Origin of the sequence: Sphingomonas sp. NPDC079357 (genome assembly GCF_044901155.1) — a bacterium.
Taxonomy (GTDB): domain Bacteria; phylum Pseudomonadota; class Alphaproteobacteria; order Sphingomonadales; family Sphingomonadaceae; genus Sphingomonas.
Genome location: NZ_JBJDOM010000001.1, coordinates 508567 through 960823, shown reverse-complemented (window position 1 = coordinate 960823; position 452257 = coordinate 508567). Strand labels below are relative to the sequence as shown.

At 66.4% G+C, this 452257-nt stretch carries 430 protein-coding genes, 10 tRNA genes, 5 pseudogenes and 2 riboswitches (2 of these 447 running past the window's edge); of the genes and pseudogenes, 212 read left to right on the top strand and 233 right to left on the bottom strand.

Features of this window, described 5'->3' with window-relative positions; genetic code table 11:
- From ACI2JO_RS04490 to kduD, 5 genes are all read left to right on the top strand, one after another.
- Positions 1-2622 carry the 3' portion of a TonB-dependent receptor gene (locus ACI2JO_RS04490; protein WP_404719524.1) on the top strand. The gene continues 321 nt to the left of window position 1, outside the view, so 2622 of the gene's 2943 nt are visible here — the last part of the coding sequence; the start codon falls outside the window, past its left edge; its stop codon occupies positions 2620-2622.
- Between the two features lie 62 nt (positions 2623-2684).
- Positions 2685-3971, top strand: a complete 1287-nt coding sequence (locus ACI2JO_RS04485; RefSeq protein ID WP_404719523.1) for an MFS transporter — start codon at positions 2685-2687, stop codon at positions 3969-3971.
- A complete protein-coding gene (locus tag ACI2JO_RS04480) occupies positions 3968-5080 on the top strand; it encodes a glycoside hydrolase family 105 protein (protein WP_404719522.1) in 1113 nt (370 codons plus the stop codon). Before ACI2JO_RS04485 ends, ACI2JO_RS04480 begins: the two co-directional genes overlap by 4 nt.
- 14 nt (positions 5081-5094) lie before the next feature.
- Positions 5095-5931: a 5-dehydro-4-deoxy-D-glucuronate isomerase gene (gene kduI / locus ACI2JO_RS04475; RefSeq protein ID WP_404719521.1), complete on the top strand. Its 837-nt coding sequence runs from the start codon at positions 5095-5097 to the stop codon at positions 5929-5931.
- Positions 5928-6683 (top strand): 2-dehydro-3-deoxy-D-gluconate 5-dehydrogenase KduD, encoded by a 756-nt coding sequence (gene kduD, locus ACI2JO_RS04470; protein WP_404719520.1) that lies wholly within the window; start codon positions 5928-5930, stop codon positions 6681-6683. The genes kduI and kduD overlap by 4 nt, the downstream gene beginning before the upstream one ends.
- A gap of 140 nt (positions 6684-6823) precedes the next feature.
- Here kduD and ACI2JO_RS04465 read toward each other — a convergent pair whose 3' ends face one another.
- Positions 6824-7567 carry a dienelactone hydrolase family protein gene (locus tag ACI2JO_RS04465; protein WP_404719519.1) on the bottom strand — a complete coding sequence of 248 codons (744 nt, stop codon included), beginning with the start codon at positions 7565-7567 and terminating at the stop codon, positions 6824-6826.
- A gap of 141 nt (positions 7568-7708) precedes the next feature.
- Positions 7709-7791 (bottom strand) — tRNA-Lys (locus ACI2JO_RS04460).
- A 119-nt stretch (positions 7792-7910) separates the two neighbouring features.
- Between ACI2JO_RS04460 and ACI2JO_RS04455 the strand changes: the two genes are divergently transcribed.
- The 5 genes from ACI2JO_RS04455 to ACI2JO_RS04435 all read left to right on the top strand — a co-directional run bounded on the left by ACI2JO_RS04455 (position 7911) and on the right by ACI2JO_RS04435 (position 16060).
- Positions 7911-9188 (top strand): tyrosine-type recombinase/integrase, encoded by a 1278-nt coding sequence (locus ACI2JO_RS04455; RefSeq protein ID WP_404719518.1) that lies wholly within the window; start codon positions 7911-7913, stop codon positions 9186-9188.
- Positions 9189-9596: 408 nt separating this feature from the next.
- The gene (locus ACI2JO_RS04450; protein ID WP_404719517.1) at positions 9597-13373 is read left to right on the top strand and encodes a hypothetical protein; all 3777 of its coding nucleotides are present in this window, start codon (positions 9597-9599) and stop codon (positions 13371-13373) included.
- A gap of 201 nt (positions 13374-13574) precedes the next feature.
- Positions 13575-14186, top strand: coding sequence for a hypothetical protein (locus ACI2JO_RS04445; protein ID WP_404719516.1), 612 nt, complete (start codon positions 13575-13577; stop codon positions 14184-14186).
- Complete coding sequence (locus tag ACI2JO_RS04440) at positions 14179-15096, top strand: Kiwa anti-phage protein KwaB-like domain-containing protein (RefSeq protein ID WP_404719515.1); 918 nt, start codon at positions 14179-14181, stop codon at positions 15094-15096. Before ACI2JO_RS04445 ends, ACI2JO_RS04440 begins: the two co-directional genes overlap by 8 nt.
- A 208-nt stretch (positions 15097-15304) precedes the next feature.
- Complete coding sequence (locus ACI2JO_RS04435) at positions 15305-16060, top strand: hypothetical protein (RefSeq protein ID WP_404719514.1); 756 nt, start codon at positions 15305-15307, stop codon at positions 16058-16060.
- Between the two features lie 650 nt (positions 16061-16710).
- Here ACI2JO_RS04435 and ACI2JO_RS04430 read toward each other — a convergent pair.
- Together ACI2JO_RS04430 and ACI2JO_RS04425 are read right to left on the bottom strand one after the other, a co-directional pair.
- On the bottom strand, positions 16711-16923 hold the full coding sequence (locus tag ACI2JO_RS04430; RefSeq protein WP_145147017.1) for an AlpA family transcriptional regulator: 213 nt from the start codon (positions 16921-16923) through the stop codon (positions 16711-16713).
- Between the two features lie 58 nt (positions 16924-16981).
- Positions 16982-17458 (bottom strand): helix-turn-helix domain-containing protein, encoded by a 477-nt coding sequence (locus ACI2JO_RS04425; RefSeq protein WP_404719513.1) that lies wholly within the window; start codon positions 17456-17458, stop codon positions 16982-16984.
- Positions 17459-17856: 398 nt separating this feature from the next.
- Between ACI2JO_RS04425 and ACI2JO_RS04420 the strand changes: the two genes are divergently transcribed.
- From ACI2JO_RS04420 to ACI2JO_RS04335, 18 genes are all read left to right on the top strand, one after another.
- Complete coding sequence (locus tag ACI2JO_RS04420) at positions 17857-18180, top strand: TrbC/VirB2 family protein (protein WP_145147013.1); 324 nt, start codon at positions 17857-17859, stop codon at positions 18178-18180.
- Between the two features lie 29 nt (positions 18181-18209).
- Entirely contained in the window at positions 18210-18497 is a 288-nt protein-coding gene (traL, locus tag ACI2JO_RS04415) for a type IV conjugative transfer system protein TraL (protein ID WP_404719512.1), read from the top strand.
- A 10-nt stretch (positions 18498-18507) separates the two neighbouring features.
- On the top strand, positions 18508-19074 hold the full coding sequence (locus ACI2JO_RS04410; RefSeq protein WP_404719511.1) for a type IV conjugative transfer system protein TraE: 567 nt from the start codon (positions 18508-18510) through the stop codon (positions 19072-19074).
- Entirely contained in the window at positions 19071-19886 is an 816-nt protein-coding gene (locus ACI2JO_RS04405) for a type-F conjugative transfer system secretin TraK (protein ID WP_404719510.1), read from the top strand. Before ACI2JO_RS04410 ends, ACI2JO_RS04405 begins: the two co-directional genes overlap by 4 nt.
- Positions 19880-21244, top strand: coding sequence for a TrbI/VirB10 family protein (locus ACI2JO_RS04400; RefSeq protein ID WP_404719509.1), 1365 nt, complete (start codon positions 19880-19882; stop codon positions 21242-21244). Before ACI2JO_RS04405 ends, ACI2JO_RS04400 begins: the two co-directional genes overlap by 7 nt.
- Positions 21245-21315: 71 nt before the next feature.
- A complete protein-coding gene (locus ACI2JO_RS04395) occupies positions 21316-22137 on the top strand; it encodes a DsbC family protein (RefSeq protein ID WP_404720323.1) in 822 nt (273 codons plus the stop codon).
- Positions 22134-23051 (top strand): hypothetical protein, encoded by a 918-nt coding sequence (locus tag ACI2JO_RS04390; protein WP_404719508.1) that lies wholly within the window; start codon positions 22134-22136, stop codon positions 23049-23051. The genes ACI2JO_RS04395 and ACI2JO_RS04390 overlap by 4 nt, the downstream gene beginning before the upstream one ends.
- Positions 23048-25633, top strand: coding sequence for a type IV secretion system protein TraC (gene traC / locus ACI2JO_RS04385; RefSeq protein ID WP_404719507.1), 2586 nt, complete (start codon positions 23048-23050; stop codon positions 25631-25633). Before ACI2JO_RS04390 ends, traC begins: the two co-directional genes overlap by 4 nt.
- On the top strand, positions 25620-25979 hold the full coding sequence (locus ACI2JO_RS04380) for a hypothetical protein (protein WP_404719506.1): 360 nt from the start codon (positions 25620-25622) through the stop codon (positions 25977-25979). The genes traC and ACI2JO_RS04380 overlap by 14 nt, the downstream gene beginning before the upstream one ends.
- Positions 25976-26380 carry a TrbI F-type domain-containing protein gene (locus ACI2JO_RS04375; RefSeq protein ID WP_404719505.1) on the top strand — a complete coding sequence of 135 codons (405 nt, stop codon included), beginning with the start codon at positions 25976-25978 and terminating at the stop codon, positions 26378-26380. Before ACI2JO_RS04380 ends, ACI2JO_RS04375 begins: the two co-directional genes overlap by 4 nt.
- Positions 26367-26906 (top strand): S26 family signal peptidase, encoded by a 540-nt coding sequence (locus ACI2JO_RS04370; protein ID WP_404719504.1) that lies wholly within the window; start codon positions 26367-26369, stop codon positions 26904-26906. Before ACI2JO_RS04375 ends, ACI2JO_RS04370 begins: the two co-directional genes overlap by 14 nt.
- Positions 26903-27547: a type-F conjugative transfer system protein TraW gene (gene traW / locus ACI2JO_RS04365; RefSeq protein ID WP_404719503.1), complete on the top strand. Its 645-nt coding sequence runs from the start codon at positions 26903-26905 to the stop codon at positions 27545-27547. Before ACI2JO_RS04370 ends, traW begins: the two co-directional genes overlap by 4 nt.
- Positions 27548-27633: 86 nt before the next feature.
- Positions 27634-28638: a conjugal transfer pilus assembly protein TraU gene (gene traU, locus ACI2JO_RS04360; RefSeq protein ID WP_404720322.1), complete on the top strand. Its 1005-nt coding sequence runs from the start codon at positions 27634-27636 to the stop codon at positions 28636-28638.
- A gap of 32 nt (positions 28639-28670) precedes the next feature.
- Positions 28671-29396: a type-F conjugative transfer system pilin assembly protein TrbC gene (gene trbC, locus ACI2JO_RS04355; RefSeq protein ID WP_404719502.1), complete on the top strand. Its 726-nt coding sequence runs from the start codon at positions 28671-28673 to the stop codon at positions 29394-29396.
- Complete coding sequence (locus ACI2JO_RS04350) at positions 29393-31153, top strand: conjugal transfer protein TraN (RefSeq protein ID WP_404719501.1); 1761 nt, start codon at positions 29393-29395, stop codon at positions 31151-31153. The genes trbC and ACI2JO_RS04350 overlap by 4 nt, the downstream gene beginning before the upstream one ends.
- Positions 31153-31980 (top strand): conjugal transfer protein TraF, encoded by an 828-nt coding sequence (locus tag ACI2JO_RS04345; RefSeq protein ID WP_404719500.1) that lies wholly within the window; start codon positions 31153-31155, stop codon positions 31978-31980. The genes ACI2JO_RS04350 and ACI2JO_RS04345 overlap by 1 nt, the downstream gene beginning before the upstream one ends.
- Before the next feature lie 133 nt (positions 31981-32113).
- Positions 32114-33508, top strand: coding sequence for a conjugal transfer protein TraH (locus ACI2JO_RS04340; protein WP_404720321.1), 1395 nt, complete (start codon positions 32114-32116; stop codon positions 33506-33508).
- A gap of 64 nt (positions 33509-33572) precedes the next feature.
- Positions 33573-36368 (top strand): conjugal transfer protein TraG N-terminal domain-containing protein, encoded by a 2796-nt coding sequence (locus ACI2JO_RS04335; RefSeq protein ID WP_404719499.1) that lies wholly within the window; start codon positions 33573-33575, stop codon positions 36366-36368.
- A gap of 677 nt (positions 36369-37045) precedes the next feature.
- On the opposite strand, the gene ACI2JO_RS04330 is transcribed toward ACI2JO_RS04335, so the two are convergent.
- The 4 genes and pseudogenes from ACI2JO_RS04330 to ACI2JO_RS04315 form a co-directional block, all read right to left on the bottom strand.
- Complete coding sequence (locus tag ACI2JO_RS04330; RefSeq protein WP_404719498.1) at positions 37046-39586, bottom strand: S8 family peptidase; 2541 nt, start codon at positions 39584-39586, stop codon at positions 37046-37048.
- Positions 39579-40784, bottom strand: a complete 1206-nt coding sequence (locus tag ACI2JO_RS04325; protein WP_404719497.1) for an AAA family ATPase — start codon at positions 40782-40784, stop codon at positions 39579-39581. The genes ACI2JO_RS04330 and ACI2JO_RS04325 overlap by 8 nt, the downstream gene beginning before the upstream one ends.
- 333 nt (positions 40785-41117) lie before the next feature.
- Positions 41118-41399: pseudogene (locus ACI2JO_RS04320) on the bottom strand (acyl-CoA dehydrogenase family protein); the annotation flags it as partial.
- Positions 41400-41538: 139 nt separating this feature from the next.
- Positions 41539-43194 carry a DUF4062 domain-containing protein gene (locus ACI2JO_RS04315; RefSeq protein ID WP_404719496.1) on the bottom strand — a complete coding sequence of 552 codons (1656 nt, stop codon included), beginning with the start codon at positions 43192-43194 and terminating at the stop codon, positions 41539-41541.
- A gap of 117 nt (positions 43195-43311) precedes the next feature.
- Here ACI2JO_RS04315 and yhhA point away from each other — a divergent pair, with 117 nt between their 5' ends.
- The 7 genes from yhhA (at position 43312) to ACI2JO_RS04280 (ending at position 50018) form a co-directional block, all read left to right on the top strand.
- A complete protein-coding gene (yhhA, locus tag ACI2JO_RS04310; protein ID WP_404719495.1) occupies positions 43312-43482 on the top strand; it encodes a YhhA family cyclophane-containing RiPP in 171 nt (56 codons plus the stop codon).
- A gap of 10 nt (positions 43483-43492) precedes the next feature.
- On the top strand, positions 43493-45595 hold the full coding sequence (gene yhhB, locus ACI2JO_RS04305; protein ID WP_404719494.1) for a cyclophane-forming radical SAM/SPASM peptide maturase YhhB: 2103 nt from the start codon (positions 43493-43495) through the stop codon (positions 45593-45595).
- Positions 45592-46590, top strand: coding sequence for a hypothetical protein (locus ACI2JO_RS04300; RefSeq protein ID WP_404719493.1), 999 nt, complete (start codon positions 45592-45594; stop codon positions 46588-46590). The genes yhhB and ACI2JO_RS04300 overlap by 4 nt, the downstream gene beginning before the upstream one ends.
- Complete coding sequence (locus ACI2JO_RS04295; protein ID WP_404719492.1) at positions 46583-47056, top strand: hypothetical protein; 474 nt, start codon at positions 46583-46585, stop codon at positions 47054-47056. Before ACI2JO_RS04300 ends, ACI2JO_RS04295 begins: the two co-directional genes overlap by 8 nt.
- Positions 47053-47532: a hypothetical protein gene (locus ACI2JO_RS04290; RefSeq protein WP_404719491.1), complete on the top strand. Its 480-nt coding sequence runs from the start codon at positions 47053-47055 to the stop codon at positions 47530-47532. Before ACI2JO_RS04295 ends, ACI2JO_RS04290 begins: the two co-directional genes overlap by 4 nt.
- Positions 47526-48596 carry a glycosyltransferase family 2 protein gene (locus tag ACI2JO_RS04285; protein ID WP_404719490.1) on the top strand — a complete coding sequence of 357 codons (1071 nt, stop codon included), beginning with the start codon at positions 47526-47528 and terminating at the stop codon, positions 48594-48596. Before ACI2JO_RS04290 ends, ACI2JO_RS04285 begins: the two co-directional genes overlap by 7 nt.
- A 756-nt stretch (positions 48597-49352) precedes the next feature.
- On the top strand, positions 49353-50018 hold the full coding sequence (locus ACI2JO_RS04280; protein ID WP_404719489.1) for an NAD(P)H-dependent oxidoreductase: 666 nt from the start codon (positions 49353-49355) through the stop codon (positions 50016-50018).
- A 92-nt stretch (positions 50019-50110) separates the two neighbouring features.
- On the opposite strand, the gene ACI2JO_RS04275 is transcribed toward ACI2JO_RS04280, so the two are convergent.
- Entirely contained in the window at positions 50111-50572 is a 462-nt protein-coding gene (locus tag ACI2JO_RS04275; protein ID WP_404719488.1) for an Rrf2 family transcriptional regulator, read from the bottom strand.
- 78 nt (positions 50573-50650) lie between these two features.
- Here ACI2JO_RS04275 and ACI2JO_RS04270 point away from each other — a divergent pair, with 78 nt between their 5' ends.
- The 5 genes from ACI2JO_RS04270 to ACI2JO_RS04250 are packed head-to-tail and all read left to right on the top strand — an operon-like array spanning position 50651 to position 53344.
- Positions 50651-51082, top strand: coding sequence for a group III truncated hemoglobin (locus ACI2JO_RS04270; RefSeq protein ID WP_404719487.1), 432 nt, complete (start codon positions 50651-50653; stop codon positions 51080-51082).
- A 1-nt stretch (position 51083) separates the two neighbouring features.
- Positions 51084-51356 (top strand): DUF1971 domain-containing protein, encoded by a 273-nt coding sequence (locus ACI2JO_RS04265; protein WP_404719486.1) that lies wholly within the window; start codon positions 51084-51086, stop codon positions 51354-51356.
- A gap of 44 nt (positions 51357-51400) precedes the next feature.
- A complete protein-coding gene (gene hmpA / locus ACI2JO_RS04260) occupies positions 51401-52612 on the top strand; it encodes an NO-inducible flavohemoprotein (protein WP_404719485.1) in 1212 nt (403 codons plus the stop codon).
- Positions 52613-52640: 28 nt separating this feature from the next.
- Positions 52641-53105: a hypothetical protein gene (locus tag ACI2JO_RS04255; RefSeq protein WP_404719484.1), complete on the top strand. Its 465-nt coding sequence runs from the start codon at positions 52641-52643 to the stop codon at positions 53103-53105.
- A gap of 17 nt (positions 53106-53122) precedes the next feature.
- On the top strand, positions 53123-53344 hold the full coding sequence (locus ACI2JO_RS04250) for a hypothetical protein (RefSeq protein WP_404719483.1): 222 nt from the start codon (positions 53123-53125) through the stop codon (positions 53342-53344).
- Between the two features lie 217 nt (positions 53345-53561).
- Here the strand turns inward: ACI2JO_RS04250 and ACI2JO_RS04245 are convergent, their stop codons facing one another.
- Complete coding sequence (locus ACI2JO_RS04245; RefSeq protein WP_404719482.1) at positions 53562-54893, bottom strand: MFS transporter; 1332 nt, start codon at positions 54891-54893, stop codon at positions 53562-53564.
- Positions 54894-55241: 348 nt separating this feature from the next.
- Here ACI2JO_RS04245 and ACI2JO_RS04240 point away from each other — a divergent pair, with 348 nt between their 5' ends.
- Genes ACI2JO_RS04240 through cyoD form a run of 4 tightly spaced genes read left to right on the top strand, consistent with a single transcriptional unit; the run spans position 55242 to position 59366 of the window.
- The gene (locus tag ACI2JO_RS04240) at positions 55242-56315 is read left to right on the top strand and encodes a COX aromatic rich motif-containing protein (protein WP_404719481.1); all 1074 of its coding nucleotides are present in this window, start codon (positions 55242-55244) and stop codon (positions 56313-56315) included.
- A gap of 13 nt (positions 56316-56328) precedes the next feature.
- Complete coding sequence (gene cyoB / locus ACI2JO_RS04235) at positions 56329-58332, top strand: cytochrome o ubiquinol oxidase subunit I (protein ID WP_404719480.1); 2004 nt, start codon at positions 56329-56331, stop codon at positions 58330-58332.
- Between the two features lie 3 nt (positions 58333-58335).
- Entirely contained in the window at positions 58336-58983 is a 648-nt protein-coding gene (gene cyoC / locus ACI2JO_RS04230; RefSeq protein WP_404719479.1) for a cytochrome o ubiquinol oxidase subunit III, read from the top strand.
- Complete coding sequence (cyoD, locus tag ACI2JO_RS04225; RefSeq protein WP_404719478.1) at positions 58983-59366, top strand: cytochrome o ubiquinol oxidase subunit IV; 384 nt, start codon at positions 58983-58985, stop codon at positions 59364-59366. The genes cyoC and cyoD overlap by 1 nt, the downstream gene beginning before the upstream one ends.
- Before the next feature lie 14 nt (positions 59367-59380).
- On the opposite strand, the gene ACI2JO_RS04220 is transcribed toward cyoD, so the two are convergent.
- Positions 59381-59521 carry a hypothetical protein gene (locus tag ACI2JO_RS04220; RefSeq protein WP_404720366.1) on the bottom strand — a complete coding sequence of 47 codons (141 nt, stop codon included), beginning with the start codon at positions 59519-59521 and terminating at the stop codon, positions 59381-59383.
- Between ACI2JO_RS04220 and ACI2JO_RS04215 the strand changes: the two genes are divergently transcribed.
- Positions 59456-60070: an SURF1 family protein gene (locus ACI2JO_RS04215; RefSeq protein WP_404720320.1), complete on the top strand. Its 615-nt coding sequence runs from the start codon at positions 59456-59458 to the stop codon at positions 60068-60070. The two genes, ACI2JO_RS04220 and ACI2JO_RS04215, sit on opposite strands and share 66 nt — an antisense overlap.
- Here ACI2JO_RS04215 and ACI2JO_RS04210 read toward each other — a convergent pair.
- Positions 60056-60373, bottom strand: a complete 318-nt coding sequence (locus ACI2JO_RS04210) for a helix-turn-helix domain-containing protein (RefSeq protein WP_404720319.1) — start codon at positions 60371-60373, stop codon at positions 60056-60058. The two genes, ACI2JO_RS04215 and ACI2JO_RS04210, sit on opposite strands and share 15 nt — an antisense overlap.
- Before the next feature lie 479 nt (positions 60374-60852).
- A complete protein-coding gene (locus ACI2JO_RS04205) occupies positions 60853-61737 on the bottom strand; it encodes a LysR family transcriptional regulator (protein WP_404719477.1) in 885 nt (294 codons plus the stop codon).
- 95 nt (positions 61738-61832) lie between these two features.
- Here ACI2JO_RS04205 and ACI2JO_RS04200 point away from each other — a divergent pair, with 95 nt between their 5' ends.
- Together ACI2JO_RS04200 and ACI2JO_RS04195 are read left to right on the top strand one after the other, a co-directional pair.
- Positions 61833-62927: an aldo/keto reductase gene (locus ACI2JO_RS04200; RefSeq protein ID WP_404719476.1), complete on the top strand. Its 1095-nt coding sequence runs from the start codon at positions 61833-61835 to the stop codon at positions 62925-62927.
- A gap of 65 nt (positions 62928-62992) precedes the next feature.
- A complete protein-coding gene (locus ACI2JO_RS04195; RefSeq protein ID WP_404719475.1) occupies positions 62993-63394 on the top strand; it encodes a VOC family protein in 402 nt (133 codons plus the stop codon).
- A 98-nt stretch (positions 63395-63492) separates the two neighbouring features.
- Here ACI2JO_RS04195 and ACI2JO_RS04190 read toward each other — a convergent pair whose 3' ends face one another.
- From ACI2JO_RS04190 to ACI2JO_RS04140, 11 genes are all read right to left on the bottom strand, one after another.
- Positions 63493-64266, bottom strand: a complete 774-nt coding sequence (locus ACI2JO_RS04190) for an alpha/beta fold hydrolase (protein WP_404719474.1) — start codon at positions 64264-64266, stop codon at positions 63493-63495.
- A 149-nt stretch (positions 64267-64415) separates the two neighbouring features.
- Positions 64416-65591, bottom strand: a complete 1176-nt coding sequence (locus ACI2JO_RS04185) for a zinc-dependent alcohol dehydrogenase (RefSeq protein ID WP_404719473.1) — start codon at positions 65589-65591, stop codon at positions 64416-64418.
- Between the two features lie 162 nt (positions 65592-65753).
- Entirely contained in the window at positions 65754-66386 is a 633-nt protein-coding gene (locus tag ACI2JO_RS04180) for a tyrosine-type recombinase/integrase (protein ID WP_404719472.1), read from the bottom strand.
- A 188-nt stretch (positions 66387-66574) separates the two neighbouring features.
- The gene (locus ACI2JO_RS04175; protein WP_404719471.1) at positions 66575-67234 is read right to left on the bottom strand and encodes a hypothetical protein; all 660 of its coding nucleotides are present in this window, start codon (positions 67232-67234) and stop codon (positions 66575-66577) included.
- Complete coding sequence (locus ACI2JO_RS04170; protein WP_404719470.1) at positions 67231-68085, bottom strand: HAD-IA family hydrolase; 855 nt, start codon at positions 68083-68085, stop codon at positions 67231-67233. Before ACI2JO_RS04170 ends, ACI2JO_RS04175 begins: the two co-directional genes overlap by 4 nt.
- 178 nt (positions 68086-68263) lie before the next feature.
- On the bottom strand, positions 68264-69238 hold the full coding sequence (locus ACI2JO_RS04165) for a hypothetical protein (RefSeq protein WP_404719469.1): 975 nt from the start codon (positions 69236-69238) through the stop codon (positions 68264-68266).
- Positions 69231-70700 (bottom strand): N-6 DNA methylase, encoded by a 1470-nt coding sequence (locus ACI2JO_RS04160; protein ID WP_404719468.1) that lies wholly within the window; start codon positions 70698-70700, stop codon positions 69231-69233. The genes ACI2JO_RS04165 and ACI2JO_RS04160 overlap by 8 nt, the downstream gene beginning before the upstream one ends.
- 352 nt (positions 70701-71052) lie before the next feature.
- Positions 71053-73995 carry a MobF family relaxase gene (gene mobF / locus ACI2JO_RS04155; protein WP_404719467.1) on the bottom strand — a complete coding sequence of 981 codons (2943 nt, stop codon included), beginning with the start codon at positions 73993-73995 and terminating at the stop codon, positions 71053-71055.
- A 10-nt stretch (positions 73996-74005) separates the two neighbouring features.
- Positions 74006-76333: a type IV secretion system DNA-binding domain-containing protein gene (locus tag ACI2JO_RS04150; RefSeq protein WP_404719466.1), complete on the bottom strand. Its 2328-nt coding sequence runs from the start codon at positions 76331-76333 to the stop codon at positions 74006-74008.
- Positions 76323-76739, bottom strand: coding sequence for a hypothetical protein (locus ACI2JO_RS04145; protein ID WP_404719465.1), 417 nt, complete (start codon positions 76737-76739; stop codon positions 76323-76325). Before ACI2JO_RS04145 ends, ACI2JO_RS04150 begins: the two co-directional genes overlap by 11 nt.
- A 354-nt stretch (positions 76740-77093) precedes the next feature.
- Positions 77094-77336 (bottom strand): hypothetical protein, encoded by a 243-nt coding sequence (locus tag ACI2JO_RS04140; protein ID WP_404719464.1) that lies wholly within the window; start codon positions 77334-77336, stop codon positions 77094-77096.
- Between the two features lie 410 nt (positions 77337-77746).
- Here ACI2JO_RS04140 and ACI2JO_RS04135 point away from each other — a divergent pair, with 410 nt between their 5' ends.
- On the top strand, positions 77747-78034 hold the full coding sequence (locus ACI2JO_RS04135; RefSeq protein ID WP_404719463.1) for a DUF6437 family protein: 288 nt from the start codon (positions 77747-77749) through the stop codon (positions 78032-78034).
- Positions 78027-78242, top strand: a complete 216-nt coding sequence (locus ACI2JO_RS04130) for a hypothetical protein (RefSeq protein ID WP_404719462.1) — start codon at positions 78027-78029, stop codon at positions 78240-78242. Before ACI2JO_RS04135 ends, ACI2JO_RS04130 begins: the two co-directional genes overlap by 8 nt.
- Positions 78243-78291: 49 nt before the next feature.
- On the opposite strand, the gene ACI2JO_RS04125 is transcribed toward ACI2JO_RS04130, so the two are convergent.
- Both ACI2JO_RS04125 and ACI2JO_RS04120 read right to left on the bottom strand, forming a co-directional pair.
- A complete protein-coding gene (locus tag ACI2JO_RS04125; RefSeq protein WP_093330712.1) occupies positions 78292-78699 on the bottom strand; it encodes a single-stranded DNA-binding protein in 408 nt (135 codons plus the stop codon).
- A 261-nt stretch (positions 78700-78960) separates the two neighbouring features.
- The gene (locus tag ACI2JO_RS04120) at positions 78961-79416 is read right to left on the bottom strand and encodes a thermonuclease family protein (RefSeq protein WP_404719461.1); all 456 of its coding nucleotides are present in this window, start codon (positions 79414-79416) and stop codon (positions 78961-78963) included.
- A gap of 102 nt (positions 79417-79518) precedes the next feature.
- Here ACI2JO_RS04120 and ACI2JO_RS04115 point away from each other — a divergent pair, with 102 nt between their 5' ends.
- Complete coding sequence (locus tag ACI2JO_RS04115) at positions 79519-80220, top strand: DUF2161 domain-containing phosphodiesterase (RefSeq protein ID WP_404719460.1); 702 nt, start codon at positions 79519-79521, stop codon at positions 80218-80220.
- A gap of 95 nt (positions 80221-80315) precedes the next feature.
- Here the strand turns inward: ACI2JO_RS04115 and ACI2JO_RS04110 are convergent, their stop codons facing one another.
- From ACI2JO_RS04110 to ACI2JO_RS04070, 9 genes are all read right to left on the bottom strand, one after another.
- Entirely contained in the window at positions 80316-81287 is a 972-nt protein-coding gene (locus ACI2JO_RS04110; RefSeq protein ID WP_404719459.1) for a DUF2493 domain-containing protein, read from the bottom strand.
- Positions 81288-81518: 231 nt separating this feature from the next.
- The gene (locus tag ACI2JO_RS04105; RefSeq protein WP_404719458.1) at positions 81519-82163 is read right to left on the bottom strand and encodes a hypothetical protein; all 645 of its coding nucleotides are present in this window, start codon (positions 82161-82163) and stop codon (positions 81519-81521) included.
- A gap of 64 nt (positions 82164-82227) precedes the next feature.
- The gene (locus ACI2JO_RS04100) at positions 82228-83145 is read right to left on the bottom strand and encodes an ArdC family protein (RefSeq protein ID WP_404719457.1); all 918 of its coding nucleotides are present in this window, start codon (positions 83143-83145) and stop codon (positions 82228-82230) included.
- A 123-nt stretch (positions 83146-83268) separates the two neighbouring features.
- Positions 83269-84330, bottom strand: coding sequence for a hypothetical protein (locus tag ACI2JO_RS04095; RefSeq protein WP_404719456.1), 1062 nt, complete (start codon positions 84328-84330; stop codon positions 83269-83271).
- Between the two features lie 39 nt (positions 84331-84369).
- Entirely contained in the window at positions 84370-85278 is a 909-nt protein-coding gene (locus ACI2JO_RS04090; RefSeq protein ID WP_404719455.1) for a ParB/RepB/Spo0J family partition protein, read from the bottom strand.
- A 103-nt stretch (positions 85279-85381) separates the two neighbouring features.
- Positions 85382-85840, bottom strand: coding sequence for a PIN domain-containing protein (locus ACI2JO_RS04085; RefSeq protein ID WP_404719454.1), 459 nt, complete (start codon positions 85838-85840; stop codon positions 85382-85384).
- Positions 85837-86070 (bottom strand): type II toxin-antitoxin system Phd/YefM family antitoxin, encoded by a 234-nt coding sequence (locus ACI2JO_RS04080; protein ID WP_404719453.1) that lies wholly within the window; start codon positions 86068-86070, stop codon positions 85837-85839. The genes ACI2JO_RS04085 and ACI2JO_RS04080 overlap by 4 nt, the downstream gene beginning before the upstream one ends.
- A 74-nt stretch (positions 86071-86144) precedes the next feature.
- Complete coding sequence (locus ACI2JO_RS04075) at positions 86145-90356, bottom strand: strawberry notch-like NTP hydrolase domain-containing protein (RefSeq protein WP_404719452.1); 4212 nt, start codon at positions 90354-90356, stop codon at positions 86145-86147.
- Positions 90357-90431: 75 nt separating this feature from the next.
- Positions 90432-91292, bottom strand: a complete 861-nt coding sequence (locus tag ACI2JO_RS04070) for a toprim domain-containing protein (RefSeq protein ID WP_404719451.1) — start codon at positions 91290-91292, stop codon at positions 90432-90434.
- A 133-nt stretch (positions 91293-91425) separates the two neighbouring features.
- On the opposite strand from ACI2JO_RS04070, the gene ACI2JO_RS04065 reads away from it, so the two are divergent.
- Complete coding sequence (locus tag ACI2JO_RS04065; RefSeq protein WP_404719450.1) at positions 91426-92064, top strand: lytic transglycosylase domain-containing protein; 639 nt, start codon at positions 91426-91428, stop codon at positions 92062-92064.
- Between the two features lie 20 nt (positions 92065-92084).
- On the opposite strand, the gene ACI2JO_RS04060 is transcribed toward ACI2JO_RS04065, so the two are convergent.
- Complete coding sequence (locus ACI2JO_RS04060; RefSeq protein WP_262826845.1) at positions 92085-92267, bottom strand: hypothetical protein; 183 nt, start codon at positions 92265-92267, stop codon at positions 92085-92087.
- Between the two features lie 86 nt (positions 92268-92353).
- Here ACI2JO_RS04060 and ACI2JO_RS04055 point away from each other — a divergent pair, with 86 nt between their 5' ends.
- Both ACI2JO_RS04055 and ACI2JO_RS04050 read left to right on the top strand, forming a co-directional pair.
- Positions 92354-92992, top strand: coding sequence for a helix-turn-helix transcriptional regulator (locus ACI2JO_RS04055; protein WP_404720318.1), 639 nt, complete (start codon positions 92354-92356; stop codon positions 92990-92992).
- 23 nt (positions 92993-93015) lie between these two features.
- On the top strand, positions 93016-93414 hold the full coding sequence (locus ACI2JO_RS04050) for an HIRAN domain-containing protein (protein WP_404719449.1): 399 nt from the start codon (positions 93016-93018) through the stop codon (positions 93412-93414).
- Between the two features lie 787 nt (positions 93415-94201).
- Here ACI2JO_RS04050 and ACI2JO_RS04045 read toward each other — a convergent pair.
- Entirely contained in the window at positions 94202-94822 is a 621-nt protein-coding gene (locus ACI2JO_RS04045; protein ID WP_404719448.1) for a methyltransferase domain-containing protein, read from the bottom strand.
- Positions 94823-94878: 56 nt separating this feature from the next.
- Here ACI2JO_RS04045 and ACI2JO_RS04040 point away from each other — a divergent pair, with 56 nt between their 5' ends.
- Complete coding sequence (locus tag ACI2JO_RS04040; protein ID WP_404719447.1) at positions 94879-95067, top strand: hypothetical protein; 189 nt, start codon at positions 94879-94881, stop codon at positions 95065-95067.
- 83 nt (positions 95068-95150) lie between these two features.
- Here ACI2JO_RS04040 and ACI2JO_RS04035 read toward each other — a convergent pair whose 3' ends face one another.
- Both ACI2JO_RS04035 and ACI2JO_RS04030 read right to left on the bottom strand, forming a co-directional pair.
- On the bottom strand, positions 95151-95708 hold the full coding sequence (locus ACI2JO_RS04035; RefSeq protein WP_404719446.1) for a metallophosphoesterase: 558 nt from the start codon (positions 95706-95708) through the stop codon (positions 95151-95153).
- A gap of 10 nt (positions 95709-95718) precedes the next feature.
- The gene (locus ACI2JO_RS04030) at positions 95719-96549 is read right to left on the bottom strand and encodes an aldo/keto reductase (RefSeq protein ID WP_404719445.1); all 831 of its coding nucleotides are present in this window, start codon (positions 96547-96549) and stop codon (positions 95719-95721) included.
- A gap of 326 nt (positions 96550-96875) precedes the next feature.
- Between ACI2JO_RS04030 and ACI2JO_RS04025 the strand changes: the two genes are divergently transcribed.
- Together ACI2JO_RS04025 and ACI2JO_RS04020 are read left to right on the top strand one after the other, a co-directional pair.
- Positions 96876-99476, top strand: coding sequence for a cation-translocating P-type ATPase (locus ACI2JO_RS04025; RefSeq protein ID WP_404719444.1), 2601 nt, complete (start codon positions 96876-96878; stop codon positions 99474-99476).
- A gap of 28 nt (positions 99477-99504) precedes the next feature.
- Positions 99505-99981 (top strand): hypothetical protein, encoded by a 477-nt coding sequence (locus ACI2JO_RS04020; RefSeq protein WP_404719443.1) that lies wholly within the window; start codon positions 99505-99507, stop codon positions 99979-99981.
- Here ACI2JO_RS04020 and ACI2JO_RS04015 read toward each other — a convergent pair.
- From ACI2JO_RS04015 to ACI2JO_RS03970, 10 genes are all read right to left on the bottom strand, one after another.
- Positions 99975-100385 carry a low affinity iron permease family protein gene (locus tag ACI2JO_RS04015; RefSeq protein ID WP_404719442.1) on the bottom strand — a complete coding sequence of 137 codons (411 nt, stop codon included), beginning with the start codon at positions 100383-100385 and terminating at the stop codon, positions 99975-99977. The genes ACI2JO_RS04020 and ACI2JO_RS04015 overlap by 7 nt on opposite strands.
- Positions 100385-100891 carry a potassium channel family protein gene (locus ACI2JO_RS04010; RefSeq protein ID WP_404719441.1) on the bottom strand — a complete coding sequence of 169 codons (507 nt, stop codon included), beginning with the start codon at positions 100889-100891 and terminating at the stop codon, positions 100385-100387. Before ACI2JO_RS04010 ends, ACI2JO_RS04015 begins: the two co-directional genes overlap by 1 nt.
- The gene (locus tag ACI2JO_RS04005; protein WP_404719440.1) at positions 100891-101595 is read right to left on the bottom strand and encodes an NAD(P)H-dependent oxidoreductase; all 705 of its coding nucleotides are present in this window, start codon (positions 101593-101595) and stop codon (positions 100891-100893) included. Before ACI2JO_RS04005 ends, ACI2JO_RS04010 begins: the two co-directional genes overlap by 1 nt.
- An 11-nt stretch (positions 101596-101606) precedes the next feature.
- A complete protein-coding gene (locus tag ACI2JO_RS04000) occupies positions 101607-102431 on the bottom strand; it encodes a universal stress protein (protein ID WP_404719439.1) in 825 nt (274 codons plus the stop codon).
- Positions 102432-102523: 92 nt separating this feature from the next.
- Positions 102524-103150 (bottom strand): response regulator transcription factor, encoded by a 627-nt coding sequence (locus tag ACI2JO_RS03995; RefSeq protein ID WP_404719438.1) that lies wholly within the window; start codon positions 103148-103150, stop codon positions 102524-102526.
- On the bottom strand, positions 103150-104706 hold the full coding sequence (locus tag ACI2JO_RS03990) for a PAS domain S-box protein (RefSeq protein WP_404719437.1): 1557 nt from the start codon (positions 104704-104706) through the stop codon (positions 103150-103152). The genes ACI2JO_RS03995 and ACI2JO_RS03990 overlap by 1 nt, the downstream gene beginning before the upstream one ends.
- Positions 104707-104746: 40 nt before the next feature.
- Positions 104747-105550, bottom strand: a complete 804-nt coding sequence (locus ACI2JO_RS03985) for a universal stress protein (RefSeq protein WP_404719436.1) — start codon at positions 105548-105550, stop codon at positions 104747-104749.
- 79 nt (positions 105551-105629) lie between these two features.
- Positions 105630-106904, bottom strand: a complete 1275-nt coding sequence (locus ACI2JO_RS03980; protein WP_404719435.1) for an MgtC/SapB family protein — start codon at positions 106902-106904, stop codon at positions 105630-105632.
- An 8-nt stretch (positions 106905-106912) separates the two neighbouring features.
- The gene (locus ACI2JO_RS03975; RefSeq protein WP_404719434.1) at positions 106913-107935 is read right to left on the bottom strand and encodes a zinc-dependent alcohol dehydrogenase; all 1023 of its coding nucleotides are present in this window, start codon (positions 107933-107935) and stop codon (positions 106913-106915) included.
- Positions 107936-107985: 50 nt separating this feature from the next.
- Positions 107986-108786 carry a hypothetical protein gene (locus ACI2JO_RS03970; RefSeq protein WP_404719433.1) on the bottom strand — a complete coding sequence of 267 codons (801 nt, stop codon included), beginning with the start codon at positions 108784-108786 and terminating at the stop codon, positions 107986-107988.
- A 171-nt stretch (positions 108787-108957) separates the two neighbouring features.
- Between ACI2JO_RS03970 and ACI2JO_RS03965 the strand changes: the two genes are divergently transcribed.
- Positions 108958-109587: an NAD(P)H-dependent oxidoreductase gene (locus ACI2JO_RS03965; protein ID WP_404719432.1), complete on the top strand. Its 630-nt coding sequence runs from the start codon at positions 108958-108960 to the stop codon at positions 109585-109587.
- A gap of 46 nt (positions 109588-109633) precedes the next feature.
- On the opposite strand, the gene ACI2JO_RS03960 is transcribed toward ACI2JO_RS03965, so the two are convergent.
- The 3 genes from ACI2JO_RS03960 to ACI2JO_RS03950 all read right to left on the bottom strand — a co-directional run bounded on the left by ACI2JO_RS03960 (position 109634) and on the right by ACI2JO_RS03950 (position 114617).
- Positions 109634-110806: a glycoside hydrolase family 130 protein gene (locus ACI2JO_RS03960; protein ID WP_404719431.1), complete on the bottom strand. Its 1173-nt coding sequence runs from the start codon at positions 110804-110806 to the stop codon at positions 109634-109636.
- A 129-nt stretch (positions 110807-110935) separates the two neighbouring features.
- Positions 110936-112147: an acetate/propionate family kinase gene (locus tag ACI2JO_RS03955; protein ID WP_404719430.1), complete on the bottom strand. Its 1212-nt coding sequence runs from the start codon at positions 112145-112147 to the stop codon at positions 110936-110938.
- A gap of 1 nt (position 112148) precedes the next feature.
- Positions 112149-114617, bottom strand: coding sequence for a phosphoketolase (locus tag ACI2JO_RS03950; RefSeq protein ID WP_404719429.1), 2469 nt, complete (start codon positions 114615-114617; stop codon positions 112149-112151).
- A gap of 168 nt (positions 114618-114785) precedes the next feature.
- Here ACI2JO_RS03950 and ACI2JO_RS03945 point away from each other — a divergent pair, with 168 nt between their 5' ends.
- From ACI2JO_RS03945 to ACI2JO_RS03935, 3 genes are all read left to right on the top strand, one after another.
- Entirely contained in the window at positions 114786-115139 is a 354-nt protein-coding gene (locus tag ACI2JO_RS03945; RefSeq protein WP_404719428.1) for a hypothetical protein, read from the top strand.
- Positions 115136-115786: a BON domain-containing protein gene (locus tag ACI2JO_RS03940; RefSeq protein WP_404719427.1), complete on the top strand. Its 651-nt coding sequence runs from the start codon at positions 115136-115138 to the stop codon at positions 115784-115786. The genes ACI2JO_RS03945 and ACI2JO_RS03940 overlap by 4 nt, the downstream gene beginning before the upstream one ends.
- A gap of 289 nt (positions 115787-116075) precedes the next feature.
- Positions 116076-116741: a VIT family protein gene (locus ACI2JO_RS03935; protein ID WP_404719426.1), complete on the top strand. Its 666-nt coding sequence runs from the start codon at positions 116076-116078 to the stop codon at positions 116739-116741.
- A 41-nt stretch (positions 116742-116782) separates the two neighbouring features.
- Here ACI2JO_RS03935 and ACI2JO_RS03930 read toward each other — a convergent pair whose 3' ends face one another.
- Positions 116783-117736, bottom strand: coding sequence for a L,D-transpeptidase family protein (locus ACI2JO_RS03930; RefSeq protein ID WP_404720317.1), 954 nt, complete (start codon positions 117734-117736; stop codon positions 116783-116785).
- Positions 117737-118089: 353 nt separating this feature from the next.
- Here ACI2JO_RS03930 and ACI2JO_RS03925 point away from each other — a divergent pair, with 353 nt between their 5' ends.
- The 3 genes from ACI2JO_RS03925 (at position 118090) to ACI2JO_RS03915 (ending at position 120821) form a co-directional block, all read left to right on the top strand.
- Positions 118090-118872, top strand: a complete 783-nt coding sequence (locus ACI2JO_RS03925) for a universal stress protein (RefSeq protein WP_404719425.1) — start codon at positions 118090-118092, stop codon at positions 118870-118872.
- A gap of 2 nt (positions 118873-118874) precedes the next feature.
- Entirely contained in the window at positions 118875-120524 is a 1650-nt protein-coding gene (locus ACI2JO_RS03920) for an MBL fold metallo-hydrolase (protein WP_404719424.1), read from the top strand.
- Positions 120525-120632: 108 nt separating this feature from the next.
- A complete protein-coding gene (locus tag ACI2JO_RS03915) occupies positions 120633-120821 on the top strand; it encodes a hypothetical protein (RefSeq protein WP_404719423.1) in 189 nt (62 codons plus the stop codon).
- A 64-nt stretch (positions 120822-120885) separates the two neighbouring features.
- Here ACI2JO_RS03915 and ACI2JO_RS03910 read toward each other — a convergent pair.
- The 6 genes from ACI2JO_RS03910 to ACI2JO_RS03885 all read right to left on the bottom strand — a co-directional run bounded on the left by ACI2JO_RS03910 (position 120886) and on the right by ACI2JO_RS03885 (position 126899).
- Positions 120886-120961, bottom strand: a tRNA-Lys gene (locus ACI2JO_RS03910).
- A 100-nt stretch (positions 120962-121061) separates the two neighbouring features.
- On the bottom strand, positions 121062-122174 hold the full coding sequence (gene rodA / locus ACI2JO_RS03905; RefSeq protein ID WP_404719422.1) for a rod shape-determining protein RodA: 1113 nt from the start codon (positions 122172-122174) through the stop codon (positions 121062-121064).
- Complete coding sequence (gene mrdA, locus ACI2JO_RS03900) at positions 122171-124300, bottom strand: penicillin-binding protein 2 (RefSeq protein ID WP_404719421.1); 2130 nt, start codon at positions 124298-124300, stop codon at positions 122171-122173. The genes rodA and mrdA overlap by 4 nt, the downstream gene beginning before the upstream one ends.
- Entirely contained in the window at positions 124297-124806 is a 510-nt protein-coding gene (locus ACI2JO_RS03895) for a rod shape-determining protein MreD (protein WP_404719420.1), read from the bottom strand. The genes mrdA and ACI2JO_RS03895 overlap by 4 nt, the downstream gene beginning before the upstream one ends.
- Complete coding sequence (gene mreC, locus ACI2JO_RS03890; RefSeq protein WP_404719419.1) at positions 124803-125705, bottom strand: rod shape-determining protein MreC; 903 nt, start codon at positions 125703-125705, stop codon at positions 124803-124805. Before mreC ends, ACI2JO_RS03895 begins: the two co-directional genes overlap by 4 nt.
- Before the next feature lie 153 nt (positions 125706-125858).
- Positions 125859-126899: a rod shape-determining protein gene (locus tag ACI2JO_RS03885; protein ID WP_404719418.1), complete on the bottom strand. Its 1041-nt coding sequence runs from the start codon at positions 126897-126899 to the stop codon at positions 125859-125861.
- A gap of 140 nt (positions 126900-127039) precedes the next feature.
- Here ACI2JO_RS03885 and mutL point away from each other — a divergent pair, with 140 nt between their 5' ends.
- The gene (mutL, locus tag ACI2JO_RS03880) at positions 127040-128917 is read left to right on the top strand and encodes a DNA mismatch repair endonuclease MutL (RefSeq protein ID WP_404719417.1); all 1878 of its coding nucleotides are present in this window, start codon (positions 127040-127042) and stop codon (positions 128915-128917) included.
- A 67-nt stretch (positions 128918-128984) separates the two neighbouring features.
- On the opposite strand, the gene ACI2JO_RS03875 is transcribed toward mutL, so the two are convergent.
- Positions 128985-130376 (bottom strand): methyl-accepting chemotaxis protein, encoded by a 1392-nt coding sequence (locus tag ACI2JO_RS03875; RefSeq protein ID WP_404719416.1) that lies wholly within the window; start codon positions 130374-130376, stop codon positions 128985-128987.
- A gap of 311 nt (positions 130377-130687) precedes the next feature.
- On the opposite strand from ACI2JO_RS03875, the gene ACI2JO_RS03870 reads away from it, so the two are divergent.
- The 6 genes from ACI2JO_RS03870 to ACI2JO_RS03845 all read left to right on the top strand — a co-directional run bounded on the left by ACI2JO_RS03870 (position 130688) and on the right by ACI2JO_RS03845 (position 133835).
- Positions 130688-130957, top strand: a complete 270-nt coding sequence (locus tag ACI2JO_RS03870) for a hypothetical protein (protein WP_404719415.1) — start codon at positions 130688-130690, stop codon at positions 130955-130957.
- Positions 130958-131131: 174 nt separating this feature from the next.
- Positions 131132-131278 carry a lmo0937 family membrane protein gene (locus ACI2JO_RS03865; RefSeq protein WP_404719414.1) on the top strand — a complete coding sequence of 49 codons (147 nt, stop codon included), beginning with the start codon at positions 131132-131134 and terminating at the stop codon, positions 131276-131278.
- Between the two features lie 294 nt (positions 131279-131572).
- Positions 131573-131701, top strand: coding sequence for a hypothetical protein (locus ACI2JO_RS03860; protein ID WP_404719413.1), 129 nt, complete (start codon positions 131573-131575; stop codon positions 131699-131701).
- 96 nt (positions 131702-131797) lie between these two features.
- Entirely contained in the window at positions 131798-132052 is a 255-nt protein-coding gene (locus ACI2JO_RS03855) for a hypothetical protein (RefSeq protein ID WP_404719412.1), read from the top strand.
- Positions 132053-132420: 368 nt separating this feature from the next.
- Entirely contained in the window at positions 132421-133608 is a 1188-nt protein-coding gene (locus ACI2JO_RS03850; RefSeq protein ID WP_404719411.1) for a DUF2252 family protein, read from the top strand.
- 20 nt (positions 133609-133628) lie between these two features.
- Entirely contained in the window at positions 133629-133835 is a 207-nt protein-coding gene (locus ACI2JO_RS03845; protein ID WP_404719410.1) for a helix-hairpin-helix domain-containing protein, read from the top strand.
- A 106-nt stretch (positions 133836-133941) separates the two neighbouring features.
- On the opposite strand, the gene ACI2JO_RS03840 is transcribed toward ACI2JO_RS03845, so the two are convergent.
- The 8 genes from ACI2JO_RS03840 to ACI2JO_RS03805 form a co-directional block, all read right to left on the bottom strand.
- Positions 133942-134430 (bottom strand): integrase core domain-containing protein, encoded by a 489-nt coding sequence (locus ACI2JO_RS03840; protein ID WP_404719409.1) that lies wholly within the window; start codon positions 134428-134430, stop codon positions 133942-133944.
- A 63-nt stretch (positions 134431-134493) separates the two neighbouring features.
- Positions 134494-134570 (bottom strand) — tRNA-Arg (locus tag ACI2JO_RS03835).
- 61 nt (positions 134571-134631) lie between these two features.
- On the bottom strand, positions 134632-135000 hold the full coding sequence (locus ACI2JO_RS03830; protein ID WP_404719408.1) for a hypothetical protein: 369 nt from the start codon (positions 134998-135000) through the stop codon (positions 134632-134634).
- A gap of 2 nt (positions 135001-135002) precedes the next feature.
- Positions 135003-135659, bottom strand: a complete 657-nt coding sequence (gene nth / locus ACI2JO_RS03825; RefSeq protein ID WP_404719407.1) for an endonuclease III — start codon at positions 135657-135659, stop codon at positions 135003-135005.
- On the bottom strand, positions 135656-136384 hold the full coding sequence (dapB, locus tag ACI2JO_RS03820) for a 4-hydroxy-tetrahydrodipicolinate reductase (protein ID WP_404719406.1): 729 nt from the start codon (positions 136382-136384) through the stop codon (positions 135656-135658). Before dapB ends, nth begins: the two co-directional genes overlap by 4 nt.
- A gap of 113 nt (positions 136385-136497) precedes the next feature.
- Positions 136498-138171, bottom strand: a complete 1674-nt coding sequence (mqo, locus tag ACI2JO_RS03815; protein ID WP_404719405.1) for a malate dehydrogenase (quinone) — start codon at positions 138169-138171, stop codon at positions 136498-136500.
- Positions 138172-138516: 345 nt separating this feature from the next.
- Positions 138517-141096, bottom strand: coding sequence for an ATP-dependent chaperone ClpB (clpB, locus tag ACI2JO_RS03810; protein ID WP_404719404.1), 2580 nt, complete (start codon positions 141094-141096; stop codon positions 138517-138519).
- Positions 141097-141121: 25 nt separating this feature from the next.
- Entirely contained in the window at positions 141122-142240 is a 1119-nt protein-coding gene (locus ACI2JO_RS03805; RefSeq protein ID WP_404719403.1) for a glycosyltransferase, read from the bottom strand.
- 31 nt (positions 142241-142271) lie between these two features.
- On the opposite strand from ACI2JO_RS03805, the gene ACI2JO_RS03800 reads away from it, so the two are divergent.
- Together ACI2JO_RS03800 and ACI2JO_RS03795 are read left to right on the top strand one after the other, a co-directional pair.
- Positions 142272-143381: a glycosyltransferase gene (locus ACI2JO_RS03800; RefSeq protein ID WP_404719402.1), complete on the top strand. Its 1110-nt coding sequence runs from the start codon at positions 142272-142274 to the stop codon at positions 143379-143381.
- 35 nt (positions 143382-143416) lie between these two features.
- Positions 143417-144403: a hypothetical protein gene (locus tag ACI2JO_RS03795; RefSeq protein ID WP_404719401.1), complete on the top strand. Its 987-nt coding sequence runs from the start codon at positions 143417-143419 to the stop codon at positions 144401-144403.
- Here ACI2JO_RS03795 and ACI2JO_RS03790 read toward each other — a convergent pair.
- The 6 genes from ACI2JO_RS03790 to dnaK form a co-directional block, all read right to left on the bottom strand.
- Complete coding sequence (locus tag ACI2JO_RS03790; protein ID WP_404719400.1) at positions 144349-145740, bottom strand: efflux transporter outer membrane subunit; 1392 nt, start codon at positions 145738-145740, stop codon at positions 144349-144351. The genes ACI2JO_RS03795 and ACI2JO_RS03790 overlap by 55 nt on opposite strands.
- Positions 145737-146894 (bottom strand): HlyD family secretion protein, encoded by a 1158-nt coding sequence (locus ACI2JO_RS03785; protein ID WP_404719399.1) that lies wholly within the window; start codon positions 146892-146894, stop codon positions 145737-145739. Before ACI2JO_RS03785 ends, ACI2JO_RS03790 begins: the two co-directional genes overlap by 4 nt.
- Positions 146891-148543 (bottom strand): MFS transporter, encoded by a 1653-nt coding sequence (locus tag ACI2JO_RS03780; RefSeq protein WP_404719398.1) that lies wholly within the window; start codon positions 148541-148543, stop codon positions 146891-146893. Before ACI2JO_RS03780 ends, ACI2JO_RS03785 begins: the two co-directional genes overlap by 4 nt.
- A gap of 216 nt (positions 148544-148759) precedes the next feature.
- Positions 148760-149752: a GTPase Era gene (gene era, locus ACI2JO_RS03775; RefSeq protein ID WP_404719397.1), complete on the bottom strand. Its 993-nt coding sequence runs from the start codon at positions 149750-149752 to the stop codon at positions 148760-148762.
- Positions 149749-150873: a molecular chaperone DnaJ gene (dnaJ, locus tag ACI2JO_RS03770; RefSeq protein WP_404719396.1), complete on the bottom strand. Its 1125-nt coding sequence runs from the start codon at positions 150871-150873 to the stop codon at positions 149749-149751. Before dnaJ ends, era begins: the two co-directional genes overlap by 4 nt.
- Before the next feature lie 142 nt (positions 150874-151015).
- Positions 151016-152920, bottom strand: coding sequence for a molecular chaperone DnaK (dnaK, locus tag ACI2JO_RS03765; protein ID WP_404719395.1), 1905 nt, complete (start codon positions 152918-152920; stop codon positions 151016-151018).
- 178 nt (positions 152921-153098) lie between these two features.
- On the opposite strand from dnaK, the gene ACI2JO_RS03760 reads away from it, so the two are divergent.
- Positions 153099-153380 carry an ETC complex I subunit gene (locus ACI2JO_RS03760; RefSeq protein ID WP_159755789.1) on the top strand — a complete coding sequence of 94 codons (282 nt, stop codon included), beginning with the start codon at positions 153099-153101 and terminating at the stop codon, positions 153378-153380.
- Positions 153381-153584: 204 nt separating this feature from the next.
- Here the strand turns inward: ACI2JO_RS03760 and ACI2JO_RS03755 are convergent, their stop codons facing one another.
- Positions 153585-154124 (bottom strand): NUDIX domain-containing protein, encoded by a 540-nt coding sequence (locus ACI2JO_RS03755; RefSeq protein ID WP_404719394.1) that lies wholly within the window; start codon positions 154122-154124, stop codon positions 153585-153587.
- A 91-nt stretch (positions 154125-154215) separates the two neighbouring features.
- Here ACI2JO_RS03755 and mscL point away from each other — a divergent pair, with 91 nt between their 5' ends.
- Complete coding sequence (gene mscL / locus ACI2JO_RS03750) at positions 154216-154671, top strand: large conductance mechanosensitive channel protein MscL (protein WP_404719393.1); 456 nt, start codon at positions 154216-154218, stop codon at positions 154669-154671.
- Between the two features lie 91 nt (positions 154672-154762).
- On the opposite strand, the gene ACI2JO_RS03745 is transcribed toward mscL, so the two are convergent.
- The 7 genes from ACI2JO_RS03745 to msrA form a co-directional block, all read right to left on the bottom strand.
- Positions 154763-156298, bottom strand: coding sequence for an amino acid permease (locus ACI2JO_RS03745; RefSeq protein WP_404719392.1), 1536 nt, complete (start codon positions 156296-156298; stop codon positions 154763-154765).
- A gap of 87 nt (positions 156299-156385) precedes the next feature.
- Positions 156386-156778 (bottom strand): HIT domain-containing protein, encoded by a 393-nt coding sequence (locus ACI2JO_RS03740; protein ID WP_404719391.1) that lies wholly within the window; start codon positions 156776-156778, stop codon positions 156386-156388.
- Between the two features lie 10 nt (positions 156779-156788).
- A complete protein-coding gene (locus ACI2JO_RS03735) occupies positions 156789-157136 on the bottom strand; it encodes a phosphoribosyl-ATP diphosphatase (protein ID WP_404719390.1) in 348 nt (115 codons plus the stop codon).
- Positions 157137-157202: 66 nt separating this feature from the next.
- Positions 157203-157436, bottom strand: coding sequence for a hypothetical protein (locus tag ACI2JO_RS03730; RefSeq protein WP_404719389.1), 234 nt, complete (start codon positions 157434-157436; stop codon positions 157203-157205).
- On the bottom strand, positions 157433-157645 hold the full coding sequence (locus ACI2JO_RS03725; RefSeq protein WP_184035263.1) for a hypothetical protein: 213 nt from the start codon (positions 157643-157645) through the stop codon (positions 157433-157435). Before ACI2JO_RS03725 ends, ACI2JO_RS03730 begins: the two co-directional genes overlap by 4 nt.
- Before the next feature lie 175 nt (positions 157646-157820).
- Positions 157821-159218: a class II fumarate hydratase gene (gene fumC, locus ACI2JO_RS03720; protein ID WP_404719388.1), complete on the bottom strand. Its 1398-nt coding sequence runs from the start codon at positions 159216-159218 to the stop codon at positions 157821-157823.
- Positions 159219-159619: 401 nt separating this feature from the next.
- Positions 159620-160159, bottom strand: coding sequence for a peptide-methionine (S)-S-oxide reductase MsrA (gene msrA / locus ACI2JO_RS03715; RefSeq protein ID WP_404719387.1), 540 nt, complete (start codon positions 160157-160159; stop codon positions 159620-159622).
- A gap of 66 nt (positions 160160-160225) precedes the next feature.
- Between msrA and galE the strand changes: the two genes are divergently transcribed.
- Positions 160226-161227 (top strand): UDP-glucose 4-epimerase GalE, encoded by a 1002-nt coding sequence (gene galE / locus ACI2JO_RS03710; protein ID WP_404719386.1) that lies wholly within the window; start codon positions 160226-160228, stop codon positions 161225-161227.
- A 140-nt stretch (positions 161228-161367) separates the two neighbouring features.
- Here the strand turns inward: galE and ACI2JO_RS03705 are convergent, their stop codons facing one another.
- Together ACI2JO_RS03705 and ACI2JO_RS03700 are read right to left on the bottom strand one after the other, a co-directional pair.
- The gene (locus ACI2JO_RS03705) at positions 161368-161970 is read right to left on the bottom strand and encodes a phosphatase PAP2 family protein (protein WP_404719385.1); all 603 of its coding nucleotides are present in this window, start codon (positions 161968-161970) and stop codon (positions 161368-161370) included.
- 110 nt (positions 161971-162080) lie between these two features.
- Positions 162081-162932, bottom strand: a complete 852-nt coding sequence (locus ACI2JO_RS03700; RefSeq protein ID WP_404719384.1) for an ABC transporter permease — start codon at positions 162930-162932, stop codon at positions 162081-162083.
- 63 nt (positions 162933-162995) lie between these two features.
- Between ACI2JO_RS03700 and ACI2JO_RS03695 the strand changes: the two genes are divergently transcribed.
- Entirely contained in the window at positions 162996-163748 is a 753-nt protein-coding gene (locus ACI2JO_RS03695; protein ID WP_404719383.1) for a GcrA family cell cycle regulator, read from the top strand.
- 356 nt (positions 163749-164104) lie between these two features.
- On the opposite strand, the gene ACI2JO_RS03690 is transcribed toward ACI2JO_RS03695, so the two are convergent.
- Positions 164105-164965: an outer membrane protein gene (locus ACI2JO_RS03690; RefSeq protein WP_404719382.1), complete on the bottom strand. Its 861-nt coding sequence runs from the start codon at positions 164963-164965 to the stop codon at positions 164105-164107.
- 120 nt (positions 164966-165085) lie between these two features.
- Here ACI2JO_RS03690 and parE point away from each other — a divergent pair, with 120 nt between their 5' ends.
- From parE to ACI2JO_RS03650, 8 genes are all read left to right on the top strand, one after another.
- Complete coding sequence (gene parE, locus ACI2JO_RS03685) at positions 165086-167062, top strand: DNA topoisomerase IV subunit B (RefSeq protein WP_404719381.1); 1977 nt, start codon at positions 165086-165088, stop codon at positions 167060-167062.
- A 233-nt stretch (positions 167063-167295) separates the two neighbouring features.
- The gene (locus ACI2JO_RS03680; protein WP_404719380.1) at positions 167296-167937 is read left to right on the top strand and encodes a YoaK family protein; all 642 of its coding nucleotides are present in this window, start codon (positions 167296-167298) and stop codon (positions 167935-167937) included.
- A gap of 91 nt (positions 167938-168028) precedes the next feature.
- The gene (locus ACI2JO_RS03675) at positions 168029-169231 is read left to right on the top strand and encodes an aspartate aminotransferase family protein (RefSeq protein WP_404719379.1); all 1203 of its coding nucleotides are present in this window, start codon (positions 168029-168031) and stop codon (positions 169229-169231) included.
- Positions 169232-169281: 50 nt separating this feature from the next.
- Positions 169282-170199: an ornithine carbamoyltransferase gene (argF, locus tag ACI2JO_RS03670; protein WP_404719378.1), complete on the top strand. Its 918-nt coding sequence runs from the start codon at positions 169282-169284 to the stop codon at positions 170197-170199.
- Between the two features lie 147 nt (positions 170200-170346).
- Positions 170347-171261, top strand: coding sequence for an Hsp33 family molecular chaperone HslO (locus ACI2JO_RS03665; RefSeq protein WP_404719377.1), 915 nt, complete (start codon positions 170347-170349; stop codon positions 171259-171261).
- Positions 171262-171563: 302 nt separating this feature from the next.
- On the top strand, positions 171564-172262 hold the full coding sequence (gene queC / locus ACI2JO_RS03660; protein ID WP_404719376.1) for a 7-cyano-7-deazaguanine synthase QueC: 699 nt from the start codon (positions 171564-171566) through the stop codon (positions 172260-172262).
- A 10-nt stretch (positions 172263-172272) separates the two neighbouring features.
- Positions 172273-172905: a 7-carboxy-7-deazaguanine synthase gene (gene queE, locus ACI2JO_RS03655; RefSeq protein WP_404719375.1), complete on the top strand. Its 633-nt coding sequence runs from the start codon at positions 172273-172275 to the stop codon at positions 172903-172905.
- A 137-nt stretch (positions 172906-173042) separates the two neighbouring features.
- Entirely contained in the window at positions 173043-174626 is a 1584-nt protein-coding gene (locus tag ACI2JO_RS03650; protein WP_404719374.1) for a PQQ-binding-like beta-propeller repeat protein, read from the top strand.
- 64 nt (positions 174627-174690) lie between these two features.
- Here the strand turns inward: ACI2JO_RS03650 and ACI2JO_RS03645 are convergent, their stop codons facing one another.
- The 3 genes from ACI2JO_RS03645 to lipB form a co-directional block, all read right to left on the bottom strand.
- A complete protein-coding gene (locus tag ACI2JO_RS03645; protein ID WP_404719373.1) occupies positions 174691-175380 on the bottom strand; it encodes a hypothetical protein in 690 nt (229 codons plus the stop codon).
- Positions 175381-175599: 219 nt separating this feature from the next.
- The gene (locus tag ACI2JO_RS03640; RefSeq protein WP_404719372.1) at positions 175600-175860 is read right to left on the bottom strand and encodes a hypothetical protein; all 261 of its coding nucleotides are present in this window, start codon (positions 175858-175860) and stop codon (positions 175600-175602) included.
- A 92-nt stretch (positions 175861-175952) separates the two neighbouring features.
- Positions 175953-176630, bottom strand: coding sequence for a lipoyl(octanoyl) transferase LipB (gene lipB / locus ACI2JO_RS03635; protein WP_404719371.1), 678 nt, complete (start codon positions 176628-176630; stop codon positions 175953-175955).
- Positions 176631-176752: 122 nt separating this feature from the next.
- Here lipB and ACI2JO_RS03630 point away from each other — a divergent pair, with 122 nt between their 5' ends.
- A complete protein-coding gene (locus ACI2JO_RS03630) occupies positions 176753-177574 on the top strand; it encodes a hypothetical protein (protein ID WP_404719370.1) in 822 nt (273 codons plus the stop codon).
- Positions 177571-178314 (top strand): hypothetical protein, encoded by a 744-nt coding sequence (locus ACI2JO_RS03625; protein WP_404719369.1) that lies wholly within the window; start codon positions 177571-177573, stop codon positions 178312-178314. The genes ACI2JO_RS03630 and ACI2JO_RS03625 overlap by 4 nt, the downstream gene beginning before the upstream one ends.
- Here ACI2JO_RS03625 and ACI2JO_RS03620 read toward each other — a convergent pair.
- Both ACI2JO_RS03620 and hemF read right to left on the bottom strand, forming a co-directional pair.
- Positions 178284-178886: a GNAT family N-acetyltransferase gene (locus ACI2JO_RS03620; RefSeq protein ID WP_404719368.1), complete on the bottom strand. Its 603-nt coding sequence runs from the start codon at positions 178884-178886 to the stop codon at positions 178284-178286. The genes ACI2JO_RS03625 and ACI2JO_RS03620 overlap by 31 nt on opposite strands.
- On the bottom strand, positions 178883-179725 hold the full coding sequence (hemF, locus tag ACI2JO_RS03615; RefSeq protein WP_404719367.1) for an oxygen-dependent coproporphyrinogen oxidase: 843 nt from the start codon (positions 179723-179725) through the stop codon (positions 178883-178885). Before hemF ends, ACI2JO_RS03620 begins: the two co-directional genes overlap by 4 nt.
- A 65-nt stretch (positions 179726-179790) precedes the next feature.
- Between hemF and ACI2JO_RS03610 the strand changes: the two genes are divergently transcribed.
- The gene (locus tag ACI2JO_RS03610; protein ID WP_404719366.1) at positions 179791-180567 is read left to right on the top strand and encodes an AcvB/VirJ family lysyl-phosphatidylglycerol hydrolase; all 777 of its coding nucleotides are present in this window, start codon (positions 179791-179793) and stop codon (positions 180565-180567) included.
- Here the strand turns inward: ACI2JO_RS03610 and ACI2JO_RS03605 are convergent.
- Positions 180494-180946, bottom strand: a complete 453-nt coding sequence (locus tag ACI2JO_RS03605; RefSeq protein WP_404719365.1) for a tRNA (cytidine(34)-2'-O)-methyltransferase — start codon at positions 180944-180946, stop codon at positions 180494-180496. The genes ACI2JO_RS03610 and ACI2JO_RS03605 overlap by 74 nt on opposite strands.
- A gap of 174 nt (positions 180947-181120) precedes the next feature.
- Between ACI2JO_RS03605 and petA the strand changes: the two genes are divergently transcribed.
- The 10 genes from petA to tatC all read left to right on the top strand — a co-directional run bounded on the left by petA (position 181121) and on the right by tatC (position 188072).
- Positions 181121-181699 (top strand): ubiquinol-cytochrome c reductase iron-sulfur subunit, encoded by a 579-nt coding sequence (gene petA, locus ACI2JO_RS03600; RefSeq protein WP_376699661.1) that lies wholly within the window; start codon positions 181121-181123, stop codon positions 181697-181699.
- Positions 181700-181713: 14 nt separating this feature from the next.
- The gene (locus tag ACI2JO_RS03595) at positions 181714-183000 is read left to right on the top strand and encodes a cytochrome bc complex cytochrome b subunit (protein WP_404719364.1); all 1287 of its coding nucleotides are present in this window, start codon (positions 181714-181716) and stop codon (positions 182998-183000) included.
- A gap of 30 nt (positions 183001-183030) precedes the next feature.
- On the top strand, positions 183031-183873 hold the full coding sequence (locus ACI2JO_RS03590; RefSeq protein WP_404719363.1) for a cytochrome c1: 843 nt from the start codon (positions 183031-183033) through the stop codon (positions 183871-183873).
- A gap of 114 nt (positions 183874-183987) precedes the next feature.
- Positions 183988-184518: an adenine phosphoribosyltransferase gene (locus tag ACI2JO_RS03585; RefSeq protein WP_404719362.1), complete on the top strand. Its 531-nt coding sequence runs from the start codon at positions 183988-183990 to the stop codon at positions 184516-184518.
- A gap of 89 nt (positions 184519-184607) precedes the next feature.
- Complete coding sequence (locus ACI2JO_RS03580; protein ID WP_404719361.1) at positions 184608-185156, top strand: peptidase; 549 nt, start codon at positions 184608-184610, stop codon at positions 185154-185156.
- Between the two features lie 71 nt (positions 185157-185227).
- Complete coding sequence (locus tag ACI2JO_RS03575; RefSeq protein ID WP_404719360.1) at positions 185228-185962, top strand: segregation and condensation protein A; 735 nt, start codon at positions 185228-185230, stop codon at positions 185960-185962.
- On the top strand, positions 185959-186528 hold the full coding sequence (gene scpB / locus ACI2JO_RS03570; protein WP_404719359.1) for an SMC-Scp complex subunit ScpB: 570 nt from the start codon (positions 185959-185961) through the stop codon (positions 186526-186528). Before ACI2JO_RS03575 ends, scpB begins: the two co-directional genes overlap by 4 nt.
- Positions 186529-186556: 28 nt before the next feature.
- Positions 186557-186796 (top strand): twin-arginine translocase TatA/TatE family subunit, encoded by a 240-nt coding sequence (locus ACI2JO_RS03565; RefSeq protein WP_404719358.1) that lies wholly within the window; start codon positions 186557-186559, stop codon positions 186794-186796.
- A 29-nt stretch (positions 186797-186825) separates the two neighbouring features.
- Positions 186826-187296 (top strand): Sec-independent protein translocase protein TatB, encoded by a 471-nt coding sequence (tatB, locus tag ACI2JO_RS03560; RefSeq protein ID WP_404719357.1) that lies wholly within the window; start codon positions 186826-186828, stop codon positions 187294-187296.
- Positions 187293-188072 (top strand): twin-arginine translocase subunit TatC, encoded by a 780-nt coding sequence (gene tatC, locus ACI2JO_RS03555; RefSeq protein WP_404719356.1) that lies wholly within the window; start codon positions 187293-187295, stop codon positions 188070-188072. The genes tatB and tatC overlap by 4 nt, the downstream gene beginning before the upstream one ends.
- 92 nt (positions 188073-188164) lie before the next feature.
- Here the strand turns inward: tatC and ACI2JO_RS03550 are convergent, their stop codons facing one another.
- From ACI2JO_RS03550 to ACI2JO_RS03540, 3 genes are all read right to left on the bottom strand, one after another.
- On the bottom strand, positions 188165-188299 hold the full coding sequence (locus ACI2JO_RS03550; RefSeq protein WP_404719355.1) for an entericidin A/B family lipoprotein: 135 nt from the start codon (positions 188297-188299) through the stop codon (positions 188165-188167).
- Positions 188300-188550: 251 nt separating this feature from the next.
- The gene (locus tag ACI2JO_RS03545; protein ID WP_404720316.1) at positions 188551-190089 is read right to left on the bottom strand and encodes a sensor histidine kinase; all 1539 of its coding nucleotides are present in this window, start codon (positions 190087-190089) and stop codon (positions 188551-188553) included.
- Positions 190090-190149: 60 nt separating this feature from the next.
- The gene (locus ACI2JO_RS03540) at positions 190150-190308 is read right to left on the bottom strand and encodes a NepR family anti-sigma factor (protein ID WP_246346420.1); all 159 of its coding nucleotides are present in this window, start codon (positions 190306-190308) and stop codon (positions 190150-190152) included.
- A 266-nt stretch (positions 190309-190574) separates the two neighbouring features.
- Between ACI2JO_RS03540 and ACI2JO_RS03535 the strand changes: the two genes are divergently transcribed.
- The 10 genes from ACI2JO_RS03535 (at position 190575) to ACI2JO_RS03490 (ending at position 199617) form a co-directional block, all read left to right on the top strand.
- Positions 190575-191369, top strand: coding sequence for a response regulator (locus ACI2JO_RS03535; RefSeq protein ID WP_184033287.1), 795 nt, complete (start codon positions 190575-190577; stop codon positions 191367-191369).
- 86 nt (positions 191370-191455) lie between these two features.
- Positions 191456-191593, top strand: a complete 138-nt coding sequence (locus tag ACI2JO_RS03530; RefSeq protein ID WP_404719354.1) for a hypothetical protein — start codon at positions 191456-191458, stop codon at positions 191591-191593.
- A gap of 103 nt (positions 191594-191696) precedes the next feature.
- Positions 191697-192344: a sigma-70 family RNA polymerase sigma factor gene (locus ACI2JO_RS03525; RefSeq protein WP_404719353.1), complete on the top strand. Its 648-nt coding sequence runs from the start codon at positions 191697-191699 to the stop codon at positions 192342-192344.
- A gap of 336 nt (positions 192345-192680) precedes the next feature.
- Positions 192681-195326, top strand: a complete 2646-nt coding sequence (locus ACI2JO_RS03520; protein ID WP_404719352.1) for a bifunctional [glutamine synthetase] adenylyltransferase/[glutamine synthetase]-adenylyl-L-tyrosine phosphorylase — start codon at positions 192681-192683, stop codon at positions 195324-195326.
- Entirely contained in the window at positions 195305-195751 is a 447-nt protein-coding gene (locus tag ACI2JO_RS03515; protein ID WP_404719351.1) for a peroxiredoxin, read from the top strand. Before ACI2JO_RS03520 ends, ACI2JO_RS03515 begins: the two co-directional genes overlap by 22 nt.
- Positions 195752-195954: 203 nt before the next feature.
- Positions 195955-197091 (top strand): M23 family metallopeptidase, encoded by a 1137-nt coding sequence (locus tag ACI2JO_RS03510; protein WP_404719350.1) that lies wholly within the window; start codon positions 195955-195957, stop codon positions 197089-197091.
- A gap of 178 nt (positions 197092-197269) precedes the next feature.
- Positions 197270-197608 carry an iron-sulfur cluster insertion protein ErpA gene (gene erpA, locus ACI2JO_RS03505; RefSeq protein ID WP_341207459.1) on the top strand — a complete coding sequence of 113 codons (339 nt, stop codon included), beginning with the start codon at positions 197270-197272 and terminating at the stop codon, positions 197606-197608.
- A 37-nt stretch (positions 197609-197645) separates the two neighbouring features.
- On the top strand, positions 197646-198416 hold the full coding sequence (gene xth / locus ACI2JO_RS03500) for an exodeoxyribonuclease III (protein WP_404719349.1): 771 nt from the start codon (positions 197646-197648) through the stop codon (positions 198414-198416).
- Positions 198398-199216 (top strand): transporter, encoded by an 819-nt coding sequence (locus ACI2JO_RS03495; RefSeq protein ID WP_404719348.1) that lies wholly within the window; start codon positions 198398-198400, stop codon positions 199214-199216. The genes xth and ACI2JO_RS03495 overlap by 19 nt, the downstream gene beginning before the upstream one ends.
- 155 nt (positions 199217-199371) lie before the next feature.
- Positions 199372-199617: a hypothetical protein gene (locus tag ACI2JO_RS03490; protein WP_404719347.1), complete on the top strand. Its 246-nt coding sequence runs from the start codon at positions 199372-199374 to the stop codon at positions 199615-199617.
- Between the two features lie 51 nt (positions 199618-199668).
- On the opposite strand, the gene ACI2JO_RS03485 is transcribed toward ACI2JO_RS03490, so the two are convergent.
- Positions 199669-200820, bottom strand: a complete 1152-nt coding sequence (locus ACI2JO_RS03485; protein ID WP_404719346.1) for an N-acetyltransferase — start codon at positions 200818-200820, stop codon at positions 199669-199671.
- A 120-nt stretch (positions 200821-200940) separates the two neighbouring features.
- On the opposite strand from ACI2JO_RS03485, the gene ACI2JO_RS03480 reads away from it, so the two are divergent.
- The gene (locus ACI2JO_RS03480) at positions 200941-202020 is read left to right on the top strand and encodes a fatty acid desaturase family protein (protein ID WP_404719345.1); all 1080 of its coding nucleotides are present in this window, start codon (positions 200941-200943) and stop codon (positions 202018-202020) included.
- A 105-nt stretch (positions 202021-202125) separates the two neighbouring features.
- On the opposite strand, the gene lptG is transcribed toward ACI2JO_RS03480, so the two are convergent.
- The 7 genes from lptG to proB all read right to left on the bottom strand — a co-directional run bounded on the left by lptG (position 202126) and on the right by proB (position 210065).
- Positions 202126-203220, bottom strand: coding sequence for an LPS export ABC transporter permease LptG (gene lptG, locus ACI2JO_RS03475; protein ID WP_404719344.1), 1095 nt, complete (start codon positions 203218-203220; stop codon positions 202126-202128).
- The gene (gene lptF, locus ACI2JO_RS03470) at positions 203217-204416 is read right to left on the bottom strand and encodes an LPS export ABC transporter permease LptF (protein ID WP_404719343.1); all 1200 of its coding nucleotides are present in this window, start codon (positions 204414-204416) and stop codon (positions 203217-203219) included. Before lptF ends, lptG begins: the two co-directional genes overlap by 4 nt.
- Positions 204417-204500: 84 nt before the next feature.
- Complete coding sequence (locus tag ACI2JO_RS03465; protein ID WP_404719342.1) at positions 204501-206459, bottom strand: ATP-binding protein; 1959 nt, start codon at positions 206457-206459, stop codon at positions 204501-204503.
- 47 nt (positions 206460-206506) lie between these two features.
- On the bottom strand, positions 206507-207775 hold the full coding sequence (gene spt, locus ACI2JO_RS03460; protein WP_404719341.1) for a serine palmitoyltransferase: 1269 nt from the start codon (positions 207773-207775) through the stop codon (positions 206507-206509).
- A 5-nt stretch (positions 207776-207780) separates the two neighbouring features.
- Positions 207781-208023, bottom strand: a complete 243-nt coding sequence (locus tag ACI2JO_RS03455) for an acyl carrier protein (protein ID WP_333914478.1) — start codon at positions 208021-208023, stop codon at positions 207781-207783.
- 42 nt (positions 208024-208065) lie between these two features.
- Positions 208066-208965 (bottom strand): NAD-dependent epimerase/dehydratase family protein, encoded by a 900-nt coding sequence (locus ACI2JO_RS03450; RefSeq protein WP_404719340.1) that lies wholly within the window; start codon positions 208963-208965, stop codon positions 208066-208068.
- Positions 208962-210065, bottom strand: coding sequence for a glutamate 5-kinase (proB, locus tag ACI2JO_RS03445; RefSeq protein WP_404719339.1), 1104 nt, complete (start codon positions 210063-210065; stop codon positions 208962-208964). Before proB ends, ACI2JO_RS03450 begins: the two co-directional genes overlap by 4 nt.
- On the opposite strand from proB, the gene ACI2JO_RS03440 reads away from it, so the two are divergent.
- Positions 210022-211305, top strand: a complete 1284-nt coding sequence (locus tag ACI2JO_RS03440; protein WP_404719338.1) for a hypothetical protein — start codon at positions 210022-210024, stop codon at positions 211303-211305. The genes proB and ACI2JO_RS03440 overlap by 44 nt on opposite strands.
- 7 nt (positions 211306-211312) lie before the next feature.
- Here ACI2JO_RS03440 and obgE read toward each other — a convergent pair whose 3' ends face one another.
- A complete protein-coding gene (obgE, locus tag ACI2JO_RS03435; protein WP_404719337.1) occupies positions 211313-212359 on the bottom strand; it encodes a GTPase ObgE in 1047 nt (348 codons plus the stop codon).
- Between the two features lie 123 nt (positions 212360-212482).
- Positions 212483-213082, bottom strand: a complete 600-nt coding sequence (locus ACI2JO_RS03430; RefSeq protein ID WP_404719336.1) for a TetR/AcrR family transcriptional regulator — start codon at positions 213080-213082, stop codon at positions 212483-212485.
- 55 nt (positions 213083-213137) lie between these two features.
- Here ACI2JO_RS03430 and ACI2JO_RS03425 point away from each other — a divergent pair, with 55 nt between their 5' ends.
- On the top strand, positions 213138-213992 hold the full coding sequence (locus tag ACI2JO_RS03425) for a metal-dependent hydrolase (protein WP_404719335.1): 855 nt from the start codon (positions 213138-213140) through the stop codon (positions 213990-213992).
- A 432-nt stretch (positions 213993-214424) separates the two neighbouring features.
- On the opposite strand, the gene ACI2JO_RS03420 is transcribed toward ACI2JO_RS03425, so the two are convergent.
- The 5 genes from ACI2JO_RS03420 to hspQ form a co-directional block, all read right to left on the bottom strand.
- A complete protein-coding gene (locus ACI2JO_RS03420; protein WP_404720315.1) occupies positions 214425-214748 on the bottom strand; it encodes an OsmC family protein in 324 nt (107 codons plus the stop codon).
- 137 nt (positions 214749-214885) lie between these two features.
- Positions 214886-215437 (bottom strand): GNAT family N-acetyltransferase, encoded by a 552-nt coding sequence (locus ACI2JO_RS03415; RefSeq protein WP_404719334.1) that lies wholly within the window; start codon positions 215435-215437, stop codon positions 214886-214888.
- A 183-nt stretch (positions 215438-215620) separates the two neighbouring features.
- Positions 215621-215890: a 50S ribosomal protein L27 gene (rpmA, locus tag ACI2JO_RS03410; RefSeq protein ID WP_022687450.1), complete on the bottom strand. Its 270-nt coding sequence runs from the start codon at positions 215888-215890 to the stop codon at positions 215621-215623.
- A 28-nt stretch (positions 215891-215918) separates the two neighbouring features.
- Positions 215919-216215, bottom strand: coding sequence for a 50S ribosomal protein L21 (rplU, locus tag ACI2JO_RS03405; RefSeq protein ID WP_022687449.1), 297 nt, complete (start codon positions 216213-216215; stop codon positions 215919-215921).
- A gap of 135 nt (positions 216216-216350) precedes the next feature.
- Complete coding sequence (gene hspQ / locus ACI2JO_RS03400; protein WP_404719333.1) at positions 216351-216731, bottom strand: heat shock protein HspQ; 381 nt, start codon at positions 216729-216731, stop codon at positions 216351-216353.
- Between the two features lie 128 nt (positions 216732-216859).
- Here hspQ and ACI2JO_RS03395 point away from each other — a divergent pair.
- The 3 genes and pseudogenes from ACI2JO_RS03395 to ACI2JO_RS03385 all read left to right on the top strand — a co-directional run bounded on the left by ACI2JO_RS03395 (position 216860) and on the right by ACI2JO_RS03385 (position 220237).
- A tRNA-Ser gene (locus ACI2JO_RS03395) sits at positions 216860-216949 on the top strand.
- Positions 216905-217674: pseudogene (locus ACI2JO_RS03390) on the top strand (tyrosine-type recombinase/integrase); the annotation flags it as partial. The gene ACI2JO_RS03395 and the pseudogene ACI2JO_RS03390, both read left to right, overlap by 45 nt.
- A 148-nt stretch (positions 217675-217822) precedes the next feature.
- Positions 217823-220237, top strand: coding sequence for an EAL domain-containing protein (locus ACI2JO_RS03385; protein ID WP_404719332.1), 2415 nt, complete (start codon positions 217823-217825; stop codon positions 220235-220237).
- A 255-nt stretch (positions 220238-220492) separates the two neighbouring features.
- Here the strand turns inward: ACI2JO_RS03385 and ACI2JO_RS03380 are convergent, their stop codons facing one another.
- Both ACI2JO_RS03380 and ACI2JO_RS03375 read right to left on the bottom strand, forming a co-directional pair.
- Positions 220493-220972: a hypothetical protein gene (locus ACI2JO_RS03380; RefSeq protein WP_404719331.1), complete on the bottom strand. Its 480-nt coding sequence runs from the start codon at positions 220970-220972 to the stop codon at positions 220493-220495.
- 67 nt (positions 220973-221039) lie between these two features.
- Entirely contained in the window at positions 221040-222869 is a 1830-nt protein-coding gene (locus ACI2JO_RS03375) for a diguanylate cyclase (RefSeq protein WP_404719330.1), read from the bottom strand.
- Between the two features lie 209 nt (positions 222870-223078).
- Here ACI2JO_RS03375 and ACI2JO_RS03370 point away from each other — a divergent pair, with 209 nt between their 5' ends.
- From ACI2JO_RS03370 to ACI2JO_RS03350, 5 genes are all read left to right on the top strand, one after another.
- On the top strand, positions 223079-223246 hold the full coding sequence (locus tag ACI2JO_RS03370) for a hypothetical protein (RefSeq protein WP_404719329.1): 168 nt from the start codon (positions 223079-223081) through the stop codon (positions 223244-223246).
- Complete coding sequence (locus ACI2JO_RS03365; protein WP_404719328.1) at positions 223246-223524, top strand: hypothetical protein; 279 nt, start codon at positions 223246-223248, stop codon at positions 223522-223524. Before ACI2JO_RS03370 ends, ACI2JO_RS03365 begins: the two co-directional genes overlap by 1 nt.
- A gap of 21 nt (positions 223525-223545) precedes the next feature.
- Positions 223546-223707, top strand: coding sequence for a helix-turn-helix transcriptional regulator (locus tag ACI2JO_RS03360; protein ID WP_404719327.1), 162 nt, complete (start codon positions 223546-223548; stop codon positions 223705-223707).
- A 355-nt stretch (positions 223708-224062) separates the two neighbouring features.
- Positions 224063-226906 (top strand): glycoside hydrolase family 127 protein, encoded by a 2844-nt coding sequence (locus ACI2JO_RS03355; protein ID WP_404719326.1) that lies wholly within the window; start codon positions 224063-224065, stop codon positions 226904-226906.
- A gap of 10 nt (positions 226907-226916) precedes the next feature.
- On the top strand, positions 226917-227828 hold the full coding sequence (locus tag ACI2JO_RS03350) for a glycoside hydrolase (RefSeq protein WP_404719325.1): 912 nt from the start codon (positions 226917-226919) through the stop codon (positions 227826-227828).
- A 161-nt stretch (positions 227829-227989) separates the two neighbouring features.
- Here the strand turns inward: ACI2JO_RS03350 and ACI2JO_RS03345 are convergent, their stop codons facing one another.
- Complete coding sequence (locus ACI2JO_RS03345; RefSeq protein ID WP_404719324.1) at positions 227990-229552, bottom strand: family 43 glycosylhydrolase; 1563 nt, start codon at positions 229550-229552, stop codon at positions 227990-227992.
- Positions 229549-231924 (bottom strand): beta-L-arabinofuranosidase domain-containing protein, encoded by a 2376-nt coding sequence (locus tag ACI2JO_RS03340; protein WP_404719323.1) that lies wholly within the window; start codon positions 231922-231924, stop codon positions 229549-229551. Before ACI2JO_RS03340 ends, ACI2JO_RS03345 begins: the two co-directional genes overlap by 4 nt.
- Positions 231925-232065: 141 nt before the next feature.
- On the opposite strand from ACI2JO_RS03340, the gene ACI2JO_RS03335 reads away from it, so the two are divergent.
- On the top strand, positions 232066-233637 hold the full coding sequence (locus tag ACI2JO_RS03335; RefSeq protein WP_404719322.1) for a glycoside hydrolase family 27 protein: 1572 nt from the start codon (positions 232066-232068) through the stop codon (positions 233635-233637).
- 105 nt (positions 233638-233742) lie between these two features.
- Here ACI2JO_RS03335 and ACI2JO_RS03330 read toward each other — a convergent pair.
- A pseudogene (locus tag ACI2JO_RS03330) lies at positions 233743-234048 on the bottom strand (aldehyde dehydrogenase family protein); the annotation flags it as partial.
- 271 nt (positions 234049-234319) lie between these two features.
- Here ACI2JO_RS03330 and ACI2JO_RS03325 point away from each other — a divergent pair.
- The 11 genes from ACI2JO_RS03325 (at position 234320) to ACI2JO_RS03275 (ending at position 252127) form a co-directional block, all read left to right on the top strand.
- A complete protein-coding gene (locus tag ACI2JO_RS03325) occupies positions 234320-237385 on the top strand; it encodes a TonB-dependent receptor (RefSeq protein WP_404719321.1) in 3066 nt (1021 codons plus the stop codon).
- A 151-nt stretch (positions 237386-237536) separates the two neighbouring features.
- Positions 237537-239042 carry a tryptophan halogenase family protein gene (locus tag ACI2JO_RS03320; RefSeq protein WP_404719320.1) on the top strand — a complete coding sequence of 502 codons (1506 nt, stop codon included), beginning with the start codon at positions 237537-237539 and terminating at the stop codon, positions 239040-239042.
- Positions 239039-240253: an ROK family protein gene (locus ACI2JO_RS03315; protein WP_404719319.1), complete on the top strand. Its 1215-nt coding sequence runs from the start codon at positions 239039-239041 to the stop codon at positions 240251-240253. Before ACI2JO_RS03320 ends, ACI2JO_RS03315 begins: the two co-directional genes overlap by 4 nt.
- A 1-nt stretch (position 240254) precedes the next feature.
- Positions 240255-243665, top strand: a complete 3411-nt coding sequence (locus ACI2JO_RS03310) for a glycosyl hydrolase 2 galactose-binding domain-containing protein (protein ID WP_404719318.1) — start codon at positions 240255-240257, stop codon at positions 243663-243665.
- A gap of 35 nt (positions 243666-243700) precedes the next feature.
- Positions 243701-244798 (top strand): lactonase family protein, encoded by a 1098-nt coding sequence (locus ACI2JO_RS03305; RefSeq protein ID WP_404719317.1) that lies wholly within the window; start codon positions 243701-243703, stop codon positions 244796-244798.
- Positions 244799-244876: 78 nt separating this feature from the next.
- Positions 244877-245368 (top strand): 2Fe-2S iron-sulfur cluster-binding protein, encoded by a 492-nt coding sequence (locus tag ACI2JO_RS03300; RefSeq protein WP_404719316.1) that lies wholly within the window; start codon positions 244877-244879, stop codon positions 245366-245368.
- Positions 245365-246354 carry an FAD binding domain-containing protein gene (locus tag ACI2JO_RS03295; RefSeq protein ID WP_404719315.1) on the top strand — a complete coding sequence of 330 codons (990 nt, stop codon included), beginning with the start codon at positions 245365-245367 and terminating at the stop codon, positions 246352-246354. Before ACI2JO_RS03300 ends, ACI2JO_RS03295 begins: the two co-directional genes overlap by 4 nt.
- Positions 246351-248693, top strand: a complete 2343-nt coding sequence (locus ACI2JO_RS03290; protein ID WP_404719314.1) for a xanthine dehydrogenase family protein molybdopterin-binding subunit — start codon at positions 246351-246353, stop codon at positions 248691-248693. Before ACI2JO_RS03295 ends, ACI2JO_RS03290 begins: the two co-directional genes overlap by 4 nt.
- Before the next feature lie 79 nt (positions 248694-248772).
- Positions 248773-249264 (top strand): nucleoside deaminase, encoded by a 492-nt coding sequence (locus ACI2JO_RS03285; RefSeq protein ID WP_404719313.1) that lies wholly within the window; start codon positions 248773-248775, stop codon positions 249262-249264.
- A gap of 276 nt (positions 249265-249540) precedes the next feature.
- Positions 249541-250806, top strand: a complete 1266-nt coding sequence (locus ACI2JO_RS03280; RefSeq protein ID WP_404719312.1) for an MFS transporter — start codon at positions 249541-249543, stop codon at positions 250804-250806.
- A gap of 70 nt (positions 250807-250876) precedes the next feature.
- Positions 250877-252127, top strand: coding sequence for an arsenic transporter (locus ACI2JO_RS03275; RefSeq protein WP_404719311.1), 1251 nt, complete (start codon positions 250877-250879; stop codon positions 252125-252127).
- A 45-nt stretch (positions 252128-252172) separates the two neighbouring features.
- On the opposite strand, the gene ACI2JO_RS03270 is transcribed toward ACI2JO_RS03275, so the two are convergent.
- Positions 252173-252580, bottom strand: a complete 408-nt coding sequence (locus ACI2JO_RS03270) for a hypothetical protein (RefSeq protein ID WP_404719310.1) — start codon at positions 252578-252580, stop codon at positions 252173-252175.
- Between the two features lie 264 nt (positions 252581-252844).
- Positions 252845-253468, bottom strand: coding sequence for a TetR/AcrR family transcriptional regulator (locus ACI2JO_RS03265; RefSeq protein ID WP_404719309.1), 624 nt, complete (start codon positions 253466-253468; stop codon positions 252845-252847).
- A 77-nt stretch (positions 253469-253545) separates the two neighbouring features.
- Positions 253546-253633, top strand: a riboswitch (glycine riboswitch).
- A gap of 128 nt (positions 253634-253761) precedes the next feature.
- On the opposite strand from ACI2JO_RS03265, the gene ACI2JO_RS03260 reads away from it, so the two are divergent.
- The 4 genes from ACI2JO_RS03260 (at position 253762) to ACI2JO_RS03245 (ending at position 259693) form a co-directional block, all read left to right on the top strand.
- On the top strand, positions 253762-255162 hold the full coding sequence (locus ACI2JO_RS03260; protein ID WP_404720314.1) for an L-serine ammonia-lyase: 1401 nt from the start codon (positions 253762-253764) through the stop codon (positions 255160-255162).
- A gap of 152 nt (positions 255163-255314) precedes the next feature.
- Positions 255315-255872 (top strand): PAS domain-containing protein, encoded by a 558-nt coding sequence (locus ACI2JO_RS03255; protein WP_404719308.1) that lies wholly within the window; start codon positions 255315-255317, stop codon positions 255870-255872.
- The gene (locus ACI2JO_RS03250) at positions 255865-259317 is read left to right on the top strand and encodes a CheR family methyltransferase (RefSeq protein ID WP_404719307.1); all 3453 of its coding nucleotides are present in this window, start codon (positions 255865-255867) and stop codon (positions 259315-259317) included. The genes ACI2JO_RS03255 and ACI2JO_RS03250 overlap by 8 nt, the downstream gene beginning before the upstream one ends.
- A complete protein-coding gene (locus ACI2JO_RS03245) occupies positions 259310-259693 on the top strand; it encodes a response regulator (RefSeq protein ID WP_404719306.1) in 384 nt (127 codons plus the stop codon). Before ACI2JO_RS03250 ends, ACI2JO_RS03245 begins: the two co-directional genes overlap by 8 nt.
- 47 nt (positions 259694-259740) lie before the next feature.
- On the opposite strand, the gene ACI2JO_RS03240 is transcribed toward ACI2JO_RS03245, so the two are convergent.
- From ACI2JO_RS03240 to ACI2JO_RS03200, 9 genes are read right to left on the bottom strand one after another with little or no spacing between them, the layout of a single operon-like run.
- Entirely contained in the window at positions 259741-260082 is a 342-nt protein-coding gene (locus ACI2JO_RS03240; protein WP_404719305.1) for a hypothetical protein, read from the bottom strand.
- Positions 260079-261083 carry a chemotaxis protein CheB gene (locus tag ACI2JO_RS03235; protein WP_404719304.1) on the bottom strand — a complete coding sequence of 335 codons (1005 nt, stop codon included), beginning with the start codon at positions 261081-261083 and terminating at the stop codon, positions 260079-260081. The genes ACI2JO_RS03240 and ACI2JO_RS03235 overlap by 4 nt, the downstream gene beginning before the upstream one ends.
- 37 nt (positions 261084-261120) lie before the next feature.
- Positions 261121-261561: a chemotaxis protein CheW gene (locus ACI2JO_RS03230; RefSeq protein ID WP_028965251.1), complete on the bottom strand. Its 441-nt coding sequence runs from the start codon at positions 261559-261561 to the stop codon at positions 261121-261123.
- A 20-nt stretch (positions 261562-261581) separates the two neighbouring features.
- Positions 261582-261956 carry a response regulator gene (locus tag ACI2JO_RS03225; protein ID WP_404719303.1) on the bottom strand — a complete coding sequence of 125 codons (375 nt, stop codon included), beginning with the start codon at positions 261954-261956 and terminating at the stop codon, positions 261582-261584.
- Between the two features lie 34 nt (positions 261957-261990).
- Positions 261991-262557, bottom strand: a complete 567-nt coding sequence (locus ACI2JO_RS03220) for a chemotaxis protein CheD (protein WP_404719302.1) — start codon at positions 262555-262557, stop codon at positions 261991-261993.
- Positions 262554-263579, bottom strand: a complete 1026-nt coding sequence (locus tag ACI2JO_RS03215) for a chemotaxis response regulator protein-glutamate methylesterase (RefSeq protein WP_404719301.1) — start codon at positions 263577-263579, stop codon at positions 262554-262556. Before ACI2JO_RS03215 ends, ACI2JO_RS03220 begins: the two co-directional genes overlap by 4 nt.
- On the bottom strand, positions 263576-264427 hold the full coding sequence (locus ACI2JO_RS03210) for a CheR family methyltransferase (protein ID WP_404719300.1): 852 nt from the start codon (positions 264425-264427) through the stop codon (positions 263576-263578). The genes ACI2JO_RS03215 and ACI2JO_RS03210 overlap by 4 nt, the downstream gene beginning before the upstream one ends.
- Positions 264424-266607: a chemotaxis protein CheA gene (locus ACI2JO_RS03205; protein ID WP_404719299.1), complete on the bottom strand. Its 2184-nt coding sequence runs from the start codon at positions 266605-266607 to the stop codon at positions 264424-264426. The genes ACI2JO_RS03210 and ACI2JO_RS03205 overlap by 4 nt, the downstream gene beginning before the upstream one ends.
- A 32-nt stretch (positions 266608-266639) precedes the next feature.
- On the bottom strand, positions 266640-266903 hold the full coding sequence (locus ACI2JO_RS03200; protein ID WP_404719298.1) for an STAS domain-containing protein: 264 nt from the start codon (positions 266901-266903) through the stop codon (positions 266640-266642).
- Between the two features lie 235 nt (positions 266904-267138).
- On the opposite strand from ACI2JO_RS03200, the gene ACI2JO_RS03195 reads away from it, so the two are divergent.
- On the top strand, positions 267139-268230 hold the full coding sequence (locus ACI2JO_RS03195) for a DUF2332 domain-containing protein (RefSeq protein WP_404719297.1): 1092 nt from the start codon (positions 267139-267141) through the stop codon (positions 268228-268230).
- Between the two features lie 82 nt (positions 268231-268312).
- On the top strand, positions 268313-270151 hold the full coding sequence (locus ACI2JO_RS03190) for a methyl-accepting chemotaxis protein (RefSeq protein ID WP_404719296.1): 1839 nt from the start codon (positions 268313-268315) through the stop codon (positions 270149-270151).
- A 137-nt stretch (positions 270152-270288) separates the two neighbouring features.
- On the opposite strand, the gene ACI2JO_RS03185 is transcribed toward ACI2JO_RS03190, so the two are convergent.
- The 6 genes from ACI2JO_RS03185 to ACI2JO_RS03160 all read right to left on the bottom strand — a co-directional run bounded on the left by ACI2JO_RS03185 (position 270289) and on the right by ACI2JO_RS03160 (position 284404).
- A complete protein-coding gene (locus tag ACI2JO_RS03185; RefSeq protein WP_404719295.1) occupies positions 270289-272190 on the bottom strand; it encodes an alpha-L-fucosidase in 1902 nt (633 codons plus the stop codon).
- A gap of 151 nt (positions 272191-272341) precedes the next feature.
- Positions 272342-274651 (bottom strand): GH92 family glycosyl hydrolase, encoded by a 2310-nt coding sequence (locus tag ACI2JO_RS03180; protein WP_404719294.1) that lies wholly within the window; start codon positions 274649-274651, stop codon positions 272342-272344.
- Positions 274652-276076, bottom strand: a complete 1425-nt coding sequence (locus ACI2JO_RS03175) for a glycoside hydrolase family 125 protein (RefSeq protein ID WP_404719293.1) — start codon at positions 276074-276076, stop codon at positions 274652-274654.
- 181 nt (positions 276077-276257) lie between these two features.
- On the bottom strand, positions 276258-278780 hold the full coding sequence (locus tag ACI2JO_RS03170; protein WP_404719292.1) for a glycoside hydrolase family 3 C-terminal domain-containing protein: 2523 nt from the start codon (positions 278778-278780) through the stop codon (positions 276258-276260).
- The gene (locus tag ACI2JO_RS03165; protein WP_404720313.1) at positions 278777-281398 is read right to left on the bottom strand and encodes a glycosyl hydrolase 2 galactose-binding domain-containing protein; all 2622 of its coding nucleotides are present in this window, start codon (positions 281396-281398) and stop codon (positions 278777-278779) included. The genes ACI2JO_RS03170 and ACI2JO_RS03165 overlap by 4 nt, the downstream gene beginning before the upstream one ends.
- A gap of 174 nt (positions 281399-281572) precedes the next feature.
- On the bottom strand, positions 281573-284404 hold the full coding sequence (locus ACI2JO_RS03160; protein WP_404719291.1) for a TonB-dependent receptor: 2832 nt from the start codon (positions 284402-284404) through the stop codon (positions 281573-281575).
- Between the two features lie 334 nt (positions 284405-284738).
- Between ACI2JO_RS03160 and ACI2JO_RS03155 the strand changes: the two genes are divergently transcribed.
- The gene (locus ACI2JO_RS03155) at positions 284739-285476 is read left to right on the top strand and encodes a GntR family transcriptional regulator (protein WP_404719290.1); all 738 of its coding nucleotides are present in this window, start codon (positions 284739-284741) and stop codon (positions 285474-285476) included.
- 97 nt (positions 285477-285573) lie between these two features.
- Here the strand turns inward: ACI2JO_RS03155 and nagE are convergent, their stop codons facing one another.
- From nagE to ACI2JO_RS03120, 7 genes are all read right to left on the bottom strand, one after another.
- Positions 285574-287274, bottom strand: a complete 1701-nt coding sequence (gene nagE, locus ACI2JO_RS03150) for an N-acetylglucosamine-specific PTS transporter subunit IIBC (RefSeq protein ID WP_404719289.1) — start codon at positions 287272-287274, stop codon at positions 285574-285576.
- The gene (gene ptsP, locus ACI2JO_RS03145; protein WP_404719288.1) at positions 287271-289748 is read right to left on the bottom strand and encodes a phosphoenolpyruvate--protein phosphotransferase; all 2478 of its coding nucleotides are present in this window, start codon (positions 289746-289748) and stop codon (positions 287271-287273) included. The genes nagE and ptsP overlap by 4 nt, the downstream gene beginning before the upstream one ends.
- Positions 289749-289772: 24 nt before the next feature.
- Entirely contained in the window at positions 289773-290915 is a 1143-nt protein-coding gene (gene nagA / locus ACI2JO_RS03140) for an N-acetylglucosamine-6-phosphate deacetylase (RefSeq protein WP_404719287.1), read from the bottom strand.
- On the bottom strand, positions 290912-291946 hold the full coding sequence (locus ACI2JO_RS03135) for an SIS domain-containing protein (RefSeq protein WP_404719286.1): 1035 nt from the start codon (positions 291944-291946) through the stop codon (positions 290912-290914). Before ACI2JO_RS03135 ends, nagA begins: the two co-directional genes overlap by 4 nt.
- 84 nt (positions 291947-292030) lie before the next feature.
- Positions 292031-292783, bottom strand: a complete 753-nt coding sequence (locus ACI2JO_RS03130) for a copper homeostasis protein CutC (RefSeq protein ID WP_404719285.1) — start codon at positions 292781-292783, stop codon at positions 292031-292033.
- Positions 292780-293784, bottom strand: a complete 1005-nt coding sequence (locus ACI2JO_RS03125) for a N(4)-(beta-N-acetylglucosaminyl)-L-asparaginase (protein WP_404719284.1) — start codon at positions 293782-293784, stop codon at positions 292780-292782. The genes ACI2JO_RS03130 and ACI2JO_RS03125 overlap by 4 nt, the downstream gene beginning before the upstream one ends.
- Positions 293785-294220: 436 nt before the next feature.
- Positions 294221-294493, bottom strand: a complete 273-nt coding sequence (locus tag ACI2JO_RS03120) for a hypothetical protein (RefSeq protein WP_404719283.1) — start codon at positions 294491-294493, stop codon at positions 294221-294223.
- Between the two features lie 211 nt (positions 294494-294704).
- Here ACI2JO_RS03120 and ACI2JO_RS03115 point away from each other — a divergent pair, with 211 nt between their 5' ends.
- Complete coding sequence (locus ACI2JO_RS03115) at positions 294705-294956, top strand: hypothetical protein (protein WP_335310815.1); 252 nt, start codon at positions 294705-294707, stop codon at positions 294954-294956.
- A 77-nt stretch (positions 294957-295033) separates the two neighbouring features.
- On the top strand, positions 295034-296377 hold the full coding sequence (locus ACI2JO_RS03110) for a L,D-transpeptidase family protein (RefSeq protein ID WP_404719282.1): 1344 nt from the start codon (positions 295034-295036) through the stop codon (positions 296375-296377).
- Positions 296378-296422: 45 nt separating this feature from the next.
- Here ACI2JO_RS03110 and ACI2JO_RS03105 read toward each other — a convergent pair whose 3' ends face one another.
- Positions 296423-296959, bottom strand: a complete 537-nt coding sequence (locus ACI2JO_RS03105) for a (2Fe-2S)-binding protein (RefSeq protein ID WP_404719281.1) — start codon at positions 296957-296959, stop codon at positions 296423-296425.
- Between the two features lie 46 nt (positions 296960-297005).
- Positions 297006-297362, bottom strand: coding sequence for a PilZ domain-containing protein (locus ACI2JO_RS03100; protein ID WP_404719280.1), 357 nt, complete (start codon positions 297360-297362; stop codon positions 297006-297008).
- Between the two features lie 139 nt (positions 297363-297501).
- On the opposite strand from ACI2JO_RS03100, the gene ACI2JO_RS03095 reads away from it, so the two are divergent.
- Complete coding sequence (locus ACI2JO_RS03095) at positions 297502-299634, top strand: histidine kinase dimerization/phosphoacceptor domain -containing protein (protein ID WP_404719279.1); 2133 nt, start codon at positions 297502-297504, stop codon at positions 299632-299634.
- Positions 299635-299719: 85 nt separating this feature from the next.
- Here ACI2JO_RS03095 and ACI2JO_RS03090 read toward each other — a convergent pair whose 3' ends face one another.
- Genes ACI2JO_RS03090 through ACI2JO_RS03075 form a run of 4 tightly spaced genes read right to left on the bottom strand, consistent with a single transcriptional unit; the run spans position 299720 to position 302648 of the window.
- Positions 299720-300229 (bottom strand): biliverdin-producing heme oxygenase, encoded by a 510-nt coding sequence (locus ACI2JO_RS03090; protein WP_404719278.1) that lies wholly within the window; start codon positions 300227-300229, stop codon positions 299720-299722.
- Between the two features lie 13 nt (positions 300230-300242).
- Entirely contained in the window at positions 300243-301475 is a 1233-nt protein-coding gene (locus ACI2JO_RS03085) for a M20 family metallopeptidase (protein WP_404719277.1), read from the bottom strand.
- Between the two features lie 52 nt (positions 301476-301527).
- Positions 301528-302130: a peptidylprolyl isomerase gene (locus ACI2JO_RS03080; protein ID WP_404719276.1), complete on the bottom strand. Its 603-nt coding sequence runs from the start codon at positions 302128-302130 to the stop codon at positions 301528-301530.
- Positions 302127-302648 (bottom strand): hypothetical protein, encoded by a 522-nt coding sequence (locus tag ACI2JO_RS03075; RefSeq protein WP_404719275.1) that lies wholly within the window; start codon positions 302646-302648, stop codon positions 302127-302129. Before ACI2JO_RS03075 ends, ACI2JO_RS03080 begins: the two co-directional genes overlap by 4 nt.
- 145 nt (positions 302649-302793) lie before the next feature.
- Here ACI2JO_RS03075 and ACI2JO_RS03070 point away from each other — a divergent pair, with 145 nt between their 5' ends.
- Entirely contained in the window at positions 302794-303132 is a 339-nt protein-coding gene (locus ACI2JO_RS03070; RefSeq protein WP_404719274.1) for a phasin family protein, read from the top strand.
- Positions 303133-303259: 127 nt separating this feature from the next.
- On the opposite strand, the gene ACI2JO_RS03065 is transcribed toward ACI2JO_RS03070, so the two are convergent.
- The 5 genes from ACI2JO_RS03065 to ACI2JO_RS03045 form a co-directional block, all read right to left on the bottom strand.
- Positions 303260-304801: an efflux transporter outer membrane subunit gene (locus ACI2JO_RS03065; RefSeq protein WP_404720312.1), complete on the bottom strand. Its 1542-nt coding sequence runs from the start codon at positions 304799-304801 to the stop codon at positions 303260-303262.
- Positions 304801-308094, bottom strand: a complete 3294-nt coding sequence (locus ACI2JO_RS03060) for an efflux RND transporter permease subunit (protein ID WP_404719273.1) — start codon at positions 308092-308094, stop codon at positions 304801-304803. The genes ACI2JO_RS03065 and ACI2JO_RS03060 overlap by 1 nt, the downstream gene beginning before the upstream one ends.
- Positions 308095-308100: 6 nt before the next feature.
- Positions 308101-309315 (bottom strand): efflux RND transporter periplasmic adaptor subunit, encoded by a 1215-nt coding sequence (locus ACI2JO_RS03055; RefSeq protein WP_404719272.1) that lies wholly within the window; start codon positions 309313-309315, stop codon positions 308101-308103.
- 108 nt (positions 309316-309423) lie between these two features.
- Complete coding sequence (locus tag ACI2JO_RS03050; RefSeq protein WP_404719271.1) at positions 309424-310191, bottom strand: enoyl-CoA hydratase/isomerase family protein; 768 nt, start codon at positions 310189-310191, stop codon at positions 309424-309426.
- Complete coding sequence (locus ACI2JO_RS03045) at positions 310188-311354, bottom strand: acyl-CoA dehydrogenase family protein (protein ID WP_404719270.1); 1167 nt, start codon at positions 311352-311354, stop codon at positions 310188-310190. Before ACI2JO_RS03045 ends, ACI2JO_RS03050 begins: the two co-directional genes overlap by 4 nt.
- Before the next feature lie 241 nt (positions 311355-311595).
- Between ACI2JO_RS03045 and ACI2JO_RS03040 the strand changes: the two genes are divergently transcribed.
- The 5 genes from ACI2JO_RS03040 (at position 311596) to ACI2JO_RS03020 (ending at position 322628) form a co-directional block, all read left to right on the top strand.
- The gene (locus ACI2JO_RS03040) at positions 311596-313800 is read left to right on the top strand and encodes an autotransporter assembly complex family protein (protein WP_404719269.1); all 2205 of its coding nucleotides are present in this window, start codon (positions 311596-311598) and stop codon (positions 313798-313800) included.
- Positions 313800-318029 (top strand): translocation/assembly module TamB domain-containing protein, encoded by a 4230-nt coding sequence (locus tag ACI2JO_RS03035; protein ID WP_404719268.1) that lies wholly within the window; start codon positions 313800-313802, stop codon positions 318027-318029. Before ACI2JO_RS03040 ends, ACI2JO_RS03035 begins: the two co-directional genes overlap by 1 nt.
- 620 nt (positions 318030-318649) lie before the next feature.
- The gene (locus ACI2JO_RS03030; RefSeq protein WP_404719267.1) at positions 318650-319801 is read left to right on the top strand and encodes an EAL domain-containing protein; all 1152 of its coding nucleotides are present in this window, start codon (positions 318650-318652) and stop codon (positions 319799-319801) included.
- Complete coding sequence (locus tag ACI2JO_RS03025) at positions 319798-322173, top strand: ATP-binding protein (RefSeq protein ID WP_404719266.1); 2376 nt, start codon at positions 319798-319800, stop codon at positions 322171-322173. The genes ACI2JO_RS03030 and ACI2JO_RS03025 overlap by 4 nt, the downstream gene beginning before the upstream one ends.
- Positions 322174-322241: 68 nt before the next feature.
- Positions 322242-322628, top strand: coding sequence for a response regulator (locus tag ACI2JO_RS03020; protein WP_404720311.1), 387 nt, complete (start codon positions 322242-322244; stop codon positions 322626-322628).
- 46 nt (positions 322629-322674) lie between these two features.
- Here ACI2JO_RS03020 and ACI2JO_RS03015 read toward each other — a convergent pair whose 3' ends face one another.
- Entirely contained in the window at positions 322675-323514 is an 840-nt protein-coding gene (locus ACI2JO_RS03015) for a class I SAM-dependent methyltransferase (RefSeq protein ID WP_404719265.1), read from the bottom strand.
- 12 nt (positions 323515-323526) lie between these two features.
- On the opposite strand from ACI2JO_RS03015, the gene ACI2JO_RS03010 reads away from it, so the two are divergent.
- The 3 genes from ACI2JO_RS03010 to ACI2JO_RS03000 are packed head-to-tail and all read left to right on the top strand — an operon-like array spanning position 323527 to position 324998.
- Positions 323527-324276 carry a ComF family protein gene (locus tag ACI2JO_RS03010; protein WP_404719264.1) on the top strand — a complete coding sequence of 250 codons (750 nt, stop codon included), beginning with the start codon at positions 323527-323529 and terminating at the stop codon, positions 324274-324276.
- Between the two features lie 31 nt (positions 324277-324307).
- Positions 324308-324565, top strand: a complete 258-nt coding sequence (grxC, locus tag ACI2JO_RS03005) for a glutaredoxin 3 (protein ID WP_404719263.1) — start codon at positions 324308-324310, stop codon at positions 324563-324565.
- A gap of 7 nt (positions 324566-324572) precedes the next feature.
- Positions 324573-324998 (top strand): DUF1178 family protein, encoded by a 426-nt coding sequence (locus ACI2JO_RS03000; protein WP_404719262.1) that lies wholly within the window; start codon positions 324573-324575, stop codon positions 324996-324998.
- An 87-nt stretch (positions 324999-325085) separates the two neighbouring features.
- Here the strand turns inward: ACI2JO_RS03000 and ACI2JO_RS02995 are convergent, their stop codons facing one another.
- Together ACI2JO_RS02995 and leuA are read right to left on the bottom strand one after the other, a co-directional pair.
- Entirely contained in the window at positions 325086-325748 is a 663-nt protein-coding gene (locus tag ACI2JO_RS02995; RefSeq protein ID WP_404719261.1) for an HAD-IA family hydrolase, read from the bottom strand.
- Positions 325745-327403, bottom strand: coding sequence for a 2-isopropylmalate synthase (leuA, locus tag ACI2JO_RS02990; protein ID WP_404719260.1), 1659 nt, complete (start codon positions 327401-327403; stop codon positions 325745-325747). Before leuA ends, ACI2JO_RS02995 begins: the two co-directional genes overlap by 4 nt.
- Positions 327404-327645: 242 nt before the next feature.
- Here leuA and ACI2JO_RS02985 point away from each other — a divergent pair, with 242 nt between their 5' ends.
- Complete coding sequence (locus ACI2JO_RS02985) at positions 327646-328035, top strand: BLUF domain-containing protein (RefSeq protein ID WP_404719259.1); 390 nt, start codon at positions 327646-327648, stop codon at positions 328033-328035.
- A 68-nt stretch (positions 328036-328103) separates the two neighbouring features.
- Positions 328104-328469 (top strand): hypothetical protein, encoded by a 366-nt coding sequence (locus ACI2JO_RS02980; protein ID WP_404719258.1) that lies wholly within the window; start codon positions 328104-328106, stop codon positions 328467-328469.
- A gap of 36 nt (positions 328470-328505) precedes the next feature.
- Here ACI2JO_RS02980 and ACI2JO_RS02975 read toward each other — a convergent pair whose 3' ends face one another.
- The 6 genes from ACI2JO_RS02975 to miaA form a co-directional block, all read right to left on the bottom strand.
- Positions 328506-329123, bottom strand: coding sequence for a YceI family protein (locus ACI2JO_RS02975; RefSeq protein ID WP_404719257.1), 618 nt, complete (start codon positions 329121-329123; stop codon positions 328506-328508).
- 95 nt (positions 329124-329218) lie between these two features.
- Entirely contained in the window at positions 329219-330007 is a 789-nt protein-coding gene (locus tag ACI2JO_RS02970; protein ID WP_404719256.1) for a hypothetical protein, read from the bottom strand.
- Positions 330008-330234: 227 nt separating this feature from the next.
- Positions 330235-331254, bottom strand: coding sequence for a ketol-acid reductoisomerase (ilvC, locus tag ACI2JO_RS02965; protein WP_404719255.1), 1020 nt, complete (start codon positions 331252-331254; stop codon positions 330235-330237).
- A 126-nt stretch (positions 331255-331380) separates the two neighbouring features.
- The gene (ilvN, locus tag ACI2JO_RS02960) at positions 331381-331896 is read right to left on the bottom strand and encodes an acetolactate synthase small subunit (protein ID WP_404719254.1); all 516 of its coding nucleotides are present in this window, start codon (positions 331894-331896) and stop codon (positions 331381-331383) included.
- Between the two features lie 184 nt (positions 331897-332080).
- Positions 332081-333856, bottom strand: a complete 1776-nt coding sequence (locus ACI2JO_RS02955) for an acetolactate synthase 3 large subunit (RefSeq protein ID WP_404719253.1) — start codon at positions 333854-333856, stop codon at positions 332081-332083.
- Positions 333857-333920: 64 nt separating this feature from the next.
- On the bottom strand, positions 333921-334835 hold the full coding sequence (gene miaA, locus ACI2JO_RS02950; protein ID WP_404719252.1) for a tRNA (adenosine(37)-N6)-dimethylallyltransferase MiaA: 915 nt from the start codon (positions 334833-334835) through the stop codon (positions 333921-333923).
- On the opposite strand from miaA, the gene serB reads away from it, so the two are divergent.
- From serB to ACI2JO_RS02935, 3 genes are all read left to right on the top strand, one after another.
- Entirely contained in the window at positions 334834-335715 is an 882-nt protein-coding gene (serB, locus tag ACI2JO_RS02945) for a phosphoserine phosphatase SerB (protein WP_404719251.1), read from the top strand. The genes miaA and serB overlap by 2 nt on opposite strands.
- 77 nt (positions 335716-335792) lie before the next feature.
- Positions 335793-336509 (top strand): AAA family ATPase, encoded by a 717-nt coding sequence (locus ACI2JO_RS02940; RefSeq protein ID WP_404719250.1) that lies wholly within the window; start codon positions 335793-335795, stop codon positions 336507-336509.
- Positions 336509-337273, top strand: coding sequence for a hypothetical protein (locus tag ACI2JO_RS02935; RefSeq protein WP_404719249.1), 765 nt, complete (start codon positions 336509-336511; stop codon positions 337271-337273). The genes ACI2JO_RS02940 and ACI2JO_RS02935 overlap by 1 nt, the downstream gene beginning before the upstream one ends.
- Here ACI2JO_RS02935 and ACI2JO_RS02930 read toward each other — a convergent pair.
- The 5 genes from ACI2JO_RS02930 to ACI2JO_RS02910 are packed head-to-tail and all read right to left on the bottom strand — an operon-like array spanning position 337270 to position 341406.
- On the bottom strand, positions 337270-338490 hold the full coding sequence (locus ACI2JO_RS02930; protein WP_404719248.1) for a dihydroorotase family protein: 1221 nt from the start codon (positions 338488-338490) through the stop codon (positions 337270-337272). The genes ACI2JO_RS02935 and ACI2JO_RS02930 overlap by 4 nt on opposite strands.
- Positions 338487-339476 (bottom strand): aspartate carbamoyltransferase catalytic subunit, encoded by a 990-nt coding sequence (locus ACI2JO_RS02925; protein WP_404719247.1) that lies wholly within the window; start codon positions 339474-339476, stop codon positions 338487-338489. The genes ACI2JO_RS02930 and ACI2JO_RS02925 overlap by 4 nt, the downstream gene beginning before the upstream one ends.
- A 44-nt stretch (positions 339477-339520) precedes the next feature.
- Positions 339521-339802 carry a DUF1294 domain-containing protein gene (locus tag ACI2JO_RS02920; protein ID WP_404719246.1) on the bottom strand — a complete coding sequence of 94 codons (282 nt, stop codon included), beginning with the start codon at positions 339800-339802 and terminating at the stop codon, positions 339521-339523.
- Between the two features lie 39 nt (positions 339803-339841).
- Positions 339842-340306, bottom strand: coding sequence for a Holliday junction resolvase RuvX (gene ruvX / locus ACI2JO_RS02915; protein WP_404719245.1), 465 nt, complete (start codon positions 340304-340306; stop codon positions 339842-339844).
- Positions 340303-341406 carry a DUF3089 domain-containing protein gene (locus ACI2JO_RS02910; protein ID WP_404719244.1) on the bottom strand — a complete coding sequence of 368 codons (1104 nt, stop codon included), beginning with the start codon at positions 341404-341406 and terminating at the stop codon, positions 340303-340305. Before ACI2JO_RS02910 ends, ruvX begins: the two co-directional genes overlap by 4 nt.
- A 134-nt stretch (positions 341407-341540) precedes the next feature.
- On the opposite strand from ACI2JO_RS02910, the gene gatC reads away from it, so the two are divergent.
- The 4 genes from gatC to ACI2JO_RS02890 all read left to right on the top strand — a co-directional run bounded on the left by gatC (position 341541) and on the right by ACI2JO_RS02890 (position 345753).
- The gene (gatC, locus tag ACI2JO_RS02905) at positions 341541-341828 is read left to right on the top strand and encodes an Asp-tRNA(Asn)/Glu-tRNA(Gln) amidotransferase subunit GatC (protein WP_404719243.1); all 288 of its coding nucleotides are present in this window, start codon (positions 341541-341543) and stop codon (positions 341826-341828) included.
- A complete protein-coding gene (gatA, locus tag ACI2JO_RS02900) occupies positions 341828-343312 on the top strand; it encodes an Asp-tRNA(Asn)/Glu-tRNA(Gln) amidotransferase subunit GatA (protein WP_404719242.1) in 1485 nt (494 codons plus the stop codon). Before gatC ends, gatA begins: the two co-directional genes overlap by 1 nt.
- 12 nt (positions 343313-343324) lie before the next feature.
- Positions 343325-344788 (top strand): Asp-tRNA(Asn)/Glu-tRNA(Gln) amidotransferase subunit GatB, encoded by a 1464-nt coding sequence (gene gatB / locus ACI2JO_RS02895; protein ID WP_404719241.1) that lies wholly within the window; start codon positions 343325-343327, stop codon positions 344786-344788.
- 92 nt (positions 344789-344880) lie between these two features.
- On the top strand, positions 344881-345753 hold the full coding sequence (locus ACI2JO_RS02890; protein WP_404719240.1) for a hypothetical protein: 873 nt from the start codon (positions 344881-344883) through the stop codon (positions 345751-345753).
- Between the two features lie 47 nt (positions 345754-345800).
- Here ACI2JO_RS02890 and ACI2JO_RS02885 read toward each other — a convergent pair whose 3' ends face one another.
- Positions 345801-346001: a hypothetical protein gene (locus ACI2JO_RS02885; protein WP_404719239.1), complete on the bottom strand. Its 201-nt coding sequence runs from the start codon at positions 345999-346001 to the stop codon at positions 345801-345803.
- 13 nt (positions 346002-346014) lie between these two features.
- Entirely contained in the window at positions 346015-346167 is a 153-nt protein-coding gene (locus tag ACI2JO_RS02880) for a hypothetical protein (protein ID WP_404719238.1), read from the bottom strand.
- Positions 346168-346273: 106 nt separating this feature from the next.
- Between ACI2JO_RS02880 and ACI2JO_RS02875 the strand changes: the two genes are divergently transcribed.
- The 7 genes from ACI2JO_RS02875 (at position 346274) to ACI2JO_RS02845 (ending at position 354358) form a co-directional block, all read left to right on the top strand.
- Positions 346274-346358, top strand: a tRNA-Leu gene (locus ACI2JO_RS02875).
- 57 nt (positions 346359-346415) lie between these two features.
- Positions 346416-348107 (top strand): trigger factor, encoded by a 1692-nt coding sequence (tig, locus tag ACI2JO_RS02870; protein ID WP_404719237.1) that lies wholly within the window; start codon positions 346416-346418, stop codon positions 348105-348107.
- A gap of 150 nt (positions 348108-348257) precedes the next feature.
- Positions 348258-349838, top strand: coding sequence for a hypothetical protein (locus ACI2JO_RS02865; RefSeq protein WP_404719236.1), 1581 nt, complete (start codon positions 348258-348260; stop codon positions 349836-349838).
- Entirely contained in the window at positions 349838-350779 is a 942-nt protein-coding gene (locus ACI2JO_RS02860) for a glycosyltransferase family 2 protein (protein WP_404719235.1), read from the top strand. Before ACI2JO_RS02865 ends, ACI2JO_RS02860 begins: the two co-directional genes overlap by 1 nt.
- 56 nt (positions 350780-350835) lie before the next feature.
- Complete coding sequence (locus ACI2JO_RS02855) at positions 350836-351522, top strand: ATP-dependent Clp protease proteolytic subunit (protein WP_404719234.1); 687 nt, start codon at positions 350836-350838, stop codon at positions 351520-351522.
- 267 nt (positions 351523-351789) lie between these two features.
- Positions 351790-353058: an ATP-dependent Clp protease ATP-binding subunit ClpX gene (gene clpX, locus ACI2JO_RS02850; RefSeq protein WP_404719233.1), complete on the top strand. Its 1269-nt coding sequence runs from the start codon at positions 351790-351792 to the stop codon at positions 353056-353058.
- Positions 353059-353233: 175 nt separating this feature from the next.
- Complete coding sequence (locus tag ACI2JO_RS02845) at positions 353234-354358, top strand: calcium:proton antiporter (RefSeq protein ID WP_404719232.1); 1125 nt, start codon at positions 353234-353236, stop codon at positions 354356-354358.
- A 44-nt stretch (positions 354359-354402) separates the two neighbouring features.
- Here ACI2JO_RS02845 and ACI2JO_RS02840 read toward each other — a convergent pair whose 3' ends face one another.
- Both ACI2JO_RS02840 and ACI2JO_RS02835 read right to left on the bottom strand, forming a co-directional pair.
- The gene (locus ACI2JO_RS02840) at positions 354403-354648 is read right to left on the bottom strand and encodes a hypothetical protein (RefSeq protein WP_404719231.1); all 246 of its coding nucleotides are present in this window, start codon (positions 354646-354648) and stop codon (positions 354403-354405) included.
- Positions 354618-356378 (bottom strand): M1 family metallopeptidase, encoded by a 1761-nt coding sequence (locus ACI2JO_RS02835; RefSeq protein WP_404719230.1) that lies wholly within the window; start codon positions 356376-356378, stop codon positions 354618-354620. Before ACI2JO_RS02835 ends, ACI2JO_RS02840 begins: the two co-directional genes overlap by 31 nt.
- Between ACI2JO_RS02835 and lon the strand changes: the two genes are divergently transcribed.
- The 5 genes from lon (at position 356377) to ACI2JO_RS02810 (ending at position 364298) form a co-directional block, all read left to right on the top strand.
- The gene (lon, locus tag ACI2JO_RS02830) at positions 356377-358773 is read left to right on the top strand and encodes an endopeptidase La (RefSeq protein ID WP_404719229.1); all 2397 of its coding nucleotides are present in this window, start codon (positions 356377-356379) and stop codon (positions 358771-358773) included. The two genes, ACI2JO_RS02835 and lon, sit on opposite strands and share 2 nt — an antisense overlap.
- A 162-nt stretch (positions 358774-358935) precedes the next feature.
- On the top strand, positions 358936-359208 hold the full coding sequence (locus ACI2JO_RS02825) for an HU family DNA-binding protein (protein ID WP_028965329.1): 273 nt from the start codon (positions 358936-358938) through the stop codon (positions 359206-359208).
- A gap of 61 nt (positions 359209-359269) precedes the next feature.
- A tRNA-Val gene (locus tag ACI2JO_RS02820) sits at positions 359270-359344 on the top strand.
- A gap of 368 nt (positions 359345-359712) precedes the next feature.
- The gene (locus ACI2JO_RS02815) at positions 359713-361380 is read left to right on the top strand and encodes a hypothetical protein (RefSeq protein WP_404719228.1); all 1668 of its coding nucleotides are present in this window, start codon (positions 359713-359715) and stop codon (positions 361378-361380) included.
- A 95-nt stretch (positions 361381-361475) separates the two neighbouring features.
- Positions 361476-364298 carry a TonB-dependent receptor domain-containing protein gene (locus ACI2JO_RS02810; protein ID WP_404719227.1) on the top strand — a complete coding sequence of 941 codons (2823 nt, stop codon included), beginning with the start codon at positions 361476-361478 and terminating at the stop codon, positions 364296-364298.
- A 37-nt stretch (positions 364299-364335) separates the two neighbouring features.
- On the opposite strand, the gene ACI2JO_RS02805 is transcribed toward ACI2JO_RS02810, so the two are convergent.
- A complete protein-coding gene (locus ACI2JO_RS02805; protein WP_404719226.1) occupies positions 364336-364965 on the bottom strand; it encodes a prolyl hydroxylase family protein in 630 nt (209 codons plus the stop codon).
- A 117-nt stretch (positions 364966-365082) separates the two neighbouring features.
- Here ACI2JO_RS02805 and ACI2JO_RS02800 point away from each other — a divergent pair, with 117 nt between their 5' ends.
- The 18 genes from ACI2JO_RS02800 (at position 365083) to ACI2JO_RS02715 (ending at position 379702) form a co-directional block, all read left to right on the top strand.
- Complete coding sequence (locus ACI2JO_RS02800; RefSeq protein ID WP_404719225.1) at positions 365083-365976, top strand: type II secretion system protein N; 894 nt, start codon at positions 365083-365085, stop codon at positions 365974-365976.
- A complete protein-coding gene (gene gspD / locus ACI2JO_RS02795) occupies positions 365973-368189 on the top strand; it encodes a type II secretion system secretin GspD (protein WP_404719224.1) in 2217 nt (738 codons plus the stop codon). Before ACI2JO_RS02800 ends, gspD begins: the two co-directional genes overlap by 4 nt.
- 80 nt (positions 368190-368269) lie before the next feature.
- Positions 368270-369766 (top strand): GspE/PulE family protein, encoded by a 1497-nt coding sequence (locus ACI2JO_RS02790; RefSeq protein ID WP_404720310.1) that lies wholly within the window; start codon positions 368270-368272, stop codon positions 369764-369766.
- A gap of 137 nt (positions 369767-369903) precedes the next feature.
- Positions 369904-371127: a type II secretion system inner membrane protein GspF gene (gene gspF, locus ACI2JO_RS02785; RefSeq protein ID WP_404719223.1), complete on the top strand. Its 1224-nt coding sequence runs from the start codon at positions 369904-369906 to the stop codon at positions 371125-371127.
- A gap of 8 nt (positions 371128-371135) precedes the next feature.
- Positions 371136-371576, top strand: a complete 441-nt coding sequence (gspG, locus tag ACI2JO_RS02780) for a type II secretion system major pseudopilin GspG (RefSeq protein ID WP_404719222.1) — start codon at positions 371136-371138, stop codon at positions 371574-371576.
- Positions 371551-372027: a GspH/FimT family pseudopilin gene (locus tag ACI2JO_RS02775; protein ID WP_404719221.1), complete on the top strand. Its 477-nt coding sequence runs from the start codon at positions 371551-371553 to the stop codon at positions 372025-372027. Before gspG ends, ACI2JO_RS02775 begins: the two co-directional genes overlap by 26 nt.
- A complete protein-coding gene (gspI, locus tag ACI2JO_RS02770; protein WP_404719220.1) occupies positions 372014-372415 on the top strand; it encodes a type II secretion system minor pseudopilin GspI in 402 nt (133 codons plus the stop codon). The genes ACI2JO_RS02775 and gspI overlap by 14 nt, the downstream gene beginning before the upstream one ends.
- On the top strand, positions 372412-373101 hold the full coding sequence (gene gspJ / locus ACI2JO_RS02765) for a type II secretion system minor pseudopilin GspJ (RefSeq protein ID WP_404719219.1): 690 nt from the start codon (positions 372412-372414) through the stop codon (positions 373099-373101). Before gspI ends, gspJ begins: the two co-directional genes overlap by 4 nt.
- Positions 373088-374056 carry a type II secretion system minor pseudopilin GspK gene (gspK, locus tag ACI2JO_RS02760; RefSeq protein WP_404719218.1) on the top strand — a complete coding sequence of 323 codons (969 nt, stop codon included), beginning with the start codon at positions 373088-373090 and terminating at the stop codon, positions 374054-374056. The genes gspJ and gspK overlap by 14 nt, the downstream gene beginning before the upstream one ends.
- The gene (gene gspL, locus ACI2JO_RS02755; RefSeq protein WP_404719217.1) at positions 374053-375141 is read left to right on the top strand and encodes a type II secretion system protein GspL; all 1089 of its coding nucleotides are present in this window, start codon (positions 374053-374055) and stop codon (positions 375139-375141) included. The genes gspK and gspL overlap by 4 nt, the downstream gene beginning before the upstream one ends.
- Positions 375138-375611 (top strand): type II secretion system protein GspM, encoded by a 474-nt coding sequence (gspM, locus tag ACI2JO_RS02750; protein ID WP_404719216.1) that lies wholly within the window; start codon positions 375138-375140, stop codon positions 375609-375611. Before gspL ends, gspM begins: the two co-directional genes overlap by 4 nt.
- Positions 375611-376330, top strand: a complete 720-nt coding sequence (gene gspN, locus ACI2JO_RS02745) for a type II secretion system protein N (RefSeq protein WP_404719215.1) — start codon at positions 375611-375613, stop codon at positions 376328-376330. The genes gspM and gspN overlap by 1 nt, the downstream gene beginning before the upstream one ends.
- Positions 376331-376378: 48 nt before the next feature.
- Positions 376379-376455 (top strand) — tRNA-His (locus ACI2JO_RS02740).
- A gap of 90 nt (positions 376456-376545) precedes the next feature.
- The gene (locus tag ACI2JO_RS02735) at positions 376546-377601 is read left to right on the top strand and encodes a Glu/Leu/Phe/Val dehydrogenase (RefSeq protein WP_404719214.1); all 1056 of its coding nucleotides are present in this window, start codon (positions 376546-376548) and stop codon (positions 377599-377601) included.
- A gap of 205 nt (positions 377602-377806) precedes the next feature.
- Positions 377807-378532 carry a heme ABC transporter permease CcmC gene (gene ccmC, locus ACI2JO_RS02730; protein WP_404719213.1) on the top strand — a complete coding sequence of 242 codons (726 nt, stop codon included), beginning with the start codon at positions 377807-377809 and terminating at the stop codon, positions 378530-378532.
- Complete coding sequence (gene ccmD, locus ACI2JO_RS02725; RefSeq protein ID WP_404719212.1) at positions 378529-378633, top strand: heme exporter protein CcmD; 105 nt, start codon at positions 378529-378531, stop codon at positions 378631-378633. The genes ccmC and ccmD overlap by 4 nt, the downstream gene beginning before the upstream one ends.
- A complete protein-coding gene (gene ccmE / locus ACI2JO_RS02720; RefSeq protein ID WP_404719211.1) occupies positions 378630-379070 on the top strand; it encodes a cytochrome c maturation protein CcmE in 441 nt (146 codons plus the stop codon). The genes ccmD and ccmE overlap by 4 nt, the downstream gene beginning before the upstream one ends.
- Entirely contained in the window at positions 379070-379702 is a 633-nt protein-coding gene (locus ACI2JO_RS02715; protein WP_404719210.1) for a tetratricopeptide repeat protein, read from the top strand. Before ccmE ends, ACI2JO_RS02715 begins: the two co-directional genes overlap by 1 nt.
- Before the next feature lie 10 nt (positions 379703-379712).
- On the opposite strand, the gene ACI2JO_RS02710 is transcribed toward ACI2JO_RS02715, so the two are convergent.
- Positions 379713-379931: a DUF3072 domain-containing protein gene (locus tag ACI2JO_RS02710; RefSeq protein ID WP_404719209.1), complete on the bottom strand. Its 219-nt coding sequence runs from the start codon at positions 379929-379931 to the stop codon at positions 379713-379715.
- Positions 379932-380067: 136 nt separating this feature from the next.
- Here ACI2JO_RS02710 and ACI2JO_RS02705 point away from each other — a divergent pair, with 136 nt between their 5' ends.
- The 3 genes from ACI2JO_RS02705 to ACI2JO_RS02695 all read left to right on the top strand — a co-directional run bounded on the left by ACI2JO_RS02705 (position 380068) and on the right by ACI2JO_RS02695 (position 382642).
- Positions 380068-381987, top strand: a complete 1920-nt coding sequence (locus ACI2JO_RS02705; protein ID WP_404719208.1) for a potassium transporter Kup — start codon at positions 380068-380070, stop codon at positions 381985-381987.
- Positions 381984-382505, top strand: a complete 522-nt coding sequence (locus tag ACI2JO_RS02700) for a 2'-5' RNA ligase family protein (RefSeq protein ID WP_404719207.1) — start codon at positions 381984-381986, stop codon at positions 382503-382505. Before ACI2JO_RS02705 ends, ACI2JO_RS02700 begins: the two co-directional genes overlap by 4 nt.
- A gap of 60 nt (positions 382506-382565) precedes the next feature.
- A tRNA-Met gene (locus ACI2JO_RS02695) sits at positions 382566-382642 on the top strand.
- A gap of 106 nt (positions 382643-382748) precedes the next feature.
- Here ACI2JO_RS02695 and ACI2JO_RS02690 read toward each other — a convergent pair.
- The 7 genes from ACI2JO_RS02690 to ACI2JO_RS02660 all read right to left on the bottom strand — a co-directional run bounded on the left by ACI2JO_RS02690 (position 382749) and on the right by ACI2JO_RS02660 (position 386142).
- Positions 382749-383813 (bottom strand): tyrosine-type recombinase/integrase, encoded by a 1065-nt coding sequence (locus tag ACI2JO_RS02690; protein ID WP_404719206.1) that lies wholly within the window; start codon positions 383811-383813, stop codon positions 382749-382751.
- A complete protein-coding gene (locus ACI2JO_RS02685) occupies positions 383803-383994 on the bottom strand; it encodes a hypothetical protein (RefSeq protein WP_404719205.1) in 192 nt (63 codons plus the stop codon). Before ACI2JO_RS02685 ends, ACI2JO_RS02690 begins: the two co-directional genes overlap by 11 nt.
- 360 nt (positions 383995-384354) lie before the next feature.
- Entirely contained in the window at positions 384355-384507 is a 153-nt protein-coding gene (locus ACI2JO_RS02680; protein ID WP_404719204.1) for a hypothetical protein, read from the bottom strand.
- The gene (locus ACI2JO_RS02675; RefSeq protein WP_404719203.1) at positions 384504-384956 is read right to left on the bottom strand and encodes a hypothetical protein; all 453 of its coding nucleotides are present in this window, start codon (positions 384954-384956) and stop codon (positions 384504-384506) included. The genes ACI2JO_RS02680 and ACI2JO_RS02675 overlap by 4 nt, the downstream gene beginning before the upstream one ends.
- A 93-nt stretch (positions 384957-385049) precedes the next feature.
- The gene (locus tag ACI2JO_RS02670) at positions 385050-385358 is read right to left on the bottom strand and encodes an ogr/Delta-like zinc finger family protein (protein ID WP_404719202.1); all 309 of its coding nucleotides are present in this window, start codon (positions 385356-385358) and stop codon (positions 385050-385052) included.
- Entirely contained in the window at positions 385355-385849 is a 495-nt protein-coding gene (locus ACI2JO_RS02665) for a hypothetical protein (protein ID WP_404719201.1), read from the bottom strand. The genes ACI2JO_RS02670 and ACI2JO_RS02665 overlap by 4 nt, the downstream gene beginning before the upstream one ends.
- Positions 385846-386142, bottom strand: a complete 297-nt coding sequence (locus ACI2JO_RS02660) for a hypothetical protein (protein ID WP_404719200.1) — start codon at positions 386140-386142, stop codon at positions 385846-385848. Before ACI2JO_RS02660 ends, ACI2JO_RS02665 begins: the two co-directional genes overlap by 4 nt.
- Before the next feature lie 38 nt (positions 386143-386180).
- On the opposite strand from ACI2JO_RS02660, the gene ACI2JO_RS02655 reads away from it, so the two are divergent.
- The 3 genes from ACI2JO_RS02655 (at position 386181) to ACI2JO_RS02645 (ending at position 389561) form a co-directional block, all read left to right on the top strand.
- On the top strand, positions 386181-386783 hold the full coding sequence (locus ACI2JO_RS02655) for a helix-turn-helix domain-containing protein (protein WP_404719199.1): 603 nt from the start codon (positions 386181-386183) through the stop codon (positions 386781-386783).
- Positions 386784-386967: 184 nt separating this feature from the next.
- Positions 386968-387534, top strand: a complete 567-nt coding sequence (locus ACI2JO_RS02650; RefSeq protein WP_404719198.1) for a hypothetical protein — start codon at positions 386968-386970, stop codon at positions 387532-387534.
- A gap of 725 nt (positions 387535-388259) precedes the next feature.
- A complete protein-coding gene (locus ACI2JO_RS02645) occupies positions 388260-389561 on the top strand; it encodes a hypothetical protein (RefSeq protein WP_404719197.1) in 1302 nt (433 codons plus the stop codon).
- Here ACI2JO_RS02645 and ACI2JO_RS02640 read toward each other — a convergent pair.
- From ACI2JO_RS02640 to ACI2JO_RS02585, 12 genes are all read right to left on the bottom strand, one after another.
- Positions 389474-390817: an O-antigen ligase family protein gene (locus ACI2JO_RS02640; RefSeq protein WP_404719196.1), complete on the bottom strand. Its 1344-nt coding sequence runs from the start codon at positions 390815-390817 to the stop codon at positions 389474-389476. The genes ACI2JO_RS02645 and ACI2JO_RS02640 overlap by 88 nt on opposite strands.
- Positions 390818-391193: 376 nt before the next feature.
- Positions 391194-392228, bottom strand: coding sequence for a contractile injection system protein, VgrG/Pvc8 family (locus ACI2JO_RS02635; protein ID WP_404719195.1), 1035 nt, complete (start codon positions 392226-392228; stop codon positions 391194-391196).
- Positions 392225-392617: a phage tail protein gene (locus ACI2JO_RS02630; protein WP_404720309.1), complete on the bottom strand. Its 393-nt coding sequence runs from the start codon at positions 392615-392617 to the stop codon at positions 392225-392227. Before ACI2JO_RS02630 ends, ACI2JO_RS02635 begins: the two co-directional genes overlap by 4 nt.
- A 5-nt stretch (positions 392618-392622) precedes the next feature.
- Positions 392623-395112, bottom strand: a complete 2490-nt coding sequence (locus ACI2JO_RS02625) for a phage tail tape measure protein (protein WP_404719194.1) — start codon at positions 395110-395112, stop codon at positions 392623-392625.
- Between the two features lie 4 nt (positions 395113-395116).
- Positions 395117-395251: a GpE family phage tail protein gene (locus ACI2JO_RS02620; protein ID WP_404719193.1), complete on the bottom strand. Its 135-nt coding sequence runs from the start codon at positions 395249-395251 to the stop codon at positions 395117-395119.
- An 8-nt stretch (positions 395252-395259) separates the two neighbouring features.
- Positions 395260-395583, bottom strand: coding sequence for a phage tail assembly protein (locus ACI2JO_RS02615; protein ID WP_404719192.1), 324 nt, complete (start codon positions 395581-395583; stop codon positions 395260-395262).
- 86 nt (positions 395584-395669) lie between these two features.
- Positions 395670-396176 carry a phage major tail tube protein gene (locus ACI2JO_RS02610; protein ID WP_404719191.1) on the bottom strand — a complete coding sequence of 169 codons (507 nt, stop codon included), beginning with the start codon at positions 396174-396176 and terminating at the stop codon, positions 395670-395672.
- Positions 396177-396217: 41 nt separating this feature from the next.
- Positions 396218-397402 carry a phage tail sheath subtilisin-like domain-containing protein gene (locus ACI2JO_RS02605; RefSeq protein ID WP_404719190.1) on the bottom strand — a complete coding sequence of 395 codons (1185 nt, stop codon included), beginning with the start codon at positions 397400-397402 and terminating at the stop codon, positions 396218-396220.
- A gap of 11 nt (positions 397403-397413) precedes the next feature.
- Positions 397414-397767: a GPW/gp25 family protein gene (locus ACI2JO_RS02600; RefSeq protein WP_404719189.1), complete on the bottom strand. Its 354-nt coding sequence runs from the start codon at positions 397765-397767 to the stop codon at positions 397414-397416.
- Complete coding sequence (locus tag ACI2JO_RS02595) at positions 397764-398363, bottom strand: phage baseplate assembly protein V (protein WP_404719188.1); 600 nt, start codon at positions 398361-398363, stop codon at positions 397764-397766. The genes ACI2JO_RS02600 and ACI2JO_RS02595 overlap by 4 nt, the downstream gene beginning before the upstream one ends.
- A 49-nt stretch (positions 398364-398412) precedes the next feature.
- Entirely contained in the window at positions 398413-398952 is a 540-nt protein-coding gene (locus tag ACI2JO_RS02590) for a hypothetical protein (RefSeq protein WP_404719187.1), read from the bottom strand.
- A gap of 9 nt (positions 398953-398961) precedes the next feature.
- A complete protein-coding gene (locus ACI2JO_RS02585) occupies positions 398962-399165 on the bottom strand; it encodes a hypothetical protein (RefSeq protein ID WP_404719186.1) in 204 nt (67 codons plus the stop codon).
- 116 nt (positions 399166-399281) lie between these two features.
- Here ACI2JO_RS02585 and ACI2JO_RS02580 point away from each other — a divergent pair, with 116 nt between their 5' ends.
- Complete coding sequence (locus ACI2JO_RS02580; RefSeq protein WP_404719185.1) at positions 399282-399674, top strand: thermonuclease family protein; 393 nt, start codon at positions 399282-399284, stop codon at positions 399672-399674.
- Between the two features lie 108 nt (positions 399675-399782).
- On the opposite strand, the gene ACI2JO_RS02575 is transcribed toward ACI2JO_RS02580, so the two are convergent.
- From ACI2JO_RS02575 to ACI2JO_RS02560, 4 genes are all read right to left on the bottom strand, one after another.
- On the bottom strand, positions 399783-400103 hold the full coding sequence (locus ACI2JO_RS02575) for a ribonuclease E inhibitor RraB (protein WP_404719184.1): 321 nt from the start codon (positions 400101-400103) through the stop codon (positions 399783-399785).
- Between the two features lie 260 nt (positions 400104-400363).
- A complete protein-coding gene (locus tag ACI2JO_RS02570; protein WP_404719183.1) occupies positions 400364-401320 on the bottom strand; it encodes an alpha/beta hydrolase in 957 nt (318 codons plus the stop codon).
- Between the two features lie 417 nt (positions 401321-401737).
- Positions 401738-402316 (bottom strand): manganese efflux pump MntP family protein, encoded by a 579-nt coding sequence (locus tag ACI2JO_RS02565; RefSeq protein ID WP_404719182.1) that lies wholly within the window; start codon positions 402314-402316, stop codon positions 401738-401740.
- 11 nt (positions 402317-402327) lie between these two features.
- A riboswitch (yybP-ykoY riboswitch) is annotated at positions 402328-402494 on the bottom strand.
- Between the two features lie 373 nt (positions 402495-402867).
- Entirely contained in the window at positions 402868-403476 is a 609-nt protein-coding gene (locus ACI2JO_RS02560; protein WP_404719181.1) for a hypothetical protein, read from the bottom strand.
- A 134-nt stretch (positions 403477-403610) separates the two neighbouring features.
- Between ACI2JO_RS02560 and ACI2JO_RS02555 the strand changes: the two genes are divergently transcribed.
- Entirely contained in the window at positions 403611-403766 is a 156-nt protein-coding gene (locus ACI2JO_RS02555; RefSeq protein WP_404719180.1) for a hypothetical protein, read from the top strand.
- A 31-nt stretch (positions 403767-403797) separates the two neighbouring features.
- Here the strand turns inward: ACI2JO_RS02555 and ACI2JO_RS02550 are convergent, their stop codons facing one another.
- Complete coding sequence (locus ACI2JO_RS02550; protein ID WP_404719179.1) at positions 403798-404181, bottom strand: hypothetical protein; 384 nt, start codon at positions 404179-404181, stop codon at positions 403798-403800.
- A gap of 81 nt (positions 404182-404262) precedes the next feature.
- Positions 404263-404628 carry a S1/P1 nuclease gene (locus tag ACI2JO_RS02545; protein ID WP_404719178.1) on the bottom strand — a complete coding sequence of 122 codons (366 nt, stop codon included), beginning with the start codon at positions 404626-404628 and terminating at the stop codon, positions 404263-404265.
- A gap of 83 nt (positions 404629-404711) precedes the next feature.
- Here ACI2JO_RS02545 and ACI2JO_RS02540 point away from each other — a divergent pair, with 83 nt between their 5' ends.
- Positions 404712-405413: a bacteriorhodopsin gene (locus ACI2JO_RS02540; protein WP_404719177.1), complete on the top strand. Its 702-nt coding sequence runs from the start codon at positions 404712-404714 to the stop codon at positions 405411-405413.
- Positions 405410-406261 carry a Brp/Blh family beta-carotene 15,15'-dioxygenase gene (locus ACI2JO_RS02535; protein ID WP_404719176.1) on the top strand — a complete coding sequence of 284 codons (852 nt, stop codon included), beginning with the start codon at positions 405410-405412 and terminating at the stop codon, positions 406259-406261. Before ACI2JO_RS02540 ends, ACI2JO_RS02535 begins: the two co-directional genes overlap by 4 nt.
- A 16-nt stretch (positions 406262-406277) precedes the next feature.
- Here the strand turns inward: ACI2JO_RS02535 and ACI2JO_RS02530 are convergent, their stop codons facing one another.
- The 20 genes from ACI2JO_RS02530 to ACI2JO_RS02435 all read right to left on the bottom strand — a co-directional run bounded on the left by ACI2JO_RS02530 (position 406278) and on the right by ACI2JO_RS02435 (position 421390).
- Positions 406278-407060, bottom strand: coding sequence for a S1/P1 nuclease (locus ACI2JO_RS02530; RefSeq protein WP_404719175.1), 783 nt, complete (start codon positions 407058-407060; stop codon positions 406278-406280).
- A gap of 36 nt (positions 407061-407096) precedes the next feature.
- Positions 407097-407342 carry a hypothetical protein gene (locus tag ACI2JO_RS02525; protein WP_404719174.1) on the bottom strand — a complete coding sequence of 82 codons (246 nt, stop codon included), beginning with the start codon at positions 407340-407342 and terminating at the stop codon, positions 407097-407099.
- On the bottom strand, positions 407339-407809 hold the full coding sequence (locus ACI2JO_RS02520) for a hypothetical protein (RefSeq protein ID WP_404719173.1): 471 nt from the start codon (positions 407807-407809) through the stop codon (positions 407339-407341). Before ACI2JO_RS02520 ends, ACI2JO_RS02525 begins: the two co-directional genes overlap by 4 nt.
- A gap of 11 nt (positions 407810-407820) precedes the next feature.
- Complete coding sequence (locus ACI2JO_RS02515) at positions 407821-409665, bottom strand: gp53-like domain-containing protein (protein WP_404719172.1); 1845 nt, start codon at positions 409663-409665, stop codon at positions 407821-407823.
- A gap of 9 nt (positions 409666-409674) precedes the next feature.
- Positions 409675-410211, bottom strand: coding sequence for a phage tail protein I (locus tag ACI2JO_RS02510; protein WP_404719171.1), 537 nt, complete (start codon positions 410209-410211; stop codon positions 409675-409677).
- The gene (locus ACI2JO_RS02505) at positions 410208-411107 is read right to left on the bottom strand and encodes a baseplate J/gp47 family protein (RefSeq protein WP_404719170.1); all 900 of its coding nucleotides are present in this window, start codon (positions 411105-411107) and stop codon (positions 410208-410210) included. Before ACI2JO_RS02505 ends, ACI2JO_RS02510 begins: the two co-directional genes overlap by 4 nt.
- Positions 411108-411285: 178 nt before the next feature.
- The gene (locus ACI2JO_RS02500) at positions 411286-412422 is read right to left on the bottom strand and encodes an MAP7 domain-containing protein (RefSeq protein WP_404719169.1); all 1137 of its coding nucleotides are present in this window, start codon (positions 412420-412422) and stop codon (positions 411286-411288) included.
- 435 nt (positions 412423-412857) lie between these two features.
- Positions 412858-413574 (bottom strand): hypothetical protein, encoded by a 717-nt coding sequence (locus tag ACI2JO_RS02495; protein WP_404719168.1) that lies wholly within the window; start codon positions 413572-413574, stop codon positions 412858-412860.
- 222 nt (positions 413575-413796) lie between these two features.
- A complete protein-coding gene (locus ACI2JO_RS02490; RefSeq protein ID WP_404719167.1) occupies positions 413797-414471 on the bottom strand; it encodes a phage virion morphogenesis protein in 675 nt (224 codons plus the stop codon).
- Entirely contained in the window at positions 414468-414962 is a 495-nt protein-coding gene (locus ACI2JO_RS02485) for a phage tail protein (protein ID WP_404719166.1), read from the bottom strand. The genes ACI2JO_RS02490 and ACI2JO_RS02485 overlap by 4 nt, the downstream gene beginning before the upstream one ends.
- 4 nt (positions 414963-414966) lie before the next feature.
- A complete protein-coding gene (locus ACI2JO_RS02480; RefSeq protein ID WP_404719165.1) occupies positions 414967-416136 on the bottom strand; it encodes an SGNH/GDSL hydrolase family protein in 1170 nt (389 codons plus the stop codon).
- Positions 416133-416366: a hypothetical protein gene (locus tag ACI2JO_RS02475; RefSeq protein WP_404719164.1), complete on the bottom strand. Its 234-nt coding sequence runs from the start codon at positions 416364-416366 to the stop codon at positions 416133-416135. The genes ACI2JO_RS02480 and ACI2JO_RS02475 overlap by 4 nt, the downstream gene beginning before the upstream one ends.
- Positions 416367-416382: 16 nt before the next feature.
- On the bottom strand, positions 416383-416844 hold the full coding sequence (locus tag ACI2JO_RS02470) for a hypothetical protein (protein WP_404719163.1): 462 nt from the start codon (positions 416842-416844) through the stop codon (positions 416383-416385).
- The gene (locus tag ACI2JO_RS02465) at positions 416841-417344 is read right to left on the bottom strand and encodes a lysozyme (protein ID WP_404719162.1); all 504 of its coding nucleotides are present in this window, start codon (positions 417342-417344) and stop codon (positions 416841-416843) included. The genes ACI2JO_RS02470 and ACI2JO_RS02465 overlap by 4 nt, the downstream gene beginning before the upstream one ends.
- Positions 417344-417688 (bottom strand): hypothetical protein, encoded by a 345-nt coding sequence (locus ACI2JO_RS02460; RefSeq protein ID WP_404719161.1) that lies wholly within the window; start codon positions 417686-417688, stop codon positions 417344-417346. The genes ACI2JO_RS02465 and ACI2JO_RS02460 overlap by 1 nt, the downstream gene beginning before the upstream one ends.
- Positions 417689-417690: 2 nt before the next feature.
- Positions 417691-417909, bottom strand: a complete 219-nt coding sequence (locus ACI2JO_RS02455) for a tail protein X (protein ID WP_404719160.1) — start codon at positions 417907-417909, stop codon at positions 417691-417693.
- On the bottom strand, positions 417909-418412 hold the full coding sequence (locus ACI2JO_RS02450) for a head completion/stabilization protein (RefSeq protein ID WP_404719159.1): 504 nt from the start codon (positions 418410-418412) through the stop codon (positions 417909-417911). The genes ACI2JO_RS02455 and ACI2JO_RS02450 overlap by 1 nt, the downstream gene beginning before the upstream one ends.
- Before the next feature lie 129 nt (positions 418413-418541).
- On the bottom strand, positions 418542-419357 hold the full coding sequence (gpM, locus tag ACI2JO_RS02445) for a phage terminase small subunit (protein ID WP_404719158.1): 816 nt from the start codon (positions 419355-419357) through the stop codon (positions 418542-418544).
- Between the two features lie 58 nt (positions 419358-419415).
- Positions 419416-420516 (bottom strand): phage major capsid protein, P2 family, encoded by a 1101-nt coding sequence (locus tag ACI2JO_RS02440; RefSeq protein WP_404719157.1) that lies wholly within the window; start codon positions 420514-420516, stop codon positions 419416-419418.
- A gap of 55 nt (positions 420517-420571) precedes the next feature.
- Positions 420572-421390: a GPO family capsid scaffolding protein gene (locus ACI2JO_RS02435; protein WP_404719156.1), complete on the bottom strand. Its 819-nt coding sequence runs from the start codon at positions 421388-421390 to the stop codon at positions 420572-420574.
- A 201-nt stretch (positions 421391-421591) separates the two neighbouring features.
- On the opposite strand from ACI2JO_RS02435, the pseudogene ACI2JO_RS02430 reads away from it, so the two are divergent.
- Together ACI2JO_RS02430 and ACI2JO_RS02425 are read left to right on the top strand one after the other, a co-directional pair.
- Positions 421592-423346, top strand: a pseudogene (locus ACI2JO_RS02430) (terminase large subunit domain-containing protein); the annotation flags it as partial.
- A 232-nt stretch (positions 423347-423578) separates the two neighbouring features.
- On the top strand, positions 423579-424436 hold the full coding sequence (locus ACI2JO_RS02425) for a phage portal protein (protein ID WP_404719155.1): 858 nt from the start codon (positions 423579-423581) through the stop codon (positions 424434-424436).
- A 93-nt stretch (positions 424437-424529) separates the two neighbouring features.
- On the opposite strand, the gene ACI2JO_RS02420 is transcribed toward ACI2JO_RS02425, so the two are convergent.
- The 3 genes from ACI2JO_RS02420 to ACI2JO_RS02410 form a co-directional block, all read right to left on the bottom strand.
- Positions 424530-425171: a hypothetical protein gene (locus tag ACI2JO_RS02420; RefSeq protein ID WP_404719154.1), complete on the bottom strand. Its 642-nt coding sequence runs from the start codon at positions 425169-425171 to the stop codon at positions 424530-424532.
- A gap of 312 nt (positions 425172-425483) precedes the next feature.
- Complete coding sequence (locus ACI2JO_RS02415) at positions 425484-426107, bottom strand: SOS response-associated peptidase (protein ID WP_404719153.1); 624 nt, start codon at positions 426105-426107, stop codon at positions 425484-425486.
- Positions 426108-426558: 451 nt separating this feature from the next.
- On the bottom strand, positions 426559-427290 hold the full coding sequence (locus ACI2JO_RS02410; RefSeq protein WP_404719152.1) for a helix-turn-helix domain-containing protein: 732 nt from the start codon (positions 427288-427290) through the stop codon (positions 426559-426561).
- 368 nt (positions 427291-427658) lie between these two features.
- Here ACI2JO_RS02410 and ACI2JO_RS02405 point away from each other — a divergent pair, with 368 nt between their 5' ends.
- Positions 427659-428165 (top strand): hypothetical protein, encoded by a 507-nt coding sequence (locus tag ACI2JO_RS02405; RefSeq protein WP_404719151.1) that lies wholly within the window; start codon positions 427659-427661, stop codon positions 428163-428165.
- A gap of 835 nt (positions 428166-429000) precedes the next feature.
- On the opposite strand, the pseudogene ACI2JO_RS02400 reads toward ACI2JO_RS02405, so the two are convergent.
- Both ACI2JO_RS02400 and rimO read right to left on the bottom strand, forming a co-directional pair.
- A pseudogene (locus tag ACI2JO_RS02400) lies at positions 429001-429130 on the bottom strand (methyl-accepting chemotaxis protein); the annotation flags it as partial.
- A gap of 158 nt (positions 429131-429288) precedes the next feature.
- Positions 429289-430629, bottom strand: coding sequence for a 30S ribosomal protein S12 methylthiotransferase RimO (rimO, locus tag ACI2JO_RS02395; RefSeq protein ID WP_404719150.1), 1341 nt, complete (start codon positions 430627-430629; stop codon positions 429289-429291).
- A 95-nt stretch (positions 430630-430724) separates the two neighbouring features.
- On the opposite strand from rimO, the gene ACI2JO_RS02390 reads away from it, so the two are divergent.
- Complete coding sequence (locus ACI2JO_RS02390) at positions 430725-431819, top strand: anhydro-N-acetylmuramic acid kinase (RefSeq protein WP_404719149.1); 1095 nt, start codon at positions 430725-430727, stop codon at positions 431817-431819.
- 11 nt (positions 431820-431830) lie between these two features.
- On the opposite strand, the gene ACI2JO_RS02385 is transcribed toward ACI2JO_RS02390, so the two are convergent.
- The 5 genes from ACI2JO_RS02385 to rpsA all read right to left on the bottom strand — a co-directional run bounded on the left by ACI2JO_RS02385 (position 431831) and on the right by rpsA (position 436026).
- On the bottom strand, positions 431831-432253 hold the full coding sequence (locus ACI2JO_RS02385; protein ID WP_404719148.1) for a DUF4112 domain-containing protein: 423 nt from the start codon (positions 432251-432253) through the stop codon (positions 431831-431833).
- Between the two features lie 5 nt (positions 432254-432258).
- Positions 432259-433632 (bottom strand): ABC transporter substrate-binding protein, encoded by a 1374-nt coding sequence (locus ACI2JO_RS02380; protein WP_404719147.1) that lies wholly within the window; start codon positions 433630-433632, stop codon positions 432259-432261.
- Positions 433633-433715: 83 nt separating this feature from the next.
- A tRNA-Leu gene (locus ACI2JO_RS02375) sits at positions 433716-433799 on the bottom strand.
- 59 nt (positions 433800-433858) lie between these two features.
- On the bottom strand, positions 433859-434140 hold the full coding sequence (locus ACI2JO_RS02370; RefSeq protein ID WP_404719146.1) for an integration host factor subunit beta: 282 nt from the start codon (positions 434138-434140) through the stop codon (positions 433859-433861).
- A 179-nt stretch (positions 434141-434319) separates the two neighbouring features.
- Entirely contained in the window at positions 434320-436026 is a 1707-nt protein-coding gene (rpsA, locus tag ACI2JO_RS02365; protein WP_028965398.1) for a 30S ribosomal protein S1, read from the bottom strand.
- Between the two features lie 83 nt (positions 436027-436109).
- Between rpsA and ACI2JO_RS02360 the strand changes: the two genes are divergently transcribed.
- Positions 436110-436547 (top strand): type II toxin-antitoxin system ParD family antitoxin, encoded by a 438-nt coding sequence (locus ACI2JO_RS02360; RefSeq protein WP_404719145.1) that lies wholly within the window; start codon positions 436110-436112, stop codon positions 436545-436547.
- A 25-nt stretch (positions 436548-436572) separates the two neighbouring features.
- Positions 436573-436824: a type II toxin-antitoxin system RelE/ParE family toxin gene (locus tag ACI2JO_RS02355; protein WP_404719144.1), complete on the top strand. Its 252-nt coding sequence runs from the start codon at positions 436573-436575 to the stop codon at positions 436822-436824.
- On the opposite strand, the gene cmk is transcribed toward ACI2JO_RS02355, so the two are convergent.
- Both cmk and aroA read right to left on the bottom strand, forming a co-directional pair.
- Positions 436821-437444 carry a (d)CMP kinase gene (gene cmk, locus ACI2JO_RS02350; protein ID WP_404719143.1) on the bottom strand — a complete coding sequence of 208 codons (624 nt, stop codon included), beginning with the start codon at positions 437442-437444 and terminating at the stop codon, positions 436821-436823. The two genes, ACI2JO_RS02355 and cmk, sit on opposite strands and share 4 nt — an antisense overlap.
- Complete coding sequence (gene aroA, locus ACI2JO_RS02345; RefSeq protein ID WP_404719142.1) at positions 437441-438778, bottom strand: 3-phosphoshikimate 1-carboxyvinyltransferase; 1338 nt, start codon at positions 438776-438778, stop codon at positions 437441-437443. Before aroA ends, cmk begins: the two co-directional genes overlap by 4 nt.
- A gap of 99 nt (positions 438779-438877) precedes the next feature.
- Here aroA and ACI2JO_RS02340 point away from each other — a divergent pair, with 99 nt between their 5' ends.
- From ACI2JO_RS02340 to ACI2JO_RS02330, 3 genes are all read left to right on the top strand, one after another.
- Positions 438878-439198, top strand: a complete 321-nt coding sequence (locus ACI2JO_RS02340; protein ID WP_028965402.1) for an FYDLN acid domain-containing protein — start codon at positions 438878-438880, stop codon at positions 439196-439198.
- A gap of 84 nt (positions 439199-439282) precedes the next feature.
- Positions 439283-439358, top strand: a tRNA-Ala gene (locus ACI2JO_RS02335).
- A gap of 90 nt (positions 439359-439448) precedes the next feature.
- On the top strand, positions 439449-440993 hold the full coding sequence (locus ACI2JO_RS02330; RefSeq protein ID WP_404719141.1) for a DUF6538 domain-containing protein: 1545 nt from the start codon (positions 439449-439451) through the stop codon (positions 440991-440993).
- Positions 440994-441597: 604 nt separating this feature from the next.
- Here the strand turns inward: ACI2JO_RS02330 and ACI2JO_RS02325 are convergent.
- The 6 genes from ACI2JO_RS02325 to ACI2JO_RS02300 form a co-directional block, all read right to left on the bottom strand.
- Positions 441598-442431, bottom strand: coding sequence for a hypothetical protein (locus ACI2JO_RS02325; protein WP_404719140.1), 834 nt, complete (start codon positions 442429-442431; stop codon positions 441598-441600).
- Positions 442428-442817 (bottom strand): hypothetical protein, encoded by a 390-nt coding sequence (locus ACI2JO_RS02320; protein ID WP_404719139.1) that lies wholly within the window; start codon positions 442815-442817, stop codon positions 442428-442430. Before ACI2JO_RS02320 ends, ACI2JO_RS02325 begins: the two co-directional genes overlap by 4 nt.
- A 185-nt stretch (positions 442818-443002) precedes the next feature.
- On the bottom strand, positions 443003-443203 hold the full coding sequence (locus tag ACI2JO_RS02315; RefSeq protein ID WP_404719138.1) for a hypothetical protein: 201 nt from the start codon (positions 443201-443203) through the stop codon (positions 443003-443005).
- Positions 443204-443214: 11 nt separating this feature from the next.
- Positions 443215-443739 (bottom strand): hypothetical protein, encoded by a 525-nt coding sequence (locus ACI2JO_RS02310; RefSeq protein ID WP_404719137.1) that lies wholly within the window; start codon positions 443737-443739, stop codon positions 443215-443217.
- A gap of 27 nt (positions 443740-443766) precedes the next feature.
- The gene (locus ACI2JO_RS02305; RefSeq protein WP_404719136.1) at positions 443767-444036 is read right to left on the bottom strand and encodes a hypothetical protein; all 270 of its coding nucleotides are present in this window, start codon (positions 444034-444036) and stop codon (positions 443767-443769) included.
- A 952-nt stretch (positions 444037-444988) separates the two neighbouring features.
- Positions 444989-445564 (bottom strand): recombinase family protein, encoded by a 576-nt coding sequence (locus ACI2JO_RS02300; RefSeq protein ID WP_404719135.1) that lies wholly within the window; start codon positions 445562-445564, stop codon positions 444989-444991.
- Positions 445565-445935: 371 nt separating this feature from the next.
- Here ACI2JO_RS02300 and ACI2JO_RS02295 point away from each other — a divergent pair, with 371 nt between their 5' ends.
- Entirely contained in the window at positions 445936-446937 is a 1002-nt protein-coding gene (locus ACI2JO_RS02295) for a hypothetical protein (RefSeq protein WP_404719134.1), read from the top strand.
- A 271-nt stretch (positions 446938-447208) separates the two neighbouring features.
- On the opposite strand, the gene ACI2JO_RS02290 is transcribed toward ACI2JO_RS02295, so the two are convergent.
- Positions 447209-447790, bottom strand: coding sequence for a histidine phosphatase family protein (locus tag ACI2JO_RS02290; protein WP_404719133.1), 582 nt, complete (start codon positions 447788-447790; stop codon positions 447209-447211).
- 165 nt (positions 447791-447955) lie between these two features.
- Here ACI2JO_RS02290 and ACI2JO_RS02285 point away from each other — a divergent pair, with 165 nt between their 5' ends.
- The 4 genes in view from ACI2JO_RS02285 to ACI2JO_RS02270 are tightly spaced (at most 14 nt apart) and all read left to right on the top strand, a layout consistent with a single transcriptional unit that may run on beyond the window.
- On the top strand, positions 447956-449068 hold the full coding sequence (locus tag ACI2JO_RS02285; protein WP_404719132.1) for an NAD-dependent epimerase/dehydratase family protein: 1113 nt from the start codon (positions 447956-447958) through the stop codon (positions 449066-449068).
- Complete coding sequence (locus ACI2JO_RS02280; protein ID WP_404719131.1) at positions 449065-450132, top strand: SDR family NAD(P)-dependent oxidoreductase; 1068 nt, start codon at positions 449065-449067, stop codon at positions 450130-450132. The genes ACI2JO_RS02285 and ACI2JO_RS02280 overlap by 4 nt, the downstream gene beginning before the upstream one ends.
- 14 nt (positions 450133-450146) lie before the next feature.
- On the top strand, positions 450147-451214 hold the full coding sequence (locus ACI2JO_RS02275; protein WP_404719130.1) for a glycosyltransferase family 4 protein: 1068 nt from the start codon (positions 450147-450149) through the stop codon (positions 451212-451214).
- Positions 451211-452257, top strand: the 5' portion of a protein-coding gene (locus tag ACI2JO_RS02270) for a glycosyltransferase (RefSeq protein WP_404719129.1). It continues 66 nt past the right edge of the window; the window shows 1047 of its 1113 coding nt (coding positions 1-1047); it begins with the start codon at positions 451211-451213; its stop codon lies off the right edge, out of view. Before ACI2JO_RS02275 ends, ACI2JO_RS02270 begins: the two co-directional genes overlap by 4 nt.

Here is a 452257-nt window from a genome sequence, read left to right as displayed (position 1 = left end):
GGCGCCGGGACCAACGAAGGGCAGCGGGTGGCCATTCGCGGCCTCAGTTCCGACTTTGTGGTGACGACGCTGAACGGCGCGCCGGTGCGCACCACTTCGGCCGGGAGCGTCGGCAGTTCGAGCCGCGCGTTCAACTATGACGTCTTCCCGTCCGAACTGTTCGGGCGCGTCGACGTCTACAAGTCTCCGCTCGCCAATCTCGAAGAGGGCGGAATCGGTGGCAACGTCGACCTGCAGACGCCGCGCCCCTTCGACAGCAAGGACCGCGTGTTCCGCTATACGGCGCAGTACAGCTACAACGACCAGTCGGAGAAGTGGCGGCCGCGCGGGTCGTTGATCGTCAGCGATCACTGGGGCAATTTCGGCGTCCTGTTCGGTGCCGCCTATGCCAAGACCGTCAACGAACGCTCGGGCTTCCAGTCGACCGGCGGCTACAATTCATCGACGCTCGGCCGGCGTCCCTATTACGGCTCGGTGCCGTCGAACACGAGCGGTCCGTTCCAGTTCGAGCTGAACCTCGACAGCCCGCTCGCCAATCTCGGCAATCTGACGCGCGACCAAGTCGCCAATGCGCTGCTGCCGCGCTTCTACCGTGTCTATACCTCGAATACCGAGCGCGAGCGAATGGGCTTCGTCGGCTCGGTGCAATATAAAAGCGACCGGTTCGAAGCGAGCATCGATGGCATCTATTCCAAGCTGACCGATCAGATGGACGAGTTCACGTTCGGCGTGCCGGTACGCAATTCACGTACCGCGCCCAACACGACGTCGATCCCGGGAACCGGAACCAATTCCGGCATCATCCCGCTCGACGTCAAGATCGACCAGTACAACAACCTCTATGGCACGTTCGGTAATACGAGCATCATCGGCGAAAGCTTCTTCCGCGATTTCGAGACGAAGTTCTCCTATGGCGTGGCGCGGGCCAAATACGACTTCAGCGACCGGGTGACGTTGCAGGCGCAGGGCAGCATCTCAAAGAGCCGCGCCTGGCAATCGGGGAACCGGATCGTCTCGAACATCTACGGTATCACGACGACGTACGACCCGACCGTCAACGTCTCCTATCCGACGATCACGTCGCCGACCTCGTTCACCGATCCCGCCAATTTCCTTGATCCGACGCTCGGCTTCTCGATCCAGCGCGAGGACGATACGGTCAAGAGCCTGCGTTCGGTGCTCGACTGGACGGTGGTCGATACCGGCGACAGCAGCATGGCGTTCAAGGTGGGCGGCAGCTACGTGTCCAGCCTGAAGAGCCGGACCGCGCAGGACGGTTCGTCGATCGCGCGTGCTGCGACGCTGCCGAACGGTGGCACCTTCGCCTCCAGCGGCAATGGCGTATTCCAGTACATGGATCCGTTCCTGCAGTACGGCACGCTGAACAACGGCGGTAATTCTGGCTACCCGTCGAACTTCGCGACCTTCTCGCGCGACTTCGTGATGGGCACGCTAGGGGCGAACGAGGCCAACCGTCAGGCAGCGCGCCAGCTCAACGCTACCTATGAGGCCGAGGAGCGCGTCAAGTCGGCGTTTCTGGAGACGTCGTTCAAGCTGACGATCGGCGGGCACGAGCTTCGCGGCGACGCCGGTATCCGTTATTCGGATACCGAGACGATCATCAACAATTACACCAATCTGGGCGGCGTGTTCGCGCCCAACCGGCGCAACGGCGGCTACCAGAACTGGCTGCCGTCGGCGAGCCTTGCCTTCGACATTACGCCAAAGCTGCTGCTGCGCGGATCGATCGGCAATACGGTGACGCGCGGCGCGCTCAACGACATCGCCGGCAGCATCGTCGTGCCGAACGTGTTCAACAATGCGGTGACGGTCGGCAATCCGGACCTGCGCCCGCAGGTCGCGACCACCTACGACGCGGTGCTCGAATGGTATTTCGCGCCCGCCGCTCTGGTGAGCATCGGGCTGTTCGAAAAGGACATCACCGACCAGCCGGTCGCGGTGACCGAGGACGTTCCGTTTGCCGCAGCCGGGCTCGACCCAAGCTATTTCAGCTGCGCGGCGTTCGGCGGGCCGACCGGCACCTGCACGCTGGCGCAGGTCAACGCGCTGACCAACAACAACCCGCGCATCCTGCGCACGATCGTCCAGAATGCCGGACAGTTGAAGCTGCGCGGTTTGGAAGCGGCGTATCAGCAGAACTTCACGTTCCTGCCCAAGCCGTTCGACGGCCTGGGCCTGACCAGCAGCTTCACGCTGATCGATCAGCAGCAGAAGGGTATCGACTATAATTTCGTGCTGACCAACGGCAACGTCGTCGCGCTACAGAGCGTGCCGAAGTACACGTACAGCATCACCGGCTTCTATGAAAAGGGGCCGTTCTCGCTGCGCGGATCGTACAACTACCGTTCGAAGACCGGCGGTGCACAGCGCAATACCGCAAACGACGAAATCTCGTATTTTGCGGCGCAGGGCTACCTCGACGCAACCGTCGCGTTCAAGATGAACGATTATATCGAGCTGCGTGTCGACGCGCTGAACATCACCAACGAAAATACCTATACGTTCTACCAGAATCCGTCGAAGTCCGTCGGAGAGACGCACCGCGACAATTCCTACTTCAACGGGCGGACCTTCTCGTTCGGCGTCCGCGGCAAGTTCTAAACCGTTCCCCACCTGGGCGCGCGGCGGTGTCGCGCGCTCTTTCTTCCCGGAGCGCCACCGCCATGCCGGACATCGCCGCCGCGCCGCCGACCGGGCGCTACCGCTGGACGATCTGCGCGTTGCTGTTTGCGGCGACCGCGATCAATTACATCGACCGGCAGATGATCGGCGTGCTCAAGCCGGTGCTCCAGCAGGATCTGGGGTGGAACGAGGCGCAATATGCCGACATCGTCTTCTGGTTTCAGGCCGCCTATGCCGCCGGGTTCCTGATGATGGGGCGGTTGATCGATCGGTTTGGCGCGCGGCTCGGCTATGCGCTGGCCTTCTCGTTCTGGACGCTGGCGCATGTCGCGCACGGGCTGGTGAGCAGCGTGACGCAATTCGCCGCCGCGCGCTTCGCGCTCGGGCTGGGGGAGGCGGGGAACTTCCCTTCCGGTCTGAAGGCGGTTGCGGAGTGGTTTCCGCAGCGCGAGCGCGCGTTCGCGGTCGGGCTGTTCAACGCCGGGGCGAATGTCGGCGCAATCGCGACGCCGCTGCTCGTGCCGGCGATCACGCTCGCCTATGGCTGGCGGATGGCGTTCATCGCGACCGGCGCGTTCAGCGTGCTGTGGCTGATCGCGTGGATCGCGATCTATCGCCGGCCCGAGGAGCACCGCCGTGTCACGCCCGGCGAGCTGGCGCTGATCCGCAGCGATCCCGCGCCGGCGGTGCAGCGCGTGCCGTGGTTGCGGCTGTTCGCCTATCGCGAGACCTGGGCCTATGCGGTGCCGAAGTTCCTGACCGATCCGATCTGGTGGATGTTCCTGTTCTGGCTGCCCGATTTCCTCGGCAAGCGCTATGGGCTGGACCTCAAGTCGTTCGGGCCGCCGCTGGTGGTGATCTACCTGCTGTCGGATGCGGGGAGCGTGCTGGGTGGCTGGACCTCGTCCCGGCTGCTGCGGCGCGGCTGGTCGGCCAACGCCGCGCGCAAGGTGACGATGTTGGGGTGCGCGGTCGCGGTGCTGCCGATCGTCACCGTGCAGTATGTCGACCATTTGTGGATCGCGGTCGCGCTGATCGGCGTGGCGACCGCGGCGCATCAGGCGTTTTCGGCCAATCTGCTGACGCTGCCGTCCGACCTGTTCCCGCGCGCGGCGGTCGGATCGGTGGTGGGGATCGGCGGCACGGCGGGGGCGATCGGCGGGATGCTGATCGCCAAGTTCGTCGGTCACGTCCTTGGCATATCGGGCAGCTACGCGCCGATCTTCGCGGTGGCGGGGGGTGCCTATCTGCTGGCATTGCTGTCGCTGCACGTCATCAGCCCCCGGCTGGCCCCGGCCCGTTTCGCGTCCATGGAGAGCGCCGCATGATCCTTCGACACCTTGCCCTCGCCACCAGTCTCGTGGCGGTCGCTGCGCCCGCCGCGGCGCAGCAACAGGGGCCGATCGCGCAGGCGGTGAAGCTGGCGGACTGGCAGCTGTCGCACATGGACGTGAACCCGCGCAGCGGCGACATGCGCGCATGGGAGCCGGCGGTGTTCTGGGTCGGGATGACCGCGCTTGCCGATGCGGGCGCGCCGCCGCGCATCAAGGACGCGATCATGCGGATGGGGCGCGCGAACGGCTGGCGGCCGGGCGAGAAGCCCTATTTCGCGGACGATCATACGATCGTGCAGAGCTATTTGTGGGCGGCCGCGCATGGCGGGCCGCCGCAGGCGCTCGCCAGCGCGAAGGCGACGTTCGACCGGGTGGTCGACAAGCCGGCGGTGACGACGCTCGCCTTCGTGGTGCCGCCCGAGGGCTATGGCGCGACCGAGTGCCTGACGCGCTGGTGCTGGTGCGATGCGCTGTTCATGGCGCCGCCCGCGTTGGTCGAACTCAGCCGCCAGACCGGCAACCCGAAGTATCGTAACTTCGCGCTGCGGGAGTTCTGGGCGACGACCGACTTCCTGCTCGATCCGGTCGAACAGCTCTACTATCGCGACAGCCGTTTCTTCGAGCGCCGTGATGCGCAGCGCCGCAAGCAATTCTGGGCGCGTGGCAATGGCTGGGTGTTCGCCGGCATGGCGCGGATCATTCCGCTGCTGCCGAAGAACAGCCCCGATCGCGTGCGGATGGAGGGGCTGTTCCACAAGATGGCGGCGAAGCTGAAGACCTTGCAGAAGCCGGACGGCTATTGGGCGCCGTCGCTGCTCGCCCCCGAGGGGTCGCCGCCGGAATCGAGCGGCACCGCATTCTTCACCTATGGCATGGCGTGGGGCGTCAACGCCGGGGTGCTGCCGCGCGCCGACTATGCGCCGGTCGCGAAACGCGGCTGGGCGGCGCTGGAGCGCGCGGTTCAGCCCGACGGACGGCTCGGCTGGGTGCAGCAGGTCAGCGACCGGCCCGACAAGGTCGCCGCGCAAGAGACGCAATATTACGGCGTGGGCGCGTTCCTGCTGGCGGCGACGCAGATCGCGCAGCTCGACCGCGCCCGTTGAACAGGAGCAAGACCGTGTACGCCAAGACCTATTACGCCACCCACCCCGACATGATGGAGGGTGCCTCCAACCAGGCGCTGCGCGACCGCTATCTGGTCGGTGGGCTGTTCCGCGATGGCGAGGTCGTGCTGACCTATTCGCATGGCGAGCGCTTCATTATCGGCGGCGCGGTGCCCGGCGCGACGCCGCTCGCGCTGCCGACGCACAGCGAGCCCGAAAGCGCGGCGGGGCATCCGTTGCTCGAACGCCGCGAATTGGGGGTGGTGAATATCGGGCGCGGTAGCGGGAGCGTGACCGTCGACGGGCAGGTGTTCGAGCTGGCGCGCTACGAGGCGCTCTATGTGCCGATGGGGTCGTCGGACGTGACGTTCGCGGGCGAGGGGGCGCGTTTCTATCTGCTCAGCGTGCCGGCCCATGCGCCGTTCCCGCTGCGCAAGGTGACGCTCGCCGACGCCAATCCGATGCAGCGCGGCAGTCTGGAGACGTCGAACGACCGTACCATCTACCAATTGGTGCTGCCGCATCTGTGCGCCAGCGCGTCCTTGTGCCTCGGGCTGACGCAGTTGAAGCCCGGATCGGTGTGGAACACGATGCCGCCGCACGTTCATGAGCGGCGCAGCGAAATCTATCTCTATTTCGATCTGGAGGACGACAATCGCGTCTTCCACTACATGGGGCGGCCCGATGACCTGCGGCATATCGTCGTCGACAATGAAGAGGTGGTGATCAGTCCGCCGTGGTCGGTGCACATGGGCGCCGGGACCAGCAACTATACCTTCATCTGGGCGATGGCCGGCGAGAACCAGGATTATAACGACATGGACGTGTGCGACATATGTCAGCTGCGGTGAGCCATCCGTTCGACCTGACCGGGCGCGTCGCGATCGTCACCGGCGCGAACACCGGGATCGGGCAGGCGATCGCGGTCGCGCTGGCGCAGGCGGGGGCGGATATCGCCTGTGTCGGGCGCACCGCGGCGGAGGAAACGGCAGCACAGATTCGGGCGCTTGGGCGGCGTGCGGCGGTGATCCATGCCGATCTCGCCACGATCGAGCCGGTCGGGCGCGTGGTCGCGGAGACGCTGGAGGCGCTGGGGCGGCTCGACATCCTCGTCAACAATGCCGGGATCATCCGGCGCGCCGACGCGGTCGACTTCACCGAGGAAGACTGGGATGCGGTGATCGACACCAATCTGAAGTCGGTGTTCTTCCTTTCGCAGGCGGCCGGGCGGCGCATGATCGCGGCCGGGGGTGGGCGGATCATCAACATCGCGTCGATGCTGACCTTTCAGGGCGGGATCCGCGTGCCGAGCTATACCGCCGCCAAGAGCGGGGTCGGGGGGCTGACCAAGCTGCTCGCCAACGAATGGGCCAAGCACGGCGTGACGGTGAATGCGATCGCGCCGGGTTATATCGCGACCAGCAACACCGCGGCGTTACAAGCCGACCCGGAACGCAACCGCGCGATCATGGAGCGGATTCCGGCGGGGCGCTGGGGCGCGCCGGCCGATCTGGGCGGGGCGGCGGTTTTCCTCGCGTCCGACGCTGCGGCCTATGTGCAGGGGCATGTGCTGGCGGTCGATGGTGGGTGGCTGGCGCGATAGCGGGAAGGCCCGGACCAGGCGTACGCCGGGCTGGCGTTCATCGTCATTGCGAGCGTAGCGAAGCAATCCGGGGTGTCTTGATCCGGCTCTGGATTGCTTCGCGACGCTCGCAATGACGGGAGGGAGGGCCGCGGCGCCCCTTACCCGATCGTGCGGCGGAAGAATGCGAGCGTCTGCATCATCGCCTGAAGGAACAGCGCGGGATCGTAGCGCGGGCCCTCGTCGCGGAGAAACGCATGTTGAGCGTTCCATTCGTGCCATTCGTATGACGCGCCGACCGCGTCCAGCCGCGCGCGGATCGCGACCCGGCCGTCGGGCGGGACATGCGGATCCTGCCGTCCCCAGACGAGCATCAGTTCGGCCTGCAACTCTGCGAGACGTGCCAGCGTGTCGTCGCTGCGTCCCTCGCCCAGCGTGCCGGAGTGGATGTCGGTGGGATAGAAGCACGCCGCCGCCGCGACGCGCGGGTCCAGCGCGGCGCGGCAGGCGAGATGCCCCCCGAGGCACACGCCGAACGTCGCCAGCTTGCCGGTGCAGGCCGGATGTGCCGCCAGCGCACCGATCACGGCGGTGGCGTCGGCATCGAAGGCGGCGACCGGCTTGGTGAACTTCAGCGCATTGCCGCGCTCGGTGCCGGCCGTATCATAGGCGAGCACAGTGCCGGCGGGCTCATATTCGTGGTACACCTCGGGCACCGCGACGACATAGCCGTTTCCCGCCAGCATCGCCGCCAGGCGCCGGATCGGCGCGGTAACCTGATAGATTTCGGAATAGAGCAACACGCCGGGAAAGCGCCCCTCGGCTACCGGGCGGAACAGGTGCACGCGCATCGCGCCGCTGCCCGGCACCGCGACGTCGAGGATTTCATCACTGCGCAGGATCATCGGCGGCCTTTCCTGTCCCTCCGCGCTTCGTCAGTAGGCGCATCAACGACGCGGCTCCTGCCAGAATTTACGAGGATCGTCTTCGCCCATTCGACCAATGAACAACGGCCCCGCGATCACTCGCGAGGCCGTTGATGAATCTGGTGGACGCACTTGGGCTCGAACCAAGGACCCGCTGATTAAGAGTCATTTTTTGGGGTGTCCCGCAAGGCCCCAGAACGTCCAAAAACCGCAGAAATCCGCCATTGCATTATCCCAAGGTTTCCCGCAGTTTACCGGGGTATCTGACCCCAACTGATACCTAAGGTAACACATCAGCGGGTCCGGAATCGAGGCGGGACAGATGGAGAACATAGGTAACATCCTAGGTAACAAGACGGTTCTCACCGACGCGAAGCTGAAGGGTTTGAAGGCACCGGAGCGGGGCCAGATTGAGGTCAGCGATCCCGCGGTTCCAGGGCTTCGAGTCCGGATCGGTGCCACCGGCTTAAAGACGTTCATCGTCCGCAAGCGGGTAGGGGGCAGGATCAAGAACATGACGATCGGCCAGTACGGTGCTCGTTTCGGTCTTGCCGACGCCCGGAAGAAGGCCCGCTCGATCATCAGCGACATCGAGACTGGCGGGGACCCTAGTTCGAAACTGAGGACACCTAGCAAGCGAACCAGCACGCTCACGATCCGCAGCATGGTCCCAGATTATCTGGCGGCGAAGGCGGATCGCCGATCCGTCGGGGAGATGAAGCGGGTTCTCGAAAACTACGTGATCCCGGTGCTGGGTGACCGAATGGCGGACGCGGTGACCCGAGGGGACATCACGGCGCTGGTCGACAGCGTCGCCGCTACAGCGCCTGTGATGGCGCGCAACGTCCATGCGCAATTGTCCGCATTCTACTCGTGGGCACTACCCAGGCTAGATCGACTTCCCACAAACCCGTGCCGAGACGCCGGCCGTCCGAAGGCGCCGAAGGCTCGCGACCGCGTGCTCGACGACCGGGAGCTTGCGACCCTGTGGAAGCTGCTAGAGGCCGAACCGCTTCCTTGGGGGCCTGCATTGAAATTGTTGATCCTGACCGGGCAGCGGCGCGATGAGGTTTTCAGCGCAGACCGTAGCGAGTTCGACCTCAAGCGTGGTGAGTGGTGGATACCCGCTGAGCGGGCGAAGAATGGTGAGCGCCACTTCGTTCCGCTTTCCCGGGAGGCACTGGCCGTTCTCAAGAAGATCGACGAGGTGCCGGACAGCCCCAAGTTGTTTCCGGCTAAAGGTCAGCCGCAGAATGGACCGAGCGGCTTCAGCAAGGCTCAGGCGCGGCTACGGGCTGCAATGCTTGAGAAACTCGGTGTGGTACGCGACTGGACGCTCCACGACATTCGACGGACGGTGGCAACGGGGCTCCAGCGACTCAGCGTTCGACTGGAAGTCACCGAGGCGGTTTTGAACCATGTCTCGGGAACTCGAAGCGGTATCGTCGGAGTGTACCAGCGCTATGGCTTCGCAGCCGAGAAAAGGGCAGCTCTCGAAGTCTGGGGCGCTGAAGTTACAAAGCTCGTGACGGAACAGCCTACGAAGGGGGCAGCCCGAGACTCCCGTCGGAAGAAGAATGCAGGCGCTGATGCCGAGTAGATCGGCTTTATGTATGGCGCACAAACGCGGGGCAAGCCTAGCGCTCTTGCCGAGGTTGGTCGTGCCTGCCGCTGAGCTGCCGGGCGGCTTCCGACCAGCGCCGGTCGTTCCCTTGATCACTGGGGAACGTCCGATCCTGACGGAAGCCGCCGATCGGGCTTGTCAAAGTGGACGATCAACATCGCGTCCCGATGATGGTCGTTGCGATCAGCCGGCCCGCGCTGAGATGGAAGAGAAAGGCCACAGAGCTTATCCACAATCATGCTCTTATCTCGGCCGGCCAGTCCGACGAAGCCAGTGGCTGACAGGCGGTACGGTTTTGAATAGGTTGCTAGGATGCGGGCACTACCAGGCATCGGACCAGGAGAATTAGGACAGCTTTCGTCGGCCGATCACGCCACGGAGGCTATGCGGATATCCAATCTTGAGAGAAAGCTCGCCCGGCTGTGCGGCAGGTTGGAGCGGTTCGATTGGGTGGCAACGGTAACGTTGGCGGGCGGACTCCTAACCCGGTTGGGCCTGCATCCCAACAACGTCCAGATTGAAGTGCTCACGCACCTGGCGGCTCTGCACTGCAACGGTGAGCGTTCTCCCACGGCGGCGAACGTCAGGGAGTGGTTGGCCATGATCCGTTCGCACGTCGGGCATCTGGAAGATCCTATCGAAGACGTCTTCGTCGAGAACGTCGTCGGCTGGATGGGGAATGCGCGCGTCTTCCGGGGCCTTTCAGAGAGCGAGGGGCAGCATCTGCAGACGGCGCTCGCCGCGACGGATGGCCTGCAGGCGGCTGGCCACGACTGGGCTGGCCACCTGCGGCGGCAGTTCAGCGCCTTGCTTAACATGAGCGAGGCCGTTGCCGCGCGGGCGGACGTGCCGCGCAACACTCTCAGCGAGGGCACTCATCGAACCTCCATAGCCGTGACGGCGCGGTCACTTGATGAGGCTGGATCGGTCGTCCGGTTCGACCGCGACGAGCTCGCGGATCTCGGTATCCACTCCTTCGATCTCCGCCCGTTTGAGTTCAAGGCAGGCGACGCGTCGGGCCTTGCGGGAGAGACGGTCGGCCGCAGTGGTCTCGACCGTCGCCCTGTCCACCTGGACACGGATGGCGGCGCGGTGCTGATCTACCCTACTGCGGTCTCGTTTGCGGTCCGCTGGCGGCTCCTTGACACCGCGGTGGTGAACGGGGCGGTGGCTGATCTCGCGGAGTTGGTGGAAGGCTATCAGGTCGCCGCCGTTTGGAAGGCGGCGCTCGCTTGGTGGCGCATCGTGCCGGACGACGTCGGATTGACCGCCGATCCGGCGGGCGTGACAACGTTCAGCGGCTCGATCGACGTCGGGACGCCGGTCGACGTCGTGATCATCCATGACGATCTTACCGAAGCGCATTCGAAGGGCCTCTTCGACATGCGGCGCGTGCCCCGCACGATCGCGGCGCTGGCGGCGCGTCGGGCGAATGAACTCGCGACGGCTTCCGATTACGCTTCCGGCTTAACGATCATGGTCCACGGTGGGTTGGGGCGCGGCTTCGTCGTCGAGATTGGCGAAGTTCCGGACGGCTGGCAGGTCATCGGAATGGGCATCGATGACTTCACGCTGCTCAGCCGTGACCCTGGCTTCAGCTGCATGCGCGTGAAGCGCATGCTGGACAACCAGTCTGCGCTGGCCGCCGGCGGTGTCGAGTTCCTGAACTTCAACGGCTTCGCCAATATCTATGCATGGATACGGTCGCTCGGCTTCTCGCCCCTCCCGGACGAGGCGGACCCGACAAGCGCGGTAGTCTACATGGGAACGGACAATGCTGCCCTGATGAGGGCATCGCTCCGACAGGTGATTGACAGGCACGTCGTTCGCGCGCCTGAGGCGGGACGCTGGATAGAGGTGGAGCGGCGGTCCGCTGACGCTTACTTTCCAGAGACTCTGTTGACGCCGGAATATACCGCGACGGACTTCGAGTTCTCCCTTGAGCCGAGCGGCTGCGTCGAAGTCGGCGACCGTGTCTGGTGGATGACGGGAAAGCGTCGCTCGCCCGGCGACCGCACATCCCTCTCGTACCGGGTCTGGGACATGGCGCGGAGCTGGATGTTGCCGGTCGCTACCCGACTTGATCCGATGCTCCGCGACCTCCCCGAGACGCTAGTCTTCGCACTAGACGTGCAGACCGACGACGTGCCGATCAACAGTCCGAAGCCGTCGCTCGATGCCGCGGGAAGGCCGGTCGTCAGGCTACGCAATGGCGCGGTCGAGCTCGGCTGCGCGCTCGACTATCTCCAGTCGTTCCGCCTAGCCGACAACGTCGGCGACCGACGTATGGTGGAGGCCCTTGTCAAGGGTGCCTTCCTTCTGGCGGGACGTCCCTTCGCCGCTGGCGAGATCGAGCGCATCGCCAACGACATTGTCGGCGGTGATGTGGCTCGGTTCCTTCACATAACGGCCCCCCAGTATGCAGCGCAGGCTCTACTGCTTGGCGCCCCGATCGATCCACCGCGCTTCGTCGCGGCAGACGTGTACGCACCTATGCAGATCGGTCTTGCAGGACTTTCGGGGCGGCCGCTGCCTAAGAAGCTGCCGGAGCGGCTGCGCGGCAAGGACGCTACCAACCTCATCGAGGATGTCGTCGACGCGCTTTGGGCAAGGATCAAGGACCGCCTGCTAGGGCTCGACCGCGAAGCCTTCATCGTTCGCTGCCTCGAGAACCATGACGCGCTTCAGCGTGACCGATACCAGTCGCGCCTAACTGCCGCCGCTGTCCTCGCGCTTCACACGCGACGCGACGACGTCGTTGAGGCGTCGGTCCGGCGGGAAGGGGAACGGGCGCTGGCGAGCCTCGCGTCCCGGGTGCTTGTGGAGATGGCGGTTTGCACGAGTCCGGTGACGGGCGGGTCGGCGTGCTCGGACGCCGTCTTTGACGAGCTTGTGGCCCAGGCATCCACCTTGGTTGAGATCGCGGGCCGGAGCGACGAGATCCACTACGGCTTTTCCGATGAAGGCCTGTTGATCCATCCCAACGGTTCCATCGAACTCCCGAGCCGCTTCCGCGAGCAGGTGCAGACCCCGTTCCTCGCCGCGCATGGCTCGGCGCAGTTCGAGCTGGCGGCGACCTCCTACTCCACGCTTGTACAGCCCCTTGGAGACGATGAAGCAGAGGATCTCAACGTTACTGGCGACGCTGTGGTGGACGCGCCTGAGCCGCTAGGAGAGTTCGAGACCGCATTCGTCGTCGAGTTCGGAATGACGCCGCTAACCTACGTGCAGCTGACCGAGGCACTGGCGGGCTTCGCGTTACCCGGGTCAACCGTCGCCAGGGTGAAGCGTGCGGATCTCGTCCGCGTGTTGCAGGATCTGGGTCCGATGTCGGCCGAAGAGGCCTCCGTCGCACTTGGTCGGGTCACGCTCATGCCACGCAAGAGGTGGGACGAGGGCAAGCCGAAGGACGCCGCACCTCGCGACTGGTGGCCCTGGCGCTACGCTCGGCGGCTCTCGCTTCTGATGCGGCCGCTGGTGCAGCTGTCCGGGGGCGTGGACGCGGTGTGCTTGGCGTCCGTGCCTCTCGCGCACGAGGCGTGGCGCTATGCGATGCGGGCTGCGGCTGGGCACCTGCCGCAGACGGTCTTCCGAAGCGAGGCAATGCATTCCTGGGTCGGGGGAGTGATCGACAGGATCGGTCACGCCTTCAACAAGGAGGTCCGGGACGCCCTTGCGGGTGTGGGCTGGGACGCTCGGTCCGATATTGGGATGAGCGAGCTCGGCGGCGCCACTGCGGCGAACGGGGACGTGGACGTGGTCGCTTGGCGCCCCTCGACAGGCATGGTGCTCCTGATCGAGTGCAAGCGGTTGATGATGGACAAGACAGCGGGCGAGATCGCGGAACGGCTGCAGGAGTACGGGCCGGAATTCGTCGATGAGAAGGGCAATCCAGGTCCCCTCCGCAAGCACCTGGCTCGGATCGAGATCATCTCGCGTCACGTCGATCAGCTGGCTCGTCTGACCGGGATACCCGAGGACCGGATCCGGATGGTAAACTGCCTCGTGACGGCGGAGAAGGTGCCGATGCAATTCCATGACGCGTGGCTGGGCAGGGTGGACGTCGTGTCGGATTTGGACGCCTTCGTCGCGGCAGCCCCGGATGCACGCTTCGGGACGGACGGGAAACGCCGGCCTGGCGCAGCGACAAAGGCGCGCTGATCGGCGCAGACGGCCGGTGATGGCGGAAAGCTGGACGGAAGTGTGGCGATTCGCCATATTTACCAGTCCGTCGCGATTGCCTCGATGTGCCGTCCGAGCCGAGTACGAGTGCGTTGGCACATGCCGATTTCCCGTTGTTGGGGAAGCGGGATATGGTCCGGGGTGCCGGAGCCGATTGGCGGTGCCGGGTGATTAGGCGCAATGCAGCTCAGGACACCATCTGCCTTCGCCCTCTATGTGGGCTCCTACCTGCCGCTCGGGCTGGTCCTGTTCGTCCAGGACGTTGATCCGGTGGCGGTACGCAGGGGGTTCTGTCCGCCGTCGGCCTGGTTCGGCGAAGGCTGCGTCGTGCCGCTGATGCATCCGTGGTGGGCGGTCGGCACGGTGGCCATCGGGATCGCGTGCCTCATCCTCACCACGCTAACGCTTCGGGCCATCGGGACGCCGCGCCAAGTGAAGGTGGCGGAGGCGAAGCACATCCCGGCCGACCTCATCAACTACGCCATGCCCTACATCGTGTCGTTCATGGGCCTCGACTTCGGGTCACCCACGAGGCTGCTCGGCTTCGGCGTGTTCTTCGTCTGGATCTTCTGGATCACCTACCGATCGGGGCAGATCGTGATGAACCCGATCTTGATCGTATTCGGTTGGCGGCTCTACGAGATCAAGTACAGCTTCATGGGGATAGACAAGCCGTGGCTCGGCCGCGCGTTGTTTCGTGGCGAGGTCGAACCCGATAAGGTCTATCGCAAGGGCAGCCTCCAGGACGTGATGATCCTACGCGAGCTGCAACAGGGAGAGACTGATGGCTGACCTGGCTGGGTTGAAGGCCTTCGACGTGGCCGGCGCCGATTTGACGGTCTGGGTGTACAAGAAGTCGACCCGCGACGGCCTTCCCGTCTTCAAGGGGCGCTGGGTCGGCATCACGGACGACTTGGCGGCATCGCTGAGGGGGGCGGTCACCCAGGCGCTTCACGGCGTGACAGAGACCATCGACTACGAGATCCTCGCGCAGAACAACGAGGGCAGCGTCCTGACGCTGGGCGCGGACGAGACGTACATCGCGCTTGTCGATGGCCAGGCCGCCGAGCCGATCGAGAAGCTGAGGGTGAAGCAGCTGAAGCAGATCGCCAACGCCGACTTTTACATGCTGCGCTTCGCCACTGCGGACGGCGTCCTGCTCGCCGTGCGCAAGACGAACGCGACGTGGAGCACTAGACGGGCATCTGGTATCCTGCGCGTCGTGTTCGAGGACGAGGAACTCGACGTCGACGACCGCCCCGCCTTCAGCCTGGAACCGTACTTCGACTTCTTCGTCTTCGGAGGCGACGTGTTCGTCTCTCACAAGGGGAGATTTGAATCCGTGCTCGCTTATCGCGCGGGCCACGTCGAGGCCTTCCAGGAACTGGTCGCCGAACCAGATTTCCTCGATATATTCACGGACGTCGCCGCCATCACCGCGTTCGTCGGTGCGAACAAGATCCAGCTCCGCAGGGCGATCGCAATACGCGAGAAGGGGCATTTTCGGAGCGCGGAGTTCATGCAGAACCTCCGTGCGCAGTGCGTTGCGATGGGCCTGACGATCGCATTCGACGACGATGGTCGCATCGTGCCCACGCCCGCGACGTGCCGTGACATCTTCCAGGCGCTCCTTGATCACCGTCTCGACTCCAGACTGTCGATGCAGATCTATGACGTGCAGAGTACGGAGGCGGTGGCTTGACCGGGAGCGGCCCGATGGTCCCTCGCTCGCAAGCTGTGGCTAGATGAACGGCATGGGCTACCGTTGGTCGTCATGTCCGCACGCTGGGCCAATGCGGCCCGGTTACGAGGACCGCGAGATCGCCGACGATCTCGCCTTGCGCCCGTTGCCCCCCGAGGATGTGTTGTCGTTCCCGCTCGTCGATCGATGGCGGGACCGCTTCTGGCGGATGATCGCGGACTTCGTGACCGACTACGTGAAGGCCGAATTCGTTCGCAACCCACCCGAATACGTCGTTTCCGATGATCTTGGCTGGCTCGACGAAATCGTCATGCGCGTCACGGGTGAGGCAGTGGACATGAAGGAGCTGGTCGCGTCGCGGCTGGCCCGTGAATATCGTGCGTTCAGGGCGGCGCACGGGACCCGCACCGACGACGTCGGCGAGTTCTATGCACGCGGCCTGCGGATACTGCGCGCCGGCGAGGTCGAGGATAGAGCGCGCGCGATATTCCTCGACGGAAGTCTCGGCGGCGCAGCCGAGGATCGGATGGTTGCCGCAATCGACGACATCGGCGCGCGCAGGCCCGCGGGTGGCCGAGAGGGCGTCCTCTACTTCTGCGCGGATGAGCGAAGCCTGGTAACCAGGTTGGGCGGCTGCGGCCACTACCTCGTCTACGGCAGCGAATACCTGTTTTGTCTCGGCATCCGCGTCGTCGACCGGTGGGAAGCAAAGCGGCTGCTCAAGTCGATCGGGCGTCCCACGGTTCTGGTCTGCGATATACCGATGACGCTGATGCGCGAGCGGACGCTGCGCGAATTCGCGGGAATGATGGTCGAGCTGGCGTTCTGCGAGCTACTTCCCGATCGGGAAAGCCATTCGGGCAGCCCTTGGGCGGGCACCGCGCTCAGCATCCCGGTCGATCTTCCCGGCGACTGCATCGTCGGCCACTATCACCCGGCTGACGTCCACGATCCTCTTAACTAAGTTCTGTCCCGGCGGATCGGACCAATGTTGGGGACAAGGCGCTCAAGCAGCGCATACCGTCACGCTACCGTGCCCTGCAGTGGACGCCGGTTCTGTCGGCGTCCGCCGGTCCCCAAAACGTCGCAAAACCGCCGAATGACCCCGTAGCTTGGACGAATGACAATGACAGGTTGTGCCAGCGGAACGACTATAAAAACCACGTAGTCCAAAGGGAACGGTTGTGGACGCACTTAGGTTTGAACCAAGACCCCGCCGACAAGAGTCAGCTGGAGCGGGCGTCCACTTGGCATCGGGGACGCTGAAGCCGGACGGTCGCAGTCGGCCCAACGTCAGTCAATCGATGATGGGATCCGTGCAAGGCTGTACCGTCTGCTCCCGCCGAAAGCCGTCTTTTAGGCCGCGAGCCGTGAACGACGGCTTCGTCCCAATGCCGGTCGTTTTCGACCGCGCCGGTGAGCAGGCGCCGATGGCAGTATCGAGGATCGGCAGCTTGGCGACGGAAGCCGAGTTTATCGCGCAGAGCGGGCCAAAACAGTTGCCCGCGGGACTGCCCGAAGCGTGCACTTGAGAGAGAGATAGAGAGAGAGATCGCTACAGGAGCCCAGCATCTGTTGCATGAACGAAACGCGCTGCGAACGCGCCATTGCGCCTCAGTCTCTTGCTTGGTCCGTCAGCTTGCCCTCAATCCAGCTGTCGATTTCACCCTCGGACCACGCAATTGCGCGAGGGCCCAACTTCCGCGCTTTCGGGAAAGATCCGAGTTCCATCAGCCGGTAAATGGTTGAGCGACCGAGGCCGACCCGCTGTCTGACTTCGGGCAGCCTGATGAGGCGTTCCGACGATCGGGAGAGATGAGCTTGCATCAAGCTGTCCTTCGTTGAAGCTACCGCGACCTCTCCCCAGTGGTCGGCTGCTAGTGGGTTAGGCGGTACGTCCGGGCGAGAAGTCGCCAAGACGCTGTTCTCGTTCGATCAGGTCGTGGATGTGATGCGCGATCCGCTGGGCGACGAACCGGGCGGCCTGCGTTCCCCACCTTGGGTCGACCCGATCGCTGGTGTCGCCGATTTCTGCGGCAAGCGCATCGGGAAGGGCAGCCACCATGGTCTCGAGAAAGCCTCCAAGCCCTGAGCGCGCCCAGTCGGTCGCGAGGTCCTGGCGATCGAACAGCGCAAGCGTCAGTGTGCCGCGGGCAGGCAGCCCAGCCTCGTGCAGGATGGTGGCAGCTTCTTCCAAGCTCATATGGCGTGCGCCCTTAAGAGTGCGGCTTAATTGGTCCTTGGAGAGGCCAACGCGAGAGACGAGGTCGCGCTGGCTCACGCCGCTCTCGTCCACGAGATCGGCAACCACGGCATGCAGCGGCGCTGAGGTGAAAGGTGGAGGGTCGGCGATGACGGCCACGAAAAGTCTCCGGTTATCGAGTCGCATCGCACGCTAGCGCGCACTCCGCCTGTAGGAAAACAAAACAAGAACATCCTATAGCGGCGGAGGATCATGGGACGCTCTCCGTTGGTGCAAACGCCCGCGCGACTCGGCCAAAAGGATTGCGAATCGTTCGAGAGGCGGATGTTGCGACAGTCGTCGCGACGGCGCGCGCTAACGTGCTCCACCACCGCGATCCTTGTCGCGGTAAGTAGGAAGATTCCAACGCGAGCTGCGATGACTATCGCAGAATCCGCGACAAGAGCGGCGATCTGTTCTCTTCATGTTCCTTTCTGTTGAGGCGGCCGGGCGAAGGGCGCTTGGTGAGTGGGCGGTCGGTGTTCGGCCGCACCGACACTCCCACGGAGACGCTCTCGATGCACAGCCTCAAGCTCCCGCTGGCTCGCGCCAAACTCGGTCGTGCCAGTGACTATGTCCTGCCCGCGGTGGGGCTCATGCTCTGCGCTACGGCCGCCTACGCCGGCGCAGACGCGACCTTCAGCCCGGCGCTGACCAAATTCACCGACTTTCTCGAGGGTTCGGGCGGCAAGATCATTGCCGTGCTCAGCCTCGCTGGCGGCATCATCGGCATGGCGTCGGGTCGGTTCAGCCTCGGCCAGGTGGCGCTGCCCGTCGGCGTCGGCATCGGTGTCGGCACCGGCGTGCCGATCGTCACCTCCACGGTCACCGCGCTCATCTGAGTGCGGGAAAAGAGGGCGGGGCGGCAGCCATGTCTGACAAGTATATCGTTCCCAGGCGTCTCGATGATCCCGAGCTCATCGGCCTTTGGACCCTTGATGAATTCATGGGGCTGGCGATCCCGTTCGCCTGGGGCATTCTCACCCAGCATATCCTGATTGGCATCATACTCTCCGGCGGAGCGTGGTTTGCGCTGCGCAAGGCAAAAGCTGGCCGAGCCAGCTCGTGGGTGATCCATGCGGCCTATTGGTATCTGGGTGCGACCTTTGTCAGGCTGAAAGCCACTCCGCCCTCCCATTGCCGCCTGCTGGCCGGCTGAGGAGGACAATATGCTCGCCGACATCGCGCATCAGCGCAGCCAGTCATTGCTCCGGCAACGCAAGGTTCTGCTTCTCGCGGCCGCCGCGTCGTTCGTGACGAACATTGCCCTGTTCTCGGCGCTCTCGTCGAAGGATCGCGAGATCGTGCTTCAACCGATCGCGACGCGTCCGCTGACGATCAGCTCGTCGGGTGTCGAGGCCGACTATCTCGAGCTGGTGACGCGCGACGTCGCGCTGATGCTGCTCAACCGGTCGCCTGCCGGCCTCGACTATTGGATGGAGCAGATCCTCAAGCTCGCCGATCCGTCGGCGCACGGCGCGCTCAAGGCCGAACTCGTCAAGATCGTCACCGAGCAGCGCGGCTCCGATGTCAGCCAGGCCCTCGTGATTAACGGCATGACCGTCGATCCCAAAGGGCTGACGTCCGAGGTCGAAGGCGACCTCAAGACCTTCGTCGGCGGTCAGGTGATCGCCAGCGAGACCAAGCGGTTCCGCTTCGGCTGGAATTACGCGGGCTTGCGCCTCTCGCTCACGAGCTTTGCGCTCATCCATTCGCCCAAGGAGGCACGTCCGTGATCTGCATCCCACCCACCTGGCTGCTTGCTGCTGGCGCGACCTCGGTCGTGGCTGGCGCCTCGCGGCCGATCGATCTCGCCTGGAAGCCGCTCGGCTTTGCGCTGATCGGCGCGGCCTTGGTGCTCGGTGCCACGCCGGCTTGGGCCGACCAATACCGGCAGGCGGCAGACAATGCCCGGGTCGACTGCGTCGTCTCGTCGCGCGACCTGACCCGCATCGCGCTCGTCGGCGACGGTTTCGCGAGCGTCAGCAAGGTCTCGACCGGCTATCCGTATAACGACTTCACCGTCACCAACGAGCCGATCCGTGGCGACATCTATCTGTCGGTTCCCGATGGCTTTGCGGCGCGCTCGCTGAACTTCTTCGCTACATCGAAGAAGGGCTACGTCTACAAGTTCGCCTGCACGGTCGGCGGCGACGAGGCCGAGCAGATCTTCGTCACCAACCCGGCGCTCGGGCTTGAGAAGGCGGCGGACTGGGAAGCGAAGACCGGACCGCGCGAGACTGCAGTGCGGCTTATTCAGGCGATGGCCACGTCCGCGACCGTCGACGGCTACCAGCTGCGCCAGGTCGCGGCCGCACCGACGCGGATCGGAGATCTCAGTGTCCGGCTGATCGCCGAATATCGCGGCGCGGCGCTCGTCGGGAAGGTGCTCCGCATCGACAATCGCGGGACCAAGCCGGCGTCCGTTCGGGCCGGCGACATCGCACCCTCGGGAACGCTCGCGCTCAGCGTGGCGACGCCAGAGCTCGCACCCGGCGCGGCCACAAGCGTGTGGCTCGTCGGTTCGGCCGGAGAGGGCGCATGGTAAGCTCCACCCAGCCGCACGGCCTGCCCGAGAGTCATGACGCCGGACTGCCCGCGGGCGGTGCGCTGGGCGCGCTCAACGCCAAGACCGCGCGGCGTCAGAAGCTGATCCTTCTCAGCGGCGGCGGAGCCGTGGCGCTGATTAGTGCCTGGTTCGTGCTCGGCGGCTCGCCGGATGGCGGCATCGCCAATCTCGACGCGCCGCAGCGGATCGAGACCGACGGGATCGTCAACCGCGACCTGAGCCAGAAAGAGTTCGTCGCGATCTACGGCAATCGCCTCGACGCACAGGCGCGGCAGCTGAAAGCCCTCGAGGACGGTCGTACCAATCCGACCGAGCTGCAGGCCAAGCTGGATGCGCTCGCGGCCGAGAACCAGGCGATGCGCACCGATGGCGCGCGGACGATCGACGCGCTGTCCGCTGAAAATGCGGGCTTGCGCGCCGAGGCCAGCCGACCTGCGCAGGTTGTTCCCGCAGCACCTCCAGCGCCCGCCTATGGTCCGGGTGGGGGTTATGCCGCACAGGGTTCGTCCGTCCCGTCCGGCTCGCCCTTGTCGCCTGATCTTGCAGCCACGCCCGGCAGCGAGGGCGCGCCGCCCGAGCGGCAGGTCAAGACATTGTCCTTCGGCACAAGCGCGCCAGAGACCTCGGGTGCGACCAAGACGGGGCTTCGGTCCGGTCGTCCGGGCGCGCCGCCGATCGAGGTCGAGGACAGTCCCGAATATCTGCCGCCCAACAGCTACGCGCCGGCGCGCGTTATCGTCGGGGTCGATGCCTCGGCGGGCGTCTCGAGCCAGACGGATCCGCTGCCCGTGGTGCTGCGGATCACCGGCCCCGCGCGGTCCGTCGTCAACAACGGCAAGCTGCTGACCACGCGCATCCAGGGCTGTGTCGTCAACGGCGCGGCGCGCGGCGATCTATCGGCCGAGAAGGTTTATGTGAAGCTCGCCAAGATGACCTGCGACCAGCCCGGTGGCCGGGTCGCGGTGAGCGAGGTCAAGGGCTTCATCAGCTTCGCCGGCAAGACCGGCGTGCGCGGTCGCGTCGTCAGCCGCGAGGGCAGTCTTGTCAGCCAAGCGCTGATCGCTGGGATTGTTGGCGGGTTCGGCCGGGGCTTCTCGGCCAATGCGAACAGCGCCTTCTCCGGGATCACGCAAGGCGCCGATGGCACGCGCGAGAAGCTATCGCCCGGCGACATCGTCACCGGCGGGCTCGGCCAAGGTGCCGGCGACGCCGCCGACACGGTCTCCAAATATCTGATCGAGCGAGCTGAGCAATACCAGCCGGTCATCGAGATGCCGACCGGCATCGATGTCGAAATCGTCTTTCTGGACGGCGTTTACGTGAGGAACACGCAATGACTTCTTCTGTCTTTTCTCGAACACTGCAGCTCGATCGCTGGCACCGGCGCGAAGGTCGCGGCTTCTGGGCCATGTTGTCGCTCGCGTCGCTCGGCGTCGGCGCCAGCACCGGCATGCTGGTCAACGCGGTCTCTGCGCAGGCAACGGTGCCCAGCATCGACGCCGGCAAAGAAGCAAAGGCGGTGCTCGCCGCACTCGCCAAGCGCCTGCCCAAGACCGTGATCAATGCGGTCAACTGTGGTGGGCTCGGCGGGATCTGCGAGGTCGTCGCGGGCACCACGCTGTTCTACGTCGATCGCGGCGCGCGCTATCTGATGATCGGCCGGGTCTACGACATGGAGACCCGGGCGGACCTGACCGCGACCCGGCTGCTCGCGCTCAATCCCGACCTGCTCGTCGCCGGCGCGGCGCGCCAGAAGGCAGAAACCGACGAGACCGCGCCGCCTCAGGCACCCGCGACGCCAGCCAAGGTGAACCTCGGCGAGCTGCCCGCCGCCGGCGCGATCCACTGGGGACCCGCAAACGGACCCAAGCTCGTCGTGCTCAGCGACTTCGCCTGCAGCTACTGTCGCCGGCTGACCGACGAGCTGCGCGCGATCGGTGCGCGGGTCGAGGAGCGGCCGATCTCGATCTTCGGCGCCGCCAGCCGGGAAGCGGCCGAGCGTGTGCTCTGTTCGAAGGATCCGGCGCGTGCCCTGCACGCCGCCTATGAGCAGAGGGCGTTGCCGGCTGGCGGGAAGTGCGACACCAGCGGGCTCGACGCCAATCAGGCGTTCGCCAAGCGGCACGGCTTTGGCGGCACCCCGGTCATCATCCGCGCCGATGGCGCGGTGCTCGAGGGCTTCCGCCCCGCGGCACAGCTCAAGGCGTTCGTCGCCGGGGGTGCGGCATGACCCGCACCGCACTCCGTTGCGATCGCCACGTCGGCCTGGTGATCCGGGCAGCGCCGTGCGGCACTGCACTAGCCGCGCTCCTCGCGAGCACCGGCTGCGCCACGCTGGGCGGGAATGTCAGCGGTGATTTCGCCTGCCAGGCACCCGACGGAACATGCTCGCCGATGTCGGCGATCGATGCCCGCGCGGTCCAGAGAATGGTCGGCTCAGGTGACGCCGAGGCGGATCAGAAGCCCAGCGCCCGACAGCAGCCGTTCCGGTCGACGCAAGGTCCGGGGACCGTCGGCCGCACCGGCGAGCGAACGCTCCGGGTCGTGTTTCCGGCGCATGTCGATCGCGCCGGCGTGCTCCACGACGAAGCCACCGCGCATGTCGTCGTCGAGGATGCTGCCTGGACCATGAAGCCGGTCGACCCCGCGAACAGGGCAGCGTCCGGCGACACAACCGCCACCCACAGTTTCGAGATCTCGCGCAGTTTCGCCCCTTCCTCCCTGCGCGAGGTGATTGCTGGAGCATCCGCTCCGGTAATCGAGGGGCTTGAGTCACTCCCCGCTCAAGCCCCTCACCCTATCATCGCGGTCGGTGCGCTTCCTCGTACCGGCATCGTGCCAGGACCCACGCCGGAGGCACTTGCTGCGGCTAAGGCCGGGCGCCGGATCGCCCGGCCCGCGACGATCGATCTCAGCAAGGTGCCCCTTGACCGTTCGCAGACCTTGCCGGTCATCGGGGGGATGGGCCCCGGCCCGGCGCCATCCGCGGGCAAGCCACCAGCTGGCATCGCTGGAGCCATCGCGGCGGGGCGCGTCCGCGCACTCGCCCAACCTGCGATGGAGCAGCTGGGTCATACTTCAGCCGAGCCTGACCTCGAGGGCGTGTTCGCACCCGCGACCAGCCCGAAGGACGCGCCGAAATGAGCCTGTCGTTCCGCACCCTCTATGACACGCTGTCGCGCGGGCTGTTTGGCGACGCCGATGCGCAGGAAGCGGCGCGTCCGGTGATCGGTCTCGACATGCTTTCGAGTTTCCTGCCGTACCGCGTCTACGAGCCCACCACCCGGCTGTACCTCAACGCGCGATCGATGGGCTTCGTGCTCAACGTGGCACCACTGGTCGGTGCGGACGAGCGGACCGGCGACCTGCTCGGTCAGTTCTTCTCCGAAGGCCTACCGGCGGGTGCCTGCGTTCAGATCGTCCACTGGGCTTCCCCACGCATCGGCCGCAACATCGCGCCATGGTTCCTGCCGCGCTATGCGCGGGGCGGGGTGTATGAAGCGATCGCGCGGCGTCGCGCGGCATGCCTCTACGACTTGGTCTGGACCAGCGGCTCGGCAAGCGCGCCCTTCCATGCACGCCATCATCAGATCCTGATCTCCGTCGGCGTTCCTGCGGGGGGCGCCACCACTAAGGAGGAGCTGGTCGCCGTCCGCGAGAGCCTTACCGGCGTGCTGCGCTCGCTCGATGTGCCCGTGGCCAACGTCGATCCTGTCCAGCTTATCGCTTTCCTCGACGACCTGACTTCGCCGACGACAGCACCGCAGGACGATGCGATCGACTACAACCCGCTCGACCCGATTGCCGACCAGGCCATCCGTCGCGACATCGAGCTAATCGTCGAGGAGAGCCGGCTGTGCCTGCGCACCGAACGCTTCCGGCCGACCGGTGCCACGGATGAAGGCGCACCCGAGATCGGGGAGATCTATCCCGACCGTTTCGACGTCCGGCATTTCGGCGTGCGCAACATGCCGACGCGCTGGGCGCCGTGGGAATGCGCTCGCCTGATCGGCGATCTGTTCACCGACAAGCTGCGCATGCCCTGTCCGGCAGCGACGATGCTCTGCCTCGTCTATCCCGACCAGGAGGCAGCCTCGGCCCGCGCGGGCATGAAGTTCCTGCGCACGACCTCGCTCAGCGAAGGTCGCTCGGCGCGCTATTTGCCCAAGCTGCGTGAGCAGGCCGCCGAATGGCGCGAGGTCCAGGCGCAGATGCAGGAAGGCCGCCGGCTGGTACGCGCCTTCTACGGGGTCACGGCCTTTTCACCGGAAGGGCAGGGCGACCGCAACGAGCGCACGATCAAGTCGCTGTACAAGGCGGCCGGCTGGGACCTCGCCGACGAGCGCTACCTGCAGATCCAGGGGCTGCTCGCGGCCATGCCGATGACACTGGGCGACGGGCTTGGCGTCGACATGGAGCGCTGCAAGCGCATGCGCACCATGCTCTCGACCACGGCGGCCAACATCGCGCCGGTCCAGGGCGAGTATCTCGGCGGCAACGTCCCGCATCTCCTGTTCGTCGGGCGGCGCGGGCAGCCCTTCTTCTGGTCGCCGTTCGAGAATGGCGCGGGCAACCACAATGTCGCGATCCTCGGCAAATCGGGATCGGGCAAGTCGGTGCTGCTGCAGGAGATGTGCGCGGCCTTGTGCGGGGCTGGTGCCAAGGTCGTCGTCATCGATGACGGTCGCAGCTTCATGAACTCGTGCCGGCTCCAGGGCGGCGCGTTTATCGAGTTCACGCTGGCTTCGGGCTTCTGCCTCAATCCCTTCTCGATGATCGATGCCGCCCGGGTTGGCGAGGACGAGGATTATCGCCTCGACTGCATGGCGATGCTGAAAAGCATCGTCGGGCAGATGGCGCGTTTCATCGACCGCCTGACCGACACCGAGCGTGGCCTGATCGATCAAGCGGTGAACCAGGTGTGGGAAGCCTTCGGCCATGCAGGCTCGATCGACGGTGTCGCGCGAGCGCTCACCGACACCGGCAATCCCGATGCCGCCAACCTGGCGATCGCGATGGGTCCGTTCCTCTCGGGCGGCACGTACGGTGGGTTCTTCAATGGGCAAGCGACGCTCAAGCTCGAGGCGGACTTCACCGTGTTCGAGATGTCGGACCTGGCGACGCGGGAAGAGCTGCGCTCGGTCGTGCTGACCGCGATCATGTTCATGACCAGCCAGGCGATGACCCGCAGTCCGCGATCCGTGAAGAAGCTGCTCCTGATCGATGAGGCGTGGAGCATGCTCAAGGGCGGCTCGATGTCCGAGTTCGTCGAGACCTACGCCCGCACCGCGCGCAAATATGGCGGCGCGCTGGCGACCGCGACGCAGTCGCTCAACGACTTCTACAAATCGGGCGGCGCGACCGCCGCACTCGAGAACAGCGACTGGATGCTGGTCCTCCAGCAGAAGCCGGAGACGATCGCCGACTTCCGCAAGTCCGAGCGGCTCGACATGGATGACCGCACCGAAAGCCTGATCCGCTCGCTGAAGCGCAGTGGCTCCGAATATTCGGAGGTCTTCATCCGCGGCCCCGAGGTTCAGGCGCTGGGCCGGCTGGTCCTCGATCCTTATTCGGCGACGCTCTTCTCGTCCTCGCCCGACACCTATGCCGCCATCGAGCGCCGCATGGCGGCGGGCGACACGATCGAACAGGCGCTCGATGCCGTGGCCTTCCCGGATGCGCCTCAGACCTCGAGCACAAGGGAGGCGCAGCATGCCCGCGCCTGATCCCCGGCCTCTGGGTAGCCGTAGGGTGCGGCTGCGGCGGTTCCTCGCCGACGCCTGCCACCTGGCCCTGAGCACCACGATCTGGCTCGGCGGGACGCTGCTTGTCACGCTCGGCACGATCCTGGCGGTGGTGATCCTTGCTGCCGGTGCGCGGCTGTCGATCCTGTTCGCGCACCTCGGCAATCTCGCGACCCACTATCTCGCCGCCGACACCGCACGCCGCGCCGAGTTCGATCTCCAGCTTGTTGGCCTCACGGCTGCGCTCGCGCTGCTGTTCCTCGTCGCCCGGCTGCCTGCCTTTGCCGCCCGCATGCGGCGCGAGCTGTCTCGAAAGGACGAGCAATGAGCGATGCCATCACCCCGGCGTCGGCGCGGCGCACGATCGCCGGCTGGCCTCTAGCCCACGTCTTGGCGACGATCCTCCTGCTCGCGGGCCTGATCTGGGCGGCCTGGGCAACGCGCCTGCTGTTCGACCTATCGAAGCGGCAGATCGTGTCGGTCAGCCTGTCCACGCTGGTGGGCGATTTCGTCGCTGCCGAGAGCCGCAACGGCGGCACGCCCGAGCAGACGGCCAGCCGCACCGCCGCCTATCTCGCCGCCATCAACCGGTCGGTCAGCGCGCTGGGTGCCGACGGCACCACTGTCCTCGTCACCGAGGCGACGCTCGGCAAGAGCGTGCCCGATCGCACCGAGCTTGTACGCGCCGAGGTCAAGCGCGCGCTGGAGGTGGGCCATGACGCCCGCTGAGACGCAGCTTGCGCCCACCTTCTGGAGTCCGGCCCGGCGCCGCCGCTATCTGGTCTATACCGCGGTCGGCATCAGCCTAGTGAGCCTCGGCGAGCTTGCTAGCTGGAGCGACGACCACGCGCTGCTGGTCAATGCCACGACGAGCCTGCCGAACTGGGCGTTCATGATCGATCGGCAGCGGGTGCCGGTCCGCGGCGACTTCATCTTCTTCGAACCACCGCCAGGCCCGTTGCTCGCGCGGCATTTCGGCGCTCACCCCCAGCCGTTCGGCAAGATTGTCTATGGCACCGCCGGCGACCGGGTAGAGCGACATGGCCGGCTATTCTCGATCAACGCCCGGCCCGTAGCGTTGGCCAAGCCGGCGACGCGGTTCGGCGAGCCGCTCTCGCTGGGTCCCACCGGCATCATCCCGCGCGGCTGCTACTTCGTCGGCACGCCCCACCGCGACAGCTTCGACAGCCGCTATGCCGCGATCGGCTGGGTCTGCCGTCCGCGCATCATCGGGGTGGGGAGGGCGATCCTGTGAAGCGGCTCCTCCTCCTTTCCAGCGCCACGATCCTGTCGCTCATGTCGCAGGCGGTCTCCGCGCGCGACTATGGTCAGCAGGGCGCGGTGTTTCCGGTGATCGAGACCGATCTGCTGTCTGTCATCCAGAACAAGCTAGCCACGATGCAGGCGTCGGGCGCGCTCGATCGCGCCAACCGGGCGCTGGCCGCGCGCACTGAAGCGCGGGTCAAGCGGCCGCCTGCGGTCAAGGGCATCATCCCCGCGAGCCAGTCGAGAAGCTGGATCCACGATCCGACCATCACCGTCGAGCAGGATCTGCGCGATGCAAAGGGCCGTGTGGTGGTGGCGCGGGGGACCCGCGTGAATCCGCTCGACACCGTTCCGCTACGGCAGCGGCTCGTCTTCCTGGACGGCGACGATCCGGCGCAGGTCGCCTGGGCGACCGGCAGGACGACCGCGCTCAACGCCAAGCTCATCCTCGTGCGCGGCTCGCCCTTCGCGCTCATGAAAGCCGAGCAGCGCCGCTTCTATTTCGACCAGTCGGGGACGCTCACGACGAAGTTCGGCGTGCGCGCGGTGCCGGCGGTGATCGAGCAGGCAGGGCGCGTGCTCAGGGTCAGCGAGATCGTCATCCCCAAGACAAAGGACGGCGGCAAGTGACCGCACAGACACCTCCTCCGCCCGCATGGCTCGTGGCGGCGCGGCAGCGCCACCAGCAGCGGATACGCCGCACTCGTCTGACGCTCATGCTGCTTGCCGCAGTGCTTGCGCTGGCTGCGCTTGTGCTCGCGTCGCCGGCGCGTGCCGCGGGCACGCCCGGGCGCTGCACGGGCCGCTTCGTCAATCCGATCACCGACATCTGCTGGAGCTGTCTGTTCCCGATGTCGGTCGGCGGCCTCAAGATCTGGCCGTCGTTTGCGGGGCGACCCGACACCGACAACCCGAACCTGCCCGTCTGCAATTGCGGGATCAGGCCGGGCATTGCGATGGGCTTCTGGGAGCCGGTGCGGCTCGCCGACGTCAGCATGAAGCCGTGGTGCTTCGTCAATCTCGGCGGGCTGAAGCTCGATCCGGGGTTCGACATCGGGTTCAAGACGATCGCGGGCCCGAGCGCGGTCGGTGGTAAGGCGCAGAATACCAGCGGCTGGCATGTCCACTGGTACGCTTACCCGCTGATCTATTGGATGGAGATCGTCACCGACTTCCTGTGCCTTGAGACGGGCTCGATCGACATCCTGTACCTGACCGAGATCGACCCGCTGTGGCAGGACAGCGAGCTCACCGCCCTGATCAACCCCGAAGCGGTGCTGTTCGCCAACCCGCTCGCGCTCGCTGCCTGTGCTGCCGACTGTATCGCCGCGACCGCCAAGCTGCCGACCGATCCGCTCTTCTGGTGCGCCGGTTGCCAGGGGACGATGTACCCGCTGAACGGCAATATCGGCGCCTCGATCGGCCATGTGCAGGCCTCGCGGCTCGCACTTGCGCGTTTCGCTTACAAGCTCCACCGCGAACTCGTCGCCTGGGGCACGATGGGCTCCAAGGGCCTGTGCGGCAAATATCTGATGCCGGTGATGCGCAAGCAGCAATACCGGTTCCAGGCCACCAATCCCAATCCCCAGACTGGCGGGCGCTACGCGTGCGCGCCGATCGGCGCGTCCACGACCTTCATGTCGGCCGGCCAGGTCTATCCCGCGATCGGAGAAGATATGGGCTATCTCGTCTGGCGCAAACGCAATTGCTGCGTGCTGTGATGCGCCGTCTTCCTCTCGTGATCGGCGCCGCCATGGCGGCTACCGGTCTTACACTCGGCCTCGCCAGCGGCGGCGGCGCTCAAACCGTCGACGGACTCGATCTCGCCAAGGTGCGCGAGCGCGCGAAGCTCTCGCCCGAAGATGCCGAAGCGTTCGGCAGCGTTATCGCGAGGCGCGGCGAGGCTTTGAAGGTGCAAGCCGCGCAGAGTGCAGCCGCCGCCCGCGCGAACGCCACGCGGCATGCGCGTACCGCCGCCGCCAGCGCGCGGCCGACCGACACGTTCGACTTCGATGTGATGGTGGCGGCAGCGGGGCGCGAAGCCGCATCAAGCGAAGACGCGCCGCGGCTGGTGGCGTTCGCCAGTCTGTCGATGCCGGCCGCCTCGTTGCGCCAGATGATCGACGAGGTCGAGCGCGCCGGGGGCGTCGTCGTCTTCCGTGGCTTTCCAGGCAATTCGGTCAAGCAGTTCACGGGCGCGCTCGCGAGGGTCGTACCGGCCGGTGCCAGCAATGCGGTCGGGATCGACCCGCGCCTGTTCCGCGCGTTCGCGGTTACGACGGTGCCGACCTATGTCGTCACGTCGACCGACTTCGACCTGTGTGATGGGTTCGACTGCACCACCCCGGTGCCGCCGCATGATCGCATGTCGGGCAACGTCAGCCTTGGCCATGCTCTGGAGACTTTCGCGCAGGGCTCCGGACCGGGAGCGGGGATCGCCAACCTCTATCGGGCTCGCCTGGAAGGAGCACAGCGATGAGCGTCTTCAGCAGGAAGCCACGCGGCATCGCGCTACTTGTGATGCTGTTCAGCGCCGGCTTGGCCGGTAGTGGCGCGCTCGGTCAGGCCGGGAACCCAAGCCAGGCACGCAACGATGGCAAGGCGTTCGCCGCCGAGATCGCGACCCGAGCGCAGGACGCGACTCAGCAGACGCCGACGGCCGACAGCGTGCCGAACTTCGACGCATCACCTTCGCAGTCGTCGCTGTTCGACGATCCCGACGCACTGGCGCGCGCCGCGGGAGCGGCCGCAACCAGTCACGAAGGCTATCAGGCGGTGCGCTCCTCAGTCGATCGCCGAGCACGCATCGCGCCTGCGGACATCGAGGCGACGATCGCGCGTGGTCAGGCCGTGGCCGCCGATCCGAACGGTTATGTCAGCGGCATGGGTGTCGGTGGCGGGCAGGGGAGCTGTCGCGAGCTGCCACCGGGCACCGGCGCCAGCGGCAGCTATGAGGCGACCTGCAATGACGGGCTTGCGCTCGAGCAGAAGACCGAGCGCTGCACCATTCCGCTCAACGTCTCGGTCACGAGCACGACGACCCACCTCTACTATTGCAGCAGCTTCAACGCCGGCTTCAATCGAGCCGACGATTGCACGGTCTTCGAACCCTATATGGGCGGCACCTGCCGCCACGTCGGCTCGCATCCCGGCCGCTGCCTGCAGGGTTACTCCCGCAACGGGCAGTACTATTGCACCGAGCCGGGCGAGCCGATCGATGAGATCGCCTGCGACGCGCCCGTAACCGGCGGGACGCTGATCTCGACCAGCAATCAGAACAGGGTCTCCGAGGCGCGAGACGAGCGAGCCTGCGCTGCCCTCAGCACCGATGCGGGCTGCGTGGCGCAGGCGGAGACCTGCACCTCGAGCGATCCGGTGACGCGGACCGTAAACGGCGTCGAGGTCACGCGACCCTGCTGGGCCTGGGAGAAGAGCTATCAATGCTCGCGCGCGGTGCCGGCGCAGGATTGCGGGAGCCTCGACGCCAACCCGGCCTGCAGCTTCGCGCGCCGGGAATGCCTGAGCGAGGACGAGCCCTGCACGACTTGGGAGCGCATCTATCGCTGCGCGATCCCCGATCAGGTCGGCCCGGACAAGCAATATATCTGCGATGGCGACATCTACTGCATCAACGGCGACTGCGAGACGATCGACCGCCAGCCGAACGCCGAGTTCAAGGATGCCGCGGTCGCGCTCAACGCCGCGGCACAGGCCGGCCGCGAGTTCGATCCAGATACGCTCAGCCTGTTTAAGGGAACGCGCAACACCTGCAAGAGCGCGGTCTTCGGCGTGCTCAACTGCTGCAAGGGCAAGGCGTTTCCGCTGATCCCCGGGAGCCAATTGCTCGTCGCGCTCGGCTGCAGCCGCGAGGAGATCCTGCTCCATCAGCGCGATGCGACGGGCTTGTGCCATTATGTCGGCAGCTATTGCTCCAGCAGCGTGCTTGGCGTGTGCGTCACCAAGCGCAAAGCCTATTGCTGCTTCGAGTCCAAGCTCAGCCGCATCCTGCAGGAGCAGGGCCGGCCGCAGATCGGCAAGCCCTGGGGCTCGCCGAAGCGGGAGACCTGCCTCGGCTTCACGGTCGACGAGTTCGCCCGGCTCGACCTGTCACTCATGGACTTTTCTGAAGTCTATGCCGAGTTCCAGGACGCCGTGCGGCTGCCTGAAGAGCTGAGCACGGTCGCTTCGGTCCAGCAGAAGATCACCGACTTCTACACGCTGAACGGACCCCGCTGATGAGGAGATTTCTCCATCCACTCGCCGCCGTGGCGATGATCCTGGCGGCGGCGTTGCCGACCGCCCCGGACGCGCTCGCTGCAGCACCGGCCAGGACTACCCCGACCCCGCAGCAAGGTGATCGCTTCTACTGCGAGGACCGCCGGCTCGGGACGTGGTTCTACTGCGACCGGCCAAAGCCGGCCGAGCCGGACGCCACGCTCCCGTCGGTTCCGGCGCTGTCGGCTGCGGAGCAGCTCGAGGCGGTCACGACCGAGCTGCGCGAACTCAAGGCGCGCGCGATCCTTGATCCCAGCTCGGCGAACGTCACCGCCTATATCCGCTTCCAGCGCGCGCAGCTCGACCGCGCCTCGCTGTTCGGCGACGTGTGGCAGCGCGCGATCTGGCAGACCCCCGAACTCGACTATACGCTTCAGCGGCCGGTCGGCACGGTTGCCAAGCGCCAGTGGCTCGATACCCGAAAGGCCGAACGCGACCGCACGCTCAGCCAGCTCGGCAAGCGCTACGGGCTGTTCTACTTCTTCGCGCAGAGCTGTGGCGCGTGCTCGGTCATGTCACCGATCGTGAAGGCGGTCGCCGATACCCACGGCATCACCGTTCGCGCGATCTCGACCGATGGCGGCCCGTCCGAGACCTTCCCCCGCTACACCGTCGAGACCAACCAGCGCGCTGCGATGGGACTGACCTCGCAGGTGACGCCCGCGGTCGTGCTGTTCGACAGCGCCACCCGCACCCCCATTCCGATCGGCTACGGCGTCATCGCCGCCGACGAGCTGATGGACCGCATCTTCGCGCTCACCCAGAGAAAGGCCGGCAGTGACTATTGAACCCTCGTCGCCACGCCCGCGGCGTGGCCATTCCCAGCGCCTAATCGCCGTGGCGAAGCGCTTCGTCAGGCGCGCGAGCGTGGGCGTCGCCGCACTCGGCTGCAGCCTCGGGATCGTCGGCGCGCTCCTGCCCATGATCGTGCCGGTCGCGCCCGCGAGCGCTCAGGTCGCCAAGGCCATGGACGACTTCGTCCGCGACGCTGGCGGCGCGGCTAACGTCACCGGTCCGAGCGCCTTTCAGGGGCAGTCGGCCGGCTATTACAGCCTGGGCAACGTCTGGACGCGCTTCCCGCAGAAGACGACCAACCTCGCCAATCTCCAGCTGCCCTCGGCGCGCGCGGGCTGCGGCGGCATCGATCTGTTCGCCGGCTCCTTCTCGTTCATCAACGCGAGCGAGATCGTCGCCATGCTGAAGGCAGTGGCAAACAATGCGGTCGGCTTCGCCTTCAAGCTGGCGATCGACACCGTCTGCCCCGAATGCTCGAAGGTCATGGATGAGTTTGCGCAGAAGGCGCAGATGATGAACGCGCTCAACATCTCGAGCTGCGAGGCGGCACAGGCGCTGGTCGGGTCGGTCTGGCCGAAGGGCGATCTCGCCGACAAGGCGATCTGCGAAGCGATCGGCAACTCGGACGGCATCTTCTCCGACTATGCGGCGGCCAAGCATGGCTGCGGCAACAAGGGCGAGCGGCGCTCGACCATCGATGGCGCCGATCCTGCCAAATGGGACGCGGTCAACTCGGCAGTGCCGCGCAACTACACCTGGCATGTGCTCAAGGCCTCGAAGTTCTTCAATGCCGGCGGCAGCTTTGACCGCGAGCTGGCGGAGTACGTGATGACCATGGTCGGCACGATCATCTACGTGCCGCCGACCGATAGTGACCCGGGCCGGTTCCAGCCACTGACGGGCGACACGACCTCAACGCTGGTCACTGCGCTGCTCGACGGCACCAGCGCGAACGCGGTTCAGGTCTATGCCTGCGACACTGAGGACCAGTGCCTCAGCCCGACCCTGAAGCCGCTCGATGTGCCGACGGTAAAGGCAATCCGCCCGCGCGTGACGGCGCTCATCGACGGCATGGTCGATGCGATCCGCACCGATCGCGCGATAACGCCCGAGCAGAAGGAGCTGCTCCAGATCGCGTCGGTGCCGCTCTACAAGATCCTGACCGTGCAGGCGGCCTATGCCCGCGGCCTGTCGACCGACGACCGCTCAACGCTCGCCGAGATCGCCTCGATCGACCTGCTCTACGCGATCTTGGATCAGCTGGTGAGCGAGGTCGGCAAGTCGAAGGCGAGCTTCATTGCTGCCGACGAGGCCAAGCTGACCGCATGGAGCGCGCAGATCAACACCGCGCGCACCACGCTCGCCGACCGGCAGCAGACCACGCAGGCGCGGATCACCGCGATCATGGCGATCATCCAGAAGACGCAGTTTCTCGAGAACGTCCTCGCCAACTCGATGTCGCCGGGCATGGCGGCCGCGCTCGACTGGTCGCGCGGCGTGAGCGCGCGCGGGCTGAACTAGACGTGCCGCCGATCGCCGGGGCGCAGCACCGGTGATCCACCAACCTCCAAGATGAGCACGGGCAATGGCGACGGTTGAACTCTTCACGATCGGTGGCGGCGAGTATGTCGTGAACGTGCTGAACGCCGTTGCGGCCTGGACCGGTGACGGCGGCTACAAGAGCCTGCTCCAGGTCTGCATGGTGATGGGGCTGGGCTATTCGGTTGTGATCGTCGCGTTCAACGCCGACTGGCGGGCCTGGCTCAACTGGTTCCTGCAGGCAACGCTCATGTACATGGTGCTGATGGTGCCGCGGCTGGACGTCCACGTCACCGATCGCATTAACCCGAGCCTCGCGCCGGCGCAGGTCGCGAACGTGCCGCTGGGGCTAGCGATGATGGCGAGCTTCACCAGCCAAGTCGGAGATTATCTGGTCGGCTCGGCCGAGCTCGTGTTCGGGCTCCCCGGCGATCTCGATTATAGCCGCAACGGCATGATCTACGGATCACGGCTGTTCGAGGCGACGCAGAACCTGCGCATCAACGATCCCGAGTTCGCCGCCAATCTCGATGAGCATTTTCGGCAGTGCGTGTTCTACGACGTCCTGCTCGGCCGCTACTCGATGGAGACGCTGAGCAATGCGCCCGATATCTGGGGTGCGATCGGCCCGGGCAGTCAGGCGCGCGCGCAGCGCTTCCTGACCCGAGATGCCGGCGGGGCGGTCACCTCGTCGATCGAGACCTGCCGCGACGCCTACACGACGCTCAGCACGCAATGGGCCGGCATGACCGACGATCTGGGCCGCGTCTTCGGACGGCAGCTCTACCCCAGGCAGAGCGCCGACCTCGCCAAGGCCAAACTGTTTGCCGACCTGCCGATCGCCTATCGGTATCTAACCGGCGTCTCGGCGTCGGCTAGCGATATCCTCAAGCAGACGCTGACGATCAACGCGATGAGCCAGGCGATGCACTCGGCGGCGGGCGCGACGGGCACCGGCAGCGTCGACGTCTATGCGCAGACCCGGGCGGAGATCCAGACCAAGCGGACGTACGGCTCGATCGCGCATTCGGCGATGAAGTGGGTGCCGGTGCTGAACATCGTGCTGACCGTCGTCTTCTACGCGCTGTTCCCCGTGCTCTTCCCGCTGTTCCTGATGCCCAAGAGCGGCCCGCTGGCGCTGCGTGGCTATGTCACCGGCTTCTTCTATCTCGCCGCCTGGGGACCGCTCTACGTGATCCTGCACATGGTGATGATGTTCAAGGGCGCGTCCGAGGTGGCCGGGGCAGGGGCGGGCAACGGCCTGACGCTGGCGAGCTTCACGGGTATGAGCGAGGCAAACGACGACATCGGCATGCTTGCCGGCTATCTTGTTGCATCGATCCCGTTCCTCGCCGGCGGCATCGCCAAGGGCGCTATGGCGATCTCGAGCCAGGCGACCAGCTACCTCAACCCCTCCCAGAACGCCGCCGAGGAAGCTGCACGCGAGGCATCGACCGGTAACATTGGCGTGGGCAACGCCAGCTTCGACAACCAGACGATCCAGACGCGCCAGCACGACCAGTGGAACCAGGCGCCTAGCTTCACCTATGGCGCGGCGCAGACCCGGTCGTTCAACGACACGGGCACCCTCTCGACCAGCTTCGCTGCCAACGACCTCCTCGACGTGCCCGTGTCCAAGCTGCCGTTCAGCCCGCAGGTGACGCAGTCGGTAGCGACCGAGGCCTCGCGTGTCGCGAGCGAGACCCGCACCCGCGGTGAGACACTGTCCAACCAGGCGAGCGAGAGCGTCAGCAACGCGGTCAACCGCTTCAACGAGTTCCGCCGCGCGGTGAGCAACGATCAGTCGATCGCCAACAGCTATGGTGCCGAAGATCGTTCGAATATCGGCAGCAGCTTCAACGAGGTCGATCAGGCATCGCGCATGCTCCAGAGCCGCTTCGGGCTGCGCGCGGAAGTGGCGGACTCGATCGCTACGGAGAAGTTCGTGAGTGGTTCAGTCAGCGCGAACGCTGGCGTTGGCGCGAACTTTGGATTGGCCAAGGTGGGCGCATCGGCCAGCGGAAGCGCGGGGGCTTCGCGCCGCTGGACCGACAGTGATGTTGCCGCAGTCTCTCGCGACGGATCTCGAATCGAAGATGCGCTCGAAAGCTGGTCGGCGAACCATGGCTGGTCGCAGAACAGGGACACGTTTGAAAGATCGGTTGCCACGAGCTCTCGGTCAGATGTGTCAAGCAACGCCTCTGGTATCAGCTCTAGTCTCACAGAGGCACAAAGCTTCAGTCGCGAAGCTCGCCGCTTTTATGAAGAAGCGGATCGCCTTGAAACCCGCTGGTCGGCACGCGACGGGGAAGGCGTGAGCGGGTCGCTCAACACCAGCGATGCGTTTCTGGCATTTGCACGAGCGGAGATCGCCGGCACACCCCTCGTTTATCGTGACTTCGATCCGGCCAATGCAACTCATTGGCACAGCGACGATCCTCAGATCACGTCCGAACGAAATCTACTAATGTCGAAATACGTCGATCAGGTCGGCGTCAACATGCGCGCTGAAGTCGAGGAGCATTTGAACGCTCCAAATGCGAATGGATTGGCTCGGCCGGCGGCATCAAGCGGACAGGATGTTCGCGCAAGCGGCGGCGTGGCGGCAAGGTCAGTGCCGAAGGTTGGAGAGGCTGAAGATAATTCGCTGCTTGAACGTGCGGATAGCATCCGAGCCGAAGTTTCTAACGCTCAGCTCAGAGGTGCGGATATTATCGACCGAAAGCGGCGAGTTCGGGACGCAGATACGGCCGGGGCTGCCGCCGGACCAACAGACGATGGCGCCGAGTTGGCCCGCAGTTGGAGCAAGTCGGTGCCCTTGTCGCCCTTTAAGCGGGACTGACAGAGATCAAAAGAAAATAAGGTACATCCAGATCGCCGCAATAGTCTTGATCACGCCGAGGGCAAGGGCTCGGCTAACGGGATCAGTCCAAGTCTTTCTGTAAAGGTAAGCAGTAGAGCGATTTTCTTTCCACGCCCGGCTAAACTCGCGAATGCCATCAAATCCGTCATCAACAGCCGCGTTCCGCCTGAAAATGTGGTCGTTCTCCAATGCACGAAGCCGATCCTCGTGAGCCCGGAGGTGAGCATCTGTGGCAGGATCGGACATTGGGCTCGGCCTAATTGGTTCGCAGAGCATACCGATTGCACCTCCCTGTTGCGAGTGGAATTCGATCCTCTCCGCTGGCTCTGCTCTTCCGGCAGAGTGTGAGCGTCGGCTGCAAGTTGAGAAGCGGCACCGCTCTCGACGTACTCAGTGCTCGACGGAGGCAGGTGCCAGAGATTGCGCTGCCGCGCCGGACGCGGGAGCGCCCGCGGGGGCCTTTCTGATGGATGGCAGTCGGTCCGCTTTTGGGTGCGGCTTCAAGACTCTGGCCGTTCATTCAGCTGGAGCCCCGCGGCGGCTAGAGATTGCGTCACTTGCGGGGGATCAGCGGGCAGTTGCTGCTTGCCCCGTCGTCCATCGGCCCGCCTTCCGTCGCGCGCAGTCGGGTAGTTAGTGCGGGGCGGTCCACCCGCCTAGCGCCCGGCCCGCAGCCGGACCGCCGTGCGGACGTCCTGAGCGTTCGCCTGGCTCGTACGGAGGTGCTGCCGCAGTTCCTGGAACACGGGAGCCTTGCCGTCCGGGTCCTCGATGGTGAGTAGAACGGCGAACGGGACACCCTCGGCAGGAAACCGGGTCTCCGCACGGACGAGGCTGGTGACCTCGAGGCGCCATTGCGACCTCACCCCGACCGCGTCGAAGTTCGAGAGATACTGCTTCGACGGCCACCACTTTAACCCGTGGTCGATCAGCGCCTTCTCTGGCACGGCGAGGTGAGCCGACTTAGGATAGTAGAGCGGGTCAATCTCGTTCAGGAAGCGCGGGTCGCCGTTCTTGGCCGGCTCGGGCTGCAGCTGCTTCAGCGAGGCCTCGAGGTTCACGCGCACGAACTCGGCGCCGAAGGCGGGGTCCAGGGGCGGCGCGTAAACGAGCGTGATGCGTGCCCGCCCGCTGCAGCCGCCGTTCTCGTCAGTGAGACTCTCAGGCCATGTGAACGGGAACCGGAGGATGACCGGCTTGCGCTCGCCGATGCTTAGCCGGCTCTGGAAGAGCAGCGTGATCTGGTGGTCGCCGGTCTCGAGCATGTCGACGACCGAAGCGGGCTGGCCGAACCCTGCGAACTGGCGGGCAAGATCCTTCAGGCTGCGTCGCCGCAGAGGCTCGGGCATCGACGAGTGGTGCAGCAGCATCGCCCGCAGCGCCTCCACGTGGAGCCCGCCATTGGTCGCCGCGTCCAGCCCGGCGAGCGTGCGGGCGACGAGCGGCGCGGCGAAACTGGTGCCGACCACGTCCTGCCGACGGCCCTCGACGTCGATCGACGAGAGGCCGGTCGAGGCGCCGGGGGCGGTGACGCCCGCGCCGCCATAGGCGACGACGTCGGGCTTCACGCCGACCTGCAGACCTGGCCCCCTGGTCGTGTATACCGCGGGGGCGCCCTCGAGATGCCCGGTCCCTGGCGGATTGATGGCGCCGACCGAGATGGAGCGCACGCTCTCGGAGGGCTTGTAGATCGTGTCGGATGCAGCCCGCGACGCGAAGTAGCGAACCGTCTCGCCGGGCTTCCTGGGCCAAGCCGCCCGGGCCTGGGCGCGCGGCAAATTGCCGACGGTGTTGACGAAGATCACGCCGTAGGCGTCAGCGATCTGATCGAGCCGCGAGGCGTAGATGCTGTAGCGATAGCGCTCGACATCTGAGACCGCGTTGATCGACAGGTTGAAGACGCGCACGCCGTGGTCGCGCCGCCCCTCGGCGACGGCCTGCTCGACCTCCTCCAGGAAGTCGACGAACCCGCGACTATACTGTTCGAAGAACGGCCGGGCCGGAAAAAGAGGGACATCGTAGATCCGGCAGCCCTCCGCATCCGGCACCACCGCGGAGTTGTTGGTCAGGCGCGGTACGCTCACCAATCCGGCGACTGCGGTGCCATGGACCGCGTTAAACTCACCCTCGGAGAGGTAGTCGAACCGTCCGACGACCCATTCGTCCAGCACCGGCGCAACACCAGAGTCGATCACCCCGACGACCGGATACGTCGCGTCCGCGGCCGGTGGCGGTATCTCAAGCGGATATGAGGGCAGATCCAACCCAAGGTCGGACGGCGGTGGCCTCTGCTCCTCCTCGATCTGCAGGAGAATCGGCGGCAGGATGGCTCGCACCAGCGGATGGTCCTGCAAGGCGCCGAGCGCCGCCTCGTGCCGGTCCGGACTCCGGTCCACCTCGTTCGGCAAGAGTGCGGTGGCGATCTCGCCACCGACCGGGCTGGAGCGGTTGTCGATCAGTGCGGGCCGCGTGTCCCGGGTGAGCTGCAGCTCGAGCACGGGAGTGCGGCCGATCGAGCGGTGCACGAACGCCCGCGCACCCAAACCGAGCCCGAGGAACAGGCCCTCGAGGCTCCGCAGGAGCTGGCCCCGCCCGACGGGATCGTCGGCGATCACCGGGTCGACCGGCGCGTTGAACAGCTCGATGCTGTATCCCGACACGGCGCGCGGATCGTCGAGCGCCGCCAGCGCTGCCGACACCGAGAAGCCGCGCTTCTGCTCCGGCGGCGCAATCTCGATGGTTTCGACGGCGCCGACCTCTGCGCGGGCCGCCGTCGGCGCTTTGTAGGGTGCGCCATCGCTCTTGCGATGCTTGGTCTCGACGATGAGCTCCGCGGCCTCGATGCGCGTGCGAAGCGCCGGCAGGTAGATAAGCGGCGCCTCGAAGTACAATGTCCCCACGGCGTCGGCCCCCACGCAGGGGAACTGGTCGCGCTTGAACAGCCAGCCGACGGGTCGGTAGGACTTGGCCAGCGCGTCGCTGCGCATCTGAACCCTCACGTAGGCCAGAGGCCCGTATGGGCTGGCGCGGAGCTGCGCGATCACCGCGTCGACCGCCGCCAGCAGCGCCTTCTTGTGCGCGGCGAATGCCGCGTCGGCCTTATCGAAGAAGTCCTTGTTGCGTGGCGGCGTCCCAGGATCCGGAGCCTGATGGAAGTCCCGGTCGTTGAGGATGATCTGGACGGGGTTGTTAGCCATGGATCTGCTCCAGCAGCCCAGCGTGCTTGCGCGAACGCTTGAGATCGCTGATTCGCGACTGGCCGTAGCCGGTCGCCTCGCCGATCTCGGTCTGCTTCAGCCCCAGATCGACGTCGTTGGCGATGAGGCTGACGAACGCCTCCGGATCTGCCGCCAGCATGCGGGCGGGGATGCCGGCCTGGGCGGGCGCGCGAGCGAGGATGGCGCCAAGCGAACGGAAAAGCCCCGGACCGTCGTGCGCCTCGCCGTTGAGCGCGATGTGGCGCTTCAGCGTCGCGCACAGCCGCTCGATGTCCGCGCCCGAGCTGTCGGCAAGACAGTATGAGATGATGCGCACCGTCGACGGCTCAGCCTGGATCGGCTGCAGGAAGCGAGTGATCATCCGCTCACGCGCGGCCGCCCCTGGCTCGCCGATGTGGACCTGCGCCTCGAAGCGCCGCCACACCGCTGGATCGAGCAGTCGGTCGTGGTTGGTGATCGCGATCGTGATGCCGCGCTCGCGGCGGCGGTCCAGATTCTGGAGCAGCGAATTCACCACCCGCTTGATCTCGCCGATCTCCTGCGCGTCGTCGCGCAGCTTCGCGAGCGCGTCGAACTCGTCGAGCAGCAGGATGCAGGCGTAGCGGTTGGCGAAGTCGAACAGGTTGGCGATGTTGCGGGCGGTCGTGCCGAGAAATGACGATATCAGGCCATCGATCCGAGCCGTCACCAGCGGCAGCTGCAACCGCGCAGCGATGTAGTGGGCCGTCACGGTCTTGCCCGATCCAGGCGGACCATAGAGCAGGAGCGACCTGGTCGGCTCGACGCCGACCCGCCGCAGGGCCTCCTCGTTGCTCCATTCCCGAAGCAGGCCCTCGATGGTCTCGCCGATCATCTCGCTGTAGATGGGAACCGCAAGATCGGCGCTGCCGAAGTCGATGGTGCAGAGCTGGGCCCCCGTCTCGCGGTCGATCGGCGGGTTGACGTCGCGGCTCAGCGCCTCGCCGGAGACCATCGCACGCGACACCTCCACACGGCTTGGCGCCAAGTCCTGAACCTCCGCGTCGAGCCCCCCAAGCCGCCGCAGGGCAGCCGCCTCCTTGACCGACCCGTCCTTCTCGAGACGCTCGAGTAGACGTGCCACCTGGCGATCCAAAGCCCTGCGGTCGCCGCTGCGCGCCGCGCGCACAATGCTCTGTATCACCGCAAAATGTTCCATAGGCCAATAATCCGATAAAAAGCCGCTTGAGAATGATAATATCGGCTGAGAGACGATAGAGCAAGTGATTCAGTGGTCTTGAATCGGTTGTTACGGCTGGGAATCGGGCTTGGTGGCCCAAAAATCGGTCTTGCGCCAATTCGAATCCTTGGATCGGCCAGCTCCACCGCTTCATCTGGAACACAGGTCGGCATTTAGGCACGCCATGCCAGGGATGGGATCCCGAATGGCTGTTCGGTCGCCGCTGCAACGCGGCTATGCGTGGAGGGGTGATCGACCTCAACACCGCCACCGCCGCTCAACTCGATGCCGTGCCCCACCGCCAGCCCGCGTGAGCAAGGTGAGGTCCGTGCCCGCTCCACTCTCGGTCAGCGCCATCGCGCCGATCCGTTCGCCGCTGACCATGCGGGGTAGGTAGGCCGTCCGAAGTTCATCGCTCGCATGCGCCGCGATCGCCTCTGCCGCACGCCGCGTGAGGCCCGGAAACAGGCCGAAGGAGAGGTCGACCGCCGAGACCATCTCATCGAGCCAGAGCTGCGCGATGAACGGCAGGCCCTGCCCCCCATCGGCGGGATCGGCCGACAAGGAGGTCCATCCGCCGTCCGCGAACTCCCGGATGCCGCGGTGTGCGTCGGCGCATCGTCGAGCGCGACGTGACGCGTCTAACGAGGGTGCGGTCGATTGGGGTCGGGCCATGCAACGCCACGCCGACACCGGTCCGTAACCGCGCGTGTACCCGACGCCAGCCTTAGGCTCACGCGGAAGTCTCTGTCTCAGCCGGCGTGAGTGCCTGGTCGAGCAGGCCGACGATCTCCGACTGGGCGGCGCGTGCGCCATCGCCGAGTTGCCGACGGGCGAGTGAAAGGGCCGTGTTGAGCGTCCGCGCTGCCAGGAGCTTGTCGCCCCGGACGAGCTCCACTCGACCTAGGCTGGTGTAGGCGTCGGCCGCGCCCTCGACGTTCTGGACGCCCTCGAAGTTGATCGCCGCCTCGCGGAATGCCTCCTCTGCACCGTCGGCGTCGCCTCGTCTCAGGCAGACTTGTCCCAGATGATCGGCCGCGTCGGCGATCCCCGCGCGGTCCTTCCTTCCCCTGAAGAGGTCGATGCTTATGCGATATTCCCGATCCGCTCCCGCGTCGTCGCCGAGACCTGCGAGGGTCGCGCCGAGCGCGGCGTGGAGGTCGCCGACATCGGTGGCGCCGAGGCGATGCTTGATCTCGGCGCCTCGGTTCAACGCGTCGAAGGCCTCCCCGAAGGCCTCTTGGTCGCGGAACACCTCACCAAGTCCGATCCAGGCGTCGGCCAGGATGTCCTCAGCTCCACCGTCGGTCGCTCGGTCGATGGCGGCCCGATAATGGGCGATGGCGTTATCCATCTCGTGATCGAGGCGGTGACGTTCACCGAGTAGGTTGTACATCCGCGCCTCCCCGCCCGCGTCGCCTAGCGCCGCGAAGCGTTCGAGTGCGCTTCGCGCGGCAGTGGCTCCCTCCTTGCCTTGACCGCTCGCTTCCAGCGCTGTCGCCAGTGCCTCATAGGCGGCCGCCGCCACTCCGACGTCCGACGTTTCCTCGGCCAGCCGAACCGCTCGCCTCAATGAGTCGATGCCCTGTGTGCGACGGCCGAGTCGGATCAGGAGGTCGCCATAGGCGGTGAGGGCGGGCGGGTCGTCATGATCCGAGACGGCCTCCGCTAGCAGGGCCTCGGCTTCCGTGTACCGCGCTAGGGCGATCAGCTTCGCGGCGTCGGCGACGGGACCCGTCGCCTCGCCCGCAGGCGGCGAGGCAATTTGGTCGTTGGGCGTCGGCGCCGATGCGACCTCCGCTTCAACTGGAGCCTCGGGACGCCCCGCCGCCGCGTTCTCGTGCGCGTGCGTCCAGTCGGCCAGGTGCCGTCTAAGGACGTCTGCGAAGTCCTCCTCGCGCTCGACCTGGTGAAACAGCAGGATTTTCTCCCGCTCTACCTTCTTCCTGAACTCTATGACCTTCGCGACGTCCTTGCCGGGATCGCGCATTCGGTCCGCATCGATGGCCACGAACACTACCACGATGCGGCTCATCGGGGCCTGATCGTTATAGAGTTGGCAAGCGAGCTCGAACTCCTCCTCCGTCCCGGTCAGGCTGTCGGGCGTGGTGTCGGCGGGGGAACCCCATCGGTCGCGCAACACGACCACGAAGTAGTCGCATTCGCGCAAGTCAGCGTTGATGATGTGCTGCGGCCGACCCATGCCGCCGAGGGTCTGTTCCCAGCCAACGGGGATAAACAGCGCCCCACGCCTGACGGCGTCGGCGTCGTTGTGCTTCTCTACCGTCGCTTTGAATCGCTTCCTGAAGTCTTCGAGGCCTCCCGGGGAAGCGATGAATATCCTGTAGGCGGTTAGGTTTGACGGCATTAGGAGGACCCCCGCCCGCATCTTATCCGTCGACTTGCCGCATACAAGTGTGCGCCGGTTGATTGAACCACACCGGCGTCGGTTGGCTTGAACATCGCTGTTACAGCTTGTAGACTACGGAGTAGAAGGAGACCGAATATGCCTGAGGTGATGGATCGCGAGACCGCTTCGACCCGGAGCGCGGTCATTGGCGCGCGTCCTTCGAACCCCGCTCTTCAGCGACTGCAGCGGCGCGTCCTGTCGGAGGTTCCGGCCAGTGAGGTGATCACCAGCTACGACCGGATGCACCACCGGCATAGTCGCTCTTAGGAGTCGGTCCATGTCTTCGGCGAGGATAACCTCATTCCTCGTCAAGGTCGCATCGAGGTGCAACCTCGACTGCGACTATTGCTATGTCTACCATCATGCCGACCAGAGCTGGCGCGGTATGCCCCGCCTTCTCTCTACCGAGCATCAGCGGTTGTTCGCCGCAAGGTTGGCCGAACACGTGCGGGAGCAGGGCCTCAGCCACGTCGCGGTGATCCTCCACGGCGGCGAGCCCCTACTCGCAGGCCATCGCTACATCGTGGACTTCGCGCGCATGCTGCGCTCGGCCGTCGGTCCGTCGGTCGAGGTCGACCTCGGGATGCAGACCAATGGGCTGCTCCTCTCCGACGAGGCGCTCGACGCCCTGGAGGCGGAGCGGATCGCGGTATCGCTGAGCATGGACGGGCCTCGCGAAGCCCATGACCTGCACCGCACAACCCGCAAGGGTCGCTCCAGTTTCGACCGGGTCGAGGGCGCGCTGAGCCGTCTCGCGCGGCGTCCGGCCGTGTTCGCCGGCGTGATTGCCGTGATCGACGCGTCTGTGCGGCCGTCTACCCTGCTAGGCTATTTCGCGGATAAGGGCATACCGAAGGTCGACTTCCTGTTGCCCGATTCGCACCACCGCCGTCCGCCGCCGGGACGGGAGCGGGACTCGGGCCTCTATGAGCGCTGGCTCGTGGAAGCGTTCGACGAGTGGCTCGACAGATACCCCGACCTGCCCGTCCGGACCTTCGAGGCCCTGCTCGACGCGATCTCCGGCTTGCCTTCGGGCACCGATGCCTTCGGGCTGGGCGACGTCAGCTTGATCTCGCTCGAGACGGACGGCACGTGGCACGACCTCGACGTGCTCAAGGTCGCTGGGGAGGGAGCGACACGTCTCGTCGGCTCGGTCGCGGACACGTCGGTCGAGCAGGTCGCGTCCTCCGTTCAGCTCGCGGCGCACCGGCGCCTGCTCACGAGGTCAGGTCTGAGCGCCACATGCCGCGCCTGTGATCTAGCGGAGATCTGCGGAGGCGGTTCGGTGCCGCACCGCTTCGGCGATGGAGGTTTCGACAACCCGACCGTCTACTGCGGCGAGATGAAGGCGCTTATCGGACACGCACGCCGGCGCTTGGCGGAGAGCCTGCTGTCAGACGGAGTGGCGGACGGTCCCGCGCTCGACTTCGACGTGGGGTCCTTCGAGTTGGCCGAGACGAGCGACTCCATCATCGCGGGACTTCAGGAGGAGGCGCTCGTCGAAGACGAGCGCGGGCTCCGCGAAGCAGCAGCGGTGTCAGGTCTTGATCTGGAATCCGTAACGCCCGCGACAATACGAGCAGTAGCCCGTCGGGCGGGGACGGTGGCCTGGCAGCGCGCGACCCGGTCGGCCCTGTCCGGTGGACAGGTCAGGGACATCGACGGCGCATCGATCCGGGTCGAGCCCGCCTACCTCGCCCGGTTCTTGCCCGAGATGTCGACGCCGGCCCTGGAGGTCGGGGTCGACGATAAATGGCTGCGCCTCCCGTTCGGCGAAGGCATTCGCTTCGAGGACGAGGTGGTGGCGCTACGCGGTAGGGCCTTGGTGGACGAGGCTCTGGGCATTATCGAGGCGTGGCGACCCGCCGTTGCGCGGGAGCTGCGGCTGATCTGCTCGGCGGTCCAGTTCGTTCGCGACCCGACGGCCCACCCCGACAAGATAGTCTCGTTCAGCGACGACTCCGTCCCCGGTGCGCTGTATGTCTCGATCGTCCAGGGCGATGGATTGATCGACGCCTACGACCTCGCCGATTCGCTCGTCCACGAATACCGGCACCAGAAGCTGTACCTGTTCGAGCGGCTTCATCCGACGACCTTCCAGGGTGCGCTTGTCGTATCACCGTGGCGTGAGGACCTCCGTCCGGTGTCGGGGTTGCTGCATGCCGCTTTTGTCTTCGTCGAACTCGGCCGGTTCTGGAGGTTCGTTCGCGAGCACGGCCCCACCCGCCTGCACAACCGCGCCACCGCGCAGATCGGGGATACGGAGCGCAACCTAGCGCAGGCCTTCGAGACGCTTCGCGGTTGCGAACTGACTCCCTCCGGTCGCGAACTGGCGACGGTTCTGGAGGCCAGGGCGCGGGCGATGCCGCTGGCTGCGTGACCATCCTACTGCCCTTTGATCGACTGCCCGCGGAGCGGCACGCGCGCCACGGACGCCTACGCGACTACTTCTGCGATAAGGATGCCACGTCGACGCTGGCCGATGGCATTTGGCACCTCGACCTCGACTGGCCCGGGGAGGCAGAGCGCCATGTCGACCCGCGCATCGCCGCGGAACTTCCGTCCTGGGGCGAGATCGGTCTTGGCGGCATGGCGATGGCGCATCGCCGCTCTGCCCGCGTCCTCACCGCGCTCTACGATACCTGGACGCTCCCGAGCTGGAGCGAGTGGGCCGCACGGGCCGCCCCTGCGGCGGATACGCCGATCACGATCCTGCACCTCGACGACCATCGGGACCTGGGCTCGCCCCGGCTGGCCGCGTTCAACGGCGGCCTGCGCGACCTGATCACGGGCGACCTGTTCGATATCCGCGAACCCTCGACGGTACTCGCCGCCTGCGTCAGCGGCGCTGTGGGGATGGGCAGCTTCCTAACGCCGTTCCTCATCGCCTTCCCGAATTGCGACGTGCGGCAACTCGGCCAAGCGCCAAAGATTACGGCGACCACCGACTATACCGTCGCGCCGGCCACGGTTAAGGACGACCTGCTGCAGCCGGGCGTCGCTCGTCCAGCGATCCGGCTAGAACCGGCAGCGGACGGGGGAGCGGGACCGGGCCGGTATCGGGCGACCGCGGACCTCGGAGACTGGCTGGACGGCATCGGTTCGGGCCCCGTCTTGCTGCATGTCGACATGGACTACTTCAACAACCGCTATGACGGCGACGGTGACTGGCCCGATCGGGTCCGCCGACACGATCCGCCTCTAGATGACGTCCTGTTGAGGATCGACGAGGTGACCGGAGCGATGCGATCTGCAGGGTTGCTCGAGCGCATCGAGGACGCGGTAGTTGCGTTCTCGCCGGGATTCTTCCCGGCGGAGATGTGGCAGGCTTCGGAGCTGCGGCTTCGGGAGGGCCTGGAGGAGCTCTATGGTTGACGTCAAGGCTACGACGAAGAGCGCACGTCGCAAGCCGACGCGCCCGACGCCCAAGCCGAAGGTCCCTGCCGCCCCTCGCAATCGGCCCAAGGTCGCGGAGACCGATGTGCAGCTGGTCGCCAAGGCCGGCCGGAAGGGGAAGGGTGATGGCGCTGGTGGGGAGTATTGGGACGTCGTCGTCGCTGGAAAGCGTGCGGGCGAGGTGTTCGTCAACGTGATCGACGAGCCACCGGTCGGGCGGCACGCGTCGCTCCAGATCTTCCTGAACAAGCCCGACCAAGCGCGCGGGATCGGCAGGATCGCCTACCGCATGGCGGCGGAGGCCAGCTCGCACCCGCTGATCTACCTTCACATGCGCAAGGCGAACGTCGCTTCGCGGATCGCCGCGGAGGCTGCGGGCTTCGTGGACGCGACGCCCGCCGGTTTCATTCAGCTGATCCTGAAGAGGCACAGGGGCGGCGGGTGACCGGCCGCATCCCGTCATGGCTGCCGCCGTCGGCGGTGACCGACATCGACCTGCTGATGCTTGGTCTCAAGCCGGCAGCACGCCTCTACGTGGGGGAGCGCGGGCGCGAGATCCGTGGGTGGGCGCGGGTGCAGGGACTGTTCTGCAGCGCCGACCGCGACGGCTATGCCGTCCTGTCCCGCAGCGGAGCGACGGCGCGGCGTGTGCTCGACGTCGACCGTCGGCCGGGGAGACACGCGGTCGCCCTGGGCCGGATGCTCGGCTACCCCGAATGCTGTACCCGGGCCGCAGCGAAGGTCGGCGACGAGGGAATTGACGCGATGTGCGATGCCGTGGCGGCCCGACGCTTTCGCGGCAAGTTCAAGGGAATCGACCCGGGCGCCTATCGAGCAGGCCGGGCCTTGCTCTCTCACGTGCCCTGCTCGCACAACTGCGGAGCCTCCGCCAAGCTGGCCATGCGTCGGTCGGAATGCTGACCTTTGCGGTCATGCCCTGCCTCGACGAGGTGGACTACGTAGGCGAGGCGGTCCGCTCGCTCCTCGAACCCACAGGAGGTGACAGTTCCGACCTGATGGTGATTGTTGTCGACAACGGCTCCACTGACGGGACGCTCGATGTACTCGCGGACGTCACTCATCGCTACCCCGGTAGGATCATGGTCGAGGCCGAGCACCGCCGGGGTTACGTCCCACCGCGTAGACGGGGCGTGGCCGTCGCGGCCCGGATCGCGAGCGAGATGTCCGTGCCCGACTGCGATGTCCTGATCCTGCAGTCCGACGCCGACACCACCTACCGGTCGGGTTACGTCGGCGCGATGCGGGGTGCGGCAGCATCCGCCCCGGGAGCCATTCTCGAAGGCTCGATCGGGCGACCGCCTACGTTTGAGGCAGAGCACCCCACGTACGTGGAGGCCGAGAGGACGGTTGATTCGGCGGTCGAGTCACTCGAAGCCGCGGATGAGGACGATGTCGTCGTCGACGATAAGGTTTGTGCGTACCGCTTGTCGGACTACATCTCGTGGGGCGGGTTATTCGAGGAGTGGTCGGATGTCGGCGATCCGATCCACGCTGAGACGACTCGCATGTTCATCAGGGCGCGCCTGCGCGGGGGTACGCCGAAGGTGAGGGTGAACCGAGCGGGTGCCTTCCCGTCCAGGCGCCGCGTGCTGGAGAATCCCCGCTACCACTTCGCCACGCTGGGGTTTCCGCGCGAACGTGCTTGGGCGGATCGAGTGGCAAGCGGGTGGTCGGCGTCAGACGTCGATGCATTCGCCCGGATGGTGCTTGCCGGTCACGAGAGGCAGGCGGTCGCACTTCGTGTCCACCACCTCCTCGCCCTCTTCCGATTCCTTCCCGCGATCATTCTCGCTGCGATGGGCTCAAACTCCGCGCTGCTGGCGGAGCCGGACGTCGCTGCAGCGCTTGAACTTGTTCCGCGCCGCAAGCGCGACGAGCTCGCGGAACGTCCCGCCCTGGCGATACTCGACGCACTCGGGCTGATAGACGAGCACCCGGAAGCCTTTCAAATGGAGATGCGCTGAACGGCGTCCTGGCCTCAGACGTAACGGCGGAACGATACAACGGTCGCATCGTTCGCGAGCGGACGGAGTAGCGGGATCCCGGTTACGAGGTGGAGCATCTCGGACTCCAGACCGGTCTTAACATTCTCGGGCGGCCGCCGTTTCCTTTCCCTCGATCCCAACGGTCTTGAGTGGCGATCATGCAGAGGGACTGACCCCGCTTTCACTCAGTGTCGCCGTTTTCGGGAAAGCTCGGACAAGACAGTAAAGGAATAGCCGCCGAACGCCATTTGCGCAGGCAAATGAACATATGGCTGGTTTCGGGAGCGGATAAACTAGCTCCTAATGTTCACTTATGGGTCGGGCCGCCGCTAAGCCGCCGGGAAGCTAGCGACCCAAAGGCAGACGTAGCCGACGCAAGTTGCCGGTCTTGGAAGCTGACATTCTGAACCGGGGTTCTGACACACGCACACCCCCGGAAAACCGTGGTCGCGTCCGCAGCGTCAAAACCGACCGGTTTTGACACCAGACGAACGGCCGAGACTGGCAGTTTGTACGAAGAAGTCAGTCTTGGGCATCGACGGGCAAAAATCATTGAGGTCCGGCGACCGTGTGCCGTCGCCCAACCCGTTCTTGCCGGTTGCATCCATTTTCTGGGTCCGGCAAGAAATAAGCTGAGGTAGAGGTTTTCGGCACGGGGCATTGTCTCAGTCTCGTCGGGGCACCTAGCGTGCGATCTCCCGATTTCGCCCATTCTCTGCCTACGAGGAGAAGCTGATGACCCAGCCCACCATTCGTCACCACCTGGTTTTCGCACATCCGTCGCGGACCAGCTTCGACGGCCAGATTGTCGATGCCTACACCGAGACGGTGGCGCGACTGGGGCAGGATGTAATAGTGCGCGATCTCTACACCATTGGCTTCGACCCCGTCCTGCGCGACGAGGAGAGACCGCTGCACGGGACAGGCGATATCTCGCCCGACGTGGCTGCCGAGCTGGAAATGCTGCGCTCGGCGCATGCACTGGTACTCGTATATCCAATCTGGTTTGCGCTGCCGCCGGCCATGCTCAAGGGCTATGTTGATCGCGTGCTGGGGGCGGGTTACAGCTTTCGCGACCTTCAAGCGCAGGTCGGGCATCCTGCGCTCAAAGGTAAGCCGCTGCTGTCATTCAGCACCTCGGGCACATCGCTGCCCTGGCTGCACGAACAGGGACAGGTGCTCTCTTTGCGGGATATTTTTGATGTCTATCTCTGGCGCGGTTTCGGCATGCAACAGAGCGAACACATCATGATTGACTCGGTCGTGCGAGACATGAGTTCTGCCTATGCAGCCGAGCAGCTCGAAAGGGTTCGCACGACCGCAGAACGTATCTGCGCCAAGCTGCTTAGCGATTGGCACGCTGCCCGAAAGGCGGCTGTCCTCGGCCGGCCGGCTAATTGATCATTTAGTCATCGTGCCAAGCACAGAGGTGGCGGCAAATGCACGCAGGGTGCCATGATGGCTCGAACGAAACGCCCTTAGAAAGTCTCAGCCTAGGGCTGCTGACACGGGCTGGTCGCTGGAGGCGAGCTTGCCCGATCCACTGAGAATAAGCTGAGCAGATCGCTGCGTTTCGTGAGGAGATCCGCCAGCGTATAGCGGTCGAGCACGGTCAGAAAGGCGGTGAGCGCTTCGGCAAGCGCGCCGGTCAACCCGCAAGCGGGCGCGATGATGCACGATCCGCAATCGACCAGATCGAAGCCGTCCTCGGTATGTCTGACCACCGCGCCGACGCTGATGTCTTCCGCCGGCCTGCCTAGTTTGATGCCGCCGAAACGGCCCCTCGCGCTTGCGAGATAGCCGGTCTTGCCGAGATCATGGACTACCTTCATCAGGTGGTTCTGGGAAATGCCGTAGGCGCGGGAGATTTCCGAGATCGAACACAGCCGATCGGGACGTGCCCCGACGTAGAGCAGCACCCGCATCGCATAGTCGGTGTAGCGCGTCAGCCGCATCCTGGTCTCCCGTCACGACCTCATCGGCCGGTGCCCCTTATATGTATTTTCGTTGCATGTTTCAAAGCTGTCGATTAGATGTGGCTGCGATACATGATTGGAGTACGACTCGTGAGCGGCGCCGCGAAGATCGATGAGCAAGGGCTGCGACGGCTGGTCGCGTTGTTCTACGCTCGGGTCCGCGAAGATGCCGAGCTGGGGCCGATCTTCAACGACGCCATCGCCGACTGGCCCGCACATCTGGAGAAGCTCATCGCCTTCTGGTCTTCGGTGATGCTGACCAGCGGACGCTACAAGGGCAATCCCGTCGCCGCCCACCTCAAGCATCGCGATCGTATCGAGCGCGCCCTGTTCGAGCGCTGGCTGGCGCTATGGGCCAGGACGACTGCCGAAGTGATGCCGCCCGAGGCGGCGGCAGAGCTCCAGGCGAAAGCGTCACGCATTGCTGAGAGCCTCCAACTCGCCATGTTCTTCAAGCTCCCGCCCGCCCGAGACTGCAAGGCTGCCTGAGATGACCGCTTTTCCCTACCGCTCGACCCCGAGGTTCGAGGAGAAGACACTTCCCGCCGCCTTGCGCGCGGAGCATCGGACCAAGGCCGGCGTTTGGGGTGTGATCCGGGTGATCGAAGGCCGGTTGAAGCTCACCTATCTCGATCCGCCATCCGAGACGATCCTCACGCCTGAACTGCCTGGGCTGATCCTGCCCGAGCAGGGCCACTTCGTTGAGCCGCTCGGGGCGGTGCGGATGCAGGTCGACTTCTATGATGAGCCGCCCAGCGGCTGATCCTCTCGCTTCCGAAATAGCCACTTACCTCGACAGGAGAATTCATGTCGCAGCCTCTCAGCGACCGGACCGTCGCGCTCGTCAAAGCTACGGTTCCCGCTCTCGAAGCGCACGGGCTGGAGATCGTGCGCGTCATGTACGCGCGGATGTTTGAGGATCCGATGATCCGCGACCTGTTCAATCAGTCGCATCACGGAGAGACGGGCTCGCAGCCCAAGGCGCTCGCCACCGCGATCCTCGCCTACGGGCAGAATATCGACAATCTCGGCGCGCTGGCGCCGGCGGTGGAGCGGATCGCGCAGAAGCATGTCGGCCTGCAGATTCTGCCCGAGCACTATCCGTACGTTGCTGAGGCGCTGCTGGCGGCGATTAAAGAGGTTCTGGAAGAGGCCGCTACGCCCGAGATCCTTGCCGCGTGGGGAGAGGCGTACTGGTTCCTCGCCAACATCCTGATCGCGCGCGAGGACCATATCTACCGTGACCTGGCTTCGGCCGAGGGCGGCTGGTCCGGGTGGCGGACGTTCGTCGTTGATGAGGTGCGGCCCGAAAGCGAGATCATCACGTCGTTCGTGCTGCGACCGACCGATGGGCGGCCTGTCGTCGCGCACAAGCCGGGCCAGTATCTCACCTTCTGGCTCGAGATCCCCGGTCATCCGCCGCTCAAGCGCAACTACAGCGCCTCGGCCGCTCCGAACGACACCAGCTATCGTATCTCGGTCAAGCGAGAGCCGCAGGGGATCGCCTCCAACTGGCTGCATGATCATGCGAGCCCGGGCACCGTGCTCAAGGTTGCCCCACCGGCCGGGGAATTCTTTCTGGCCGATCATCCGGAAAGACCCGTGGTGCTGCTGTCGGGCGGTGTCGGGCTGACGCCGATGGTGGCGATGCTGGAGACGATCGCCGAACGCCACCCCGGTCAGGCAGTCCATTTCGCGCATGGCACGCTTGACGGCTCGACGCATGCGATGCGCGACCATGTGCGTGCGCTTGCCGAAGCGCGGCCCAACATCAGGACGACCACCTTCTATCAGTGCCCTCGCGACGAGGACATCGCGGGCCGTGACTTCGATCGTGCTGGGCAGATCGATGAGGAGTGGCTCCGCAAGGAGACGCCGATCGGCGATGCGGATTACTTTTTGTGCGGCCCTCGGCCCATGCTGCGCGCACTGATCACCGCCCTCTCGATGGCGGGTCTGCCGAGCGACCGTATCCACTATGAGTTCTTCGGCCCGGCGGACGAGCTGCTGGCGGCCTGAAGGCGACGCGACGCGCGCGGGAGAGGACATGGACGACTTCATTCTCGCGCGCGCTTTGCACGTTCTGAGCGTGCTGCTGTGGATAGGCGGCGTCGCCTTCGTGACGACGGTGGTGCTGCCGGCGACGCGTCGGAATCACCCACCCGGAGACCGGACCGCCGCCTTTCATCGCATCGAAGCCGGGTTCGCCTGGCAGGCGCGGCTATGGGTGCTGCTCGCCGGCGCGAGCGGCTTCTGGATGGTCTATCGCGGGGATATGTGGGGTCGCTTTCTCGACCCCCATTTCTGGTGGATGCACGCGATGGTCGGGCTGTGGCTCGTTTTCATGGTGATGCTGTTCGCGATCGAGCCGTTGGTTCTGCACCCGCTCATGGCCAGGGAGGATGCTTCGGGCCAGAGCTTCGAGTGGATAGAGCGGCTGCACCGTCTGCTCTTCCTCGTGGCGCTCGTCACCGTCTTCGGTGCGGTGGCTGGCAGTCACGGCTTCTTCTAGGCAGGTGCGCACCGCTTATGGAGGAGGAGAGCGCTCGCTATCGTTGTGAGGGAGACGACGGCTCCTCGCTCACCGTCATGGAGTACCGCCATGTCGGACAAGGCAATACCGACCGCCGCCGCTACCCCGGCGCGCGGCGCCTAATTCTCTCTACCGGAGAGCCGGTCCGGTATATCGATGCCGTCACCTTCGAGGTCATCGGCACCGGCGAGTTGGTCCGTCGCTGGGATCGAAGCTGACGCTTTTCCCTCCCTCAGCCTATTTTCGCGCTGCGCCAGCTCTTCGTAGCGGCAAAGTGGGATAGTACCAGCGGCGTCGCTCATGCGCCCCCCCTTCCAGACCGACAATCAGATCATCCTCATGCTCAAGCCCGATCGAGAGCCTTAGCATGGCATTGATGCCGGCCACTTGCCGCGATTGGGTACAGCGGACGCCGAGCAGGTGTCACGTACGAAGCTATACCGCTGTCCTGGCCCACTCCTTGTTGATGGCCAGCGCTGCTAGCGTGCAAAGGACACCGGACAGCAAATATGCTCCGATGGCCCACAGCCCGATCCGGCTAGCCAGTAGCAGCGCAACAAGCGGCGCGAAGCCCGCACCGATAAACCACGCCGCGTTAGCGACGATCGCCGCTCCGGTGTAGCGATGGTGGGGTGGAAAATTGGAGTTCACCACGCCCGATGATTGGCCAAAGGCAAGCCCCAGCAGTGCGAACCCGAGCACCATGTACACGCTTTCCCCGGCGAAACCCGCATTAAGCAGCTGTGGGGCGAAGCCCGAATAGCCGCCGATCAGGATCGCCGTCACCGCCAGAACCGATCGCCGACCAAACCGGTCTGCGAGGAGGCCCGAGGCTAGGATTGCGAGCAGCCCTACAGTCGCCGCGCCCATTTCGAGCAGCAGAAATCGCGTCACGCTCTCACGTGTCGACAGGTTGATCCACGAGAGCGGAAAGACCGTCACGAGGTGGAAAAGCGCGAAGCTGGCCAGCGGGGCGAAAGCCCCTAGGACGATGGTGCGCCATTCGGTGAACATGGTCTGGAAAGCGGGCGAGGGCTGGAGTTCGCGCGACTCAAAAGCACGTTCATAGTCGGGGGTCGCGACGATACGCAGTCGCGCGAACAGCGCCACCGCGTTGATCGCGAAGACCACGAAAAAGGGATAGCGCCAGCCCCATGCGAAGAAGTCCCCGGGCGTGAGCGTCGAATGGAAGTACGCAAAAAGCCCTGCGGCAACAAGCAAGCCCAGCGGCGCGCCGAGCTGCGGGATCATGGTGTACCACCCGCGTCGTCCCGGCGGCGCATTGACGGCGAGCAGTGAAGGCAGTCCGTCCCAAGCGCCGCCCCACGCCAGTCCCTGGCCGATGCGAAACAAGCCGAGCAGAATCGGCGAGGCGACGCCAACCTGCGCATAGGCAGGCAGGAAGGCCATCGCAATCGTGGACCCGCCGAGCAGAAAAAGGGCAATGGTCAGCTTGGTGCCGCGCCCGTGGTTGCGGTCGATCCACAGGAACAAGAGTGTCCCGAACGGCCTGGCCGCGAATGCCAGCGCAAACATTCCAAACGAGTAGAGCGTGCCGGTGAGCGGATCGGTGAAGCCGAAAGCGAGCGAAGGGAACACCAGCACAGAGGCGATGGCGAACACGAAAAAGTCGAAAAACTCGCTCGTGCGGCCCACGATGACGCCAATCGCCACCTCGCCGGGTCGAATTTTATGGTCCCGCGCATTCACCAGTCGCGCATCACGCTCTAGCGGAGTCGAGTTCGCCGCAGCAATCCCGGGTGCCAACTTGTTGCCTCCTTCGCGAGCGTCGCGCTGGGTGAAACGTCTTGCGACCTACACCGTTTCCTCTAGCATTATCAGCGCGATCGGGGATAGGACAATGTGTCCAATGTAGCAACGAGACACCGCTCGGTACACGCGCGACAATGAGTTGCCCTAGCTTCCGCCCGCGTTCTCGTCGTTGCCCTTGGTAGCACCGTTGTGGAATAGGACAAAATGACCGCAGTCGCCAGAACAACACACGATATGGGCTGATCCATGGGCAACGATAGATTCCGATCCCTTCGGGCGCGTGCCCTCAGTCTGGCTGCCCTTCCGGCGCTTCTTGCCCTGGGGGCATGTTCGCGAGAGAGGTTGATCGTCCTGTTCCCGGCTGGCGATGTTGCCGTTCAACAGCGGGATCTGCTCGGTTTCGCAACGCTGCTCATGCTGGTGGTGGTTATCCCGGTTATCGTGATGGCGATCGTCTTTTCGCGCAAGTACAGCGCACGGCGAGGCGGACATAACTATGATCCGCACTTCGATCATTCGACCGGACTCGAGCTGGTGATCTGGTCAATCCCGCTGCTTATCATCACCATCATCGGTGCCGTTACCTGGAGGAGCACGCACCTGCTCGATCCATTCCGGCCGCTCGACCGGATCGCCCCGGGCAAACCGCTGCCGCCTGGCACCAAGCACTTCGAAGTCCAGGTGGTCGCCATGGATTGGAAGTGGTTGTTCATTTACCCCGAACAGGGGATCGCGACGGTGAATGAGCTGGCGCTGCCGGTGAACGTGCCCGTGCGCTTCTCGATGACCTCGACGAGCCAGTTCAACACCTTCTACGCACCCACCATGGCAGGCATGATCTATGTGATGCCCGGCATGGACGCGAAGCTCCACGCCGTGCTGAACAAGCCGGTGGAGAGCTTCGGATATTCGGGCAACTACACCGGGCGCGGCTATTCGGACATGCGCTTTGCGCTCCACGGGCTCCCGCCAGCCCAGTTCAACGAGTGGGTAGCGCGGGTGAAGGCACGCGGCGGGCTGCTGCAGGCGGCGAACTATATCCAGCTTGAAAAGCCGAGCGAGAAGGTGCCGATGATGCGTTTCGGCGCTGTCTCACCAGGCCTGTATAGCCGAATCCTCAACCGTTGCGTCGAGGCCGGCAAGCCATGCGTCGCTGATGTGATGATGCATGACATGATGCGGGGTGGCTCGGGTGTTCCACAGAATAGGGGCGGTATGCCCCTGAACGGGCAAAAGCCTGTCCCTGCCTTGCAGAAGGCTCCGGAGGACAAGGGTTCGGGACCTAACGTGACCAAGCCCGAGAAGCCGGGCTCGCCACCCGGACAGCTGAAACCTGGGGACCAGCGAAACCGCGATATGTCCAGCCTTTCGCCTCTTTCCATTCCAGGCGCGCGCTCAGCCGCGCGCTCCGTCTGACATGAGCATTCCCATGAGCGACAGCCTCGCCAAGACCATTTTCGGCCGACTGACATGGGAAAGCTTCCCGGTCCACGAGCCGATCCTGCTGACCACCTTCATCGTCGTGCTGCTGCTCGGCGCCGGCCTGGTTGGTGTGGTGACGAAGTACCGACTGTGGGGCTGGCTCTGGCGCGAGTGGTTCACCACGGTGGACCACAAGAAGATCGGTATCATGTACGTCATTCTGGCGATTATCATGCTGCTGCGCGGCTTCGCCGACGCGCTGATGATGCGCGCGCAACAGGCGGTCGCGTTCGGGGACAATCCCGGCTTCCTGCCAGCGCATCACTACGATCAGATCTTCACCGCGCACGGGACGATCATGATCTTCTTCGTCGCGATCCCGTTGGTATCGGGGCTGATCAACTTCGTCATGCCACTCCAGATCGGCGCGCGCGATGTTGCCTTCCCGTTCCTCAATTCGCTGAGCTTCTGGCTCACCGTCGCAGCGGCATTGCTGACCATGGTGTCGCTGTTCGTGGGTGAGTTCGCTCGCACCGGCTGGCTCAACTACGCGCCGCTCTCGGAGCTAGCCTACAGCCCCGACACAGGCGTGGACTATTACCTCTGGTCTATGGAGCTGGCGGGCCTCGGCACAACCTTATCCGGCGTCAACATGGTGGCAACCATCCTCAAGATGCGTGCGCCGGGCATGACCATGATGAAGATGCCGGTGTTTTGCTGGACCGCGTTCTGCAGCCAGATCCTGTCGATCGTCATTTTCCCGGCGCTGACGGCAGCTTTCACCCTGCTGCTGCTCGATCGCTACGTCGGGACCAACTTCTTCACCAACGAACTCGGCGGATCGCCGATGATGTACTGGAATCTGGTCTGGATCTGGGGACACCCAGAGGTGTACGTCCTGATTCTCCCCGTCTTCGGCATCTATTCGGAGGTGACTGCCACCTTCTGCGGCAAGCGGCTCTTCGGCTACACCTCGATGGTCTACGCGACCGTCGTCATCCTGATCATGTCGTATCTCGTCTGGCTGCACCATTTCTTCACAATGGGGGCGGGACCGAGCGTCAATTCGTTCTTCGGCATCGCCAGCATGGCGATCGCGATCCCGACAGGGGCCAAGATCTTCAACTGGCTGTTCACCATGTACAAGGGCAACATCCGATTCGAGGTGCCGATGATGTGGGTGGTCGCCTTCATCATTACGTTCGTGATCGGAGGTCTGACGGGTGTCCTGCTCGCCATCCCGCCTGCCGATTTCGTGCTTCACAACTCGCTGTGGCTCGTGACGCATTTCCACAACACCATAATCGGCGGCGTCGTGTTCGGGCTGTTCGCCGGCATGGTCTACTGGTTCCCCAAGGCGTTCGGATTCAAGCTGGACCCGTTCTGGGGCAAGGTGGCTTTCTGGGGCTGGGTCGCCGGCTTCTGGATCGCCTGGATGCCGCTCTATATTCCGGGCCTTTACGGCGTGACCCGGCGCGTGAACCACTTCTACGATCCTTCGCTCCAGCCCTGGTTCATCGTTGCATTGCTCGGGGCGGTGGTGATCCTGATCGGTATCCTTGGCTTCGTGATGAGCATCGTCATGGGCTGGGTGAAACGCGACCAACTGCGCGACACGACGGGAGACCCGTGGAACGGCCGGACGCTGGAGTGGGCGACTTCCTCCCCGCCGCCTGCCTACAACTTCGCATTCACGCCCGTCGTGCATGACTTGGATGCTTGGTATGACATGAAGGACCGGGGCTACCAGCGCCCGACCAATGGCTATCGTCCCATCCACATGCCCCGCAACACGGGAACTGGAGTAATCCTGTCAGGCCTCGGCTTGGTGTTCGGCTTCGCCATGGTTTGGTACATCTGGTGGCTCGCCGCGATAGCCTTCGTTGCGCTGCTCGCGGTGGCAATCGGGCACACCTTCAACTACAATCGCGACTACTTCATTCCTGCCGATGAGGTTGCGCGGATCGAAGGCGAGCGCGAGCGGCTCGCAACGTCAGTGGCGGGAGCCTGATCGATGTCTGCGCAAACGATGACCCCCGAGGCGGAAGCGGAGGCACGCGCCGTCACTTGGCACCTGGCCGAGGAGGAGGATCACGATCACGGTGGTGGCGGCGCGACGCTGCTGGGGTTCTGGATCTACCTGATGACAGACGCGCTGCTGTTCGGCGCTGTATTCTCTGTTTTCGGAGTCCTCAGCACCGCTTATGCCGGTGGCCCCATACCACGTGAGATCTTCGACCTGCCGCTGGTTGCGGTGAATACGGGGCTGCTGCTGCTGTCCTCGATCACCTACGGCTTCGGCATGCTGCAGATGGAGGCGGGCCGCACCCGCGGGGTGCAAGCCTGGCTGTTGACCACCTTTGTGCTCGGCGCGGCATTCGTAGGTATCGAGATCTACGAGTTCAGCCACCTGATCGCAGAGGGGGCAGGCCCGGGGCGTAGCGCCTTCCTGTCGTCCTTCTTCGGGCTGGTAGGCATGCACGGCCTCCACGTGACGGTCGGTCTGGTCTGGATTGCGACCATGGTCGCGCAGGTGGGCATCCACGGGCTCAATGCAGACAATAAGCGCCGTCTTCTTTGCCTTTCTCTGTTCTGGCATTTCCTGGACATCATCTGGATCGGCGTCTTCACCTTTGTCTACCTGTTTGGAGTGACCCGCTGATGGCTTCGTCCAACGGCAACCGCGATGCGGAGTTGCACAGCCACGGCGACACGCATGGCCACGGCTCTTACCGCGACTACATCGTCGGCTTCCTCCTCTCGGTCGCGCTCACCTCCGTGCCCTTCTGGCTAGTAATGGCGGGAACCCTGAGCACAGGGGCAACCCTGGCGACCATCTCCGTGCTCGCGGTGATCCAGATCATCGTCCATGTGCGCTTCTTCCTCCACGTCGACACGCGCAGCGAGGGCGGTTGGACGCTGATATCGTTCATCTTCACAGCGATCATCGTCGTGATCACGATCGGCGGATCGGTCTGGGCAATGTACCAGATGAACTCGAACATGATGCCGACCAGCGTCGAGAACATGACGGAGATGAACTGACTCCCGTGGTCGGATCATCCACGAGATGGAAGCGCCGCCTGTTCGCGGCGCTCCTTCTTCTCGTAAGCGGTGTCGCGGTCGCGCTCGGAATTTGGCAGATAGAGCGCCGCGCCTGGAAACTTGAGCTGATCGCGGCCGTGAATGAGCGAGCGCATGCGACCCCATCCCAAGCACCTGGGCCTCCCGCATGGGGCGAGATCACCGCCGAGAGGGACGCCTATCGTCGTGTCAGGGTCACGGGCCGGTTTGATCACACCCATGAAACCAAGGTTGTAGCAATTACGGGTCGCGGCTCGGGCAATTGGCTGTTGACGCCGCTTAAAACCGACGCCGGCTGGACGGTGCTGATAAACCGCGGCTTCCTACCCGACGGAGTTCCGCAGATGAGCCGCCCTGACGGAAAGGTCACCGTAACCGGTCTGCTGCGCGTGACTGAACCCAGGGGTCAGTTCCTGCGTGCTAATAGCCCGAGAGCTGATCGCTGGTTCTCGCGCGACGTGAGGGCCATCACTGCGGCGCGCGGGCTAAGCGGCAGTGCGCCATACTTCATCGACGCCGATGCCACCCCGAATGCTGGCGGCTATCCGGTCGGCGGCCTGACTGTGACCACCTTCCGCAATGCACATTTGAGCTACGCTCTCACCTGGTTCGCGCTCGCCGGTCTGAGCCTTCTGGGCTTGCGGCTACTCCTACGTGACCGCTGACGAGCTTTCGACTGCGGTTCTGCTTGATCGTCGTTGCGGGCTCAGCCTGCTTCCTACCGACGGGTTGAAGCGCACGCCGGCACCGACCGCTCGACGTTCGGGGAGAAAGGTGATGCCAGCATTCTCTAGGGCGCTAGTGATCAAGCTGAGATTGGTGAGAGTCGTCATGCGTATATCCCGCTCGAAATTCACAAGCGTCGTTCGTGCGACGCCGGCCCTCCTGGCGAGCTCTCCTTGGGTCCAATTCAGCATCGCGCGCGCTGCTCTGCACTGGGCAGACGAAATCACGCTCACTCGGGCCATATCGTCACCCTGGGCTTCCAGATCGTGTACCCGCTTTTTCGAACCTTGCATGTGATGGAAATCGAGGCAACGCGCTGGGCCATCAGAGGGCGTTAAAAAGGCAGCTTCTCGTCGATGGCAACCTCATCATGTCCGGTCTATTTACGCTTCGCGAGGCTGCGGTGACGCCCAGCCGCATCCTTAGCAACCTGCACGATCAAGCGGTCAAGCATGAGGTCGAAGACGTCTAGTTTAATCTGCTGATCTTTAGCGCCGTTGGGCTAATCACTGTTACATCGTAGCGTGTCAAACCCAACGGTTGTGACACCACGTACCGGCGGCTTTCGACCGTTCCAATCCTGAAACCTGACTGGCAGGAAAGTCCCCAATCCAAGCCGTTCCCGAGCGGCTGTCGCCGCCTCCAAGAGCGGAATGAAGCCACATGAACAAGCGTCGGGTTTCGGCGGTTGCGATTTGGTCGCCGAATGACCGGTTGTGGGTCACAAGCGAAGCGCGCTGATCAATGCGCGCAGAGCAGGAGTGACCCGGCGGTCGGGGTAGTAGAGGCGGCACCCCGAATAGCTCGGGCACCAGGCAGCGAGTACCTGGAGGAGCCGGCCGTCCGCGATCTCGTCGGCCACGTCGTGCTCCATCATGTAGCCGAGCCCGGCGCCGGCGCGCACCGCCGCCGCTGACAAGACTTCGTCGTTGACGATGAGCTGCCCATGGACCTTCATCCTGAGGTCCCTGCCTCCTTTCTCGAACTCCCAAGGCAGCAGCCCGCCGCCGCCGAGCAGTCGGTAGTTGACGCAGACGTGGCGATCGAGGTCCGCCGGCGTCTCAGGCGCAGCGTATTGTGAGAAGTAGGTGGGCGTGCCGACCACGACGGTGCGCAGGTCCGGACCCACAGGCACGGTCACCATGTCGCGCTCGACGGCCTCGCCAAGGCGGATGCCTGCGTCGAAGCCACCCGCCACGAGGTCGATCAATCGGTCCTCGACGATGACCTCGACGGATACGTCGGGGTGGTCGAGCAGGAACTGGGGCAGCCGCGGCGCCAGGATGGTTCGCGCCGCGTAGCCGAAGGTCGTGAGCCGCACGGTGCCCGAAGGCGCGCCGCGCCAGTCCGCGAGCGACGCGAGACCGTGAGTCACCTGCGCCAGCGCGGGGTCGAGCGAGCGCAGGAGCTGCTCGCCTGCTGCCGTGGGCGCGACCGAGCGGGTAGTGCGGGCGAGGAGCCGGACCCCGAGCCGCTCTTCCAGCGCCTTCATGGCGTGGCTCAGCGCCGACGGCGAGAGGCCGAGTTCGGCCGCCGCCCGCGTGAAGCTGCGGTGTCTGGCGACGCTGGCAAACGCCGCGAGATCGTCGAGGTCACCGCGTCGCATTGATGCATCATGCTCATAAGCCTTTGCTGTCCGCAACGGCTAATCGGGCGGTCGGCGTTGCCTTACCTTCATCCCAACACAAGGAGTGACGAGCCATGGACATGACCAACTATCGCACGCTGGGCAACTTGGGACTCGCGGTGAGCCCGCTGGCGCTGGGCACGATGACCTTCGGCGCCGGCCGCTGGGGTGCCGATGAGGCGGGATCGCGCGCGATCTTCGACGCCTACGCCGGGGCGGGCGGCAACTTCATCGACACCGCCGACGTCTATTCGGGCGGCGAGAGCGAGGCGATGATCGGCCGCTTTCTGCGCGAGCGCGGCAGCCGCGACCAATTGGTGATCGCCACCAAGTCCGGCTTTCCGCGCGGTGAGGGCAATCCCCTGGCCGGTGGCAACTCGGCGCGCAACATCCGCGATGGTCTCGAGGGATCACTGAAGCGGCTCGGCAGCGGTTACATCGACATGTACTGGACGCATGTCTGGGATCGCACGACGCCGGCCGAGGAGGTGCTGCGCGCGCTGACCGACGCGGTGCGCCGTGGAGACATCCTCTACTACGGCTTTTCCAATGCACCGGCATGGTATGCCGCGCAGATTGCGACCCTGGCGCGTGCCCACGGACTGCCCGAGCCGATCGGGCTGCAATACAGCTACTCGCTCATCGATCGCGGCGTCGAGCTGGACCTGGTGCCCGCCGGACGGGCGCTCGGGCTCGGACTGGTGGCGTGGAGCCCCCTCGGCTTCGGTATGCTGACCGGCAAGTACGGGCGGGAGAAGCTCGCCGACTTTGGTCCGGCGGGGGGCGTCCCGAACAAGGCGGGCGAACACGCCGGCGGCAGCGACGGACGTCTCAACGGTGACAATCCCTATGGCGGAATGCTGTTCACTGAAGCGAACTTCCGCATTGTCGACGAGCTGCGCGCCGTGGCGGAGGAGATCGGCCGCCCAATGGCGCAGGTGGCGCTCGCCTGGGTGGCGGGCCGTCCAGGCGTTGCCTCGGTGCTTATGGGAGCGAGCCGGCAGGAACAGGTGCAAGAGAACGCGGCTTCGCTCGACATTGTGCTGTCGCCGGAGCAGCTGAAGCGGTTGAACGCGGTGGGGGCGCCGCCGACGCTGAACCCCTACTTCATCTTCGACCTGCCTCGCGAGAGCATCTTCGGCGTAAGCTCCGTCGGGGCCTGGAGGTAGGGCGCTTAAGCCAGGTTGGGGCGGTCAACGTTGGATCGCCGCTCGAAATGGGGCAGCGTCACCGGATGTCGCAGCGCCTCGCCATGACCGCCCTCCTCGTCAACGACTACGACGAGGCAATCTCCTTCTTCGTAGGGAAGCTCGGCTTCGAGCTGCGCGAGGACACCACGCTGACGCAGGGCAAGCGATGGGTCGTGGTCGCACCGCCCGGTGCGGCCGCCGGGCTGCTGTTGGCGGAGGCCGTTGGTGAGCGGCAGCGAGCGGCGGTGGGCGACCAGAGCGGCGGCCGCGTGTTCCTGTTCCTCGAGACGGACGACTTCACCCGCGACCATCTCGCCTACACCGAACACGGAGTTCGGTTCGTCGAGCGACCACGCCGCGAGGCCTACGGTACCGTCGCTGTGTTCGAGGATCTGTACGGGAACAGGTGGGACTTGATCGAGCCTGTCGCCCTGCCGCAGCTCTAGGATCACCTCTACGGCGACATAAACGGATGACAAAATGTGACAAACGAACCGAGCGCTTCAAATGACCTCAAATGGGTAGGCGTTACACCCCGCTACTTTCACAGCGTAGCTCTGAGGATGACCTCGACTGTCTCCTCCGGCATGTCCCACATCGGAAAATGACCGCTGGACTCGAACCAGTGCAGCTCTGCGGACGGGAACGCAGCTATTGCGCGCGCCGCCTGACCCGGCAGGCAGAGCCTGTCGTGCCTGCCCCATCCGATCACGATCCGGCCAGTGCTGTCGGCAGCAGGACCGATCTGCTCGGGCCCGGCCGCAAGGTCATGGACCAGCGCATCGAACGTCTGTGTCGTACTGAGACCGGTCAACTCGGTCGCCACCATCTGCGGATCAAGCGCCCAGGGATGCGCGGACAATTGGGCGAGCAGGGCAGTGCGCGAGGCCGCGTTACGGCTCAGCGTCGGCAGGGCGGGTCGGATCGCCCGCAACAATCGGCCGGAGACACCGATCGTTGTCTTGAAGAAGCTACGCTCCCAGCCACGCCAGAATCCACCCGGGTCGAGCGCGACGACGTTGCCGACCATACCGCGTCGAGCGAGTTCAAGCACGATCCGGGCGCCCATTGAACTGCCGACCACATCAATCCCGGTCAGCCCGTTCTCCACGATGTAGCGCTGAACGCTGCCGACTAGCCCGTCGAAGGTCCCACTATCGAGTTGGGCCGGGGTCGCGCCATGTCCGGGCAGGTCGATCGCGATCACCGTTCGACTGGCGCCGAGCGAGTCTAGAATGGGACTCCATGATCGCGAGCTTCCGCCCAGACCGTGGACAAGCAGCATTTTGCGGCCGGAGCCGCGGTTGATCTGGTGCATCTCGTTCCATTTCGGTTATCTGAAACAACTCAACGAGCACCGTCCGTGCATGGCACCAGTTAATCTGCGAGCTGCCGTGCGCCGGTCGTCGCGGCGTGCGATCCTCAAAGAGGGATCGCACGCCGCCACGACGATGAGGGATGCGCCGCTCAGCCGTGCGGGCGCATGACCACCTTGATGACGCCGTCCTCCTTGTCGCGGAACTTGGCGTACATCTCGGGCGCGTCCTCGAGGCTGGCAGGATGGGTGATGACGAAGCTGGGGTCGATCTCCCCGGCCACGATCTTTTCTAGCAGCGGCTTGGTGTAGCGCTGGACGTGGGTCTGGCCTAGCTTGATGGTCAGCCCCTTGTTCATCGCCGCACCGATCGGCAGCTTGTCGCCCAGCCCGACGTAGACGCCGGGTACCGAGACAGTGCCGCCCTTGCGGCAGCTCATGATCGCCTGTCGCAGCACGTGGACGCGGTCGGTGGCGAGGAACATCGACGCCTTGACCTTGTCCATGACTGCATCGGCCGCGCCGTGTCCGGCCGCCTCGCAACCCACCGCATCGATGCAGCTGTCCGGGCCGCGTCCCTTGGTCCGCGCCTGCAGTTCGTCATAGACGTCGGTCTCGGCGAAGTTGATCGTCTCGGCACCGCCCGCCTCGGCCATCGCGAGCCGCTCGGGCACCTCGTCGATCGCGATGACCCGACCAGCACCCATCATCAGCGCGGAGCGGATGGCGAACTGGCCGACCGGGCCGCAGCCCCAGATCGCCACGGTATCGCCATGCTCGATCTGCGCGTTCTCGGCGGCCATGTAGCCGGTCGGGAAGATGTCCGACAGGAACAGCGCCTGGTCGTCGGTGACGTTGTCGGGGATCTTGATCGGGCCGATGTCGGCCATCGGGACACGGAGATATTCTGCCTGGCCGCCGCAATAGCCGCCCAGCATGTGGCTAAAGCCGAACAGGCCGGCAGGCGAGTGGCCCATCGCCTTGGCGGCCATCTCGGCATTGGGGTTGGTCCGGTCGCAGGCCGCGAACAGGCCCTTGCGGCAGAACCAGCAGTCGCCGCAGCTGATCGTGAACGGCACCACGACTCGGTCGCCGATCTTGAGGTTAGTCACCTCGGACCCGAGAGCGACGACTTCGCCCATGTTCTCGTGGCCCAGAATGTCACCCGCCTCCATCGTTGGCTGGTACCCGTCGAGCAGGTGTAGGTCCGACCCGCAGATCGCGCAGGCGGTGACCTTGATGATCGCGTCGCGCGGATGCTTGATCTCGGGGTCCGCGACCGTGTCGACGCGGACGTCGCCCTTACCGTGCCAGCATAGTGCGCGCATGTCTCTTCTCCGTCGGGGCAGGAGCTCCGCCAGGATCGGAAAAGCGACTGAACCAACTCAACGTCTCTGACCACGGAACGGGCTCGTACCCATTCGTCTATGTTAACAACGTTCCGGTTTAAGCAGCGATCGGCGACGCCGGAGCGCCCGCAACTGGTCCGCTCAGACCTCTGTGCGTTCGGCCAGTTCCAGAGCGTCCTCCACGTCTACGCCTAAGTAGCGCACCGTACTGTCGATCTTGGCATGGCCGAGAAGGATCTGAACGGCGCGTAGGTTGCCAGTCGCCTTGTAAATGATCGACGCTTTTGTGCGCCGAAGCGAGTGCGTCCCGTAATCCTGAGCCGGAAGGCCGATGCCGACCACCCACTCGTGCACGAGGCGGGCATATTGCCGCGTACTCATGTGAGCCATATAATCGTTTCGGCTTGGGAAGATGAAGTCGTTCAGTGTCCCGCCGCGTCTTTCCAACCATGCCCGCATCGTCTTACGTGCGGTGTCCATCAGCTCGAACTGGACCGGTCGTTTGGTCTTCTGCTGAACCACGACGGCGCGGTCACGTACGCGCCCGCCGGAAACTACATCGCCAATCCGCACCCTGACCACATCACAGCCGCGCAGCTTGCTGTCGATGGCAAGATCGAACAGCGCTCGATCGCGCAGTCGTCTATGCTGGTCGAGCCAGAAGCGAATGGCCCAGACCTGTTGCTGTTTCAGCGCTCGCTTCGCACCGATAAGCCGGCCTTCGTTCCAAGGTCGAAGTTCGTGAAAGGCGGGGTCCATCGGCGAGTGACCCATCGATCGTCTCCATCGGGCCGGATCGGCCGATCGAGCGTACGCAGGCGCGGTAAATCTGCGGTTCGTAAATGTGGTTGGTCGGCCATCGGTGATGCTGAACAAGCGGCCGGTTTCAGGTAGCGTTTGGTGGTCTCTGAGCGGCCGGAAGTGGGTCAGAGCGGGCATGTGCTAGTTTACGAAAGGTCGTTTCACTTCGACTTTATGTCAATGTCTCCGGCGGCAGTCGCGTTGGCCACGCCAGGATCAACCAGGTCTCCCGGCACAATCGGCTTCGTAGGACTCGGACTCGGCACAGGCGCACTATCCGCGGAAGAAGGGATTGATCGCGTGACCGAAACGGGTTGTGGCCGAATTCCAATGCCCAGGCTCGCACCGACGATGAGCAACGTCAGCACCAGCACGAGGTAAAAGATGTCCATCTTGGTCTTGGAATGGATCCGCGTCCCAACCAGCCAAAGCTTGAACGGGCTCTTGGCGGAGATCTGCGATCCTAGGTCGACTTTATAACCGAGATCCTTGAGGGCAGTCTCCGCCTCAATACCTGCCTGGACCGAACCGTCGAGCAGACGATGGTACCAGAGCCGGTCCATGAAGTAGAAGGCGAGCAGGGGAAAGATCGCGGACACCACGATCAGACCGGCCATGGAGACCTCCCAGCCGAAGGCGTTTAGGATGCCTCCGTCTTTGATCGCGTAGCCGCCCAATCCCAAGAAAGCGCCCGTAACAATGAGGGCAAAGTTACGAATGCGCAGCTCAAGATCGTTAAAGTGCTGCTGCACGTCGACAATCTTCTTCCAAATCTCGATCTGCCCCGCGGCCATGGGCGGCGTGGCGGCCGGATCAGTCATGAGCGCACCTCGAACAGCGGCAGTATTTGCGCGAACTCCTTATCGAGGACATGCGTTGGCATCAGACCGCCCGGCTTAAGCGCGTGGCGCTCGCGCTCCACCATCTCCGGTGTCCAGTGCGTCACTCTCCGCAGCAGCTCATATTCGGGTTTGTGCTGACTGGCGCCATAGAGCGCGTGGACGTCAGCGACGCCCGCCTGCTGAGCCATAAGGATGTCTTTGAGAATGTTGTCGCCCACGTAGACGACCTCCTCGATCCTGGCGCCTAGGTCGGCGATGATCTGGACCAGGATGTCGGGATTGGGCTTCACCTCGCCTTCGGGAGTGTGATGGTGGACCGTGTGAGTGAAGCTGTAGCTTTCGGGTGCATAGAAGCGCGCGCTCGCCGTTCCATCGGGCATGCTGTGGTCGGCGGGCGAGTAGAGGTAGTCGACCAGCCCATCGAGGCCCAACTTGCGAAAGCGATAGCTGGTGTAGAACGCCTTTGACTCGGTGAAAGCGGCGATGAGGACGCCAGATGCCTTCAGGGTCTTCAGCGTGTCCTCTACTGTGGGATAGAGCTTGAGCACTCGGCGCCGTGCGGCGCGGAATGCGTCTATTGCCGGAGCCATGACCGTGACCACATCATCGCCATAAAGCTCACGCAGGCACGGCAGCTCCTCCAGTAAACGCGAATACTCACTAGTGCCGTATTTCTGGTGGATTACGCTGCACTGCGCGTAGAACTCGTCGGGATCGACGTCCGAGATTTCGAGAACCTTGTCAGTCATCGCCGAGAAGGTTTCATACCAGAGTTCCTGCCAATCGAGCAGGGTATTGTCGACGTCGGTGATAAGTACGCGCTTTTTCACAGATTTTATCTTTCCCCACCGGGCAGGGAAGTTGGCCTGTCCGCGCCTGAATGCGGTGCCGATTTAGGCGAGCAGGCGCGGCACGACAACCGCACCAAGCGCGGCGCCACAGCCCGGTATGTCGTGCCCCGCTTGCTGAGCGACCGCTGCGGCCAATCTGTCCGTATCGGATTGTACCTCACTCTGAACAGCGGACCGGATAGTCGATCTCTGGAAATCCTTGATCCGCCTCGAGGGCAGGGGACTCCGGTGCCCACTCCAGTCGTTGGGTGACGCTCTTGAGGTCGGGCGCTGCGTAAACAAACCGTTCGTCGTACCGCAGATACAAGGTCTCGAAGAACTGCTCGAGCCGCAACAGGCTGTCCTCCGCAGGATAGGTCGGCAACAGCGCGCCAAGATCGGCATCCGCCATTTCGACAAGCGCAAGCGATACCGCCTCGTACCGTGACACATCGTTGCGGATGCCGCGCCGGCCTGTCAGCTCACGCAGGGCCGAATGGAAGCGGATGATGCTTTCGACCGGCTCGCCGCCCACCGCCATGGCGATATCATTGGCCTTGAGCTGCTTGGAGGGTGGCGCGTCTTCCTCAGCGGCAATCGCCGCGGCTTTCTCTATGAGCCGGTTGGCGCGGATTACGAACAAATAGCCGAATACCATCGCCGGATAGGTGATGTGCAGGTTGGTGCACTCGCCGATGGTCTCTTCCATGCGGTTGGTGAGATTGCGGAACGCGCCGGTCATCCCTTTGCAAGATACCGCGAGGACCGGGCCCAAGCCTGGCTTATTAACCACCACGTCGACGTTCTTGGTCTTCAGACCGCCCAGCACGGTCGCCTCTCCGCCCTCGGCGACGGAGGGATCATAGGCGAGGTGCCACTTGCCCTTGCGCTTTTTGAAGGTGAACGGCGGGCGCGGCGTGATTTCCTCAGGGCGAAAACCGCCTTCGATCACCAGCCGGCAGGCGACATACCAATGCAGCGGCTTGATATGCTGCTGGCTTTGCGTCGCGCCTACATAGGAGGCGAAATGCGCAAGCGCGTCGCGCTGGTTCGTCCACTGGCAGGTCTTCGGGAAGGTGGGATCGTCCGACGGCTGCGCCGCCGCATCTTCCTCGTCCGGCAGTTCCGGATCAGGCAGGTCGGGGTCAGACATAGTGGCGCCAGCGCTGCATCGTTGTCACGGCGTCGGCCAGCGCATCTCCGCCAAGTTCCGGCGCCAGTTCGTCGGCGGCCACCAGGATCCGCGTCGCTTCGCGCGGCTCCAGCTTGAGCATACCCCCACCAAGCGGATGCCCCTCGATCTCCCGGCTGAGCGCCACGAAATCACCCATCCAATGCTCCGCGACGCGCTGCATGGCCTTGGCGTCGCGCACGCGCACCCCATGCACCGAGTTGGTGCAGGTCGCTCCGCCTGAATTGCGCACGAGATTAGCCGAAACGCCCGACATATAGCTCAGGAAGTAATCGGGCTTATGCACGTCGGGTACCGAGAACCAGGGCTCGCGTACCCGGCATTTATAAGCCTCGCGGGCCTCACGGCCGGCTTCGCTGTCAAGGTAACGCCGCACCTTGGCGGGCAAGTCGGCGACCGGCGCCTTCGGCAACTTCAGGAGCATGTACGGTTCGTCGTCGGCATGCCATTGCTGAAGCGTGCTCTTGGTCAGCTGCTTCGCAGGCAGCGCGCGACCGTTGCGCACCGTCGGGTGAAGAAGCTCGGCCGGAATGCCGAGCTTCTTGGCCATTGACGGCTTTAGATGGAAGAAGTCGTTGGCGCCCGAGACATAGCCAATGCCGATCTGCGCAGCCGCGCCGAAGCGCAGCGACTTCGGGTGCGCGGCGGCGCGGGCGTACAGCGCCCGGACGGAGGCGGGCAGCACGAACGGCCGCAGCCGCCGGCCCCAAATCTGGCGCCATTCGGTGACGAGCACGTCTTCACCCTCGCTGGGCGGATGCTTGGCCTTGCTGGGCTCGAACCGGTCAACCGCCGTGAAGCGGATGCGATCCGTCTGCCCGCCATGCCCATTGGCGTAGAGCAGCCAGCAATCCTCGGAGAGATCAGGGAACAGTTTGCCGCGGACCGCTACCACCTGCACCATGGCGAAGTTTGCGACCAGATATTCAAGCAGCGGCGAGGCGTAGGGCGCATGCCCGATCTCGGCCGGTACCACAAACGCCATCCGGCCGCCGGGCTTGAGCAGGCCTGCGGTCGCGACCAGGAACGGCGCCCAGGACGAGGCGAGCCCGTTGAATTCGGCGCCGAGCCCACGGCACAGACCCAGCGCGCGGGCGCGGACCGGGCCCTTGAACGTCTGGTAGCGGATGAACGGCGGATTGCCGGCGGCGCACTCGAAGCGCTCCGACGTCTCGCTCGCCCAGGTGAAGAAATCACCTTCATGGACCAGAGCCCAGGGAGCGCGCTCCATGGCGTTCGCGGCCGAACGCGCATCCTGCTCGATGCCGACGCTATTGCGATGGCTGGCTAGGAATCGACCGTCGCCACAGGAGGGATCGAGCATGCGGTCGGTCGGATCGTTGACGGCCCACCGGACCAAGGCTGAGACCACGGGATCGGGTGTGAAATAGGCGCCGCTATGCTTCTGGCTGAGCGGTACCATTAATCAGAGCCCGAGAGGTAATGCACAACGTCGACCGACACGAATCCCCCGATCACCGGATAGCCCGACGTCTTGTGCTTGCATAAGCAGCGAGGATGCTGCCGTCGAGCGCCGTCGACGAGGGACCCTCCTCACCAGACCGCATCAGTTCTCTATCTGTTCTCACCGTAGGGCGCAAGCTTCGAAGTTGGGGGGGTCGGAGGGAGCCGTACTAAAGCTCCGTGCACTGGATCAGACCGGAAGCTGCAGTTTGGGCAGGGGACGTCGGCCAGTTACCGGTCGTGCCTATCCGAAGGTAGATCTCCAATCCCGAACAGGCAAAAGGCTCGAGGACAACTTCAGCACGCTCCGCTTAGATCCCGATCTCGAAGACTTTTCCACGACCGGTGTCGATATCGAGCGCTTTCTCGGGTGTAGTGGTCGGCTTATCAGCCCCGCTATCCTTGCCTTCGTTCGCCGCACCCGGTGCTCCAGTGCGAGGGATGCTGCCGGCAGTCTCGAGTGACGAGGTCTTGCCGCCAGCGTTGCGAACAAGCTGACGCTGTAGGCCATCGGCGTGATCAACGATCAGGGTCAGCGTATCCCGAAGCCGCGTGACCGTGACCAGGAAGGTCTGCTGGTTGACGAGCTTGGTATCGCGCGTTTCCATCACCGCGATGCCGGCGTCGGAGGTCAGCCCCTGCGCCATATGGGCGTTCAGCGCATAGGCGAGATCGAGCCGCTGCAACATTGGATCGTCACGCTTCAGGTCCAGCTTCACGCCGAGTGAGGTCTCGATGCTGACCACGCCACGATCGATCCCGACGATCTGTGCCCGGTCCGCATTGAACAGCCCCCGGTTATGGTCGCTCGCCGTCCAGCGAATGCGATCGCGCTCATGGATCGTGAGATCCTTGCGCTCGTACAACTGCAGCCCGGTATCGCGCGTGGGTCTGAGCCGATCAGGCCGGAACGTCCGCTCCTTTGCATCGGCCCCGCGCACCCGGACCGTGCCCGCGGAGGCATCGACCGCGACGACCTCGGCGCGACCCTTGGCGAGCCGAACTCCGTCGCGGCGTTCCGACACATCGAGCACCATGCCGGGAGCATAGTTCTGCGCGTACCGCAGTTCCTCATTGGTGACATTGACCCGCTCCAGCACGATCAGGGCGAGGCTAGCGGGGCCGATCTCGCCGCGTGCCAACAAGCCTTCCTGAACCGTGCGATTGATGTCGCCCCGCAACCGTCGACCAGATGCATAGATGGCGGTGTGCGATCGTTCGTCCGGTGCCAGCGCCAGCCATCTTTCCGCAGCTTCCTCAGCACCGCGTCCGGGTGCCTCGATCGTAAAGGGCTTCAGCGCAGTCATGGCCTGCTCGACATTGCCGATCTGCGCCGCTGCCGCAGCCGTTTTCACGGTGTCGCCGCGCGCGCGGATGTTCTGCGGCATGTGTGCGGTGGTCGCGCCGGCCTGCTGCATGACCGAGAAGGGTTTGCCCGCATCGATCGCGCCGAGCTGGCGTGCGTCGCCCACGAACGCCATCCGCCCGACGCCGAGCAGATTGGCGAGATCGACCAGCTTCAGCTGATCGGCATTCGACAGCATCGAGGCCTCGTCGACGAGAATGGCGGTGCCGCCGAACGTCGCCCGCGCCTCGGTCAGCGCGCCCGGGTCTGGGCGCTCGCTAAGCAGCGGCGCATTGGCTCGCAGGAACCGGGCAACGGTCATCGACCGAATGCCGGTCTCGCGTTCGAGCATCTGGACGAGCGTGTTCTGGACGGCGAGTCCCAGCACCTTCTGGCCGCTCTCCTCGATGAGCCTGGCGGCGGGCGCCAGCATGCTGCTCTTACCCGCGCCCGCAACTCCCTGGACGGCGATGATGCGGTCGGTGGAGGACAGCAGAAGGACGCCCGCAGCCTCCTGACCGGGGTTGAGCACGATCCCTGAGTTGAACTGCGCCTTGTCCCGCAGCGCGGCACCTGCGTCGCCAAGAGGCAGGAAGCTGGTGCCGGCGCCGCGCCCTGTACCCACGGCCGAGAGGATCCGTCGCTCGACCGCGAGACCCTGCGCCGTGGTCATCATGTCGTCGGCGTGCCCGGTGCCAGGGACGAGCTGACCCGCTCGCGCGAGGGCAGCCAAGCGCGCCTCAATCTGGGCCATCCCCGTAGGCAGGCCTGTGTCCAGCGCAGCCTTGTAGATGTCGGTGGTCTTGAAGGCGGCTTCGCGCTGCTCGAGGTGACGCAGCGCAGAGGCCACCGAATGCGCCGCGGCGACCTCTGCCGGGCCCTTGGAGCGCATATTGCGGGGCAGATATGGATCGGACCTGGCGAGGCCGAGCCGATCGGCCAGCGCACTGACGAGCTCGCGACCGCGTGTCGTCGCGACACCCGCAGCCTGTGCCAGACGCTCCCACGGAGATGGCGCGGCACTTCCCCGCGCCCGGGCTTGCTCGATCAGTTCGGGAAGGTCGAGACCGGCTGATCGGGCGCTCTCCCGCCAGCCCTCATAAAGCGATTCACGGTCCGCAACGGGCGCCTTCCTGGACCGCGTCATCAGCGTCGCGGCGGCGAATGCCTCCGGGGTCTTCTGCGCCATCTCGGCGACCTTGGCGAGGATCTGCTGGCGTCGCGTGCTGAACGCCATGATCAGGTTGCGGCCGATCCCCTCGGCTTCGAAATTGCCGTGCTTGCCGCGGTCGCCAACGGCGTAACCCAGCGCCTCCACCTTGTCGCGGAAGCTCGCCATCGTCATCGCGTTGAACAGGGTGTTCAATGACCAGAGCTTGTCGTTGTGCAGTGCGCGCCACTTGCCATCCGGCCCCTGGGTGGCGTTCGCGACAATAGCGTGGAGGTGGGCCTGCGGCTCCTGTTCCCGGCTGGTGTCGTGCTCGAAGAAAGCGACGATCAGGTTGCCGGTGGCGACCACCTTCTCCTTGCCCTTGACCTCCATCCGGGCTTCGGCGGCGTTGCGCTCGGCCCACCCGAGCGTCTCCTTCACCGCCGCGCGATAGGCGTCGAGGATGCGCCGATCGCCGCCAACGAGCGCAAGCAGCGACCAGCTCTTGGGCAGCGAGAAGGTGAGGTCGATGCCGGCGCGGTGGCGCTCGAGGGTGCCGACCTGAGATCCATCGGGGAGGCTGCCCTTCAGCAGCGCCTCGAACGTCTCCTTGTCGACATTGCCGGTCAGCCCGAGCGCTTCGGCGCCCTTGCCAAACCACTCGCCCGACGTCTCCGCTTCGCCCGGCGAGTAGTAGTTATCGGCGGCGAAATAGCCAGCGGCGCCTTTAGCGGAACGGACGGTTGCGACCGACAGCATGGCGCACCTCTCAGAGCTCGATGCCGTCATCCGGCACCGGTGTGTCTCCCGGAGCGACCCCGGACTTCAGCTCGCGCAGCGAGATGTTTTCCTGGCCGGGGAGGGGGCGCACGCCACGGCCGAGATTGACGCTGCCGGGTGTGCCGGGCGGCGGCGCGAAGGGAGATCGCTCCATTCCTGCTGGAGGTCGGGTTGCAATCTCGGCGTCTTCTCCCTGGCCGCCGCGCGATGCTGTTCCGCCCATCTTCAACGCACGCGATGCAGGCGGAGTCGGAGGCTTGATGAAGGCCGGGCGTAGCGGCGCCAATGCAGGATTGGACGCGCTGGCAGGCACGTCCGCGGGCGGGATCGGGGGCTCGGTGGGGCGCTGATCGGCATAGTCGAACAAGGGGCCGGATCCCGCGTCTGACGGGACCGATTGCTCCCGGGCATCGCTGCTCGGGCCCGGTCCCTGGTCGGTCGCACCGGGTGCATCAGCGCCGTCGACAGAGGGCTCGTCTGGACGTTCTGCAGTCCCGTTCCCGGCTTCCGAGAGCGCCAATTTAGGTCGGGCGACGAAGGCCTCTGCGCGGCGCGGGAAGTCGACATAGGTGAGCCGGATCGGGGCTGCCGGAAAGCCATCGGGAAACTTCAGATACCCGCGCAGCCGCTGCAGGTTCATGAGCTGATCGGGGAGCAGCAGCGGCTCGATCTGGCGCCTCGGGGTCAGGCTGACGGCGTCCCGAGCGTTATTGTAGCCGTAGCTATAGCCTTCCTCCATCTCGCGATATTGGCGGTGGCCGATGAAGTCCGAGCACCAGGTCGCTGACTCCCGGTCGGCGGTCGCCAGGAACAACTTGGTCCGCGCCAGCGATGACAGGGTCATCGCCATGTTCTCGCCGTAGGTCTCCTTGAGCTTGGCATAAGCGTGCACGCCGGCGACGATCGCGCCGCCATAGTTCCGGACCGTCTGCAGGCCCTTCTCGATGGCGGGCAGGCGGTGCAGCGCGCCCAATTCGTCGAACAGAAACCAGAGCCGCAGGTCGCTCGATCGTTCGAGCGTCATCAGCGTGTTCATCGCGGTATCCATCCACACCGTCAGCAGGCGCGATGCGACCGACATGTCGACGTAGCGCGCGGACACGAACAGGATCGCGCCGGGCTTGCTGTCGCCGGTCACCCAGCGCTTGACCGAGAAGGGCGTCCCCGTCGTTGGCAGCATCCGGAGCGCCTTGGCGTTGGCGTTGAACACGGCGCGGATCGATTCCGCCATGCGGGCGGCTTCCGGTGCGGTGAGCGGATCGGCGACGGTGCCCTCCATCAGCTTGTGGACGTGGGCGAGACTCGCCGTCATCAGCTCCGTGCTGAGCGCTTCGTTGGTCGCGCGACCATCCCTGAGAAGCTTCAGGCACATCTCCACGAACAGCATGCGTGCGGCGAGCACCCAGAACTGTTCGGAGCCGCCGCCATCGTGCGGCACGAGCGCCTCGGACGCTGAGGTCAGTTCGGCCTCGTCGCTGCAATCTTCGAAGATCGACCACATCGGGCAGCGCGCATCGAGCGGGTTGAGGATGGTATCGGTCGCCTCGTCGAAGAACGCCTCGATGAAGGCACCGGTGAGGTCGAACACCACCGCCCTCGCACCCTTCGCGCGGACCTGCGCGAGCAGGTCACGCAACGCGACCGTCTTGCCCGTGCCGGTGGTCCCGATCAGCATCGCGTGGCTCTGCTCGAGGCGCCACGGGTAGGGCACGCCGGCGAGCGAATAGGGCTCGTACAAGCCGGCTTCGCGGAGCTCTGCGGCGAACGCATAGCGCCATCCTGAACCCAGCAGGCGGCGATATTCGGATGCCCGCTCGCGGGCGTTATGCGCTTCGATTTCAGTTACCAGCGCGGGCAGCTCGGCAAGGGTCGCGCCGCGCTCGTGGCGACTTTCCTTGGAGCGTCGGCCGAACCACGCTGCCAGCCAGGCGAAGGCCGCGATCGCGGGGACGGTGATGATCGCCGCGAGCATCGCGGCGGTGCCGGCAGCCGAGGTCATCCGGTCCCAGGCGGCGACCACGATCGGGTGCGTCGCGACGTGCGACATCGGCAGAAGCACGTGCCGACCAGACAGCGTCTCGAGGTTGACGGCCTTGGCCGGATCGAACTCGAACCAGGTGTAGATGCCGGCATAAAGCCGCATCCAGCAGAGATAGCTTTCATGGTCGGACAGCGCGGCCGATACCCGCCACCAGCACAGGCCTGTGAAGGTCGCGGCCGTCACCATCAGTGGCCCCTTCAGGCCGGCGGCGAACATAAAGCCGAAATGGCCGAGCAGCTGGCTGCCGCGGGTGAAGTTGGTGAACTTATGCCGCATGGGACTGGTCCTCCCGAGCGACGCGCTCCTGCCATTCCTTGATCAGGCGAGACCGGAGATCGGGATTGGGATGTTCGGTCAGCAAACCGTCCATCGCGATCGTCATGAAGAGGATGTGATTGCGCTGTTCGCGCGGGTCGTAGGCGACCCCGAACACGTCGTTGATGACGAGCTGGCGGAGCGCCGCTGCGATCGTAAGTTCCCGTGCCCGAGCACGTGCCGCGAAGGCGGTGCTGAGGTCATCCGTCACATAGCAGGCAAGCTGAAAACGTCGTTGCATATCACGCATCCATTCGCATGGAGCGTGGTGGGCACTACGCAAGGCAAGGAGAACATAGCCGGAACAAGGTCTCTGCGTCAAGGACCAGCGCCAGTATTCCGGCAGTTTTCCGAGGCTGATGGTCATTGGTGATCTGGTGGTCTTTGACCATGACTCGTGCCAGTGGTGGTCACGCGCTAAGTCACTGAAAAGACTACGACCTTCCTGCGGTGCACCGCGTAAGGTGTGCTCCCTGTCCCTTATGCCCAGAGATTGATGGTGGCGGTGATCTCGCTGCCTGAAACCCGGGATGATCAGTCGATACCGGAGGGCTCCAGTGCCGTGAGAGGCGGTGCTCGAAGCTTGGCGATCGAAGCACTTACGCAGGTGGGTGGAAGGCTGGTCGGGCGGGCGAGCCAGCTGGCAAAGCGGCGACGAGAAGCAGTGAAGACTAAGCTCTGGACGAGCACGACAAGAGGGAGCGTTGCGCCCCCTCCGTCTTCAGTATTCGTCATCCCGGCCGGCGGGCACGGTGTGGACGATCCGGTCTATCAGGTCCTGCATCAGCGTCTCGTAGTCCCCTTCATCGGCTACCCAGTAGCAGGCATCGTCCGTCCGGATGATGTGCTGGTCGAAGTAGCTGTAGGGCGCCCTTGCGCTTGCCTTTCCGTAGGCGGCCATGAAGGCCTCGTGCTCCAGCACGGTGTTGCTGTCGTTAGTGCTGATCGGGCTGAAGTAAGTCATCGTCCATCTCCTCAATCTCACGTGAAAGACGGAGGTCTCGCGACAGCGGGGAAGATCGGGGGTCAGGGACCGCACCCGCAGGGTGCGGCCGCGCAGCGGCGATGGGGGTCACGATTTTTCCGGCCGCGCCACCCGGCTCGAGGTGAGGCGCCAAGGCCCGATCGCGGCCGGAAAAATGGTGGGGCCCCGTCGTCCTTGAGGCCCGGTCTTCGCCGCTGTCATCCTGCCCATCGTTGAGCGAGTAGAAGAGTTCGGCCGGGACGGGCTCGATGCCCGTCCCGGCCGATTGGATGCGGTGAGCCCCGAGGCGGAGACCTCTTTCGCCCGCCTGCACAGGAATCGCTTTCCTACACCCGGGGCCCGCGCCAGTATCGCGGGTGGAAGGGGCTTCGACCGTAAGGAGATTGGTCGTGGCCAAGAAGAAGCCGAGCGCCTTGGAAGCGCTCACCCGACATGACGAAGAGCGTCTCGCGATGCAGACGAAGGGCGCCGAGCTCAGGCGTGCGGCGGCACTCGAGCTGGGTCTGATCGTGCTCGACGCTGGCGGTTCACGGCTCGGTGCCGACGCATTGCGGCGTCTTATCGCCGACGCCGTGGCTGCTCCCTCGCAAGACCGGGCGGCTCGCGAACGGGCTGGCAAGGCTGCTGTGCCTCGCATCGGTGCGGCAGTCGAAAGCGAGGAGAACAGCCATGGCTGAGCTTCTCGAGAGACACGATGTTGGCGATGTGGCGGAGGTCATCGCGATCATCGCCGATCCGGCAACCAGCTACTGGCTGCGTGATGCGATCGTGTCTGCCTGCACGCGTGATCCGTTCGATGCCGAACGGGATGCGCTGACACTGGCGGCGCTGCTGACCCGTCGGCTGGACGCGATGGTCGCCCGGCATTTCCCGAGCTGTCGATAACGCCAGGAGAGCCCCGGCGGCGGGTTGCCGCCGGGGTGATCCGCTGAGGTCAGAAGGGGAGATCGTCGTCGATGTCGGACTGGCTCGCCCCGCCTTCGGCCGCAGGCTTGCCCCGGCTGAGGAACTGCACGTCGTCTGCGATGATCTCGCAGCCGTACCGCTCGACGCCCTCCTTGTCGGTCCACTTGCTGTAGTGGATCCGGCCGCGCACCGACACCAGCATGCCTTTGGTCGCAAATTGCGAGACCGTCTTGCCGAGCCCGTTGAAGCAGGTGATGCGGTGCCACTCGGTTTCCTTGGCCGTAAAGCCGTTCGCATCCTTGAAGGTCTTGCCCTCGCTGTCGCGCTTGGGTCGGCTGGTGCCCAGGCTTAGCGAGGTGACGCGGGTGTCGCCGCGGGTGGTCCGGGTCTCGGGATCGGTGCCGAGATTGCCGACGAGAAGAACGGTGTTGGTCATGGGGCTCACTCCAAAGGGTCGTCGGGACCGTCCCGATCGACGGAGCCCCGGCCATGGCGAGGCAAGCCGAGACGACGCACCGCAGGCCCGTCAGGGCCGGAGGGGAACCCCCGAGACCAAGGCTGGCGCGGGCAGGGAGGGGCGAAGCCCCGAGCAACACGGGCCTGGGCTCGAGCGGGTTGTGTCGGATGGCGCCCGCCATAGGGGTGAGAAGTCGATGGGAGCGGTCCTGACCAGTCAGGATGGTCAAGCTCTGACGCTTCACCTTCTCCTGGAAAGCAGCCCCGCCGACTTACAGAGCCGGTCGCCACCATAGCGCTTCCACGCCAACGCATAGCCGCTCCGGACCATCGCGCAGGAGAGGTCGCCCGTTTGAGCCGAACGGCACAAAGCGCCGGTCCGATCGCCCTTCGCAGACCCGTTCGACACGCAGGTGAGGCGCGGCCCGCGAACGACGACATGGCCGGTGCGCCGCGTGCCGCGGGCACCGCCCAAGAGCGAGACGAGGTGGTCGCGTGCGGCGCGGCCGCTTGCCGTCGGACAGGGGTGCCCGGGCCGGCAGGTCTCGTCGATTTCGCGCGCGGCGATCCCCGCCAAACGAATACGCGGCCCTTCGGCGCACCAGATCGGCCCGTCGCCATCCCACACCGCCACGGGCGTGCAGGTGAAGGTTGCGCCGGGCGCAACCGCGCTGGCCAGGAGAAGAAGCAGGAGCATTCACGGCCTCTTACGCTGCGGTGGTCTCGGGACCAGCAGGATCGATGGTCGAGCGCTCGCGAAGCGCTTGATGCCGAACGCGCGGCAGCTACTGCACAGAGGATGACGAACAGGTCGGCCGCCACTCCCGAGACGTCGCTCTACGCGCCGATCAAGCGCTACCTTGAGACCTGCGGGTTCGAGGTCAAAGGCGAGGTCTGCGGCTGCGATATCGTCGGCCTGGCCGATGGCGAGCCGCCGCTGGTGGTGATCACCGAGCTGAAGCTATCCTTCTCGCTCGAACTCCTGCTCCAGGCCGTCGAGCGGACGCGCTCCTCGGACCTCGTTTATGTCGCGGTGCCGGCGACACGACGCGGCCGTTACCAGGACAAGAGGGTGCATCGGCTCTGCCGGATGCTCGGCATCGGTCTGCTCACGGTCGATCTGCGGCTGGGCAGCGTGAGCGTCATCTCCGAACCGACACCCTACCGGCCAAGGCCCAACCTGCCGCAGCGGCGGCGGCTTGTCGCCGAGCATCGTCGGCGCAGAGGGGATCCGACGGCGGGCGGATCAACCCGCCAGCCGATCATGACCGCCTATCGCCAGCGGGCGATCGCGTGCGCTGAAGCGATGCGGGATGGAGCGAAACGCCCGCGCGATCTGAAGGCCCTTGCCGAGGATGCCGGCGCGATCCTGTTGCGCAATGTCTATGGCTGGTTTGAGCGAACGGAGCGGGGGCTGTACGCCCTGACTCCTGCGGGGTGGGATGCCGTCGGCAGCGGGGATGTCGCGGCCGCGACAACCGATCAGCGCGAGGCGGCGTAGTCCTGAGCGGCGCGCCCTCCGTTGCGCCTCGGCCCTTCACACAGAGCTTGATCACAGGGGCAAGGGCGCCGCCGAAGCGACGCCCAAGCGAGCGGTCAACCCGCTACGGAAGCACCGGTCACCCGTGCGTTGTGCTTGGGATTGGTGCCGAGCGGTCCGCGACGATCGACGACGGCAATGCTGCGCTCCTTGGCCTGAATGACGAGCCGCTCCAGTACGCCATTGCCGGCGAATGCCACGACATAGCGGGGCTTCAATCCGAGCATCTGCTCGTTGCGACGGAAGCCGGCCCGTGCGCCCAGGCGCGTGTCGAGGCTGAAGCTGATCTGGGGCACCTTGTGGCGCTCGGCCCAGGATGCTGCGAGGCGGTCGGCTCCCTTGCCGTCGCCGCCGTGGACCAGCACCATGTCGGCGACGTTTGCGCGGACGCGGTCGAGCGTCTGCCAGATCGCATCGCCATAGGCCTTCGCGTCATCGGTCGTCTGGAAGGTCTGCCGTCCACCGGCGAACACGACTGGCGTTCCCTCGGGCATAGCGGCCCGGCGCTTGCCTTCGGCGCGCGCTTTCAGGAACTCGCGACCCTGTACGACCGCCGATGTCGTCAGCGCGTCGTGACTGAGCCGAGAGCCGCCGGCGGGCTTCCACGAGGACCCCGTCTCGGCGAGGTACAAGGATGCCGCGGTCTCTCGCAGGTTCTCGAGTGCGAGCATTTCTGCTTCGGCTTCCTGGGCACGTTCGACCTGCTGCTCAAGCTCGGACGTATGGACCTCAGACCCGTCGGCGGTTGCCAGCAACAAGCGGATCTCGTCGGTCGCGCGGTCGATCCGGGTCGAGGCCTTCGTTGCCGCACGGTGGAAAAGGTTCACGAACCCCCAACCGAGTTCCTCGGCCTGATCCTCGATGATCGTGTCGGTGAACAGCGCGAAGAGGTCGGACCAGACGGCGGCCAGTGTATGGTCGATCGCCTCGGGTTCCGGGCGGGCGAGGGTACGCGTACCGCGATCTGCGGTGATCGAGAGATGCCCGAGCTCTAGGGCGGCAAGCTGGGAGGCGAGGGTGGTCGGCATGAGAGGTCTCCTGTCAGACGCCGCATCCTTGCGGCGACGCAAGCCCTCCGACCCGCCGGCAGCAGGGACGCAGCGCCACCCACCGACAAGGCTGGCGCGGGCAGCCTCACCCGGTGCCCGGCACCGGCTGAGGCAACACGGGCCGCAGGCGGGCGGGTTGCGCGTGGACCGCCGGCGGGTAGAGGGCCTCTGCGGCCGCAGGTGGGGTCTGGGAGACCTTCTCTCGTGACCTCAGGCAACCAGCCGCGGCTGGAATTCAACGGGCATGGCAAGCCCGAGTTCGCGGGCGATACGGGCCGCCAGTGTGGCGGGATCCACCAACCCCGCCATCCGTGCCCAGTGGTTGCGTTCGCCGACATAGTCGGAGCGGCCGCGGCACCTGCGGAGCAGGATCTCACCTCGGCCAAAGCCGCCGATCGAGACCTGCACATAGAGCTCATCGCCGTGCAGGATGACCTCGCCGGAGACCGCGGGCCCACCCGCGCAGACCCGTATCTCGTACGTGCCGCTGGCGAGTTGGAGCGCTTCCGCAAGCCGCCGGAGCGCGCGGCGTGCCTCCGTATGAAAGGTCCGCTTGGCGTCTGCATCATTGTCGACGCCGCGAGCGGCAAGCACGGTCAGCAGGGGTGTGCGGGCGATCTCGGCCACCGCCTGCCCGCATAACGACCGCAGCGCGGCCCGGTCGGGCATCTTGGCGCGTGCGACGGCCCCGAGATGCTGCGCCAAGAGCACGACGGCAGGATCAGTTTCGAACGGTTTGCCTGCGTTGCGGCAGTCCTTGGCCGCGGCCTGGATGGCGTGCAGGCAGGCAGCGATGGTGTCGAGGCCACTCGGATCGAGCGCCTGCGCGAAGCGATAACCGACATCGTAGGTCATGGGGTGTCTCCGATGGAAAGAGAGTGTCGGGAGCGGACGCGTGCTTTCGCTCCCGGCGGCAGGATCAGGCGGCGAGGAGGGCGTCCGGCGCGTGCGCAACGCGAGCGAAGCCCAGCAGGAAGGCAGACGCCTCTTCGGCCTTGGCGGCAGCTGTCAGGATCGCCCGATTGTCGGCCTTCAGCACCTTGAGCCAGCACGCGAGGTAGCTCGCATGGTCGTCGAGGTGATCGACCGGCAGGCCGAGTTCGGCGCCAACCATGGCGGAGGCGAGCTCGGCGATCAGCTCTTCCATGGCATAGGCGTCGCTGCCGAACCGGTTGCCGAGAGAGCGCGCGAGCCGGCTCTGGTGTCCCGTCCAGTGCGCCAACTCGTGGGCGAGCGTGGACCGGTACAAGTCACGTGATCGGAACGCGGCAGGATCGGGCATCGTGATCTGGTCGACACTCGGCAGGTAATAGGCTTCGCCGCCGCCGTGGCGGATCGAGGCGGGGATCACGCCGAAGAAGGCGTCGAGCGCATGATCGCGCGCGGTCGGCTCGGGCAGCGGGATGGGCTCCGGCGTGAAGCGTTCGGGCAGGCCGTCGATCTGGTCGACATTGAAGACGGTGAAGCTTTTCAGCACACGGCGAGCTTCGTCCTCGCGCTCGCCCGTGGCGGGATCTTCGACCTCCTTGCTGTAGCTCTTGTAGAAGATGGCACAGGTGCCGCGTTCGCCCTTGCGGACCTGACCTCCGAGCAGTTGCGACTGATGGTAGGTCATCCAGGTCGGTGAGATGAAGCCGCGTGCCTGGGCAGCCATCCACAGCCAGATCACGTTCGCGCCGCGGTAGGCGGTTCCGCAGACGCGCAGTGGCCGCGAAACGGGGCCACCGGTCCAGGGCTGGCGCCACGGCCTGACGCCAGCCTCCAGGCGCTGGATAATGGCGTCGGTGATCGTCTCGGCGGGACTGACGGACACGGCGGAAGAACGTGTGGGGCGCATTGCGCATCTCCTCTCGGATAAGAGCCGGATCGGCTCGCCCCCGGCGACAGCCGTCTCCCCTCTCTCACCGGCCCCAAACAAAGGGGCGACCTCCAGTAGAGGCCGCCCCCGCGTCGCCGTCGTTCAGGCTGCTTCGCGATCGACCGCGTTGTCCTCCCCATCGCCGGCGTCCGCTTCGCTCATAGACGTGCCGTCCAGAGCAGGTGTGCTCTCCGGCGCTGCCTCGGCAGCCTTAGCCGGTGTGAAGCGCATCGCCGTCGGCAGCCACCCACGCGCCAAGTGCTTCGTGCCGACCTCACCGATGAAGTCGCCAGCGCAGATCTTCTCGCACGCGGCGGCGAGGTCGGACTTCTTGGCGTTGCCATACCGCGCGGCGAGCGCCGGCCCGTCGATCTCGGCAAGCGCGTCGAACATGACAGGCTTGGTGACCTTGTCGAAGAAGTTAGCGGCTGTCGGCCGCCACCATGCCGCGACGTCGATGCCGAGCAGCTGCCCCAGATGATCGTGAAAGTCACAGCCGCTCGCGCCGGCACCGAGCACGCTCGCCTCGAGTGTGGAAGCGACAGCGTGTCCGAGCCACGCGGCGCGCTCATCGGCGCCAAGCGCCCGGAAGGCATCGAAGCGGGCGCTCGCCGTCTCCAGCATGGTCCAGCTGCGGTCGAGTGCTTGCTCGGCCTCGATCCTCGCGAGCGTTGCCGCGGCCTCCGGTGTCTTGAAGCCGATCACAGGCTCCTGAGGCGCTCGGGCGCTGAGCGACGAGCCGTACCGCTCGACCCCATGTCCAGGCTTGCGATCGACCATCAGGAAGATCGCCAGGTCGAGGGCGAAGTCCGGGTAGGCGGCGACATGGACGGCGAGGATGTCGCGGCGCTGGATCGCGAGTTCGTCGGTCAGCCGCTGTGACAGCCCCACTGAGCGGGCGGGCGAGGCTGGCACTTCGTCGCCGATGTCACTCTCCGTCACTGCCTCCGGTTCTTGGACCGGTTCGACATAGAGCGTCTGATGGAGCCGCGGGGCGCCGTCCGGGCCGAGCACGAGGAAGGCGCCCACCGTCGGTCGCAGCTCTTCGGGGAGGACGGGAGGCCTCTCGGTGATTGTCTCGATTGCCCTTTCGATGCTTTCGAGCGCGGTCTCGGCGACGGCACGCTCGTCCTCGCTACTGTTCTCGTCCTCGATCAGCGCCATCTTGTCCGCAGCGTCCGCCTCCAGGGTGGCGATCTGGTCCTACTCGGCTGCGGAGAGCGATGGCGGCGCGAGATCGACGCGCTGCAGGCCCTCGGTCTGCTGCCAGTCGACGTAGCGATCCAGCGTCGGGCGGACCCAGGCGTATCCCGTTTCCGCCGCGACGGCGGCGGCGGCGGCTTCCATCATCTCGCTGGCGAGGCGCTCGAGGATGGCGATGTCCAGCCAGCGCGTGGTGCTGTCGTCGGCGAACAGGTCGCGATCGATCCGCCCACCCGCGGCGAGATACGCATCTTCCCCGACGAGGCGTGCGCGCGGATCAGCGCCGGAGACCGTCGCCTGCGTCATCATGCGCCGGATGCTGTCCGGATGCGCACCGCCATAGCCGCGGCTCATCTGGTCGAACACGTGCGCTTGACGCTCGCGATCAGGGGTCGAGGCGTACGCCTTGGCGATATCGAGTGTGATCTCGCCATCGGCGAGCGCCTGGAAGACGACCGGCGCGAGGCTCGCCAGCCGCAACCGACCTTCGACGAACCGCACGGTGACACCGAAACGGCGGGCAACGCCCTCTACATCGGAGCCTTGCTCGATGAAGTGCTGGAAGGCGAGACACTCGTCGGCTGGGTTCAGGGCGAGCTTCTGGAAGTTCTCGGCCAGGCTCGCTTCCGCAACGGCACTACCGAGGTCGTCGAGCACAAGGCAGGGAACGGCGAAGTCAGCAGGAAGCTTCCTGTCCTCGGCGAGAGCCTTGAGCGCATTGTGCCGTCGCCCGCCAGCCTCGACGGCGTAGGTGCCCCTAGGCTTCTTGTTGGCGGTTACGATCAGGTTCTGGAGCAGCCCGCGGGCCACGATATCGGCACGGAGCTGGGCATCGGCTGCGGCATCGCTGCGGCGGCGGACGTTCCGCTTGGACGGCACGAGCTTGCCGAGCGCTATAGTCTGGATCATCGTCGGTCTCCTTGGTCACGAGCCTCGGGCGCGTCTGCGCCGGCTCGCGTCCTCGACGCCTCCTTTCCTCCTCCAAGTCGTGTGAGGTGGGGGTTGCCCGAACTCAGGCGATGAGGCGGGTCAGACGCTCATCGACCGTCGTTGCAAACGGGTTGACCACGACGGTTCCCCGCCAGGAGAAGCCGTTGGTCATGTCCTCCGAGAGTAGGAGCGTGCAGCCGGCTTCGGCGGCGGCGTTCACGATCAGCGAGTCCCAGAACTGCAGCTTGTGGGTTGTGGCCAGGTCGAGCGCCGACAGGAAAGCCGAGGCGTTGCTGTCCGCGGTTCCGAAAGCCTGCGCCATGCGCAGCACCGCGTCGCGCGCCTCGTCGCGTGATGCGCCCGAGCGGGTCAGCACGACATAGAGCTCACCCAGGACCTGAACCGGCACGACGAGGGCGGCACGACCGCGCAGCTGCTTCAGGAGCATGCGGCTGGCGTCGATCTTCACTGCATCATCGGCATGCCGGTCAACGCCGGCGACATAGGCCAGCACGTTGGTATCGAAGGCGACGCGGGTCACTCGTACAGATCTTCGCGGCGCCACGCGTCCGCCCGTCGGCGCGGCAGAGTGGCGACGAAGTCGAGCAGCGCATCGAGCGCGGGGCCCTGCCGGTCGAGATCATCGACCGGCGTGACCTTTGCGACCGGGCGGCCACGAGATGTGACGACGAAAGTTTCGCCGTCCTGCACGTCGCGCAGCATCTCGGAGAAATGCTGGTTGGCATCGCTGGCGCTGATCGCACGTTCCATGGCCGGACCTTTCTAGTGGTAACGTCTAAATAGATGATGAGCGAGGCGCTGTCGAGCCGAACCCATGATCTCGACTATCTGCTCAACGCGGTCAGGATCTCCGGTGCCTTTGGAGCCGGTACGAACAGCCGGGTCTGGTACCGGATGATCTCGACGACACAGCCGAGCGCCTTCAGCTCGGGCAGGCGCGCCGGATCAAACCCTGTGAGCTCAAGCCGCTGCGACCCGCCGACAAGCGCCCGCTTAGCGTGCAGCTTGCCACCGTTGCCTACGGGGACAGTTCGCCCATCCTCGAGCACCGCCCTGACGAGATCGTCCGGCGCGACCACGGGCGCATCGAAGCCGAACCGATGGCCAAGCTCCGCCAGCGCCCGCGCGGGGATCTGCCTCCCGAGCAACGATTGTCCTGTCTCGTCGACCACGCGCACGACCTGGGCGAGTTCATCGGGCAGGGCGTCCCAGATCGGCAGGAGCAGACCGGTGACCAGGTGCATGGTCTCGGTCGACGTGGACGCAATCAGTTCGTCTACCTCAGCGGTCCAGGCGGACGCGAACCTGTCAGCTGTGGCGATGGTCCAACGTGTGTCGGCGAAGGCGTCACGATCAAGACGTTGGCGGCGCAAGGGACGAACGATCTCATAGCGCGGGCACAGCGTACCGTCCTCGCTGAGCACGCTCCGGCCATCCAGGCGCAGGGCGCTGCGACCTGACTGTTCGTTGACGAGGAAACGGGCATCCTTCCGTCGTGCGAGATCCATTACGTCGTCCAACGACAACGGCCGCGGGCGGCGTTCTAAGCCTAACGTGAGCAGATGCGTGGTGGAACCGCTGGTGGCATCGGTCCGGATCACGCGATCCTGCTCCACGCGCAACCGCTCGACCGCCAGTGTCTCGACGCCGAGGTCGAGCGTACCCGCCTTGCGCGCCGCGTCTACGCGCGCCTCGACCAGACCGAGATACTCGTCGAAGATCGCGTTCTGGAGCGCGATGGGAAAGGCGAGGAGACGGTTCAGCCATCGCTGTATCGGCGGCAGGTCGTCGCGCAGACCGCCGTCCTCAGCGGCAAGGCGGAGCCCCGAACGATCCTCGAAGTCACCCAGCGTCGTCGACTGAAGCTTCCCGGCATAGAGCAGGCGGTACCAGGCGATCAGCGCATCCTTGGCATAGTCGCTCTCGAGATTGTCGGCGGGGTCGAACAGGTTCTGACCACCGGTCTGGCGTTGTCCCCGAGTGAGCGCACCCAATGTGTCGAGGCGGCGAGCGATGGTGGAGATGAAGCGGCGTTCGCCGCGCACATCGGTCGTGACGGGCCGGAACAGGGGCGCCGATGCCTGCGCCGAGCGGTGGGTACGGCCGAGGCCCTGGATGGCCGCGTCGGCGCGCCAGCCGGGCTCGAGCAGATAGTGGATGCGGCGCGCCTGGTTCTTGGCGCGCAGGCAAGCGTGGTAGCTGCGTCCCGTTCCACCGGCGTCACTGAAGACGAGCAGTCTCTTGGTGCCGTCCATGAAGGCCTGGGACTCAGCGAGGTTTGACTTGGGCGTGCGGCGTTCGAGGCGCTGCGCACTGTTTGCATCCACGACGAGGCGGCGAGTGCGCCCGGTCACCTCTGCGACCTGGGAGGTGCCGAACCGCTCGATGATCGCGTCGAGCGCCGTGGCGATTGCCGGCAGGGCGCAGAGTTGCTCGACCAGAGCATCGCGCGCGGCCAGTGCGGCCTGGCTGTGCACGGGACGACCGTCTTCGTCGGTCATCGGCTCGGAGCGAACCGTGCCGTCCGCATCGGTGAAGACGCGCATCTGGCGGGTAGGAAAGGCGCCGAGCAGGTAGTCGACGACATATTCGCGAGGGGAGAGGTCGATCTCGAGCGCTTCGCGCTCGGCCGGATCGAGTTCGGCCAATCGCCGCGCGAGCATCGCCTCGGAGGTGGAGACCAGCTGAACCACGACGGCGTCGCCGCGGGCGAGGTCGGCTTCGATGGCAGGCAAGAGGCTCGGCAGCTTGGCGGACAGGAGAAGTTGCGCGAAGAAGCGCTGCTTGACGCTCTCGAACCGGGACAGCGCAGCCGATTTGGCATTCGGGTTCAACGTCGAGCCGGAGACGGTATCAACGACCCGGGTTTGCTCGAGCGCGGCATTCAGGTTGCGATGGATGATCGCCCAGGCCTCCGCATAGGCGTCGTAGACGTGGATCTGCTCGGGGGTGAGCGTGTGCTCCAGCAGGTCATATTCGACCCCGGCGAAGGACAGCGCACGCGCCGTGTAGACCCCAAGCGCCTTTAGGTCGCGGGCGACCAGCTCCATTGCCGCGATGCCGCCCTTGCGGACGCCGGTGATGAATGCCTCGCGGTCAGCGAATGCCGTTCCCGGTCCCCAGAGCCCGAGGCGTGTCGCATAGCTGAGGTTGGCGATGTTCGAGGCGCCCGTGGCCGAGACGTAGAGGGCGCGAGCGCGGGGGAGATGGTTCTGCAGCCGCAGACCTGCGACGCCCTGCTCCGATCCTTTGACCCGGCCGCGTGAGCCTTCGCCGCCTGCCGCGTTCGCGAGCGCGTGCGCTTCGTCGAACGCGATGACACCGTCGAACGCCTCGCCTGCCCAGTCGAGGATCTGGCGAAGGCGGGTCGCGTCCTCGCGCCCCGAGCGCAGTGTCGGATAGGTCACGAAGAGGATGCCGGCATCGAGCGCGATCGGCGTGCCGAGCTTCCATTGTGACAGGGGCTGGACGTCCAGTGCCATTCCGCCGAGCGCCCCCCAGTCGCGCCGTGCATCCTCCAGCAAGGCTTCGTTCTTGCTGAGCCAGAGGTGGCGTCGCCGTCCCCGCTGCCACTGATCGAGAATGATCCCGGCGATCTGACGCCCCTTTCCGGCGCCGGTGCCATCGCCGAGAAAGAAGCCCGCGGCATACGCAGCTCCGTCATCGGAGACTTCGAGTAAGCTACCCTCCTTGGCCGTATTGAAGCGACCCGGTAGGTCACGCTCGAAGGCCGCGCCGGCGTAGACGAGCGTTTCCAGCTGTGCCGCGGAAAGGAGTCCGTCGGTGATCACCTTAGCGGGGAGCAAAGGCGCGTAGACCGGTCGGGGAGCGGCGATCGAACCCATCGCCAGCGACTCGACGAGCGGGGTCGGGTGATCCTGTCCGTCGGGAAGGCTGAGCCGGCTGGGCCGCCATGGCAGGTAGATGCCGGCCGTCTCGCCGGTCGGGCTCGGTTCCTCGAGCGCAATGACCCGCAACGGCTGCGCCTCGGCATCCTGGTGCTCCGGCTTCGGAAGCGTGGGCGCGCGTGAGGCGCCACGAACTCCGCGGAAGAGCGACAGGCGCGGGGCGCGGGACGGCGAGGGCGGCGAAGGGGAGGATGGCGGCGTTGCGCGGGGAGGAAGCCGATCGACGAGTTCAAGGGCGCTAGAAAGGTCCTCGATGTCCGCCACCATCGGCACGCCGCCGTCAGTGACCCGGTCCCAGACGGCCAGCCGCACCGCGATGCCGGTGCCGTGCTTGGCATAAAGGCCGCGCCTCAGCGTCAGGTCCATGCGGCAAGTCCAAGACGAACCAAGCAGATCGCGACTGGACCAGGTCGGCATCAGCGCCACGATCCGTGCGCCGTCGGAGAGGCGTTTCGCAGCACCGAGCAGGTGGCGATCGGCTGCGTTCCGATCTTGGCCGCGTCCTTCGGAACGGGCGAAGGGAGGGTTCATGATGACGACGGTCGGGCGTTGGTCCGGCGGGAGCAGGTCGTCGATCAGCTCCCCGTCATAGCCGGTCACCTGAGCGTCGCCGAACGCCTCCCGCAGACACAGCCGGCGCACCGGGTCGATTTCGTTCAGGATGAGGCGCGTCCCTGCACGCGCGGCCGGCCAAGCGAGCATCCCTGTTCCGGCGGACGGTTCGAGCAGCGTGTCCGCCGAGGAAAGCGCGGCGGCCCGCCCCAGGAGCCACGCGATCGGAGCGGGCGTCGAGAATTGCTGAAGTACGAGCTGCTCCTCGGTGCGGATGCTCTGCGTCGGCAGCTGATCGGTCAGTGCCGCAAGGGCGGCGAGCGTTCCGAGGGTGTTGTCGTGCTCGCTCCACGCGGGCGAGGTGAGAAGAAGGATCTGCGCGAGCTCCAGCGCGTCATAGGCGTGGCGTATCGACCGATGGTCGCGCGCGCTCGCCTGCGAGCAGGCAGATTCGAACGATTGCCTCAGGAGCCGCTGGTCGATCGGCTCGCCGGCTTCCAGATAGCCGACGAGGGCATGAGCGAGCTTGATCACCGGGTCGGTGACCGGCGAGCGTGACAGGGCAAGTGCGGTCATCAGGAATCTCCCGCCCGACCGGCTTCATTGCCGGCACCAGGGCACCACGGCCCCGCTGCCTTTCCTCTCGAAGCGTCAGCGTCGCAGAACGTCGTTCCAGTCGTCGCCCAAACAGGGAGGGTAGTGCGCCTCGACCACGTGCCGGCCGAGATGTTCGCGCGCCAACATCTCGGCCCGCTTTCCACCCGCATCATGATCGAGGAACAGGACGATCTCCTCGACGCCGGGCGGGAGCTCGATGCGGGAGAAGCGCTCGGTGCCCAGGGTCGCCCAGCACGGCAGGTCGAACAACGACGTGGCCGACAGTGCCGTCTCGATGCCTTCCGCAAGCCCGAGGCGGGGGGCAGCCGGCGTGAGACGGACAAGGCCGGAGCCAAGCCGACCCAGCGCGGCACGCCGGGGTTCACGACGGGTCAGGCGTCTGCCGTCGCGAGACAGGAATGACCGGTGGACGGCGATGAGGCCCGTTGCATCGGTAACGGACGCGATCATCGCGGGCGAGAAGCGGGTGAACGGCTTCGGCCCGAGTGGTGTGCGGGGATGGAAGCGAAGGGCAGGGGTCGGCTTGATGCCTCGGCCGGCGAGGTAAAGCTCCGCAGGGGAGCCGGCCGCGGCACGCGCGTCGGACCAGAGCTGCTGGGCGGCTCGGCGGCTGAGATCGTCGGATGCATCGTGCCGCACTGCGGGAGACCAGCTCGCCGCGCCGGGAAGTCGCAAGGCGTGCAGCGCCTGCAGAACCGCTCCGTTGTCGCAACCCGCGAAGCAGTGGAACAGCAGGCGCTTCCGGCCCAGCCTGACGCTGAGGGACGGCGTCCGGTCGCCATGCGCGGGACAGCGGCACATGCCGCCGCTCTGTCCCCATCGTCCGCCGAGCGACTCGACGATGGCGCGTCCGCTGTCGGCCGCGCCTGTAAAGTGAGGGTCATGGTAGCTCATCGGCGTCTCGCATCTTCGTGTGCAGGCCCCGGCCGCCGCCTCCTCTCCAGGGCTGCTTCGCTGCTTTCCTACAGCAGCACGTTCGCACTATGTTCCGATTCGAGGAGGAAGGGAAGAGCCATGCGAGGACACGATGATCCGATTCCTTACTCCCAGCGTGAGCGCGTTCATGCTCTTCTTGGTCAGCTCGCCGGCGCTCGCCGAGCAGCTTCCTCCCCCGGCCGAGGCGCCAGTCGAGAACAGCGTCTACGAGGGGATATTTGCACCAGTGGCCTTCAAGCTCGTCGAGCACAGGACGGCCGGGCGCGCGCCCTTGCTTCCCGTCCCCCAAAGCCGCTTCGCTATCGCACGCACAACCTCGCGCGCCCCGTTGACGAACCAGGCCCGCACCCATGTGCTGGCCTTCATCCGGGCGGCCGAGATGCGCCACGCACTGCCGCTTGGCCTGCTCGAGGCTTTGGTCGAGGTTGAATCGGCCTTTGAGCCGGGTGCGATCAGCCGAGCCGGGGCAATGGGGCTGTCGCAACTGATGCCGGCGACGGCGCGCGCGCTCGGCGTCCTCAATCCGTTTGACGCGCGCGCCAATGTGGATGGCGGTGCCCGGTACCTGCGAGCGATGCTCGACCGCTTCGGGTCGATCAAGCTTGCGCTCGCGGCCTATAATGCAGGTCCAGGGGCGGTCCTTCGCTCGCGTGGGGTGCCGGCCAATAACGAGACGCCAGCCTATGTCGCGAAGGTCCTTGCTGCCTGGTCCTTCGGTGGCGTCCGCTGATCCGGGCCGGCATGCGGTCATCAGGCGCCGTGGGCGACAAGGTAGGCGGTCACCTTGCCATAGACCTTTCGCCTAGGACGTCTTCCTGCGCGGAGGTCGGACACGAAGCGCGGGTCGTGCACGACGATACGGCCGAAGCGGGTCGGGCTCAGGCCCGCGCGAGCGAGGTACTCCTCCACTTTCTGCAGCAGTTCGTTCTCCATCGGCACCGACTCGCTTTACATTGTTCCCGTTATGTTCCATGCTCCTGCCGGTTTTGTCTAGGATGATTCCTATGATGCTCGCGCAAATTGAAGATCCTCGCACAGCGCTCCAGCGGCTGATCGACGAGCGCAAGGAAGACTATGCAGGCCTGTCACGCATGCTTCGGCGCAACGATGCGTACATCCAGCAGTACATCAAGCGCGGTACGCCCAAGCGGCTGCACGAAGAGGATCGACGAGTTCTCGCCGCTTACTTCGGCGTCAAGGAGGCCGTCTTGGGCGGACCCCAGGAGTGGGAGCAGCCGGCCTTGCAACAAGTGCCCGTGCTCGACGTCTATGCGTCGGCCGGACATGGCGCTGCCGATTTCGGTGAGGCGCGTCGCACGACGATCGGCTTCGATCCGCGTTGGCTCCGCGATCGCACGAAGGGGTCTGCCGATGGTCTGTCGGTCATCCAGGTAAAGGGTGATTCCATGGCACCGACCCTTGCCGATGGCGACGATGTGCTCGTCGACCGAAAGGACGGCGTCGGGCGACTTCGGGACGGCATCTACGTGCTGCGGCTCGACGACAGCCTGATGGTCAAACGGCTCGCCCGCAATCCATCGGGACGAGGTATTTCGATCAGGAGCGACAATCCGGATTATCCGAGTTGGCGGAACATCGAGCTTGGCCGGATCGACATCGTTGGTCGGGTGCTATGGTTCGGCCGCACCCTGAGCTGATCGCGGCGGACTGAGACATGGCTATGAAGCAACTCAGCCTGCATGTCGTCGGCGCGAACCATCCGAATGCCGATGGCAGCAATCGCCGGTTCGAGATCCTGCTCTGTGTGCCGGGTGAGCCGATCGAGCTCGTACCCGAACCCAAGAACCCCGTCGATCCGAGCGCCATTGCCGTCGTCAGCGCCCGTCATGTTCAGATCGGTTACCTGACGGCGGATCGCGCGCCCTGGATCGGCAGCATGCTACGCAATGGTCGGGAGCTTCAGGCAGTGTTCCAGGGGGCTACGCAACCCGGAGCAGCGATCAGGATCGGGTTCGACGGAGAAGCGCCCGTCTTGCCCGAGTGCGGCCGGAAGCGGCACGCCGCAGAGACGACCGAAGAGGTCGATTTCTGGCCCGACGAACTACCGCCGGACGATTGATCATGCCGAGAAGAAAGCTCGACCGCAGCACTCTGCGGAACGGCGTCAGCACAGACCCGTCCTCCGCGCGTTTCAGATCGACGGCTGGCGAGCCGCGTGATCGCGGGGCTTCGAGGAAATCAGCAACCGAGATCGTGCCGGACCAGGGTGACCAGCAGGAAGCCTGGGCGATTGCGGCCGAACTGATCACTGATCTGGGCGCGCATGACGCAGTCGCATGGGCTGACGATTATATGCGGGACCTGTATCGAAAACGGGATTGGCGGGGCATGCAACGATGGGGAATCGTGGGGTCTGCTCTGGACGAGCTGGTCAGCGCCAACGTGCATTAGCGGCGGATCGGATATGCCTCGAGTCCGGAAGTCCGACGCTGTGCGAGTCGATACTTCGCCCGCGATGATGCTATGCTGCCGCAGAGGTTCCGTAAGCAGCGATCGGAGGATCGGCGGTCGTGGATTCAGAAACACTCAGGGCCGCCGCGAAACTGGCGCGAGCGCGAAGCACCCCGCCGCGGTCTGTCGATCATCGGGACGGGCTTGAGCGCGTGGGCGCTCGCCGCGCCCTGGAGCAGCTCGCGAGGGACCTGGAGATCACAGCGGATCATGAGGAACGGCAGCAACGGAAGAGTCGCTGACCGTCGGGCTCGCATCGCCTCACGCGCCGATCCGTGCGCGTGATGCGCCGCCGGCGGACCGTCGTCTCTAAGCGGCATCCTCCGCGGAGCTGGGTCACCCCCCGGACAGTGCGGGCTCTTTTCCCAAGCGTCGGCGGTGGCCGTTCACAGTTCTCAAGCGCGACCAGTTACTGCGATCAACGGATCACTTGCACGGCCGTCGGCGAGGACGTCCGCGGTGATGTGGCGGAACCCTGCGCGCTCGAGGTAGAGCCGGACCAGCGCGGCGTGTCCGTTGATGTCGAGCGACCGCCAGATGGCAACTGCCTTTGTCGGGAAACATCGGTTCGAGAAGCTGACGATGAAGAGGGCTTCCGGGACCAGCACCCTGCGCACTTCGGTGAATACAGCGACCGGCTGCTGGAGATATTGAGCACCGACACAGCAGAGGGCGCTCTCGAAGGATCGATCTTCCAGCGGCAGCGTGGCGTCGCGATTCAGATCCTGAACGAACCAGCGATCCAGGCGCGGATTGGCGGCGAGCTCTTCAGCGTTCATGCCATGTCCGACGACAGGGGCGTAGGTCCGGTCGGGCGGCAGGTGGCTGACCCAACTCGACATGAGGTCGAGTACCGGCTTGCCCTGGGGCAGCAGACCTCGATAATGTGCGGTCAGCGACGCCACCGCCCCCTCGTCGATGTGCGTGACCAGCCGCGGAGGGGCATAGAAAGCAAGATCGTCACCGGTATCCTGCTTCGTGAAGGCGCCGGCGGGCAGTTCGGGGAGCGGGTTCATCACGGCGCGCGGTCCTGTTCTCTCAGCCAGTCCGCATAGGGCGTGTTGGCGACCATGTGCCGATTGAGATCAGGCGTCCCATCCTGCCATCATACCGGCCCGCGCTCGCCGAGCGCGACCTTGGCTTGGTCGACCTGAGCACGGGCCTCGGCAACGCGAGCCTTGTCGCCTGCGCGCAGCGCAACCCCCACGGCGCGTCTCGCACCCATGAGTTCGCCAACCAAGGCTGCGCGCTGCTGTTCTGACAAAGACGGGTTTGATCGCCGCCACAGGCGCCCCCGGACGACGAAGTAGCGTCCATCGGGTGTGACCGGATAGTCCTTTGCGGTCACCCTACCGTCTCGCTTGAGGCTGTCGACGAGATCAGGCGAGCGGAGCTCTCGCCAGGCTCGCTGCTCGAAACTCCGCCGAGGAGTGCGGTGAGTGTCGTCGGCCGAAAGCCACGTGCATCTACGCCGACGTCGAACTGGCGCAGCAAGGGCTTCAACTTGCCATGACTATGCCCATGCAGGTTGATGGAGCGGCAATGCTGTCCGTTCCAGCTCCTGAATGGGTAGTGGCAGAGCACCAGCAACACGCCGTCCTGCGTCAGTTCTGCATAGTCCTGAACGCTCGCCCAGCCTGCGGCATCGCCGGTAGCGGGATCGTCATTGTTGCCGCGGACGAGATGCTTGATGCCGTTGAGCTCAGCCAGCAAGGCCGCCACGTCCGCCGAACGACGTGCGACGTCACCGAGGTGCCAAACCTCGTCGTCAGGGCCGACGGTTTCGTTCCAGCCGGCAACGATCGCCTCGTCCATTGCCGCCACACTGGCGAACGGGCGGCGGTGGATGTTGATCGTGCGATGATCACCGAAGTGCGTGTCGGCGGTGAAGAAGATCGCCATTGCGGAAGGCTCAGAGCATCTCGAGCGGGCGACGCGTGCGGGGGCGCGGGAACGCTGCGTCCAGTGTTGCAAGATCAGCGTCCGAAAGGACGATATCGGCCGCCGCGCGGTTCTCCCGCACATGATCAACTGAGCCTGCCTTCGGAATGGCGATCACGCCGTCGTGGCGCATCGCCCAGGCGAGTGCCACCTGCGCCGGCGTCGCGCCTATCTTGCTCGCGGTCGTAGCAAGGGTGCGGTCGGCAAGAAGGCGGCCCTGTTCCACCGGGCTGTACGCCATGGCTGGCATGCCGTGATCGCCAAGCCAGGGCAGCAGATCGTGTTCGGCCCCCCGCCGCGTGAGATTGTAGAGGATCTGGTCGGCCGCGCAGGCGCCGCCGTCCGCCGCAACAAGCTCTTCCATGTCATTGGTGTCGAGATTGCTGACGCCCCAATAGCGGATCTTGCCCGCGGATTTCAGCGCCTCCATCGCCTCGACTGTCTCGGCGAGCGGCACCGACCCGCGCCAATGGAGCAGATACAAATCGAGACGGTCGGTGCCGAGCCGCTTCAGGCTCGCCTCGCAGGCGCCGGCCAGGCGTTTGCGCGACGCATTCTGCGGGTAGGCCTTGCTGACAAGGAACAGCCGGTCGCGCACGTCGCCGAGTGCATCGCCGATCAGAATTTCGGCCGCACCGTCGCCATACATCTCGGCGGTATCGATCAGCGTCATGCCAAGTTCCACACCAGCGCGGAGCGCCGCAATCTCTTCGGCGCGGCACTCGTGCCGCTCGCCCATCATCCAGGTGCCCTGGCCGAGCGCGGGCACCGTCTCCAAACCTGGGAGCGTCACGGTCTTCATAACGTACTTTCGAATGGAGGATGACGACGATCAAACGCCGGATCGAACAATTTGGTGCAAGACAAGCCCCCGATACGGAAATCCAATGACAACGGCTGTTCGGCGGCGCGCGGCCAAATCCGGCCTTTTCAGAGACGGTGCGAGAAGGCTCGTTCACGCGTACGCTGACGATCATCCGTGGATCTACGTAAAGCGAACCACAAGCGCGGTGCTATGCCGGACAAGAAGGCATGTTCGCATGTTGCTGCTAGTCGTCAAACGCGCGGTGCCGATCGGCTCCCGAGCGGTGCTGGCCGGCCGCATTCACCCCCGGAGAGGAAAGCTCAATGGCGAATGCTCTGGGTGACACGTCCGACGCTGGTCATCGCGTTTCTGATCGCTGTGATCCCGACAGCCATGCGGATCAGCCGTTATTTAAGCGTGAGGTTACTGAGGGCGCGCAAGGGCAGTCAGGTGTCGCATCGGAAGATGAGATTATCGTCGGGGCGGCAGTCGGGCTGACGACCGAGGCTGCACTTCAGCGCTTGATGGCTGACGGGCCAAACGAGGTAGGCGCTGCGACCATCCGTACCGCTCCGGCCATCGCCCTTGATGTCGTCCAAGAACCTATGTTCCTGCTCCTGATCGCGGGCGGTGTCACCTACCTGGTCCTCGGCGACTTGGCGGAAGCTATTATCTTATCCCTGTTCGCGTGCGTTTCTGTGGCGATTACGATTGTTCAGGAGATACGTAGCGAGCACGCGCTCGATGCCCTGCGGGCACTAGCGGCTCCGCGTGCTCGGGTCGTTAGAGATGGTGGAGCTGCTGAGATCGCTGCCAGAGAAGTTGTTCGGGGTGATCTTCTCGTTCTTGATGCAGGAGACAGGATCTCGGCGGATGCGGTACTATTGGGCGACGCCGCCATCGAAGTCGATGAATCCCTGCTCACGGGCGAGTCGGCCCCTGTTCCCAAGACCGCTGGCGTGGACGGAGCGATCAAGGCGGGCACTCTAGTTACGCAGGGCGCAGGGACAGCCTGCGTGGTGGCTACGGGCTCCGCAAGCGCCATAGGTCGCATCGCCGGCGCGCTTTCGTCGTTAGACGTTGGCGCCCCGCGGCTCCGCCAAGAGACGCAAGCAATCGTGCGGATCAGTGCCCTCTGCGGCGGAGTGGTAGCACTCGCTGTTCTCCTTATCCATGGCTTCATGCGGCACGACTGGTCAGCGGGGCTGCTTTCCGGAATCGCGGTCGGCATGTCGCTGCTCCCCGAAGAGTTCGCGGTCGTGCTTGCTGTTTACCTCGCGATGGGCGCACGCCGGCTGTCGACAGTAGGCGTGCTGACCAGGCAGGCAGCGGCGATCGAGACGCTGGGCGCTGCAACGGTATTATGCACGGACAAGACCGGCACCTTGACCGAAAATCAGATGCGCGTCGTCAATTGGTGGACACCTGAGGCGAAAATTTCAGACCGACTTCAAGCGATCGCGGCAGCTGCCTGTCTGCCAGCATCAGCCGACCCTATGGACGTTGCGATCCGGATAGGGCGCGAGGAGCCGGCTCGCTCGCCTGCGAAATCCTTTGCTTTACGTCGAGACTTGTTAGCGGTCGGCGTGGCCTATGCGAACGCTGACGGGACGGCAGAGATCGCCGTGAAGGGGGCGCCGGAAGCGGTGCTCACCCTTTGTGTTCCGGACCCTGCCCTGAAAACTCTCCTACAGGCCCGGATCGCGACCATGGCCGCCGCCGGACAGCGCGTGCTCGCCGTCGCAAGCGCATCCATTTCGATTAGCGCCATACCCGAGCGCCTCGACGAACTGACATATCGTTTTGACGGGTTGGTGGGGCTGATCGATCCCGTTCGCGCTGACGTCCCGCCAGCGATCGCGCGGCTACGCGCGGCCGGCATCCGCGTCGTCATGATCACGGGCGATCATCCCGCCACCGCACGCGCCATCGCCGGCCAGGCCGGGATAGCCGAAGGCAATCTGCTGGTCGGCAGCGAACTGGAGATTCTCTCGGATGAGGCGCTGGCACTGGCGCTCCAAGACGTGACGATCATCGCGCGCGTATCACCGGACCAGAAATTGCGGATCCTTCGAGCATTGCACAATGCGGGTGAGATTGCGGCGATGATCGGCGATGGCGTCAACGACGCACCGGCGTTGCGAGCCGCAGACATCGGCGTGGCGATGGGCCGCCGCGGGACCGACGTAGCGCGCGAAGCGGGCGACCTCGTGCTCCTGGATGATCGCTTCGCCTCAATACCCGATGCGGTTCGCCTCGGCCGACGCATCTACAACAACATCCGGCAGGCGGCAGGCTTCATCGTCTCGGTGCACGTGCCGATCGCCGGCCTCGCCATCCTGCCGTTGGTAACCGGTTCGCCGCTCCTCCTCGGGCCGCTACACATTGCGCTGCTGGAGATCGTCATCGACCCGGTGTGTGCGCTGGTATTTGAAGCCGAGCCTGACGGGGAGGGTTCCATGATAAGTCCACCCCGCGCAGCGAATGCCCGTCTGTTCGACCGTTCCATGCTGATTTGGAGTGTGTGCCTGGGGGCGACCGCCTTCGCGATCGCGAGTGCGGTAGCCGGCCTTGCCGGATCGCTCGGCACACCCGACCAAGTCCGCGCCGTGACGTTCGTCACGCTCTGCACGCTACTTCTCTGCATGATCCATCTCCATCGCGGCCGTCTGCGTGTGGGTGGCATCGACGGCAGGGCCACGAACCGCATGTCAGCGGCGGTCGCGGGGATAGTAGCCGTGATGCTCGCCGCGATCCTGAGCGTGCCCGTCTTGCGAACTGTACTTGCTTTGGCGCCGCCCAGCGGCAGCATGTGGGCACTCGCTGTAGCCGGATGCATCACCTTCGCGCTTGCCGGAGGCCTTACGGTAAGGGTCTGGCACCCGTACAATCACGTACAGCGACGAGCGAGCGCAGCCGGATAGGAAGGCTCCAAATCGGGAGCGAAACGCGATGCACAGGAACATCGTCGCCGTGATGCGGGAAACCGACAAGTCGGAGGCGATCGTGAGCCGAACCCTCAGTGTTGCCGGGCTGTACGCGTCCGGTACGTTCACCGTCGGATTTCTACTGGGCACGGCCCGCGAACTGGCGGTCGCGCCCGCCCTGGGAACGACTACAGCACTGGTTGTCGAACTGCCGATCATGATTGCCGCGAGCGTCGGCATAGGCCGGTGGTGCCTGCGGCGCGAACGGCCACGATTTGCGGCAGCCGAGCGGCTGGCGATGGGCGCGGTTTCGCTGATCCTCCTCCTCCTGATGGAAGACCTGCTGACGCGAGCCTTGCGGGGCACCTCCTTGTCGGAGCAATGGGCCAGTCAGACCGAAGCTCGGCTGGCGCTGACCATTGCAGGGCTTCTCGCTTTCGCGATAGCGCCGCTCATCATCGGCGCACGCGGGAGGGCGGACCGGGTAATCTCCGGTCAATAACGCGCGCTCAGCCTCTTGACGGTCGTGACCGGACCATGCCCCGGATCCTCGGAGGCACATTCCCGTTCGAGTTCAGCGCGGATGCGCTCGATGTCCTGATCGGTGCGGTGCTCGATACCGACGAACTGGTTGCGGGCGTGCTCGAGAGCCCGAATGACCTCATCGAGCTTGGCCTGCATCGCGGCGGCGTCGCGGTTCTGCGAATTCTGGATGAGGAACACCATCATGAACGTGACGATCGTCGTGGCGGTGTTCACCACGAGCTGCCACGTGTCGGAATATCCGAAGAGCGGCCCCGTCGAGATCCACAGCAAGATCGCAAGCAGCGCGGTGACGAACGCCAATGGCTGGCCCGCCCATGCAGCCACGCGCCCGGCGATGCGTGTAAAGAGCTGATCGAGCATCAAGTGCGCCTTTCTTTGCCAACACTGGCGACGCTCGCCTGCGTCCCAGGCGGCCCGGCTGGCTCGAGCGGGTCTTCCCAGCGCCGCTCGAGCACGCGAAGCTTGGAAACGACGCTGACAAGAAACGCGGTGGACCAGCCGAGCAGGATAATGCCGTTGGCGCCCTCGATTGCGCCGCTCACCCGCCATGCTGGGTCGACGAGTACGTCGCCATAGCCGATGGCGACATAGGTCACCGTCGAGAAGTAGAGCGCGCTCTCAAACTGATCGAGCGCACCGAGTCTCAGATAAGCGAACGCGTATGCCCAGATCTCGACGGTATGCAGGGCAAAAAGCCCAAGTGCGGCGGCAATGACGCGCATGACGTCGCCCGCGATTGCGGCGCGTCCCTTCGTCGGTATGGCCTCGTGGTCGATGACCTTGAGCAGCAGGAGCAGGCCGACGAGATGCACTACGATGGTACCCACCACCATCGCGCTCGAGAAGGCGAGCTGGGTCGCCAGCATCAGCCGGCCGAACCTTGCTTCCGGCGCGCCATCACGCGAGCGGTGTAGCCAGCGTGGCGGTCGCTCGCGAGCGTCGAGCACGTCCGTTCCGCAGTTGATCTGACACGTTCCAACTGCTCGGCGGCATAAGCGGTGCTGATGTTCGGCACCACGGAGTCGATCGTAATGTGTTCGCTTTGCTTCATGCAGAAGCCTCGCCACAGATACACGTCGAAGATCGTGCGCAGCGACATTGGCTGTCCGTGCTCGCTCAGCCAAGCATCCGAGGTGCCAGAGGTACTGAACGAGAGGAGCGGCTTCCCCTCAAGTGCCGCTTGACCGCTTTGATCGTGCATGTCCCGGAACGAGTAGCCGGCGCCGAGAACCCGGTCGACATAGCCCTTGAGAATGGCAGGGGGCAGGCCGAACCAGATTGGGTAAACCAGTACTAGAATGTCTGCCGAGGCGATCAGTTCGAGCTCTGTGGCGATCTCGGGTGTGGGGGTCCAGCCTCCGCCATGCAGAGGGCGCTCTTCGGCCTTAAGCACGGGATCGAACGCCATCGCATAGAGATCGCGGACGATCGTCTCCTGCCCACGGCGCGAAGTCTCGGCCACGTACCTCTCGACAATGGCATGATCGAAGCTGTCCGCCGCCGGATTGGCGTAGACGAGGAGGTGCCGGATCGGGGGCAAAGAAGGCGAACCCTGCGCGTTGAAGGTCATGGCTATAGTCCTCAATGCATGAGCAGCGTGGGCGTCGCGACGGTGCCGATCATGTCCTCGGTCACGCCGCCGAGGATCAGCTCCCGCAATCGCGACCTTGCAAAGGCGCCAAGAACCAGCAAATCGACACCACGATCGGCTGCCATGGCTCGCAGAGCTTCGGCCTCGGCTCCCGAATGCGCCGTCGTCGTCGCGACGTCGACGCGCAGCCCGTGGCGCGCCAGATGGCAGGCGATGTCGGCTCCGGGATCGCTTCCGTGGTGATCGGCCGATGTCTCCGGATTGACGATAGCGACCACGACGTCCGCATGCGCGCTGAGATGAGGCAAGGCGACTTGGATTGCGCGCGTCGCCTCAGGACCCGCGTTCCAGCCGATGACGGCCCGCTCGAAGGATGGTACGGTGCCGTCCAGCGGTAAAGAAAGCACGGGGCGACCGGACCCGAGAATGACGTTCTCAAGCACGCGGCGACGCAGCCATTCGTCTTCCCACGTCGCTGGCGGGCCGAAAAGGACAAGATCGGCGTAGCGTGTTTGCGCAGGTGTTTTGTCGAGCAGGACACGGGCGGTATCCGACAGGATGCGAATTTCGACATCCACGCCGGCCCGCGCTGCGCGATCCCGCACCGATCTTTCCTTAGCCTCGGCCTTCTCGCGGTACTCGTCGAGAGTGACATACGGCGGAAAAACCATGACGGTATAGTCGGGCACCGGGATAACCGAGAGCAGGGCAACCGAGAGATGGGCTTGATGATGCCCGGCCATGCGCACCGCCGCGGCGACGATCGCATCGTCGTTCGTGCTGATGTCGATGACGAGCAGTAAGTCCTTGATCACCTGGTCTCTCCCTGTTGACGGAGAGAACGCTAAGTGAATCCTTCAGCACGGGCATTGCGGACTTGTACGTAGGCGAGTTTGCGTCGTGGCGTTCAGCTCGCGGGCTCCCGGCCGAGCCCTGCGGCGAAGGCGACGCGCAGCGCGTCGGAAAAGCTGCGCACGTCGAGTTTCGTCATCAGGTTCGCCCGGTGCACTTCGACCGTCCTTGCGGAAATCCCGAGGTCGTAGGCGATCGTCTTGTTCGGCAGCCCACGAGCCAAGCCGTCCAGCACCTCTCGCTCTCGCGGCGTCAGCACCGCAAGGCGAACGTCCGCTTCGCGTTCGACCTGTTCGACATCGTCCCGATGCTCAAGGCGCGCGAATGCTGCTTCAATCGCGGCGAGCAATGCCGCCTTTTCAAAGGGCTTCTCGATAAACTCGATAGCACCTGCCTTCATCGCCCGAACTGCGATACCAATGTCCCCATGGCCGGTCAGGATGATGACCGGCAGGGTCACTCCAGCCTCGTGCAGCCGCTCCTGAACCTCAAGTCCGTCCATCTGCGGCATCCGCACATCGAGAAGGATGCAGCCTGGCGCGGCATGCCGTGCGTTGCGAAGGAACTCTACGCCATTGGCATAGGTCTGCACTAAAAAGCCCGACGTCTTGAGCATGAAGCCCGCTGACCGGCGGATCGATTCTTCGTCGTCGATCAGATGGATCAGCCGCTTGTCGGCCATCAATGCTCCTCTCCGGTTACGCGCGGTAAGGTGAAATTGAACTCGGTCCCGCCGCCCGACCGAGCTTGCGCATCTATTCGACCACCATGGGCTTCGACAATCGTGCGACAGATGGAAAGGCCAAGTCCCATACCCGCTTTCTTGGTCGAGACGAAAGCGGTGAAGAGTTGAGCGGCGACCCCGGCCGAAAGGCCGGGACCGTTGTCGGCCACGGTTACTAGCACCGTGTTCTCGGTCACGCGTGTTGTTGAGACCCACAGGCGCGCGTCCGCGATGCCTTCCATCGCTTCCACCGCGTTTCGGATCAGGTTGACCAGAACCTGCTGGATCTGAACCCCGTCTGCGAGGACGGCTTGGGCAGACGGGCCGAGATTCAGCGCGCAGGTGATACCTTTCTCGCGCGCTGCGACGGTAGCCAACGCCATTGCCTCAGTGACGAGCCGGGGCAGGTCGACAACGCGCCTCTCCACCTCCCCGCGCGCGACGAACTCGCGTAGCCGCCGGACGATCTGGCCAGCACGAAGAGATTCGGCGGCGGCCTCCGAGACGGCTTCGCGTACCAGAGCGAGCGTCTCCTCGTCGGGTTGGTCGATCAGGTCCCGCGCGGCCTCGAGATAATTCGCGACGGCGGTCAACGGCTGGTTGAGTTCGTGCGCGAGCGTCGACGCCATTGTTCCCATCGCGCTCAATCGGGACACGTGGATCAGCTCGGACTGCAGTTCTTTCAGGCGAAAGTCTGCTCGCTGCTGATCCGTCAGATCGCGTATGAACCCGGTAAAGATGCGGTGGTCTCTATCTCCGGCCTCGCCAACCGATAGATGCATCGGGAAGGTAGAGCCGTCCTTCCGCTGACCAATCACGATGCGTCCTATGCCGATGATCTTGCGCTGCCCGGTCTCGTGATACCGCCCGAGATAGCGATCATGGCGCTCTCGGTCCGGTGAAGGCATCAGCTGATTGACGTTATTGCCGAGCAGTTCGCTCTCCGCGTAGCCGAACAGACGCTCGGCGGCGGCGCTGAACGACAGGATGCGGGCTTGCCCGTCGATCACAATCATCGCGTCCGGGACCGTGGCAAGGATCGACGCCAGATGATCCTTTTGGGCGCGTAGCGCTTCTTCTGCTGCTCGGTGCTGGGAAAGGTCGCGGATGACGAGACCGAACCCCCGAAGACGGCCGTCAACGTCGCGAAGCGCCGTAACGGTTCTATTCGCCGGGAAGATGCGACCCGATGCAGTGGGTTGCCCCAGCTCGACCTCGGAGCGGCCGACGCGCTCCGCTGTATCGCATTCTTCGCCAAAGCCGGCGGAGCGGTGTTCGGGCGGCAGAAAGTCGGTCGTCGATCGTCCGATCGCTTCCGCCTCCGACCAGCCGAGTAGCCGCTCCGCCCCGACATTCCACACCGTTACTCGCCGCTGCGGGTCGAGCATGATGATCGCGTAGTTGGTCGCGCTGTCGATCAGCAGCCCGAGTTCGTCGCTCAGCAATGAGCCTGCTTTTGCACGGTCTGCATGGTCGAGGGCATCGTCGTGCGGCATGACGTCGGCATAGCGCACCCGAACAACCTTGTAGAGCGGGTTAGGTCGCGAACCGTGCTCAATGCGCGAGTACCAGCGGATAGGCGCTGTCCCGGATCATCGAGCGGGTCACACCGCCGAAGAACAGCTCCCGCGTCCGATTGTGGCCGTACGCGCCCATGACGATGTAGCTCGCCTTCGCCTGATCAGCACGCGCCTCGATCAGCTCCCACGTAGGGCGATGGAGCGAGTGGATGCGCTCGATCGTCGAAGGGACGCCGTGCCGTGACAAGTAGCCAGCGGCCGCTTCCGCCGTTGGACCGGAAATCCGGTCATCGATCTCGAGGATCTCGACATCGGCGGCGAGCGCCAGGATCGGCGTGGCTTCCCGCAAAGCGGCCATCGCGGCGGCCGAGCCATCCCAGGCGACCATTGCCTGTCCGTGCCAGTCTATTCCCCTGCACTCCGCTGGCACGGCCACCACCGGCTGGTTGTTCGTGATCGCGATGTCCTCGGTGACCCTCGGCAGGTTGGGATCGAACATGCGATCCGCCTGCCTGCTGGAGACAATCACGTCCGCTAGCCCCGCCGCGTCGGTCACGCGATTGGACAGGCCGCCGGTCGCATCGATCCAATCCCAAGAGACATCCTCCTGCTGGAGGCGATCACGGATGAGCGTGCCGTGCCGGCGTTCGGCCGCATGCGCCTCGGCCATCGCCCACGCGCTGCCGGAACCCATGTAATAGTCATCGGCGACGACCTGGGGCACGAAAACATCGACGCAGGTCAGATGGCCGTCCAGCGCGCGGGTGAGATCGAGTGCGGCTTGGAAGCGGGCTTCCTGGCCAGCATCGCAATGAACCATCAAGAGGACATTCTTCATCTCGCATCTCCCGTTCTGTTCGGGATGAAACCTATCGGACGAGCGGGTGGGCGATCATTCGTGATAACCCGTAGGTGGCCTACCAGACCACGAGGGCTGTCGCCGCGGTGCCTGCGATCACCGCTAGCGCAAGTGGACACGCGGCCCGGATCCCGAACGGTCGCGCACCGAAGCTCAAAGCCAGCACCGCCTTGAAGGCGGTGTTGAGAAGGACCGGTGCGACCAGGACCGCTGCCGCGCTTTGCGGAGATAGCGAGCCGGCCGGCAATCGACTGAACGTGATCACTGCGGCGTCCACATCGGCCACACCGGTGACGGCAAGGAGCAGCCCGACGCCTGCATCACCGCTACGATCGAGCAGCCACCGGCTCGCAATGGCCAGTCCGCCGACCATCACCGCGAGCAGCAACGCAGGTCTCAGGTCGAACGGGTTGCCAAGCGTTAGCGCCTGCCCGCGAACGGAAGAACCTGCGCGCAATGCTAGCACAATGAACGGCGCCGTCACAACCAGGGCGGGCACGACGGCGACCGCGATGGGGATCGTAAAGGCAGGCGCCAGTAAGGCGACGAGCACCAGCACGCGCGCGAACATCACGCCGGAAGCGATCGCGATTCCCCCGACGAGCTGGCGATTAGGGGCTTCTGGGCCCAGCCGTCGGGCGAACGCAACGGTCACAGCCGTGGAGGAGACGATAGCGCCGCAAGCTGCGGTCACGAGCAGACCGCGCGCAGGTCCCAGTCGCTTCGCTAGCAGGTAACCAACAAAGGACAGCCCTGAGACGAGGACGACGACCAGCCATAAGGCGCGCGGGTTAATCGCGGCATAGGGACCAAGGTCGCGATCGGGCAACATTGGCAGGATCACCAGCGCAACTACGCAGAACCGCGCAGTCGCGAGCAGCTCTACTCTGTCCAAGCCGGCCAGCCAGCTGTGCAGGGTTTCCCGGCTGGCGAGCACCAGCGTAACGATGGCCGCGGCGGCCAGGGCCGCGGTGCCCTGGCCGACGCCGGCGGCAGCCCCGGTTGCCACGGCCAACAACGCGGCGACAGCTGTCGTCGCGCTTGCGTCCGGTCCGGTGGCGCGCTGACGGACGTAGCCGTAGATGATCAGACCCACGCAGCCTGCGGCGATCACGGCGCCAAGCATGGGGTGTAGCAAGCCGGACAGGCCTCCGCAAAGGCCCAGCAGTCCGAAGGTTCTGATGCCGGCGACGCGCGTTCCCGGAGCCTGCTCGCGATCCGTCCAGCCGCGTTCGGTCCCGATCAGCAGTCCGCATCCCAGAGCCTGACCTAGGGAAAGAATAGTTGACGCGCTCGGTAGATCGGCGACGGTCACGGTCACGGTCACGGTCACGGTCACGGTCAGGGAACAAGCACGGCGCGACCGTCCACCGTTTCCGCACGCAGCTGTTCGAAAACGCCATTCGCCTCGTCAAGGGGAAAGGTCGTAACGCGCGGCTTCACCAGGCCGCGTGCGGCGAAGCCGAGCGCTTCCTCAAGATCCGCGCGGGTGCCGACGATCGAGCCGCGAACCGTGATGCGCTTGAGGACGACGTCAAAGATGGGCAGCGGCATGTCACCGGGCGGCAGGCCAACGAGGGCGACGGTGCCACCCCGCCGTACGGCACCGATCGCCGTTCTGAACGCCGGTAGCGACGCTGCCGTCACCAGTACGCCGTGCGCCCCGCCACCCGTGATCGCGACAATTTGGTCGACCGCGTCCGTCGCCGCCGCATCCACCGCCGCTTCAGCGCCACAAGCCAACGCCAGCGCACGCTTGTCAGCATTGGTGTCGAGGCCGATCGGGCGAAATCCCATCGCTCGCGCATATTGCACGCCGACATGGCCCAAGCCGCCGACACCGGAGATCACGACCCACTCTCCCGGGCGAGCGCCGGTCTCTATCAGGCCCTTGTAGGTGGTAACACCAGCGCAGAGCACGGGGGCGAGTGCCGCGAGATCGTCGGTAGCTGGAACGCGTCCGGCGAACGCTGCTCGGGCGATGACATAGTCGGCGTGCGTTCCGTGAACGCCGTAGCCCGTGTTGTGCTGGCGCTCGCACAACGTCTCCCACCCGCGCAGGCACCATTCGCACGCTCCACAGGCGTCGTGGAGCCACGGCACCCCGACGAGGTCGCCCTCGCGAAGATCGGCAACGCCGGGACCCATCGCGCACACATGGCCGATGCCCTCATGCCCCAGTACGAGCGGTAGCGATGGGCGGATCGGCCAGTCACCGTCCGCGGCGTGAAGGTCGGTGTGGCACACGCCGCTAGCCGCAACCTTGACCAGCACCTCTCCCTGGCCGGGCACTGGGATTGGCCATTCCTCGATTACGATCGGCTCGCCGAAGCGGCGCACGACGGCGGCGCGCATGGTGCTCATCTGATTTCTCCCGCTTGGCAAGCGACGCCGAGTGCGCGCGGCATCGCCCTTCAATGCGCGACGAAGAGCGGCACGCGCGCGCCTTCGAGCATATCAAGGGTGGTGCCACCGAACACGGCTTCACGCCCCCTCGAGCGGCCAAAGGCCCCCATCACGCAGAACGAGGTGTGTTCGGGACGGCAACGCGACAGCAGCCAGTCGGCGGGTCGGCGTCCCGGGATCGTATCCACGTGAAGATGCACGTCATGGTTCTGTAAATAGGCGGCCGCCCGCTGCACGGTGGGACCGTCGTGGTGCTCGCCGACCTCGATCAGCGACACGGTTTTGGCGCGGGACAGGAGAGGAACCGCCGCGCGCATTGCTGCGATGCAAGGAGGCGAGCCGTCCCAGGCGACGACGGCGCGGCCCTGAAACCCCGACGATCCGTCCTCCTCCGGGACCAGCAGGACCGGCTGATGCGTCGTCCGGACCAGGTCGGACACGACAAAACTGCCGTCGCGCCACGAGTAGGTTCGGGGCTGCGTGTTGACGAGGGTCAAGTCGTGAAAGGCTGCATGATCGCTCAAGCTATCGGCAATCTTGCCCTTTACTGTAGTCCAATTGCACTCGACCCCCTTTTCACGGAACATTCGCTCCACGCAGCTCCGGTTGCTGGTCGCTTGATGCAACATAACGTCCTGAAGCATGCGCCCTTCGATCGTCGATGGCGCGAGATCGTCCTCGGTCGCCATGCTCTCGTCCACTTCGAGGCAGGTGATCCGCGCCTGCAGCAGCGTAGCCAGGTCAAGTGCTGCACGGAGACGGGCGGGCTGCCCAATGTCGTCGCGCACAAGCAGCAGCAGATCCTTCATCGTCATCTCCATCAATCTCTTCTGCGATGATCGACGGGACGGGGGTTCGCCTCCATTCGTAGATGTACGGAGCACTTCTGGCCTGACTGCAGAACGCGCGCGCCGTGGGACAATCACGTACGGCGACACGCCTCGGACTCCGATACCGGCCTATGGTGAAGGAGCATGCCCATGTCCGCCGACATCACATCCCCGCCGCGCCACGCAGTCATCCTGTGTCATCCGGAAAAAGGCAGCTTCAATGCGTCGGTCGCCGAGGCGTATTGCTCCGCGGTTTCCGCCCTTGGCCACGAGACCTGCGTGCGGGACCTTTACGCGATGAACTTTCAACCGGCGCTCAGGGCCTCGGAACAGCCCGGGGCCATGTTCCACCCCCATCCCGACGTCGAAGAGGAGATCCGCCTCCTGCACGGCGCTGACGTGTTCGTCTTGGTGTATCCGATCTGGTTTGGGTTGCCGCCGGCGATGCTCAAGGGGTACGTCGAGCGGGTATTTGGGCGAGGCGTCATGCCGCGTGACCTGCAGGAGCGGTCCGCGCGCGGCGTTTTGGCGGGCAAGCGCCTCGTCAGCTTCACCTCATCCGGCACTAGTGCGGTCTGGCTCGACGAGCAGGGCCAGATTCAGTCGCTGAGGACCATCTTCGATCGTTACCTCGAACATGCATTTGGAATGGCGCCATCGGAGCACTTCCATTTTGGCCATATCGTCGAAGGACTGAATACAAGGTTCGTCGAACAGGATCTCACCGACGTGCGCGATTATGCACGCGCGATAGCGAGAAAGGCGGAGCAAGCCGCGTAGCGCTTTTCCGACGAGGCCGCTCTCGATCGATGCAGACTTTTTCGATCTATCTACAAGGCGTCATCGCGCCGAGCACCTCGCTCACCGGCACCGTCCCGAACATCACGAAAGAATCGGCGACGCCGAACGGTACGATCAGCTTGCCTTCGTGAATGATCGCCCCACAGCTGTAGACGACATTGGGTACGTAGCCGTCGCGCTGGGCCGGACCGGCAACGATAAGAGGCTCGGTCATTCGTGCGAGAATGCGAGAAGGGTCATGCAAGTCGAGCAGGCATGCGCCAATGGCGTAGGTGCGGACCATGCCGACACCATGGGTTACGACAAGCCAGCCCTCTTCAAGCTCGATCGGTGACCCGCAATTGCCGAGCTGAACGAGTTCCCAGTCGTACCGAGGTCGCATGATGGCGATGCCCGTATCCCAATGCTGAAGGTCATCCGAATACAAAAGCGAAAGGCTCTCGTGGTCCTGCCGGCCGAGCATGACAAAGCGCCCATCGATACGCCTGGGGAACAACGCCATGCCCTTGGTTGCGCTGGCATCCCCGGCCAACGGCAACAGATCGAAGCTTTGGAAGTCGAGCGTGTGCAGCAGCTCCTGCCGGATTCCCTCGCCGCTAAAGGCGGTGTAGGTTCCGACATAGCGGACCGATGCGTCGTCATCGACGAAGCGCACGAGGCGAAGGTCCTCAAGACCGTGACGCTGCTCAAAAGTAACAGGAAAGATGACCACGGCGGACAGGTCATCAGGCCGGTTGAACGCCAATCTGACGGCAGTCCGGCTCGGATCGGCTCCCGCTGTCTGGATGATCCGAGGAGTTGAGGCTTGCGGACTGGGCGGGTCCATCACGATCTGTCCGGCAGCATCCAGAAGGCCCGAGCGAAAGGTGATCGATGATACATGGCCGTCTCCGACGCCCCTCATCGAGAGAGCGAAACGCAGTGACCCGTCTCCGACACCTTCCTGATCCGGATGAACCGTCATGCTTGGACTAAAGAGGGCGGCAGCTTCGAAGGCGTATTCCTCGGAAAAGTATGCCGCGATCAGCAAGGCCTGATCGGCGCTGACCGGCGGCAACGCGCGGCCCGCGCTGACCTCCTCGAATCGCTGGCGCAGCGTCGCGACAATGTCGCCATGGCGGTCATCAAGGCCGCGGCGCATCGACGCTAGGCATCGGCTCACATCCGCGGGCGGAAGCGCGAGAATGCGCTCCAGCAAGTGCTGTCGGTGCTGGCCAGCCCCCGCCATCGACCCGGGAGGATCGGACGGCGTGAATGGCCGAAGCACAACCCGGGAGGGCTGAGGGTACAACCGAACGGGAAGGTGTTCGACGTGCGGCGAGATCATCTAGCGGTGCTCGTTTGAAGCATCAGCCGCCATCGCCGTCGGGCCGGTGACCAGCCCCGCAGTCGCCCTTGCGATCACGGCTTGCTCGTCGGTTTCAAGAACCTGAACCCGGATTCTGCTGTCAGCCGCGGAAATTTCGCGGCGGTTATCGTCATTGGCCTCCCCGCTGAGTTCGCACCCGAGCCAAGCCAAGCGATCGCCTATCATCGCGCGAACAGGCGATGCGTGCTCGCCGATACCGCCGGTGAAGACGAACCGGTCGAGCCCGCCGAGCGTGGATGCCACTGCCGCCGTATGGCGCGCGACGCTGAAGGCGAACAGGTCCAGCGCTTCGCGCGCGCGCGGATCGGTCGAACGCAGCAGGGCTTCCACATCGCCTGTCATACCGGACACAGCCTTCAGTCCGCATTCGTGGTAGAGAAGGCGCTCGATCTGGTCTGCCGACCATCGCTTCGCCCGCATCAGATAGAGCATGATGCCGGGGTCGAGGGTACCTGGTCTCGTTCCCATCACGATCCCCTCAAGCGTGGAGAAACCCATCGTGGTGTCGACGCTCCGCAGATTGCGCATGGCACAAAGGCTGGCGCCGCTGCCGAGATGCGCCACCACGACCCGCTCGTCCGGCGAAAACGTCGGATCCGCCGCCAGCTGATCGGTGATCGACTGATAAGAAATGCCGTGAAAGCCGTACCGCCGGACGCCATCCGCCTCCATTTCCGGCGGAACGGCGTAGCGGCTGACCGGCGGGGTGAGCGCGTTATGGAAACCGGTATCGAAGCACGCCACCTGAGGTAGGCCCGGCATCACTTCGCGCACCGCTTCCACCACCGCAAGGCAGGCAGGCTGATGCAGCGGAGCCAAGGGTGACAGCTCCTCGAGCTTGCTGATGCTATGATTATCGAGGATGACTGGGACCGAAAAGCAGCGGCCTCCGTGTACGATACGGTGCCCGACTGCCATCAGCACGCGAGTCTCGGTAGACGGGGTGAGAGCGTCCAGGATGAGCCTGATCTGCCCGGTAGGCAGCAGCGAGGGCACAGTGGTGCAAACAGCAACGCCGCCAGTACCGGCCGAGAGGCGAAGCTGAATTGCGGCGCCAGCCGACGCCCGCCATTCACCGCGCACCAGAAGGCGCATGGTGCCGGCTTCGTAGGCGGCGAACTTCAGTCCCGACGAACCGACGTTGAGCGCAAGAATGTAGCCGGGCGCCACCTCAGGCGCTGATCGAGGTCGCACTAGGCCACCGCCAGTCTCGGATCTCAGGCATGTCCTCGCCGTGCTCGGTGACGTAAGCGGTATGGGCGACGAGGCGGTCACGCAGCCATTGTCGCGCGTGGGCCGCGCGTTCGCCGAGACCGGGCACATGATCGATCGCCGCCAGCGCCAGATGGAAGCGGTCGAGCCGGTTGCGCACCGCCATGTCGAACGGGGTCGTCGTTGTACCTTCCTCGATGAAGCCGTGCACATGCATATTAGCGTGGTTCTCGCGTCGGTAGGTGAGCCGGTGGATCAGATGCGGATAGCCGTGGAAGGCGAACACCACCGGTTGGTTGCGGGTGAACAGGCTGTCGAACTCGGCGGCTGAGAGGCCATGCGGATGTTCGCTGTCCGACTGTAAGGTCATCAGGTCGACCACGTTGACCACGCGGATCGTCAGGTCGGGAACATGTCGCCGCAGCAGGTCGACCGCGGCGAGCGTTTCCAGCGTCGGCACATCCCCGGCGCACGCCATCACTACGTCCGGCAACGCCCCATCCCGGTCTGCGCTCGCCCACTCCCATATGCCGGCGCCGGCCGCGCAGTGGGTTTCGGCTTCCTTCGCGGTGAGCCATTGCGGCGCCGGCTGCTTGCCAGCGACGATCACGTTGATCCGGTCGTGAGTGCCCAGGCAATGGTCGGCGACGCGCAGCAGGCAGTTGGCGTCGGGCGGCAGATAGACGCGGACGACGTCAGCCTTCTTGTTGACGACATGGTCGATGAAGGCGGGATCCTGGTGGCTGAAGCCGTTGTGATCTTGTCGCCAGACATGGCTGGAGAGCAGGTAATTGAGCGATGCGAGCGGTTTCCGCCATTCGATCCCGCGCGCCACCTTCAGCCATTTGGCGTGCTGATTGAACATCGAGTCGACGATGTGCACGAACGCCTCGTAGCAGTTGAACAGGCCGTGGCGTCCGGTGAGTAGATAGCCTTCCAGCCAGCCCTGACATAGATGCTCGGACAGCACCTCCATGACGCGGCCGTCGCGCGCCAAGTGCTCGTCGAACGGCTCCACGGGCTGCATCCAGGTTCGACCCGTGACGTCGAACACGGCATCGAGGCGATTGGAAGCGGTCTCGTCGGGCCCGAACAGGCGGAAGTTGCGCGCCTTGTCGTTCAACTGGAACAGCGCCGCCAGGTACCGCCCTAAGGCGCGCGTCGCTTCGCCGTCCACGGCGCCGGGCGCGGGAACCGCGACCGCGTGATCCCGCCAATCGGGCCGGCGAAGCGGCGCCGCGTGCCCTCCGCCGTTTGCGTGGGGGCTGGCGCTCATTCGCTTTGCGCCTGAAGGCGCGATGGCCTTGAGATCGGGCAGCAGGTCGCCGTCGATGTCGAACAGCTCTTGCGGGCGATAGCTGTGCATCCAGCGTTCCAGCAACACGCGGTGCGCGTCATTGGTTCGCGCTTCGCTGATCGGCACCTGATGCGCGCGCGAGAAGCCTTCAACCTTCTTGCCGTCGACCTCCTTGGGCCCGGTCCAGCCCTTGGGGCTGCGCAGGACGATCATCGGCCAGCGTGGCAGATCGGTGTCGCCGGCCCCCGCGGCCTGCTTGATCGCGGCGATGCGATCGAATGCGTCATCCATGGCCTTGGCCATTTTGCCGTGCATGGGAAAGGGATCGTCGCCGACCACGAAGATCGGATCATGTCCAAGTCCCTCGAACAGTCGACGCAGATCGGCATCGGCCGTGCGGCCAAGGATCGTAGGGTTGGCGATCTTGTATCCGTTTAGGTGCAGGATCGGCAGCACTGTGCCGTCGGACACGGGGTTGAGGAACTTGTTGCCCTGCCAGGACGCGGCGAGGGGGCCGGTCTCCGCTTCGCCGTCGCCAATGACACACGCAACGACGAGTTCCGGATTGTCGAAGGCCGCGCCGTAAGCGTGGACAAGCGCATAGCCGAGCTCGCCGCCTTCGTGGATCGAGCCCGGAGTTTCGGGTGCGACGTGGCTTGGAATGCCGCCCGGAAACGAGAACTGCCGGAAGAGGCAGCGCATGCCGTCCAAGTCCTGACTGACGGCAGGGTAGACCTCGCTGTACGTTCCCTCCAGCCAGCAGTTCGCCACCACCCCCGGACCCCCGTGACCTGGGCCGCAAACGAACAGGACGTCAGCGTCGCGGTGACGGATGACCCGATTAAGATGGGCATAGATAAAATTGAGCCCCGGCGTCGTGCCCCAATGGCCGAGCAGGCGCGGCTTCACGTGCTCAGCCTGAAGCGGACCACGAAGGAGCGGATTGTCGAGCAGATAGATTTGGCCGATCGAAAGGTAGTTCGCGGCGCGCCAATATCGGTCGATCAGGTTCAGTTCGAAATGGCTGGTTCGAGAATCGGAGGATTGTCCCGGCTTCCGATCGGTCGGCAGCGGGTCCCCAACTGCATCAAGGGACGTCAAATGAATTGGCAGGGTCTCGGCGTGCGGCATCGCGATCTCCGTTCGAAACCCGCGTAGGCGAGGCCAGTAATCGCGGGCATCCGCAATTGTACGAGGTTGGCAGATCGCCCGTCGCACAGCCACGGGCGTACGTATCAATACGAATGCTCATGAACCGCACTCGGGCCGATGATTGGGTCAACATAGGAGACGGAGCCCATGTCGACCGCAGCAACCGCCATTACCGCCGAATTTGTGCAGCCGCACCGTTCACCTGCGCGGCGCGACGACGGCGAGGTAGAGCAGGAGCGCGAGTACCTGGTCAGCCGGGCTACATCCGAGCTTGAAGCGACCATGCGGGCCGCCTGCATCGAGGCCGAGATCGCGCACAATGCGCTTACGCGGCGATATCTCGCCCGATGTCGCGACTGCGCAGCGGAGCGCACCGCAGTGTGCGCCTCCTGCCTGTTCCGCCACGTCTGCGAGGCGTCCGCTTTGCCATCCCGCTATCCGCTCGCGGACCAGTTGCGTCCGCCCAGTAACCCACATCTCTCCTGGAGGAACAGGCCATGAAATCCGACGACCAACTGCAGCGCGACGTTCTTGCAGAACTAGCTTGGGATCCGCGTGTCCAGCACCACCAAATCGGCGTGAGCGTCGAAGCGGGAGTGGTCTCCCTGACCGGCACTGTGCCGTCCTTCGCGGAGAAGGTGGCGGCGGAACAAGCTGCCCGGCGAGTGGGTGGGTTCCGTGCCCTTGCCGAGGAAATCAAGGTCCACCGTGCTTCTGACAAGAAGTGGAGCGATGAGGAGATCGCCAAGCGGATCTGCGACCTGTTCGACTGGGATGCGATCGTGCCCTCGAATAAACTCTCGGTGACGGTCGAGCACGGCTGGGTGACGCTATCGGGATCGGTCGACTGGCATTATCAGCGCGATGCGGCCTGGAAGGCAGCCGGGCGCATCCACGGTGTCACCGGTATCAGCAACATGGTCACCATCCGACAGGTTCCGACGCCGGCGGACGTGCGCGACCGGATCGTCGACGCCTTCCGACGGCACGCAGACATCGACGCCGGATCGATCAGGGTGCTGACCGATGGAGGCAAGGTCACGTTGGGCGGCATCGTTCATGCGTATCGGGAACGCGAGATCGCCGAGCGTGCGGCTTGGGCCGCCCCGGGGGTCACTGCGATCGATGACAATATCGTCGTCGCATAGACCGGCATGTCGAGGAATCGAACGATGTGGCCACGTGTCGGCACCCTCGCGTGGGTGACGATCCTCCTGGGCATCGCTCTGAGTGCCGGACTTCTGTCGCTGATCCCGCGGTTCAGATCGCTCGAGAGTGACCTGTGGCCGCTCCTGATCATGCTGGCGACACCGGAGTGAGGAGCTTGGCGACAAGCCGGGAGAGCATCTTCCCGACAACGCAGATCCGTCGTGGTCCTCAACCAAACGGAGCGGGGATACAACTGTGTCGAGACTGAAGCATACCGAACGCCATCTTATGGCACGCATCGGCTGGCTACGTGCGGCGGTCCTCGGGGCGAACGACGGGATCGTCTCCACCGCCAGCCTGATCATCGGCGTCGCTGCCGCGGGTGCTGCGCGGGGGGAGATCGTGGTCGCCGGAGCCGCGGGGCTGGTGGCGGGCGCCATGTCCATGGCGGCCGGCGAATATGTCTCGGTCAGTTCGCAGGCGGATACCGAGCGGGCTGACCTTGCTCGTGAACAAGCCGAGCTCCTGGCGGATCCCGCGGCAGAGCATGCGGAGTTGACAGATCTCTACGTCAACAGAGGATTGGAACGGCAGGTTGCGTCGACCGTCGCCGATCAGCTGATGGCTCGCGACGCGCTCAATGCCCACGCCAGGGACGAGCTCAACATCACCGATCTGACCACGGCCCGACCGGTCGTGGCAGCAATGGCCTCTGCTGCGACCTTCACGGCCGGCGCGGCGCTCCCCTTATGCCTCGTCCTCATTCTGCCCGTGTCAATCCTGATCGCAGTGGAGGTGTGCGGATCTTTGCTTTTTCTGGCTGCTCTGGGCGCTGTCGGGGCGAGGGCGGGCGGCGCTCCCATGTTCACGGCGAGCACACGTGTCGTATTTTGGGGAGGACTGGCCATGGCGGTCACTGCCGGGATCGGACGGCTGGTCGGCACCGCAGTCTGACAGGACTACCCGGCGCACGCGGCAACCGGCTCGATCACCTTTCAGTCTTTCGGTACCAGGTCACCGTAGTTGGCGGGTGCTGTCGCAAGCGTGTCCGGTGTGACGATGATCGTCGCGCCGAGCGCTAAGACGCTCTCAATGCGGATCCTGTCTTCCTCGCCCAGCTGGAACTGTTGCGAAAGCAACTCCGTGCCAGTGAGAACCTGTCCGGGGAGCGCGACGCGCTCCCAACGTCGTCCTTCCGTATTGATCGCGGCGAGACGGTAGAGAAACGCCCGAGGGATGTCGCCACCGACGATCACCGGCATCCGGCCGATCACCCGAGCGTTGCGCAGGACGACCAGTTGGTGATCGGTGGAGCTGATGACGACCGAGACCGGACCAGCTGGAGCAACGTCCGGGCGCCAGAAGGCGCTCGTCGCGAGCGGGTCTGGCGTCGGGGCCTGTGCTATCGGAAGCGGGCTGCTGACCGGGGCAATGGCCGGAAGTAGTATCTGGTCCGTCACGACGACGATCATGCCGAGGCGGGTCGCCTCGAACAGGAGCGCCGCGAATCTGGACGGCAACCGAATGCATCCGTGCGATGCCGGGTACCCTGGCAGCTGTCCGGCGTGCAGCGCTACGCCGTCCCACGTAAGCCGCTGCATGAACGGCATCGGGGCATCGTCATAGAGGCTCGAGAAGTGAACCCGGTTCTTCTGGAGTACGGCGAAGACGCCGGTCGGAGTCCGATGGCCCTTGCGGCCCGTCGACACGGTCGTCACGGCGATCGCGACCCCGTTGCGGTAGAGCACCGCTCTTTGTGTCTGCCGATTGACGATCATCAGCATTGGTCCGGCGGGTGCGACTTGCGGGGCCCACAGAAAGTCGCCTGGACGCAAAGCGCGCGCTACGGAGGCGACGGAACCTAGCTCCAGCGACGGTTGATTTTCAGGGCTACTGGACACCGCTGCCGACGGACTAGCGGCCTGCAGCGATGACAGGGCTATCGCCATAGCTACCAGTGATCCGAGCATTTGCCGACCGCCTCCACGTTCCTGACTGGAAGTATCTTTCCGCCACGGTCAGCCAGCGGTCAGTACGCAATTCGCCGTAGATTTGCTTCGGTCTCCAACTCATCCGCGATCCGATGGGTGCCGTCGCACTGACGTCGCGCACTCGACTTCCGGCATTCTGGGCGTAGCTCGTCATTTCTGACCGGAATGGTCGCGCAGGCGTTTGTGGGGGTGGGATCGGTCACCGCCGACGCCAACACGGTCGTAGAATCACGTAGAGCAGTAGCCGAGGCGGCCGCCTAGGTCTGGCTTATCGTGATGGGGAGGCCGGTATGACCGAGACTATCCTGGCTGTGGTGGAGGATGTCGATAAGGCACGAAGCTTTATCGACGCAACACTCACGCTCGTGGAGTTCCGGCACGCCCACCTCGTGGTCGAGCTGCTCGCGCCCGTGCCGCTCTTGTCTCCGGCGTCGGCCCCGCTCGGTGCCGTCTACGCCCTGGCTGACGAGGTCGAGCATAGAGCTTGGTTCACGCGCGCTGACCTGTTGACGCGGCTGCCGGCCGAATGCACGGCCGAGGTGCTGACGCAGGTCGACGGATCGGCTTTTCTTGCCGGTGATCTCCGCCGCACGGCGCCTGTCACCGACCTCGTCACGGTCGGGCCTCCGGAAAGTTGGACCAGCGACCAGCTGCGGCAGCGGACGGTTGAGGCGCTGCTGATGTTTGCGGGAGCACCGATGTTGCTTCTGCCTCCCGGTCGCTCCGTGCGGCGGATCAACCATGCTGTAATCGGTTGGAAAGTGGGGACGCCCGCCACGCGCGCTTTGCGTGAGCTTGTCCGCCTTGCCGCGCCAGGCGCGAGGATCGATGTTGCCGTCGTCACGAACGAGACGATGCCCGATCTCCAGGGCGTGACCAACTATCTGGGCCGGCACGGGTTCGCGGCCGAGCCGCATGTCCTAGCGCACGACGAGCGCACCGCCGATACATTGCAGGCGTTCGCACTCGATCGCGGCGCGGACCTGCTTGCCGTCGGGGGCTACACGCATTCCCGTGCTCGCGAGGCAATCTTCGGCGGCGTCACGCGGACGCTAGTCGACGATCCCCGCACTCCCGTGCTGATAGTGCATTGAGTGTGGCGGCTGACCAGCAGGTAGGTGCCCCCACCGTTACCGTTCACGGCGCCGCACGCACGGTGACCGGCTCGTGCTACGAAATCCGCTGTGGCGGACACGCCGTGCTGGTGGATTGCGGGCTGTTCCAGGGGCCGCGCAGCCTAGAGGCGCTGAACTTCGAGCCGTTCGCCTTCGTCCCCGCACGCATTGATGCCGTGGTTCTTACTCATGCCCATATCGACCATAGCGGCCTGCTGCCGCGTCTCGTTGCAAACGGTTACGAAGGCAACATCTGGTGCACAGCGGCGACTGGCGACCTGCTCGCGCCTATGCTGGCCGACGCCGGGCGCATCCAGGAGTGGGCGGCCGAGCGGCGAAACCGGAGGCCGGATCGGCGCGACCAGCGTCCCGTCGATCCCATCTACACCGAGGCCGATGCGGTCACCGCGGCGATGCGGGGGAGGGCGGTGGCGCTGGAGAGTTGGTTCGAGCCTGCGCCCGGATTTCGCGCCCGTCTCTGGAACGCTGGGCACATTCTCGGGTCAGCGTCGGTCGAAGTGGAAGTCGGGGGTGTGCGCTTGCTCTTCTCGGGCGACATCGGGCCCGAATGGAAAAGCCTTCATCCCGATCCGTCTGCACCGGCTGGATTCGATCACGTATTCTGCGAGAGCACTTATGGCGACCGCGGAAGGGCGACCGTCACGGCCGAAGAGCGTCGGGCGCTACTCGCGGCGGAGGTGCGCGATGCGCTTGATCGTGGCGGCAACCTAGTGATCCCCGTGTTCGCCGTCGAGCGCACGCAGGAGCTGATGCTCGACCTGGCCGTGCTGCTCGGACGCGGGGCGCTCGACCGGGCGAGCGTGTTCGTCGACTCGCCGCTCGCTAGTCGGGTCACGGGCGTGTTCCGGCATCATGCCGCGGAGCTCGAAGACGTCGACGGCACTGGCGCCTTTGATCGCGCCGACTTCCACTTCACCGACGCCGCGATCGAGTCGATGCGTTTGAACGATATGTCGGGCGCCGTCATTATGGCCGCGTCCGGCATGTGCGAGGCGGGCCGGATCCGACACCATCTTCTGCACAACCTGCCAAGAGAGGACTCGACGATCCTGTTCGTCGGCTTCCAGGCGGCAGGCACGCTGGGGCGGACCATCCTGGATGGCGCGGGCTGGGTTCGCCTCTCCGGGCGCGACGTTGCGGTCAGGGCTCGCGTCCGGCGCATCGACAGCTATTCGGCACACGCCGACCAGGGCGAGTTGCTGCGCTGGATCGAGGCTCGTCGTCCGATCGCGGGCGGTCTCTTCCTCACCCATGGCGAGGAGGGCGCTATCCATGCGCTGGCGGAACTCGCCAAGACCGCGGCGCCGGCAGTGGTTGCGCCGCGCATCGGCGAGACTTGGTCGCTACCAAAGGGCCGCAAGCCTGCGCTGGCAGGCGAAGGCCGAGCCGATCTCGGCGGCGTGCTCTCGCGCGACTGGCAAAACGACTATGCCGACTTCGCCGCCAATCTCAAAGGCAGGCTCGTCGCCATCGGTGATGACGGCCGCCGCCGCGAGGCGATCGCGGCAATGGGCCGCGTGCTTGCCGACTGGCGCTCCCGCCATCCCAACACACGTGGCCCCCGTCGCGACCGAGTGGGTCCTGGCGGCGGGGGGGCATTGAGGGCATGAGCTCAGCAAGCATTTCCGAGAGGCCGGACCCTGCTTTCCTGCTCGGTCACGGCGACGTACCTACTCGCATCCGTTTTCAGTGCAGCGACAAACTGAAACGAAGCGTTGTTGATCGAGGCCATTGTCGAACAGGCGAAGGCGCCGGCGCTAAGTTCTCGAGCTACCGATCTGCTCGGTGGCGATGCCACGGCTCACGCCCACACCCGGTATACTCGAAGCCATCGATTCGATCGCACGCTGCGCCTCGAACTGATGATGGCCTGGCACCACCACCACCGACCTCTGGTAATCAGCTGATACCTAGCCCGTTACCTAATGGGAACCTGGCGAGCGGCCAAGTAGGCGTAAGTTATTGAAACTATGGTGGACGCACTTGGGCTCGAACCAAGGACCCGCTGATTAAGAGTCAGCTGCTCTACCAACTGAGCTATGCGTCCAGTGACCGTGGGAGAAGCGTTTCCGAAGAACCGCCCCGCGATCGGGAAGCGCGCCTCTAACAGCGCTTCCCGGATTCGCAAACCCCTTTTTTTATTTTTTTCACCAGCGCATCGGCTGGCGCGTCGAGATCGAGCGGTCGATGCCCATCAGGATGCCGAGCGAGATCAACACCGTCATTTGCGCCGAGCCGCCAAAACTGACCAAAGGCAAGGGGATACCGACGACCGGCGCCAGCCCCATCACCATCATCAGGTTGATCGCCATGTAGAAGAAAATCGTCGTCGCCAAACCGGCTGCCGCGAGCTTGGCGAAGCGGTCCTCGGCGCGCACGCCGACGTTCACCCCCCAACGAATCACCAGCAGGAAGCCGATGATCAGGAAGGCGCCGCCCGCGAGCCCCCATTCCTCCGCCATCGTTGCGAAGACGAAGTCGGTGTGGCCCTCCGGCAGATAGTCGAGATGGCTCTGCGTGCCTTGCAGGAAGCCCTTGCCGAACAGCCCGCCCGAGCCGATCGCAATCTTCGACTGGCTGATGTGATAGCCGGTGCCGAGCGGGTCGCTCTCCGGGTCCATGAAGATCAGGATGCGGTGGCGTTGGTAATCGTGGAGCACATAGTTGAAGGCGAGCGGGATCGCGGTCGCTACCGCCAGCGCGCCGCCGACGAACAAGCGCAGCGGCACTCCCGAAAGGAACATCACCGTCGCGCCGCCCGCGCAGATCATCAGCCCGGTGCCCAGATCGGGCTGCATCATCACGATCAGTGCGGGCATCCCGATCAGAACCGCCGCCGGCCAGACCGCCTGAAAACGACGCGTTTCGGCGGCGGGCAGCATGTCGTAGAAGCGCGCGAGCGCCAGCACGATCGCCAGCTTCATCGTTTCGGACGGCTGGATACGGATCGGGCCGAAACCCAGCCAGCGCTGGCTTCCGCCACGCACCGCGCCGAGCAGTTCGACAAGGACCAGCAGGATCAGAAACGTGCCATAGATGTAGAAGGCGGATTTCTTCCACCAGTCGAGCGGCACGCGCGACAACGCCACCGCACCCACCATGAACACCGCGAAACGCACCCCCTGCGGAATGACCCAGGGACGCAGGCTGCCACCGGCGGCGGAATAGAGGACGACCAGCCCGAACCCGCCGATCGCGGTGACGAGCAACAGCACGCGCCACGGCAGCACCGCCAGCGGCGCGGGGACGAAGCCGCTCATCGCGGCGGCTCCGGCGCGGGATCGAGCGGCGCGGAGCGGCGCTCGCCCTCGGTTTCCGGCTCGGGTGAGCCGGTGCGCGCGGGGCCGCCGCTGGTGGCGATGTCACGCGCGGTCGCCTCGGCGCTGGCGTTCGAGGCGTCGGTGGCGGCCTCAACCGCGGGTGAATTCGACGCGGGCACGTCGTCGTCGTCGACGACCGGCGGAGCGGGCGCATGGGCCGCGCGGTAACTGGCGCGCTGGGCGGCCATGCGCGCGGCGATGTCGCCACCCCAGGTCGGCTCGACCTCGGCGAGGCTCTTCATCGCCCGGTCGCGGTCGAACAGATAGGTCATGATGTCGCGCCCGATCATCGGCGTGTCGAGGTTCCGGACGGTATGGCCGTTATGCTCGAGCACCACCGCCGCAGCATAGCGCGGATTGTCATAGGGGGCGAAGCACACGAACAAGGCGTGATCGCGCAGCTTGAACGGCAATTGCCCGTTCTTGAGCACGCCCGACCGCCGCTCCGCCATCGTGATGCGGCGAACCTGCGCGGTGCCGGTCTTGGCGGCGATCGCGACACCGGGGACGAACATCCGCGCCGCGCCGCCGGTGCCGCCATGATTGACGACTCCGTCCATCGCTTCGCGGATGATACGGAAATGCTCGGGGTCGATCGGCAGCATCTCGGCCTGCGGCTTGAACGGATCGCGGATCAGCGTCGGCACCAGTCTGCGCCCCGATGCCAGCCGGCTGGCCATCACGGCCAGTTGCAGCGGGTTCGACAGCACGTAACCCTGACCGATCGAGGCATTGAGTGAATCGGCGACCTTCCAGTCCGTCTTGTACTTGCGCTGCTTCCACGCGCTGTCGGGAACGGTGCCGTAGCGTTGGGTCGAGAAGGGCAGGTCGAACTTCTGCCCAAGCCCCAGCTCGCGCGCGACCGGCGCGATTTTGTCGTAACCAACCCGGCGCACCATCTCGTAAAAATAGATGTCGCAGCTCTGCATGATCGCGTTTTTGAGATCGAGCGGACCGTGGCCGCCACGCTTGTGGCAGTGGAAGACGCCGTTGCCGACGCGCATCGCACCCGAGCAGAACACGCGCTCGTCCGCGCCGACCCCTGCGGCAAGCAGCGCAAGGCCGTTCATCGGCTTGACGGTCGAGCCCGGCGGATAAAGCCCCTGCGTCACCTTGTTCATGAGCGGGACGTGATCGTCTTCGCTCAGCATCTTCCATTCGAGCTGGCTGATGCCTTCGGAAAAGGTGTTGGGATCGTAGGCGGGCATCGACACCATCGCGAGCATCTCGCCATTGGTGCAGTCGAACACCACCGCGGAGCCCGAATTGGTGCCGAGCCGTCGCGCCGCATATTCCTGAAGGCCCGCGTCGATCGTCAGCCGCAGCGTGCGTCCCGGCTCGTCGGGACGGGTGGCGAGTTCCCTCACCAGCTTGCCGCGCGCCGTCACCTCGACGCGCTTGGCGCCGGCGGTGCCGCGCAGCAGCGGCTCCATGGTTTTCTCAAGGCCGTCCTTGCCGAGCTTGAAGCCCGGGGTGACATAGAGCGGGTCGCGGGTCTTCTTATATTGTTCGGCGGTCGCTGCGCCGACATAGCCGATCAGATGCGCGACCGCCGGGCCGGCGGGATAATGGCGTGCAAAGCCGCGCGTTGGCGCAACGCCGGGCAGTTCGGGCTGGCGGACCTGCACTGCGGCGAAGCGTTCCCAGTCGATGTTCTCGGCGATCTCGACCGGACGGAAGCCGGGGGCGTGTTCCAGCTCGGCGTTGATTTGCGCGAGATCCTCGTCGGTGAGGCCGAGCAGTCCGCGCAGATGCGCAAGCACGCGGTCCTTGTCCTCCAGCCGATCCGGAATGACGTCGACGCGAAAGTCGGTGCGGTTGCTGGCGATCGGCTGATTATGGCGGTCGACGATCCAGCCGCGACGGGGCGGGATCATCGTCATGCTGACGCGATTCTTCTCGGCGAGCAGATTGTAATGTTCGTTCTGGGTGATCGCGAGATAGCCCATCCGCCCGATCAGGAGCGCGCCAAGCCCGGCCTGCCCCGCCCCGAGCAGCCACGCACGGCGCGAGAAGCTGTAGCTCTGCGCCGCCTCGGTCATGATCTTCGGCGCGCGCGGCCTCATGGCGCGCGCCGCAGGTCGATCCAGGCGACCAGCCGCGCGGCGGCGGGGAAGAGTAGCACCGACATCATGATCTGCAGCAATAGCACGGTGTCGACATGAGCATCGAGCGGCGTCGCCACCAGTCGGCCGCCCAGCAGCACGAACGCGATCGCAAGCGCGGCAATCGCCCAGCTTTGCTTGAAGTCGCGCACGCCCGAACGCGCGTCGATCGCCTCGACCAGAAAATAGGCCAGCGTCCACAGCAACATCGCACTGCCCAGCGGCTGTCCGGAGAGCAGATCATCGAACAGCCCGAGCAACGCGGGCGCCCAGACGCGCAGCGAGAGCGGCGCCAGCAAGCGCCACGACAGCATCAGCAGCAGCCCGACCGGCGGCAACAGCGGCAGCGTTGCGCCCCACGGCAGGATCGTCACCAGCGAGCCGACCATCACCGTCGCCCACGGCAACAGCCGCGCGCGTCGACGGCCGAGCGGTTCCTCGAAGGGCGGGCGGGCAGGAAGCGTCACGGATCGGGGGTGGGCGTCGGAGTCGGTGTGGGAGCGGCTGTCGGCGTTGGTGGCGGGGGCGGCATGAACGCACGATGGACGATCGCGACATCCAGCGTGTCCGGCCGTGCGAACGGCCGTGCCGGTGCGCTGTCGGTGCCTCCGCGCAGCACGCGGGCGACGGGTACGCCGGGGACGAACATGCCGCCGGTGCCCGAGGTGACGAAGATGTCGCCGGGGCGGAACTTGCCATCGGCGGTGTCGATCGTGCGGATGTCGATCAAACCATCGCCGCGCCCTGCGGCCAGCGCCGGACGTCCGTCGCGCGAGCGGCGCACCGGCACCACGCTCTCGGCATCGGTGATCAGCAGCACGCGGGCGCTGTTCGGGCCGGTGTAGAGCACGCGTCCGATCAGCCCCTCCGGCCCCTGAACCGGCTGCCCCTCGGCCACGCCCTGCCAGGTCCCGGCGTTCAACAGCCCGTAGCGGCGCGTGCTCGACGCGCTGGTGCTGACGATCCGCGCAGTGGCGACCACCTGGGGGTTCTGATCACGCAGCGCCAGCAGCGCGCGTAGCCGGGCGTTCTCCAGCCGCGCCTGTCGCCCGACCAGCAACGCGCCGCGTGCGCGCTCCAGCCGCGCGCGCAGCTCCGCATTCTCGTCATGGACCCGCCACCACGTCCCGATCTCCTCGGGCACCGTGGCAACGGTGCGAACGATCGTGGCGGCGGCGGCGGAAACGGGAGCCGTCACTTCGGCGAGCGCCGCGCGCGCCATCGTGAAGGCAGCGGGGTTGAACGTCGACAGCGCGAGCAGCACCGCTCCCACCACCGCCCCGGCGATGCCGAGGATGTAGGTGACGAACAGTCCGTATTGCGCGCGCCGCGAAAAGCCGGGGCGCCGATCCCGCGACGGCGCCATTGCCGTCACCTCCCGCCTTGGTAATTAAAGTACGATGACGTCAGCTTTCGTCGTCACTGCGAGTGTGGCGAAGCGATCCAGGGCAGCGCGAGGAACACCGGATTGCCTCGCTACGCTTGCGATGACGGCGGTTGGGCGCGCCGTCATTGCGACTTACCCGTTCTGCAACACCGCGCGGAACAGTGGATCCTCCAGCGCGCGACCCGTGCCGATCGCGACGCAGATCAACGGTTCGTCCGCCACCGTGACGGGCAGACCGGTTTCGTCGCGCAACACCTCATCCAGCCCCTGCAGCAGCGCACCGCCGCCGGTGAGCACGATGCCTTGATCGACGATGTCCGCGGCCAGTTCCGGGGCGGTATTCTCCAGCGCGATGCGCACGCCGTCCACGATTGCGGCAACCGGCTCGCTGACCGCTTCGGCGATCTGCGCCTGGGTGATCTGGATTTCCTTCGGCACGCCGTTCACGAGATCGCGGCCCTTGATGTGAACGGTCTTGCCGATGCCGTCGACCGGCGGCTTGGCGCAGCCCAGTTCCTGCTTGATCCGCTCGGCGGTCGCTTCGCCGATCAACAGATTGTGGTTGCGGCGTACGTAGCTGACGATCGCCTCATCCATCTTGTCGCCGCCGACGCGCACCGAGGTGGTGTAGGCCAGACCGCGCAGTGACAGCACCGCGACCTCGGTGGTGCCGCCGCCGATATCGACCACCATCGAGCCGACCGGCTCCGTCACCGGCATGTCGGCGCCGATCGCCGCCGCCATCGGCTCCTCGATCAGATACACCGCGCTGGCACCGGCATTCTGCGCGGCGTCGCGGATTGCGCGGCGCTCGACCTTGGTCGATCCCGAGGGGACGCAGATCACGATCTCCGGCCAGCGCATGAAGCGCCTGCGCCCGTGCACCTTCTCGATGAAATATTTGATCATCTGCTCGGCCACGTCGATGTCGGCGATCACGCCGTCGCGCAGCGGCCGGATCGCCTCGATCGAGCCGGGCGTCTTGCCCATCATCAGCTTGGCGTCTTCGCCGACCGCCTTCACGCGCTTGACGCCGTTGATCGTCTCGACCGCGACCACCGACGGCTCGTTGAGTACGATGCCGCGGCCGCGTACATAGACGACCGTGTTCGCGGTTCCGAGATCGATCGCCATGTCGTGCGAGGTCATCTTGAACAGGCGCGAGAATATCATTGACGTTGTCGTCCGTGTCGTTGTCGCCGGATTGAGGGCGCCGGCAGTGATCGTCCAAGTCCGCGCATCCCGCAGGAATCATGCTGGCGATGGTATCTGCGGGGTCGCGGGATGCCGCGGCTTGGTCTAGGTGCTGTCTCGTGTCAATACGCCGTCTCCCCTCGCATCTGGTCAACCGTATCGCCGCCGGTGAAGTGGTGGAAAGACCGGCCAGCGCGTTAAAGGAACTGGTCGAGAATGCGATCGATTCCGGCGCCACGCGCATCGCGGTGGTGCTGGCCGCGGGCGGGGTCGAGCGGATCGAGGTGGCCGACGATGGCTGCGGCATGGCCCCCGAGGAGATCGCGCTGGCGCTGGAGCGCCATGCCACCTCCAAGCTGCCCGATGAGGATATCGACCGGGTCGCGACGCTCGGTTTCCGCGGCGAGGCGCTGCCCTCGATCGCCTCGGTCGCGCGGCTGACGATCGAGAGCCGTCCGCGCGGCAGCGAGGGCTGGGCGCGGACGGTGGACAATGGCGTGCTCGAGCGCGACGGTCCCGCCGCGCTGCCACCGGGGACGCGCGTCGTGGCCGAGGCGCTGTTCGCGCAGGTGCCGGCGCGGCGCAAGTTCCTGCGCTCTTCCCGATCGGAATATGCCGCCTGCCTCGACATCGTGCGGCGGCTGGCGATGGCGCGGCCCGATATCGCCTTTTCGCTGGAACATGACGGCCGGCGTGCCTTGTCGGTCGCGGCTGCCGAGAGCCGGCCGGCGCGGGTCGCGGCGCTGACCGATCGCGCGCTGGTCGACAATTCGGTCGCGATCGATCTGGAGCGCGACGGGCATGTGCTGGGCGGCGTCGCGGGGCTGCCGACCTTCCACCGCGGGGTGGCGGACCATCAATATCTGTTCGTCAACGGCCGTCCCGTGCGCGACCGGCTGCTGATCGGCGCGATCCGCGGCGCCTATGCCGAGATGATGCCGCGCGACCGTCATGCGGTGGTTGCGTTGTTTCTGGACGTGCCGCCGAGCGAGGTCGACGTGAACGTCCACCCTGCAAAGACCGAGGTGCGGTTTCGCGACCCGGCGCTGGTGCGCGGGATGATCGTTTCCGGCCTGCGCCGTGCGCTCGATGCAGCGGGGCACCGCGTCGCGCATTCGGCGCCCGCGGACATCATGGCGATGTGGGTGCCGGAGGCGCGTGGCCCCCGCCCCCTCGGGGAGGGGGTTGGGGGAGGGGCCGGTGTCTTACCGAGTGGTCCGTTCGTGGCAGCCCCTCACCCAACCAGCTTCGGGTCGACATCGCCCCGCGATGTCGAGAATATGCCGGGGGCATATTCGACCCAAAGCTCCCCGGAGGGGAGAGGGCTATCTTTGCATGACCAGCGTCCCACGTTCTTCGCCGCGCCGCCGGCCGCACGATCCGTCTCCGACTGGACCCCGCCCCCGGCGAAGACCGACTTCCCGCTCGGCGTCGCGCGCGGGCAGGTGGCCAAGACCTATATCGTCGCCGAGGCGGAGGACGGGCTGGTGCTGGTCGACCAACATGCCGCGCACGAACGGCTGGTGCTGGAACGGATGCGCGCCGCGCTGGCCGGCGGGCGCGTCGCGTCGCAGGCGCTGCTGATCCCCGAGGTGGTTGAGCTGGACGAGCCGGCGTGCGACCGTCTGGAGGCGCGCGTCGCCGAGTTGGCCGAGTTCGGGCTGGAGCTGGAGCGGTTCGGCGCCAGGGCGATGCTGGTGCGCGCAACCCCGGCATTGCTGGGCAGCGGCGATCCGAAGGGGCTCGTCATCGACCTTGCCGATGAACTGGCCGCTTATGATGAGGCGCTTAGCCTGCGCGAACGGCTCGACGCGATCGCGGGAACGATGGCGTGCCACGGCTCGGTGCGTGCGGGGCGGGTCCTGTCGCCGGCCGAGATGAACGCACTGCTTCGCGAAATGGAGGTCACGCCACATTCGGGCCAGTGCAATCACGGGCGCCCGACATGGGTGAAGCTCGACCTCAAGAGCGTGGCGAAGTTGTTCGGGCGATCGTAGGATCTTGCGAGATCGTCGAGGAATTCAGGGTGGCGAGGGTGCTCGCATCCTCCGGGACGCCCGCCGCCTAGCCCTGATCCTTGTACGCCATTTGCAGAATGCCCCAGTGCGCGCCGTTGACATTGATCGAGGCGATCACCTGCTTGAGCAGGATCACGCTGCCGTCCGAGGCGAGGCGGCGGTAGGCCTTGAGGCAGAAAGGCTTGGTGATCTTCACCTGCTCTTCGGTATCCGGAAAATGGAAGAAGACGCCAGCCCGGGAATATTCGGTGTTCCACGCGCGTTGACCCGCCCGCTGTGGCAGCGAGCGTTCCGGCATCGCCACCGCGCCGAAGCAGCGGCGGTCGGTAAAGCTCATCCCGAAGAAGCCGGGGAAGGCGCGGGCCGCCTCCTGGTGCGGGCGTGCGAGTGCCGTAATCGTCGCCATCGCGGGATGGGTGAATAGCGGCGGATCGCTGCCGTCGACAGGGGTATAGGCATCGCCGAGGATCGCCGTCTGCTCCAGCGCCCCCGATGCCACCGCCTGCGCCAGCCCTTCGGACACCTGCCGTGCCGCGGCGATCGCGAAGTGAATGTACGGGCGATCGGGTGTTTCGGCGTCGCTCTCGGCAAGCAACTGGAGCAGATCGTTGGTATCGTCGCTGACCGTCGTCAGCCGCTGCGACAGGCGTTGCAGCCCGGTGGCGTTGTCGGCCGACGTTTCGGACAAGCGGCCCAGCCCCGTCTTCACCTCCACCACCGCCGACAGCATCGAGCCGATCCGCCGCACAACGCTGTCGCTGTTGCGTTCCAGCCCGTCCATCAGCCCGCGAAGCTGGGCGACCAGCGCCTTAACCTCATGCGTGCCGCGGTGCGCAGAGCGCGCCTTGGTCACGCCCTGATCGACGCGCCCCAGCATCGCATCGGCCTGCGTGGTGAGTGCAAGGATCGACGTGTTGATCCGGGAGGTGGCGGCCGCGGTTTCCGACGCCAGCTTCTTGACCTCGCCCGCCACAACCGAAAAGCCGCGGCCGGCGCTGCCCGCGCGCGCCGCCTCGATGGTCGCGTTCAGCGCAAGCAGGTTGGTCTGCTTGGCGATCGCATCGATCGTCGCGGTCACGCGCCCGACTTCTTCCAGCGCCGAGGTAAAGGCGCCGAGGCTGTCATGAATGCGGCTGACCTGTGCGATCAGGTCGACCACGTCGCCCATGGCCGAGTCGATCTGGACGTGCGAGCTGGCGAGCAGGCCATGCGCGCCCGTTGTCGCTAGTGACGCCTCGCGCGCGGTGTCGGCGACGTTCTCGACATCGTCCGTAAGGCTGCTGGTCTGCGCACCGACGCTTTCGATAGTCTGCGCCTGCGCGGTGACACGCGTGGACAGTTCGGAAATGTCCGCCTGAAGGTCGAGCGTCCTAATTCCCAGCTCGCCCGCGACCCGCGAAGCTCCGGTAATTGTTTGATCCAGCGTCAAATTCGCCACCTCCGCCCCGAGCGTTAGCGGCAGATGGTTAACGATTGATCGAAGCTTGGGTGGGGTCGCAGCACAACAGGAGAAATTTCGTGGGCAATGGTGGAGAAGCTGGCGCACCCGACAGGATCATAGCTTGATGCTCGCGGTTGTCCCTTGCACATCGGGCACCTGGCATCGCGTGTCCCATTCCGAGGCTGAAGCGGGATGATGTCGAAAGCATGAGGGCTGTTCGAGCCGTCGCAGTTTGCCAAGCCGGAACCATCCGCAGGTAGCCGCACTTCTACGCACTTAAGGTTTCACCTGTCTTGAAGGGGTCTTTGATGAAGAAGGTTTTTGCGATCGCACTGTTGGCTGGGGTGGCGTCGCTCAGCGCCTGCAATTCAAGCCCGCGCGAGCAGAAGGCCGACAACATCGAGGCGAACGCCGATGCGGTTGCAGATAACCTCGAAGACGCGGCAGACAATGTCGACAACGACGCCGTCGAGGATCGCCTTGAGAACAAGGCCGATGCAGTTCGCGAGCTTGGCGAGAAGAAGGCCGACGACATGCGCACCCATGACGCCGACACCAACCTGAAGAACGGCATCTAGGCTAGAGCGAGCAGAGCGGGCTGCTCCCAAGCGCGGCTCGAACTGGGGGGCGTCCAAACGGGCGCCCCTTTCGCGTTTGCCGTCATTCATGCTCCGTCAGGGAACGCTTTGCCGCTTCAATTATTTCAAAGTGTGTCTGCCCTGCTGGCCGGCGTATGAACGAGAGGATTTGCTATGTTGTGGACCATTGCAGTGATTCTGCTGGTATTGTGGCTGCTCGGCTTCTCGCTTCACGTCGCCGGCGGCCTCATCCACATCCTGCTCGTGATCGCCGTTATCGTCGGGCTGGTTCAGCTGTTCTCGGGGCGACGCTCCGTGTAAGCAGCGGCGGGCAGCCTTGAAGCCTGTGGCCAGCGCGGCTCATCTCGCGCGCTGGCACACCGAAGGCTGAGGCAATCGCGCTATAAGGCTCACGCCGATTAGATCCTTGCCGCTGCTATCGCGCTTCAGCTCCGGCCAGATGGTGGATTGGTGCAAGCGTTGAACGCCAGGCCACTGTCTTTCGCAATCTCCGCATAGTGCTCTGCTGTACGGATATGAATGGCGCGCACCTCTTCAATTGGCGACTGGACGGCTAAGGCGACGTGACGCGCTACCACATCTCTTGGATCGTCGATGAAAGGGTTCTTCGACATCGTGTCATCTCTTGTCACTGGCCGCATCAACACCACCAAGCGAGCCAACGCCGTTGTGCTCTTCAAAGTTGCGACGCTGGCGCAGTTCATGATCGGGAGCGGTGATTGAGCCTGCCCATATAGACGAGCGAGATTGAACGGGTCGTTGGCTACTAACCGGGCGTTCGAAGAGCGGTGGTCGTCGTCAACAACAGGAGAGAGCACCATGGCCGATCACGATAATGCCAGCGATGGCGCTAACCCTGCGAGCGACATCAAGGCGCAGAATCCGACCGGAACGACGACCGAAGATATCGCTCACGGAACGGGACAAAGCCGGGCAGGAGTTAGTGAAGGCGCTGACGCCCATGAGGACGGCTCAGCGAAGGACGAAAGCGAGCAGGGCGGTGGCGACACGAAGACGCAGGACCGTGCGAAAGCCGGGCGAGACGGCATGGATCCAAACGCCGGGCAGGAGTGATCAGAGCGATGCGTCCGAGCGAGGTCTAGCTATCAACCCTGTCGCCGTTACGCGGGTAGCTGCCTTCAACCCGATCTAGCCGGGCAAGCAGATCATCAAACTCGATCGTGCCTTGGACGCGGAAACTACGAGCAAGACCTTGGCCGAGCACGTTCATGTCGTGCTCAGGCAATCGCTCATTGGATGAAGTTGATCTGGGCCGCATCCGTCACGAACGCGCGGATCTTCCGGGCGTGCCCGAACAAGTTGCTGACGTAGGTCAAGCGAAAGCGGTGCCTGTGGGCTAATCCTTATCAGGAGCAATCTTTTGTCACCAACCCTTTGAGGGTGCGTTGATGACCTAGATACAAAATCGAGGTTGCTCGTTGATGCCGTCGCCTGCCGATCGTCACGCCGTTCTTGAAGCCAGTCGTACCCTCAAGATGGCCCGCTCAGCCCACGCCTACGTCCGAGGTAACACCGCCAAATTCTACGAGTGGCTGGCAGCCTGTTCCGCGGCGGCGCGCGTGCCAGACGGACCCGCAATCTGGATTTGCGGAGACTGCCACCTCGGTAACCTTGGCCCGATCGCGAACGGTGACGGACGGGTTGAGGTGCAAATCCGCGATCTCGACCAGGCCGTGATCGGCAATCCCGCGCACGACTTGATCAGGCTCGGTTTATCACTCGCCACCGCTGCCCGCGGCTCCGATCTGCCGGGCGTGACGACGGCGCGCATGATGGAGGAGATGGTCGAGGGCTACGCCGCCGCGATCCACGACCCGACCAGCGGCGATCCCGGCGTGGAGCCTGATGTCGTGCGCAGCATCAAGCGTCGTGCAATCGGTCGCCGTTGGCGTCACCTCGCCAGAGAGCGCCTTGATGCGGTTGAGCCTCAAATCCCACTTGGCAAGAAGTTCTGGGCGCTATCGGAGGAAGAACGCGGCGCGCTCAAGGCGCTTTTCGAAGACCCGCATGTCGCGCACATGATCCTGTCGCTCAAGGGCAAGCCCGCCGATCGCGAGGTGCGCTTGGTCGACGCGGCATATTGGATGAAGGGCTGCAGCTCGCTCGGCCTTTTACGCTATGCGGCGATCGTCGCTTTGAAGAACAGCAAGGGGCGCTGGTCCTATGCGCTCATTGATTTGAAGGAGGCGGTCGATCCGGTGGCCCCGGCTGCCGTCAGTGGAAAGATGCCGGAGGATAATGGCCAGCGCGTTGTCGCAGCAGCGCGTGCGCTTTCTCCGCATCTGGGCAGTCGGGTGATGGCGGTACGGATGCTGGATCGTTCGCTGTTCATCAGGGAGCTGGCCCCACAGGATTTGAAGCTGGAGATCGATCAATTCAGTCACGGGGAAGCGGTGCGATCGGCGCGCTATCTGGCCTTCGCGGTAGGCAGGGCCCATGCACGCCAGATCGACCTTACGACGAGAGAGGGTTGGCGCAACGTGCTTTGCGCCGATCGGCGCGGTGCGATCGATACGCCTTCATGGCTTTGGGAAAGTGTAGTCGCGCTCGCTGGTAGCCACGAGTCCGGCTATCTTGACCACTGTCGCCGTTACGCGCTTGCGGCATGAACCCACAGGAGAACGATGACGTGAGCAATCAATCCCTTGTCGATGTGAACACCGCCACAGCCGACGAGCTTGACCAAGTGCCGGGGCTGGAGGGGCACGGGTTCGAGATCGTGCGCTACCGCGGAGAGCGTGGCCGCTTCACCGATCTGCGTCAGCTCGACGAGGTGCCCGGACTTGCGGGCAAGGCCGATGATGGTCGCGCGTCGCTGACGGTCGGAGACGCGTAAGGCACGGAGCGGTTGAGCTCGACTCAGAGCGATCATGGCAGGATGTTAACCACAGCGGGCTATTTGCAACGGGCATCCATAAGGTCGGAGCGCCTGTATGATCGTCCTAGCCGGCTATGCCATCGGCTCCTTGTTCACGCTGGCCACTGTAGTGAAGGTTTGCCGCTCGCGTCAGCCAGCCTAGCGATGGTTGATGACGGCCATCGTCATAGTCGCGCCGCCTGGCCTCGATCACGGCCGAAACGTCCCCAACGGACAGGGGCCAATGCGTGTTCAGGCACTCGTTCCGACGGCGGCAAATGAACCGCTTCAAGAAGGCATTGTCGGCCGGCTTGGCCGGCTGGCTGAAGTCCAGCGTGACGCGACTCTCATACGCCCACCGGTCGACCGCCTTCGAGATGAACTCCGGACAATTGGCGACCCGTATGATCCGAGGCGCGCCGCGGATCGATGTGATCCGCGTCCTCACCTCGACCTTGATGCTCGAGTCGTCGTCAATCGCCAGCGCCTCGCGCGTGAACGCATCGACCACGGTCAGCGCCCGCAATTGCCGGCCATCGAGTAGCGCGTTGGAGGCGAAGTCCATCGACCACATCGCGTTGGCCGCGAAAGCCGCAGGTTGCGGGTCGCAGTTGGCGGGCGCCTGGACGGTTGTTGCTGGCGCACCCGACAGGATTCGAACCTGTGGCCTCTGCCTTCGGAGGGCAGCGCTCTATCCAGCTGAGCTACGGGTGCCGGTTCGGCTCGCCTAGCAGGGGTTAGCGCGCGGCGCTACCCGTTTTGACAGCCAAAATCGTCAGCGGACCAGCGTCACCGGCTGGAACGGCGCCAAGCCGCAGCTTGCGCCGCGTGTGGGGCCGCTGACGTAGAGGACCGTGATGAGGTCCTGTGCGCATAGCTGGCCGATCGATGTCGCATAGCCGAAGCGGCGTTCGCTCCCCAGACCCGGACAGCGTTGCGGCAAGGCGACGCGGTACAGGCGGCGACCCGTGGTGCGGAAATCGATCACTTGGTCGTTACGGACCAGCGTTTCCTCGATCGATGCGAGTGACAGGCACGTGCGGGTCGGCCCAGCGAGCTTGGCGGGCGGCACGTCGTCGGCGCGGTCGCGCGCTAGCGCCGGGGCGGCGGCGGTCAGCAGGACGGCAACGAACAACTGGCGCATCGTCAATCCTTTGTGCGGGCCGGCGGCGGCGGAGTCTTCGGCTTGAACGCGCAGAGGTCTGCGACGATGCAGCGCCAGCACTCGGGACGGCGTGCCTTGCAGACGTAGCGCCCGTGCAGGATGAGCCAGTGGTGCGCATGGACGCGGAACGGCGCGGGGGTCGCAGCGTCGAGGCGCTTCTCGACCGCGAGCACCGTCTTGCCCTTGGCGAGACCGGTGCGGTTGCCGACGCGGAAGATGTGCGTGTCGACCGCGAACGTCTCGGCACCGAAGGCGACGTTCATCACGACATTGGCCGTCTTCCGCCCGACCCCTGGCAGATTTTCCAGCGCCTCCCGGGTGTCGGGAACGTGGCCGTCGTGATCGTCGACCAGTGCCTGAGACAGCGCGATGACGTTCTTGGCCTTGGTATTGAACAGCCCGATCGTACGGATGTGCTGCTTCAGTCCGTCCAGGCCGAGATCGAGCATCTTCTGCGGCGTGTCTACCTCGGCGAACAGTGCGCGCGTGGCCTTGTTGACGCCGGCATCGGTCGCCTGCGCCGAGAGCACTACCGCAACCAACAGCGTGTAATCGTTGACCGATTCCAATTCGGTTTCGGGATGTGGATTGGCTTCGGCGAGGCGTCGGTAGAATTCGGCGACGTCGGCCTTCCTCAAAGCCCGAGCACCTCGGCCATGGCATAGCGGCCCGGTGCGCGGCCGGCGAGCCACAGCGCGGCCTTCACCGCGCCGCGCGCGAAGATCGTGCGGTCGTCGGCGCGGTGGCCGATCTCGATCCGCTCACCCTCGCCAGCGAAGACCACATTGTGGTCCCCGACCACCGATCCGCCACGTAAGCTGGCGAAACCAATGGTTCCTTCGCTGCGTGCGCCGACGAGCCCGGCGCGGCTGTCGACGCGGACTTCCGCCAGCCGCGTGTCACGTCCGGCGGCCGCCGCCTCGCCGAGCAGCAGCGCGGTGCCGGAGGGGGCGTCGACCTTGTGGCGGTGGTGCATCTCGGTGATCTCGATATCCCAATCCGCACCGAGCCGAGCCGCGGCCTCGCGTACCAGGACGCTCAACAGGGTCACGCCGAGTGACGTGTTGCCGGTCTGGAGCACCGCAATCGTCTCCGCGGCGCGTTCGATCAGCGTGTGGTGCGTCGCCAGGAGCCCGGTGGTGCCGATCACGATCGGTGTCCGCGCCGAAACTGCCGCGGCCAAATGCGATTCGAGCGCAGCCGGTGTCGAAAAATCGACCAGAACGTCGGCTGCGTGCGCGATCGGGAACGGATCGCTGCCCGCATCGGCGCCGCCGGCGATCGCCACCCCCTCACCGGCGGCGATCGTGGCGATCGCGCGGCCCATGCGGCCGTTGCTGCCATAGATGCCGATGCTGGTCATGCGGGGTCACTCTGCCGGGGTTTGTGTCGGACAAATCCCCTTTGCACGAAACCAAGCGGCGGGGCAGGGGGCGCGGCGAGTTTTTCCGCCACGCCGTCCCCGCCCGGGCCGTGTTACAGCGCCAGATCGGGATGGCGGTCTGGCTTGACGCGCGTCGCGGCCGGGGCGGGCTGCGAAGCGACATGGACCGGCGGTGGTGCGATCGCCAGTTGCAGCGTCTCGGCGGTCGCGGCCCATTCGCGCGCGAGCAGATCGGGCTGCGCGTTGAGCGGCGTGCCATAACTCGGGACGATCGCGCGGATCCGTTGTTGCCACGCGGGGGTCGCGAGCCGATCGGCGAACACCTTCTTGAGCAGGTCGAGCATGATCGACGGGGCGGTCGACGCGCCCGGCGATGCGCCGAGCAGCGCCGCGATCGACCCGTCCTTCGCCGCGACGATCTCGGTGCCGAGCTTGAGCACGCCGCCTTTCTTCGGATCGCGCTTGATGATCTGCACGCGCTGCCCGGCCTGCCACAGCCGCCAATCGCCGTCCTTCGCGCCGGGCAGATACTCGCGCAGCGCGTTCATCCGATCGGCATCGCTCATGATGAGCTGCCCGGCGAGATATTCGACCAGATCGAAATCGTCCCAGCCGACGGCGAGCATCGGGCGGAAATTGTCGAGCGTCACCGACGCGGGAAGGTCGAAATACGAGCCTTCCTTCAGGAACTTGGTCGAGAAGGTCGCGAACGGCCCGAATAGCAGCACCTGCTTGCCGTTCAGATAGCGCGTGTCGAGATGCGGCACCGACATCGGCGGCGATCCGCTCGCCGCCTTGCCATAGACCTTGGCAAGGTGACGCCTGGCCACCGCCGGGTTTTCGGTGACGAGGAACGACCCGCCGACCGGGAAGCCCGCGTAATCGTCGGCCTCGGGGATGCCCGACTTCTGGAGGATCGGCAGCGCGCCGCCGCCGGCGCCGGCGAACACGAAGCGCGCAGTGATGACCTGCTCGCTATCGTTCTTCATACCGCGCGCGGTGACGCGCCATGTGCCGTCGCCGTTGCGCTCCAGCGAGCGGACCTCGTGCCCGGTGGTGAGCGTGAAGTTGGGACGCTTGCCGAGCGACGCGATATATTGCCGCGTCACCTCGCCCCAATCGCAGTCGGTGCCGAGCGGCGAGCGCGTCGCTGCCAGCTTCTGCCCGGGCGCGCGGCCTTCCATCATCAGCGGCACCCAGCGGGCGATCTGTGCCGGGTCGCTGGTGAATTCCATGCCCGAGAACAGCGGGCTCGCGCCGAGCGCCTCGTAGCGCTTGCGCAGGAAAGCGACATTCTCGTCGCCCCAGACGAGATTCATATGCGGGGTGGAGTTGATGAACGTGCGCGGGTTGCCGAGCACCCCAGCGTTCACTTGCGACGACAGGAACTGTCGCGTAACCTGGAATTGCTCGTTGATCTCGATCGCCTTGGCGATCTCGACGCGACCGTCGGCGCTGTTGACCGGCGTGTAGTTCAACTCGCACAAGGCGGAATGACCGGTGCCGGCGTTGTTCCAGCCGTTCGAGCTTTCGTCGGCGACCGTGTCGAGCCGCTCGACCAGTTCGATCGACCAGCCCGGTTCGAGCTGGGTAAGCAGCACGCCGAGCGTCGCGCTCATGATCCCGCCGCCGATCAGCAGCACGTCGACCTTGCGCTCGGTCGGCGCGGCGCGCGCGGCGGGTGCGAGCGCGGCAGTGCCGGCGGCGAGGCTCGCGCCCAGCAGGTTGCGGCGGGTCACGCCAGAGGAAGGGGGAGTGGTCTGCACCGGGGGGTCTTTCCGCTATGACGACGAGCCCCCGCCCCGGTCGGGCGGAGAATGGTCGCACGTGATCGTTCCGGGCGCGGCACCGGGGAGGCGAGCGCAACCGAAGGGAAATCCTCACCCAAAATGGATCGTTCGAAGGGGCAAATGGCACTGGCGCCTGCGCGGCGCAAGGCTTGTGGCCGTGACAAGGCGTGTCAGGGATTGCGCCAGATGGCAGGAGTTCCGGCCTTCAAGGTCACCCTTCGCCCACCGTCATCCCCGCCAAAGCGGGGATCCGGACGCGCAGGCCTTTGCGGGAATGACGAAGGGGCGGGGGCGGACGTACTACCCCCGCCAGCACGCCGGTCAATCGACCGTCAGCGCCAGCTTGCCCTCGCCTTCGTCGACGTGGACCGTCGCACCGTCCTTCACCTCGCCGCGCAGGATCAGCTCGGCGAGCGGATCCTGCAAATGGCGCTGCACCGCGCGCTTCAGCGGACGTGCGCCATAGACCGGATCATAGCCGACCCGCCCCAGCCACGCGCGCGCCGCATCGGTGAGGTCGAGCGTGACCTTGCGATCCGCCAGCAGCTTGCCGACGCGCCCGACCTGGATGTCGACGATCGGCCCCATGTGCGACTGCCCCAGCCGGTGGAAGAGGATGATCTCGTCCAGCCGGTTGAGGAATTCCGGCCGGAAGTGCGCGCGCACCACCTCCATCACCTGCGGCTCGACGCTTTCCACCGCGGCATCGTCGGGCATGTTGGCCAGATACTGGCTGCCGAGGTTCGAGGTCAGGATGATGAGCGTGTTCGAGAAATCGACCGTGCGCCCCTGACCATCTGTCAGCCGGCCGTCGTCGAGCACCTGCAACAGCACGTTGAACACGTCGCCATGCGCCTTCTCGACCTCGTCGAACAGCACGACCTGATAGGGCCGGCGCCGCACCGCCTCGGTCAGCACGCCGCCTTCCTCATAGCCGACATAGCCCGGCGGGGCACCGATCAGCCGCGCGACGGCGTGCTTCTCCATGAACTCGCTCATGTCGATCCGCACCATCGCGCTGGAATCGTCGAACAGGAATTCGGCGAGCGCCTTAGTCAATTCGGTCTTGCCGACGCCGGTCGGCCCGAGGAACAGGAAGCTGCCCAGCGGCCTGTTCGGGTCCTGCAACCCGGCGCGCGCGCGACGCACCGCGGTCGAGACGGCGCGCACCGCATCGGCCTGACCGATCACGCGCTTGCCGAGCACCTCCTCCATGCGCAGCAGCTTCTCGCGCTCGCCCTCCAGCATCCGGTCGACCGGCACGCCGGTCCAGCGGCTGACGACACCGGCGATGTCGTCGGCGGTTACTTCCTCGCGGAGCATCGCGCCCTGCGTTGCGCCAGCCGCGTCGGCGAGTTGCTTTTCAAGCGCGGGGATGCGCCCGTAGGACAGCTCGCCCGCCCTGGCGAGATCGCCCTGCCGCTGTGCCTGTTCGAGTTCGAGCCGCGCGGCGTCGAGCTGTTCCTTCAGCTTGGCCTCGCCCGCAATCTTGTCCTTTTCGGCCTGCCAGCGCGTCGTCAGCTCGGCGGATTGCTGTTCGAGATTGGCGAGCTCGCCCTCCAGCGTGTCGAGCCGGTCGATGGACGCGGCGTCGGTCTCGCGCTTCAGTCCCTCGCGCTCGATCTTGAGGCGCAGGATGCGGCGGTCGAGCGTCTCGATTTCCTCGGGCTTGCTCTCCACTTCCATGCGCAGCCGGCTCGCGGCCTCGTCCATCAGGTCGATCGCCTTATCGGGCAGGAAGCGGTCAGTGATGTAGCGGTTGCTGAGCGTCGCCGCCGACACCAAGGCGCCGTCAGTGATCCGCACGCCATGGTGCAGCTCGTACTTTTCCTTGAGCCCGCGCAGGATACTGATCGTATCCTCGACGGTCGGCTCGCCGACGAACACCGGCTGGAAGCGGCGTTGCAGCGCCGGGTCCTTCTCGACATGCTTGCGATATTCGTCGAGCGTGGTCGCGCCGACACAATGCAGCTCGCCACGCGCCAGCGCGGGCTTGAGCAGGTTGCCGGCGTCCATCGCGCCCTCGGACTTGCCCGCGCCGATCAGCGTGTGCATTTCGTCGATGAACAGGATGATGTCGCCATCGGCCTGCTTGACCTCGTCGATGACGCCCTTCAGCCGCTCCTCGAACTCGCCGCGATATTTCGCGCCCGCGATCAGCGCGCCCATGTCGAGCGCCATCAACGTCTTGTCTTTCAGGCCGTCGGGGACATCGCCGTTGGCGATGCGCAGCGCGAGGCCCTCGACGATCGCGGTCTTGCCGACGCCCGGCTCGCCGATCAGCACCGGATTGTTCTTGGTACGGCGCGCGAGCACCTGGATCGTGCGGCGGATTTCCTCGTCACGGCCGATCACCGGGTCGAGCTTGCCGTCGCGCGCCGCCTGCGTCAGATCGCGCGCGAACTTCTTGAGCGCGTCGTAGCGGTCCTCGGCGCTGGCAGTGTCGGCGGTGCGGCCACCGCGCAACTGCGTGATCGCGGCGTTGAGCGCCTCGGGCGTGGCGTTGGCGGTCTTGAGCGCCTTGCCCGCCGCGGTGTTGAGGCTGAGCGCGAGCGCGACCAGCAGCCGCTCGACGGTGACATAGGAGTCGCCGGTCTTTTGCGCGATCTGTTCGGCCTGATCGAGCACGCGCACCGCGTCGGCGGAGAGGCCCGGCTGGTTCTGCGCGCCCGAGCCGCTGACCGCGGGGATCTTGGCGAGCGCGCCGTCGGTTTCGGTCACCGCGCGCCGCGCATCGCCGCCCGCGGCGGTGATGAGCCCGGCGGCCATGCCCTGCTCGTCTTCCAGCAACGCCTTAAGCAAATGCTCGGGGGCGATCTGCTGATGGTTCATGCGCAGCGCGACGGTCTGGGCGGATTGGAGGAACCCGCGCGCGCGGTCGGTAAATTTTTCAAGGTTCATCTGAACGCCTCGTAAGTCTTGGTTGTCAGATGGTGTTGCTCAATGGCAACACAAGGGGGCGTGTGATCGCCTCCTCGAAGATGGCGAGATAGGCAGCGGCGGAGGCGGGCGCGCTGTAGGGGGCAGCGGCCGAAGCGCGCACGCCATGTGTCTGAAACGGCAGGTCGAGCGCGGCGTCTAGGGCGGCGGCCAGCGCGGCGGCGTTGCGGTCGCGCACCACCTGTCCGCGCTGCGGCGACGCAAGCAGGTGATGCAGTACCGGGGTACAATCGGTGGCGACGACCGGCACGTCGGCGGCCAGCGCCTCGATCGGCACCGCGGGAAACCCCTCGTAGCGCGAGGTCATCAGCAGCACCGACGCCCGCGCCAGCCGTTCCGGCACGTCGGCGACGAAGCCGGGCATGTCGACGTGCTCCGCGACGCCCAAATGGCGGGCCAGCGCCTCCAGCTTCGTGCGCTCCGGCCCTTCGCCGAGAATTGTCAGCCGGGCCGGGCGGCGCGGGAGCAGCGCGGCGAAGGCACGCAGCGCCAGCGCCATATCCTTCTGCGCTTCCAGCCGGCCGATCGCGAGGATCGCGGGCGGGCGCTCGGGGACGGTACGCGGCGCGGGGCGATGGTCGCGCGGCAGGTTCGGCTCGGGCGCGACGCGGACCGGGCGGCCGGGCAACAGGCGGCGGGACTGTTCGGCAAGCTCGGGCGACATGGCGACGAACATGTTCACCGCATCGGTCAGTCGCGCGAGCAGTCGCCGCGCGACGCCGCGCAGGCCGGGCGGCAGATCGGGCAACAACGGATTGCTGATTTTCGCCACCAGCGGCAGGTGCGGCAGCGCGCGGCGGATCGCGGGCGCGATCCAGAAATGGTAATTGCCGGTGATATAGCCGACGTCGGGCGCCAGCGCGCGCAGCACCGGCACCATCGCCCGGCCCAGCCGCAACCGCGACAATGCACTGCGCGGCACCGGCGGCGACAGGACATGGACCGCGACGCCATCGGGGACGCGCGCGCGCATCGGGCCGTCCGTCGCGCCCGCGACGATCGTCACACGATGCCCGGCGGCAACCCATTCGCCCGCCAGCCGCAGCGCGGTCGCCTCCGTGCCCCCGGCGTTGAAATCGTGCAGGAGCAGGGCGATCGATTTCACATTCACGCGATGTTTGATAACGAGCGGCGCGATGAAAGTCGCGATCTTCCTCCCGTCGCTGGCCGGTGGTGGTGCCGAGCGGATCGCGCTGTTCGCGACCGAACGGTTGCGCGCGGCCGGGATCGACGCCGAGCTGATCGTCGCCAGGGCGGAAGGGGCGCTCGTCGATGCACCGGTCTTCGCCGCGCATGGCGTTGATCTCGGCGCACCCAACGAATTGCTGAGCCTGCCGGCGCTGCTCCGCTACGTCGATCGCGCGCGGCCCGATCTGTTGTTCGCCTTCGTCCACAGCGCCAAGATCGTCGCGGGCTTGGCCAAGCTGCGGCGTCCGTGGCTGCGTGTCGCGATCAGCGTGCACAACGCGCTGGAGGTGCCGCGCCGCGCGCGCTTCTGGCCGCGCGCGTTGTTCGGCTATGCACCGGAGCGGCGGCTGTACCGCGATGTCGTCGCGGCCCAGGCGGTGTCGCGCGATCTGGCGGCGCAGGTCGTCCGACAATTCGCGCTGCCGCCGGAGCGGGTCCATACCATCTACAATCCGCTGCCGGACCGGCTTGCGCCGGGCGCGATCGACGCGGGGCATGAGGCGATCTTCGCGCGCCCGGTGATCGTCAACGCCGGGCGGATGGTGGCGCAAAAGGACCAGGCGGCGCTGATCCGTGCTTTCCACGCGGCGGGATTGCACAGGCGCGCCCGGCTGCTGATCCTCGGCGAAGGACCGTTGCGCGGCGCGTTGGCCGCGCAGGTCCGCGCGCTCGGGCTGGAGGACAGCGTCGCCATGCCGGGCTTCGTCGCCGACGTCCGGCCTTATATGGCCCGCTCGGCAGGCTTCGTGCTGTCGTCGCGCAACGAAGGTTTCGGGCTGGTGCTGGCGGAGGCGCTGTCGGTCGGCTGCCCGGTGGCATCTTTCGATTGTCCCAGCGGGCCGCGCGAGCTGCTGGCGGACGGCGCGCTCGGTACGCTGATCGCGGCGGACGACGAGGCGGCGCTGGGGCGGGCGATGACGGCAATGGTCGACGGCACCGCCGTGCGCGCCGCGCCCGAACGGGTCGCCGCGCACCTGCGCCAGTTCGCGCCGGACACGATCGCCGCGCAATATGTCGCGCTGGTCAGATCGCTGGTCCCAGCGGGCGCGGTGGCGTAGGGGCGCGCGATGATGCCGGAAGAACGACTTTCCCGATGACGATCAAGACCGTGGCAGCGCGCGTACAGGCCTGGGCCGAGACGCCGGGGGCGAAGCGGATCGGGCGGGTGGTGCGCGTGCTGTTCTTCGTTGCGATCACCGCGATCCTGCTGTTCCAGTTGCGCGCGATCGGCTGGTCCGACGTGCTGCGCTCCCTGCCGACGCAACCGCTGTTCTATCTGCTGTTCTTCGCCAATTTCATGGTCCTGCCGCTGACCGAGGTGCCGATCTTCCGCCGCCTGCTGGGGCAGCCGATCCCCGGCGCCTTACCGGTGCTGGTGCGCAAGCGGATCGTGAACGCGGTGCTGGTCGATTATTCGGGCGACCTCTATCTCTACGACTGGGCGCGCAAGCGGCTGGGGATCGAATCGCGCAAGCTGCTGCTGGCGGTGAAGGACAATGCGATCCTGTCGTCGCTGGCGGGCGCGGTGGTGGCGGGCGCGTTCATCGTCACCTTCATCGTCCGCGCGCCGACCGGGCGCATCGCGGGGTGGCTCGATTCCTCGCTTGGCCTCGTCGTCGGCGGGGTGCTGTGCGCCAGCCTGACCCTGCCGCTGCTGCTGCGTTTCCGCCACGCGATCCTGTCGACCAGCGCGCGGGTGGCGTGGCAGGTGTTCGGCATCCACACGCTGCGCACAATCGTCAATCTGACGGTGCAGGTCGTGCAATGGGTGATCGTGCTGCCGGGCGAGCATTGGACGACGTGGCTCAGCTTCCTGACCGCGCAACTGGTGATCGCGCGGCTGCCGTTCATCCCCAATCGCGACCTGCTGTTCATGGCAGCGGGATTGCAGATGAGCGGCGGGCTGACCGCGTCGCGGGACGCGATGGCGGGACTGCTGGTCGCGGGCACTGCGCTGACGCAGGGGACGAACCTGTTGCTGTTCCTCGTCACCGCCTTCTGGATGAAGCCCGCGCCGGGTGCGGATCAGCGCGCGGTTGCCGACACGTCCGCGCGCGACCAGCCGCCGCCCATCGCCTGATACAAAGCGACATAGCTGTTGAGCCGGTCGGCGCGCGCCTGCGCCAGCGACAATTCGGCGGTCAGCAGGGTGCGTTGCGCATCGAGTTGCTCGATGTAGCTGGAATAGCCGGCGCGATAACGGTTGGTGGCGTTCTGGAGCGCGCCGCGTGATGCGGCGACCTGCTCCGACAGCGCCTGCGCCTGTTCGCCGGTGCGGCGCACGCCCGCCAGCGCATCCTCGACCTCGCGGAACGCGGTGAGCGAGGTGCGGCGATACGCGAAGGCGGCCTGATCGCGCCGCGCGGTCGCGCCGCGTTCCTGTGCGCGCAACCGCCCGCCGTCGAAGATCGGGCCGAGGATGCTGGCGCCGAGCGAGAACACCACCTCCGGCTGCGCAAGCGCGGTGGACAGCACAAGATTCGCCGCGCCGGTCAGCGACAGATTGGGGAGCATCGCCGCGCGCTGGCTGTCGAGCGAGCGGTCGGCGGCGACCAGCGTCTGCTCGGCCTGGAACAGATCGGGGCGGCGGCGCAGCAGGTCGGCGGGCAGCCCATCCGGAATCGCCGGGGTGGCGAGCCGCTCGAGCGTCACCCCGCGCTCGATCGCGCGCGGGACGTCGCCGGTCAGCAGCGCTAACGCATTCTCGGCGCGGGTGATCGCGAGTTCGGCGGCGGGGACGAGCTGCGCGGTGCTGGCATATTCCGCCTGCGCCTGCCGGTATTCGAGCCGCGAGGTATAGCCGGCCTCGAACCGCCGCTGCGCGATCCGCAAGGCCTCCGCGCGCGCCGCCAGCGTGTCGCGCGCGATCGCCAGCCGGTGGTCGAGCGCGCGCAGCGTGATGTAGCTCTGCGCGGTCGTCGCGGCGGTCGCGAGCCGCACCGTATCCGCCGCCGCCTCGGTGGCGAGCAATTGCGCACGCGCGGCGCGCGTCGCCTGTCGCAAGCGCCCGAACAGGTCGAGGTCGTAGCTGAGCGTCACGCCCGGCTGCACCGCCGCCGAACGCGCGGTGGTGCCGAGCGCGCTGATCTGCTGCCCCTGCGTTTCGGGTACCGCGCCGCCGATCTGCGGGAGCAATTGCGCGCGCGCGAGCGCTTCGGCGGCGCGCGCTTCCTCGACGCGCGCGGCGGCGGTCTGGATGTCGAGATTGTTGGCGAGCGCGCGCTCAACCAAAACGGTCAGCACCGGATCGCCGAACCCCTGCCACCAGCCGGCCTGTACCGGGCCGCCGACCGGAAGCGCGTTGCGCCACGCCGGAGGTGGCACGACCGCGGCGCTCTCCGGCGCGGCGCGGCGCGGGCCGGGCAGGGCGCACCCCGCCAGCAACAGCGGGAGCAACAGCGCGCGTTTATTGCTCATCGCGGGCTCGGCGCACCATCGGTGTCGACGCGCGCCTGCACCGACATGCCGGGGCGCAGCCGCTCGGCGAGCCGCTGACCGGGGTCGACACGAATGCGTATCGCTATCCGCTGCGGCACCTTGGTGAAATTGCCGGTGGCGTTGTCGGATTTGAGCACCGCGAACTCACTGCCCGCGGCGGGCGAGATGCGCTCGACGCGCCCGGTCAGTCTTGCGTTGGCGAGCGCGTCGACGGTGAAGCTGGCGCGCTGCCCGACCGTGATCCGCGCGGTCTGCGCTTCCTTGAAGTTGGCGATCACCCATGTCTCGGGCGGCACGAGGAACATCAGCTGCGACCCGGCGGTGACATATTGCCCGACGCGAACGCCGACCTCGCTGAGCCGTCCGGCCTCCGGCGCGCGGATGATGGTGTTGGCGAGGTCGATCTTGGCGAGGCGCAGCGCGGCGCGTGCGCCGGAGACGCCGGCCTGCTGCCCGCCGCGCCCGACCTCGACGGTGCGGATGTCCTGCCGTGCGATCTCCTGCGCGGCCTCGGCCTGGTTGAGCTGTGCCTGTGCCTGACGGAGTGCGGCGAGCGTCTGGTCACGTTCGCGAAGTGAAACCGAGCCGTCGGTGACGAGATCGTTGACGCGGTTCATGTCAGCCTGCGCGCGCATCAGCTGCGCGCGGGCGTTGGCGACCGCTGCGCCCTGCGCGCCGAACGACGCCTGCCGGCTGGCGGCGGTCTGGGTCGCGTTGGCAAGCGTGGCCTGCGCGGTCTCCACCTGCGCCTGCGCCTGTTCGACGCGCTGCGCATAGATGCGGTCGTCGATCGCGACGAGCGGCTGGCCGGCTTTCACATTCTCGAAGTCGCGGACCAGTACGCGGGTGACATAGCCGGACACCTGCGGCGCAATCACGGTCGTGCGCCCGCGAACATAGGCATTGTCGGTCGACTCGTAAGCGGTGGTGAACGGCCAGACCCGCCATGCAGCCAGCACCGCGGCGATCCCCGCAACCGCGAGCAGCAGGATCAGTGCGACCGCGGTGCGCGACAGCGCGGGCGGCCGCCACCCGGAGCCGGCGGGTGGGGCAGGGGCCGTAACGGCCGTGTCCTCGGCCAATTTCTCCTCGGTGGCGGGCGCGGCGGCAACGGGGGAACGGGTATCAGTCATGCGGTGGCCTGAACGCGTGCGCGCCACGAACGGCGCAGCAGGAGGAACAGAAGATAGAAGAAGGTGAGCGCCGCCAGCACCGCGATCAAGCGGAACATATCGTCATAGGCGAGCACGTTCGCCTCGCGGGTGGCGGCTTGCGACAGGAGTGCGCCGCCCTCGGCGCTGCGCAACGTCGGATCGCCGACGACGCGCGCGACGCCGCTCGCACCGGATTGGAGGCGCGCCTGCACGATCGGGTCGGTCGGGTCGATCGCCTGCACCAGCGCGGCGCTGTTCGCCTTCTCGCGGACCACCTGATAGGTGCCGAGGATCGCGGTGCCGGCGAGCCCGCCGATCGAATTGAGCACGCCGAACAGCGCGAGGAAGCTGATGACGTGCCCGGCGCCCTGTTGCAGCGCGCGCGTCATCCCGAACAGCAGCGACGGCCCGAGGAAGAACGCGCCCGCGAAGGCGATCGTTGCCTGCGTCGCGTAGAGCTGCGGCGCGCGCGTCAGGCTGGTGGAGTAGGAATCGACCCAGGCCGCGATCGCGACCAGCCCGATCGCGAGCATTACCGGATGGGCGAGCTTGGTCGGGTCGAGCGTGATCGCGCTGATGACGAATCCGGCTACGGTGGCGATGAAGATGATCGTGAAGAACGGCACGAGCTGGTCGTTGTTCTGCCCCAGCACGGTCAGCAACCCGACCGCGCCGTAGGTCTGTTCGGACAGCACAATCCTCGCCATCAGCGTGACGACCGCGAAGCGCAGGATGTCGGCGCTGCCCAGCCAGCGCGTGTTGAGTAGCGGATTGGCGCGGTGATGTTCGATGATGAGCGCCGCGGCGAGCATCGGGATCGCGCCGAGCAGCGCCCAGCCGATCCACGCCGATTGCGTCCACCAGACGTAGCGCCCGAGCCCGAGCACCGCCGCGAACAACCCCATCGACCCCGCGAACAAGCCGAAGGTGACGAAGTCGAGCTTCTCGAACGCCTTCTGCCGCGTGGTCGGCGGCAGGCGGAAGGCGAGCACCGCGGCGAGGCTGAGTGCCGACAGCCCGAGCTCGAACAGATAGAGCGTCCGCCACTGGCTCATCGACAGCAATTCGGGCGAGAACAGTCGCGCGAGCGGGGTGGCGAGCTGCGGGATGCCGATCCCCAGCACGATTGCGCGCAGCCGCCATTTGGCGGGGAAGGCCTGCATCAGATAATAGAGCGCGAAGGTGTTGAGCGCCGCGCCCGCCATGCCGCTCGCCGCGCGCACCAACACCGCCGACCAGAGATCGCGCACGAACAGATGCCCGAGCGTCAGCAGCAGGTAGAGCGACAGGAAGATGATCGCGAACGGCCGCAACCCGAATTGCTGGCGGAACTTGATGAGCAGCAGATTGATGCTGACGTTGGTCATCACATAGACGGTCGGCAACCACGCGATCTCGGCCGGATCGAGACCGAGCGCGCCCGCCAGCGTGACGGTGTTCGCGCTGACCAAGGCATTGCCGAACCCGCTGGTCAGCCCGACGAGGATCGCGACCAAAGCATAGGCGAGCTTGCGCCGGCGCGGGTGGTCGGGCGAGCCCGGCGAGCCGGGCATGACCGGACGCTCGTGGGGCGCATAGTCCCAGCGTTCCTCGGCGAGGACAGTACGGAGGCGGGTGAGGAGCGCCATCTCAGCTACATGCCTGCGGTTGCGGGCGCTGTCATGAGGGTGACGAGCGCGTTTGCCCTTCTTTCGTCATCCCGGCGTAGGCCGGGACCCACGTCGCCGCAGACGCCGCCGCCGCTGCTCTCGCGGCACGCTGGACCCCGGCCTTCGCCGGGGTGACGGCGGGAGTGGGCGGCGCTCATCGGCGTTGGGGCAGGGGCGACGGCGGGTAGCCGGGCGTCACTCCACCCAGTCGAGGCCGAGGTCGCGGTAGACGCCGCGGTCTTCGTCCCAGCCGGGCTTGACCTTCACATGCAGGTACAGATGCACCGGGCGGTCGAGCAGCACTGCCAGTTCGGCGCGGGCGCGCGCGCCGATTTCCCTGATCCGCGCGCCGCCCTTGCCGAGTACGATCGCGCGCTGCGACGTGCGCTCGACCATGATCTGCTGGTGAATTTCGGTCGAGCCGTCCGGGCGATCGGTAAACTTCTCTGTCTCGACGACGCTGGCATAGGGCAGCTCGGCGTGGAGTTGCAGGTATAATTGCTCCCGCGTCACCTCGGCGGCCATCGCGCGCTCGGTCGCGTCCGAGACGTGATCTTCCGGGTAATGCCACGGCGCGGCGGGCAGCGCCTTGGCCAGTTCGCGTTTGAAGTGTGCGACGCCGTCGCCGGTCTGCGCGGAGATGAAGAACGTCTCCGCGAATGGCAGCAGCGCGTTGAGCTTCTCGGCGTGGAGCAGCAATTTCGGCTTGTCGGCGAGGTCTACCTTGTTGAGCACGAGATAGATCGGCTCGGGCCGACCCTTCAGCGCCTCGGCGATCTCGGTGACCTTGAGGCCGAGCCCGCCCTTGCCGTCGACGACCAAAGCGATCACGTCCGCGCCCTCGGTCCCGCCCCATGCCGCCGACACCATCGCGCGATCAAAGCGGCGCTTCGGCTCGAAGATGCCCGGCGTGTCGACCAGCAGCAGCTGCGTATCGCCCTCGATCGCGACGCCCATCAGCCGGGTGCGCGTCGTCTGCGCCTTGGGGCTGACGATCGCGATCTTTTGTCCAACCAAGGCATTGACCAGGGTCGACTTTCCGGCGTTCGGCGCGCCGACGACCGCGACCAGTCCGCAATGTTGCGCCGCCGCGTCGTCGGGCGAATGTTGCGAATGTTGAGACGCCGGCGGGTTGGATGGGTGGGGCGCGTTGGACTCCGGGAGCGCGTTTTCTTCAGACTCGGTCATTCGCCCGCAATGACACTCTTGAGCCGCGAGAAGAAGCCCTGGCTCTGCGGACATTCGTCGCCGGTTTCGGTTTCGCGAAACTCTTCCAGCAGCGCGCGCTGGCGGGTGCTGAGCTTGGTCGGGGTCTCGACGTCGATCTGGATCACCAGATCGCCGTGGCCGCGACCTTGCAGCACCGGCATCCCGGCACCGCGCTGGCGCAACTGCTTGCCCGACTGGATGCCGGCGGGGATCTTCACCTCGTGGCGCTTGCCGTCCAGCCCAGGGATCGACATCGTGCCGCCGAGCGCGGCGGTGGTGAAGCTGATCGGTGCGCGCGCGAACAGCGTCGTGCCCTCACGCTCGAACAGCGTGTGCCGCTTGACGTGGAGGAAGATGTAGAGGTCGCCGGCCGGTGCGCCACGCGCGCCTGCCTCGCCCTCACCGGTCAGCCGGACGCGCGTGCCCTCGTCGACGCCGGGCGGGACCGAGACGGCGAGCGTCTTGGTCTTCTCGACGCGACCCTCGCCGCGGCAGTCGCCGCAGGGATCGGTGATGACCTGCCCCGAGCCGTGGCAGAGCGGACAGGCGCGCTCGACGACGAAAAAGCCCTGCTGCGCGCGGACCTTGCCGTGGCCGTGGCAATGCTGACAGGTGTGTGCGTGCGTACCGGGCTTCGATCCGGTGCCGTGGCAGGTGTCGCACGGCGCGGAGATGTCGACGGTGATCTCCGTCTCCTTGCCGTGGAACGCCTCCTCGAGCGTGATCTCCATGTCGTAGCGCAGGTCGGCACCGCGGCGCGTCTGCTGCCGCCCGCCGCCGCTGCGCTGGCCGCCCATGAACTCGCCGAACACGCTTTCGAAAATATCGGAGAAGCCGCCGAAATCCTGCGCCTGATGCCCGCCGCCACCGCCGTTGCGGAACGCGGCATGGCCGAAGCGATCATAGGCGGCGCGCTTCTGCGGATCCTTGAGGCAGTCATAGGCTTCGCTGACCGCCTTGAACTTCGCTTCGGAGTCCTTGCACCCGGCGTTCTTGTCGGGGTGGTACTTCATCGCGAGCTTGCGGTATGACGATTTGATCGTCGCCGCATCGGCGGTGCGCTCGCATTCGAGCAGCTCGTAATAGTCGATTTCGGTCATACTGGTACTTCTAGCCCTCTCCCCTGTGGGGAGAGGGTTGGGTGAGAGGCGGCCACGCACGCTATCGCCTGTTGCATGACCACCCTACCTCACTACCCCTCACCCCGACCCTCTCCCCGCAGGGGAGAGGGAGGGCGTTTCATTACTTCTGTTCGTCGACTTCCGAGAATTCGGCGTCGACCACGTCGTCCTTCTTCGCCTCTTCGGCGCCGGCCTCGCCCTGCGGCGCGGCGTCGGCCTGCTGCTGCTTCTCGTAGATCGCCTGACCGAGCTTCATCGCGACCTGCGCCAGCGCCTGGCTCTTCTCGTTCATCTGCTCCGGGTCGTTGCTCTCGACCGCCGCCTTGGCCGCGTCGATTGCCGACTGGATCTCGCCCTTCAGCGACTCGTCGACCTTGTCGCCATTGTCCGCGAGCTGACGCTCGGTGGTGTGGATCAGCGATTCGGCGTTGTTCTTCGCCTCGGCGGCCGCACGGCGCTTCTTGTCCTCCTCGGCGAACGACTCGGCATCGCGGACCATCTTGTCGATGTCGGCGTCCGACAGGCCGCCCGAGGCCTGGATCTTGATCTGCTGCTCCTTGCCGGTGCCCTTGTCCTTGGCACTGACGTTGACGATGCCGTTGGCGTCGATGTCGAACGTCACCTCGATCTGCGGCACGCCGCGCGGGGCGGGGGGGATGCCGAGCAGGTCGAACTGGCCGAGCAGCTTGTTGTCCGCCGCCATCTCGCGCTCGCCCTGGAAGACGCGGATCGTCACCGCCTGCTGATTGTCATCGGCAGTCGAATAGGTCTGCGACTTCTTGGTCGGGATCGTGGTGTTGCGGTCGATCATGCGCGTGAACACGCCGCCCAGCGTCTCGATACCCAGCGACAGCGGGGTCACGTCGAGCAGCAGCACATCCTTGACGTCGCCCTGCAACACGCCCGCCTGAATGGCGGCGCCCATCGCGACGACCTCGTCCGGGTTGACGCCGGTGTGCGGGTCCTTGCCGAAGAACTGCTTCACGACCTCACGGACGCGCGGCATGCGGGTCATGCCGCCGACGAGCACGACCTCGCTGATCTCGCTGGCCGACACGCCGGCATCCGCCAGCGCCTTCTTGCAGGGATCGAGCGTGCGCTTGATCAGGTCCTCGACCAGCCGCTCCAGATCGGCGCGGGTGATCGTCTTCACCAGATGCTTCGGGCCGTTCTGGTCCGCGGTGATGAAGGGCAGGTTGACCTCGGTCGACGCCGCCGACGACAGCTCGATCTTCGCCTTCTCGGCGGCTTCCTTGAGCCGCTGGAGCGCCAGCTTGTCCTTGGCGAGGTCGATGCCCTCGTCCTTCTTGAAGCCTTCGGCCAGATATTCGACGATCTTGTTGTCGAAGTCCTCGCCGCCCAGGAAGGTGTCGCCGTTGGTGGCCTTCACCTCGAACACGCCGTCGCCGATCTCGAGGATCGAGACGTCGAAGGTGCCGCCGCCAAGGTCATAGACCGCGATCGTCTTGCCGTCCTGCTTGTCGAGGCCATAGGCCAGCGCCGCCGCGGTCGGCTCGTTGATGATGCGCAGCACTTCGAGGCCGGCGATTTGCCCGGCGTCCTTGGTCGCCTGCCGCTGCGCGTCGTTGAAGTAGGCCGGCACGGTGATGACCGCCTGCGTGACCGTCTCGCCGAGGTACGATTCGGCGGTTTCCTTCATCTTCTGGAGCGTAAAGGCGCTGATCTGCGACGGGCTGTATTCCTTGCCGCCCGCGCTGACCCACGCGTCGCCATTGCTGCCGCGCACGATCTTGTACGGGACCAGCTCGGTATCCTTCTTGGTGACCGGATCGTCGAAACGGCGGCCGATCAGGCGCTTCACCGCGAAGATCGTGTTGTCGCCATTGGTGACGGCCTGACGCTTGGCGGGCTGCCCGATCAGTCGCTCGCCATCCTTGGCGAACGCGACGATCGACGGCGTGGTGCGCGCGCCTTCCGCATTCTCGATAACCTTGGCCTTGCCGCCTTCCATCACGGCCACGCACGAATTGGTGGTGCCGAGGTCGATACCGATAACTTTTGCCATGAGTGCTTTACCTAGCCCCTGCATATTTGTGACTTCGTCGCCGCCACGCCCCGTTACGGCAGCGCAACCGCGTGTGACGAAGGGCGATATAGGTGGCGTGATCCGGCCCGCAAGATTGCCGTATGATGTCGGCGGGAACCATTGCCTGTTCGCTGCGTGGAACGTAGAGGAGCCCATCATGCAGACCGCCCGCATCTATCAGCGACCGAAAAACGCCATGCAGTCCGGCAAGGCCCGCACCGATACGTGGCAGCTGGAGTTCGAGCCCGGCGAGCCGAAGCGCCCCGATCCGCTGACCGGCTGGGCCGGCAGCGGCGACACGCGCGACCAGATCCGGCTGTTCTTCCCGAGCTGCGAGGCGGCGGTCGCCTATGCCGAGGCGCAGGGGCTGGCGTATACGGTGATCCCAACGCCGGAGAAGAAGCTCAAGCTGCAGAGCTACGCGGATAATTTCCGCTGAGGTGACGTCGGCCCGGACCTGAGCCGGGGAGACGTGACGAGGCTGGCGCTGGGCCCGAAACACCGTCGCCGCGCGCAGGCGGGAACTTATGTCGCTCAAATTAATGAGCGCGGTTCGACACAGGCGCGGCGCTTAAGGGGCGAACGCTACGACAGACTAAGCAGTCATAGGCCCCTGCCTTCGCAGGGGCGACAGTGGCGATGGTTACCCGATCAGCGCATCCGCGAGCAGCACCAGCATCTTGACGTCCATCGCTACGCCCGCGGCGCGCTTCTGCGCGACGAAGGCGGCGATTTCGGTGCGCGGCACCAGATGCACCTCGATATCCTCGTCGGCCTCGCCACCGCCTTCGCCGACCCGGACCAGATCGTGCGCACGCACCAGCGTGAAGCCCTCGCTGTTCATCCCCGGCGAGGAATGGAAGAAGCCCAGCTCCTCGATCCGCCCGGCGCGGTAGCCGGTTTCCTCCTCCAGCTCGCGCGCCGCGCCGACCGCGACCGCCTCGCCCTCGGTTTCGTCGCCGATCAGCCCGGCGGGTAGTTCGAGGCAGCGGCACCCGAGCGGCACGCGATATTGCTCGACCAGCACCACGCGGTCGGCGTCGTCGATCGCGACGATCACCGCCGCCTGGATGCCGCGCTGGCGGGCGACGAACTCCCAGCCGCCCTGCTTGACGACCTTGATGTAGCGGCCTTCCCAGGCGGTTTCGGGCGGGAAGGCGGCGTCGCGGTGCGGATGGGTCATGCTGCCCATTTATCGGCGCGGCGGCGCTTGGCGAAGCGAAAAACCGCGCCTAACCTCGGTCATATCGTGCAACACGGGAAGGAAGCGGCTCATGCTCAAGGATTTCCGGGCGTTCATCGCGCGCGGCAACGTGCTGGACCTGGCGGTGGGCGTCATCATCGGCGGCGCGTTCGCGACGATCACCAAGTCGCTAACCGATGACGTCATCATGCCGGTGGTCGGCGCGCTGTTCGGGGGGTTCGATTTCTCCAGCTATTTCGTCCGGCTTGGCCCGGTGCCCGCGGACTATAAGGGGTCGCTGGCCAGCTATGCGCAGCTCAAGGCGGCGGGGGTGCCGCTGCTGGGCTATGGCGAGTTCATCACCGTCGTCATCAACTTCGTGATTCTCGCGTTCATCGTCTTCCTGCTGATGCGCAGCGTCAACAAGCTGATCGCGACCGTCGAGCGCGAGAAGGCCGCGGGCGATGCCGAGCCGGCGGCCGATCCCGCCGAGGTGGTGTTGCTGCGCGAGATCCGCGACGAGCTGAAAGCGCGCCCACGCGACTGAGCGCGTTGCCCCTGCCTGCGCAGAAACGACATGGAAAAGGGCCGAGGGGATCGCTCCTCCCGGCCCTTTTTTTCTTGCCCGACCCCAGCGGTCAGTGCGTCTCGTGCACCTCGACGATGCCGCGTCCCAGATGGCTGTGGCTGCGACTATAGCCGAAATAGATCACCAGCCCGACCGCACCCCATACCGGCAACACCAGCATCGCCGCCGAGGGGAGGTTGAAGAACAGGAACACGCAGCCGGCGATCGTCAGCGGCCCGACCAGCCACAGCGCCGGGGTGCGGAAGCTGCGCGGCTGGTTGGGTGCGGTACGGCGCAGGATCATCACCGCCACCGCGACCATCGCGAAGGCGTAGAGCGTCCCGGCATTGGCGATGTCCGCCAGCTGCCCGACCGGCAGGAACGCCGCGGCGAAGGCGACGCCGACGCCGGTCATCGCGGTAACGATATGCGGCGTCTTCCACTTCGGATGGACGGTCGACAGCCGCTCGGGGAGCAGGCCGTCGCGGCTCATCACGAAGAAGATGCGCGTCTGGCCGAACATCAGGATCAGGATCACCGACGGCAACGCGACGAAGGCGGCGATGCCGAGCAGGTTGCCGACGCCCGACCAGCCGATCGTGCGCAGGACGTGCGCCAGCGCCTCGCCCGAGCAGACCAGGGCGTCCTTATATTGCGGCAGCGCGCATTCGCGGGCCAGTTCCTCGGAGCCGGCCGGGAAGGGGATGCCGTTCGGCCCCATGATCGGCTGCCCGCCGATCGTGCCGATCGCGCCCGCCGCGACGAGGATGTAGAAGACGGTGCAGAACAACAGCGACCCGATCAGCCCGATCGGCACGTTGCGCTGCGGATTCTTGGTCTCCTCGGCGGCGGTCGAGACCGCGTCGAACCCGACATAGGCGAAGAAGATCGTCGCCGCCGCGCCGACCGCGCCGACCCCGGTGCCGAACCCGCCGAACACGCCCGCGGGCAGGAACGGGTTGAAGCGATCGGCACTGAAATAGTCGCTCGGCAGCGTCAGCGCGACGAAGGCGGTGAGCGCGGTCACCTTGATCGCGACCAGCACCGCGTTGACGCGCGCGCTCTCGGTGGTGCCGATCATCAGCAACCAGGTGATGAGCAAGGCGATAACGATCGCGGGCAGGTTGATGAAGCCACCCGGCGCGCCGCCCAGCGCCAGCGGCGCGGCGGATAGCCAGGCGGGTAGATGCACGCCCATGAATTGGTTGAGGATCGTGCCGGTGAAATACCCCGACCAGCCGACCGCGACCGCACTGGCGGCGACGGCATATTCGAGGATCAGCGCCCAGCCGACCGTCCAGGCGAGCAGCTCGCCCATCGTCGAATAGGTGTAGGTATAGGCCGATCCCGCCACCGGGATCATCGCGGCGATCTCGGCATAGCAGAGCGCCGCGACGATACAGATCGCGCCGGCGATCGCGAAGGCGAGCATGAGGCCGGGACCGGCCTTCTGCGCGCCTGCCGCGGTCAGCACGAAGATGCCGGTGCCGATCACGCAGCCGATGCCGAACAGCGTGAGCTGGAACCAGCCAAGCGTGCGATGCAGCGACTTCTTCTCGGCGGTGGCGAGGATGGCGTCGAGAGGTTTGACGCGCCCGAATATCATGTAGGTCGAAGCCCCCGAAAATCAGATTTGACGGGAGCCTAGCGGCGGATCGCGGCTGCGCAATAGTGTTGCGTTACGATGACGGTTTCAATCGCGACTATCGTTGTGCACCAGCATGGGACCGAGCGCACGTCCGCCCATGATGTGGACGTGCAGGTGCGGCACTTCCTGATGCGAATCGAGGCCGGTGTTCGCGAGCAGTCGATAGCCGCTCGCCACCAGTCCGGCGTCGCGCGCGGCCTGGCCGATCGCCCGGGTGAAGCTGACGATCTCGGCCTCGCTGGCGTTCGCGGAGAAATCGTCCCAGCTGACGTAGCTGCCGCGCGGCACCGCGAGCAGGTGCGTCGGTGCCCAAGGGGCGATGTCGTGGAAGACGATTGTGTGCTCGTCCTCGTAGACGCGCTTCGACGGAATCTCGCCGCGCAGCAGCCGCGCGAAGATGTTGCCGTCGTCATAGGGCAAAGTGGCATCAACGCTCATGCGCGGCTCCTCATTCGGCACGGAAGGAGAGGGGGCGCGGACCGCGCGCGGCCTTTTCCTCGTGCCCGCTGGTGCCCTCGCGATGCGCCAATTCGGTGCGGATGTCGTCGGGGGTGAGCCCGGCGTCGGCGAGCAGCACGAAGAGGTGATAGAGGAGATCGGCGGCCTCCGGGACGATCGCGCGCGGGTTCGGGCCCATCGCGGCGATGACGATCTCGGTGGCCTCCTCGCCAATCTTCTGGGCGATGCGCGCGCGGCCGCGCGCGAACAGCGAGGCGGTGTAAGAGCCGTCCGCGTCGGCGCCCTTGCGCGCGGCGATGGTCGCGAACAGCCGGTCGAACGTGTCGGTTGCGGTCATGGCACCGGGGTGCCGCGTCGCGGGGGCGGGGTCAATGACTACCCGCCCCACACGCGCGAACGCGAATCAGACGCCCGGCGGATACCGCGACGGCCGGCCGACCGTCGCGGCCTTGCTCGCCTTGTGACGATCATAGGCCTTTTTCGCTACATAGGCGCCGCCCAGCGCCCAGCCGAGCGGGCCCATCCGCGTCACCGCGCGTGCGGCGACCGCACCGAGGATCGCGCCGCCGGCACCGCCGTCACGCCCACGCCGATCGAGTTCGCGCCCGATCAATCCGCCCAAAATGCTGCGAATCATGCCTTGATCCTTTCCGATACGCTGTCACCGAGGATTTCGATTCCCTTGAGCACGCCCCATCCGATCGCCCAGGTCGCCACCACCGGCAGCACGACCTTCAGGACGTTGGCGGTAATTGCGCCGTACAATGCGCCGTCGGCGGCGCTGTCGTCGCCCGACATTGAGTCGATCGCGCCGCCGATCAGCGCGCCGATCGTGGTAGCACCCATGTTGATGACCCCTGTTCGTTTCGCATCAACAATGCCGGGGGAGCGGCGGGGTTCCGGTTGACAGGCCTACCTTTGCCGTCGCCCCGGCCTTGAGCCGGGGCCCCGCTCTCAACGACGCCGGCCAAGAAGAAGCGAAGCCCCGGATCAAGTCCGGGGCGACGACCTTCAGATGAGATCAGGAGCGCCCCAGCATCGCCTCCGGCCGCACGACCCGGTCGAACGTCTCGCCATCGACCAGCCCCAGCGCCAGCCCCGCCTCCTTGAGCGTCAGCCCCTCGGCATGCGCGTGCTTGGCGATCTTCGCGGCATTGTCGTAGCCGATCTCTGGCGCGAGCGCGGTAACGAGCATCAGCGAGCGGTCGAGCAGTTCCGCGATCCGCCCTTCGTTGGCGGTCAGCCCCTCGACGCAGCGTTCGGCGAAACTGTCGCAGCCGGTCGCGAGCAGGTCGATCGAGCGCAGTACCCCCGCGCCGATCACCGGCTTGAAGACATTCAGTTCGAGATGCCCTTGCGCGCCGCCGACCGTCACCGCGACATGGTTGCCGATCACCTGCGCCGCGACCATCGTCAGCATTTCGCACTGCGTTGGATTGACCTTGCCGGGCATGATCGAGCTGCCCGGCTCGTTGGCGGGCAGATCGAGTTCGCCGAGCCCGCAGCGCGGGCCCGAGCCGAGCAGCCGGATGTCGTTGGCGATCTTGGTGCACGCCACCGCCAGCGTGTTGAGCGTGCCCGACAGATGGACGAGCGGATCGTTGCTCGCCAGCGCCTCGAAGAAATTCTCCGCCGGGCTGAACGCGATGCCGGTGATCGCGCCGAGCTCGGCGCAGACGTCGCGCGCGAAACCGGCCGGGGCGTTGAGCCCGGTGCCGACTGCGGTGCCGCCCTGCGCGAGCCGGTCGGTGCCCTGCTCGACAGCCGGCCCGATCCGCTTGAGGCAGCGGTAGAGTTGGTGCGCATAGCCGGAGAATTCGTCGCCGAGCGTCAGCGGGGTCGCATCCTGCAGATGCGTGCGGCCGATCTTGGCGAGGTCGCGCCATTGCTGCGCCTTGGCGTCGAGCGCGGCGTGGAGCCGCTCGACTGCGGGCAAGAGCCGCTGCCGCACCGCGATCGAGCAAGCGATGTGGAGCGCAGTCGGGAAGCTGTCGTTCGAGGATTGCCCGCGGTTGACGTCGTCGTTCGGGTGGACGGGTGACTTGCCGCCGCGCATGCCGGTCAGGATCTCGTTTGCGCGGCCCGCGATCACCTCGTTGACGTTCATGTTGCTCTGCGTGCCGCTGCCGGTCTGCCAGATGACGAGCGGGAAGTGATCGTCGAGCCTGCCCGACGTGACTTCCTGCGCGGCCTGCTCGATCGCCTCGGCCTTTTCGACGGCGAGGCCGTGGCGGCGATTGACGCGCGCAGCGGCCTGTTTGACGAGCGCGAGCGCGTGGACGATTTCGATCGGCATCCGCTCGCGCGCGCCGAACGGAAAGTTCTCGAGGCTGCGCTCGGTCTGCGCGCCCCAATAGGCATCGTTCGGGACGTCGATGGAGCCGATCGAGTCGGTTTCGGTGCGGGTGGCCTGGGTCATGCGGGATAAACTGGCCGGGCGGGCGGTTGTTGCGCAATCTCTCACGCGCAGCATGGCACGGGAGGGCTCGTCATCCTTGGCTGGTCAAGATTTGAGAGAATGCCTCGGCGAGGGTGGAAGTCGAGGCAGTTTCTGGGTCTCTCGTTGAGACGCTGTGCATGGACGCGCCGTTGCTTGGGCGACAGCCTGTCGAGGTCGGTCTTGCGCGGCGGGTAGCGGCGCAGACGACGCTGTGCAGGCGCGGCGACAGGGCGGCGGTATCTGATGAAGCGGCTTGGGCTGCCGCCCTCCATGCGGCAGCGGCCGCGCAACGACTCATCGCCCGGCAGCAGGCGATGCCAGTAATCCTCCCTGGCTTGACGGGGGTGGCCGTTGCCCCTGCCTGCGCAGGGGCAACGGGTTCAGGCGGTGACGGCCTTGCTGCGGGCCGCGAAGCTCTTGCGCAGCTTCTGCAGCTTGGGCGGGATCACCGCCATGCAATAGGGGTTAGAGCGGCCCGAGGTCTCCCAATAGTCCTGATGATAGCCCTCGGCAGGATACCAGTCCGCGAACGGCTCGATCGTGGTCACGATCTTTCCTGACGCGGTTTCCTGCGCGCGCGCGATCGCCTGATTCGCCTGCTCCTCCTGCATCACCGTCTCGGGGAAGATCGCCGAGCGATACTGCGTGCCGACGTCATTGCCCTGCCGGTTGAGCTGCGTCGGATCGTGGGTCGCGAAGAAGATGTCGAGCAGATCGGCATAGCTGACCTGTTCGGGGTCGAACCCGACGCGGATCGCCTCGGCATGGCCGGTGTCGCCACCGCAGACCTGCTTGTAGGTCGGGTCGGGGACGTGGCCGCCGATATAGCCGCTCTCGACGCTCTCGACGCCGATCACGTCCTTGAACACGGCCTCGGTGCACCAGAAGCAGCCGCCGGCCAGCGTCGCATATTCCGTCATGAAACTCGTCTCCTTTGCGTCCCATGTAGGAAGTCGCTACGCCGCGACAACTTTCGGGAGACTGACATGACGGCGTTGAACGGCAAGGTGATGGTGACGGGCGGCGCGGGCTATATCGGCAGCCACGCGGTGCTGGCGCTGCTCGATGCCGGCTATGAGGTCGTGGTGATCGACAATCTCGTCACCGGGTTCGACTGGGCAATCGACGGGCGCGCGGCGTTCGTGCAGATCGCGGTCGAGGATCCGGGCGTGCGCGGCGTGATCCGCGAATATAACGTCAAGGCGATCATGCACTTCGCGGGTTCGGTGGTGGTGCCCGAATCGGTCAGCGACCCGCTCAAATATTATCGCAACAACACCGCCGCGACCCGCACGCTGATCGAGAGCGCGGTGGCCGAGGGCGTGCCGCACTTCATCTTTTCCTCGACCGCCGCGACTTACGGGACGCCGGAGCGCGTGCCGATTTCGGAGAATGATCCGAAGGTGCCGATCAACCCGTACGGCATGTCGAAGCTGATGACCGAGTTTATGCTGCGCGACGTGTCGGCGGCGCATCCGATGAACCATTGCTGCCTGCGCTATTTCAACGTCGCAGGCGCCGATCCCGAGGGCCGCAGCGGGCAGTCGACGATCGGCGCGACGCACCTGATCAAGATCGCGGTCGAGGCCGCGACCGGCAAGCGCGACAGCGTCGGGGTGTTCGGCACCGACTTCGATACGCGCGACGGCACCGGCGTGCGCGATTACATCCACGTCAGCGATCTGGCCGAGGCGCATGTCGCGGCGCTCAAGCTGCTGATCGACCAGCCGGGCGAGAGCCATGTGCTCAACTGCGGCTACGGGCGGGGCTTCTCGGTGCTGGAGGTGCTGGATGCCGTCGACCGGGTCACCAACCGGACGATCGAGCGCAAGCTGCAAGGGCGGCGTCCGGGCGATCCGGGCGAGCTGGTCGCAGACAATAGCGCGATCCTGAAGACGATCGACTGGACGCCGAAGCGCGACGATCTGGAGGGCATCGTCCGCGATGCGCTGGCGTGGGAGCGCACGCTGGCCGAGCGGCAGAAGTAAGTCACGCCCTTGCCTGTCACCCCGGCGGAGGCCGGGGTCCAGCTCCGCGACGCAGGTGATGCACGTCGCGCTTCGTCACTTGAGCCTTTCCAACTGAGCCCCGGCCTTCGCCGGGGTGACGAAGAGGGGTGGGATCGGGCTTAATGCCGCCCGGCCAGCCGCCCGCGCACCGAGGCGGCGATCCACCACCACAGCGCCGCCCAGCCGGTGCCCGCGCTCCAGCCTGCCAGCACGTCGGACGGCCAGTGGACGCCGAGGTAGACGCGGCTCACCCCGATCGCGCCGACCAGCATGACCGCGAGCGCCAGCACGTAGCGGCGGACCACGCGGTGCGGCGTGACCTGCGCGACTAGCCCGGCGAGCGTCAGATAGATGATCGCGCTGTTGGTGGCATGGCCGCTCGGAAAGCTGAGCCCGGTGACCTGCACCAGATGATCAACAAGTTCGGGGCGCGGGCGGCCGACCCAATATTTGGCCTGTCCCGCGATGATCGATCCGCCCAATGTCGCGACCAGCACCAGCGCGGCGGTCAGCCATAGTCGCTGGACGAGCAGCAATCCCGCCACGGCGACCACCACGCAGGTAAGGATCGTCCCGCTGCCGAGCGCGGTGATGTCGACCATCGCCGCGTGCAGCCATGCGGGGCCGAGCGGTTGCGCGGTGTCGCCGGGCGCGCGCAACGCGAGGATGATCGCGCGGTCCCAGGCCAGCGGCGAACCGTCGCCAATCTCATAGGCGAGCAACGCGGCGGCGATCAGTCCGGCAATCGCCAGCGCGATCCACGCCAGCCGCGGGGCGGTCGGCGTGCTGCGCGGCTCGGCGGCGGGCAGCTCTGCGGCGGGCAGGGGCCTGCTCAGCTCTTGAGCTTCCAGCCGCGGCGCAGCAGCGTGTAGCAGAGCAGTCCCAACGCCACGTCGATCGCGAGGATCACCACGCTGCCGGTCGCGATCGGCGAATCAGCGGTGCCGAGGAAGCCGTAGCGAAAGCCCGAGATGACGTAGAAGAACGGGTTTACGTGGCTGAACGCGCGGAACGCGGGCGCGAGGTGATCGACCGAATAGAAGGTGCCGCTGAGCAGCGTCAGCGGCGCGATCACGAAATTGGTGACGGCGGCGGCGTGGTCGAATTTTTCCGCCCAGATCGAGGTCAGCACGCCGGCGAGGCTGAGGAACACCGCCCCGAGCAGCCCGAACCACAGCACCGCCCACAGATGCTGCGGCGTGACGTGGACGCCGGGCCACAGCGCCATCGCCAGCCACACCGTCGCGCCGACGCAGAAGGCGCGCGTCACCGCACCGCCGGTTAGCGCGGCGAGCAGCTCGGCGGTCGACAGCGGCGGCTGGAGATAATCGACGATCGTGCCCTGGATCTTGCCGACCAGCAGCGAGAAGCTGGCGTTTGCGAAGGCGTTGTTGAGCATCCCCATCACGATCAACCCGGGCGCGATGAAGTCCGCGAACGCCACGTCGCTGCCGCCGACGCGCACCGGGCTGCGCGCGCCATTCGCGACCGTGAAGATCACCAGGAACATCAGCGTCGTGATCGCGGGCGCCCAGATCGTCTGGAGCTGCACCTTGAAGAAACGACGCACCTCCTTCACATAGAGGGTCTTCAGGCCGCCCCAGTTGACGTTCCGGATGACCGGGACGCCGGGGGCGTTTCTGACGCCTGATGGAATTTGTCCGATAGGGGGCTGGCTGCTCATCGCAAACGCGGGTACCCGCTGCCGCCGCTGCCCGCAACCGGAACGCGAACGAGGAAGACGATCATGTCCTGGACCGAGGAGCGCATCGATACGCTCAAGACGATGTGGGAAGGCGGACAGACCGCCAGCCAGATCGCCGAAGCACTGGGCGGCGTCAGCCGCAATGCGGTGATCGGCAAGGCGCATCGCCTCGGCCTGCAATCGCGTCCGTCGCCGGTGGTCAGCAAGGAAGAGGCGCGCGCCGCCGCCGAAAAGGCTAATGCCGCCGCGGCAGCGGCTGCCCCTCCGCCGGTCGCTGCGGCCGCGCCGCCCCCACCACCTGCTCCCGAGCCGAAGCCCGAGCCGCGCCCCAAGCCGGTCGCCGCCGCGCCGGTCGCGCCGCCGCCTGCTCCGGTGGTCGAGGCCGACGACGACGAGGACGACGCGCCCTTCTCCGCCGAGGGAGAGGCGCCGGCAGCGCCATCCCCGGAGCGCCCGCCGCAGTCGATCCTGCGCTCGGTCGGGCCGGGCGGGTTCGTCCGTCAGGCGCCCGGCGAGCAGCAGCCGCCGATCGCCCCGGCGCCGCCGCGCCGGCTGGTGCCTGCGCGCACGGCGCCGGAATATGCCGACAAGACGTCGCTGCTCGATCTCAACGACAAGATTTGCAAGTGGCCGCTGGGGCATCCGGGCGAGCCGGACTTCCACTTCTGCGGTGACAAGGTGAACCCGGGCTTCCCATATTGCGTCACCCATTGCGGCCATGCCTATCAGGCGCAGCTGCCGCGCCGCGACCGGCGCGCGCCGCCGCTGCCGTTCGGTGGGCCGCGGATGCGCTGACCGCCGATCGCGCGAGGTCCAGCGGAGCTGTTGCGCGCAACCGGCGATCGGCGCGGACATAGCCGCGTCCGACGAGGCGGCTTTGCCCGCAGCGGGGCCTTGTTAAGGCGATACTTCTGGTATGATCGTCACCCCGGCGAAAGTTGGGGGCCACTTGGGAAGGTCGCAGTAACTCCGCGCAGCGCGAGTCACAATCGTCCCCCCGGCTAGGCCCCCGCCTTCGCCGGGGTGACGCGTATTTGTTAGGTCTTCCTGCCAGACCCGCCGCGGCAAAGCCGCGTCGTCAGTCGGGGCGCTGCCCCGCTGGCCGGGCTTGGGTGAGTCCTGCGCCAGTAAGGCGCAGGCCACCCTTCGCCTTAAAACCGGAACGCGGCGGTCGCGCGCAGGCTGTGCCAGTTGAACTTGTCGTCCGAGCGCCGGAAATCCGTCCCGCTCACCGTCCCGCCATTGTTGGCATTGGTGAACGGCGTGGCAGCCGGCCCGGCGGCGCGGACGCGGAAGTCGTTGTCCTGATACTGGTGGTAGATATATTCCATACCGACCGAGAAATGGTCGCCGATGCGCTGCTCGATGCCGCCGCCACCCTGGAAGCCGAACTGGTTACGCTTGCCGCGCTGCTCGAAGCTGTTGGTGCTCTGGCTCGACGAGAAATCGCGGTCGATCCGCGCATAGGACGGACCAAACGTGCCGTAGAACAATGTCGAATCGTTGGGGGTAAAGCCGGCGCGCGCGCGCACCGCGGCCTCCCAGCCGATCTCGCGCGTCATCACGTAATTGGCGGGCGTCGAGGAGAAGCCGGTGACGCTGTCGCTGATGTGCGTCTTCCCGAATTCGCCGACCACGCCGTAGACGATCGGCCCTGACTGGTGATCGAAGCCGACGCGGGCATTGTACGACCAGCCATCCTTGTCCTTCTGGCAGCCGGGTCCGCCAGTCACCGGACCGATCGCCGAGCGCGCGCGGCCACCGCAGAAGCCGGGAGCGAAGGCGTTGGCGCCGGTGCCGGTCAGCACGGTGTCGCCGAACCGCCCGTCGAGGTTGCGGTCGAACAGGATCGTCGACCCGCGATCGTTGGGCTGCACGTCATAGCCACCCGACGCGCCGACAAAGATGCCGGAAAAGCCGGTGCTCACGGCCGGATCGCCGCTGGTGCCGTCCTGCGCCATGGCGGGTACCGAAATCAACGCCGCAACCGCCGCCAATAGATACGCCTTCATTCACTAACTCCCTGAAATGACGATCAGCCAACGGGGAGGTTTGGGGATAGGTTGCGTGACGAACGGTTGCTGCCCCGGTCGCGGTGGCGCAGAGGGCGTCTGTTCCGTATATACCCCCATATGTCCGATCTTTTCGCGTCCGCCACTGCCACCCCCGCCAGTTACGATGCGTCGTCGATCGAGGTGCTGGAGGGGCTGGAGCCGGTCCGTCGCCGCCCCGGCATGTATGTCGGCGGCACCGACGAGCGCGCGTTGCACCATCTCGCCGCCGAGGTGCTCGACAATGCGATGGACGAGGCGGTCGCGGGCCATGCAACGCGGATCGAGATCACGCTGGAGCCGGGTAACCGCTTGACGATCCACGACAATGGCCGTGGTATCCCGGTCGACCCACATCCGAAATTTCCCGACAAGTCGGCGCTGGAGGTGATCCTGTCGACGCTCCACTCGGGCGGCAAGTTTGCGGGGAAGGCCTATGCGACCTCGGGCGGGTTGCACGGCGTCGGCGTGTCGGTGGTCAACGCGCTGTCGAGCGAAACGGTGGTCGAGGTGGCGCGCGACCGACAGCTCTATCGCCAGCGATTCTCGCGCGGGGTGACGCTGGGGCCGCTCGAGACGGTCGGCGCGGCGCCCAACCGGCGCGGGACGACGGTCAGCTTCGTCCCCGACACCGAGATCTTTGGGCCGGAGCTGCACTTCAAGCCGGCGCGGCTCTACAAGCTGGCGCGGTCCAAGGCGTATCTGTTCGCCGGGGTCGAGATCCGCTGGAAATGCGCCGCGTCGCTCATCAGCGACGACACGCCGGCCGAGGCGGTGTTCCAGTTCCCCGGCGGGCTGTCCGATCACCTGAAGGAGCAGATCGCGGGTCGCGAATGCGCCACCGCCGACTTCTTCGCCGGGCAGCAGGATTTCGCCGACAGTCAGGGCAAGGTCGAATGGGCGGTGGCGTGGCCGCTGTGGAGCGACGGCAGCTACAGCTGGTATTGCAACACGATCCCGACTCCCGATGGCGGGACGCACGAGCAGGGGCTGCGGCAGGCGCTGGTGCGCGGGCTTCGCCAGTTCGGCGATCTGGTCGGCAACAAGCGCGCCAAGGACATGACCGCCGACGACGTGATGGTCGGCAGCGAACTGATGCTGTCGGTGTTCATCCGCGATCCGCAATTCCAGTCGCAGACCAAGGACCGCCTGACCTCGCCTGAGGCGGCGGGGCTGGTCGAGAAAGCAATGCGCGACCATTTCGATCACTGGCTCGGCCACAACATGGATCGTGGCAAGGCGCTGCTCGGCTATGTGCTGGAGCGGATGGACGAGCGCTTGCGGCGCAAGGCCGAGCGCGACGTAAAGCGCAAGACCGCGACCTCGGCACGCAAGCTGCGGCTGCCCGGCAAGCTGACCGATTGCGCCGCCGACAATTCCGACGGAACCGAGATCTTCATCGTCGAGGGCGATTCGGCGGGTGGTTCCGCGAAACAGGCGCGCGACCGCAAGACGCAGGCGATCCTGCCGATCCGCGGCAAGATACTCAACGTCGCCTCGGCGACCAGCGCCAAGATCCTCGCCAATCAGGAAATCGCCGATCTGATCCAGGCGCTCGGCTGCGGCACGCGCAAGGATTGCCGCCCCGAGCAGCTCCGCTACGAACGCGTCGTCATCATGACCGACGCCGATGTTGACGGCGCGCATATCGCGACGCTGCTGATGACCTTCTTCTTTCAGGAAATGCCCGATCTGGTGCGGCAGGGTCATCTCTATCTGGCGCAGCCGCCGCTCTACCGCCTGACCGCCGGGACCAAGAGCCTGTATGCGCGCGACGATGCGCACCGCGCCGAGCTGGAGCGAACCGCGTTCAAGGGCAAGAAGGTCGAAGTGGCGCGCTTCAAGGGGCTGGGCGAGATGAACCCGCAGCAGCTTCGCGAGACGACGATGGACCCAACGAAGCGCAGCATGATCCGCATTACGCTGCCGCACGAATATGAGGAGCGGATGGGCGTCAAGGATCTGGTCGACCGGCTGATGGGTACTAATCCGGCGCACCGTTTCGCGTTCATTCAGGAAAATGCCGCGCGGCTCGATGAAGAGGCGATCGACGCGTAATGGTTTTTGATCAGGGGAGCATTTGCCTCTCCGTCATCCCGCTTTTTTCGCCATTCGGCAAGAAGAAGCGGGTCCCCGGATCAAGTCCGGGGCGACGAATATGGGGTGACTGCGTGAATTGAGGTCCTGAATGCGATGACGTTTGCGAATCCGTCTATTTCTAGCGTCGGCGATGCCCGCACCTTCGTCATTGCGAGCAATGACGGGTGCGGTATGCCCGAGGCTGAACACAAATGCCGATAGCGGAGCGGCCGCGCGCCGACTGGCCGCTGGCGATCGCGTTGGCGGTGCTGGCGGGGTTCGTCGATGCGGTGGGGTTCCTGCGGATCGGCGGGCTGTTCGTGTCGTTCATGAGCGGCAATTCGACGCTGCTCGGGATCGATCTCGTCCAGCGCGAGGGTGCGACGATCACGGTCGTGACGCTCGTTCTCGGCTTTCTTTCGGGCGTGATGACCGCGTCGATCCTCGGCGAACGGCTGGGGCGCTGGTCGCCGATGGCGATGATCCTGTTCAGCACCGCCCTGCTCGCCTGGTCGGCGCTGCTGATGGTCGACGGGCCGGGCGCGGTGCTGCTCGCCGCGGCGATGGGCGCGCTCAACGTGGTCTTCCAGCGCGGCGGCGGGGTGAGCATACCGATCACCTATGTCACGGGCACGCTGGTGCGGCTCGGCCAAGCGCTGGCGGGGGCGCTGCTCGGTACCGCCTCGGCGACCGGCTGGGTGCCGTATCTGCTGCTGTGGGGCGGGCTGGTGCTCGGCGCGCTGGGCGGGACGATGGCCTATCATGCGCTAGGCACCGACGCCTTGTGGGGGGCGGCGTCCTTCGCGTTCGCACTGGCGGTCGCGGCGGCGGGCAGGGGACTGGCGCAACGCTGACGCGGTGTTGTTCACCCGCGTTTTTGCCTCTAATAGCGAGGTGAGGGCGGTCCGTGTCGGGCCGCCCGCTTTCGTTCGAGGAGAAGGCCCCGTGTCGCCTGACGCATCCATCCCGCCGTTGATGCCCGTCTACCCGCGGTGCGGCGTGCGACCGGTGCGCGGTGAGGGCGTGTACCTCTATGGCGAAGACGGCAGCCAGTATCTCGACTTCGCGAGCGGCATCGCCGTCAACGCGCTCGGCCACGGCCATCCGGCGCTGACCAAGGCGATTTCGGAACAGGCTGCGACGCTGATGCACGTGAGCAACCTGTACGGCAGCCCGCAGGGCGAGCATTTCGCGCAGCGGCTGGTCGACAACACCTTTGCCGACACCGTCTTCTTCACCAATTCGGGTGCCGAGGCGGTCGAGTGCGCGATCAAGACCGCGCGCCGCTATCATTTCGCCAACGGCAATCCCGAGCGGCACGATCTCATCACCTTCGACACCGCCTTCCACGGACGGACGCTGGGGACGATTTCCGCCACCAACCAGCCGAAGATGCGCGACGGGTTCGAGCCACTGCTGCCGGGCTTCAAATATGCGCAGTTCAACGATCTGGAGGGCGCGCTCGCGCTGATCGACGGCAACACCGCCGGCTTCCTCGTCGAGCCGATCCAGGGCGAGGGCGGCATCCGCCCGGCTTCGATGGAGTTCCTGCAGGGGCTGCGCAAGGCGTGCGACGAGCATGGCCTGTTGCTGGTGCTCGACGAGGTGCAGGCGGGCTATGGCCGCACCGGCAAGTTCTTCGCGCACGAGCTGTACGGGATCACGCCCGACATCATGGCGGCGGCCAAGGGCATCGGCGGCGGCTTCCCGCTCGGCGCGTGCCTCGCCACCGCCGAGGCGGCGAAGGGCATGGTGTTCGGCACGCACGGCTCCACCTATGGCGGCAACCCGCTGGCGATGGCGGCGGGCGAGGCGGTGCTCGACGTGATCCTCGCCGACGGCTTCCTCGACCATGTCGCGCAGATGGGCGAACGGCTCCGGTCGTCGCTGGAGCAGATGATCCCCAATCACGACGGGCTGTTCGATTCGGTGCGCGGGCACGGGCTGATGCAGGGGCTCAAGCTCAAGAGCGACAGCCGCCGTTTCGTCGCGCATTGCCGCGATCATCACGGGTTGCTGCTGGTCGCGGCGGGCGAGAATGTCGTCCGTATCCTGCCGCCGCTGGTGATCGACGAAAGTCACATCGCCGAGTGCGTGGAGAAGCTGAGCGAAGCGGCACGGGTCTACGTGCCGGTCGCCGACGATTGATGGCCTGATCTCCGCCCCTTCGACGCGGGGGGCGGAGCGGGGGAGAGACGATGCGCCATTTCCTGAACCTGACCGATGCCGGGCCGGACGCGATCGCCGCGATGCTCGACGATGCCCTGACGCGCAAACAAGCGCGCGCCGGCTGGACCAAGGGGCGCGTCGATGCCGACGCGCCGCTCGCCGGCCATGTGCTGGCGATGATCTTTGAAAAGAATTCGACGCGCACGCGCGTGTCGTTCGACATGGCGGTGCGCCAGCTTGGCGGGCAGTCGATCGTCATGGAGGCCGGGCAGATGCAGCTCGGCAGGGGCGAGACGGTCGCCGACACCGCGCGGGTGCTGTCGAACTATGTCGACGCGATCATGATCCGCACCGACGATCATGCCAAGATCGAGGAAATGGCGCATTACGCCACCGTCCCGGTCATCAACGGGCTGACCGACGAATCGCACCCGTGCCAGATCATGGCCGACCTGCTGACGATCATCGAAAGCGGCCGCGCGCTGCCCGGCCTGAAGGTCGCGTGGCTGGGCGACGGCAACAACGTGCTCGCCTCGATCGTCGAGGCGGCGGGGCTGATGCACTTCGACGTCGTCGCGGCATGCCCGCAGGGGTTCCAGCCCGAGGAAGCGTCGGTCGCGCGCGGTAAGGGCCGGGCGCGCATCGTCGCCGATCCGCGCGAGGCGGTCGATGGCGCGGACGTGGTCGTCACCGACACGTGGATCTCGATGGGGCAGGCGCATGCCGATACCAAGCTGGCGGCGATGATGCCCTATCAGGTTGATGCTGCGCTGATGGCGGCCGCCAAGCCGGACGCGAAGTTCCTCCACTGCCTGCCCGCGCACCGCGGCGAGGAAGTGACGCCGGAGGTGATCGACGGCCCGCAATCGCTGATCTGGGCGGAGGCGGAGAACCGGCTCCACGCGCAGAAATCGGTGCTGCGCTGGTGCCTCGGGCAGATCGGTTGATCGCGGGCGGCGGCGCTCCCATTTAGGCGGCTCACCGGAACATCCTTCGTCACCCCGGGCTTGACCCGGGGTCCCGCTTTTCCTGCGCCACGAGGTAGCGGGACCTTGGGTCAAGCCCGGGGTGACGGTTCGGTGGCGAAAGAGACGATGACCGATCAGACCACGACCCCCGATCTTGACCGCGCGCTCGGTTTCACCATCCCGGCCCGCCACGCGCGCGGGCGTGCGGTGCGGCTGGGGCCGACGCTGGACGCGATCCTGTCCGCGCATGCCTATCCGCCTGCGATCGAGAAACTGCTCGCCGAGGCCCTGACGCTGACCGCGCTGATCGGCGCGACGCTCAAGGATCCCGCCGGCCAGCTGACGATGCAGACGCAAACCGAAGACGGAATCGTCAAGCTGCTGGTCTGCGACTGGCGCGGCGGCGAGGTGCGCGGCTATGTCCAGTATGACGCCGACAAGCTGGCGTCAGCCCCCGCCGATCCTACCCTGTTTGCGCTGTTCGGGCCGGGCTATCTCGCGATCACCTTCGATCTGGCGAGCACCAACGAGCGTTATCAGGGGATCGTCCCGCTCGACGGCGCGACCCTTGCCGAGGCCGCGCAAAGCTATTTCTATCAGTCCGAGCAGATTCCGACCCTCGTGCACGTGGGGATGCAGAAGGATGCGCACGGCAAGTGCATCGCGGGCGGGCTGTTGCTCCAGCATCTTCCCGAGGGCGAGGAAGGCCGCGAGCGGCTTCATACCAAACTCGACCATCCCGAATGGGAGCATGTCGAGGCACTGGGGCAGACGATCGCGGTCGATGAACTCGCCGATGCGCAACTGCCGCTCGAAACGCTGTTGTGGCGGCTGTTCAACGAGGAAAGCGAGGTCCGCGTCCTCGACGGACAGCCCGTGTCGCGCGGCTGCCGCTGCACGGTCGAGCATATTCGCTCGGTGCTGGAGCGCTTCCCGCTCGAACAGCGGCTGGAGATGGCGGACGAGCGCGGGCTGATAGCGGTCGATTGCGCCTTCTGTTCGACGGTGTTCCCGCTGCGCGCGGAGGATCTGGCGGCATGAGCCTCTTCGTCAGCTCGCGGGAGCGGGATCCAGACGCGCAGGCTCTCGCAAGGGCCACCGCGTCAGGAGCGCCTGATTTCCGCCGCCGTGGGAGTGACGGCATCAAGGCGGCGGGGTTAGCGGTTCATTAACCCTTAGCGATCATAAGGATCGCATGCTGTTTCGGCGGCATGCTCTCTCCCCCGCCCGGTCGAACGGGCACCCTTCGGGCCGCCGCACAGGCGGCCCGCTCTTTTTTTGCGCTTGGCCGGCCATGAGCGGCGGTTGCGCTGGAGCCGGAGTGCGCCTAGCTCGCGCGGATCATGACCCAATCCACTCCTGCCGTCGCACTCATCTCTGGCGGGCTCGACTCCCTGGTGTCCGCCGCGCTCGCGCGTGAAGCCGGGCACCCGCTTTACGCACTGTCGATCGATTACAATCAACGCCATCAAGTCGAATTGGCCGCCGCCCGCCGCATCGCGCGAACGCTCGGCGCGGTCCGGCACGTCGTGCTGCCGATCGACCTGTCGGCGTTCGGTGGCTCGGCGCTGACCGACGCGGCGATCGACGTGCCCAAGGACGGCGTCGGCGAGGCGATCCCCGTCACCTATGTGCCGGCGCGCAACACGATCTTCCTCAGCCTTGCATTGGGCTGGGCGGAGGCGGCGGGCGCGAGCGACATCTATCTCGGCGTCAACGCGCTCGATTATTCGGGCTATCCCGATTGCCGCCCGGAGTTCATCGCCGCCTTCGAGCATCTGGCCGAGCTTGCGACCAAGACCGGGGTGGAAGGCGTGCCGTTTCGCTTCCGTGCCCCGCTCCAGCACATGACCAAGGCCGATATCGTTCGCGAGGGCGAACGGCTCGGGCTCGACATGGGAATGAGCTGGTCGTGCTACGATCCCACGCCCGACGCGCGGCATTGCGGGATGTGCGACAGCTGCCGCTTGCGCCACAGGGGCTTCGAGGAAGCGGGCATCGTCGATCCGACCGACTATGCGGTCACGCCGCCCGCGCCATGAGCCGCCTGTCATGAGCTACGCCGTCAAGGAAATGTTCCTGACGCTCCAGGGTGAGGGCGTGCAGGCAGGACGACGCGCGGTGTTCGTGCGCTTCGCCGGGTGCAATCTGTGGAGCGGGCGCGAGCAGGACCGCGCGACTGCGATCTGCCGCTTCTGCGACACCGATTTCGTCGGTACCGACGGCCTGGGCGGTGGCAAGTTCGCCGATGCCGCGGCGCTGGTCGCGGCAGTCGCTGGATTTTGGGGCGAGGACATCGCGCGTCGCTTCGTGGTGCTGACCGGCGGCGAGCCGATGTTGCAGATCGACGACGCGCTGGTCGATGCGCTGCACGCCGCCGGGTTCGAGATCGCGATCGAGAGCAATGGCACGCTGGCAGTGCACCCCGGCATCGACTGGGTGTGCATCAGCCCCAAGGCAGGCAGCGAAACGGTGCAGCGCCATGGCGATGAACTCAAACTGGTGTGGCCGCAGCCGGGTACTGCGATCGAGACGATCGAAGGGTGGGACTTCAAGCACTTCCTGCTGCAACCGCTCGATGACGCGGCAGGGGCGGCGAATGTCGCGACGGCGATGGCGGTAGTCATGGAACGCCCGCGCTGGCGACTGTCACTCCAGACGCACAAGCTACTCGGCCTGCGCTGACCTATTTGGCGCCGTCTCCACCACAGCGTCTTTTCGCGCGACGAAATGGCGCTATAGCCCGACGAGGCGAGTGTTCAGGGGCGCCACGGGGGATGGATATGAGGATTGTTCGGCAAGTCACGCCTTTGGCGTTGGCGATGATGCTGGCCGCTTGCGGTGGCAGCGATGGCGGCGCGGGGGCGGGCGGCGGATCGCCGGTCGTCGTTGCGCCAACTCCGACTCCATCCCCGACGCCCAGTCCAACGGCTCCGGCGCTGAGCGTGGTGACTTCGCTGGGGTCGCAGAGCGTCACGATCGGCGACGATGATCGTGACACGACGGTCGGTTTCGACGCCGTAGTGTCCGGCGGCGACGGATCGCCCTTCTTCGCCAACGTGCAATATAATGGCGCGCAACTCGCGCTTACCGAGGAAGTGAAGCGCGACGCGGAAAACAAGTATCGCATTCGTTTCCGGCCTGCCGCTGACCTTCCGTTCGGAAGCTACAACGGCGATGTCACCTTCCGCCTGTGTGCCGACACCGCCTGTGCGACGGTATTGCCCAACACTGCCAAGAGCTTCGCCTATGCGATGACATACCGACTGAGCGACTGGACCAATTTCCAGCGCAGTCCCTCCCACGCCGCGTTCGTGCCGAGAGATTATGACGTGGCCGACTTTCGAAAGCTATGGCAGGTCGCCCCGGAAGGCGCCAGCGGCCTGAGCGACGTTGCCTCGTACAACGGGCTTGTCTACGTCACGTCCCGCAATCAGGACGGCACCAGCAGTGTCCGCGCGCTTGCCTCCACCAGCGGAGAGCAGCAGTGGATTTACAGCCTCGGGGTCGTGAGTTCGGCCGGTCCGCCGTCGGTCGGCAATGGCAAAGTGTTGGTCGCGTCGATGACGACCTCGTCGGGCAACAATCCCGTCGTGAGCATCGACGCGAAGACCGGCGGCTATGCCGGGGAGCCATTCCCGTTTGCCTCGCAATGGGCCGATTTCATGGCACCGACGACCTATGGAAGTGGTGTCTATATGGCGGCGGGCTATTACGGCGGCGTAGCATATGGCTTCGACAGGAACCAGCCCACGGCCAAGTGGGAGACCGCTGTGTCGCCGGCCGGCGTGTGGGATCTCGCCACCGTCGCCGCTGACGCGAAGAACGTCTATTATTATGCCGGCGCGACGCTGGGCGTGATCGACCGGATTTCCGGCGCGCTGCTTCAGTCGATCAAGGACCCGTTTTACCAGCAGAATTTCTACGATTACTATGGTGGTCCGATCATCGGATCGCGCGGGAATGTCATGGCCTACTCGGGCAACCGCTCAAGCCAGACACCCTCCGTGCTGGTGAACTGGTCGATCGCCGATGGCGGTGTCGCCTGGCGAAGCGGCGACTCCTACGTCACCTCTCCCGCCCTTGGAGGGGGGTCGGTGTATCTCGCCCGCAATCAGCCGGGACGTCTTGACGCACTGGATGAAGCGACCGGCGCCGTACGTTGGTCTTGGTCACCGCCGAGCGGCGAGCGGTTTATCGGCAACACGATCGTGACCAGAAACCTCGTCTTCGCGAGCACCGACCGTGCGGTCTACGCGCTGCCGGTCGCTGGAGCCGACCATTCGCCGCTTTGGTCCGCTGGAACCGGAGGCAATCTGGCGATCACCGCGGACGGCGTGCTGGTCGTCGCCGTCCCGGATAGCAATGGCCGCATCGTTTCGCTTGCCGGCTACCGGATCGGCTGACCTGCTTGCCGCACCCGTGGCGAAGCGGGTGCGGCTGGATCGGCAAGCGCAGCCCCGTGCGGCTTTACCGCGCCGCGTAGGTCACGGCACCAAACGGCGCGCCGCACTTCTTGACAACGAACTCGTCCTTCTTCCAGCAGGCCTTGTCGAAGCGCGGCAGCGCGGCGGGGGTTAGCGAGACCAGCATCCGCGGAAATTGCTGCTCGCCCCATGGCGTCAGGCTGTTGCGCACCTCGCGCATCCGGCCCAGCGCGATTTCGCCAAAGGAGCCGCGCGGGGCATAAAGCGCCTCACGCCCGATGCTCGACGTGGTGGTGCAGAAACCATATTGCGCAGCCACGGTTGCGAAGCCCGAATAGGTGCGCGTGCCGAACTGGTCGAGGGCGTTCTGCCCTTCCTTCTTCGACTTGGCGCTTCGCTCGAAATATTTGGTGAGGAGTGTATAGGATTGTGCAAGCTCTTGCTTGTGGTCGGCCAGAATTGCGTTGTAATTCTGAACGGTCAGCAGCGATGGCTCGAACTGGCATTGCAGCGCGGCCACGTTGAGCGCAGCGCGCATGTTCCACACCATTGCGGCACGCAGCTCCTCGGCGGTCGCGCCGGGCATCGCCTGACCGATCCCCGGTTCGTCACCACGCACACGTTCGCCGCGCAGATCCTTGCTCTTCATGTAGAATTGCGCGGCTGCCGGCGTCGTCACCAGCACGCCTGCCGCCAGCGTCGCGATCGCGGCGGCGATCCCCACCTTTTGCATTTCCCCAACACTCCTCGCACCCGGCCCTGCCGTATGGTGCCTTTTACGATGATTAGGGGTGTCGACCCAAGCGCAAACTAACGCGCACTGGATTCGGTTCACCGCAAATAGCTTGCGGAACCGGAACTTGTTGGCGGCGCGTAACGGTTCGTTTCTGCAAAGAGAAAGGCCGCCCGGTTGCCCGGACGGCCTTTCGGATACAATCGCCGATGCGGCAGATTACATCGCGTTCGACATGCCGCCCATGTTCGACATCATCATGTCGTTGCTCATCATGGAATCGTTGGACATCATTCCGCCGTTCATGGCGCCGTCAACGGCGGTCATGTTGTCGGTCATGGTGTCCATGCCTTCAGTGGCGTTCATGTCGGTGACCATGGTGTTCTCGGTGCCTTCGGTCTTCGAACCGCACGCCGAAACCGCGAGAGCGGCTGCTGCGAGTGCCGAGCCGGCCACGAACTTGGTGATGACTGCACGCATGAAATTGCTCCCTAGACTGTGGATTTGGCGACCCAGCGGCCGTTTTGTTATTTCCAAATCGGCTTGGACATTAATCACAGATGACCGGCCTCTCAAGTCTCGTTTTCACCCGCACAAATCAGGCTATTGAGAAAGGCCTCGGCGGTGAACGCCAGAGCGGCGTCGAAGGTTGCAGCGTCCGACGACATACCCAGCGCCGCCGCGCTGGTCACGGGATAGTCGGCCAGACCACAGGGCACGATCCCGCTAAAGTGTTGCAGGTCAGGCGAAAGATTGACCGAGAACCCATGCAGCGTCACCCAGCGACGCACGCGAATGCCAATCGCGCCGATCTTCGCTTCCTGCCCGGTGGCATCGTGCGTCCAGATCCCGATCCGGCCCGGCGCCCGGAACGCGGCGATCCCGATCCGCGCCAGCGCCGCGATCACCCAACCTTCCACCGCATGAACGAAGCAACGCACGTCGCGCCCGCGCTTGTTGAGGTCAAGCACCAGATAGCCGACGCGCTGCCCCGGCCCGTGATAGGTATAGCGACCGCCGCGACCGGCCGGCACCACCGGAAAGCGCGGATCGACCAGCTCGGCGGGATCGGCGCTGGTACCGGCGGTATAGACCGGTGGATGTTCGAGCAACCATACCAGCTCGTGCGCCTCACCCGCCGCGACCGCTGCGGCACGCGCCTCCATTTGGGCCAGGGCGGTGGCATAATCGGTCAGCCCCGGCGTCAGCCGCCACTCGATCCCGTCAGGGGTTTGCGTGTTCGTCTCCACGCGGCCCAGATGCGGACCCGCAACGCGCTTGGCAAGGTGGTCGCGCCGACGACGCCCATTGCCGAGCGGCGGAACTGTCCCTAGGCCGCGGAAAGGGCAACCGCGGACGGCATGAGGTGGCGATGGTCAGGATCGGCGACGTGTGGGATCGGACGGTGGACGTCCTGCGCGGGCGCACGGCGATCCTGATGAGCATCGCCTTGATGACGCTGGTTCTTCCCGGCGTGGTCGCCGGGGCGCTGGGCACCGTCGTGCCGCTGTCCGGGGCGTTCGTGGTGGCGGCGCCGCTGATCCGGCTGGGCGCGCTGGTGCTGTTGGTGCTGGGGGTGCTGGCGATGACCGCTGTGGCCAGTGATCCGGCGGTGGATCGCCCGCAGGCGTTGCGGCTGGCGGGGCAGCGGTTGCTGCCCGCGCTGGGCGTGCTGGTCGCGCTGGTGATCGCGGCCATCCTGTTGTTCGTGCCGGCTGGCGTGTTGTTCAAATTGTCGGGTGCGGTGCTGAACGGAGCGGGATCAGTCGACATGTCCCATGCCGTGTCGGGCTATGCCGCCGGCGCCGCGCTGCTCGTGTTCCTCGCGGCGATCCTCGGGTTGTGGCTCAGCGCGCGGATCGTGCCGCTGTTCGGGATCATCGTCAACGAGCGGCGCGGCTTCGGTGCGTTGCGGCGCAGTCTGGCGCTGACACGCGGATCGACGATGAAGCTGATCGGGGTGCTGATCCTGTATTTCATCATCACCACCGTCGCGATGCTCGCCGCCACCTCCGTGGTCGGGGTGATCGCGCGCCTGCTGCTGGGCGGTGACGCTCCCGGCGGGGTCGTGTTCGTGGTCGCGGTGGTTCGCGCGCTGATCTCGGCAGGTGCGACGATGGTGCAGAGCGTCTTCTACGCCCGCTTCTATGTCGCCGCGGTCGAGCGTGAGCAGCGCACGGTCCCACTGGCATGACGATCGGATTCGCCGGGCTGTTGTCGGTCGTGTGGCGGATGTTCCGCCGCGATGCGGCGCTGCTGCTGCCGGTGGTCGGCACGTTCGTGTTCCTGCCGTCGTTTGCGGCGCTGCTGTTGTGCGATCCGGTGCCGCCATTGCCCACCGGCCCGCGTGACGAGGCGGTGATGCAGGCGTGGCTCAACAACGTCGGGTTGTGGGGACAGGCGAACGGCGCCTGGTTCCTGCTCTCTGAACTGATCGGGACCTTTGGCGTCGCGGCGGTCGCGCTGTTCCTGCTCGAGCCCGACCGACTGACGATCGGGCAGGCGCTGGGACTGGCGATCGTCCGGCTGGTGGCGTTCACGATCGCCACCGTCGCGATTGCGGTGCCGGTGGCGCTTGGGCTCTGGATGCTGGTGCTGCCGGGGCTGTACCTTCAGGCGCGGTTGATCGTCGCGATCCCGGCGATGGCGCGGCACCCGGCGCTCAGGCCGCTCGCCTCGCTGCGGCTGAGCTGGAAGATGACCAAGGGGCTGGATCGTGCGCTGACCGGCGCGCTGGTCGCGCTGTTCCTTGCGCATTGGCTGGTGATCTCGCCATTGTCGCTCGCCGATGCGGCGTTGCGGGAAGGGGACGGCAATTCGCTGGCCCTGGCGCTCGTCAACGCGCTGATCGCGGGCGTCGGTGCGGCCTACGCCACCACGACGCTGTTGCTCGGCGTCGTCGCCTATCGAATCCGCGCGAGCAAGGGCACCTGAGGCGCGGCGTCGGCGGAGAGCACGCCGAGCACGCGCGGGTCAGTGAACGTCTCTACCGTCCGCTTGGTCGCGACGAAGCCCTGCGCGCGGTAGAAGCCGAGCGCGCGCGGATGATCGAGCGTGCAGGTGTGCAGCCACACCCGCTCGATCCCGCCGCGCCACGCGAGTCCCAGCGCCTGCGCCATCAACCAGCGCCCCAGCCCACGCCCCGCCAGTTCCGGGACCAGTGCGAAATAGCCGATCTCGCACGCCGCATCGTGGCGGAAGTCCAGCTCCAGCATCCCGACCTCGATCCCGGCACGATCGACCGCGGCATAGACCTCGACTGCCGAATCATGGATGATCGCGGTCAGTGCGGTATCGTCCATGACCAGCCGCGAGAACCACAGCCAGCGCGCACCGACCCGGCGAAACAGCGCGCGATATTTGTCAGGCGACGGCTGCTCCCAGCGCACCAGCCGCAGCGAGGCGTCGGGCAACGGTCGGGGGCGTGGCCGCTCGGACATCTCCAGCGTGGTGACGATCGCGGCGACCTGCTCGTCGCGCAGCGTGGCCAGCCCCGGTGTCGTCATGCCCAGGTCGCGATCGGCGGGAGGCTCATCAGGATCGCATCGATATTGCCGCCGGTTCTGAGCCCGAACAACGTGCCGCGATCGTAGACGAGGTTGAACTCGGCATAGCGCCCACGCCATGCGCGCTGCTCGGCGACATCGGCCTCGCTGAACGGCATGTCCATCCGTCGCCGCACGATGCGGGGATAGGCGTCAAGAAAGGCGCGTCCGACGTCCTGCGTGAACGCGAAGTTGCGCGCGAAATCCCCCTCCAGATGATCGTAGAAAATGCCGCCGACCCCGCGATGCACCTGGCGATGCGGAATGTAGAAATAGTCGTCGGCCCATTTTCTGAATCGCGGGTAATGATCCGGGTCGTGCGCGTCGCAGGCACGCGCCAGTGTCGCATGGAAATCCTCGGTATCCTCGGCAATCGGCAGCGGCGGATTGAGGTCGGCGCCGCCGCCGAACCAGCGCTTCGTCGTGACGAGGAAGCGCGTGTTCATATGCACCGCCGGAACGTGCGGATTCGCCATATGCGCGACGAGGCTGATGCCCGTCGCGAAAAAGCGCGGATCGTCGCCCGCGCCGTGAATGGTCTTGCCGAACTCGCCCTCGAACGTGCCGCCGACTGTGGAGACGTTGACCCCGACCTTCTCGAACACGCGGCCCTTCATCACGCCGCGCACCCCGCCGCCGCCGGGCAGGTCGCCGGGATCGTGGCGATCCCAGGGCGTATAGTCGAACCCGGCGTCCGATCCGGCCTCGCGCTCGATCGCCTCGAACTCGGCGCAGATCCGGTCGCGCAATTCCTCGAACCAGGCGCGGGCAGCGGCCTGTTCGTCATCCAGCGTTATCATGTCCGTGCCGTAGCGCGTCGCCGCCTGCTGGCCAAGGCGCAGCGGCGGTGGCAGAGCATCGCCGCATGAACGCCAAATCCTTCTGGCGCGGGGTGCGCGTGAGCGCGGTCAGCTCCGCCTTCGTCTGCGCGCTGGTGGCGGCGGGCGGCTATTTTGACCGCGACCCCTATCATCTCTACCCGGCCGCACCCCCGACACGCCCGATCGCGGTGGTCAACATCTCGGGCGACATGGGGCTGCGCTTCCTGCTCGGCGCCTCTACGTCGCGCGGGTTGACCGAGCATCACATTCCGGTGCTTGGCGTATCCTCGCCGGTCGTGTTCCGGTTCCGTCGCACCCGCGCGGAGGTGGACACATTCGTCGCCGCTGCGGTCCGAACCGCACTGGCGCGCACCGGGCAGGAGCGCGTGGTGGTGATGGGGCAATCCTATGGCGCGGACATCGTGCAGACCGGACTGGCGCACCTGCCCGCCGAACTGCGCGCGCACGTCGCCGGGATCGTGCTGATCCTGCCCGGCGAGACGGTATTCTACCGCGCTGATCCAACCGGGTGGGTCTATGACGGCACCCCCGACAGCATCGCGACGGACACGGCGAACACGCTGACCTGGGCGCCGCTAACCTGCATCTACGGCAAGGAGGAGGACGACAGCCTTTGTCCGAAGCTGCGCGTTCCCGGCGCGACGATCATCGCGATGCCGGGCGGGCACAATCTCCACCACGACGCCGACGGCCTGCTCGCGCACGTCCTCGGCGCGGTGGCGCGCGCTACGTCGCCGGCCAGCCGTCCGTCTGGCGCAGCGCTTCGCCCAGCAGTATCGCCCCCGCCACCGCGACGTTGAGCGAGCGCAGCCCGCCGCGCATCGGCACGCGCACGCGCAGGTCGGCCCGGTCGTGCACCTCGGCGGGTACGCCCGCGCCCTCGCTACCCAGCAACAAAATGTCATCGGCCGCAAACCGCGCGTCGGTCAGCGGCACCGCGCCGGTGGTGGTCGCCAGCACGATCCGGCCGGCGCTGGCAGCGAGGAACGCGTCCCAGTCGACGTGGCGGCGCACCTCAACCTTGCCGGCATAGTCCATGCCGGAGCGCGCCAGCGCCCGGTCGCTCCACGGAAAGCCCATCGGCTCGATCAGGTCGACCGCGACGTTCAGGCACGCGCCGAGCCGCAGCAGCGTGCCGACGTTGCCCGCGATGTCCGGCTGAAAGAGCGCGATCCGCATGGATGCGCCTCGTAGCGGCGCAAAATGCTGTTGGCAAAGCGGCGAGGGCACGGCTATCAGGCCGGAAAGGCCGCCGTGGGGACGGGCAGGCCACAGGCGGGGAGCAACAGTGTCGCACGCGGCATCAGCCACCCGCCGGACAGAGGAACGGGCAGAGGTGTGACGCGAATGGCGATGGCAGAGCAGGAAATCCCCCTCGGCGAAGATCCCGCGCCTTATCATGAGGAAGCGCACGATCCGCGCCGCCGCGACTTTATCAACATCGCCGCGGTGTCGTTCGCCGGGGTCGGCGCGGTCGCGATCGTCCTGCCGCTGATCAATCAGATGAACCCGTCGGCCGACGTGCTGGCGCAGTCCACCACCGAGATCGACATCTCCAAGATCGCGCCAGGTCAGGCGATCAAGGCGAGCTTCCGCAAGCAGCCGCTGTTCGTCCGCAACCTGACGCCGAAGGAGATCGGCGAGGCCGATGCGGTCGACGTCGCCTCGTTGCGCGATCCGCAGACGCTGGAAGAGCGCACCAAGGCGGGCAAGAAGAACTGGCTCATCACGCTCGGCGTCTGCACCCACCTCGGCTGCGTGCCGCTCGGTGCGGGCGAGGGCGAGAACAAGGGGCCGTTCGGCGGCTATTTCTGCCCGTGCCACGGCTCGGCCTATGACACCGCCGGTCGCATCCGGCAGGGGCCGGCGCCGCAGAACCTGCATGTGCCCGATTACACGTTCAATTCCGACACCGTCGTCACGGTCGGCTGAGGGGAGATAGAGAAATGAGCTTTCCCTGGGCCAAGCATTACGAGCCGAAGGCGCCGCTGATGCGCTGGATGGACGAGAAGCTGCCGCTGCCGCGCCTCGTCTACAACGCGATCGGCGCGGGCTATCCGGTGCCGCGCAATCTCAATTACTTCTGGAACTTCGGTGTGCTCGCGGGCGCGGCGCTGGTCATCCAGATCGTCACCGGCGTCGTGCTGGCGATGCATTATGCCGCCAACGCCGGGGTCGCGTTCGGCTCGGTCGAGAGCATCATGCGTGACGTCAATGCCGGCTGGTTCCTGCGCTATGCGCACGCGAACGGCGCGTCGATGTTCCTCGCCGTGGTCTACATCCACATCGGCCGCGGGCTCTATTACGGTTCGTACAAGGCGCCGCGCGAGATGGTGTGGCTGCTCGGGGTCGTGATCTTCCTGCTGATGATGGCGACCGCGTTCATGGGCTATGTGCTCCCCTGGGGGCAGATGAGCTTCTGGGGTGCGCAGGTCATCACCGGCTTCTTCTCGGCGATCCCGCTGGTCGGCGAAACGATCCGCGTGTGGCTGCTCGGCGGCTTCGCGCCCGACAACGCCGCGCTCAACCGCTTCTTCTCGCTCCACTATCTGCTGCCGTTCGTGATCGCGGGGGTCATCATCCTCCACATCTGGGCGCTGCACATCCCGGGCTCGAACAATCCGACCGGCGTGGACGTGAAGGGCGAGCAGGACACGGTGCCGTTCCACCCGTACTACACCGCCAAGGACGGCGTCGGCGTCGGCGTGTTCTTCCTGATCTTCGCGCTGTTCGTGTTCTTCTCGCCGAACCTGCTGGGTCACCCGGACAATTACATCGAGGCGAACCCGCTCTCGACCCCGGCGCACATCGTTCCCGAATGGTACTTCCTGCCATTCTACGCGATCCTGAAGAGCTTCACCGCGGACTTCATCCTGCCCGCGAAGCTGTGGGGCGTGCTGGCGATGTTCGGCTCGATCCTGCTGCTGTTCTTCCTGCCGTGGCTGGATGCCTCGCCGGTGCGTTCGGCGAATTACCGCCCGACCTACCGCTGGTTCCTGCTCGTGCTGCTGCTCGACGTGCTGGTGCTCGGCTATGTCGGCGGGGCCGAGGCGAGCGCGCGCAACGTGATGATGGGTCAGATCGCCGCTGGTTATTATTTCGCGCACTTCCTCATCATCCTGCCGCTGGTGTCGGCGGCCGAGCGTCCGCGCCCGCTGCCCAATTCGATCACCGAGGCGGTGCTGGCGAAGCATGGCGGCACCAGCCCCGCGCAGACCGCGATGGCGAGCTGAGACAGAGACGAAGAGGGGATTCGACAGAATATGGTTCGTCTCATTTCACTGCTGGTCGGCGCGGGATTCGTCTTCGTGCTGACGCTGGCGCTCTTCTTCACCGCGAAGGACGCGATCCAGAACCCGGCGCCGCACACCGCCGAACATGCGTTTCACGAGCATCCCGAGAACATTCACCTGTCCTCGGCAGGGCTGCTCGGCAAGTTCGATCGCGCGCAGTTGCAGCGCGGCTTCCAGGTCTACAAGGAAGTCTGCGCGGCCTGCCACTCGCTGAAGTACGTCTCGTTCCGCGACCTGCAGAAGATCGGTTATAACGAGGCCGAGGTGAAGGCGATCGCCAACCAATGGGTGATCGAGCAGCCGAGCGTGAACCCGGAGACGGGCGAGGCGGCGACCCGCAAGAACCTGCCGTCGGATCATTTCCCGTCGCCGTTCGCGAACGAGGTCGCGGCGCGTGCGGCGAACAACAACGCACTGCCGCCCGACCTCTCGCTGATGACCAAGGCGCGTGAGGACGGCTCGAACTACGTCCATGCGCTGATCACGGGCTATCGCGACCAGCCGGCGGAATTGCTGCGCGAGTTCCCCGACGCCAAGACGCCGGAGGGACTGCACTACAATCCGTATTTCGCGAACCTCAACATCGCGATGCCGCCGCCGATCACCTCGGACGGGCAGGTGACCTATTCGGACGGCACGAAGGCGACCAAGGACCAGATGGCGCGCGACGTCGCGGCCTTCCTGACCTGGACCGCCGAGCCCAACCTCGAGGCGCGCCATGCGGCGGGTGTCGCGGTGGTGATCTTCCTGCTGATCTTCGTCTATCTGACGTGGGGTGCGTACCAGAACGTTTGGCGCAACATTAAGCATTGAGCGGACGCCTGCCGGGTACGGCAAGGCCGGGTCCATTCGGCGGCGCGACACCGAAGAGCTGAAAGCGGCGACCGGGCTCTCGCCCGGTCGCCGTTTTCGTGTAGTCGCGTCACCATGAACGACGACCTTAAGGCGCTGATCCGCACGATTCCCGATTTCCCAAAGCCGGGCATTGAATTCCGCGACATCACCACGCTGCTGCTCTCGCCGAATGGCCTTGCGACGTGCATCGAGCGGATGGTGGCGGCGACCGACGGGCCGGTCGACCTGGTAGCCGGCGTGGAGGCACGCGGCTTCCTCTTCGCCGCGGCGCTGGCGATCCCGTTGCGGGCGGGCGTGCTGCTGATCCGCAAGGACGGAAAATTGCCCGGTACGACGATCGCAGAGGATTATGCGCTGGAATATGGCACCGACCGAATCGCGATCCACGCCGATGCGTGTGCGCCCGGCGCGCGGGTACTGCTTGTCGACGACCTGATCGCCACGGGCGGTACCGCGCGCGCGGCGGTGCGGCTGCTGCGCAAGGCCGGGGCGTCGGTCGAGCAGGCTCAATTTGTGGTCGATCTTCCCGCGCTGGGCGGCGCCGATCTGCTGCGCGCGGACGACATTGCCGTATCGGCGCTGGTCGCCTTTCCCGGCCATTAAGCTGTTCACCGGAACCGCGTTGACTACCCGTCGTTGGCTTTCGTCGGCGACGCGTTTTGTCGCCTTGCTCCATGTGAGGAGATGCCACGATGTTTGCGCCACGTGTGCTGCTGATCGGGCTGTTGGGTGGGCTGTCGCTGGCGACGTCCGCTTGCACTAACGGTTATGGCTATTCGGGGGTCGGATTTGGCTCCGGCTATTACGATGACGCCTATTATGCCGGCGGCTATGGCACCGGCTATTACGGATGGTACGACAACTATTATTATCCGGGCACCGGCGCATACGTGTATGACCGTTACCGGCGCGCCTATCCATGGAATGAGCGCCAGCAGCGCTACTGGGCGCAGCGCCGCGGCGCCTACGGCGATCGCGATGTCCGTTCCAATTGGCGCGACTTCGGCCGGGACGTGCGCCGTGAACGACGCGACTTTCGTGGCGACGTCAGAGCCGATCGACAGGCGTTCAGAAATGGGCAAATTACCCGCGGCCAGTTCCGTCAGCAGCGGCGCGACGCCCGCCAGGAATATCGCAACGATGTTCGCGGCGATTTCCGTGACTTGCGTCGGCAGAATCGTGCCGATGGCGTGCGTACGCCGCGCCCGAATCGCGCATTTCGGCCCCGCCAGCGACCCTGAACGCCTCTGGTCGGGCGAGGCTGGTTATGCCAGTCTCCCGTCGTGGCGCGCGGGACCGATCTTCTAACGATATGACCGACGCGCCCGAACAACTGACTCTCGACCTCGACGGTTTCGAGGGGCCGCTCGATCTACTGCTGTCGCTCGCGCGGGCACAAAAGGTTGATCTGCGGGACATTTCGATCCTGCAGCTGGTCGAGCAGTATCTCGGGTATGTTGAACGCGCGCGCGTGCTGCGACTTGAGCTCGCCGCCGATTATCTCGTGATGGCGGCGTGGCTCGCTTATCTCAAATCGGCACTGCTGCTGCCGCGTGATCCGGAAGTGGAGCCGGATGTCGAGGAACTCGCGATTCGGTTACAGTTGCGGCTGGAACGGCTCGACGTGATGCGGGAGGCGGGGGGGCGGTTGATGGCGCGGGATCGTCTGGGCCGAGACGTGTTCCGGCGGGGCGCGCCCGAGGGCCTGCACGTCGTGCGCAAGTCATTCTGGGAAGTGGAATATTACGATCTGCTCGCGTCATACGGGCAGGTGAGGGCGCGTACCCGACCGGCCTTGCATGTGGTGCGGGATCGCGAGGTGGTAACGCTGGAAGCGGCGCTGGCGCGCATCGCCGGGCTGCTGGGAACGGCAATCGACTGGCGCGAGATCGAACGGTTTCTTCCCGACACCGCCAATCCCCGGCTGCGTCGCTCGAGTTTGGCGTCCAGTTTCCTTGCGGTGCTTGAATTAGCGCGTCAGGGACGCGCCGAGTTGCATCAGGAAGCGCCATTCGCACCGCTTTATCTCAGGCGGGTCGCATCGTGAGCGACGCATATGATCGCGCAGTCGAAGCGGTGCTGTTCGCCGCCACCGAGCCGCTGACCCGCGACGCGATTCGCGCCCACGCCGGGGAAGGCGATGTTGCGGGCGCGCTTGACCGGTTGACCGTCCATTATCGCGGACGCGGGTTCGAGCTGGTTGAGCGCGGCGGGCGCTGGCATTTCCAGACCGCCGCCGACCTTGCGCACCTCCTGCGGCGCGGGCGCGACGAGATCCGGCGACTCAGCCGCGCCGGGATCGAGACGCTCGCGATCATTGCCTATCACGAGCCGGTCACACGCGCGGAAATCGAGGCGATCCGCGGTGTGCAAACCGCGCGCGGAACGCTAGACGTGCTCATGGAGGCAGGCTGGATCCGACCCGCTGGACGCCGCGAAGTGCCGGGCCGCCCGCTGATGTTCGCGACAACCCCCGAATTCCTGTCACATTTCGGGCTCAAGAGCCGTCGTGACCTCCCCGGGATCGACGACTTGCGCGCCGCAGGGCTGCTCGATCCGGTCGATCTCGCCTTTGATCAACTCGCGGTAGAAAACGCCGCCGAGGACGACTAGATACCCTTACATCTTAGGAGAATTCGTCATGGGCAGTTTCAGCCTTCCGCATATCCTCATCCTCGCGGTGGTCGCGATCCTGCTGCTGGGCGGCGGGCGTTTTTCGAATCTGATGGGCGATGTCGCCAAGGGTGTGAAGAACTTCAAGAAGGGTATGGCCGAAGAGGACGAGGACGATGCGCGTCCCAAGCCGCGGATCGAGGCCAAGAGCCATGCCGAGCCGGCGTTCGACCGCGATGCCGATCCGGTTCGCGAGGAACGCCGCTGAACCATCGCATCTCACCCGGCGCGCGCTGAATGTTCGACATCGCTCCCTCCGAATTCCTGCTGGTCGCGTTCGTCGCGCTGGTGGTGATCGGCCCGAAGGATCTGCCCAAGGCGATGCGCGTCCTTGGCTACTGGGTCGGTCGCGCGCGCGCGGTCGGCCGCCAGTTCCGCAACGGCTTCGACGAAATGGTGCGCGAGGCCGAATTGGAAGAAATGGAGAAGAAGTGGAAGGCGGAGAACGAGCGGATCATGCGCGAGCATCCATTCGTCCCGACGCCCCCCGCCGCTCCAGCGCTGCCGGATCACGCCACGGCCATCGACAGCACGCCGGCAGCTGACGACGTGCAGCAGCCGGTGATGGTCGAGAAGCCGCATGTCGTGCCCGACGCCACGCCACCGGGTTCTGCCGAAACCGGCACCGGTCACGCCGGTTCGGACGGCGATCAAGCCGATCATCATGCCGCCGACGGACGCGTAATTCAGGACAAGGCCGCATCGTGACCGAAACCGTCGACGAACTAGAAGACTCGCGCGCGCCGTTGCTTGATCATCTGCTCGAATTGCGCCGCCGCCTTCTCTACTGCATCGCCGCCATTCTCCTCGCCTTCTTCATCTGCTGGTATTTCGCGGAGAATATCTTCGCGTTTCTCGTCCAGCCGCTGCTCCACGCCGGGCAGAAGACGGTGATCTACACGCAGGTATTCGAGGCGTTCTTCGTCCAGGTGAAGGTTGCGTTCTTCTCGGCGATGATGATCTCGTTTCCCGTGATCGCCAATCAGTTGTGGCAGTTCGTGGCGCCTGGACTGTACCGCAAGGAACGTCGCGCATTGTTGCCGTTTCTGTTGGCCACGCCGGTGCTGTTCCTGATGGGCGCATCGATGGCTTATTTCATCGCGATCCCGATGGCGCTGCATTTCCTGCTTGGTTACTCGGGCATGATCGGTGGGGTGCAACAACAGGCGCTGCCGGCGATCGGTAATTATCTCAGCTTCGTCATGCAGTTCCTGTTCGGCTTCGGTGCAGCGTTCCTGTTGCCGGTGCTGCTGATGCTGCTGGAGCGTGCTGGCGTCGTGACGCGCAAGCAACTGATCGGCGCGCGCCGCTATGCGATCGTCGGGGCATTCGCGATCGCGGCGGTTCTGACGCCACCGGACGTGGGGTCGCAGCTGTTGCTCGCGATCCCGCTGGTGATCCTTTACGAGGCAGCGATCGTGGGGATCTGGTTCACGGAGCGAAAGCGCGCGCGTGAAGAGGTCGCTACCGCCAGCGCAGACTGAACGCGGCCGGTCAACCCGACGCTCCAGTATCCGACGCAAACGGGCGGCCCGCCATCGGCAGACCGCCCGTTATTGCTTTGATGCGGCGAAGGTTACTTGTGCTTGTCGGCAGCCCCGGCGACCGCATCACCCGCGGACGAGACGTCCTTGCCCACACCGCTGACGGTGTTGCACGCCGATACCAGCACCGCACCTGCCAGCACTGCGGCAGTCAGAACCTTACGCATTGAACGGTCTCCCTAAATACACAGCGGACAATGCCGACGGCGGCGGTTCGTTCCGCGTCGGTGACAAAGCTGGCAGGTGGGGGACGAATAAGGCCCGAAAGCATCACCGGGGGGGGGGAGGGTGGATGCTTCCGGGCCTATGTCTTGGATAGCGAAAGCGGGGGGGCATATAGTCGCTATCCGCATTTCAGAACGACGCGCGGGAGGAGGGGTTCCGCGCTGTATCCGCTACTCAGGAAAAAATTGCCGCCTTATTCGCGACCTGTAACCGCAATGGCGATCTCGTAGGCGCCGGTGAGCGGGTCATGCTGCAAGGTCGAGCGCAACTGCCGGGTGAGCCCCTCGATCACGCGGCCGTAGCGATGTTTCAGCCCTTCGCGCAGATGATCGGTGTCGACCAGCGCACGCGAGGACAGGCGCAGCAACGCCCTTTGCGGGTCATCGAGGGGCTTGAGCGTGATCCGCACCTGCGTTTCGTTGACGCAGGTCATCGCGAGTTCGACCAGTTCGGTTACGAGAAACGCGACCGCGACCGCTACGTCCTGCGTGACGTAATAGGTATCGATGTCGAGCACGATCCCGACCCGCGTTCCTTCGGGCGCGGTGGCGCGAATGCTGGAGGCCAGTTCGCCGAGCACCGCGCGCAATCCGACGCCGCGGTTCTCCTCCATCTCGGCATAATGATAGCGGTGGACGACGGCGAGCGCGTCGACGCGGCGCTGGATGGAGGCATAGGCCTGCGTTGCTTCCGTGCTGCGTGCGCCACGCGCATGGAAATTGATGAGGCTGGAGATGACCTGAAGGTTGTTCTTGACGCGGTGATGGACCTCGCGCGTCAGCTTGGTCTGTCGCATCAGCCCGTCAGCGAGCCCGGCCTCGTGGATCGCGACTGTCCGGCTGAGCGCGCGGAACGTATCGCCAAGGTCGCGGATCTCCTGCGCGGGTAGCGCGCGCAGCATCGCCGGGTCCGGCTGGTCGCCCGGCGCGTAAGCGGCGATGCTGCCCCGCAAGGCGCGGAGCGGAGCGATCAACAGCCGATCGACCACGAACCAGCTGATCGCCGCCGCCGCCGCCCACATCAGCAGCGGAAACGTCAGTGCGATCACCAACGGTGAGCCGATCGGTGCGCTGCGTACCTGCATTTCGAGCGTGAGGCCGGCGATGCCGAGATCGCTGCGAATCGTCTCGCGTCGTTCGAGCGCGCTCTCGCGGGCCAGCGGATCGAGCTCGAGGCGCTCGTCGCCGAGCGCGAGCGCCAGGCCGTAATCGGGCGCGAAGCCGCTCGGCTGACTGATCTGCGCCAGAAACGGTGCCGGGAAGTAAGCCGCGGCGGTCAGCCCATCGCTGCGCCCGGTAAAGCGGAGCATCACGCCACGCTTCTCGACGATCCGCGCACTGACCGCGTCGGTTTCCGACTGGCGCGCGAACGCGGCTGCGCCGGGGAAGGGTTCGCCACAGATTGCGCGGCCATGACGGTCGAGGATAACGAAGCCGGTGCCCGCAGCTGATTGTTGCGCGAAGACGCCCTGCGCGCGCGCGCAGCTGGGGGCATCGCCACGGTCTTCGGTCAGCGCGTCCACCGCAACGCGCAGCGCGGTCATGTCGCCGACCAGCTCGATCGCGATCGCGCGGCTTGATTCGGAAGCGGCGACGCGCAGATGCGAGCGCAATTCGGTATCGGCGATCTGGGTGACGCGCAACGTGGCGAAGATGGCGATCAGCGCAAGCGGCAGCAGCGCGATGCTGAGAATGAGGAACAGCTTGGCGCCGGTTGGCCAGCGCGACACCATATCGAGACGCCCCGCGACGGGCCGGGGGGCGTCAGCCGCGTCAGGCGTGGCCACGTCGCGTTAGTCTAGTTTGCCGAGCAGTGACAGCAGGTCATCCGGCACCGCTTCCTCCACGGTCTTCTGATAAACGGAGCGCAGCGCCGAGCCCATGTCGCGGTTCTTCGATTGTGCCGCGGTGCCCTTTTTCGGCTGTTCAGGCGCTTCCTTATCCGACGTCAACGTAAACCCCCTAAGACAGTCCGATCGTCGACACCGTTGACCGGCCAACACAGCACCGCAGGACGTTCGTCGGACGAACGCCCTAATCGGACAAGCGCGTAATGCACGTATATCCGATGAAACCAAATCCGGCATCGTTGGTTCCATGCGGGTGCGACGAAAATCGCCGGTCGGGGGGTATCATCTGCGACCTGTCATGACGTCCACGCACGTTTGGGTATCGGCGGCGCCGGCCGGAGCCGCGCCGCAGGGAGGGTTTTCTACACATGTCGCTCGGACAACAACTCGCGCCGCACCTTCCGTTCCTGCGCCGCTATGGTCGCGCGCTGACGGGCAGCCAGGCGCAGGGCGACCGGTATGTGCGCGCCACGCTAGAAGCGATCGTGGCCGCGCCGGAGGAATTTCCGCGGGACGTCGATCCGCGGCTGGGGCTGTATCGTACCTTCCAGGCGATCTGGAATTCCGCGAATTTCGATGAGACCGCCGACGAGATGCCGGCAGAGGATCAGGAAGCCGTGGCGCGCGCGCGGCTGTCGCGGATGACGCCGCTGTCGCGGCAGGCGCTGCTGCTGACCGCTATGGAGGGCTTCACGCCCGAGGACGCGGCCTATCTGATCGAGGTCGACGCCGCGGAGGTCGACGCGCTGGTCGCCGAGGCGCTGGCCGAGATCGAGAAGCAAACGCGCGCGCGCGTGCTGATCATCGAGGACGAGCCGATCATCGCGATGGATATCGAATCGATCGTCCGCGACCTGGGTCATGAAGTGACCGGCGTAGCGGTGACGCGCGACGAGGCGGTGGCGCTGGCGATGGAGGATCGCCCGGGGCTGGTGCTTGCCGATATCCAGCTCGCCGACGACAGCTCGGGTATCGACGCGGTCAAGGACATCCTCGCCGAGTTCAACGTACCGGTGATCTTCATCACTGCCTTCCCGGAGCGGTTGCTAACCGGTGAGCGACCCGAGCCGACCTTCCTGATCACCAAGCCGTTCCAGCGGTCGACCGTGAAGGCGGCGATCAGCCAGGCGTTGTTCTTCGACGAGAGCACCGTCCCGGCCTGATCGCGGGCGCTGCCATGGGGGCCGACCGAAGTGGCGGGTCCGTACTCGGTACGGACCCAAAACGATGTTAAGGGGTTACATCGCTTATGGCAGACGAAAACGAGCGTATCCATCTCGATACGGACGAGGCGCGGGCCGGCAGCACGCCGGGGATGACGCGATACATATTGGTGGCGTCGCTGCTGCTGGTCATCGCGATCTTTGCCGCCATACTGTTGTCGTAATGCGCGGATGTTGACCGATGGACTGGCCAAGCGGCCAGACGGTACCTATCTTTACGGCTCGGACGCGCGCCAGACGGGCGGCGATCCAGCACAACGGAGCGGCATGACCCAATCCAATACGCTCGCAGACGACGCGCCGGAAGCGGCGCCAGTCGAGCACGTCGCGCTCTCCGATCCGGAGTTCAAGAAGCAGTTGGCGCTGGTGATCCCGCACCTGCGCGCCTTCGGGCGTTCACTGTCGGGCAACCGCGACCTGGCCGACGATCTGGTACAGGAAACGTTGCTGAAGGCGTGGGCGGCGCGGAAGCGCTTTCAGGCCGGCACGAACATGCGGGCCTGGACCTTCATCATTTTGCGCAACCTGTTCCTGAGCCAGATGCGTCGTGCGCGCTTCAAGGGCGAGTGGGACGATCTGGTCGCGGATCGCGTGCTTGCCGCGCCGGCCAGTCAGGACAAGCATGTCGAACTCGCGGACATGCAGCGTGCGCTTCTGCATTTGCCGCAGCCGCAGCGCGAGGCGTTGATCCTGGTTGGTGCGGGCGGGTTCGCTTATGAAGAGGCAGCAGAGATCTGCGGCGTCGCGGTGGGCACGATCAAGAGCCGCGTGGCGCGCGGACGCGTTGCGCTTGAGGCACTGATGGCGGGCAGCGCGCTGTCATCGCGTCGTGATCACGAGGTTGATAGCGAGCGCTCGACGCTCGATTCGATCATGAGCGAGGTCGATGAACTTAGCCGAGATCGCGACGCCTGAGCGAATTGTAGTGCGTTAGCGGCCAGTTCGAATAGCTTTCGGACTGACCGTCTTTGTTTCGGCCATCAAGAACGAACGCAATTCGACCGCATTCGTTAGCGCCAGCCTTGACGTATTTCAGTCGCGGAAGCGGACCCGACGTAGGTGATCGAGGCACGCCTCCATCTCGCAGGGCAATCTCGCTTCTTTACGGAACGCCGAACGCAGTGGCGATGTCAGCGCATCCGCCGCATGCGGATAACGCACGACATAAGCGCCTTGCGGTGGAATGCCGGTCGAGGACGCTTCATGAACCATGGTGTCGCAACGCCGGCTTTCCGGTAAGGTTGCGGCCCTATGACAGATGCTGTCGCTGAGGCGCGGGAGCGCGCCGCTCGCTTTGCGCCATTTCTGGACGGGCTGATCGCACGTGAGGCGGTCACGGCCGCCGCACTCGCGGCCGGCGATCTGCCCGTCGGCAAGCGGTTACGACTGGAGCGGCGGCAGATCGCGTTGCGGGTTGCGGAGGGCGATCTGGCGGGAACGCTCGATCTGACCGGCGTGACCTCGGCGCTGACCGATTTCGCGGATGCGGCGCTGGATCAGGCCATCGCCGCTGCAATCACCGAGCGGACCCCCGACGCGGCTCCGTACGGCTTCGTCGCGATCGCGCTCGGCAAGCAGGGCAGCCGCGAGCTCAATTACTCGTCCGATATCGACCCGATCCTGATCTACAATCCACGCACGCTGCCGCATCGCGCGCGCGAGGACGTTGCGGATGCAGCGGTGCGGATCGGCCGGCGCGTGCTCGAGCTTTTGCAGACGCGCGATGCGGACGGCTATGTGCTGCGCGTCGACCTGCGCCTGCGGCCATCGCCCGAAGCAACGCCGATCGTCATTCCGATCGACGCCGCGATCGCCTACTACGAATCGCAGGCGCTGCCGTGGGAGCGCGCCGCTTTTATCCGCGCACGGGTGGCGGCGGGCGACCGTGAGCTGGGGCAACGATTCCTCGACACGATCCGCCCGTTCATCTGGCGGCGAAGCCTCGACTTCGGCGCGGTCGGCGAAATCCTCGACATCACGCGGCGAATTCGCGACCATCACGCGCAGGGGCAGGCGTTCGGTCCCGGTTATGACCTGAAGCGCGGACGCGGCGGAATTCGCGAGATCGAGTTCTTCGCGCAGATCCACCAGTTGATCCACGGCGGGCGCGACCCGGCGCTGCGCGCGCCAGCGACGCGCGATGCGCTGGCGGCGCTGGCGGCGGCGGGGCGGATCGATGCGGCCGATGCACGTGCGCTGACCGACGCCTATACGCTGCTGCGCACGATCGAGCATCGCGTGCAGATGATTGACGATCGGCAGACCCATGCGCTGCCGACCGGCGAGGGCCTCGACCGGGTCGCGCGGCTGCACGGGCTGACGGGCGGCGCGGCGCTGCTCGACCTGCTCGGCCCGCATGTCGAGCGAGTGGCGGCGGCGTTCGATCGGCTGGCCCCCGCACCGGTTGCGGCCGTCCCCCGCGATACCGCGCGACTGGCCGACTACCTCGCCAATGTCGGTTTTGCCGAAACCGAGGACGCCGCCCGCCGGATCGCCGCCTGGCGCGAGGCGCGCTATCCCGCGTTGCGCAGCGGTGCGGCGCAAAGCGCCCTGGAGGCGGTGCTGCCCGGATTGGTCGAGGCGCTGGCGCAATCGCCGGTGCCGTTGATGGCGCTCAACCGACTCGATCGTCTGCTGGAGCGCCTGCCGAGCGCGATCAACATCTTCCGCTTGCTGGAGGCACGGCCGGCGCTGGCGACGCTGCTCGGCGAGATCCTGAGCCACGCCCCGACGCTCGCCGAAGCGCTGACGCGGCGGCCGGATTTGCTGGACGGGTTGATCGACGCGAGCGCCTTCGATCCGGTCGGTGACGTGCCCGCGCTGATGGCGCAGATGCGCGCGACCGAGCAAGGCGCGGATTATCAGGCGGTGCTCGATCATGTGCGGCGCATCGTCGGCGATCGGCAGTTCGCGCTCGGCGCGCAGATCGTGGCCGGGCGCGCCGATCCGCTGGAGGTCGCCGCCGGCTATGCGCGCGTTGCCGAGGCGGCGGTCGTGGTGCTGACCGACGCGACCGTCGCGGCCTTTGAGGAAGCACACGGGCGCGTGCCGGGCGGCGAGCTGGTGATCCTCGCACTCGGCCGGCTGGGCGGCGCGGCACTGACCCATGCCTCGGACCTCGATCTGATCTATTTGTTCACCGGCGATTTCACCGCTGACTCGGACGGACCAAAGCCGCTTGGCGCGACGCTGTATTTCACGCGGCTGGCGCAGCGCGTGACAGCGGCGCTGTCGGTGCCGACCGCGGCCGGGCCACTCTATCAGGTTGATACAAGGTTGCGGCCCTCGGGCGCGCAGGGGCCGCTGGTGGTGAGCATCGACTCCTTTGCGCGCTACCAGCGCGAGGAAGCGTGGACGTGGGAGCATATGGCGCTGACCCGCGCACGCGCGATCTATGGCAGCGCGGCGGCGCGTGCCCAGGTAGAGGCGATCGTCGCGCGGGTGCTGGCCGGCGAGCGCGCGGAGCACGATATCGCCGCCGATGCCGCGACGATGCGCACCGAGATGGCGCAACACAAACCGCCGCAAGGGCCGCTCGACGCCAAGCTGTTGCCGGGCGGGCTGGTCGATCTGGAGTTCGCGGTGCACGTCGCGCAACTGACGCGTCGTGTCGCGTTCACGCCCGAACTCGGCAAGGCGATCGATGCGCTGATCGCGGCCGGGGCCTTTGCGCCCGAACTTCGCGCTGCCTATGATCTGCTCGGGCGCTTGCTGGTGACGGTGCGGCTGATCGCTCCCGATGCGCAGGAGCCCGCGGCGGCAGCGACGCGCGCGCTGATCGCGCGTGCGCTGATGCTGCCTGACTGGGCAACGGTGCTTGTCACGGTGGCGACGGTGCGCGAGAGCGTCGCGGCAAGCTGGCAGGAGAGCATCGCATGGAAACCCTCCCGGACGTGACCGCTACCGGCGTTGATGGTGCGTCACTACGATTGCGTGATTTGCCGCGACCGCTCGTCGTCTATTTCTATCCCAAGGACGATACGCCGGGCTGCACGCGCGAGGCACAAGACTTTTCGGCTTTGTCCGATGACTTCGCCGGCGCGGGCGTCGGCGTGCTTGGCGTGTCACGCGACACCGTCGCCAAGCATGCGAAGTTCCGCGACAAACATGCGCTGACCGTCACGCTCGCCAGCGATCTCGACGGGAGCGTTACCGAGGCGTTCGGCGTGTGGGGCGAGAAGCAGCTTTACGGCAAGACTTACATGGGAATCGAGCGCGCGACGTTCCTGTTCGATCGCGAGGCGAAGCTGGTGCAGGCGTGGCGCAAAGTGAAAGTGCCGGGCCATGCCACAGCGGTACTGGACGCGGCAAAGCGCCTGTAAGTCAGGCAAACCGTCGCTTCTTACAACGGCTCGGCGCATGACTCCGGCGCTTGAGCGCGCACAACGGGCGGCGCTCTTGCATGATTAACCTTTCACCGCGCACAAACCTTTGCGTTCGCTGCAGCGGTTCATTCGCGGGCGGACACGGAAAAAGGGGAAGACCGGCGCGTGTCGCACCGGTCGCAGTCTTGATCTGGGGTTCGATGACCGACACCGCTTCTTTGCCGGCCGGGCGGCCGCTTGTTCGCCTGAACGCCGTTATTGCCGGACGACCGGCGTTGCTGCGCGGGGGCGCTGCACTTCTGCTCGGATTCGCCGGCTATGGCGCGCTTCAGGCCTCGACGCAGGTCGCGCAGGCGGCCGGACTGACGCCCGCCGGGGCGGCGCAGGCTCAGCGGATGCAGGCGATGGAGCATAAGGTCGAGCGGATGCAGGCGCGTGTCGCGACGATCCGCACCGCCGCGCAGCAACATGCCGCGCGAATCGAGCAGCGGCAGGAACTGCTGACCGCGGCGCTGACCGGGCAAGGTGATGCACAGCGGATGGCGCTGGCGACGCTCGCGGTTGATCCGCAGGCGACGCGCGTCGCTGCCGACACGATCCGGCCGTTCCTGAAGGTCGAGCGCCGGCAGGTGGCGCTGGCGCAGGTCGCGGAGCAGCAGTTGCTCGATCGCTATGCCGCGACCGCACAGCAGCTTCGGCAGCGCGGCATCGCTCCGGGGCGCGTCGTCAAGGCCGGGTCAGCGATGGGCGGCCCGCTGGTCGAGGCGAACAGCACCGAGGCGCGCGCCGATCTCGCCGCCGACCAGCAGTTCCGCTCGCTGTTCATGACGTGGAAGAAGCTCGACCGGCTCGAGCAGGGCGTGATCGCGATCCCGTCGGTGCAGCCAGTCCAGAAGCTGCAGTTCACCAGCAATTTCGGGATCCGCTCCGACCCGTTCCGCGGCACCGCCGCGATGCACGCCGGGGTCGATATCCCCGGTCCGAGCGGCACGCCGATCTATGCGACCGCCGACGGCATCGTCAGCCATGCCGGTCGCCAGGGCGGCTATGGCAACATGGTCGAGATCAACCATGGCAAGGGCATCGCGACCCGGTATGGCCACCTTTCCAAGATCATCGTCGGTGACAATACCCGCGTGAAGCGCGGGCAGTTGATCGCGCTGATGGGATCGACCGGGCGCTCGACCGGACCCCACCTTCACTACGAGGTACGGATCGACGGCCATGCGGTGAATCCGGTGCCGTTTTTGACCACCGCCGATTACCTGATGGCGGCGCAGGATCGCGCGGTCGGGCAGATCCCGGTGTCGACGACCGGGCCGGTGCCCCAGGATTGAGGCGAGGCAGCTACAGCATTGACGTAAATTTGCCGCCATCCCAGACTTGATCCGGGATCCCGCTTCCTGGCGAGGCCATTAGAAGAAGCGGGTCCCCGGATGAAGTCCGGGAGGAAGGGGAAGCCGCCGATACGCTCGGCCTCTTTCCGTTTGCAGGCATCGCGCCTATCTTGGCGGCATGGCCACGCTCGCACCTGACATCGTCCTGACCCCTGCCGCCGCGGCGCGCGTTGCGGCGATCGCTGCGCGACAGAACAAGCCCGCGATCCTGCGGCTGTCGGTCGAAGGGGGTGGGTGCTCGGGGTTCCAGTATCGCTTCGGCTTCGCCGACGCGCCCGAGCCCGCGGATCTGATTGCTGAGACGGACGGCGTGCGGCTGGTGGTCGATGACATCAGCCTCGACCTCGTGCGCGGAGCGAGCGTCGACTACGTCGAGTCGCTTGGCGGAGCGTCGTTCAAGGTCGAAAACCCGAATGCTGCCAGCGGCTGCGGGTGCGGCACCAGCTTTTCGGTGTAGTTAGACAAGCGCGCCGGCCGCGTTTAGACCGGCCCGCGTGAAAATTGTCACCTATAACGTCAACGGCATCAAGGCGCGGCTACCGCGCTTGCTCGAATATCTCGCCGAGGAGCAGCCCGATGTGGTCTGTCTTCAGGAGTTGAAGTCGAGCGACGATACCTTCCCCGAGGCCGATATCCGGGCCGCCGGCTATGGTGCTGTGAGGCATGGACAAAAGGGCTTCAACGGCGTCGCGGTGCTGGCGCGCGGGGTCGACCCGGTCGAACGCCAGCGCGGGTTGGCGGGTGAGCCCGAGGACGAGCAAAGCCGCTATCTGGAATGTTCAGTGTTCGGATTGGTGGTCGCATCAATCTATCTGCCCAACGGCAACCCGCTGCCGGGGCCCAAGTTCGATTACAAACTGCGCTGGATCGCACGGTTGCAGGAGCGCGCGCGGGTGCTGCTCGCCGAGGAGGTTCCGGTCATTTTGGCGGGCGATTACAATGTCATCCCCAATGATGACGACACGTTCTCCGTCAAGGCCATGGCATCGGACGCGCTGATGCAGCCCGAAAGCCGGCATGGGTATCGCGCATTGCTGGCACAGGGGTGGACCGACGCGTTGCGCACGCGAAATCCAAAGGGTGGCGTGTGGACGTTCTGGGATTATCAGGCCGGTGCGTGGCAGCGCGACGCGGGGTTCCGGATCGACCATCTGTTGTTGAGCCCGGCGGTGGCTGACCGGCTGTCGGAGGCCGGTGTCGACAAGGCGTATCGCGGGCGTGAAAAGGCCAGCGACCATGCGCCGACATGGGTGCGGTTACGGTGACGCTGAAATGGAGCGCGGTGGCGCTGCTGGCGTCGATGGCGACCACCGCGGCCGCACAAGATGCGCCGGGTGTACGTTTCTGCCCCAATAGACCGTCACTCGGAGCGAGCGGGTGCACGACCTTGCCCGGGCAGGTGCAGGTCGAACTCGCCGGGGTTGATTGGCAGCGCGACGATGACGGGGAGACGCGTGAGGATCTGATCCGCAGCGAAGTGACCGCCCGGATCGGCCTGACGCAGAATAGCGAGGCGCAGATCGCGTGGACGTCACTCGGCACGTTGCGGACACGCGATCGCACAACCGGTGAGACAACACGCGTGACCGGTGCGGGCGATGTGACGCTCGGGTGGCGCAGGGCACTTAGCCATCCCGACGGCAAGAAGCTGTCGGCGGCGGTGCAGCCGTACGTGACCCTGCCGGTCGGACATAGCGAGATCGGTGCGGGTGACTGGTCGACGGGCGCGGTTCTGCCGGTCATGTGGCGCATCGACAAAAAATGGAGCGTCGATTTCACCGGCCAATTGGCCGCCGCGGTGGATGAGGATGGCGCGGGGCGGCACTTCGATGCGACGGGCGTGTTCGGGGTCGGCTACGCGCTGACCGATAGCGTCTCCGCCAATGCAGAATTCTCGGTCGAGCGCGATCAGGACCCGACCGAGCATGTCGTTCGGACACTGGCCGCCGCATCGCTGGCGTGGAAGCCGACCAAGCACACCCAGTTCGACCTGCTGGCGGTCGCCGGACTCAATCATCATGCGCCTGATGCGCGTGTCGCCCTCGGCGGGGCATTGTTGTTCTAACCGGCAATCGGCGCATCACGCCGAAACTTGGTGTGCTTTGCTGGTGCAACACACCTGTCATCGTTCGAAAAGCACGCAAAACCGCCAGATTTTGATTTGGCACGATGGCTGCAATGTCTCCCATGTCCCCGATCAACGGGGCAGGGAGACCCGCCATGAAGACCATCGCCACCGCCGTCATCGCCACCCTGTTCGCCGTCGCGCCCGCGCATGCTGCCCCCAAGGCCGCGCCGAACGCAGAGGCATCGCCGCTCGCCGGCGACCTGCCCGCACCGGTTCGCAACGCCAAGACCCGCTATTGCTACAAGACCGAGCAGACCGGTTCACGCATCCTGACGCGCGTCTGCAAGACCCGCGATGCGTGGAAGCAGGCTGGCGTGATCGTTCCCGAGAACCTGTGACGATCGCCCGCGGGCGGGTTTCCGGCACCGGCCGGAGCCCGCCGCAGCGGATCAGAACGTCCGTTCGTACACCTGGTAGATTTTGTTGACGCGGCTATCGATCGCAGTGGCGATCGAGTTCATGCCCTGATTGTCGTCAAGCACCCAGCCGATCTCGCCGCGTGTCGCTCCATATTTGGCGACGGACGCCTTGCGGATCGCCTCGATCATCATGAACGCCAATTGCCCGGCGAGCCGCGAGCTTTGCAGTTCCTTGCGGACGCCCATCAACGGCACGCGCATCGTCTGCACGCGCGGCTTGCGGAGCCACAGCAGCAGCTTCGCCCAGCCGAACGGGAGAAGATTTCCATTCAGTGGTTTGATCGCCTCGTTGAGGTCGGGGAGGGTGATCATGAACGCGACCGGCTTGCCGTCGATCTCCGCAATCCGGATCAGGTCGTTGAAGACGATCGGCTTCAGCTTGACTCCGACATCCTTGATCTCGGGCGGGGTGAGCGGGATGAAGCCCCAATTATCGGACCACGCATCGTTAAGGATGTCGAGGATGATCGCGGCTTCCTCCTCGAACCTGCGCTTGTCGACTTCGCGCACGACGATGCTCTTGTTCGCGTCGCCCGAGCGGATAATCCGCTTCACCAGCGGCGGAAATTCCTGAGTAATGTCCAGTTCGTAGGTGATGAGCTGTTTGACCGGCTGGTAGCCGGCGCGCTCGATCCACTCGCGATATTCTGCCTTGTGATGCCCCATCATGACGGTCGGCGACTGGTGATAGCCCTGGATCAGCAGACCCGGCTCTTCCCAGATCGACATACTGACCGGGCCGAGCGCGCGGGTCATGCCCTGTTCGCGTAGCCAGCCTTCGGCGGTGGCGAGCAGCTCCTTGAAAATACCCTCATCCTCGGCATCCATGAGGCCCCATTGCCCGCAGCCGGGACCGAAGCCGCGCTCGGCGGGCATTTCGAGCCCGAGCGTGTCGATATGCGCGGAGATGCGCCCAACCACACGTCCGTCGCAATGGGCGAGGAACAATTGTGCCTTGGCATGGCTGAACCAGCCGTTCTTTTCGGGCGTGATCAGTCCAAGTGCCTCGCTCTTCAATGGCGGCACCCAGTAAGGATCGTCCTTGTAAAGACGAAATGGCAGATTCACGAACGCCTTGCGGTCGCTCTTGGTCAGGACGGGAGTGATCGAAAGCTCAGCCATGTTGCTGGCGTGTAAACGGGTCACTCGATCATAGCGAGTGAACAATTATCCAGAATGGCGTTCGCCCTAGTCCTGTTCCGGTCATGGTGTCGCCACTATGTTCAGGGAATGGATACACCCATGAACACCATCACTCTCGATCGCGCGACGACGGTCGCGCGCGCGCCGCGTCCGACGATCGTCGACGACAAAGCGATGCTGAAGGCGGCAGCGGAGTTGACCCGCGACCTGCTGAAACCGCGTCCCGGTGTCTACTGGGCCGACCTGATTGCCTCGTCGCTGGTCGGTTACGGCGCGCTCGTGGTGGCGATCGTCACCGCCTCGACTGCTCTGGCGATTGTCGCGGGCGTGGTGGCGGTGCTCGCGCTCTATCGCGGCATGAGCATGATCCACGAGTTGACGCATGTGAAGCACGCATCGCTGCCGGGCTTCCGCTCGGGGTGGAACGCGCTGATCGGCGTGCCGATGATGATCCCGTCATTCATGTACGAGGGCGTGCATAACCTGCACCATGCCAAGACGCGCTATGGTACGTCGGAAGACCCCGAGTATCTTCCGCTTGCGCTGATGAAGCCGTGGACCCTGCCGGTGTTCATTCTCGTCTCGGCGCTGGCGCCGGTCGGGCTGCTGATCCGCTTCGGCGTGCTGGCGCCGCTGTCGGCATTGTCGCCCAAGCTCCGGACGGCGGTGGTGTCGCGCTATTCGGCGCTGTCGATCAATCCGCAATTCCGCCGCCGGATGCCGCAGGGCGAGGAGAAGGCGCGCTGGGATCGCGTCGAGGCTGTGACGGCGGTGTGGGCGCTCGCGCTGATCGGGCTGACCGCCTCCGGCGTGCTGCCGCTCAAGGCGTTTCTCATCTTCCTCGCGGTCGGGTCGGGCGTGGGGTTGATCAATCAGGTGCGGACGTTGGTAGCGCATCTGTGGGAGAATGAGGGCGAGGTGATGACCGTCACCGCCCAGTATCTCGACTCGGTCAACGTGCCGCCGCCGGCGCTGCTGCCGGTGCTGTGGGCACCGATCGGGCTTCGGTATCACGCGCTGCATCATCTGCTGCCGGGCGTGCCCTATCATGCACTGGGCGAGGCGCATAAGCGGCTGATCGGTGTGCTGGAGCCGGAGTCGCCTTACTACAAGGCGAATTATCGCGGGCTGCCGGGGCTGGTCGGCAAGCTGACGATGGCGACGCTGCGCGGGCGGTGAGCCTTGGACCGACGTCGCGCTTGAAGCGCTGACACGAGCAGGTTCGTCATTGCGCGTGTAGCGAAGCTCGCAATGACGTCAGAACATTGCGTCGTGTCAGGCAGATCATTCCTCGGTTCTGAGCAGCACCGCTTCGCCGATCAACAGGAACAGCAGGAACGGCGCCCAGGCGGCGAGGAACGGCGGGTAGGCGCCGAGATTGCCCATCGCAAGCGCGAAGCTGTCCGCAACGAAATAGGCGAAGCCCAGCGCCATGCCGATCACCGCACGGACGAACAATGCTCCCGAGCGTGCGATGCCGAACGCCGCGACCGCGCCGAGCAGCGGCATCAGCACCGACGACAGCGGACCGGACAGCTTGTGCCACAGCACGCCCTCCAGCGCCTTGGTCGGTCGGCCCGCTTCCTCCAGATCGCCGATCGCTTCGCGCAGACCGGCGAACGACAGCGCATCCCCGTCGACGCTGGCGAGCGTGAACTGATCGGGAGTCACGCCGCGCCCGACGATCGTTGCGCCGAGCCGAGTGACCTGGCCCGAGCTGACGTCGAAGCGGCGCGTCGGCCAGATCCGCCAGCCGTCGCCATCGCGCACGCCATGCGGCGCGTTGATGAGGCCGCGCAGTCCGCCGTCAGGATTGCGCTCATAGACCGTTACGCCACCCAATTGCGCGCCGGAACCGCGCCCGCTGATCGCGTCCGCCTGGATCAGATCGTCACCGGCGCGCACCCAGACGTTGGTGCGATTGCCGCGGTCGACCGGCATCGTGCCGTAATTGACCTTCTGCCATGCGCTCAGCTCGGCGGTCGCGCGGCTGACGATGCGATCGTTGAAAGCGAAGGTGACGAGCGCGATGCCGGCGCTGGCGATCACCAACGGCGCCAGCACCTGATGCGCCGAAAGGCCGGCGGCCTTTAACGCCACGACTTCGCTGTTGGCGTTCATGGTGATGAGCGTCAGGATCGTGCCGAGCAGCACCGAGAACGGCAGGAAGGTCGAGATCAATTGCGGCGCGCGCAGCGAGACGTAGCGCCAGACCTCCGCATCGCCGTTTCCGGCGGTGGCGAGGATGCGGCCGCTCTCGCTGAGCAGGTCGAGCGTCTGAAGCACGAGCACCAGCCCGAACAGGATGCCGAAGGTGCGCGTCAGGAACAGCCGCGCCATATAGACCGCGACCGTGCGCGACGGGAACAGCGCGCTCATGCGCGGGCCTCCTTGCGGCGGCGACCGGGCAAGTAGCGCGCCACCATCGCCCAGGCCTTGCCGAAAAATCGCTCCAGCGCGCCGATCGGCTGCCCGCCGGGGACATTGGCGATCGTGTGGTACATCCACAGGATCACGACCGCGAAAACCACGAACGGCACCCACAAGGCGATCGCCGGATCGACCGTGCCGCGCTCGCCCAGCGACGCGGCATATTGGTTGATCTTGTGATAGGTGACGACCATCACGATCGACAGGAACACGCCCAGCGCCGACGTCGAGCGTTTCGGCGGCACGCCAAGCGCGACCGCCAGCAGCGGCAACAGGAACATCGACGCCACCTCGACCAGCCGGAAGTGGAATTCGGCGCGGCTTCCGTCACGCTGTTCCTCGCTGCGCGTCGTCGCATGGCCGAGCCTGGCGAGTTCGGGCAGCGTATATTCGAGATCCTTGCCGCCGCGGGTGCGGAAGCTCTCGAAGCGCGGCAGGTTGATGGGCAGATCGTGCGAGGTGAACGTCAGCGTACGCGGAGTCCTGAAATCCGGGCGGTTGTGGATCAGCGTGCCGTTGGTCAGGCGGAAGATGATGACGTTCGGATCGTCGGTGGCAAGGAACTGCCCACTTTCGGCAGTGACGCCGACCCACTCCCCCTTGGGTGTCTCGGCGTGGACGAAGATCCCCGACAATTGCCGTCCGCGATCCTTGCTGCGCTCGATGCGCAAGGTCATCCGGTCGCCGAGATGCGTGAACTCGCCGACCTTGATCGACGCGCCGAGTGCGCCGGTGCGCAGTTCGAAGCGGAGCTGTTCATAGGCGTAGCGCGCCTGCGGCTGGATATAGCCGACGATCGCGATGTTCAGCGCCGCCAGCACGATCGCGTAATAATAGGGAACGCGCAGCAGCCGGCGGTAGCTCATGCCGACCGCGCGCATCACGTCCAGCTCGCTCGATGTCGCGATGCGGCGGAAGGCGAGCAGCACGCCGAGCATTAGCCCGATCGGGATGCCGAGCCCGAGATATTCGGGAAGCAGATTGGCCAGCATCTTCCAGACAACGCTGACCGGGCCGCCCTCTGTCGCGACGAAGTCGAACAGGCGGCGGATCCGGTCGAGGATCAGCAGCATCGCCGAAATCAGCAACGTGGAGAACAGCGGCAGCGCGATCAGCCGGGCCATGTAGCGGTCGATCGAGGTCATGGGCGGGGCAGCGCTGCCTTTGCGAGGGTGACGGGACGACCGGCTATAGATTGGCGCGGCGGGCGCGTCAGTAGCCGATTTGGGTCATTCGGCGGCAAGCGGCGCCGGATTGTCGCCGCGCGCGGCGGCCGCGGTCACGGCGCGGTCCAGCGCAGCGAGCGTGAACGGCTTGCGGAGCACGGGATGATCGCCCAGCGCGACGCCGCCGCTCGCCTCGCCCGCAAAGCCGGTGACAAACAGCACCGGCACCTGCGCGAAGGCCAGCGGCAGCGTCGCGATCATCTCCGGCCCGGTCAATGATGGCATCAGCACGTCGGACAGGATCAGGTCGACACGCGCCATTTCGTCGAGCACTGCGGCGACCCGCGTCGCATCGTCGCACGCGACCGGATGATGACCGAGGTCGGCGAGCGCCTCCATCGTCGCCGAAAGGACGCGCGGATCGTCTTCGACGACAAGGATCGCGCGCCCGCCGTCAGCGGTTGGCTCGGCGGGGCCCGGCGGCGCGGCGGGCGAGGACGTGGCGGGCGTCGGTACGCGGGCGATTTCCTCACCACGCCGATCGCGCGGCAGCAGCATGGTGACGGTGGTGCCTTTGCCCACCCGCGAGGCAATCGTCACCTCGCCGCCGATCTGGCGTGCGAAGGAGAAGGTCTGGCTGAGCCCGAGGCCGGTGCCCTTGCCAAGCGGCTTTGTGGTGAAGAATGGCTCGAACACGCGGTCGAGCACCTCGGGTGCGATCCCGCAGCCGGTGTCGGTGACGGCCAGCGCGAGGAAATCACCGCTCGGCCCACTCGCATCACCACCCGGCAGCGTGGCGCGCGTGGCGCGAATCGTCAGCGTGCCGCGACCATCCATGGCATCGCGCGCGTTCACCGCGAGATTGACGAGCGTGTTCTCCAACTGAACACGGTCGACACGGACGCACCAGCCTGCGCTGTCGTCCTCCAGCACCAGCGTCATGCCGTCTCCCAGCGAGCGGGTGAGCATGTCGCCAAGTCCGTCGAACAGCGCCGCCGCCGCGATCGGCTCCGGGTTGATCGCGGTTTCGCGCGCGAAGGCGAGCAGCCGCGCGGTCAGCGCCGCGGCGCGATCCGCGCCCTCGCGGGCGCCGTCCAGATGTCGCGCGGCTTCGTCGGCGCCCGGCGGAAGATGGCGCCCGGCGAGTTCGACGCCGCTCAGCACCACCGCGAGCATATTGTTGAAGTCGTGCGCGATACCGCCGGTCAACTGGCCGACCGCCTCCATCTTCTGCACCTGACGCAGCCGCGCCTCCTGCGCGCGTAATTCCTCGGTCGCGCGCGCCACCGCCTGCGCCAGCTCGTCGGCGCGCAGCCGCTCGCTCTCCGCCTCGTCGCGCGCGATCGCGCGATCAGCGAGCGCCTCCACCATCACCCAGCCCATGGTAATGCCGCCGCCGACCAGCAGCACGCCGAACACCGCCAATACCTTGGCGATCGTGGTCGAGCGGCGAACCGACGCGCGCGCCTGCGTGGTGCGCATCTCAAGCAGCAGGCGCTCGTCGGTGATGATCCCATCGAGCGAGTCGTTGATACGGGTGAGCGCATCACTCTGGCGCGCCTGATACAGACGCGAGAGCGCCTGACTGTTCTTGCCGTAATTGGTGCTGAGCGCGGCCATCGCAAGTTCGTCGCCGCGGGTGCGGAACGCCTCCTGCAAGATCGCGACATGCGTCAACTGCACGTCATTGTCGCGCACCAGCTTGGCGAGCCGACCGATAGACTGTTTGGCACGTCGCCAGTCGTCATAGTAGACTTGGCCAAGCTGTTGATCGCCCGAGATAACGTAGCGACTCAGCGACGCTTCGGCATGGGCGATCGTCCCCTGCACGGTGCGGGCAAGGATCATCACGTCGTAGCTGTGCCGTTGCGAGGCGAGCGCGCGATCACGCTGGCCGTTCACCTCGGCCAGCGTGACAACGAGCAGGGCGAGCACGACCGCGCCGGCGAGCGCCATTACGCTGAGCGTTATGGTGCGCCAGGCGCCGGTCAGTCGTCCGGTGATATCGTCGCGATCGTTCACGGCCGCGACATTAGGTTAACAAACGTTAAGAGAAGGCAAATGCGTCGTCACTTGATCGCATCGGCGAGGCGCCCCGCCGAAGCGAACATCGTGATGACCTGGTCGATCTGTTCCGACGTATGTTCGGCACAGATCGAGCAGCGCAGCAGGAACGTGCCCGACGGGGTGGCGGGCGGGCGGGCGACGTTGACGTAGAGCCCCGCCTCGAGCAGCGCCTGCCACATCACGACCGCCTGTGCCTGATCCTGCAGGATCACCGCGACGATCGCCGAGTCGCATGTATCGGTCCCGAGCGCGAACCCCAGCCCCTTCAGCCCGGCGTGCAGGCGGCGGGCATTGTCCCACAGCCGCGCGCGCTTGTCGTGCGCGGTCATCAGCTTGCGGACCGAGGTCGCGGCGGTAGCGACCACCGACGGCGGTAGCGAGGCGGTGAAGATGTACGGACGGCAAGAGAAGCGCAGCCCCTCGAACTTCGGATGGTTCGAGATGCAGAAGCCGCCCACGGTGCCGACCGACTTGGAGAAGGTGCCGATCACCAGATCGACGTCCTCGCCGAGCACCAGCCCCTGCGCCTCATAGACGCCGCGGCCATGCTCGCCGAAGAAGCCCATCGAATGCGCCTCGTCGACCAGCACCATGCAGCCGTGCTTCTTGGCGACCTGCACCATCTCGCGCAGCGGCGCGATGTCGCCGAGCATCGAATAGACGCCCTCCAGCACCACCAGCTTGCCCGGCTCGCTGGGGAGACGACCGAGACGCTTGTCGAGGTCCTCGACCGAATTGTGGCGGAAGCGGACGATCTCCGCATCGCCCATCTTGCAGCCGTCGTAGATCGAGGCGTGGCTGTCGGCGTCGAGGATGACGTATTCGCCGCGCCCCGCCATCGTCGAGATCGTGCCGAGATTTGCCTGATAGCCGGTCGAGAAGACGATCGCGCCCGACGCGCCGTAGAATTCCTTGAGCGCGTTCTCCGCCTCGACGTGATCGCGGAAGGTGCCGTTGAGCATCCGGCTGCCGTTGGTGCCGCTGCCGAATTGTTCGAGCGCGCGGGTGCCGGCGGCGATCACGTCCGGGTCGAACGTCATGCCCATGTAATTGTAGGTGCCGAGCAGGATCGTCTCCTTGCCGCGGATCACCGCGGTGGTCGGCGACGTGACCTGCTCCATGACGATACCGAACGGATCGCGCACGCCCGAACTCATCAGCGCCTCACGCTCGGCGAGCAGCGGATCGAACTTCGCGAACAGGTCGCGTGCGGTCGGCGCGGCGACGGGTTCGACGGGTAGCTTCTCGCTCTGGAGTCCGGTCTCGGTCATGCGACTCAGCCCTTCAGCTTCTCGACCGCGTCGGCGAGCTGGCCGACATTCTCGATCTCGGCCTGCATGTTCATCGTGATGATGATGTCGAATTCGTCCTCGATCGCGGCGACAAAGTCCATCACGGTCAGCGAATCCCATTCCAGGTCGCCCTGGAAGCTGGTCGCTTCGGTGATCGCGACGCCCTTCTTGTTGAAGGGTTCGATCTGCGTGCGCAGCGTGTCGAGAATGGCGGTGCGGTCGGTCATGCGGATGCTCTGGCCCTGAAATGCGGCGATTGTCTGGCTGCGCTATAGCAAGCCGTGGGCGCGATACCATCGTGCCGTGTCGGATAGCCCGTCGGCAGCGGTGATTTGCGGGTGCCAAAGCGCGGACGGCGGGGCCTTGGCGGGATCGGCAGTCCAGTCCGGGTGGACCATGTAAGCGACGCGGTCGGCAGTCAGTTTCGCCTTCGCGCCGCGAAGCAGCTTGTCGGCGCGGGCGGCGGTGCGCAGCAGCGTGGCGGGGAGGGGGAGCGGCCGCACGCGCCGACCGACCGCCGCGCCGATCGCGCGGGCGAAGTCGGCATAGCTGAGCGGGTAGCCGTCGCTGGGTTCGTAGATGGCGCGGTCGCCAGGCGCTTCGACCAGCGCGAGCAGCAGGCGGGCGAGATCGGCGACGTTGATGATCGAAAGCTGCCCGCGCGGCGGGATCGGGACCACGCCGGTGCGGCGCGCGGCGCGGAACAGGTCACGCTGCTCCATATCGCCGGGGCCGTAGACGCCGGGCGGCCGGACGATCGTCCAGTCGAGCGCGCTGGTGGTCACGACGTCTTCCGCGCTGGCCTTCGACCATCCATAATTCGACAGCGCGGGCTCGCGCGCGGCGAGCGAGGAGACGTGGACGAAACGGCGGACGTCCCATGTGCGCGCGGCATCGACCACGTTGCGGGTGCCATCGATATTAGCAACGGCGAAGGCAGCGCGGTCGGGGGCATTGACCGCGCCCGCGACGTGGATGACGGCGTCGGCGGTCGAGACGACCGCTGAGATCGCTGACGCGTCGTCGAGCGCGCCGGCGATCCACGTCACGCCCTCGCGCGGCGGCTGCGATCGGCGGGCGAGCGCGCGTATCTGATGGCCCGCGGCGAGCGCCTGTTCGATCAGCGTACCGCCGACGAAGCCGGTGCCGCCGGTCAGCGCGAGGATCATAGCAACGCCATATGATTGCGGTGGACGAGCGCCGCGCGCGGCGCATAGCCGAGCAGCGCGGCATGTTCGTCGCTGCGTCGCCCGAGCAGCCGCGCGGCGTCGGCGGCGTCATATTCGGACAGGCCGCGCGCGATCGGGCCGTCAGGGCCGGCGATCGCAACCAGATCGCCGCGCGCGAACGCGCCCACGACGCGCGTCGCTCCGGCCGCGAGCAGGCTGCGCCCCTCGGTCAGCGCCTGCGCCGCGCCGGCATCGACATGGATCGTCCCCGCCGCGGTCAGCCCGCCGGCCAGCCACGCCTTGCGCGCGGGCGCGGTACGCTCGGCGACGAACAAGGTGTGGCGCGCTTCGGTCGACAGCGGACGCGGGGCGTGACCGGAGGCGATCGCGAGCGCGGCGCCGGCGGCGTTGGCGATCCGCGCGGCGGCGATCTTCGACACCATGCCCCCCGATCCCATGCCCGAGGCGGAGCCACGATCGGCCATCGCCTCGACGCCGGCGTCGATTCGCTCGACGCGCGGGATATGCTGCGCGCCGGGAAGCGCGGGATTGCGGTCGTAAAGTCCATCGATGTCGGAGAGCAGCACGACACCTTGCGCACCCGCCGCCTGCGCGATCCGCGCCGCGAGCCGGTCGTTGTCGCCGAAGCGAATTTCCTCAGTGGCGACCGAGTCGTTCTCATTGATGACCGGCACGGTGCCAAGCTGGAGCAAACGCCCGAGCGTCGCTGCGGCGTTGAGGTAGCGGCGGCGTTCTTCCAGATCGCCGAGCGTCACCAGCATCTGCGCGGCGGTCAGCCCCTGCGCGGCGAGGACGTCGGCCCACACGCCGGCCAGCGCGATCTGTCCGGTGGCCGCGGCGGCTTGGGCATCCTCAAGGCTGGCGCGTCCACCTTTCGCGAGCCCGAGCCGGCGCGCGCCAAGTGCGATCGCGCCCGATGAGACGACCGCGATCTGTTGCCCGGCGGCGACACGCACGGCGATATCGCGCGCGATTTCCTCCAGCCACGCCCGACGCACCCCTCCTTCGGATTCGACGAGCAGCGCCGAGCCGATCTTGACGATCAATCGCGGGCAGGCGGCGGGCGGGAAGAGCGACATGACGGCGGCACCGTTAGCGAAGGGGGCGGCGGCGTGCCATGATGATCTTGTCGACCAGCGTGCGTCCCGCGTGCATGATCTGCGCAAGAACGGGGGAAGGGCGGAAATGCAGCGCGTCATGTGGGTGGCAATCGGGATTTTGGCCGCGACCGTCGCGTCGGAGGCCGGGGCGGAGACGGTGCAGGGCACGGCCCGGATCGCCGGGATTGACAGCGCGGTCGAGCTGAAGACCGGCGACGGGGCCGGTGTGCTGCGCTATCGCCCACTTGCCGGCTCGACGGCGTGGGTCGAGGTTCCGCTCGACACGCTCGCGCCCGTACTGGCGGTGCTGGCCGACGACCGGCTGGCTTTCCTGCACGCCCCGATCACGCGCTGGGCGGGCGACGATCTGGTGCCGTTGCGTGATGCGATGATCGCACGCACGCGCACGGCGTGGGAGCAGGGCCGCGCCGGGACGCGGGCCGCGCAACCTTCGCAGGGCGCGGTGCGGACGCGGGTACGCGCGCTTCTGCAATATGCGGTGGCGTTGCGCGAGGCGGGGCGAGGGGCGGAAGCGATCGACACCCTGAGACAGGAGCGCGACGCCAATCCGCTCACCAGCGACTGGGATCGTGCCGAATGGTCGACGGTGTCGAACGCCCTGGCCAATACGATGATGGAACAGGGCCGCACGGACGATGCCGTTGCACTGCTCGATCAGACAGTCGCGCGGCTTGGAGGGTCGCCCTATGCGATCAACGTCGACCTGCAGACGGCGTCGATTCTCGCCCTTGATGGCCGGTATGCGCAGGCCTTGCCACGGGTCGATCGTGCCGAACGCGGCTTTGTGGCGATGGCGGCGCGCATGTCGGTCGTCCCCGGCGCCACGGCGCAGTTCGACTCGGTGCGCGCCTGTGTGTTGCACGGACTGGGGCGGACGGCCGAGGCAGCGGCGGCGCTGGCGCGAATCGATCAGGCGGCCAAGCCGACGAGCCGGCGGTACGCACCACCTGCCAATCGCGATCTTGTTGAACGCGCGGCGCTTTGCATGAGGGACCCGGACTCGCTGGTAAGCGTCTGGCAGCGCGATCTCGATCATCTGCCCGCCGGGTCACAGATGCTCGTCTCCGCGCAGCCGGCGTACCGCCAATTGCCCTTTGATACGGCCACACTGGACCGCGCGCGCGCGACCTGGGGGGCGCCCCCACCACTGCGGGTGCTGCCGACGCGTTACGCGCCGGCGCTTCGCAGTTGGCGCTGAGCGAGCATCACACCGGGGACCATTCGACCTCCTGCTCCTCGCCATCATCGTCGACCGGGCGATCGGGCGTCGGGATCGCCTCGAGCAGCCGGTCGAGCGCCCAGTCGACGCCGACGCCGCTTGCGCCCGAGATCGGGATCACCTCCGCGCCGCTGGCTTCCTCCAGCTCGGCGGAGAGCGCCGCGATGAGTTCGTCGTCGAGCGTGTCGATCTTGTTGAGCGCGATTACTACCGGCTTCTCGTCGAGCCCGCCGCCATAGGCGGTCAGCTCGTCGCGGACGATGCGGTAGCTTTCCGCCACGTCCTTGTCGTTGGCGTCGATCAGGTGGAGCAGCACGCGGCAGCGCTCGATATGGCCGAGGAAGCGGTCGCCGATCCCCGCACCGTCCGCCGCGCCCTCGATCAGACCCGGAATGTCGGCGACGACGAATTCGCGCTGCTTGTGGCGGACGACGCCGAGCTGCGGGCGGGTGGTGGTGAAGGCATAGGCACCGACCTTGGCCTGTGCGTTGGTCACCTGGTTGATAAAGGTCGACTTGCCGGCGTTTGGCAGGCCGACCAGCCCAGCGTCGGCGAGCAGCTTGAGCCGCAGCCACACCCAGGCTTCCTCATACGGCCAGCCGGTGCCGTGCTGACGCGGAGCGCGGTTGGTCGAGGTCTTGTAGCTGGCATTGCCGCGCCCGCCATCGCCACCGCGCAGGAACGTGATCCGCTCTCCGACGCGGGTCATGTCGGCAAGAAGGGTGCGCTCCTCGTCGTCGGCGAGGATCTGCGTTCCGACGGGCACCTTGACGACCAGATCGTCGCCGCCCGCGCCGGTGCGGTTGCTGCCCGAGCCGCCCATGCCGCGCGGGGCGCGGAAATGCTGGGTGTAGCGGAAGTCGATCAGCGTGTTCAGCCCGGCGACCGCCTCGAAGACGATGTCGCCGCCCTTGCCGCCGTTGCCGCCGTCCGGGCCGCCATATTCGATGTATTTTTCACGCCGGAAGCTGACGGCGCCGGGACCGCCCGCGCCGGAGCGGACGAAGATTTTCGCTTGATCGAGAAAGTGCATGGCGTGCTCCGTACCGCTTTAGCGCGGCTAAAGCGATATCGGAGCGCGCCCGGACTGCGCGACTTTGCCGCGGCGGGTTGTTGGCAACCGATCGTCATTCCCGCCCTCGCGGCGATGACGAAGCTACGCCTCCACCACCCCGCGATCCCTGAGCAACATCGCCCTTGCGATCACGCGCGCGCGGTCCCTCGGCAGCCCCAGCGCGCGCGCCATTGGGCCGCCGAGCAGGGCGTCGCCAAGGGCGGCCAGCACCAGTTGCAGCGTCTCGTCCTTGATCGGCGCGTCGGGGCGGTGTTCCTCGTGGGACAGGTCCTCGACCAGATCGTGGACGGCGGTAAGAATCGGGTCGAGCGCGTCCTGATTGCCGTTGAGAATCATCCACGTCGCCAGCGCACCGGCGCCGTTGGCGCCGAAGGCGTCGAAGACGACGTCGACCAGCTCGGCCGGATCCTTGCGCTCGCGCGAGCGGCGGGCAGCGTCGCGGATCGGTGCGACCACCAATGCGGTCATCCGCTGGATCAGCGCCGATTGCAGCCCGTCCGCCGAGCCGAAATGGTGGAGCAGATTGGCGTGCGTCCGCCCGATCCGCCCCGCCACCGCCTTCAGCGTCACCGCCTGCGGCCCCTGTTCGACCAGCAGTACGCGCGCCGCCTCCAGCGCCGCATCGCGCGATGCCTCGGGGCTCAGCCGCCGGCGTGGGGTTGCATTCAGGGCAGGGGGCAATTAACTGACACCAGTGTAAGTAAACAAACCGTGTTCGTCCTTAGTGGAGGTTTCCGTGGCGAAAGCAACCACGCCCGCCGATCTGACCATCACCCCGCGCGACCGGCGTTTCGGGCGCGGTGCGGTGATGCGTCGTTGGTGGCTGAACGACGATCCCTATGCGACCGCCTTCTACAACGCCCTCTCGGTCACGTTCCCGAAGGGCGAGGGGTTCTTCGTCGACAGCGTCCGCAAGTTTCGTGACGGCACCTCGCCGCGGCTGGAACGCGAGATCAACGCCTTCATCAAGCAGGAGGTGCTACATACCCGCGAGCATGTCGCGTTCAATCGCCACGTCGCCGATCAGGGTTACGACACGAGCCTGCTCGACCGCGATGTCGATGCCGCGCTGGCGCTCACCAAGGGGCGGCCGCCGATCGGCAGCCTTGCCGCGACCACCGCGCTCGAACATTTCACCGCGATGTTGGCGCACGAGCTGATCGCCAATCCACGGCATCTGGCGGGCGGTGACGAGCAGGCGCGCGCCTTGTGGCTGTGGCACGCCGCCGAAGAGATCGAGCACAAGGGCGTCGCCTATGACACCTGGCTGCACGCGACGCGCGACTGGCCGCGCTACACGCGCTGGCGGATCAAGGCACTGGTGATGCTGATTACCACGTGGCGCTTCGTCCACGGGCGGGCGCGGGGGATGGCGGAGCTGCTTCGACAGGACGGGCTGACCGGGCCGAAGGTGTGGGCGCGGATGGCGTGGTATGCGTTCGGCTATCCCGGGATGGCGCGGAAGGTGGCGGGGGTGTGGCTGGCGTATTTCCTGCCCGGCTTCCACCCATGGAAGCACGACGACCGCAAGCTGATCGCGTTGGCGGAGAGCGATTACGAGGCGGCGGTGCTGCCGCGGGCTACGGCGTGACCAAGCGACCAGGCGGAAGTTGACGATGTTTGCGCTGATCACGGGAAAACCTGTGGTCGACGGCGACGATGGGGGCGCGGCGACTGCGGGCGAGGCCATGGGGAGATTATAAGGCGCGAGCGGCGATGTAGGACAGCGGCGCCTGGCAAGTAACTGTAAGGGCGGTCGTTCGTTTGGTGCGGAGCGGTGCGATGCCGCGGCCGGCGCTCGGGAAATGCCAATACGAGTCATCAGCGAGGCGCCGGTTTTGCGCCGTTAAGGCTCGCCGATGTTGGCGTACGGATGCTTGCCGCGTCGTTTGAAGTACGCTCGACGCGGGGCCAGAGCGTGATCTCGTCACCTTGATCCGTCATTGCGACCGTAGCGAAGCACCTGACTTGCTTTGCTCCGCTCGCAATGACGACGCGTCCATCCGACCCACGTCATCATGACCTAGCCGGCCCAGTCGAAGACGATCGGCGCATTGATGCCGAGCGCGTTGTGCACGGGGCAGGCGTGGGCCGCGACCTCGAGTTTACGCCGTTGGCGCTCGTCGAAGGTGCCCGGAACGCGCACGATCACCGACAGATGCGAGATCCGGCGCGGGGTGCCGCCCATCTCCTTCGACACGGTTGCAGTGGCACCGGCGATCCCGATGTCCATGGAGCGCGCGGCGATTTCCATGATGCCGAGGATGCAGCCGCCGAGCGACAGGGAGAGCAGGTCGCTGGGCGAAAAGCCCTCGCCCGTTCCGCCGAGTTCCTTCGGACCGTGCATGACCAGCACCGCGCCGGAGTCCGCCTATGTCGCACGGAATTGGAGCGGTGCCTCATAGGCGACGGCGATATCGCTCATTGGTCTTCATCCCCTCGTTTGCAGGCGGAGGGCGGCGGGTCTGCGTCCTCGTGCTCTTTTTACGCGGCGATCGGCATCGCCGCGTCGGTACGCGCTGCCTCCGCATCGAGGTCGAGCGCGAAGTCGACCGATCCGACCATCCCGCCGCGCGCCAGCGACCAGCGCTGCGAGCGGCCGGTCTCGACGAAGCCGAGCTTGCGCAGCACCGCGCCCGAGGCTGCGTTCTCGGCGTGGTGGTAGGCGGTGAGCCGGGTCAGCGGGAGTGCGTGGCGCGCGATGTCGATCACCGCGCGCCCGGCCTCGGTCGCATAGCCGCGGCCCCACGCGTCCGGAGTCAGCCAATAGCCGAGTTCGTGATCGCCATTGTCGGCGCGGTGCAGCCCGATCCCGCCAATCAGTCGGTGCGCGCCGCTACGCTCGACGATGACGAAGCGCGGTTCGGTCGCGCCGCGCGGCAGCGACAGGAACGTCTCCGCATCCTCCGTCGTGTAGGGCCAGGGTGCGCGGGCGAGGCGGTTCACGACCGTTTCGTGGCCGATCGCCTGCGCAAGCGCGGGCGCGTCCTCGAACCAGCCGGGCCGTAACGTCAAACGGGGCGTCAACGCGAACATGTGCTCCAACTCCTGCGACGGGCCCGTGGCACGCGACGATGACGCGCGCGCGACACGGGAACGATAAGCGGAGGGAGCAGCAAGAAAAAAGGGAGCCGGGGCGGACCCGTCTCCCTTGTCTGGCTGGGTTCCGTCGTGGAACCCCGGGTCGCCCTGGTGGGCAACCCGTATGGTCACCCGATGTTATTCGGCCGCGGCCGCAATCATGTCGACCGAACAGAATTTGCGGCCGAGCTTGCCGTCGTGGAACACCACGCGACCGTCGACGAGCGCAAACAGGGTATGGTCCTTGCCGATGCCGACGTTGCGGCCCGGATAGAACTTCGTCCCGCGCTGACGCACGAGGATGTTGCCCGCGATCGCTTCCTGACCGCCGAACTTCTTCACGCCGAGACGACGGCCGGCCGAATCACGACCGTTACGCGACGAACCGCCTGCTTTCTTATGTGCCATTGTGTCTGTTCCTTTCGCGCTTTGGGGCTCAGCCGACCGAGACGATCTTCAGGATCGTGTGGTTCTGGCGATGGCCATTGCGGCGACGATAGTTGTGACGGCGACGCTTCTTGAAAACGATCACCTTCTCACCCTTCGCCTGGGCGATGATTTCGGCGGCGACCGTCAGGCCCGCGACGTCCTTCAGCTCCGCGCCCTCGCCAGCGAGCAGCACGTCACCCAGCGTCACCGACGCGCCGGCCTCGCCCTCGATCTTCTCGACGACGATCTTGTCTCCGGCGGCGACGCGGTACTGCTTGCCGCCCGTGCGCACGACTGCGAACATGGCTACGATGTTTCCTTCAACGGGAATTGCTTCCCAAATGTCATGGACCGCGACGGACACAGCCGCACGGTTGAAGCGTGGCGGTTAGGATAGCCCTTGCGGGATGTCAACCGATTCCCCGTGCGCCCCGCAGGGTTAATGACGGTGCAGACGCTTCAATCCATAGCGCCCGTCGTCGAACCGGTCGAACAGCCCGGCGATCGCAGGATGATCGACGGGTTCGTCGCTGTCGTCATGTTCCAGGTTCTGCTGGCTGACATAGGCGACGTAGCTCGATTCGAGATTTTCGGCGAGCAGATGGTAGAAGGGCTGGTCCTTGGCGGGACGCAGCGTCTCCGGGATCGACTGATACCATTCCTCGCTGTTGGCGAAGACCGGATCGACGTCGAAGATCACGCCGCGGAAATCGAGCATACGGTGGCGCACCACGTCGCCGATCGAGAAACGGGCATGGGAGATCGGCGGAGCGATCGGATCGTCGGGTAGGCGGGTATCAGCCAGCGCATCGCGGGTCATGCCAGCGTATCTAGTGCAGAAATCGTGCAGCACAACACGAGATGCGCTTGCGCTGGGTATCGCAAGCCGCTAGGGGCCGCGCCTCGACCCACCGCCGGGCGCTTTTCGAAGCCGCCGGTGACCCTCGCGGAGAGGTGGCAGAGTGGTCGAATGCACCGCACTCGAAATGCGGCGTGCCCTCACGGGTACCGTGGGTTCGAATCCCACCCTCTCCGCCACTTCATCATCTCAGCTGGTTTCCAAAGGTACCAAACAGGGTCAGTTTTCCCTCGTGGAACGCCTTGTTCGGCGTCTCATCTGCCCGCACTCGAAAGCCATGCAGCGCATCGTTTCTGGTGGCACTGCGGGGGCCAGGACTTGGGGGCATTGGGGCACTGGATGCTGATCGATGCAGCGTGCCGAAATGCCCCTCACGCGAGAGGCCATACAAGCTGAGCGACGCGCAGGGGCTCTACCTTTACGTGCTCCCCAGCGGTTTCAAATCGTGGCGCTGGAAGTATCGATTCGGGGGCAAGGAGAAGCGGATGGTCTTCGGACCTGATCCGACCGTCACGCTCGCGAAGGCGCGCCAGCTGCGCGAGACCGCCGCACGCGCGTTGCTCGATGGGATCGATCCTTCGGTTGCCAAGCGACAGCGCGCCGCCGAGCAGACAGCGCTGGTGGGCAGCACTTTCGAGACGATCGCCCGCGATTGGCACGAGAGTCAGAAGATGCTGTGGTCGAAGCGTCACGCCGCCCTGGTGATGAGCAGCTTCGAGGGCGACGTGTTCCCGAGAACGGCAAGCTGCCCATCGCAGCGATCACGACGCCACTTGTTGTGGAGGTCCTCAAGCCAATCGAGGCGCGAGGCGCGGTCGAGACGACACACCGCTTGCGCCAGCGGATCTCGGAGGTCTTTGCCGGGGCGATTGGGGCGGGGATCGCCTCGGCCGATCCCGCTGCAGTGACGAAGAGCGCACTGAGCAAAAAGACCAAAGGCAAATTTCCGGCGGTTCGCACCGTGCAGATGGCGCGGACCGTACTGGCGAAAGCCGCGCTTTCCTCTTCAGAAGCTACCGTAAACGTTAAGTTTTGCGGCGTACCGTGCCGTTATGGATCTGCTCCATACCATCACGCACTGCATGGCGCACAGTCACGACCAGCGGCTTGTGGCGCTTGCCGCTGTCGTCTGTGCTGTCGGCGTCTACGCGACGTTTGCGATCGCTCGGCATGCGGCGCGCGCAGTCGACGCGCTTCGTTCCCGATGGGCTCTCGTCAGCATCGTATCTGGCGGGTGTACCGCTTGGGCCACGCATTTCATCGTTCTTCTGGCCTATCAGCCAGGCATTGAAGCCGCCTTCGATCCGTTGATCACCGTTGCTTCGTTAGCCTGCGCAATCGTAGGCATTGGGGGCGGCATCCTGGTATCGATGCGCTCGCGCCGCCGCTCGCAGCAGTTTATCGCAGGGCTCGTCATCGGCGTCGGCATCGCCGCGCTCCACTACATCGGCCAAGCCGCGTATCTCGTCCGGGGCAGCTTCGCGTGGGATCCGGTGCTGGTGCTGCTTTCGCTTGTCGTCGGCGTACCGGTGACCGGGCTGGGCATGATGACGTTGTCGCACCGACGTCGCTCCGTTCGCCGCGCCGCGCCACCATTGCTCTTGCTTTCGATCGCCGTTCTGCACTTCTGCGGCATGGCGGCGCTGACCGTTAGCCCAGATGCGGCTGTCAGGTTCCCGGCAACCGCCATGTCGCCGGCAACGATCGCGCCGTGGGTAGCGGGCGTGTCCATTGCGCTCCTCACCCTTGCGATATTCGGCTGGCGCTTCGACCTTGCCGCGAAGGCAAGGCTCCGGCTCGACCAGCGCCGCCTGCGCGAGCTCGCCGACGTTGCGCTTGAGGGGTTGCTGATCTGCACCGAGGACGAGGTCACTACCGCCAATCAGAGCATCGAGCGCCTCTCCGGCTATGCGCCCGGCACGCTCCCCGGATCATTCCTGAGCCAATTGCTTCCCGGCGTCGACTTCGCCAGCATGCCCGAACGGGAGGAGCGGGAGGCGCAGCTCACCAGCGCGAGCGGCGACACCATTCCCGTCCGCATCCTGCGCGCGCAGGTCGCGCTCGGGCACAAGATCCACTCGGTTATCGCCGTGCGTGACCAGCGTGAGCGGCTGCGGACCGAGGCACGCATGCGCACCCTGGCATTCAGCGATTCGCTGACCGGTGTAGCAAATCGCGGGCGCTTTTTTGATCTGCTCTCGATTCACACGGCTTCGCGACGGGAGCGCGATCAATCCTTCGCGGTGCTGATGCTCGATCTCGACCGCTTCAAGCCAGTGAACGACACGCTTGGTCACGCCGCAGGTGACGCGATTCTCCAGATGGTGGCGGAGCGACTGCAGGCGACGCTGCGGGACGGCGATGTGCTTGCACGGCTTGGCGGCGACGAATTTGCCGTTCTGCAGATTGCCGCAGACCATCTCGACTCCGTGGCCATCCTGGCGGAGCGCATCGTGCAGACCATCGGCGGCCGGCCCTTCATCTATCAGGGTCAGGCGCTGCACCTTGGTGCGAGCGTCGGCTTCGCCTGGGCGCCGCAAGACGGCAACGACCCGGCCGAACTGCTGCGGAACGCCGATCTGGCACTTTATGCCGCGAAGTCGGACGGTCGCGCGATCTGGCGACGTTACGACCCGCGCTTCGATGAGGAGACACAAAAGCGGCGACGCCTCGAAATCGGTCTCCGGCACGCGATCAGCCACGGTGAGCTGCAATTGCACTACCAGCCGCTGGTCGACGCTCAAACCGGCGCGATTACGTCCGCAGAGGCGCTGGTGCGCTGGAACCATCCCGAACGTGGGCTCGTCCCTCCAATCGATTTCATCCGACTGGCAGAAGAAACCGGCCTGATCTTGCCGCTAGGCGATTGGGTGTTGCGGACAGCCTGCTCTGAAGCGGTTGGCTGGCCCGCGAACATCGGCGTGGCGGTAAACCTTTCACCTGCGCAATTCCGTGATCCAGCGCTCAGCAAGGTCGTGCTGTCGGCGCTCCATGAGTCCGGACTGGAGCCGAGCCGCTTGGAATTGGAAATCACCGAGGGCGTGCTGCTCAACGACGAGGCGGGCACGCTTGCGACACTGGCCGAACTTCAGACAGCCGGCGTGCGCATCTCCATGGACGATTTCGGCACCGGCTACTCGTCCCTAAGCTATCTGCGCAAATTCCCGTTCGACAAGATCAAGATCGATCAGTCGTTCGTGCGTCAGATCCCCGATGATCCGGAAAGCGTGGCGATCATCCGGGCGATCATCACGATGAGCGCATGCCTCGGCATCAAAACGACCGTTGAAGGGGTAGAGACGAGCGAGCAACTCGCCTTCTCGGTTGCGGAAGGTTGCGACACGATACAGGGGTACCACGTCAGTCGACCGCTTACCGCAGCCGCTTTTCATGATGTCCTCGATCTCACGCAGACGTCTCGATCCGACATCGTTGTTGATCGATTGAGAAGTCCCTTGCCGGCCTGAGACCGTCTTCGTCCCGAGGAAGGATCGCGGCACTAGAGAGGATTTGGTCTGTTTTCAATCCGCCGCACGACAGCGAAAGCTTCCAAGAAACTGCAGCCAGAATGCGAAGCTATGATGGTCAAGCGGTATCAAGCCGGCCGGGTTTCTCCACTCGTAATCAGGCGCCGCAATCGCGCGGAGTGCCATCGGTAACGAAGAGGATCGCGACCGTTCGGCCCTTCTCCTTGACGGGCTGGTTGACGAGGCTGCGAACCTTCATGGCTTCGAGCGACGCGCTGGTGCCAGAGGTGCGCGGATCGAGGCGAACGTCGGGGATGACGACCGCGCGGCCTGGCGAAGGTCCTCTGCATAATCACCATAGTCGTCGATGCGGTAGGTGCCGGCGAGGCTCTGATAGCCCTCAGCCGTCCAGTCGATCGGCACAACCAACGTCTCGCGATCGTCCCCCAGCGTGGCGTAACCGACGCGCCCCACGCTCAGCGTGCGACCAACAATCGAGGTGGCCGCTCGAACCACGTGATCGGGATCATCGATCGCGGTCAGGGCGCGGCCAAGTTCGACCAGCGCTTCGCGGCGTTCCTCACCCCGGATGCGATCGATCACTTCAAAGAAGATCACGGTGAAGCGGTCTCCACCAGCGGGCTGGCAAACGCCGTCGTACCAGCGTTGGAGATCGCCGACCTGGCGTGTGAAGCGGATCGTCTCGCCCGTCTCAGCGGCACGGGCGAACTCCATCACAAAGCGGTCCTATTGTCAGGCTTTCTTGATGAAGCTCGACAATCGCCGTCGGGAGGGCTGCGGGCTAGGCGGCCAGCCGTTCTGCAACGACCGCACGATCTCTCCCGGCACGCTTGGCGCGATAAAGCGCGGCATCCGCGTCGGCGATCAGCGGAGCATTTTCTCGGCCGAACGTGGCGTGCCATTCGGAGAGGCCAAAGGACATGCTTACCTGACCAAGAAGTTTCGTCCCTTGCCGGGGCCGCAGGTCGGCGATGTTCGCGCGCAGCCGTTCGATACGAGGAAGAAGCTCCTCGGCCGAGGCGCCTGGCGCGATGATTGCAAATTCCTCACCGCCGAAGCGGCATGCGACGTCTCCGTCTCGAAAATGCTCACGCATCGCTGCGCCGACGAGCTGCAGCACGGCATCTCCGGCATCGTGGCCAAACTCATCGTTGAAGCGCTTGAAGTGATCGATGTCGCACATGACGAAGGTGAGCGACGATCCGGCCCGGGCGGCGCGGGCGATCTCGAGATGAAGCGCTTCTTCGAGGTAGCGACGATTGTGCAGCCCGGTCAGGGCGTCCCGAACCGTCTGCTCCTTAAGATCGCGCTGCAGACGGTGGTTGACCAGCGCGGACGCGATATTCTCGCCCAGCGCTGCCAATCGGAAGGCTTCTTCGCTCCCGATGATCCCTTGAAGGAACAGGAGCCCGATTACTTCGCCCCCGGCCAGCAGCGGCTCACAGCGATAGGCACCCATGTTCGCAGTGGCGTGCCGGCATGTCACCTCGCGACCGTCGCCAAGCACGACATGTCCCTGACCCAGCCGCAACGCCCAGCAGTCATCGGGACCGAAATTCTCGGGCAACGCATCGCCGACGCCCCAGTCTGCCAGGCGCACGAGCAGGTTACGGGAGTTGTTATGGGCGTACAGCGCTCCTGCGGCGCCAGGGAGAACCTGAGGGACAAAGCAATCGATGATCTGCGCGAGCTCGATATCGGTACGCGCAGCCTGCAAACGATGCGCCATCTCGCCCAGACGCTCGATCACCTGACCACGAGCCTCCAACGCCCCGTGTTGTTCGAGCAGGTCGGCGTTTGCGGCTTGCAGCCGGGTATCCATCTGGCGCTGATCGTCGATTGCCGCGGCGAGCCGATCCGCCATCTGATTGTATCCTGACGCAAGCCGATCGAATTCGGCCGATCCCGTGCGGGCAGTCAACCTTAGGTCGACTTGACCTCGCCCGAGCGCTTCCATTGCCTCGAGCGTGCGGCCGAGCGGACGCCGCACTCCGAACGATATGGTCGCAATCAAGGATGCGAGGAGCGCCGCAACGACCATTCCGCCACCCAGCGCAACATATTTTGTCCACGAAAGTCGCTCCTCAGCCTCATGGGCACGCTGCGCGAGCAGATCGCGCTCACGTTGCATCAGCGCGTTGGCTTGCTGATCGACCTGCGCCATCAGTTCGCGCCCTCGGCCGCCGGCGAGGCCACGGACGGCAGTCTCAAACTCGCCCTGACGCGCCAGACGCATCGACTCTCGCGTGAACGCGACCTTCCTTGCACCGGCATCACGGACCGCGACGGCGCGCTCGTTTTGGAGCGAGTTGTCATCTGTCAGGCCTACGAGATGGTCCAGCTGGCGAAGCACCTCGACCAGCCTTTGATCAACCGTGGTGGCAAATCGCTCATCATGTGTGAGGAGGTAGCCACGCTGGCCCGACTCCGCTTCGCGCAACTCTGCCAACGCCTCATCCATGGCAACGATGACCTGTTGCGAATGGCTTACCCAGGCGAAGCTTTCACGCGTGCTCCAGGAGGACTGGAGCAGAACTGCCACGAGGCAGAGCAGCGCCGCCGCGATCAGGCAGCCGATGGCTGTCACACGAGAGATCAGCGACGTGAACATGGAACTTAATCCAGATTAAAAACGATGATACGCTCTACAAATTCAATCTTCGCAATTGGTTAACGAGCCTCACTCGTAGGAGAGTTGGGATCGTCACGTTTGAGCATTGATCTCTTCGGGCGACGGTACTGATCGGGCGATGGCGGAGACAGCCGCGCGGCGGACGCGATGCTCGGCGCATTCTATCGCCGCCGCCGGAGCGCGCGCGCATGACGCTGCCGTCCGATCGTCGCTACGCAGTGGGCGAGCATTTCGCCTTGCCGCTGTCGGTCGCCGCCGTGGTGCTTGGCCTCGCGCAGGTTGCACTGATCCTCGTCCTCGTCCTCGTCGTCGTGCTCGCGGTCCTGCGGGCGATGCTGTTTCCCGGAGACCGCTGATGCATCACGTCATCGCCCCTGCGCCGCCACGATCGCGCCGCGGCCCCGCTGATCGCTCGCGCCCGGCACCCCGCACCTCGCGGCTGACCGCGCTCGACGTGGTATCGTTGCACGTGCTCGCCGGCTTCCTCGGGCCGCTGCCCGTCATCCAGCTCGGCCACCTGCTGTTCGGCTGGCCGAGCGTCGCAGTCATGATCGGCGGGCAGGGTGACGCGTTTCGCATCGCCACTCGCCACCCCCATTACATCAAGCACCATTCCAACCACTCCGCCACTTGAGCGCGAGGAGGCGCTCGCCTCATGACCATAGCACTTGCTCCGCGTACACTCGCCCAGGCCAAACGCGATGGCAGCACCGCTTCAAGCGGCCGCTTTCTGCGCATCAACGATGTCGTGGCGACGATCGGCCTGAGCCGCGCGACTATCTACCGGCTGATCGATGCCGATCTGTTTCCAAAGTAGATGAGGCTGACGGCGAGGGCGGTAGGCTGGTGGGAGCAGGACATCAATGAATGGCTTGAGGAGCGTCGCTCGGCGTCCTGAGGCGTGTCTTTCGAATGGCACGGACGGAGCACTCGATCGTGCTCGAAATTTAGGACATCTGTCGTCCCAAGGGCTTCATATGCTCAACTGGCCGTCACCCTCTCCGCCACTTCCTTTGCCGATCGCTCTGCGCAACGCTCGCGCGCCCATGCGGGCGACTTCGAAATAGCATCTTGGCGCTCCCGGTATCGTCCGTATACGATATCATTATCTTTGGTGGTGTCGGCTCTTTGCAGGAAACGCGTCGCCAGATCCCGTGCGGAGAGGAAACGACGTGAGATCGGATCAGGTGAACGGTGACGGTGGACAGGTCCACGACCTCGTCGTGGGACGGAGCAAGGTGTTGGCCGGGCTCGCGACGGGACTGGGGCTGCCGCTGGCGGCGGGCGGAATCGCCGAGGCTGCACCGGCAGGCCCGCCCGTCAATCTCGCCAAGGTGGCAAAGGCGAGCGGCGGGTTCGTGTCGGGCGACACGAGCTATGCGGCGCTGAACAGCGGCGCCGAGCCGCAGAACTCCGCCGACACCGCGCGCGGCGCGTATGGCACCTGGCCGCAGACCGGCCCGCAGTGGGTGGTCTATGACTGGGATCAGCCGATATCGACCGACAGCATCGACGTCTATTGGTGGAAGGACGGGCAGGGGATCGCGCTGCCGACCTCGGCGCGGCTTTCATTCTGGGACGGGAAGGCGTTCGTGCCGGTCCGCAACCCGCGCGGGGGCGGGGTGGCGGGGGATCGCTTCAATCGCACCACGTTCGATCGCGTGACCACACAGAAGTTGAAGCTGGAATTCGTCGGCGACGGGCAGAAGTCGGTCGGTGTGCTGCAATGGAAGGTCTATAATGCCGGGCCGGTCCCCGCCTTTGCGCCGGTGGTCGGCGCAGGGGTCGACCGCGCCGTGGTGGTCGGTGGGCAGACCTATCTGGCGGGGAAGGCCGAGTGGCTGCAGCGCCGCCCCGGCGACACGCTGCGGTGGTCGCAGGTGAGCGGGCCGGGCAAGGTGATGTTCGCCGATGCGGGCGCGTCGACGACCCGCGCGATGGTGACGCAGCCGGGCGAGTATGTGCTGCGGCTGGCGGCCACCGCGCAGGGCAAGACGTCCGAGTCGACGCTTGCGTTGCGCGCCGAGACGCCGCCGCCCGCCAAGCGGCTCGATGTCGTCTATACCACGCCTTATTCGATCCACAGTCCGCTGTGGAATGCGCGCGCAAAGGCGTTGATCGTCAACTGGATCCCGCATTGCATCGCCTATTGCGAGCGCGCCGACCTGACCGACGGGCAGGGCGGGATCGACAATTTCGTCGAGGCCGGCAACGCGCTGCGCGGCGAGGCGCATGCGCCGCACAAGGGCTATGTCTTTTCCAATGCCTGGGTGCACCAGACGGTGGAATCGATGTGCATCGCGCTGATGGTCGATCCGCAGGGCGATGCCGAGATCGCGCAGGCGCAGGCGAAGATGCGCGCGACGCTGGAGCGCTGGATCCCGATCATCCTCGCCGCGCAGGAGCCCGACGGCTATCTGCACACCGCCTATACACTCGCCGATCGCCGCAACTGGCCGGAGCGCTGGTCGCCCGAGCATCGCGCCGACCACGAAGGCTATGTCGCGGGCTATTTCATCGAATCGGCGATCAATCATCATACGTTGACGGGCGGGCGCGACCTGCGGCTGTACAATGCCGCCAAGAAGCTGGCGGATTGCTGGGTCGCGCATATCGGGCCGGGGAAGAAGCCGTGGTTCGACGGCCATCAGGAGATGGAGCAGGCGCTGGTGCGCTTCGGCCGCTTCGTCAACGACGAGGAAGGGCACGGACGCGGCGACGCGTACATCAAGCTGGCGCGCTTCCTGCTCGATTCGCGTGAGGGCGGGGCCGAATATGACCAGAGTCATCTGCCGCCCGAGCAGCAATATGAGGCGGTCGGCCATGCGGTGCGTGCGGTCTATTTTTATTCCGGGATGGCGGACATCGCCGCCGAGACCGACGATCGCGATTATCAGAGCGCGGTGATGTCGCTCTGGGACAATATGGTGAACCGCAAATATTACGTCACCGGCGGGGTCGGCAGCGGGGATACGTCGGAAGGGTTCGGCGGCAATTACGCGCTGCGCAACAATGCCTATTGCGAATCCTGTTCGAGCTGCGGGCTGATCTTCTTCCAGTACAAGCTGAACCTGGCGTACCACGACGCCAAATATGCCGACCTGTACGAGGAGACGATGTACAACGCGCTGCTCGGCGCAACCGATCTGGCGGGTACCAGCTTCTGCTACACCAATCCGCTGGTCGATACCGAGCGCGCGCGCTGGCACACCTGCCCATGCTGTGTCGGCAACATTCCGCGCACGTTGCTGATGATGCCGACCTGGACCTATGTGAAGGGCGACGACGGATTGTACGTCAATCTGTTTGTGGGCAGCCGCATTCAGGTCGGCGAGGTCGCGGGCACCCCGGTCGAGATGGTGCAGGAAACCGACTATCCGTGGAAGGGGGCGGTGGCGATCACCGTCAACCCGCAGGAGACGCGCCGCTTCGCGCTGCGCATCCGCGTGCCACAGCGCAAGACCAGCGTGCTCTATCATCCCGAGCCGGCGGTCGGTGGGCTGCTGCGGCTGGCGGTCAATGGCGAGGCGGTGACGCCGCGTATCGAAAAGGGCTATGCGGTCATCGCGCGCGAATGGCGCAAGGGCGACAGGGTCGAGCTGGAACTGCCGCTGGCGGTGCAGCGCGTCACCGCCGACGCGCGGATCGAGGCGACGCGCGGCAAGGTGGCGCTTCGCTACGGACCGTTGGTTTATAATGTCGAGCGGGCCGACCAGCCGCGCATCGATCAACCGATCGGCAGCGAGGCGCTGGTGCCGGAATGGCGCGGCGACCTGCTGGGCGGGGTGGTCGCGATCCGTGGACGCTGGGCGGACGGCTCGCCGCTGACCGCGATCCCGAATTATGCGCGGATGAACCGCACCGGTTGGCCGATCCCCGAGTTTCCGGGCCGCTCCGGCGTCGAATATGCGCCGGGCAGCGCGAACGCGGGCGGTGCGCAACAGACGGCCGCGCAAGAGCGGCGCAGGGAGCCGGGGCCACATTCGCTGGTATGGGTCGCGCGGGGCCGGGCCTGAGATGCGCGCGATGACGACGATCGGCGCGCTGTTGCTCGCGGCGGGCAGCTTCGCCAGCATGGCGGCGGCGCAGGCACCGGCTGACGAATACGCGGTGCGCGCAATCGGCGCGCCGCCGGCGGACTGGAAGCTCGACCCCTTCTACAAGCGTTATGTCGACGCGGCGGGGATCCCGATCACCTCCTCGGCGGCGGTGCCCGATGCCGCGTTGCTCCGCGCGCGCGACATCGTGACCGAGATGCTGATCGAGCGGCCCGACGTGCGGCACGTGATGATCGAACAGCACATCCGTGTCGCGATCCTGGCTGTGCAGGAAGGGACGGTCGACCTGCCCGAACAGCGCGACTGGAAGAAGCCGACGCGCGACGATCCGCGGCTGACGGTCTGCGAGCGCAAACATTATGACGAGCGGATCGGGCGGCTGACCGATGCGCAATATTGGAATGGTCGCGCGCGCGGCACCGGCGGGGAGCTGATCAGCGCGGGGGCCGAGAATCTGCTCGGCATCCCAGGCACCCGCTATTTTGGTGAGCATATCTTCGTCCACGAATTCTCGCATGGCATTCTGAGCGCGGTCGAGGTCGCCGATCCTGCGCTCTTCGCGCGGGTTGAGCGCGCCTATGCCGCCGCCGCGGCGCGCGGCATGTGGAAAGGCGAATATGCGATGACCACGCTGCAGGAATATTGGGCCGAGGGCACGCAGACCTGGTTCAATTCGAACATGCAGGCGGTGGTCGATGGGCAGGTGATCCTGAACGACAGCGACCTGCTGCGCTACGATCCGGCGCTCTATAATGTGCTGTCGGAGGTGTACGGCAGCAACCACCATCTGTCGGGTGATGTGTTCTACATGCACCCGGCGCGGGTGCGGCGGAGCGCGCCGGCTGGTGCGCCGCCGGTGGCGACCGCCGAGGTGTGTTGAGGCGGCTCTTGATCTGTGGGGAGGCGCCCGTAGCGGTTTGATCGCGCCGGGTTGAAGTATTTCCCTTCGTCAGCCCGGACCTGGTCAGGGGGCCGCTTTGGCCTCAGTGGCGGAGAAGCGGGCCCCGGGGCAAGCCGGGGCGACGAAGGACGGCGCTGTCCCTAAGCCTTCGACACGTCGCAGCTCGGCATGACCGGCGGCTTCGCCTTCGTCGGCGCCGTCGCGCGCGGGGCGAGGGCCTCCCATTCCTGCACTGCGACACCGGCGAATTTGCCCGCGCTGCCCGACGCGTCGAACACCGCGCGCAGGCAGCGGGTGGTGATCGCCGGGAAGCGCACCGCCTGCCAGCCGTCGACGGCGGTGCCGTAAGCGCTGGCACCCGGCACCGGTTTCCAGCCGTTCTGCCAATATTCGAGGTGCCAGGCGCGCGGCGGCGCGACGCCTTCGTTCGCGCCGGCGGGGTGGTCGCCCCAGAATCGGATCCGGCTGCCGTTCAGCGTCACCGCCGTCGGCCAGCGATATTCGACCCATTGCTGCGGCGGGTTGTTCGGCGACCAGCTTCCCCACAGATCAGGCGGCAGCGGCGCGGCCTTGACGATGCCGTCGTTGAGCGACTTGATCCAATATTGCAGCGGGATCGGCTCGTTTGAGGCAGCAGTGTGCGCGGAGGCGGCGATGTTGCGGGTCGGTGCGGCGGGCGGCTGCGGTCGGCGGGTTGGCGTGACCGGACGGATCGCGGAGGGGGTGACGCTGTCGTCCCAGTCCATTCGGTCAATCGCGACGCTGCGGCGGAAATGCCCGCCGCCGACCGCATCGGCGGTATGGTAGGTCAGATACCATTGCCCCTTGAACTCGACCGCGCCGGAATGGTCGGTGGTGGAGCTGACCGGGGGCAGCACCGTGCCGCGATAGGTCCACGGGCCGAGCGGCGAGGGCGCGCTGCCATAGGCAATGCAGGCGTGATAGACCGCGGGCGTGCAGGGCGAATTCGGCCCCGCATTGTTGCCCGCGTAGAGCATGTAATAGGTGCCCTTGCGCTTCATCAGCCACGGCGCCTCGAAGAAGCCGGTCAGCGTCTTCACGCTGATCGCCTGTCCTTTCGGTGTCAGCATGTCCTGCGCCAACTCGACGCCACGCAACTGCCCGAACGTACCCCAGTAAAGATAGACGCGCCTGTCGTCGTCGATCAGCACGGTCGGGTCGATGTTCTGGATGTTGTTCGGGACGCCGACCCGCTGCGAGATGATCGGGCCCGACGGATGCGCGTCGCGCCACGGGCCGATGATCCGGTCGGCGACCGCGACGCCGATCGCGAAACGATCCGGCGCGTCGCTGTTCCGCTCCAGCACCGGCGCGTACATGTAATAGCGTCCGTCCAGACCCTTGACGATCTGCCCGGCATAGGCGCGGCCCGGTTCCGCCCAGCCAAACACCGCCTCAGGCCGCGCGATCGCGGGATAGTGCCGCCAGCGCCCCGAGGCCGGATCATTCGTCGACAGCAATTGCCATTCGTTCATGATGAAGTCGTTGACGTTCGGTGCGGCCTCGTCGCGTCCGGCGAGAACCCACAAGGTATCGCCATCGACGAATGGTGCAGGATCTGTCGAATAATAGCGCCCGTCGGCGAGGATCGGATTGCCCGGCGCGACGACCGGGACGCCGTCCTGCGCGAGCAGCGCGGCCGGGATCGCGGCGAGCGCCGTGGCGAAGATGAAGCGGTTCACTTTGCGGCTCCCTTTTCGGCGAGCAGCCGTGCCCCGAAGATCGGCCCGGCGGTCTGCCCCTGATGCGGCACCACGCGGACGCGCAGCGACGTCTTGCCGCGGGTCAGCGCCTGCGGCAGCGGATAGTCGATGTCGATGAAGCGGCCGGGTGCGCTGCCCTTGAGCAGCTCGCTGGCGACCTTCACGTCATCGACAAGGATGTCGAAGCCGCGATTGCTGTCGTCACCCCAATAGGTCGCTTGGAGCACCAGCGGGCCGGACCGCGCCTTGAGCGTGAACGCTAGATAGCCGCCGGAGCGCACGTCGCGCCCGTTGCGGCCGCGATAGCTGACCGGCCACGATAGCTCGCTGTCGAGATTGTGGTCACGCTCGGGCTGCATCTCGCCGAAGTGCATGACGTCGATCGAGCGTGCGGCGACATCCTGCTGCCGAGCCTGCTCGGCGCGGAACGCGGCTTCCTCGTTGCGCCACTCGCTCTCGGTGAACTCGCGGAAATAGACTGCGCTGCGCCGGTCGTACTGACGATAGAAGGGCACGAAGGTCAGGTCGCCGGGGCGGCCGACGCCCTTGGTGGCGAAGGTGCCCGCCGCGCCCGCGACGGGGGTGAAGGCGGCAAGCACATTGTCGCCGACCAAAGCCGGCTCGACGCCCTGCCACGGCGTTTCCGCCGGGCCCATGTCGGCGGCGAGCACCAGCGGGCCGCGCAGGATCGCGACCGGGCCGCCGCCCTGCGCGACCTCGGTGCGCAGCTCCAGCGGCAACGTGATCGCGAGCGTGTCGCCCGCCTTCCAGCGCCGCTCGACAATCGCATAGCCGCCGGCATGTTCGGTCGCGACGGGTTCGCCGTTGACGGTGACCTGCTCGCGGCCCGCCGCCCAGGCGGGGACGCGCAGCGCGACCGGGAAGCGCCCGCGCTTGCCGAGCGTCGCGAAGGTCAGCCGCGCCTCGGGTTCATAAGGATAGCCGGTCGCGAGCGTCAGCGTCGCGTTGCGGGCGCGCCACTGCGCCTGTGCGGGAATGTAGAGGTTGACCAGCAACATGCCCTCGCCCTCCCAGAAGATCGAGTCGCCATGCTTGGCATGGGCCTCCATCCCGCTGCCGCCGCAGCAGACGAAGCCTTCCTGACCGGCGGGCGCATGGTCGCGCGCCGCACCCGACAGCATCGGGGTAAAATAGGTGAAGCCGCGGGTACGCGGATTGATCTGCGACAGTGTGTGATTAAGGTGCGCGCGCTCGTAATAGTCGAAGTACGCGCCGTCGGGCGTCTGTGCAAACAGCTGCCGCGACAGCTTGAGCATGTTGTAGGTGTTGCAATGCTCGCACGTTGCTTCGCTCAGATTGCGTGCGATGCGGTCCGGGCCGAAGAAATATTCGCGGTCGGCATTGCCGCCGATGACGTAGCTGTGGTGCTTCGTCACGCGGTCCCAGAAGAACTGCGATGCGGTGCGATAGCGCTGCTCGCCGGTCAGTTCGTAGAGACGCGCGAGGCCAACCAGCTTGGGCACCTGCGTATTGGCGTGGAAGCCGGCGAGCTTGTCCTCCTGATTTGCAAGCGGATCGAGGACGCGGCGATCGTAGATGCGCCGGGCGACGGCCAGCCAGCGCGGGTCTTTGGTTCGCGCATAGAGTTCGGCGTAGCTTTCGTTGAGCCCGCCATATTCGCAGCCCAGCACCTTCTGCATCTGTTCGTCATCAAGCGCGGCGAACACGCGTTCGAAATAGGTCGCGAGCCCGAGCACCACGGCCAGCGCCTGCGCGTTGCCCCAGCCGGCGTGGACGTCAAGCAGCCCGGCGAACAGCTTGTGCACCGTGTAGAGCGGCGACCATGAGCCGTTGAGGTCGAACCCGCCCGAACGGATCTCGCCACGCATCAGCTCGGGGAAGATTTCCTCGCCGTCGACGATCGCGGTCTCGCCCTTCCGCTTGCGGCCGAGCGCGCCGACATAGCCGGTGCCGCGCTTCGCCTGCGCCTCGGCGAGTTCGGCGACGATATAGTCGGCGCGCTGCCGACATTCGGCGTCGCCGGTCTGCTGATGCATCAGCACCAGCGCGGTCAGGTAATGGCCGAGCGTGTGGCCGGCGAGGGAATCGCTTTCCCAGCCGCCGTAGATATCGCCCTTGGGCTCCAGCCCGGCATATTTGCGGAAATTGTGCAGCAGCCGGTCGGCGCTGAGCCCGAGCAGGTAGCTGCGGTCCGCCTCGACCGCGGTTGCGAAGTCGGAGGGGGCGAGGCGGATGTCGGCGAGCGGCAGCGGGGCTGCGCGGGTCGGCAGGCGCGAATGCGTCGCGGCGTGGAGCGCGCGCGCCACCGCCGTCGTCATCGCCAATGCGGCGCCTCCGGTCATCAGCGAGCGGCGGGTGAGGGCTGGCATCCAAATCCTCCTGTTGATTGATCCCCATTACTCGGACATGAGAAACCGTATACGATATTTGGGTCTACGCAAATGATTCTGTCGTGGCGGGCTTGAGCCTCGCCTCTTTCTTTCGCGGCTAAAAAGGAGGGACCGAGAGGCATGGTTCACGGATTTCCGATTGCGCTCGCCGTGACGATGATGGCGCTGCCGACCACGCCGGCTGCCGCGCGTCCTGCCGCGCCGACCTTGCCAACAGCGGCGGGCAAGACGTTGCGCGTGGCCTTCGATCAGCGCGCGCCGCGGCCGGGCGTGCGGTTGCTGGAGCTGACGCGAACGCGCACCGGCTGGGACGGGCAACTCACCTCCAACTGGTATGGCACGATGCCGATGCGCAATATCGTGCGAGAGGGCCGCTCGGTCAGTTTCGATATCCGCAACATCAACACGCCGGGCGTCCCCGTTCGCCGCTGGACCGCGACGATCACACCGCGTGGCGTGTTGCTGACCGGCGGCATCTGGGATCAGGTCGTGCGGCAGACCGGCCGGGCGGTCGATGCGGCGCGCGCCGCCGCGCTGGCGCATCATCCGGTGCCGCTGCCGCCACTCGGCACGCTCGCACCGGACGGGCAGGCGGCGACGCCGCCGATGGGGTGGAGCAGCTGGAACAAGTTCGCCGAGCGGATCGACGACACGACGATCCGCGCGATCGCCGATGCGATGGTGTCCACCGGGCTGCGCGACGCCGGCTATCGCTACGTCAACATCGACGACGGCTGGCAGGGCGCGCGCGGGGCGGACGGCGAGTTGCGCCCGAACGCCAAATTTCCCGACATGAAGGCGCTCGCCGACTACGTTCATGCGCGCGGGTTGAAGCTGGGCCTCTACAGCTCGCCGGGCCTGAAGACCTGCGCGGGCTATACCGGCAGCTACGGCCATGTCGCGCAGGATGCGCGGACCTTCGCGCGCTGGGGCGTCGACTATCTCAAATACGATCTCTGTGCGGGCGAGTGGCAATATGACAGTGCCGACACCGTACAGCGCAGCTATTTCGAGATGGGAGCGGCGCTGAAGGCGACCGGGCGCGCGATCGTCTACTCGCTGTGCGAATATGGCCGGTTCGATGTCGCGTCATGGGGGCGATCGGTCGGCGGGCACCTGTGGCGCACCACCGGCGACATCACCGACGATTACGCCAAGATGAGCGAGATCGGGTTCGAGCGAAATCCGCGCTTCGGCCACGCCGGGCCGGGCGGATGGAACGATCCCGACATGCTGGAGATCGGCAACGGCGGAATGACCGAGGACGAGTACCGCACGCACATGACGCTGTGGGCGATGTCGGCCGCCCCGTTGATGATGGGGCAGGATGTGCGGCAGACCGGCCCGGCGGCGCTGGCGCTGCTGTCCAACCGCGCGGTGATCGCGATCGATCAGGATGCCGCCGGCGCGCAGGGCAAGGCGGTGCGTGTCGCCGGCAAGCAGGAGGTGTGGGCGAAGCGGCTGGCCGATGGTGGCGTTGCGCTCGCGTTGTTCAACCGGGGCGATGCGCCGGTAACGATGACCGCGACGCCGCAGGATGCCGGTTTCACTGCCTTCGCCGGACTGCGCGACGTGTGGCGCGGCGTCGATCTGGCAGCCGCCGATACGACCTTCACCGTGCCGGCGCATGGCACCGTGCTGCTTCGGGTGCAGGGAAAACGGACGGTTGCCCCGGAACCGACCGCTGGCTAGGCCTGTCCGCTCCACGGTCCTTGCCGCGCCAGGCTTCCGGTTGCCCCGGCGGCTCGGCCAGCGCGGGGCCGATCCACAAGCTTTTGACATTGGTAATTCGCGCAGGCCCGCCGCGGCGGGTTCGCGACCATGACCAGACTTCTTGATGCCGCCGAACGGCAGCTGCGGGTCGGAAGCGACCATGTCGTCGATGAACACCGCGCCGGCGTCGATTGGGCGTGCCAGCGACCGCGCCCGTCCGCTATCCCACGCCCCTATTGAATGTTCTTGGCAATGCGGATCGCTCCGGCGGTGTCGGCCACGCGGATGATCGCGACGGCCGGGCCGAACGTCTGGTCGCGTAGTAGAAGCCCGACCGGTCGAGCGGATCGCGGGCCACCCACTAGTCGTGCGGCGCCTCCAGCGCCGCATGCAGGCAAGCCAACCATTCCAATGTCGAAAGAGGGCTTGAAATTGGTAAGCATTTGGTTTTGAAGTGTTGTTGCGGCTTCATGGTAAATGGCGTGGTCATGAGGAAGTCAGCGCGTAGAGCGAGACCAGCAATCTTGCTGATCGGGAGAACATACTCGTCTCAGATCAAGGAGTTCGAGGTGGTATGCGCTTGACAAAACGACCGTGAAGCTCATTAAATAAAAAAGCCTTATTAAATAAAAGACGTTTTCAGGGATGAAGGGGAGGATCGATGCGTAAGATCACCGTGCGCGGCGCCATGCTGGCTGCCGTTTCGCCGTTCGTGCTCACCATGGGGATGGTTGTGGACGCCTCGGCGCAGACCGCTACCGCGGATGGCGTGGCCACGTCGGCCGACCAGGTAGCGGCACCCACCCAGACTGACGATAGTGCCGGCGACATCGTCGTGACGGGTATCCGTGCGTCGCAGGCACGCGCCATCGAAGTGAAGCGCAATGCCGACAGCGTCGTCGAGGCGATCAGCGCGCAGGACATCGGCAAGCTGCCCGATGTCACCATCTCCGACTCGCTCCAGCGTATCGCGGGCGTCCAGATCCGCCGCGACGCGGGCGAAGGCGCGGCGATCAACATCCGCGGCCTGCCGCAGGTGACGACGCTGCTCAACGGCGAGCAGTTCCTCGGCGCAAATTCGGTGACGACCGTCCAGCCGAACTTTACCGACATCCCGTCGCAGCTCTTCTCGGGCGCGACGGTGTTCAAGTCGCCGACCGCCTCGTTGCAGCAGGCGGGCCTGTCGGGGACCGTCGACCTGTTGACGCGTCGCCCGTTCGATCTGAAGCGCGGGCTGACCTTCTCGGCGGCGGGCGAGGGGCAATATGGCGACAAGACCAAGAAGTGGAATCCGTCCGCCAACGGCCTGATCGCCTTCCACGGCGAGCGCGTCGGCCTGCTGGTGTCGGCGGCGTATAGCGACCTGACGCTCGCCAACAGCTTCCGCGGGATTCAGGATTACGGCGTCGCCCTCCGCAACGAGAGCGGGAGCGCCACCAACCCCGGCGACTTCGCGGTCGGTAACAACGGCGTCAGCCGTGGCTCGCCGGTGCGCAACAGCAGCGGGGCGATCGTCGGCTATGACGTGAACGGCGACGGCGATGCCAACGACGCGTTCATCACGCCGCAGTCGCACACCGCCTGGAACCGCATCACCGACCGTCAGCGCTTCGGCGCGAACGCCTCGTTGCAGTTCGAGATCAACGATGCGCTGCAACTGACCGCCGACGGCTTCTATACCCGTCAGACACAGTACGATCGCACCGCCGGCTTCCAGTTCCAGAACGTGGACTGGCTGTCGTCGCCGTTCCTGCCGACTAAGTCGCGCGATACCGGTGCGACGTCCGGCGGCTACAACGTCAACACCGTCCAGCAATATACGTACAGCCTGCCCAACTTCGACAGCTATGCGGAAACCTTCCGCACCAAGAGCGAGTCGCAGAACTACAATCTGCAACTCGACTGGAAGCCGTCCGAAACCTTCAAGGCGACCGTCCGCGGCATCTATGGCAAGGCGTACAAGAACCGCGACCAGTCCTATACGCAGTTCAGCCTGACCAACGGCAAGCAATGGGCATACAACGGTGTCGGTAATTATCCGGGCGGCGACGTCACCTTCAACCCGACCGGTTATTCGATCTACAGCGACACCGCGACCGTCGACTATTCGAGCGGCGCGCCGGTGTTCGGCTTCTCGCCTGGCTTCCTGGCGCAGGCGGCTGATCCGTCGCGCTATGGACTAAAGACGATCTCGTCGGAAGGTAACGTCTACCAGAAGGGTGACATCTGGGCGCTGCGTGCCGATGCAGAATGGCAGGCTAACGACCAGCTGAAGGTGTCGTTCGGTGGCCGTTATGGCGAGCGGAGCGTCAACCAGTTCACCTTCGACCGCGTGTCGCCCTTCTATGCCGGTAATCGCGACAATGCCGCCAATCCGGCGGCGGGCTGCCTCGTCAAGTGGAAGGCGTTCGACGTCAACCTCAACGACAAGTCATGCCCGGTGCTCGACGCGCAGGGCAATGCCTATACGGCGGGGCTGACGCGACAGGCGACCGATCCAATCTTCGCGGGGCTGATCAAGCAATATGTGCTGCCTGCACAGGGTGCGCCCAACCTCTACGTCCTTGATCCCAAGGCGATGGACAACAGCGAGGCGTGGCAGAACAAATTCTACCCGGGCAGCCAGAACCTCGTGAACCCGGCGCTGTCGTTCGACGTCAACACGCGCCAGATCTCCGGCTATGCGCAGGTGTCGGGCGAGGGCGAATTGCTCGGGATGCCGTTCCGCGCCAATGGCGGCCTGCAGGTCGTCAACACGAAGCTCAACGTTCGCCAGAACATTGTCGGCAACCCGCAGCCGTATGGCGTATCGGGCGTGGACGCGGGTGATCTGGTTACCAAGCGCGAGTTCACCGACTTCCTGCCGTCGATCAACATCGCGTTTGACGTCACCAGCAAGCTGCGCGCGCGTGCCGCGTTCTCGAAGACGATGACGCTGCTCGACTTCCAGCAATGGGGCGGTGGTCTGAACGTCGGCTATGCGATCAACACCACGATCACGCCGGCGCGGTTTGAGGCGCAGACCGCCAGCTCGGTCGGCAATCCGAACCTCAATCCGTGGCGCGCGACCAACGTCGAAGGCAGCTTCGAGTATTACACCGGCCGCTCCAGCCTACTCGCGATCGGCGCCTTCTATATCGCGGTCGACAGCTTCATCGCCAACAGCACCGAGATCCGCAACGACATCCCCGACAATGATGGCGTGATCCGTCGTCCGGTCGTCACCAACACGCTGGCGCAAGGCGAGGGCGGCGTGCTGAAGGGGATCGAGGCGTCGGCGCGGCAGTCGCTGGCCGATTATGGCGTCAACGGCTTCTTCGGCGGGTTCGGCGTCGATGCGAATTACACGCTGTCGCTCGGTGATGCCGGGCTGGTCGATCTGGCCGGCAACAATCAGCCGTTCCAGGATAATTCGAAGCATCAGGTCAATGCGGCCTTGTGGTTCGAAAAGTACGGGTTGCAGGCGCGCGTCGCCTATAACTACCGGTCGAAGCGGCTGGTGTCGTCGAACTACGGCGGGATCGTCGGGCTGGCGCAATATCAGCAGCCGACCAACTATCTCGACGCCTCGATTTCCTATGACGTGACGCCGTTCATCACGCTCTATGGGCAAGCGTCGAACCTTACTGCCGAAACCGAGCGTTATTACCTCACGTGGACCGACCAGGTGTTCAACGAGAGCATCTATGAGCGGCGGTTCATCGCCGGAGCGCGCGTGCGCTTCTGATCGTGTCGGTGGCCGGGTCGTCGATCATTGACGGCCCGGCTTTTTGCTGTCCCAGTGCGAGCATAGCGAAGCAATCCAGCGGCCGGCCCGTGACGTGTCGGATCGCTTCGCGATGCTTACAATGACGGCAGGGGCGGGGGCGATTATCGACATGCGTGAACCGATTCGATCGATCGTGATCGTCGGCGGGGGAACGGCGGGCTGGATGGCCGCGACCTTTCTCGCGCGGCGGCTGGCGCATCTCCGGCTGTCGATCACCGTCGTCGAGAGCTCGGCGATCGGGACGATCGGCGTCGGCGAGGCGACGGTGCCCGCGATCCGCGACTTTTTCGCCGCGATCGAACTCGGCGAGGCGGACGTTCTCCGCGAAACCGAGGCGACGATCAAATACGGCATCCGCTTCGCCGGATGGAAGGAGCCCGGGCACGACTTCTTTCATCCGTTCGGCCTGTACGGGGTCGGGGCGCATGGCGTGGCGTTTCATCATTACTGGTTGAAGCTACGCGCGGGCGGCGATCCGACGCCCGTCGGCACCTATTGCCTGGCGACGCAACTGGCGGAGCGTGGGCTGTTCCTGCCGCCGGTCGATCGACCTGCCAACGATCTGGGCGTATTTAATTTCGCGGTGCATTTCGATGCATCGAAATTCGCAGCGCTGCTGCGGCGGCTCGCACTCGCCAACGGCGTGCAGCATGTCGATGCGCGGATCACCAATATCGTTCGCGACACGGAGGACGGGCGTGTCGTCGCGGTGGATCTCGACAGCGGACAGGACATCGCGGGCGATCTCTGGATCGATTGTTCGGGCTTTCGCAGCCTGTTGCTCGGCGACGCGCTGGAAGTGCCGTTCGTCGACTGGCGGCAGTGGCTGCCGTGCGACCGTGCGGTGGCGATCCCGTGCGAGGCGGCGCAGGTGCACCGGCCGTTCACCACCGCGACCGCCACCAGCGCGGGCTGGCGCTGGCACATTCCGCTGCGTCACCGCGTCGGCAACGGCCATGTCTATTGCTCGGACTTCATCGACGATGCGGCGGCGGAAGACGATCTGCTCGGGGCGATCGAGGGCAAGGCGCTGGCGGAGCCCAACCGCATCCGCTTCACCGCCGGGCATCGTGCACGCTTCTGGGAAAAGAACGTCATCGGGCTCGGCCTGTCCTCCGGGTTCCTCGAACCACTGGAATCGACCAGCATCACACTGATCCAGTCGGGCCTGGAGCGGCTGATTCCGCTGTTCCCGTCACGCGCGATCGACCCCCGGCTGGCCGCGACGTACAACCGACAATCGGTGCTGGAGTTTGAGCGCATCCGCGACTTCCTGATGCTGCATTACAGCGGCAACCGCCGGATCGGTGAGCCCTTCTGGGACCATGTCCGCGCGATCGAGCCGACCGATGGTCTGAAGGGCAAGCTCGATGCCTGGCGTGCCGCGGGCGAGTTCGTGCGGCGCGAATGGGACACGTTCCAGGATGCGAGCTGGTTGAGCATGTATGCAGGATTCGATGATCTTCCCGCACGTTACGCGCCGTTGGCGGACCAGATACCGGAGGCCGATCTGCGCGACAGCCTGACACGGATGCGCGCGGCGATCGAGGGTACGTTGCGCCACGCCGAGCCGCACGCCGACTTCCTGGCCCGCGTCCACGCAGGCCGGGAATGACGATCCCCGCGCTGCAGCGCCTGACGGGCGCGAACATCGAACATGCCGGGCTGCACAACCAGCGCGTCGTGCTCCACGCGATCCGCGTGGCAGGATCGGCGACGCGGGCGGAGGTTGCGGCGGTCACGGGGCTGACCACCGCGACCGTCACCAATATCACCAATCGTCTGCTCGAAGAGGGGTTGCTCGGTCGTGCCGGGCAGCGGCGCGGCGGGCGTGGGCAGCCGGCGACGCGGCTGTGCGTCAACCCCGATGGCGCGTTTGCGATCGGGGTGAATATCGATCGCGATCACCTGACAATGGTGGTGGTCGACTTCGAAGGGCGATCGCGCGCGCGGATCAGCCGCGAGGTCGCCTATTCCAGCCCCGAGGACGTGCGCACCTTCTATCGCGAGCATGTTCATACGTTATTGAATCAGGGCGGGATTTCTGCCGCCGCGTTGAGCGGGATCGGGGTGGCGCGGCCCGATGATCTCGGCGCGATCGACCTGCCCGGACGGCCACGCGACTATGATCGCTGGTCCACCCACGATGTTGCGGCGCTGTTCGCCGGGCCGCTCGATCTGCCGGTGACGGTCGAGAACGATGCCGCCGCGGCCGCGATCGGCGAGATGCAGTTCGGGCTTGGCCAGAAATATGCGAGCTTTTTCTACTTGTTGATCACGGTCGGCCTCGGCGGGGGCGTGGTGGTCAACGCGCTCTACGATCGCGGCGCGAACGGGCGGAGCGGCGAGATCGGCTTCCTGATGGTCGAGGATCGCGCGGGCCGGCGCGTGCCGTTGCAGGAGGTGCTGTCGATCGGCGGATTGATGCGTGCACTGGAAGCCAAGGGGTTGAGCGGAAAAGAACTTCACGCGCTCGATCTTGACGAACCGGCGGTGGCGGCGGTGACCGACGACTGGGTGGCGCGCGCGGCTGCCGCGCTGGCGCCGCCGCTGGTGGCGGTCAGTTGCCTGCTCAATCCCGGCGCGGTGCTGGTCGGTGGGCGGCTGCCGGTCGCGCTGGTCGAGCGGCTGGGGCAGGCGACGAGTGCGTTGATGCAGCGCGACGGCGGCTATGCCCCTGTTCTGGCGCCCATTCTGACGGCTGCGCTGGCGGAGGATTCCCCGGCGATCGGCGCGGCGCTGCTGGCGTTCGGACATCTGATGCTGCCGGCCGACACCACTGGCCATCCGCCGAACACAATGATTTCACGAGACAAAGGGCGATAGGATGACGCGCGCAACGAGGATGATCGCCGGGCTGCTGCTGGCTGGCACCATGCTGGCCGGGAGCGCGCGGGCGCAGGAAATCGGCAATGCGGGCCCGTATAATGCGCGTTTTCTGCAAGGCGGGATCGGAATCGAGCGGCCTTTGGAGCATGCCGATGCACTGGTGGCGGCGGGGGCGCCGTACACGATCGCGACGTGGGTCGACGCAGGTACGCAAAGCGACGCGTCGGGGACGCTGATCCGCATCGGAATACCAGCCACCGCGCGCGCCCTGTCGCTCCAAAACGGGCGAATGGTGTTGCGCGATGGCGAGACGGTGCTGCGGAGCGCCGTCGTGCCGAAGGGATGGCATCATCTTGCCGCCGTATCGGACGGTGCGCGGGTATCACTCTACCTTGACGGCCGCCGCGTCGGCGGTGGCGCGGCGCGCGCGAGCGCGGTCGAGCCGCAGATCGCGATCGCACCGGCGATGCCCGGCCGGCCGCATTTCGGCGGGCAGTTGATCGACGCGCGCGTAACCGGCGTGGCGCTCGATGCGCGGCAGGTCGCGGCGGCGGCGCGCGCCAGACCCGAAGCGGCGCTGGTGCAGATGACCGAGGTCGGGGTCGGCTGGCCGTTCCAGAAGCAGGCCAATATCGGGCTGACGACGCAACAGGACGCGTGGACGTTGCCGCAGTCGCGCGACGGTGCGTACACCGTGCCGGTCACCAAGCCGGTGGCGAACATGGCGGGGATGCAGCCGCTCGACGACCATCGCTGGCAGGTGAACGGCTGGACGCTCGCCGCCGCACCCGAGGTGAAGGGGGACGGCGCGACGCTGTCGCGGCCCGGCAATCCTGCGGGGACGTGGCGCGCGGCGACGGTGCCGGGGACGGTGCTCCAGACGCTGGTCGATCGCGGCGTCTATCCCGATCCCTATTACGGGCTGAACAACCTCAAGATCCCCGAAAGCCTCGCGCGGCAGGATTATTGGTATCGGACGCGCTTCACCGTTCCCGATGCGGCCGCGGGCAAAAGGCTGACGCTGGTGTTCGGCGGGATCAATTATGCGTCGGAGATCTGGGCGAACGGGCAGCGCCTCGGCGAGACGCATGGCGCGTTCGTGCGCGGGCAGTTCGATTATGTGCCGGTCGCGGGTGAGAATGTCATCGCGGTGCGCGTGTCGCCGCCGCCGCATCCGGGCATTCCCCACGAGCAGTCCGTCAAAGCGGGGGTCGGCGAGAATGGCGGGCAGCTTGCGATCGACGGACCGACGTTCGTCGCCACCGAGGGCTGGGACTGGATTCCCGGCATCCGCGACCGCAACACTGGACTGTGGCGGCCGGTCGAGCTGGTCGCGACCGGCGCGGTGCGGATCGGCGATCCTCACGTCGTCACCGATCTGCCGCTGCCGCGCACCGACCACGCAGACGTCTATGTCACGGTGCCGCTCGACAATGCCGGGGCGGCAACGCCGGTGACGGTGCGCGTCGCGTTCGAGGGCGTGACGGTCGAGAAGCAGGTGACTGCGCCTGCGGGCAAGAGCGAGGTCAAGTTCACGCCCGCCGAGTTCCGCCAGCTGAGCGTCGCCAACCCGAAGCTCTGGTGGCCGAACGGCTATGGCGAACCGCATTTGTATGACGTGACCTATCAAGTCGCGGATGCGCGCGGCGTGTCCGACCAGCGCAAGGCACGGTTCGGAATTCGCGAGGTCAGCTACGACCTGTCGCTGTTCGATGCGGCGGGCGCGCTGCGGCGTGTCAACGTCCAGACCACCGACGGCGGGCTGGCGGGGACGCCGCTGATCGACATCCGCCATGCCGCGATCAAGCAATCGCCGACCGGCTGGGCGGAATCGCTGACGGCGGCGGGCGAGCGATCGCGCGGCGTGACGCCGATCACCGAAACGCTGCCCGAGCCGCATCTGACGATCCGCGTCAACGGCGTGCGGATCGCGGCGCGCGGCGGCAACTGGGGCATGGACGATGCGATGAAGCGCGTCAGCTATGACCGGCTCGCACCCTATTTCCGCCTCCAGCGCGAGGCGCATATGAACATCATTCGCAACTGGATGGGCAACAACAACGAAGAGGAGTTCTTCGACCTCGCCGACGAGAACGGCATGATGGTCCTCAACGACTTCTGGCAATCGACGCAGAATTTCCAGATCGAGCCGGAAGACGCGTCGCTGTTTCTCGACAATGCCCGCGACACGATCGCGCGCTATCGCAACCATCCGTCGATCATCCTGTGGTTCGGGCGCAACGAGGGCGTGCCCTATCCGGTCCTCAACGAGGGGCTGGCGAAGGCGGTGTTCGAACTGGACGGGACGCGCTGGTTCACGGGCAGCTCGAACGTCGTGAATTTGCAGGGATCGGGACCGTACAATTACCGTGCGCCGGTCGGCTATTTCACCGATCTAGCGACCGGCTTCTCGGTCGAGACCGGCACGCCGTCCTTCTCGACCGCCGAGTCGATCGCCAGCTATGTGCCGGCGGGCGACCGCTGGCCGCTCGGCGATGTGCTCGCCTATCACGACTGGCATTTCGGCGGGAACGGCGACACCAAGACGTTCATGGCCGCGCTCGACCGCATGTATGGCGCGGGGACCAGCTTCGCCGATTTCGAGCGCAAGGCGCAGATGATGAACCTCGAGACGCACAAGGCGATGTACGAGGGCTTCCTGGGGCATCTGTGGACCAAGAACTCGGGGCGGCTGCTGTGGATGACGCACCCGGCGTGGCCGTCGAACGCGTGGCAGATCTATTCGTGGGATTATGACACGCAGGCTTCGTATTACGGAGCGAAGAAGGCGGTCGAGCCGCTGCACGTCCAGCTCAACCTGCCCGGCAACGAACTGGTGGTGCTCAACACCACGCAGGCCGATGCGAAGGGGCTGACCGCGCGGGTGAAGGTGGTCGGGCTCGACAATCGTGAACTGTTCGCGCGCGACACCAAGCTGGATGCGCTCGCCAATCGCGCGACCGCGCTGGCGGCGGTGCCGCTCGACGGGCTGTTCGCGGCGAACCCGATGGTGCTGGTCAAGCTGTCGCTGGTCGGCGCGGACGGCGTGTCGGTGTCGGAGAACTTCTACTGGCGCGGGCGCGACGAGAGCGCCTACCGCGCGCTCGATACGCTGGCGCCGGCGGCGCTGACCGCGCGTGCGGCGGCGGCGGTGGTCGAGGGCAATGATCGCGTCGTGCAGGTGACGCTGGCGAACGACACCGCGACGCCGGCGCTCAACGCCAAGCTGACGCTGGTCGACGCGCAGGGCAAGCGCATCCTGCCGGCCTTCTACGACGACAATTACGTCTCGCTGCTGCCCGGCGAGCGGCGCGAGATCGCGATCCGCTATCCGGCGGCGGTCGCGGGTGTGCCGCGCGTGACGCTGGGCGGGTGGAACGTGCCCGCCGCGACGGTGCCGGCCGGGTGATTGACGGCAGGGGATAAAAGGGGTTGGCTGGCGCGATGAGCGACGATCGAACCCTGATGATGACGCGACGCGCCTGCGTCGGTGGCCTGCTGGCGCTGGGCGCATTGCCGGCGCGGGCGGCGGTGGCGGCGCCGGCATTATGGGTAGGCACCTATGTCGCCGAAGGCGGGGCGGGCGTGGTGCCGCTGCACAAGGTCGGCGATGCGTGGGGGACCGGCGCGGCGGTGGCCGGCATCCGCAACGCCTCGTTCGCGGTCAGCGGCGCGCGCGGACTGCGCTACGTGCTCGACGAGCAGCAGAAAGGCGGGCTGGGCGTCTACGATCGTGGCTTCCGCCGGGTCGCGGTGTCGTCGACTCTGGGCGCGGACCCGTGCCATGCCGCGCTGTCGCCGGACGGCGGGATGCTGGCGGCGGCCAATTATTCGAGCGGGGGCGTCGCGCTTTGGACGCTTGATCGGGCGACCGGGCTGCCGAAAGGGCCGGTGCTCGCGCTCCAGCACAAGGGCAGCGGCCCGAACAGGGAGCGGCAGGCCGGGCCGCACGCGCATTGGGTCGGCTTCACGCCCGACGGGCGGACGCTCCATTCGGTCGATCTGGGCGCGGACGCGATCTTCGCGCACCGGCTCGGGCCGTCGGGCGTCACGAACACCGAGATCGCCTATCGTGCGACGCCGGGGTCGGGGCCGCGGCATCTGGCGCGGCATCCGCGCCTGCCGGTCGCCTATCTGGTCGCCGAACTGGCGAATACGGTCACGGTGTTGCGCGCGTTGCCGGATGGGCGGTTCGTGACGCGCAAGGTGATCTCGACGGTGCCGGCCGGCTATCGTGGCGAAACCTTTGCCGGGCATATCGCGATGAATGCGGCGGGGACGCGGCTGTACGTCTCCAACCGTGGGCACGACAGTATCGCGACTTTCGCGATCGATGGCGCGGGCGACCTGCGGATGATCGGGCATGTCGCCAGCGGCGGGCATTGGCCGCGCTATTTCCGGTTGCTGGAAGCGAGCGGCGAAATGCTGGTCGCCAACCAGCGCTCGGGCGATATCGCTCGGCTGCCGGTCGGGCGCGACGGCGTCGTGGGACGGCCGACGCAGGTGGTGCGGATTCCGTCGGCGGTGTTCATCGGTCTCTGACGAGGATCTTCGCGCGCGGGGCTTCCGCCACGCGAAATGATTGTTATCCTGTGTTTCTGTCTTGAAATGGAGAGTGGGATGTCGATCGTCGTCAATGGCCTGGCGGTGGCACCGCCGGGCGATCCGCGCGTGTCGCTGCTGGATCACCTCCGCGAGACGTTGCACCTGACGGGCACCAAGAAGGGCTGCAACCAGGGCGCGTGCGGTGCGTGCACGGTGCTGGTCGATGGCGAGCGCATCCTGTCCTGCCTCGCGCTGGCGGTGCAATATGACGGACGTGACGTGACGACGATCGAGGGGTTGGCGGAGGGCGATGCGCTGCATCCGTTGCAGGCGGCGTTTATCGAACATGACGGCTTCCAGTGCGGCTATTGCACGCCGGGGCAGATCTGCTCGGCGATCGGGATGGCGGCGGAGGCCAAACGGGGCGTGCCGAGCCATGTCAGCGCGGATCTGGGCGGCGCGGTGACGCTGACGCGCGAAGAGGTGCAGGAGCGGATGAGCGGCAACCTGTGCCGCTGCGGCGCGCATAATGGGATCATCGACGCCATTCTGGAGACGGTCGCATGACGCCGTTCAGCTATGACCGCGCAGGCGATGTCGCCGAGGCGGTGCGAATGGGCGCGGCGCCGGGGGCGGCGTATCTGGGCGGCGGGACCAATCTGGTCGACCTGCTCCGCGAGACGGTGGCGCGGCCGGAGCGGCTGGTTGACGTCTCGGCGCTGTCGGATGCGATCAGCGAGACCGAGAGCGGCGGGCTGCTGATCGGGGCGGGGGTGCGCAACACCGCGCTGGCGGCGCATCCTTTGGTGCGGGAGCGCTATCCGGTGCTGGCGCGTGCGATCCTTGCGGGGGCGTCGGCGCAGATCAGGAACATGGCGACGGTCGGCGGCAATATGATGCAGCGGACGCGATGCACCTATTTCTACGACACCGACGGATCGCGCTGCAACAAGCGCGATCCGGGCAGCGGGTGCGACGCGCGCGACGGGTTTACGCGCATCCATGCGGTGCTGGGCGCGAGCGAGGCGTGCGTCGCGACGCATCCGTCGGATATGTGCGTGGCGCTCGCGGCGCTGGATGCGGTGGTGCATGTCGAGCGTGACGGCGCGGCGCGGACGGTGGCGTTCGGGGATTTCCACCGCCTCCCGGGCGAGCGGCCCGATCTCGATACCGTGCTGGAGCCGGGCGAGCTGATTACCGCGGTCGCGTTGCCGGCGCTGCCGGTCGCGGCGCGGTCGACCTATCGCAAGGTGCGGGACCGGGCGAGCTATGCCTTTGCGCTGATCTCGGTGGCGGCGGCGCTGGAGATGGACGGCGAGCGGGTGGCGGACATTCGCGTCGCGTTCGGCGGGGTGGCGCACAAGCCGTGGCGCGCGACGCGGATCGAGGAGGCGCTGCGTGGAGCGGCGCTGACCGACGCAGCGATCGAAGCGGCGGCTGGGCGTGAGTTCGCGGACGCAGAGCTGCTGCGCGACAATGCCTTCAAACCGGCGCTGGCGACGCGGACCTTGGTGGCGGTGCTGAATGCGCTGAAGACGGGAGAGACGGCATGAGCATCGTCGACGACGCCAAGCAGGCCGCGCAGGGGCTTATGATGGGGGCGATGCAGAAGCTGGTGCCGCTCGCGCCCGATAGCTGGATACCCGGCGGGGTGCCCGACCCGCTGATCGCGCGCAAGCACGGCTTGATCGGGACGCCGGTGTCGCGGCTGGACGGGGCGCTGAAGGTGAAGGGCGCGGCGGGGTTCGCGGCGGAATATCGCTTCGAGAATATGGCCTATGCCGCGCTGGTCTATGCGCCGATCGCGCGTGGGCGCATCGCGGCGATCGACAGTGCGGCGGCGGAAAGTGCGCCGGGGGTGGTGCTGGTGATGACGCACCGCAACGCGCCGCGGATGAAGAACATGCCGGTGTTCGGCTCGTCGCCGAATGCGGTCGGGCCGCACAATCTGCCGGTGCTGCAGGACGATCGCATCCACTGGAACGGACAGCCGGTGGCGTGCGTGCTCGCCGAGACGCAGGAGCAGGCCGATCATGCCGCCTCGCTGCTGGACGTGACCTATGACGCCGAGCCGTCGACCACGACGGTTGCCGGGGCGGTGGCAAACGGGACCGAGCAGGCGACGTTCTTCGGCCAGCCGCTTCGCAACGACGTCGGCGATGCCGAGGCGCTGCTGGCGAAGGCGCCGGTCAAGGTGGACCAGACCTACCGCACGCCGCGCCACAACCACAATCCGATCGAGCCGCACGCCGCGACGATCGCCTGGGTCGACGGCGGGCTGGTGATCCACGACGCCAGCCAGATGGTCTCGCAACAGGCCGAGTCGATCGGCACGGTGTTCGGGCTGGCGGCGGACAAGGTGCGGCTGACCTCGCCCTATGTCGGCGGCGGTTTCGGCAGCAAGGGGCTGTGGGACCATCAGGTGATCGGCGCGGCGGCGGCGAAGCTCGCTGGACGCCCGGTGCGGATCACGCTGTCACGCGAGGGCGTGTACCGGACGGTCGGCGGGCGGTCGCAGACCGAGCAGCGCGTCGCGATCGGCGCGCAGAAGGACGGGACGTTCGACGCGATCGTTCACACCGGACTGTCGGTGATGACCCCGCACAACAACATGCCCGAGCCGTTCATCCTCGGCACGCGCTGCACCTATGGAGCGCGCAGCTTCGCGCTGAAGGTCGAGGTGGCGCGGATGAACATGCTGGCCAACACCTTTATGCGCGCGCCGGGCGAGGCGGTCGGCACCTTCGCGCTGGAGGTGGCGGTCGACGAACTGGCGGTCGAGCTGGGGATCGACCCGGTCGAGCTGCGGATCATCAATGAGCCCGAGAAGGACCCGCTGAGCGGTGTGCCGTTCTCGTCGCGGCATATCGTTACCGCGTGGCGGCAGGGCGCGGAGCGGTTCGGCTGGGCGGGGCGCGATCCGCGTGCCGGCGTGCGGCGCGAGGGCGAGTGGCTGGTCGGCACCGGCTGCGCGACCGGCACCTATCCCTATTACCGGATGCCGGGCGCGGAGGCGCGGATCACGCTGACGCGCGACGGCGATGCGGTGCGCGCGCAGGTGGATGTCGCGGCGGCGGAGATGGGGATGGGCACCGCCACCACCACCGCGATCGTCGCGGCGGAGCGGCTTGGGCTGCCGATCGAACAGGTCGAGGTCGGCTATGGCGACTCCGCGATCCCCGGCGCGATCATGGCCGGCGGGTCGCAACAGACCGCGGCGATCGGCGCGGCGGTGATCGCGGCGCACAATGCCCTGGTCGCCGATCTCCTCAAGCTGGCGGGCAACGACTCGCCGCTGGCGGGACTGTCGGCGGGCGAGGTCGGCAGCGTCGACGGCGGGCTGGCGAGCCGCACCGATCCGTCGCGGCGCGAAAGCTATGCGTCGATCCTGTCGCGCGCGCAGCGCGGTGCGGTGTCGGTGACGAAGGCGGGGTCGATGCCGCTGGAGCTGATGCACTGGTCGATGCACTCGCACAGCGCGATCTTCTGCGAGGTGCGGGTCAATGCGGTGACGGGCGAGTTGCGCGTCAGCCGGATGCTGGGGTCGTTCGATTGCGGGCGCATCCTCAACCCGCGCACCGCCACCAGCCAGTTCCGTGGCGGAATGATCATGGGGCTGGGGATGGCGCTGATGGAGGAGACGCAATTCGACGAGCGCAACGGGCGGATCATGAACCCGAGCCTCGCCGAATATCACCTGCCTGTGCATCTGGACGTGCCGGAGATCGACGTGCTCTGGACCGACATCCCCGATCCGCACACCCCGATGGGGGCGCACGGGATCGGCGAGATCGGGATCACCGGCGTCGCGGCGGCGGTCGCCAATGCGGTGTGGCACGCGACGGGCAAGCGGGTGCGGGAGTTGCCGATCACGTTGGACAAGTTGTTGTAGTTTTTGGCCGTCGTCCCGGACTTGGTCCGGGACGACGGAGAAGGCGGGGTCGAAATTCGCGCTGCCGCGTTCAGCGGCGATGACACAGGATGACGAACGCTGGATGCGCGAGGCGATCAGGGTCGCGCGGTCCAAGGGCAGCGACCCCTCCACCTCGCCGCTGGGATCGGTGATCGTGCGCGGCGGGCGGGTGATCGCCGCCGAGCGCAACCAGACCCACGAACTGCCCGACGCCACCGCGCACGCCGAGATGATGGCGATCCGGCGCGGGTGCGAGGCGGAGGGCGAACTGGAGCTGCGCGATGCGACGCTCTATTCGACGCTGCAACCGTGCGGGATGTGCACGATGGCGTCGATCTGGTCGAAGGTCGGGCGGGTCGTCTATGGCGCGGGGCGCGACGACGTCCATGCGATGTATTTCGAGGCGAAGCATGTCGACACGCTGTCGTTTATCGCCGACGCCTATCGCGACGATATCGTGATCGAGGGTGGGTGCCTGCGCGAGGAATGCGCGGCGCTTTACTATCCGCCGGATGCCGAGCTGCCGGAGGAGGAGCAGGCGAACCTGTAGCGTGGGCTGGCCGAGTTTTTTTCTTCTTCCGTCATCCCGGACTTGATCCGGGATCCCGCTTCTTCTTTCTTCGCCGTGGAGAAGAAGCGAGGCCCCGGATCAAGTCCGGGGCGACAGGCATCGGTACGAGGCGGAGCACGCCTCATCAGCGTCCCCCCAACTGGATCACGGCCCTCGGCAGCTTCTGAACGCCGGTCAGCAATATAAATCAGGTTTGAACGGGATATTTCGAACTGTTGCCGGGTTGGGCGCGCGAACGGTGAAGGAGCGCGGACCATGGCGACGGTGGCTGACACGCGTGGCGGAGCATCACCGGCGCGTGATGACGAGCGGAAGCGCGCGAGGCGGCCGCTAGAGGCGCTCAACTTCTTCATGGCGGACATGCAGGCGGGGATCGGCCCGTTTCTGGGCGTGTTCCTCCAGCAGCGCGGCTGGACCGCGGGGCCGATCGGCTCGGTGATGACCGCCGGCGGGGTCGCCGGAATGTTGATGACCGTGCCCGCCGGCGCATTCATCGACCATACCGAGAAGAAGCGGCTGGTGGTGATCGTCACCGGCATCTGCACCGTGATGGCGTCGTTCCTGATCCTGTTCTCGCAGGCGGGCTGGGTGGTGACGGTCAGCCAGGTCGCGACCGCGATCGCGGGTGCGGCGATCGGCCCGGCGGTGACCGGCATGACGCTGGGGATCGTGCGCCAGAAAGGCTTCAACGCGCAGAACGGGCGCAATCAGGCGTGGAACCATGCCGGGAACATGGTCGGCGCGGGGCTGTCGGGGTATCTCGGCTGGAAGTTCGGGATGCCGGCGATCTTCTATCTCGCCGCCGTGTTCGGGGTGCTGGCGATCACCAGCGTGCTGCTGATCCCGGAAAAGGCGATCGATCACCGCGCGGCGCGCGGGTTGGAGAAAGGCGATGACGACGCGGAGGGCGGACAGGCCGAAGGATTCCGTGCGCTGCTCCGGAACAAGCCGATGCTGGTGCTCGGCGCGGCACTGGCGTGTTTCCATCTCGGCAATGGCGCGATGCTGCCGCTTTACGGGCTGGCGGTTGTCGGCGCCGGGAAGGGCAATGCGGCGATCTTCACCGCCGAGACGGTGGTGGTGGCGCAGGCGGTGATGATCGTCGCGTCGCTGATTGCGACCCGGATGTCGGCGGGGCGTGGCTATTGGCTGGTGTTGCTGATCTCGTTCGCGGCGCTGCCGGTGCGTGGCGCGCTGGCCGGGACGTTCATCGAGCACTGGGGGGTGTGGCCGGTGCAGGCGCTCGACGGGATCGGCGCGGGATTGCAGAGCGTCGCCGTGCCCGGACTCGTCGCGTGCCTGTTGAACGGGACGGGCCGCGTCAATGTCGGGCAGGGTGCGGTGATGACGGTGCAGGGCGTCGGCGCGTCGCTGAGTCCGGCGATCGGCGGGTGGCTGGCGCAGGAACTCGGCTATCACATCGCTTTCTATATCCTCGGCAGCTTCGCTTTGGTGAGTGTCGCGCTGTGGGTGGTGTTCGCGGGCGTGGTGCGCGAGGCGTGCGTGACGGCGCAGGCGTGACTCGGGTGCTGGCGGAGCGCGGGACGTTCGGGCAGGGGGGCGGCATGTCGATGCTGTCCGGTCGCGCGCGATGATCCTTGCCACCGGTATGACCTGGGGGATTTGTGCCGCCGCGACTGCGGGGGTGATCGCGCGACCGTTCCGCTGGCCGGAGGCGATCTGGGCGGTGGCGGGCGCGGTGGCGCTGCTGCTGTTCGGGCTGGTGACGCCGGGCGACGCGCTATCGGCGGTGGCGAAGGGCGGCGACGTCTATCTGTTCCTGATCGGCATGATGCTGTTGAGCGAGACCGCGCGCGAGCAGGGGCTGTTCGACTGGGTGGCGGCGACGGCGGTCGTCCATGCCGGGGGTTCGCCGACGCGGCTGTTCCTGCTGGTCTATGCGACGGGTGTGATCACGACGACCTTCCTCTCGAACGACGCGACCGCGGTGGTGCTGACCCCGGCGGTCTATGCCGCCGCGCGCAAGGCGAAGGCCGAACCGCTGCCGCTACTGTTCGCCTGCGCGCTGATCGCCAATGCCGCGAGCTTCGTGTTGCCGATCTCGAACCCGGCCAATCTGGTGTTGTACGGGGGGAAGATGCCGCCGCTGGGGGCGTGGTTCGCGTCGTTCGCCGGGCCGTCGATGGCGGCGATCGTCGTGACGTTCCTTGCCTTGCGTTACGTCGAGCGCGCGCGGCTGACGGGGACGTGTGAGGCGGCGGTGTCGCGCGCGCCGTTGAGCCTCGCAGGCAAAGCGGCGCTGGCGGGGATTGCGGCGACGGCGTTGCTGTTGCTGGTGGTGTCGGCGCTCGACCGGCCGCTAGGATTGCCAACCTGCATCGCGGGCGTGGCGACGATGTTGGGGGTGGCGTTGTTGGTGCGCCGCTCGCCGGTCGACACGATGCGCGCGGTGTCGTGGAGCGTGCTGCCGCTGGTCGCGGGGCTGTTCGTGCTGGTCGAGGCGCTCGACCGCACCGGGGTGATCGCGCGGGTGGCGAATGGGTTGCGCGGGCTGGCGGCGGATCCCGTGCGTGGCGCGGCGTGGAGCGGGACGATCCTCGCCTTTGCGTCGAACCTGATGAACAACCTGCCCGCCGGGCTGATCGCGAGCACCGCGGTGGCGCAGGCGCAGCCGCCGCGCGTGATCGTCGATGCGCTGCTGATCGGGGTCGACCTGGGACCGAACCTGTCGATCACCGGGAGCCTCGCGACGATCCTGTGGTTGCAGGCGATCCGGCGCGAGGGTGAAGATGTCGGCTTCTGGCGGTTCCTGAAGGTCGGCGCGGCGACGATGATCCCGGCGCTGGTCGCGGCGCTGGGGGTGAGATTGTTGATCGGGTAGCCTCTTCTGCTCACCCCTCCCGCGAGGGGAAGGGCTTTCTGAGGGTCAGCGCTGCGCGCTGCGCAGTCTGGCGACGCCGATGCTGTCCATCATCAGCTCATATTGCGCGGGCGAGAAGCCGGCGCGGAGGAAGCGCTTCAGCTCGTCGGTCGGGATCGTATAGCCATAATGCCAGCCGAGCACCGCGATGCGGCGCAGCGCCTCGAGCCGTTCGTCGGCGAGCATGTGGTTGTGCGGCGGCTTGAACAGCACCGCCATCGCCTTGGCGATCCGGCCGGGCTTGTCGAGCGACCAGAGCCGGTCCTTGCGGGCGAGCGCGACCACCGACCATTCGAGCGCGCTGAGCCGCGCGGGCGCGTCGGTCGGCAGCGGATCGGCGCATGGCGTGATGGCGGCAGGAAGGGGGGCGGTGGTAACGACCGAGCGGTCGTCGTCGAGCATCAGATAGGCCATGGGCGGACTCCCTTGGAAACGGGCGGGCGCAGCCGTTCCCGACATCGCGGACGACGGGTGGAAGCGCTGGCAGGTGGCAGGCGAAGAACGGGCGGACCGCGACCTTTTCAGGACGCGCCGGGATGGGCGAAGCAACGAGGATCCATAACCGGCTCCTGCGATGATGGGGCGCCGGGTTGGCTCCTCATTCCATACCGTGTGGTATATAAAGCGTCCGAACGCCCGTCAACGGCTTTGTGTACCGATCGGTAATTTATTTTTCGGTCAGGACGTCGGCCACATCGACAAGGCGATCGAGACGACGCCGTCGAGTTCCTCGCGCGTGACGCCGGAGGTCGCCAGCACCGCCATCCCCTGCAGGATCGCATAGAGATAGAAAGCGAGCCCCTGCGGATCGAGGTGCGCGGGCAGATCGCCGTCCTGCCGCGCCTGTTCGAAGCGCGCGACGAGCGCGGCGTTCGAGGACTGGCGGCGCTCCATGATGTGCGCCTTGATCGAATCGCCCTCCGCACCGCAGGCGGTGGCGCTGATGACGCCCATGCAGCCCTTCGGGTCGCAGGTGCTGGTTTGCGCCGCGACTGCGCCGCGCATGAAATGCTCCGCGACCGCGCGCGCGGTCGGCTGCTTCAGCGCCTCGCGCGTATAGGCCAGCTTCTCCGCCTCGTAGCGGTCGAGCGCCTGGTGGAAGAGCTGTTCCTTGTTGCCGAACGCGGCATAGAGGCTGGGCTTGGTGATGCCCATCGCGGCGGTGAGGTCCGCCATCGACGCGCCGTCATAGCCCTTTGCCCAGAACACGCCGAGCGCGGCCGACAAGGCTGCATCGGGGCAGAATTCGCGCGGACGCCCACGGGTGGGAGCAGGAGCGTCGGCGGTGGTGATCGATTCCATAACGGGCGGTATATAATAACGCCGACCCGCGGCGTCGAGGGGCGCTTGACCGGCCCGGTGCGCTCCCCGATACCGCCCGTGTCGATTTGGGAGAGACCGGGCAGGCCCGGCGCCGAAGGAGCAACCGCCCCGGAAACTCTCAGGCAAAAGGACCAGATCGACGACGGACATCTGGAGAGAGGCGCGGGGATAGTCCCGGCGTCCGCCGACGGGATAGCGATCTCAGGCGCAAGGGACAGATGGGGCATGCAGGCGCCGCGCGGGGCGTCCGGGGAGAGCACATGCACGTCGACATGACCCATCAGCCGCTCGATCGCTGCGCGACGCGTCCGATCAGCGTGGCGGAATTGTTCACGATCGGCATCGGGCCGTCGAGTTCGCACACGGTGGGGCCGATGCGCGCGGCGTTCGACTTCGCACAGCGCGCGATCGGGCGGGAGCAGGACGTGGTCGCGGTGCGCTGCGACCTGTACGGCTCGCTGGCGCTGACCGGGCGCGGGCACGCGACGGACACCGCCGCGATCCTCGGGCTGGCGGGGTGGGAGCCGGAGCGCCTCGAGCCGGATGACGCGCCGGCGGTGTTGGAGACGATCCGCGAGACCTCGCGATTGCGGTTGGCCGGCGAGCGCACGATCCCGTTTGCCGAGGCGGCGGATCTCGTCTTCCATCCGCGCGATTTTCTGCCCGAACATCCCAATGGCATCAGCTTTACCGCGCGGCTGGCGGACGGGACCGGCTACACTGAAACCTATTTCTCGATCGGTGGCGGTGCGATCCTGCGCAAGGGCGCGCCGGTTGCGGCGGCGAATGTCGCGGTGCGCCACCCGTTCTCGTCGAGTGCGGAGTTGCTGGCGCTCGGCGACGCGACCGGGCTGACGATCGCACAACTGGTGCGCGCCAACGAGGAAGCGTGGCGCAGCGGCGCGGAGGCTGACGCGTTCCTCGACGCCGTGCACGCGGCGATGAACGCGTGCATTGATCGCGGGATTGCGCAGGACGGGCTGCTACCCGGCGGGCTGAAGGTGCGACGGCGGGCGCGGGCGCTGGAGCAGGCGCTGACCGGCAACACGCCGGGGCGCAACCCGGCGGAAGTGTTCGAATGGGTCAGCCTGTGGGCGCTGGCGGTCAACGAGGAGAATGCGGCGGGCGGGCGCGTCGTCACCGCACCCACCAACGGCGCGGCGGGCGTGCTGCCGGCGGTGCTGCGCTTCTACGAGACGCTGGTCGCGCAGACCAAGCCGGCGCCGGTGCGTCAGCAGGGCGTGCGCTGCTTCCTGTACACCGCCGCGGCGATCGGGATGCTGTACAAGAAGCGCGCGTCGATTTCGGCGGCGGAAATGGGATGCCAGGGTGAGGTCGGCGTCGCCTGTTCGATGGCGGCGGGCGCGCTGGCGGCGGTGCTGGGCGGCAGCAACCGTCAGATCGAGAATGCCGCCGAGATCGGGATGGAGCATAACCTCGGGCTCACCTGCGATCCGATCGGCGGGCTGGTGCAGATCCCATGTATCGAGCGCAACACGATGGGCGCGGTGAAGGCGATCAACGCCGCCTATCTGGCGCTGCGCGGCGATGGCAGCCATGTCGTCAGCCTCGACGCGGTGATCGAGACGATGCGCCAGACCGGCGAGGACATGCGGACGCAATATAAGGAGACCAGCCTCGGCGGGCTGGCGGTAAACGTGGTGGAATGTTGATCCGACGGTGATCGCCAAGGGTGCGGACGAAGAATTTTCGGCCGGTCTGGCGCATACCGCCCAGCCGCGGGGCACTGACGCGAGCGAAGACGGTTGTAGTCCCTATGCCTTCGGGCGTAACCCAGATTTGGATCGTCGTGATCGGAGTATGCGTGACAACCGACTTGCCTCCTGCTCTACTCGACTATCTGCAGCAGTCGCGCGTTGCGCTCGCCGTCGCGACCGCCGATGACGATAATCATCTGCTCGCCGTCAGCGCGCGCTTCTGCGAACTGACCGGCTATGCGTCGGAGGACGTGCTCGGGCGCAACTGCCGGATGTTGCAGCGATCCGCGCCCAATATCGAGCCGCGCGAGCGGCTGCGCGAGTTCCTCGCCAGTCCGCGGCAGGAGAATGTGCGCACGCCGATCGTCAATTTCCGCAAGGACGGCACGCCCTTCGTCAACCTGCTGTATATGTCGCGGCTGCGCGCGATCGACGGGTCGGCGAACTATATCTTCGCCTCGCAATTCGATGTCAGCCGCTCGCAGCCCGACATGCTGAGCGATTATGATAGCGAACTTGGACGGACGCTGGGGCGGCTGACCCCAATCGCGCGCGATGCCGGTATCGTCGTCGAAGGTACGCTGCTGACGATCGCTAATAGCGCCGCGACCGTTGCGCAGGCCAAGCTGATGCTCGCCGGGCTGGAGCAGGACCCCCGTGCATAGCGGTTCGCGCGCCGCCACCGGGCGAACGGTGCCGGTGGTAGGAATCGGCGCGTCGGCGGGCGGGCTGGAAGCGCTGCGCGAGATGCTGGCGCCTGCGCGGCGGCCGACCGGGCTGGCGTTTGTGGTGGTCCAGCACCTCGACCCCAATCACGAAAGCATGCTGGCCGAGCTGCTCGATCGCACAACCGCGCTGGAGGTGCTGCAAAGCGCCGGTGGTGAGCGGATCGAGGCCGACAAGGTCTATATCATCCCGCCGGGACGCGGGCTGGCGATCCGCGACGGCGTGCTGGAGCTGACCGACTTCGCGCAGCCGCGCGGGATGCGGCGGCCGATCGACGACTTCTTTCAGTCGCTGGCCGGCGATCAGCAATCGAACGCCGCCTGCGTGATCCTGTCCGGCACCGGCGCGGACGGCACGACCGGGCTGCGCGCGATCAAGGAGAACGGCGGCGTCGGCGTTGTCCAGCAACCGGAGAGCGCGCGCTACGACGGCATGCCGCTGTCGGCGGTGGGCACGGGGCTGATCGACTTCATCAAGCCGCCGGGCGAGATCCTCGAATGTCTGCGCGGCTTCTTCGGACGGCGCAACAGCGAGCCGGGCGAGGTCGAGGCCGGGGTGGTCGCGGATCATGTCGACGAATTGTGCCGCGTGCTGCGCAATGCGATCGGTCACGACTTTTCGGGCTACAAGCGCTCGACGCTGATCCGCCGGGTCGAGCGGCGGATGCACGTGCTGGGGATCGATACCGGGCGGGACTATCTGTCACGGGTGCGGAGCGATGCCGACGAGTGCGAGGCGCTGTTCCGCGACCTGCTGATCAACGTTACACGCTTCTTCCGCGACGCCGAGGCGTTCGAGACGCTGCGCAAGCAGGTGATCGAGCCGCTGCTGCGCGACCGCGCCACCGACGATGATCTGCGCGTGTGGGTGCCCGGTTGTTCGAGCGGCGAGGAAGCCTATACGATCGCGATGCTGTTCGCGGAGGCGGCGCGCACGTCGGGCCAGCCGTTGGCGGTGCAGATCTTCGCCACCGATATCGACGAGCAGATGCTGACGATCGCGCGCGAGGGCAGCTATCCGGCCGCGGCGCTGGTCGATCTGCCGCCCGCGCTGCGCGAGCGTTATACCGTGCCGCACGCCGAGCGGTTCACGATCGCAGGCCAGATCCGCGACATGATCCGCTTTTCGAACCACAGCGTTGTCAAGGATCCGCCCTTTTCGCGGATCGATCTGGTGTCGTGCCGCAACCTGCTGATCTATTTCGACGATCGTTTGCAGCAATCGGTGCTGCCACTGTTCCATTATGCACTGCGTCCCGGCGGCTTCCTGTTCCTGGGACCGTCCGAAAGCGTCGGGCGGTTCGAGCATCTGTTCACCGTGGTCGACCAGCATGCGCGGCTCTATGAACGTGCGCCGGGGGCGCCGAGCTATCCGATCGACCTGCCCGGCAACTCGCGCCCGACCGGCGCCCGGCGAGAACGTGACAGCCGCGGTGACGGGCCGGCGCTGACGAACGAGAGCGCCGCGATCCGGCGGATCGTCGACCGTTATGCCCCGGCCAGCCTGATCGTCGATCAGGACGGCGGGATCACCGCCGCCTATGGCAAGCTGGGTCGCTATTTCGAGTTCCCGGTGACGCGCACCGGCGGCAGCAGCGCGATCAATCTCGCGCGGCCGGGCCTGCGCACCGTAATCGGGCCGCTGCTGCGACAGGCGCGCGACGAGCGTCGCCCCGTGGTGGCGCGCGATGTCGAGGTCGAGACCGATTATGGCGTGCAGCCGGTCGAGGTGATCTGCGATCCGCTGGGTGACGGCACCCTGCTGTTCGTGTTTCGCGACAGCGGCGCGTTCCGCCCGTCCGATCAGGGGGAACTGGAAAAGCTGGCCGCCACCAACGACGATCATCTGGAGGCGATCGAGGATGAGTTGCGGCTGACGCGCCATCGGCTGCGCACCGCGATTGAGGAACTGGAGACCGCGAACGAGGAGCTGAAAAGCTCCAACGAAGAAATGATGTCGATGAACGAGGAGCTTCAATCGACGAACGAGGAATTGTCGACCGTCAACGACGAGCTGAAGAGCAAGGTCGAGCAGCTGACGGTCGCGGTTTCCGACCTGCGCAACTTCCATCAGTCGACCGAGCTGGCGGTGGTGGTGCTGGATGCCGAGCTCAAGGTGCGCAGCTATACCGACGCGGCGGTGTCGATCTTCCCGCTCCAGCCCGCCGACCGCGGCCGGCCGCTGAGCGACGTCGCGAGCCGGCTGCGCGGCACCGACTATCTGGAGGATGCGCGCGCGGTCGCGGCGGGTGCCCCGGCGACGCAGCGGCGCGTGACGACCAGCGACGGCGAGCGCGTGTTGTCGCTGCGCGTGCTGCCGTATCGCACGCAGAGCGGCGCGGTTGACGGCACGACCCTGGTGCTGACCGACATCACCGAGGCGCTGTCGCTTGAACGTCAGCTCGCCGCCGAGCGCGAGCGCCTCGATCTCGCAATCAAGGCGGCGGGGATCGGGGTGTGGGAATATTGCCCCGAGACCGGTGAGACGGTGCTCGACGGGGTTGAGCAGCGGCTGTTCGGCATGGCGGGCGAGGAAGCGACGCGGATCGATCCGCTGCTCGACCGGATCGAGCCCGAGGACCGCGGCGCAGTGGAGACGGCGCTGCGTCGCGCGGTGGAGCGCAACGGCGATTACGAGGCGACGTTCCGGCTGCGGCCCATCGAGGGCAGGGCACGCTGGATCAAGGGGTTCGGCCGTGTAATCGCAGGGAGCAACCCGCCGCGGCTGGTCGGCGTGTCGATCGACGTCTCTCCCGAATATACGCTGGCGGAAACGCGCGAGCTGATGCTGCGCGAGATGAACCACCGCGTAAAGAACCTGTTCGCGGTGATCGCCGGGATGGTCACCGTCGCCGCGCGCAATCATGACGAGGTGCGCCCGTTCGCAACCGACCTGCGGCGGCGGATCGCGGCGCTGGGCAGCGCGCACTCGCTGGCGTCGCCGGCCGGGCAGCCGCAGGCGATCGGGCTCGACGAACTGGTCGACGCGACGCTCGCGCCGTATCGTGACCATTCGCACATTACGATCGAAGGGCCGAAGATCGCGCTCAACCGGCGGTGCCTGTCGTCGATGGCGCTGATCCTCCACGAATGGGCGACAAATTCGGTCAAATACGGTGCCTTGTGCGCCGAGAGCCGAGACGGCGAGCGCGACGCGGGCACCGGGCTGACGGTACGCTGGCAGGTGAACGACGATGGGCTGGAGCTGGCGTGGGACGAGATCGGAGAGAGCGACCAGAACCTTGACGCGCCGCCGCGCGGCTTCGGATCACTGCTGGTCGACACAAGCGTCCGACAATTACTTGGTCATGTACGGAGCGAGGCGGCCGGCCGTTCGTTTCGGCTGCGAATGAAACTTCCTGTGAGTGTGCTTGCCCGTGACTGAGTCAGCCGTCATCGATGTCCTGCTGGTGGAAGACGAATTGTTCATCGCCCTCGATCTGCAGGAAACGATCGAGGATGCGGGCTTCCGCGTGGTCGGCCCGTGCGCGACGGTCGTGGAGGCCGAAGCGGCGATCCAGCGTCATGCGGCGCGGTTCGCCGCCGCGGTGCTGGACGTGCGGCTGGCGGACGGTACGGTCTTCCCCGTCGCTGACCGGCTTCAGGCGGCGGGGATCCCGTTGCTGTTCCATTCCGGCCATGCCGATGATGCCGACCTGCGACGCCGCTATCCCAGCGCGACGGTGTGCCCGAAGCCGAGCGCGCCGGACGCTCTGGCTAATGCGCTGCGTGGCTGCGCGGGGCGAAAACAGGCCGCGTAACGCTCCCGATCACGCCCGGGGTGACGGTGTCAGGGCGAGGCGCGTCATCACGACGCCTCGGAGGCCGGACGCGGTCCGCCAGCGAGAAATGCGCGGAGGCGGTCGGCCATGTCCTGCAAGGTCACTTGCGCGATATCGCCGTCTGATCCGTTCGACGTGCGGAGCAGGTCCGCGATCGCGAGTTGGATCTGTGTGATATGGTCGATGCGTTGCAGACTGGCCATGTGCCGGCGCAGCGTCGCGCCATCACTGCCCAGGTCATAGGCGAGATCGGCCAGCATGCTCGACGCGAGCACCAGCTCGGCGGCGAGCGCCTGTGCGAGCGGGCGCGGCACGCCGGCTGTCGACACCTCCCCGACCGGCAGGGGCATCGCCGCCGCCGCGGTCACTTGGAGCACATCTTCATGACGCCGGCGACCAGCGCGTCGCTGGCGACCGGCTGTGAGACCATGCCGCGCGTCAGCGTGAAGCCACCGCCGCTTTCGGCCGGGGCGAAGGCATAGCCGCCCGCCGCGTTGAGCGCGCGGAGGCCGCCCGCACCATCCTCGTTGGCGTCAAGCAGCAGCACCCCGACCGCGTTCGCCGCCGCCGCCTTTGCCGCGGAGGCGAACAGCAGCGAGATCGACGGACGCTCGCCCGCGACCGGGTCCTTGGCGAGCAGGCGCAGCGTGCCGTTCGGCCAGCTGTCGATGACCAGATGCGCGTCACCGTGCGGGGCGAGGTAGATCGTGCCCTGTTCCGGCTTCATCCCGTCGGTCGCGACCACCACCTTGGCCGCGCATTGCTCGGCGAGCTTCTCGGCCATGCTTTCGACCAGACCCGGACCGAGATGCTGGACGACGACGGTCGGCGGGCAATTGGCGGGGAAGGCGGTGAACAGGTCGAAGATCGACTTCGTATTGGACGCATCGCCGCCGACCAGCAGCAGCCGCCCGTTCCAGTCGATCGGGGGTGCCTTGCCGGTCTTCGGCGCGGCCTTGGGCTTCAGGTCGGCTTTCTTGGCGGCCTTCAGGCGCTTGGCGAGCTTGGCGATGATCGCGTCCAGCTCTGCGGGCGCCGCGACCCGCGGCTTGGGGAAGCAGTCGATCGCGCCGAGCCGCAGCGCCTCGATCGACTCCGCCGCGCCGTCCTGCGTCCGGGTCGAGAACATGATGACGGGCATGGGCTTGGTGTCCATGATCTCGGCGAGATAGTCGAGGCCGCTCATCCCCGGCATCTCGACGTCGAGCGTCATGACGTCGGGGCGGGTGCTTTCCACCAGGCCGCGCGCTTCCGCCGCGCCATCGGCCATGCCGACCACTTCCACACCCGGGATCCGCTCAAGCGCGCCCGAGATCAGCGCGCGCATGGTCAACGAGTCGTCGACCACCAATACCTTTGTTCCAGCCATGACCCCGTCCTACTCTACGCGCGTTAACTAATTGTGTTCAGGCGGCATCCGCCATGGCGGCGCGCTCGACCAGCCGCTCCAGCGCCAGCACCAGGATCAGCCGCTGGTCGATCGTCGCCAGCCCGTCGAGGAACTGCTGCGCCGCCGAATCCCCCATGTCGGGGAGCGGCTGCATATCCTCGGTCTGCACCGTGACGATGTCGTTGACCGCGTCGACGATGATGCCCTGCAACTGCTCGCCGATCCGCACGACGATGATGACGTGGCGTGCGGTCGGATCGGTCATGCCCCAGCCGAGCCGATGGCGAAGGTCGAGCACCGGCAACACCACGCCGCGCAGATTGACGACCCCGCGCACATGGCTGGGCACGTTCGGCAGCGGGGTGGCAGGCGACCAGGCGCGGATCTCGCGGATCGCCATGATGTCGACGCCCAGATACTGGTCGCCGAGCTGAAAGGTGATGAGCTGACGGGACATGGGATTCGTTCCTTGTGACATCAGTGCAGCACGCGGCGGATCGCGGCGGCGAGCTTTTCGGGGTGGAAGGGCTTGACGATCCAGCCGGTCGCGCCGGCCTGACGCGCGCGCTGCTTCTTCTCGTCGGAGCTTTCGGTGGTCAGCACCAGGATCGGCAGCGTGCGGCGGCCGTCGGCGCGAACGTTCTCGATCAGCCCGAACCCGTCCATGCGCGGCATGTTGATGTCGGTGATGAGCAGGTCGGGCTCCTCCTCCTCATCGAAGCTGGCGAGCGTTTCGAGCGCATGGACGCCGTCCTCGGCCTCCACGACGTGATAGCCGAGGTCAGTCAGCGCGGCGCGCAGCAGCATTCTCATGCTGGGCGAGTCATCCACGGTCATGATCGTCTTGGTCACGGGTAACGGCTCCTGGGCAGAATACGGGGCGGAATCAGAAGAACTCGACGTCGCCGAGCGACGCAGGCGGTGGCGGCGGCGGCGGCGGGGCCGGGCGGGGGCGGATCACCGGCGCCGCGATCGCCTGCTCGGTCACGACGCGGCACCGGGCGAGGCCCACCGCCGGGCGGAACTCGACGCGCCGCGCACCATTACCGCCGACATCCTCACCGACCAGCGGGATGCGCTCGTCACGCAGGAAGCGTCGCGCGAAAGCGATGTTGTCGCCGCCGATGTCGCGAAACCCCGAGCGCATCGTCGCGCCGCCGAAGATCCGCGCCTTGAGCCGCGACCGTGCCCCGCCCATCGCCAGCATGGCATTGATGAGCACTTCCATCGCATAGACGCCGTAGCGCTGCATCGAGGCGGGATCGGAGGCATGACCCTCCGCTAACAGGTAGTGGTTAATACCTCCTACCTTGGCGACCGGATCATAAAAACATGCAGCGATGCAGCTGCCGAGCACGGTGGTGAGCACGACGTCGGTTTCACCGCTGACGCGCGTCTCGCCCTGCGCCACGGTGACCCGGCGTAGCCCATCGCGGAGCGCGAGGCCCGTCATGCACGACACTCCTGAAGCAACCGGGCGGCGATCCGGCGCAGCGGCATCTGCTGCACGACCGCGCCGATGCGATGCGCGACGGCGGGCATCCCATAGACGACGCTGGACGATTCATCCTGGCCGATCGTCACCGAGCCGGCCTGACGCATCGCCAGCATCCCCTCGGCGCCGTCCGCCCCCATGCCCGTCAGGATCGCGCCGACCGCGTCACCGGCCGCGATGCGGGCGACCGAGTGGAACAGCACGTCGACCGAGGGCTGATGCCCGCTCATCTTGGGCCCCGAAAGCAAACGGCAGTAACGCCGCGTCGCCGGGCCAGCGATCTCAAGATGCTGATCGCCGCCGGGTGCCAGATAGACCTTGCCAGGGCGCAGGACCGCGCCCGCGCGCGCTTCCTCGACGCTCGGCTTGCACAGCCGGTCGAGCCGAGCGGCAAAGCTGGCGGTGAAGCTGGGCGGCATGTGCTGGACGATCACGGTCGGCGGGCAATTGGCCGGGAAGCCGGAGAGCAGCTCGATCAACGCCTCGACCCCGCCGGTCGACGCGCCGACCGCGATCATCGACTGGTCACGTGGCATGTAATCGGCCTGCGGCGCGGGTTCGGCGGCGCGAGGGGCCGCCGCGACGCTCCGCCCCCGCGACCCGGAGGCGGCGCGGACCAGCGCGGGGAGCCGGATCGCCTCATCGGGGCGGCGCAGCGCCAGCTTGTCGAAACATTCGAATGCGCCGAGTTCGAGCGCCGCGATGCTGGCGTCCGCACCCTCGGACGTCAGCGTCGAGAGCATGACGACCGGGGTGGGGCGCAGCCGCATCAGGCGTTCGAGGAAGTCGAGGCCGTTCATGCCCGGCATCTCGATGTCGAGGGTGACGACGTCAGGATCGAGTTCCTTGATCCGGGCGCGCGCTTCCTCGGCGCTGGAGGCGGTGCCGACGACCTGAATGTGCGGATCGCTGGCCAGCGTGCGCTGGATCAGTGCCTGCATGGTCAGCGAATCGTCGACGACGAGCGTGCGGACGCTCATGCGCGCACCTTCAGATAGGCGGTGCGTCCGACGCAGTCGAACCGCGAGGCAACTTCGGGCGACAGCCGCTCCGAATGGCCGATGTACAGCATCCCCCCGGTCTCCAGATGATCGGCGAGCCGCGCCTGCAGCCTCGCCTTCGTTGGTTCGTCGAAATAGATCATGACGTTGCGACAGCAGATCGCGTCGAAGCGCCCCTTCATCGGCCATGGGCCGAGCAGGTTGAGCGGTCGGAACGAGATTACGTCGCGCAGTGCCGGGTCGACCGTGAGCCGGTCGCTGACCCAGGTCGCACGCAGTTTGGCCGGCACGGTTCGCAGCGTGTCGGCGGAATAGCGCCCGGCACGCGCCGTCTCCAGCACGCTGGGCGACACGTCGGTGGCGAGCATCCGCAGGTCGCCCTTGAGCAACCGCTGCGCCGCCGACCGGTCATGGCCGAGCGCGGCCATCAGCCAGGTATAGGGCTCCTCGCCGCTCGAACAGGCCGCCGACCACAGCCGCACACGCCCGCCACTGGCAAGGCGCTGCGCCAGCGTCGGCCACATCCGCTCGACAAAATCCTCGAAATGATGCGCCTCGCGGAAAAAGCTGGTGTGATTGGTGGTCAGCGCATCCAGCATTCGGTCGCGCTCTTCCTCGTCCTCCTCGATCACTTTCAGATAGGCCGAGACGCTGGTCAGCCCGCAGGCGCGCACGCGCGGGGCGACGCGACCGTAGACGAGCTGCGACTTGCCCTCGGGCAACAGGATGCCGAGCGTGTCGTAGACGATCCGTGCGATCCGCTGATGATCGGCGGGCGCGAAGTCGAACTCGCGTTTCGCCGAGGAGATCGGGAGCGCGGCGGTCATGCGGCGTGCGCCAGCTGCCCGCGCCGTGCCCGCTGCGAGGTGAGCGCATCGACGTCGATGATGAGCGCGACCCGCCCGTCGCCGAGGATCGTCGCGCCGGCCAGCCCGTCGATCGCCTGATAATTGGCCTCCAGGCTCTTCACGACCACCTGCCGCTGATCCTGGATCGAGTCGACCAGCAGCGCGGCCTGACCCTGATCGCCCTCGACGACGATCAGCACGGCCTTTTCCGGGTCCCGCTCGCCACTCGCGATGCCGAGCTGCTCGGCGACCGGATAGATCGGCACATAGGAACCACGCACGTCGAGCACCGATCCGTTGATGCCAATCGCGGTGACCGACCGGTCGGACGGGCGCAGGCTCTCGACGATATGGCTGAGCGGAATGACGAAGGTCTGGTCGCCGACCGTGACGATCATCCCGTCGACCACCGCGAGCGTGAGCGGCAGGCTGAGCGAGAAGCTGGATCCCGAGCCGAAGCGCGAATGGATGCCGATCCGCCCGCCGAGCGCCTGAACATTCTTGCGCACCACGTCCATGCCGACGCCGCGCCCGGAGATGTTGGAGACGGTCGCAGCGGTCGAGAAGCCCGGCGCGAAGATCAGATTGTCGACCTCCTCGTCGCTCAGCACCGCATCGGGCAGGATGATCCCGCGCTCTACCGCCTTGGCGCGGACGCGCGTGCGGTCGATGCCGCGCCCGTCGTCGGCGACGGTGATGACGATCCGGCCCGAATGATGCGCGGCCGAGAGCGTGACGACGCCGGTTTCGGGCTTGCCCGCCTTGACGCGTTCCTCGGTGGTTTCCAGCCCGTGATCGACCGCGTTGCGGATCAGGTGGGTCAGCGGCTCGCCGATCCGCTCGACGACGGTCTTGTCGACCTCGGTCATCTCGCCCTCGATATCAAGGCGGACGCGCTTCCCGGTTTCACCCTCCAGTTCACGGATGATGCGTGGCACGCGGCTGAAGACGGTCTTCATCGGCTGCGCGCGGATCGCCATCGTCGATTCCTGCAGCTCGCGCGTCAGGTGATCGAGGTCGGTCAGCTCCGAGATGCCGGCCATGTCGTTTTCGCTCAGACGCTGCGCCAGCATCGCCTGGGTGATGACGAGCTCGCCGACGAGGTTCACGAGCCGGTCGAGCTTGTCGAGATCGACGCGAATCGTCTGCGCGATCGGGGTCGGCGGCGGGGTCGGTGCGGACGCGACCGGGCGCGGCGCGGGGGCTGCCACGGGCATCGCCGCTATGGGGGGCGGGACAGGCGCCGGCGCCGGCGCCACCGCGACCGGGGCGGGGGCCGGAGCTTCGACCGCTGGGATGACCGCCGCCGGCTCCGGCGCTGCGGCGACCACGATCGTCGGCGGTGATGCCGGCGGGAGGCTGGCGACCTTTTCCAGCGTCAGCGCGCAGCCGTCGGTGAATTCGAAGACGCCGCGAATATCGTCCTCGGACACGGTCACAGGCACCGCGATCCGCCACGCCAGATACGACCGCTCGGGATCGAGCGCGGTGAGCGGCGGCAGCGTGTCGGCATCGCACGACAGCACCTGCGCGCCCATCCGCAGCAATTCGCGGATCAGCAGCAGTGGCTCGCCGCCATTGTCGAGCGCGTTCGCGGGCGGGCGGAAGGTCAGCAGCCAGCCGGGCGTGGTCGCTTCATCGCCGTCGATCGCCGGCGCCGAGGCGGCCGGACCGCCGACATCGTCGAGCATCGCCATCAGATCGTCGAAATCGTCGCTGATGCCGACAGGTGCGGGGTCGACTGCCGCCTCGACGGCCACCGGCTCGGGCGCGACCGCCGCGTCGCCGCTCGCCGCCGCGATCAGCCGGGCCAGCATCGCCGCATCGTCGGGTGCCTCGCCCCCGTCACGCGCCGCGGCGACATGATCGGCGAGCATGTCGAACGCCGCGACGATCAGGTCGACCAGCGCCGGGGTTAGCGCCAGCGACTCGCTGCGCAGCAGGTCGAGCAGCGTCTCATACTGGTGGGTATAAGCCTGCAGCCGTTCGTGCCCGAACGCGCCTGCGCCGCCCTTGATCGAGTGGACCGCGCGGAAGATGCCGTTGATCGTCTCGCCGTCATATTGCTGGTCGCGAAGCGCGGCAAAGGCGCTTTCCATGCCGGCCAGGCCTTCTTCACATTCCTGGAAGAAGATCTGCTGGATTGCATCGAGGTCCAAGGTCGGGCTCCTGCGCGAATAAGGTCTTGAGATCAGGCGGCGGCGAGGACGTCGATCGCGGCGAGTTCGCCGGCCTCGACCATCGCGACGCTGGGAAAGGCGACCTGCCACGACAGGCCGCGCGCCACCGCGGCGGCGCGCGCAGCGGCAAGCACCTGCAGGCATGCCTGCCCGATTTGATCGACCGCGACGGCATCGATCGCGACCGGCTCCGCGGCCTCGATCAGCTTCTGCAACGCCTGGCGCAGCGGGGCCGCCGCGGCGGTATCCAGTCGGGGGCTGAGGACGATCGACATCGCAAGCTTTCCTGTCAGACGGCGGCGGGGTGGCGCGGGGCGACGCGATGTTCGGTCATGATCGTCCTGTCCTTCCCGACATTGTTCGACCCCCGCGCTTCATCCGCCGACGGGGGACGGGTCAGCCGCCGATCTGCCCGATCTCTCCTAAAATGACGTTAAATGTGTCGGCAAACCGTGCGGCGTCGCTCAGCCGCCGACAGGTTAATCCGATGACAACCAATGCCTTGCATGGATGACGCGATCACGGCGGCAGCGCTGGCAGGAGATCGTGGTGTTGCAGGCAGTAAGGACGGTCATGCCGGAAGATCGGGCGGGAGAGTTGTTGCGGCAATCAGCGACGATGCGGGCGATCGGCTCGCCGTTCGTCGCGGCGGTGCTGGCAGCGGCCGACCGGCAGCTCGCCGCGGCGCCGCGGACTCGCGCGATGCTGGAAGACTGGCCGGGCGATCCGGCGACCGCGGCGGTGGCGATGCGGCTGAATGCGGCGCTGCACGCGCTGGCGCGACGCAACACGCCGCCGGTACTGGGGGCGTTGTATCGTGGCGCGCATGACGATGTCGATGGCGCGGTGCGCGCGGCGCTGCACGCGCACGACGCGTTCATCGCGCGCTGGATCGAGGAGGTGCCGCAGACCAACGAGGTCGGCCGCACCGCCGCGATCCTGGCCGCGTTGATGGAGGTCGTCGGACAGGCGCCGCTGCCGGTCGAGCTGATCGAGCTGGGGGCGAGTGCGGGGCTCAACCTCAACCTTGCGCTGTATCGCTACGATCTGGGCGGGGCGGTTGCCGGACCCGCTGATTCCCCGGTGCGCATCGCGCCCGAGTGGCGCGGCGCGCCGGCGCCCGACCGCGCGGTGGAGGTGGCAGCGGCCGAAGGGGTCGATCTTCACCCGCTCGATCCGCACGATCCGGCGACATGCGAGCGGCTGATGGCGTATGTATTCGCCGATCAGCCGGCGCGCGCCACACGGCTGGCGGCGGCGCTGGCGCTCGCCCGGCAACATCCGCCACGGATCGCGTGCGCGGACGCCGCCGACTGGCTGGTGCAGCGACTCGCGATGACGCAGCGGGCCGGGCGATGGCGGGTAATTTTCCATTCGATGATGGCACAATATGTCGACCCGGCGGCCCGCATGGCGCTGGAGCGCAGCATCGCCGACGCCGGCGCGCGCGCCGATCTTGACCGCCCGCTGGCGCGGATCGCGTTCGAGTGGAACGTGGCGCGCACCGCGGTCGAGCTGCGACTCACCGTCTGGCCGTCGGGCGGAACACGCGTGCTGGCGATCTGCCACCCCTATGGCGCTTGGATCGAGTGGCTTGGGTGAAAGTCCTGTCTTTATCCATGTTTAACTAACCAGCCGCTAAGCCCGTCGCGTGCAAGCGACGTTTGCGGCAGAAAGATCATCGATGTTCAAGACCCTGAGCATACCGAGGAAGCTGGGTTTCTCGTTCCTTGTCATCAATGCCTCCGCGGCGATCATGATGGTCGTGTTCTTCGCCAACATCTGGATGATCCGCGCGGCGACCGCGAGCAACAACCACAGCCAAGACGTCTATGCCAGGGCGCTGACGCTGGAGACGTCGATCCTGCGCGAGAACAGCCAGTTGCGCGGCTATCTGGTCACGGCCGATCCGACGTACCTGAAATCGTACAACGAAGCGCGCGCCGAGTACGACCAGACCACGGTCGCGCTCGAACAGATGCTGTCCGATCCCGGGCAGCGTGCGCTGGTGCTCACCTCACGCGAGCAGACCACCAAATGGCGGCGCGACTGGAGCAACCGGCTGGTCGCGATGGTGAAGGCCGGGCAGCGCGAAGCCGCCGAGCAGGCGGTGCGGGATGCCGGCAAGAAGGTGCTGACCAGCGCGATCGTGCTGCCGTTGCGCGACCTGCGCGACCAGGAAACCGCCGCCATCGACGAGAACGCCGCGGAGCAGGCGCACGCGCTGACCACCGCGACGATCGCACTGGTGCTGGGCGGCATCGCCCTGATCGGGATCGCGGTGATGTTGCAGACGGCGCTGAGCCGCAGCATCGCGCGGCCGGTCAGTGCGCTGACGCGGCGCATGGCTGATTTGGCCGCGGGCAAGAGCGCGATCGATGTGCCGGATACCGCGCGCGCCGACGAACTGGGCGACATGGCGCGCGCGGTGCTGGTGTTCCGTGACGCCGCGCAGGCCAAACTGACCGCCGATCAGGAACGCGAGCTGGCGATGCGGGAGATCGGCGACGGGCTGCACCGACTGTCCGAGGCCGACCTGACGGTAAAGCTGCCTGCGCTGCCGGGCTCATACGCGGTGCTATCGCGGGACTTCAACGGCGCGGTCGGAAAGCTGGCCGACCTGACCTGCAACGTGCGGCGCAGCGTCGAGACGATCAAGCAGAACGCCGAGGAGATCAGCCAGTCGGCGCGCGACCTGTCGGCGCGCAGCGAGCAGCAGGCGTCGAGCTTGCGTGAAACCGCCGCGGCGATGGACGAGATCACCGGCACCGTGCGCGAGGGCGCGTCGAACGCCGCCGATGCGAACAAGGCGATGGCGGAAGCGCGCCTTGCCGCGGAACAGGGCGGCGAGGTCGTCCGCAAATCCGTCGCTGCCATGAACGGCATCGACAAGGCCAGCCGTGAAATCGCCGACATCATCAGCGTGATCGATGGCATCGCCTTCCAGACCAACCTGCTGGCGCTGAACGCAGGAGTCGAGGCGGCGCGGGCGGGCGAAGCGGGCAAGGGCTTTGCGGTGGTCGCCAACGAGGTACGTGCGCTGGCGCAGCGTTCCGCCGACGCCGCGTCGGATGTGAAGACACGGATCCTCTCGGCGATTCACCACGTCAAATCGGGGGTCGAACTGGTCGACGAGACCGGGCAGGCGCTGGAGCAGATCATCGAGCGGGTCGGCAGCGTCAGCGTCATCATGGCGACGATCGCGCGCGCCTCCGATCATCAGGCACAAAGCCTGGGGCAGGTGAACATCGCGATCAACGAGATGGATGGCGTGACGCAGCAGAATGCAGCGATGGTCGAGGAATCGACCGCTGCCGCCAACCTGCTGGCGCGCGAGTCAGAGCAACTCGCGGGTGCGGTCGCCACCTTCACGGTCGACCAGCCGGCAGCGCGCATCGCGCCGCCGCCGTCGGCAGCGCGTCCCCGGCCCGTTACCCCGCCGGTACGGACGGTGCGCGTGGCACCGCGCGCGGTCGGCAATACCGCGCTGAAGGCGAGCGAGGACGATTGGTCGGCATTTTAAGGGGCAGTGCGCTGCCCGCCGGGTCAGATCCGGACCAGCGGTCAGCGTTGGCTTCTTAAGGTCGCCCCCCCTCCCGTTCAGGGGGAGGGGCTTAGCCGGGCCGGGGCGACGCCGTCACGCGCAAGGTCAGTTGTGCGTCACCCCGTAAATGCCCCGATTTCCGCCACCGTCAAATTGCCCGCCGGGATCGCGGTGGCATCGAAGCGCAAGCGGAGGTAGCGCGCCTGACGCGCCCCGAACGGCACGCGCTGGGTGGCGAGCGCATAGGCGATGTTGCCGAACTCGCCGGTCGCGGCGGCGGACCAGACCTTTCCATCGGCGCTCGTCTCCGCGAGATAGCCGCGCGGCGGTGCGGTATCCTTGGCGACCGTGCGCGACGGCGTCAGGCTGAAGCCGGCGAGCGGCAGCACGCGGCCGAGGTCGATCGTCACGCTGGCGGGATGGGCTTCGGTGGGGGCCGGCACCGTCCAGCGCGTCTGCGCGTCGCCATCGATCAACGCCTCCGCCCCCGATCCGCTGGCGGTGACGATCGACCAACCGCGCTGCGGGATGATCGTCGGGTCGGACACCCTGGGGGGTGCGACCGGGACCGGCTGGACCTGCCGGAACAGCGAAATCTCGCTGATCGCGGGGCAGGCGGGCGCTTCGAGGATGCGCAGCCGCAGCCGGCGCGCCGACGCGGGTTGTGACAGCCGCACGATCCGCTGCGCGCTGATGCACTCATGCTCGGCGACGGTGCGCCATTGCCCGCCTTCCTCAAGGTCGATCGCGAACTTCGTCACGCGCACCCCGAGCGGGAGATATTCGCGCAAGCGGATCACGTCGAACGTCTGGCCCGGCGGCAGGTCGAGCGTCAGCGTCGGCGTCGTGTCGCCATCCGGGGTCGACCAGTACGTGTCGCGCCGCCCGTCGAGCACCCGCGATGCGACGAACGCGCGCCCGCGCTCGGCGCTGGCATGCGCGACCGAGCCCTGCGCGAGATCGCGGGCGTAGGTCTGCGCCTGTGCGTCGCCGAAGCTCTTCAGCACCGCCGCGTCGTGATCGGCGACGCGGCCACGGCGGTCGGGCGGGATGTTGAGGTGCATGTTGGTGCCGCGTCCGACCGATTCGTCGAAATAGCGCAACAGGCGCGCGGGGCTCTTCACCTTCGCGTCCTCGTCGGCGTGGTAGAACCAGCCGGGACGGATCGAGGTGTTGGTTTCCGCCGGCCACCATAAGGGCGCGCCGCGTACGCCGGAATTGCCTTCCGACTGAACGTAAGGATGCGCGGGCATCGTCGGCCAGCACGGGTCGCCCGCGACGCCATCCTCGTTGCCGACCCAGCGGATGTCCGCGCCATATGGGTCGAAGGTGCAGGCCATCGGCTGATGCTGGTGCACCAGCGCGATGATCGATGGCCAGTTATAATATTTGGGTGCGTCGATCTTCCGTGTCTCGCGCGCGCCGCCGTAATAGCCGTCGCCGCCGTTCGCGCCGTCGAACCAGAATTCGAACAGCTCGCCGTAGCGCGTGCAGAGTTCGACCACCTGCTTGCGATAGTAATCGATGTACGCCGGGCGGCCATATTCGGCATGATTGCGGTCCCACGGCGACAGATACAGGCCGAAGGCGAGCCCGGCGCGGCGCGTCGCCTTCTCCATCTCGCCGACGATGTCACCCTTGCCCTGCTTGTACGGGCTGTTGCGGATGCAATGTTCGGTCAGCAGCGTCGGCCACAGGCAGAAGCCGTCGTGGTGCTTGGCGGTGAGGATGATCCCGCGCATCCCGCCCGCTTTGGCGGCGGCGACGATCTGGTCGGCGTCGAAGTCGGTCGGGTTGAAGAGCTTCGGGCTCTCGTCACCATAGCCCCATTCGCGATCGGTGAAGGTGTTGATCGAGAAATGGATGAAGGCATATTGCTCGCGCATGTGCCACGCGGCCTGACGCTTCGACGGCGTCGCGCCCCATGGCTTCGGCGCGGCGGTGCCTTGCGCGAGCGCGGGGAGCGCAGTGGTGGCGGCGCCGGCGGCGAGCAGTGCGCGACGGGTGAGATCGGTCATCGGGGGCTCCTGAGACGGGCGCAAAAGTCAATCGTCACCCCGGCGGAGGCCGGGGTCCAGTGGCGGGTGGCTCGCGAGATGCGGTTACGTCCCCCAACTGGACCCCGGCTCTCGCCGGTGTGACGAAAGTGGGGTTGGTGGTGGGAGTGCATCACGCCGGGGTCCGCCCGAATGATGGCGGGCGATCCGCGAGCGCCTTGCCGAACGCCGGGTTGGGCGTTGCGCTCATCGTGAAGCGCAGCGTCCCGCCCTTGACCAGATCGGCGTGCGCGATCCAGCTTTTGGTCCACGGCCGCCCGTTCCACGTCACCGCGGTCACATAAGGCGTCGCGGCGGCATTGCCGGGTGCCTCGACCACCAGCCGCTTGCCGCCGGGCAGCGCCAGCGTGGCACGCTCGAACAGCGGCGAGCCGAACACATAGACCGCCTCGACCGGATCGACCGGGTAGAAGCCGAGCGCCGACATGACGAACCACGCGCTCATCTGCCCGCAATCGTCGTTGCCGATCACGCCGTTCGGGTCGTTCTTGTACATCTCGGTGAGCAGGCGGCGCACCATGCGCTGCGTCTTCCACGGCGCACCGACGAAGGCGTAGAGATAGGCGACATGCTGGTCGGGCTCGTTGCCATGCGCATATTGGCCGACCAGCCCGCTGATGTCGGGCGGCGCGTTCTTGGGCAGCGTCGACGGCGCGGTGAACAGCGCGTCGAGCTTCGCCTCGAACGTCGCATCACCGCCCATGTGCGCAATCAGGCCGTACACGTCGTGCTGGTTGAGGAACGTCGCCTGCCAGCCGTTCGCCTCGGTATAGTCGCGCCACCACGGCTTGGGCATGTGCCCGAGCTGGATCGGGTCATACTCCTTCCACCACGAGCCATCGGCGAAGCGTGGGCGTGCGAAGCCGATCGAGGGGTCGATGACGTTGCGCCAGTTGCCCGAGCGCTTGCGCAGGCGAGCCGCTTCGGCCTCCGCTCCGGCAAGGCGCGCGATCTTCGACGACGCCCAATCGTCATAGGCATATTCCTGCGTGCGGCTGACGCTTTCGAACCATTTGTCAGCCGGGACATAGCCCTTGGCGTCATACAGGTCGCGGCCCTTGCTGTTGTCGAGGTCGGGCGCGCTGAAATCGAACGAACGCTTCGCGATCGCCGGCCACGCCGCGGCGTAATCGGCGGGAATGCCCTTGGCGTGCGCCTCGGCAAGCACCGACACGCCGTGCCATCCGATCATCGTGCCGGTCTCGACTCCCTGCAACGGCCAGACCAGCGGACCATAAGGGCTTTGCTGCGTCTGGCGGATCAGGTCGTCGACCAGCGACTTGACGCGGTCCGGCGCGACGATCGTCAGCAACGGGTGGAGTGCGCGGTACGTGTCCCAAAGCGAATAGGTCGAATAGGCGTGCTGCCCGGCCGGGACGGTATGCACCTGCCGGTCCAGCCCGACGTAGCGGCCATCGACGTCCGAGAAGAGCGTCGGCGCGACCATCGTGTGATACAGCGCGCTCGCCATGATCGTGCGCTGGTCGGTCGTGCCACCCTCGACGGTGATCGCACCCAGCGCCTCGGCCCAGCGGCGGGCGGCGGCGCGACGGGTGGTGTCGAAATCGCCGCGCGCGGCCTCGGCGTCAAGGTTCGCGCGCGCACCCGCGACGTCGACCGCCGAGATGCCGCAGCGGATCACGACCGGTGTCGCGCCGGCATCGTCGTAGAACAGCACCGCCTTGACGCGCTTGCCCGCGACGCCGGTCGCACCCTTCGGCTGTTCGGCGTCGTCGTCGCCGTAAAAGGCGATGCGGTCGGGCTGACGCGAGAGCCGCATCGCGAAGTGGATGCGGCGGCCCTTCGCCCAGCGGTGGACGCGGCGGCTGCCGGTCAACGTGCCGTCCTCGTCGAGCTTCAGGCTCGCCTCGTCGATCAGCGGCGGCGCATCGCTCTTGTCGAGGATCAGGTGCGACAGGTCGATCAGGATATGCCCCGCGCCTGTGGGGAAGGTGTAGCGGTGCCAGCCGGTCCGCTCGGTAACGGTCAGCTCGGCGCGCACGCCGCTTTCCAGTGTGACGCGGTAATAGCCGGGCTCGGCATGTTCGTCGGCAAAGCGCTGCCGATAGCCGGCATCGGGATTGTCGAGCGGCCCCGGGAGCAACTGCACGGGCCCGCGCGTCGGCACGACCAGCACGTCGAGCATGTCGCCGATCCCGGTGCCCGACAGATGCGTGTGGCTGAAGCCCATGATCGACCCGTCGCCATGGTGATAGCCCGAGCAGGTGTCCCAGCGCTCGACATCGGTATCTGGTGACAGCTGTACCATCCCGAACGGCAAGGTCGCGCCGGGATAGGTGTGGCCGTCGCCGCCGGTGCCGACGAACAGGTTCGGTTCGGTGCGGCGCGGTGCGGCGGCGGCGGGCAGCGGAGCGACTGCGACGGTGGCGGTGGTTGCGAGCAAGGCGCGGCGCGTCAGCATCTACAGGGCTTCCTTGAGGATCGCGGGGCTCGTGCGCGCGAGCCGCACGATCAGCTCGCCGAACAGGCCGTTTGCCCAGGCGAACCAGTGGCGCGTCCATTTGGCGGGATCGTTCATGTCGAAGGTTTCGTGCATGAAGCCGGTGCCCGCATCGGTGTCACGCAAGGTCTTGAGGCAGGTGCGGATCGTGGCCGCATTGGTGGTGGAGAGCGCGCGAACGATCAAGGACATCGGCCAGATTTGTCCCAGCCCGACGTGCGGGCCGCCGATCCCTTCGCCCGCCGTGCCGCGGAAGAAATAGGGATTGGCCTCGCTCCACGCCGCCGCCTCGGTCCGGCGCCACAAGGCGTCGTCGGGGGCGACGCAGCCGAGGTAGTTGAGCCCCGACAAGGACGGGACGTTGGCGTCGTCCATGAACAGCGCGTTGCCGAAGCCGTCGACCTCGAACGCCCAGACCTCGCGCCCGTCGCGCAGCCGCATCGTCCCCCATTGCCGCAGTGCGGCCTCGACCTCGGCGGCGAGCGCGGTAGCGTCGGTAGCGAGTGCATCGTCGCGCGCGGCCTCGCCGGCGACACGCGCCAGCTCGCGGAGCGCGGTGACGGCAAACAGGTTCGACGGGATCAGGAACGGATATTGGCAGGCGTCGTCGGACGGGCGGAAGCCGGAGGCGATCAGCCCGACAGGACGCATCGGATTGCCCCAGCCCTCCAGCGGCATCGTCTCGGTGTTGCGGTTGGAGGAGCGCAGGAAGCTGTACGGCCCGCGCCCGTCCTTGCGCTGCTGCTCGCGGAAGGTGCGGACGCTCGCGCGCGCTGCCGCGGCCCAGGTCCTGTCGAACGGACGCGGGTCGCGCGTCGCCTGCCAGTAACCGTGCGCGAGCCGCATGGGATAGCAGAGCGAGTCGATCTCCCATTTCCGCTCGGCGACGCCGGGCTTCATCTCGGTCTGGTCCTGCAGCGACCACGACAGGTCGGTCTTGGCCGCGGGGTCTTGCATGAAGGCGTTGGCGTAAGGGTCGATCAGGATCGAACGCGCCTGCCGTGCGATAAGGCCACGGAACAGCTCGCAGAGCTTCGGGTCGTCCTTGACCAGATGCAGGTACGGCGTGACCTGCGCCGAACTGTCGCGCAGCCACAAAGCGTTGATGTCGCCGGTAATGACGAAGGCGTCGGGCTGGCCATCGACGGTGCCCATCTTCACGGTGGTGTCGAGCGTGTTCGGATAGCAATTGCCGAACATCCAGCGCAGCTTCGGGTCGGCGATCTGCTTCGACACGCGCGCGAGTTCACGCTCGATCGCGGGCGAGGTGAAGCGGCGGTCGGCGAGGGCGGGGCGCTTGCTGGCGAAGTCGGGCGCGGCGGCGAGCGCGGGCGTTGCGGCGAGCGCGGCGCTGCCCGCGAGAAAGTGGCGGCGGGTGGGGATCATGCGGGGGTTTCCGAATGGTTGGACATGCCGTCGTCACTGCCCACGCCCGTCACCCCGGCGAAGGCCGGGGTCCAGCTACGGGGCGCCGATGACGACGCGCGGCGCTTCATTAAGACGGCCTTCCCAACTGGACCCCGGCCTTCGCCGGGGTGACGGGGAAGCGGCGAGGTGAAGGGGACGATCACTTCGGCAAGTCCATATCTGCCCCCGTCACCGCGAAGTCGGTCCACCCCCCCGGCGCGCTCCCCGGCTGGCCACCGCCCACCCACAAGCGGTATGCGCCCGGCACGATATGCCGCCGCCCGTCGCGCTCGACGACGCTCATCATGCGCGGGTCGATCGTGAAGCGCGCGGTCGCGCTCTTGCCCGCGCGCAGCGGGACGCGCTGAAAGCCGACCAGCTGGCGTTGCAGGACCGGCGCGGTGAAACCGCCACCGCCTATCTTCGGCGGGACCAGATAGGCCTGCACCACTTCCTCGCCGTCGCGCCGTCCGCTGTTGGTGACTCGCGTGGTGACGGTCAGCGGCTGCCCGCTCGCGACGCTCGCCGCACCCGCCAGGCGGTCGTAAGCATAGTTCGTGTACGACAGGCCGTGCCCGAACCCCCACAAGGGCGTGCCGGTGAAATAGCGATAGGTGCGCTCCTTCATCCCGTAGTCGACGAAGGCGGGCAGGTCGGTGGTCGCCTTGTAGAAGGTGACGGGCAGTCGGCCCGACGGATTAATCGCCCCGGTCAGCACGTCGGCGAGCGCGGTGCCGCCGGCCTCGCCGGGATACCAGAGCGCGAGAACCGCATCGGCGATGTTCGGGTCGACCGCGACCGCGCTGCCGCTCGCCAGCACCAGCACGATCGGCTTGCCGGTCGCCTTCAGCGCGGTCAGCAGGCGTTGCTGCGCGAACGGCAAGGCGATGTCGCTGCGGTCGCCGCCGATGAAGCCGGGCACCTGCACCTGCAACGCCTCGCCTTCCAGATCGGGGGACAGGCCGCCGACCATCACCACGACGTCGGACGCTTGCGCCGCCTTGACCGCCTCGGCGATCATCGGTTCCTCGGGCGGAAGCCACAGCAGGCGGAACGTCTCGTCCGGGCTGTTGTGGTTGAGCGTCAGGTCGAACGGCTGCGGCTGGCCATCGCTGTCCCACGCGATCTCCACGCGGCCCTTGGGAATAGCGCCGTCGTGGAGCACGCGCCCGCCGACCGACAGCGTCGCGGTGTCGTGGGTCTTGCAGTCCTTCCAGCACTGCGCCTGATCGAGCATCAGCCGGTACGCGCCCGGCCCTGGCGGGGTGAGCGTGCCGGTCCAGCGCGCGACATAGCCCTGCACCGGCAGGCCGGGGGCGGGGGGCACGCGCGTCAGATCGAGGTCGATGTGGCGCTCGGCGCGCTTCAGTACCTCGCGGCCCGCGACGCTGTAGCTGGCGGTCAGGTCCTTGAGCGCTGTTTCCGGGAGCACGATCGGCGCGCCGTCGGCGAGCACCGAGCCCTGCGCGTACGCGACATTCGCGAATCGCTGTCGCAAGCCCGCCAGCGGCGTGACCGGCTGGACCGCGGTGCCGTGGTAATTGCCCTGCAACACCCCGAGATCGTCGGCGTTTGCGCCGATCACCGCCAGCTTGGTGGTCGGGGCGAGCGGCAGTCGCTGGCCGTTGTTTTGGAGCAGCACGATCGCTTTGCGCGCGGCCTCCAGTGCCAGTGCGCGCGCGGCGGGGGTGTTGATCGCGTCGGGCTTGATGCTCGCCCATGGGCTGGTCGCGCCGAACGCAATGCCGAGCCGGCGACGCGCATCGAGCGAGCGGTGAAGCGCGGTGTCGATCTCCGCACCGCTGACCAGTCCGCGCTGCACCGCCTCGGGCAACGCGGAATAGGTATTGCCGCAATTCAGGTCGTTGCCGCCCTTCACCGCCGCTGCCGCCGCCGCCGCCGCATCGAGCCGGTAATGGTGGAACATATGGATGTTCGCGACCGCATCACAGTCCGAGACGGTGAAGCCCGTGAAGCCCCAGTCGCGCCGCACGCGATCGTTGAGCAGCGTACCGGATGCGCACGCTGGGGTGCCGTGGATCGAATTGTACGCGCACATCAGCGACTGCGCCTTGCCCTCGGTCACCGCCATTCGGAACGCCGGGAGATAGGTCGCTTCGAGATCCTGCGGGCTGGGATCGACGTCGAAGCCGTCGCGTCCGGCCTCGGGTCCGCTGTGCACCGCGAGATGCTTGGGCGTGGCGATCACCTTGGGGTGGAGCGGGTCCGGACCCTGCAGCCCGGTGACGAACGCCACCCCCAACTTGCCGGTGAGATACGGGTCCTCGCCATAGGTTTCCTGCCCGCGTCCCCAGCGCGGATCGCGGAAGATGTTGATGTTGGGTGACCAGATCGTCAGCCCCTCATAGATGCGTCGATCGGCGCCCACGGCTTGCGCGTTGAACTTGGCGCGCGCCTCGGTGGCGACGACATCGCCGATCCGGTGGACCAGCGCGGTGTCCCACGTCGCCGCCATCCCGATCGCCTGCGGGAAGACGGTCGCATGGCCATTGCGCGCGAGCCCGTGCAGCCCCTCGTTCCACCAGTCATAGGCGGGTAGCCCGGCCTTCGGATCGGCGGGCGCGGTGCTTTGCAGCTGCGCGGCCTTCTCTTCGATCGTCATCGTCGCGATCGTCGTCGCAACCGGGTCGGCGGCGGTGCTTGCCAACAGCAGCCAGATCATTTGCGTCCTCCGAGCGAGCGCAGCGTCATGGCGCGCTCCAATTGTGCCGGCGTCGCGCTCGACGCCACGTTGATCGCGCGGCTCTCGCCGGGCAACAGGTCGAAGCCGTCGTCCGACGGCTGCGCGGGCGTCGCGCCGAAATCGAGCATCACCGCGCGGGCGAGCCGGGTGGCGGTGATTGTCACCGTCCGCCCGTCCCAGCGTGCCGTCAGTCCCGGCTCGGGCCAGTGGATGTCCTTAGGCGACACCCGCTCGACAAGGCGGCGATGCAGCAGCCGGTCGCCGGCATAGAGTTCGGCGACGCCATAGCTGTCGGCGGCGGCGGTCGTGCCGAACAGCGCCGCGTCCGGCACCGCCGCGATGTCGGCGGCCGCCAGCGGCGCGAGCGTCACGTCGCCGCCGCGTTCGCCCAGCATTTGCCCGTCCATCGCATAGCCGCGCACCCGCCAGCGCGCTGCGATCGGTGTCGTCGCGTCGGAGACGAGCGCGACGCGCGTCTCGGCGTCCTTATGCTCGGTGACGATCACCTGATCCGCAAAGAAGCGGCGGGCGGCGTAGTGGAGCAGCTTCCAGCGCCCGTCATAGTCGATGCTCGACCATGAGATCGCCGGCCAGGTGTCGTTCAACTGCCAGTAGAGCGACCCCATCGTTACCGGACGGCAGGCGCGATGGTGGAGCGCCGCCAGTTCGATCGCCTGCGCCTGATTGACCTGGCTGAGGTAGACGTAATCCGCCAGATCCTTCGGCTCGCCCAGCCGCTCACGGATGTAGAAGAGCAGCCGGTCATTGCCCTCGCCGGCGAGGAACTTCTGGTGCGCCTTCATGACCGCATCGGTGGGCGAAACGTTCAGCGTGCCAGCGAAGCCCTTGATCGTCGCGAGATCGGGCATCGCCTGAAAGCCATATTCCGACATGAAGCGCGGACAGCTGTTCAGGTAATTGGCCACCGGCTTCGACCCCGACCAGACATCCCAGAAATGACGGTCGCCCGCGGCGTCGGTATCCACAGGGCCTTCGTAATCAGTCGAGGGTGAACCGGGCCAGTACGGCACCGCCGGATCGAAATCGCGCACCGCCTGTCGCAGCACGCGGTCGAACAGCACCGCCATGCCGGTGCCGATCCGCTCCTGCTCATCCGCGCCGACCGCTTTCTTGAACGCCTTGCGATCCGACCAGTTTTCCCAACCAGACAGCACTTCGTTGCCGCCCGCCCACAGCACGATCGACGGATGGCCGGAGACGCGCGCGACCTGCTGCTCGGCCTCGATGCGGACGTTCTCGCGAAACGCGGCGTCGGGCGGCGTCACCGCGCCGCCGAACATGAAGTCGGACCAGATCATCAGCCCCAGTTCGTCGGCGGCGTCGAAGAACGCATCGGGCAGGTAATAGCCACCGCCCCAAACGCGGATCATGTTCATATTGGCCGATTTTGCGTCGGCGAGCAGCCCGCGCATCTTTTCGGCGGTCACGCGCGCCGGAAAATTGTCGAACGGGATCAGGTTCGCGCCCTTGGCGAAGATCGGCGTGCCGTTGACCTTGAAGCCGAACGCGCCCCGATCTTGACCATCGCCGCCGCGGATCAGCTCGACGGTGCGCAGCCCGATGCGGCGCTCGGCGCGGTCGCTTTCCACGCCACCTTGGACCAGCGCGCCCGCCACCCGGTAGAGCGGCTGCGCGCCAAAGCCGACCGGCTGCCAGCGCTGCGGCTGCGCGATCGTCAGCGGGATGGTGACGCGATTGTCGCCCGCCGCCAGCGTCACCTGCTGTTCGGCGGCGACGATCTTGCCGTCCGGACCGGTGACCGTTGCGCGGACGAGGGCCGGGCCGGCGCGATCGGCGAAGATGTCGAAGTTTGCGCCCAAGCGGGCTTCGGCATCGTTCAGCGCGACCTGCTGGACCAGCATCCGCTCCAGCCGCACGTCGTCCCACGCCTCCAGACGCATCGCCTGTGTGGGCCCGATGTTGACGATCCGGGGTCCCCAGTCCCAGCTCCAGTCATACTTGGGTTTGCGGATGTAGGGCGATGTTTGCCTGCCCTTCGGCTCGTCGCCGAACGCGGAATCGTATTCGCCGGGCAGCGGGTGCGCCTCGGCCAGCACCTTGGAATGCATCGTCCTGATCGGCGAGGCGAAGGTGAGGGTGATCGTGTTGTCGCCGGGCTTGAGCCAGCGCTTGGCGTCGATGCGCCATTGCCGGTGCGCGTTGTCGGTGCGGAGCACCGGCTGGCCGTTGACCGCGACGGTCGCGAAGGTGTCGAGCGCGTCGAAGACGAGATCGAGATGGTCACGCGCGATCTGTTCGGGCGTGAGCCGGAGCGTGCGCCGATATTGCCAGCCGGTCAGCCCGGCCCATTGGATCGCCGCCTCGTTGGTGCCCTTGAACGGATCGGGGACCTGGCCGGTCGCGATCAGCGCCTGTTGCACGCTACCAGGCACGGTCGCTGCGAACCACTTGGCCGCACTCGCGTGCGCCTTCGCCGCGTCGGTGTCGCCGGGATCGATCCGGACCTGCCAGTCCTTATCGAGCGGCGTCACCGTCTTCGGCGCAGCGGCCGCAGCGGCCGAGGCGAGCAGCAGCGGTATGGCCAGCCACCGCCGCAGCGGGGCTCGCGCGGTCATCGATAAGGCCGCAGTCGCGGTGGCGAGGCGATGTCGCATCGCTGCTCCCTGGTCTTGTTTTGGTATGTGCCGACCATGCCGCCCGCCGCAGCGCGCGTCCATGGCGCGGCCCAAAAAAATTGGGCCCCCGCGATCACGGAGGCCCAAGGCAGGAAACGACTTAAAGCATTGAGGTTACAAGCGGAACGTCACGCTGCCGACAAAGGTCCGACCATTTTTGTAAAAGGCCGACGGACGATCCGGCGTGCCGCTATACTGAAGGTAGGTTTCGTCCAGCAGGTTCTGCGCATTGACGGTCAACGAGATGTTGCTGGTCAGCGCCAGCGATGCCGAGGCGTCGAGCTGGTTGTACGGCGCCACCATCTCGAACGAATTCAGGCGGCCGATCGAGCGGAAATACGACGAACGATAGTTGTAGCTGACGCGCGCCTGGAACGGTCCCTTCTCGAAATACGGGATCACGTTGACGGTGTGCTTCGACAAATACGGCAGGTTCAGCGAACCCTCGATGCCCGGGATCACCGACGTCGAGCTATCTTGATAGGCATAGTTCGCCTGGATGCCGAACCCGCCCCAGATCTCAGCCTGCCCATTGACCAGCACGCCGTTGACCTTCGCCTTGCCGGCGTTGATCGGGCTGTTCACACGGTAGGTGTCGATAACCCGCCCTTCGAGCGAGTTGTAGAAGCTCTGCCCGGTCTGCGTCGTGGTGATGATGTAATTGTCGATCTCACGACGATAAAGTTCGAGCGACAGCAGCGCACCCGGACGCGGATAATATTCGGCGGTGATCTCGTAATTGGTCGACTGATACGGCTTCAGGTTCGGGTTGCCGCCGCCAGCGTCGAAAGTGACATCGTTCTGCGAGATCGACGCTGCCAGATCCTGATAGCGCGGACGTGAGATCACCTTCGCCGCCGCGCCGCGCACGATCAACTGCGGGCTGATCTCGTAAGCGACGTTCAGCGCGGGCAGGAACTTCAGATAGTCGGTCGAGGTGCTGGTCGGCACCGGGGTAGGATTGTCATTCCCCGGCGTCGGCAGCGACAGCGCATAATAGGAGGCGTCATGCGTGTAGACCAGACGACCGCCCAGGTTGCCGCGCAACCCGCCCTGGTCGAAGTTGACCTGGACATAGCTTGCCGCGGTCCGCTCCTCGACGCGGGTCGAGGCGCCGACCTTGTAGAACAGCGGGGTGTTGATGCTGTTGGCGAGGATCTGGATCACCGCCTCGCGCGGCAGGTTGAGATACTTGGTCGCGGTGCCCGAGCCACCCGAGCCGTCGAAGATGCCGTCCGGCGTGGTCAGCGTTGTGACGCCGAGCTGCGAGCCGTCCTTCGACGTGGTCAGATAGCTGTTGATGCCGCGCGCATCGATCTTGTTGACGTGGTCGGTAATGCGCGCGCCGATCAGCACCTGCTTGAAGAAGCCGTCACCCAGCGGGACGGTCGCGTCAAAGCCGCCGAACGCGTCGCGGTCGGTGGTGACGCTATAATCCTGCCCGCCGATCTGTGCGGCGTTGAGCTGCGTGCCGTTGACGAGGAACGGACGGCCCTCGATCGTGACCAGGTTGTTGCTCGGGTTGGTGAAGTAATTCGCCGGGTTGGTCAGGTCGCCGGTGAAGTTCACCTCGGCCGTCGTCGGCGAGATCGCGTAGCTGAACGGCAGCTTGGTCTGCACGTTGAACAGATATTCGGGGTTGCGCCCGCCGGTCGCCTTGCTCCAGCCGGCAACGAACGACACCTTGGCGCCGTCGTCGCCCTCCCAGTCGGCGAAGAAGTTGAGGTTGTCGGTCTTCAGCTTGGTCGAGCGGACCAGCGTGTCGAGCTGCGCGTTGCGCTGGCTGGTCGCCGCGCCGAACGAGGCGTTGGTGATGACGCCGTTCGAAATCGTCGCGGATTGCAGGTCCGCGCCGCTCCATGCGCCTGGGATGGTGTACATCGACTGGCTGTAGTTATTGTAATTGCCGTCGATGTGCAGGCCATTCAGCGTCAGCGTCAGGTTGCTGGCGGGGCGATACTGCACCGTGCCCGAGACGCTGGTGCGCTCGCGCTGCTGTTGGAAGTAAGCGTAGTTGATGCCGAACGGCAGCGTCGCCGCGGCGAGATCGTTGCGCGTGCCCCCCGTGATGGTCGCGTTCGGGTTCTTCAGCACCGCCTGGCCGCTGGCGTCGCGGACGAGGTTGATGTTGCCGTTGGCGTCGCGGGTCGGGTTGCCCTTGGCGTCGTTGATCGTCTGGAACAGCCGGCCGTCGGCCTGTTCGTAGCCGAAAAATTCGACACCGGCGCGGACAAGCTGCTGCTTGTCATAGGTGCCGGCGACGAGGAAGCCGAACGTTTCGTCCTGGTTCTTCCAGCTGTACAGGCCCGAGCCGCGGACGCTGCCCTTCTCCGACCGGTCGTTGTAGGTGTAGCCGCCCGACGCGAACAGCGAATTGGCATCGAGTTCCAGCGGGCGGCGCGTGCGGACGATCACCGTGCCGCCGAGGCTGCCGTCCTCGAGCCGCGCTTCGGGCGACTTGTAGACTTCGAGGCGGTCGACCAGCTCGGGAGCGAGCAGCGAATAGTTGAAGGTGCGGCTCGACGGATCGTTGTCGTTGCCGCCCCAATCGGCGGAGGCAAGCGCGTGGCCGTCGAGCAGCATCCGGTTGAGCGCCGGATCGGTGCCGAGGATCGCGACTTTCTCGCCCTCGCCGAAGCGACGGTCGATCGACACGCCGGGGATGTGCGCGAGCGACTCGGCGACGTTGCGGTCCGGGAACTTGCCGATGTCTTCCGCCGAGATCGCATCGACCACGGCATTGGCGTTGCGCTTGACCTCGATCGCCTGACGGAGGCTGCCGGCGTAGCCCGTGACGACGATATCCTCGCCGACGGTGCCGTCCGCCGGGGTGGCGTCAGGGGCCGTGCCCGACGGCGGGGTGGCGGGCGCCTGCTGCGCCTGCGCGCTGGCGGCGATGAAGCCGATCATAGCGGTGGAAACCAGCATCATCTGACGCAAGCGCATAACTAACCCCCTCATAGGCCCGTCCGCACGGGCGGGATGGAAACCAGACCATTTACCCGACACATAGGCGTGTCGCGCCACTTCGGTTCGTGAATGGTCTTATAACCAATTTGGCAGCCTTCGTCACAGATTGTTAACAAGAAGTTTCACGTGCAAAAGCGAATTTCATGTTTTTGAGCGTACGTGTGACTTTGAGGTGACAGATGCTTGCGGCGCGCGCGCGGTCGGCTGGTATCATGCGGGTCGGACCACGGGGTTGCACGACGGTCGCGTTGGGCTACGGTTACGTCAGCGTGAAGGGTCCGCGTACCGGCGGCGACAGGGAGAAACGCGGATGGCCTTTTCAGACGAGGTGGGACGGTTTCGGGAGGGCAATGCCGCACCGCTCTACCTCCAGCTGCAACAGGTGATCCGCGAGGCGATCGACGGCGGCATTCTCAACCAGGGTGACGCAATTCCTGCCGAGCGTGATCTGGCTGTCGAGTATAACGTTTCGCGGATCACGGTGCGCAAGGCGATCGGCGGGCTAGTCGAGGACGGGTTGCTGACCAGACGCCGCGGCGCGGGGACGTTCGTGGCGGGTCGCGTCGAGAAGAGCTTCTCCAAACTCTCGTCCTTCTCGGAGGATATGGCGGCGCGCGGCAAGACCGCGTCGAGCAGCTGGATCAGCCGCGTCGCCAGCACCGTGAACCCGGAGGAGAGCATGGCGCTCGGCCTGTCGCCGGGCGCGCCGGTGTTCCGCTTCCAGCGGATCCGCCATGCCGACGATGAACCGATGGCGCTCGAAGTGTCGACGATCGCCGGTTATTGCCTGCCATCGGTCGAGGCGGTCGAGGACTCGCTGTATAGCGCGCTCGACAAGGCCGGCAGCCGCCCGGTGCGCGCGCTCCAGCGACTGCGCGCGGTGCCGTTCGGACCGGAACACGCCAAGATGCTGGGCGTCGATGCCGGCCATGCCGGGCTGTTGATCGAACGGCGCGGCTTCCGCCGCGACGGGCGCGCGGTGGAGTTCACGCGCTCCTATTACCGCGGCGATGCGTACGACTTCGTGGCAGAGTTGTCCGATCTCTGATCGTCATTCCCGCGCAGGCGGGAGTCCAGAACCTGTGACGCTTTCGGCTCTTACGAGAACCTGCGCGTCTGCATTCCCGCCTGCGCGGGGATGACGATCATGCAGTGAGAGCCGCGGCGTCCGCTACCAGCAGGTGCAGCGTGCCATCTGTCGGGCGCGCCACCGCGCGGACACCCAAGGTACGCAGCGCCGCTTCGTCGACCTTCGCCTCCGTTAGTGTCACGCGGATGCGTCCCGGATGGACGCTCGCGGACCGCACGTTCGCCGCGCCGCCGAGCGCCGCCAGCGTCGCCGCGGACAGCACCACCGGCGTGTCGGCGGTGTCCTCGACGACGTTGACCGCCGCGACCGTTACGCCGCCCGCCGCCAGCGCGTCGCGGATCTCGACCGCGACCACATCGGCGATCGGGCCGAGCACGACCTGCAACGCGGTCGGCGAGGGACGGATCAGCCCGCGTGCGCCGAGCGCCTTCAGCGCGGCATCGTCGACCGCCTGCTGGTCGCGGACATTCAGCCGCAGCCGCGTGGTGCACGCGCCGACCTCGGTGAGGTTCGCCACCCCGCCGAGCGCGCGGGCGAACGCCGCGCCGCGCTCGCCAGCGGCGACCGTCACCGCCGCTTCGCCTTCGGCCGGCTCACGGCCCGGCGTCTTGAGGTCGAAGCGCGCGATGAAGAAGCGGAACAGCCCGTAATAGAGTGCGGAATAGACCGCGCCGACCGGGAGCAGCAACAGCGGCCGCGTCGCAAGCCGGAAGTTCAGCACATAATCGAGCAGTCCGGCCGAAAAGCCGAAGCCGAGCTTGACCCCCAGCGCGTCCATCAGCGCCATCGACACGCCAGTCAGCACGGCATGGACCGCGTAGAGCAGCGGCGCGAGGAACATGAAGCTGAACTCAATCGGCTCGGTCACGCCGGTCAGCATCGAGGTGAGCGCGAGGCTGAACAGCATGCCGCCGATCGCCTTGCGCCGCTCCGGCAGCGCGGCGTGATACATCGCGAGGCAGGCGGCAGGCAGGCCGAACATCATGACCGGGAAGAAGCCGGCCATGAACGCGCCCGCGCTAGGGTCGCCCGCGAAGAAGCGCCGCAGATCGCCGGTGCTGCCGTGATAGTCGCCCATCACGAACCACACGATATTGTTGAGCAGATGGTGCAGCCCGGTGACGAGCAGCAGCCGGTTGAGCAGCCCGAACAGGAACAGCCCCGCGCCGCCGGACGCGGCGATGCCGTAGCTGAGGTGGTCGATCCCGCCCGCGATCGCCGCGAAGCCGCTGCCGATGACGACGGCGAGGATCAGTCCGGCCAGGCCGCTGACGATCGGTACGAAGCGCCGCCCGCCGAAGAACGCGAGATACTCGGGTAGTTTGATCGTCGAGAAGCGGTTGTAGAACAGCCCGCCGACTAGCCCGGAAATGATGCCTGCGGGCACGTCGAGCCTGGTGATCGCCTTTGCCTTCCACGCCGCGATGGCCAGATCGGCGGAAGGTCCGGTCAGCCCGGCGGTGACGTCCGGCGGCACCGACAGCAGGACCTTGGCCGCCTCGGTCGCGACGAGGAAGCAGACCACCCCCGCCAGACACGCCGCGCCATTGCCGTCGCGCGCGAAGCCGGTCGCGACGCCGATCGCGAACAACAGCCCGAGGTGCGAGAAGATCGCGTCGCCCGCCGCGCTGACGAAGGCGATGTCGAGCAGGTCGGGCTGGCCGAGCCGCAGCAGCAGCCCGGCGATCGGCAATACCGCGATCGGCAGCATCAAGGCGCGGCCGAGCGGCTGTAGCGTGCCGAGGATCGACTTCATCGCGCAAACTCCCGAGCGAGGCGGCGGACGGCGGCGGCGTCCGGGCAGGCGAGCGCGGCGCGCGCATGGTCGCGCGCCGCCGACAGGTCGAGATCGCGCACCAGCGCTTTGATTTCCGGCACCGCGGCGGGCGCGACCGACAATTCGGTGACGCCGAGCCCGAGCAGGATCGGCACTGCGAGCGGATCGGAGGCGAGGCTGCCGCACACGCCGGTCCAGCGATGGCGCAGCGCGCCGCCGCGTACCGTCTCGCCGATCAGCCGCAGCACGGCAGGGTGCAGCCCGTCGAGCGCGCCCGCGACCGCCGCATTCCCGCGGTCCATCGCCAATGTGTATTGCGTCAGGTCGTTGGTGCCGATCGACAGGAAGTCGGCCTCGGCGGCGAGCAGGTCGGCACCGATCGCAGCGGCGGGCGTCTCGACCATCACGCCGAGTTCGACGTCGCGCGCGCCGCCGGTCAGCTGGTCGAGGACGGCGCGGACCTTGAGCAATTCGTCGACGCCCGCGATCATCGGGACCATAATCCGGCAGCGCCCCAGCGGGCGCACCGCGAGGATCGCCTTGAGTTGATCTTCAAGGATCTGCGGATGCGCCAGCACGACGCGGACGCCGCGCAGCCCGAGCGCGGGGTTCTCCTCGCCGTCGATCGGCAGATACGGCGCGGGCTTGTCACCGCCGATGTCGAGCAGCCGGACGATGAGCGGTCGCCCGTCGAGCGCGTCGACCACCGCCTGATAATCGGCGGTCTGTTCGGCGACGTCGGGGGCGGTGTCGCGGTCGAGGAACAGCAACTCGGTACGGAGCAGCCCGCAGCCCTCCGCGCCGTTCCGCACCGCATAGTCGGCGTCGGCGGGGGAACCGCAATTGGCGAACAGCTCGATCCGCGTGCCGTCGGCGGTGCGGCATTCCTCATTGGCGCGCGCGAGCGCATCGGCGCGGCGTGTCACGGCGGCGGTGACGCGCGCTTCGGCCGCGGCGAGCGCCTCGGATGTGGGGGCGGGGTGGAGCCAGCCCGCCCCGGCGTCAAGGATCACGCGCGCCCCGATCGCCACGTCGCGCAGCGCGTCACCGACCGCGACCAGCGTCGGCACGCCCCGCGCGGCGGCTAGGATCGAAACGTGCGAGGTTGGTCCGCCCCGCACGATCGCCAGCCCGGCGAGCCGGTCGAGGTCGAGCGCCATGAATTGCGACGGCAACAGGTCTTCGGCGACGAGGATCGCGCCATCGGGCAGCGTCACGCCGGCTTCCTCCACCCCCATCAGCCGCGCGATCAACTGTCGTTCGAGGTCGCGCATGTCGTCGGCACGCTCGGCGAGCCGCGGGTCGCCGCCGGTGCGCAGCGCATCGGCCTGCGGACGGATCGCCGCACGCCACGCAAAGGCGGCGCTATGCCCGTCGGCGATCGCGGCGCGTGCGGTGTTGATGAGCGTGTCGTCGGAGAGCATCGCGACGTGCGCGTCGAGGATCGCGCGCATCGGGCCGCTTGCCGTCGCGGCCTTTCCGGCGAGGTCGGCAGACAGCGCGGCGCAGGCCTGCGTGAAGGCGGCTTCCTCGGCTGCGATGCCGCATCCGTCGCGCGGCACGTCGAGATCCTGTACGTCCCAGCGCGCGACCGTGCCGATCGCCAGCCCCGGCGCGGCGGTGACGCCCGCGAGCGCGCCCTCGGGCACGTCGCTCGGCGCGGGCGGGGCGGGGCGGGGCGGCGTGGGCGCCGCGTCTTCCTTGATGCCGTGGAGGATCAGCTCGGCGACCGCCTCGACCGCCGCGGCGGCCTGGGCGCCGGTCGCGGCGATCGTGACGCGATCATTGTGCGCGACGATCAGCGACAACAGGCCGATCGGGCTGGTCGCGCCGGCCGGTTCGCCGTCCTTCGCGAGCGTCACCACCGCGTCAAAGCCGCGCGCCACTTCGGCGATGCGCGCGGCGGGACGGGCGTGGATACCGTGCGGCAGTGGCACGACGATCGTGCGTGTCGCGGCTGGGCCGCCACCCGTTACATGCTCCGCCCGCGTGTCGCGCGTCGTCAGCGTCATCACGGGATCACCGAGCGCGACGATCGCGCCAGTCGAACGCTGCGCGATCGTGAAGCGGTCGCCGTTGGTGACGACGATCGGCGTCACCGCTGCGCGTGCCTCTCGGACGATCCGGTCGAGGTCGAAGCGGATCAGCGGCTGGCCGCGCGTCACCGCGTCACCGGCCCCAACCAACGTCTCGAAGCCTTCGCCCTTCAGCCCGACGGTATCGAGTCCGATGTGAATCAGCAGCTCCGCGCCCTCGGCGGTGCGCAGCGTGATCGCATGGCCGGTCGGCTGCACCGTGATCACCTGCGCATCGCACGGCGCGACCAATGTATCGCCGATCGGGTCGATCGCGATGCCATCGCCCAGCATCCGCTCCGCGAACACCGCGTCGGGCACGTCGTCGAGCGAGCAGGCCCAGCCTTCGAGCGGTGCGTAGAGCGAGAGGGAAGCCATGGCGTCTCCGGGAACGATCGGGGGTCAGGCGACCGGCTGCGCGCCGATCCAGGTGCTGGCGGGGTACAGGTCGCGGGTGAGGATCGCCCAGTCGGCGCGCTGCCCGACCGCCAGCGTGCCGCGCTCGTCGGACAGGCCGAGGAACGCCGCCGGGCTGGTCGCCGCCAGCCCCGCCGCCGCCTCGGGAGTCAGTCCGAGCCGCGTCACCGCGCCGCGTACCGCGCCCGCCATGTCGAGGTCCGATCCGGCGAGCGTGCCATCGGCACCGACGCAGCGCCCGTCCTCGACATGGATGGGCTTGCCTTGCAGCACGAAGTCCTTGGTTTCCGCACCGACGCACGGCATCGCGTCCGACACCAGCATGAAGCGGTCGGCCGGGCGGGCGCGGAGCGCGATCCGCAGCGCGGCGTCGTCGACGTGGAAGCCGTCGACGATGATCCCGCACCATGCGTTGTCATCGGCGAGCGCCGCGCCGACGACGCCGGGCGCGCGGTGCACCAGCGGTGACATGGCGTTGAACAGATGCGTCACCCCGCTCGCGCCCGCTGCGAAGGCCGCGGTGGCGGTGGCGTAGTCGGCGTCGGTATGGCCGAGGCAGACGCGCACGCCCGCAGCGACCAGCGCGGCGATCTGCTCGGTCGAGACACGCTCGGGCGCGAGCGTCACCATCACGCGCCCGCGGCGCGGCGCAGTGAGCAGCGCGAGCAATTCGTCGTCAAGCGGGCGGAAGCGCGCCGGATCGTGGATGCCCTTGCGTGCGACGCTGATCACCGGGCCTTCGACGTGGATGCCGATCACCCCCGGCACACCCGCGTCGATCGCGGCATCGACCGCGTCGAGCCCGCGTTCGATCACGTCGGGCGTGTCGCTGATGAGCGTCGGCATCGTCGCGGTCGTGCCGTAGCGGGCGTGCGCGCGCGCGATGGTTGCCAGCCCCTCGACCGTCGGCGTGTCGTTGAACAACACCCCGCCACCGCCATTGACCTGCACGTCGATGAAGCCAGGCATCACCCAGCCGCCGTCGAGATCGGTCGCGTCGATGTCGACCCCGGCATCGACCTGCGCCTCAATCGCGGTGATGATCTGGTTCTCGACCGTGATCGTCGCGGCGGACAGCGTGCCGTCGGGGGTGACGATATGACCGTTGGAAAAACTGTGCCGCGTCATAGCGTGCGGGTGACCTTGCTCAGATGGCGGGGTGCATCGGGATCGAGCCCGCGCGCCACCGACAGATTGTTCGCCATGCGATAGAAGCTCTGGATCGTCAGGATCGGTTCGATCGCGGGATGATCGGCGAGCGCGGGCGGGTGGCTGGCGCCATCGGCACGCGCATCGGCGAGCGCGACCCGCGCCCCGCGCGCCGCGAACTCCGCCGCCGCCTCGCGTACGCCGTCACCGGCGACGTCGGAGGTGGCGAAGGCGAGCAGCGGGAAGCCTTCGTTGACGATCGCCATCGGCCCGTGCCGCACCTCGGCGGCGCTGAATGCCTCGGCATGGAGCGCGCAGGTTTCCTTGAGCTTCAGCGCCGCCTCCTGCGCGACACCGAACCCGAGCCCGCGCCCGATCACGAACAGATTGTTGGCGTCCACCAGCAGATCGACCACTTCGCTCCAGTCGAGCGCCCAGGCGTCTGCGAGGCGGTCTGGAAGCGTGTCGACAGCGCTGCGCAAGCCTTCGTCGCCCGACCATTCGGCGACCAGCAGCGCCAGCGCAGCGAGCGCGGTAATGTACGACTTGGTCGCCGCAACCGACTTCTCCGGCCCGGCCATCAGCGGCACGACCGTGTCGGCGGCTTCGGCGAGCGGCGAGGTTGCGTCGTTGACGAGCGCGACGATCCGCGCGCCCGCCGCCTTCTGCGCGGCGACGGTGGCGAGCAGGTCGGGGCTGCGCCCGCTCTGCGAGATCGCGATGCACAGCGGCGCGGCAGGGGTCTTCACCGCCGACTCGTAGACCGATGCTACGGACGGGGCGGCGGATGCGACCGGAACGCCGACGAACGTCTCGATCAGATATTTGCCATAGGTCGCGGCGTGATCCGACGAGCCGCGCGCGCAAGTGACGACCACTGCGGGCGGCGTCGCGCGGAGGTCACGCGCCAGATCGCGCAACGTGTCGCGGTTGGTGTCGAGCGTTCGCGCAACCGCGGCGGCGGACTCGGCCGCCTCTGCGAACATCAACGTCTGATCGGCGTCGGGCATGTGGTGGCGCTTCCCTCGCGAACGGTGCGGACCAATTGTGCCGTACCCCTGTTTCGACAGGGTTAAGTCATACATTGGTATTGTTCAAGTCTCTCCGGCGCGCAACATCGCCGTCAATGCGGCGACGGCGGCGACATCGGTCTGCTTGGCGACCGGCGGGCTGAAACCGAAGCGTGCCAGGGCGGGGTCGTCCTCATCGATGGGAACCCGGCACGAGGCATGAACCTCCGTCACCCCCGTGCCCAGGATCGCGGGGAGCGTTGTCGCCGAGACGCCGCTTCCTGCGAGAATGACGATGCGGTTTGCGGCCCGCTCAACGAGCGTGGCCAGCATCGGCAGCGCATCGATCGCCCGAGGCTGCCCGCCCGAGGTGAGGATGCGATCGAAGCCGAGCGTAATCGCCGTCTCCAGCGCGGCGGGGAGGTCGGGCGCGAGATCGAAGGCGCGGTGCAGCGTCAACGACAATGCGTGTCCGCGCGCCAGGCCAAGATCGCGGGCAAGGGCGATCCATCCCGCCAAGGTTCCGGTATCGAGCCGATGGTCGGGCAAGCTCGCGCCGATCACGACTCCCGCCAGCCCGGCTTCGGCGGCGGTGCGGATATCGTCGGCGACCAGCGCGCGTTCGGCCGCGTCATGGACGAAGCCGCCGGCACGCGGACGCGCGAGCAGGTGGACGGACAGGGGTGCCTGCGCCGCCGCGCGCACCAGCGAGGCGGGCGGGGTCAGCCCGCCGACGTCGAGCGCCGCGCACAATTCGATCCGGTCAGCACCCCCGGCGACCGCCGCGGCGATGCCGCGCGCATCCTCGACGCAGACTTCGAGCAGGCGGCGGGTCATGCCGCGAACAGCGACGGCGCCTTGCGGACGACGGTGTGCCCGGCGGTGTCGGTAACGGCATAGGTGAAGCCCGGCAGCAGGCAGAACGCCCCGACGTTCCCGCGCGGATCGAGCGCGAGAAAGCCGACCTGCACGCCCTTGATCGCATCGCCACGCAAGCTGGCGATATGGCGGACCACCTCCTCGCACGCGCGCTGCGGCGACAGGCCGGCTCGCAGCGACGCGACGACGCGCGCGCTGCCCGAAACGCGCGTCACTTCCTCGCCGACGCCGGTCGAGGTCGCGCCGCCGACGTCACGCTCGACGTACAGCCCCGCGCCGACCTGCGGCGAGTCACCGACGCGCCCGCGCATTTTGAACGCCATCCCCGAGGTCGTGCACGCTCCCGCCATTCGCCCGCCGGCATCGCGCGCGAGCAGGCCGATCGTGTCGTGATCGAGCGCACCGCCCGGCGTCACGTGCCGCTGCGTGCCATAGGTGCCGGTCTCGCTATTGGCGACCGGCTGGTACTTCGCGGTCTTCAACCAGTCGCGCCACGCCTGTTCTGCCTCGGGGGTCAGCAGCTTTTGCTGCGGAAAGCCCTGATCGCGTGCGAAGCGCGTCGCGCCTTCGCCGACGAGCAACGTATGCGGCGTCTTCTCCATGACGCGCCGCGCGACCGAGATCGCGTGGGTGGTATTCTCCAGCGCGGCGACCGCGCCGACCCCGCCGGCATCGTCCATGATGACCGCATCGAGCGTGACGTGTCCATCGCGATCGGGATAGCCGCTATAGCCCACCGAGTGATTGTTCGGGTCCGCCTCCGGCACCTTGGCGCCGGCCTCGACCGCGTCGAGCAACGAGCCGCCCGCCTTCATCGTCGCAAAGGCTGCGTCATTTGCCGCCGCGCCGAAATCCCAGGTCGAGACGATCAGCGCCGGCCCCGCGCGGGTTGCCGCGGTCGCTGGCATTGAGGCGCCCAGCGCCGCCAGCCCGGTGATCACCGTTCGCCTGTCCGTCATCCGATCTGCCCCCATGGTATCGTCGCGTACCATGCACGTCCGCCCGCCGGTCGCAACGGCAAGCTGCATTTGGGCATGCAGAAGGTCCTAAACCGGTGTCGTTCCGCCATCCACGCTATTACCGCACCAAGGCAGCAAAAAGGCCGCGGACGTCGCCCGCGGCCTCCTGCTTCGTTCGCGTCGTCATCGGGCAGCGCCCGCGATGACCGGCGACGGCAGCTCCTACCGCTGGGGCGCGCGACGGGCGAGAACCACGACCATCGCGAGCGTGCACAAGGCACCGACCGCTCCGACACCGATCACCAAGATGCTTGGTACGTCCATTATCCTCTCCCTGCCGCATCGTGGCGGCTTTTCTTTCTGTATTCGGGAGAGTGACCGGAAGCCGGTGCGACCGCAACCGTTAAGTCAATATTGTTTTACAATTGCGGATCGGTCATTCGAGATCGCTCTCGCTCACGACGATCGGCTGCACATCGGCGTTGCGCGCCAGCGCGGACAAGGCCGCGTCGACGATCGGGTCGGAGAAGCGGTTGAACATGTCAATCGCATCGCCGTCCGGCGTGTCGCCGCTCAGTGCCTCCAGCACGTCATATTGCACGGCGAACTCATATTCGTCGCCATCGGCCTCGCCGCTGAACTCCACCTGACGCTCGTCGATGTTGTCGAGCAGCGTGCTCATGTCGATCTCAAGCCGGTCGATCGCCATTCATTCGTCCTTTCACTGTGGTTAGCAGCGAAAAACCGCAACCGCGTCGATGTTCCAAGTCTCTACGATGATCGTCTTAACCATACTGGCGCACGCAGCGCACGTCCGGTCGCAGCATGGATGGTCGGCAACGTGGGGATGGATCAGCGATAGCATCACAGGGGAGACGGCACAGCCGCCGCAGGTCGCTGATGTCAGAGGGAGAATTTTCATGCGTCATCGTTCGATCATGCTCGCGGCTTGCGGCATGTTGATGCTGGGGGCCTGCGCCAAGAAGGCGCCGCCGGCTCCGCCACCGCCACCGCCGCCGCCGGGTGCGGTCGCCGGCAGCCATGCCGCAGACCGCGACGGCGACGGGATCGTCGACGGCTATTACACGTCCGACGGCATCTACCATCCCTATGCGCCGCCGGCTCCGCCGCCGCCGCCGCCGGCCCCGACGCGCCGCGGGGAACGGGGCTGATCAGCTGGATTGCGGGAGGGCGGCGGTGCCGTTCTCCCCTGGCCGGTCTGGCGATCGCGCTGGCAGTCGCCGCGCCGATGACCTCGGCGTGGGCGGCTGCGCCGCGTTCGGCCAAGGCGAAGGCCAGCACTGCCAAGGTCACGAAGCCGAAGGTCAGCAAAGCCGGGGCGCAGACGCCGAAGGCCGGGTCGGCGAGATCCGCTGCCGATGTGGCACGAGACCGGGCGGTCGCCGCCGCCATCCGCTCCGCGGCCGGCGGATGGATGGCGCGGGTTTATGCGCAGCGTAATTATGCGCCGTTGTGGGCGGGTGGCGGACGGATCGGGCCGGCGGCGGATACGCTGATCCGCTATCTAGTCGACGCCGATCTCGATAATCTCGACCGTTCATCCTATGATGTCGACAAGCTGCGCGCCCGGATCGACGCGGCGCGCGCTGGCGACCCGGCGCATGTGGCGGCGGCGGAGCTCGCCTTGTCGGATATTTTCGTCCAGTTCGTCCGCGACCAGCGCAAGCCCCGCGACGTCGGCATGAAATGGGCGGACCCGGCGCTCAAGCCGAAGCGGCCCAAGCCGGAAGCGGTGCTGCGCGCGGCGACCTTTCCCAAGTCTTTCGCCTCCTATGTCAAGGATATGGGATGGATGAGCCCGCGCTACGTCGACCTTCGCGAGGTGTCGGCGCAGGCGCGTGCGAGCGGGATCACGCCCGCGGCGCTGACCCGCTTGCGGCGCAACCTCGACCGTGCCCGGATCCTGCCGGGCCCGTGGACACGACACGTCGAGGTGGATGCCTCCTCCGGGCGGCTGTGGTTCTACGAAGCGGGGACGACCAAGGGCACGATGCGCGTGGTGGTCGGCACGCGCGAGACGCAGACGCCGATGCTCGCGGGCACGCTGCAATGGGCGATCCTGAATCCCTATTGGAACGTCCCGGATTATCTGGTGCGCAAGAACATCGCCGTGAAGGTGCTCGCGGGGCGCACGCTTGCCTCGCTGCATATGGAAGCGCTGAGCGACTGGACCGCCACTGCGCGCCCGATCCCCGCCAGCGCGATCGACTGGCCAGCGGTGGCGGCCGGCAGGCGCGAGCTGCGGTTGCGCGAACTGCCCGGTCCAGCCAATTCGATGGGGAAGGTCAAGTTCCTATTCCCCAATGATGAGGGGATCTATCTTCACGACACGCCCAACCGCCCGTTGCTGCAAAAGGACGATCGCCATTTCAGCAATGGCTGCATCCGGCTGGAGGATGCGCCGCGACTGGCGCGCTGGCTGATGGGCAGGCCGTTCAATCCGGGGAAGAAGCCCGAGCAGGCAGTGCCGCTCACGGCACCGACCCCGGTTTACCTGACCTATCTGACCGCTACCGGCGGCGGCGCACGCGGGCTCACCTTTCGCGACGACGTGTATGGCCGCGACGGGTAGCAAGTGTCCATCCCCGCGACGTGGGGGCGGGGATATCTGCCGCTGCTATTTCGGATCGAGGGCGGGCACGCGCCGCGCGGCTTCGGCCGGGTCGATCCCCGGGCGCGGCGCCGCCGGGAGGCGTTCGTCGCCACGGATCGCCCGGCCGGCGCGCTGGATCGCCTCCACCAGTCGCGGATAGATGCCGCAGCGACAGATATTGGTGATCCCGGCCCGGATTGCCGCGTCGGACGGCATCGGGTCTCGCTTCAGCAGCGCGGCGGCGGCCATGGTGATGCCGGGGATGCAATAGCCGCATTGCGGCACATTCCCTGCGATCAGCGCGAGTTGAACGGGGTGCGCCCGCTCGCGTGACAGTCCCTCGATCGTCGTGACGAACGTTCCCTCGACCTCGCGCAGCGCCACCTGGCAGGCGCGCACCGCCTTGCCGTCGATGTCGACGGTGCAGGCCCAGCAGCTTCCCGTGCCGCACCCATATTTGGTCCCGGTCAGATTGGAGCCGTCACGCAACGCCCACAAGAGCGGCGTATCGGACGCCATGCGATATTCAACGGCCTCGTTGTTGACGGTCAGGCGGGTCATGCCGCGGGCCTATCGCGCGCGCGGCGGCGCAACAAGTCGGGAGGGTTCAGCCGTCGCGGCGGCGATAGGCGTGATGGAGGTTGTTGATCCAGCCCGCGCTCGCCTTCGGTCCGGTCGCGCCGCGATCGCGTGGCTTGCGCGCCTCGGCAAGGTCGATCGCGCCCCTGGTGAAATGCAGCCCGGCCAGGGTCGCCGAGGTCCACATCACCTCCGCGGGCAGCTCGGACAGCGATCCCATCGTCACGTCAATAAGATCGCCCGTCGTCAGCTCGCCCGGATTGTCGATGCAGGCGCCGGTGACCGAAAGATTGCGCACGCGCGCCTCCACCGACCGGTCGCGATGGTCGATGCGCGCATAGAGGATGACGCTGCTGCGCGGTTCACGGGGAGGAGAGTCGGACATCAGGCCGTCCGTTTACCCGGCGCATGGCAAACAAGCGGTTAAAGGCGCGGTCCTGTCCTGCATGAACAATCCCGGTTTAATCGCTTAATCTGCGTAAGAGCGGTTGCCAGCCGCGGCGGCATTGCCATAGTGGCGACAGATGGATCCGCAAACGGCGTCCCCTGACGCGCTTCTTCCGGCGGTTAGTGCCCTGACGCCTTGCGATCGCGAGCCCATTCACCTTTCGGGTGCGATCCAGCCGCACGGCATCATGCTGGTTGCCGATCCGCGCACGATGCGCATCGTCGCCGGGGCAGGGCCGATCGAGGCGGTGCTCGGGACCGAATGGCTGGACGCCGACCTTGCGACGCTGCTGCAGCAGGATGTTTCCGCCTTGAGCGATGCGGCCCCTGGTCCGGGCGGGACCGTGCTGGGGGCGCCGGTCGTGGGGCATGACGTGGCGCTGCATCGTGCCGGGCCGTGGCTGATCGCCGAACTGGAGCCGAGCGAGGCCAGGCCGGGGACGGTCGCCGCCACGCTCGGCTGGCTCGACTCGATTGCCGCGGGGTTCGAGCGTGCGGGAACGCTGCGGATGCTCGCCGACCGCGCGGCGGTGGCGTTCCGGGCGCTGACCGGCTTTGACCGCGTGATGATCTATCGCTTCCTCGATGATGACGCGGGCTGCGTGATCGCCGAGGACCGCGATCCGGCGCTCGGGACGTTCCTACACCACCACTTTCCGGCCAGCGACATTCCCCGCCAGGCCCGCGCGCTCTATGTCCGCAACCGGACGCGCGTGATCCCCGATGTCGGCTATGTTCCCGCGCCGCTGCGCCCGGCGGGGTTCGAACAGGTCGACCTCAGCGACGTCGCGATCCGCAGCGTGTCGCCGGTGCACGTCGAATATCTCCGCAACATGGGGGTTCAGGCCTCTGCGTCGATCTCGATCGTCAAGGACGGTTTGCTGTGGGGACTGGTCGCCTGCCACAATATGACGCCACGCCTGATGCCGCGCAGTGTCCGTGCCGCGGCGGCTGCGATGGCGAGCGCGCTGGCGCGGCAGATCCTCGCCAAGGAAGAAGCCGAGGCCTACCGGGTCCGGCTCGCCCTGCGCAGCGAGGAGGACGCGCTGCGCCCGCTGCTGCAACAAGGCGATCCGTTCCGCGTGCTGGCGGAGCGCGGCGACGAGTTGCGCCGGATGCTCGATGCCGATGGGCTGGTGCTCGTCCGTGATCGCACCGTGACCGCGAGCGGTGTCGCACCGGCCGATGTCGAGGTGCTCGATCTGCTGCGCTGGGCAGCCTTGCGGGAGGACGGTCCGGTCTTTTCGACCCGTGAGCTGGGGAACGATTGGTCGGAGGCCGGCGCGTTCGGGCCGATCACGGGCGTGCTGGCGCTGCGCGTCGACGATCGCCATACGCTGATCTGGCTGCGTGTCGAGCAGATCGAGGAGATCGAATGGGCGGGCAATCCGCACAAGGCGCTCCCCCACGATCCCGACGCGACATTGCATCCGCGTGCGTCGTTCGAATCGTGGCACGAAACGGTGCGCGGACGCGCCCGGCGATGGACGCTGGAGCAGATTGAGGGTGCCAACCGCTTCCGCCGGCTGCTGCGCGAGGCGCGCGCCTCCAACGAACTGCGCCGCCTGAATCAGGAGCTTGAGCGGACTGGCGCGGAGAAGGACTCGTTGCTCGCGCAGAAGGACCTGCTGATGCGCGAGGTGGACCATCGCGTGCAGAACAGCCTGCAGCTCGTCTCCTCGTTCCTTGCGATCCAGGCGCGCGACGCTGGTCCCGGGGTGGTCGCGGACCAACTCCGCGAAGCACGCTCGCGGTTGTCGGCGGTCGCGCTTGTGCACCGTCGCCTCTACCGCGAGGACCAGATCGAGACGATCGATCTCAGCCGCTATCTTGGCGAGCTGATCGAGGACCTGAAGCAATCGCTGGGCGATGAATGGTCGCGGCACATGCTGCTGTCGATCGCGCCGGTGCTGATCCCGACCGACCGCGCGGTCAACATCGGGCTGATCGCCGCCGAGCTGGTCATCAACGCCACCAAATACGCTTATCCCGGTCAGTCGGGCGGGCCGATCGAGATTTCGCTGGAGCAATATCGCAATCGACTGCGGCTGATCGTCGCCGATCAGGGCGTCGGCAAGCAGGGCGGTGGCGAGGGATTCGGCAGCCGGATGATGCGCGCGGTGATCCAGCGCATCGATGGCGAAATGGATTATCTCGACAACGAACCCGGCCTGCGGGCGGTGCTGACGGCACCGATCGAGGCCGCTTAGCTCAGGTGTTGATCGAGAGGGAGCGGCAAGACCAGCCGCTGTTGCTTCGCTGCGCTCGCGATGACGGCAGGCTTATGCTGGACGCTCAGCTCGCCCCAGCCGCGGCGGCGTAGAGCGTGAACGTGGCCAGCGCGCCCGCGATCATCCGCGCCGTCCAGTCGTCGTCCTTGCCCGCCGCCGCTTCGTCCAGCGCGGCGCGGATCGCGCGCCACTGACCGGAGGCATGGATCGCGCCGAGGTACCGGCCCGGCAGCTCAGGCGCCACCTGCCGCGCGAGCAACACACCGCCCAGCCGCGACCCCTCGACGACATAAAGGACGCCCCACAGCGTCGCCTCGTCGTCGCCGGGCGCGAAGGGCAGGGGATCGGGTGAGGCGACGCCCATCGCCGTCAGATCCGACGCCAGCAACGCGGCGCGCGTCGGCAGCGTCCGTGCGAATGGCAGCGCCGCCATCACCCGCTCCGCCGCCGGCACGGCGCGGCCATGCGCGAGCAGAAAGCGTCGGTACGCCGCCGGCGTCGCCAGATCGTGCGCCCCGAATGCGGCGTCGACCGCCTCATGCGCCCCCCCAGTCGCCTCGCGCAGCATCGTCATCGCGGACATCCGATCAGTCCAGCCCGCGCTCCAGGAAACGCTCCGCCACCGCGCAATGCATTGCGACGCCAGTGGCGAGCACGTTTTCCTCGATCGTCATGCGCGTATTGTGGAGCGGCGGGTTGGTGCGCCAGTCGCTGCCCGGCGCGGCGACCCCGACGAACGCCATCGCGCCCGGCACCTCACGCAGCACATAGCTAAAATCCTCGCCACCCATCATTGGTGCCGGCATCGCGGTCCAGCCCGCGCCCCCCGGTACCTCGGACGACAATTCGCGCAGCAGCCGCGTGGCGCGTGCATCGTTGACCGTCACCGGATAGCCTTCGTCGATCGTCGTTTCCGCGACGCAGCCATGCGCGGCGGCGATCCCCTGCGCGATCTGGTGGAACGCCTCGCGCATCGCGGTGCGCGTCGGCTCCGACAAGGTGCGGAGCGTCCCCATCAGCTGCACTTCTTCGGGGATGATATTGTGCGACGATCCGGCGTGGATCTGCGTCATCGTCAGGACCGCCGGATCGGCGACCGGCACGCGTCGCGCGACATGCTGTTGCAGCGCGGTGACGATCGCGCAGGCGACCGGGATCGGATCGATTGCCTCGTGCGGCATCGCCGCATGGCCGCCCTTGCCGCGGATCGTTGCCAGCACCGTATCGGTCGAGGCGAGCATCGCGCCCTCGCGGCCCACGAACATTCCCGCCGGCGCATTGGGGAGAATATGGAGTGCGAACGCAGCCTCCGGACGCGCGACGTCGAGCAAGCCATCGGCGATCATGTGTCGCGCGCCGTGATGCCCTTCCTCGCCGGGCTGGAACATGAAGACGATCGTGCCCGACAATTCGTCGCGGCGCGCGCTCAGCGCTTTGGCCGCGCCGACCAGCATCGCGGTATGCGCGTCATGTCCACAGGCGTGCATCTTGCCGGGGATGGTTGAGGCGAACGGCAGCCCGGTGTCCTCGCTCATCGGCAGCGCATCCATGTCGCCGCGCAACAGCACGGTGCGCCCGTTCGACCCCGCGCCACCGGCCCGCGCGCCGCGCAGTACCGCCACGAACCCGGTGGTGCTGGTGCTGTCGTGGATTTCGAGCGGCAGCCCGGCCAGCGCGGCCTTCGCCTTGGCGGTGGTCAGCGGGCAGTGCAGCCCGACTTCGGGCTCGGCATGGATTGCACGGCGCAGCGCGATGACGTCGGCCAGTTCGGCGGCGCCGATCGCGGTCCAGTCGGTTTGGGTGGCGAGCGTGCTGGTCATGACGGACTCCTTTGGTCACCGCTGTAACCGATCCGTCATCCCGGCGGAAGCGTCAGGGGGCGCGGCGCGCACTGGTGATGCGGATCGCGGGCGCCAGCATCTGCCCCTTCATCGCGCCTTCACCTTGGGTCGGCGAGGTAGGAGAAAGCAGGATCTTGCGGATAACGTCCATCCCTTCCAGAACGCGGCCGAACGCAGCGAAGCCGGGCTGGCCGTCCTTGGCGTCCATTGATGTCAGGTCGCCGACCACCACGAAGAAATCGCCGGTTGCTGTGTTCGGCGCGGCCATCGCCATCGAGATCGTACCGTCGGTGTGGCTGAGCCCGGTCTGCGTGGTCGGCTCGAACCTGATCGGCGGCAACGTGCGCTTGGCGTCGTTGCGCGTGCCGAACTGCACGATCCCGTAGCCGTCCGCTACCTTGACCGCACGATAGAAGGACACGCCGTCCAGCTTCTTCCCGTCGGTATATTTCAGGAAGTTGGCGGCGGTGATCGGTGCGGCCTTCACGTCGACGCCGATCACGATCGGGCCGGCGTCGGTGGTCAGCACGACACGGGTCAGCGTTGTGGGAACGGGGGCGGCCGGCGGCGCGACCGGGGAGGTCGGGGCGAGCTGCGGCGCACCCAGCGCCAATGCGAGGAGCGCCGCGATCATGCCGCACCGCGCGGCGCGGGGGCGATCAGCACCGGCAGCGTGCTCGCCGCCGCGCCGGTCAGTTGCAGGACGTAGCGGCCGGGTGCGAGGCGATAATCGACGATCTTTCGGATCCCGCTGCATGCCGGGCCGTGGCTGTGCGCGGTGGAGGGCAAGGCACGGCCGCCACGCACGACCTCGATCCAGGCGGGTGCGCCGAGCGCGATCCGGTAGGTGCCGGGCCGCGTCACCTGGAACAGCGCCATCCCGGCGTTGGTCCCCGCGGTCAGATCGCGGCCTGGGGGCGCGACGGGCGCCAGCCGGTCGAGTGGCACCAGCCGCAGCTCGGCGGCGCGCCCGACCGCGATCACCGGCGCATGGCGCGTCGCCGCTCCTGCCTCCAGCGCGACCCGCGTGCTCCAGCTCTCGAACCCGATTGGCAGTGCCGGGCGGACCGTGGTGCACGACGGCTCGGGCGTGGGCAGATCCTGCGCGAGGAAGGGCGCTGACGCGAGCAGCAGGGACAAGGCGAACGACATTTACGGGCTCCAGGGTATCCGGACTCCATACCGCCCCCGAAGCGTCGCCACCAGCCCGGCAATCGCCCGTCCATGGCAACCAACCACCGGCTTGCCGGGTTCAGCCCGAACGTGCAGCCTGACCCAATTCGAAGGGAGAGCAACGATGACCGATCAACGCAATGACATGGGGGGCGCAGCCGCCGACGCGGCGCAGCAGGCGACCGACCGCATCCGCGCCTCCGGGCAGCATATGATGGAAAGCGGCCAGACGATCAGCACGAAAATCCTCGATCAGGTCGAGGCGAACACGCAGGAAGCGTTCGCCGCGATGCGCGCCGCGGCACAGGCCAAGGACCTATCCCAGGTGATGCAGATCCAAAGCGATTTCCTGCGCAGTCAGGGCCAGCGCTCGATGGAGCAGGCGCGTGAGATCGGGCAGCTCATCATGCAGTTCGGCCGCGCGGCGGTGTCGCCGGGTAGCGGGAACGGGTCGAACGATTAATCCTGAAGGGCGAACGGTGTGACAATCAACCACCGTTCGCCCCGAGCTTGTCGAAGGGCGCGCGACGCGGCACGTGTTCGACCGGCGCCGCACGAACGGCGGGACCGGGTGAGTACCGGAATCCGTCTCAGGGGCGCGTGATGTTGGCCTCGCCACCCACTGGCCGCGGCCCTTGATCGGTCACGTCGAGCAGCGAATCGCCCCCGAGCGTCCGATACAGCGTCACCAGATTGGTCGCCCGCACCAGTTGCGTCTGCACCAGCGTCCGCTGTGCCGAATACAATTGCCGCTGCGCATCGAGCGACGTCAAATAGGTATCGATCCCGCCGCGATAGCGCGCATTGGTGAGGTTCAGCGTGTCGACCGCAGCGGTATAGAAACGCTGGTTCGCCGCAAGCTGATCGGTGATCGTCCCGCGTCGTGCGAGCGCGTCGGACACCTCACGGAAGGCACTCTGGATGGTCAGCTCGTAATTCGCGAGCGCCGCGTCGCGCTGCGCCACGCTATAATCGACGGTCGCGCGTCCGGCACCGGCGCGGAAGATCGGGTAGCTGGCGTTGGGTGCCACCGACCAGTTGAAGGCATCGCCCGAGAACAGGGTGCGCAGCGCGGTACTCGCAAAGCCGACCAGCCCGGTGAGCGAAATGCGCGGGAACAGCGCCGCACGCGCCGCGCCGATTTCGGCATTGAAGGCGCGCAGTGAATATTCCGCCTGTACCACATCGGGACGGCGCAGCAGCACGCCCGAGTCGATGCCGGCGGGCAGTTCGCCGATCGTCTGCGCGGCCTGCTCGATCCCGGCGGGCAATTGCGCCGCGTCGATCGGGGCCCCGACCAGCAACTGCAGCGCGTTGACATCCTGCGCCAGCAGGGTGCGCTGCTCGGCGAGGTCGGCCTCGGCGGTAGCGAGGATCTGTTCGGCCTGCCGCACGTCGGTGCGCGGCGAGACGCCGCCCTGCCGGCGCGCATCGGTCAGCCGCACGCTGGCACGCGCCGCGACCGCGGTCTGCTCCGCGACGGTCAGCAGGCTCTTGTCCGCGGCGTAATTGAGCCACGCGCTGGCGATGTCACCGATCAACGTCAACCGCGTCGCGCGCGCCGCCGCTTCCTGCGCGAAATAGCGCGACAGCGCCGCACCGGTCAGCGAGCGGACGCGCCCGAACAGGTCGATCTCGAACGCGGTAACGCCGAGCTGCGCCTGAAAGGTGCTGTTCGCGCCGGACACCACGGTTGTCGTGCCGGTGCCAGTTCCACCGGTCCCGGTACCGCCGGTCCCCGTACCGCCCGTGCCCGTGCCGCCGGTGTTGACGCCGGTGTTCACCCCCGACCGGCTGTTCTGGCGATAGCTGTAGGCGCCGGTCGCGTTGAGCTGCGGAAACAGATCGGCACGCTGGATGCGATATTGCGCGCGCGTCGCCTCGATATTGGCGACCGCGACGCGCAGGTCGCGATTGTTGACCAACGCCTGATCGATCAACGCCTGCAACCGCGCGTCGCGGAAGATGTCGCGATAGGTGACGCTGGGCAGCGCCGCCTCGCTCTGGCGCAGGTAGGCGTCGCCGACCGGCCATGACGTCGGCACCGGCGGGGCAGGGCGGACGTAGGTTGGCGCAAGCGAGCAGCCCGCAAGCGCAACCGTGGCGGTCAGGGTGGCGAAACGGCGTAACATCATGCCCCTTCCGGTGCGGGCAGCGCGGGCTTGTCGATCGGGCGCGGCAATTGCTTCGGCGCGTCGGGTGCCGCGTGGCCGCCATGGTCGTGCGGCCCGTCGTCGTCGGGGCTTGGATCGGCACCACGCCGCAGCCCCTTCCAGCCATCGCGGAAGCCGCGCCGCACCAGCACGAAGAACAGCGGAATGTAGAAGATCGCCAGCACCGTTGCGGTGATCATCCCGCCGATCACCGACGTGCCGATCGCGATCCGGCTGTTCGCGCCCGCACCGGTCGAGATCGCCAGCGGCAGCACGCCGAAGATGAACGCGAGGCTGGTCATCAGGATCGGCCGCAATCGGATCCGCGCCGCCGACAGGGCGGCGTCGATGACGCGCTTGCCCTTCTTCTCTTCCTGCTCGGCGAATTCGATCATCAGGATCGCGTTCTTGGCCGCCAGCCCCATCGTCGTCAGCAGGCCGATCTGGAGATAGACGTCGTTGACCAGCCCGCGCAGCGTCGTGAACAGGATCGCGCCGATCAGCCCGAGCGGAATCACCAGCAACACCGCGAACGGGATTGACCAGCTTTCGTACAGCGCGGCGAGGCACAGGAAGACGACGAGGATCGACAGCCCGTACAGCAACGGTGCCTGTCCCGACGAGAGCCGCTCCTGGAACGACAGCCCCGCCCATGACACGCTGGTGCCCGGCACCTGCCCCGCCAGTTCCTCGATCCGCGTCATCGCGTCGCCCGAGCTTTTGCCCGCGGCGGCCGCGCCCTGGAATTCGTAGGATGGGATGCCGTTGAAGCGTGACAGCGTCACCGGCGCCTGGCTCCACCCGATCTGGGCGAAGGCCGCGAACGGCACCATCTGTCCGTTCGATCCGCGCACGAACCACTGGTTCAGATCGGTGGGTGCGGCGCGGTACGGCGCATCGCCCTGCACGAACACGCGCTTGACGCGCCCGCGATCGACGAAGTCGTTGACGTAGCGACCGCCCCATGCGGTCGACAGCGTCGTGTTGACGTCGGCTTGCGTCAGCCCGAGCGCGGCGAGCTTCTGCTGGTCGATGTCGATCTTGAGCGTCGGCGTATCCGGCAATTCGGTCAGCCGCACCGACGCCAGTGCGGGATCGCCATTGGCGGCGGCGAGCAATTTGTCCTTAGCGGCGGCGAATTGCTCCTGGGTCAGCCCGCCGGAATTCTGCAATTCCATCGTGAAGCCGTTCGACTGGCCCAGCCCGCGCACCGCCGGCGGCACCAGCGCGAAGACGCGCGCGTCACGCAGCCCCCGAAACGCCGCCGAAGCGCGCGCGACGATCGAATCGGCGGTGTTCTGCTTGCCCTTACGATCATCCCACGGCGCCAGGTTCACGAAGCCCTGGCCGGTGTTCTGCCCGCTCGCCCCGCCGCCACCGCCGCCGCTGACCGTGAACATCGTGCGGACGTTCTTGCCCTCGCTGGTGGCGAGATAATCCTCGACCTGATGCTGCACGTCCTCGGTCCGCGAACGCGTCGCGCCGGCTGGCAGCTGGAATTGCACGATCGCCGCGCCCTGATCCTCGGTCGGCAGGAAGCCGGTCGGCATCCGCAGGAACAGTACCGCCAACAACGCGACCGTCAGCAAATAGATCAGCAGGAACAGCGCCTTGCGGTCGATCACCCGCCGCACGCCCGCGACGTAGCGCGCGACGCCGCGATCGAAGGTGTTGTTGAACCCGTCGCGTGCGCGCTCCAGCCCGTGCGCGACGCGCGGGAACTTGCGGCCGATCCAGCTTTCCTCGATCGGGTCGCCATGCTGGTCGTGCGTCTGCTTGAGCAAGGTCGCGGTCAGGGCGGGCGACAGGATCACCGCGACCAGCACCGACAGCACCATCGCCGACACGATCGTCAGCGAGAACTGGCGGTAGATCACCCCGGTCGACCCGCCGAAGAACGCCATCGGCATGAACACCGCCGACAGCACCAGCGCGATCGCGACGAGGGCGACCGTAATCTCCTTCATCGATTCGATCGTCGCCTCGCGCGGGGTCATGCCGGGATTTTCCTCCAGCAAGCGCTCGACGTTCTCGACAACGACGATCGCATCGTCGACCAGCAGCCCGATCGCGAGCACCAGCCCGAACAGCGTCAGCGTATTGATCGAGAAGCCCGCGACATAGAAGACCGCAAACGTGCCGAGCAGCACCACCGGTACCGCGATCGCCGGCACCAGTGTCGCGCGCCAGCTTTGCAGGAAGACGAACATGACGATGACGACGAGGATGATCGCCTCGATCAGCGTCTTGACCACTTCCTCGATCGACAGCTTGATGAAGTCGGTCGTGTCGTTGGCGAAGGCGTAGGTGAGGCCGGCGGGGAACGCCTTCGACGCCTGTTCGACCTGCGCCTTGACCAGCTCGGCGGTCTTCAGCGCGTCGGCGCCCGGCGCCAGCAGCACCGCGATGCCCGCGCCCGGGTGGCGGTTGACGCGGCTGAACGCATTGTAGCTCTCCGCGCCCAGCTCGATGCGCGCCACGTCGACGAGGCGGACGGTGCTGCCGTTCTGCTGCGTCTTGAGGATGATCTGCGCGAATTGTGCGGGAGTCTGGAGCCGCGACTGCGCGGTGACGACCGCGTTGAGCATCTGCGTCGACGGGCTCGGCTGTCCGCCGATCTCGCCCGCCGCCACTTCGGTATTCTGGTTCTGGATCGCGGTGATGACGTCGCCCGGCATCAGCTGGAAGCTGTTGAGCCGCGCCGGATCGAGCCAGATGCGCATCGCATATTGCGAGCCGAACACGTTGGTGTCGCCGACACCCTGGATGCGCCCGAGCGGGTCCTGCAGGTTGCTGACCAGATAGTCGGAGACGTCCTGGTTGGTCAGCTTGTCGGTCGTGTCATAGACACCGACGATCAACAGGAAGTCGGGGTTCGACTTGCGGACGACCAGCCCCTGCTGCTGCACCTGCTGCGGCAGGCGGCTCAGCGATTGCTGGACCTGATTCTGGACCTGCACCTGCGCGATGTCGGGATCGGTGCCTTTGTCGAAGGTGGCGGTGATCGTCACCGAGCCGCGGCTCGACGAACTCGACTGGAAGTACAGCAGTCCGTCGATCCCGGTCAGCTGTTGCTCGATGACCTGCGTGACGCTGTTCTGGATCGTCTGGGCGTTCGCGCCGGGGAAGGTGGCGCGGATCGAGACCTGCGGCGGCGCAACGTCGGGATATTGCGCGATCGGCAGCGACAGGATCGCGCCAATCCCGGCCAGCATGACGATGATGGCCAGCACCCATGCGAAGATGGGGCGGTCGATAAAGATGCGGGACATGCCGGCTTAGCCCGCCTTGCCCTGACCGCCGGATTGTTTCTTCATTTCCTCGGGCGAGGGGGCCTTCACCGGTTGCGGCGCATTGGCGGGCACCGCGCGGATCGGCGCGCCGGGGCGCAGGTTGGCGAGGCCTTGCGTGATGATCTTCTCGCCCGGCTTCAGCCCGTCGGTGACCACCCAGTACGCGCCCTGCGTGCGATCGGCCTTGACGTTGCGTTGCTCGGCCTTGCCGTTCGCGCCGACCACGAACAGCGTCGCATTGCCCTTGGCATCGCGGCTGATCGCGGGCTGCGGCACGAGGAAGGCGTTCTTCAGGATCGACTGCGCGAACTCGGCGCGCACGAACATGCCCGGCAGCAACAGGCCCTGCGGGTTGGGGAAGCGCGCGCGCAGCGTTACGGTGCCGGTGCTCGGGTCGACGACGACCTCGGCGAACTCGACCGTGCCTTTCATCCCGTAATCGCTGCCGTCTTCCAGCTTCAGCGTCACCTCGGCGCTCGCGGGCGCAGCGCCGCCGGCCGCCAATGCGCGGCGCAGCGCGAGCAGGTTGGTGCTCGATTGCTGGATATCGACGAAGATCGGGTCGAGCTGCTGGATCGTCGCCAGCGGATCGGCCTGCGTCGCGCTGACCAACGCGCCGACCGTGAACAGCGAGCGCCCGATCCGCCCCGTGATCGGCGCGGGCACGGTGGTGAAGCGCAAATTGACGCGCGCGCTGTCGAGCTGCGCGCTGTTGACGCCGATCTGTGCCGCGGCCTGCCGCTGCTGCGCGACCGCGTCGGTATAATCCTGCGCGCTGATCGCCTCCATCTCGGCGAGCGGCTTGTAGCGGTCGGCACGGATCTTGGCGGCGGCGAACGTCGCCTGCGCGTTGGCGACATTGGCCTGCGCCTGATTGGCGGCGGCGCGGTAAAGCGAGGGGTCGATCTGGTAAAGCGGCTGCCCGCGCTTCACCAGCGCGCCCTCGGTGAAGAAGCGTTTCTGGATGACACCGGTGATCTGCGGTCGGACCTGCGAGCTTTCGTAGGCGACGGTCCGGCCGGGCAGTTCGCTGATTGTCGGCACGGCGGTCGGCTGGACCACGACATAGCCGACCGTCGTCGGACCGCCGCCGCCGGGGCCGCCCGCACCGCCTTTGCCCTTCGCCTGTCCGCTCTCGCTGCCGCACGCGGACAAGGCGAGCGCCGCCGCAAGGCTCGCCAGCCCGGCTGCCGCGCGCATCCGCCGTACCATCAAACGTGTTGTCACTATGTGCCTGTCCGAACCCGAGGGTGTCCCCGGCTAAGCGCTATTTGTCGCAAATGTTTCGCACCGGCGAACATTTATTCGTCAGGTGCGGTGGAATCGTCCCGGTCGCCGCTCGGCAACTGCCCGCAATCCTTCACGAAAATCGTTGGTCTGCATTAGTCGATCCTGCTCGGCACGCTCATGCTCGGTCCGCCCGCGCACCGCCTCGGCCAGCCCGGCGCGCAGCGTCGCGCGGGTCGCCTCGACCGCCAGCGGCGCGTTGGCGGCGATCTCGGCGGCGAACGTCTGCGCTGCGGCGCGCGCATCGGGAGCGATCTGGTCGACCAGCCCGAAGCGCATAGCCTCGTCCGCCTTCACCCGCCGCCCGGTCAGCAGCATCAGGCTGGCGTGCTGCCCGCCGATCACGCGCGGCAAGGTCAGGCTGATCCCGAACCCGGCGTGGAAGCCGAGCGCCACGAAATTGGCGGAGAACTTCGCCTCCGGCGCGGCAACACGGAAGTCGGCGACCAAGGCTAGGCCGAGCCCGGCCCCGACCGCCGCGCCCTGTATCGCTGCGACGATCGGCTTCTTGGCCGAGAACAGCCGGTAGGCGCCACGGTATAGCGCCGGCGTCTCGCTCTCGCCGTGCTCGTCGACCAGCGGCTTGTCACCGGTCAGGTCGGCCCCGCCGCAGAACACGCGCCCCTCGGTCGCGAGCACGACGGCGCGCACCTCGGCATCGGCATCCAGCTCGTCGAGCACATCGGCCAGCGCATGGATCAGCGCGGCATTGACGTGGTTGTGCGGCGGGCGGTCGATCACGACCGTGGCGACATGCCCCTCGCGGGTGACGGACAGATGCTGCTTCATGCGCGGGTTCCCAGAAGGTTGCGGGCCACGACCCAATTGTGGATCTCGGTCGGACCGTCATAGATCCGCATCAGGCGGATGCGCGCCGCCATCTGCGCCAGCGGCAGCTCGCGGGTCATCCCCATCGCGCCGAACGCCTGCATGACATGGTCGAGCACTTCCCACGCCATCTCCAGCGCGAAGCTCTTGAGCATCGACACCTCGGTGCGCGCATCGCGGCCCTGATCAATCTTCCATGCGCAGTCATAGGCCATCAGCCGCGCGGCGTGGATGCGGATCGCGGCATCGGCGACCCAATTCTGCACCGTCTGCCGCTCGCTGAGCGGCTTGCCGAAGGTCGTGCGCTGCGGGGCATAATCGACCAGCATGTCGAGCGCGCGCGCCGCCATCCCGATCGCGTTCGCCGCCATCTCGGCGCGGCGCGTGTTGAGGCGCAGCTGCATCGGCGCGAAGCCTTGCCCCTCGGTGCCGAGCAACTTCCACCCCGGCACGCGGCAGTCGTCCAGCGCCACCTCATAGGTCGTCTCGCCGCCGATCATCGGAATCGGACGCACCACCGAAAAGCCCGGCGCGTCGCGATCGACCAGGAACGCGCTCATTCCGCCCCGCTGGCGCTTTTCCTTGTCGGTGACCGCGATGACGATCGTGAAGTCGGCGCGGTCGGCCTTGGTGATCCAGATCTTGCGGCCGTTGAGCACCCAGTCGTCGCCGTCACGCACCGCGGTCGTCTTCATGCCTGCCGGATCAGAGCCCGCGCCCGGCTCGGAGATGCCGATCGCCGAGATCGTCTCGCCGCGGACATAGGGGGCGAGGTACGCCTCGCGCTGGCGATCGTCGACGGTGGCGGCGAGCATCCGCAGGTTCGGGCTGTCGGGCGGCAGCGTCCATGGCGCGATCGTCCGGCCTAGCGCCTCGTTCACCGCGACCATCGCCACCGCGGGCAGGTCGGTGCCGCCGACATCGGCCGGCGCGTCGAGCCCCCACAATCCCAGATCACGCGAAACACCATCGACCTTCGCGCGCTCGTCGGCGGTCAGCTCCAGCCCGTGCCCGGCGGCATCGCGCTCCAGCAGGCCGTTCTCCAGCGGCACCAGCTCGTCATCGACAAAGCGCCGCACCAGCTCGGCGATCATGCGGTGATCGTCGTCGAGATCGAAATTCATGCGCTCTCCCAGCGTTCGTTACCGCCGGCTCTAAGCGCTTGAGGTGGCGTGCGCCAGCGGTGTCGATGATGGTTCCCCCGACCGTCACCCCGGAGGCAGACAGGTAACGTCGGCGGGCCGTAACGGAATACCGACGTCGCCTGGACCCGAACCGCGCAACCGTTTCGCCGATGGATCGTTGCCGTGGGACGGGAGATCAGAACCGGATTGCCGGACTCTCTCGCGCAAAGGGGCGTTGTTCTTGGTTTCTACGGTTCGTCATTCCCGTCTGCTCCTGGCCAGCGCCGGGATCGCGTTGATCGCCGGACAGGCGCAGGCCCAGATCCAGACGCCGGGCACCGCGCCGGCACAGGGACCGGATGCGCCGCGCGAGACGGCGCCGGCTGCCGATCCGCAGGCCGACGCGCCGATCGTTCCGGATGCCGAGTTCGACAAGGCGCTGCCACCGTTGTCGGGCGACATCAACGCGCCGCTCGAGCCGATGCCCGCCGACACCGCCGCCCCCGCGACCACGCCGGCTGCCGACGCCGCCGCGCAACAGCCGATCACCCCCGGCGTTTTGCCGCCGCCGCCCGCAGTCGATCCCGCGCTCGCCCAACCGCTCGAACCGCTGTCGACGTTCAACACCGAGCCGCTGCGCTCGGTAGCGGACGTCAAGGATGAGGACGCCCCGGACATCCGCTACACCAACGAGGTGCGCGGGCTCGACCCGCTCGGGCTGACCGACGAGTTCAACTCGTTGTCGGCGCTGCGCGAGGGCAAGGGCAAGGCCGACAATGCCACGCAGGTCGCGGCGCGCGGGCGCGAGGACGAACAGCTCGCGGTGCGCTTGATGAAGTCGCTCGGCTATTATGACGCGACCGCGATCTCGACGATCGAGACGGTCCCCGGCGGCGAGCAGAAGATCAAGGCGATCGTCAGCGCGACCCCCGGCCAGCAATACAAGCTCGGCACGATCACCGTGCAGGCGAACCAGACCACGCCGCCCGATCTGGTCCGTCGCGAGCTGCCGCTGCGCACCGGCGACCCGATCGAGGCGTTGCGCGTGCAGGGCGCGGAGGCGAACGTCAGCCTGAAGCTGCCGCAGCAGGGCTATCCCTTCGTCAAGGTCGGCGAGCGCGATATCTTGCTCGACGAGCAGACCGCGCGCGGCGATTATACGCTGCCGGTCGATACCGGCCCGCGCTCGTCGTTCGGGGTGCTGCGCACCGAGGGCGAGCCGGTGTTCGACCTCAAGCACCTCAACGTCTTCCCGCGCTTCGATCAGGGCGAGCTGTACGACAATCGCAAGGCCGACGACCTGCGCGAGGCGCTGGTCGCGACCGGGCTGTTCAACGGCGTCGGGGTGGAGCCGGTCCGCACCGGCACCGTCCTGCCCGATGGTACCGAGCAGGTCGACCTGATGGTCCGCCAGGCCCGTGGTCCCGCCAAGAGCCTTTCGGGCGGCGCGGGCTTCCAGACCGGGCAGGGCGTGACGGTCGAGGGCACGTTCACCAACCGCAACCGCTTCCCGCCCGAGGGCGCGCTGATCCTCGGCGCGATCGCGGGCACCCAGCAGCAGGGCCTGTCGGCGACCTTCCGTCGTCAGAACGCCGGCAAGCGCGACCGCACCGTCACCGTCGTCGCCAGCGCGCTGCGCGCCAATTACGATGCGTTCGAGGCGTTCACCGGCACGTTGTCGGGGCGGATCTCCTACGACTCGACCCCGATCTGGCAGAAGAAGTTCACTTACGCCTATGGCTTCGAGCTGGTCGGCACGAACGAAAGCGTGTTCGACTTCGCTGAGAACGATCGCGTTCGCCGTACCTATGGCGTGCTCGCGCTGCCGGGGCAGGTGCAGTTCGACACCTCCGACAATCTGCTCAACCCGACGCGCGGCTATCGCCTCAAGCTGAGCCTCAGCCCGGAGACGTCGGTGCAGGGATCGGTGCGGCCCTATGGGCGCAGCCTCGTCGAGGCGACCGCTTATTACCCGGTGTCCGACAGTCTGGTGATCGCCGGCCGGGTCCGCGCGGGCAGCATCTTCGGGATCGCGCGCGACGACATCGCACCGTCGCGGCGCTATTACGGCGGGGGCGGCGGCTCGGTGCGCGGCTATGGTTTCCAGCGGCTCGGGCCGCTCGAACCCGAAAGCTCGCTGGTGCCGGGCGACGAGGATCGCGACGAGGTTAAGGACCTGCGCCCGATCGGCGGGCGCAGCCTCAACGAATTCTCGATCGAGGCGCGCTACCGCTTCGGCAATTTCGGGATCGTGCCGTTCATCGACGGCGGCAACACCTATGAGAGCAGCTTGCCGAACGGCAGCGACTTGCGCTTCGGCGCGGGCATCGGCGGACGTTTCTACACCAATTTCGGCCCGATGCGCGTTGACGTGGCGACGCCGCTCAACCCGCGACCCGGCGATGCCAAGGTCGCGCTCTACATTTCGATCGGGCAGGCGTTCTGATGACTGACGAGACGCTGGCGCCGGGCGAGGGCACGATCGTGGTGGAGCGCCGTCCGCTGTGGCTGCGCATCCTGAAGTGGATCGGCATTGCGATCCTCGCGCTGCTGCTGCTGGTGGTCGCGATCGTGCTCGGGATTAACACCGACCCCGGCCGCCGCTTCGTCGCCGACCAGATCGGCGGCTACACCACTGCGTCGGGGCTCAACATTAAGGTCGGGCGCGTCGACGGCTCGCTCTACGGCAAGATGCGGCTCAGCGACGTGCGGGTCAGCGATCCCAAGGGCGTGTTCCTCACCTCGCCACGGCTCGACGTCGACTGGCGCCCGTTCGCGTTCGTCAACAACCATGTCGACGTGCGCTCGGTCTCGAGCCAGCTCATCACGTTGCGCCGCAATCCCGAGCTGAAGCCGTCGACCGAGCCGACCGATCCCAACGCGCCGCTGCTCCCCGATCTCGACATCGACATCAATCGGTTGCAGGTGGCGCGCTTCGTCATGGAGCCGGCGGTATCGGGTGCGCGGCACATCGCGCGCTTCGACGGGCAGGCGCATATTGCCGACCGCCGCGCGCAATTGCAGGTCAATGCGGTGACGCTTCGCGCGCCCGGTGTTGCGGGTGGCGATGTCGCGCGCGTCAAGATCGACGCGGTCCCCGATGACAACAAGCTCGACGTCGATGTGCGGCTCACCGCCCCGGCGGGCGGCATGGTCGCGCAGCTCGGCGGGCTCAAGGCGCCGCTGACCGCGACCGTCACCGGCCGCGGCAGCTGGGCGTCGTGGCAGGGCCGCGCGCTTGCGACGCTCGGCGGCGGGCAGCTTGCCGACCTCGCGCTCACCGCGCGCAATGGCCATTTCGAGGTGCGCGGGCCGACGCGCCCCGGCCTGTATCTCGAAGGTCCAGTCGAGCGACTGACCGCCCCGGCCTTGCAGGTCGCCGCCGACGTGACGCTCGGCGAGCGCAGCGCCGACACGCGCATCAAGCTGACGTCGGACGCGCTGGCGGTCGATGCGGGCGGGATGCTCGACCTCAAGAACAGCCGCTTCGGCAACTTTGCGGTCGACGCCAAATTGCTGACTCCCGGCGCGATTGCTCCCAATCTGCGCGGGCGCGACGTGCTGGCGCGCGTCGTGCTGAACGGCGCGTTCGCGACCCCGACCGTCGACTACAAGATTCACGCCACCTCGCTCGGGTTCGGTGAGATGAGCGTCGAGAATCTGTACGCCGAGGGATTGGCGCGCGTGAACAGCGACCGCATCCTCGTGCCGGTCCATGCGCGTGCGAAGCGGATCGCGGGGCTCAATCCGGCGCTCGGTGGGCTGACCACCAACGCGCGGATCGACGGCGATCTGGCGATCCGGATGCCCAACATCCTGTCGGACAATCTGCGCATCCGCTCCGACACGATTGACGCCACCGCAATCATTGCCGCCAATATGGAGACCGGTCGCTACACCGGCGGGTTGCAGGGGCGCGTCAACAACTTCCGCGTCGACAGTGTCGGTATCCTCAACATTCAGACCGATGCGAAGCTGGTGCCCGGCGCGCGCGGCGGGTTCGGGATCAGCGGCCGCGTTGCGGTGCAGACCAAACAATTGTTCAACGAGGGCGCGCGCAACTTCCTCGGCGGCAATGCGGTGCTCAGCACGCGCTTCGGTTACTCGCCCGAGGGGATCGTTACCTTCGAGAGCCTGAAGATGAATGCGCCGCAGTTCCGCATCACGCGCGGGCAGGGGCGGTTCGATCCGGCGAGCGGCGCGCTGCTGGTCGATGCCGACGCCTATTCGACGCAATATGGCCCGCTGTTCGCGCGCGTCACCGGCTCGGCGACCGCGCCGGTCGTGCGGCTGCGCGCGCCGCGCCCCGGCGTCGGAATCGGGCTCGCCAACCTCGACGCGCGCGTCGTGGGGCGCGGCGGGTCGTACCAGGTCAACGCGACCGGCGGCACCAATTACGGCCCGTTCAACGCCGACGTGCTGGTAACGCCGGGCAAGCAGCTCGCGGTCGACATCCGCCGCGTGCTGTTCGCGGGCGTCCAGTTCGCGGGCCGCGTCGTCCAGACCGCCGCCGGGCCGTTTGCGGGTCAGGTGCGCTTCAACGGGCAGGGGCTGAGCGGCCTCGCCACGCTGGGTGCGCAGGGCAAGTATCAGCGCGCCAGCGTCAACGCGCGTGCGCTCGCCGCGAAGATCCCCGGCGCGGTCGACTTCACGATCGGGCGTGCGCTCATCAATGCCGACGTCGTGCTCTACGACAAGCCGCAGGTCCGCGCCGACGCGCAGATCGCCGACATGCGCTATGGCGCGACGGTGATCGAGGCCGGGCGCGTGCGGGTGAACTACGCCAATGGTTCGGGCACGGCGCAGGCGCTGCTGACCGGTTCGAACAGCGTGCCGTTCCGCCTCGCCGCCAATGCGCGGTTGTCGCCGTCGCAATACCTTGTGGCGCTGCAGGGCGCGGCCAATGGCATCAACTTCCGCACCGCGGCGCCGGCGCGGATCGTGCCCGAGGGCAAGGGCTATCGCCTTGATCCGGCGCGGCTCGATTTCGACAAGGGGTCGATGCGGCTGGCGGGCAAGTTCGGCGGCGGCGCGACGCAGGCGCAGCTGCGGCTCGACCGGCTCGACCTGGCCTTGCTCAACGCGCTCGTCCCCAATCTCGGGCTCGGCGGGCAGGCGACCGGCAGCGTCGACTATGTCCAGCAGGCGGGGCAGTCGTTCCCGACCGCTGATGCGCGCGTCAACATCGCGAACTTCACGCGCTCCAGCCTGACCTCGGTGTCCGAGCCGGTCGACGTCGTCTTCCAGGGCCGGCTGACCAGCGCGGCGGGTGAGGGGCGGGCGCTCATCAAGCGCGGCGGCACCCCGGTCGGTCGGATGGTCGCGACGCTGACGCCGAGCGGCAGCGGCAGCTGGACGACGCGGCTGATGCAGGGGCCGCTGTCGGGCGGGATCCGCTACAACGGGCCGTCGGGCGTGCTGTTCAGCCTCGCCGGGCTCGCCGAGCAGCAATTGTCGGGGCCGATCGCGATCGCGGCGGACTTCGGCGGGACGGTCGGCGCACCGCGCATCAACGGTCTGATCCGCGCCGACAATCTCACCTATACCAACGAGACCTATGGCACGCGCCTGACCAACATGCGGATTGCTGCGCGTTTCAACAACGACCGGCTGGAGCTGTCGCAGCTTCAGGCGCGCGCGGGTGACGGCACGGTGCAGGCGCAGGGCAATGTCAGCCTCGCCGCGGCGCAGGGTTTCCCGCTCGACGTCCGGGTTGCGATGCGCAATGCGCGGCTGGCGAAGTCCGACGCGCTCGGCGCGACCGCGACCGGCGACATCCGCATCCAGAACAACGCCAATGGCGGGCTGATCTCGGGCGATATCCTCGTGCCGAACGCGCGCTACGAGATCATCCGCCAGGGTGCTGCCGAGGTGCCCGAGCTGACCGGCATCCGCCGCAAGAGCGACACACCGCGGCCTGCAAAGTCGACCGACCGGCCGGCCGCCCCGGCGGTGGGGCTGTTCAAGCTCGACTTGCGCGTCCACGCCGACAACCAGCTGTTCGTCTCGGGCATGGGGCTGGAGAGCGAATGGTCGATGGACCTGCGGATCGGCGGCACCAGCGCGGCGCCGACGGTCGGCGGCGGGCTGGATCTGGTGCGCGGCACCTATTCGTTCGCGGGCAAGCGCTTCGAGGTGTCGCGCGGGCAGGTGCGCTTCCGCGGCGGCGCGGCGCTCACCGATCCGGACATCAACATCCTCGCCACCACCAGCAACGATGGCGTGACGTTCAACATCAACATCACCGGCACCGGGCAGCGTCCGCAGATCGCCTTCACCTCGACCCCGTCCTTGCCGCAGGACGAGGTGCTCAGCCGCCTGCTCTTCGGTACCAACCCGGAGAACCTGTCCGCGACCGAGGCGCTGCAACTCGCGTCGGCGCTCAACTCGCTGCGCGGGTCGGGCGGCGGGCTCAACCCGCTCGGCAAGCTGCGCTCGGCGACCGGCTTCGACCGGCTGCGCATCCTTGGCGCCGACGAGGCGAGCGGGCGCGGCTCGGCGCTGGCCGCGGGCAAGTATCTGACCAACGACATCTATATCGAGATCGTCACCGATGCCCGCGGCTTCACCGCCACCCAGCTGACGATCGCGCTGACCAAATCGATCAGCCTGTTGTCGCAGGCCGGCTCGTTCGGCGGCTCAAACGTCCAGCTCCGCTACTCACGCGACTGGTAAGGCGGGCGAAATGTGGCGTCGCCCCGGATACGATCCGGGGCTCGCTTCCTGCTCGCGAAAAACGTGACGAAGAACGTCGGATCCCGTCCTGGATGACGTCAGCCGGGCGCTCACGGCTTGATCGCCGGCAACAGACAGCCGATTCGAAATGAATGAGATCGCGTGGGAGGATCACGACGGCCGCGGATCGCTGGCCGGATCACTCATGTTCGCATGGGCGGCGGCATGCCACCCGTCACTGCTGGTGCGGCGGTCCGGCCATTGGCCGGACCGCCCCTGTAATTACCAGGGCTTGACGACGATACCGACGGCAAGCGCGACGATGAATGCGATCATGGGTCTCTCTCCCTTATGTGTCCCCCCCGAAGGGTGACTTCTACTTAAGGGATCGTTAGGCATGGCTCAATGGCGTTAACCCTTTATTCACCATCCGCCATGACCACTTAAGTCATTCTTCAAGAGTGAGTTCTACGACGCGGAAGGACATGGCCAGTCTGTACCACCTTGCTCCGCTGACTTCGTGCGATCACGACCCCGCGCCTCCGGCGTGGCAGCAGGGTTGCGCGCTGCTAAAAATATGTAATTTCAACGACTTGCGCCGCCGGGTCGGGGTTGCGGGGATGCGGCGCCTGATGGGGGTGCTGCTGGAGAGGCTTGCCGCTTCGGTGCCCGACGCAACCGTCGTCCTCGCCGGTCGCGACGTGTTCGAGGTCGATTTTCTCACCGCCCGGCCCGACGCGTTGGCGCAGGTGGTGGCCGAATGTCGGGCCGCATGTGCCAACGCGGTGCACATCGAAAAAATTTCCTGCTTACCCAAATTGGTGATCTCTGGAGTGATCGGGCGGCCCGAGGACGACGCGACCGGGCTGATCGAGCGGGCCGAGGCGGCGTTGGCCGAGGCGGAGCTCGCCGCCGCTATCCCCGATGTGGTGGGGACGGGCGAAACCGCCGATAGCGTCGTCGCCGAGCTCGACGGCGCGCTCGATCGTGGCGAGATGGTGCTGCACTATCAGCCGAAGGTGCACATCCGCCGTCAGGCGATCGATTGCATCGAGGCGCTGGTTCGCTGGGAACATCCCGAGCGGGGGCTGGTGCCTCCCGGTGACTTCATCCCAGCTACCGAGCGCGCGATGCGCATGGAGCGGTTGACGCTCTGGACCATCGCGCAGGCGATCGTCGACCAGCGTGCCTTGCGCGCGCAGGGGCATGACCTGCGCATCTTCATCAACATGTCCGGACATTTGCTCGCCGATGCCGACTTCGTGCGGCTCGCCTGCGCCGCGATCGTCGCCGCCCCCGACGCGCGCCTCGGTTTCGAGGTGACCGAGACCTCGGTGATCCGCGATCCCGACGCCGCGATCGCGCACCTGCGCGATTTCGACCGAATCGGCGTGCGCATCTCAATCGACGATTATGGCGCCGGCCTGTCGAGCCTTGCCTATCTGAAGCAATTGCCGGCCTGTGAGCTGAAGATCGACAAGCTGTTCGTCACGCAACTCACCAGCTCGAACCGCGATCCGCTGATCGTTCGCTCGACGATCGACCTGGCGCATGCGCTCGACATGGAAGTGGTCGCGGAAGGTGTCGAGACGCAGGCGGCGCTGGCGTTGCTGTCGGTCATGGGCTGCGACATGGCGCAGGGCTATTTCATTAGCCCGCCGCTTGCTCCCGCGCCGCTTGCCGCGTTCCTCGCCGCCGAGCAGCATCGGCAGGCGACCCAGGATGTGCGCGGCTCGTTCACGCGCCGTGCTGCCGGCTGGAAGCGGGGATGACCGCAGCGGCGCGGCTCGCGCTCGGCGCCGTCCTCGCCGCCTCGGCGCTCAGCGCCCTGCCCGTGGAGGCAGCACCGGTCGATATCGCGACGATCGAGCGGCGAATGGCGAGCGATCCCGAGGCGGCGCTGGCGCTGGCGACATCGGCGCGCGCGCGGCTGCCCGCCGCGGCGCAGCGCTCTGCCGAGGCGGCGACGTTGCTGTGGCTGGCGGGCGAGGCGCAGGTACGCATCGGCGATCCACGCGGCGGCCTGCACACGCTTGCCGAGGCGCGTGTAGCGGCGCGCGCGGCGTCCGCGCCGGCGCAGCTGCTCGCCGATATCACGCTGTCGCAGGGCGGGGCGCTGACCGATGCCGGGCAGATCGCCGACGCCTTGTCGACGTTGCAGCGCGCGCATCGCATGTTCGTGGCGCTGCGCGATCATCGCAGCCAGGCACGCTCGCTGATCCTGATCGCCCTGCTTTATGCGAGCGCGCAGGACCATGCGACGGCGCTGCGCTATTTCGATCAGGTCGAGGCCAATTACCCCGGCGATCCCGGGTTGGCGATGGCAGTGGAAAACGGTCGCGGTAACGCGCTGGTCGCGCTCGGGCGTTTTGCGGAGGCGGAGCAGGATTTCCGCGAGGCGCTGGCGGCGGCGCGCCAGGTGCGGAGTGTGCCCGTGATCGCGCAATCGCTTGGCGACCTGTCCCTGGCGCAATTGCGCGGCGGCGACGTGGCCGGCGCAGCGCGCAGCGTCAACGCCGCGCTGGCCGCCTCGCGACGCCCTGACGCAGCAGCGATCCGCCCTCAATTGCTCGCCGCGGCGGCGGACGTTGCGCTTCACGCCGGCGACCCGCTTCGGGCGCGCCGGCTCGTCGAGGAGCGCTTCGCCGGTGTCGACCTGACCGGAACGATCCTCGCCGACCGACACGCGCACGACGTTGCCTACCGGACCTTTCTGGCCTCGGGCGATACCGCCGCCGCGCTGCCGCACCTCGTCGCGGTCCAGCGGCTCGACGCCCAGGCGACCGAGATCGCCCGCTCGACCAGTGCCTCGCTTGCCGCCGCCCGCTTCGATTACGCCAATCAGGAGCTGCGGATTGCGCGTCTGAAAGCCGCCGGACTTGCGCGCACGATCGCCTATCAACGCGCGACCGGCCGATCACAGCGGCTGATCCTGTACGGTGTCGTCGGTGCGACCCTGCTGGTGATCGGCTTGCTCGTCGCCGGACTGGCGCTGATCGGGCGGAGCCGCAATCGTGAGCGCGCCGCCAACCGCGATCTGGCCGCCAGCAATGCGCAGCTCGAAAAGCTGTCGCGGGCGAAGACCGAATTCCTCGCCACCACCAGCCATGAAATCCGCACGCCCTTGAACGGCATCCTCGGCATGACGCAGGTGATGATCGCCGACCGGACGCTCGACCCGCTGGTGCGTGAGCGGCTTAACGTCGTGCATGGTGCGGGGCAGACGATGCGCGCACTGGTCGATGACATCCTCGACATGGCGAAGATCGAAACGGGTCGGCTGACGCTGGAGGCCGCCCCGTTCGACCTGCACGCGACTCTCAACGCCGCGGCGCAGCTGTGGCGTGATCCGGCGGTGGCAAAGGGGTTGCGCTTCGAGGTCGACGTGGCGGATGCGCCGCAGTGGATCGTCGGCGACGCGGCGCGGCTGCGGCAGATCGTCTTCAATCTGCTGTCGAACGCGGTGAAGTTCACCGAAACCGGGCTCGTCTCGTTGCGAACGACCAGCGCCGGAGGGCGATTGCGGATCGCGGTCACCGACCATGGCATCGGCATGGACGGCGCGACGCAGCGGATCATCTTCGAATCGTTCCGCCAGGCCGACGCCAGCACCACGCGCCGTTTCGGCGGAACCGGGCTGGGGCTGGCGATCTGTCGCAATCTTGCCCGCGCGATGGGCGGTGACGTGACCGTCGAGAGCCGGCTGGGCGCGGGATCTTGCTTTGTCGTCGACGTGCCGGTGATCGTCGCCGATGCTCCCGCTGCGATCGACATGACGGGCGGGTTGCTGATCGTCGAGCGGCAGCCGATCACCCGCGCAACGCTCCGCACCCTGTTCGCAGCCCAGCCGCTGGTGACATTCTGCGACGCCGATGATGCCGTGGCGCAGGTCGCGGCATTGCGGCCGCGCGGCGTACTGGTCGACGCCGGCACCTACGGCCGGCGACCCGCCGATCTTGCCGCATTGGTCGCGGTGGCGCAGGATGCGCCGGTCGCCTTGCTCACGCCGACACTCCCGGAGGAGGAACGCCATGCGTTGTATGGTGCGGGTATCACAAATGTTATCGAGAAGCCTGTTTCCAAACAGGGTCTGGTGGACGCAATAGGTGCGATGCTCAGGCACCCGGTCAGGAGTGCCGCGTAACGGGCGGAACCAACCGGCAGGCAGATCTGCCGGCGGAGCGTTATCTGGAAAGGCGAGATATGGCGGCGATGACGGTGCTGTTCATCGAGGATGACAGAATGAACCGTCGGGTTGTCCGCGACATGCTGGACGTCGCCGAGGTCGAGATGGTCGAGGCGGAGAGCGCCGAGATCGGTCTTGAGCTGATCGACACGCACGATTTCGCCATCGCCTTGATCGATCTTCGGATGCCCGGCATGGACGGCCTCACCGCGATCGGTCACATCCGCGCGCGCACCGATGCGAAGGCACGGCTGCCGATCATCGTCGTCACTGCCGATACAGCGGTCGATCTGCGGCAGCGTTGCGTTGCGGCGGGGGCGAACGACGTGATCTTCAAGCCGGTCGCCATGGACGAATTGTTCGATGCGATGGGCCGGCTGCTCGCCGAGGATGGCGACGCCGCGCTGATCTGAACGCGGCGCCATCGCCCGGACGTGATCCGGTAAACCGCTTTCTTCGCTACTCCGCGCGGGGCCGCAACGCCGCCGCCAGCGACGCCCCCGCGCTGCCGCGCCGCGCCGGCTGGGGCTGGTCGGGCGAGGGCGACCAGCCGGTCAGGAAGATCAGGTCGAAGCGCTCCGCCGTCCGCCCGTCCGGGTCCGCTCGCGCGGCGAAGTCGGCGGCGGCCCGCGCCAGCACGTCGCGGCGTAGCGGGTGACGTGTGGCGAGCACGTTGCTCCCCGCCATACCGCGAAGATCGTCGAGCAGCCGCCCGAACGCGCCATATCGCACCGTCAGCGTCTCGCTGTCGGCGACCGGCAAGGTCATTCCCGCGCGCACCAGCAGATCGCCCGCCGAGCGCAGGTCGACCTGCGGATGCAGCCGCGCCACCGGCCGCTCGCCCTCCGCCTCGCGCAGCACCGCGCGCAGCGTCGACAGGCTGTTCCCGCCGACAAACGCGCCCAGAAACAGCCCGTCCGGGCGCAGCGTCCGCCGGATCAGCGTCAGCGCGCCGGGCAAGTCGCCGACGCCGTCGAGCGTCCCGGCCGCCACCACCAGGTCAAACGCGGCGTCCGCGAACGGCAGGCGATCCTCGTCGCCCTGCACACCGCCCGCCGCGCGCGCGAAGGCAAAGCCCGGATCGAACCGCGCCACCCGCGCGCCCGCCGGGGGCACGAACGACGCATCGAAACAGCCGAGATCCAGCACGTCGCTGAAGTCGCGCTTCACCGCGCCCAGCCGGTCGACGATCCCCTCGATCATCGCCGCGCGCAGAAAGTCGTGCTCGGCATAGCCGGCGGCGACCCGGTCGCGACGAAGGCGGCGTGCGGCGCGGTCGAAGATGTCGGGAGAGGCCATGATGCGCGTGGCTTGTGCCTGTTCGCGGCCCGCGCCACAAGGCCGGGTGTGTTCGGTCGACTGCTCGATCTCGTCCTTCCACCGCGTTGTCCCGGCTGCGGCGCGACCGTTGCCGGGCAGGGGCGGTTCTGCGCGCCCTGCTGGTCGAGCCTGCGGCTGCTCACGCCGCCGTGGTGCGCGAGCTGCAACCTGCCCTTTGCGTTCGATCGCGGTGAAGGTGCGTTGTGCGCCACCTGCCTCGCCAACCCACCCGATCATGGCGGCGTCCGTGCAGCGGTCGCGTATGGAGACGTCGCACGCTCCGTCGCGCTGCGGCTCAAATATGGCGGTCGTCCTTTCTACGCCGCGACGATGGCGGCGCTGATGCTGCGCCATATGCCCCCGGCGGCGACATTGTTGATCCCGGTGCCGCTCCATCGCCGGCGCCTGTGGTCCCGCGGCTACAATCAGGCGGCGCTGATCGCTACCGCATTGGGCAAAAGCGCGCACGTGCCGGTCGATGTTCATGCACTGGAGCGTCACCGTGCGACCCCGCCGCTGCGTGATCACTCCGCCAGCGCGCGCCGCGCGGTCGTAAAGGGCGCCTTTCGCGTCACCCCGCACGGTCGCGAGACGGTGCGCGGGGCGTCGCTGGTGCTCGTCGACGACGTCTACACCAGCGGCGCGACCGCCCAGGCGTGCGTGAAGGCGCTGCGCGGCGCCGGGGCGGCTGCGGTGACGATCCTCGCCTGGGCGCGCGTGATCGACGGCGCAAGCGATTGACAGCGCGGGCCGTCGCTCACACCTAGGCGATATGGCAAAGGTCGAGATCTACACCAAGGCGTTCTGTCCCTATTGCGCGCGCGCGATGAACCTGCTGGCATCGAAGGATGTCGCGGTCGAGGAGACAGACATCGGCATGAACACCGCCAAGCGCGGCGAAATGATCGAACGCGCCGGAGGACGCACCACGGTGCCGCAGATCTTCATCGACGGCACGCATGTCGGCGGTTCCGATGATCTCGCCGCGCTGGAGCGTGCGGGCAAGCTCGACGCGCTGCTCGGCTGCTGACAATGCGATGATTGTGTTCGATCTGCGCTGCGCGCGCGACGGTCATGTGTTCGAGGCATGGTTTGCGTCTTCGGCCGCTTACGACGACCAGCGCGCGCGCGGCTTGCTGGCTTGCCCGTCATGCGGCGCGGGCGAGATCGACAAGGCGGTGATGGCGCCGAACGTCGCGCCCAAGGGCAATCGCGGCGTCGCACCCGCCGAGGTCAAGGCCTTGCTCGCCAAGGTCGCCGAGGCGCAGCGCCGCGCGCTGGCCGGCTCGCGCTGGGTCGGTCGCGATTTCGCCGCCGAGGCGCGCGCGATGCACGTGGGCGACAAGCCGGATGCGCCGATCCACGGTCAGGCCAGCCTCGCGGAGGCAAAGCAACTCGCGGAGGAAGGCGTCCCGATCGCGCCGCTGCCGCTGCCAGTCACCCCGCCCGAGACGGTGAACTGACGGCTGCCATCGCTGGCCGTCAATTTCAGCGCGGATCTTCCAACCGGTCCTTCCCGCTTTCGCGGGACTGACGAAAGAGGTGCAGCGTCAATCCCCCGCCGCCACCCGCTCGTGCAGCAACAGCGCGCCGTCCTCCGCCAGATCGACCGATAGCGCGCCATAATCCACCACGCTGCCATGCGCCGTCTCCAGACGCACATGATGAGTCGCGGTGATCACCATAACGTCCGCCCCGGCGGCCTCGCCCGCTGCAATCCCAGCGGGGGCATCTTCCCACACCAGACACTCGTTTGCCGCCACACCCAATCGCTCCGCAGCGAGCAGGAAGCAGTCGGGCGCAGGCTTGCCACGCTCGACATCGTCGGCGGTCACCATCACCTTCGGCATCGCCAGCCCCGCTGCGCGCAATCGCACCTCCGCAAGCGAGCGTGGCGCGGAGGTCACGATCGCCCAGCGGTCCGCCGGCAGCGCGCGGGTGAACGCTGCCGCTCCCGCGATCGCGACCACGTCGGCGACATCATCGATCTCGGCCTGCAACAATGCCTCGAACTCCGCCTGCGGATCGACGCCCGGCGGGGCGAAGCGACGGATCGTCTCGATCGCGCGAACGCCGTGCATCACCGCCATCAACGCGTCGACGTCGATCGCGTGGCGTTCGGCCCATGCGGTCCACGCACGAACCGCCGACGGGATGCTGTTGATCAGCGTTCCGTCCATGTCGAACAGAAAGGCGGCGTAGCGGCGCTTCATGCGCGGTTCGCCGCGGAGAGCACCGCGCGGACGCTGGCGGTGGCGATATCGCTGTCGATCCCGACCCCCCACGCCGTCCGGCCATCGCCGGTGCGGCATTCGAGATAGGCGACCGCCTGCGCGCCCGCGCCATGCCCGATCGCATGCTCGCTATAGTCGACGACGTCCAGATCCGGCCCGGTGCTGTCGGCCAGCGCCGCGATCACGCCCGAGATCAGGCCGTTGCCGCGCCCCGACAGCGAGCGTTCCTCGCCATTGATCGCCACCCGCCCGACGAACACGCGCTCGCCGGTCGCGCCGGTTTCCTCATAGTCGCGCAGCACGAAGCGGTCGGCGTCGCCGGGCAGATAGGCGCGCTCGAACGCACCCCAGATATCGGCGGCGTTCAACTCGCGGCTGCTTTCGTCGGCGAGCGCCTGGACATGACGGCTGAAGTCGGCCTGCATCCTTTTAGGCAGCTTCAGCCCCTTGTCCTGCTCCAGCACCCACGCGACCCCGCCCTTGCCGCTCTGCGAGTTGACGCGGATGACGGCTTCGTAGCTGCGTCCGAGATCGGCCGGGTCGATCGGCAGATACGGCACTTCCCACAAGGTATCGTTGCGCGCCGCCTGTGCGGCGAAGCCCTTCTTGATCGCGTCTTGATGACTGCCCGAAAAGGCGGTGAACACCAGATCACCGGCATAAGGTGTGCGCGGATGTACCGGAATGTTCGTCGCATATTCGACCGTCTTCACGATCTCGTCGATGTTCGACAGGTCGAGCTGCGGGTCGGTACCCTGCGTGTACATGTTGAGCGCGACGGTCACGAGATCGCAATTGCCGGTCCGCTCGCCATTGCCGAGCAGGCAGCCCTCGACGCGGTCCGCCCCCGCCATCAATCCAAGTTCGGCGGCCGCGACGCCCGTGCCGCGATCGTTATGCGTGTGGAGCGAGATCACCACCGCCTCGCGGTTCGGGATGTTGCGCCCGAACCATTCGATCTGGTCGGCATAGACGTTCGGCGTCGCGCACTCGACCGTCGCGGGCAGGTTGAGGATGATCGGCGCGTCGGCGGTCGGGCGCAGCACCTCCATCACCGCCGCGCAAACCTCGACCGAGAAATCCAGCTCTGCGGTCGAGAAGGTCTCCGGCGAATATTCGAATTGCCAGCGCGTGTTCGGGCGCTTGGCGGCCTCGTCGCGCAGCACTTTCGCGCCCTCGACCGCGATGTTCCTCACCTCGTCGCGCGTCATTCCGAACACGATCTTGCGCCATGCCGGGCTGACCGCGTTGTAGACATGGACGATCGCGGTCTTCGCGCCCTCGAGGCTCTCGAAGCTGCGTTCGATCAGGTCGCGGCGCGATTGCGTCAGCACCTGGATCGACACATCGTCGGGGACGCGGCCCTCACGCACCAGCCCGCTGATAAAGTCGAATTCGGTCGCCCCGGCGCTCGGGAAGCCGACCTCGATCTCCTTCAATCCCACCTTCACCAGCAGGTCGAAAAAGCGCGTCTTCTTCTCGGCGTCCATCGGGTCGATCAGCGCCTGATTGCCGTCGCGCAGATCGGTCGACAGCCAGCGCGGCGCGCGGGTGATCGTGTTTGACGGCCAGCGCCTGTCGGGCAGGTCGACGGTCGGGAAGGGGCGGTATTTCTGGCTCGGATCGCGCAACATCACGGGGCTCTCTTATGCAGGAGCGTCGGGGAAAGGTTGGATCAGCCCTTAGGCGCGTCGCGCGTGCGATGCACGCGTCGGAGGGTCCGCGCCTAAGGGCGCGTAAGTCGCAGGAGAAGGGCCGGGTGGCGCGTCATGAGGGCTGTGCCTAGCGTGCACACCGGCCTGCTGTCCAGTGCGGCAAGGTGATTGAGGAAAAAGCAATACTTCTCGGCCATTTACTGAGTCGCACGGGAGTTTGCATGTTACAGATCGTCTACATCAGCACGGCAACGGGCGCGGTCGACACCGCCACGATTCTCGCCACCTCGCGCCGTAACAACGCTCGCGATGGTCTGACCGGCCTTCTCTACACCAACGGCAAGCGGTTCCTGCAGGTGATCGAAGGCGAGCCCGCCCATGTCGAGCGGACGATGGCGCGGATCGACGCGGATCCGCGCCATCGCGCTATGGTGGTGCTCTCATCGCGCGATGTGGGCACACGTGAGTTCGGCGCCTGGGCCATGGCCGAACGTGTCGCGGGCGACGATGCCGATGCCTTTGTGGCACGCGTCCGCGCGCTGGTCGCGCGGGCGGCACCCTCGGTGCAGGCGACCTTCGACGGCTTCGTCCAGCTCCACCGCGCCGCCTGAGATCATCGCTTGCCCGGCCGTCGTGCCGGCGCAATAACGCTCCCCGAACAACAAAAGGGGGGATGACGATGCGCACGATCATCATGGCAGCGGCGATCGCGATGACGGCGTCAAGTGTCGTGTCGGCGGCCGAGACGGGGGGCTATGGTCCCGCGCTGCGCAAGATGCTGACCGATGCGGCGGGCGGGCATTGTCCCGACGATCTGATGGCCGAGCCGCTGCTGTCCGCGTGCCGCGCGCAATTGCCGCAGATGCAGCCCGGCCTGACGGCGCTTGGCGCGGTTGGCGATCTGTCATTCATCAAGGCCGAGGGCGACGGCGACACGCGCATCGAAACCTACGCGGTCAAATTCGCGGGCGGGACGACCGCGATCTGGAGCATCGGTCACCGCAAGGACGGGAAGTTCGGCGCGGCCTACTCGCTCGGGCAGTAACATCCGGCCCCGCGCGCGGCGGGGCCGGAAAATTGGTCAGGCGGTGAACGCCGCCTGCACCGTCAGCTTGACGTTGTCGGAAACCACCGGCGCGGCATAGCCGAGCCCGAAGTCGCTGCGCTTGATCGTGCCGGTGCCGGTGAAGCCGAAATTGACTTTCTTGCTCATCGGGTTGGTGCCCGCACCGACGAACGTGACGTCCAGCGCGACCGGCTTGGTGACGCCCTTGATGGTCAGGTTGCCGTTCAGCGTCGCCCGGTTCGGCCCGCGCGGCGTCACCGAGGTCGAGACGAAGCGCGCGGTCGGATTCGCCGCGGCGTCAAAGAAGTCGCCGGACTTCAGGTGCTTGGCAAATTGCGCCGAGGTGGTCGACAGCTCGTCGATCGCGAAGGTCACGTCGACCTTGGTCGCGGTGGGCTTCTTCGGGTCGATCGTGATCGAGCCGCCCTGCGCGCCGAACTGGCCCTGCAGCATCGAGAAGCCCATGTGGTTGACCTCCCACGTGACCTGCGTGTGCGCGGGATCGACCTGATAAGTGCCCGCGGTGACGCGCGCCGCCTGCGGCTGGCCGGGCTGCTGCGGGGTGGTCGCGAGCTGGGCGACGGCGGGAACCGCGAGCGTCGTGGCGAGAACGGCGGCGATGATCGGACGCATGTTATTGATCCTCCTGTTGTGGGGGCGGTTGCACCACAGTTTCGCGTCGTTGCGAAGACGCCGCGCACGAAACGGATCATTTCGCGGGGAGGCCGCTATTCGCCCACAGGCTCCTGATCAGGCTCGCCGCCGCCGGTCGGTATGATGTCAAAACGGATCCGCACCCATGCGCCGATCAGCTCGGTCCCGCCCTTGCGCGGCGGTCGCACCAGGAACTGCCACGCCGCCTGCCGCAGCGCGCGCCCGATCCCCGAGCCCGGCGTCTCGCCCAGTTCGCGGCAATCCTCGACATGGAAGCGCGGCGCGGTGCGGCACGCGACCATCCCCCAGCCGGTCTTGCCACGCGGCATATACGGCTGCGTCTCGGCGGGGCGGGGACGGCGATACCATTCGGCGGCGTAGAGCGGCTCGCCGCCCGGCCCGAGCCCAACGGTCTGCGTGTCGTCACCACGCCCGCTGTCGCCCTTGCCGCCCGCCGATGGGCCGGCGGTGCCCTTGATCGTGCCGATGTCCGAGGCGGCATAGTCGACATGATTGAGGATCATGACGCCGGGCAGGTGCAGCGGCTGTTCGGGGAGCGGCGGCGCCGGCACCGGCCGCGGGGCGACGACGCGCGGCGGCGTGATCTCGCTGCGGGTCGGCGCGGGCTGCTGGCGCTGCGCCTTTTGCGTGTCCGATTTCTGTTGCTTCGCGCCCTCGTCGCGCACGTCGAAGCTGACCAGCCGCCGCCCGTCGCCAAAGTCGCCGTGCACCACGCCGCCCATGGTGAGCAGCGCGAGGATGATCGCGATCGCGATGCCGATCGCCAGCAGCACCGACACGACGCGGCTGCCCGTGTCCTGACGGGTCCGGTACGACGAAGCTCGGTACGTCGCCGTCCGCATCTGCGCGCGAGTACAGGAGGCAGCCGCAGCCGGCAATCGTGTTCGGGGTTACAAAGCGGTTAGGTGTTGGTTCTGGAAAAGCCCCTCCCTTTCAACGGAGGGGAGCAGCGCTTCTCACCCGCCGCCCCGTCGGACCCGGCAAAGCCGTGCCCGATGGGCTGGCTCTGCCGCGCCGGCCGATCTGGCGCAGTCGAGCGGCAGCATGGCTGCCGCACGTTGCGCTGCGATCAGTTCTTGTCCTTGTCCACCAGCTTGTTCGCACCGATCCACGGCATCATCGCGCGCAGCTCCGCGCCGGTCTTCTCGATCTGGTGCGCTGCTGCGGCCTTGCGCGCCGCCTTCAGCTCCGGCTGCCCCGCGCGGTTGTCGAGCACGAAGTTCTTCACGAACCGGCCCGACTGGATGTCGGCCAGCACGCGCTTCATTTCCTTCTTCGTCTCGTCGGTGATGATCCGCGGGCCGGTGACGATGTCGCCATATTCGGCGGTGTTCGAGATCGAGTAGCGCATGTTCGCGATGCCGCCCTCGTACAGCAGATCGACGATCAGCTTCGTTTCGTGCAGGCACTCGAAATACGCCATTTCCGGCGCATAGCCGGCCTCGACCAGCGTCTCGAACCCGGCCTGGATCAGGTGGGTCACGCCGCCGCACAGCACCGCCTGCTCGCCGAACAGGTCGGTCTCGCACTCTTCCTTGAAGTTGGTCTCGATGATCCCCGAGCGTCCGCCGCCGACGCCGCTCGCATAGGCCAGCGCGACGTCATGTGCGTTGCCGCTCGCGTCCTGGTGGATCGCGATCAGGCACGGCACGCCGCCGCCGCGCACATATTCGCTGCGCACGGTGTGACCCGGGCCCTTCGGCGCGATCATGATGACGTCGATGTCCGCCGGCGGCTCGATCAGCCCAAAGTGGACGTTGAGCCCGTGCGCGAACGCCAGCGCGCTGCCCGGCTTCATCCGGCCCTTGATGTCGTCCTCGTAGATCGCGGCCTGATGCTCGTCGGGGGCGAGGATCATCAGGATGTCGGCCCAGGCCGCCGCATCCTTGGTGCTCATCACCTTGAAGCCGGCACCCTCCGCCTTCTTCGCGGTCGCCGAGCCCTCGCGCAGCGCGATCGCGACGTCGGCGATCCCCGAATCGCGCAGGTTCTGCGCATGGGCGTGCCCCTGCGAGCCATAGCCGACGATGGCGATCTTCTTGCCGGTGATCAGATTGAGATCGGCGTCGCGATCGTAATAGACCTTCATGATATTCTACTCCCTTCTTCGTCACCCCGGCCGTGCGCCGGGGGTCCGCTTCCTTTCCACCGGGGCGGAGAAGCGGGACCCCGGATCAAGTCCGGGGTGACGTGGTGTTGATGTAAAAGCGAAAACTCAGGCCGCGTCCTTGCCGCGGGCGATGGCGACGATGCCGGTACGCGCGACCTCGATCAGGCCGACCTCCGCCATCAACTCCAGAAACTTGTCGATCTTGCTCGTCCCGCCCGTCACCTCGAAGATGAAGCTGCTGATCGTCGCATCGACCACACGCGCGCGATAAACTTCGGCGAGCCGCAGCGCCTCGATCCGCTGGTCGCCGGTGCCGCGCACCTTGACCAGCGCCAGCTCGCGTTCGACGTGATCGCCCTCTGCGGTCAGGTCGTGGACGCGGTGAACGGGCACCAGCCGGTCGAGCTGTGCGACGATCTGCTCCAGCGTCGCCGGGCTGGCGCTGGTGACGATCGTGATCCGGCTCACCGCCTTGTCGGCGGTGATCTCGCTGACCGTCAGGCTCTCGATATTATAGCCGCGCGCGGTGAACAGCCCGGCGATGCGGGCCAGGATACCCGGTTCGTTGTCGACGATCACCGCCAGCGTATGGCGTTCGGCTTTCTCTTCACGGATGTGCATTGTCGTTCTCACTCCCCTCCCAAGGGAGGGGTCGGGGGTTTCTCACTCCCCTCCCTTTCAAGGGAGGGGCTGGGGGTGGGTGGCGTGCTCGTGATACGGCGTACCGACGCGCGCGTCGGCCGTACCTCGCCCGGACGCCACCCACCCCCCGACCCCCTCCCTTGAAAGGGAGGGGGAGGGTGCCTCAAACCAGCGCCTTGGCCTCGTCGTCCATGGTCCCGCTGACCTCGTTGGCCTGCAGGATCATGTCGGTGTGCGCCGCGCCGCTCGGGATCATCGGGAAGCAGTTGGCGAGCTTCGCCACCATGCAATCCACCATTACCGGGCCGTCATGCGCGAGCATCGCCGCGATCCCGGCCTCAAGCTGGTCGGGCCGCTCGATACGGATGCCCTTCCAGCCATAAGCCTCGGCCAGCTTCACGAAATCGGGCAGCGAGTCCGAATAGCTTTCCGCATAGCGGCTCTCATAGGTCAGCTCCTGCCACTGGCGGACCATCCCCATATATTGGTTGTTGAGGATGAACACCTTGACCGGCAGGCGATATTGCGTCGCCGTCGCCAGCTCCTGGATGTTCATCTGGATCGACGCCTCGCCCGCGATGTCGATGACCAAAGCGTCCGGGTTGCCGAGCTGCGCGCCGATCGCGGCGGGCAGGCCATAGCCCATGGTGCCGAGCCCACCGCTCGTCAGCCACTTGTTCGGCAGATCGAACCCGAAATGCTGCGCGGCCCACATCTGGTGCTGGCCGACCTCTGTGGTGATGATCGGCTGGCGATGATGCGTGGCGTCGTACAGCGCACGGACGGCGCGCTGCGGCATGATCTCGCCATTGTTCTCGTTCGGCCCGGTCTCGGGGAAGTCGAGGCACTTGCGCGCCCGCCACCCCTCGATCCGCCGCATCCACTCGGCGATGTCGGGCTTGGGATGCTGCCGCGCCTTCCAGACGTGGATCATGTCCTGCATCGCATGGCCGGCATCGGCGACGATCGGGAGGTCGATCCGCACCGTCTTGTTGATGCTCGACCGGTCGATGTCGATATGCACCTTGCGGCTGTTGGGCGAGAAGGCATCGAGCCGTCCGGTAACCCGGTCGTCGAAGCGAGAACCGATCGCGACGACCAGATCGGCCTGGTTCATCGCCATATTGGCTTCATAGGTGCCGTGCATCCCCAGCATCCCGAGCCATTGCGGCCCGCTGGCGGGATAGGCGCCCAGCCCCATCAGCGTGGAGGTGACCGGCGCACCGGTGATCTTCGCCAGCTCCTGCAACAGCAGCGACGCCGCCGGGCCGGAGTTGATGACCCCGCCGCCGGTATAGAGCACCGGACGTTCGGCGGCGGCGAGCATGTCGACGACCTGCTCGATCGCGGCACGATCGGCCTTGATCTGCGGGCGATAGGTCTTGTGCTGGATCGGGCCGGGCTTCTTGTAGCCAGCGGTCGCGACCTGCACGTCCTTGGGAATATCGACCACGACCGGACCGGGGCGGCCCGAGGTCGCGATATGGAACGCCTCATGAATCACCGCGCCGAGCCGCGCCGGATCCTTCACAAGATAATTGTGCTTGGAGCAGTGCCGCGTGATGCCGACGGTGTCGGCCTCCTGGAAGGCGTCCGAGCCGATCAATGCGGTCGGAACCTGCCCGGTGATGACGACCATCGGGATCGAATCGAGCAGTGCGTCGGTGATCCCGGTGACCGCATTGGTTGCGCCAGGGCCGGAAGTGACCAGCACCACGCCGGGCTTGCCCGTCGAGCGCGCATAGCCTTCCGCAGCATGAGTGGCGGCCTGTTCGTGGCGCACGAGAATGTGACGAATTCGTTTCGACCGAAACAGGGCATCGTAGATCGGCAGGACGGCTCCGCCCGGATAGCCGAACACGACCTCCACGCCGAGATCGCACAGCGCCTCGACCAGGATGTCTGCTCCGCTCTTCTCGGTCACGTCACGTCTCCTCATAGGGGAAGGGTCAAGCACCTTAGCCTGACCGGTCCGGGGGCGCTACGGCATAGAAAGTTACACGTCAACCGACCTTTTGGAAATAAAGTTGCAAATTTGGCGCGGTGCAGCATTGCCATTCTTCGGGTAACTGATTGCGAAACCACGTATACTGTCGTTTGGCATACCGCCGTGTGGCGCTTTGCGCCGATGCCAGCGCGTCATCGCGTGACAGCATGCCGGACAGCATTGCAGCGATTTCAGGGACCCCGATCGCCCGGCGCACCGGGGCGTCGCCGGGCACGTCGGCACGGGCCAGCAGCGTCGCGACCTCTTCCACGCCGCCCTCGTCGAACATCCGCGCCAGCCGCGCGTCGCAGCGCGCCGTCAACATGTCCCGGTCCGGCAGCAGCACCAGTCCGTGGACGTCGAGCGTATCGCCAATTCCGCCAGCCCGCGCCGCTTGCCACGCCGCAAGCGGCCGCCCGGTCGATCGCACCACCTCCAGCGCGCGCGCCACGCGCGTCGTGTCACGCGCGTTGAGCCGCGCCGCGGCCGCCGGGTCCTCGCGCGACAATGCGGCATAAGCGTCCGCGACCGCGAGCGCGCGGACCGCGGCCCGCACATCGGCATCGATCTCCGGCACCGGCGCGATCCCGTCGAGCAAGGTGCGCAGATACAGCCCGGTCCCACCGACCAGCACCGGCACCCCGCCTGCGGCATGGACGCGCCGCACCTCCGCCGCCGCATCCGCCGCCCAGCGCGCCGCCGAACACGTCTCCGCGCCGTCGACATAGCCGAACAGCCGGTGCGGCACGCGCGCCTCGTCGGCGGGGGAGGGGCGCGCCGACAGCACGCGCAGGTCGCGATACACCTGGCTGGCGTCGGCGTTGATGACGGTCCCGCCGATTTCTTCGGCCAGTTCGATCGCGAGCGCGCTCTTGCCGCTGGCGGTCGGCCCTGCGATGAGCGCCAGCCTTGGCTTTGCGGGGTTAGGCATGTTCACGGCGACGCTGATAGCAGCAGGGCGGCTGACGCCCAATATCATGGCCGAGGCGCACGATCGCCTTGCCGCGGCGGGCTGCGCGCCGACGACGCTGGCGTGGATCGACGAGGGCGACGCCGCTGACTGGCAGTTCGAGCTGGCTCCCGCCGACGCGCGCTCGGCGCTGGAGGGCGCGTTCGAGCGGGTCGATGTGGTCGTCCAGCCGCGCGACGGTCGCCGCAAGTTGCTGCTCGTCGCCGACATGGATTCGACGATGATCACCGTCGAGTGCATCGACGAACTCGCCGATTATGCCGGGCTGAAGCCGAAGATCGCCGCGATCACCGAGGCCGCGATGCGCGGCGAACTCGATTTCGAGGCCGCGCTCGACGCGCGCGTCGCGTTGCTCAAAGGGCTCGATGCCGCGGTTATCGACACCTGTCGCGCCGAGCGCGTGCAACTGATGCCCGGTGCGCGCGAACTGGTCCGCACGATGCGCGGCTGGGGGGCGAGCGCGGTGCTGGTGTCGGGGGGCTTCACGCGCTTTGCCGAGCCGGTTGCCGCCGAGATCGGCTTCGATCGCGCGATCGCCAACGTGCTGGAGATTGACGGTGCGATGCTGTCGGGCACCGTCGCGCGCCCGATCGTCGGCGCCGCGACCAAGCGCGAGACGCTGCTCGAGACGCGCGCCGCGCTCGGGCTTGCCGACGCTGCGACGCTGGCGGTCGGCGACGGGGCCAACGATCTGGCGATGATCGAGATCGCCGGGCTGGGCGTCGCCTATCGGGCCAAGCCGATCGTCGCGGCGGCGGCGGCGGCGCGCATCGAGCACGGTGATCTGACCGCGCTGCTCTGGGCGCAGGGCGTGCCGCGCGCCGAATGGGCAAGCGTCTGATCGAACGTCTTTAACGCTTCCTCCACCAACCGTGTGGCAAGCAGCCATTCGGATCAACGGGGGCATCGACAGCCAACATGCGCGTACTCGCGGTGGCATCGCAAAAGGGTGGGTCGGGCAAGACGACGCTTGCCGGGCATCTCGCGGTGCAGGCGCAGCGCGCCGGCATCGGGCCGGTCGCCTTGCTCGATCTCGACCCGCAGGGGACGCTCGCGCCATGGGCGGGCGCGCGCACCGTGCGTTCGCCGTCGTTCGCGGCGAGCAATGTGACGCGGCTCGCGCCCGACCTCGACGCGCTGCGCGACAAGGGCGTGCAACTGGTGGTGATTGATACGCCGCCGGCGCTGACTGTCGCGATTCAGGCGGCAATCCACCTCGCCGAGCTGATCGTCGTGCCGACGCGGCCGAGCCCTCACGATCTTCACGCGGTCGGCGGAACCGTCGAGTTATGCGAACGCTCGGGAAAGCCGCTGCTGTTCGTGGTGAACGCCGCAACCCCCAATGCCCCGATCACCGCCGACACCACGGTCGCGCTGTCGCAACACGGCACCGTCGCCGCCGTGACCGTCCACCAGCGCACCGAATATGCCTCATCGATGGCGGACGGGCGCACGGTGATGGAAACCGATCCGCACGGCAGCGCCGCCGAGGAAATTGCGGCGCTGTGGAGCCACGTCTCCGATCGCCTTGAAAAGAACTTCCGCCGCACCGTGTTCACCTCCAGCCCGCTTGGCGGCGGCTATGGTGCGGTGCGGGCGACCGCGAACAGTTTCGGCCGACGGGTGCTCGGTTGATGCCGCGCGCGCTGTTGCGGAGCGCCACGGTCGCGCTCGCCGCGCTGACGCTGACCGGGTGCAGCCTGTGGCATTTTGATTTCGGTCGCGCCGGTGTCCGCGCGGACGCCGGCGCGACGGACGTCGCCGCCGCCGAACGCGCGCTCCGGCATCGTCGCTGGCCGGTCGCGGTCACGTATGCGGAGCAGGCGGTCGCGCGCGACGCTACCGACGGATCGCGGCGCGCGCTGCTCGGCACGGCGTATATGCGCGCCGGACGGTTTCGTTCGGCGGCGCAGGCGTTCGACGATGCGCTGGCGCTGCGTCAGGCCGATGGCGCGACCGCCCTCCATCTGACGCTCGCGCAGATTGCCAGCGGGCAGCATGATGCCGCTCTGGCGACGCTGTCGCGCTACGCCGCATTGGTCCCGGTCGCCGATCGCGGGCTGGCGCTGGCACTCGCCGGAGAGCCGGGGCAGGGCGTCGAGGTGTTGATGGCGGCGATGCGCGTTCCCGGTGCGGATGCGCGCACCCGCCAGAATCTCGCGCTGGCGCTCGCGCTGGCCGGCGAATGGCCCGACGCCTTCTTCATCGTCGGGCTCGACCTGCCGCCGGCGCAGGCGCGTCGACGGATCCTCGACTGGATGCGCTTCGCCCGCCCGAGCGGCCCCGCTGAGCAGGTCGCGACCCTGATGAAGATCACCCCTGCCATCGATCCGGGCCAGCCTCAGGACCTGGCGCTCCAACGCGGCGCGCCCACCGCTGTCGAGGTCGCCGCGCGCTAAGCCGCGATCGCGCGGCCACCTTTCCACATCGCGTTGACGCGTCCCTGCACCGGCAGCCCGTCGAACGGCGTGTTGCCCGCCTTGCCCGGCAGCCGGTCGGCGTCGATCTGCCACGGCGCGCTTTCGTCGATCAGGATCACGTCGCCCGGCATCCCCGCCGCCAGCGTTCCCGTCTCCAACCCCAGCAGCGCCGCCGGCCCGGTCGCCAGCAGCGCGAACAGCCGCGGCAGCGTCACGCGCCCGTCGCGCGCCAGCCCCAGCGCGAGCGGCAGCAGCGTCGCCGCATCCGCCGCGCCCGCGCTGGCGTCCGCGAACGGCAGCCGCTTTTCCTCCGGCCCGCGCGGATCGTGCCCCGAACACAGCAGGTCGATCGTCCCGTCCGCCAGCGCGGCCAGCGCCGCCTTGCGATCGTCCTCGCTGCGCAGCGGCGGCGAGAGATGCGCGAAGGTGCGGAAATCGCTCATCGCATTGTCGCTGAGCAGCAGATACGCCGGGGTGATCCCGCACGTCACCCGTACCCCGCGCGCCTTGGCCGCGCGCACCAGCGCGAACCCCGCCGCGGTCGTGATGCAGCGCAGGTGCAGCCGCGCGCCGGTTTCCTCCGCCAGCATCAGGTCGCGCGCGATCGCCAGCGGCTCGGCAAGCGCCGGCGCGGACGGCAGCCCGAGCCGCGTCGCGGTCTCGCCCTCGGTCGCCACCGCGCCCGCCGCCAGCCCGCCGTCCTCGGCATGCGTGACGACCACCACGTCGAGGTCGCGCGCATACATCAGCACGCGGTGCATCACCCCCGAATCGGCGATCCAGCCGCGCCCGGTCCCGACCGCCCGCGCCCCCGCCGACAGGCAGATCGCCATTTCGGCGAGGTCCGTGCCCGCCAGCCCGCGCGTCGCCGCGGCGATCGGATGAATCCACAAATCGGGCCGCCCGATCAGCGCGAGGCGCTGCACCGCGCCCGGCTCGTCGAGCACCGGCACCTGATCGGGCATCGGCGCGACCCGCACCACGCCGCCGGCGCGCGCCGCTGCGCGGTCGATCCGCGCGACGCCGACGTCGATGATGCCGGGCGTCAGCAACTTGCCGCGGCAATCGACGCGCTCGGCATGGCTCGGCGCCTCGCCCGCGACGATCGTGCCGTCGACGATCAGCAGCTCGCCGTCGCGCTCGCCGCCCGCCGGGCAGACCAGCCGCGCATTGGTCAGGTGCAGCGCCTGCGTCATGCCCAGCCCTCCACCTTGCGCGCGCGCCGGGTCAGCACGTCCAGGCAGGCCATCCGCACCGCCACGCCCATCTGCACCTGCTCCGTGATCGCCGATTGCTCGACATGGTCGGCCACCGCCGAATCGATCTCCACCCCGCGGTTCATCGGCCCGGGATGCATCACCAGCGCGCCCGGCGCACGCGCGTTCAGCCGCTCCAGCGTCAACCCGTAGCGCAGATGATATTCGCGCGACGACGGGACGTAGCCACCACTCATCCGCTCGGTCTGGAGCCGCAGCATCATCACCACGTCCGCCCCCTCGATCGCCTTGTCGAAATCGGTGAAGGCGGTCACCCCGAACCGCTCGATCGCGGGCGGCATCAACGTCGAGGGCGCGCAGACGCGCACCTCGGCCGCGAGCGCGGTCAGCGCAAGGATGTTCGACCGCGCGACGCGACTGTGGAGCAAATCGCCGCAGATCACGACGCGCTTGTTGGCGACGCCGCCCAGCCGCCGCCGGATCGTCAGCGCGTCAAGCAAGGCCTGCGTCGGATGTTCGTGCCGCCCGTCACCGGCGTTGAGCACCGGGCAATCGACCTTGTCCGCGATCAGCCGCACCGCGCCCGACGACATGTGCCGGATCACGATCACATCGGCGCGCATCGCGTTGAGCGTCATCGCGGTGTCGATCAGCGTCTCGCCCTTCTTCACGCTCGACTGCGCGGCGTGCATGTTGACGACATCCGCGCCGAGACGCTTGCCCGCGATCTCGAAGCTCAGCAGCGTGCGCGTGCTGTTCTCGAAAAAGGCGTTGATCTGCGTGAAGCCCGCCAGCCGCTTGTCGGCGATCGCATGGGTGCGGTTCGCCTCCACCCACGTTTCCGCCTCGTCGAGCAGGAAGGTGATCTCATGGGGCTCTAGGCCCTCGATCCCGGTCAGGTGGCGGTGCGGAAACACCGCGCCTCCGGGGATCAGCGTGGCGGGGCGGTGGTCCGACTGGTTCATCGAAGCCGCTGCCTAGTCGCGGAGCGGGAAGGGGGCAAGCGGGGTCAAAGCAACAGTGACCCCAGTCCAATCAGCGTCCCGGCCTGAACCATCGCGATCAACTGCATATAAAGCGAGAAGGGCTGCTTGCGTGTTTTGTGACAATATCGTTGTCGCGCCCAGAAGGCACCGGGGCTGCCGCCAAGCGCGGTGAGCCATAGCAGCGTCGACTCACGCGTCCGCCCTTCATCATGCACGGCTGCATGCTTGTCTGCGGCGAAGCAGAAGATCGTCAGCAGGTTAATTGCCGCGAATGCGAGAACGGCGAGAGCGAGGGTCGAAGACATGCGACTCACCTTATCCGGCTCATCTTAACGACCGGCTGTTCACCCCACCGCCACCAGCGCGTCGATCGCCGCCTGCAGGATATGCGCAGCGGCATGGTTGTCGATCCGCTCGGCCCGCTTGGCGCGGCTGAAGTCCTGCTCGATCAGCGCGCGCTCCGCCGCGACCGTCGACCAGCGCTCGTCCCACAACAGGATCGGCAGCCCGGTGTCGCGGCAGTTGCGCGCGAACGCTCGCGTCGACTGGGTGCGCGGGCTCTCGGTCCCGTCGAGATTGAGCGGCAACCCGATCACCCAGCCGCGCACCTGCTGCGCCTGCGATAGCGAAGCCAACGCCGCCTTGTCCGCCGTGAACTTGGCACGCCGGATCAACTGCGCCGGGCTCGCGAAGCTCCACCCCGCGTCGCACAGCGCCGTGCCGACCGTCTTGGTCCCGACATCCAGCCCCAGCAATCGCCCGCCCTCCGGCAGCAACGCGCGGAACGCCGCCGCCTCGGTGACGATCATGCCGCCGCCGCCAGCCGCCGCGCCGCATCCGCGCGGACGTTCGCCCAGAACAGGCTGTAATCGTAGACGTGGTAATTGTTGCCCGGCAGCGTGTAGGGTCCGACATCCGGCGGCGAACCGATCAGCAGCAGCCCGCGTCCGCCGCAATGCGCGCCGATCCGCCCCGGCTCGATCCGCGCCTCGCTCATCGCCGCATTGGGGAACAGCGTCCCCAGATTGGCGCTCGTCGGCGCGGAAGCGTTCGGCGTGCCGGTCAGCGGGTTGGTGCACAACATCTGCGTCCCGCGCCGCGGCTTGCCGTCGAACCCGGTCGAGCGGTCGTAATTGTCGAGGATCAGCGACGGATCGGCGGGCTCGGCGAACGTCTGCCACGACAGCACGCAGCCGCGCTGGTCGGCGCGTTCGCACGCCGGCAGCCCGAGCGCGGGCAGATCGTTGCTCGTCGACACCGGCCAGCCGACCACATAGGCCGCGACGATCCGCTTCGCCAGCGGCGTGCCCGCGACACGATCCTTGAGCAGATGCGTCAGGTGCAGCGCGCCCTGGCTGTGCCCGGCGAGGATGATCGGGCGCGTCGGCCCGGCCTCGGCCAGAAAGGCATCGAACGCCGCGAGGATGTCGCCATAGGCCAGCGCCAGCGCCTGTTCGGCGGCGCGCTGGTCGGTCAGGAACGCGCCGAACGTCGCCTGGCGGTAACGCGGCGCCCAGATCTCGCCCGCCGCGTTGAAGGCGCTGGCCTGCCCGCGCAGGAACAAGGCGGCGCGATTGTTGGCCTCCTCGTCGGTCAGCGGCGCGTTCCAGTGCGCGCGGTTGAGGTACGAGGTCGGGTGGATGAAGAACACCGCCGCGCCGCCGGGGGCCTTGCGCGGCGCATAGCCGGGCGGGGTCCACAGGGCCGGATTCCGGGCCAGCGCCGGTCGCGCCAGCCACATCGTATCCGGCGCGTATTCCTTTGCGGTCAGGTGTTTCTGGTCACGGAACGACTCGCCCGGCACCATCGCCATCCGCATCATCCCGACGCCCCACAGGCGATAGGCAAAGGCAGCCGCAGTCGCCAGCACGATCAATGCGACGACGATATAGAGGAATTTGCGGGCCAAATGTGCGTCACCATTGTGCGGTGCGGCAAAAGCGCCGCGTCCGCAACCGTAAAGCTGGTGCCTGAGGAATGCGCCATACGCAACCGTGCGAGGCGTGTTGCAAGATCGGGCCGCCGGGTGGTAGCGGCGGCGGCATGTCCGTTGACACCGCAACCGTCAGGCGCATCGCCGGCCTCGCCCGCATCGCCATCACCGACGACGAAGCCGCCCGGCTCGCGCCCGAACTCGGCAACATCCTCGACTGGATCGAGCAGCTTGGCGAAGTCGATACCGCCGGGGTCGAGCCGATGACCGCCGTCATTGCCAACAAGCTGCGGCTGCGCGACGACGTCGTCACCGACGGCGGGGTCCGCGATGCGGTGCTCGCCAACGCGCCGCAGGCCGAACATGGCTTCTTCACTGTGCCCAAGGTGATCGAATAATGACCGCACTCACCGATCTGGGCATCGCCGCGATCCGTAACGGCGTCCGCGACGGCGACTTCTCCGCGCGCGAAGTGGCCGAGGCGTTCAACGCCGCGGTCGCCGCCGCGAAGCCGCTCAACGCCTTCCTCGTCGAAACCCCCGAGCACGCGCTCGCCGCCGCCGACGCCGCCGACAAGGCCCGCGCGGCGGGCGAGACGCTGAAGCCGATGGCCGGCGTGCCGATCGGCATGAAGGACCTGTTCTGCACCAAGGGCGTGCCGACGACCGCAGCCAGCCACATCCTCGAAGGCTTTACGCCCGAATATGAGTCGACCGTTTCGCAGAACCTGTGGAACGCCGGCGCGGGGATGCTCGGCAAGCTGAACCTCGACCAGTTCGCGATGGGCTCGTCGAACGAGACCAGCTATTTCGGCAACGTCATCAGCCCGTGGCGGCGCAATGACGGCGGCAACGCGCCGCTCGCGCCGGGCGGCTCTTCGGGCGGTTCGTCCTCGGCGGTCGCGGCGCGCATCGCGCCGGGCGCGACCGGCACCGACACCGGCGGCTCGATCCGCCAGCCGGCGGCGTTCGTCGGCATCTCGGGGATCAAGCCGACCTACGGCCGCTGCTCGCGCTGGGGCACGATCGCCTTCGCCTCGTCGCTCGATCAGGCCGGGCCGATGGCGCGCGACGTCCGCGACTGCGCGATCATGCTGGAGGCGATGGCCGGCTTCGACGCGAAGGACGCTACGTCGCTCGACCTGCCGGTGCCGAACTGGGAGGGGCAGCTCAACGGCTCGCTCGCCGGCAAGCGCGTCGGCATTCCCAAGGAATATCGCGTCGACGGCATGCCCGCCGAGATCGAGGCGCTCTGGCAGCAGGGGATCGCGTGGCTGAAGGACGCCGGCGCCGAGATCGTCGACGTCTCGCTGCCGCACACCCGGTACGCGCTGCCCGCTTACTACATTATCGCACCGGCGGAGGCTTCGTCGAACCTCGCGCGCTACGATGGCGTGCGATACGGGCTCCGCGACCTTCCGGACGGGGCTAATTTGCAGGAAATGTACGCACGGACGCGCGCCGAAGGTTTCGGCGACGAGGTCAAGCGCCGTATCCTGATCGGCACCTACGTCCTCTCTGCCGGCTTCTATGACGCCTATTACACGCAGGCGCAGAAGGTCCGCACGCTGATCGCGCGCGATTTCGAGCGTGCCTGGGAGGTCTGCGACGTGCTCCTGACCCCGACCGCACCTTCGGCTGCGTTTGCGCTCGGTGAGAAGTCGGCCGATCCTTTGGCCATGTATCTCAACGACGTATTCACGGTTCCCTCCAGCCTCGCCGGCCTGCCCGCGATGAGCGTACCGGGCGGCGTCGATGCGTCAGGCCTGCCGCTCGGGCTTCAGATCATCGGCCAACCGCTCGACGAACAGGGTGTCCTCAACGCCGCCCTGGCGATCGAGGAACGCGCGGGCTTCACGGCGCGACCGGCTAAATGGTGGTAAGAAAGACGAAATATGGCTGACGCATCCACCTCGTTCCGCATCAAGGGCGACACTGGCGAATGGGAGGTCGTGATCGGCCTCGAAGTCCATGCGCAGGTGACGACGAACGCCAAATTGTTCTCGGGCGCCGCCACTGCCTTTGGCGCGGAGCCGAACACGCAGGTGTCGCTGGTCGATGCTGCGATGCCGGGGATGCTGCCGGTCCCGAACCGCGAGTGCATCCGCCAGGCGGTGCGCACCGGCATGGCGATCGATGCGCAGATCAACAAATGGTCGCGGTTCGATCGCAAGAACTATTTCTACGCCGATTTGCCGCAGGGCTATCAGATCTCACAGCTTTATCACCCGCTGGTCGGCGAGGGCGCGATCGAGATCGAGGTCGGCGACGATACCAAGACGATCGGTGTCGAGCGCATCCACGTCGAGCAGGATGCCGGCAAGCTGATGCACGATCAGCATCCGACCCGCTCCTATGTCGACCTCAACCGCTCGGGCGTCGCGCTGATGGAAATCGTCAGCCGCCCCGACATGCGCTCGCCCGCCGAGGCGGGGGCGTATCTGACCAAGCTGCGCTCGATCCTGCGCTATGTCGGCTCGTGCGACGGCAATATGGACCAGGGCTCGATGCGCGCCGACGTCAACGTCTCGGTGCGCAAGCCCGGCGAGGAATACGGCACCCGTACCGAGACCAAGAACGTCAACTCGATCCGCTTCGTGATGCAGGCGATCGAGCATGAGGCGGCGCGGCAGGTTGAGGTGATCGAGGCCGGCGGCACGATCGTACAGGAAACGCGGCTGTTCAACCCGGACAGCGGCACGACGCGCTCGATGCGCTCCAAGGAAGACGCGCACGATTACCGCTACTTTCCCGATCCCGATCTGCTCCCGCTCGAACTCGACGAGGCGTTCCTCGACGAGTGCCGCGCCAGCCTGCCCGAACTGCCCGACGCCAAGCGCGCGCGCTACGAGGGGTTGGGGATCACGCCCTACAACGCGCAGGTGCTGACCGCCGAGGTCGAGAGCGCACGCTGGTTCGATGCGCTGCTCGATGCCGGCGCGAAGCCCGTCGCCGCCGCGAACTGGGTCAGCAGCGAATTGTTCGGCGCGCTCAATCGGTTGGGCAGGTCGATCGGCGACAGCCCCGTGACGCCGGCGCAGGCTGCCGAATTGCTTGCGCTGGTCGCCGACGGCACGCTGTCGGGCAGCCTCGCCAAGCAGGTATTCGAGGCGATGCTGGAAACCGGTGACGCGCCGGGCAAGATCGTCGAGGAGCGTGGGCTCAAGCAGACCAGCGACACCGGCGCGATCGAGGCGGTGATCGCCGACGTGCTGGCGAAGAACCCCGGCCAGCTCGAACAATATCGCGGCGGCAAGGTCGCGCTGTTCGGCTTCTTCGTCGGCCAGACGATGAAGGCGATGGGCGGCAAGGCCAATCCGGCGGTGGTGAATGATCTGCTGAAGAAGGCCCTGGGGTAAGCGACCCGGTGTGCAGGGCCGCCGCTTGCGCCTTTGCGGCCAGCAGCTAAGTTCCTCCTCGTCGACGATCGACGACAGGGGGGAATCTTATCATGAAACGACTTATCGCTGCGTTGCTGGCGTGTGCGCTGCCGACTGCTGTTCTGGCTGAAACGCTCAACAACGCCACCGTGGTCACGCTCGTGAAGGCCGGGGTGGGCGACGAAGCGGTGATCGCCAAGATCAAGGCGACACCGGGTCAGTTCGATCTATCCACCGAGCAACTCATTGCGCTGAAACAGCAAGGCGTTTCGTCAGGCGTCATCGCTGCAATGCTCGCGACCAGCGCGAGCGCGGCTCCCGGCGGAGCGCCTGCTTCGTCGATCGACTCGCCTGACTGGCGGGTGCCTCATCCTGCCGGCATCTACCTGTTGAACGGGCAGGAGACGGCGGCGCAGATGGCGAGGATCGATCCGACAACCGCGAACCAGACCAAGACCGGTGGAATGCTGGGCTACATGATGACCGGCGGCCTCGCGTCGATCAAGATGAAGTCCGTGATCCCCAATGCCCATGCGCGGGTTCATGCGGCCGCGGCACGCCCGGAATTCTATTTCTACTTTGACGAGGCGAATAGCAGCCTCTCGCACGGCGCGAACACAGGATCGTTTCTGGCCGGACCAGCCGTGACGATTACGTCGCCCAATGAATTCAGCCTCATCCGGTTCGATGTGAAGGACAATCGACGTGAGGCCCGGGTTGGAAGCTTCAACATCGCCGGCTCGAAAACCGGTGTCATGGACAAGGACCGCATTGCCTTCAGTTACGACAGGGTGGCGCCGGGCGTGTTCCGGGTTCGCCCCGACGCCGATCTAGCGCCGGGGGAATATGGCTTTCTCTACTCGATGTCGGCAGGTTCGGGGTCAGGGCTTTATACGAATGGGGTCATGAGCGCCCGCGTCTTCGATTTCGCCGTAGATCGCTGACCTCGACCGATGATGCCGGCGCGTGAAGGGGGATAATGCCGCGCCGGCTATTGCTGCGTCAGGTCCTGATTTTTCACCTCGCCGCCGGTGCCGCTGTTGCCGTCGAACTCGCCGGTATCGGTGAAGCGCGCCGGCTCCTTGCCGCCTTCGCCGCGCGCCACTGCATCGCTGCGCGCCTCCACCGCCTGCTGGATGTCGGGTCGTTCGTCATCGCGGTTCGGGATCGGGTCGATCGTCTTGTCGGTCATGATCGTGCGCCTTTCAGATGCTGGGCGTCGTGGGCGACGGTGCGCCGGGGGCGGGAACGTCGATGTCGGGGCCGGGCGGCGTGATTTCGGGTGGCGGGGTGTCGGGCGTGCCGGGCTGGGTTGGCTGCGGCACGTCGGCGGGAATATCTCCGGGGTTGGTGGCCATGGCTTTTTTCTCCTTCACGGCACCAACGCCCCGCCGAAGCACGGGTTGCCCGCTTGCCCCATCGCGCGCGTCGGTATAGATGCCGCCGACCGGCGGTGTCCGACTAGCGGGCGTGGCGGAACTGGTAGACGCGCCAGATTTAGGTTCTGGTATCGCAAGATGTGGGGGTTCGATTCCCTTCGCCCGCACCAGTCCCCGCGCAAGCGGGGTTGCCACCACTAACGAAATTCTTCTGACGAAAGCGGCCAATGCAGACTGTCGAGACGCTGAACGAGGGCCTGAAGCGCGCCTTCACCCTGACGATCCCCGCCGGCGACATCGCCAAGCGGGTTGATGCCGAGCTGAAGCGCGTTGCGCCGCAGATCAAGATGCCGGGCTTCCGTCCGGGCAAGGTACCGACCAATCTGGTCAAGAAGATGCACGGCCCCGCGATCGAGCAGGACGCACTGAACACCTCGATCCAGGAAGGCATTCAGGCGCTGATTGCCGAGAAGCAGCTTCGTCCGGCGATGCAGCCGAGCGTCGAGCTGGTCGAAGGCTATGAGTCGGGCAAGGACGCCGAGCTGAAGGTCGAGCTGGAAGTGCTCCCGCAGGTTCCGGCGCCCGCGATCGAGGGTCTGAAGCTCGAGCGCCTTACCGTTCCGGTCGACGAATCGGCGATCGACGAGCAGCTCAAGCGCTTCGCCGACGGCGCCAAGCGCTGGGAAGACGCGGGTGACAAGGCCGCCGAGACCGGCGATCAGGTCGTCATGGACTTCGTTGGCAAGACGCTTGACGGCGTGGCGTTCGACGGCGGTACCGGCACCGACATGGCGGTCGAAATCGGCGCGGGTCGCCTGATCCCTGGCTTCGAGGAGCAGGTTGTCGGCGCGAAGGCCGGCGAGGAGCGCCAGATCAAGGTGACCTTCCCCGAGGATTACGGCGCCAAGGAACTGGCCGGCCAGGACGCGACCTTCGACCTGACGATCAAGTCGGTGAAGACCGCGGGCGAGAGCCAGATCGACGACGAGATGGCCAAGAGCCTCGGGCTGGAGAGCCTTGAGCAGCTCCGCGGGCTGGTGAAGGGCCAGTTCGAGCAGGAGAACAACGGCCTGACGCGCACCTATATGAAGCGCAAGCTGCTCGACCAGCTGGCCGAGGGGCATGACTTCGAAGTGCCGCCGTCGATGGTAGAGGCTGAATTCAATCAGATCTGGCAGCAGCTCCAGCACGAAGCGACGCACGAGCCCGATCCGCAGGCCGCGCTCGACGAAATGGAGAAGGAGCGGGACGATTACCGCAAGATCGCCGAGCGGCGCGTCCGTCTGGGCCTGCTTCTGAGCGAGATCGGTCAGGCGAACGGCGTCGAGGTCACGCAGCAGGAAATGCAGCGGTTGCTGATGCAGGCGGCGCAGCAGTACGGCCCCGAGGATCGTCAGCGCTTCATCCAGTATGTCCAGCAGGACCCGATGGCCGCCGCGCAGCTCCGCGCGCCGCTGTACGAAGACAAGGTCGTCGACTTCCTGTTCGACAAGGCCGAGATCACCGAGCGCGAGACGACCAAGGAAGAGCTGGAAGCCGCGATCGAGAGCGAGGACGGTTTCGCGACCGGCACGCACAGCCACGATCACGACAACCACAAGCCGAAGCAGACCCGCGGCAAGAAGAAGGTCGAGCCGGCCGCCGAGGGCGACGAGGCCGCTGCCGAGGCGAAGCTCGCCAAAAAGGCTGCCGCCAAGAAGCCGGTTGCCAAGGGCGAGGACGCTGGTGCCGTGACCGAGCCGGCGGGCGAGGCCGAAGTGGCACCCGCGAAGAAGCCGCGCGCCAAGAAGCCGGCCGCGCCGGTCGAGGCCGAGACGCAGGTCGCCGAGTCGTCGCCGGAAGCCGCCGAGGCGGCCGAGGGCACGCAGGCTGCGGATGCTGCGCCGGCCAAGAAGCCGCGCGCGAAGAAGGCCCAGTAAGCCGGGCAGGCGCGCGGGCCTCGCGGTGATTCAAACCGCCGCGATGCCCGCGCGCCGCCGACTGTCCCATCGTCGCACATGAAGGCGGATGACGCCCATCTTTCCGGGTGTTAGACGCGGCCGCCTGGGGCGTTGGCAAGGGGGCTTGCGATGGACATGGCGATGAGTGGCGACGGCGAACGGCGGAGCGCCGTAGGGCGAGGCCGTCGTGCACGCCCGCTCGACATCGTCCGCCACGTCGTCTGCGTGCTCGCGCTGATGTGGACCGGCATCGTGAACGGGCAGCCGTTCTTTTTCCCGGACAGCACCAATTACATCCGCGCCGCCGATCTGGCGGCACACCTCGCCTCTGGCCGGACGGTGTCGACCGTGTGGACCGCGCGATATGCCGAGCAGTTGCCGGCGGGGCAGCCGGCGCCTACCACCCCCGCGAAGGCGCCTTCTGCCAATGGTAGCGCCAGCGCCGAGGCCGACCACCGCACCAGCGCCAATGATCTGAAGAGCGGGCTCGTGATGAGCGGGCGCTCGCCCTATATCGGGGCGTTGATCTACGCGGGCTGGGTGCTCGGCTGGTTCTGGCCGTTCGTGCTGCTTCAGGCGGTGATCGCCTATTTGCTCATCATCATGGTGCTGCGTCGCTTCGATCTGGCGAGCGCCCGGATCGTGACGCTCGTCACGTTGGCCCTCGCGCTCACCACCAGCCTGCCGACGTATAACAGCATGTTGCTCGCGGATGGCTTTGCCTCGTTCGGGATGCTGGCGCTGGCGCTGCTCGCGCTGCCCGGGCGGCTGTCGCGCTGTCAGATCGCTTTCCTGGTCGCGGTAATGGTGATGTCAGCGATCGCGCATCTCACCCACCTGACGATGCTCGTCGGCATGACCGGTGCGCTGGTGCTGCTGCGGCTGCTCGGCTGGCTGCGTCCACCGCCGCGCGCCTGGTATGCCGCGATCGGGACGATCGTGGTCGCGGTGCTGGCCTTGCAGGCGACCACCCTGGCGACCCGCATCGCGATCGGGCGTGCGCCGCAGTTGCTGCCGCTGCTCACCTCGCGCTTCTACGCCGACGGTCCGGGGCAGAAGTTCATCGAGGCCGGCTGCGACGGGAACCGCTTCGCGGCATGCCGCATCCCGATGGGCAAGCCCTATAACAATGCCGCGTGGCTGTTCTCGGTCGAGCCGCAATACGGTGCCTATATGCTCGCCTCACCCGAGCAGCGGCGGATCATGGGCGAAGAGGATGTCGACTTCGCGATAGCGGTGCTGCGCGCCTATCCGGTCGAGCAGATCACCGCATCGGCGCGCAACACGCTCCAGCAATTGCTATGGATCGACTATGACGCGCTCAATCAAGGCTGCGGTACCGCACCGACTTGCTGGGAAAGCCTGCCGCCGGTGGTGCGCGCGCGATTCATGCAAAGTCTGTCGGGTCGCAACGCATGGCCGCGCGACCTGATGAACGCGATCCTCTATGCCGCGGTCATCGCTTCGCTGCTCGCGCTGGCGGCGACGCTGCCGATGCTCGCGCGGCGGGATCGTGAGGCGTATGTGTTGATGCGCAATCTGCTGGTGATCACCGGCATCGGGATGTTGGTTTGCTGCTTCTTCGGGGGTGCGGTCGCCGATCCACAATATCGCTATCAGGGACGTCTGATCTGGTTGCCGGTGTTCTTCGCGCTGGTCGCGGTGCTACGCGTCCGGCAGGCGCGGCCTGTGGAGCACGGGCTGCGGTGATGCCGGGTCCGCGGATCGCGGTGCTGTTGCCGTGCTATAACGAGGAGGCGGCGATCGCGCAGACCGTCGCGTCGTTCCGTGCCGCACTGCCTCACGCAAAGGTCTACGTTTACGACAACAACAGCCGCGATCAGACGCGCGAGCGCGCAGCGGCGGCGGGCGCGATCGTCCGAACCGAGCGGATCCAGGGCAAGGGAGCGGTGGTGCGGCGAATGTTCGCCGACATCGACGCCGACGTCTATGTCATGGCCGACGGTGACGCGACCTACGACGCCAGCGCCGCCCCCGCGCTGGTCGCGCGGATGCTGGACGAGCAGCTCGATATGGTGGTGGGATGCCGGATCGGCGAAGCCGCCGCCGCCTACCGCCGCGGGCACAGGCTGGGCAACGCGATGCTGACCGGGATGCTGACGCGGCTGTTCGGGCGCAGCTTTACCGACATTCTGACCGGCTATCGCGTGTTCTCGCGCCGGTTCGTCAAGAGCTTCCCGGTGCTGTCCGTCGGGTTCGAGATCGAAACCGAGATCAGCGTCCACGCGCTGGAACTCAAGATGCCGGTCGGCGAGATCGAGACGCCCTATTTCGCGCGCCCCGAAGGGTCGGTGTCGAAGCTGAGCACCTATCGCGACGGATGGCGGATCGTCGGAACGATCGCGACGCTCTACCGGATCGAACGGCCATTGTGGTTTTTCGGCGCGGTCGGCGGATTGCTGGCGTTGCTGGCGGTGATCCTCGCGGTGCCGCTGATCGTCACCTACATGCACACCGGGCTCGTCCCGCGCTTCCCGACCGCGATCCTGGTCACCGGGCTCATCATCCTCGCGGCACTGTGCTTTTTCGCGGGGTTGATCCTCGACACCGTGGTGCGCGGGCGGCGCGAGGTGCGGCGGCTCGCCTATCTGCAACTACCCGCGCCGGGACGGGCAAGCGAAGGGGCTTGAACCGTTTCGCACAAGCACCGATGTTGCGGCTCTTCCTAAGCGAAAAGAGAGTTTCCATGCACAATCCGTTCGACACCGGCGATTTCGCGGGCAAGCTGGCGAGCGCCGGGCTCGGGCTGCATCAGACCCAGGCCGGGCTGGTGCCGATCGTGATCGAGCAGTCGAACCGCGGCGAGCGGTCGTTCGACATCTTCTCGCGTCTGTTGCGCGAGCGGATCGTGTTCGTGACCGGCGGGGTCGAGGACGGCATGGCCAGCCTGATCACCGCGCAGCTGCTGTTCCTCGAGTCGGAAAATCCGAAGAAGGACATCTACATGTACATCAACTCGCCGGGCGGTGTCGTCACGGCGGGCATGGCGATCCACGACACGATGCAGTACATCCGTCCGCGCGTCGGCACGGTCTGCATCGGTCAGGCGGCGTCGATGGGCAGCTTCCTGCTCGCCAGCGGTGAGCCGGGAATGCGCGTCGCGCTGACCAACAGCCGCATCATGATCCACCAGCCGTCGGGCGGCGCGCAGGGCATGGCTGCGGACATCGAGATCCAGGCGCGCGAGATCCTGCGGATGCGCCACTTCCTCAACACGCTGTACGCCAAGTACACCGGCAAGCCGCTTGCCGAGATCGAGCACGCCATGGACCGCGACAAGTTCATGAGCGCGGAGGAGGCCAAGGAGTTCGGCCTGATCGATCAGGTGTTCGACAAGCGTCCGCAGCCGGCCGAGGACGCGGCCGCGGCCTGATTGGGGACAGCGACGCGCGCGGAACGGCGCGCGTCGATACCAATTGCTTACGCCTGCTTGCTATGACCGCTTCGCGACGAACCGCGCCGGGCCTGCCCTTGAAGCCCGTCGCGGGACGTTCGATATAGGACGTTGCGACGGCGTGAAGCGGGACCTTCGCGCCGCGCGGCGGCCAACGACGCTTTGTACGTTGTTGCTTAAGCTGCGGTGCGTTAGCCTGCGCCGCGCACAGGGCGGGTCGATGATCCGCGACGAAGGATGGACTGAATGACGAAACTTAGTGGCGGCGATAGCAAGAGCACCCTGTATTGCTCGTTCTGCGGCAAGTCGCAGCACGAAGTGCGCAAGCTGATCGCCGGACCCACCGTCTTCATCTGTGACGAATGCGTCGAGCTGTGCAACGACATCATTCGCGAGGAGACGAAGTCCGCGCTGGTCGCCAAGAAGGACGGCGGCGTGCCGACCCCGCAGGAAATCTGTGACGTGCTCGACGATTACGTCATCGGGCAGAAGCAGGCGAAGCGCGTGCTGTCGGTGGCGGTCCACAACCACTACAAGCGGCTGAACCACGGCGCCAAGGGAGCCGATGTCGAGCTGGCGAAGAGCAACATCCTGCTCGTCGGTCCTACCGGCTGCGGCAAGACGTTGCTCGCGCAGACGCTGGCGCGCATCCTCGACGTGCCGTTCACGATGGCCGACGCCACGACGCTGACCGAGGCCGGCTATGTCGGCGAGGATGTCGAAAACATCATCCTCAAGCTGCTTCAGGCCTCGGATTACAACGTCGAGCGCGCGCAGCGCGGCATCGTCTATATCGACGAGATCGACAAGATCAGCCGCAAGGCCGAGAATCCCTCGATTACCCGCGATGTGTCGGGCGAGGGCGTCCAGCAGGCGCTGCTCAAGCTGATGGAAGGCACCACCGCCAGCGTGCCGCCGCAGGGCGGGCGCAAGCATCCGCAGCAGGAGTTCCTGCAGGTCGACACGACGAACATCCTGTTCATTTGCGGCGGCGCCTTCTCGGGGCTCGAGAAGATCATCGGCGACCGGTTGCAGGGCAAGTCGATCGGCTTCGGCGCCTATGTCGCGACCCCGGAGGAGCGTCGCACCGGCGAGGTGCTGCGCCAGACCGAGCCGGAGGATCTGCTCAAGTTCGGGCTGATCCCCGAGTTCGTCGGTCGTCTGCCGGTGATCGCGACGCTGGAGGATCTTGACATCCCGGCGCTGGTCAAGATCCTGTCCGAGCCGAAGAACGCGCTGGTCAAGCAGTATCAGAAGCTGTTCGAGATGGAGGAGGTCAAGCTCGGCTTCACCGACGACGCGCTGACCACGGTCGCCAAGAAGGCGATCGAGCGCAAGACCGGCGCGCGCGGGCTCCGCTCGATCCTCGAGGGCATCCTGCTCGATACGATGTTCGACCTGCCGGGGATGGACTCGGTCGACGAGGTGATGATCGACAAGGACGTGGTCGAGGGTCGCAAGGACCCGGTTCGCGTCTACGCCGAGAAGAGCAAGAAGGCCGGCGAGGTCGCCTGAGCCGATGATGCGGGTGGAGGGAACGGATGAGTTCCTTCCACCTTCGTCGCCCCGGACTTGATGCGAGGCGGCGATGTGATGCGCGGCAGTGCCCGTCGCCGCTCTGATATCGTTACACCCGTGGATCATGTCCGCGCCTCATGCATTGGTCGGGAGAAGGGAGCCCGCCGATCGCATGACCCCCGAAGACGACGCTTTGCCGCCCGCCGACGTGCGCCGTTCGCTTCTGCACCGTCTCGATCTGCCGCTATGGACGCTGGCGATGCCGCCGCTCGGGCTGCTGACTGTGCTGCTGTCGCTCTACAAACTCGGCCCGGCCGGCACGATCGGCGCGACGATCGTGCTGTTCGGCTGCGTGCTCGCCGCGGTCCACCATGCCGAGGTCGTCGCGCACCGCGTCGGCGAGCCGTTCGGCACGCTGGTGCTCGCCATCGCCGTGACCGTGATCGAGGTTTCGCTGATCGTCTCGCTGATGCTCTCCGACGCCGGCGACGCCTCGGCGCTGGCGCGCGACACCGTCTTTGCGGCCATCATGATCATTCTCAACGGCATCATCGGGCTGTGCCTGTTGGTCGGCGGCGTTCGGCACGGCGAGCAACGCTTCACGTTGCGCGGGGTCAGCGCCGCGCTCTGCACCCTCGCCGCGCTCGCCGTGCTGACGCTGGTGCTCCCCAATTACACGCTGACCACGCCGGGTCCGTATTACGCCACCTCGCAGCTGGTGCTGGTCGCGGTGGTCAGCCTGTTCCTCTACGGCGTGTTCGTGATGGTGCAGACCTTGCGCCACCGCGAATATTTCCTTCCCGAGCAGAGCGATGAAGACGGTCACGCCGCCATGCCCAGCCGGGCCAGCACCGCCGTCGCCTTCGGCACGCTGCTGATCGCGCTGGTGGCGGTGGTGCTGCTCGCCAAGGCGCTGTCGCAGACCGTCGAGGAAGCGGTGCTCGGCGCCGGGCTGCCGCTCGCGGTCGTAGGCGTCGTCATCGCGGCGCTGGTGCTCGCCCCCGAAAGCCTCGCCGCCTATCGCGCCGCGGCGCGCAACCGCATCCAGACCAGCCTCAACCTCGCGCTCGGCTCGGCGCTGGCGACGATCGGCCTCACGATCCCGGCGGTCGCGATCGTCAGCCTTGTCCTTGACCTGCCGCTCGCGCTCGGGCTCAGCGCGATGAAGATCATCCTGCTGGCGCTGTCACTATTCATCGCGACGATCTCGCTCGGCACCGGGCGGACCACCGTGCTGCAAGGCGCGGTGCATCTGGTGATCTTCGCGGTCTATCTGTTCACCACGGTGGTGCCCTGACCCGTCATTGCTTCGCTACGCTCGCAACAACGAGCGTTTGAAGGTCACCCCCGCTGTCGTGCCGCGAGCGCCAGCCCCGCGGCGATCTGCACCAGCGCATAGAGCCTCCGCCGTCCCGGCCGTCCGACGAACGGCCGCACGGTCCGCTCTGCCCCCAGCGCGTTCTCCTTCCACAAATCAATATGTCGCTCGGTCTGCGTCAGCCCGAGCAACCCGTCGCCGATCATGAAAACCGCCGCCATCTCGGCGACGCGCGCGGTCAGCGGGACTTCTGCTGCTCTTGTCGCCATTGCTGATACTCCTCCACCGCCACCGACCGACGCAGGATACGCGCCGCCGGATCGATCACCACATGTGCGCCCGCCGGCACCTCGACCGTCGCCGCGCCGCCCGGCATCTCGACTCGACGCGCCACGCCATCGACGGTCAGCTCGACCGGCATCGCGAACACACGCCCGCGCTCTGTCCGCCAGCTGAGCCGAAGCGTGTCGCCGTCGCGCGTCGTCACCAGCTCGGGCAACGCACGATCGCGCAGATAGGTGTCGAAGAACCACGACAGGTCGCGCCCGCTCTCCTCGCGGACGATTGCCTCGAACTCGCGGGTCGAGCCGTAGCGCGGCGTGAAATTGCCCGGCTTCGGATCGCGCCGCCCATAGACCATCCGCCGCACCGAGTCGAAGAACGCCTGATCGCCGATCAGCCAGCGCAGCGTATGGAGCGTCCACGATCCCTTGTAATAGATGTCGGTGCCCGCGCCGCCCTTGCTCGGCTCATAGACCTCTTCCTCGGTCAGCACGCGGTCGCGGACGATCGGGGCGCGGTTGGTGATCTGATTGCGCTGCGCCTCCAGCATCACCGCATAGCGCGCGTCTCCCTCGCGCCACTGGCCGTAGAGCGGCTGCATGTAGCTGCCGAACCCCTCGTGCAGCCAGTAATCGTCCCAATTGGCGGCGGTCAGCTGATTGGCGAACCATTCGTGGCTGAATTCGTGGTGGAACAGCCAGTCGAATCCCTCGGGGGCCTTGGCATAGCCATTGCCGTACGCGTTGATCGTCTGGTGCTCCATGCCCTTGTGCGGCGTCTCGACCACGCCCAGCTTCTCGTCGCCGAACGGATAGGGGCCGATCACGCTCTCGAAGAAGTCGAGCGTCGGCGCGAATTCGTCGAACAGCTTTTTCGCCTGCGCGCCCTCGCCGGGCAAATGCCAGTAGAACAGCGGGATCGTGTTGCCGAAACGGCTCTTGTAGCTGCCCTCGACCACCTCATACGGCCCGATGTTGATCGCGATCGCATAGGTGTTGGGCTGCCGCGCGCGCCAATGCCACACGGTACGCCCGTCGGGCAGTGTATCGACTCCCAGCAGCCGCCCGTTCGACGGTGCCTTCAATCCCTTTGGCGCGGTGATGTGGAGCGTTGCCTCCGCGGGCTCCCCAGTCGGAAAGTCGAGGCACGGCCACAGCAGGTCGCAGCCGTAGCCTTCGGTCGTGCTCGCGATCCATGGACGGCCATCGGGCGTCTGCGACCAGACCATCCCGTCGTCCCACGGCGCGTTGACCGCGATGTGCGGCGTGCCGTCATAGGCGATGGCGATCGTCACCTGCTTTCCCCGCGCCAGTGCGCGCGGCACGACGATCCGTCCGTCCGGTCGCTGCGTGCGCACCGGTTTGCCGTCGACCGTTACCGATCGCACCTGATAGTTCGAATCGAGATCAAGCGTGATCGCCGTCACGTCCCGCTTCGCCGTGACGACGAGCGTCGCGCGCGCGACCATCCGCCGCGTGGCCGGATCTGGGGCGAACGAAAGGTCGGCGGATCGCAAGCCCAGCTCCGCCTGTCCATTGGAGCGGACGCCGCCCGAAAGCTGCGTCTGCTCGCTGATCGGCGGCTCGCCCTTGCCGGGCAGTTGCGCGGCGGCGAGCGGGGCAGGCAGCGTGAGCGCGAGCAGAAGATTGATGCCGCGCGCCAACGCACCATATAAAGAGCGTAGGCCGCCCCCGACCGGCGGCACCGGAGTATCCATGACGTCTGCTTTCCCCGTTCTGCCGCTTCGCGACATCGTCGTCTTCCCGCATATGATCGTGCCGCTGTTCGTCGGGCGCGACAAGTCGGTCGCCGCGCTGGAAGCCGCGATGGCCGCCGACAAGGAGATTTTCCTCGTCGCGCAGCTCGACCCGGCCGAGGATGATCCCGCGCGTGACGATCTGTATTCGATGGGCGTCACCGCCACCGTCCTGCAATTGCTCAAGCTGCCGGACGGCACGGTCCGCGTGCTGGTCGAGGGCAAGGCGCGCGCGACCTTGGAGACGTTGGAGGAAAGCGGCGACTATCTGACTGCCACCGTCGAGCCGGTGCTGGATGCCGAGGTCGAGGGGCCGGAGGTCGCCGCGCTGATGCGCTCGGTCGTCGACCAATTCGAGAATTACGCGAAGCTCAATCGCAAGCTGCCCGCCGAACTGGCCGCGCAACTCGGCGAGATCGACATTGCCGCGCGGCTGTCGGACACGGTCGCCGGCAACATCCAGGTCAAGGTCGCCGAGAAGCAGGCGCTGCTGATGGAGGCCGATCCGCTTAAGCGGCTCGAGATGGCCTATGCGCTGATGGAAGGCGAGCTTGGCGTCCTGCAGGTCGAGAAGAAGATCAAGAGCCGCGTCAAGCGTCAGATGGAGAAGACGCAGCGCGAATATTATCTCAACGAGCAGCTCAAGGCGATCCAGCGCGAGCTGGGCAACGAGGGCGAGGAAGGCGAGGGCGACGAGATCGCCGAGCTGACCCAGAAGATCGCCACGCTCAAGCTGTCGAAGGAGGCGCGCACCAAGGCGACCGCCGAGCTGAAGAAGCTCAAGACGATGGCGCCGATGAGCGCCGAGGCGACGGTGGTGCGCAACTATCTCGACGTGCTGCTCGGGCTGCCGTGGGGCAAGAAGAGCAAGATCAAGAAGGACATCCCCGCCGCCGAGGCGATCCTCAACGAGGATCATTACGCGCTGGAGAAGGTCAAGGACCGGATCGTCGAATATCTCGCGGTCCAGGCGCGCACCAACAAGCTGAAGGGGCCGATCCTGTGCCTCGTCGGCCCGCCCGGCGTCGGCAAGACGTCGCTCGGCAAGTCGATCGCCAAGGCGACCGGGCGCGAGTTCATCCGCCAGTCGCTGGGCGGCGTGCGCGACGAGGCCGAGATCCGCGGCCACCGTCGCACGTACATCGGCTCGCTGCCGGGCAAGGTGGTGACGAACCTCAAGAAGGCCGGTGCCAGCAATCCTTTGTTCCTGCTCGACGAGATCGACAAGCTCGGCCAGGATTTCCGTGGCGACCCCGCCTCGGCGCTGCTGGAAGTGCTCGACCCGGAGCAGAACGCCAAGTTCAACGATCATTATCTGGAGATCGACATCGACCTCTCGGACGTGATGTTCGTCTGCACCGCCAATTCGCTCAACCTGCCGCAGCCGCTGCTCGACCGTATGGAGATCATCCGGCTGGAGGGATACACCGAGGACGAGAAGGTCGAGATCGCCGAGCGGCACCTGGTCGCCAAGCAGATCGAGGCGCACGGGCTCAAGCCGGGCGAGTTCACGCTCACCAACGAGGGGCTGCGCGCGCTGATCCAGCGCTATACCCGCGAGGCGGGCGTCCGCACGCTGGAGCGCGAGCTGGCCAAGCTGTGCCGCAAGGCGCTGCGCCAGATCCTTGAGGGCAAGGCGGAGAGCGTCACGATCACACCGGATAATCTGTCGGACTTCGCCGGCGTGCAGAAATTCCGGCACGGCCTGTCGGAAACCGAGGACCAGATCGGCGGCGTTACCGGGCTCGCCTGGACCGAGGTCGGCGGCGAATTGCTGACGATTGAAAGCGTTACTGTTCCCGGAAAGGGACAGGCGAAGGTCACTGGCAAGCTGGGCGACGTGATGAAGGAATCGGTGCAGGCCGCTTTCTCGTTCGTCCAGGCGCGCTCGCCGTCGTTCGGGATCAAGCCCAGCCTGTTCCACCGCAAGGACATCCACATCCACCTGCCCGAAGGCGCGGTGCCCAAGGATGGCCCGTCGGCGGGCATCGGGTTGGTCACCTCGATCGTCTCGACGCTGACCGGCATTCCGGTCCGCAAGGAAGTCGCGATGACCGGGGAGGTCACGCTGCGCGGGCGCGTGCTGCCGATCGGCGGGCTCAAGGAGAAGCTGCTCGCCGCGCTGCGCGGCGGGATCGAGACGGTGCTGATCCCCAAGGAGAATGAGAAGGATCTCGCCGAGATCCCGCAGAACATCCGTGATGGGCTGAAGATCGTGCCGGTCGCCCACGTCGACGAGGTCTTGCGGCTCGCGCTGGTGCGCCCGCTGGAGGCGATCGACTGGACCGAGGCCGACGAGCTGGCTGCGCTTCCGCCGGCACCCATCACGCCGGTGGGCGGCGAATTGCACCATTAATTCAGTTAGATTGTCAGGCGACCACGACCGCCGCATCGACATTTCGGTGCGGCGGTTTCGTTTGACTCAGCGGTAGGGGGGCGCGTTAATGGCCGGATGCGGCTCTCGATCCGCGAATCCATTCCAGTTATGTAATGACTTATGAAAGTGGGGTTTTGCGGGATGAACAAGCAGGAACTGATCGCGCAGGTCGCGACGGCCGCCGGACTGGGGAAGAATGAGGCGAGCCGCGCGGTGGAGGCGGTGTTCGACACCATCTCGGCATGCCTGAAGAAGGGGGACGAAGTCCGTCTGGTCGGCTTCGGCACCTTCGCGGTCAGCAAGCGCAAGGCTTCGACCGGACGCAACCCCCGCACCGGCGAGCCGATGACGATCAAGGCGTCGAGCCAGCCGAAGTTCAAGGCCGGAAAGGTGCTCAAGGATTCGCTGAACTGATGCGAATTTGCTCTGGACAGGGCGGGGGGGCTTGCGTAATTGCCCCGCTCCGCCAACGGATGGGCGCGTAGCTCAGCGGTAGAGCACACCCTTCACACGGGTGGGGTCACAGGTTCAATCCCTGTCGCGCCCACCATCCGGTTCACGAAAAGCCCTGCCGGTCACGCGACCGGCGGGGCTTTTCGCGTCTCGGCCCCACTCACGTCATCCCCGCGCAGCCGGTATCCTGGAGCCTGTGACCTGACAATCATCGCAAAGACCTGCTCGTCCGCATTTCCGCCGGCGCGTGAATGGCGTAAGTAGTTGATCGATGGCGACGTTCGAAGCGTCCCATCTTTGGGCATGTCACGCAATCGTAACGATCGCGTCATGCAAACGTCTTCTGAATCGCATGCAGCCGTCATTTTCACGGACTAGCGGCGCTCTCGACGATCGAGCGGACAGTCAGGTCCGACTCGGATCTGGGCCTTGGGACAGGGTCCGCATCTCGAAGGGAGTGAGTTCATGGTCAGCTTCAGCCGCCGCAGCCATATTATGCTGGCATCCAGTGCCGCCCTGTTTCTGGCGTCGTGCGGCGCGGACGATGTCGCTTCACCCGGCGCGGGCAGTATCCCGATCACCATCAACCAGCCCACGCCCACCCCGACGCCGACCGGCACCGCGACGCCGACTCCGCTGACCGCCGCGCAGTTCGCCGCTCCCTTCACGCAGTCGGGCGTGACGATCACGTCGGACGAGCAGCTCGCTCTGGTCAACGCCGGCACCAACAACAACGTCAACGGTTTCGGCACGACGCTCAGCGGCGTGTACCCGGTCAGCGGCACCTCGCTCGCCACCGCCAGCAACCCGCAGACGGTGCTGGGCAACACCGCCTTCATCCAGAACACCAGCTTCGTCGGCGCGCTCAGCGGTCCGAACGACAATGCCTTCTCGGGCTGGACGTGCAATTCCTCGAGCGCGACGTTCCTCAACAGCACGGCATGCACCGCGGTGCCGTCGATCGGCAGCGGCGGTTCGACCGCCGCCTGCCCGACCGGCACGATCGACGACGGTCTGGTGCAGACCTTCCGCGCCTGTCGCCTGCCGTCGGGTACGGACGCGAACGGTCAGATCCAGATCCTCACCGACCTGACGTTGCCCAAGATCCCGGGCGTGTTCTACCGCCTGCGCGGCCAGACCGAGATCGGCAACGGCACCACAGCGGTGACGCTGACGATCGCACCCGGCGTGGTGATCGCCGCTGACTCGAGCGAGACCTCAAACGACCTGCTGCTGGTCAACCGCGGCAGCCGCATCAACGCGGTCGGCACCGCCGACGCGCCCATCATCTTCACCGCGCAGCAGAACCTGGCGAGCAATGGCGTGTCCGACTCGTCGCAGGGCCTCTGGGGCGGGGTGATCCTGCTCGGTCGTGCGCCGACCGCGGTCTGCGCGGCCGGCACCGGTCCGAACGACGCGAACGGCTCGTCGACGAGTTGCCAGCAGGCGATCGAGGGCGTCACCGGCCGCTTCTACGGCGGCACGAACCAGGCCGACAGCTCGGGGACAATGCAGTACGTCCAGATCCGCTACACCGGCATCGCGATCAGCGAGGGGAACGAACTGCAGGGCCTGACGCTGGGCGGCACCGGTTCGGGCACCACGATCGATCACGTCCAGAGCCACAATTCGGCCGACGACGGCATCGAGATCTTCGGCGGCACCACCAATCTGAAGTATTTCGTCGTGACCGGAGCCGATGACGACGGGTTCGACGTCGACAACGGTTGGCGCGGGTTCATGCAGTTCATCATCGCCGCGCAGAAGGCGAACGGCGCGACCAACGACTCCTTCGCGACCGAGATCGACTCGAACGGTGCCGAGGATCTGCTGCCGCGCACCTATGGCCGCTACGCCAATTTCACCTTCATCCAGACCGCGTCGACGCAGAACCCGCTCGCCGGGATCCGTCTGCGCGGCGGCGCCGACTTCGCCTTCGTCAACGGCGTGGTGAAGACCCCGTCGGGCGAGGCGTGCCTCAACATCATCGCCGGCAACCAGGTCACCGAGAGCAACACGACCCGTGCTGCGACCGGAGACGAGCGCAGCACCATCCGTCCGGCGAACAGCGCGCTGCAGGACGTCGGGCCGCCGACCTTCAACTCGGTCTACTTCCAGTGCCAGGGCCGCTGAGGCGCAACTAGCCCCTCGTGATGCTCGGCGGAGCCCGGGGAGCGCCTGATCGCGCCACCCGGGCCCGCTTTTTTAGAACCAGACTGGAATTCGACATGCGCCAGCGCACCCTTGCCACGCTTCTTCTTCTGACGACCACGCTGGTCGCCCCCGCGGCGCTTGCGCAGGTCGCTCCGGCTCCGTCCTCGCCCGCCGGGCCGCCGCAGACCAGCACCACCTCGCCTGGGCCGGCGACCTCGACCGCACAGCAGGCCGAGGCGACGCAGGATGCCGTGCCCGGCACCGCTGACGATCAGGCGGAGATTTCGGCTCCCGGTGTCGATGCCAGCACCGCTGGCGACATCGTCGTCGTCGGCCGAAACATTCCCAATGCGGTCCGTGCCACCGCGCAGGTCGTCAACGTGCTGTCGAGCGCCGACATCGCGCGGACCGGCGAGGGCGACATCGCGGGCGCGCTGACGCGCGTCACCGGCCTTTCGGTGGTCGGCAACGGCTATGTCTTCGTGCGCGGTCTCGGCGACCGCTATTCCTCGGCGCTGCTCAACGGTTCGCCGCTGCCCAGCCCCGAGCCGCTGCGCCGCACCGTTCCGCTCGACATCTTCCCGACCACGGTGGTCGGCTCCGCGCTGGTGCAGAAGACCTATTCGGTGAACTATCCCGGCGAATTCGGCGGCGGCGTCATCAATCTGACGACCAAGGCGATCCCGGACGAGAATTTTCTCACCGTCGGTGCGTCGGGCGGGATCGACACGGAGACGACGGGCCGGCTCGGCTATACCTATTTTGGCTCGAAGACCGACTGGCTTGGCTATGACGGTGGCGAGCGCAACGTGCCGAGCTTCATCAAGCAGGCGCCGACCGGCACCGGCGTGATCCTGCCCGCGCAGGTGCTCCAGATGTCGAACGCGCGCACCACGTTGCTCCAGCGCAACAGCGACATTCCGGCGAACTATTCGGGCAGCCTCGATCTCGGCGTGACCGGCGACCTCGGCGCGACGCGCGTCGGCCTGATCGGCAGCATCGGCGTGTCGAACAACTGGCGTACCCGCGACGCGATCCAGCAGGATACGATCAGCGACGACGGCACGATCCGCAACGACTTTGCGACTGTCATCACCGACAATCGCGCGATCGTGAACGGTCTGCTCGGCTTCGGCGCGGAGTTCGGCGAGAACCGCGTGCGCTGGACCAACGTCTACATCCACGACACGTTGAAGCAGGGGCGTGCATCGGCGGCGACCGTCTACAACAATTCCAGCGGCAACCCGCTGTTTCAGCAGAACACCAATTGGTTCGAGCGCAAGCTGATCGAGACGCAACTGGTCGGCGAGTTCAAGCCGATCGACGGCCTGTCGGTCGACGTGCGCGGCGCCTATGCCAATACGCAGCGTAACTCGCCGTATGAGCGGCAGTTCATCTACAATTGCAACACTTCGCTCAGCGCCGACCTGAGCAACGCACCCGCCAGCGACCGCGGCGTGACCTGCCCGGGCGTGTGGCAGGCGACCAACGCCTTCGATCGCTTCGCGACGGTCGTGTTCAGCGAGCTGAACGAGAACCTCTACTCGGGGCAGGCCGACGTCGCGTACAAGTTCCAGGGCGAACGCCCGCTGACGCTGTCGGCCGGCTATTATTATTCGGACAACGACCGCACCTCGACGCGCCTGCCGTTCGTCTATCAGACGGCCCTGGGCGGTGCGATCCCGTTCCCGTGCAACCTGTTGCGCCCGGACTACCTGCTGGGGCCGGACGTGGTGAACGGGTGCCCGGTGCCGGGCGCGGGCGATCCGGCGCAGACCGCGGTGCAGATGCGCTTCGACGCTGGCCAGAATGGCTCCTACGCCTATGACGCGCTGCTGCGCGTCCATGCCGGTTATGTGCAGGCCGAGGCCGAGGCGTTCGACGGCGTCCGCGCGATCGTCGGCGTCCGCTACGAAACCGCGACGCAGACCGTGACGCCGGTCAACGCCACCGGGACGCGGCTGAAGAACGACTATTTCCTCCCCGGCGCTACGCTGACGTGGAATTTCGCGCAGGACATGCAGCTGCGCCTCGCCGCGTCGAAGACGCTGGCGCGCCCGCAGTTCCGTGAACTCGCGCCGCAGGCCTTCCGCGATTTCGAATCGGACCGGCTGTTCTTCGGCAACCCGCGCCTGAAGGACTCGGAGCTGTACAATCTCGAGGCGCGCTACGAATGGTTCTTCGCGCGTGACCAGCGGATCACGCTGGCCGGCTTCTACAAGCGCATCGACAATCCGATCGAGCAGGTCGGTTTCTTCCCGACCCCGGACGCGCGCCTGCAGACCGGCTTCACCAATCTGCCGCGCGCCAAATTGTACGGCGCGGAGATCGAGGTGCAGAAGTACATCCCGCTCGACTTTATCGCCGAAGGCATGGCGGGCAAGCGCGCGGTCGTGATCGCCAACTACACCTGGACACATTCGGCGCTCACCGCCGACCGCACCTGCGTCCCCGGCGTGCTGGAGGGTACGACACTCGGCGGCTGCCCGACCAACTTCGCGCCCGCCGCCAGCCTGTTCCGCAACGGCGCGCCGCTGACCGGCCAGTCCGACCATCTCGTCAACCTGCAACTCGGGTTCGAGGACAAGGACAATGGCACGCAGGCGACCTTGCTGTTCAACTACGCCAGCGAGCGCGTCACCAATCGCGGCCCGGCGCTGCTGGGTGGTGCGGGTTTCCAGCCCGACATCATCGAGAAGCCCGGCATCCGCCTCGACTTCGTCGCGCGCCAGACGGTCGATTTCCTGAGCAAGAAGGTCGAGATCAAGGCCGAGATGCGCAACCTGACCGGCACGCGCTATCAGGAATTCCAGACCTTCGCAGGCGGCAACCGCGTCGACATCAATCAGTATCGCCTTGGCCGGCTGTTCACGCTGGGCGCGAGCGTGACGTTTTGATCCGGGCAGCCGGCGCGTCGGTCATCGGCGCGCCGGCTCACCAGCCCCACGCACGCTCACGATACCATTTGGTGATGATGTATTTGGTGCCGGCGCGCACCTTCATCCCGTGATGAAGGGTCGCCGGGTTGAGCGTCCCGTCGGGGCGGCAATTGTTCCAGCAGACCAGCTTCCCCAGCTCCGGCTGGATCGTCTTGTCGACCGCCTTGAAGCGGGTTGCGCCGCCCGCCTCGGGCTCGTTGAGATAGATCATCGCGGTCCAGGTGCGATTGCCCGCCACGCTGCAATAGCGCGCGAAGTCCGCGCCGTTCGGCTCGAAATAATCGGTATGCGCCTTGAATTCCTGCCCCACGGCGTAGCGCTGCCCCTGGACCGGCTCGCCATGCAGCGGGTCGAGCCCGGTTGCCGCCGCCAGCGCCGCATCCACGTGCGCCACCACCGGATCGGTGGCGGGCAGGTCGCAGGTCTCGCTGGTGCGGAAGGCGGAGTCGCCGTTCGGGTCGGCGATCGTCGAGGGACGTCGGCCGATGTCGATCAACTCGATCAGATGCGCGCACGTCTCGGGCGACAGGAATTCGCGTTTGACGAACAACGTCAGCTTCGGGCTGGGCAGGCGCTGGAAGCCGGGCAGGGTCGCAAGCCGGGCGGCGATCGGATCGGTGGCCATGGCGGGTTAGTGCCACAGGTGGAGGCGGCCTCCCAAGCACAGAAATATTACACAAACTCGTAATACCTACGTAAGATGGTTTACCTAGCGGCCGTTCGCGGGGAGTTGGCCAGGCCGATGCGATTGAAGTTCGATGCCCGTGCACGGGCGATCCTGCGGCGGCTGCCCGTGGTTAATGTCTATTCCGCGGCGGAACTGGCGCTGCTCACGGCGCTGGCGGTGCAATGCGCGCGGCTGGCGTGGGTCATGTTGACGCCGGTCGCGCCGCTCGGCGCGTGGGTGCCCGCCGGACCGACCGTGCCCGCCGATCCGGCGGGCGTATTGGCCGGGTTCGATCCCTTTTACCGCGTCAGCGGCGCGGCGCAGGCGCAGGGGCCGAGCGCGGTGACCTCGCTCCAGCTCACCCTGTTCGGCACGCGCATGGACAGCGCTCAGGCGCGCGGCGCGGCGATCATCGCCGGTCCCGATGGCGTGCAGAAGAGCGTCGCGGTCGGCGAGGAGGTGGTGCCCGGCGTCACGCTGAAGGCGGTGGCCTTCGATCATGTCACCCTCGACCGCGGCGGCCGCAGCGAGGATCTGTTCCTCGATCAGTCGGGCAGCAGCGGCATCGTCACCGCTCCGTCGGGCGATGCGGCGCAGAACCCTCCGCCACCCGGTTCGCCGCCCGGCGCGCCCGGCCCGGCCGCGCCGCTCGAAACGCCCAGCGGCGGTCCGATCGCGCCCGGCGCCGCCAACGTCTCGCCGCAGCAACTCCGTACGGAGATCAACGCGATCCCGCGCATCGAAGGCGGCAAGGTCACCGGCGTCACCGTGCGCGGTCAGGGCGGCGCCGCCTTCCGCGCCGCCGGCCTGCGCGACGGCGACGTCATCACCACCGTCGCGGGCCGGCCGATCAGCGGCCCGTCCGATCTCGACATGCTTACCCGCGCGCGCGCGTCGGGCGGCACCCTGTCCCTCACGGTAGAGCGCGGCGGGCAGCCGCTGCCGCTCACCATTCCGGTAACACGATGAACCGCTTCGCCTTTTTCCTGTCCCCGCTCGCTCTTGTCGCCGCCGCACAGCCCGCGCTGGCGCAGACCACGCTCAACGTGCGTGATGCGGACATTCGCGCGTTCATCGCCGACGCCGCCAAGGTCACCGGGCGCACCTTCATCATCGACAATCGCGTGCAGGGGAAGGTGACCGTCGTCACCGACCGTCCGCTGTCGCGCAGCGAATATCTGGAGGTGTTTCTCTCGACGCTGCGCGCCAACGCGCTGATCGCGGTGCCGACCGCCAATGGCGCGTTCCGCGTCCAGCCGATCGACAATGCCGCCAGCCAGCCGGGGCGGATCGGCCTCGCCGGGTCGCAGCGCAACCAATTGGTCACCGAGATCATCCGGCTGCGCTCGGTCGACGCCGCGCAGGCGGTCGACACCGTCCGCCCGCTGGTCAGCGCGCAGGGCTCGGTGACCGCCAATCGCGGCGGCAACAGCCTCGTCGTCGTCGATTTCGCCGACAACGTCCGCCGCGTCCGTGAAGTGGTGCGGCGGATCGACGCCGACACCTCGGCGACGCGGATCATCGCGCTCAAGAACGCGCGCGCCAGCGAGGTCGCGACCGCGCTGACCGGGCTGCTCGGCGGCGGCGCGCAGGGCGGCGCGGCGGCGGCGACCGGCGGGGCCTCGGCGGTCGCGATCGAAAGCAGCAATGCGGTGGCGCTGCGCGGCGACCCGCAGACCGTCGCGCGGCTCGCCGGGCTCGCGCGCGAACTCGACCAGAGCGCGCGCAACGCCACCGAGATCCGCGTCGTGTTCCTAGAAAACGCCGACGCCAACCAATTGCTGCCGGTGCTCCAGCAACTCGTCGGCCAGGCGCCTGATGCGGTGCAGGAACAGGGGCTCAGCCGCACCGGCCTCAGCACGTCGAGCACCGGCGCGACCGGGGTTGGCGCGACCCCGCAGCCCGCGACGCGCAGCCAGTCGCAACAGACCGCGACGCAGCAATCGGGCAGCCAGCCGCAACAGGCTGCGATCCGCGGCGAGGGTGCGCGCACCGCGGCGGTGGTGACGCGCTATGCCGGCGCGAACGCGATCGTCGTAGCCGCCCCCGCCGACGTCCAGCGCCAGCTCGCCGACGTGATCCGCAAGCTCGACCAGCGCCGGCAACAGGTGTTGGTCGAGGCGATCGTCGCCGAAGTGTCGGACAGCACCGTCAACCGGCTCGGCGCGCAATTCCTGCTCGGCAATATCGACGGCGGCGCGTTCGCCGCCTCGACGTTCAGCAATTCCGCGCCGAACATCCTCCAGATCGCGGGCGCGGTCGGCGCGCAGCAACTGGGCAGTACGCAAACCACGGTTGTCGCGCCGGACGGCACGCGCACCACCACCAACGTAAACAACACCGCCTCCAACACCCTCACGCAATCGGCGATCAGCTCGATCATCGGCTCGCAGGGCGGCTTCGGCGGGTTCGGCGGGAAGATCGGCAGCACCGTCTTCGGCGCGATCATCAATGCGGTGAAGAGCGACACGCAGTCCAACCTGCTGCAAGTCCCGCAGATCATGACGCTCGACAATCAGGAAGCGCATACGCTGGTCGGTCAGGAAATCCCGATCACCACTGGCGAGGCGCTGTCGAACAATTTCGACAATGCCTTCCGCACCACGCAGCGCCAGAACGTCGGCATCGGGCTCGACGTCCGCCCGCAGGTCAATTCGTCGGGCACGATCAAGATGAACCTTCATCTGGAGGTCAGCTCGATCGCCGGCCCGGTCAGCAGCAACAATTCCGACCTGATCCTCAACAAGCGCGAGGTCGAGACGGTGCTGACGGTCGACGACGGTGCGATCGGCGTGATCGGCGGGCTGCTCTCCGACGAGGAGCGGCGCACGATCGAGAAGATCCCGTTCCTTGGTGACATTCCGATCCTCGGCAATCTGTTCAAGAGCAAGGCCAAGACCCGCGCCAAGTCGAATCTGATGATCTTCATCCGCCCGACCGTGATCCGCTCGGCGGAGGAGAATCGCCGCGTCACCGAGCGCCGTTACGGCTATCTGCGGCTTCAACAGGGCTTGCAGGACCCGGCGTCGGAGCCGTCGATCGACGAACTGGTCCGCGATTACATGGGCGCCACTCCGCCGCTGCCGCCGGTCGGCGAACCCGGCAGCATCGAGGACCCGCGCGTCGGCGTGCCGGTCTATCGCAACTCGACCAGCGTCATCACCGGGGGCAAGCGCAAATGATCCTGCGCACCGGCGCGGAGATCGACGCGGCTGCCGCGCCGCTGCCGCCCTCGCCGGACGGTGCGACGGTGCTGACCGATATGGTGCCGGTCGTGCCGCCGCTCGCGCTGCCTTATGCGTTCGCGCGCAAATTCGGCGTCGTGCTCGACGGTGACGGCGTGGCGCTGCGCGAGGGCAGCGATCCGCGCGCGTTGATCGAGGTGCGGCGCGTGCTCGGGCGCGCGTTCGATGTCGCGGTGGTCGCGCCCGCCGCGTTCGACCGGTTGCTCGGCGAGAATTACGCGATGGACGGGCAGGCGACCGCCGCCGCCGCGGTCGGCATGGGCGACGAACTCGATCTGCTCGCCGAAGGGCTGCCGACCGCCGAGGATCTGCTCGACACCGCCGACGACGCGCCCGCGATCCGGCTCATCAACGGCATCATCGCCGACGCCGCGCGCAACGGCGTGTCGGATATTCATATCGAGCCCTACGAAACCGGGCTCGTCGTGCGGATGCGCATCGACGGCGTGCTGCGCGAGACGCTGCGGATGCCGCCGCATGTCGCGCCGGTCGTCGTCAGCCGTATCAAGGTCATGGCCCGGCTCGACATCGCCGAGCGCCGTGTGCCGCAGGACGGACGTATGGGGCTGACGCTCGGTGGCAAATTGCTCGACGTCCGTGTCTCGACCTTGCCGAGCCGCGCGGGCGAGCGCGTCGTGCTGCGTATTCTCGACAAGGAGAATGCCGGTATCGACCTCGACGCGCTCGGAATGAGCGCGCCGATGTACGCGCTGCTGCGTGAGGCGATCGCCGAGCCGAACGGCATCGTGCTGGTGACCGGGCCGACCGGCAGCGGCAAGACGACGACGCTCTATGCCGCGCTGCGGTTGTTGAATGACGGCAGCCGCAACATCCTGACGGTCGAGGACCCGGTCGAATATGCGGTCGAGGGCGTCGGGCAGACGCAAGTCAACGCCAAGGTCGGGCTGACCTTCGCGGCAGGCTTGCGCGCGATCCTCCGCCAGGACCCGGACGTGGTGATGATCGGCGAAATCCGCGACCGCGAAACCGCCGAGATCGCGGTGCAGGCGTCGCTGACCGGGCACCTCGTGTTGTCGACCGTCCACACTAACGATGCGGTCGGCGCGATCACGCGGATGCGGGACATGAAGGTCGAGTCGTTCCTGCTCGCCTCGACGTTGCGCGCGGTGATCGCGCAGCGGCTGGTGCGCCGCCTGTGCAAACATTGCGCGCGCCCGGTGCAAGCATCGGCGACGATTGCGCCGCTGCTCGGCATCGATCCGGCAACGACCGTCTACGAGGCGGTAGGCTGCGAGAATTGCAACAGAACCGGCTTCCGTGGCCGGATCGGGGTCTACGAGGCGGTCCGCGTCGACGCCACCGTCCGCCGCCTGATCAACGAGGGCGGCGACGAAGACGCCATCGCGCGGCACACCTTCGCCAACAACGACACGCTGGCGATCGCCGCGCGCCGGCTGGTGGAGAGCGGTCAAACCACTGCGGAAGAAGCGATTCGCGTCTCCCGCAGCGAAAACGCCGACGCCGCCGAAGCGGCGATTGCCGATGCGCACTGAATCCTATCTTCCGTTCGCTTCGAGCAGCATCGAGCGCAGCCGAGATGCGTCCGTCGAGAAGGTTGGGGCCACAGTCTTCTCGACCCCGGGTCTCGACTTCGCTCGACCCTCGGCTCGAAGCGAACGGCTTGTTTCCAATGGCTGACTTCGACTATCTCGCGATCGACACCCGGGGCAACGAGACGCGCGGCCACGTCAGCGCCACCGACATGGACGCCGCGCGCGCCGCGCTCGACCGCAAGCGGCTGTACGTCGTCCGCCTCGAACCAGGCAGCACCCCGCAGGCGCGCAGCCGCCCGTTGTTCGGGCTCGAACTCGGCCGCGCGAAGATGTCGGGCAAGCAATTGACCTTGTTCACCCGCCAGTTGGCGACGCTCAACCGCGTCTCGCCGCTGGAGGAATCGCTCCGCACGATCACCCGCCAGACCGAGCAGGAAAGCGTCCGCGCGATCGTCCAGACCGTCCACAGCGCGGTCGTCGAGGGCCGCCGCCTCGCCGACGCGATGGCGCGCGAGCCGAAAAGCTTCCCCCCGCTTTACCGCGCGATGGTCGCGGCGGGCGAAAGCTCGGGCAGCCTGCCGGAGATCATGGAGCGACTGTCGACGCTCCTCGAACGCCAGGCAGAAATCCGTGGCAAGTTGCTGACCGCCATGGCGTATCCCTCGGTGCTCGCCGCGGTCGCGCTCGGTGTCGTGCTCGCGCTGATGACCTTCGTCGTCCCGCAGGTGGTCGAGCAATTCGACACCGTCGGTCAGGAACTTCCGCTGCTCACCCGGCTGGTGATCGGCCTTTCGGACGTGTTGGTCGGCTGGTGGTGGCTGATGCTGCTGGTGCTCGTCGCGCTCGGCTTCGGCGCATGGGCGGCGCTGCGTCAGCCGCCGATCCGGCTGGCGTTCGATACGTGGCTGCTCCGCGTGCCGCTGCTCGGGCGGCTGTTCCGCGACCTCCATGCGGCGCGAATGGCGCGCACACTTTCGACAATGGTCGCCAGCCGTCTCCCGCTGCTGGAAGGGCTTAGCCTCACCGCGGGCACGATCCGCAACCGCCGACTCAAGGCGGCGTCGGACGAGATAACCGAATCGATCCGCGGCGGCGGCAGCCTGTCGGCGGCGATGCGCCGTGCGGGCGTGTTCCCGCCGCTGCTCGTCTACCTCGCCGCCAGCGGCGAGGCGGCGGGTCGGCTCGACGAGATGCTGGAGCGCGCCGCGGATTATCTGGAGCGCGAATTCGACCGCTTCACCGCCACCGCGATGTCGCTGCTCGAACCGTTCATCATCGTCATCATGGGCGCGATCGTCGCAACGATCGTGCTATCGATCCTGCTCCCCATCCTTCAGCTCAACACGCTGGCCGGACAATGAGAATGCCTATGTCGATTGAGAAGAAGAACCGCCGCAAGAAGCGCAACGGCTTCACGCTGGTGGAATTGATGGTCGTGATCGTCATCATCGGCCTGCTCGCGACGATCGTCGCGCTCAACGTGCTGCCCTCGGGGGACACCGCGCGTATCCAGAAGGCGAAGGCCGACATTGCGACGATCGAGCAGGGCCTCGAACTCTACCGATTGCAGATGGGTAATTACCCGACGACGACGCAAGGGTTGCAGGCGCTGGTCACCCCGCCCGCGGGGGCGGACGCTGCGCGCTATCAGGCCGGCGGCTATATCAAGCGCTTGCCGCAGGATCCGTGGAGCCGGCCGTACCTTTACGCCTCGCCCGGTCAGCACGGCGCGGCGGATGTCTGGACGCTGGGGGCCGACGGCAAGGACGGCGGGCAGGGGATCGATGCCGATATCGGGTCCTGGCAGTAAGGCGCTCCGGCCGCGCCCGCTGCGCCAGCGCGGCTTCACGCTGATCGAGCTGATGGTGGTCATCACCGTCATCGGGCTCGCCTCGGCGGCGGCGGTGCTGATGATGCCCGACACGCGCGGCCGGCTGATGGACGAGGCGACGCGCTTCGCGGTGCGCACCCGTGCCGCGCACGATGCCGCGATCGTCGAGGCGCGCCCCGTCAGCCTATGGGTGACGCCGGGCGGCTATGGCTTCGATCAGTGGCGCGGCGGCACATGGACCCCGCTCGACGGCGCATTGAAGGTCGAGCGCTGGAAGCCCGGCACCGCGAGCACCGGCCCGGCGCGAGACCGGCTGACCTTCGATACCACTGGCCTCGCCGATCGCGCGATGACGGTGACGCTGACGCGCGAGGGGATGCGCACTGACGTGGTGATCGACGCCGACGGGACCGTCCGTGTCGCCGGCTGATCCGCGTCCGCGCGGATTCACCCTGGTCGAGATCATGGTCGCGCTGATCGTCTTCAGCCTCGCCGCGCTCGCGCTGATCCGACTGGAGGGGCAGACGATCCGCTCGACCGGCTTCGTGTCCGCGACATTGCTCGCGCAGATCGTCGCGCGCAACGTCGCGATCGAGGCGGTCACCGACGCGCAGCCACCGACGCGCGGGCGGGCGAGCGGGGTGGAGCAGGCCGGCGGGCGCAACTGGACGTGGGTGCGCGAGACCCAGCCGCTCGGCGATGGCGACGTCCAGCGGATCGACGTCGCGGTCAGCGACGCGGGCGGCGCGGTGCTGGGCCGCGCGACGATGGTCCGGCCGCCACCCGCGCCGATCGCCCGGACGCGGGTCGGGCCATGACGCGCCGGACCCGCCACGAAGCGGGCTTCACCCTCGTTGAGGTGATGATCGCGCTGATGATCTTCGGGATGATCGCCGCAGCCGGGGTCGCGTTGCTGGCGTTCAGCGTCCGCGCGCAGGGCGCGACCGGCGCGGCGCTTGACGACAATGCCGCGCTCAACCGGCTGGTCTCGATCATGACCGCCGACATGGCGCAGGCGCAGGATCGCCCGACCCGCGATGCCGCGGGGACGCTGTTCCCCGCTTTCTCGGGCGATCGCAGCGCCCAGCCGATCCTGCGCTTCGTGCGCGGCGGCTGGGCGAACCCGGACCAGGCCCCGCGCGCGACCTTGCAGAAGGTCGACTATCGCCTGACCGCCGACGGGATCGAGCGGGTCGCCTATCCCGCGCTCGACGGTGCCGCGCCGCTCCCTGCCGCCCTGCTCGTCGACCGCGTGCAGGAGGTGCGCGTCCGCTTCCGTTATGCCGGGGCGTGGAGCGACACGTGGCAGGGGGACGAGCGCGCGACACTGCCGCAGGCGATGGAGCTGACGCTGGTGCGCACCGGCGGGCAATCCTACCGGCTGCTGTTCCTCGTCGGCACCGGCGCGCCGCGCGCCGCTGACGACACCAACAACGGTCAGCAAGCGCCCGCCGCCGGCATCCCGGGAAGCACTCCGGCAGGTGCGATCGATGCGCCGCGCTAGGCTGGGCGAGCGCGGTGCCGCGCTGCTGACCGTCTTGCTGCTCGTCGCGGTGATCGCGGTGATGGCGACCACCGCGCTGGAGCGGTTGCGGCTGTCGACCCGGCTTGCCGCCAATGCGGTCGCGCTCGATGCCGCGCGCGGCTATGCCTATGCCGCCGAAACGCTGGCGACGCGGCGCGTCTCCACATTGCTGCAACAGAGCCGCGACCGCGTCGCGCTGACCGGCGGATGGAGCGGACGGCCGTTCGGGCTGCCGATTCCCGGCGGTACCGCCACCGCGCGCGTCACCGACGGGGGCAATTGCTTCAACCTCAACGGGCTGGTCACGTTTGGCTACGGGGATGCCTATCTCGTTAATCCGCAGGCACTCGTCCGCTTCCAGCGGCTGTTACGCTTGCTGCGTGTGCCCGACGGCGACGCGATCGCGGTGGCGACCGCCGACTGGCTCGACAGCGACGACGATCCGCTGCCCGGCGGGGCCGAGAACAGCGCCTATCGCGGCTATCGCACCGGCGGCACGCTGATGGCGGATGTCAGCGAGCTGCGCGCCGTAAAGGGCGTCACGCCCGAAGCGTACAAGCTCATCCGGCCATGGGTCTGCACGCTGCCGATCGCGCGGCAGTCGGTGCTCAACATCAATACCCTACTCCCCGAACAGGCACCATTGCTCGCGATGCTGCTGCCCGACACGCTGGGAGTCGCGCAGGCGCAGGGGCTGCTGCTGCGTCGCCCACCAGGCGGCTATGCGCAGGCCGGGCAATTCTGGGCGCAAATGGCAAGCGCGGGCGGCGCGACCGACATCGGCGCGCAATCGCAGACGGCGGTGACCACCAAATGGTTCGCGCTGCGGATCGACGTGAGCAATGGCGGCGCTGAATTGCACGAGGAAGGGCTGATCGACGCGCGGACCCTTCCCGTGCGGCTCGTGACGCGGCAATGGGGGGATGTACCATGACCCTTGCGACGCTCCTCTTCCTGCCTCCCGACGATTCGCAGCCGTGGCGCTGGTGGCGGATCCGTGACAATGCGGTCGAGCGCGAGGGCGAGGGGCTGCCCGAAGTGATGGCGGAGGATCGCGTCGTCGCGGTCGCGCCAGCCGATGCGGTAACATTGCACTGGGCCACGCTGCCCGCCCGCTCCCCGGCGCAGGCGCTGGCGGCGGCGCGGATCGTGGTCAGCGATGCGACCGCCGAGCCGGCGCACGATCTCCACGTTGCGGTGGGACGTGAACGCGACGGCGAGCGGACGATCGCGGTCGTCGCACCGGCGCGGATGGCGGGCTGGCTCGCAGCACTGGCGCGCGGCGGGGTCGATCCGGCGGCGGTCGTGCCCGCCCCCTTGCTGCTCCCCGAACCGGAGGAAGGTTATGTCCGGGCCGAGCTGGGGGGGCAGGTGGTGGCGCGCGGTCGCACGACCGGCTGGGCGGACGAGCCGGTGCTCACCGGGCTGGTGACACGTGGTGAAACCCCGCGCCTGCTCGACCCCGCCGCGCTCCGCGCTGCCGCGATCGACGCGGTAGCGGAGCCGATCATCGACCTGCGCCAAGGTGCGTTCGCGCGCCGCCGTCGACGCACCGCGATTGACTGGGCGCTGGTGCGCCGGCTGGCGGTGCTCGCCGGGCTTACGTTGCTCGCGACGCTCGCGATCGATGTCGTGCGGATCATGCGCTATTCGTTCGGCGCGGACGCGATCGAGTCGCGCGCCGCGACGATCGCGCGTCAGGGGCTGCCGCGCGGCACCGGCGAAGGCGATGCGACGCGCATGCTTAGCGAGCGGCTGTCGGCGCTGCGCGGGCCGGGGCAGGGCTTTACCCGCACCGCCGCGGCGATCTACGCGATCGTGGAGGCGGTGCCCGACACGGAGATCACCGCGCTGCAATTCGAGCCGAACGGCGCGCTGCGCGTCTCGCTGTCGCTGGCGGGCGAGGCGCAGGCGAACACGGTGAAGTCGCGGCTTGCCGACGCGGGCTTTACCGTCGAATCAAGCGTTTTCCAGCAATCGGGCGGTCGGCTGACCGGCGACATGACGGTGCGGCCATGACGGCGTTGAAGGCGTGGTTCGACGGACGCTCGCTGCGCGAACGGCGGCTGTTGCTGGTCATGGTCGCACTGGCGGCGGTGACGTTGGTGTGGGGCGCGGTCATCCGGCCCGTGCGTGACGGCCTGTCGTCGTCGCGCGAGCGCTATACTGATGCGGTGATCCGGCTCGGCACCGCGCAGGCTGGCTTGCGGCAGGTCAAGGCGTTGCAGCGTCGTGCGATCCCGCTGTCGGCGCCGCTCGCCGATATCGTCCGCGCGCGCGCCGATGCTGCGGGGTTCACGCTGGCCAGTCTCGACGTCGAGGCGCCGGACCGTGTTCACACCGCGATCGCCACCGCGCGCGCCGGCGCATTGATGCAATGGATCAGTGGGCTGGAAGCAGAAGGGATTTTGGTCGATTCGCTCAGCGTCTCCGGCAATGGCGCGGGCAGCGTCACCGCGACGATGACGCTACGGTCGCGGGGGGCTTGATGCGTATTCCGCTTGCCACCGGCCGCCGCACGCTGTTCCTCGCGCTGTTCGCGGCGGCGATGGTCGTCTTTCTTCCGCTGCGGCTGGCACTCGGCTGGAGCGGGCTCGACGGTCAGGGCTTTGCGGCGCGCGAGGTGACTGGCAGCCTGTGGTCGGGGCGGTTGGTCGAGGCGCGGTTCGGCGATATCGCACTGGGTGATCTCGACGCGGGGCTGTCACCGGTCGCGCTGCTGATCGGGCGCGCACGGATCGCATTGGCGAGCGACTCGAGCGATCCTGCGCAACGGCTGGCGGGCGTGGTCGAGATCGGACGCAACCGTGCGGCGGTGGTCGATGCCACCGGGCCGCTTTCGCCCGGCAACGCCTTTGCCCCGCTTCCCGTCTCCGCCCTCAATCTCGACGGCGTGACGGTGCGCTTCGTCGATGGGACGTGTCAGGTTGCGGAAGGTCGCGTTCGCGCGACGCTCGCCGGCGCGTTTCTCGGCCAGCCGCTGCCTGGCGCGCTGAGCGGCAGCGCGCGCTGCGATGCGGGTGCGCTGCTTCTTCCGCTCACCAGTGGTGCGGGGGAGGGTGTCAACCTGCGGCTCTGGCCCGACGGGCGATATCGCGCTGACCTGACGCTGATTCCCACCGATCCGACGATCGCGGCGCGGCTGGACGGCGCAGGCTTTGCGGTCAACGGCGCGGCGCGTACCCTGTCGGTCGACGGTCGCTTCTGAACCGCTTGACGAACGGCCTGCGGTGCCGCTAGGGGCACGGCCTTCGCGGCGATCGTAGCTCAGTTGGTTAGAGCATCGGTTTGTGGTACCGAGGGTCGCGGGTTCAAGTCCCGTCGATCGCCCCATCCCTCCATTTCTGTTTCTTGCTGGCGTTTTTCGCTCGACAAGATTATTGCGTCCGACGGTAATTTAACGTCGTGCGCACTGGAGAGACGATGACCTCGGTCTGGGACTATTCCGATTTCGACAGCCATGAGGGGCTGCACCTGTTCACCGACCCGACGTCGGGGCTGAAGGCGGTGATTGCCGTCCATTCGACCACGCTCGGACCGGCGGCGGGCGGTGTGCGCTTCTGGCATTATGCCGATGATTCCCGGGCGATTACCGATGCGCTGCGTCTCTCCCGCGGCATGAGCTACAAGAATGCGATGGCCGGGCTCGATCTGGGCGGCGGCAAGGGTGTCGTGCTGGCCGACCGGCCGGGCGCGACGATCAGCGACGCGCAACTGGTGGCGTTCGGCCGCGCGGTCGAGTCGCTCGGCGGCCGCTATGTCACCGCCGAGGACGTCGGCATGTCCGAAGCGCGCATGAAGGTGATCGCGGGCGAGACGCGCTACGTCTCCGGCCTGCCGGTCGCGCAGGGCGCGGCGGGCGGCGATCCCGGCCCGTACACCGCGCACGGCGTCTACCTCGGTGTGCGTGCCGCGGCGAAGCGCGGGCTCGGCAGCGACGACATGAAGGGCGTGCGCGTTGCGATCCAGGGCCTCGGCTCGGTCGGCGGCGGGCTCGCCCGGCTGCTGGCGAAGGACGGCGCGGTGCTGACGCTCGCCGATGTCGATCAGGCCCGTGCCGAGCGGATGGCGGCGGAGCTGGGCGCGACCAATGTCGCGCCGGACGCGATCCTGTCGGCGGATGTCGATATCGTCAGCCCCAATGCGCTGGGTGCGATCCTCACCGAGCGCTCGATCCCGACGCTCAAGGCGAAGATCGTCGCGGGCGGCGCGAACAACCAGCTCGAAACGCGCGCTGACGGGCAGCGGCTGCACGATGCCGGGATCGTCTACGCGCCCGATTACGTCATCAACGCCGGCGGCATCATCAACGTCGGGCTCGAATATCTCGGACACGGCGATGAGGCCGAGGTGATGGCGCGGATCGCGCAGATCCCCGGCCGGCTCGATCAGGTCTGGGACGAGGCCGCAGCTTCGGGCGATCCGACCGCAGAAGTCGCCGACCGAATTGCGCGTCGCCTGATCGGCAGGGCGGCGTAACCGCGGCTTTTGACACGCCGTCGCCGCGTTCGGCGGCCGCGGTGCGCGACACGAAGCAGACATGAACCCCTGTCTCCGCAGGGGCCCATGTCTGTCGCGTCCCTCGATACGCCTGCCGCGCGGGACCCAGCCATTGTGTCCCTACGCCCACGATCCAGACAACGCTGGGGGTGACGACCGCCCCCGGTTCGCCTATCCCGGCCGCGTGCCTGCGCTCCATGCCTTTGCCAATCCGGCCCGTTTCCTGAAGATCGCGCGTCCGCTCACCCCCATTCTGTTGTGGCTGGGGGTGGCGTTGATCGCGATCGGCTGCTGGGCGGGGTTGACGCAGACCCCGGCGGATTACCTGCAGGGCGAGACCGTCCGCATCCTCTACATCCACGTCCCCGCCGCCTGGCTCGGCATGGGCGGGTGGAGCAGCATCGCCATTTCGAGCATCGTCTTCCTCGTCTGGCGGCATCCGCTGGCGATGATCGCGGCGCGCGCGATCGCCGCACCGGGCGCGATCTTCGCCGCGCTCTGCCTCGTCACCGGCGCGATCTGGGGTCGGCCGACCTGGGGAACGTGGTGGCAATGGGATGGGCGGCTGACCTCGATGCTGCTGTTGTTCTTCGTCTATCTCGGTTTCATCGCGCTGGCGCAGGCCGATCGTGAACGCGACGGCGACGGCCGCATTCCCGCGCTCTACGGCATCGCCGGCACCGTGCTGCTCCCCATCATCCGCTACTCGGTGGTGTGGTGGAACACGCTGCATCAGGGGCCGAGCATCGGGCTGACCGGTTCGAGCATCGACCGCAGCTTGCTCTGGCCGCTGCCGATCATGCTGGCGGGCTTCTCCTTTTTCTTCGGCGCTGTTGTGCTGATGCGGATGCGCACGATGCTGGCGCGCGAGAAGGCCGAGGCGCGCTTGCGCCGCCGGGCGCGCGCATGAACCCGTGGCCGTTCGTCACCGGCGCCTATGCGCTCACCCTGCTCGCCGCAGCGGCGCTCGCGTGGTGGAGCTGGCGCCAGATGCAGGACGCCGAGAAGTGACTCGCAAGAACCAGCGATTGATACTTGTGCTGCTCGGGCTGGGCGCGATCGCCGCGGCGGCGTTACTGGCGCTGTCGGGGCTGCGCGATCAGGCGGCGTTCTTCTACGCGCCCGCCGACGTGGCGGGCAATCTGCCGCCCCCCGACAAGGCGGTGCGGCTGGGCGGGATGGTCGAGCGCGGCTCGATCAGGCGGGCCGCCGATGGCGTGTCGATCGACTTTGTCGTCACCGATGGCAAGGCGACCACGCCGGTGCGGTTCAGCGGGATCGCGCCCGACCTGTTCCGGGAAGGCTCGGGCGTGGTGGCGGAGGGTCATTTCCGCCCCGACGCCTCGTTCGTCGCCACCAACCTGCTCGCCAAGCATGACGAGAAATACATGCCGCCGCAGATGGCCGGCAAGATGCACGAAACCCGCACGCTTGAGGAAAAGCGCTGATGGGCTTCGTCGCGCTTCTGGTTCTGGCGGCGGCGGCCTTCGCGGCGATGGCATGGTGGCTGCGCGTCGACCGGCTGTTGTGGTCGATGATCGGCGCGGCGCTGTGCCTCGGCGGGGTCGGCTATGCGTGGCAGGGGCGGCCGATGCTCGGCGCGGCGGCGCCGCAACGCACGACCACGACTCCGCCAGTCGACATCGAAGAGACCCAGTTGCGCGACAGTATGTTCGGCCGCTTCAATGCCGATACCGCCTATATCGTCGCTGCCGACGCAATGACGCGCAGCGGCAATGACGATGCGGCGGCGCGGGTCGTTCTGGGCGGCCTGTCCAAATTGCCGCAGAGCTTCATTCTCTGGACCTGGGCGGGCGTGACGCTTGCCGCCGAAGCAGGGCACCGCGTGTCACCGCCCGCGCTGATCGCGTTCCGGCAGGCGGCGCGACTTGCCCCGGAGCACCCGGCACCGCCTTATTACCTCGGCTTTGCGTATCTGGAGGCCGGCGATATCGCCAAAACACGCGCCCTGTGGGCACGTGCCGTCCAGCTTTCGCCGGACGGCACCCCCTACCGTATCGAAATAGCGCGCCGGCTCGCGCTGCTCGACCGGCTGATCGCGGCCAACGACGCGCGCTGACCGCCACGGACTATTTGCCGCGTCCGGTCTTTTCCTGCAGCGCGTCGATCCGCTTCGACGCATCGCCCTTCGTCAGCGATTCGTCGAACGGCTCGTCAGCCTCTTCACTCAGCGTTTTCAGGTAACTGGCCTGCGCGCCGGTCATCGGCTCGTCGCCGGTGGTCCAGTCGTCAGGATCCTTCTCCGCATTGGAGAAGGGCTCGCTCTTCGGGTTTTGGGTATCGCTCATGGTCGCATGGTCCTTTCGCTGAACAGAACATTTATGTTCGCCACCTGTTCCGCGTTGCGGGCGCATCGGGCGCGTGCTAGTCGCGCCCCATTATGGCCACGAGCACGCACGTCCTTTCGATAGCGGTGGCCAGCGCGTGAGCGTCAGCACCGTCGATCCCGCCGTCCGCGCTCAGGCGACGGCTGCGCATCATCAGCACAGCGGCAGCCTCGCCAGGCTCGCGCTTGGCGCGATCGGTGTCGTCTATGGCGACATCGGCACCAGCCCGCTTTACGCGATGAAGGAGGTGTTCGTCGGGCACCACCCGCTGGCGGTCGACCCGCTGCACGTTTTCGGCGTCATCAGCCTTGTCTTCTGGTCGCTGATGCTGATCGTCACGCTCAAATACGTCCTCATCGTGCTGCGCGCCGATAACAATGGCGAGGGCGGCAGCCTCGCGCTGCTCGCGCTGATCCAGCGGCGGTCGGGCGCGGGGAAGAAATGGGGATCGAGCCTCGTTATCCTCGGCGTGCTCGCCACCGCCTTGTTCTTCGGCGATTGCATGATCACGCCGGCAATTTCGGTCCTGTCCGCGGTCGAGGGGCTGGCGACGGTCGAGCAGGGCTTCGACTCGTTCGTGCTGCCGATCGCGGTGACCATTCTGATCGCGCTGTTCTACATGCAATCGATCGGCACCGAGAAGGTCGGACGGCTGTTCGGCCCGATCATGGCGGTCTATTTCGTCGTTCTGGCGGTGATGGGCGTCTCGCACATCATCCAGCGGCCTGACATCCTGTTCGCGCTCAACCCGCTTTACGCCGTTCGCTTCGCGATGAACGATGGCGGGCTGGCGTTTCTCGCGCTCGGCTCGGTCGTGCTCGCGGTGACGGGTGCGGAGGCGCTCTACGCCGACATGGGCCATTTCGGTCGTCGTCCGATCGAGCTGGCGTGGCTCGCGTTCGTGCTGCCGGCGCTGATGCTCAACTATCTGGGGCAGGGGGCGCTTCTGCTGCAAACGCCGTCGGCCGCCGAAAATCCCTTCTTCCTTATGGCGCCCGAGAATTGGCGGCTCCCGCTCGTCATCCTAGCGACGATGGCGACGGTGATTGCCAGCCAGGCAGTCATCACCGGGGCTTATTCGGTCGTCCAGCAAGCGGTGCAGCTCGGCTTAATGCCACGCATCCGCATCACCCACACCAGCGCGTCGGAGGCGGGGCAGATCTACATCCCGGCGGCCAATTGGGCATTGATGGTGATGGTGCTGCTGCTCGTCTTCGGCTTTGGCGAGTCGTCGAACCTCGCTGCCGCCTATGGCATCGCAGTGACGGGGACGATGTTCATCTCGACCTGCATGATCGGCGTGCTGATTCGCCGCGTGTGGCACTGGCCGCTCTGGGCGACAGCACTGTTCGAGATTGTCTTCCTGTCGATCGACGGCCTGTATTTCGCGTCGAACCTTACCAAGGTGCCCGACGGCGGCTGGTTCCCGCTGCTGGTCGCGGTAATCGTCTTCGTGCTGCTCACCACCTGGTCGCAGGGGCGCAAGCTGATGATCGAGCGGATGCGCGAGGCAGCAATGCCGATAAAGATCTTCATCGATTCGGCGGCGACTTCGGCCACGCGCGTTTCCGGCACCGCGGTGTTCATGACCTCGACGCCCGAGGGCGTGCCGCATGCATTGCTCCACAATCTCAAGCACAACCGGGTCCTGCACGAACGGGTGATCCTGCTGACCGTGCGCGTCACCGACATGCCGTATTTTCCCGAAGAGGATCGCTTTCTTCATGAGGATCTGGGGCAGGGCTTCCACCGGGTGATCCTGCGCTACGGTTTCATGGAGGAGCCCGACGTCCCCGCGCACCTCAAGACCTTCGACGGTTGCGGTGCGGCGTTCCGGATGATGGACACCAGTTTCTTCCTCAGCCGCCAGACGCTGTTGGCATCGGAGCGTCCCGGCATGGCGATCTGGCGCGAGAAGCTGTTCAGCTGGATGCTGCGCAATGCCGAAAGCGCGATGGAGTTCTTCCGCCTGCCCACCAATCGTGTGGTGGAGCTGGGCAGCCAGATCGAAATTTGACCGCGTCGTTCGAACCTGCCCCGATCATTGTCACCGCGCTGATCGGCCGGCAGGATCAGGCGTTTTTCGATGCCGAGCGCGCCGCCTATTTTCCGCCCGAGCGCAACCAGCTCGCGGCGCATCTCACGATGTTCCACCATTTGCCGCCGTCGCTGGCACCCGAGTTACGGCAGCGGTTGGTGGCAGAGACGCACGGCATGTCGCGGCCGCGGGCGCGGATCGCGGACGTCATCTCGCTGGGACGCGGCGTCGCGTACCGCATCGACTGCGACGAGCTGGTTGCGATCCGCGCGCGTCTCGCGACCGCCTTCGTCGGGATGCTGACCCCACAGGATGCCGGCGGCTGGCGTGCGCATGTCACGGTGCAGAACAAGGTTCAGCCGATGGTCGCCAAGGAGCTGTTGGCCAAGCTGCGTGCCGGGTTCCGGCCGCGCCCTGTCGCGATCGTGGGGCTGGCGGCTTACTGGTATCGTGGTGGTCCATGGGAAATGCTGTCCAAGCATCTGTTCTCGGCTTGACCGCCACGATTCGGCTGGTATAGCCCGCGCCTCACGAGCGCTGGTTCCCTCGGAAGATGGGGCGGAGTAGCTCAGCTGGTTAGAGCAGCGGAATCATAATCCGCGTGTCGGGGGTTCAAGTCCCTCCTCCGCTACCAAGCGCTCGTGGTGCCTTCTGGTTGTTTCTGCGCCGATTTTCTGATTGTCATTCGGTTGCGATAATCGAAACAAGCTGGCCGTTTGGGCGCTCGTTTGGGAAAACAGCTAGTCTGGCGGCTTCTGCTCTCCTTCCAGTTTTCTGATCGCTGCCTCGCCGAGTGCCGGGTCGCGGTTGAGGTAATGGGCGTCCAGAATCTCGTTCACGTCCTTGAGGGAATGGCCGGTCACGGTCGCGATCTCGGGCGGGGTTGCGCCGGCGAGCGCGAGGCGGGTGACGGCGGTGCCGCGCAGATCGTGGAAGGTGACACCCTCTACCCCGGCAAGCGCGCACGCCTTGCGCCACGATGCGCGAAAGCCGCCTTCGGTCCACGCCGTGCCGCGCTCGGTAAGCAGGATCGTCTCACCCGGCGCACGGCCATCCCGCAGCGCGTCGAGCCGGGCCTTGAGCGGCGCGCCCACGCGAATAACGACGCGCTTCCCCGACGATCGACGTACCTTGCTGACCGACTTGGCCTGGACGAGGCGCAGGTGGGTGCCGTCATATTGTGCCCAGGTCAGCGCGATCAGGTCGCCCTGTCGCTGGCCGGTCCACAGCGCGAGCGTCAGCGCGAGGTGAAGGTGCTCGGGCGCTCTGGCGTAGAAGGCCGCTTCGTCGATCGAGGTCCAGATCCGATCGGAGCGGGCGGCGCGATAAACCCGCCCGCCGGCGAGACAGGGATTGGTGGTGACGAGGCCACGATCGAGCGACCACGACATCACCCGCGCCAGCACCGCAAAGGCATAATCGGCCTGTCGGCGGGAGGTGATCGCGAGTCGATCGCGCCAGGCCAGGAACTCGCCACGCGTCCGGCGATCTTCGAGCGCGGCGATCGGAAAGTCGCCGAATTCCTTGTCGATCGCGCGCAGGTGCTTGCGGTAGTCCGCGCGGGTGCGTCGCGCCAGATCGTTGAAATCCGATGAGTCCTGATAGCCGTCGAGCAGGCTGCGAAGCAGGTGGGTGGCGTCCGCCCGGCGCGAGCGCACCGCATCGGCGTAGCTGGCGTGGAACTCGGCGCTGCCAAAAGCGCCGGTCAGGCGCGGGCCACCCTTCCAAGCGTAATAATAGGTGACCTTCTCGCCCGAGCGCAGGCGCGTCGTGACCTTGTTCAAGCCCTTGAGCTTAACGCGCATCCCGGCGTGCCTTCCATTCGTCGAACGGAGAGGCGGCGGCTGCGCTCTCCTGACCGTGAAAAAGGATGATGCGACCGTCGGGGGCGATCTCGGTCCGGCTCACGATGACGTGCGCCTTCGCCGCTGCCTTGAGCGCGCGCGCGAGGTCATCCTGTCGGAAGCTGACACGCGCCCGGCTCATCGCCAGCCGACCGCGCCAGCACTTCGTGGCTCTTGAGGAAATGGGGACGCGGCGGTCATCGAACGGTGTTCCTGAAGGAGGCAGACGCTGTCGCGCGGTGGGAGCCCCGGCGCGGCGCGGCTTCGCACCGGGTCGGGACGATCGCGCCGGCACGGGATGGCAGCCGCGCGCGGGCCGCAGCAAAGCGTCGTGGCTGTCGGAGCGATCACCACAGGCGAGCCCCGACGGGATGGTGCCGACCGGGTCACAGGCCGAACAGCACGAAGGGGCCGGGCCCGCCGACCGCTGCGTCCAGCAGAACGACGATCATCTGCCCGATCGCCAGCCCGGCCAGCATGCGCCAGGCGATGCCGGTCGCGGTCAGCGACCCGGCTTCGATCCCCGCTCGTTGCTGAGTCGCGCGACCAGCAACATCAGGATGAAAGGTGCCGCGACGATCGCGCCCGCGACCGCGGCGATCATCAGCGCCAGGCGTCGAAGGCGCTTTCGCCGTGAGGCACCGGGCCGGCTCATGCCGCATCGCTTTCGCCTTCCTCACCGGCGCAGCGAGCGCAGATCTGATCGGTGGCCCAGCGCAGCGCGCCGGCATCGTCGCGCGGGTTGCCGGCGCTGGCCGCGCAGCCGCGGCACACCCGCGGATGCCGTTCCGGCGGTTCGCTGGCGAGCTGGCGATAGACGTCGGGATCGAACGGGAGGACAGCGCGCAGCCGTTCGAGCGTCTCGGCGCGCCGGGCGACGTTGCCGGGTGTCTCCAGCACATCAAGCAGGTCACAGGCGTGCTTCAGGTCGCCAGCGCGCGGCGCGACCCTGACCGCGACCGCGTGACGCGACAATCCCGCCGCCTCACGACACAGCCGCAAATAGGTCGCGGGCCTGAGTGGCGGAAAGGGGATCGCCGGTGCCGCGATCCGATCGGCGCGGGGGGTGGCGAGCGAAAACGTTCTGGGGAAAGCATGCATCATCAAGCGATCCTTTCGAGGCAAAGCGGGGGCGACGCCGAAAGCGGATGCTGTCGGCGAGGTAAGGTGAGGCGGGTGCGGGCGAGCCCGCCGCGATCAGGTCATCGGTTCGGCGTCGGCCGCTGGCGGGCGTTCGTCGTTGGCGGGGACGGGCGTGTCGTCGTTGGCGGCTTTCGACCGGACGACCGGTGGCAAATTGACCGCCGGATGCGGCGTGAGGCTCGGCTGGATCGTGCGGACCGCGACGATCTGCCCGACGAAGCGGAAGCCGCAGGCATCGTTGGTGCAGAGCAACAGCAGCTCGCGCACGAGCCGGGTCTGCTGCTCACTGGTGCGAATTGCGGCCGGATGCTGGCAGTGCGGGCAGACGACCAGTGGCGCGCGCCTGGTATAGTTCCTTTTCACCGTGAAACCCCCGTCGACCCCGCGTCCGGCCCCGCGCCGGACGGGAGGAAGCTGGCGACCCGCTGCTGGAGCGCGCCGATCGCGTCTCCGGCCTGCGTCACCTCGGCGAAGGCGCGCAGCGCCTCCAGCGGCGAGGGCGTGGAATGGGTGAGCGACAAGGCGGCGGCGATCGCCTCGCCCGTCTCGCGCGATACGGTGCCGACCTCGGCGACCAGCGCGCGGGCGCAGGCCTGCTGGCGCTCGACGACGAGGCCGAGCTGGAAGGCGAAGGCGTCGAGGAAGGGCGCACCGACGCCGCCGGCCTCGCGCCACGCCGCGTCGAAGGCGAGCGCCTGGTCGATCGGCGGGACGGTTTTGCTGCCCGGATGCGCCCAGGCGTAGATCGTCCGCTCGGCGCGGCCGGCGATCGCGGCCGCGGCGGGATAGCCGATCAGCCCGGCGACCTGCGTCATCGCGCCGGCAAAGGTGAGGGGGGCGCGGAGGTGAGTCATGCGCTGGCCCGTTGCGAAGCGATGCGCCGATCGCGCGCGACCGGGGCGGGGGCAGCCACTACGCTGTCGACAATGCCCAGCTTGACCGCGATGCGACGCGATTGACCGCGCACACACGACCGGGTGCCCGACAGCACCTTGCTGACCAGCACCGGACTTTCGCCGTGGCTTTTTGCCCAGGCGACGGCGGTCAGGCCCTGCTCGACCAGACGGATGCGCGCGGCGGTGATGCGCGCGGGATCGGGCAGGGGCTTGGTGCGCGCAGCGGCAGGGTTGGCGACGTCAGCGATCATGCTATGTCCGATTTCGTGTCCAATGATGGACAGATTGCATGGTATTCCATGCAGGTCAAGCAGGCATGACTGATATTCAGGACTATCTACTCGACGTAGGAGTGCGGCTGCGGTCCGAACGCGACCGAATCGGCTTGAATCAGGCCGATTTTGGTCGCGCCGGCGGTATCAATCGCAGCAGCCAAGCTGAGTATGAGGGCGGGAAACGTGCCTGCACTGCATCATATCTCGGGCAGTTACGAGAGATCGGCGTCGACGTGGGTTTTGTGCTGACTGGCGCGCGATCGACTGCGCAAGTTGAGGCAGACGCTGCGGAGTTCGTTGAATTGTCGCCGCGCCTCAACGACGATGAAAAGGCCGCGCTGCTTCTCCTCGCACGCTCCATCGCGCACCGGAACGCGAAGCCACCAGCGACAGCTAAGCCGCCGATCGCGCTGCCACCAATCGAAGCGCTGGAGCGGGGGTTTCTTGGAGTGCTGGCGGCGTCGCAGCACATGGATGAGGGCGCACTCGCTCATGAGCTTGCCAAGCGGCTGCCCACGATGCTCGGTGTGCTTCAAGGTCCGCTGACGATCGAGCGGGATCGTGAAGAAGACGCTGGAACTCCTCCCACCGCTCGTTCCGAACGGCAGCGAGCGTAGCGCACATACTCTCGCATCTTTCGCACCCGTACCCGCATCCTGGTTGATCCCGGTACACGCTCATCGTCACGGCGACTCGAACCTTCGTTTCTGTTACGCTGGTGCAACGAGTCGATGCGCGTTGTCGGCGATGTAGGAAACAGGCGTTGTGGACGTCGGGGGAAGGCCGTTGAGTGAAGGTCAGGTGTCGGCGGTGCCCGACGGGACAGGCGTGATCAAGGCCCGGGCCAAGGGGTGCGGGATCGGCTGCGGCGGCCTTTTCGCGCTGGCGATCGTCATCGGTCTGGTGACGAGCGGAGAGAGCAAGGTCGAGCGGCTTAAGGACGCTGACCGGCAAATCAGGAGCGTGGAGTTCAGCGGCCCGAACGCCTGGGTGATGATCGATCTGCGCGATGCCCCCTATGCGAAGGATTACCCGTTCGCCGCGGGGATGGTGCTGAAGGCGGTCGGAAAGGCCGTAAAATCCGGGGCGAAGGACGTGGGACCGGATACTCAATTCGTTCAATATGTCGTCACCGCGCCGTCGACTGGACGGTTGGGTGAGCAAGAGCACCAACGCCTCTTCACCGGCCGGTTGCGGGTCGCCGAACTGCGCGCGGCGAATTACGACAAGATGTCCGAGGCGCAGATGCTGAACATCTCGGACGAAATCACCGTGCCTTCGAGAGTGGCTGGAGAGGCGATCCGCGCGTTTTGCGAGGACGGTGATTATGGCTCCTGGGCTGCGGAATTTTGCGGCAAGGCGCAATAAATCGCCAATCCCGTGAAGAGGCGCAGCATGCCTGCGACGTGTCCCGGTGGCGATTTGCCTAACGTAGAGCTGATTTTGTGCGCCGCTGCTCAGTCAAGCAGTGTTAAAATTTCGACTTGCGACACTTCGTACGTGGCTACGATACCGCAAGCTTTGAAAAGCCGCGGGTGCCACGAAGGCGATAAAGCGAGAGTGACTCTCAGCACTGCAGGTCCATTTTTAAGGTTGCTTGTGGAACTTGAGGAACGCTGCTGCTGCTGGAGTAGAGGGGGGTGTCGCCTTCCTTCTTGCGAACAGCCGACAAAGCTGGTGTCGACATGGATCATTTTCAATCGGTGCGAACCTGCAATCCGACTTCCATCAAAGGCAAGCAATGATTATAATGCTCTTGCATCATGGGGATGATGCGTTCGGCTGTTGACGCAGTTGTAAAAAAAGGGGGCATATGGAAGAGGGTGGCGCGTTTGCGATTGAATCGTGCGCTGTTGAAACCGACAACGCTGTCTTGCTGAGAGTGCAGGCGCTCTCGCTGTTGGCCGGTATTTTCTTTTTGCTGATTTGGTAGTCGGTTTGCGATAAGGAGTGCTTATCGCGCCGGCTGACGCTTACTGTCGCTGCCACCTCGGCCTAACACAAAGCCGTCCACCGCAGTTGTGAGTAGGCAGGTGATGGTGGTTCATTCCCCGACACTGCGTTATGAGGCCGATGCCTGATACGGAGTGGGTATGGTTGTGCGCGCGCTAGGTTCGCTGACGTTGGCTCTGTTTCTTTCGTCATGGATTGATGTGCCGCGGCCGGCTACTTTGACAAAGCCGGAGACGCGCGTCGCACCAATGATCCTTGGCGTTAACACCCATTTTGGATCTAAGGTTGCGGGATCGAACTACTTGCCCGATCAAGCGGCTGGCGCGATCCGATCACTCGGTTATGAATCGTGGCGCGATGTTGTGTCCATGGGTCGCTACGCACGTCTGCGGGCCGGGTCGACGCTTGAAAAATCGGTGCTGCGCCAGTTTGACGCGTTCGCGACGTCAGCGGCCGTACCGCAGTCGCCGCTGCTGATAGTCAACACGTGGCCGGACGGCAGCACACCCGCAAATAGAGTACAGGCCTTTGCGAGCGCCTTGCAGCAAGGGCTGACTGCCTTTCCGCGTGGCAGCCTGATTGAGATCTGGAACGAGTGGGACAAAAATCCCGACAATCAAACCAGTGGTACGGTAGAGAGCTACGGGACTCTTGTCGGTGCCGCGGCGCCCGCGATCCGGCGCGCGCTACCGGGCGCTAAGGTGCTGATCGGCGGGGCCGCCGACGATCAACAGGATCTCGAGTTTCGCTGGACGAGGGCGCTGCTGCGGCGGCCTGAGGCCGCGCTTGCCGATGGCGTTTCCGTTCACATTTATAATCATTGCAATCCGACTCGCCGCAACAAGGCAGCTGCTGACATGATCGGGCGCCTTGATCGACTCCGCGCAGATATGGTTTCGATCGGCAAGTCGAACATGCAGGTCTACGTATCCGAGTTCGGTTGGCCGACGGATGGCGGCGCGTGTCACATCTCACCGGAAGAAGCAGCCGCAGCTCTCGTCCAGTTCACGCTGCTGGCGGACAGCCGGCCGTGGGTCGCGGGTGTCTGGTATTATGAGTTGAAGGACAGCGGCACCAAGCCCGATGATATTGAAAGCCATTTTGGCCTGTACGACTTCAACATGACTCCAAAGCCGGGTGCCTGTACCGCGACTCTAGTCAATCAGCTGGTTAGGCGAGGCGTGGTGCTTCGGACGTACGAGGGCGACGATCTCACCGGCGTCGTGCTGCGGACGGCGGGGGGCGTTCAGACGATCGCCTGGGCGACGAAGGCCAACACGCCCGCGATCCTGCAGATCCCCAAGTCAGTGGTGGCGCGGCCGTTTTGCGCGCCACCCCAGCAGGCGGGCGGGTCCTACCGTTTGAGCGGCACGCCGGTCATTCTGCCCGGTGACATCCTTCCACGTGGCGACGCGGCTGGCGGCACCATGACGCTGCGGTAGAGCGTGGAGGCCCATGGTGCGAATTTGTAACCGCAAAACGCCATGAAGATGACCAAAAACACCATCGACATGCCTTGGGTCACGTCCTCGGCGAACATTACCACAAGCAGGAAGCAGATCATCGGTGGCAGCGCATCAATCCTCCGGGTGGATGCAATGCGCCACAGAAGGCGAGCGTGGCCGATGACGATCAGCAGCAGCAAGGGTATACCCATGATGCGTGCTGTGAAGAGGTAGCCATTGTGGCTGGCGGTCAGACCGTCAGCCAGCGTGATGCGCTTCAAGAACTGCGACCAGCCGGTGCCCAGCGGATGATGCAGTAGGAGGTCGATCGTTGCTTCAATCGTATGCAGACGACCGGCAAGGTTCTTGTCCAGCCCCTTTGATGCGATGCGCTCGGCCAAGCGATCCTGACCGACTTCAAACCGCGAAAGCTGGATGGCGAGCAGGATCATGAGCGCGGCGAGCACGACAAAAACGACCCGAAACCAGATGGCGCTCTTTTCACTGCGTTTGAAGAACTGAAGTACGCCCACCATAATGGCGATGCCTGCAGCGAGGGTCGCCGAGCGGGTGAGGGTAAAATAAAATCCGATCACGAGTAGTACGAGCGACATTCCGATAATCCATAGTCCTTTGTCGCGAGGTGCTACAAGGCGGTAAGAAACGGCTGCTGGCACCGACATAGCGATGAGGATCATAGCATTGTTGGCGTGCTCGGACAGCGAGGTGATGCGCGTCTCGCCGAAATAAGTGGTATCCTTCACCCGAGGCGAAGCAAACCCGATCTGGAGCAGAAGCGGCTTGCCGCCGATCGATGCAAACCAAATCGTCAAGATGTGGAGCGACGCTCCAAATATTATTCCCAGCAGAAAAGCGCGCTGCAAACGAGAGTTTCCCGGCATAATTTGCGCAAGCGGCGCTGCAAGGGCGATGGCGAGTATCCAACGCAAATAATACACATAGTCGGCAATTACGAAGTTACCGAACGTGAGGTAATGTACAACGGCGGGCACCACGATCGCCGCCTGCCATGCAAGCATGAATGGCACCGTAGTGCTGCTACGGATCGTGCGATTGTACAGCGACCAGGCGAAAGGGATGCACAGCGCCACCGCAAGATCGGTGTAGCGCGGTGAGGATGTCGCACCTGGCAACAGCAAGCCGGGGAACGGAAGCGAGAAGCCTAAAAAGAACGTCAGGCGCGCCAATAACGTGCCGCTATCCGCAGCATTGCCTACCATCCGCTGTCGCACGAACCCCCCCGAATCTTTGTGTACCCCATCTGAGTCCTAAAAGGGCACGACGGAATAAGCGATGATAAAAATGCTAGCAATTCTGACCTAGATTGGCACCAGATTCTCTCATAGTCAGTGGCTTTCTGACGAATTGAAAGCATGGGCGCGGAGCCGCGGATTTGCGGTAGTCCCAGCCGAGAAGAGACAGGGCTGCGCACGAGCCTCAATTTGCCCGGTGTCGTCGTCAGGCGGCGATGCGAATAGTCGTCTCTGAGTGGGTAGCACGCAGCGGACTCGCGGGCTCGAAGACAATGTGTGCTTCATCACTGCATAGTAGAAAGGACAGCTTCAAGCGAGCGCCTACGGCGAAAGCAACCGCCCGATTGTGTGGAGCCTATTCCGCGTTTTCCAGCGTAAGCGCCGTCTCGAAGCCGCGCCCCGCAAACAACTCGTGCGTGACATCGCTGACGATCCATCTGGTCGCGTCGATCACCGCCTTGAAGCCGCGCACCGTCACCGGCCGGTCGGGATAGATCTCCAGCCGGCCGAGCGCGAGACCGAGGTCCAGCTTGCGCGGCGCGCGGGCGGCGCGGCCGAGTTCGGCCTGCGCCGCCGCGCGCGCCGCGGCCTCGCTGGCGTAGGTGCGCGCCAGCCGGCGCGGCGCGCCGTCACCGACCGTCACCACCTGTTTCCTCGCGCTCCTTCGGTCGTGCCACGCCGCCTCGACCGCGCCGGCTGCCTCGCGCTTTTCGATGCTGAAGCTGTGCCGGTCGCCGTCGCGCCGTGTGATCGTCAGCGCGGGGATCGCCGCGCCCGTGGCGGTCAGCGCCTTGCCGATCGGCGCGAAGATCAGCGCGCCCGCCTTCACGGTCGCGGTCGCGTCGTGCTCGCGGCCGAGCCGGCGGAGCAACGCCATGTCGCTCTCGCGCGTCTGCGCCAGCGCGGGCACGGCGATCCCGGCGAGCGTCGCCGCGACGCGCGGCGTGAGCCGGTTGCGCGCCGCCACCTCGCGCACGATCGCGCCCAGCGTCGTCGATCGCCAGCCCTGTTCGCGGCGGGTGCGAATCGCGCTGGTCAGGTCGACCGCGTGCGCGCGGATCACGAGCTGGTCGGGCGGCCCGCCGTGCTCGATCGTGTCGACGACGAAGCTGCCCTTGTCGACCAGCCCGACGGTCACGTCCGCGCCGCGCGCCCAGCCGAGCTGGACGGTGATCGTCGCGCCGGCGGGCGGGATCTCCAGCAGGCCGTCGCTGTCGTCGAGCGTCAGTTCCAGCTGATCGGCATCGCCGCCGCGCTTCTCGGACAGGCGCAGCCCGATCAGCCGTGGGCGCGGCGCGCGCGTGCCTTCGCGGACGGTCCCCTTCAGGCGCGGCGTCAGGTCGCGGCCGTCGACCGTGATGCGGTAATCGGCGACGTTCGCGTCGGTCACGCGCGCACCGGGGCGGGCTGCGCATCGACCTCCAGCAGCGTGAGCGTGAAGCTGATCAGCCGCGGCGTACCATCCGCGAAAAAGGCGGTGTGCCGCTCGCTGATCTTGGTGATGACGAAATTGCCGAACACCGCGCCGGTCCCGGCGACGAGCGGCCAGGCCGCGCCGTCGCGCGCCATCTCGACGAGCTGCTCGATCGAGGCGCGGCCGGCCATCAACTCGGCGGGGGCGTCACCCGACAGCGTGATCTCGTCGTTGTCGCGCCCGGTGAACTGGACGGCGTCGAGCGCGCCGACGCGCCCGGCGCGCGCGTGCCGCCACGACCGCTCGCGCGCCAGCTCCTGATAGGCGAGCGTCGGCAACGAGAAGACGAACATTCCCAACGCCATCAGGTTCACAGGTCGGCTCCATCGGGATCGTCGCGGAAGGTGGCGCGCCGGTCGGCGGCGCGCTTGCGGTCGAGGCGTTCGATCTCGCGGCGGATCGCGTTGGCGAGATCGTCGGCGGACTGGCCGGGCGCTTGCGCGATGTGGAAATGATATTCGGCCGGAGCAGCGGGGGCGGGAGCCGGGCGCGACCCGCCGTCGTCGCGCTCGACCGCGCGAAACGCCGCTAGCGCGCCCGTGCCGCGCGACAGCGCCTCACGCGCGTCAGCACCACGCGCCTCCAGATCGAGACCCGGCGCGGCAATCGCGGTTCCGGCGGCGAAGGAGCCGGCCAGCGCGCCCGCGACGCGGCGGACGCTGGCCAGCGGCTTGCGCGCGCCATCGTCGAGCCCGCGATCAAGCCCGGCCATCATAAATCCGCCCAGCCTCGCGAAGACGCGGCTGGGCGAATGGATGCCGAGGACGCCCTTGAACGCGCCGATCGCCGCGCGGCCGAGCTGGAGGACGCGCGCGACCAGCCGGTCGGGGCTGAGCATCGTCAGCAGCCCGTCCATCAGGAAGCGCCCGACGCGCGGACCCCAGTCCATGATGAAGGAGCCGGCGCCGGCGAAGGCACCCTTCACGCTCGCCCAGAGGCCCGTGAAAAAGCCGCTGATCGCGCCCCAATGCTGGTAGATCAGGTAAGCGGCACCGGCCAGCACGGCGAGGCCGGCGACGACCGCGGCGACGGTGGCGATGATCGGAAACAGCCCGATCGACGCCGCCCCGCCGGCGACGCCCATCGCGACCAGCCCGGCGTTGGCGAGCCCGATCGGCCCGAGGATCGCCGCCGCGCCGATCGCCAGCACGCCGAACGTCACCATCAGCGTCGCCAGCCCGGCCGCGGCGACTGCGGCGCCCTTGGCGAGCAACGGGTGGCGGTCCGCGGCGCTGGCGACCCAGCCGGTCAGCGCGGCCAGCCTCGCGGTCACGCCGTTCACCGCGGGCAGCAGCAGCGTGCCGAGATTGACCGCCAATACCCTGGCGTTGACCGTCAGCGCCTTGGTCTGCTCGGCGCCGTCCTTCATCCGCTCGGCGAAGTCGCGATCGGTGACGCCCTTCGCGCTGAACGCCTCGGCGCGGATGCGGCGGTATTCCTTGAGGTTCTGGATCAGCGGCCGCAGCGCGCCCAGCACCTGCGAATCCTCGAACAGATTGCCGAGCTTGCTCAGGTCGCCGCCGGTTGCCTTCTGGGTCAGCTCGGCAATCGCCTCGAGCGGGGTCTTGCCGTCCTGATACGCCTTCTTCAGCGCGGCGGGCAGATCGACGCCCAGCTTGGCGAACGATTTGACCGTCGCGGGCGAGGAAATCTTCTGGATCAGATTGGCGACGTTGTTGGCGGCGGTCGCGCTGTCGCCCGCGCCCTTGCGCGCGATCTGGAGCGCGGCGGACAGGTCGGCGACCGCGCCGACGCCGGTCTGCCCCAGCGCCTGATAGCCGGCGGTGAGCGCCGGGAACGCGCCCGCCATATCCTTGATCTCGAACGCGCCCGCCTTGCCGGCCGCCGCCATCACGTCGATCACGCGCGCGGTCTGCTCGACCGGCACCTTCAGATTGTCGTTGGCGGCAAAGGCGGCGGCGGAGAGGTCGGCGATCTCGGCCTTGTAGGCGGTCGCCGCGCGCCCGATCGGCTTCATCATCCTGACCGCCTGGTCCGGCTTCAGCCCGAACCCCGCCAGCACGTCGACGCCGCTTTGCAGATCCTCGGGGAGCTGGTTGGCGGCGCGGGCCGCCCCGAGCAGTTCCTTGCCCATCCGCGCCGCCTGCACCCGGCTCAGATCGGCCTTTTGCGCGATATCGGTCATCACCGACTCGAACGTCTGCGCGGCCTTCACGCCATCCCACAGGCCAGCGCCGACCGCGACGCCGCCGGCGATCGCGCCCGCCCCGGCGCCGGCGATGTTGCCGGCCATCTCCTGCGTCCGCCCGAACCGCGCGCGGGCGGCGCCGAGGCGGCGCTGGCGATCCGCCAGCCGCTCGGTGCGGGAAAGCTGCTCCTCCAGCGCGCGGTTGGCGCCCTCCTTCGCGGCGCGCAGTTCGCGGTCGTGGCGGGCGAGATCAGCTGTCGCGACGCCGGCGGCGCGCAGCGCGCTGCGCAACTCCTGGAGCCGAACCTCCTCGCTCTCGTGCTGGCGCGTCAGGCTCGCGACCTCGCGCCGCGCGCGGTCCAGATCGCGCGCCATCGCGCGCGTCGGGGTTTCGGTTTGCGCCATCGCGCGCGACAGGTCGCCGACCCTGGCCTTCGCCGCGTCGAGCGCCCGCCCGGTGGCGAGCGAGTCGGTCTTGAGCTGGCGAAAGGCACCGACGTTCGCCTGCGTGCGCTCGATCTCGCGCAGCCGGTCGCGCGCGCCCTTCAGCGCCGCGTCGGCGGTGCGCCCGCCGGTGGCGAGATCGCGCAACGGCTTGGAAAAGCGGTCGCCCGCTTCGAGCAGCATGCGGATGCGGAGGTTGCGGTCCATGCGGTCAGCGCGCCTTGCCGGGAGGGTACATCGCCTTGAAGCGGGCGAGCGCGCGCGCGTGCCAGCGCATCAGCTCGGCCAGCGGCATCGGGTCCATCGCGGCGGGCGGCCAGTGGAAGACGGTCGCCACGTCCGCCATCACCTCGTCTACGTCGTCGGCAAGGCCGCTTTCGCCGCCTTCGGCAGCAAAAAATCCATCACCTCGCCGCCGAGCTGGGTGAGGTCGGCCGGGTCCAGCTCGGCCCCCTTGGGGATGACCGGCGTGGTGATGCGCGGCGCGATCGTCAGTAGCGCGGTGACATCGCAATTGAGCAGCGCGTTGACGGTGAGGCCGCGCAGCTCGCCCGACATCGGCTTGCGGACGCGGATCTCGGTGCCGGCGGCGATCACCTCGGCACCGTTGAGGGTGACGGGGCCGTCGAGCGTGAAGCTGGCGGCGCTGGTCGCGGGGGCGCGGGCCTGTTCGGTCATCGGTCTCTCCGGTTCGAGAAAGCGGCCGGCGCGGAGCGCGCGCCGGCCGAGGGGGCGCGGGGCAGGGGAAGCCCCGCGCGGGGGGATCAAAGGAGCGCGGCGCGCTGCTCGGCGAGGCGATCGACCCCGCCGACGAGGAACAGCATGTTGAGCCGGTCGATCTCGATTTCGGTGACGCCGTCCCAGTCGAGCCGGTAGTAGGTGAGCGCGGACTTGACCTTGAACTCGCCGGGCTCGCCGGGCTTCTGGTCGCCGAACTCCATTTCCTCGTGGCGACCGCGCGTCGTGATTTCGATCGTGGCGGTGCGGCCGGTCGAATCGTCCTGGTAGAAGCCGACGAAGCGCTGGTAGATGCCGTTCGCCGACGTGTGCCCGAACTGGCGCAGGATCGCGCGCATCGGCCCGCCGTAGGTCGCTTCCTGTTCGAGCGCCTCGCCACCCATGTCGTATTTGATTGGGCCGTCCATCCCGCCGCCGCGATAGTCGTCGAGCTTGCGGGTGAGCGTCGGGATGGTGACGGCGGACACCTCGCCGAGCCAGCTCTGGCCTTCGTTGAAAAGGTTCATGTTCTTGAGCAGCGCGGGCAACGCCATGGGTCAGCTCCGTTGATCGGGGGGAGGGAGGATCGCGCGCGTCAGGCCGCCAGCCCCGCCGCGAAATCCGCGAGGTAGCTGTCGGTGATGCGCTGGGTCAGCGTGAGGTTTTCGAGCGGCGGGACCGGCGTGTAGTCGTAGTCGATCGCCAGCTTGCCCGCCGACAGGAAGGCGGTGTCGTTCTTGCCCGGCTTCTGCTCGAACCACGCGCGGCCGTCGACGATCCGGCCCTCGGCCTTCATCTGGCGCAGCCCGCCGTTGATCGTCTCGACGATGTCCTTGACCAGCGACGGGCGCAGCGGCTTGTCGATCGCCCACAGCAGCCCGCCGACGATCGTGTCCATCACCACGTCGGCGGTGCGCGCGGTCGATTCGAAGCTGAACAGGTCGCCGGCCGGCGCGGTGGTGCGGTTGCCCCAGAAGCGATAGCCGGCCGGCGTGCGGATCAGCGCGGTAATCTGCTTGTCGTTGAGCAGGTTCGCCTCGCAGCCGGCGTCCATCACGTCGAAGCCGATGTCCTTGGTCAGCCCCAGCACGCCCTCGACCGGCACGTTGCTGATCGTCTTGTGCCAGCCGGTTTCCTGATCGATCTTCGCGCGCAGCCCGAGCGCGCGCGCCACCGCGAAGCTGGTCGCGTTCGCCGCCGTGACCGCGTCGAAGGCGACGAAATCGGGGTAGAGCAGCATCAGGCGGCGCGACGAGAAGTTGGCGCGGTTGCCGATCGCGGCGGTGATGTCCGCGCCCCCGGCCGCCGCATAGGCGAAGCCGCGCAGCTTGTCGGCGACCGTCACCAGCGCGGCGGTGACGGCGGCGCCGTCGAGGCCGGGGCAGCCGAGGATGCGCGGGCGGATGCCGAGCTGCGCCTCGGCGGCGAGCAGCGCCTGCAACCCGGTCTTGAGCCCGTTGACGGTGCCGCCAATCACGTTGGCGGTGGTGCCGGCCGCATCCGCGCCGGTCGCGACGCGCACGACGATCACCGGCGCGCGCACCTGATCGACGATCGCCTGAAGCGCGGGGCGCAGCGTCCCGCCGGTGCCGGCGACGCCGATCGCGGCGTCGAGATTGGCGATCAGCACCGGTCGGTTGAGCGGGAAGGCGGCGTCGAGTTTCGCGGCCTGATCGCCGGCGGGCGCGGTGGCGGTCGCGACCAGCCCGATCACGGCGGTGGCGACGCGGACGAGCGCGCGGGCGCCCTGATTGACTTCGGTGATCGTGATGCCGTGCATAAGCGGTTCCTTCAGGCGGAGCGGGCGAGGGGGACGAGCAGGCGGGTGCGGGCGTTGGGCGCGGGCCCGTCGGTGCGGGCCGCGTCGATCGTCAGCGTGACCGCGCCGGTCGCGGCGGGCTGGACCGCGACCGCGGTGACGCGCAGCCGCGGCTCCCAGCGCGCGAGCGCCAGCGCGGTCGCCGCGATCAGTCGCATCCGGCCGAGCGCGTTCATCGGCTGGTCGAGCAGTTCGGGGAGCAGCGAGCCGTATTCCCGCCGCGCGACGCGCGCGCCGAGCGGGGTCGACAGTATGTCCGTCACCGACTGGCGCAGGTGATCCTCGCCGCCGAGCGGCTTGCCGGTGCTGGCGTCCATCCCGATCATTGCGGCGGACCCGACACCGCCGCGCCGGCCTGCACCTTGGTGTGGACATGCGCCTTCAGGCTCTTGCCGCCGGCCACGACATCGGTCGCGGCGGTGACGGTGTCGGTGCAGTCGAGCTTGCCGTCGATCGTGATCGGCCCCTTGAGGCTGATCCCGGCCGGCGCGACGATCGTCAGCGCACGCCCGCCGGGCAGCGTCAGCTTCAGCCCGGCGCCGGCGGCGTCGTAGGACAGCTCGGCCCCGTCGCCGAAGCGGATCAGCTCGGGCGCGGTGCTGGCGGGGGCGGGGTTGGCGTCGGAAAACAGGCCGGGCAGGACGATCCCGCCTTCCATGTCGCCCTCCGGGCAGAGCAGCACGCATTGCTCGCCGACGGTCGGCGCGGACCAGACGCGCGTCGCGCCGGCGCGGGGGGCGAGCCAGGGCAGGTCGCCGGTCTCGATCGCGCCGACGCGCACGCGGCACGTCGCCGCGGCGAGATCGACGTGATCGATCGTGCCGAGCTGGATCAGATTGCCGGCGAGGCGGCGCGGGTCGGAAAGGGCGGTCACGGTGCCGGACCATGCCGCCGCGGGTGCGCCGGGGCGCGGACCCGTCACTGTGGGAACGACATTCCACAGGACGAGCGGGATGCTCGATCGGCTCAGGTCATTTGGGTGTCGGGAGTCGAAACTCCGCCCAGATCGCGTGGCCGCGTTTCAGCAGCGCGGCGACGATCCAGCCGTGCGCGAAGTGCGTTTCGTGCGCTGGGTTCGTCTTCGCGGACACGATCTCCTCCCAGAAACGCACCAGCAGCGTGCGATCGGCGAGGTACGGCCGCAGCACGCGCAGCGCCAGCCGCACGGCCGGGGTCGCCGGGTCCTGCTGGCTCACGCGGCACGCGGCATCCTTCAGCACGGTCAGCGCGAGATTGATGACCAACGTGTCGGCGCGGCGCGCGCGCAGCTCGCGATCGTTGCCGCCGAACGGGATGATCGCAACCTTCACGGCCGTGCGCTCGGGCGAGCATTTCCAGCACCAGGCGTCGTGCAGGAACACCTGCCATTCCAGCGACTGGCGCTGGAAGCTGCGCTCGCGGATCAGCTCCTCGAGATCGTGGACCTTGCTCGTTCCGCACGCGTGGCAGGTGAGGCTGATCGACCCGTGAATTTTGCGGACATCATAGAGCGTCTTGGGCTGGCCGACCACATCCGAGGATTACGCGAGCGCCGGCAACGGCAATTGCTCGCCGCGCACCAGCAGCACCGCGCGCGCCTGAAGCGCGGCGTCGACCGCCTGACGGTAATGCACCGTCGCGCATCGCTCCGCTTCGTCGAAACCGGTCGGCGACCAGTCGTCGCTCGGATAGCAGGCGTCGTAGATCGCGCGCGCCGCCGCACGCAGCAGGAGGTCGTGCTCCATGCCAAGGCTCCTTTGATGTCGATGCGCCACGGATCGGCGATGCGCCAAGCTACGCCGATCATTGCGTGATTCGCAAGAACATTGCGGGAACATCACTTTGGTGACATGGCGTCGGGATGACCGCCGCACCGCCTCCGTCGCTGATCTGCCACGTCGTCCACGTCCACGACGGCGATGGCCCGCTGTGGTGTCGATCGGGCGAGAAGATCCGCATCGCCGGGGTGCAGGCACCCGATTTCGAAAGCGCGGCGCCGTGCCACCGACCGGCGGCGCAACGGCGCACCTACGACTGTGATGACCGCGCGGCGCGGCGAAGCCAGCAGATCGTGGCGCGGCTGGCGCTGGGCAAGCGGCTCGTCTGCCAGCCCGTCGACCGGAGCTACGAGCGCGTGGTCGCCCGGTGCCGGTTGCCGGATGGGCGGTCGTTATCGTGCGCGGCGGTGGCTGCGGGGGCGGCGGTCAGGTGGGACCGCTACTGGCGGCGGTACGGGATGGGTGGGTGTCGGTAGGTTTTTGGGGCGGGAAGGCGTGGCAGGGGCACGCGGAATGATCAGGTTTTGGTGGTGAGCAGTCCGACCGCCTTCGGATCGAAAAGGCTAGAAGCGAACCCTCAATCTTCAGATCCGTTCAAAACCCCAACCATCTGGAATGCCGCCATGCTCTTGAGCCATTCCTCCTAGACGCTCTTCGACCGAGGTAATGTTCTCGGCTGACGGAATCATGGTCTTTGAGGCGATCACGTCCCAGCGGCGGTTTTCCCGGTCGACCTCTTCGATACCGACATGGAAGCCATCGCGGGTCGCCGCCTTAGCGAAGCCGGCGGCAGCCCTGCGTTCCGGAAAGACGTGCGCGAAGTCTACCCTGCGCGGCGAGCCCAGATTGCCCCCATCGGCCTCTATGCCGCTCAGGATGGCGGCGTTTTCGTCGGATATGGACATGTGCACCTCAGGCTCTCGCATCACGTGAACGAGACGCAGCTATCGGGCAAGCTAACATCGCTGAGGAGCGGCTAGTTCTGGGCATTAGCGGACAAATGCGTGTGGGTATCAGGCGGGTACAATCGGTCCCAGTCCGTTCCCGTCTGAAGGGGCAGGATGTGACCGAGGCGGAGGTCTCCTCCGCCTCAATCTCCACATTGGTGCTGGCGGACCTTCATGATTGTGAGCCAAGTTCACTCATTCCAGGCTGGAAAGTGACTCTATTTCACTGTCCGAAGTAGATGTTGAGGAAGCCACGAATCGATGAGGTTGAGAGAAGCCGCATCAGAGATCGGCCAACCCCGATATTCCTTTTTACCCTCGGTCGTATAGCTCAGAGGTTTGAAGCCATGTTCAACGTCGGGCATCTTAACGATTGTAGCATCCTTGTTCTTGCTTAGTGCACGACGCGCCTCGGGTATGCTGAGCGCACTTGAAACCACTGTGTCGTCTGCCGCATACATCGCCAAGACTGGAACGCGGATTTTCGAAAGTACGTCTGAGGCAGCGACGGTGTAGAGTGAGCTTGTTGCTGGCTGCGACAAGGTCTGCACCGCGCCCTCAGCCAGCTCACGCTTCCACCCTCCCTGTACGAATGCTTTGACGAGCTCCACCCGCAAGGATCTAATCGCGTTCGGCGCGCCTCCGGTTGTCAGGGCGTCGAGGTAAATTCGAGTGGCGCTGACGACACGATCGGACGCTGTACGGTCCATCCCGGCTGCCATCAATTTCTCGCGCATCGAATCCAGGAACATCGTGCCACGCTGCCCCGCCGGCGCTGCCAGCGTCACGATGGCAGCGACAGTCGGGTCCTCGGCCGCCAAAGCGGCTGCGATAACTCCTCCCTGACTCAGTCCCAGAATGGCAATTCGACCTGTATCAATCAGGTTTTGGCGCGATTTCAGGTAGGCGAGAGCCGCGCGTGCATCGTCCGTCATCGGCGTCATCGCGTCGATGAAGGTGCCCGTTGACGCGCCCACCCCTCGCTTGTCAAAGCTCAGCGTCGCAATTCCTTTCGCGTGAAGCTTCGCTTCCAACAATGGATAGATGCCGTGCGGTGACGGACCGCCACCTCCCAAAAGAAGTACCGCCGGAACAGGCAATTTCGCGTCTGCAGGGACGATAAGTTCGGCAGCTAGGCGAACACCGGGTTCTGACACTATTTGGACCGCCTTCACCTGCGATCCGCCAGTCGCGACAGGGGCTTGGCCAGCCCATGCGATATTAGGTGATACCGCGCAGAAAGCAGCGACGACGGGCAACAGACGTCTTAAGGCTATCATTATAGACCCCTCCTCTTTCGTCCGATGCACCAGAGCTGCACCGGCTTTCAGTCCCGTCGGAAAGGCAAGGAAGCCATATCATGCGCCCTCAATCAAGCGGACCGCGGGGGCCGTCAGGATCACGGAGCGGCCGACGCGCTTGGCGCCATGCGGGTATCAGACGGGTAGAACCCGCCCTTTCACTCCCAATGAGGATGCGAAATCCCTCACCAAGGCGGAGGACGCCTCCGCCTCAATGCCCACGGATCGACTGAGGCGGAGGCCTCCTCCGCCTCGCTGGTCGTGTTGATGTCGTCAGCCGGCGACGAGATCCTACGCCGTAAGATGCTGGTAGAGGATCGAGCTTCCGATCACGGCCAGCACGATCCCGCCGATGACGGTAGCGTAGTTTCCGAGATAGCTTCCTACGCGCTTGCCGAGAAGCACGCCCCCGGTGGCTACGAAGCTGGTTGTGCCGCCGATCACCAGGCAGGCGATCCAAATGTTTACGTCCATTAAAGCCAGCGTCACACCGACGGCCGCGGCGTCGATGCTGGTTGCAATCGCCGTGAGGGAAAGCCGCACATAGTTTGGCTTCTGCCCGGCTGCCACGCTGAGCTCCGCAGGCTTTTCGCCGCCTCGGAGCGCTTGAAGCACCATGTGTCCGCCAATACCGAGCAGAAGGAAAAAGGCGACCCAGTGATCCCAGTCGGCGATCCAATCATTTACGAGATAGCCGAGTAGCCACCCGATCGCTGGTGTGAGCGCTTCGAAGAAGCCGAAGACGAGTCCGACGCGTACTGCATCGCTCCATCGTACCTTGGGCTGCTCCGCTCCCTTGCTCAGCGCCGCAGCGAAGGCGTCGACGGACAGGCTGGCGCCAAGGGCGCCCAGCGTGAAAATACCTGGCATTTGCGTGTCTACCTTGGGCCATCAACCAAACGACACGCACTCCTCCCGGCCCGAGCGGAACAGCGGTGTCGTTGGTCTCGCCTGGCAGCGCATTGGCTGCTGCAATCGCCACGATCGGGAGGATCGAGTATGTTGACGATTGCCCCGGTACGGGTGGCTACTCCCCAAGAGCTGTGAGCGCCCTAGTCGATCAGGCTAATCGGATCAAGTCCGTCCGATTACCATTCGCTGCAGCGCGCCTGGCCCATGAATCGGTGTGTAAGGGGCACCAAAAGGGTACCGACATGATCGCTGAACTCAGCCATCAAGAGCATATTTTACGACGCGGCGGTGGACGCCTCCGCCTCGATCCTTCAGCGGTCGATCTGTAAGCGAAGCGAAGTGGAGCTCGGGTATTCAGCGGGTACCATCGAGGCCGTTAGCCTCCTCCGGGGAAGGGGAAAGGTGACCGAGGCGGAGGGTATCTCCGCCTCGGTCTCAATCAGAAGGGGCTGCGAGATGCCAGGCGGGACGTCAGCACGCTGGAGTAACCGGTCGAGGAGTGAGCCCCCTCACTGCGATCCAGGATGGATATTCCAAGTTCCATCAGCTTCAAGGATATGGACGGATACAATCTTGTGATCGTTTCCTAGGTCGTATCTGACGGCCATGGACCAAGTGCAGCTGTGTCTACCGATCTGCGGAGTAGAAGCCTCGGAAATGCAGCCGTTCATCTCTTGAAACATGAGTAACTGCGATCCCTGCGCCCACGAGTGCACGGACATATGTAGATTGCGCTTAAACTCGCCTTTGATTTGCGACAAATAGGCTGCCAGATCGGAGGCGACGAGTGAGCCATCTTTAAACACCTTAAGATCGGGAGCAAACAATTTTCCGTAAGCGCCGACGTCGTGGCTGTTATATGCGCTCTCAAGAAGGTGCACGTAATCGGGGAAATTTGGCGGCGGAGGCGGGGGAAGTTGCGCCTCGGCGGCGTGGGAGCAGAACGATAGGGCAACCATCGCCGAGGCAAATAGCGGATTAATCCGGCGCATACCTAATTCTCCAAACGCGATTCTTACCAACGGCTCCTGAGCTGACAAAGCATGATTGTCACCGTCGCGCGACGCTGATCGCCGAGGGCTGCGACGCTCGTCATCAAGGGTATTCAGCGGGTACAATCAGCCTCAAACGGTCGTAAGCCGAGGGCGATTAGGTACCAAGGCGGAGGGTTCCTCCGCCGCAGTCCGCCAAATGCCGCATTGTGGTGGTTAGCGGCCGCTGTGCCTGTCGACGATGCCGCTATCGTCACGCGATGAACGACGAGCACGAGGACGATGGCCCGCCGCGCTGGAGCGACCCACCCAGCCCCCTTTACAAAGCGCTCGGGTGGAGCCGCCTGGCCGTCCTGCTCGTGCCGATCCTTGTCATCATCTACGTCGTTGCGATGTTCTGCGAGAACTGCTCGTGAGACTTGATTGTCTGTAGTTGGGCGTCAGCGGTCAGTTCACAAGTGGCCTCTTTACGCCCCAGCCGACCTTTGCGCAGCGGTGCTGGTCGCACAAGCCGCTGGCAACCACCTGGTGACGCACTTGCTGAGCTCGATGCTGCGCTACGCCGGGCTCGAACGCTATAAACAGCCGACCGGCAGAAGCGGGCAAGCGAGCGAACTGCTGAAGGTAGTCGTTCAGGGCCGCTGTGCCGACAGGTTGCCCATTCCAGAGGATGTCACCTTCTCGAGGCACCCGCACGGAATAGCCGTTCAATATGCCGTCCGACTTATCGAGCGGAATAGACGCATAGGTCGCAGACGCTTTCGCCCGTGAGGCGCCCATCGCATTGTCGGTCGGGTTGCAGCCGCACAGCAACGCGGCGGCGATGAGCACAAGGGATCTGGCCATATGCTCCCTGATGGCAGCAAAGGCGAATGTCGGCTATTGGGCGATAGCACACCCCCCCACATCGCGTTAGCCAAAATGTCGGTTAAGGTATGCCGCCAGTCGCAGACCGCCCTTTTCGAGCTGGCGTTCCAGCCGCGGCCTGTTGTCGTACACATACCGATAGCTGAGCGCCGCGTCGGCGGCCGGCGGGTAGAGCTGGTCGCGCACCGTCACACTGTCGGCCATCCACACCACCGGGTCGGGCGACGACCACGCTTTCACCTCGGCGGGACAGACGCGGGCGTTCAGCCACGCCGTCACCTCGGAAAACGAGAGCTGCTCGTCGTCGATCAGCAGCGAGTCCCAGACGCTGTGCAGGCTGATCGGCTTGCCGAACCACGGTATGGGAGCGCGGCGGTAGGGATCGGCTGCTACGTTGCGCGAATTTAACATTCTGTTTCCGGCACAAGCATTGCTGACCTGCGTTAGCGGCCCTGGGTATGGCAAGCGGGTCATTCCCGAAGAGGGATGCGGCAATGGACCAAACTGCCTTCATGATCGGGTTCACGGTGATGTCACTTGCATCGCTGGCGATCTACGCGACTGGCAAGAAGACGCCGCCGTCGCATCACCACACGCTTCTGCATGCAGCCGTGCCCTTCATTGCGGCGACGGCGTATCTCGCGATGGTCTTCGGAATCGGGACCGTCATGAAGGGAGACGGCTCGGCCACCTACTTCGCCCGCTATGCGGACTGGACGGTCACGACACCCATCCTTCTGTCCAGCCTGGTGCTGCTCGCCTTCCACGAACGTGGCAAAACCGGTGAGGTTGGCGGGTATCTCACCTCCATCATCGTGCTTGACGTGCTGATGATCGTGACGGGACTGGTGTCGTCGCTCGCTGAAGCACCGGTCGTCAAATGGGTCTGGTACCTGTGGTCGTGTGTCGCATTTCTTGGCGTGCTGTATCTTCTCTGGGGCCCGCTCCGGGCGATGGCTGTTGAGCGGGGCGGTGCGCTGGGCGCTGCCTATGTCAGGAACGTCACCTTCCTGACCGTGATCTGGTTCCTTTACCCGGTCGTCTTCCTGATCGGACCCGAGGGACTGAAGATCATCACCGATCCGATGTCGGTGTGGTCGATCCTGATCATGGATGTCATCGCCAAGGTGGCCTACGCATTCTACGCCGCCAGCAACCTCGAGAGGGCGCTGAACCATCACGCCCGGCAAGCGTGAACCCCGGCGTCGCCTTGTTGACAGCGGGGGCGGTCGCGGCCGCCTTCGCGCCCGTGCCTGTGCAACTAGCCTTCGCGATCCTGGGTATCGGCGTCGTGGGAATGGCCCATGGGGCAGGCGATCTGGCCGTCGTCGAAGCTGATCGGCGAGGACCGTTCCTGATCGCTTATGGCATCGCCTCGCTCACGACGCTGCTTTGGTGGACCAACGACCCGGCCATTGCCTTGCCTGCTTTTCTTGTCGCGTCAGCCGTTCATTTTGGCTTGGAGGATGCGCCGGGAGGCGCGCTGTTCGAACGGATCGCACGCGGCGTGGCGCTGATCGCCGCGCCGGCCACCTTGCACGCATCCAGCTACGCCGCGCTGCTGGGAACAGCAGGCGGGTCATCGTCTTCACTGGCAACCTGCACGCCGATCCTTGCCGCGACGGGCGGGGCCGCCGGGATTACGTTGCTGGTGCTGGCGTTGCACCGACGCGACCTTCGTCTCGCGGCCGGCGTAACGGCGCTGCTGATCCCACCGCCGCTGATCGGTTTTACGCTCGGCTTTCTGGTTCTGCACGCGATTCCGCAGACCGCGGAGCGGCGCGACCGGCTGGGCTATTCCAGCACCGCCTCGTATCTGGTTGCGGTCGCGCCCCTGTTCGCGGGGGCGGTACTCCTGGCATCCGTCGTGGCGGCGCTACTGGTACGTTTCGATCCCAGCGGCGTGCGCGGGCTCTTCGCGGGGATTGCTGCGCTTGCCGTCCCGCACCTGCTCGTGACGCCGTGTTTCGAGGGCGATGTCGTTGAACGCCTGCCCGATCGCTCCGGCGTGGGCGCATTGCGAGTGGCTGCCCGCCGGAACTAGCCTTCGTCCCATCGCGTCAGCCAAATTGCCGGTTGAGGTACGCCGCCAGTCGCAGGCCGCCTTTTTCGAGCTGGCGTTCAAGCCGCGGCGTGTTGTCGTACACGTACCGATAGCTGAGCGCCGCGTCGGCGGCCGGCGGGTAGAGCTGGTCGCGCACCGTCACGCTGTCGGCCATCCACACCGCCGGGTCGGGCGACGACCACGCCTTCACCTCGGCGGGGGTGATGCGCGCGTTCAGCCACGTCGCCAGCTCGGTGAACGAGAGCTGCTCGTCGTCGATCAGCAGCGAGTCCCAGACGCTGTGCAGGTTGGTCGGCTTGCCGAACCACGTCACCTTCATGTCGTTGCCGCCGCGATCGGTGCCGTTGCCGTTGTGGAGCGGCTGGGCGAGGTCGCCGGCGATGTGGATGATGAAGCGCAGCGCCATGCGCCTGTCCTCCGCCGTCGCCTTGCGGTCGCGCAGCGTGGCGCTGAATCGGTCCAGCGCGGTGATCGCGTCGCCTTCCGGCGGCGCACCGACCTGGTCGTAGCTCTTGCCGGCCGGGATCGTCACGTAGTGCCAGGCGCTCGCGGTGTTCTGCCAGAAGGGCGACGGGTCGGATTTCATGAAGTCGGGCCAGTTCGACGCCTCGGCCATCGTCTCGGTGCCGAGGACCCGCTTCACCGCGGCGCGCGCCTTGCCGCTCAGGTGCGCGTCGGCGATCTGCGCGACGACGCGGTGGCCGGTCTTGCCCCAGGCGAGCGCGGGGGCGGGTGAGAGGGCGAGGGCGGCGGCACAGGCGGCGATGAGGGTACGCATGGCGCGGCCATGGCGTTGTAAGTTGGCGATTTCGTGTCAGTCGCGGCGGGTATCGGTCTCCGCCTCCTGCACCGGTACGGGCGCGGTGATCGCGCCGACGCGGATCTTGTGCGCGACGCCGCGCGCGACATCGTCGACGCGTGCGGCGGTCGCGATCGCGTCGTAGCCGCCCTGCGGATCGTGGCAGGCGTTGACGGAGCGGCGATGTTCGACGGCGTCGCGCTCGAACGTCACCGCGACGGTGCGGGTGGTGGCGTCGTAGGCGCCGATCGTGATCTTCATGCGGCGTCTCCCTGCGTCCAGTGGTGGTCGGCGGCGATGTCGGCCTTGGCGAGCTGACGCGCGGTCATCCCGGCGAGCCGTTGCTCCAGCCGGTTCGACGCGGCGCGCAGCGCGTCGATCGTGGCGGCGCGCTGCTCGATCGCGGCGCGCCGCGCGCCCTGCGCGGAGGGCAGCTCGCGCCAGTCGTTGAGCTGACGCCAGAGCGGCGCGACCGCCTCGATCCGGCGCGCGGCCTCGCGCCTGGTGGCGGCGATCAGCCGCGCGCGCAGTGCCTCGCCGCTGCGGGACGGACGGCGCGCGGTCGGCTGGCCGTCGTCGCCGGGCCGGATGATCTTTCCCTCGCCCTGCGCCGCGAGCAGCCGCGCGTGATCCCCGGCGGTGATCGGCACCGCGTCCTCGGGGAGGTCGGGGTGCAAGCGCCGGTCGAGAAAAGCGTTGCGCGCGGCGCTGTAAAAGAGGTGCGGCATCGGGAGGTCTCTCAATAGCCGATCGCGAGGATGCGGGCGCCGATCGTCACCGAGGTCGCCCAGTCGCTGTAGAACTGGCGCATGATCGTCGCGCCGGACGGGCCGGGGTCGCCGATCAGCTGGAAGCCGACATCGGCGCGGTTGGAGATGGCGGCGATCTGCGCCGTGGTGACGACGTTGAGGCAGGCGTTCGGGAACGCGATCGGCCAGGTGACGTCGAACGCCACCTCGCCGGTGGGTGTCGAGACGTTCAGCCATTGCAGGATCAGCCCGTTGGGCAGGACGGTGTAGCCGTTGGCCGCGAGCGAACCGGTGAACGCGCCGGCGATGTCGCCGGCACCGTGGCTGTGCGCGGCGGGCGGGAAGGTCGCCGGCCTGTTGAGCAGGTTGCCCCAGTCGCGCACGTCGTCGCGATGCCAGCCGTCGAGCAGATCGGCGTCGAGCCCGGACCCCGCGCCGTCGTTTTCCGCGTGCCAGATCGTGCGCCACGCGCTCCACGTCTTGTCGTCGACGCAGTTGCGCCACTCCAGCCGCCCCGTGAAGCCCGCTGCCAATTGAACGGTCCCGGTCGAACTCGCGCTTTGCCAGACGAGCAGGGTGTCGGAGAAGTTAGGATAGCTGACGCGGTAATAGCCCGGCGTCTTCGCGGTGTTGAGTTGCGTGCTGGCGACAGCGCCGCGGTCGCCGGCGAAGTCGGTGCCGTGTTTCCCGTCGAGCAGATCGGCGTCGAGGCCAGAGCCCGCGCCGTCGTTGGCGGCATCCCAGACGGTCGCACCGCCGTGGGTCAGCGGCCCGCCCGCGACGTTGAAGCCGGCACCGTTTTCGGACAGCAACTGAATCTGGCCCCCCGTCGGGGCGAAGCCGATGTAACCCTCGCGGACGCCAGTCGAACGAATGAAGGCGAGATAGCCGGTGTTGGCGGCTCCCCCGGCTTGGTAAAGCGCGACTCGACCGACCGAGGCTGCCCCGACCGTCACCGTGCCAGTGAAGCCGGCACCGCTCAGCAGCGCGAAGTCGGTGGCGTGGCGGCCATCGAGCAGATCGGCGTCGAGCCCGGAGCCCGCGCCATCGTTGGCGGCGTCCCAGACGATCGCTCCGCCGTGGGTCAGCGGCCCGCCCGCGACGTTGAAGCCGGCGCCATTATCGGACAGCAACTGGATCTGGCCGCCGGAGGGGGCGAGGCCGATATACCCCTCGCGAACGCCGGTCGATCGGATGAACTCGACAGCGCCGGTGGCCGCGGCGCCCCCTGACGGCGAGAGCGCGACCCGCCCGACCCCGGCGGCCCCGACCGTCACCGCGCCGGTGAAGCCCGCCCCCGTCAGCGCCGCGTAGAGCTTCGCCGCGGCGGCCGGCGTGACGATCCGCTGCGTATCCTTGCCCGCCGCCACCTCGGCGTCGGTCGCCAGTTCGGCGACGCCCGCGCGCTCGGTCGTCGCCGCCGGATTGATGAAATTGGCGGAGCCGAAGGTGATCTGGGCAGCCGGGATGTTCGACAAGGCGACATCGATCGCGAGCAGCAGCAGCGCCTGCGCCGACTTCTGCACGATCGGGTCGGCCTGACCGTAGAGCGCGAACAGCGTCCCGTCCGACAGGTACAGCGCGAACGAGCGGACGGTGTAGCCGTCGCTGCTCTCGTCGTTGACGGTCAGGTGGACGACGTCGGCCGCGGTCGCGTCGCCCGCGATCGTGGTGATCCGCTTCACCTCGCCGGCCAGCGCGGTCGCGGTCGCTGCGGCGCTGATCGCCGTCGGGGAGACGCCGACCGCGTCGATCCGCACCGCGCGGAAACCGCCCTTCGCCTGATCGACGATCGCGGCGCGGCCGGCGTTGGTGATGACGAGTTGCAGGGCCATAAGCGTTCCTCAGGCGGCGAGCGACAGGCGCGCGTGGAGCGCCGGGCGCGCGGCGGCGACCGGGCCGAGCGCGCCGGTGGCGGAGAGCGCCTGGCTGAAGGTGAAATGCGCGCGCGCGGGCTTGGTGCGCTCCACCTCGGCGATCACCGCCTCGGCGTAGGCGGCGGTCGCCTCCGGGCGGACGATCCCGTCGAGGCTGACGATCAGCGCGAAGGTGTGCGCCGGCCCGGGCGGAATCATCTGCCACCATTCGCGCACCGCGACCGCGCCGCCGAAGCTGGCGATCACCTCGCGCAACGACGCGACGGTGCCCTTGCGGCGCTGGATACTGATCGCCGAGCGGACGCGCGCGCGCTTGATCGCGTCGGGCCAGTCGCTCTCCCAGGTGTCGATCGACACCGCCCAGGCGAGGAACGGGAGCTGATCGGCGGGGCAGGTGTCGGGATTGACGAGCTGGCGCAGCGGCACCGGCACGTCGGAGATCCGCGCGACGCTCGCCTCGATCGCGCGTTCGAGCGCGGTGGCGTTGGCGGGCAGCAGCGTCATTCGCCGACCCCGCCGGGGGTGAGGGTGATCGCGGTGCACCAGGTCGCGGCGGTGCGATCGACCACCACGTCGGCGGCGGGCTGCGCCAGCGCGACGTTCTGGACGCCCTCGACGTGGAGCGCGCCGAAGATCCCCGAGCGGGTGACGTCGAGCCCGATGCGGTGGCAGCGCGCGACATAGGCGTCGAGCCGCGTGCGGGCTTCCCTGAGGACGATCGCGGGGTCGGGGCCGCCAAAGGTCGTGATTGTCGCGGCGACCGTGTAGCGGACGATCGTCGCGGCGCGGACCTGCACCAGATCGGTGAGCGGGCGGCGGGTGTCGGCGGACAGATACGCGCCGACCGCGGCGACGAGCGCGGCGGGGGCGGTGCCGTCGCCGTCGCGCGACAGGATGGTGACGACGACCTGTCCCGGCGTCGGGCTGGTGGCGCTGGCGTCGAGCACGTCGGGGTGCGCGGACAGCGCGTGGAAGATGTACGCGCCCGCCGGTCCCGCGACCGAATAGCCTTCGGGGGCGAGCACCAGCCGGCGGCGCAGCTCGTCGTCGCTCTCGTAGGTCGGCGCGATGCCGCGCGTGGCGTCGCCGGGGTCGATCAGCAGCCGCGCGACGCCGACCAGCGCGGCGAGCTGGTCGAGGTCCGCACCGATCGCGAAAGCCGGCATCACCGCGCGCGCGGCATCGTTGACGCGGGCGCGGAGCAGGAACTCGCGATAGGCGCAGACCTGCAACAGCTTCACCGCCGGGTCGCTTTCGACCGTGGCGTCGAACGTCGGGAGCAGCGCCGTCAGGCGCGCCAGCATCTCCGCGTAGATCTGCTCATAGCTGAGCGGCTCCACGACGCTGGGGGCGGGGAGGCGCGAGAGATCGACGGCGGTGTAGGTGGCGGTGTCGGCCATGCCGCGATCTGGTGGCGCGCGGGGATGAGGATGCCAGCGGCGTTGGGTGTGGAATGGGCGTTCCACAGTTCAGTGATAGCGATGCGGCTTGCGAGCTGTCGGAGGCGATAAAGAGCGACTTCGTGGCTTAGCGTAAGGGCGCTCGCACCGGAGGGAATGCCATTGCCTTTGACCCCACTTAGCGATCGCTAAATCTTTTAGCTATAAACCCATAGGTGCCGCTGGGTGTTCGAAACTCCTGCTCCTTCATCGGGAACACGAAGATAGATTTTCCGTTAAATCTCAGATTGAAGCTTCTGACAGAAATAGCGTTGTTTACTGCTACTATCTCTTCCTTTTTGGAATCCGATGGCGTTAACGGATCCATAAAGAAAGCGACCAGCGAAGAACCTTTTAAGTCCACCACCGATGTCATTCTATTGCTGAACTGTATGTTATCTGCGGATATCGAAACTGGCTTCGTCAGAAGGTAAATTTCTTGAACGTCTCGCTTGAACATGCCCGTCATCATTTCGGCCTGCTTCCGAAACGAAAAATCAGCGGAGCAAAACTGCTCTCCAGATTTTATGGCGCTAACGCATTTTAAAGCGTCGGAAGTTTTTGAAAAAATCATCACACTAAAATAATATTTGAATAACGGCGTCAAAGTGGGGTCGCCGTGCAAAATCTCGTACGCGGGCGATCCTTTGCCAATTGAAGGACGGTCGCTATCAAGAGAAATAGATTTGAGGTTTGTTAGTGCCAAATTACCTTTTATGGAGTTTACCTGTGCTGCCATCGATACGCCAAAGCTGACAGGCAGAAGTGGCCATGCAACGCGCCCAACTTCGGAGATGGTTTGTTCCATTCGACTCAGGCTTCTCGCGTTCCCCTCTGAAACGCGGCGCTCGATGATGTTATCTCGGGTTCTTTGTTCGGAAAAGGCAAGAAGCATCGCCATTTCCTGTTTCCTCGCTTGAGCAAGTGCCTGCTCTCTCTGCTCCTGACGATAGCGCCATTCAGCAGCATCGCGCGCGCGTTGTTCGTCACGGGCTCGAGCCTTGCCTTCTCTGTCCAGACGATCTCTATTTTCTGCCTCGATCTTTTCACTGGCTTTGGCATCTCTTTGTGCCAGTCCTTCAAAGCCGTAAGCTAATACGCCGATTATCGAGGACGCCATTGTGATGATGAGGGCGATCTGCCCGGACGCCGTCAGCCGCTTTCGCCCCCTCTCATCTTCGAATGTCGTCTTTGTCAGCAGGCCCCAAGCGGAGGAAATGCCCGATATCAAGATTCCGGCATATTTCAGTATGCCAAGGATGATGAAGGTGCTCATGGTCGAGGTGCCTGCCTGATGCGAGGTGTTTCTACCACAACCTTGAGGGCTGAGCTATTATCTTGCTTGATTGCACGACTGTAAAGACAAGCTTTCCCCACGCAAAGCTTAAGACTCTTACATCGCCGTCGCGGGTCGTGCCTTTCTCTGCGTAACGTCGAAAAGCGGAATGATCCTGTTCAGGCGCGGGAGCGTTACACAATGTTCTGCTGATGGTTAAGCGGCTTCATTTCGCTAGGAGCGAGCTGCGCTTGAAATAGATAGATGTTTAGGTGACGGTGCTCGCCGTGCCGTAATCTGGTGGCGCGAGGGGGATTCTAGCGGTTAAGCCCTTCGGAAATAATTATTGCGGATGGTGTGGATTCAATGGCCAATTTGCGATGTGAGACATCTCGCCGCTCATCTATGCACCTCCAACTCCAAATAAGTTGATCGTTATTCACAAGCGCTGTGATCTAGCTGGCCGAAAGCCAAAGCATAAGTTCTGACAGATTCGAATAGCATTTTTAAAGTGTTCTTAGACAAAGTGTATCCTACCAATTGACCTTTAACTGTAGAGTGATACTGTAGCTCCTCACCACAAACTGATATTTTGCTGTCGATCATTGGCAGGCCCAAATACTCATCGTGTATAGGAAATTCGATCAGATCCTGTGCTGCGTGCGAATCTACATCCTTCGGACTGGAGCCATGCTCAAAAGGGTGGGCAGCCGGTAGGCGTACTTTTGCAATCGATGGGAAGGCCTTTTGAAATATGATGCGACTTTCCTTAAGAAGAGCCTTGTCAACGCCACTGTAAAACGTGGGGCACAGCGGAAAAAGGCTCGAATCCTTTTGACGAAGTTGTTCGCAACTATATGCAAGCATCGCGCCTTGTCGTGCAGACATCTCGATCCAAGATTTCATCTTTTTAGATAAGAGTTCCAGATCTTCAGATTGCCGTCGGTCTTGCGTGTGCGTTATCGCATGAAGTGATTTTCTGGCTACTTCCCGCCGCGCTCTCGCCTCGATAAACAACTCGAGTGAATGCTGGAAATGGTCAACAATCGCTATCGCACTGCTAATATTTGAAATAATATAATGGACGGGTCTTTGTTCAGCTTCAGGAAAATCTTCAATAAAGAAAAAAGGGGCTCTAATTTTAAGGTTCACGCAATTAACACCTTTTCATCGAAAAGATTCGTGTTGCGAAAGGGGCAATACTGCTTTTAAAAATGCCAATTTAAACAGGTGTCTCAAAGAAGGACTGACTAGTAAATTCATAAAGCATTATTACCTCCCCCAAGAAGAAGACGATATTTTGATAAATCATTTCACTGGTTTGGGCAAGGCTGGTGGGGCGGGATGGTTGCAGAGGGATATACCCTGTTCCCTCTACTTGAATGAATATTTATTGGCAATTTGTTTAACTATGTGAGCTGATAGTGCGCTTTGGTCTGCTTTGCTGATCCCCAGCAGCACACGCCGCGCATAGCGCACCGGCTTGCTCTTCTTGGCCGGCCGATCGCTTCCCCCCTCCTGATGGACACTCGCGATCGCCGCCGCGCCGCCAGTCCAGCCGACCCACGCCTCGTCGCCGGTCGCACCGCTCTTGAGAAAGCGGGCGGTGCGGAGCTTGCGGAACATCGCCTTCGTCTTGATCGTGCCGCGCCGCCGCAGCTTGCCGCCGCGGACCCTTTCGTGGCCGTCGACCGGGAGCCATCGGGCGATCTTGTCCCAGAAGAAGCTGCGGATCGCGCCGGCCTCACTGTCGAAGCCGGTGAGCAGCGGGCCTTGCCGGACCCAGCTTTTCATGATGACCAGCCGCGGCTCGGCGACGCCCTTGGGGTAGAGGAATTTGACGGTATAGCCGCCGCCCTGCTCGGGCTTGCGGGCCTTGCGCGGGGCGAAAGGCGTGCCGTCGGGTGCGCGTTGCGCGGCGATGCGCTCGGACTGCGACTGGCGGATGTCGCGCGCGAGGCTGCGGAGCAGCTCGCGGCGCTCCGGGCCGGAGAGGCGGCGCAGGCAGGCGCTCGCCAGCCGCTCGATCGCGTCGAGACCGTCGCTCATCGTGGCGGCTGCTGCGGGGAGGCGGCGGCCAGTTCGTTGTCGAGGTAGAGCTGCCACAGGTTGACGCCGGACAGCCCGTCGAAGCGGTCGGCGATGTCGGCATCGTCGGCGAGGTGGGTGATGCGGCGCGCGCCATCGGCGAGCGTCTCAACGATCACGCGCTCGCTCAGCTCGATCGTCAGCGACAGGTCGGTGGTGTCGGCGTCGAGCAGCTCTGCCTCGAAGGCGATCGGCTCGCCGTTCGGCTTCGCCAGCAGCTCGGGCTGATGGCGCGCGATCCACGCCAGCAGCGGCACGACGATCTGGTCGGGACTGCCCGCGAAATCCTGCGCGACGAGGTTGGCGGTGTAGCGATATTCGAACGACAGCGACGCGCCGGCGCGCGCGGCGACCCGCCCGCGATCGACGAAGATCGACAGCGTCTCCGGGTTGGTGCGGAGCGCCGGCACCGCGCGCAGCAGCAGGTCGCGGAGACTGTCGAGCTTGGTCATCGCGTCACCGCGCCCACAGGTTCAACACGCGGCGGATCACGTCGCCGACCAGCGCTGCCTTGGTGGCATAACCGAGCAAGGTCGGGTGCACCGTGTCGCTGTACCAGCCGAGGCCATTGGCGATGGCGAACGAGCGCCACGCAGCGCGGACATCGATGACCGGCACATCGGCTTCGAGCGCCGCGGCGATGGTGGCCGCCGCATAGTCGCTTTGCAGGGGTGTGTTGCCGGTGATGCCCGCGTCCCACAGCGGCGTGGTCACGATGACATCGCCCGAGAGCTTTCCCTGCGCGATGCCGGCCACGAGGTTGGATCTGAACACTGGGAGGGCAATCGCCTGACGCCAGTCGTTGATTGCCCAGTCGTCGAGGATCGACAGGTCCGGGGCCACCGCGCTCCACATCGCCATCCGGCCGGCGGTCGCATCGCTGTTCTGGAGGAACTGATCCGAACGCGCGCCGCTGATCCCCCAGTTGTAGACGCTGATCTCTCGCCGGCCGGCGGTGTCGTCATAGCCGGAAATGCCGATGATCTGGACGTTGCCCGCCACCCACGTCAGGGTAATCGGCCGGGGTCCGGCCGAGGCCGCCCGTACCACGATGCGGCGGGGGCCGGGGCTTGCTGCGCCGCTGACCTGCGTGGCGGCCCCGCCGTCGATCGACCACGACCAGTTCCGGCCGACGCCATCGCGGTACCAGATCTCGTATGTCGTGATGCTGGTGACGGGCGTGAAGGTGATGCTGCCCGCTGCGCCGTTCATGGCAAAGCCGTTCCCGCCGGCGGTGGTGAACGGTCCCGGTGCGGCCGAGCCAGTCAGCACGACGCGGGTGTCGCCAGCCATGTAGTTCGCGGCGGTCTGGGGAGTCGCCCAGCAAGCGTGATCGCCGAACATGTTCGAAGCGCCAGCGGGCACACCCTGACGCGCGAGCATCGCCGCCATCTGCATCGGCCATGATCCCGTCATCAGCGTCGTGCCGCCGTTGAGGCTCTGGCCGCAGGTCGTCGAGGGGCCGATCGTCGCGACTATCGCGTTTCGATCAGTGCGCGCGGCGGCTGCCCGGAACCGCTGCGTATTCGATGCCGTGAGGTTGAGAAGCCATCGTTCAAGGCCGTCGCCGCGACCGAGCGAGGCCAGCCACGCGGCGCGGCGCTGATCGAGGGTGGAAGCGGTCACGGATGGTCCTTCTTTTCCGGGGGGCAGGTGCCGGGCGCGGTCCAGTCGATCAGCCGGTCGAGTCGCGCCGCGACGGTGGCGAAGGCGCGGGCGAGGCGGATCACGCCGGCGCGCAGCCGGGTCGGCATCTGCGCGACGAGCTGCGGATCCTCGGGCAGGCCGTCGGGGCGGTCGGCGCAGGCGAGCAGCTCGGCGGGCGGCGTGTCCTTCACCGGCACCGCGACCGGCACCGGCTTCTCGACGATCTCAGCGCGGGGGGTGCAGCCCGGCAACGCCGTTGACAGCAGCAGTCCACTCACGATCGACCAGGTTGCGGCGGTCGGCTTCGGCATCGGCGGTCTCCATGCGCTGCGCGGCGTCGCGCGCCGCCTCGGCCGCGCGGCGCGCGGCGGTGTTGTCGGTGAGCTGGCGGGCGTCGTGCTCGGCGAGCGCCCGGGTCAGCGTCTCGGCGGTGATCTGGTCGGTGCGCGCCTTGAAGTCGGCGAGCGCGGCGACCTTCAGCCGGCACGCCTCGCCGCGCCGGAGCTTGCCCGCCGCGAAGTCGCCGCCGGCGCTGGCGCAGATCAGCTCGGCGCGGCGCAGCAGGTCGTCGCGGTCGGCGGCGGTGCTGCGAAGCTGGACGTAGAGCCACGCGCCGGCCCCCGCGACCGCGAGCAGGACGATGAACGCGGCCTCCGCGCGCAACCGGGCGAACAGCAGCCGGATCACCGCGCCAGACCCTTCAGGCACAACGCGCGTTCGGCGTGGCGACGGCGGTCGAGGCCGGGGACGACGCGCCCGCCGGCCCGGTTCCACAACAGGAACGCGTCGCAGGCCGCGCGCCACTGGTGCGCGTTGAAGCGGCGCGCGATCGTCGAGGCGCAATAGCCGTTCGTGCCGATGTTGTACGCGAGGCTGACCGCCGCGGCGAGCTGCGCCGGCCGATCGCGCAGCACCGGCGTGCAGGCGAGCACCGGATCGGCGTGGCGGACCAGCGCCGCCTCCTCGCGCGCCTTGCAGCCGTCCGGCGTCTCGGCCGAGCCGGGGCGCACGTCGCCGGTGACGCCGTCGCAGATCGTCCAGACGCCGACGAGGTCGCGATAGGCGGTCAGCCGGGGTTTTCCGCCCGATTCCCACTGCGACACGAACGGCACGATCAGCGCGGCGGCGGTGACGCCGACCACGGCAACGAGGCTGCGCCGCGGGCGCGGCGGGGGGATGCTGGGCATCAGCGGTCCTTTCGCGAGGGCAGGAAGCGGTCGATCAGCGCGGCGGGGATCTCGGCGACGCGGTCGATCAGCGCGTGGGTGACGCGCGGTGTCGCCTTGTAGGCGATCATGCCGGTGACGAACTGGATCGCCTGGAGCACGAACGCGCTCCAGGCGGTGATGCTGTGGATCGCGCCGCCGACGAAATAGCTGACGCACACCCCGACCGAGAGCTGGACGAAGCGCTGGCGCCACGTCAGCCCCGGTTCGTAGGCGAGGCTGACCGCCGCGCCGAGCGCTGAGGGCACCAGCCCGGCGATGAAGGCGCTGGTGGCGAGCGCGGCCTCGTGGAGAAAGGGCTTCATGGTCAGTCCCAGAGCTGGATGAGGTCGCGGGTCGGCGTCGCCGGCGTGGCGGGTGCGGGCGGCACGGTGACGATCGTGCCGGCGGCGAGCCGCGGCCCGGCGTCGGCGATGCCGGGGTTGAGCGCGATCACCGCGGGCAGATCGGCGGGGCCGAGCGCGCGGGTCCGCCAGATCAGCTCGTCGAGCGTATCGCCGGCGCGTGCGGTGACGGTGGTGGCCATCAGATCAGCTCGACATCGGTGCGGGTGCGGCCGAGCAGCGCACGCACCGCATGGATCGCGTCGCGGCGCAGCTCGCCGACCGACGGGTCGAGATCCTCGGCGCGGCGCTCGCCGGCCCCGGTCAGATCGGTGTCGCGGTAGCGTTCGACGACCAGCGCCTTCGTCCAGGCGGCGACCGCCTGGCGGTAGAGGATCAGCGTGCGCGGCTCGCCGGCGATCGTTGCGGCGGGCACCGCGGCGAGCGAGGTGTAGCTGGCGGCGATCTGCGCGGCCTGCCAGTCGGCGAGCTGCTCGCCGACCCAGATCAGCGCCGCCAGCGCCGCCTCGCGCAGCCGCTCGGGCGTGATGGTGTCGCGGACGCGCGCCTGCGCGCGCAGCGCGGTCAGGTCGACGCCGGGGAACCAGCCGTCGTGAGCGAGCGGGTCGGGGATCGACGCGAGCGAGGTAACGGGCGCGTCGCGCGCGCTGGTCGCGAACGCCGGGATGATCAGCGTCTCGGTCACGGGAGCGGGGCTTCGCGCATGGCGGGTTCCTGATGTTTTCGGGGGTGGGGACCGGGTTGAGCGCGGCCCGGCGACCCGTAGGTCTCCCGCCTCACGCGATCCGCCCCCGAGCGCCGGGAGGCGAGCGGGTTACGTTTGCGGCGGGGCCGCGGTGGTGTTCGGATCGGTCGGTTCGGGGGCGGGCAGCGCGGCCAGCGCCTTTTCCAGCCCTTTGATCTGCGTCTTCACGCCGACGCGGTCGTGGAGCGTCTGCGCGGCGGTGAGGCGGTCGATCGCGGCGCTGGCGAGGCGGCGGGCGTCACCGGCATCGGCGGCGTCGACGCCGCGCGCGAGTTCGGTGCCGATCGCCTTGAGCAGCTTGGCGCGCACCTCGTCGTGCATGTCGACGCCGTCGACCAGCGCCTCGACCTGCTCCAGCACGTCGAGCGGAAAGGCGTTGTTCGCCGCCTGCGCCCGGAGCGCGGCCTCGGCGACTTCCTCGACGATCAGCGTCGCGGCGTCGCGCTGGTAGCGCGCGGGCAGCGCGACGTCGTGGCGCAGGACGTGCCCGGCCAGCGCCAGCGCGTAGCGCCAGTCGCCGGTGTCGATCGCCCAGACCATGATCGTGGGCAGCACCTCGTCGGCGCCGGTCGGCGCGAGCGTGCCGCGCGGCGCGGTGCGGCCGGCTTCGAGCAGGCCCGCGACCCAGGCGTCATATTCGCCGATCAACTCCTGCTTGACCGCGATCTTGTTGGCGACCGACCGGATTTCCTTCAGCCGGCGCAGATCGTGCTGCAATCGCAGGTTGATCGTGTGCGCGGCGGTCGAGATCGTACCGGCGGGCGAGGGGGCGTGCCCCGCCGCGGCGTCGAACGCCGCGGCGGGAGCCAGCCCGCCGTCCATCGCAGGAGCAGACGCGGCGGTCAGGGACTGGATATATTCCCGGTGTCGACGAGCGAGGCTCATGCGCGTGTCCTGTGGAGGCGGGCTGTTCGGGGGGAGGTCTTCGCGGGGAAGCCGCCGGTTACGGCTTCTTCGCCTGGACGATGTTCTCGACGAGCGCGCAGCGGCCGTAATCCTCGACCACATAGGCTTCGTTTACCGACTGATAGTCGGCGAGCTGATCGTATTCCGGCTCTTCGCGGAGCTGGCGGCGCTGCGTGCCTTCCTGAACGTAGATCGACAAATTATCGAGGCTCGTCACCAGCAGCGCGTTGGCGGGGAAGAACGGCACCATGATCGCGGTCTTGCCGCCGATCTGCTTGGGCAGGGTCAGGATGCGGTTGCGCGCCTCCATCTCCATCGCCCGGTCGCCGGCGGCGTTGATGACGTTGAGGAAGCGGTCCTGCACGAGATCGCGGCCGACGATCACGACGATGTCGGTATCGTCGCGGTGCCATTCGTCCATGATCTCGATCGCGTCGAAGACCAGTGCGTCGAGGTTGACGTAATCGACGTCGGTGCCCGGCGTGCCGGCGGCGACGTAGATCTTGCCGGGGGCCGTCACCACCCCCTGCGCGTTGCGGGTCGCCGGCGCGAACGCACCGCCGGCGATGTGACGCGCGGGCGCGAAGGTGCGGATCTTGTAGAGCCAGCCGAAATTGACGTCCTGCAACAGCGGATAGGCGACGATGTCGGTGTTGTCGGCGCGCGCGATGCCGTTCCAGCCGATCATGATCCGGTCGCGACCGCGCTGTTTGACGATCACGTCGGCGTAGAGCTTCTGAAACTCGGGCTTGCCGGCCCACATGTCGAGCTTGGCGTATTTGATCGCGGTGTCGCTGTTGGTCTGCTCGCAGCGGTAGCGGCCACGATCGAGCGTGTCGGTCGGGTCGGTGGGGCGGCGGCGCACGCCCTTCGCGCTGTCGGTCAGCGTACGGCTGGCGATCGGGCGGGTGACGCCCAGCCCGACCTTCGCGCCCTCCTGCTCCTTGACCGAGACGACGTTGATCCTGGTCAGGAATTCGCTGGAGTGCTGGATCACCTCCTCCAGCCGCTGCTGGACGACGGGGGCGACCGCGAATTCGTGCTGCCCGGTCAGGACGGAGACGTCGACGCCGTTGAGCTGCGCGATTCGCGACAGCATCTGATTGAAAACGACGCGGGTTTCGTTGCGCATGGCCATGAGGGTCAGGGTTCCTGTGGGGGCGGCGGGCGGAGCGGGGGGAGCGCGGCGGGGATCAGAAGTCGGTCAGCAGCGCGCCGTTGCCGCCGGTGGCGGGCGCGCGGCTGAACGTGCCGTCGGGCGTCGTCGCCAGCTGTCTGGTGAGCGCGTCGACGTCGCTGCGGAACCGCGCCTGCGCGTCGGCGATCGGCTGGATCGCGGCGGCGAGCTGCGTCGCCATCTGCTCGCCGATCGCGGTCGCGAAGGCGGCGAAATTGTCGTTGGCAGCCTCGGGCTTCGGCTTGGGCTCTTCCTTCTTCTCCGGCTCGCCGCGCGAGAACAGCGCCGCGACGCTGGCGAAGCCGGTCCTGATCGCATCGGCGATTCCGGCGGGGTCGGCGGGCGCGCCTTCGAACTCGAGCGTCACCGCCTCCGCGCCGTGCGCGTGGAACGTGCCGGGCGCGCTGCGCGAGAATTGCAGGCGCTGCGTCGCGATCGACGCCGGGCTGTCGGTGAAGGCGAGACCGATCAGGCCGACCTTGTCGATGCCGGCGTAGCTGGGGGTCAGCTCGACCGAGGGGAACGGTTTCTGGTCGGCCTTCGCAAGCTTCACCAGCTGCGCGTTGCCGTCGACCTGCGCATAAAGCGCGCGGCGCCTTTCCTTCTTGCCGTCGATCGTGATCTCGTCGTCCTGCGCCCGGACGCCGATCACGCTGCCATAACCGTTGAACGGCGGTTCCGGGCTGTAGCCCTTCATATGCTCGACGTTGATGCGCGGGGTGTAGGTTTCGGCGTTGAAGGTCTCGACGATCTGGTCGATCATTTCCGGGGTGATCGTCCGGCCGTCGCTGATCGTGCTGCCGGCGACGAAGCAACGGAAATACTGGCTCTTCATGGGCGGCGTCCCTCGGTTCGCGTGACGGCGCCGGGGCGGCGGCGCGGTCGATGACCGCGAAGAAGCGGAAAGCCGGGCGTGATTGCCAGCGCGCGTGCCTGTCGAAGCGCCTTCCCACAGGCAAGCGGCGTCGGGGTCGGGCGGGCGGCGTGGCTACGGTCCGGCGCGATGGACCTGCTGCCCCCCGATACCGGTTTGCCGCTGCCCGCGACGACGTTTCCGATCCCGGTCGATGCGCGACGACAGGCGCGCAGCCTGTACTGGCGCGGCTGGGGCGTGACGCAGATCGCCGACGAGCTGGGGCTCAAGCGAGCGACGGTCGAGGCGTGGAAGCAGCGCGAGAAATGGGACGGCGCGCCGTCGCTGACCAAGGTCGAGGATGCGCTGGAATGCCGCATCAACACCCTGGTCGCCAAGGAGCAGAAGTCCGGCGGCGACTTCAAGGAACTCGACGCGCTGATGCGCGCGCTGGCGATGACCGCGAAGATCCGCCGCTACGAGGCACCGGGCGGGCACAGCGGCGACCTCAACGACAAGGTCGCCAACCGCAACGCCGGCGAGAAGAAGAAGAAGCCGGGAGCCAAGAACCATTTCACGACCGAACAGGTCGAGCAGCTCGAGGCGATCTTCGAGAAGGAGCTGTTCGGCTATCAGGAGGATTGGTGGGCGGCGAAGGATCAGCGCACCCGGATGATCCTGAAGTCGCGCCAGATCGGCGCGACCTGGTATTTCGCGCGCGAGGCGCTGCTCGACGCGCTGCGCGGGGGCGGCAATCAGATCTTCCTGTCCGCCTCCAAGGCGCAGGCGCATATTTTCCGCGGCTATATCATCCAGTTCGCGGCGCGTGTCGGGGTGAAGTTGCAGGGCGATCCGATCGTGCTGACCGCCGATACGATCCCCGACGGCGAGCCGGCGGCCGAGCTGATCTTCCTGGGCACCAACGCGCGCACCGCGCAGGGCTATCACGGCAATTTCTATTTCGACGAGTTCTTCTGGACCTATGGCTTCGAGGAGCTGAACAAGGTCGCCAGCGCGATGGCGATGCACAAGCGCTGGCGGCGAACCTATTTTTCGACGCCGTCGAGCGTCGCGCATCAGGCGCACCCCTATTGGACCGGCGAGCGGCGCAACCGGCGGGTGAAGAAGGCCGACCGGATCGAGATCGATGTCGGGCATGCGCGGCTCGCGGCGGGCGTGCTGTGCGAGGACAAGGTGTGGCGCCAGATCGTCACGATCGAGGATGCGGCGGCGCGCGGCTGCGACCTGTTCGACGTCGACGAGCTGCGCGTCGAATATGCGCCCGACGAATTCGCCAACCTGCTGATGTGCCAGTTCGTCGACGACAGCCTGTCGGCGTTCAAGTTCAACGAGCTGCAACGCGCCACCGTCGACTCGGTGGTCGACTGGACCGACGTCGACCTGCTCGCCGCGCGACCGGTCGGCAATCGCGAGGTGTGGGCGGGCTATGATCCGCAGGAGAGCGAGGACGGCGACAATGCCGCGCTGGTGATCGCGTTGCCGCCGGGCGGGCCGGGCGGCAAGTTCCGGCTGCTGGAGCGGCACCAGATCAAGGGCGATTTCCAGACGCAGGCCGATTTCGTGCTGGCGCGGCTGGCGCGGTACAATTGCACCTATCTGGGTATCGACAAAAAGGGCGTCGGCGCGGCGGTCTATCAGCTGGTGCGTGACCGGATGCGCGGGGTGGTCGCGCTCGAATATTCGCTCGAATCGAAGACGCAGATGGTGATGAAGGCGCAGCACACCTTCGCCCGCCAGCGCGTCGAATATGATGCCGGCTGGATCGACCTGCAATCGAGCTTCCTGTCGATCAAGAAGGCGCTGACCGGATCGGGGCGCGCGATCACGTTCAAGGCATCGCGCAGCGAGGATGTCGGCCACGCCGATCTCGCCTGGGCGGCGATGCACATTTTCATCAACGAGCCGCTGGACGGGCAGCGCCGGCCGGGCATGACCATGGAGATTATCGGTGGCGAAGGGGAAAGCACGGGCGTCGGCGCGGGCGGAGACGTTAGGGGCGTCGTCTTCGGCGACCGGCGCTGGCGCGAGCGGCGTCGCGGGCGGGCGGATCGAGACCTTCGCGTTCGGCGACCCGGAGCCGGTGCTGGATCGCCGCCAGTGGATCGACCTGCTCGAATGCTGGCACAACGACCGGTGGTACGAACCGCCGTTGCCGCTCGACGGGCTGGCGCGCGCGTTCCGGGTTTCGCCGCACCACAGTTCGGCGATCCTGCTCAAGGTCAACCTGGTCGCCGCGTCGCTTGACCCGACGTCGCTGATCGACCGCGCCACGTTCAGGAAGGCGGTGCAGGATTATATCGTGTTCGGGAATGGCTACCTCGAACCGGTGCGGTCGCGGCTGGGCGGCACGATCGCGCTGCGCCACGCGATGGCGCGCTACACGCGGCGCGGGTTGATCGACGGCGATTACTGGTGGGTGCCGGGGGTGCAGGAGGCGACGAAGCTGGCGCCGGGCGTGGTTCACCTGGCGATGCCCGACGTCAATCAGGAGCTGTACGGCGTGCCCGAATATCTGTCGGCGCTACAGGCCGCGCTGCTCAACGAGGCGGCGACGCTGTTCCGGCGGCGCTATTACCTGAATGGCAGCCACGCCGGGTACATCCTGTACGCGACCGGCGAGATCGACGTGAACGACACGCAGGCGATCAAGGACGCGATGCGCGCGGCGAAGGGTCCGGGCAATTTTCGCAACATGTTCGTCCATGCGCCGAACGGGAAGGATGGGTCGATCAAGATCATCCCGATCGCCGAGGCGGGGGCGAAGGACGAGTTTCTGGGGATCAAGAACGCGACGCAGGCCGATGTGATGGCGGCGCACCGCGTCCCGCCGCAGCTGCTGGGGATCGTGCCGGCGCAGGGATCGGCGTTCGGCAACCCCAAGGATGCCACCGCGATGTTCTACGAGCTGGAGATCGAGCCGTTGCAGGCGGCGTTTCTGGAGGTGAACGATCGGGTGGGGCAGGAGGTGGTGCGGTTTCGGGCGCGGGCTTTGGCCTCGGGCGGGTGATCTCGCGTACGTTCACGGGCGGTTTTGATCACCGACGCCGGGTTGTGTGGGCCGAGGCAAAGATCCGAGATCGTGCTTTGCCTCGGCACCCTGTCACTTAGGCGTTACGGCATTGACCGGGGTCAGCACCGGTGCCGGCGTTGCCATCGTGCTGGTGGCGGGCACCGCAGCGGGAGCGGTGATGGCCAGCGGCGCCGGTCCAGCCGCCGCCATCGCGAGCGGCACGTCCTCGTCCACGAAGCCCTTTACCATCGTGCCCGCCGGTACGGTCGCGCTGGTGCCGGTGACGAAGAAGCCGGCGACAGGAAGCAGGACCGCGGCGCCAACGACGCCGGCGGTTCCCGCCGTGCCCTTGTCGTCAAACGCGCCCGAGAGCCGGATCTGTCGGCCGTTGACCGTCACGTAGAGAACCCGGGCGCCGAGGTGCCCGGACTTGCCCCACATGCCCTTGTTCTTGACGTCGGTGATCTCGCCCATCGCCGGGCTGCCAACCGGGATAACCGTCACACCCTGAACGATGATCGGCTCCGAGGTTTCGAGGTGGATGCGCTGACCCACACGCAGCTTTTTGCCCTTGGTGGTCAGCTCCTCCGAGAGCTTCAGCGGCACCTCAGTGCCGGTGCGGAGCACGGCCGACGTGGTGGCCGGCGCTGCGATCGGCGCGGTGGCCAGCTGCGCCGTGACCGGCACGGCGAGCAGCAGCGCGCCCGCGAGCGCGCCAACATTCTTGATCATCTTGAACCCCCATCAACGCGAGTCCCCCGACCCGCTGTCACCAGCATGCCCCATTTGAATGGCGGCACAATTGTCACGGCAAAAACTGTAAAGAATATCGAGCGTTACGGGTTTGGGTTCCGCTACGACAAACGCGACCTTGCGAATGAGAGGCGGCCTCTTCGGAAGTAATCGACGGTGAGTGACGGCGCGAGAGCGACTGCGACTCGGCCTGCTTTTTTGGGAGCGTTCGGGGGCGCGCGGCGCTCGCCGTTCCGATCTTCGGCATGAGACTTTCCGCGTGCCGCTGCGCCAGCGCGCGTCTTGCGATGGTCAGGCGATCTGCATCAGCTGCGACGGGAATGGTTGCGCCAGCAGGATGGCCTGGTCAAACGGCGCGGTCAGCCATGCCGCCTCATCCTCTTCGTGGAGCAGCACCGGCATCGCCTTGGGGTGGATCGGCGCGACCAGCGGGTTCGGATCGGTGGTCAGGAAAGCGAACACCGCGCCGCCCTCCGCCGGGCGCCACACGCCGGCGAAGCTGACGATCGGGCGGCTGGGGACGTCGAACCAGTGGAGCGGTAGCTTGCCGTCGCCGCCGCGGGTCGGCCCGTATTCGCTGAACGCCGTGAACGGGACGAGGCAGCGCCGCGCGGGGTTCATCAGCGCCGAGCGCCAGAACGGCGACGTGTAGTTGCGGACGTTCGTCACGCTCTTGTTGAGCAGCACCGGCTTGCCCGTCGCCTTGTCGATCCGCTTGCCCGGTACCTTGTGGGGGAAGCCCCACGCCATCACGTCCAGGACGCGCGCGCCGGCCTCTTCGCGCACGACCCACGCCGGCTTGTCGGGGAACAGCTCGGGCGGGGGGATCGTGTGATCGGGCGGAAAAGGGGCGGCGATGCCGTAGCGGGCGGCGAGCGCGGCCTGCGCTTCGGTCATTCGGTACCTGTTGCACATCGCGCGTCTCCTGATCGCCAATGTGGGCCATCCGGCAAGCGGGCGCCAGCGCCTGGGCGGCTGGCGATCTCGGCGTCGCTACCCCGAAACGCGCGCTTTCCTCCCCGCCGCGCCCGCCCTCTTTCCGGGTCGGTTTTGATGCAGGTCTGCGGCACGTCCTCCACATGGGCTGCGCTGCGGCCTCAAAGCGCTTTTCGAGTGATGCGGATTGATGCATCCATATGTACGTTTCCGCACAGGCACCGCCACGGTAGCGTGGCACGGTTTCTGCTCACTCCCCCCAGGCAGCCTCGGGGCGGCGCAAGCCGCCTCGCTCGACAGCCGGTGCTCGGCGATCAAGGGCGTGTGCCGTGACGGCTTGATGCTGGGGGAGTAGAAAATCTGGCGCATGTCCTCGCGTAAGCGAGGGCATTCCTCCTATTCTTGAATCTTCCTTCGGGTCGCGGGCAATCTATGAACTCGCGCTCGACACGGAGACGGGGCCGTGTTCCACCCCAGCTCGCAGTCGCGACAGCGCTGCTGCGAGTTCCGGGTCGCTGATGCGGGGAGGGCTTGCTGGCGTTTGACGCTCGGTAAGCTTCTTCAGGCCGATGGTGAGAAAGTTCAGGAAGGTTTCTCGCGCGGAGCCGATCAGCTGCTCAGGCCAAGAGAAGAAATAGGCGTTTGACGTCTGCTCCAGTTGCGGGCCGGCATGTCCCTCGGCGCCTTCCTTGGTCTTTGATCGGCGGACCCAGTCGATGAGCCCGAAGGCACGGAGTCGTGCCATCGCCGCCTTTACGAAGCCGTGGCTGAGACCTGTTTGCGCCGCGATCGTGGCATACGCCGGGTACAGCTCCCCGTTCATATGATTGTATCGATCAAGCATGTAGGACAGCACTGCGCGGTCGTCGCCATGAAGCCGCTCCTGCGCGCCCGGCACTTCCATTGTCTCTCCGGCACGACGGGCGGCGCGGGCGTCGCGAAGAGCCATCAAATGCTTCTGGCGCATGATATCAAAGGTGCGGAGGGCCGCAGCCTTGAACACGTTCCAGCGCTTCCTGTTTCGGTCGCCATGGACACGCCACGGCTTAGCCTTGCGGGTATCTTCGTGGTGGCTCTTAGGCCGAGCGTTGTCAGTCGGTCTTGTCCCACAGCCGAGAAGGCGGCGCTGGCGCATGATGTCGCCGAACGAGACGGCGCTCACGCTCGAATCCCGTTTGGATAAGTGCTGCTAACCCATTCGAACGTCACAGCGGCTTTTCCCCTGCGTTGGGAAAAACCGGCGCTCGAAACAACCACTCACTTGGGAATCATAATCCGCGTGTCGGGGGTTCAAGTCCCTCCTCCGCTACCAAGCGCTCGTGCATCCTTCGTCTTCTCGAACCTTCCGAACCGCGAAGCTCGCTGCCGGTCCCACTTTGGGACAGACGCGGGCAAACGGTGCCGGATCAAACAGTTTTGCTGGCCATTTGATTAATCAATAGTCGATCGGCGCAGCCGGTGGCGCAATCGCCCCCGGCCCCTGTGCTGATGGGCCGCGGCTGAGGCAGAATTTAGGAGGGGGCGTTTCAGGTGTCGGTGACCTTCTACTCCCCGGCCCCCATTCCACCCGACGACCATGCCAGAAACCAGGCGGTGCGCGCCTCTGGACTGCTCGACCGTATCGACGACCCGCAACTCAACGCCTTGGCGAAGACGGCGAGGAAACTGGTCAACGGCGACTGGGCGGGAGTGGCGTTGATCGTCGATGACCTCCAGATCGTTGTCGCCTCCTCCGGCGGACAGCTTGGCCGCTACGAGCGTGCCAGATCGATTTCCGCCCACGCGGTCGTCACGCCAGATCGCCTGTTCTGTGTCCCGGACGTGATTGCCGATGGGACGTTCGGTTCCAATCCCTTCGTACGCGTCGGCTTGATCCGCTTCTTCGTCGCGGCGCCGATCATCGATGCAGCGGGGTACGCGCTGGGCGTATTATGCGTGTCGAGCCGAAACACGCGCGCCGCGCTGAACGATGCGGAGGCGGCGGCGCTAAGATCGCTCGCCGCGCGTGTTCTCGAACCGACGGTCGACGCGTCGTAGCCGTGTGGCGGCGCTCAGGCCGCCATCGCCGCCATGATCTCGCCGTCCGAGGCGAGATGATCCTCTATCACGCAGCGAAAATTCAGGCCGGTAACGCCATGGTTGCTGGGCACCGACGCTTGCGCCACCACAAGCCGGTCGAGCGACTGCACGCGGCCACCGGGCACGTCGACCGCGTGCGGATGATGCTCGTGGAAGCGACGGGTGCCGGTGGTCGCCACCACGCGGCCCGCCGGATCGACGATCGAGATCGTTGCACGCTGTGACGAACGGTTCATCACATCGATCAATTGGGCCACCTGGCCCTCAAAATCATATTCGAGGTAGCAGACGCCAATCGTGACGCCCTCGACAGTGACCGGCGCGACAAAGATAAGCACCTTGCGATCGTTCGACCACGGATTTGCCCAGACTTCGTCGGTCGCCCAGCCGTTCGGCAACGGCCCGTCCATGACCGCGCGAAACTGGCCGTACTTGTCGAAGCGCTCGGTCCGCACCGCGGCGTTTTCGTGCGCGCACACACCGACGTGGCCATCGGCCGCAACGACGAAGGCATTGAGGAAATAAGGGGAGAAGCCCAGCAGGGAGCGCATCCGCTCCAATGCGCGGGCCTCTGCACGACCATCGCCGGGCAGCAACAGGCTTTCCCGCACCGCGTGATCGCTGGCCAGCACGCGGACGTCGATGGTCCGGTCGAACAGCGTCCGCGACAAGGCGTCGGCAATCGACTGCGCCAGCTCGCCCAGGCGGCCGCCTTCCAGTTCGCGGACCAGATCGGCGGCGATCTCGCTGCCCTGGTGCAATCGCCCGAGTAGATCTTCGCGAAAGGCACGCGACGAGAGGCTGGCCTGCGCGGCGAGTGTCTTTACTTCCTGCGCGACCACACCGAAGCCGCGCCCGGCTTCCCCGGAGCGCGCCGCCTCGATCGCGGCGTTGAGCGCCAGCAGCCGCGTTTGCCCGGCGATCGCCTCGGATCGATCCGCATGGGCTGCCACTTCAGCACTCAGCAGTGACAATAGGGATCGGATGCGGCGAGGCATGACAGCTCCATCGATGGTCGTCCCGGTTTAGAAGCACCGGGTTAACCAACGGTATGGAAGCCGCTTTCTCAACTAAAGGGCGGTTAATCCGTTTGGGCTGGTGCGCCGAACAGATCGTGTTCGTCGGCGTCCTCGATCACCACCGAAAGGATGTCGCCCGGCGTGAGATGTCCCGCGTCGCGCAAGTGCACTTCGCCATCGATCTCGGGCGCGTCGGCCATCGACCGGCCGGACGCGCCGCCGCTTTCGGCATCGACGGCATCGACGATCACCTCCAGCGTCCGCCCGACCTTGGCCGCGAGCTTCGCGGCGGAGATGGCGGCAGTCTTCTCCATGATCCGCGCATAGCGTTCTTCCTTGACCGCTTCGGGCACCGGATCCGGCAGCGCATTGGCCGATGCACCCTCGACCGGCTCAAACCGGAACGCGCCCACCCGATCGAGCTGCGCTTCGTCCAGCCAGTCGAGGAGATATTGGAAATCTTCCTCGGTTTCGCCGGGAAAGCCGACCACGAAGGTCGAGCGGATCGCGATATCCGGGCAGATGTCGCGCCACGCCTTGATCCTGCCGAGCACCTTGGCGTCGTTGGCGGGCCGCTTCATCCGGCGCAGCACCGACGGCGCGGCATGCTGGAACGGAATGTCGAGATAGGGGAGCACCAGCCCGTCGGCCATCAACGGGATGACCTGATCGACGTGCGGATAAGGATAGACATAATGAAGCCGCACCCACGGCGCGATCTTTCCCAATTCACGGGCAAGATCGGTCATGTGCGGGCGAACCTCCGCGCCCTTCCACATTCGCGACTGATCGCGGATGTCGATGCCGTAGGCGGACGTGTCCTGGCTGATGACCAGCAGTTCCTTCGTCCCTGCCGCGACCAGCTTCTCCGCCTCGCGCAGGATCGCGTCCGGGCGGCGGCTGACCAGATCACCACGCAAGCTGGGAATGATGCAGAAGGAGCAGCGGTGATTGCAGCCCTCCGAGATCTTCAAATAGCTGTAATGCCGCGGCGTCAGCTTCAGTCCGGCGTCGGGGATCAGGTCGACGAAGGGGCTCAGCGCCGCGGGTGCGGCGGCGTGGACCGCCTCCACCACCTGCTCATATTCATGCGCGCCGGTGATCGCGAGCACGTCGGGGAAGCGCGCACGGATCGTCTCGGCCTCCTTGCCCATGCAACCGGTGACGATGACGCGGCCGTTCTCGGCGATCGCCTCGCCGATCGCCTCGAGCGATTCTTCCTTCGCGGAGTCGAGGAAACCGCAGGTGTTGACCAGCACCACGTCGGCGCCGGCGTAATCGGCCGACATCTGATAGCCATCGGCGCGGAGCTGGGTCAGGATCCGCTCGCTGTCGACCAGGTTCTTGGGACAGCCGAGCGAGACCATGCCCACGCGGGGCGGTGAGGGGATTTGCGTTGCCATGGGATCGTCCGCACATAATGCGGGACGACGCGATTTGCCAGTGTCGGCGGCACGCGCGATAGCGGCGGCTGGTTCACGACGGGAAGGGCGTACGGATGCTGGCGATCGGATTGATGTCGGGCACGTCGCTGGACGGCATCGACGCGGCGCTGATCGAAACCGACGGGCAGCGCGCCGTCCGCCACCTCGCGTTCCGTGGTGAGCCCTATTCGGACGCCGCGCGGACGCAACTGGCGGAGGCGACCGCACTGGCGCTCACCTATCAGCGCCCGCGCGCCAGTCCGCCGCTGGCGGAGGCGGCGGCATTGATCACGCGCACACACGCCATGGCGGTGCGAAAGCTGCTGCGCGATGCCGGGATCACGGCGGGTGAGATCGGCGTGATCGGATTTCATGGGCAAACGGTGGCGCATCGTCCCGACCGTCGCTGGACGTGGCAGATCGGTGATGGTCAGATACTGGCCGACGTCACCGGCATCCGCACCGTTGCGGATTTTCGCAGCGCCGATGTCGCGGCGGGCGGGCAGGGGGCGCCGTTGCTCCCGATCTATCACGCGGCGCTCGCCGCCGGACTTGAGGGCCCGGTCGCGATCCTCAATCTCGGTGGCGTTGCCAATATCACGCTGATCGACGGCGGCGAGGCGATTGCCGCCTTCGATACCGGCCCGGCCAATGGGTTGATCGATAGCTGGGTGGAACAGGAAAGCGGCGCGCGCTTCGACGAAGACGGCGCGCTCGCCGCCTCCGGCCATGTCGACGAGACGGTGCTCGGCGCGATGCTCGACACCCCCTTCTTTGATGCCCCTTATCCCAAGTCTTTGGACCGCAATGACTTCACCGTTCAGCCGGCGCGTGGACTGTCGGCGGCGGACGGCGCCGCGACGCTGACGGCGTTCACGGCGGCGAGTGTCGCACAGGCGCTGACGCTGCTGCCGGTTGCGCCGCGCCGCTTGCTGGTGGCGGGTGGCGGACGCCATAATCCTGCGATGCTGCGGATGATCGCGGATCGCACTGGCCTCCTCCCGGAACGTGTCGATGCGCTCGGCTGGCATGGCGACGGGCTGGAAGCGGAGGGCTTTGCCTATATGGCGGTGCGCACGCTGGCCGGGCTGCCGATCAGCTTCCCCGGCACCACCGGGGTCCCCCACGCCATGCCGGGTGGCACGGTGTTCGTGCCCCGAACCGGCTGACGCGACGGCGCTTAGCGGTCGACCGTCACCGTCGCGGGATAGTGGCGATCGAGATGCTTCTTGATGCGCTTCAGGTTGCGCGTGTTCGAGCGATAGAACAGGTCGGCCGCGTCCCCGACCAGGGGTACCATGCCCAGGGCCGTGTCAAAGCCGACGCGCGCGGTCATGCCGAGCAGCGCCAGCCGCCCCATCCCCAAATTGCGCGCTTCCCAGACCAGCCACATCCCCATCGCCCCAGCCAGCAGGTCGCCGACCACCGGCACCAGCCCGACGATCGCGTCAAGTCCGACGCGGCGGTTGATGCCCGGAATGACATACAGCCCCTCAAGCAACCGCTCGACCGCCTCGACTCGACGGCGCACCGCAACGGGATCGGTGCCGACAGGAAGGGTGTCGAAAAAGCCGGCCTTCAGCGGCGTGGGACGAGCGTTCATGCCCGCTAATTGGGCTCGGCACGCAGCCGGTTCAATGGGTGCCACGCGCGGACATTTGGCTGCCATTGCCGTAACCGGAGCGCAACCAACGACCAGCGAAGCGGTCGTGACAGCGGTATGAAGGCGACATCCTGCGTCAACAGGCGATCTGCGAGCGCGGCCGCCTCGGCGCGCTGCGGCAGCGTGTCGGCGAGTCGCGCCGCCTCGATCGCCGCCTGTGCTTCCGCCGAACAGGCAACGCACGCTTCGGCAAGGTACCAGCGCGCATTGTCATAGGGTGCGACGCGGTCGACAAGCCGCAGATCGGCACCCGGATCGTCCTGCGCTACCCGTATCGGACGGATGCCGATCGCGTACAGGTCTCGCGCGAGATGTCCCCAAAGGATCGTACCGCCCGGGCTGCGTGGCAGCGCCAGCCGCAGCACCGGCGCGCCGCCGTGCGTGGCGCGCCACGCGTTGACGCGCGCGCGTGCGGCGGAGGGGCGCTGCTCGGGCGGCAGGGTCGCCCAGGTCGGGACCATCGGCGGGGCGTTCGAGTCGAGCTGCTCGGGCAGGATCGTCTCACGCGCCGGCCAGTCGGCCGACACGCTCCCGGTCAGATCGACGCGATCGAACGCTTGCGCGATCGCGCCGCGGTTTTCCGCATCCGCCAGAAAGCCTTCGCGCCGCACGATTGCCAGCCCGAACAGCCCCGCGGCGGGGTCGATGCGCACGTTCGCCGGTGCCGGATTGGCCGCCTGAAGCGTCGGCCAGTCGTCGATCGTCCCGCCGGTGACGAGGTCGGAGCGCCGCTCGACGAAGCGCAGGATCGCGGTGGCGGCCCGCTCGCCACGCAACAGCACATTCTGCTCCGGGGTCGGGCCGTCCTCCTCGGGATCGCGATCGGGATCGGGGGCCGGGGTCAGCAGGATACCGTCGCGCGCGCCATCGCGCCGCCGGAACGGTCCGACGCCCTCCGCAACGCCGGGACGATGGAGCGCCATCTCCGGCTGGGCAAACAATTTCAGCAGATCGGGACGCGGTCGCGCCAATTCGATCTCGATCACTTCCGGCGTCATCTCGACCACCGAAGCGACAGCGGTAAGATACGGCGCCACGCGATTTTCGGCGCCGCGCGCGAGCTGTCGGCGCAGCAGCGGCACCACCTCGCGCGCGCGCACCCGCGTCCCGTCGGCCCAGACGGCGTTGCGGAGCCGGAAGATGTAACTGCGTCCGTCGTCGATGACGATCCAGCGCTCGGCGACACCCGCCTCGATCTGCCCGACCGCGTCGAAGCGGACGAGGCCTTCGGCCAATGAGTCGGTCAGCAACCGGTCGCCGGTGGACAGATCGTTGCGCTTGCCGCCCGCCAGGTGCGGCTCGGCGCCGATCACGCTCACCACCACCGCGCCGACATCGGCGCGCCGACCGCATGAAGCGCCGGACAGCGCGAGAGCGGCAATCGCAACGAGGCGAACAATGCTGGTGCGGGCGGCGGGACTCGAACCCGCACGCCAATGGCAGAGGATTTTAAGTCCCCAGCGTCTACCGATTCCGCCACGCCCGCGCATTAGCGGCCACGAAGCCGTTGCGGCGCGCCGCGTCAAGTCGTTGCGGCATGCCGCATCAGGCGACGTTGAGGCGCTGACGCATTTCCTTGCCCGGTTTGAAGAACGGCACGCGCTTCGCATCCACCTCGACCGTCTCGCCGGTGCGCGGATTGCGACCGACGCGTGCGTCGCGTGCGCGCGTGGAGAAAGCCCCGAAACCGCGCAATTCGACCCGGCCGTTGGCGGCCAGTCGCTCGGTGATCTCATCGAAAAAGGTCGAGACAATTGCCTCGACATCTCGCTGGGACAGGCCGGGATTGTCCTTCAACAACGCCTGCACCAACTCCGACCGTATCATCGTCTGCGGTTCCTTACGCCCTGGATTAACGTCACCGTGGGCTGATACATGTAAGTTTGACCCCTCGGTAGCACCGTTCTGAAATCGATTGGGCAAAGTGGGTCACCTTATTGTCGTGCAAATAAAAAAGGGGACCGGCCAATGGCCGATCCCCTCGTTCGCCACCCGGCGGGGGCGCTTTACTTCTTGGTGTCGCGCGCCTTGAGCGCCTCGCCCAGGATGTCGCCGAGCGACGCACCCGAGTCCGACGAACCATATTGCGCCACGGCCTGCTTCTCCTCGGCGATCTGCATCGCCTTGACCGAGAAGGTCGGCTTCTTGGAACGGTCGAAGCCCGTCACCATCGCGTCGAACTTCTGGCCAACCTGGAAACGCTCCGGACGCTGCTCGTCGCGGTCGCGACCGAGGTCGGTGCGCTTGATGAAGCCGGTCGCGCCATCGTCGCCCGCCTGCACTTCGAGGCCCGCGTCGCGGACTTCGAGGACGGTGACGGTGACGACCTGGTTCTTGCCCAGGCGATCGCCCGCACCCGCCGCGACCGGACCGCCGCGCTCGAGCTGCTTCATGCCGAGCGAGATGCGCTCCTTCTCCGAGTCGATGTCGAGCACCACGGCCTGCACCATCTCACCCTTGCGGTGGAGGTTCAGCGCGTCCTCACCCGAGACACCCCATGCGATGTCGGACATGTGGACCATGCCGTCGACGTCGTTGTCCAGGCCGATGAACAGGCCGAACTCGGTGGCGTTCTTGACCTCGCCCTCGACGGTCGAGCCGATCGGGTGCGCGGCGGCGAAGGCCTCCCACGGGTTGTTCTGCGCCTGCTTCAGGCCCAGCGAGATGCGACGCTTGTCCTCGTCGACCTCGAGCACCACCACTTCGACTTCCTGCGAGGTCGAGACGATCTTGCCCGGGTGGACGTTCTTCTTGGTCCAGGACATTTCGCTGACGTGGACCAGGCCCTCGATGCCGGCTTCCAGCTCGACGAACGCACCATATTCGGTGATGTTCGTGACGCGGCCCGACAGCTTCGCGCCGACCGGATACTTGGCGGCGGCGCCATCCCACGGATCGCTCTCGAGCTGCTTCATGCCCAGCGAGATGCGCTGCGTGTCCTTGTTGATGCGGATGATCTGCACCTTCACGGTGTCGCCGATGTTGATCATCTCGCTCGGGTGGCCGACGCGCTTGTAGCTGAGGTCGGTGACGTGCAGCAGGCCGTCGATGCCGCCCAGGTCGACGAACGCACCGTAATCGGTGATGTTCTTGACGACGCCGTCGATGATCTGGCCTTCATGCAGCGACTGGATCAGGCCCGAACGCTGTTCGGCGCGGGTCTCTTCCAGAACGGCGCGGCGCGAGACGACGATGTTGCCGCGCTTGCGGTCCATCTTCAGAATCTGGAACGGCTGTGGGATGTCCATCAGCGGGGTGACGTCGCGCACCGGGCGGATGTCGACCTGCGAACCCGGCAGGAACGCCACGGCGCCGTTCAGGTCGACGGTGAAGCCACCCTTCACGCGGCCGAAGATCACGCCCTCGACGCGCGCGGTCTTGGCGAATTCCAGCTCCAGCTTGTCCCAGGCGGCTTCGCGGCGCGCGCGGTCGCGCGACAGCATCGCTTCGCCGTGCATGTTCTCGACGCGGTCGACATAGACCTCGACTTCGTCACCAACCTTCAGGTCGGCCTTCTGGCCCGGCGCAGGCGCGAATTCGCGCAGCGGCACGCGGCCTTCGCTCTTCAGGCCGACGTCGATGACGACCAGGTCGTTCTCGATGGCGGTAACGGTGCCCAGCACCACGCGGCCCTCGAAGCTGTCGGCGCCGCCGAACATGTCATCGAGCATCGCCGCGAATTCGTCACGCGAGGGAGTTGCCACTGAGGCCATAAAAGAAACAGTCCTATGTCGTTTTCCGGCCAGGCGGTTGGTTCCGCCGGTCTTGGCCATCACTGTCGCACCGGCCCCGTGCCGTGCGCGACATCCGTTCGATCTGGGGAGCGGCGGGGGCTATTCGCGGATGTGCGAAAAGGCGCGAGGGGCAAGCCATCGCGCCGCGCCTCCGCGAGCCACAGCCCGCCGGACCGCCGCGCCCTAGCCGAAAAGCGCCCGGCAAGCAAGCGTTGACAATCTTTGCCAACCACCGGCATCTTGGCGATATGGCCACTATGAACATCTCGCTCCCCGATGCCATGAAGGACTGGGTCGAGCAGCAGGCGGCGACCGGCCGCTACAGCAATTCCAGCGACGTCGTCCGCGACCTGATCCGCCGCGAACAGGTGCGCGCCGAGAAGATCGCGAACATGCAGCGCCTGGTGGATGAGGGCAGGGCGAGCGGCGTTTCCGCCCGATCGTTCGAGCAAGTCGTTGCCGATACCCGCGCCGCCTATCTGGCGAAACATGGCGGTTGAGCTTTCCGCGGAGGCCGATCGCGACTTGGCGGAGCTGGTCGCCAGCGGCCTTGAGCGTTATGGCCTCGCTGCGTTGGACCGATATGTCGCGCGGTTACGGGAGGCGTTCGAGATGATCGATAGCTTCCCTCGCATCGCTCGGCTGAGGGACGAGATTGGCGGCGCAACGAGAGGCTTCCCCGTCGGCGTGCACATCATCTTCTATCAGGTAGACGACGCCGACGACGTCCTGATCCTCCGCATCCGCCACGGCCGCGAGGACTGGATCGGCGACTAACGCTGCGTCCGCGCCTCCACCAGCGCGATCGCACGCGACACCGCGGCTTCGATCGATAGGAAGCTGGTGTCGAGTTCCATCGCATCCGCCGCCGCGACCAGCGGAGCGGTGGAACGGGAACTGTCGCGATCGTCGCGGGTCCGAATATCCGACAGGACCTGATCGTAGCTGATCGCACTTCCCCGCTTGTGGAGCTCGTCGTGGCGTCGCCGCGCCCGGATCGTCGGGGTGGCGCGCACGAACAATTTGGCATCCGCGTCGGGCGCGATCACCGTGCCAATGTCGCGCCCGTCGAGCACCGCGCCGCCGGGCTGGTGCGCGAAGCGCCGCTGCCGCTGGAGCAGCGCCGCGCGCACCAGCGGATGCGCCGACACGATCGAGGCGACCTGCCCGGTGGCATCGTCGCGCAGAATTGGATCGGCGAGCAGTTGATCGTCGAAATCGCACGCCGCCACCGCATCGGCCTCGATCGCCGGATCCAGATCGAGCCGCGTCACTTGCGTCGCCACCGCACGGTACAGCAGGCCGGTGTCGAGATGCGGGACGCCGTAATGACGGGCGAGCGCGCGCGCGATCGTGCCCTTGCCCGAAGCAGCCGGGCCGTCGACCGCAATGATCATGCCTCCGCCCCGGAAAGGTGCGCGAGCTGCTGATAGAAGGCCGGGTAGCTGGTTGCGACCGGCGCGACATCGTCGATCGTCACCGCCTGGCGTGCGTGCAGCCCAGCAACCGTCATGCTCATCGCGATCCGATGGTCGAGCTTGGTCGCGACCGTGCCGCCGCCCGCGATCTTCTCGCCGCCCGATCCGTGGACGGTCAGCCCGTCCTCATGCTCGTCGGTCGCGACGCCGTTCGCCGACAGTGCGGCGCGCATCGCGGCGATCCGGTCGCTTTCCTTGACGCGTAGCTCCTCGGCCCCGCGCGCCACCGTCGCGCCCTCGGCAAAGGTGGCGGCCACGAACAGCGCGGGATATTCGTCGATCATCGAGGGCGCGAGATCGTGCGGCACGACGATCCCGGCAAGCGCCGCATGCCGGACGCGCAGGTCAGCGACCGGCTCGCCGCCGACCACGCGCGCGTCGAGTTCGGTGATGTCCGCGCCCATCATGCGCAGCGCGGTGAGCAGCCCGGCGCGGGTCGGATTGAGCCCGACATTCTCGATCACCACGTCGCTTCCCGGCACGATCGACGCCGCGACCATCCAGAACGCCGCCGACGACGGGTCGCCGGGCACGACGATCGACTGCGGCTTCAGCTCCGCCTCGCCGGTCAGCGAGATCACCCGCCCGCGCGGGCCTTGTTCGACGGTCAGCTGCGCGCCGAAGCCCGCCAGCATCCGCTCGCTATGATCGCGCGTCGGCACCGGTTCGATCACGCGCGTGATGCCGGGCGTGTTGAGCGCCGCGAGCAACACCGCCGACTTCACCTGCGCGGAGGCGACCGGCAGCTCATATTCGATCGGCACCGCCGGACACGCACCGCGCACCATCAGCGGCAGCCGCGTCCCCGGTGACGCTTCGATCGACGCGCCCATCTGCGCCAGCGGCACCGTGACGCGCGCCATCGGACGTGCCGACAGCGAGGCGTCGCCGGTGAAGGTCGCGGTGATCGGGTGGCTGGCTACCAGCCCCATCAGCAGCCGGGTCGAGGTGCCCGAATTGCCCATCTCCAGCGCCTGCCTCGGCTGGAGCAGCCCGCCGACCCCGACGCCGTGGATGCGCCAGATCGCGTCGTTGTCGCGCTCGATTGTCGCGCCCATCGCGCGCATCGCCGCGGCGGTGGCGAGCACGTCCTCGCCCTCCAGCAACCCTTCGACGCGGCTTTCGCCGACCGCCAGCGCGGACAGCATCAGCGAGCGGTGGCTGATCGACTTGTCGCCGGGAACGCGGATCCGTCCTGCCAGCCGCGCGGGCGAGGGGACGGTGAACGGAGCGGGGGAGGAGGAATGCGCCATGCGCGCCGCGCCTTGCCAGCCGCCTTGCGCTATGGCAAGGCACGCGCCACTTCACAGGGCGACCTGTTTGATCCACCCATCCGAAAGGCTTTTCACGGCATGATCCAGCCGGAATGGGGCACGAAGCGTACGTGCCCGAAATGCGCGACGCGTTTCTACGACCTCCAGAAGGACGAGCCCGTCACCTGCATCAACTGCGGTTATGCATGGCAGCCGGAGCCGATCCTCAAGTCCAAGCAGCCGCTGCCGTTCGAGGCCGCCAAGCCCGACAAGGAGAAGGTCGACGCCGATCTGGCCGGTGACGACGAGGATCTGGACACCGGTGAAGACGAGGAGCCCTCGCCCGACGACGAGGTCGATCTCGGCGGCGACGACGACTTGGGCGTCGAAACCAGCAACGAAGACGACGAAAACAACTGACCTTCCAAAAAGCTTGGCGAGCGGTGAAATTGCCGCTTGCCAAGCCGGCAGCCCCCGGTTAGTGGGCTGCCTCCCGGACGGAATGGGGCCGTAGCTCAGCTGGGAGAGCGTCGCAATGGCATTGCGAAGGTCAGGGGTTCGATCCCCCTCGGCTCCACCATCCTGTCCAAGCTGTTGAAATTGCAGCAAATCATTGCGAAACCTAGGGTTTTTACAGGCGTCTAGTACAAAGGTACGAGGCCGATACCCGATGTGTTCCTACCTCCACCGTGCGCCCAATGGCGTCTATTATTTCCGCATGGGGATACCTGCGGACCTGCGTCCCTTCATGGCCGGGAAGCGGGAGATTAAGCGGTCGCTCGGTCTAAAGGATCGGGAGGCTGCAAAGGCCGTGATACCCGACATGACGAAAGCGGCTCATGCCCTGCTGAGGCAAGCTGAGCGTGATCGTGACTCGGCTGCAAAGCCTGCTCCCAAGCCGTTGCCTCCCAAATCCGCCGCTGCATTGGAGCGGGAGCGGAGCCGGTGGGAAGCTGAGCAAGAGCAATCCGACTACATAGCCGATACCCTGTTCGCCTCCGACATGGAGATAGAGCGGCTTTCCCCTATCATGGACGCCGTTGCGGCTGGGATCGAGCCGGATGCCCCCGTGTCCGATATCGTCAGGGCCGGGAAGCTGGCCGTGGAGCATGAGCGGGAGAATGCCAGAGCGTTGGTCGCCAGCCTTCATGCCCGCTACGGACAGGATGACCGCGCGTCAGCAAATCAAAATCAAGCCGTAGAGTGCCAGCCTGCTACCGACTCGGGGCTGTATCTCGACAAGGATATCCTAGACCGCTGGGCTACCGAGCGCGGTGTGGTCCAGAAGGGCAAGGATACCCATCGGGCCGTAGCCGAATGGTTCTATGCGCGGACGGAGCGCAAGCCGGTCGAGCGAATCACTAGGCAGGACGTGCTGGCGTTCAAGGACAAGCTGCTCGCTGAGGGGCAGTCCGTCGCCAATACGAACATGAAGCTGTCCCGGCTGCGGACCCTGCTAGGCTGGGCGTACCAGAACGATCTAGCGGCATCGAACGTAGCTGAGGGGATCAGCGTCAAGGTTGCCGATAGCGGGAAGGGCAAGCGGCTTCCCTTTGCATTGGACGAGCTACAGGCGATCTTTGCCAGCCCGGTCTATGCCAATGGTGAGCGTCCCAAAGGCGGGAAGGGGGAAGCTGCCTATTGGCTCCCGCTGCTCGGTCTGTTCACCGGGGCAAGATTGGAAGAAATGGGGCAGCTTCGCGTGGCAGACGTGCAGCGCCGGGAGTATCCCGATCAAGATGGCAAGATGCTTGCGGGTTGGTTCCTTCATATCACTGAGGCTACCGACGACCGAGGGCAAGCTAACCGGATCAAGAACGCTGCCAGTGAACGGCTGGTGCCGCTGCATCCTGAGCTAGAGCGGCTGGGCTTCATTGCATACGTCCAGAAGCTCAAGGATCAACAGGGCAGAGTATTCCCGGACCTTGTGCCAAATATCTATGGCCGTCTTACTGCTAAGTGGGGAGAATGGTTTAGCCCCTACATGCGAAATGTCTGCGGCATCACCGACAAGAGAAAGGTGTTTCACTCATTCCGTCACACCTTCAAGGATTACAGCCGTAGGTCTAAGATGCCTGAGGGAGTGCAGCGGCAAATCATGGGCCATGCCGGTAAGGATGTAGCGGACGATTACGGCAGCGGCTATGATCTTCACAGCTTAGCGGAAGCGATGGCATCTTACCGGGTGCCGGGATTAATGATAAAGGGAGGCTGAATGAATAACACAATCAAGGCCGCGGTCATCATAGCAGTTGGATTGATTGTGGCGGCCTGTATTCAAGCCTACTTTTCACCCTACCAAAGCTGTGTTCGTGGTATCCGTGCTATGGCCAAGCCCGATGCTCCCGCTGCAAAGCCCGGATATGCTGAGGCATACTGCGCTAGGCCGAGGTTCCACTAGAAGGCGAACATACAGATACCCGTCCGGCCCCAGCGAAGCCCGTCAGGACTCATGTGGAAGCGTTCGGGTATCTGTAGGTCGGGATCGTGGAAAGCCTCTCAGCGACTCTCCTAGGGCAAATTAGAGCGGATGCCGATCAGGCGTCGCAAGCGTCGCAGAGGGCAAACTCTTCCGTGCTGGCGTGGGGCAATGAGCGGCCGCAATGCTCGCATACCGATACAAGGCTTATGCCCTCGTCGTCGCCATCGTCAGCCTCACGGTTGGCCAACTCAGCGGCTAACTCTTCCGGGCTGTAATCGTCTGGATCAAGGCCCGCTCTCTTAGCGGTAAGCCAGTGTTGTCTCTCAGCATCGGTAAACGACATAGCTATCTCCTGCTGAGAGAAGCGTGCCCATCAAACCGTTAAGAGTCGGTGGCTTCAGGCCTCATAGCCAAGCGGGACGCCAGCCTCTCGGCGAGCCTGCTCCCCGGTCGGCGCGATGCGGACGCCGGTTGCCGACTGCATATAGGTCAGATCGCCAACGGGAGTGCCATGCGACCGGCGGGCGGCTTCCCCGGTCTGAGCGACCCGAATGCCGGTGGCGTCCTGTCCGCCTCGGTAGGGATCATAGCCGGTCATGCTCTGCCCCGCCTGTGGACCGCTGGGAGCCTGTGCAACGAGGGTGTAGCCGGTCGGACCCATGACCCACTGTGGACCCGTTGCCGGTGCCTGAGCGGGCGCTGCGGGAGTCTGTGCGGCGGGGCTGGGAAGGCCATTGAAGGCGAACGAGCTATTGGCGGTTTGCCCCGGTGCGAGCGTGGACGCATCGGGTACGTCAGGCAATTCGGCGAAGGCTTCGCTGCTGGTGCCAAGGGCATCGTCAATGGTCCAGTTGGCGGCATCGGCCTCGGTCACTTCGCCCTTGCTGATCGCCAGCGCTTTGGCATCCTCAAGGATCATGGGAGCGAGGCTATCAAGGTGACTGTTATCGCCACTGTCATTGTAGGCAGTAAGCGCCTTGTCGTACAGGGCTACCGTAGCATCGTCGCTATGGTGGATCAGATCGACAGCGGTATGCAACGTATTCCCCATAGCAGGGACGCGGGCAATAAAGCCGTCGATTGCAGTCTTGTAGGCGATGTTGGCGGGGAAGCCCTTGGCCAATTCTGCCTGAGCCTGCTTCTGGACAGTGCGGGGATTGTGCCCGTGCAATGCAATCATCGAAAGAGCCGCCTTGACCTTGATGGCTTGGCGGGGAGTCAGTGCGGTCATGATTGTTCCTTGAGTGTATCGAGAATGTGGGGCTTTGCCGGCTTGGCGGCGGGGGCCGGATCAACGTCGCCTATGGTCGAGACGGGCGGGATGATCCCCTTACGGATCGCGGCGGCGAGATACTGGAATGCAAACTTGCAATCTTTGGCCCCAAGGTACGGGCGGCCAGCAGCTTCCCAGAGGGCGCGTACATCAGCGGCCATGCGGCGTGCTATGTCTTGGGCATCTTCTGGTAAGTCATAGAGTGCAGGCGGCACGGGTTTGTCTGCTAACTTCGGCCAGTTGGCCTCATGTTCGGCAGCGTGCCTTGTGAGCAGAACGGATAGATTGGCGACTTCGACCGGAATGAGTGCGGCAGTAAGGGCAGGATTGGGCGTGACCTTCATCAGCCATGCCGATACGCCGGACCATTCAAGATGGGCTTTGACAGCATCACCATACGGTCCTGCTCTTTGCACCAGATCGTCTAGCGTCTCTGGAAATACTCGCCAGCCCGCTGGCCTGTGATCCTTTGGGAATGAGCGGGGAGGCTTGGGTGCCTCTCCCGTTCCCCAATCATGCAGATCAGCCATTATGCCTTGGGGCTGGCGAGTTTGGCGGCGGCGGCGGCGCAGGCCTGGAAGAACGCTGCCAGCGTAGCAGTCTGTAGAGTGGCCTTGCCCTTATTAGCGCGCACGGCATCCTCTACGATATTGATACTCTTGGCTGCTCGCCGACGTAGCTTGATGCCGCCAGCGACAACGCCGGGATAGGGGAGGGTGGTGACTAGCAAATCACTGATCCTTAGGCTGCGAGTGCGCCCCAATTGCTCTTGAAGAAGCCACGGGCTTTGCTCTGTAGGTAGATGGACATGGCTTCCCGTGGATTTCCGGGAGCAAGATCCATGATAACGGAAGGGATTGCCTGAGGCTTTACGGAAACGAGATAATCGTAAACGTCGTCAGGAAGGGCAGCAAAGCCGCTACATTCATGCTGCTTCGGAACGCTGTCCTTGAGGATCATGTCCCACGTCTTCGCCGTGTAGCGAATCTTAAAGCTGGTGCTAATCAGGTTGTCACCGGCCTCGAATGTACTGGTGACAGTGATATCGGAGTACCGGCTAAGGCGTTCCTCACGTTCCTTGTCAGCCTGATCGGCCAATGCGGTGGCGAAGCGGTCCTTTGCGGACTGTAGAGCCTTATCAAGCTCGTTAGCCTTCGTCATCGCAGGCTTGCCAAGTACGTCGATAAGCGCATTCACCCGGCGAAGATCGGCGCTAAGAGACTCAATCTCATTGGCGATATCTGAGATGTTGTCGGTAATGGTCATGGTAAATCCTTTGAGATATGGGGGCGATTAGTTGTGTGGAGCAAAAGCGCGGACGCCTAGCTTCTCATCGCGGTATGGGCGGGTGGTGCCGCTATCCTTGTCGAGCGCAGCCATCATGGCGTTGATCCTGTTACGTCGAGGACCGGGGCGACCACGGCGAACAAAGTCGGGTAGCTCTACGCCAAGAGCTTCCAAGGCGAAGCGAACGCCAATGGTCACACGGCGATCAGTGGAAGCAAGGTAAAGCGCCACCTTGTCATTATCGAGGCGGCTCATGTCGATAGTCGTCATGGTCATAGTCAATCCTTTGGATAGATTTGTACTGTCCCAGCAAAAGAAACAGATAGCGCGCTTGCAGGTAAGCAAACGGGAACAGGCATATTGCGGGTATGGAGAGGGTTCGCCTGCTAGTGACCAACTAGGGCAATGCTATCACTAGCAGGCTGGCAATTGCTCAGGGCCGTTGGGCTTCAATGGTTTAATGAGCAATGCGTATGTGGAGGATCATTCCTCAGATAGGCTCAGTCAGAAGCATAGCGTAGGCCCAAACAGGAAAGGGATTAGCTATCTGAGCCTATCAGAAGAATGGATCGTGTATGACAATCAGAGGATGAAGTCATAGAACAGGATACATAACTAGTATGATCCTAGATTAGAAATATTGAGCTGTATCATCGGCCCCCCTACCCCCCAAAGCTTCCAATATGGAGCTTACCCGCAATGCAGGTATGGAGATAATTCGACCACTTAACGGTAGGCCGAATGCCTAGGTTACGGTCAGTGGAGGCGCTGAACAGCCCGCATGATCCTGAGTTAGAATATACGTCGCTTGTAGAGCATCGGCCGATATCCATGCGCTGTCCCTAAGGACGGCACACCCCTTCGCTTTCGCTAACCATCGCTGGCTGTGGATATCTACAGTTACGCACTGTCAGGCGTGTCCCGGCCTAAACGGGAGCTAGCGGTGATGAATGGTGTCTCATGTTGAAGGGTGCCGAATTGTACCGGGACCGGCATCCATAACGAGCGCCTTCGGGCGGACGCGTTTAGATCGTTCCTAACGGTCCCAAATTGTCCCGGTACATCGGCGGGGAGATTGGCCAGCCCCTCACAGGCCCGCACAACGCCGCCACGGCATCCCGGCTAGGTCGATGCCCTGAGCTTCCCGGATCGACTCTCACGGCCTCCGCTGGGCGAATGCGCGGGCCTTCCCGTCGCCTGTCCGATCCCAGCCCGTCGAGTACCCGGCTTACCCGGCGCAATACCGGGATACCGTCGCCTTTGAGATACCGAAATGCGCCATTGTCTGACTGATCGAAGCGCCATTCTCCTTTCGCCATTCGGCAACGGCTTTGGCATCAGCAGCGAACGGACGGCCTAGGCCAGCCTTGCCCCGGTGCGTCAGCCCCGTTGCATCCAGCGAAGCGCGAGCAGCTACCCGCCCACTGTCGCACCGTTCCTTGATCCGCTGCCGTTCCATGTCAGCCATCTGGGCTAGGACAGCGACGATCAACTCCCCGACGCCACGGCCAATGGGTCCAAGCCCCTTAACGTCCAAGGTAACCCCACGGTCTAGCAGCTTCCGTACCGTGGCCTGTACGTCCAAGGCATCGCGCCCCAGCCGGTCGAGGGCATAAACGTAGAGCGTGTCGCCCTCCCGAATGTAGTCGAGCAGCTTAGCGAAGCCGGGGCGGTCAGCAGCGAGGATCGCACCGCTTATGCCTTCATCGGTAAACTCACGGTCGAAGCCGTCACCCAACGCCTTGCGCTGGGCTTCAATGCTCTGGGCTTCTGTCGATACACGGAAGTAGGCAACGCGGCTCATGGTGCTATCCTCACAAGGTATGCCTGATATGTGAGGCAGTATCACAACCCTGTCAAGTACCTTGTGAGGTAGGCGGCAATGATCCAATCGGCATGACTCATAAGCTACAACTTGCGAGGCAAGGTGTTGGCAGGGTCAGCGATCCGACTTGGCTGGGGCTTGGCATTGATGACACGCCACGCCGGGAGAACGAACCGCGCGCGATAATGCAGGTCGCGCTAGGCGTGTCATATTCGTGACCGGGCAGGGTGGGGGTACGGGGAGATAGGGCGCTCAGAATTGTCTGATTGCCCTCTCGCAAATCTCTAGCGAAAATAGGTCGCGGGCGGTTAGCATTAGACTTGTGCAATCCTGCTTTTGAAAGGAGCCAAATGCGGACGGTTTTTGTGGTCGGGGCAGGTGCTAGCATTGAGTTCAAAGGCAATGGCTCAATGCCAATTGGCTCACAGCTGGCTATTCAGATTGAAAGCCTGCTAGATGAGGACATTCACGAGCAAAGGATGGGTGGCTCGGGGCCGATATCGAGGGCTCTAATGCAGCATGGTGGAATGGTCAGTCTTCATGTTGCTGCCATGATGCGCATTCGGCAGAGTATTCAGTCAAAGAATTCCGTCGATGACTTTATAAATGAGTGGTCCGATTTTCCCAAGCTGCCTGAGGTGGCTAAGCTCTGTATCGCTGAATGCATATTGAGGGCGGAAGGTAATAGCTTGCTCGCAAACTTAAATGGCGATGGATACAACGATGCAGCGGTTCTGAGAACGCTTCGTGAAACTTGGCTTGGTCAACTTGTGCGACTTATAAATCCGAATGTTCCAAGAAGAGATGTTGCAGGGAGCCTTTCAGGTGTGGCGTTCGTAACGTTCAATTACGACAGATGCATCGAAATGTTTCTTTATAGTCACTTCGTATCAACCCTAGCCCTTTCGCAGGAACAAGCTATTGCTGCCCTGCAAAGCATTCCAGTGCATCACGTGTATGGAAGCCTTGGAAAGCTTGGCCAAATTGCTTCAAATGGTGTTGTATTCGGGGCTGAGAGAAGTGCTGGGTATGCCAGTCGTGATATTAAGACCTATTGCGAGAAGATTGGCAGCGATCAGCAGAAAGCAATCTACGATGAAATTGCTAAAGCCGATAGAATTGTAATGCTTGGTTGTGCTTACCATGCCCAAAATCTTGATCTTCTGTTTGGCAGTGCCCCTCGGATTGGTAAAAAGGTATGGGGAACCGCTGTCAATTTGCCAAGCAGGAGAGTCAGGGCGGTAGAAGAATACTTTGGAAACGCTGGAGCCGATTTGGCGCTGACAGGGAGCGGGTGCGCGGAGATGCTAACTCAGTGGGACGAGCAAATCTTTGACGACGATCCTGTGTAATCTGCAACGAGCAAGGATGGCTCCCTTGCCCCAGCTAGTACAAAAGCCTAATACAGCCGCCCCAACGCTCCGAAAAATATCCTTTGTTTATCAGTGGTTACGGGGTTGCGAGCCGATCCCCCTCGGCTCCACCATCTCCGTCGAGGCTGCCGATATGGTAGCCAATTCCTGAAATCGGTGACGTCGCGCGATGTACGACGTGCATCGGCGCGCCAGCGCCTTCCCGATGCCCCGCGCGCGTTCGCGATGCCCGAGCCGCGGCGGCCGCGGGTTACAGCCCGCGCTCGTTCAGCGCCGACAGGTGTGCGCCGTCACCTTCCAGCACCAGCGTCGTCACCGACCCCGGATCGCATCCCAGCGAGAAGATGCGGTCGAGCGGCAGGCCGACATAATGTGCGACCACCCCACGGATCACATCGCAATGGGACACGCACAGGGTCACGCCATGCGGGCACCCGGCAACGAACGCCACCGCACGCGACACCGCTTCGCCCATCGTCTCGCCCGAAGGGCAGCGTGCCGTCGCACGCTCGGCGTTCCATCGGTGCCAGTCCGGATCGTCGTCGAGCGCGGCGAACGATCGGCCGGTGAACGTCCCGAAATCCACCTCGTCCAGCGCCTCCTCGACCGACACCGGCAGGGCCAGTCGCGCCGATACCACCGCTGCGGTTTCCCGGGTGCGCGCTCGCGGGCTGGTAACGATCCGCGTCACTCCACGCCGCACGACCAGCCGCGCCAATGCTTCAGCCTCCGTCTGTCCCTGCAAATCGAGGGAAATGGCGGAACGACCGCTCAGCACATGCCCGACTTCTTGATGATGCCCGTGACGGGCAAGCAAAACTATTCTGGCCATGTCGGCTTGATCTGTATCAACTTTTCAAGCACGTCCATGAAAATTACGCTATCGCAACAATTTATGGAACCAAGCTAAGTAGAAGATGTTCTTCCTGACGCAATCAACCAGCAATGCGCGTGCGTGTCATTGATGGAGATCAAGTGCGGGGCGGGAGGAATATTCGTGGAAACCATTCTCATCACCGGCGGGGCCGGCTTCATCGGGCGTTTCGTTGCCGATGAATTGTTGGCGCGCGGCCATGAGGTGCGGGTTCTCGACAGTCTGATCGAGCAGGTCCACGGCGATTGCGAGCGCCCGCCGCTTCTCAACGATGCGGTCGAGCTGATCCGTGGCGACGTGCGCAACGGCGATGTCGTCAGCAAGGCGCTCGACGGCGTCGACAGCGTGATCCACCTCGCCGCCGAAGTCGGCGTCGGTCAGTCGATGTACGAGGTCGAGCGCTATACCTCGACCAACGACGTCGGCACCGCGGTGCTGTTCGAAAAATTGATCGACAAGCCGGTGCGCCGCGTCGTCACCGCTTCGTCGATGTCGATCTATGGCGAGGGGCTGTATCGGGACGCCGATGGCAATCTGGTGCAGGACGCCGAGCGCAAGGGCTTGCGCGACGGGCTGACCAATTGGGAGCCGGTCGACGCGCAGGGCCGCCCGCTGACGCCCGTCGCGACCCCGGAGTGGAAACAGCCGAACCTCGCCTCGATCTACGCGCTCAACAAATATGTGCAGGAGCGCACCACGCACATCATGGCCGCGCCTTATGGGATCGAGGGTGTGTGCCTGCGGCTGTTCAACGTCTACGGCCCCGGTCAGGCGCTCTCCAATCCGTACACCGGCGTACTCGCGATCTTCGCCTCGCGGCTGCTCAACGGACAGAAGCCGATGATCTTCGAGGACGGCGAGCAGCGCCGCGACTTCGTCCATGTCAGCGACGTCGCGCGTGGCTTCGCCGATGCGCTGTTCCTCCCGCAGGCGGTCGGCGGCACGTTCAACATCGGCTCGGGCCACGATCGTTCGGTGACCGAGGTTGCGACCGAACTGGCCAAGGCGATGGGCAAGAACGATCTGGCGCCGGAGATCGTCGGCAAGGCGCGGATCGGCGACATTCGCCACTGCTTCTGCGACACGACGCTGGCGCAGGAGCGGCTCGATTTCCGCGCCACGCAGGACTTCACCGCCGGGCTCGCCGAACTCGCCGAATGGGTTGCGGAGCAGACCGCCGAGGACAAGGTCGCGACGATGCGCGCCGAGCTCGAGCGCCGCGGGCTGGTCGCATGAGGGGGCCGGTGCTGGTTACCGGCGGCGCCGGGTTCATCGGCTCGAACCTCGCCGACCGGCTCGCTGGCGAAGGGCATGACGTGGTCGTCTACGACGCGCTCGCGCGCGCGGGTGTCGAGCGCAATCTGGCATGGCTGCGCGCCCGCCATGGCAGCCGCATCCGCTTCGTCCATGCCGATGTGCGCGATGCGGCGCGACTTGCTGACGAGGTCGCGGGCGCGTCGGCGGTGTTCCACTTCGCCGCGCAGGTGGCGGTGACCACCAGCCTCGACGACCCCGCCGACGATTTCACCACCAACATTACCGCCACCTTCCAGTTGCTCGAGGCGATCCGCACCCGCGCGGCGCACGTGCCACTGATCTTCGCCTCGACCAATAAAGTGTATGGCGACTTGGCAGACCTCGAGTTCGTGCTGGAGGACGAGGCCTATCGCCCCGTCGACTCGCAGGTTCGCGCGCACGGGATCGGCGAGGCACGTCCGCTCGACTTCCACACGCCCTACGGCGTGTCGAAGGGCGCCGCCGACCAGTATGTCCTCGATTACGCGCGCAGCTTCGGGCTGAAGACCTGCGTGTTCCGGATGAGCTGCATCTACGGCCAGCGCCAGATGGGCACCGAGGATCAGGGGTGGGTCGCACACTTCCTGATCCGGGCGCTGAACGGCGAGCCGATCACCTTGTACGGCGACGGCCATCAGGTCCGCGACGTGCTCGACGTGCGCGATGCGGTGAACGCTTATATCGCGGCATGGCACCGCATCGACGATGTCGCGGGCCGCGCCTTCAACCTCGGCGGCGGCCCCGACAATGCGGTCAGCCTGCGTCAGTTGCTCGCGCATATCGCGACGCTCACCGGCCGCCCCGTCGATGTCCGCTATTCGGGCTGGCGCGCGGGCGACCAGCGCTATTTCGTCGCCGATGCGCGCGCCGCCGCCGCGACGCTTGCGCTGCCGGAACGCCGCGATTGGCGCGAGGGCGTCGGCGCGCTGGCCGACTGGTTACAACGTGAACATGCCGCTTCCCTCTCGACCGCCGACGCACCGGCGATCGAGGTCGCTGCGTGACAGGACGGCTGTTGATGACCGCCGACGCGGTCGGCGGCGTCTGGCAATATGCGATCCAGCTGGCCGCCGATCTGGTCCGCACCGGCTGGTCGGTCGACCTCGCCACGCTCGGTCCCGCCCCCTCGGCCGCGCACCACGCGCAGGCCGACGCGGCGGGCGTCACGCTCATCGACACGCGCCTCCCGCTCGACTGGCTCGCCAGGGATGCGGAGGCAGTCGCGGTCGCCGCCGACGCGGTCGCTGCGCTTGCCGCAGCACGAGCGGTCGACATCGTCCAGCTCAACCAGCCCGCGCTCGCGATCGCCGATTTCGCGATGCCGGTCATCGCGGTCGTGCATAGCTGCGTCGCGAGCTGGTGGGACGCGGTCGAGCACGGCCCGCTCCCCGCCGATCTCGCCTGGCAGACCGGGCTGGTCGCGAGCGGTCTCGCCCGCGCCGACGCGATTGTCTGCCCGACCCGCGCCTTCGCCGCGACGATCCAGCGGCTCTACGCGCTGCCCGTCGCGCCGCGCGCGATCTACAATGGCCGCACGCTCCCGCCCGCCACCGGCGCGCTCGACGCGCGCGTCTTCACCGCCGGGCGGTTGTGGGATCGCGGCAAGAACATCGCCACCCTTGATCGCGCCGCCGCGATACTGCCGCTTCCGTTCCGTGCCGCCGGCCCCACGCGCGGGCCGCATGGCGAGCAGCACAAGCTCCACCACCTGGAACCGCTTGGCCGGATCAGCGACGCCGCGATCGCCGCCGCACTCTCGACCCGCCCGATCTACGCCTCCGCCGCATGGTACGAGCCGTTCGGGCTCGCAGTGCTGGAGGCGGCGCTGACCGGCTGCGCGCTCGTCCTGTCCGACATCCCGACCTTCCGCGAATTGTGGGACGGCGTCGCGACCTTCGTCGCCGCCGAGGATGCCGAGGGCTTCGCGCGCGCGATCGCCAACCTCGCCGCCGACACCGAGTTGCGGCTGGCGCGTGGCGCACTCGCCCGCACCCGTGCGCTCGATTACGCGACCGAGCAGACCACGCGCGCGATGGCCGCGCTGCTTGATCGCGTCACCGCCACCGGCGAGCGGGCCGCGGCATGAAGCTGGTCTACTTCACCCACAGCCTCGCCTCGTGCTGGAATCACGGCAACGCGCATTTCCTGCGCGGCGTGCTCTCCGAATTGATCGCGCGCGGGCACGACGTGCGCGTCTACGAGCCCGCCGGCGCGTGGAGCCTCGAAAACCTGCTCGGCGACCATGGCGAGGCCGGGCTGGACGCCTATCGCAATGCCTATCCCGAGCTGTCGTCGCAAACCTTCGCCCCCAACGCAGATGTCGCCGAACTGGTCGATGGTGCGGACGTGGTGATCGTCCACGAATGGAACGCGCACGATCTGGTCGCCGCGCTCGGCAAGCTCCGCCGCGATGGCGCGCGCTTCACGTTGCTGTTTCACGACACGCATCACCGCGCGGTCAGCGCGCCCGAGGAGATGCGCGCCTATGACCTCGACGGCTATGACGGCGTGCTCGCGTTCGGCGAGGCGCTGTCGCGCGTCTATCGCGAGTGGGGCTGGGGCGACCGCGTCTGGACGTGGCACGAGGCCGCCGACACGCGCCGCTTCTTCCCCGTAGAGGGCGAACAACGCGACGGCCTCGTCTGGATCGGCAACTGGGGCGATGGCGAGCGCACCGCCGAGATCGAAAACTATCTGCTCGCTCCCGCGCGCGACGCCGGGCTGCCGCTCGACATCTACGGCGTCCGCTACCCCGAAGAGGGCAAGGTGATGCTCGCTGCGTACGGCGCGCGCTATCACGGCTGGGCGCCCAACGCCGCCGCGCCCGCGCTCTTCGCACGCGCACTGGCGACCGTTCATGTGCCCCGCCGCTATTATACGACGATCCTCCCCGGCATCCCGACGATCCGCGTCTTCGAGGCATTGGCCTGCGGCCTCCCGCTCGCCAGCGCGCCGTGGAACGATGCCGAGCATCTGTTCCGCCCCGGCACCGACTTTCTCTTCGCGCGGACGCCCGACGAAATGACGCGCATCCTTCGCGACCTCCGTCATGATCCGGCCTTGCGGGCATCGCTTACCACCGCCGGGCTCGAAACCATCCTCGCACGCCACACCTGTGCACACCGCGTC

What these genes read in the sequence shown, in the direction of transcription:
- ACI2JO_RS04485 (WP_404719523.1), top strand. Translation starts at nt 2,685, where the DNA reads ATGCCGGACATCGCCGCCGCGCCGCCGACCGGGCGCTACCGCTGGACG.
- ACI2JO_RS04480 (WP_404719522.1), top strand. Translation starts at nt 3,968, where the DNA reads ATGATCCTTCGACACCTTGCCCTCGCCACCAGTCTCGTGGCGGTCGCT.
- ACI2JO_RS04465 (WP_404719519.1), bottom strand. Translation starts at nt 7,567, where the DNA reads ATGATCCTGCGCAGTGATGAAATCCTCGACGTCGCGGTGCCGGGCAGC.
- ACI2JO_RS04455 (WP_404719518.1), top strand. Translation starts at nt 7,911, where the DNA reads ATGGAGAACATAGGTAACATCCTAGGTAACAAGACGGTTCTCACCGAC.
- ACI2JO_RS04450 (WP_404719517.1), top strand. Translation starts at nt 9,597, where the DNA reads ATGCGGATATCCAATCTTGAGAGAAAGCTCGCCCGGCTGTGCGGCAGG.
- ACI2JO_RS04445 (WP_404719516.1), top strand. Translation starts at nt 13,575, where the DNA reads ATGCAGCTCAGGACACCATCTGCCTTCGCCCTCTATGTGGGCTCCTAC.
- ACI2JO_RS04440 (WP_404719515.1), top strand. Translation starts at nt 14,179, where the DNA reads ATGGCTGACCTGGCTGGGTTGAAGGCCTTCGACGTGGCCGGCGCCGAT.
- ACI2JO_RS04435 (WP_404719514.1), top strand. Translation starts at nt 15,305, where the DNA reads ATGATCGCGGACTTCGTGACCGACTACGTGAAGGCCGAATTCGTTCGC.
- ACI2JO_RS04430 (WP_145147017.1), bottom strand. Translation starts at nt 16,923, where the DNA reads ATGCAAGCTCATCTCTCCCGATCGTCGGAACGCCTCATCAGGCTGCCC.
- ACI2JO_RS04420 (WP_145147013.1), top strand. Translation starts at nt 17,857, where the DNA reads ATGCACAGCCTCAAGCTCCCGCTGGCTCGCGCCAAACTCGGTCGTGCC.
- traL (WP_404719512.1), top strand. Translation starts at nt 18,210, where the DNA reads ATGTCTGACAAGTATATCGTTCCCAGGCGTCTCGATGATCCCGAGCTC.
- ACI2JO_RS04410 (WP_404719511.1), top strand. Translation starts at nt 18,508, where the DNA reads ATGCTCGCCGACATCGCGCATCAGCGCAGCCAGTCATTGCTCCGGCAA.
- ACI2JO_RS04400 (WP_404719509.1), top strand. Translation starts at nt 19,880, where the DNA reads ATGGTAAGCTCCACCCAGCCGCACGGCCTGCCCGAGAGTCATGACGCC.
- ACI2JO_RS04395 (WP_404720323.1), top strand. Translation starts at nt 21,316, where the DNA reads ATGTTGTCGCTCGCGTCGCTCGGCGTCGGCGCCAGCACCGGCATGCTG.
- ACI2JO_RS04390 (WP_404719508.1), top strand. Translation starts at nt 22,134, where the DNA reads ATGACCCGCACCGCACTCCGTTGCGATCGCCACGTCGGCCTGGTGATC.
- traC (WP_404719507.1), top strand. Translation starts at nt 23,048, where the DNA reads ATGAGCCTGTCGTTCCGCACCCTCTATGACACGCTGTCGCGCGGGCTG.
- ACI2JO_RS04380 (WP_404719506.1), top strand. Translation starts at nt 25,620, where the DNA reads ATGCCCGCGCCTGATCCCCGGCCTCTGGGTAGCCGTAGGGTGCGGCTG.
- ACI2JO_RS04375 (WP_404719505.1), top strand. Translation starts at nt 25,976, where the DNA reads ATGAGCGATGCCATCACCCCGGCGTCGGCGCGGCGCACGATCGCCGGC.
- ACI2JO_RS04370 (WP_404719504.1), top strand. Translation starts at nt 26,367, where the DNA reads ATGACGCCCGCTGAGACGCAGCTTGCGCCCACCTTCTGGAGTCCGGCC.
- traU (WP_404720322.1), top strand. Translation starts at nt 27,634, where the DNA reads ATGCTGCTTGCCGCAGTGCTTGCGCTGGCTGCGCTTGTGCTCGCGTCG.
- trbC (WP_404719502.1), top strand. Translation starts at nt 28,671, where the DNA reads ATGGCGGCTACCGGTCTTACACTCGGCCTCGCCAGCGGCGGCGGCGCT.
- ACI2JO_RS04350 (WP_404719501.1), top strand. Translation starts at nt 29,393, where the DNA reads ATGAGCGTCTTCAGCAGGAAGCCACGCGGCATCGCGCTACTTGTGATG.
- ACI2JO_RS04345 (WP_404719500.1), top strand. Translation starts at nt 31,153, where the DNA reads ATGAGGAGATTTCTCCATCCACTCGCCGCCGTGGCGATGATCCTGGCG.
- ACI2JO_RS04340 (WP_404720321.1), top strand. Translation starts at nt 32,114, where the DNA reads ATGATCGTGCCGGTCGCGCCCGCGAGCGCTCAGGTCGCCAAGGCCATG.
- ACI2JO_RS04335 (WP_404719499.1), top strand. Translation starts at nt 33,573, where the DNA reads ATGGCGACGGTTGAACTCTTCACGATCGGTGGCGGCGAGTATGTCGTG.
- ACI2JO_RS04330 (WP_404719498.1), bottom strand. Translation starts at nt 39,586, where the DNA reads ATGGCTAACAACCCCGTCCAGATCATCCTCAACGACCGGGACTTCCAT.
- ACI2JO_RS04325 (WP_404719497.1), bottom strand. Translation starts at nt 40,784, where the DNA reads ATGGAACATTTTGCGGTGATACAGAGCATTGTGCGCGCGGCGCGCAGC.
- ACI2JO_RS04315 (WP_404719496.1), bottom strand. Translation starts at nt 43,194, where the DNA reads ATGCGGGCGGGGGTCCTCCTAATGCCGTCAAACCTAACCGCCTACAGG.
- yhhA (WP_404719495.1), top strand. Translation starts at nt 43,312, where the DNA reads ATGCCTGAGGTGATGGATCGCGAGACCGCTTCGACCCGGAGCGCGGTC.
- yhhB (WP_404719494.1), top strand. Translation starts at nt 43,493, where the DNA reads ATGTCTTCGGCGAGGATAACCTCATTCCTCGTCAAGGTCGCATCGAGG.
- ACI2JO_RS04295 (WP_404719492.1), top strand. Translation starts at nt 46,583, where the DNA reads ATGGTTGACGTCAAGGCTACGACGAAGAGCGCACGTCGCAAGCCGACG.
- ACI2JO_RS04285 (WP_404719490.1), top strand. Translation starts at nt 47,526, where the DNA reads ATGCTGACCTTTGCGGTCATGCCCTGCCTCGACGAGGTGGACTACGTA.
- ACI2JO_RS04280 (WP_404719489.1), top strand. Translation starts at nt 49,353, where the DNA reads ATGACCCAGCCCACCATTCGTCACCACCTGGTTTTCGCACATCCGTCG.
- ACI2JO_RS04275 (WP_404719488.1), bottom strand. Translation starts at nt 50,572, where the DNA reads ATGCGGCTGACGCGCTACACCGACTATGCGATGCGGGTGCTGCTCTAC.
- ACI2JO_RS04270 (WP_404719487.1), top strand. Translation starts at nt 50,651, where the DNA reads ATGTGGCTGCGATACATGATTGGAGTACGACTCGTGAGCGGCGCCGCG.
- ACI2JO_RS04265 (WP_404719486.1), top strand. Translation starts at nt 51,084, where the DNA reads ATGACCGCTTTTCCCTACCGCTCGACCCCGAGGTTCGAGGAGAAGACA.
- hmpA (WP_404719485.1), top strand. Translation starts at nt 51,401, where the DNA reads ATGTCGCAGCCTCTCAGCGACCGGACCGTCGCGCTCGTCAAAGCTACG.
- ACI2JO_RS04255 (WP_404719484.1), top strand. Translation starts at nt 52,641, where the DNA reads ATGGACGACTTCATTCTCGCGCGCGCTTTGCACGTTCTGAGCGTGCTG.
- ACI2JO_RS04250 (WP_404719483.1), top strand. Translation starts at nt 53,123, where the DNA reads ATGGAGGAGGAGAGCGCTCGCTATCGTTGTGAGGGAGACGACGGCTCC.
- cyoB (WP_404719480.1), top strand. Translation starts at nt 56,329, where the DNA reads ATGAGCGACAGCCTCGCCAAGACCATTTTCGGCCGACTGACATGGGAA.
- cyoC (WP_404719479.1), top strand. Translation starts at nt 58,336, where the DNA reads ATGTCTGCGCAAACGATGACCCCCGAGGCGGAAGCGGAGGCACGCGCC.
- cyoD (WP_404719478.1), top strand. Translation starts at nt 58,983, where the DNA reads ATGGCTTCGTCCAACGGCAACCGCGATGCGGAGTTGCACAGCCACGGC.
- ACI2JO_RS04220 (WP_404720366.1), bottom strand. Translation starts at nt 59,521, where the DNA reads ATGCGCTCGCTCATTCACGGCCGCGATCAGCTCAAGTTTCCAGGCGCG.
- ACI2JO_RS04210 (WP_404720319.1), bottom strand. Translation starts at nt 60,373, where the DNA reads ATGGCCCGAGTGAGCGTGATTTCGTCTGCCCAGTGCAGAGCAGCGCGC.
- ACI2JO_RS04205 (WP_404719477.1), bottom strand. Translation starts at nt 61,737, where the DNA reads ATGCGACGCGGTGACCTCGACGATCTCGCGGCGTTTGCCAGCGTCGCC.
- ACI2JO_RS04200 (WP_404719476.1), top strand. Translation starts at nt 61,833, where the DNA reads ATGGACATGACCAACTATCGCACGCTGGGCAACTTGGGACTCGCGGTG.
- ACI2JO_RS04195 (WP_404719475.1), top strand. Translation starts at nt 62,993, where the DNA reads ATGTCGCAGCGCCTCGCCATGACCGCCCTCCTCGTCAACGACTACGAC.
- ACI2JO_RS04190 (WP_404719474.1), bottom strand. Translation starts at nt 64,266, where the DNA reads ATGCACCAGATCAACCGCGGCTCCGGCCGCAAAATGCTGCTTGTCCAC.
- ACI2JO_RS04185 (WP_404719473.1), bottom strand. Translation starts at nt 65,591, where the DNA reads ATGCGCGCACTATGCTGGCACGGTAAGGGCGACGTCCGCGTCGACACG.
- ACI2JO_RS04180 (WP_404719472.1), bottom strand. Translation starts at nt 66,386, where the DNA reads ATGGGTCACTCGCCGATGGACCCCGCCTTTCACGAACTTCGACCTTGG.
- ACI2JO_RS04175 (WP_404719471.1), bottom strand. Translation starts at nt 67,234, where the DNA reads ATGACTGATCCGGCCGCCACGCCGCCCATGGCCGCGGGGCAGATCGAG.
- ACI2JO_RS04165 (WP_404719469.1), bottom strand. Translation starts at nt 69,238, where the DNA reads ATGTCTGACCCCGACCTGCCTGATCCGGAACTGCCGGACGAGGAAGAT.
- ACI2JO_RS04160 (WP_404719468.1), bottom strand. Translation starts at nt 70,700, where the DNA reads ATGGTACCGCTCAGCCAGAAGCATAGCGGCGCCTATTTCACACCCGAT.
- mobF (WP_404719467.1), bottom strand. Translation starts at nt 73,995, where the DNA reads ATGCTGTCGGTCGCAACCGTCCGTTCCGCTAAAGGCGCCGCTGGCTAT.
- ACI2JO_RS04150 (WP_404719466.1), bottom strand. Translation starts at nt 76,333, where the DNA reads ATGCGGCATAAGTTCACCAACTTCACCCGCGGCAGCCAGCTGCTCGGC.
- ACI2JO_RS04145 (WP_404719465.1), bottom strand. Translation starts at nt 76,739, where the DNA reads ATGACCATCAGCCTCGGAAAACTGCCGGAATACTGGCGCTGGTCCTTG.
- ACI2JO_RS04140 (WP_404719464.1), bottom strand. Translation starts at nt 77,336, where the DNA reads ATGACTTACTTCAGCCCGATCAGCACTAACGACAGCAACACCGTGCTG.
- ACI2JO_RS04130 (WP_404719462.1), top strand. Translation starts at nt 78,027, where the DNA reads ATGGCTGAGCTTCTCGAGAGACACGATGTTGGCGATGTGGCGGAGGTC.
- ACI2JO_RS04125 (WP_093330712.1), bottom strand. Translation starts at nt 78,699, where the DNA reads ATGACCAACACCGTTCTTCTCGTCGGCAATCTCGGCACCGATCCCGAG.
- ACI2JO_RS04120 (WP_404719461.1), bottom strand. Translation starts at nt 79,416, where the DNA reads ATGCTCCTGCTTCTTCTCCTGGCCAGCGCGGTTGCGCCCGGCGCAACC.
- ACI2JO_RS04115 (WP_404719460.1), top strand. Translation starts at nt 79,519, where the DNA reads ATGACGAACAGGTCGGCCGCCACTCCCGAGACGTCGCTCTACGCGCCG.
- ACI2JO_RS04110 (WP_404719459.1), bottom strand. Translation starts at nt 81,287, where the DNA reads ATGCCGACCACCCTCGCCTCCCAGCTTGCCGCCCTAGAGCTCGGGCAT.
- ACI2JO_RS04105 (WP_404719458.1), bottom strand. Translation starts at nt 82,163, where the DNA reads ATGACCTACGATGTCGGTTATCGCTTCGCGCAGGCGCTCGATCCGAGT.
- ACI2JO_RS04100 (WP_404719457.1), bottom strand. Translation starts at nt 83,145, where the DNA reads ATGCGCCCCACACGTTCTTCCGCCGTGTCCGTCAGTCCCGCCGAGACG.
- ACI2JO_RS04095 (WP_404719456.1), bottom strand. Translation starts at nt 84,330, where the DNA reads ATGGCGCTGATCGAGGACGAGAACAGTAGCGAGGACGAGCGTGCCGTC.
- ACI2JO_RS04090 (WP_404719455.1), bottom strand. Translation starts at nt 85,278, where the DNA reads ATGATCCAGACTATAGCGCTCGGCAAGCTCGTGCCGTCCAAGCGGAAC.
- ACI2JO_RS04080 (WP_404719453.1), bottom strand. Translation starts at nt 86,070, where the DNA reads ATGGAACGTGCGATCAGCGCCAGCGATGCCAACCAGCATTTCTCCGAG.
- ACI2JO_RS04075 (WP_404719452.1), bottom strand. Translation starts at nt 90,356, where the DNA reads ATGACCGCACTTGCCCTGTCACGCTCGCCGGTCACCGACCCGGTGATC.
- ACI2JO_RS04070 (WP_404719451.1), bottom strand. Translation starts at nt 91,292, where the DNA reads ATGAGCTACCATGACCCTCACTTTACAGGCGCGGCCGACAGCGGACGC.
- ACI2JO_RS04065 (WP_404719450.1), top strand. Translation starts at nt 91,426, where the DNA reads ATGATCCGATTCCTTACTCCCAGCGTGAGCGCGTTCATGCTCTTCTTG.
- ACI2JO_RS04060 (WP_262826845.1), bottom strand. Translation starts at nt 92,267, where the DNA reads ATGGAGAACGAACTGCTGCAGAAAGTGGAGGAGTACCTCGCTCGCGCG.
- ACI2JO_RS04050 (WP_404719449.1), top strand. Translation starts at nt 93,016, where the DNA reads ATGAAGCAACTCAGCCTGCATGTCGTCGGCGCGAACCATCCGAATGCC.
- ACI2JO_RS04045 (WP_404719448.1), bottom strand. Translation starts at nt 94,822, where the DNA reads ATGAACCCGCTCCCCGAACTGCCCGCCGGCGCCTTCACGAAGCAGGAT.
- ACI2JO_RS04035 (WP_404719446.1), bottom strand. Translation starts at nt 95,708, where the DNA reads ATGGCGATCTTCTTCACCGCCGACACGCACTTCGGTGATCATCGCACG.
- ACI2JO_RS04030 (WP_404719445.1), bottom strand. Translation starts at nt 96,549, where the DNA reads ATGAAGACCGTGACGCTCCCAGGTTTGGAGACGGTGCCCGCGCTCGGC.
- ACI2JO_RS04025 (WP_404719444.1), top strand. Translation starts at nt 96,876, where the DNA reads ATGGCGAATGCTCTGGGTGACACGTCCGACGCTGGTCATCGCGTTTCT.
- ACI2JO_RS04020 (WP_404719443.1), top strand. Translation starts at nt 99,505, where the DNA reads ATGCACAGGAACATCGTCGCCGTGATGCGGGAAACCGACAAGTCGGAG.
- ACI2JO_RS04015 (WP_404719442.1), bottom strand. Translation starts at nt 100,385, where the DNA reads ATGCTCGATCAGCTCTTTACACGCATCGCCGGGCGCGTGGCTGCATGG.
- ACI2JO_RS04010 (WP_404719441.1), bottom strand. Translation starts at nt 100,891, where the DNA reads ATGCTGGCGACCCAGCTCGCCTTCTCGAGCGCGATGGTGGTGGGTACC.
- ACI2JO_RS04005 (WP_404719440.1), bottom strand. Translation starts at nt 101,595, where the DNA reads ATGACCTTCAACGCGCAGGGTTCGCCTTCTTTGCCCCCGATCCGGCAC.
- ACI2JO_RS03995 (WP_404719438.1), bottom strand. Translation starts at nt 103,150, where the DNA reads ATGGCCGACAAGCGGCTGATCCATCTGATCGACGACGAAGAATCGATC.
- ACI2JO_RS03985 (WP_404719436.1), bottom strand. Translation starts at nt 105,550, where the DNA reads ATGAAGAATGTCCTCTTGATGGTTCATTGCGATGCTGGCCAGGAAGCC.
- ACI2JO_RS03975 (WP_404719434.1), bottom strand. Translation starts at nt 107,935, where the DNA reads ATGAGCACCATGCGCGCCGCCGTCGTGCGCCGCTTCGGCGAGCCGATC.
- ACI2JO_RS03970 (WP_404719433.1), bottom strand. Translation starts at nt 108,786, where the DNA reads ATGAAGGATCTGCTGCTGCTTGTGCGCGACGACATTGGGCAGCCCGCC.
- ACI2JO_RS03965 (WP_404719432.1), top strand. Translation starts at nt 108,958, where the DNA reads ATGTCCGCCGACATCACATCCCCGCCGCGCCACGCAGTCATCCTGTGT.
- ACI2JO_RS03950 (WP_404719429.1), bottom strand. Translation starts at nt 114,617, where the DNA reads ATGCCGCACGCCGAGACCCTGCCAATTCATTTGACGTCCCTTGATGCA.
- ACI2JO_RS03945 (WP_404719428.1), top strand. Translation starts at nt 114,786, where the DNA reads ATGTCGACCGCAGCAACCGCCATTACCGCCGAATTTGTGCAGCCGCAC.
- ACI2JO_RS03940 (WP_404719427.1), top strand. Translation starts at nt 115,136, where the DNA reads ATGAAATCCGACGACCAACTGCAGCGCGACGTTCTTGCAGAACTAGCT.
- ACI2JO_RS03935 (WP_404719426.1), top strand. Translation starts at nt 116,076, where the DNA reads ATGGCACGCATCGGCTGGCTACGTGCGGCGGTCCTCGGGGCGAACGAC.
- ACI2JO_RS03930 (WP_404720317.1), bottom strand. Translation starts at nt 117,736, where the DNA reads ATGGCGATAGCCCTGTCATCGCTGCAGGCCGCTAGTCCGTCGGCAGCG.
- rodA (WP_404719422.1), bottom strand. Translation starts at nt 122,174, where the DNA reads ATGAGCGGCTTCGTCCCCGCGCCGCTGGCGGTGCTGCCGTGGCGCGTG.
- mrdA (WP_404719421.1), bottom strand. Translation starts at nt 124,300, where the DNA reads ATGAGGCCGCGCGCGCCGAAGATCATGACCGAGGCGGCGCAGAGCTAC.
- mreC (WP_404719419.1), bottom strand. Translation starts at nt 125,705, where the DNA reads ATGGCGCCGTCGCGGGATCGGCGCCCCGGCTTTTCGCGGCGCGCGCAA.
- ACI2JO_RS03885 (WP_404719418.1), bottom strand. Translation starts at nt 126,899, where the DNA reads ATGATATTCTCGCGCCTGTTCAAGATGACCTCGCACGACATGGCGATC.
- ACI2JO_RS03870 (WP_404719415.1), top strand. Translation starts at nt 130,688, where the DNA reads ATGAAGAAGGTTTTTGCGATCGCACTGTTGGCTGGGGTGGCGTCGCTC.
- ACI2JO_RS03865 (WP_404719414.1), top strand. Translation starts at nt 131,132, where the DNA reads ATGTTGTGGACCATTGCAGTGATTCTGCTGGTATTGTGGCTGCTCGGC.
- ACI2JO_RS03860 (WP_404719413.1), top strand. Translation starts at nt 131,573, where the DNA reads ATGAAAGGGTTCTTCGACATCGTGTCATCTCTTGTCACTGGCCGCATC.
- ACI2JO_RS03855 (WP_404719412.1), top strand. Translation starts at nt 131,798, where the DNA reads ATGGCCGATCACGATAATGCCAGCGATGGCGCTAACCCTGCGAGCGAC.
- ACI2JO_RS03850 (WP_404719411.1), top strand. Translation starts at nt 132,421, where the DNA reads ATGCCGTCGCCTGCCGATCGTCACGCCGTTCTTGAAGCCAGTCGTACC.
- ACI2JO_RS03840 (WP_404719409.1), bottom strand. Translation starts at nt 134,430, where the DNA reads ATGTGGTCGATGGACTTCGCCTCCAACGCGCTACTCGATGGCCGGCAA.
- ACI2JO_RS03830 (WP_404719408.1), bottom strand. Translation starts at nt 135,000, where the DNA reads ATGCGCCAGTTGTTCGTTGCCGTCCTGCTGACCGCCGCCGCCCCGGCG.
- dapB (WP_404719406.1), bottom strand. Translation starts at nt 136,384, where the DNA reads ATGACCAGCATCGGCATCTATGGCAGCAACGGCCGCATGGGCCGCGCG.
- clpB (WP_404719404.1), bottom strand. Translation starts at nt 141,096, where the DNA reads ATGAACCTTGAAAAATTTACCGACCGCGCGCGCGGGTTCCTCCAATCC.
- ACI2JO_RS03800 (WP_404719402.1), top strand. Translation starts at nt 142,272, where the DNA reads ATGAAAGTCGCGATCTTCCTCCCGTCGCTGGCCGGTGGTGGTGCCGAG.
- ACI2JO_RS03795 (WP_404719401.1), top strand. Translation starts at nt 143,417, where the DNA reads ATGACGATCAAGACCGTGGCAGCGCGCGTACAGGCCTGGGCCGAGACG.
- ACI2JO_RS03790 (WP_404719400.1), bottom strand. Translation starts at nt 145,740, where the DNA reads ATGAGCAATAAACGCGCGCTGTTGCTCCCGCTGTTGCTGGCGGGGTGC.
- ACI2JO_RS03785 (WP_404719399.1), bottom strand. Translation starts at nt 146,894, where the DNA reads ATGACTGATACCCGTTCCCCCGTTGCCGCCGCGCCCGCCACCGAGGAG.
- ACI2JO_RS03780 (WP_404719398.1), bottom strand. Translation starts at nt 148,543, where the DNA reads ATGGCGCTCCTCACCCGCCTCCGTACTGTCCTCGCCGAGGAACGCTGG.
- era (WP_404719397.1), bottom strand. Translation starts at nt 149,752, where the DNA reads ATGACCGAGTCTGAAGAAAACGCGCTCCCGGAGTCCAACGCGCCCCAC.
- dnaJ (WP_404719396.1), bottom strand. Translation starts at nt 150,873, where the DNA reads ATGACCGAAATCGACTATTACGAGCTGCTCGAATGCGAGCGCACCGCC.
- dnaK (WP_404719395.1), bottom strand. Translation starts at nt 152,920, where the DNA reads ATGGCAAAAGTTATCGGTATCGACCTCGGCACCACCAATTCGTGCGTG.
- ACI2JO_RS03760 (WP_159755789.1), top strand. Translation starts at nt 153,099, where the DNA reads ATGCAGACCGCCCGCATCTATCAGCGACCGAAAAACGCCATGCAGTCC.
- ACI2JO_RS03755 (WP_404719394.1), bottom strand. Translation starts at nt 154,124, where the DNA reads ATGACCCATCCGCACCGCGACGCCGCCTTCCCGCCCGAAACCGCCTGG.
- mscL (WP_404719393.1), top strand. Translation starts at nt 154,216, where the DNA reads ATGCTCAAGGATTTCCGGGCGTTCATCGCGCGCGGCAACGTGCTGGAC.
- ACI2JO_RS03745 (WP_404719392.1), bottom strand. Translation starts at nt 156,298, where the DNA reads ATGATATTCGGGCGCGTCAAACCTCTCGACGCCATCCTCGCCACCGCC.
- ACI2JO_RS03740 (WP_404719391.1), bottom strand. Translation starts at nt 156,778, where the DNA reads ATGAGCGTTGATGCCACTTTGCCCTATGACGACGGCAACATCTTCGCG.
- ACI2JO_RS03735 (WP_404719390.1), bottom strand. Translation starts at nt 157,136, where the DNA reads ATGACCGCAACCGACACGTTCGACCGGCTGTTCGCGACCATCGCCGCG.
- ACI2JO_RS03730 (WP_404719389.1), bottom strand. Translation starts at nt 157,436, where the DNA reads ATGATTCGCAGCATTTTGGGCGGATTGATCGGGCGCGAACTCGATCGG.
- ACI2JO_RS03725 (WP_184035263.1), bottom strand. Translation starts at nt 157,645, where the DNA reads ATGGGTGCTACCACGATCGGCGCGCTGATCGGCGGCGCGATCGACTCA.
- fumC (WP_404719388.1), bottom strand. Translation starts at nt 159,218, where the DNA reads ATGACCCAGGCCACCCGCACCGAAACCGACTCGATCGGCTCCATCGAC.
- msrA (WP_404719387.1), bottom strand. Translation starts at nt 160,159, where the DNA reads ATGACGGAATATGCGACGCTGGCCGGCGGCTGCTTCTGGTGCACCGAG.
- galE (WP_404719386.1), top strand. Translation starts at nt 160,226, where the DNA reads ATGACGGCGTTGAACGGCAAGGTGATGGTGACGGGCGGCGCGGGCTAT.
- ACI2JO_RS03700 (WP_404719384.1), bottom strand. Translation starts at nt 162,932, where the DNA reads ATGAGCAGCCAGCCCCCTATCGGACAAATTCCATCAGGCGTCAGAAAC.
- ACI2JO_RS03695 (WP_404719383.1), top strand. Translation starts at nt 162,996, where the DNA reads ATGTCCTGGACCGAGGAGCGCATCGATACGCTCAAGACGATGTGGGAA.
- ACI2JO_RS03690 (WP_404719382.1), bottom strand. Translation starts at nt 164,965, where the DNA reads ATGAAGGCGTATCTATTGGCGGCGGTTGCGGCGTTGATTTCGGTACCC.
- parE (WP_404719381.1), top strand. Translation starts at nt 165,086, where the DNA reads ATGTCCGATCTTTTCGCGTCCGCCACTGCCACCCCCGCCAGTTACGAT.
- ACI2JO_RS03680 (WP_404719380.1), top strand. Translation starts at nt 167,296, where the DNA reads ATGCCGATAGCGGAGCGGCCGCGCGCCGACTGGCCGCTGGCGATCGCG.
- argF (WP_404719378.1), top strand. Translation starts at nt 169,282, where the DNA reads ATGCGCCATTTCCTGAACCTGACCGATGCCGGGCCGGACGCGATCGCC.
- ACI2JO_RS03665 (WP_404719377.1), top strand. Translation starts at nt 170,347, where the DNA reads ATGACCGATCAGACCACGACCCCCGATCTTGACCGCGCGCTCGGTTTC.
- queC (WP_404719376.1), top strand. Translation starts at nt 171,564, where the DNA reads ATGACCCAATCCACTCCTGCCGTCGCACTCATCTCTGGCGGGCTCGAC.
- queE (WP_404719375.1), top strand. Translation starts at nt 172,273, where the DNA reads ATGAGCTACGCCGTCAAGGAAATGTTCCTGACGCTCCAGGGTGAGGGC.
- ACI2JO_RS03650 (WP_404719374.1), top strand. Translation starts at nt 173,043, where the DNA reads ATGATGCTGGCCGCTTGCGGTGGCAGCGATGGCGGCGCGGGGGCGGGC.
- ACI2JO_RS03645 (WP_404719373.1), bottom strand. Translation starts at nt 175,380, where the DNA reads ATGCAAAAGGTGGGGATCGCCGCCGCGATCGCGACGCTGGCGGCAGGC.
- ACI2JO_RS03640 (WP_404719372.1), bottom strand. Translation starts at nt 175,860, where the DNA reads ATGCGTGCAGTCATCACCAAGTTCGTGGCCGGCTCGGCACTCGCAGCA.
- ACI2JO_RS03630 (WP_404719370.1), top strand. Translation starts at nt 176,753, where the DNA reads ATGGTCAGGATCGGCGACGTGTGGGATCGGACGGTGGACGTCCTGCGC.
- ACI2JO_RS03625 (WP_404719369.1), top strand. Translation starts at nt 177,571, where the DNA reads ATGACGATCGGATTCGCCGGGCTGTTGTCGGTCGTGTGGCGGATGTTC.
- ACI2JO_RS03620 (WP_404719368.1), bottom strand. Translation starts at nt 178,886, where the DNA reads ATGACGACACCGGGGCTGGCCACGCTGCGCGACGAGCAGGTCGCCGCG.
- hemF (WP_404719367.1), bottom strand. Translation starts at nt 179,725, where the DNA reads ATGATAACGCTGGATGACGAACAGGCCGCTGCCCGCGCCTGGTTCGAG.
- ACI2JO_RS03610 (WP_404719366.1), top strand. Translation starts at nt 179,791, where the DNA reads ATGAACGCCAAATCCTTCTGGCGCGGGGTGCGCGTGAGCGCGGTCAGC.
- ACI2JO_RS03605 (WP_404719365.1), bottom strand. Translation starts at nt 180,946, where the DNA reads ATGCGGATCGCGCTCTTTCAGCCGGACATCGCGGGCAACGTCGGCACG.
- petA (WP_376699661.1), top strand. Translation starts at nt 181,121, where the DNA reads ATGGCAGAGCAGGAAATCCCCCTCGGCGAAGATCCCGCGCCTTATCAT.
- ACI2JO_RS03595 (WP_404719364.1), top strand. Translation starts at nt 181,714, where the DNA reads ATGAGCTTTCCCTGGGCCAAGCATTACGAGCCGAAGGCGCCGCTGATG.
- ACI2JO_RS03590 (WP_404719363.1), top strand. Translation starts at nt 183,031, where the DNA reads ATGGTTCGTCTCATTTCACTGCTGGTCGGCGCGGGATTCGTCTTCGTG.
- ACI2JO_RS03585 (WP_404719362.1), top strand. Translation starts at nt 183,988, where the DNA reads ATGAACGACGACCTTAAGGCGCTGATCCGCACGATTCCCGATTTCCCA.
- ACI2JO_RS03580 (WP_404719361.1), top strand. Translation starts at nt 184,608, where the DNA reads ATGTTTGCGCCACGTGTGCTGCTGATCGGGCTGTTGGGTGGGCTGTCG.
- ACI2JO_RS03575 (WP_404719360.1), top strand. Translation starts at nt 185,228, where the DNA reads ATGACCGACGCGCCCGAACAACTGACTCTCGACCTCGACGGTTTCGAG.
- ACI2JO_RS03565 (WP_404719358.1), top strand. Translation starts at nt 186,557, where the DNA reads ATGGGCAGTTTCAGCCTTCCGCATATCCTCATCCTCGCGGTGGTCGCG.
- tatB (WP_404719357.1), top strand. Translation starts at nt 186,826, where the DNA reads ATGTTCGACATCGCTCCCTCCGAATTCCTGCTGGTCGCGTTCGTCGCG.
- ACI2JO_RS03550 (WP_404719355.1), bottom strand. Translation starts at nt 188,299, where the DNA reads ATGCGTAAGGTTCTGACTGCCGCAGTGCTGGCAGGTGCGGTGCTGGTA.
- ACI2JO_RS03545 (WP_404720316.1), bottom strand. Translation starts at nt 190,089, where the DNA reads ATGGTGTCGCGCTGGCCAACCGGCGCCAAGCTGTTCCTCATTCTCAGC.
- ACI2JO_RS03535 (WP_184033287.1), top strand. Translation starts at nt 190,575, where the DNA reads ATGTCGCTCGGACAACAACTCGCGCCGCACCTTCCGTTCCTGCGCCGC.
- ACI2JO_RS03530 (WP_404719354.1), top strand. Translation starts at nt 191,456, where the DNA reads ATGGCAGACGAAAACGAGCGTATCCATCTCGATACGGACGAGGCGCGG.
- ACI2JO_RS03525 (WP_404719353.1), top strand. Translation starts at nt 191,697, where the DNA reads ATGACCCAATCCAATACGCTCGCAGACGACGCGCCGGAAGCGGCGCCA.
- ACI2JO_RS03520 (WP_404719352.1), top strand. Translation starts at nt 192,681, where the DNA reads ATGACAGATGCTGTCGCTGAGGCGCGGGAGCGCGCCGCTCGCTTTGCG.
- ACI2JO_RS03515 (WP_404719351.1), top strand. Translation starts at nt 195,305, where the DNA reads ATGGAAACCCTCCCGGACGTGACCGCTACCGGCGTTGATGGTGCGTCA.
- ACI2JO_RS03510 (WP_404719350.1), top strand. Translation starts at nt 195,955, where the DNA reads ATGACCGACACCGCTTCTTTGCCGGCCGGGCGGCCGCTTGTTCGCCTG.
- erpA (WP_341207459.1), top strand. Translation starts at nt 197,270, where the DNA reads ATGGCCACGCTCGCACCTGACATCGTCCTGACCCCTGCCGCCGCGGCG.
- ACI2JO_RS03495 (WP_404719348.1), top strand. Translation starts at nt 198,398, where the DNA reads ATGGGTGCGGTTACGGTGACGCTGAAATGGAGCGCGGTGGCGCTGCTG.
- ACI2JO_RS03490 (WP_404719347.1), top strand. Translation starts at nt 199,372, where the DNA reads ATGAAGACCATCGCCACCGCCGTCATCGCCACCCTGTTCGCCGTCGCG.
- ACI2JO_RS03485 (WP_404719346.1), bottom strand. Translation starts at nt 200,820, where the DNA reads ATGGCTGAGCTTTCGATCACTCCCGTCCTGACCAAGAGCGACCGCAAG.
- ACI2JO_RS03480 (WP_404719345.1), top strand. Translation starts at nt 200,941, where the DNA reads ATGAACACCATCACTCTCGATCGCGCGACGACGGTCGCGCGCGCGCCG.
- lptG (WP_404719344.1), bottom strand. Translation starts at nt 203,220, where the DNA reads ATGAGCGCGCTGTTCCCGTCGCGCACGGTCGCGGTCTATATGGCGCGG.
- lptF (WP_404719343.1), bottom strand. Translation starts at nt 204,416, where the DNA reads ATGACCTCGATCGACCGCTACATGGCCCGGCTGATCGCGCTGCCGCTG.
- spt (WP_404719341.1), bottom strand. Translation starts at nt 207,775, where the DNA reads ATGACCGAGACCGGACTCCAGAGCGAGAAGCTACCCGTCGAACCCGTC.
- ACI2JO_RS03455 (WP_333914478.1), bottom strand. Translation starts at nt 208,023, where the DNA reads ATGACCGACCGCACCGCCATTCTCGACACGCTGCGCACGCAGATCGAA.
- ACI2JO_RS03450 (WP_404719340.1), bottom strand. Translation starts at nt 208,965, where the DNA reads ATGATCCTCGCGCTGACCGGCGGCACCGGCTTCGTCGGCGGTACGCTG.
- proB (WP_404719339.1), bottom strand. Translation starts at nt 210,065, where the DNA reads ATGTCGCTCTTCCCGCCCGCCGCCTGCCCGCGATTGATCGTCAAGATC.
- obgE (WP_404719337.1), bottom strand. Translation starts at nt 212,359, where the DNA reads ATGCACTTTCTCGATCAAGCGAAAATCTTCGTCCGCTCCGGCGCGGGC.
- ACI2JO_RS03420 (WP_404720315.1), bottom strand. Translation starts at nt 214,748, where the DNA reads ATGCACGGTCCGAAGGAACTCGGCGGAACGGGCGAGGGCTTTTCGCCC.
- ACI2JO_RS03415 (WP_404719334.1), bottom strand. Translation starts at nt 215,437, where the DNA reads ATGTTCGCGTTGACGCCCCGTTTGACGTTACGGCCCGGCTGGTTCGAG.
- rpmA (WP_022687450.1), bottom strand. Translation starts at nt 215,890, where the DNA reads ATGGCACATAAGAAAGCAGGCGGTTCGTCGCGTAACGGTCGTGATTCG.
- rplU (WP_022687449.1), bottom strand. Translation starts at nt 216,215, where the DNA reads ATGTTCGCAGTCGTGCGCACGGGCGGCAAGCAGTACCGCGTCGCCGCC.
- hspQ (WP_404719333.1), bottom strand. Translation starts at nt 216,731, where the DNA reads ATGACCCGCGATGCGCTGGCTGATACCCGCCTACCCGACGATCCGATC.
- ACI2JO_RS03385 (WP_404719332.1), top strand. Translation starts at nt 217,823, where the DNA reads ATGGATCTGCTCCATACCATCACGCACTGCATGGCGCACAGTCACGAC.
- ACI2JO_RS03380 (WP_404719331.1), bottom strand. Translation starts at nt 220,972, where the DNA reads ATGGAGTTCGCCCGTGCCGCTGAGACGGGCGAGACGATCCGCTTCACA.
- ACI2JO_RS03375 (WP_404719330.1), bottom strand. Translation starts at nt 222,869, where the DNA reads ATGTTCACGTCGCTGATCTCTCGTGTGACAGCCATCGGCTGCCTGATC.
- ACI2JO_RS03370 (WP_404719329.1), top strand. Translation starts at nt 223,079, where the DNA reads ATGACGCTGCCGTCCGATCGTCGCTACGCAGTGGGCGAGCATTTCGCC.
- ACI2JO_RS03365 (WP_404719328.1), top strand. Translation starts at nt 223,246, where the DNA reads ATGCATCACGTCATCGCCCCTGCGCCGCCACGATCGCGCCGCGGCCCC.
- ACI2JO_RS03360 (WP_404719327.1), top strand. Translation starts at nt 223,546, where the DNA reads ATGACCATAGCACTTGCTCCGCGTACACTCGCCCAGGCCAAACGCGAT.
- ACI2JO_RS03350 (WP_404719325.1), top strand. Translation starts at nt 226,917, where the DNA reads ATGACGACGATCGGCGCGCTGTTGCTCGCGGCGGGCAGCTTCGCCAGC.
- ACI2JO_RS03340 (WP_404719323.1), bottom strand. Translation starts at nt 231,924, where the DNA reads ATGCCAGCCCTCACCCGCCGCTCGCTGATGACCGGAGGCGCCGCATTG.
- ACI2JO_RS03335 (WP_404719322.1), top strand. Translation starts at nt 232,066, where the DNA reads ATGGTTCACGGATTTCCGATTGCGCTCGCCGTGACGATGATGGCGCTG.
- ACI2JO_RS03325 (WP_404719321.1), top strand. Translation starts at nt 234,320, where the DNA reads ATGCGTAAGATCACCGTGCGCGGCGCCATGCTGGCTGCCGTTTCGCCG.
- ACI2JO_RS03320 (WP_404719320.1), top strand. Translation starts at nt 237,537, where the DNA reads ATGCGTGAACCGATTCGATCGATCGTGATCGTCGGCGGGGGAACGGCG.
- ACI2JO_RS03315 (WP_404719319.1), top strand. Translation starts at nt 239,039, where the DNA reads ATGACGATCCCCGCGCTGCAGCGCCTGACGGGCGCGAACATCGAACAT.
- ACI2JO_RS03310 (WP_404719318.1), top strand. Translation starts at nt 240,255, where the DNA reads ATGACGCGCGCAACGAGGATGATCGCCGGGCTGCTGCTGGCTGGCACC.
- ACI2JO_RS03305 (WP_404719317.1), top strand. Translation starts at nt 243,701, where the DNA reads ATGAGCGACGATCGAACCCTGATGATGACGCGACGCGCCTGCGTCGGT.
- ACI2JO_RS03300 (WP_404719316.1), top strand. Translation starts at nt 244,877, where the DNA reads ATGTCGATCGTCGTCAATGGCCTGGCGGTGGCACCGCCGGGCGATCCG.
- ACI2JO_RS03295 (WP_404719315.1), top strand. Translation starts at nt 245,365, where the DNA reads ATGACGCCGTTCAGCTATGACCGCGCAGGCGATGTCGCCGAGGCGGTG.
- ACI2JO_RS03290 (WP_404719314.1), top strand. Translation starts at nt 246,351, where the DNA reads ATGAGCATCGTCGACGACGCCAAGCAGGCCGCGCAGGGGCTTATGATG.
- ACI2JO_RS03285 (WP_404719313.1), top strand. Translation starts at nt 248,773, where the DNA reads ATGACACAGGATGACGAACGCTGGATGCGCGAGGCGATCAGGGTCGCG.
- ACI2JO_RS03280 (WP_404719312.1), top strand. Translation starts at nt 249,541, where the DNA reads ATGGCGACGGTGGCTGACACGCGTGGCGGAGCATCACCGGCGCGTGAT.
- ACI2JO_RS03275 (WP_404719311.1), top strand. Translation starts at nt 250,877, where the DNA reads ATGATCCTTGCCACCGGTATGACCTGGGGGATTTGTGCCGCCGCGACT.
- ACI2JO_RS03270 (WP_404719310.1), bottom strand. Translation starts at nt 252,580, where the DNA reads ATGGCCTATCTGATGCTCGACGACGACCGCTCGGTCGTTACCACCGCC.
- ACI2JO_RS03265 (WP_404719309.1), bottom strand. Translation starts at nt 253,468, where the DNA reads ATGGAATCGATCACCACCGCCGACGCTCCTGCTCCCACCCGTGGGCGT.
- ACI2JO_RS03260 (WP_404720314.1), top strand. Translation starts at nt 253,762, where the DNA reads ATGACCCATCAGCCGCTCGATCGCTGCGCGACGCGTCCGATCAGCGTG.
- ACI2JO_RS03235 (WP_404719304.1), bottom strand. Translation starts at nt 261,083, where the DNA reads ATGGCTGGAACAAAGGTATTGGTGGTCGACGACTCGTTGACCATGCGC.
- ACI2JO_RS03230 (WP_028965251.1), bottom strand. Translation starts at nt 261,561, where the DNA reads ATGTCCCGTCAGCTCATCACCTTTCAGCTCGGCGACCAGTATCTGGGC.
- ACI2JO_RS03220 (WP_404719302.1), bottom strand. Translation starts at nt 262,557, where the DNA reads ATGACGGGCCTCGCGCTCCGCGATGGGCTACGCCGGGTCACCGTGGCG.
- ACI2JO_RS03215 (WP_404719301.1), bottom strand. Translation starts at nt 263,579, where the DNA reads ATGAGCGTCCGCACGCTCGTCGTCGACGATTCGCTGACCATGCAGGCA.
- ACI2JO_RS03210 (WP_404719300.1), bottom strand. Translation starts at nt 264,427, where the DNA reads ATGACCGCCGCGCTCCCGATCTCCTCGGCGAAACGCGAGTTCGACTTC.
- ACI2JO_RS03200 (WP_404719298.1), bottom strand. Translation starts at nt 266,903, where the DNA reads ATGTCGATCGTCCTCAGCCCCCGACTGGATACCGCCGCGGCGGCCCCG.
- ACI2JO_RS03195 (WP_404719297.1), top strand. Translation starts at nt 267,139, where the DNA reads ATGACGCGATCACGGCGGCAGCGCTGGCAGGAGATCGTGGTGTTGCAG.
- ACI2JO_RS03190 (WP_404719296.1), top strand. Translation starts at nt 268,313, where the DNA reads ATGTTCAAGACCCTGAGCATACCGAGGAAGCTGGGTTTCTCGTTCCTT.
- ACI2JO_RS03185 (WP_404719295.1), bottom strand. Translation starts at nt 272,190, where the DNA reads ATGACCGATCTCACCCGTCGCGCACTGCTCGCCGCCGGCGCCGCCACC.
- ACI2JO_RS03180 (WP_404719294.1), bottom strand. Translation starts at nt 274,651, where the DNA reads ATGCTGACGCGCCGCGCCTTGCTCGCAACCACCGCCACCGTCGCAGTC.
- ACI2JO_RS03175 (WP_404719293.1), bottom strand. Translation starts at nt 276,076, where the DNA reads ATGATCCCCACCCGCCGCCACTTTCTCGCGGGCAGCGCCGCGCTCGCC.
- ACI2JO_RS03170 (WP_404719292.1), bottom strand. Translation starts at nt 278,780, where the DNA reads ATGATCTGGCTGCTGTTGGCAAGCACCGCCGCCGACCCGGTTGCGACG.
- ACI2JO_RS03165 (WP_404720313.1), bottom strand. Translation starts at nt 281,398, where the DNA reads ATGACCGCGCGAGCCCCGCTGCGGCGGTGGCTGGCCATACCGCTGCTG.
- ACI2JO_RS03160 (WP_404719291.1), bottom strand. Translation starts at nt 284,404, where the DNA reads ATGCGCTTGCGTCAGATGATGCTGGTTTCCACCGCTATGATCGGCTTC.
- ACI2JO_RS03155 (WP_404719290.1), top strand. Translation starts at nt 284,739, where the DNA reads ATGGCCTTTTCAGACGAGGTGGGACGGTTTCGGGAGGGCAATGCCGCA.
- nagE (WP_404719289.1), bottom strand. Translation starts at nt 287,274, where the DNA reads ATGAAGTCGATCCTCGGCACGCTACAGCCGCTCGGCCGCGCCTTGATG.
- ptsP (WP_404719288.1), bottom strand. Translation starts at nt 289,748, where the DNA reads ATGGCTTCCCTCTCGCTCTACGCACCGCTCGAAGGCTGGGCCTGCTCG.
- nagA (WP_404719287.1), bottom strand. Translation starts at nt 290,915, where the DNA reads ATGACGCGGCACAGTTTTTCCAACGGTCATATCGTCACCCCCGACGGC.
- ACI2JO_RS03135 (WP_404719286.1), bottom strand. Translation starts at nt 291,946, where the DNA reads ATGCCCGACGCCGATCAGACGTTGATGTTCGCAGAGGCGGCCGAGTCC.
- ACI2JO_RS03130 (WP_404719285.1), bottom strand. Translation starts at nt 292,783, where the DNA reads ATGACCCGCCGCCTGCTCGAAGTCTGCGTCGAGGATGCGCGCGGCATC.
- ACI2JO_RS03125 (WP_404719284.1), bottom strand. Translation starts at nt 293,784, where the DNA reads ATGACGGACAGGCGAACGGTGATCACCGGGCTGGCGGCGCTGGGCGCC.
- ACI2JO_RS03120 (WP_404719283.1), bottom strand. Translation starts at nt 294,493, where the DNA reads ATGGCGATCGACCGGCTTGAGATCGACATGAGCACGCTGCTCGACAAC.
- ACI2JO_RS03115 (WP_335310815.1), top strand. Translation starts at nt 294,705, where the DNA reads ATGCGTCATCGTTCGATCATGCTCGCGGCTTGCGGCATGTTGATGCTG.
- ACI2JO_RS03110 (WP_404719282.1), top strand. Translation starts at nt 295,034, where the DNA reads ATGACCTCGGCGTGGGCGGCTGCGCCGCGTTCGGCCAAGGCGAAGGCC.
- ACI2JO_RS03105 (WP_404719281.1), bottom strand. Translation starts at nt 296,959, where the DNA reads ATGACCCGCCTGACCGTCAACAACGAGGCCGTTGAATATCGCATGGCG.
- ACI2JO_RS03100 (WP_404719280.1), bottom strand. Translation starts at nt 297,362, where the DNA reads ATGTCCGACTCTCCTCCCCGTGAACCGCGCAGCAGCGTCATCCTCTAT.
- ACI2JO_RS03095 (WP_404719279.1), top strand. Translation starts at nt 297,502, where the DNA reads ATGGATCCGCAAACGGCGTCCCCTGACGCGCTTCTTCCGGCGGTTAGT.
- ACI2JO_RS03090 (WP_404719278.1), bottom strand. Translation starts at nt 300,229, where the DNA reads ATGACGATGCTGCGCGAGGCGACTGGGGGGGCGCATGAGGCGGTCGAC.
- ACI2JO_RS03085 (WP_404719277.1), bottom strand. Translation starts at nt 301,475, where the DNA reads ATGACCAGCACGCTCGCCACCCAAACCGACTGGACCGCGATCGGCGCC.
- ACI2JO_RS03080 (WP_404719276.1), bottom strand. Translation starts at nt 302,130, where the DNA reads ATGATCGCGGCGCTCCTCGCATTGGCGCTGGGTGCGCCGCAGCTCGCC.
- ACI2JO_RS03075 (WP_404719275.1), bottom strand. Translation starts at nt 302,648, where the DNA reads ATGTCGTTCGCCTTGTCCCTGCTGCTCGCGTCAGCGCCCTTCCTCGCG.
- ACI2JO_RS03070 (WP_404719274.1), top strand. Translation starts at nt 302,794, where the DNA reads ATGACCGATCAACGCAATGACATGGGGGGCGCAGCCGCCGACGCGGCG.
- ACI2JO_RS03065 (WP_404720312.1), bottom strand. Translation starts at nt 304,801, where the DNA reads ATGTTACGCCGTTTCGCCACCCTGACCGCCACGGTTGCGCTTGCGGGC.
- ACI2JO_RS03060 (WP_404719273.1), bottom strand. Translation starts at nt 308,094, where the DNA reads ATGTCCCGCATCTTTATCGACCGCCCCATCTTCGCATGGGTGCTGGCC.
- ACI2JO_RS03055 (WP_404719272.1), bottom strand. Translation starts at nt 309,315, where the DNA reads ATGCGCGCGGCAGCCGGGCTGGCGAGCCTTGCGGCGGCGCTCGCCTTG.
- ACI2JO_RS03050 (WP_404719271.1), bottom strand. Translation starts at nt 310,191, where the DNA reads ATGAAGCAGCATCTGTCCGTCACCCGCGAGGGGCATGTCGCCACGGTC.
- ACI2JO_RS03045 (WP_404719270.1), bottom strand. Translation starts at nt 311,354, where the DNA reads ATGAATTTCGATCTCGACGACGATCACCGCATGATCGCCGAGCTGGTG.
- ACI2JO_RS03035 (WP_404719268.1), top strand. Translation starts at nt 313,800, where the DNA reads ATGACTGACGAGACGCTGGCGCCGGGCGAGGGCACGATCGTGGTGGAG.
- ACI2JO_RS03030 (WP_404719267.1), top strand. Translation starts at nt 318,650, where the DNA reads ATGCGGCGCCTGATGGGGGTGCTGCTGGAGAGGCTTGCCGCTTCGGTG.
- ACI2JO_RS03025 (WP_404719266.1), top strand. Translation starts at nt 319,798, where the DNA reads ATGACCGCAGCGGCGCGGCTCGCGCTCGGCGCCGTCCTCGCCGCCTCG.
- ACI2JO_RS03020 (WP_404720311.1), top strand. Translation starts at nt 322,242, where the DNA reads ATGACGGTGCTGTTCATCGAGGATGACAGAATGAACCGTCGGGTTGTC.
- ACI2JO_RS03015 (WP_404719265.1), bottom strand. Translation starts at nt 323,514, where the DNA reads ATGGCCTCTCCCGACATCTTCGACCGCGCCGCACGCCGCCTTCGTCGC.
- grxC (WP_404719263.1), top strand. Translation starts at nt 324,308, where the DNA reads ATGGCAAAGGTCGAGATCTACACCAAGGCGTTCTGTCCCTATTGCGCG.
- ACI2JO_RS03000 (WP_404719262.1), top strand. Translation starts at nt 324,573, where the DNA reads ATGATTGTGTTCGATCTGCGCTGCGCGCGCGACGGTCATGTGTTCGAG.
- ACI2JO_RS02995 (WP_404719261.1), bottom strand. Translation starts at nt 325,748, where the DNA reads ATGAAGCGCCGCTACGCCGCCTTTCTGTTCGACATGGACGGAACGCTG.
- leuA (WP_404719260.1), bottom strand. Translation starts at nt 327,403, where the DNA reads ATGTTGCGCGATCCGAGCCAGAAATACCGCCCCTTCCCGACCGTCGAC.
- ACI2JO_RS02985 (WP_404719259.1), top strand. Translation starts at nt 327,646, where the DNA reads ATGTTACAGATCGTCTACATCAGCACGGCAACGGGCGCGGTCGACACC.
- ACI2JO_RS02980 (WP_404719258.1), top strand. Translation starts at nt 328,104, where the DNA reads ATGCGCACGATCATCATGGCAGCGGCGATCGCGATGACGGCGTCAAGT.
- ACI2JO_RS02975 (WP_404719257.1), bottom strand. Translation starts at nt 329,123, where the DNA reads ATGCGTCCGATCATCGCCGCCGTTCTCGCCACGACGCTCGCGGTTCCC.
- ACI2JO_RS02970 (WP_404719256.1), bottom strand. Translation starts at nt 330,007, where the DNA reads ATGCGGACGGCGACGTACCGAGCTTCGTCGTACCGGACCCGTCAGGAC.
- ilvC (WP_404719255.1), bottom strand. Translation starts at nt 331,254, where the DNA reads ATGAAGGTCTATTACGATCGCGACGCCGATCTCAATCTGATCACCGGC.
- ilvN (WP_404719254.1), bottom strand. Translation starts at nt 331,896, where the DNA reads ATGCACATCCGTGAAGAGAAAGCCGAACGCCATACGCTGGCGGTGATC.
- ACI2JO_RS02955 (WP_404719253.1), bottom strand. Translation starts at nt 333,856, where the DNA reads ATGAGGAGACGTGACGTGACCGAGAAGAGCGGAGCAGACATCCTGGTC.
- serB (WP_404719251.1), top strand. Translation starts at nt 334,834, where the DNA reads ATGTTCACGGCGACGCTGATAGCAGCAGGGCGGCTGACGCCCAATATC.
- miaA (WP_404719252.1), bottom strand. Translation starts at nt 334,835, where the DNA reads ATGCCTAACCCCGCAAAGCCAAGGCTGGCGCTCATCGCAGGGCCGACC.
- ACI2JO_RS02940 (WP_404719250.1), top strand. Translation starts at nt 335,793, where the DNA reads ATGCGCGTACTCGCGGTGGCATCGCAAAAGGGTGGGTCGGGCAAGACG.
- ACI2JO_RS02935 (WP_404719249.1), top strand. Translation starts at nt 336,509, where the DNA reads ATGCCGCGCGCGCTGTTGCGGAGCGCCACGGTCGCGCTCGCCGCGCTG.
- ACI2JO_RS02930 (WP_404719248.1), bottom strand. Translation starts at nt 338,490, where the DNA reads ATGACGCAGGCGCTGCACCTGACCAATGCGCGGCTGGTCTGCCCGGCG.
- ACI2JO_RS02925 (WP_404719247.1), bottom strand. Translation starts at nt 339,476, where the DNA reads ATGAACCAGTCGGACCACCGCCCCGCCACGCTGATCCCCGGAGGCGCG.
- ACI2JO_RS02920 (WP_404719246.1), bottom strand. Translation starts at nt 339,802, where the DNA reads ATGTCTTCGACCCTCGCTCTCGCCGTTCTCGCATTCGCGGCAATTAAC.
- ruvX (WP_404719245.1), bottom strand. Translation starts at nt 340,306, where the DNA reads ATGATCGTCACCGAGGCGGCGGCGTTCCGCGCGTTGCTGCCGGAGGGC.
- gatC (WP_404719243.1), top strand. Translation starts at nt 341,541, where the DNA reads ATGTCCGTTGACACCGCAACCGTCAGGCGCATCGCCGGCCTCGCCCGC.
- gatA (WP_404719242.1), top strand. Translation starts at nt 341,828, where the DNA reads ATGACCGCACTCACCGATCTGGGCATCGCCGCGATCCGTAACGGCGTC.
- gatB (WP_404719241.1), top strand. Translation starts at nt 343,325, where the DNA reads ATGGCTGACGCATCCACCTCGTTCCGCATCAAGGGCGACACTGGCGAA.
- ACI2JO_RS02890 (WP_404719240.1), top strand. Translation starts at nt 344,881, where the DNA reads ATGAAACGACTTATCGCTGCGTTGCTGGCGTGTGCGCTGCCGACTGCT.
- ACI2JO_RS02885 (WP_404719239.1), bottom strand. Translation starts at nt 346,001, where the DNA reads ATGACCGACAAGACGATCGACCCGATCCCGAACCGCGATGACGAACGA.
- ACI2JO_RS02880 (WP_404719238.1), bottom strand. Translation starts at nt 346,167, where the DNA reads ATGGCCACCAACCCCGGAGATATTCCCGCCGACGTGCCGCAGCCAACC.
- tig (WP_404719237.1), top strand. Translation starts at nt 346,416, where the DNA reads ATGCAGACTGTCGAGACGCTGAACGAGGGCCTGAAGCGCGCCTTCACC.
- ACI2JO_RS02865 (WP_404719236.1), top strand. Translation starts at nt 348,258, where the DNA reads ATGGACATGGCGATGAGTGGCGACGGCGAACGGCGGAGCGCCGTAGGG.
- ACI2JO_RS02860 (WP_404719235.1), top strand. Translation starts at nt 349,838, where the DNA reads ATGCCGGGTCCGCGGATCGCGGTGCTGTTGCCGTGCTATAACGAGGAG.
- ACI2JO_RS02855 (WP_404719234.1), top strand. Translation starts at nt 350,836, where the DNA reads ATGCACAATCCGTTCGACACCGGCGATTTCGCGGGCAAGCTGGCGAGC.
- clpX (WP_404719233.1), top strand. Translation starts at nt 351,790, where the DNA reads ATGACGAAACTTAGTGGCGGCGATAGCAAGAGCACCCTGTATTGCTCG.
- ACI2JO_RS02845 (WP_404719232.1), top strand. Translation starts at nt 353,234, where the DNA reads ATGACCCCCGAAGACGACGCTTTGCCGCCCGCCGACGTGCGCCGTTCG.
- ACI2JO_RS02840 (WP_404719231.1), bottom strand. Translation starts at nt 354,648, where the DNA reads ATGGCGACAAGAGCAGCAGAAGTCCCGCTGACCGCGCGCGTCGCCGAG.
- lon (WP_404719229.1), top strand. Translation starts at nt 356,377, where the DNA reads ATGACGTCTGCTTTCCCCGTTCTGCCGCTTCGCGACATCGTCGTCTTC.
- ACI2JO_RS02835 (WP_404719230.1), bottom strand. Translation starts at nt 356,378, where the DNA reads ATGGATACTCCGGTGCCGCCGGTCGGGGGCGGCCTACGCTCTTTATAT.
- ACI2JO_RS02825 (WP_028965329.1), top strand. Translation starts at nt 358,936, where the DNA reads ATGAACAAGCAGGAACTGATCGCGCAGGTCGCGACGGCCGCCGGACTG.
- ACI2JO_RS02815 (WP_404719228.1), top strand. Translation starts at nt 359,713, where the DNA reads ATGGTCAGCTTCAGCCGCCGCAGCCATATTATGCTGGCATCCAGTGCC.
- ACI2JO_RS02810 (WP_404719227.1), top strand. Translation starts at nt 361,476, where the DNA reads ATGCGCCAGCGCACCCTTGCCACGCTTCTTCTTCTGACGACCACGCTG.
- ACI2JO_RS02805 (WP_404719226.1), bottom strand. Translation starts at nt 364,965, where the DNA reads ATGGCCACCGATCCGATCGCCGCCCGGCTTGCGACCCTGCCCGGCTTC.
- ACI2JO_RS02800 (WP_404719225.1), top strand. Translation starts at nt 365,083, where the DNA reads ATGCGATTGAAGTTCGATGCCCGTGCACGGGCGATCCTGCGGCGGCTG.
- gspD (WP_404719224.1), top strand. Translation starts at nt 365,973, where the DNA reads ATGAACCGCTTCGCCTTTTTCCTGTCCCCGCTCGCTCTTGTCGCCGCC.
- ACI2JO_RS02790 (WP_404720310.1), top strand. Translation starts at nt 368,270, where the DNA reads ATGGTGCCGGTCGTGCCGCCGCTCGCGCTGCCTTATGCGTTCGCGCGC.
- gspF (WP_404719223.1), top strand. Translation starts at nt 369,904, where the DNA reads ATGGCTGACTTCGACTATCTCGCGATCGACACCCGGGGCAACGAGACG.
- gspG (WP_404719222.1), top strand. Translation starts at nt 371,136, where the DNA reads ATGTCGATTGAGAAGAAGAACCGCCGCAAGAAGCGCAACGGCTTCACG.
- ACI2JO_RS02775 (WP_404719221.1), top strand. Translation starts at nt 371,551, where the DNA reads ATGCCGATATCGGGTCCTGGCAGTAAGGCGCTCCGGCCGCGCCCGCTG.
- gspJ (WP_404719219.1), top strand. Translation starts at nt 372,412, where the DNA reads ATGACGCGCCGGACCCGCCACGAAGCGGGCTTCACCCTCGTTGAGGTG.
- gspK (WP_404719218.1), top strand. Translation starts at nt 373,088, where the DNA reads ATGCGCCGCGCTAGGCTGGGCGAGCGCGGTGCCGCGCTGCTGACCGTC.
- gspL (WP_404719217.1), top strand. Translation starts at nt 374,053, where the DNA reads ATGACCCTTGCGACGCTCCTCTTCCTGCCTCCCGACGATTCGCAGCCG.
- gspM (WP_404719216.1), top strand. Translation starts at nt 375,138, where the DNA reads ATGACGGCGTTGAAGGCGTGGTTCGACGGACGCTCGCTGCGCGAACGG.
- gspN (WP_404719215.1), top strand. Translation starts at nt 375,611, where the DNA reads ATGCGTATTCCGCTTGCCACCGGCCGCCGCACGCTGTTCCTCGCGCTG.
- ACI2JO_RS02735 (WP_404719214.1), top strand. Translation starts at nt 376,546, where the DNA reads ATGACCTCGGTCTGGGACTATTCCGATTTCGACAGCCATGAGGGGCTG.
- ccmD (WP_404719212.1), top strand. Translation starts at nt 378,529, where the DNA reads ATGAACCCGTGGCCGTTCGTCACCGGCGCCTATGCGCTCACCCTGCTC.
- ACI2JO_RS02715 (WP_404719210.1), top strand. Translation starts at nt 379,070, where the DNA reads ATGGGCTTCGTCGCGCTTCTGGTTCTGGCGGCGGCGGCCTTCGCGGCG.
- ACI2JO_RS02710 (WP_404719209.1), bottom strand. Translation starts at nt 379,931, where the DNA reads ATGAGCGATACCCAAAACCCGAAGAGCGAGCCCTTCTCCAATGCGGAG.
- ACI2JO_RS02690 (WP_404719206.1), bottom strand. Translation starts at nt 383,813, where the DNA reads ATGCGCGTTAAGCTCAAGGGCTTGAACAAGGTCACGACGCGCCTGCGC.
- ACI2JO_RS02685 (WP_404719205.1), bottom strand. Translation starts at nt 383,994, where the DNA reads ATGAGCCGGGCGCGTGTCAGCTTCCGACAGGATGACCTCGCGCGCGCG.
- ACI2JO_RS02680 (WP_404719204.1), bottom strand. Translation starts at nt 384,507, where the DNA reads ATGAGCCGGCCCGGTGCCTCACGGCGAAAGCGCCTTCGACGCCTGGCG.
- ACI2JO_RS02675 (WP_404719203.1), bottom strand. Translation starts at nt 384,956, where the DNA reads ATGATGCATGCTTTCCCCAGAACGTTTTCGCTCGCCACCCCCCGCGCC.
- ACI2JO_RS02665 (WP_404719201.1), bottom strand. Translation starts at nt 385,849, where the DNA reads ATGACTCACCTCCGCGCCCCCCTCACCTTTGCCGGCGCGATGACGCAG.
- ACI2JO_RS02660 (WP_404719200.1), bottom strand. Translation starts at nt 386,142, where the DNA reads ATGATCGCTGACGTCGCCAACCCTGCCGCTGCGCGCACCAAGCCCCTG.
- ACI2JO_RS02655 (WP_404719199.1), top strand. Translation starts at nt 386,181, where the DNA reads ATGGTATTCCATGCAGGTCAAGCAGGCATGACTGATATTCAGGACTAT.
- ACI2JO_RS02645 (WP_404719197.1), top strand. Translation starts at nt 388,260, where the DNA reads ATGGTTGTGCGCGCGCTAGGTTCGCTGACGTTGGCTCTGTTTCTTTCG.
- ACI2JO_RS02630 (WP_404720309.1), bottom strand. Translation starts at nt 392,617, where the DNA reads ATGGCGTTGGGAATGTTCGTCTTCTCGTTGCCGACGCTCGCCTATCAG.
- ACI2JO_RS02625 (WP_404719194.1), bottom strand. Translation starts at nt 395,112, where the DNA reads ATGGACCGCAACCTCCGCATCCGCATGCTGCTCGAAGCGGGCGACCGC.
- ACI2JO_RS02620 (WP_404719193.1), bottom strand. Translation starts at nt 395,251, where the DNA reads ATGGCGGACGTGGCGACCGTCTTCCACTGGCCGCCCGCCGCGATGGAC.
- ACI2JO_RS02615 (WP_404719192.1), bottom strand. Translation starts at nt 395,583, where the DNA reads ATGACCGAACAGGCCCGCGCCCCCGCGACCAGCGCCGCCAGCTTCACG.
- ACI2JO_RS02610 (WP_404719191.1), bottom strand. Translation starts at nt 396,176, where the DNA reads ATGGCGTTGCCCGCGCTGCTCAAGAACATGAACCTTTTCAACGAAGGC.
- ACI2JO_RS02605 (WP_404719190.1), bottom strand. Translation starts at nt 397,402, where the DNA reads ATGCACGGCATCACGATCACCGAAGTCAATCAGGGCGCCCGCGCGCTC.
- ACI2JO_RS02600 (WP_404719189.1), bottom strand. Translation starts at nt 397,767, where the DNA reads ATGATCGGGATGGACGCCAGCACCGGCAAGCCGCTCGGCGGCGAGGAT.
- ACI2JO_RS02585 (WP_404719186.1), bottom strand. Translation starts at nt 399,165, where the DNA reads ATGGAGCACGACCTCCTGCTGCGTGCGGCGGCGCGCGCGATCTACGAC.
- ACI2JO_RS02580 (WP_404719185.1), top strand. Translation starts at nt 399,282, where the DNA reads ATGACCGCCGCACCGCCTCCGTCGCTGATCTGCCACGTCGTCCACGTC.
- ACI2JO_RS02575 (WP_404719184.1), bottom strand. Translation starts at nt 400,103, where the DNA reads ATGTCCATATCCGACGAAAACGCCGCCATCCTGAGCGGCATAGAGGCC.
- ACI2JO_RS02565 (WP_404719182.1), bottom strand. Translation starts at nt 402,316, where the DNA reads ATGCCAGGTATTTTCACGCTGGGCGCCCTTGGCGCCAGCCTGTCCGTC.
- ACI2JO_RS02555 (WP_404719180.1), top strand. Translation starts at nt 403,611, where the DNA reads ATGAACGACGAGCACGAGGACGATGGCCCGCCGCGCTGGAGCGACCCA.
- ACI2JO_RS02545 (WP_404719178.1), bottom strand. Translation starts at nt 404,628, where the DNA reads ATGTTAAATTCGCGCAACGTAGCAGCCGATCCCTACCGCCGCGCTCCC.
- ACI2JO_RS02540 (WP_404719177.1), top strand. Translation starts at nt 404,712, where the DNA reads ATGGACCAAACTGCCTTCATGATCGGGTTCACGGTGATGTCACTTGCA.
- ACI2JO_RS02530 (WP_404719175.1), bottom strand. Translation starts at nt 407,060, where the DNA reads ATGCGTACCCTCATCGCCGCCTGTGCCGCCGCCCTCGCCCTCTCACCC.
- ACI2JO_RS02525 (WP_404719174.1), bottom strand. Translation starts at nt 407,342, where the DNA reads ATGAAGATCACGATCGGCGCCTACGACGCCACCACCCGCACCGTCGCG.
- ACI2JO_RS02520 (WP_404719173.1), bottom strand. Translation starts at nt 407,809, where the DNA reads ATGCCGCACCTCTTTTACAGCGCCGCGCGCAACGCTTTTCTCGACCGG.
- ACI2JO_RS02515 (WP_404719172.1), bottom strand. Translation starts at nt 409,665, where the DNA reads ATGGCCCTGCAACTCGTCATCACCAACGCCGGCCGCGCCGCGATCGTC.
- ACI2JO_RS02510 (WP_404719171.1), bottom strand. Translation starts at nt 410,211, where the DNA reads ATGACGCTGCTGCCCGCCAACGCCACCGCGCTCGAACGCGCGATCGAG.
- ACI2JO_RS02505 (WP_404719170.1), bottom strand. Translation starts at nt 411,107, where the DNA reads ATGGCCGACACCGCCACCTACACCGCCGTCGATCTCTCGCGCCTCCCC.
- ACI2JO_RS02500 (WP_404719169.1), bottom strand. Translation starts at nt 412,422, where the DNA reads ATGAGCACCTTCATCATCCTTGGCATACTGAAATATGCCGGAATCTTG.
- ACI2JO_RS02490 (WP_404719167.1), bottom strand. Translation starts at nt 414,471, where the DNA reads ATGAGCGACGGTCTCGACGCGATCGAGCGGCTGGCGAGCGCCTGCCTG.
- ACI2JO_RS02485 (WP_404719166.1), bottom strand. Translation starts at nt 414,962, where the DNA reads ATGACCAAGCTCGACAGTCTCCGCGACCTGCTGCTGCGCGCGGTGCCG.
- ACI2JO_RS02465 (WP_404719162.1), bottom strand. Translation starts at nt 417,344, where the DNA reads ATGCCCAGCATCCCCCCGCCGCGCCCGCGGCGCAGCCTCGTTGCCGTG.
- ACI2JO_RS02460 (WP_404719161.1), bottom strand. Translation starts at nt 417,688, where the DNA reads ATGAAGCCCTTTCTCCACGAGGCCGCGCTCGCCACCAGCGCCTTCATC.
- ACI2JO_RS02455 (WP_404719160.1), bottom strand. Translation starts at nt 417,909, where the DNA reads ATGGCCACCACCGTCACCGCACGCGCCGGCGATACGCTCGACGAGCTG.
- gpM (WP_404719158.1), bottom strand. Translation starts at nt 419,357, where the DNA reads ATGAGCCTCGCTCGTCGACACCGGGAATATATCCAGTCCCTGACCGCC.
- ACI2JO_RS02440 (WP_404719157.1), bottom strand. Translation starts at nt 420,516, where the DNA reads ATGGCCATGCGCAACGAAACCCGCGTCGTTTTCAATCAGATGCTGTCG.
- ACI2JO_RS02435 (WP_404719156.1), bottom strand. Translation starts at nt 421,390, where the DNA reads ATGAAGAGCCAGTATTTCCGTTGCTTCGTCGCCGGCAGCACGATCAGC.
- ACI2JO_RS02420 (WP_404719154.1), bottom strand. Translation starts at nt 425,171, where the DNA reads ATGATCAAGAATGTTGGCGCGCTCGCGGGCGCGCTGCTGCTCGCCGTG.
- ACI2JO_RS02415 (WP_404719153.1), bottom strand. Translation starts at nt 426,107, where the DNA reads ATGTGCAACAGGTACCGAATGACCGAAGCGCAGGCCGCGCTCGCCGCC.
- rimO (WP_404719150.1), bottom strand. Translation starts at nt 430,629, where the DNA reads ATGGCAACGCAAATCCCCTCACCGCCCCGCGTGGGCATGGTCTCGCTC.
- ACI2JO_RS02390 (WP_404719149.1), top strand. Translation starts at nt 430,725, where the DNA reads ATGCTGGCGATCGGATTGATGTCGGGCACGTCGCTGGACGGCATCGAC.
- ACI2JO_RS02385 (WP_404719148.1), bottom strand. Translation starts at nt 432,253, where the DNA reads ATGAACGCTCGTCCCACGCCGCTGAAGGCCGGCTTTTTCGACACCCTT.
- ACI2JO_RS02370 (WP_404719146.1), bottom strand. Translation starts at nt 434,140, where the DNA reads ATGATACGGTCGGAGTTGGTGCAGGCGTTGTTGAAGGACAATCCCGGC.
- rpsA (WP_028965398.1), bottom strand. Translation starts at nt 436,026, where the DNA reads ATGGCCTCAGTGGCAACTCCCTCGCGTGACGAATTCGCGGCGATGCTC.
- cmk (WP_404719143.1), bottom strand. Translation starts at nt 437,444, where the DNA reads ATGATCATTGCGGTCGACGGCCCGGCTGCTTCGGGCAAGGGCACGATC.
- aroA (WP_404719142.1), bottom strand. Translation starts at nt 438,778, where the DNA reads ATGGCGCATTCCTCCTCCCCCGCTCCGTTCACCGTCCCCTCGCCCGCG.
- ACI2JO_RS02340 (WP_028965402.1), top strand. Translation starts at nt 438,878, where the DNA reads ATGATCCAGCCGGAATGGGGCACGAAGCGTACGTGCCCGAAATGCGCG.
- ACI2JO_RS02330 (WP_404719141.1), top strand. Translation starts at nt 439,449, where the DNA reads ATGTGTTCCTACCTCCACCGTGCGCCCAATGGCGTCTATTATTTCCGC.
- ACI2JO_RS02325 (WP_404719140.1), bottom strand. Translation starts at nt 442,431, where the DNA reads ATGACCGCACTGACTCCCCGCCAAGCCATCAAGGTCAAGGCGGCTCTT.
- ACI2JO_RS02320 (WP_404719139.1), bottom strand. Translation starts at nt 442,817, where the DNA reads ATGAAGGTCACGCCCAATCCTGCCCTTACTGCCGCACTCATTCCGGTC.
- ACI2JO_RS02310 (WP_404719137.1), bottom strand. Translation starts at nt 443,739, where the DNA reads ATGACCATTACCGACAACATCTCAGATATCGCCAATGAGATTGAGTCT.
- ACI2JO_RS02305 (WP_404719136.1), bottom strand. Translation starts at nt 444,036, where the DNA reads ATGACCATGACGACTATCGACATGAGCCGCCTCGATAATGACAAGGTG.
- ACI2JO_RS02300 (WP_404719135.1), bottom strand. Translation starts at nt 445,564, where the DNA reads ATGAGCCGCGTTGCCTACTTCCGTGTATCGACAGAAGCCCAGAGCATT.
- ACI2JO_RS02295 (WP_404719134.1), top strand. Translation starts at nt 445,936, where the DNA reads ATGCGGACGGTTTTTGTGGTCGGGGCAGGTGCTAGCATTGAGTTCAAA.
- ACI2JO_RS02290 (WP_404719133.1), bottom strand. Translation starts at nt 447,790, where the DNA reads ATGGCCAGAATAGTTTTGCTTGCCCGTCACGGGCATCATCAAGAAGTC.
- ACI2JO_RS02280 (WP_404719131.1), top strand. Translation starts at nt 449,065, where the DNA reads ATGAGGGGGCCGGTGCTGGTTACCGGCGGCGCCGGGTTCATCGGCTCG.
- ACI2JO_RS02275 (WP_404719130.1), top strand. Translation starts at nt 450,147, where the DNA reads ATGACCGCCGACGCGGTCGGCGGCGTCTGGCAATATGCGATCCAGCTG.